Source organism: Kluyvera sp. CHPC 1.2972 (assembly GCF_036759925.1).
Taxonomy (GTDB): domain Bacteria; phylum Pseudomonadota; class Gammaproteobacteria; order Enterobacterales; family Enterobacteriaceae; genus Kluyvera.
Genome location: NZ_JAPKIB010000002.1, coordinates 114103 through 511134, shown reverse-complemented (window position 1 = coordinate 511134; position 397032 = coordinate 114103). Strand labels below are relative to the sequence as shown.

Annotated in this window: 379 protein-coding genes, 3 tRNA genes and 3 pseudogenes (1 of these 385 only partly in view); 150 read left to right on the top strand and 235 right to left on the bottom strand. The window is 55.1% G+C overall.

Annotated features, from left to right (window positions below; translation table 11 throughout):
* Positions 1–316: 316 nt before the first annotated feature.
* Entirely contained in the window at positions 317–871 is a 555-nt protein-coding gene (locus V6944_RS05975) for a gamma carbonic anhydrase family protein (RefSeq protein ID WP_333498238.1), read from the top strand.
* Here V6944_RS05975 and V6944_RS05970 read toward each other — a convergent pair.
* From V6944_RS05970 to dprA, 6 genes are read right to left on the bottom strand one after another with little or no spacing between them, the layout of a single operon-like run.
* Complete coding sequence (locus tag V6944_RS05970) at positions 847–1104, bottom strand: DUF1488 domain-containing protein (protein ID WP_333498237.1); 258 nt, start codon at positions 1102–1104, stop codon at positions 847–849. The two genes, V6944_RS05975 and V6944_RS05970, sit on opposite strands and share 25 nt — an antisense overlap.
* Complete coding sequence (gene aroE, locus V6944_RS05965) at positions 1101–1919, bottom strand: shikimate dehydrogenase (protein ID WP_333498236.1); 819 nt, start codon at positions 1917–1919, stop codon at positions 1101–1103. Before aroE ends, V6944_RS05970 begins: the two co-directional genes overlap by 4 nt.
* Before the next feature lie 3 nt (positions 1920–1922).
* Positions 1923–2495 carry an L-threonylcarbamoyladenylate synthase type 1 TsaC gene (gene tsaC / locus V6944_RS05960; RefSeq protein ID WP_185668941.1) on the bottom strand — a complete coding sequence of 191 codons (573 nt, stop codon included), beginning with the start codon at positions 2493–2495 and terminating at the stop codon, positions 1923–1925.
* Positions 2488–3042 (bottom strand): DNA topoisomerase family protein, encoded by a 555-nt coding sequence (locus V6944_RS05955; RefSeq protein WP_333498235.1) that lies wholly within the window; start codon positions 3040–3042, stop codon positions 2488–2490. Before V6944_RS05955 ends, tsaC begins: the two co-directional genes overlap by 8 nt.
* Positions 3043–3068: 26 nt before the next feature.
* Positions 3069–3542: a DUF494 family protein Smg gene (gene smg / locus V6944_RS05950; protein ID WP_123650834.1), complete on the bottom strand. Its 474-nt coding sequence runs from the start codon at positions 3540–3542 to the stop codon at positions 3069–3071.
* A complete protein-coding gene (dprA, locus tag V6944_RS05945; RefSeq protein ID WP_333498234.1) occupies positions 3514–4638 on the bottom strand; it encodes a DNA-protecting protein DprA in 1125 nt (374 codons plus the stop codon). The genes smg and dprA overlap by 29 nt, the downstream gene beginning before the upstream one ends.
* 129 nt (positions 4639–4767) lie before the next feature.
* Between dprA and def the strand changes: the two genes are divergently transcribed.
* The 5 genes from def (at position 4768) to mscL (ending at position 9539) form a co-directional block, all read left to right on the top strand.
* On the top strand, positions 4768–5277 hold the full coding sequence (def, locus tag V6944_RS05940; protein WP_333498233.1) for a peptide deformylase: 510 nt from the start codon (positions 4768–4770) through the stop codon (positions 5275–5277).
* Positions 5278–5291: 14 nt separating this feature from the next.
* Positions 5292–6239: a methionyl-tRNA formyltransferase gene (gene fmt / locus V6944_RS05935; protein ID WP_333498232.1), complete on the top strand. Its 948-nt coding sequence runs from the start codon at positions 5292–5294 to the stop codon at positions 6237–6239.
* A gap of 53 nt (positions 6240–6292) precedes the next feature.
* On the top strand, positions 6293–7582 hold the full coding sequence (gene rsmB, locus V6944_RS05930; protein ID WP_333498231.1) for a 16S rRNA (cytosine(967)-C(5))-methyltransferase RsmB: 1290 nt from the start codon (positions 6293–6295) through the stop codon (positions 7580–7582).
* Positions 7583–7603: 21 nt separating this feature from the next.
* Positions 7604–8980 (top strand): Trk system potassium transporter TrkA, encoded by a 1377-nt coding sequence (gene trkA, locus V6944_RS05925; RefSeq protein WP_035895001.1) that lies wholly within the window; start codon positions 7604–7606, stop codon positions 8978–8980.
* A gap of 148 nt (positions 8981–9128) precedes the next feature.
* A complete protein-coding gene (gene mscL / locus V6944_RS05920; protein ID WP_185668947.1) occupies positions 9129–9539 on the top strand; it encodes a large-conductance mechanosensitive channel protein MscL in 411 nt (136 codons plus the stop codon).
* Here the strand turns inward: mscL and V6944_RS05915 are convergent, their stop codons facing one another.
* The 31 genes from V6944_RS05915 to rpsJ form a co-directional block, all read right to left on the bottom strand.
* Positions 9540–9755, bottom strand: coding sequence for an alternative ribosome-rescue factor A (locus V6944_RS05915; RefSeq protein ID WP_333498230.1), 216 nt, complete (start codon positions 9753–9755; stop codon positions 9540–9542).
* Positions 9756–9825: 70 nt separating this feature from the next.
* Positions 9826–10239 carry a Zn(2+)-responsive transcriptional regulator gene (gene zntR, locus V6944_RS05910; RefSeq protein WP_333498229.1) on the bottom strand — a complete coding sequence of 138 codons (414 nt, stop codon included), beginning with the start codon at positions 10237–10239 and terminating at the stop codon, positions 9826–9828.
* A gap of 2 nt (positions 10240–10241) precedes the next feature.
* Positions 10242–10610 (bottom strand): DUF1992 domain-containing protein, encoded by a 369-nt coding sequence (locus V6944_RS05905; RefSeq protein ID WP_333498228.1) that lies wholly within the window; start codon positions 10608–10610, stop codon positions 10242–10244.
* Between the two features lie 109 nt (positions 10611–10719).
* Positions 10720–11106, bottom strand: coding sequence for a 50S ribosomal protein L17 (rplQ, locus tag V6944_RS05900; RefSeq protein ID WP_035894993.1), 387 nt, complete (start codon positions 11104–11106; stop codon positions 10720–10722).
* A 40-nt stretch (positions 11107–11146) separates the two neighbouring features.
* A complete protein-coding gene (locus tag V6944_RS05895; protein WP_002919219.1) occupies positions 11147–12136 on the bottom strand; it encodes a DNA-directed RNA polymerase subunit alpha in 990 nt (329 codons plus the stop codon).
* 25 nt (positions 12137–12161) lie between these two features.
* On the bottom strand, positions 12162–12782 hold the full coding sequence (gene rpsD, locus V6944_RS05890; RefSeq protein ID WP_185668950.1) for a 30S ribosomal protein S4: 621 nt from the start codon (positions 12780–12782) through the stop codon (positions 12162–12164).
* 33 nt (positions 12783–12815) lie between these two features.
* Positions 12816–13205 carry a 30S ribosomal protein S11 gene (rpsK, locus tag V6944_RS05885; protein ID WP_001029758.1) on the bottom strand — a complete coding sequence of 130 codons (390 nt, stop codon included), beginning with the start codon at positions 13203–13205 and terminating at the stop codon, positions 12816–12818.
* 16 nt (positions 13206–13221) lie between these two features.
* Positions 13222–13578, bottom strand: coding sequence for a 30S ribosomal protein S13 (rpsM, locus tag V6944_RS05880; protein WP_013364454.1), 357 nt, complete (start codon positions 13576–13578; stop codon positions 13222–13224).
* Between the two features lie 146 nt (positions 13579–13724).
* Positions 13725–13841, bottom strand: a complete 117-nt coding sequence (gene rpmJ, locus V6944_RS05875; protein ID WP_000868187.1) for a 50S ribosomal protein L36 — start codon at positions 13839–13841, stop codon at positions 13725–13727.
* 31 nt (positions 13842–13872) lie between these two features.
* On the bottom strand, positions 13873–15204 hold the full coding sequence (gene secY / locus V6944_RS05870; RefSeq protein ID WP_035894987.1) for a preprotein translocase subunit SecY: 1332 nt from the start codon (positions 15202–15204) through the stop codon (positions 13873–13875).
* Positions 15205–15211: 7 nt separating this feature from the next.
* Complete coding sequence (gene rplO, locus V6944_RS05865; RefSeq protein WP_035894986.1) at positions 15212–15646, bottom strand: 50S ribosomal protein L15; 435 nt, start codon at positions 15644–15646, stop codon at positions 15212–15214.
* Between the two features lie 3 nt (positions 15647–15649).
* Positions 15650–15829, bottom strand: a complete 180-nt coding sequence (rpmD, locus tag V6944_RS05860; RefSeq protein WP_003863301.1) for a 50S ribosomal protein L30 — start codon at positions 15827–15829, stop codon at positions 15650–15652.
* A 3-nt stretch (positions 15830–15832) separates the two neighbouring features.
* Positions 15833–16336 carry a 30S ribosomal protein S5 gene (gene rpsE / locus V6944_RS05855; RefSeq protein WP_015962744.1) on the bottom strand — a complete coding sequence of 168 codons (504 nt, stop codon included), beginning with the start codon at positions 16334–16336 and terminating at the stop codon, positions 15833–15835.
* A gap of 14 nt (positions 16337–16350) precedes the next feature.
* The gene (gene rplR, locus V6944_RS05850) at positions 16351–16704 is read right to left on the bottom strand and encodes a 50S ribosomal protein L18 (protein WP_000358960.1); all 354 of its coding nucleotides are present in this window, start codon (positions 16702–16704) and stop codon (positions 16351–16353) included.
* Positions 16705–16713: 9 nt separating this feature from the next.
* Positions 16714–17247 (bottom strand): 50S ribosomal protein L6, encoded by a 534-nt coding sequence (gene rplF / locus V6944_RS05845; RefSeq protein ID WP_185668951.1) that lies wholly within the window; start codon positions 17245–17247, stop codon positions 16714–16716.
* A gap of 12 nt (positions 17248–17259) precedes the next feature.
* Entirely contained in the window at positions 17260–17652 is a 393-nt protein-coding gene (rpsH, locus tag V6944_RS05840; RefSeq protein WP_003031127.1) for a 30S ribosomal protein S8, read from the bottom strand.
* A gap of 30 nt (positions 17653–17682) precedes the next feature.
* Positions 17683–17988: a 30S ribosomal protein S14 gene (gene rpsN / locus V6944_RS05835; RefSeq protein ID WP_035894983.1), complete on the bottom strand. Its 306-nt coding sequence runs from the start codon at positions 17986–17988 to the stop codon at positions 17683–17685.
* Between the two features lie 14 nt (positions 17989–18002).
* Positions 18003–18542 carry a 50S ribosomal protein L5 gene (rplE, locus tag V6944_RS05830; RefSeq protein ID WP_064541635.1) on the bottom strand — a complete coding sequence of 180 codons (540 nt, stop codon included), beginning with the start codon at positions 18540–18542 and terminating at the stop codon, positions 18003–18005.
* 14 nt (positions 18543–18556) lie between these two features.
* Positions 18557–18871, bottom strand: a complete 315-nt coding sequence (rplX, locus tag V6944_RS05825; protein WP_035894981.1) for a 50S ribosomal protein L24 — start codon at positions 18869–18871, stop codon at positions 18557–18559.
* 10 nt (positions 18872–18881) lie between these two features.
* On the bottom strand, positions 18882–19253 hold the full coding sequence (gene rplN, locus V6944_RS05820) for a 50S ribosomal protein L14 (RefSeq protein ID WP_000613954.1): 372 nt from the start codon (positions 19251–19253) through the stop codon (positions 18882–18884).
* Positions 19254–19416: 163 nt separating this feature from the next.
* On the bottom strand, positions 19417–19671 hold the full coding sequence (gene rpsQ, locus V6944_RS05815; RefSeq protein ID WP_333498227.1) for a 30S ribosomal protein S17: 255 nt from the start codon (positions 19669–19671) through the stop codon (positions 19417–19419).
* Positions 19671–19862 (bottom strand): 50S ribosomal protein L29, encoded by a 192-nt coding sequence (rpmC, locus tag V6944_RS05810; RefSeq protein ID WP_002919754.1) that lies wholly within the window; start codon positions 19860–19862, stop codon positions 19671–19673. The genes rpsQ and rpmC overlap by 1 nt, the downstream gene beginning before the upstream one ends.
* Positions 19862–20272 carry a 50S ribosomal protein L16 gene (gene rplP / locus V6944_RS05805; RefSeq protein ID WP_035894979.1) on the bottom strand — a complete coding sequence of 137 codons (411 nt, stop codon included), beginning with the start codon at positions 20270–20272 and terminating at the stop codon, positions 19862–19864. Before rplP ends, rpmC begins: the two co-directional genes overlap by 1 nt.
* A gap of 12 nt (positions 20273–20284) precedes the next feature.
* Complete coding sequence (gene rpsC, locus V6944_RS05800) at positions 20285–20983, bottom strand: 30S ribosomal protein S3 (protein WP_006817277.1); 699 nt, start codon at positions 20981–20983, stop codon at positions 20285–20287.
* Positions 20984–21000: 17 nt separating this feature from the next.
* Complete coding sequence (gene rplV / locus V6944_RS05795; RefSeq protein ID WP_035894978.1) at positions 21001–21333, bottom strand: 50S ribosomal protein L22; 333 nt, start codon at positions 21331–21333, stop codon at positions 21001–21003.
* A gap of 14 nt (positions 21334–21347) precedes the next feature.
* Positions 21348–21626, bottom strand: coding sequence for a 30S ribosomal protein S19 (rpsS, locus tag V6944_RS05790; protein ID WP_001138117.1), 279 nt, complete (start codon positions 21624–21626; stop codon positions 21348–21350).
* A gap of 16 nt (positions 21627–21642) precedes the next feature.
* Positions 21643–22464 carry a 50S ribosomal protein L2 gene (rplB, locus tag V6944_RS05785; protein ID WP_035894977.1) on the bottom strand — a complete coding sequence of 274 codons (822 nt, stop codon included), beginning with the start codon at positions 22462–22464 and terminating at the stop codon, positions 21643–21645.
* Between the two features lie 17 nt (positions 22465–22481).
* A complete protein-coding gene (rplW, locus tag V6944_RS05780; RefSeq protein ID WP_000617546.1) occupies positions 22482–22784 on the bottom strand; it encodes a 50S ribosomal protein L23 in 303 nt (100 codons plus the stop codon).
* Positions 22781–23386, bottom strand: coding sequence for a 50S ribosomal protein L4 (rplD, locus tag V6944_RS05775; RefSeq protein ID WP_003031119.1), 606 nt, complete (start codon positions 23384–23386; stop codon positions 22781–22783). The genes rplW and rplD overlap by 4 nt, the downstream gene beginning before the upstream one ends.
* A gap of 10 nt (positions 23387–23396) precedes the next feature.
* Positions 23397–24026, bottom strand: a complete 630-nt coding sequence (gene rplC / locus V6944_RS05770) for a 50S ribosomal protein L3 (protein WP_035894971.1) — start codon at positions 24024–24026, stop codon at positions 23397–23399.
* Between the two features lie 32 nt (positions 24027–24058).
* Positions 24059–24370, bottom strand: coding sequence for a 30S ribosomal protein S10 (gene rpsJ, locus V6944_RS05765; protein ID WP_001181005.1), 312 nt, complete (start codon positions 24368–24370; stop codon positions 24059–24061).
* A gap of 376 nt (positions 24371–24746) precedes the next feature.
* Between rpsJ and V6944_RS05760 the strand changes: the two genes are divergently transcribed.
* Positions 24747–25223: a prepilin peptidase gene (locus V6944_RS05760; RefSeq protein WP_442910719.1), complete on the top strand. Its 477-nt coding sequence runs from the start codon at positions 24747–24749 to the stop codon at positions 25221–25223.
* Here the strand turns inward: V6944_RS05760 and bfr are convergent.
* The 11 genes from bfr to fkpA all read right to left on the bottom strand — a co-directional run bounded on the left by bfr (position 25207) and on the right by fkpA (position 33430).
* Positions 25207–25683 (bottom strand): bacterioferritin, encoded by a 477-nt coding sequence (gene bfr / locus V6944_RS05755; protein ID WP_185668953.1) that lies wholly within the window; start codon positions 25681–25683, stop codon positions 25207–25209. The genes V6944_RS05760 and bfr overlap by 17 nt on opposite strands.
* Positions 25684–25755: 72 nt before the next feature.
* Positions 25756–25950, bottom strand: coding sequence for a bacterioferritin-associated ferredoxin (bfd, locus tag V6944_RS05750; RefSeq protein ID WP_035894970.1), 195 nt, complete (start codon positions 25948–25950; stop codon positions 25756–25758).
* A gap of 184 nt (positions 25951–26134) precedes the next feature.
* Positions 26135–27319, bottom strand: coding sequence for an elongation factor Tu (gene tuf, locus V6944_RS05745; RefSeq protein WP_046491013.1), 1185 nt, complete (start codon positions 27317–27319; stop codon positions 26135–26137).
* A 69-nt stretch (positions 27320–27388) separates the two neighbouring features.
* Positions 27389–29503: an elongation factor G gene (gene fusA / locus V6944_RS05740; protein WP_123650843.1), complete on the bottom strand. Its 2115-nt coding sequence runs from the start codon at positions 29501–29503 to the stop codon at positions 27389–27391.
* Between the two features lie 96 nt (positions 29504–29599).
* Positions 29600–30070 (bottom strand): 30S ribosomal protein S7, encoded by a 471-nt coding sequence (rpsG, locus tag V6944_RS05735; RefSeq protein ID WP_035894363.1) that lies wholly within the window; start codon positions 30068–30070, stop codon positions 29600–29602.
* A 90-nt stretch (positions 30071–30160) separates the two neighbouring features.
* Positions 30161–30535 (bottom strand): 30S ribosomal protein S12, encoded by a 375-nt coding sequence (rpsL, locus tag V6944_RS05730; RefSeq protein WP_000246815.1) that lies wholly within the window; start codon positions 30533–30535, stop codon positions 30161–30163.
* A gap of 124 nt (positions 30536–30659) precedes the next feature.
* On the bottom strand, positions 30660–30947 hold the full coding sequence (gene tusB, locus V6944_RS05725) for a sulfurtransferase complex subunit TusB (RefSeq protein WP_185668954.1): 288 nt from the start codon (positions 30945–30947) through the stop codon (positions 30660–30662).
* A 7-nt stretch (positions 30948–30954) separates the two neighbouring features.
* The gene (tusC, locus tag V6944_RS05720) at positions 30955–31314 is read right to left on the bottom strand and encodes a sulfurtransferase complex subunit TusC (protein ID WP_333498226.1); all 360 of its coding nucleotides are present in this window, start codon (positions 31312–31314) and stop codon (positions 30955–30957) included.
* The gene (gene tusD, locus V6944_RS05715) at positions 31314–31700 is read right to left on the bottom strand and encodes a sulfurtransferase complex subunit TusD (RefSeq protein ID WP_333498225.1); all 387 of its coding nucleotides are present in this window, start codon (positions 31698–31700) and stop codon (positions 31314–31316) included. The genes tusC and tusD overlap by 1 nt, the downstream gene beginning before the upstream one ends.
* Complete coding sequence (locus tag V6944_RS05710) at positions 31700–32422, bottom strand: helix-turn-helix transcriptional regulator (RefSeq protein WP_035894367.1); 723 nt, start codon at positions 32420–32422, stop codon at positions 31700–31702. Before V6944_RS05710 ends, tusD begins: the two co-directional genes overlap by 1 nt.
* A gap of 165 nt (positions 32423–32587) precedes the next feature.
* Positions 32588–33430, bottom strand: coding sequence for an FKBP-type peptidyl-prolyl cis-trans isomerase (gene fkpA / locus V6944_RS05705; RefSeq protein ID WP_333498224.1), 843 nt, complete (start codon positions 33428–33430; stop codon positions 32588–32590).
* A 222-nt stretch (positions 33431–33652) separates the two neighbouring features.
* On the opposite strand from fkpA, the gene V6944_RS05700 reads away from it, so the two are divergent.
* Positions 33653–33871, top strand: a complete 219-nt coding sequence (locus V6944_RS05700) for a protein SlyX (protein ID WP_035894369.1) — start codon at positions 33653–33655, stop codon at positions 33869–33871.
* Positions 33872–33934: 63 nt separating this feature from the next.
* Here V6944_RS05700 and slyD read toward each other — a convergent pair whose 3' ends face one another.
* From slyD to kefG, 4 genes are all read right to left on the bottom strand, one after another.
* Positions 33935–34537, bottom strand: a complete 603-nt coding sequence (gene slyD / locus V6944_RS05695) for a peptidylprolyl isomerase (RefSeq protein WP_333498223.1) — start codon at positions 34535–34537, stop codon at positions 33935–33937.
* Between the two features lie 96 nt (positions 34538–34633).
* Positions 34634–34834: a YheV family putative zinc ribbon protein gene (locus V6944_RS05690; protein WP_035894371.1), complete on the bottom strand. Its 201-nt coding sequence runs from the start codon at positions 34832–34834 to the stop codon at positions 34634–34636.
* Between the two features lie 9 nt (positions 34835–34843).
* Positions 34844–36649: a glutathione-regulated potassium-efflux system protein KefB gene (kefB, locus tag V6944_RS05685; RefSeq protein ID WP_333498253.1), complete on the bottom strand. Its 1806-nt coding sequence runs from the start codon at positions 36647–36649 to the stop codon at positions 34844–34846.
* The gene (kefG, locus tag V6944_RS05680; protein WP_333498252.1) at positions 36649–37200 is read right to left on the bottom strand and encodes a glutathione-regulated potassium-efflux system ancillary protein KefG; all 552 of its coding nucleotides are present in this window, start codon (positions 37198–37200) and stop codon (positions 36649–36651) included. The genes kefB and kefG overlap by 1 nt, the downstream gene beginning before the upstream one ends.
* A 172-nt stretch (positions 37201–37372) precedes the next feature.
* On the opposite strand from kefG, the gene V6944_RS05675 reads away from it, so the two are divergent.
* Both V6944_RS05675 and V6944_RS05670 read left to right on the top strand, forming a co-directional pair.
* Positions 37373–39280, top strand: a complete 1908-nt coding sequence (locus V6944_RS05675; RefSeq protein ID WP_270503187.1) for an ABC transporter ATP-binding protein — start codon at positions 37373–37375, stop codon at positions 39278–39280.
* Positions 39281–39296: 16 nt separating this feature from the next.
* Entirely contained in the window at positions 39297–40229 is a 933-nt protein-coding gene (locus V6944_RS05670; protein ID WP_333498222.1) for a LysR family transcriptional regulator, read from the top strand.
* A 72-nt stretch (positions 40230–40301) separates the two neighbouring features.
* Here V6944_RS05670 and mdcH read toward each other — a convergent pair whose 3' ends face one another.
* From mdcH to mdcA, 8 genes are all read right to left on the bottom strand, one after another.
* Positions 40302–41198 (bottom strand): malonate decarboxylase subunit epsilon, encoded by an 897-nt coding sequence (gene mdcH, locus V6944_RS05665; RefSeq protein WP_333498221.1) that lies wholly within the window; start codon positions 41196–41198, stop codon positions 40302–40304.
* Positions 41195–41815 (bottom strand): malonate decarboxylase holo-ACP synthase, encoded by a 621-nt coding sequence (locus V6944_RS05660; RefSeq protein WP_333498220.1) that lies wholly within the window; start codon positions 41813–41815, stop codon positions 41195–41197. The genes mdcH and V6944_RS05660 overlap by 4 nt, the downstream gene beginning before the upstream one ends.
* Positions 41816–41818: 3 nt before the next feature.
* Positions 41819–42778, bottom strand: a complete 960-nt coding sequence (locus tag V6944_RS05655; RefSeq protein WP_333498219.1) for an AEC family transporter — start codon at positions 42776–42778, stop codon at positions 41819–41821.
* Positions 42779–42902: 124 nt separating this feature from the next.
* The gene (gene mdcE, locus V6944_RS05650; RefSeq protein ID WP_333498251.1) at positions 42903–43703 is read right to left on the bottom strand and encodes a biotin-independent malonate decarboxylase subunit gamma; all 801 of its coding nucleotides are present in this window, start codon (positions 43701–43703) and stop codon (positions 42903–42905) included.
* The gene (locus V6944_RS05645; protein WP_333498218.1) at positions 43703–44536 is read right to left on the bottom strand and encodes a biotin-independent malonate decarboxylase subunit beta; all 834 of its coding nucleotides are present in this window, start codon (positions 44534–44536) and stop codon (positions 43703–43705) included. The genes mdcE and V6944_RS05645 overlap by 1 nt, the downstream gene beginning before the upstream one ends.
* Positions 44529–44828 (bottom strand): malonate decarboxylase acyl carrier protein, encoded by a 300-nt coding sequence (gene mdcC / locus V6944_RS05640; RefSeq protein WP_185668964.1) that lies wholly within the window; start codon positions 44826–44828, stop codon positions 44529–44531. The genes V6944_RS05645 and mdcC overlap by 8 nt, the downstream gene beginning before the upstream one ends.
* A gap of 17 nt (positions 44829–44845) precedes the next feature.
* Positions 44846–45706: a triphosphoribosyl-dephospho-CoA synthase gene (locus V6944_RS05635; protein ID WP_333498217.1), complete on the bottom strand. Its 861-nt coding sequence runs from the start codon at positions 45704–45706 to the stop codon at positions 44846–44848.
* Positions 45706–47361, bottom strand: a complete 1656-nt coding sequence (mdcA, locus tag V6944_RS05630) for a malonate decarboxylase subunit alpha (RefSeq protein ID WP_185668966.1) — start codon at positions 47359–47361, stop codon at positions 45706–45708. Before mdcA ends, V6944_RS05635 begins: the two co-directional genes overlap by 1 nt.
* A gap of 248 nt (positions 47362–47609) precedes the next feature.
* Between mdcA and V6944_RS05625 the strand changes: the two genes are divergently transcribed.
* From V6944_RS05625 to V6944_RS05615, 3 genes are all read left to right on the top strand, one after another.
* Positions 47610–48632, top strand: coding sequence for a hydrolase (locus tag V6944_RS05625; RefSeq protein ID WP_333498216.1), 1023 nt, complete (start codon positions 47610–47612; stop codon positions 48630–48632).
* A complete protein-coding gene (locus tag V6944_RS05620) occupies positions 48629–48847 on the top strand; it encodes a YheU family protein (RefSeq protein ID WP_185668968.1) in 219 nt (72 codons plus the stop codon). The genes V6944_RS05625 and V6944_RS05620 overlap by 4 nt, the downstream gene beginning before the upstream one ends.
* A gap of 65 nt (positions 48848–48912) precedes the next feature.
* A complete protein-coding gene (locus V6944_RS05615) occupies positions 48913–49776 on the top strand; it encodes a phosphoribulokinase (protein ID WP_185668969.1) in 864 nt (287 codons plus the stop codon).
* A 96-nt stretch (positions 49777–49872) separates the two neighbouring features.
* Here V6944_RS05615 and V6944_RS05610 read toward each other — a convergent pair whose 3' ends face one another.
* A complete protein-coding gene (locus V6944_RS05610; protein WP_333498215.1) occupies positions 49873–50277 on the bottom strand; it encodes an OsmC family protein in 405 nt (134 codons plus the stop codon).
* Positions 50278–50581: 304 nt separating this feature from the next.
* Between V6944_RS05610 and crp the strand changes: the two genes are divergently transcribed.
* Entirely contained in the window at positions 50582–51214 is a 633-nt protein-coding gene (gene crp, locus V6944_RS05605; RefSeq protein ID WP_000242758.1) for a cAMP-activated global transcriptional regulator CRP, read from the top strand.
* Between the two features lie 54 nt (positions 51215–51268).
* Positions 51269–53344 carry a YccS/YhfK family putative transporter gene (locus V6944_RS05600; RefSeq protein WP_333498214.1) on the top strand — a complete coding sequence of 692 codons (2076 nt, stop codon included), beginning with the start codon at positions 51269–51271 and terminating at the stop codon, positions 53342–53344.
* Here V6944_RS05600 and argD read toward each other — a convergent pair.
* From argD to ppiA, 3 genes are all read right to left on the bottom strand, one after another.
* A complete protein-coding gene (gene argD, locus V6944_RS05595) occupies positions 53337–54554 on the bottom strand; it encodes a bifunctional acetylornithine/succinyldiaminopimelate transaminase (RefSeq protein WP_123650851.1) in 1218 nt (405 codons plus the stop codon). The two genes, V6944_RS05600 and argD, sit on opposite strands and share 8 nt — an antisense overlap.
* 84 nt (positions 54555–54638) lie before the next feature.
* A complete protein-coding gene (gene pabA / locus V6944_RS05590; protein ID WP_333498213.1) occupies positions 54639–55202 on the bottom strand; it encodes an aminodeoxychorismate synthase component 2 in 564 nt (187 codons plus the stop codon).
* Between the two features lie 95 nt (positions 55203–55297).
* Positions 55298–55870, bottom strand: coding sequence for a peptidylprolyl isomerase A (gene ppiA / locus V6944_RS05585; RefSeq protein ID WP_035894391.1), 573 nt, complete (start codon positions 55868–55870; stop codon positions 55298–55300).
* A 278-nt stretch (positions 55871–56148) separates the two neighbouring features.
* Between ppiA and tsgA the strand changes: the two genes are divergently transcribed.
* The 5 genes from tsgA to V6944_RS05560 all read left to right on the top strand — a co-directional run bounded on the left by tsgA (position 56149) and on the right by V6944_RS05560 (position 62429).
* A complete protein-coding gene (gene tsgA / locus V6944_RS05580) occupies positions 56149–57330 on the top strand; it encodes an MFS transporter TsgA (protein WP_333498212.1) in 1182 nt (393 codons plus the stop codon).
* 311 nt (positions 57331–57641) lie between these two features.
* Complete coding sequence (gene nirB / locus V6944_RS05575; RefSeq protein ID WP_333498211.1) at positions 57642–60185, top strand: nitrite reductase large subunit NirB; 2544 nt, start codon at positions 57642–57644, stop codon at positions 60183–60185.
* Positions 60182–60508 carry a nitrite reductase small subunit NirD gene (gene nirD / locus V6944_RS05570; RefSeq protein WP_035894394.1) on the top strand — a complete coding sequence of 109 codons (327 nt, stop codon included), beginning with the start codon at positions 60182–60184 and terminating at the stop codon, positions 60506–60508. The genes nirB and nirD overlap by 4 nt, the downstream gene beginning before the upstream one ends.
* A 143-nt stretch (positions 60509–60651) precedes the next feature.
* A complete protein-coding gene (cysG, locus tag V6944_RS05565; protein WP_333498210.1) occupies positions 60652–62025 on the top strand; it encodes a siroheme synthase CysG in 1374 nt (457 codons plus the stop codon).
* A gap of 230 nt (positions 62026–62255) precedes the next feature.
* Positions 62256–62429, top strand: a complete 174-nt coding sequence (locus V6944_RS05560) for a DUF4223 family protein (RefSeq protein WP_333498209.1) — start codon at positions 62256–62258, stop codon at positions 62427–62429.
* Between the two features lie 71 nt (positions 62430–62500).
* On the opposite strand, the gene trpS is transcribed toward V6944_RS05560, so the two are convergent.
* The 12 genes from trpS to V6944_RS05500 all read right to left on the bottom strand — a co-directional run bounded on the left by trpS (position 62501) and on the right by V6944_RS05500 (position 72546).
* A complete protein-coding gene (gene trpS / locus V6944_RS05555) occupies positions 62501–63505 on the bottom strand; it encodes a tryptophan--tRNA ligase (RefSeq protein WP_333498208.1) in 1005 nt (334 codons plus the stop codon).
* Positions 63498–64259 carry a phosphoglycolate phosphatase gene (gene gph / locus V6944_RS05550; RefSeq protein ID WP_333498207.1) on the bottom strand — a complete coding sequence of 254 codons (762 nt, stop codon included), beginning with the start codon at positions 64257–64259 and terminating at the stop codon, positions 63498–63500. The genes trpS and gph overlap by 8 nt, the downstream gene beginning before the upstream one ends.
* Positions 64252–64929, bottom strand: a complete 678-nt coding sequence (gene rpe / locus V6944_RS05545) for a ribulose-phosphate 3-epimerase (RefSeq protein WP_185668978.1) — start codon at positions 64927–64929, stop codon at positions 64252–64254. The genes gph and rpe overlap by 8 nt, the downstream gene beginning before the upstream one ends.
* Positions 64930–64963: 34 nt before the next feature.
* Positions 64964–65797, bottom strand: coding sequence for an adenine-specific DNA-methyltransferase (dam, locus tag V6944_RS05540; RefSeq protein ID WP_333498206.1), 834 nt, complete (start codon positions 65795–65797; stop codon positions 64964–64966).
* A gap of 109 nt (positions 65798–65906) precedes the next feature.
* Entirely contained in the window at positions 65907–67199 is a 1293-nt protein-coding gene (gene damX, locus V6944_RS05535; RefSeq protein WP_333498205.1) for a cell division protein DamX, read from the bottom strand.
* Between the two features lie 85 nt (positions 67200–67284).
* The gene (gene aroB, locus V6944_RS05530) at positions 67285–68379 is read right to left on the bottom strand and encodes a 3-dehydroquinate synthase (protein ID WP_333498204.1); all 1095 of its coding nucleotides are present in this window, start codon (positions 68377–68379) and stop codon (positions 67285–67287) included.
* A 56-nt stretch (positions 68380–68435) separates the two neighbouring features.
* The gene (gene aroK, locus V6944_RS05525) at positions 68436–68957 is read right to left on the bottom strand and encodes a shikimate kinase AroK (protein WP_185668982.1); all 522 of its coding nucleotides are present in this window, start codon (positions 68955–68957) and stop codon (positions 68436–68438) included.
* A gap of 281 nt (positions 68958–69238) precedes the next feature.
* Positions 69239–70471 (bottom strand): DNA uptake porin HofQ, encoded by a 1233-nt coding sequence (hofQ, locus tag V6944_RS05520; RefSeq protein ID WP_333498203.1) that lies wholly within the window; start codon positions 70469–70471, stop codon positions 69239–69241.
* On the bottom strand, positions 70353–70787 hold the full coding sequence (locus tag V6944_RS05515) for a HofP DNA utilization family protein (protein WP_333498202.1): 435 nt from the start codon (positions 70785–70787) through the stop codon (positions 70353–70355). The genes hofQ and V6944_RS05515 overlap by 119 nt, the downstream gene beginning before the upstream one ends.
* Positions 70777–71244 (bottom strand): HofO family protein, encoded by a 468-nt coding sequence (locus tag V6944_RS05510; protein ID WP_333498201.1) that lies wholly within the window; start codon positions 71242–71244, stop codon positions 70777–70779. The genes V6944_RS05515 and V6944_RS05510 overlap by 11 nt, the downstream gene beginning before the upstream one ends.
* A complete protein-coding gene (locus tag V6944_RS05505; RefSeq protein WP_333498200.1) occupies positions 71231–71770 on the bottom strand; it encodes a PilN domain-containing protein in 540 nt (179 codons plus the stop codon). Before V6944_RS05505 ends, V6944_RS05510 begins: the two co-directional genes overlap by 14 nt.
* Positions 71767–72546, bottom strand: a complete 780-nt coding sequence (locus V6944_RS05500) for a pilus assembly protein (RefSeq protein WP_333498199.1) — start codon at positions 72544–72546, stop codon at positions 71767–71769. The genes V6944_RS05505 and V6944_RS05500 overlap by 4 nt, the downstream gene beginning before the upstream one ends.
* Positions 72547–72665: 119 nt before the next feature.
* Here V6944_RS05500 and mrcA point away from each other — a divergent pair, with 119 nt between their 5' ends.
* Complete coding sequence (gene mrcA, locus V6944_RS05495; protein WP_333498198.1) at positions 72666–75218, top strand: peptidoglycan glycosyltransferase/peptidoglycan DD-transpeptidase MrcA; 2553 nt, start codon at positions 72666–72668, stop codon at positions 75216–75218.
* Positions 75219–75401: 183 nt separating this feature from the next.
* Here the strand turns inward: mrcA and nudE are convergent, their stop codons facing one another.
* Positions 75402–75965, bottom strand: coding sequence for an ADP compounds hydrolase NudE (gene nudE, locus V6944_RS05490; RefSeq protein WP_333495579.1), 564 nt, complete (start codon positions 75963–75965; stop codon positions 75402–75404).
* Positions 75966–76268: 303 nt separating this feature from the next.
* On the opposite strand from nudE, the gene V6944_RS05485 reads away from it, so the two are divergent.
* From V6944_RS05485 to hslO, 4 genes are all read left to right on the top strand, one after another.
* On the top strand, positions 76269–78416 hold the full coding sequence (locus V6944_RS05485) for an intracellular growth attenuator family protein (RefSeq protein WP_333498197.1): 2148 nt from the start codon (positions 76269–76271) through the stop codon (positions 78414–78416).
* A 68-nt stretch (positions 78417–78484) separates the two neighbouring features.
* Positions 78485–79153 carry a GMP/IMP nucleotidase gene (gene yrfG / locus V6944_RS05480; protein ID WP_333495577.1) on the top strand — a complete coding sequence of 223 codons (669 nt, stop codon included), beginning with the start codon at positions 78485–78487 and terminating at the stop codon, positions 79151–79153.
* Positions 79154–79163: 10 nt separating this feature from the next.
* Positions 79164–79565, top strand: a complete 402-nt coding sequence (gene hslR / locus V6944_RS05475) for a ribosome-associated heat shock protein Hsp15 (protein ID WP_185668992.1) — start codon at positions 79164–79166, stop codon at positions 79563–79565.
* 23 nt (positions 79566–79588) lie between these two features.
* Complete coding sequence (gene hslO / locus V6944_RS05470; protein WP_185668993.1) at positions 79589–80467, top strand: Hsp33 family molecular chaperone HslO; 879 nt, start codon at positions 79589–79591, stop codon at positions 80465–80467.
* A gap of 84 nt (positions 80468–80551) precedes the next feature.
* On the opposite strand, the gene V6944_RS05465 is transcribed toward hslO, so the two are convergent.
* Positions 80552–82270: a DUF4153 domain-containing protein gene (locus V6944_RS05465; protein ID WP_333498196.1), complete on the bottom strand. Its 1719-nt coding sequence runs from the start codon at positions 82268–82270 to the stop codon at positions 80552–80554.
* A gap of 368 nt (positions 82271–82638) precedes the next feature.
* Here V6944_RS05465 and pckA point away from each other — a divergent pair, with 368 nt between their 5' ends.
* Both pckA and nadS read left to right on the top strand, forming a co-directional pair.
* Complete coding sequence (gene pckA / locus V6944_RS05460; protein ID WP_333498195.1) at positions 82639–84255, top strand: phosphoenolpyruvate carboxykinase (ATP); 1617 nt, start codon at positions 82639–82641, stop codon at positions 84253–84255.
* A 204-nt stretch (positions 84256–84459) separates the two neighbouring features.
* Positions 84460–84756 carry a NadS family protein gene (nadS, locus tag V6944_RS05455; RefSeq protein ID WP_333498194.1) on the top strand — a complete coding sequence of 99 codons (297 nt, stop codon included), beginning with the start codon at positions 84460–84462 and terminating at the stop codon, positions 84754–84756.
* Between the two features lie 98 nt (positions 84757–84854).
* Here the strand turns inward: nadS and envZ are convergent, their stop codons facing one another.
* Positions 84855–86207, bottom strand: a complete 1353-nt coding sequence (gene envZ / locus V6944_RS05450) for a two-component system sensor histidine kinase EnvZ (RefSeq protein WP_333498193.1) — start codon at positions 86205–86207, stop codon at positions 84855–84857.
* Complete coding sequence (gene ompR / locus V6944_RS05445; protein WP_001157751.1) at positions 86204–86923, bottom strand: osmolarity response regulator transcription factor OmpR; 720 nt, start codon at positions 86921–86923, stop codon at positions 86204–86206. The genes envZ and ompR overlap by 4 nt, the downstream gene beginning before the upstream one ends.
* Before the next feature lie 230 nt (positions 86924–87153).
* Between ompR and greB the strand changes: the two genes are divergently transcribed.
* The 5 genes from greB to feoC all read left to right on the top strand — a co-directional run bounded on the left by greB (position 87154) and on the right by feoC (position 93314).
* Entirely contained in the window at positions 87154–87627 is a 474-nt protein-coding gene (gene greB / locus V6944_RS05440; RefSeq protein WP_185668998.1) for a transcription elongation factor GreB, read from the top strand.
* A 99-nt stretch (positions 87628–87726) separates the two neighbouring features.
* Entirely contained in the window at positions 87727–90063 is a 2337-nt protein-coding gene (locus tag V6944_RS05435; RefSeq protein ID WP_333498192.1) for a Tex family protein, read from the top strand.
* A 431-nt stretch (positions 90064–90494) separates the two neighbouring features.
* Positions 90495–90722 carry a ferrous iron transporter A gene (feoA, locus tag V6944_RS05430; RefSeq protein ID WP_052282977.1) on the top strand — a complete coding sequence of 76 codons (228 nt, stop codon included), beginning with the start codon at positions 90495–90497 and terminating at the stop codon, positions 90720–90722.
* 28 nt (positions 90723–90750) lie between these two features.
* Positions 90751–93069 carry a Fe(2+) transporter permease subunit FeoB gene (gene feoB / locus V6944_RS05425; RefSeq protein ID WP_333498191.1) on the top strand — a complete coding sequence of 773 codons (2319 nt, stop codon included), beginning with the start codon at positions 90751–90753 and terminating at the stop codon, positions 93067–93069.
* 8 nt (positions 93070–93077) lie between these two features.
* Entirely contained in the window at positions 93078–93314 is a 237-nt protein-coding gene (feoC, locus tag V6944_RS05420; protein ID WP_333498190.1) for a [Fe-S]-dependent transcriptional repressor FeoC, read from the top strand.
* Positions 93315–93359: 45 nt separating this feature from the next.
* Here the strand turns inward: feoC and V6944_RS05415 are convergent, their stop codons facing one another.
* Together V6944_RS05415 and bioH are read right to left on the bottom strand one after the other, a co-directional pair.
* Positions 93360–93629, bottom strand: a complete 270-nt coding sequence (locus tag V6944_RS05415; RefSeq protein ID WP_333498189.1) for a YdgH/BhsA/McbA-like domain containing protein — start codon at positions 93627–93629, stop codon at positions 93360–93362.
* 121 nt (positions 93630–93750) lie between these two features.
* On the bottom strand, positions 93751–94521 hold the full coding sequence (bioH, locus tag V6944_RS05410; RefSeq protein ID WP_333498188.1) for a pimeloyl-ACP methyl ester esterase BioH: 771 nt from the start codon (positions 94519–94521) through the stop codon (positions 93751–93753).
* 38 nt (positions 94522–94559) lie between these two features.
* Here bioH and gntX point away from each other — a divergent pair, with 38 nt between their 5' ends.
* The 3 genes from gntX (at position 94560) to gntT (ending at position 97592) form a co-directional block, all read left to right on the top strand.
* Positions 94560–95234: a DNA utilization protein GntX gene (gene gntX, locus V6944_RS05405; RefSeq protein WP_333498187.1), complete on the top strand. Its 675-nt coding sequence runs from the start codon at positions 94560–94562 to the stop codon at positions 95232–95234.
* A gap of 58 nt (positions 95235–95292) precedes the next feature.
* Positions 95293–95868 carry a Fe-S biogenesis protein NfuA gene (gene nfuA, locus V6944_RS05400; protein ID WP_106925116.1) on the top strand — a complete coding sequence of 192 codons (576 nt, stop codon included), beginning with the start codon at positions 95293–95295 and terminating at the stop codon, positions 95866–95868.
* 407 nt (positions 95869–96275) lie between these two features.
* The gene (gntT, locus tag V6944_RS05395; protein ID WP_035892130.1) at positions 96276–97592 is read left to right on the top strand and encodes a gluconate transporter; all 1317 of its coding nucleotides are present in this window, start codon (positions 96276–96278) and stop codon (positions 97590–97592) included.
* A gap of 57 nt (positions 97593–97649) precedes the next feature.
* Here gntT and malQ read toward each other — a convergent pair whose 3' ends face one another.
* On the bottom strand, positions 97650–99734 hold the full coding sequence (malQ, locus tag V6944_RS05390; RefSeq protein ID WP_333498186.1) for a 4-alpha-glucanotransferase: 2085 nt from the start codon (positions 99732–99734) through the stop codon (positions 97650–97652).
* A 9-nt stretch (positions 99735–99743) separates the two neighbouring features.
* Positions 99744–102134, bottom strand: a complete 2391-nt coding sequence (malP, locus tag V6944_RS05385; RefSeq protein ID WP_333498185.1) for a maltodextrin phosphorylase — start codon at positions 102132–102134, stop codon at positions 99744–99746.
* A 621-nt stretch (positions 102135–102755) separates the two neighbouring features.
* Between malP and malT the strand changes: the two genes are divergently transcribed.
* Positions 102756–105461 carry an HTH-type transcriptional regulator MalT gene (gene malT / locus V6944_RS05380; RefSeq protein WP_333498184.1) on the top strand — a complete coding sequence of 902 codons (2706 nt, stop codon included), beginning with the start codon at positions 102756–102758 and terminating at the stop codon, positions 105459–105461.
* A gap of 187 nt (positions 105462–105648) precedes the next feature.
* Entirely contained in the window at positions 105649–107016 is a 1368-nt protein-coding gene (locus V6944_RS05375; protein ID WP_333498183.1) for a glycoside-pentoside-hexuronide (GPH):cation symporter, read from the top strand.
* Between the two features lie 79 nt (positions 107017–107095).
* Here the strand turns inward: V6944_RS05375 and V6944_RS05370 are convergent, their stop codons facing one another.
* From V6944_RS05370 to glpE, 3 genes are all read right to left on the bottom strand, one after another.
* Positions 107096–107854, bottom strand: coding sequence for a DeoR/GlpR family transcriptional regulator (locus V6944_RS05370; protein ID WP_333498182.1), 759 nt, complete (start codon positions 107852–107854; stop codon positions 107096–107098).
* A gap of 17 nt (positions 107855–107871) precedes the next feature.
* The gene (glpG, locus tag V6944_RS05365) at positions 107872–108702 is read right to left on the bottom strand and encodes a rhomboid family intramembrane serine protease GlpG (RefSeq protein WP_333498181.1); all 831 of its coding nucleotides are present in this window, start codon (positions 108700–108702) and stop codon (positions 107872–107874) included.
* 127 nt (positions 108703–108829) lie between these two features.
* Entirely contained in the window at positions 108830–109159 is a 330-nt protein-coding gene (gene glpE, locus V6944_RS05360) for a thiosulfate sulfurtransferase GlpE (protein WP_185667338.1), read from the bottom strand.
* Positions 109160–109360: 201 nt separating this feature from the next.
* Between glpE and glpD the strand changes: the two genes are divergently transcribed.
* Entirely contained in the window at positions 109361–110869 is a 1509-nt protein-coding gene (glpD, locus tag V6944_RS05355) for a glycerol-3-phosphate dehydrogenase (RefSeq protein ID WP_333498180.1), read from the top strand.
* Positions 110870–110982: 113 nt separating this feature from the next.
* On the opposite strand, the gene glgP is transcribed toward glpD, so the two are convergent.
* The 6 genes from glgP to asd all read right to left on the bottom strand — a co-directional run bounded on the left by glgP (position 110983) and on the right by asd (position 121782).
* Complete coding sequence (gene glgP / locus V6944_RS05350) at positions 110983–113430, bottom strand: glycogen phosphorylase (protein WP_333498179.1); 2448 nt, start codon at positions 113428–113430, stop codon at positions 110983–110985.
* A 17-nt stretch (positions 113431–113447) separates the two neighbouring features.
* A complete protein-coding gene (glgA, locus tag V6944_RS05345) occupies positions 113448–114881 on the bottom strand; it encodes a glycogen synthase GlgA (protein ID WP_333498178.1) in 1434 nt (477 codons plus the stop codon).
* Positions 114881–116176, bottom strand: coding sequence for a glucose-1-phosphate adenylyltransferase (glgC, locus tag V6944_RS05340; protein WP_333498177.1), 1296 nt, complete (start codon positions 116174–116176; stop codon positions 114881–114883). The genes glgA and glgC overlap by 1 nt, the downstream gene beginning before the upstream one ends.
* Before the next feature lie 81 nt (positions 116177–116257).
* Positions 116258–118234 carry a glycogen debranching protein GlgX gene (gene glgX, locus V6944_RS05335; protein WP_333498176.1) on the bottom strand — a complete coding sequence of 659 codons (1977 nt, stop codon included), beginning with the start codon at positions 118232–118234 and terminating at the stop codon, positions 116258–116260.
* Positions 118235–118236: 2 nt separating this feature from the next.
* Positions 118237–120423 carry a 1,4-alpha-glucan branching enzyme gene (glgB, locus tag V6944_RS05330; protein ID WP_333498175.1) on the bottom strand — a complete coding sequence of 729 codons (2187 nt, stop codon included), beginning with the start codon at positions 120421–120423 and terminating at the stop codon, positions 118237–118239.
* 252 nt (positions 120424–120675) lie between these two features.
* On the bottom strand, positions 120676–121782 hold the full coding sequence (gene asd / locus V6944_RS05325; protein ID WP_333498174.1) for an aspartate-semialdehyde dehydrogenase: 1107 nt from the start codon (positions 121780–121782) through the stop codon (positions 120676–120678).
* A 233-nt stretch (positions 121783–122015) separates the two neighbouring features.
* Between asd and V6944_RS05320 the strand changes: the two genes are divergently transcribed.
* Positions 122016–122609 carry a YhgN family NAAT transporter gene (locus tag V6944_RS05320; RefSeq protein WP_035892151.1) on the top strand — a complete coding sequence of 198 codons (594 nt, stop codon included), beginning with the start codon at positions 122016–122018 and terminating at the stop codon, positions 122607–122609.
* A 91-nt stretch (positions 122610–122700) separates the two neighbouring features.
* Here the strand turns inward: V6944_RS05320 and gntU are convergent, their stop codons facing one another.
* The 5 genes from gntU to V6944_RS05295 form a co-directional block, all read right to left on the bottom strand.
* Complete coding sequence (gene gntU, locus V6944_RS05315; RefSeq protein ID WP_333498173.1) at positions 122701–124041, bottom strand: gluconate transporter; 1341 nt, start codon at positions 124039–124041, stop codon at positions 122701–122703.
* The gene (gene gntK / locus V6944_RS05310; RefSeq protein ID WP_185667347.1) at positions 124038–124571 is read right to left on the bottom strand and encodes a gluconokinase; all 534 of its coding nucleotides are present in this window, start codon (positions 124569–124571) and stop codon (positions 124038–124040) included. Before gntK ends, gntU begins: the two co-directional genes overlap by 4 nt.
* 160 nt (positions 124572–124731) lie before the next feature.
* Positions 124732–125727: a gluconate operon transcriptional repressor GntR gene (gntR, locus tag V6944_RS05305; RefSeq protein WP_333498172.1), complete on the bottom strand. Its 996-nt coding sequence runs from the start codon at positions 125725–125727 to the stop codon at positions 124732–124734.
* A 102-nt stretch (positions 125728–125829) separates the two neighbouring features.
* Positions 125830–126525: a pirin family protein gene (locus V6944_RS05300; protein WP_035892157.1), complete on the bottom strand. Its 696-nt coding sequence runs from the start codon at positions 126523–126525 to the stop codon at positions 125830–125832.
* A gap of 121 nt (positions 126526–126646) precedes the next feature.
* On the bottom strand, positions 126647–127684 hold the full coding sequence (locus tag V6944_RS05295) for an oxidoreductase (protein WP_333498171.1): 1038 nt from the start codon (positions 127682–127684) through the stop codon (positions 126647–126649).
* A 266-nt stretch (positions 127685–127950) separates the two neighbouring features.
* On the opposite strand from V6944_RS05295, the gene yhhY reads away from it, so the two are divergent.
* Positions 127951–128442 (top strand): N-acetyltransferase, encoded by a 492-nt coding sequence (gene yhhY / locus V6944_RS05290; protein WP_333498170.1) that lies wholly within the window; start codon positions 127951–127953, stop codon positions 128440–128442.
* Positions 128443–128489: 47 nt separating this feature from the next.
* Here the strand turns inward: yhhY and V6944_RS05285 are convergent, their stop codons facing one another.
* The 7 genes from V6944_RS05285 to ggt all read right to left on the bottom strand — a co-directional run bounded on the left by V6944_RS05285 (position 128490) and on the right by ggt (position 135929).
* Positions 128490–129206, bottom strand: a complete 717-nt coding sequence (locus V6944_RS05285; protein ID WP_333498169.1) for a DUF2931 family protein — start codon at positions 129204–129206, stop codon at positions 128490–128492.
* Positions 129193–129909: a DUF2931 family protein gene (locus tag V6944_RS05280; RefSeq protein ID WP_333498168.1), complete on the bottom strand. Its 717-nt coding sequence runs from the start codon at positions 129907–129909 to the stop codon at positions 129193–129195. Before V6944_RS05280 ends, V6944_RS05285 begins: the two co-directional genes overlap by 14 nt.
* A complete protein-coding gene (locus V6944_RS05275) occupies positions 129896–130585 on the bottom strand; it encodes a DUF2931 family protein (RefSeq protein ID WP_333498167.1) in 690 nt (229 codons plus the stop codon). Before V6944_RS05275 ends, V6944_RS05280 begins: the two co-directional genes overlap by 14 nt.
* A 17-nt stretch (positions 130586–130602) precedes the next feature.
* Positions 130603–131322 carry a DUF2931 family protein gene (locus tag V6944_RS05270; RefSeq protein WP_333498166.1) on the bottom strand — a complete coding sequence of 240 codons (720 nt, stop codon included), beginning with the start codon at positions 131320–131322 and terminating at the stop codon, positions 130603–130605.
* Positions 131309–131992: a DUF2931 family protein gene (locus tag V6944_RS05265; RefSeq protein WP_333498165.1), complete on the bottom strand. Its 684-nt coding sequence runs from the start codon at positions 131990–131992 to the stop codon at positions 131309–131311. The genes V6944_RS05270 and V6944_RS05265 overlap by 14 nt, the downstream gene beginning before the upstream one ends.
* Positions 131989–133983, bottom strand: a complete 1995-nt coding sequence (tssD, locus tag V6944_RS05260) for a type VI secretion system tube protein TssD (protein ID WP_333498164.1) — start codon at positions 133981–133983, stop codon at positions 131989–131991. The genes V6944_RS05265 and tssD overlap by 4 nt, the downstream gene beginning before the upstream one ends.
* Before the next feature lie 203 nt (positions 133984–134186).
* A complete protein-coding gene (ggt, locus tag V6944_RS05255) occupies positions 134187–135929 on the bottom strand; it encodes a gamma-glutamyltransferase (RefSeq protein ID WP_333498250.1) in 1743 nt (580 codons plus the stop codon).
* A 122-nt stretch (positions 135930–136051) separates the two neighbouring features.
* Between ggt and V6944_RS05250 the strand changes: the two are divergent.
* Positions 136052–136357 (top strand): annotated as a pseudogene (locus V6944_RS05250) (DUF2756 family protein); the annotation flags it as partial.
* 8 nt (positions 136358–136365) lie between these two features.
* On the opposite strand, the gene ugpQ reads toward V6944_RS05250, so the two are convergent.
* The 12 genes from ugpQ to livK all read right to left on the bottom strand — a co-directional run bounded on the left by ugpQ (position 136366) and on the right by livK (position 147225).
* Positions 136366–137106: a glycerophosphodiester phosphodiesterase gene (gene ugpQ / locus V6944_RS05245; protein WP_333498163.1), complete on the bottom strand. Its 741-nt coding sequence runs from the start codon at positions 137104–137106 to the stop codon at positions 136366–136368.
* Positions 137103–138173, bottom strand: a complete 1071-nt coding sequence (locus V6944_RS05240; RefSeq protein ID WP_333498162.1) for a sn-glycerol-3-phosphate import ATP-binding protein UgpC — start codon at positions 138171–138173, stop codon at positions 137103–137105. Before V6944_RS05240 ends, ugpQ begins: the two co-directional genes overlap by 4 nt.
* 2 nt (positions 138174–138175) lie before the next feature.
* Positions 138176–139021 carry a sn-glycerol-3-phosphate ABC transporter permease UgpE gene (gene ugpE, locus V6944_RS05235; protein WP_123650889.1) on the bottom strand — a complete coding sequence of 282 codons (846 nt, stop codon included), beginning with the start codon at positions 139019–139021 and terminating at the stop codon, positions 138176–138178.
* The gene (gene ugpA, locus V6944_RS05230; RefSeq protein WP_035892166.1) at positions 139018–139905 is read right to left on the bottom strand and encodes a sn-glycerol-3-phosphate ABC transporter permease UgpA; all 888 of its coding nucleotides are present in this window, start codon (positions 139903–139905) and stop codon (positions 139018–139020) included. Before ugpA ends, ugpE begins: the two co-directional genes overlap by 4 nt.
* 117 nt (positions 139906–140022) lie before the next feature.
* Positions 140023–141339, bottom strand: coding sequence for a sn-glycerol-3-phosphate ABC transporter substrate-binding protein UgpB (ugpB, locus tag V6944_RS05225; RefSeq protein WP_333498161.1), 1317 nt, complete (start codon positions 141337–141339; stop codon positions 140023–140025).
* Positions 141340–141625: 286 nt separating this feature from the next.
* Positions 141626–141994 (bottom strand): type II toxin-antitoxin system death-on-curing family toxin, encoded by a 369-nt coding sequence (locus V6944_RS05220; protein WP_333498160.1) that lies wholly within the window; start codon positions 141992–141994, stop codon positions 141626–141628.
* Positions 141991–142212 (bottom strand): type II toxin-antitoxin system Phd/YefM family antitoxin, encoded by a 222-nt coding sequence (locus tag V6944_RS05215; RefSeq protein WP_333498159.1) that lies wholly within the window; start codon positions 142210–142212, stop codon positions 141991–141993. The genes V6944_RS05220 and V6944_RS05215 overlap by 4 nt, the downstream gene beginning before the upstream one ends.
* Positions 142213–142362: 150 nt before the next feature.
* The gene (gene livF / locus V6944_RS05210; protein WP_081918523.1) at positions 142363–143076 is read right to left on the bottom strand and encodes a high-affinity branched-chain amino acid ABC transporter ATP-binding protein LivF; all 714 of its coding nucleotides are present in this window, start codon (positions 143074–143076) and stop codon (positions 142363–142365) included.
* 17 nt (positions 143077–143093) lie between these two features.
* Positions 143094–143861, bottom strand: a complete 768-nt coding sequence (gene livG, locus V6944_RS05205; RefSeq protein ID WP_035892174.1) for a high-affinity branched-chain amino acid ABC transporter ATP-binding protein LivG — start codon at positions 143859–143861, stop codon at positions 143094–143096.
* Positions 143858–145138, bottom strand: a complete 1281-nt coding sequence (gene livM / locus V6944_RS05200; protein ID WP_333498158.1) for a branched chain amino acid ABC transporter permease LivM — start codon at positions 145136–145138, stop codon at positions 143858–143860. The genes livG and livM overlap by 4 nt, the downstream gene beginning before the upstream one ends.
* Entirely contained in the window at positions 145135–146061 is a 927-nt protein-coding gene (gene livH / locus V6944_RS05195; RefSeq protein WP_035892178.1) for a high-affinity branched-chain amino acid ABC transporter permease LivH, read from the bottom strand. Before livH ends, livM begins: the two co-directional genes overlap by 4 nt.
* A gap of 54 nt (positions 146062–146115) precedes the next feature.
* Positions 146116–147225 (bottom strand): high-affinity branched-chain amino acid ABC transporter substrate-binding protein LivK, encoded by a 1110-nt coding sequence (gene livK / locus V6944_RS05190; protein ID WP_333498157.1) that lies wholly within the window; start codon positions 147223–147225, stop codon positions 146116–146118.
* Between the two features lie 444 nt (positions 147226–147669).
* Between livK and panM the strand changes: the two genes are divergently transcribed.
* Positions 147670–148053, top strand: coding sequence for an aspartate 1-decarboxylase autocleavage activator PanM (gene panM / locus V6944_RS05185; RefSeq protein WP_333498156.1), 384 nt, complete (start codon positions 147670–147672; stop codon positions 148051–148053).
* 89 nt (positions 148054–148142) lie between these two features.
* On the opposite strand, the gene livJ is transcribed toward panM, so the two are convergent.
* The 6 genes from livJ to ftsY form a co-directional block, all read right to left on the bottom strand.
* Positions 148143–149246 carry a branched chain amino acid ABC transporter substrate-binding protein LivJ gene (gene livJ, locus V6944_RS05180; protein WP_115073690.1) on the bottom strand — a complete coding sequence of 368 codons (1104 nt, stop codon included), beginning with the start codon at positions 149244–149246 and terminating at the stop codon, positions 148143–148145.
* Between the two features lie 303 nt (positions 149247–149549).
* Entirely contained in the window at positions 149550–150815 is a 1266-nt protein-coding gene (locus tag V6944_RS05175) for a 4-aminobutyrate--2-oxoglutarate transaminase (protein WP_333498155.1), read from the bottom strand.
* A 176-nt stretch (positions 150816–150991) separates the two neighbouring features.
* Positions 150992–151846 carry an RNA polymerase sigma factor RpoH gene (gene rpoH / locus V6944_RS05170; RefSeq protein WP_333498154.1) on the bottom strand — a complete coding sequence of 285 codons (855 nt, stop codon included), beginning with the start codon at positions 151844–151846 and terminating at the stop codon, positions 150992–150994.
* A gap of 257 nt (positions 151847–152103) precedes the next feature.
* Positions 152104–153162: a permease-like cell division protein FtsX gene (gene ftsX / locus V6944_RS05165; RefSeq protein ID WP_333498153.1), complete on the bottom strand. Its 1059-nt coding sequence runs from the start codon at positions 153160–153162 to the stop codon at positions 152104–152106.
* Positions 153155–153823 (bottom strand): cell division ATP-binding protein FtsE, encoded by a 669-nt coding sequence (ftsE, locus tag V6944_RS05160; RefSeq protein WP_220440220.1) that lies wholly within the window; start codon positions 153821–153823, stop codon positions 153155–153157. Before ftsE ends, ftsX begins: the two co-directional genes overlap by 8 nt.
* Before the next feature lie 2 nt (positions 153824–153825).
* Positions 153826–155424, bottom strand: a complete 1599-nt coding sequence (gene ftsY / locus V6944_RS05155) for a signal recognition particle-docking protein FtsY (protein WP_333498152.1) — start codon at positions 155422–155424, stop codon at positions 153826–153828.
* A gap of 178 nt (positions 155425–155602) precedes the next feature.
* Between ftsY and rsmD the strand changes: the two genes are divergently transcribed.
* Positions 155603–156199 carry a 16S rRNA (guanine(966)-N(2))-methyltransferase gene (gene rsmD / locus V6944_RS05150; RefSeq protein WP_333498151.1) on the top strand — a complete coding sequence of 199 codons (597 nt, stop codon included), beginning with the start codon at positions 155603–155605 and terminating at the stop codon, positions 156197–156199.
* Positions 156189–156467 (top strand): DUF1145 family protein, encoded by a 279-nt coding sequence (locus V6944_RS05145; protein ID WP_035894809.1) that lies wholly within the window; start codon positions 156189–156191, stop codon positions 156465–156467. Before rsmD ends, V6944_RS05145 begins: the two co-directional genes overlap by 11 nt.
* A gap of 55 nt (positions 156468–156522) precedes the next feature.
* On the opposite strand, the gene V6944_RS05140 is transcribed toward V6944_RS05145, so the two are convergent.
* The 4 genes from V6944_RS05140 to V6944_RS05125 all read right to left on the bottom strand — a co-directional run bounded on the left by V6944_RS05140 (position 156523) and on the right by V6944_RS05125 (position 159568).
* The gene (locus V6944_RS05140) at positions 156523–157089 is read right to left on the bottom strand and encodes a hypothetical protein (RefSeq protein ID WP_333498150.1); all 567 of its coding nucleotides are present in this window, start codon (positions 157087–157089) and stop codon (positions 156523–156525) included.
* Between the two features lie 470 nt (positions 157090–157559).
* Positions 157560–158441: a hypothetical protein gene (locus tag V6944_RS05135; RefSeq protein WP_333498149.1), complete on the bottom strand. Its 882-nt coding sequence runs from the start codon at positions 158439–158441 to the stop codon at positions 157560–157562.
* 10 nt (positions 158442–158451) lie between these two features.
* Positions 158452–158931, bottom strand: coding sequence for an Hcp family type VI secretion system effector (locus tag V6944_RS05130; RefSeq protein WP_333498148.1), 480 nt, complete (start codon positions 158929–158931; stop codon positions 158452–158454).
* 280 nt (positions 158932–159211) lie between these two features.
* Entirely contained in the window at positions 159212–159568 is a 357-nt protein-coding gene (locus V6944_RS05125) for a DUF2500 domain-containing protein (protein WP_333498147.1), read from the bottom strand.
* A gap of 140 nt (positions 159569–159708) precedes the next feature.
* Here V6944_RS05125 and V6944_RS05120 point away from each other — a divergent pair, with 140 nt between their 5' ends.
* Together V6944_RS05120 and zntA are read left to right on the top strand one after the other, a co-directional pair.
* Positions 159709–160335 carry a lysoplasmalogenase gene (locus V6944_RS05120; RefSeq protein ID WP_333498146.1) on the top strand — a complete coding sequence of 209 codons (627 nt, stop codon included), beginning with the start codon at positions 159709–159711 and terminating at the stop codon, positions 160333–160335.
* 78 nt (positions 160336–160413) lie between these two features.
* Positions 160414–162624: a Zn(II)/Cd(II)/Pb(II) translocating P-type ATPase ZntA gene (gene zntA, locus V6944_RS05115; protein WP_333498145.1), complete on the top strand. Its 2211-nt coding sequence runs from the start codon at positions 160414–160416 to the stop codon at positions 162622–162624.
* Between the two features lie 159 nt (positions 162625–162783).
* Here zntA and tusA read toward each other — a convergent pair whose 3' ends face one another.
* On the bottom strand, positions 162784–163029 hold the full coding sequence (tusA, locus tag V6944_RS05110) for a sulfurtransferase TusA (RefSeq protein WP_185667370.1): 246 nt from the start codon (positions 163027–163029) through the stop codon (positions 162784–162786).
* A gap of 183 nt (positions 163030–163212) precedes the next feature.
* Here tusA and V6944_RS05105 point away from each other — a divergent pair, with 183 nt between their 5' ends.
* Together V6944_RS05105 and V6944_RS05100 are read left to right on the top strand one after the other, a co-directional pair.
* Positions 163213–163878 (top strand): 7-cyano-7-deazaguanine/7-aminomethyl-7-deazaguanine transporter, encoded by a 666-nt coding sequence (locus V6944_RS05105; RefSeq protein ID WP_185667371.1) that lies wholly within the window; start codon positions 163213–163215, stop codon positions 163876–163878.
* 72 nt (positions 163879–163950) lie between these two features.
* A complete protein-coding gene (locus V6944_RS05100; protein ID WP_333498144.1) occupies positions 163951–164508 on the top strand; it encodes a DcrB family lipoprotein in 558 nt (185 codons plus the stop codon).
* A gap of 33 nt (positions 164509–164541) precedes the next feature.
* Here V6944_RS05100 and V6944_RS05095 read toward each other — a convergent pair whose 3' ends face one another.
* From V6944_RS05095 to V6944_RS05055, 9 genes are all read right to left on the bottom strand, one after another.
* Positions 164542–165732 (bottom strand): MFS transporter, encoded by a 1191-nt coding sequence (locus V6944_RS05095; protein WP_333498143.1) that lies wholly within the window; start codon positions 165730–165732, stop codon positions 164542–164544.
* A 123-nt stretch (positions 165733–165855) separates the two neighbouring features.
* Positions 165856–166245 (bottom strand): 4-amino-4-deoxy-L-arabinose-phosphoundecaprenol flippase subunit ArnF, encoded by a 390-nt coding sequence (gene arnF / locus V6944_RS05090; protein ID WP_333498142.1) that lies wholly within the window; start codon positions 166243–166245, stop codon positions 165856–165858.
* Positions 166245–166583, bottom strand: coding sequence for a 4-amino-4-deoxy-L-arabinose-phosphoundecaprenol flippase subunit ArnE (arnE, locus tag V6944_RS05085; protein ID WP_333498141.1), 339 nt, complete (start codon positions 166581–166583; stop codon positions 166245–166247). The genes arnF and arnE overlap by 1 nt, the downstream gene beginning before the upstream one ends.
* Positions 166580–168235, bottom strand: coding sequence for a lipid IV(A) 4-amino-4-deoxy-L-arabinosyltransferase (arnT, locus tag V6944_RS05080; RefSeq protein ID WP_333498140.1), 1656 nt, complete (start codon positions 168233–168235; stop codon positions 166580–166582). Before arnT ends, arnE begins: the two co-directional genes overlap by 4 nt.
* Positions 168232–169134, bottom strand: coding sequence for a 4-deoxy-4-formamido-L-arabinose-phosphoundecaprenol deformylase (gene arnD, locus V6944_RS05075; protein ID WP_333498139.1), 903 nt, complete (start codon positions 169132–169134; stop codon positions 168232–168234). Before arnD ends, arnT begins: the two co-directional genes overlap by 4 nt.
* Positions 169131–171116 (bottom strand): bifunctional UDP-4-amino-4-deoxy-L-arabinose formyltransferase/UDP-glucuronic acid oxidase ArnA, encoded by a 1986-nt coding sequence (gene arnA / locus V6944_RS05070; protein WP_333498138.1) that lies wholly within the window; start codon positions 171114–171116, stop codon positions 169131–169133. The genes arnD and arnA overlap by 4 nt, the downstream gene beginning before the upstream one ends.
* A complete protein-coding gene (gene arnC / locus V6944_RS05065) occupies positions 171116–172096 on the bottom strand; it encodes an undecaprenyl-phosphate 4-deoxy-4-formamido-L-arabinose transferase (RefSeq protein WP_220440208.1) in 981 nt (326 codons plus the stop codon). Before arnC ends, arnA begins: the two co-directional genes overlap by 1 nt.
* A gap of 1 nt (position 172097) precedes the next feature.
* Positions 172098–173237 (bottom strand): UDP-4-amino-4-deoxy-L-arabinose aminotransferase, encoded by a 1140-nt coding sequence (gene arnB, locus V6944_RS05060; protein ID WP_333498137.1) that lies wholly within the window; start codon positions 173235–173237, stop codon positions 172098–172100.
* Between the two features lie 383 nt (positions 173238–173620).
* Positions 173621–174130 carry a phenolic acid decarboxylase gene (locus tag V6944_RS05055; protein WP_333498249.1) on the bottom strand — a complete coding sequence of 170 codons (510 nt, stop codon included), beginning with the start codon at positions 174128–174130 and terminating at the stop codon, positions 173621–173623.
* Between the two features lie 96 nt (positions 174131–174226).
* Between V6944_RS05055 and V6944_RS05050 the strand changes: the two genes are divergently transcribed.
* From V6944_RS05050 to V6944_RS05025, 6 genes are all read left to right on the top strand, one after another.
* Positions 174227–175093, top strand: a complete 867-nt coding sequence (locus tag V6944_RS05050) for a LysR family transcriptional regulator (protein WP_333498136.1) — start codon at positions 174227–174229, stop codon at positions 175091–175093.
* A gap of 105 nt (positions 175094–175198) precedes the next feature.
* The gene (locus tag V6944_RS05045) at positions 175199–176122 is read left to right on the top strand and encodes an aminoimidazole riboside kinase (protein WP_333498135.1); all 924 of its coding nucleotides are present in this window, start codon (positions 175199–175201) and stop codon (positions 176120–176122) included.
* Between the two features lie 166 nt (positions 176123–176288).
* Positions 176289–177806 (top strand): carbohydrate porin, encoded by a 1518-nt coding sequence (locus V6944_RS05040; protein ID WP_333498134.1) that lies wholly within the window; start codon positions 176289–176291, stop codon positions 177804–177806.
* A 136-nt stretch (positions 177807–177942) separates the two neighbouring features.
* Positions 177943–179313, top strand: coding sequence for a sucrose-specific PTS transporter subunit IIBC (locus V6944_RS05035; RefSeq protein ID WP_333498133.1), 1371 nt, complete (start codon positions 177943–177945; stop codon positions 179311–179313).
* Positions 179313–180713 (top strand): sucrose-6-phosphate hydrolase, encoded by a 1401-nt coding sequence (locus V6944_RS05030; RefSeq protein ID WP_333498132.1) that lies wholly within the window; start codon positions 179313–179315, stop codon positions 180711–180713. Before V6944_RS05035 ends, V6944_RS05030 begins: the two co-directional genes overlap by 1 nt.
* A gap of 30 nt (positions 180714–180743) precedes the next feature.
* A complete protein-coding gene (locus V6944_RS05025; RefSeq protein ID WP_333498131.1) occupies positions 180744–181748 on the top strand; it encodes a LacI family DNA-binding transcriptional regulator in 1005 nt (334 codons plus the stop codon).
* A gap of 2 nt (positions 181749–181750) precedes the next feature.
* On the opposite strand, the gene V6944_RS05020 is transcribed toward V6944_RS05025, so the two are convergent.
* Positions 181751–182941: an NAD(P)/FAD-dependent oxidoreductase gene (locus V6944_RS05020; protein ID WP_333498130.1), complete on the bottom strand. Its 1191-nt coding sequence runs from the start codon at positions 182939–182941 to the stop codon at positions 181751–181753.
* Between the two features lie 230 nt (positions 182942–183171).
* On the opposite strand from V6944_RS05020, the gene pitA reads away from it, so the two are divergent.
* Positions 183172–184659, top strand: coding sequence for an inorganic phosphate transporter PitA (gene pitA / locus V6944_RS05015; RefSeq protein WP_333498129.1), 1488 nt, complete (start codon positions 183172–183174; stop codon positions 184657–184659).
* Positions 184660–184715: 56 nt separating this feature from the next.
* On the opposite strand, the gene uspB is transcribed toward pitA, so the two are convergent.
* Positions 184716–185051, bottom strand: coding sequence for a universal stress protein UspB (gene uspB / locus V6944_RS05010; RefSeq protein WP_035894834.1), 336 nt, complete (start codon positions 185049–185051; stop codon positions 184716–184718).
* 384 nt (positions 185052–185435) lie between these two features.
* Between uspB and uspA the strand changes: the two genes are divergently transcribed.
* Complete coding sequence (uspA, locus tag V6944_RS05005) at positions 185436–185873, top strand: universal stress protein UspA (RefSeq protein WP_035894835.1); 438 nt, start codon at positions 185436–185438, stop codon at positions 185871–185873.
* Between the two features lie 86 nt (positions 185874–185959).
* On the opposite strand, the gene V6944_RS05000 is transcribed toward uspA, so the two are convergent.
* Positions 185960–186466: an RrF2 family transcriptional regulator gene (locus V6944_RS05000; RefSeq protein WP_185667386.1), complete on the bottom strand. Its 507-nt coding sequence runs from the start codon at positions 186464–186466 to the stop codon at positions 185960–185962.
* Positions 186467–186699: 233 nt separating this feature from the next.
* Between V6944_RS05000 and V6944_RS04995 the strand changes: the two genes are divergently transcribed.
* Entirely contained in the window at positions 186700–187899 is a 1200-nt protein-coding gene (locus V6944_RS04995) for an NAD(P)/FAD-dependent oxidoreductase (RefSeq protein ID WP_333498128.1), read from the top strand.
* A 139-nt stretch (positions 187900–188038) separates the two neighbouring features.
* Here the strand turns inward: V6944_RS04995 and rsmJ are convergent, their stop codons facing one another.
* From rsmJ to V6944_RS04980, 3 genes are all read right to left on the bottom strand, one after another.
* Entirely contained in the window at positions 188039–188791 is a 753-nt protein-coding gene (gene rsmJ / locus V6944_RS04990; protein ID WP_333498127.1) for a 16S rRNA (guanine(1516)-N(2))-methyltransferase RsmJ, read from the bottom strand.
* A gap of 8 nt (positions 188792–188799) precedes the next feature.
* Positions 188800–190842, bottom strand: coding sequence for an oligopeptidase A (prlC, locus tag V6944_RS04985; RefSeq protein ID WP_333498126.1), 2043 nt, complete (start codon positions 190840–190842; stop codon positions 188800–188802).
* An 85-nt stretch (positions 190843–190927) separates the two neighbouring features.
* On the bottom strand, positions 190928–191542 hold the full coding sequence (locus V6944_RS04980) for a LysE family translocator (RefSeq protein WP_333498248.1): 615 nt from the start codon (positions 191540–191542) through the stop codon (positions 190928–190930).
* Positions 191543–191657: 115 nt separating this feature from the next.
* Here V6944_RS04980 and V6944_RS04975 point away from each other — a divergent pair, with 115 nt between their 5' ends.
* On the top strand, positions 191658–192551 hold the full coding sequence (locus tag V6944_RS04975; RefSeq protein ID WP_333498125.1) for a LysR substrate-binding domain-containing protein: 894 nt from the start codon (positions 191658–191660) through the stop codon (positions 192549–192551).
* Here V6944_RS04975 and V6944_RS04970 read toward each other — a convergent pair whose 3' ends face one another.
* Positions 192552–193823, bottom strand: a complete 1272-nt coding sequence (locus tag V6944_RS04970) for an acid phosphatase (protein WP_333498124.1) — start codon at positions 193821–193823, stop codon at positions 192552–192554.
* 193 nt (positions 193824–194016) lie between these two features.
* On the opposite strand from V6944_RS04970, the gene V6944_RS04965 reads away from it, so the two are divergent.
* Both V6944_RS04965 and gorA read left to right on the top strand, forming a co-directional pair.
* Positions 194017–194859: a 23S rRNA (adenine(2030)-N(6))-methyltransferase RlmJ gene (locus V6944_RS04965; RefSeq protein WP_333498123.1), complete on the top strand. Its 843-nt coding sequence runs from the start codon at positions 194017–194019 to the stop codon at positions 194857–194859.
* 104 nt (positions 194860–194963) lie between these two features.
* On the top strand, positions 194964–196316 hold the full coding sequence (gorA, locus tag V6944_RS04960) for a glutathione-disulfide reductase (protein WP_333498122.1): 1353 nt from the start codon (positions 194964–194966) through the stop codon (positions 196314–196316).
* 146 nt (positions 196317–196462) lie between these two features.
* Here gorA and V6944_RS04955 read toward each other — a convergent pair whose 3' ends face one another.
* Complete coding sequence (locus V6944_RS04955) at positions 196463–197203, bottom strand: MipA/OmpV family protein (RefSeq protein WP_333498121.1); 741 nt, start codon at positions 197201–197203, stop codon at positions 196463–196465.
* A 118-nt stretch (positions 197204–197321) separates the two neighbouring features.
* On the opposite strand from V6944_RS04955, the gene V6944_RS04950 reads away from it, so the two are divergent.
* Positions 197322–198266 carry a LysR family transcriptional regulator gene (locus V6944_RS04950; RefSeq protein ID WP_333498120.1) on the top strand — a complete coding sequence of 315 codons (945 nt, stop codon included), beginning with the start codon at positions 197322–197324 and terminating at the stop codon, positions 198264–198266.
* Between the two features lie 27 nt (positions 198267–198293).
* Here V6944_RS04950 and fhuE read toward each other — a convergent pair whose 3' ends face one another.
* Positions 198294–200432, bottom strand: coding sequence for a ferric-rhodotorulic acid/ferric-coprogen receptor FhuE (gene fhuE, locus V6944_RS04945; protein ID WP_333498119.1), 2139 nt, complete (start codon positions 200430–200432; stop codon positions 198294–198296).
* Between the two features lie 392 nt (positions 200433–200824).
* On the opposite strand from fhuE, the gene V6944_RS04940 reads away from it, so the two are divergent.
* From V6944_RS04940 to V6944_RS04925, 4 genes are all read left to right on the top strand, one after another.
* Complete coding sequence (locus tag V6944_RS04940; RefSeq protein ID WP_333498118.1) at positions 200825–201913, top strand: YncE family protein; 1089 nt, start codon at positions 200825–200827, stop codon at positions 201911–201913.
* A 374-nt stretch (positions 201914–202287) separates the two neighbouring features.
* The gene (locus V6944_RS04935) at positions 202288–203175 is read left to right on the top strand and encodes a LysR family transcriptional regulator (RefSeq protein ID WP_333498117.1); all 888 of its coding nucleotides are present in this window, start codon (positions 202288–202290) and stop codon (positions 203173–203175) included.
* A gap of 56 nt (positions 203176–203231) precedes the next feature.
* Positions 203232–203651 (top strand): hypothetical protein, encoded by a 420-nt coding sequence (locus tag V6944_RS04930; protein ID WP_333498116.1) that lies wholly within the window; start codon positions 203232–203234, stop codon positions 203649–203651.
* A 3-nt stretch (positions 203652–203654) separates the two neighbouring features.
* The gene (locus V6944_RS04925) at positions 203655–204542 is read left to right on the top strand and encodes a bestrophin family protein (RefSeq protein WP_333498115.1); all 888 of its coding nucleotides are present in this window, start codon (positions 203655–203657) and stop codon (positions 204540–204542) included.
* A 61-nt stretch (positions 204543–204603) separates the two neighbouring features.
* Here V6944_RS04925 and V6944_RS04920 read toward each other — a convergent pair whose 3' ends face one another.
* The gene (locus V6944_RS04920; RefSeq protein WP_333498114.1) at positions 204604–206190 is read right to left on the bottom strand and encodes an STY4199 family HEPN domain-containing protein; all 1587 of its coding nucleotides are present in this window, start codon (positions 206188–206190) and stop codon (positions 204604–204606) included.
* Between the two features lie 136 nt (positions 206191–206326).
* On the opposite strand from V6944_RS04920, the gene V6944_RS04915 reads away from it, so the two are divergent.
* On the top strand, positions 206327–206872 hold the full coding sequence (locus V6944_RS04915) for a GNAT family N-acetyltransferase (protein WP_333498113.1): 546 nt from the start codon (positions 206327–206329) through the stop codon (positions 206870–206872).
* A 53-nt stretch (positions 206873–206925) separates the two neighbouring features.
* Positions 206926–207366, top strand: coding sequence for a lysozyme (locus tag V6944_RS04910; RefSeq protein ID WP_333498112.1), 441 nt, complete (start codon positions 206926–206928; stop codon positions 207364–207366).
* Here V6944_RS04910 and V6944_RS04905 read toward each other — a convergent pair.
* The gene (locus V6944_RS04905) at positions 207343–207969 is read right to left on the bottom strand and encodes a response regulator transcription factor (protein WP_333498111.1); all 627 of its coding nucleotides are present in this window, start codon (positions 207967–207969) and stop codon (positions 207343–207345) included. The two genes, V6944_RS04910 and V6944_RS04905, sit on opposite strands and share 24 nt — an antisense overlap.
* Before the next feature lie 358 nt (positions 207970–208327).
* Positions 208328–209086 carry an SDR family NAD(P)-dependent oxidoreductase gene (locus tag V6944_RS04900; protein ID WP_333498110.1) on the bottom strand — a complete coding sequence of 253 codons (759 nt, stop codon included), beginning with the start codon at positions 209084–209086 and terminating at the stop codon, positions 208328–208330.
* A gap of 119 nt (positions 209087–209205) precedes the next feature.
* Between V6944_RS04900 and V6944_RS04895 the strand changes: the two genes are divergently transcribed.
* The 3 genes and pseudogenes from V6944_RS04895 (at position 209206) to V6944_RS04885 (ending at position 212747) form a co-directional block, all read left to right on the top strand.
* Complete coding sequence (locus V6944_RS04895) at positions 209206–210105, top strand: LysR family transcriptional regulator (protein WP_333498109.1); 900 nt, start codon at positions 209206–209208, stop codon at positions 210103–210105.
* 135 nt (positions 210106–210240) lie between these two features.
* Positions 210241–211167, top strand: a pseudogene (yhjD, locus tag V6944_RS04890) (inner membrane protein YhjD); the annotation flags it as partial.
* A 263-nt stretch (positions 211168–211430) separates the two neighbouring features.
* Entirely contained in the window at positions 211431–212747 is a 1317-nt protein-coding gene (locus V6944_RS04885; protein WP_185667406.1) for an MFS transporter, read from the top strand.
* Positions 212748–212781: 34 nt separating this feature from the next.
* Here the strand turns inward: V6944_RS04885 and pdeH are convergent, their stop codons facing one another.
* A complete protein-coding gene (pdeH, locus tag V6944_RS04880; RefSeq protein WP_333498108.1) occupies positions 212782–213555 on the bottom strand; it encodes a cyclic-guanylate-specific phosphodiesterase in 774 nt (257 codons plus the stop codon).
* A gap of 227 nt (positions 213556–213782) precedes the next feature.
* On the opposite strand from pdeH, the gene V6944_RS04875 reads away from it, so the two are divergent.
* The gene (locus V6944_RS04875; protein ID WP_333498107.1) at positions 213783–214712 is read left to right on the top strand and encodes a sugar kinase; all 930 of its coding nucleotides are present in this window, start codon (positions 213783–213785) and stop codon (positions 214710–214712) included.
* Between the two features lie 80 nt (positions 214713–214792).
* On the opposite strand, the gene V6944_RS04870 is transcribed toward V6944_RS04875, so the two are convergent.
* From V6944_RS04870 to bcsR, 9 genes are all read right to left on the bottom strand, one after another.
* Entirely contained in the window at positions 214793–216283 is a 1491-nt protein-coding gene (locus V6944_RS04870) for a M16 family metallopeptidase (RefSeq protein WP_333498106.1), read from the bottom strand.
* A 273-nt stretch (positions 216284–216556) separates the two neighbouring features.
* Positions 216557–217843, bottom strand: coding sequence for a dicarboxylate/amino acid:cation symporter (locus tag V6944_RS04865; RefSeq protein ID WP_333498105.1), 1287 nt, complete (start codon positions 217841–217843; stop codon positions 216557–216559).
* A 142-nt stretch (positions 217844–217985) separates the two neighbouring features.
* Positions 217986–220004, bottom strand: a complete 2019-nt coding sequence (gene hmsP / locus V6944_RS04860) for a biofilm formation regulator HmsP (protein WP_333498104.1) — start codon at positions 220002–220004, stop codon at positions 217986–217988.
* A gap of 148 nt (positions 220005–220152) precedes the next feature.
* A complete protein-coding gene (gene bcsC / locus V6944_RS04855; RefSeq protein ID WP_333498103.1) occupies positions 220153–223461 on the bottom strand; it encodes a cellulose synthase complex outer membrane protein BcsC in 3309 nt (1102 codons plus the stop codon).
* A complete protein-coding gene (gene bcsZ, locus V6944_RS04850) occupies positions 223443–224540 on the bottom strand; it encodes a cellulose synthase complex periplasmic endoglucanase BcsZ (RefSeq protein WP_333498102.1) in 1098 nt (365 codons plus the stop codon). The genes bcsC and bcsZ overlap by 19 nt, the downstream gene beginning before the upstream one ends.
* A 6-nt stretch (positions 224541–224546) precedes the next feature.
* Positions 224547–226862, bottom strand: coding sequence for a cellulose biosynthesis cyclic di-GMP-binding regulatory protein BcsB (gene bcsB, locus V6944_RS04845; RefSeq protein ID WP_333498101.1), 2316 nt, complete (start codon positions 226860–226862; stop codon positions 224547–224549).
* Between the two features lie 13 nt (positions 226863–226875).
* Positions 226876–229494: a UDP-forming cellulose synthase catalytic subunit gene (bcsA, locus tag V6944_RS04840; RefSeq protein WP_333498100.1), complete on the bottom strand. Its 2619-nt coding sequence runs from the start codon at positions 229492–229494 to the stop codon at positions 226876–226878.
* Positions 229491–230243 carry a cellulose biosynthesis protein BcsQ gene (gene bcsQ / locus V6944_RS04835; RefSeq protein ID WP_333498099.1) on the bottom strand — a complete coding sequence of 251 codons (753 nt, stop codon included), beginning with the start codon at positions 230241–230243 and terminating at the stop codon, positions 229491–229493. Before bcsQ ends, bcsA begins: the two co-directional genes overlap by 4 nt.
* Before the next feature lie 10 nt (positions 230244–230253).
* A complete protein-coding gene (gene bcsR / locus V6944_RS04830) occupies positions 230254–230454 on the bottom strand; it encodes a cellulose biosynthesis protein BcsR (RefSeq protein WP_333498098.1) in 201 nt (66 codons plus the stop codon).
* A gap of 299 nt (positions 230455–230753) precedes the next feature.
* Here bcsR and bcsE point away from each other — a divergent pair, with 299 nt between their 5' ends.
* The 3 genes and pseudogenes from bcsE to bcsG all read left to right on the top strand — a co-directional run bounded on the left by bcsE (position 230754) and on the right by bcsG (position 234159).
* Positions 230754–232313: a cellulose biosynthesis protein BcsE gene (bcsE, locus tag V6944_RS04825; RefSeq protein WP_333498097.1), complete on the top strand. Its 1560-nt coding sequence runs from the start codon at positions 230754–230756 to the stop codon at positions 232311–232313.
* Positions 232310–232507 (top strand): cellulose biosynthesis protein BcsF, encoded by a 198-nt coding sequence (gene bcsF, locus V6944_RS04820; RefSeq protein ID WP_333498096.1) that lies wholly within the window; start codon positions 232310–232312, stop codon positions 232505–232507. Before bcsE ends, bcsF begins: the two co-directional genes overlap by 4 nt.
* Positions 232500–234159: pseudogene (gene bcsG / locus V6944_RS04815) on the top strand (cellulose biosynthesis protein BcsG). The gene bcsF and the pseudogene bcsG overlap by 8 nt, the downstream one beginning before the upstream one ends.
* 86 nt (positions 234160–234245) lie before the next feature.
* Here bcsG and V6944_RS04810 read toward each other — a convergent pair.
* The 11 genes from V6944_RS04810 to V6944_RS04760 all read right to left on the bottom strand — a co-directional run bounded on the left by V6944_RS04810 (position 234246) and on the right by V6944_RS04760 (position 245745).
* On the bottom strand, positions 234246–234353 hold the full coding sequence (locus tag V6944_RS04810) for a type I toxin-antitoxin system toxin Ldr family protein (RefSeq protein WP_115073682.1): 108 nt from the start codon (positions 234351–234353) through the stop codon (positions 234246–234248).
* A gap of 436 nt (positions 234354–234789) precedes the next feature.
* Positions 234790–234897 carry a type I toxin-antitoxin system toxin Ldr family protein gene (locus V6944_RS04805; RefSeq protein ID WP_115073682.1) on the bottom strand — a complete coding sequence of 36 codons (108 nt, stop codon included), beginning with the start codon at positions 234895–234897 and terminating at the stop codon, positions 234790–234792.
* Positions 234898–235298: 401 nt separating this feature from the next.
* Positions 235299–236309, bottom strand: a complete 1011-nt coding sequence (gene dppF / locus V6944_RS04800; protein WP_333498095.1) for a dipeptide ABC transporter ATP-binding subunit DppF — start codon at positions 236307–236309, stop codon at positions 235299–235301.
* Positions 236306–237289, bottom strand: coding sequence for a dipeptide ABC transporter ATP-binding protein (gene dppD, locus V6944_RS04795; RefSeq protein WP_185667422.1), 984 nt, complete (start codon positions 237287–237289; stop codon positions 236306–236308). Before dppD ends, dppF begins: the two co-directional genes overlap by 4 nt.
* 10 nt (positions 237290–237299) lie before the next feature.
* Positions 237300–238193, bottom strand: coding sequence for a dipeptide ABC transporter permease DppC (gene dppC / locus V6944_RS04790; RefSeq protein WP_185667423.1), 894 nt, complete (start codon positions 238191–238193; stop codon positions 237300–237302).
* Between the two features lie 9 nt (positions 238194–238202).
* On the bottom strand, positions 238203–239222 hold the full coding sequence (dppB, locus tag V6944_RS04785) for a dipeptide ABC transporter permease DppB (protein ID WP_333495491.1): 1020 nt from the start codon (positions 239220–239222) through the stop codon (positions 238203–238205).
* Between the two features lie 158 nt (positions 239223–239380).
* A complete protein-coding gene (gene dppA, locus V6944_RS04780) occupies positions 239381–240988 on the bottom strand; it encodes a dipeptide ABC transporter periplasmic-binding protein DppA (RefSeq protein ID WP_185667425.1) in 1608 nt (535 codons plus the stop codon).
* A gap of 613 nt (positions 240989–241601) precedes the next feature.
* Positions 241602–241678, bottom strand: a tRNA-Pro gene (locus tag V6944_RS04775).
* Between the two features lie 80 nt (positions 241679–241758).
* The gene (gene eptB, locus V6944_RS04770) at positions 241759–243450 is read right to left on the bottom strand and encodes a kdo(2)-lipid A phosphoethanolamine 7''-transferase (protein WP_333498094.1); all 1692 of its coding nucleotides are present in this window, start codon (positions 243448–243450) and stop codon (positions 241759–241761) included.
* Positions 243451–243664: 214 nt separating this feature from the next.
* Positions 243665–244867: an L-lactate MFS transporter gene (locus V6944_RS04765; RefSeq protein ID WP_333498093.1), complete on the bottom strand. Its 1203-nt coding sequence runs from the start codon at positions 244865–244867 to the stop codon at positions 243665–243667.
* Between the two features lie 170 nt (positions 244868–245037).
* Entirely contained in the window at positions 245038–245745 is a 708-nt protein-coding gene (locus tag V6944_RS04760) for an autotransporter outer membrane beta-barrel domain-containing protein (RefSeq protein WP_333498092.1), read from the bottom strand.
* 156 nt (positions 245746–245901) lie between these two features.
* Here V6944_RS04760 and tag point away from each other — a divergent pair, with 156 nt between their 5' ends.
* Positions 245902–246483, top strand: coding sequence for a DNA-3-methyladenine glycosylase I (gene tag / locus V6944_RS04755; protein WP_333498091.1), 582 nt, complete (start codon positions 245902–245904; stop codon positions 246481–246483).
* Positions 246461–246907, top strand: coding sequence for an N-acetyltransferase (locus V6944_RS04750; RefSeq protein ID WP_333498090.1), 447 nt, complete (start codon positions 246461–246463; stop codon positions 246905–246907). Before tag ends, V6944_RS04750 begins: the two co-directional genes overlap by 23 nt.
* On the opposite strand, the gene V6944_RS04745 is transcribed toward V6944_RS04750, so the two are convergent.
* Positions 246870–249203 (bottom strand): molybdopterin guanine dinucleotide-containing S/N-oxide reductase, encoded by a 2334-nt coding sequence (locus V6944_RS04745; protein WP_333498089.1) that lies wholly within the window; start codon positions 249201–249203, stop codon positions 246870–246872. The two genes, V6944_RS04750 and V6944_RS04745, sit on opposite strands and share 38 nt — an antisense overlap.
* Before the next feature lie 166 nt (positions 249204–249369).
* Between V6944_RS04745 and V6944_RS04740 the strand changes: the two genes are divergently transcribed.
* Together V6944_RS04740 and ghrB are read left to right on the top strand one after the other, a co-directional pair.
* Positions 249370–250029 (top strand): OmpA family lipoprotein, encoded by a 660-nt coding sequence (locus V6944_RS04740; protein ID WP_035893103.1) that lies wholly within the window; start codon positions 249370–249372, stop codon positions 250027–250029.
* A 137-nt stretch (positions 250030–250166) separates the two neighbouring features.
* Positions 250167–251141 (top strand): glyoxylate/hydroxypyruvate reductase GhrB, encoded by a 975-nt coding sequence (ghrB, locus tag V6944_RS04735; RefSeq protein WP_333498088.1) that lies wholly within the window; start codon positions 250167–250169, stop codon positions 251139–251141.
* A 39-nt stretch (positions 251142–251180) separates the two neighbouring features.
* Here the strand turns inward: ghrB and V6944_RS04730 are convergent, their stop codons facing one another.
* Positions 251181–251891: a DUF3053 domain-containing protein gene (locus V6944_RS04730; RefSeq protein ID WP_185667433.1), complete on the bottom strand. Its 711-nt coding sequence runs from the start codon at positions 251889–251891 to the stop codon at positions 251181–251183.
* 419 nt (positions 251892–252310) lie between these two features.
* On the opposite strand from V6944_RS04730, the gene V6944_RS04725 reads away from it, so the two are divergent.
* A complete protein-coding gene (locus V6944_RS04725; RefSeq protein WP_333498087.1) occupies positions 252311–253684 on the top strand; it encodes an MFS transporter in 1374 nt (457 codons plus the stop codon).
* Positions 253685–254025: 341 nt separating this feature from the next.
* The gene (gene cspE / locus V6944_RS04720) at positions 254026–254238 is read left to right on the top strand and encodes a transcription antiterminator/RNA stability regulator CspE (RefSeq protein WP_035893107.1); all 213 of its coding nucleotides are present in this window, start codon (positions 254026–254028) and stop codon (positions 254236–254238) included.
* A gap of 53 nt (positions 254239–254291) precedes the next feature.
* On the opposite strand, the gene V6944_RS04715 is transcribed toward cspE, so the two are convergent.
* The 5 genes from V6944_RS04715 to V6944_RS04695 all read right to left on the bottom strand — a co-directional run bounded on the left by V6944_RS04715 (position 254292) and on the right by V6944_RS04695 (position 260130).
* The gene (locus V6944_RS04715; RefSeq protein WP_333498086.1) at positions 254292–255911 is read right to left on the bottom strand and encodes an ABC-F family ATP-binding cassette domain-containing protein; all 1620 of its coding nucleotides are present in this window, start codon (positions 255909–255911) and stop codon (positions 254292–254294) included.
* 302 nt (positions 255912–256213) lie between these two features.
* Positions 256214–256366, bottom strand: a complete 153-nt coding sequence (gene hokA, locus V6944_RS04710) for a type I toxin-antitoxin system toxin HokA (RefSeq protein WP_333498085.1) — start codon at positions 256364–256366, stop codon at positions 256214–256216.
* Between the two features lie 329 nt (positions 256367–256695).
* Positions 256696–258765 carry a glycine--tRNA ligase subunit beta gene (glyS, locus tag V6944_RS04705; protein ID WP_333498084.1) on the bottom strand — a complete coding sequence of 690 codons (2070 nt, stop codon included), beginning with the start codon at positions 258763–258765 and terminating at the stop codon, positions 256696–256698.
* Between the two features lie 9 nt (positions 258766–258774).
* Positions 258775–259686, bottom strand: a complete 912-nt coding sequence (gene glyQ, locus V6944_RS04700) for a glycine--tRNA ligase subunit alpha (protein ID WP_035893112.1) — start codon at positions 259684–259686, stop codon at positions 258775–258777.
* A 138-nt stretch (positions 259687–259824) separates the two neighbouring features.
* A complete protein-coding gene (locus tag V6944_RS04695) occupies positions 259825–260130 on the bottom strand; it encodes a YsaB family lipoprotein (RefSeq protein WP_333498083.1) in 306 nt (101 codons plus the stop codon).
* A gap of 170 nt (positions 260131–260300) precedes the next feature.
* On the opposite strand from V6944_RS04695, the gene V6944_RS04690 reads away from it, so the two are divergent.
* Positions 260301–261296, top strand: coding sequence for an acyltransferase (locus V6944_RS04690; RefSeq protein ID WP_333498082.1), 996 nt, complete (start codon positions 260301–260303; stop codon positions 261294–261296).
* Positions 261297–261331: 35 nt separating this feature from the next.
* Here the strand turns inward: V6944_RS04690 and yiaA are convergent, their stop codons facing one another.
* From yiaA to xylA, 4 genes are all read right to left on the bottom strand, one after another.
* Positions 261332–261769 (bottom strand): inner membrane protein YiaA, encoded by a 438-nt coding sequence (gene yiaA / locus V6944_RS04685; protein ID WP_333498081.1) that lies wholly within the window; start codon positions 261767–261769, stop codon positions 261332–261334.
* Between the two features lie 50 nt (positions 261770–261819).
* Positions 261820–262188 (bottom strand): inner membrane protein YiaB, encoded by a 369-nt coding sequence (gene yiaB, locus V6944_RS04680; protein WP_333498080.1) that lies wholly within the window; start codon positions 262186–262188, stop codon positions 261820–261822.
* Between the two features lie 167 nt (positions 262189–262355).
* The gene (gene xylB / locus V6944_RS04675; RefSeq protein ID WP_333498079.1) at positions 262356–263810 is read right to left on the bottom strand and encodes a xylulokinase; all 1455 of its coding nucleotides are present in this window, start codon (positions 263808–263810) and stop codon (positions 262356–262358) included.
* Positions 263811–263890: 80 nt separating this feature from the next.
* Entirely contained in the window at positions 263891–265213 is a 1323-nt protein-coding gene (xylA, locus tag V6944_RS04670) for a xylose isomerase (RefSeq protein ID WP_333498078.1), read from the bottom strand.
* 358 nt (positions 265214–265571) lie between these two features.
* On the opposite strand from xylA, the gene xylF reads away from it, so the two are divergent.
* The 4 genes from xylF (at position 265572) to xylR (ending at position 270577) form a co-directional block, all read left to right on the top strand.
* Positions 265572–266564 (top strand): D-xylose ABC transporter substrate-binding protein, encoded by a 993-nt coding sequence (gene xylF / locus V6944_RS04665; RefSeq protein WP_185667442.1) that lies wholly within the window; start codon positions 265572–265574, stop codon positions 266562–266564.
* A gap of 57 nt (positions 266565–266621) precedes the next feature.
* Positions 266622–268163, top strand: a complete 1542-nt coding sequence (locus tag V6944_RS04660) for a xylose ABC transporter ATP-binding protein (RefSeq protein ID WP_333498077.1) — start codon at positions 266622–266624, stop codon at positions 268161–268163.
* Positions 268141–269322: a xylose ABC transporter permease XylH gene (gene xylH, locus V6944_RS04655; RefSeq protein WP_333498076.1), complete on the top strand. Its 1182-nt coding sequence runs from the start codon at positions 268141–268143 to the stop codon at positions 269320–269322. Before V6944_RS04660 ends, xylH begins: the two co-directional genes overlap by 23 nt.
* Before the next feature lie 70 nt (positions 269323–269392).
* Entirely contained in the window at positions 269393–270577 is a 1185-nt protein-coding gene (gene xylR, locus V6944_RS04650; protein ID WP_185667445.1) for a D-xylose utilization transcriptional activator XylR, read from the top strand.
* A 57-nt stretch (positions 270578–270634) separates the two neighbouring features.
* Here xylR and V6944_RS04645 read toward each other — a convergent pair whose 3' ends face one another.
* Complete coding sequence (locus tag V6944_RS04645) at positions 270635–271489, bottom strand: protein bax (protein WP_333498075.1); 855 nt, start codon at positions 271487–271489, stop codon at positions 270635–270637.
* 307 nt (positions 271490–271796) lie between these two features.
* Here V6944_RS04645 and V6944_RS04640 point away from each other — a divergent pair, with 307 nt between their 5' ends.
* The 5 genes from V6944_RS04640 to V6944_RS04620 all read left to right on the top strand — a co-directional run bounded on the left by V6944_RS04640 (position 271797) and on the right by V6944_RS04620 (position 278574).
* Positions 271797–273833, top strand: coding sequence for an alpha-amylase (locus V6944_RS04640; protein WP_333498074.1), 2037 nt, complete (start codon positions 271797–271799; stop codon positions 273831–273833).
* Between the two features lie 173 nt (positions 273834–274006).
* Positions 274007–275260, top strand: a complete 1254-nt coding sequence (gene avtA, locus V6944_RS04635; protein ID WP_333498073.1) for a valine--pyruvate transaminase — start codon at positions 274007–274009, stop codon at positions 275258–275260.
* Positions 275261–275678: 418 nt separating this feature from the next.
* A complete protein-coding gene (locus V6944_RS04630; protein WP_333498072.1) occupies positions 275679–275942 on the top strand; it encodes a hypothetical protein in 264 nt (87 codons plus the stop codon).
* Positions 275930–276754: a collagen-like triple helix repeat-containing protein gene (locus tag V6944_RS04625; protein WP_333498071.1), complete on the top strand. Its 825-nt coding sequence runs from the start codon at positions 275930–275932 to the stop codon at positions 276752–276754. Before V6944_RS04630 ends, V6944_RS04625 begins: the two co-directional genes overlap by 13 nt.
* Positions 276755–276858: 104 nt before the next feature.
* Positions 276859–278574, top strand: coding sequence for a ShlB/FhaC/HecB family hemolysin secretion/activation protein (locus tag V6944_RS04620; protein ID WP_333498070.1), 1716 nt, complete (start codon positions 276859–276861; stop codon positions 278572–278574).
* On the opposite strand, the gene V6944_RS04615 is transcribed toward V6944_RS04620, so the two are convergent.
* Both V6944_RS04615 and V6944_RS04610 read right to left on the bottom strand, forming a co-directional pair.
* Positions 278566–279027 carry a 4Fe-4S dicluster domain-containing protein gene (locus V6944_RS04615; RefSeq protein ID WP_333498069.1) on the bottom strand — a complete coding sequence of 154 codons (462 nt, stop codon included), beginning with the start codon at positions 279025–279027 and terminating at the stop codon, positions 278566–278568. The two genes, V6944_RS04620 and V6944_RS04615, sit on opposite strands and share 9 nt — an antisense overlap.
* Before the next feature lie 121 nt (positions 279028–279148).
* Positions 279149–279967 carry an AraC family transcriptional regulator gene (locus V6944_RS04610; RefSeq protein WP_333498068.1) on the bottom strand — a complete coding sequence of 273 codons (819 nt, stop codon included), beginning with the start codon at positions 279965–279967 and terminating at the stop codon, positions 279149–279151.
* Positions 279968–280207: 240 nt separating this feature from the next.
* Here V6944_RS04610 and V6944_RS04605 point away from each other — a divergent pair, with 240 nt between their 5' ends.
* Positions 280208–281608, top strand: coding sequence for an MFS transporter (locus tag V6944_RS04605; RefSeq protein WP_333498067.1), 1401 nt, complete (start codon positions 280208–280210; stop codon positions 281606–281608).
* A gap of 10 nt (positions 281609–281618) precedes the next feature.
* On the top strand, positions 281619–283589 hold the full coding sequence (locus tag V6944_RS04600) for a glycoside hydrolase family 127 protein (protein ID WP_333498066.1): 1971 nt from the start codon (positions 281619–281621) through the stop codon (positions 283587–283589).
* 129 nt (positions 283590–283718) lie between these two features.
* Here V6944_RS04600 and yiaY read toward each other — a convergent pair whose 3' ends face one another.
* From yiaY to V6944_RS04565, 7 genes are all read right to left on the bottom strand, one after another.
* The gene (yiaY, locus tag V6944_RS04595; RefSeq protein WP_333498065.1) at positions 283719–284870 is read right to left on the bottom strand and encodes an L-threonine dehydrogenase; all 1152 of its coding nucleotides are present in this window, start codon (positions 284868–284870) and stop codon (positions 283719–283721) included.
* Between the two features lie 184 nt (positions 284871–285054).
* Positions 285055–286905: a selenocysteine-specific translation elongation factor gene (gene selB / locus V6944_RS04590; RefSeq protein WP_333498064.1), complete on the bottom strand. Its 1851-nt coding sequence runs from the start codon at positions 286903–286905 to the stop codon at positions 285055–285057.
* Positions 286902–288293 (bottom strand): L-seryl-tRNA(Sec) selenium transferase, encoded by a 1392-nt coding sequence (selA, locus tag V6944_RS04585; protein WP_333498063.1) that lies wholly within the window; start codon positions 288291–288293, stop codon positions 286902–286904. The genes selB and selA overlap by 4 nt, the downstream gene beginning before the upstream one ends.
* Before the next feature lie 99 nt (positions 288294–288392).
* Entirely contained in the window at positions 288393–289001 is a 609-nt protein-coding gene (locus V6944_RS04580; protein ID WP_185667458.1) for a glutathione S-transferase, read from the bottom strand.
* Between the two features lie 74 nt (positions 289002–289075).
* Positions 289076–290212 carry an HlyD family secretion protein gene (locus tag V6944_RS04575; protein WP_220440692.1) on the bottom strand — a complete coding sequence of 379 codons (1137 nt, stop codon included), beginning with the start codon at positions 290210–290212 and terminating at the stop codon, positions 289076–289078.
* Positions 290213–290214: 2 nt separating this feature from the next.
* Positions 290215–290580: a DUF3302 domain-containing protein gene (locus tag V6944_RS04570; RefSeq protein ID WP_333498062.1), complete on the bottom strand. Its 366-nt coding sequence runs from the start codon at positions 290578–290580 to the stop codon at positions 290215–290217.
* 198 nt (positions 290581–290778) lie between these two features.
* On the bottom strand, positions 290779–290991 hold the full coding sequence (locus V6944_RS04565; protein ID WP_333498061.1) for a hypothetical protein: 213 nt from the start codon (positions 290989–290991) through the stop codon (positions 290779–290781).
* 274 nt (positions 290992–291265) lie between these two features.
* Between V6944_RS04565 and V6944_RS04560 the strand changes: the two genes are divergently transcribed.
* From V6944_RS04560 to trmL, 5 genes are all read left to right on the top strand, one after another.
* Positions 291266–291628, top strand: coding sequence for a YibL family ribosome-associated protein (locus V6944_RS04560; protein WP_185667462.1), 363 nt, complete (start codon positions 291266–291268; stop codon positions 291626–291628).
* A gap of 282 nt (positions 291629–291910) precedes the next feature.
* Positions 291911–293566, top strand: a complete 1656-nt coding sequence (gene lldP / locus V6944_RS04555) for an L-lactate permease (RefSeq protein WP_333498060.1) — start codon at positions 291911–291913, stop codon at positions 293564–293566.
* On the top strand, positions 293563–294339 hold the full coding sequence (gene lldR / locus V6944_RS04550; protein ID WP_185667464.1) for a transcriptional regulator LldR: 777 nt from the start codon (positions 293563–293565) through the stop codon (positions 294337–294339). The genes lldP and lldR overlap by 4 nt, the downstream gene beginning before the upstream one ends.
* The gene (lldD, locus tag V6944_RS04545) at positions 294336–295520 is read left to right on the top strand and encodes an FMN-dependent L-lactate dehydrogenase LldD (protein ID WP_333498059.1); all 1185 of its coding nucleotides are present in this window, start codon (positions 294336–294338) and stop codon (positions 295518–295520) included. The genes lldR and lldD overlap by 4 nt, the downstream gene beginning before the upstream one ends.
* A 117-nt stretch (positions 295521–295637) precedes the next feature.
* Complete coding sequence (gene trmL / locus V6944_RS04540; protein ID WP_333495458.1) at positions 295638–296111, top strand: tRNA (uridine(34)/cytosine(34)/5-carboxymethylaminomethyluridine(34)-2'-O)-methyltransferase TrmL; 474 nt, start codon at positions 295638–295640, stop codon at positions 296109–296111.
* 66 nt (positions 296112–296177) lie between these two features.
* Here the strand turns inward: trmL and cysE are convergent, their stop codons facing one another.
* The 5 genes from cysE to V6944_RS04515 form a co-directional block, all read right to left on the bottom strand.
* Complete coding sequence (gene cysE / locus V6944_RS04535; protein WP_185667467.1) at positions 296178–296999, bottom strand: serine O-acetyltransferase; 822 nt, start codon at positions 296997–296999, stop codon at positions 296178–296180.
* A 79-nt stretch (positions 297000–297078) separates the two neighbouring features.
* Complete coding sequence (gene gpsA / locus V6944_RS04530; RefSeq protein ID WP_333498058.1) at positions 297079–298098, bottom strand: NAD(P)H-dependent glycerol-3-phosphate dehydrogenase; 1020 nt, start codon at positions 298096–298098, stop codon at positions 297079–297081.
* Positions 298098–298565, bottom strand: a complete 468-nt coding sequence (gene secB / locus V6944_RS04525) for a protein-export chaperone SecB (protein ID WP_064541041.1) — start codon at positions 298563–298565, stop codon at positions 298098–298100. Before secB ends, gpsA begins: the two co-directional genes overlap by 1 nt.
* Before the next feature lie 84 nt (positions 298566–298649).
* Entirely contained in the window at positions 298650–298901 is a 252-nt protein-coding gene (grxC, locus tag V6944_RS04520) for a glutaredoxin 3 (protein ID WP_333498057.1), read from the bottom strand.
* Positions 298902–298939: 38 nt separating this feature from the next.
* Positions 298940–299371 carry a rhodanese-like domain-containing protein gene (locus tag V6944_RS04515; protein WP_333498056.1) on the bottom strand — a complete coding sequence of 144 codons (432 nt, stop codon included), beginning with the start codon at positions 299369–299371 and terminating at the stop codon, positions 298940–298942.
* 248 nt (positions 299372–299619) lie between these two features.
* Between V6944_RS04515 and gpmM the strand changes: the two genes are divergently transcribed.
* The 3 genes from gpmM to V6944_RS04500 are packed head-to-tail and all read left to right on the top strand — an operon-like array spanning position 299620 to position 303387.
* Positions 299620–301167: a 2,3-bisphosphoglycerate-independent phosphoglycerate mutase gene (gpmM, locus tag V6944_RS04510; RefSeq protein WP_333498055.1), complete on the top strand. Its 1548-nt coding sequence runs from the start codon at positions 299620–299622 to the stop codon at positions 301165–301167.
* Between the two features lie 9 nt (positions 301168–301176).
* On the top strand, positions 301177–302448 hold the full coding sequence (gene envC, locus V6944_RS04505; RefSeq protein ID WP_333498054.1) for a murein hydrolase activator EnvC: 1272 nt from the start codon (positions 301177–301179) through the stop codon (positions 302446–302448).
* 3 nt (positions 302449–302451) lie between these two features.
* Positions 302452–303387 carry a divergent polysaccharide deacetylase family protein gene (locus tag V6944_RS04500; protein WP_333498053.1) on the top strand — a complete coding sequence of 312 codons (936 nt, stop codon included), beginning with the start codon at positions 302452–302454 and terminating at the stop codon, positions 303385–303387.
* 39 nt (positions 303388–303426) lie between these two features.
* On the opposite strand, the gene V6944_RS04495 is transcribed toward V6944_RS04500, so the two are convergent.
* The 3 genes from V6944_RS04495 to kbl all read right to left on the bottom strand — a co-directional run bounded on the left by V6944_RS04495 (position 303427) and on the right by kbl (position 306702).
* Positions 303427–304377, bottom strand: a complete 951-nt coding sequence (locus V6944_RS04495; protein WP_333498052.1) for a glycosyltransferase — start codon at positions 304375–304377, stop codon at positions 303427–303429.
* Positions 304378–304470: 93 nt separating this feature from the next.
* Positions 304471–305496 carry an L-threonine 3-dehydrogenase gene (gene tdh, locus V6944_RS04490; RefSeq protein ID WP_333498051.1) on the bottom strand — a complete coding sequence of 342 codons (1026 nt, stop codon included), beginning with the start codon at positions 305494–305496 and terminating at the stop codon, positions 304471–304473.
* Between the two features lie 9 nt (positions 305497–305505).
* The gene (gene kbl / locus V6944_RS04485; RefSeq protein WP_333498050.1) at positions 305506–306702 is read right to left on the bottom strand and encodes a glycine C-acetyltransferase; all 1197 of its coding nucleotides are present in this window, start codon (positions 306700–306702) and stop codon (positions 305506–305508) included.
* Between the two features lie 217 nt (positions 306703–306919).
* Between kbl and rfaD the strand changes: the two genes are divergently transcribed.
* Genes rfaD through rfaC form a run of 3 tightly spaced genes read left to right on the top strand, consistent with a single transcriptional unit; the run spans position 306920 to position 309883 of the window.
* Positions 306920–307852 (top strand): ADP-glyceromanno-heptose 6-epimerase, encoded by a 933-nt coding sequence (rfaD, locus tag V6944_RS04480; RefSeq protein ID WP_123651048.1) that lies wholly within the window; start codon positions 306920–306922, stop codon positions 307850–307852.
* A 9-nt stretch (positions 307853–307861) separates the two neighbouring features.
* Complete coding sequence (rfaF, locus tag V6944_RS04475) at positions 307862–308908, top strand: ADP-heptose--LPS heptosyltransferase RfaF (protein ID WP_333498049.1); 1047 nt, start codon at positions 307862–307864, stop codon at positions 308906–308908.
* Positions 308909–308911: 3 nt separating this feature from the next.
* Entirely contained in the window at positions 308912–309883 is a 972-nt protein-coding gene (gene rfaC / locus V6944_RS04470; protein WP_333498048.1) for a lipopolysaccharide heptosyltransferase RfaC, read from the top strand.
* 47 nt (positions 309884–309930) lie between these two features.
* On the opposite strand, the gene V6944_RS04465 is transcribed toward rfaC, so the two are convergent.
* From V6944_RS04465 to V6944_RS04435, 7 genes are all read right to left on the bottom strand, one after another.
* On the bottom strand, positions 309931–310911 hold the full coding sequence (locus V6944_RS04465; protein ID WP_333498047.1) for a glycosyltransferase family 52: 981 nt from the start codon (positions 310909–310911) through the stop codon (positions 309931–309933).
* A 37-nt stretch (positions 310912–310948) separates the two neighbouring features.
* The gene (locus V6944_RS04460; protein ID WP_333498046.1) at positions 310949–311989 is read right to left on the bottom strand and encodes a glycosyltransferase family 9 protein; all 1041 of its coding nucleotides are present in this window, start codon (positions 311987–311989) and stop codon (positions 310949–310951) included.
* Positions 311990–312028: 39 nt separating this feature from the next.
* Complete coding sequence (gene waaO / locus V6944_RS04455) at positions 312029–313045, bottom strand: lipopolysaccharide 3-alpha-galactosyltransferase (protein ID WP_333498045.1); 1017 nt, start codon at positions 313043–313045, stop codon at positions 312029–312031.
* 18 nt (positions 313046–313063) lie between these two features.
* Positions 313064–313861, bottom strand: a complete 798-nt coding sequence (gene rfaP, locus V6944_RS04450) for a lipopolysaccharide core heptose(I) kinase RfaP (RefSeq protein ID WP_333498044.1) — start codon at positions 313859–313861, stop codon at positions 313064–313066.
* Positions 313854–314978 (bottom strand): glycosyltransferase family 4 protein, encoded by a 1125-nt coding sequence (locus tag V6944_RS04445; protein WP_333498043.1) that lies wholly within the window; start codon positions 314976–314978, stop codon positions 313854–313856. The genes rfaP and V6944_RS04445 overlap by 8 nt, the downstream gene beginning before the upstream one ends.
* Positions 314975–316045 carry a lipopolysaccharide core heptosyltransferase RfaQ gene (gene rfaQ / locus V6944_RS04440; RefSeq protein WP_333498247.1) on the bottom strand — a complete coding sequence of 357 codons (1071 nt, stop codon included), beginning with the start codon at positions 316043–316045 and terminating at the stop codon, positions 314975–314977. The genes V6944_RS04445 and rfaQ overlap by 4 nt, the downstream gene beginning before the upstream one ends.
* A 170-nt stretch (positions 316046–316215) precedes the next feature.
* On the bottom strand, positions 316216–317463 hold the full coding sequence (locus V6944_RS04435) for an O-antigen ligase family protein (RefSeq protein ID WP_333498042.1): 1248 nt from the start codon (positions 317461–317463) through the stop codon (positions 316216–316218).
* A 168-nt stretch (positions 317464–317631) separates the two neighbouring features.
* On the opposite strand from V6944_RS04435, the gene V6944_RS04430 reads away from it, so the two are divergent.
* The 3 genes from V6944_RS04430 (at position 317632) to coaD (ending at position 320518) form a co-directional block, all read left to right on the top strand.
* Positions 317632–318606 carry a glycosyltransferase family 8 protein gene (locus V6944_RS04430; protein WP_333498041.1) on the top strand — a complete coding sequence of 325 codons (975 nt, stop codon included), beginning with the start codon at positions 317632–317634 and terminating at the stop codon, positions 318604–318606.
* Positions 318607–318752: 146 nt separating this feature from the next.
* Positions 318753–320030: a lipid IV(A) 3-deoxy-D-manno-octulosonic acid transferase gene (gene waaA / locus V6944_RS04425; RefSeq protein ID WP_333498040.1), complete on the top strand. Its 1278-nt coding sequence runs from the start codon at positions 318753–318755 to the stop codon at positions 320028–320030.
* Positions 320031–320038: 8 nt separating this feature from the next.
* Positions 320039–320518: a pantetheine-phosphate adenylyltransferase gene (coaD, locus tag V6944_RS04420; RefSeq protein ID WP_333498039.1), complete on the top strand. Its 480-nt coding sequence runs from the start codon at positions 320039–320041 to the stop codon at positions 320516–320518.
* Positions 320519–320570: 52 nt separating this feature from the next.
* Here the strand turns inward: coaD and mutM are convergent, their stop codons facing one another.
* From mutM to radC, 4 genes are all read right to left on the bottom strand, one after another.
* A complete protein-coding gene (gene mutM / locus V6944_RS04415; protein ID WP_333498038.1) occupies positions 320571–321380 on the bottom strand; it encodes a bifunctional DNA-formamidopyrimidine glycosylase/DNA-(apurinic or apyrimidinic site) lyase in 810 nt (269 codons plus the stop codon).
* Positions 321381–321478: 98 nt separating this feature from the next.
* A complete protein-coding gene (rpmG, locus tag V6944_RS04410) occupies positions 321479–321646 on the bottom strand; it encodes a 50S ribosomal protein L33 (RefSeq protein ID WP_003024094.1) in 168 nt (55 codons plus the stop codon).
* Between the two features lie 22 nt (positions 321647–321668).
* Positions 321669–321905 carry a 50S ribosomal protein L28 gene (gene rpmB, locus V6944_RS04405; protein ID WP_002436699.1) on the bottom strand — a complete coding sequence of 79 codons (237 nt, stop codon included), beginning with the start codon at positions 321903–321905 and terminating at the stop codon, positions 321669–321671.
* A 219-nt stretch (positions 321906–322124) separates the two neighbouring features.
* Entirely contained in the window at positions 322125–322790 is a 666-nt protein-coding gene (gene radC, locus V6944_RS04400) for a RadC family protein (protein WP_185667489.1), read from the bottom strand.
* Positions 322791–322966: 176 nt separating this feature from the next.
* Here radC and coaBC point away from each other — a divergent pair, with 176 nt between their 5' ends.
* From coaBC to slmA, 3 genes are all read left to right on the top strand, one after another.
* Positions 322967–324187: a bifunctional phosphopantothenoylcysteine decarboxylase/phosphopantothenate--cysteine ligase CoaBC gene (gene coaBC, locus V6944_RS04395; RefSeq protein ID WP_333498246.1), complete on the top strand. Its 1221-nt coding sequence runs from the start codon at positions 322967–322969 to the stop codon at positions 324185–324187.
* Positions 324165–324623 (top strand): dUTP diphosphatase, encoded by a 459-nt coding sequence (dut, locus tag V6944_RS04390; RefSeq protein WP_035895829.1) that lies wholly within the window; start codon positions 324165–324167, stop codon positions 324621–324623. Before coaBC ends, dut begins: the two co-directional genes overlap by 23 nt.
* A 151-nt stretch (positions 324624–324774) precedes the next feature.
* On the top strand, positions 324775–325371 hold the full coding sequence (gene slmA / locus V6944_RS04385) for a nucleoid occlusion factor SlmA (protein ID WP_333498037.1): 597 nt from the start codon (positions 324775–324777) through the stop codon (positions 325369–325371).
* A 36-nt stretch (positions 325372–325407) separates the two neighbouring features.
* Here the strand turns inward: slmA and pyrE are convergent, their stop codons facing one another.
* The gene (pyrE, locus tag V6944_RS04380) at positions 325408–326049 is read right to left on the bottom strand and encodes an orotate phosphoribosyltransferase (RefSeq protein WP_185667491.1); all 642 of its coding nucleotides are present in this window, start codon (positions 326047–326049) and stop codon (positions 325408–325410) included.
* A gap of 63 nt (positions 326050–326112) precedes the next feature.
* Positions 326113–326829 carry a ribonuclease PH gene (rph, locus tag V6944_RS04375; RefSeq protein WP_123651034.1) on the bottom strand — a complete coding sequence of 239 codons (717 nt, stop codon included), beginning with the start codon at positions 326827–326829 and terminating at the stop codon, positions 326113–326115.
* Positions 326830–327032: 203 nt separating this feature from the next.
* Here rph and V6944_RS04370 point away from each other — a divergent pair, with 203 nt between their 5' ends.
* The 3 genes from V6944_RS04370 (at position 327033) to V6944_RS04360 (ending at position 330778) form a co-directional block, all read left to right on the top strand.
* Entirely contained in the window at positions 327033–327896 is an 864-nt protein-coding gene (locus tag V6944_RS04370) for a YicC/YloC family endoribonuclease (RefSeq protein ID WP_185667492.1), read from the top strand.
* A gap of 283 nt (positions 327897–328179) precedes the next feature.
* The gene (locus tag V6944_RS04365; protein WP_333498036.1) at positions 328180–329913 is read left to right on the top strand and encodes a phosphoethanolamine transferase CptA; all 1734 of its coding nucleotides are present in this window, start codon (positions 328180–328182) and stop codon (positions 329911–329913) included.
* 247 nt (positions 329914–330160) lie between these two features.
* Positions 330161–330778 (top strand): trimeric intracellular cation channel family protein, encoded by a 618-nt coding sequence (locus V6944_RS04360; protein ID WP_333498035.1) that lies wholly within the window; start codon positions 330161–330163, stop codon positions 330776–330778.
* Here the strand turns inward: V6944_RS04360 and ligB are convergent.
* The gene (gene ligB, locus V6944_RS04355) at positions 330775–332451 is read right to left on the bottom strand and encodes an NAD-dependent DNA ligase LigB (protein WP_333498034.1); all 1677 of its coding nucleotides are present in this window, start codon (positions 332449–332451) and stop codon (positions 330775–330777) included. The two genes, V6944_RS04360 and ligB, sit on opposite strands and share 4 nt — an antisense overlap.
* 256 nt (positions 332452–332707) lie before the next feature.
* On the opposite strand from ligB, the gene gmk reads away from it, so the two are divergent.
* The 7 genes from gmk (at position 332708) to fpr (ending at position 340491) form a co-directional block, all read left to right on the top strand.
* Positions 332708–333331 carry a guanylate kinase gene (gene gmk, locus V6944_RS04350; protein WP_035895845.1) on the top strand — a complete coding sequence of 208 codons (624 nt, stop codon included), beginning with the start codon at positions 332708–332710 and terminating at the stop codon, positions 333329–333331.
* Positions 333332–333383: 52 nt separating this feature from the next.
* Positions 333384–333659, top strand: coding sequence for a DNA-directed RNA polymerase subunit omega (gene rpoZ / locus V6944_RS04345; RefSeq protein ID WP_000135058.1), 276 nt, complete (start codon positions 333384–333386; stop codon positions 333657–333659).
* A gap of 18 nt (positions 333660–333677) precedes the next feature.
* On the top strand, positions 333678–335792 hold the full coding sequence (spoT, locus tag V6944_RS04340) for a bifunctional GTP diphosphokinase/guanosine-3',5'-bis pyrophosphate 3'-pyrophosphohydrolase (protein WP_333498033.1): 2115 nt from the start codon (positions 333678–333680) through the stop codon (positions 335790–335792).
* Positions 335793–335796: 4 nt separating this feature from the next.
* Complete coding sequence (gene trmH / locus V6944_RS04335) at positions 335797–336483, top strand: tRNA (guanosine(18)-2'-O)-methyltransferase TrmH (RefSeq protein WP_333498032.1); 687 nt, start codon at positions 335797–335799, stop codon at positions 336481–336483.
* Positions 336484–336488: 5 nt separating this feature from the next.
* The gene (gene recG, locus V6944_RS04330; RefSeq protein ID WP_333498031.1) at positions 336489–338570 is read left to right on the top strand and encodes an ATP-dependent DNA helicase RecG; all 2082 of its coding nucleotides are present in this window, start codon (positions 336489–336491) and stop codon (positions 338568–338570) included.
* 68 nt (positions 338571–338638) lie between these two features.
* Positions 338639–339649: a class II fructose-bisphosphatase gene (gene glpX, locus V6944_RS04325; protein WP_333498030.1), complete on the top strand. Its 1011-nt coding sequence runs from the start codon at positions 338639–338641 to the stop codon at positions 339647–339649.
* A gap of 95 nt (positions 339650–339744) precedes the next feature.
* Entirely contained in the window at positions 339745–340491 is a 747-nt protein-coding gene (gene fpr, locus V6944_RS04320; RefSeq protein ID WP_333498029.1) for a ferredoxin--NADP(+) reductase, read from the top strand.
* On the opposite strand, the gene V6944_RS04315 is transcribed toward fpr, so the two are convergent.
* Positions 340482–340913, bottom strand: coding sequence for a DUF805 domain-containing protein (locus tag V6944_RS04315; RefSeq protein WP_333498028.1), 432 nt, complete (start codon positions 340911–340913; stop codon positions 340482–340484). The two genes, fpr and V6944_RS04315, sit on opposite strands and share 10 nt — an antisense overlap.
* Before the next feature lie 111 nt (positions 340914–341024).
* On the opposite strand from V6944_RS04315, the gene V6944_RS04310 reads away from it, so the two are divergent.
* Positions 341025–341621 (top strand): DUF1454 family protein, encoded by a 597-nt coding sequence (locus V6944_RS04310; RefSeq protein ID WP_333498027.1) that lies wholly within the window; start codon positions 341025–341027, stop codon positions 341619–341621.
* 108 nt (positions 341622–341729) lie between these two features.
* Positions 341730–342497: a triose-phosphate isomerase gene (gene tpiA / locus V6944_RS04305; RefSeq protein WP_333498026.1), complete on the top strand. Its 768-nt coding sequence runs from the start codon at positions 341730–341732 to the stop codon at positions 342495–342497.
* Positions 342498–342613: 116 nt separating this feature from the next.
* On the opposite strand, the gene V6944_RS04300 is transcribed toward tpiA, so the two are convergent.
* The 4 genes from V6944_RS04300 to zapB all read right to left on the bottom strand — a co-directional run bounded on the left by V6944_RS04300 (position 342614) and on the right by zapB (position 346340).
* A complete protein-coding gene (locus tag V6944_RS04300) occupies positions 342614–343918 on the bottom strand; it encodes an SLC13 family permease (protein ID WP_333498025.1) in 1305 nt (434 codons plus the stop codon).
* Between the two features lie 73 nt (positions 343919–343991).
* The gene (locus V6944_RS04295; protein WP_333498024.1) at positions 343992–344747 is read right to left on the bottom strand and encodes a CDP-diacylglycerol diphosphatase; all 756 of its coding nucleotides are present in this window, start codon (positions 344745–344747) and stop codon (positions 343992–343994) included.
* 151 nt (positions 344748–344898) lie between these two features.
* Complete coding sequence (sbp, locus tag V6944_RS04290; protein WP_220440720.1) at positions 344899–345888, bottom strand: sulfate/thiosulfate ABC transporter substrate-binding protein Sbp; 990 nt, start codon at positions 345886–345888, stop codon at positions 344899–344901.
* A 206-nt stretch (positions 345889–346094) separates the two neighbouring features.
* The gene (gene zapB / locus V6944_RS04285) at positions 346095–346340 is read right to left on the bottom strand and encodes a septal ring assembly protein ZapB (RefSeq protein WP_115073675.1); all 246 of its coding nucleotides are present in this window, start codon (positions 346338–346340) and stop codon (positions 346095–346097) included.
* A gap of 421 nt (positions 346341–346761) precedes the next feature.
* Between zapB and V6944_RS04280 the strand changes: the two genes are divergently transcribed.
* Positions 346762–347610, top strand: a complete 849-nt coding sequence (locus V6944_RS04280) for an MIP/aquaporin family protein (RefSeq protein WP_220440721.1) — start codon at positions 346762–346764, stop codon at positions 347608–347610.
* A gap of 21 nt (positions 347611–347631) precedes the next feature.
* Positions 347632–349140, top strand: coding sequence for a glycerol kinase GlpK (gene glpK / locus V6944_RS04275; RefSeq protein ID WP_185667506.1), 1509 nt, complete (start codon positions 347632–347634; stop codon positions 349138–349140).
* A 98-nt stretch (positions 349141–349238) separates the two neighbouring features.
* Here the strand turns inward: glpK and gltS are convergent, their stop codons facing one another.
* Positions 349239–350441: a sodium/glutamate symporter gene (gltS, locus tag V6944_RS04270; RefSeq protein ID WP_333498023.1), complete on the bottom strand. Its 1203-nt coding sequence runs from the start codon at positions 350439–350441 to the stop codon at positions 349239–349241.
* A 284-nt stretch (positions 350442–350725) separates the two neighbouring features.
* Here gltS and V6944_RS04265 point away from each other — a divergent pair, with 284 nt between their 5' ends.
* A complete protein-coding gene (locus V6944_RS04265; protein ID WP_333498022.1) occupies positions 350726–352117 on the top strand; it encodes a nucleobase:cation symporter-2 family protein in 1392 nt (463 codons plus the stop codon).
* A 119-nt stretch (positions 352118–352236) separates the two neighbouring features.
* Positions 352237–353913 (top strand): AsmA family protein, encoded by a 1677-nt coding sequence (locus tag V6944_RS04260; protein ID WP_333498021.1) that lies wholly within the window; start codon positions 352237–352239, stop codon positions 353911–353913.
* A gap of 144 nt (positions 353914–354057) precedes the next feature.
* Here V6944_RS04260 and yicI read toward each other — a convergent pair whose 3' ends face one another.
* Both yicI and V6944_RS04250 read right to left on the bottom strand, forming a co-directional pair.
* Positions 354058–356376: an alpha-xylosidase gene (gene yicI, locus V6944_RS04255; RefSeq protein ID WP_333498020.1), complete on the bottom strand. Its 2319-nt coding sequence runs from the start codon at positions 356374–356376 to the stop codon at positions 354058–354060.
* 11 nt (positions 356377–356387) lie between these two features.
* Positions 356388–357782 carry a glycoside-pentoside-hexuronide family transporter gene (locus tag V6944_RS04250; protein WP_333498019.1) on the bottom strand — a complete coding sequence of 465 codons (1395 nt, stop codon included), beginning with the start codon at positions 357780–357782 and terminating at the stop codon, positions 356388–356390.
* Positions 357783–358072: 290 nt separating this feature from the next.
* On the opposite strand from V6944_RS04250, the gene V6944_RS04245 reads away from it, so the two are divergent.
* The 3 genes from V6944_RS04245 to V6944_RS04235 all read left to right on the top strand — a co-directional run bounded on the left by V6944_RS04245 (position 358073) and on the right by V6944_RS04235 (position 359350).
* A tRNA-OTHER gene (locus V6944_RS04245) sits at positions 358073–358166 on the top strand.
* Positions 358167–358551: 385 nt separating this feature from the next.
* A tRNA-Sec gene (locus V6944_RS04240) sits at positions 358552–358646 on the top strand.
* 101 nt (positions 358647–358747) lie between these two features.
* Positions 358748–359350: a DUF6680 family protein gene (locus tag V6944_RS04235; protein ID WP_333498018.1), complete on the top strand. Its 603-nt coding sequence runs from the start codon at positions 358748–358750 to the stop codon at positions 359348–359350.
* A 2-nt stretch (positions 359351–359352) separates the two neighbouring features.
* On the opposite strand, the gene V6944_RS04230 is transcribed toward V6944_RS04235, so the two are convergent.
* On the bottom strand, positions 359353–359544 hold the full coding sequence (locus tag V6944_RS04230) for a toxin-antitoxin system HicB family antitoxin (RefSeq protein ID WP_333498017.1): 192 nt from the start codon (positions 359542–359544) through the stop codon (positions 359353–359355).
* 126 nt (positions 359545–359670) lie between these two features.
* On the opposite strand from V6944_RS04230, the gene V6944_RS04225 reads away from it, so the two are divergent.
* The 8 genes from V6944_RS04225 to V6944_RS04190 all read left to right on the top strand — a co-directional run bounded on the left by V6944_RS04225 (position 359671) and on the right by V6944_RS04190 (position 367479).
* On the top strand, positions 359671–359961 hold the full coding sequence (locus V6944_RS04225; protein WP_333498016.1) for a SymE family type I addiction module toxin: 291 nt from the start codon (positions 359671–359673) through the stop codon (positions 359959–359961).
* A gap of 96 nt (positions 359962–360057) precedes the next feature.
* Entirely contained in the window at positions 360058–361095 is a 1038-nt protein-coding gene (locus V6944_RS04220) for a virulence RhuM family protein (RefSeq protein WP_333498015.1), read from the top strand.
* A 479-nt stretch (positions 361096–361574) separates the two neighbouring features.
* A complete protein-coding gene (locus V6944_RS04215) occupies positions 361575–362069 on the top strand; it encodes a Csu type fimbrial protein (protein WP_333498014.1) in 495 nt (164 codons plus the stop codon).
* Between the two features lie 14 nt (positions 362070–362083).
* Complete coding sequence (locus tag V6944_RS04210) at positions 362084–362782, top strand: fimbrial biogenesis chaperone (protein WP_333498013.1); 699 nt, start codon at positions 362084–362086, stop codon at positions 362780–362782.
* Positions 362783–362852: 70 nt separating this feature from the next.
* Complete coding sequence (locus V6944_RS04205) at positions 362853–365132, top strand: fimbria/pilus outer membrane usher protein (RefSeq protein WP_333498012.1); 2280 nt, start codon at positions 362853–362855, stop codon at positions 365130–365132.
* A 12-nt stretch (positions 365133–365144) separates the two neighbouring features.
* The gene (locus V6944_RS04200) at positions 365145–366119 is read left to right on the top strand and encodes a Csu type fimbrial protein (protein WP_333498011.1); all 975 of its coding nucleotides are present in this window, start codon (positions 365145–365147) and stop codon (positions 366117–366119) included.
* A gap of 56 nt (positions 366120–366175) precedes the next feature.
* A complete protein-coding gene (locus V6944_RS04195; RefSeq protein ID WP_333498010.1) occupies positions 366176–367096 on the top strand; it encodes a LysR substrate-binding domain-containing protein in 921 nt (306 codons plus the stop codon).
* Positions 367097–367197: 101 nt separating this feature from the next.
* Positions 367198–367479 (top strand): hypothetical protein, encoded by a 282-nt coding sequence (locus V6944_RS04190; protein ID WP_185667520.1) that lies wholly within the window; start codon positions 367198–367200, stop codon positions 367477–367479.
* 74 nt (positions 367480–367553) lie between these two features.
* Here V6944_RS04190 and V6944_RS04185 read toward each other — a convergent pair whose 3' ends face one another.
* The 7 genes from V6944_RS04185 to V6944_RS04155 all read right to left on the bottom strand — a co-directional run bounded on the left by V6944_RS04185 (position 367554) and on the right by V6944_RS04155 (position 372670).
* Positions 367554–368654, bottom strand: a complete 1101-nt coding sequence (locus V6944_RS04185) for an alkene reductase (protein ID WP_333498009.1) — start codon at positions 368652–368654, stop codon at positions 367554–367556.
* Between the two features lie 15 nt (positions 368655–368669).
* Positions 368670–368882, bottom strand: coding sequence for a DUF1471 domain-containing protein (locus tag V6944_RS04180; RefSeq protein WP_333498008.1), 213 nt, complete (start codon positions 368880–368882; stop codon positions 368670–368672).
* A 129-nt stretch (positions 368883–369011) separates the two neighbouring features.
* Entirely contained in the window at positions 369012–369530 is a 519-nt protein-coding gene (locus V6944_RS04175; protein ID WP_333498007.1) for a protein disulfide oxidoreductase, read from the bottom strand.
* Between the two features lie 102 nt (positions 369531–369632).
* A complete protein-coding gene (locus V6944_RS04170) occupies positions 369633–370595 on the bottom strand; it encodes a LacI family DNA-binding transcriptional regulator (RefSeq protein WP_333498006.1) in 963 nt (320 codons plus the stop codon).
* A 96-nt stretch (positions 370596–370691) separates the two neighbouring features.
* Positions 370692–370997: a PTS lactose/cellobiose transporter subunit IIA gene (locus V6944_RS04165; protein WP_185667525.1), complete on the bottom strand. Its 306-nt coding sequence runs from the start codon at positions 370995–370997 to the stop codon at positions 370692–370694.
* 22 nt (positions 370998–371019) lie between these two features.
* Entirely contained in the window at positions 371020–372345 is a 1326-nt protein-coding gene (locus V6944_RS04160; RefSeq protein WP_185667526.1) for a PTS sugar transporter subunit IIC, read from the bottom strand.
* 10 nt (positions 372346–372355) lie between these two features.
* Positions 372356–372670 (bottom strand): PTS sugar transporter subunit IIB, encoded by a 315-nt coding sequence (locus V6944_RS04155; protein WP_185667527.1) that lies wholly within the window; start codon positions 372668–372670, stop codon positions 372356–372358.
* A gap of 176 nt (positions 372671–372846) precedes the next feature.
* Between V6944_RS04155 and V6944_RS04150 the strand changes: the two genes are divergently transcribed.
* The 4 genes from V6944_RS04150 to V6944_RS04135 all read left to right on the top strand — a co-directional run bounded on the left by V6944_RS04150 (position 372847) and on the right by V6944_RS04135 (position 379356).
* Positions 372847–374106 carry a PTS sugar transporter subunit IIC gene (locus V6944_RS04150; RefSeq protein WP_333498005.1) on the top strand — a complete coding sequence of 420 codons (1260 nt, stop codon included), beginning with the start codon at positions 372847–372849 and terminating at the stop codon, positions 374104–374106.
* 246 nt (positions 374107–374352) lie between these two features.
* The gene (locus V6944_RS04145; protein WP_333498004.1) at positions 374353–375687 is read left to right on the top strand and encodes a maltoporin; all 1335 of its coding nucleotides are present in this window, start codon (positions 374353–374355) and stop codon (positions 375685–375687) included.
* Between the two features lie 11 nt (positions 375688–375698).
* Positions 375699–377891 carry a CBM35 domain-containing protein gene (locus tag V6944_RS04140; protein ID WP_333498003.1) on the top strand — a complete coding sequence of 731 codons (2193 nt, stop codon included), beginning with the start codon at positions 375699–375701 and terminating at the stop codon, positions 377889–377891.
* Between the two features lie 67 nt (positions 377892–377958).
* Positions 377959–379356 (top strand): glycoside hydrolase family 1 protein, encoded by a 1398-nt coding sequence (locus tag V6944_RS04135; RefSeq protein ID WP_333498002.1) that lies wholly within the window; start codon positions 377959–377961, stop codon positions 379354–379356.
* 48 nt (positions 379357–379404) lie between these two features.
* On the opposite strand, the gene V6944_RS04130 is transcribed toward V6944_RS04135, so the two are convergent.
* Positions 379405–380055: a TetR/AcrR family transcriptional regulator gene (locus V6944_RS04130; RefSeq protein ID WP_333498001.1), complete on the bottom strand. Its 651-nt coding sequence runs from the start codon at positions 380053–380055 to the stop codon at positions 379405–379407.
* Positions 380056–380134: 79 nt separating this feature from the next.
* Between V6944_RS04130 and V6944_RS04125 the strand changes: the two genes are divergently transcribed.
* Positions 380135–381649, top strand: coding sequence for an MDR family MFS transporter (locus tag V6944_RS04125; RefSeq protein ID WP_333498245.1), 1515 nt, complete (start codon positions 380135–380137; stop codon positions 381647–381649).
* Between the two features lie 37 nt (positions 381650–381686).
* Here V6944_RS04125 and V6944_RS04120 read toward each other — a convergent pair whose 3' ends face one another.
* Positions 381687–382103 carry a GNAT family N-acetyltransferase gene (locus V6944_RS04120; protein WP_333498000.1) on the bottom strand — a complete coding sequence of 139 codons (417 nt, stop codon included), beginning with the start codon at positions 382101–382103 and terminating at the stop codon, positions 381687–381689.
* Between the two features lie 193 nt (positions 382104–382296).
* Between V6944_RS04120 and V6944_RS04115 the strand changes: the two genes are divergently transcribed.
* From V6944_RS04115 to V6944_RS04080, 8 genes are all read left to right on the top strand, one after another.
* Positions 382297–382866, top strand: coding sequence for a TetR/AcrR family transcriptional regulator (locus V6944_RS04115; RefSeq protein ID WP_333497999.1), 570 nt, complete (start codon positions 382297–382299; stop codon positions 382864–382866).
* Positions 382867–383002: 136 nt separating this feature from the next.
* Positions 383003–384124: an efflux RND transporter periplasmic adaptor subunit gene (locus V6944_RS04110; RefSeq protein ID WP_333497998.1), complete on the top strand. Its 1122-nt coding sequence runs from the start codon at positions 383003–383005 to the stop codon at positions 384122–384124.
* Complete coding sequence (locus V6944_RS04105; RefSeq protein WP_333497997.1) at positions 384124–387231, top strand: efflux RND transporter permease subunit; 3108 nt, start codon at positions 384124–384126, stop codon at positions 387229–387231. The genes V6944_RS04110 and V6944_RS04105 overlap by 1 nt, the downstream gene beginning before the upstream one ends.
* Before the next feature lie 3 nt (positions 387232–387234).
* A complete protein-coding gene (locus V6944_RS04100; RefSeq protein WP_333497996.1) occupies positions 387235–388599 on the top strand; it encodes an efflux transporter outer membrane subunit in 1365 nt (454 codons plus the stop codon).
* Between the two features lie 153 nt (positions 388600–388752).
* The gene (locus V6944_RS04095; protein WP_333497995.1) at positions 388753–389916 is read left to right on the top strand and encodes a multidrug effflux MFS transporter; all 1164 of its coding nucleotides are present in this window, start codon (positions 388753–388755) and stop codon (positions 389914–389916) included.
* Positions 389917–390077: 161 nt separating this feature from the next.
* Positions 390078–390977: an N-acetylmuramic acid 6-phosphate etherase gene (gene murQ / locus V6944_RS04090; RefSeq protein ID WP_333497994.1), complete on the top strand. Its 900-nt coding sequence runs from the start codon at positions 390078–390080 to the stop codon at positions 390975–390977.
* A 24-nt stretch (positions 390978–391001) separates the two neighbouring features.
* Positions 391002–392453 carry a PTS N-acetylmuramic acid transporter subunit IIBC gene (murP, locus tag V6944_RS04085; RefSeq protein ID WP_333497993.1) on the top strand — a complete coding sequence of 484 codons (1452 nt, stop codon included), beginning with the start codon at positions 391002–391004 and terminating at the stop codon, positions 392451–392453.
* Positions 392454–392544: 91 nt separating this feature from the next.
* Positions 392545–393447 carry an EamA family transporter gene (locus V6944_RS04080; protein ID WP_333497992.1) on the top strand — a complete coding sequence of 301 codons (903 nt, stop codon included), beginning with the start codon at positions 392545–392547 and terminating at the stop codon, positions 393445–393447.
* 40 nt (positions 393448–393487) lie between these two features.
* On the opposite strand, the gene V6944_RS04075 is transcribed toward V6944_RS04080, so the two are convergent.
* On the bottom strand, positions 393488–394393 hold the full coding sequence (locus V6944_RS04075; RefSeq protein WP_333497991.1) for an Rpn family recombination-promoting nuclease/putative transposase: 906 nt from the start codon (positions 394391–394393) through the stop codon (positions 393488–393490).
* Positions 394394–394601: 208 nt separating this feature from the next.
* Here V6944_RS04075 and V6944_RS04070 point away from each other — a divergent pair, with 208 nt between their 5' ends.
* Positions 394602–394895, top strand: a complete 294-nt coding sequence (locus V6944_RS04070; protein ID WP_333497990.1) for a YicS family protein — start codon at positions 394602–394604, stop codon at positions 394893–394895.
* A 95-nt stretch (positions 394896–394990) separates the two neighbouring features.
* Here the strand turns inward: V6944_RS04070 and V6944_RS04065 are convergent, their stop codons facing one another.
* The 3 genes in view from V6944_RS04065 to V6944_RS04055 are tightly spaced (at most 2 nt apart) and all read right to left on the bottom strand, a layout consistent with a single transcriptional unit that may run on beyond the window.
* On the bottom strand, positions 394991–395863 hold the full coding sequence (locus V6944_RS04065; RefSeq protein ID WP_333498244.1) for an NAD(P)-dependent oxidoreductase: 873 nt from the start codon (positions 395861–395863) through the stop codon (positions 394991–394993).
* A gap of 2 nt (positions 395864–395865) precedes the next feature.
* Positions 395866–396939 carry a 4-oxalomesaconate tautomerase gene (locus tag V6944_RS04060; RefSeq protein WP_333497989.1) on the bottom strand — a complete coding sequence of 358 codons (1074 nt, stop codon included), beginning with the start codon at positions 396937–396939 and terminating at the stop codon, positions 395866–395868.
* A gap of 1 nt (position 396940) precedes the next feature.
* Positions 396941–397032: the 3' end of a 4-carboxy-4-hydroxy-2-oxoadipate aldolase/oxaloacetate decarboxylase gene (locus V6944_RS04055; RefSeq protein ID WP_333497988.1), read on the bottom strand. It continues 622 nt past the right edge of the window; the window shows 92 of its 714 coding nt (coding positions 623–714); its start codon lies off the right edge, out of view; its stop codon occupies positions 396941–396943.

The following is a 397032-nucleotide window of genomic DNA, read 5'->3' as shown; positions in this document are numbered from 1 at the left end:
CTTTCGCTCACTGTTGCGAGGTGGCGTATATTACGCTTTCCTCTTTCAGAGTCAACCCTCATTTTCAGGTTTTTCTCTTCAACTGAACCAGCTAGTTAGTGTGAAGTGATTCACGTTTGCCGTCTCAGTGGGTGCGCATTATAGGGAACTTTGTTTTTCGCACAACCCCTTTTCTCACTTTTTTTTCTAAGTGTCGCTTTTTCACGCTTTTTGCGTCGTAAGTGTGCAATTTGCTTAATTTTTGAGATGAGAAACAGCCAATTTGGGCCGATAATGGGAAGAAATCTCACCATGACACCGTTTTAAAGAGGTAAACATGTCTGCCGTTTTACGTCGCTATAAAGATTTATTCCCCGTCATCGGCGATCGCGTGATGATCGACGACTCTAGCGTGATCGTTGGCGACGTTCGTCTAGCCGATGATGTCAGCATCTGGCCACTGGTAGCTGCACGCGGTGATGTTAACTACATTCAGATTGGCGCCCGCAGTAATATCCAGGATGGCAGCGTTCTTCACGTCACGCATAAATCAGCGAAAAACCCAGAAGGCAATCCGCTGATCGTTGGTGAGGATGTGACGGTCGGACATAAGGTCATGTTGCACGGCTGCACTATAGGCAATCGCGTACTGGTTGGTATGGGTTCTATCTTACTGGACGGTGTCGTCGTAGAAGACGATGTGATGATTGGTGCCGGTAGCCTGGTCCCGCAACATAAGCGTCTGGAAAGTGGTTATCTTTATCTTGGCAGTCCGGTGAAACAGGTTCGTCCGTTGAAAGAGGCCGAACTGGAAGGGTTACGCTATTCGGCCAATAACTATGTGAAGTGGAAAGACGACTATCTGGATCAGGACAACCAAACCCAACCCTGATTATCTTCCTGCTGTTCACGAATAAGATCGCTGGCTTCCTCTTCCAGATCCCAGCGATTTTCGCAAAACAGCGAGAGCCACTGTTGAGGTGTCTCGCCACCAAAGCGGCGCACTATGACCTCAGCCCTGAGCGCGCACGTTAGCTGCATGCCGTTCACCAGTGCAGGGAAACAAACGGCCTCCACGTCCTCACGCCACTCTTCACGCTCGGGAAATTGGATCGCCTGGTTCATACACCCAGCTCGCGTTTTAGCGATGCAATCACCGGTTCGACATCCGGCAGAATCCCGTGCCACAGTAATACCGCATGAGCAGCCTGACCCACCAGCATACCGAGCCCATCAGCATAGCGTTTAGCGCCGTGCTCGGCACACCATGCGAGAAATGCGGTATCACCTTTCTGATAGAACATGTCATAGCAGCAAACATGGTGGTTAATCAGCGACTCGGGGATTGGTGGCGTTTCTCCGGCAATGCCGCTGGAAGTTGCATTTATGATGAGATCGAATTCGTGTCCGGAAAGCGCGGCCATTGGGATGGCATTGACGCTACCAGTATGACGGAACAGCTCCGCTAATGTTTGGGCACGAGCATGCGTACGGTTGGTCAGCGTCACATTACAGTCCAAAGAGAGTAATGGCAGCAGCACACCACGGGCAGCCCCACCTGCGCCAATCAGCAGTACACGATAGCCAGGCTTAATCAGCCCCAGGCGTTCCAGATCGCTCAGCAGGCCAATACCATCGGTGTTATCGCCGAGAATTCGCCCATCATTAAGACGTTTAAGCGTGTTGACCGCCCCTGCTAGCGCAGCGCGTTCCGTCAGCTCATCCGCGCGGGCAAACGCCTCTTCTTTAAAAGGCACCGTGACATTGGCCCCTTTTCCGCCCTGCTGGAAGAAGGCGTTTAGCGTATCGACGAAACCGTCCAGCGGCGCCAGCATACGCCCATAGGGGTGGGCGATACTCAACTGTTCGGCAAACTGCTGATGAATGAACGGCGATTTGCTGTGCGCAATCGGGTTACCAAAAACAACGTAGCTTTCCACGGTTTACCCCTGGCGAAAACGTTCGCCCGTCAGGGCATCAAGTATTTCAGATGGATTCAGTCGCCCCCCGGTCGGCGCATCAACCACCGGGAAATCATCACCAAACTGCGCAAGCACTTCGGCGGTGGTCCGGCACGGCGGCAGACCGGTCAGGTTTGCGCTGGTAGAAACCAACGGTTTACCGTAGGCCTCACAGAGTGCAATCACCACTGGGTGATCCGTGACACGAACGGCCAACGAGCTAAAACGACCGGTTAACCAACCTGGCGTGGTTGATTTCGCCGGGAAGACGAAAGTCACCGGGCCCGGCCAACGCGCAAACACAGTGGCGCGCTGCGCTTCGGTCAGCATGCTGTCGTCAATATAAGGTTTAAGCTGATCAAAGCTTGCGGCGATCAGGATTAATCCTTTCTCTACCGGGCGCTGTTTCAACGCCAGCAGGCTCATGACGGCTTCTTCACTGTCGGGATCGCAACCAACGCCAAATACGGCTTCGGTTGGATAAGCGATGACTTCTTTATTGTTCAGAGCGACAACCGCACGCTGTACGGCCTCTGATGGCAGGTTTTTATTCACTGATTTGTTTCGCCGGTACCGGCTTTCCACATTGTTTGCTGGCACAAAAGCGTTTTACGCCCTGCGCCGTTTTCTTTTCGATAAGCAGCGGGTAATGGCACTCGGGGCACTCCCCCGCTACCGGAGTGAAGTTAATGACGAACTGGCATTCCGGATAGCGATCGCAGGAATGGAAGTTTTTACCAAAGCGAGAACGGCGCTGCACCAGGTGCCCTTGCTGACACGCGGGACAGACGATTGCCGTTTCATCTGGTTTATCAATAACCTCAGTGTGTTCACATTCAGGATACTGGCTGCATCCAATGAACATGCCAAAGCGCCCCTGGCGCAACACCAGTACGGCACCACACTCTGGACACGACTGACCCTCCAGAATTTTAACGATATGCCCGTCCGCCTGGCTTTTCAGGGGGCGAACATAATCGCATTCCGGATAATGGGAACAGCCCAGAAACGGCCCGTGCTTACCGGACCGTATAACCAGTTCAGCCCCGCACTGCGGGCAGGGCTCGTTTTTAGGCACCGAAAACAGTGCAGATTTGACCATAACAACTCTTGATGCCACAAAATGAATTAGTGCAGCATACCTTCATTCGTCTCGAAGAGTAATTCTTCCATTTGTTGATAGGCGTTTTCGCAGCCCGGAAGATTGAACAGAACCATCAAAATGACCCACTTCAGCTCTTCCAGCTCAAACTCTGCAGTATCCAACGCCATGACGCGTTCAATCACCATTTCCCGCGTTTCGAGGTTCAGCACCTGAATCTGCTCAAGGAATAACAGGAATCCCCGGCAACTGGCATCCAGTCGTTGGCTCTCTTCCTCGGTAAAAATACGCACGGAGAGAGGGTCGGACGCAAGCTGCATCGGTTCTACGAGGCCTTCCTGATAGTCGGCGAGCTTTTCCAGCCATATTAGCGCGTTGAAGATATCTTCACGTTCGAACCCTGCATCGGTAAGATCCCGAGTCAGTTTGTCCTGATCCACGCGCATGTCTGTTTCTGTATGGATGTAGGTCTCAAACAAATACATTAGTACGTCGAACATGGCCTGCCCTCCTTAATCGGACATAGCCGCCGGGTACAGCTGCGATCCACCCTGCTAACTCCAGTTCAAGTAGCTGAGCCACGGTCACTGGCACAGGTTGGCCGGCACGTTCAGCGACGACGTCAACAGGTGTTACCTCATCTCCTACGTTAGCCAGGAGCTCAGGAAATGGCAATGCTACACATTCCTTATCTGCACAATTATTTATCATTTCGGGCGGTTCGGACAAATGTCTGTTTAATCCAGGAAAAAGCGCCAGAATATCCTCAGGTTCCGTCACCACTATCGCCCCCTGCTTGATAAGCCAGTGCGGCCCTTCCATGCCAGGATTTCCCAGCGGGCCGGGTATCGCAAACACCTCTCGCCCTTGCTCGAGTGCGCACCTCGCTGTCACTAACGAGCCGCTGCGTAGCGCGGCCTCCACCACCAGGACGCCACGACTCAGACCGCTGATGATGCGGTTACGACGGGGGAAGTGATACGGCGCAGGCGCGGCACTTAACGGAAACTCAGAAACCAGCGCCCCGCCATGTTCTACAATCTGCTCGGCTAGCGCTCGGTGTCGATGGGGATAAATATGATCCAGGCCGCTGCCCAGAATGGCGATGGTCTTTCCCTCCACCTGCAGGGCGCTACGATGCGCCACACCATCAATACCCAATGCCAGACCACTGGTAATGGTCACACCCTGCCGTGCCAGCGCCTCACAAAAGTACCGCCCCCACCGTTCGCCATAGTGTGAATGATGACGGCTACCGACGACCGCAAGCTGCGAGGAGCGTAATAATGTGAGATCGCCGCGTACATACAGCACGGCGGGATAATCCCGGATAGCACGAAGCGGTTCTGGATAATAAGGAGAGCCGGCGAGTAAAAGGTGGCTACCCGGTATGTCCAGCCAGCGCTGATTGGCCTCTATCTCGGTCTGCGTTAGCGCAAAAAATCGTTCGGCCTGCTTAATGCTAAACCCTAACGCACAGAGCGTCTGGCGAGTGATATCACTTTCCTGGCGAAGCGTGCAAAGCGCATGCAGCATCTCATCGCCATACAAATCATTTACCTTCACCAGCCGGAAGGCGATCTCTTCTGGCGACATCCTTTCCCCCTTGCCACATGCGGCATCAGCAATCCTTGCGATTGGTCACTGATGCTGTCAATTAGAGGGGGTTTTGTCTAGAATAGAGGTAATAATCTTTCCTACTCCTGAACAGAACTCTGGATATTTATGGCAGTTTTGCAAGTATTACATATCCCGGACGAGCGTCTTCGCAAAGTCGCCGCACCGGTCAAAGAAGTAAATGAAGAAATTCAGCGAATTGTCGACGATATGTTCGAGACAATGTACGCCGAGGAAGGTATTGGCCTGGCGGCAACGCAGGTCGATATTCATCAACGCATTATCGTCATTGATGTTTCCGAAAATCGTGACGAACAGCTGGTGCTAATCAACCCTGAGTTGCTGGAAAAAGACGGCGACACCGGGATTGAAGAAGGCTGTCTGTCCATTCCTGAACAGCGCGCGCTGGTTCCACGTGCCGAACACGTAAAAATCCGTGCTGTCGATCGTAACGGTAAGCCATTCGAGCTTGAAGCCGATGGTCTATTGGCTATCTGCATCCAGCATGAGATGGACCACTTAGTTGGCAAACTATTTATCGATTACCTTTCTCCGTTAAAACAGCAACGTATTCGTCAGAAAGTTGAGAAACTGGATCGCCTGAACGCGCGTGCCTAAGGATAAGGATTAACGTGTCAGATTCACTACGTATTATTTTTGCGGGTACCCCTGACTTTGCAGCGCGTCATCTCGACGCGCTGTTGTCGTCTGAGCACCAGGTCGTTGGCGTATTTACCCAGCCAGATCGTCCTGCCGGTCGCGGTAAGAAACTGATGCCAAGCCCAGTCAAAGTACTGGCGGAAGAGAAAGGCATTCCGGTCTTTCAGCCGGTTTCACTGCGCCCTGAAGAAAACCAGAAGCTGGTCGCTGACCTGCAGGCCGACGTAATGGTCGTGGTCGCCTACGGGCTTATCCTGCCAAAAGCAGTGCTGGCTATGCCACGTCTCGGCTGCATCAACGTTCATGGGTCTCTACTTCCGCGCTGGCGCGGCGCCGCACCGATTCAGCGTTCGCTGTGGGCGGGTGATAGCGAAACCGGCGTCACCATCATGCAGATGGATGTAGGTCTGGATACGGGGGATATGCTGCACAAGCTCTCCTGCCCGATTACCGCTGAAGATACCAGCGCTAGCCTCTACAATAAGCTGGCCGAACTGGGCCCTCAGGGGCTGCTGCATACGTTGCATCTCCTGGCGACCGGTACCGCTAAACCTGAAGTGCAGGATGAAGCGCTGGTCAGCTACGCTGAGAAACTTAGCAAAGAAGAAGCGCTTGTTGACTGGATGCTCAGTGCAACACAGCTCGAGCGCTGCATCCGTGCTTTCAACCCGTGGCCAATGAGCTACATCGTCATTGACGAGCAGCCAGTAAAAATCTGGCAGGCAACGGTGATTGATAAACCTGCCGGCGCCGAACCTGGTACCATCCTGGAAGCAACTCGCCAGGGGATTCAGGTCGCTACCGGAGACGGAATCCTCAATCTTATTTCGCTGCAACCTGCGGGTAAGAAAGCGATGAGCGCACAGGATCTGCTGAATTCACGCCGGGAGTGGTTCATTCCCGGTAACCGTCTGCTTTGACGGTTCATACCTTTTAAAGCCCGGAGTCTCCGGGCATTTTTATTTTTGCGGTTATGAAAAAACATCTTAATTTACGCAGTATGGCGGCGCAGGCCGTGGAACAGGTCGTTGAAAAAGGCCAGTCGTTAAGCAATGTGCTGCCTGCATTGCAGCAAAAAGTGGCCGATAAAGATAAAGCACTATTGCAAGAGCTGTGCTTCGGCGTGCTGCGCACACTTTCTCAGTTGGAATGGATGATTCAACAGCTGATGGAGCGCCCGATGACGGGGAAGCAGCGCACCGTTCACTATCTGATTATGGTTGGCTTCTATCAATTGCTGCATACCCGCATTCCCCCACACGCCGCGCTGGCCGAAACCGTTGAAGGTGCCGTGGTCATCAAACGTCCTCAGCTCAAAGGGCTGATCAACGGGGTATTACGCCAGTTTCAACGTCGTCAGGAAGAGCTGCTGTCTGAATTTTCCCAAAGCGAACTGCGTTTTCTGCACCCATCCTGGCTGGTGAAACGCATCAAGAATGCCTATCCGCTACAGTGGGAAGCCATTCTTGAGGCCAACAACCAACGCCCGCCAATGTGGCTACGCGTCAACCGTAACCACCATACCCGCGATGCCTGGTTAGACTTACTGACGGAAGCAGGCATGACCGGTTTCCCGCACCCGGATTATCCAGATGCCGTGCGTCTGGAAACACCGGCGTCAGTATTAGCGTTGCCAGGCTTCGAACAGGGTTGGGTTACCGTACAGGATGCATCCGCTCAGGGTTGCATGCGTTACCTGCTGCCGGAGAACGGTGAACAGATCCTGGACCTGTGCTGCGCGCCTGGGGGCAAGACCACGCATATTCTCGAAGTCGCACCGCAGGCTGACGTGCTGGCCGTTGATGTTGATGAAAAGCGCCTGTCACGTGTTTACGACAATCTTAAGCGCCTGGGTATGAAAGCGACCGTTAAACAGGGCGATGGTCGCTATCCAGAGCAATGGTGCGGCGAGCAGCTGTTCGATCGTATCCTGCTGGATGCACCCTGCTCCGCCACCGGGGTTATTCGTCGTCACCCGGACATCAAGTGGCTGCGCCGCGACCGCGATATCCCTGAGCTGGCTCAGCTACAGGCTGAAATTCTCAACGCCACCTGGGCTCACCTGAAGTCGGGCGGTACGTTAGTTTATGCAACCTGCTCTATCCTGCCAGAAGAGAACCAGCAGCAGATTGCCGCGTTCCTGGCGCGGACACCGGATGCCGTGCTCAGCGAAACAGGAACGCCTGAAAAGCCGGGTCAACAGAATTTACCGGGTGCAGAAGAAGGCGATGGTTTCTTCTACGCTAAGCTAATCAAGAAGTGATGAGATAACGGGTCGCAACTGATGAAAATTATCATTCTGGGTGCCGGGCAGGTTGGCGGCACGCTGGCGGAAAACCTGGTCGGGGAAAATAACGACATCACAATCGTCGATACTAACGGCGAGCGTCTGCGCAGCCTGCAGGACAAATTCGACCTGCGCGTTGTCCAGGGTCACGCTTCTCATCCCCGGGTACTGCGCGAAGCGGGTGCCGATGATGCCGACATGCTCGTCGCGGTGACTAGTTCAGATGAAACCAACATGGTTGCCTGCCAGGTGGCCTACTCGCTGTTCAACACGCCAAACCGTATTGCCCGTATCCGTTCGCCGGACTATGTGCGCGATGCGGAGAAACTGTTCCACAGCGATGCCGTGCCTATCGATCACCTGATTGCGCCAGAGCAGCTGGTCATCGATAACATCTATCGACTGATTGAGTATCCGGGTGCGCTGCAGGTGGTGAACTTTGCCGAAGGAAAGGTAAGCCTGGCAGTAGTTAAAGCCTACTACGGCGGGCCTCTGGTGGGTAATGCGCTCTCGACTATGCGCGAACATATGCCGCATATCGATACCCGCGTAGCCGCTATTTTCCGTCACGATCGTCCCATTCGCCCGCAGGGCTCAACGATCGTTGAGGCCGGGGATGAAGTCTTCTTTATTGCCGCATCACAGCATATTCGGGCGGTAATGAGCGAGCTTCAGCGTCTGGAGAAACCGTACAAGCGCATTATGCTGGTCGGCGGCGGGAACATCGGTGCAGGCCTGGCGCGCCAGCTGGAAAAAGATTACAGCGTGAAGTTGATTGAACGTAATCAACAGCGTGCGGCGGAGCTTGCTGAAAAGCTGCAGAATACGATCGTTTTCTTTGGCGATGCATCGGATCAAGAATTGCTGGCGGAAGAGCATATCGATCAAGTTGATCTGTTTATTGCCGTCACCAATGATGATGAAGCCAATATTATGTCAGCGATGTTGGCCAAGCGGATGGGCGCCAAGAAAGTGATGGTGCTCATTCAGCGAAAAGCCTACGTTGATCTGGTACAGGGTAGCGTTATCGATATTGCGATCTCCCCGCAGCAGGCGACGATTTCCGCACTGCTGAGCCACGTGCGTAAAGCGGATATTGTGGGCGTCTCGTCTCTGCGCCGCGGCGTTGCCGAAGCCATCGAGGCCGTCGCGCACGGTGATGAAAGTACTTCACGTGTTGTGGGCCGCGTCATCGATGAAATTAAACTACCGCCGGGTACGATTATTGGTGCAGTGGTACGCGGAAATGATGTGATGATTGCTAATGACAATTTACGCATTGAGCAAGGCGACCACGTGATTATGTTCCTGACCGATAAAAAATATATTTCGGACGTGGAACGGTTGTTCCAGCCAAGTCCCTTCTTCCTTTAATTCCCCAAAGGCGCTCAATAGAGCGCCTTTTTTATTAACCCGCTATTATTTATGGGTTAATTAATACCGCCATATTTATTATCACCAATGGAAAATAGATAAACATTTGTTAAACTTATAAACGTCAGCTAGCACAAGGGAGAATAAAATGAGCATTATTAAAGAGTTTCGCGAATTCGCGATGCGAGGAAATGTTGTCGATTTGGCAGTGGGTGTCATTATTGGTGCAGCGTTTGGCAAGATTGTATCGTCATTAGTTGCGGACATCATCATGCCGCCGCTGGGGCTACTCATTGGTGGGATTGATTTCAAACAGTTCGCGGTAACGCTGCGCGATGCGCAAGGTGATGTACCGGCAGTGGTCATGCACTACGGTGTGTTCATCCAGAACATCTTCGATTTTGTGATTGTTGCCTTCGCCATCTTTATGGCGATAAAACTGATCAACAAGCTTAACCGTAAGAAAGAGGAGCCAGCTGCTGCTCCTGCACCAACCAAAGAAGAAGTGCTGCTGTCTGAAATTCGTGACCTGCTGAAAGAACAGAACAACCGTTCTTAATCAGGCTACAGAAAGCAGAAAGCCAGTGGTAAAAAAGCGCATCGCTTGTTTGCCACTGGCCTCCCGCCCATACCCCTTACCGTGTTTTTCTTTCCGCAGATAGCTACCTTTCCCTTTCTTATTTTTCTCTACGCGCTGACGAAACAGTGGGTCATGTAATAGGGCTTCGATGGCATTGTCTTTAATCTGCCCCTTTGTGTGTTGATAGCGGCTCATAACATCTCCTGATTGTGTGTTTATTACGCGGCGAGTGTAGATCTAATTATGTAAACACTCAACTCGCATTTTACGATGCTCCCGCCCCTTCTTCCAGAATCCCGAGGATAGAACAGTGCTGGCTGCTATGCGCAGTCCCGCAGCAGGCATCATTAAGCTGTTTCAGCGCGCGCTGCATTGCCTGAAGTTCTTCAATGCGGGACTCCACTTCGCTCAAACGAGCCTGCACGATCCCTTTTGATTCCTGGCAGGTGTGGTGAGCGGGATCAACGCGGATCGAAAGTAATTCACGGATCGACTCAAGGGTGAACCCCAACTGTCGAGCATAGCGAATAAACTTCAAACGCTGAAGATCGTCTGTCGTATAAAGGCGAAACCCGCCTTCAGTACGAATATCATGACTCATCATCTGCTGCTTTTCATAATAGCGCACGGTATCCGGTGTCACGCCGGCAAGCTTTGACAATTCGCCAATGCGGTACATAGCTACTCCTCGTTTATTTTACTCATCAGCTTATCGGCGTAGTCACCGCGCAGAAAATCAGTGCTTAATCCTGCTTGCTGCAACTTCAGTTCCATCAGCGCCAGTCGACGGCTCAGTTCCTGGTATCTCTCATCTTCCCGACGAATGCCTTTCAGCAAATCCGCTAATTCAACGGCCTGCTTACGCTGCTCAAGTTCTGGAGGCAAACACCCCGCATTCTTCAACAACCGATAGCCAGAACGCAACGCTTCGGGTACGGCTGAATCATCATCTAGTATCAGTGGTTCACCCTGACCAGGCAGGTTATCAAACTCACCTTTGCGCTGCGCGTCGGTAATATGGCGTTCGGCCCATTGATCCAGTAACCACATGCACCTACTCCGGAGAAATGAACAGAAAAGATACGACTATTGTAGAAGGGTGGGGATGATGGGGATATAAAAAAACCCGCCGAGGCGGGTTTTTTTACTTTACTACAGATTACTCTGCAGCTGCTTCTGCTTTCGATTCTGAACGATCAACCAGCTCGATGTAAGCCATCGGCGCGTTGTCGCCTGCACGGAAGCCACACTTCAGAATGCGAGTGTAACCACCGGTACGGCTCGCGAAACGCGGGCCCAGTTCGTTAAACAGTTTTGCCACGATCTCGTTATCACGAGTACGGGCGAATGCCAGACGACGATTAGCAACGCTATCAGTCTTGGCAAGAGTAATCAGCGGCTCAACTACGCGACGCAGTTCTTTCGCTTTAGGCAGGGTCGTCTTGATGATTTCATGACGAACCAGTGAACCTGCCATGTTGCGGAACATAGCCTGGCGATGGCTGCTGTTGCGGTTCAGTTGACGACCACTCTTACGATGGCGCATGACCTTATCCTTCTCAGTAAAACCTTAACCTGTGATCCGGTTACTCGTCAGCAATGCTTGCCGGCGGCCAATTTTCCAGGCGCATGCCCAGAGAAAGACCACGTGAGGCCAGCACGTCTTTAATCTCAGTAAGAGATTTTTTACCCAGGTTAGGCGTCTTAAGAAGCTCAACCTCGGTACGCTGTACCAGATCACCGATATAGTGGATAGCTTCTGCCTTGAGGCAGTTAGCAGAGCGGACAGTCAATTCCAGATCGTCAACAGGGCGCAGCAGGATCGGATCGAATTCTGGTTTCTCTTCTTTCACTTCCGGCTGACGTACATCACGTAAGTCAACGAAAGCTTCCAGTTGTTCTGCCAGGATGGTTGCCGCACGACGAATCGCCTCTTCAGGATCGATTGTGCCGTTGGTTTCCATTTCGATGACCAGCTTGTCCAGGTCGGTACGCTGTTCTACACGCGCTGCTTCAACATTGTAGGCAATACGCTCTACAGGGCTGTAGCATGCGTCGACCAACAGACGTCCGATCGGGCGCTCATCTTCTTCCGAATGAATTCGGGCAGAAGCCGGCACATAACCGCGACCGCGCTGAACTTTGATACGCATGCTGATAGCTGCGTTCTCATCGGTCAGGTGGCAGATCACGTGCTGCGGCTTGACGATTTCGACATCCCCATCATGGGTGATATCGGCTGCGGTCACAGGGCCAATGCCAGATTTATTCAAGGTAAGAATAACTTCATCTTTACCCTGAACTCTCACCGCCAGCCCTTTCAGGTTGAGCAGGATTTCAAGGATATCTTCCTGAACGCCTTCTTTGGTGCTGTACTCATGAAGTACACCATCAATCTCAACCTCGGTCACCGCGCAACCCGGCATCGATGAGAGCAGAATACGGCGCAGTGCGTTACCCAGAGTATGGCCAAAGCCACGCTCTAAAGGCTCAAGGGTCACCTTGGCGTGCGTCGAACTCACTTGCTCGATATCTACCAGGCGCGGTTTTAGAAACTCTGTCACAGAACCCTGCATTGTGTCCTCTCTTTGGTACTAAGCTTTACTTGGAGTAAAGCTCGACGATCAGGTGTTCGTTAATGTCCGCAGACAGATCAGAACGCTCAGGCTGACGCTTGAACGTGCCTTCCATCTTGCCAGCATCAACTTCCAGCCAGGTTGGCTTTTCACGCTGTTCAGCCAGCTCCAGAGCGGCTTTAACGCGAGATTGCTTTTTCGCTTTCTCACGGATGCTAACAACGTCATTCGCTTTAACCTGATAAGAAGCGATGTTAACAACACGACCGTTTACCATGACTGCTTTATGGCTAACCAGCTGACGTGCTTCTGCACGAGTGGCGCCAAAGCCCATACGGTATACTACGTTGTCCAGACGACCTTCCAGCAGAGCCAACAGGTTTTCACCGGTGTTGCCTTTCAGACGTGCTGCTTCTTTGTAATAGTTACGGAACTGACGCTCCAGCACGCCGTAGGTACGACGAACTTTTTGCTTTTCACGCAACTGCACACCATAGTCAGACAGACGCGGTTTACGCGCACCGTGCTGGCCAGGAGCTTGTTCAATTTTACACTTGGTATCGATCGCGCGAACGCCAGACTTAAGGAATAAGTCGGTGCCCTCACGACGGCTCAGCTTGAGCTTAGGACCCAAATATCTTGCCATTTTCTTTCTCCAACAAACCTGGAAAACGAAGCGTTATACGCGACGTTTCTTCGGCGGACGACAACCGTTATGAGGGATCGGAGTCACATCAGTAATATTAGTGATGCGGAAACCAGCGGCGTTCAGAGCACGAATAGTAGATTCGCGGCCTGGACCCGGACCTTTAACCATAACTTCCAGATTCTTGATGCCGTATTCTTTAACGGCGTCAGCGCAACGCTCTGCTGCAACCTGAGCTGCAAACGGAGTGGATTTACGCGAACCACGGAAACCGGAACCACCGGCTGTTGCCCAACCCAGCGCATTACCCTGACGATCGGTAATAGTTACGATGGTGTTGTTAAAAGAAGCATGGATATGAGCCACGCCATCAGAGACTTGTTTTCTTACACGCTTACGTGCACGAACTGGTGCCTTTGCCATTATTCAATCACCCCGATTATTTCTTGATCGGTTTGCGCGGACCCTTACGGGTACGTGCGTTGGTCTTGGTACGCTGGCCGCGAACCGGGAGACCACGACGATGACGCAAACCGCGATAGCAACCAAGATCCATCAGGCGCTTGATGCTCATGCTAATTTCACGGCGCAGATCACCTTCAACGACAAATTTGGCAACTTCGTCACGCAGCGTGTCGATTTGTCCTTCAGACAGCTCACTGATCTTAACATTTTCAGCGATACCCGCAGCAGCCAGGATGGCTTTAGAACGGGTCTTGCCGACGCCATAGATCGAGGTTAACGCGATCACAGCATGTTTCTGATCAGGAATGTTAATGCCTGCTATACGGGCCACTATGCACTCCTACTATTTAATATGTACGCACCATGCTGAAAAGCCCGTTTTCAGGATACTCAAATGGAAACGCACAGACATACAAAAGATTGGCTGGCTAATCTAGCCAGCTCAACCCAACTTTGCAAGAAAAATATGCGAATAAATCAGCCTTGGCGCTGTTTATGCTTTGGCTCGGCGCTGCAAATCACACGGATGACACCATCACGCTTAACGATTTTGCAGTTACGGCATAATTTCTTGACGGAAGCACGAACTTTCATTTTTACTCTCCGTAACTTCTCGGGCGACCTTTTAGCGGCTATAGCCTTTGAGGTTCGCCTTCTTCAATGCAGACTCGTACTGACTTGACATCATCAGAGTTTGCACTTGAGCCATAAAGTCCATAATCACGACAACAACGATCAGTAGCGATGTCCCACCGAAGTAGAACGGCACTTTCATTGCATCACGCATGAACTCCGGGATCAGGCAGATAAAAGTAATATACAACGCACCAACGAGAGTTAGGCGAGTCATTACTTTATCGATATACTTCGCCGTTTGCTCTCCCGGACGAATTCCTGGTACAAATGCACCGGACTTCTTCAGGTTATCTGCTGTTTCACGCGGGTTGAAGACCAACGCCGTGTAGAAGAAACAGAAGAAGATGATTGCAGACGCATAGAGTAACACATAAAGCGGTTGCCCAGGCTGCAAATACAGCGAAATTGTTGTCAGCCAGTTCCAACCGGTACCGCCCCCGAACCATGACGCGATGGTCGCAGGGAACAGAATAATACTGGAAGCGAAGATTGCTGGGATTACCCCGGCCATATTCACTTTCAGCGGTAAATGTGTGCTCTGTGCAGCATAGACACGACGACCCTGCTGACGTTTTGCGTAGTTTACCACAATGCGGCGTTGACCACGTTCAACGAATACAACAAAGAACGTCACTGCAAATACTAATACTGCAACCAACAGCAACAGGAGGAAGTGCAGGTCGCCTTGACGCGCTTGCTCGATAGTATGGGCAATGGCTGGCGGGAGTCCCGCAACGATACCAGCGAAGATAATGATTGAGATACCGTTGCCGATACCACGCTCAGTAATCTGTTCGCCGAGCCACATCAGGAACATAGTCCCTGTAACCAGACTCACAACAGCGGTGAAATAGAATGCAAAGCCTGGATTGATTACCAGGCCCTGCATACCAGGCATATTCGGTAAACCGGTAGCAATACCGATAGACTGGAATATTGCCAGCACCAGAGTGCCGTAACGGGTGTACTGGCTGATCTTACGACGACCAGACTCCCCTTCTTTCTTGATTTCTGCCAGCGTTGGATGAACCACCGTCAGCAGCTGGATAATAATCGATGCCGAAATATACGGCATGATACCCAGGGCAAAGATAGAAGCACGGCTGAGAGCACCACCAGAGAACATGTTAAACATTTCAATGATGGTGCCTCGCTGTTGCTCAAGCAGTTTGGCAAGTACAGCGGCATCAATACCAGGGATCGGAATAAAAGAGCCAATACGGAACACAATAAGCGCACCGATTACAAACAACAGTCTGCGTTTCAGCTCGCCTAAGCCACCTTTGGCACTTTGAAAATCTAATCCCGGTTGTTTAGCCATCTGCTACTTATTCCTCGATTTTACCGCCAGCAGCTTCGATAGCAGCACGAGCGCCTTTAGTAACACGCAGGCCACGAACAGTTACCGGGGTAGAAACCTCACCAGACAGAATCACTTTCGCGAACTCGATCTGAATACCGATAATGTTAGCTGCTTTCAGCGTGTTCAGGTCAACAATACCGCCTTCCACTTTCGCCAGGTCAGACAGACGAACTTCCGCTGTAATCGCTGATTTGCGAGAAGTGAAGCCGAATTTCGGCAGACGACGGTACAGTGGCATCTGGCCACCCTCGAAACCACGACGTACGCCACCGCCAGAACGAGACTTCTGACCTTTGTGACCACGACCGCCGGTTTTGCCGAGGCCAGAACCGATACCACGACCCAGACGGCGACCCGCCTTTTTAGAGCCTTCGGCCGGAGACAGAGTATTTAAACGCATCTCTTACTCCTCAACTTTAACCATGAAGTAAACCGCGTTGACCATACCACGAACAGCAGGAGTATCCTCGCGTTCTACGGTGTGACCAATACGACGCAGACCCAGGCCAAGCAGCGTTGCCTTGTGTTTCGGCAGACGACCGATTGCACTGCGGGTTTGAGTAATTTTAATAGTCTTTGCCATGGTTTATTTCCCCAGAATTTCTTCAACGGATTTACCACGCTTGGCAGCGACCATTTCCGGAGATTTCATATTTTCCAGACCGTCGATAGTTGCACGAACCACGTTAATCGGGTTGGTGGAACCATACGCTTTAGCCAGAACGTTACGAACCCCAGCGACTTCCAGGACGGCGCGCATTGCACCACCGGCGATGATACCGGTACCTTCAGAAGCCGGCTGCATGAATACACGAGAACCCGTGTGAGTACCCTTAACTGGGTGCTGCAGGGTGCCGGTATTCAGCGCGACGTTAATCATATTGCGACGGGCTTTTTCCATCGCTTTCTGGATCGCTGCTGGAACTTCACGCGCTTTACCGTAACCAAAACCAACGCGACCGTTACCATCACCAACTACAGTCAGAGCTGTGAAGGAGAAAATACGACCACCTTTAACGGTTTTAGATACGCGGTTTACCGCGATCAGCTTTTCCTGCAGTTCGCCAGCTTGTTTTTCGATGTGAGCCATCTTACACCTCTACCTTAGAACTGAAGGCCAGCTTCACGGGCAGCATCTGCCAGTGCCTGGACGCGACCATGATATTGGAACCCGGAACGGTCAAAGGACACATCTTTGATGCCTTTTTCCAGAGCGCGTTCAGCGACAGCTTTACCCACAGCTGCTGCAGCGTCTTTGTTACCGGTGTACTTCAGTTGTTCAGCGATAGCTTTTTCTACAGTAGAAGCAGCTACCAGAACTTCGGAACCGTTTGGTGCAATGACCTGTGCGTAAATATGACGCGGGGTACGATGTACCACCAGGCGAGTTGCACCCAGCTCCTGGAGCTTGCGGCGTGCGCGGGTCGCACGACGGATACGAGCAGATTTCTTATCCATAGTGTTACCTTACTTCTTCTTAGCCTCTTTGGTACGCACGACTTCGTCGGCGTAACGAACACCCTTGCCTTTATAAGGCTCAGGACGACGGTAGGCGCGCAGATCAGCTGCTACCTGACCGATCACCTGCTTATCAGCGCCTTTCAGCACGATTTCAGTTTGAGTCGGACATTCAGCAGTAATACCTGCAGGCAGCTGATGCTCAACAGGGTGAGAGAAGCCTAAAGACAGGCTTACTGCATTCCCTTTGATCGCTGCACGATAACCTACACCAACCAGCTGAAGCTTTTTAGTGAAGCCTTCGGTAACACCGATAACCATTGAGTTCAGCAGGGCACGCGCGGTACCAGCCTGAGCCCAGCCGTCTACGTAACCATCACGTGGACCGAAGGTCAGGGCATTATCTGCCTGTTTAACTTCAACAGCATCGTTGAGAGTACGAGTCAGCTCGCCGTTCTTACCTTTGATCGTAATAACCTGACCGTTGATTTTTACATCAACGCCGGCAGGAACAACGACCGGTGCTTTAGCAACACGAGACATTTTTTCCTCCGATTAGGCTACGTAGCAGATAATTTCGCCACCAAGACCAGCCTGGCGCGCTGCACGATCAGTCATAACACCTTTAGAGGTAGAAACAACCGCGATACCCATGCCAGCCATAACTTTTGGCAGCTCGTCTTTGCGCTTATAAATACGCAGACCTGGGCGACTAACACGCTGAATGCTTTCTACAACAGCTTTACCCTGGAAATACTTAAGAGTAAGTTCCAGTTCCGGCTTGGTGTCGCCTTCAACTTTAAAATCTTCAATAAAACCTTCTTCCTTCAGCACGTTGGCAATTGCCACTTTCAGCTTGGAGGAAGGCATGGTGACCGCAGCTTTATTCGCGGCCTGACCGTTACGGATACGGGTCAGCATATCCGCGATCGGATCTTGCATGCTCATCTGTCTTTACTCCCGTGATTCAATTGGTAATTACCAGCTAGCCTTTTTCAAGCCTGGTACTTCACCGCGCATAGCGGCTTCACGAAGCTTGATACGGCTCAACCCGAACTTGCCCACATAGCCATGCGGACGACCAGTTTGACGGCAGCGTTTACGCTGACGAGACGGGCTGGAATCACGCGGCAGAGACTGCAGCTTCAGAACAGCATTCCAACGATCTTCGTCGGTTGCGTTCACATCAGAGATGATAGCTTTGAGTTCAGCGCGTTTAGCGAAGAATTTATCAGCTAAAGCTACGCGCTTTACTTCGCGTGCTTTCATTGATTGCTTAGCCATTCAGTAACCCTACCTTACTTGCGGAACGGGAAGTCAAAGGCAGCCAGCAGAGCACGGCCTTCTTCGTCAGATTTCGCAGTAGTGGTGATGGTAATATCCAAACCACGTACGCGGTCGACTTTATCGTAGTCGATTTCTGGGAAGATGATCTGCTCACGGACACCCATGCTGTAGTTACCACGGCCGTCGAATGACTTAGCGGACAAGCCACGGAAGTCACGGATACGTGGTACAGCAATAGTGATCAGGCGCTCAAAGAACTCCCACATGCGTTCGCCACGCAGAGTTACTTTACAGCCGATCGGATAGCCCTGACGGATTTTGAAGCCTGCAACTGATTTGCGTGCTTTGGTGATCAACGGCTTTTGACCGGAGATTGCTGTCAGATCAGCTGCTGCGTTATCCAGCAGTTTCTTGTCAGCGATCGCTTCACCAACACCCATGTTCAGGGTGATCTTCTCGACCCGAGGGACTTGCATGACAGAATTGTAGTTAAACTCAGACATGAGTTTAGCGACTACTTCGTCTTTGTAGTAATCATGCAGTTTCGCCATCGTACTACTCCAAATTACTTGATAGTTTCGCTATTAGACTTGAAGAAACGGACTTTTTTGCCGTCTTCGAATCTAAAGCCTACACGGTCAGCCTTGCCGGTAGCCGCGTTGAACAGTGCAATGTTAGAGATCTGAATAGCTGCTTCTTTCTCTACAATGCCGCCTGGTTGGTTCAGAGCCGGAACCGGCTTCTGGTGTTTCTTAACCAGGTTGATACCTTCAACGATAACCTTGCCGGAAGACAAGACATTCTTAACTTTACCGCGTTTACCTTTATCTTTACCGGTTAACACGATAACTTCGTCATCACGACGGATTTTCGCTGCCATGATTCGCTCCTTAGAGTACTTCTGGTGCCAGAGAGATAATTTTCATGAACTTCTCGTTACGAAGTTCACGAGTTACCGGCCCAAAAATACGCGTACCGATAGGTTGCTCGCTGTTATTGTTTAAAATAACGCATGCATTACCATCGAAGCGAATGACAGAACCGTCCGGGCGACGAACACCCTTCTTGGTGCGCACCACTACCGCCTTCAGCACATCACCTTTTTTGACCTTACCACGTGGAATTGCTTCCTTGATGGTGATCTTGATGATGTCGCCTACGCCTGCGTAGCGACGGTGCGAGCCACCCAGAACCTTGATACACATTACGCGACGTGCACCGGAGTTGTCGGCGACGTTCAGCATAGTCTGTTCTTGGATCATTTTAGTGCTCCGCTAATGTCAACTACTACTGAGACCCGAATTCAGGTCGTTAAAAAGCCCCATATCGAGGGCGCGGCATTATAACACCGCTTCAACGATAAGGGTAGAAAAAATAAACGGCTCATCGCTGAGCCGTTTATTCGTATCGAGAACGAGTACTGTATTACAGAACCGCTTTCTCTACAACGCGAACCAGCGTCCAGGACTTAGTCTTGGACAGTGGACGGCATTCACGGATTTCAACCTTGTCGCCGATACCACATTCGTTGTTCTCGTCATGTACGTGCAGTTTGGTCGTACGTTTGATGAATTTGCCGTATACCGGGTGTTTCACCATACGTTCGATAGCAACAACAAGGGATTTCTCCATTTTTGCGCTAACTACGCGACCTTGCAGAGTACGGATTTTATCGGTCATTACGCACCCGCCTTCTGAGTCAGTAAAGTCTTAACGCGTGCAACATCACGACGAACCTGCTTCAGCAGGTGAGTCTGTTGCAGCTGGCCACTGGCAGCCTGCATGCGCAGGTTGAACTGCTCACGCAGCAGGTTCAGCAGCTCAGCGTTCAGCTCTTCAACGCTTTTTTCACGCAGCTCTTTTGCTTTCATTACATCACCGTCTTAGTTACAAAGGTGGTTTTGATCGGCAGTTTCGCTGCAGCGAGGCCGAATGCTTCACGGGCCAGCTCTTCCGGGACACCGTCCATTTCATACAGGACTTTACCCGGCTGGATCAAGGCAACCCAATACTCCACGTTACCTTTACCTTTACCCATACGCACTGCCAGCGGTTTCTCGGTGATCGGTTTGTCCGGGAATACACGGATCCAGATCTTACCTTGACGCTTAACTGCACGGGTCATTGCACGACGTGCTGCTTCGATCTGACGTGCAGTCAGACGACCACGGCCAACAGCTTTCAGGCCGAAGCTGCCGAAGCTAACATCCGTACCCTGCGCCAGACCGCGGTTACGGCCTTTGTGCACTTTACGGAATTTTGTACGCTTTGGTTGTAACATCAGCGACGCTCCTTATTTACGGCCTTTACGCTGCTGCTTTTTAGGTTGAGCAGCCGGTTCCGGTTGTTCAACAGCAGCCATACCACCCAGGATCTCACCTTTGAAGATCCATACCTTAACGCCGATTACACCGTAAGTGGTGTGCGCTTCAGAGGTGTTGTAGTCGATGTCAGCACGCAGAGTGTGCAGAGGTACGCGACCTTCGCGGTACCATTCGGTACGTGCGATTTCCGCGCCGCCCAGACGGCCGCTAACTTCAACTTTAATACCCTTCGCGCCCAGACGCATTGCGTTCTGTACAGCACGCTTCATAGCACGACGGAACATAACGCGACGTTCCAGCTGTGAAGTGATGCTGTCAGCAACCAATTTAGCGTCCAGTTCAGGCTTACGAACTTCAGCGATATTGATCTGTGCAGGAACGCCAGCGATATCCGCTACGACCTTGCGCAGTTTTTCTACGTCTTCGCCTTTCTTACCGATTACGATGCCCGGACGAGCAGTGTGAATGGTCACACGGATGCTCTTAGCCGGACGCTCGATAACGATACGAGATACGGACGCCTTAGCCAGTTCCTTAGTCAGGTACTGACGTACTTTAAAATCGCTGTCCAGGTTGTCAGCGAATTCTTTGGTGTTCGCAAACCAAGTAGAGTTCCATGGTTTTACAATACCCAGGCGAATACCATTAGGATGTACTTTCTGACCCATTGCTAGTCTCCAGAGTCTCAGCGATCGGACACAACCACAGTGATGTGGCTGGTGCGCTTCAGGATGCGATCTGCACGACCTTTAGCACGCGGCATAATGCGCTTCATGCTTGGGCCTTCGTCTACGAAAATTTTCGTAACTTTCAGATCATCAATGTCAGCGCCATCGTTGTGTTCAGCGTTAGCAATGGCAGATTCCAGAACTTTCTTGACCAGTACAGCCGCTTTCTTATTGGTGTAGGTCAGAATTTCCAGCGCCTGCGACACTTTCTTACCGCGAATCAGGTCAGCAACAAGGCGAACCTTCTGAGCAGAAGAACGAGCATGGCGATGTTGAGCTAAAGTTTCCATCTCTTCCTCCTACCTTATTTCTTCTTCGCTTTTTTATCAGCAGCGTGGCCGCGATAAGTACGAGTCGGTGCGAATTCACCCAGTTTGTGACCAACCATTTCGTCGGTTACAAATACTGGAACGTGCTGACGACCATTATGGACAGCGATGGTCAAACCGATCATGTTAGGAAAGATCGTTGAACGACGGGACCAAGTGCGCAGGGGCTTCTTGTCTCCGCTTTCCACCGCTTTCTCTACCTTCTTCAGCAAGTGCAGGTCAATAAAAGGACCTTTCTTGAGAGAACGTGGCATGGCTTATCCTCTAAAATTATTTGCTACGGCGACGTACGATGAATTTATCAGTACGCTTGTTGCTGCGGGTCTTCTTACCTTTGGTCTGCAGGCCCCACGGGGATACCGGGTGCTTACCAAAGTTACGACCTTCACCACCACCATGTGGGTGGTCGACTGGGTTCATCGCGGTACCGCGAACGGTAGGACGAACACCACGCCAGCGTGCAGCACCTGCTTTACCCAGAACGCGCAGCATATGCTCAGCATTGCCAACTTCGCCCAGAGTCGCACGGCATTCTGCTTCGACTTTACGCATTTCACCAGAACGCAGACGCAGGGTGACATAAGCACCATCGCGAGCAACGATCTGAACGTAAGTACCAGCGGAACGTGCCAGCTGACCGCCTTTACCTGGTTTCATTTCTACGTTATGAACGGTAGAACCAACCGGGATATTGCGCATCGGCAGGGTGTTACCTGCTTTGATTGCAGCATCAACGCCAGACTGAATCTGGTCGCCAGCTTTCAGGCCTTTAGGGGCCAGGATGTAACGACGTTCGCCGTCTTTGTACAGAACCAGCGCGATGTTCGCGGAGCGGTTCGGATCGTACTCAAGACGTTCAACAATTGCCGGGATACCGTCTTTGTTGCGTTTGAAGTCAACAATACGGTAAGCCTGCTTGTGACCACCACCGATGTGACGAGTGGTGATACGGCCATTGTTGTTACGACCACCGGATTTGCTGTTTTTTTCAACCAGCGGAGCAAAAGGTTTGCCCTTGTGCAGCTCTGGGTTGACCACTTTAACGACGTGGCGACGACCCGGAGATGTCGGTTTACATTTAACAACTGCCATTGTATTACTCCTCCGACTTACTCAGCGCCGCCGACGAAGTCCAGATTCTGGCCTTCCTTCAGGGTGACGTAAGCTTTTTTCCAGTCGCTACGACGACCGATACGCTGTCCGTGACGTTTAACTTTCCCTTTAACTACCAGGGTGTTAACGACTTCGACTTCGACTTCAAACAGTTTCTGCACAGCAGCTTTGATTTCTGCTTTGGTCGCGTCTTTGGCAACTTTGAGAACGATGGTATTGGTTTTTTCCATCGCAGTAGACGCTTTTTCAGAAACGTGCGGTGCGCGCAGCACCTTCAGCAGACGTTCTTCACGAATCATGCCAGCATCTCCTCAACTTGCTTAACAGCATCAGCAGTCATTACGACTTTGTCGAAGGCGATCAGGCTAACCGGGTCGATACCAGTTGCATCGCGTACGTCAACCTTGTGCAGGTTGCGCGCAGCCAGGAACAGGTTTTCGTCCAGCTCACCGGTGATGATCAGCACATCTTCCAGAGCCATGTCTTTCAGTTTCTGTGCCAGCAGCTTAGTTTTAGGCGCTTCAACAGAGAATGATTCGACAACGATCAGACGATCCTGACGTACCAGTTCGGACAGGATGCTTTTCAGCGCGCCGCGGTACATCTTTTTGTTAACTTTTTGACTGTGGTCCTGTGGACGAGCAGCAAAGGTCACGCCACCTGAACGCCAGATCGGGCTCTTGATAGAACCTGAACGCGCACGGCCGGTACCTTTCTGGCGCCATGGCTTTTTGCCTGAACCAGTTACTTCAGCACGAGTCTTCTGAGCACGAGTACCCTGACGAGCACCAGCTGCATAAGCAACAACAACCTGGTGAACCAGCGCTTCGTTGAAATCACGACCGAAGGTAGTTTCGGAAACAGTCAGCGCGCTCTGCGCGTCTTTCAATACTAATTCCATTGCTATCCCCTTACGCCTTCACAGCTGGTTTAACGATCAGGTCGCAACCGGTCGCACCCGGAACACCACCTTTAACCAGCAGCAGGTTGCGCTCAGCGTCAACGCGTACTACGTCAAGGCTCTGAACGGTGACACGTTCGTTACCCATCTGACCTGCCATTTTCTTGCCTTTGAACACTTTGCCCGGAGTCTGGTTCTGACCGATAGAACCCGGAACGCGGTGAGACAAGGAGTTACCGTGAGTAGCGTCCTGGGTACGGAAGTTCCAGCGCTTAACGGTACCAGCGAAACCTTTACCTTTAGAGGTACCGGTTACGTCAACTTTTTTAACGTCAGCAAACAGTTCAACGCTAATGTCCTGACCAACGGTGTATTCTTCACCATCTGCCAGACGGAACTCCCACAGGCCGCGGCCAGCTTCTACGCCAGCTTTAGCGAAGTGACCAGCTTCCGGCTTGGTTACACGGTTAGCTTTTTTAGCACCAGTGGTAACCTGAACAGCGCGATAGCCATCGTTAGCCAGATCTTTGATCTGAGTAACGCGGTTTGCTTCAACTTCGATAACGGTTACTGGGATAGAAACGCCATCTTCAGTGAAGATGCGGGTCATACCCACTTTTTTACCGACTAAACCAATCATTGTATCAACCTCTCAATCGCTCGATGACCTGATTAACCCAGGCTGATCTGCACGTCTACACCGGCAGCCAGGTCCAGACGCATCAGAGCATCAACGGTTTTTTCAGTTGGCTCAACGATGTCAACCAGACGCTTGTGAGTGCGAATTTCGTACTGATCACGCGCGTCTTTGTTGACGTGCGGGGAGATCAGAACGGTAAAGCGCTCTTTGCGGGTCGGCAGCGGGATCGGACCACGGACTTGCGCACCAGTGCGCTTAGCAGTCTCGACGATTTCCGCGGTTGATTGATCGATCAGACGATGATCAAACGCTTTCAGGCGGATACGGATTCTTTGGTTCTGCATGAGACCAGAGCTCCAATTATTTTATAGACGAAATAGTTACTCCTCAAACCCATTACGATTGATGGGAGAGTGTAACCGTTCTTACAGAGTTCCCCAATTGGGAACATTGTCTGGTATCGCTTACGCAGTACCGGTGGTTCATATTGAACCGCTGTCTATATTAGACAAGCCCGCGCATTATACACGTATACCCATACTAAGCAAGCCGCGTTTATAAATTAGTCAGTAAAGCCCGGAAGACAGTTCGCATAATTACTGCACAAACGGCAACGGTGTGTATTCGTCTGGATAGCCCCTCGTGAAAACGTACATCGCCCGTTGCCGCCTTTCTCTTCGCCCCACACACTGTCGGCATGACCTCTTATGGAAACCAATCATGATACTTCCGGCCCTCCCCTTCTTTCTTCTCTATGCCGTACTCAATGTCATCCTGTGCTGGCAAGACTACCGCACCGGGTTATTGCGTGACGGCCTAACCTGCCCTCTTCTTTGGGCCGGGCTCTTAAGTCAGCTCTGCCTGAACCCAACAAAGAGTAACGAGGCGCTATGGGGAGCGATTGCAGGCTATTGCACAATGGCGCTCTTTTACTGGGGATACCGCGCACTACGACGCCGTGAAGGCTTAGGGTATGGTGACGTGAAGTATGTAGCAGCGCTCGGCGCCTGGCACGGCTGGCAATCTCTACCGCTGCTTGTGTTGGTGGCTACGTTGCTGGCGTGTGGGTTTATCGCGGGGAGGGCGCTGTGGCTGCATCAGGCGGAGAATATAAAAAACCCGCTGCCTTTTGGACCCTTTCTGGGAGCGGCGGGTTTTATTATGGCGGGCTTATCGACTTTTAGCCTTCAACCTTAATTTGCGACTGCAGGTAGTTCTGCAGACCAATTTTGCCGATCAGATCCAGTTCGGTCTCCAGCCAGTCAATGTGATGTTCTTCCTCGGTGAGGATAGTAATCAACATATCGCGGCTGACGTAATCATGGACGCTATCAGCATAGGCGATAGCTTCACGCAGATCCTTCGCGCCGTCCAGTTCAAGCTTTAAGTCGGACTGCAGCATCTCTTCGACATCTTCGCCGATATGCAACTTGCCAAGATCCTGCAGGTTAGGGATCCCTTCAAGAAACAGAATACGCTCGATGTACTGATCGGCGTGTTTCATTTCATCGATGGATTCGTGGTATTCAATATCGTTGAGGCGCATCAGGCCCCAGTTTTTGAACATTCTCGCATGGAGAAAGTATTGGTTGATTGCGACAAGCTCGTTTCCCAATAATTTATTGAGATAATTTATTATCTTAACATCACCTTTCATTATATAGACCCTCCGCTTCCACTTATTGAAGCGTAGAACGGCCTACCGGGATGTCAAAAAAGAAATCCGGGCTCAGGCAATCTCTTTGAACTCTGGCATTTGCATTAATTCGTCTTCCATCACCTCACGTGCAGCACGAACGCATTTACCACATTGATTTCCAATAGGAATGCATTTTCTTAATTGCTGGAAAGACTGCGGATGAAACTGGCGTACTGCCTGGCGAATTTTTTTATCGCTGACGCCATTACACAAACAAACGTACATAACCACTCCCGTTCAATTTCTGAACAAAGTGTAAGTGAGAATAATTATGATTACAATAGCCAGGCGCGACAAGCGGCGTGAAATAAGGGATCAAATCGTGCGGAAAATAGAGTGGGGACAAAAAACAGAAAGCAAAAAGGGCACCGAAGTGCCCTTTTCAAGTGCAAAACTAATTAATAAATAATTAGCTCATTACTTTAGCAACAACGCCCGCACCAACGGTACGGCCGCCTTCACGGATTGCGAAACGCAGACCGTCGTCCATCGCGATTGGGTGGATCAGAGTCACAACCATCTTGATGTTGTCGCCTGGCATTACCATCTCAACGCCTTCTGGCAGTTCGATGGTACCGGTCACGTCAGTAGTACGGAAGTAGAACTGTGGACGGTAGCCTTTGAAGAACGGAGTATGACGGCCGCCTTCGTCTTTGGACAGAATGTACACTTCAGATTCGAACTTGGTGTGCGGCTTGATAGAGCCTGGCTTAGCCAGAACCTGACCACGTTCGATTTCTTCACGTTTGATACCACGCAGCAGAACACCAACGTTCTCACCAGCACGGCCTTCGTCCAGCAGTTTGCGGAACATTTCAACGCCGGTACAGGTAGACTTAGCAGTCTCTTTGATACCAACGATTTCAACTTCTTCACCAACTTTGATGATACCGCGCTCTACACGACCGGTAACAACGGTACCACGACCGGAGATGGAGAATACGTCTTCGATTGGCAGCAGGAACGGCTTGTCGATAGCACGTTCTGGTTCTGGGATGTAAGAATCCAGGAAGCCAGCCAGTTCGATGATTTTCGCTTCCCACTCTGCTTCGCCTTCCAGCGCTTTCAGAGCAGAACCACGGATGATTGGGGTATCATCACCTGGGAAGTCGTACTGGGACAGAAGTTCACGAACTTCCATTTCAACCAGTTCCAGCAGCTCTTCGTCATCAACCATGTCGCATTTGTTCAGGAACACGATGATGTAAGGAACGCCTACCTGACGACCCAGCAGGATGTGCTCACGAGTCTGTGGCATAGGGCCATCAGTCGCAGCAACAACCAGGATCGCGCCGTCCATCTGCGCAGCACCGGTGATCATGTTTTTAACATAGTCGGCGTGGCCTGGGCAGTCTACGTGTGCGTAGTGGCGAGTCGGGGTGTCATATTCAACGTGGGAAGTGTTGATGGTGATACCACGAGCTTTTTCTTCTGGTGCGTTATCGATCTGGTCGAAAGCACGAGCAGCACCGCCGTAGGTTTTAGCCAGTACGGTAGTGATTGCAGCAGTCAGGGTAGTTTTACCGTGGTCAACGTGGCCGATGGTGCCGACGTTAACGTGCGGTTTTGTACGTTCAAATTTTTCTTTAGACACGGCTATATTCCTTACTATAGTGCTCTCCCCTTTGGAGAGAGCACGGGACTTAGGTTTTAATCCTGTGGATTATTTACCACGGGCTTCAATAACGGCCTGAGCAACGTTGTTCGGCGCATCGTCGTACTTCAGGAACTCCATGGAGTAAGAAGCACGGCCTTTGGTCAGTGAACGCAGCTGAGTTGCATAACCGAACATTTCGGACAGCGGAACTTCAGCGTGGATCACAACGCCAGTCACGTTGGATTCCTGACCTTTGAGCATACCACGACGGCGGCTCAAGTCACCGATAACGTCACCAGTGTTCTCTTCAGGAGTCTCTACTTCAACCTTCATGATAGGCTCAAGCAGAACTGGTTTCGCTTTCTTAAAGCCGTCTTTAAACGCCAGAGAAGCTGCCAGTTTAAACGCCAGTTCAGAGGAGTCAACGTCATGGTAAGAACCGAAGTGCAGACGAACACCCATGTCAACAACCGGGTAACCAGCCAGCGGGCCAGATTTCAGCTGTTCCTGGATACCTTTATCAACGGCAGGGATGTATTCGCCTGGGATTACACCACCCTTGATGTCGTTGATGAATTCGTAGCCTTTCGGGTTAGAACCCGGCTCCAGTGGGTACATGTCGATAACAACATGACCGTACTGACCGCGACCACCAGACTGCTTAGCGTGCTTACCTTCGATATCGGTAACTTTCGCGCGAATCGCTTCGCGGTAAGCAACCTGAGGTTTACCGACGTTCGCTTCAACGTTGAATTCACGTTTCATACGGTCAACGATGATGTCGAGGTGCAGCTCACCCATACCGGCGATAATGGTCTGGTTAGATTCTTCATCAGTCCATACGCGGAATGACGGGTCTTCTTTAGCCAGACGGCCCAGAGCCAGACCCATTTTTTCCTGGTCAGCTTTGGTTTTTGGTTCTACTGCGATGGAGATTACCGGCTCTGGGAATTCCATACGTTCCAGAATGATAGGCGCATCTGGGTCACACAGAGTGTCACCGGTAGTTACGTCTTTCAGACCGATTGCAGCAGCGATGTCGCCCGCGCGAACTTCTTTGATCTCTTCACGTTTGTTAGCGTGCATCTGAACGATACGGCCGAAACGCTCACGTGCAGTTTTCACGGAGTTCAGTACGGTATCACCAGAGTTAACCACACCGGAATACACACGGAAGAAGGTCAAGTTACCAACAAACGGGTCGGTAGCAATTTTGAACGCCAGTGCAGAGAACGGCTCATCGTCGCTTGCGTGACGTTCTGCCGGAGTGTCTTTACCGTCGTCCAGGATACCGTTGATCGCAGGTACGTCGATTGGGGATGGCAGGTAATCAATTACCGCATCCAGCATCGCCTGAACACCTTTGTTCTTGAACGCAGAACCACAGGTTACCAGGATGATTTCGTTGTTCAGAACGCGCTGACGCAGAGCTTTTTTGATCTCTTCTTCAGTCAGTTCTTCACCACCCAGGTATTTCTCCATCAGCTCTTCTGAAGCTTCTGCAGCGGACTCGATCAGGTTCTGGTGCCATTCGTCAGCCAGGTCCTGCATGTCTGCTGGGATATCTTCATAAGTGAAGGTAACGCCTGCGTCTTCTTCATTCCAGTTGATGGCTTTCATTTTCACCAGGTCAACAACACCGGTGAAACCTTCTTCAGCACCAATTGCCAGCTGCAGCGGAACAGGGTTCGCGCCCAGACGGGTTTTGATCTGACCAACAACTTTCAGGAAGTTCGCACCCATACGGTCCATTTTGTTAACGAACGCAATACGTGGAACTTTATATTTGTTAGCCTGACGCCATACGGTTTCAGACTGTGGCTGAACACCACCAACTGCGCAGTAAACCATTACCGCACCGTCAAGAACACGCATGGAACGTTCTACTTCGATAGTGAAGTCAACGTGCCCCGGGGTGTCGATGATGTTTACGCGGTGCGGTTCATACTGCTTAGCCATACCAGACCAGAATGCAGTAGTTGCTGCGGAAGTGATGGTAATACCACGTTCCTGCTCCTGCTCCATCCAGTCCATGGTAGCGGCGCCGTCGTGAACTTCACCGATTTTGTGGTTTACACCGGTGTAGAACAGAATACGTTCGGTAGTAGTGGTTTTACCGGCGTCGATGTGCGCACTGATACCGATGTTACGGTAGCGTGCGATGGGTGTTGTACGAGCCATTTGATTCCTCGTTTATCTTTTTAGGCGTTCAGTTAAGTAACCCAAAGCGGGCTGCTTCGCTGAAGCGCCCGCCTGGTGACTAATACTCCGAAGGGATTACCAACGGTAGTGTGCGAACGCCTTGTTGGCTTCTGCCATACGGTGAACGTCTTCACGTTTCTTAACTGCAGTACCTTTGTTGTCTGCAGCGTCAGAAAGTTCGTTCGCCAGGCGCAGAGCCATGGATTTATCACCGCGTTTACGAGCAGCTTCAACGATCCAACGCATTGCCAGAGCATTACGACGGACCGGACGAACTTCAACTGGAACCTGATAAGTAGAACCACCTACGCGGCGGGACTTAACTTCGACAGTTGGGCGCACGTTTTCGAGCGCAACTTCGAATGCTTCCAGTTCATTTTTACCAGAACGCTGAGCCAGGGTCTCCAGCGCGCTGTATACGATTGATTCTGCAGTAGATTTTTTACCATCTACCATCAGAATGTTGACAAATTTAGCCAGCAGTTCTGATCCGAACTTAGGATCTGGCAGGATTTTACGCTGACCAATGACGCGACGACGTGGCATGGAAATACTCCGTTGTTAATTCAGGATTGTCCAAAACTCAAAGAGTTTGACATTAATATAAAACGTTTGGCCTTACTTAACGGAGAACCATTAAGCCTTAGGACGCTTCACGCCATACTTGGAGCGAGCTTGCTTACGGTCTTTAACGCCGGAGCAGTCAAGCGCACCACGAACGGTGTGGTAACGAACACCCGGAAGGTCTTTTACACGACCGCCACGGATCAGGATCACGGAGTGTTCCTGCAGGTTGTGACCTTCACCACCGATGTAGGAGGTAACTTCAAAACCGTTAGTCAAACGCACACGGCATACTTTACGCAGTGCGGAGTTTGGTTTCTTAGGAGTGGTGGTATATACACGGGTACATACACCACGTTTCTGCGGGCAGGCTTCCAGTGCAGGCACGTTGCTTTTTGCAACTTTGCGAGCACGTGGTTTGCGAACCAGCTGGTTAACTGTTGCCATTAAATAGCTCCTGGTTTTAGCTTTTGCTTCGTAAACACGTAATAAATCGCCTCATATAATATGAGGACGCGAAATTTTAGGGCCATGCCGAAAGGGTGTCAAGAAATATACAACGGCAAAGATGCTACCAGGCGATCTGAGAGGCGTGTTTTACCGTTAACCTGACGAAGTCAGTATAGCTGACCATGATGACATCGCTCGAAATTTGAGCACAAAGACCGCGCGCTTGCACATCTTCATTCAACACGTAGATGGATATGGGGGCCGCGCGGAGAATTTCAAGGAAGCGGCTGTTTTCAACCGCTGCCAGCACACCATCGGCGATCAATAGCAGGTCATCGCCGTCGTCCATCAGGCGGGTAATCCCGCTAATGTCGGCATGCCAGGGTGAGGTGCGTAGCGTATGCAGCATAGGGGCCTCAGAAGTGCAGGATCACATCGTAGTCATTAAGGCGATGGCGCAGGGCATCCGCTTCCAGCGGCTCGACGTCGGTGACAAACGTCGTCTCTGTCGTTAGCCCACGTTCGCGCAGCGACGCCGCGCAGATCCAGCAATTTTCGATATCGTAGAGCGAAAGCAGCTTGAAGGTGGCAATGTAGTCGCGAGCGAGAATAACCCCCGGCTGCTGCTGACTGAGTAGTTGAAACACACCATCGCCTACAAAAAACACGCCAAGGTCATCGCTCAGAGCTGATGTCGCCAGTAGCGCATCCAGCCCTTCCCTGCCGGCGCTACTGCCGTGCGGAGCGGAGGAAAAAACAAACGCAACTCGTTTCATCAGAACTGTACCATTCGATCGCAGGTTAGCGCGGCTTCGGCCAGCGAGCCTAATCCGCTCAGCGAAAAGCCGGGCTGGAGATTAAACGTCGGCAGACCAAGCTGTCGAGCCTCGGTTTCATCGGTCACGCCACGGCGCAGCGCGGCGGCTACGCAGATATGCAACGCCACGCCATTTACGTCATGCAATGATTGCCAGGAGTGAACCAGATCGAATTCATCACTGGCGGGCGAGGTCAGTTGGTTGGCGTTATAGACCCCTTCCCGATAGAAAAATACGCAGGCTATCTCGTGACCCTCCGCCAGTGCAGCTTTAGCAAACTGCAGCGCGCTGCTCGCCTGCTGGGTGCCATAGGCGGGGCCGGTCACCATCAAAGCAAAACGCATTACTTATCTTGCCCCAGGAAATCACCGCTCTTGAACTGGCGGATGTAGAGATAGACGGTGTGTTTGGAGATGTTCAGACGATCGGCGACCTGGTTAATCGCATCCTTGATGTCAAAGATGCCTTTCTCATAAAGATTGAGCACGATCTGGCGATTCTTGGCGTTATTGGAAACGTTGCGATCGGCATTCACCTCTTCGATAGTGAACTCCAGCGTCTGGGTCACCAGGTCCTCAACGGAGGAAGCGAAGTTAACCGCAGAACCGACTTCCGGCGTTTCCGGCGGAATAAAGGTGTTCATGATCTGCGAGAACGGGACATCGAGGTTCATGTTGATGCACAGTAAGCCGATAACCCGGTGGTCACGGTTACGGATGGCGATGGTAACAGACTTCATCAGTACGCCGCTTTTGGCGCGAGTAAAATAGCATTTGGAAACGCTGCTATCTGCCCCGGTCATATCATGCAGCATGCGCAGCGCGAGATCGGTAATCGGAGAACCGATTTTACGCCCGGTATGTTCGCCGTTCGCGATGCGTATTGCCGAGCATTTTAGATCCTGAAGTGAATGCAACACGATTTCGCAGTGGGAACCAATGAGCATCGCCAACCCGTCCACAACCGCTTCGTAGGATTTTAGAATATCGAAGTCAGTTTGATCGAAAGGACGTTGATCCAGTAAATCGAGTTCACTGGTTTCGTTGGTTAAAAGCGACCTGGACATGAAAAAAAGCACTCCTTTTCAGGAGCCTGTCGTTATGTTGTCAGGGCAGGCTCATCACTATTAGGGGCATCTAAAGTAATACAGCGCATAAGGCGCTTTCCAGCATTAATTATATCCTGTAGATAATAAAAAGCCGCCGCCCATTGGGCGGCGGCTTTCGCAATCTTATTTTTTGCTGGCTTCGGCCGCTTTGTCAGCCGGTGCAGCGTCTGGCTGCGCATCAGCTTTCGGTGCCGGTTTGATGTCTAACAGTTCAACATCGAAGACCAGGGTGGAGTTAGCCGGGATACCCGGAACGCCGGTTTTGCCGTAAGCCAGATCAGGTGGGATAACCAGCTGGATTTTACCGCCCTTCTTGATGTTTTTCAGACCTTCGGTCCAGCCTGGGATAACGCCATCCAGACGGAAGGAGAGAGGCTCACCGCGGGTGTAAGAGTTATCGAACTCTTTACCGTCGGTCAGGGTACCTTTGTAGTTAACCACAACGGTGTCGCTGTCTTTCGGCGCGTCACCGGTACCTTCTTTCTCTACTTTGTACAGCAGGCCAGATTTAGCGGTTTTCACGCCTTTCTCTTTGGCGAACTTATCGCGGAAAGCCTTACCTTTTGCTTCGTTGTCAGCGGCGTCTTTTTCCATCTTCGCCTGAGCGGAGGTCTTCACGCGAGTTTCAAACGCCTGCAGAGTTTGTTCGATCTCTTGATCGGACAGCTTGCTCTTATCAGCAAATGCGTCCTGAACACCGGCGATCAGCTGGTCTTTGTCCAGTTTGATGCCCAGTTTTTCCTGTTCTTTCAGAGAGTTTTCCATGTAACGGCCCAGCGATGCGCCCAGTGCATAGGCAGATTTCTGGTCGTCATTTTTGAATGCAGCTTTGCTGTCTGCTGCCGGAGCTGCTTTCGCGTCCGCAGCTGGTGCAGCTTTAGCAGCGTCAGCTGCGAAGGTCAGAGGTGCATTCAGTGCAACGGCCATTGTGGTTGCCAGAAGCGTTACTTTAAACAGTGATTTCATCCATCTCTCCAGGGCCGGGGCCTCTCGCCCCAATGTTAACTAAATGAGAAGCGTACTATAGAACGTTGTAGAGGAAATCTACATATGAACGCTTCTCATATCGACTCTTTTCAGACTCTTTTTGTTTAAATTAGTTTCCAGCGCCGCAAAGAGAGGCTGCGCGACTGAGCAAAGTTGCGTAGAATCCGCCGCGATTGCGGTGATAACAGTAGAGAGGACATCATGCAGGAAACGACTATCGAAGCGCGTCTGGCTGAGCTTGAAAGCCGTCTGGCCTTTCAGGAGATCACCATTGATGACCTTAATATGACGGTCACAGCGCACGAGATGGAAATGGCGAAGCTACGCGAACATCTGCGTCTGCTGACCGAAAAGCTCAAGGCTAGCCAGCCGTCAAATATGGCGTCACAGTCTGAAGAGACGCCGCCACCTCATTATTGAGGCGTAAAAAAAGCGGGTATTCCCCGCTTTTTTTGTATCCATCGTTCTACAAAACGAGAGGGATTAGTGGCAACCGCAGCCGCCGTGGCCTTTACCGCCACCGCCGCAGCAGCCTTCGCCGCCGTGGTCGTGACCGTGGTCATGGCCGTGACCGCCGCAGCAACCGTCGTGGTCGTGGTCATGATCGTGGTCGTGACCGTTCGCACCGTGAACGTGGCCGTGAGCCAGTTCTTCTTCGGTCGCTTCGCGGATAGCAACAACTTCAACGTTGAACTTCAGGTTCTGGCCAGCCAGCATGTGGTTGCCGTCAACCACAACGTGGTCGTCTTCAACTTCGGTGATTTCAACCGGTACTGGACCCTGGTCAGTTTCAGCCAGGAAACGCATGCCAACCTGCAGTTCGTCAACGCCCATGAAGACGTCTTTAGGAACGCGCTGCACCAGGTTTTCGTCGTACTGACCGTAAGCGTCGTTAGCTTGAACTGCAACGTCGAACTTATCACCAACGTCGTGACCGTCCAGCGCGTTTTCCAGGCCGGAGATCAGGGAACCGTGACCATGCAGGTAGTCAAGCGGTGCACTTACCGGAGACTCATCAACCAATACACCGTCTTCTGTACGTACCTGATAGGCCAGGCTGACCACCAGGTCTTTTGCTACTTTCATGATATCTCCTGAGCATGGGAATATTTTAGTGGCGCAGATTGTAGCGGAATTCTACACCCGTGTACCCATAAGCTTAAAAAAAGACAGCACGGATCGCTACTCCGGATGAAAAATACCGATCACTTGTTCCTCTTTGCGAACGTGTTCACGGGCTTCTTTATCCGCTTCTCGCATCTGGTGTCCGCACTTAACGCACTCAACCACATCGATATTATTCTCGCGCCACATCGCCATTGAATCCTGCGCCTGACACGACGGGCACTTCGCACCCGCGATAAAACGTTTACGTACCGCCATACTCACCTTCTATTCAAATTCGTCCCAGCCGTCCAGCTGCCGCCGCTCTTGTTGCATTTCGCGCTGGAAGATCTCCTCCAGCTCTCGTCGCGCTTCCCGCACGCGAGAAATTTGTTGGGTATCGCTGTGTACCGGCATCAGCTCACGCAGCATGCGCATATCCAGCCGCTTGAAGTGCAGCTGTGCGCGCTGCGCCTGATGCGGGTGCATACCGGTGGAGATAAGCGCCTTGCGCCCCAATTCCAGCGCACTGGAAAAAGTCTCACGGGAAAACTGTACCACGCCCGCCTGCAGCAGTTCGTGCGCCTCCACACGTCCTCGCGCACGGGCCATAATCTTCAGATGCGGGAAGTGCTGCTGGCAGATTTCCACCAGCTTCATCGTATCTTCCGGCTCATTACAGGTGATCACGATTGACTGCGCCTGCTCGGCGCCTGCCGAACGCAGCAGTTCAACCTGGGTCGCATCGCCGTAGTACACCTTATAGCCGTATTTGCGCATCAGGTTAACCGCACTGATATCGCGCTCCAGCACGGTGATTCGCAGCTTGTTGGCCATCAGCAGGCGGCCAATCACCTGGCCGAAGCGACCGAAGCCCACCACAATCACCTGTGGCTTATCGTCATCTACCCACGGCGCTTCATCTTCCTCTTCCGGCCCGTTAAAGCGGCGCGACAGCGTGAGGTCGACGAGCTTCATCAGCAGCGGGGTGGTCATCATCGACAGCGTCACCACCACCAGCAGCAGCGACATCTGGTCGCCTTTAAAGACTTTAAATGATGAAGCAGCGGAGAAAAGCACAAAAGCGAACTCACCGCCCTGGCTCAGCACGCCGGCAAACTGCATTCGCTCCGAACTGCGCATACCGTGCAGATGCGCCAACAGATACAGCACCAGCGTTTTCACCGCCACCAGCAATGCCACGCAGCCAATCACCACCAGCAGATGGGTGTAGAGCACGCCGAGGTTGAGTGACATCCCCACCGAGATAAAGAAGAGCCCCAGCAGCAGACCTTTAAACGGTTCGATGGCAATTTCCAGCTCGTGGCGGTATTCACTTTCCGCCAGCAGGACGCCAGCGATAAAGGTGCCCAGCGCCATCGAGAGGCCCAGCGCGTCCATGAACAGCGCGGACCCCAGCACCAGCAGCAGCGTGGCGGCGGTAAAGACTTCGCGTACCCCGGAGCTGGCAATAAAACGAAATACCGGGCGCAGCAGGTAGCGCCCGCCAATCAGCATGCCGCCAAAGGCCAGTACTTTTAAGCCCACGGTCTGCCAGTCAAAATGTTCGTCACCGGCACCGGCCAGCAGCGGTACCAACGCCAGCGCGGGGATCACCGCCAGGTCCTGGAACAACAGCACCGAGAAACCAAGCTGCCCGGATTCACTACGGTTCATTCCCTTCTCGCGCATCAGTTGCAGCGCCATCGCGGTCGACGACATGGCAAGGCCAATGCCGCCAATCACCGCTGCCTGCCAGGAGAAGTGGGTGAGCATCAACAGCCCGCCGAGGATCGCCGCGCTGAAAATCACCTGCGCCGCACCGATGCCAAAGATGGGGCGTCGTAGCTGCCATAGCTTGGCCGGGTTCAGCTCCAGGCCGATGATAAACATCAGGAACACCACACCCAGTTCGGAGAAGTGAAGAATTTCATCTACGTCGCTGATAAAGCCGAGCCCCCACGGACCGATGGCAATACCCGCCAACAGATAACCTAATACCGCACCGATACCCAGCCGCGCTGCCAGTGGCACCGCGGCCACCGCCGCGAAAAGAAACAGCACTCCAGCCAGTAATAAATCTGAACCTTCCATCATCGCCCTCCTGCCGTTATCGGCGCAGCTAGCCAGTCGGCATAGGCTTTCGCATGGTTTGCCAGTTCATTGGGCGGCTGACGTCGCGCCCAATAGACGATGATTGGGCTCAGCCAGTGCATATGGCACATGGCGGCCGTCAGTTCGAACGGACGCAGAATATCGCTCATCGGGTAGCGATTGAGCCCGTCATGGCGATAGGCGCTTTCCGGCTCCCCGGTGGTAATCACGTTACGCCAGTACTTTCCTTCCAGCTGATTTCCCCCGATGCCGCTGGCGAAACCACGGCTCAGCACGCGGTCCAGCCACTCTTTCAGGAGCGACGGGCAGCTGTAGGTATAAAGAGGATGCTGAAACACGATGACATCATGCTCGCGCAACAGCGCCTGCTCGCGAGGGATATCGATAAAAAAATCAGGATAGTGCGCGTAGAGATCGTGCACGGTTACATTGCTTAACTGCAAAGCCGGTTTAAGCAAAACCCGGTTAGCGACCGAGTCCTGTGATTCCGGATGGGCATAGACAAGCAGGACTTTCGCCGTCTGTGACATCATTCCCCTCCCGGGCGTCAATCACATCCTCTTTCTGGTAGCTGAACGCAACCTGAATGATTTTGTGTATAGTCATCGTTTTGGGCTACCATTGCGGCCCGGTCTAGCGATTCGCTTACCACATTACATTACCACAATGACAATTTAACATATTCAGAACATACGGCGCCTTATGATTGTTTTCTCCTCGTTACAAATTCGTCGCGGCGTGCGCGTCCTGCTGGATAACGCATCGGCCACCATCAACCCAGGGCAGAAAGTCGGCCTGGTGGGGAAAAACGGCTGCGGAAAATCTACGCTACTGGCGCTGCTGAAAAACGAGATAAGCGCCGACGGCGGCAACTTTACCTATCCGAGCAGCTGGCAGCTGGCGTGGGTAAACCAGGAAACGCCTGCGCTGCCGCAGCCTGCTCTGGACTATGTCATTGACGGTGACCGCGAATACCGCCAGCTCGAAGCCCAACTGAACGACGCCAACGAACGCGATGATGGCCACGCCATTGCCACCGTTCACGGCAAACTGGACGCGATTGATGCGTGGACCATCCGCTCTCGCGCCTCCAGCCTGCTGCACGGCCTCGGCTTCAGCAACGAACAGCTCGACCGTCCGGTCAGCGACTTCTCGGGCGGCTGGCGTATGCGCCTTAACCTGGCGCAGGCGCTGATTTGTCGATCCGATCTGCTGCTGCTCGATGAACCGACCAACCACCTGGACCTCGATGCGGTTATCTGGCTGGAAAGATGGCTCAAAAGCTATCAGGGCACGCTGATCCTGATTTCCCACGACCGCGACTTCCTCGATCCGGTCATCGACAAAATTATTCACATCGAACAGGAAACGATGTTTGAGTACACCGGCAACTACAGCTCGTTTGAGGTGCAGCGCGCCACCCGCCTGGCTCAGCAGCAGGCGATGTACGAAAGCCAGCAGGAGCGCGTGGCGCATCTGCAAAGCTATATCGACCGTTTCCGCGCCAAGGCCACCAAAGCCAAGCAGGCACAAAGCCGTATCAAGATGCTTGAACGCATGGAGCTGATTGCCCCGGCCCATGTCGATAACCCGTTCCACTTCAGCTTCCGCGCGCCGGAAAGTCTGCCAAACCCGCTGCTGAAGATGGAAAAGGTGAGCGCCGGCTACGGTGACCGCACCATTCTGGAATCTATTAAGCTGAACCTGGTACCGGGTTCGCGTATCGGCCTGCTGGGCCGTAACGGCGCGGGTAAGTCGACGCTGATTAAGCTGCTGGCAGGCGAGCTGGAACCGCTGCACGGTGAAATCGGCCTCGCCAAAGGCATCAAGCTGGGTTACTTCGCCCAGCATCAGCTGGAGTTCCTACGCGCGGACGAATCCCCGCTGCAGCATCTGGCCCGCATGGCACCGCAGGAGCTGGAACAGAAGCTCCGTGACTACCTCGGCGGCTTCGGCTTCCAGGGCGATAAGGTCACCGAGCAAACCGCCCGCTTCTCCGGCGGCGAAAAAGCCCGCCTGGTGCTGGCGCTGATCGTCTGGCAGCGCCCGAATCTGCTGCTGCTCGATGAACCGACTAACCACCTTGACCTCGATATGCGTCAGGCGCTGACCGAAGCATTAATCGACTTCGAAGGCGCGCTGGTTGTGGTCTCGCACGACCGTCACCTGATTCGCTCCACCACCGACGATCTCTATCTGGTGCATGATAAGAAGGTTGAACCGTTCGACGGCGACCTGGAAGATTATCAGCAGTGGCTGAGCGACGTGCAGAAGCTGGAAAACCAGGCCGACGATACGCCAAAAGAGAACAACGCCAACAGCGCGCAGTCACGTAAAGATCAGAAGCGTCGCGAAGCGGAACTGCGCACCCTAACCCAGCCGCTGCGCAAAGAGATTACCCGTCTGGAAAAAGAGATGGAGAAGCTCAACGCACAGCTGGCGAAGGCAGAAGAGAAGCTCGGCGACAGCAGTCTGTATGAACCAGGCCGCAAAGCCGAGATGACCGAATGCTTACAGCTGCAGGCCAGCGCCAAGTCCGGGCTGGAAGAGTGTGAAATGGCATGGCTCGAAGCGCAGGAGCAGCTTGAGCAGATGATGCAAAACGACTGATTGCCTGAGGCGGACGATGAACCTGTCAATCACCGACGATATTACCTTCCGCAAGCTGACCATCTTCATGACCTTTATGGAGAAGGGTAACATCGCCCGTACCGCCGAGGCGCTGAACATCAGCGGCGTCAGCGTTCACCGGGCGCTGCATACGCTGGAAGAGAACGTTCGCTGTCCGCTGTTCGTGCACAAAGGGCGCAATCTTATCGCCCAGCCTGCGGCGTGGACGCTGCTGGAGTATTGCCAGGAAGTCACCCAGTTGATGGAGCGCGGTCTGGAAGAGACGCGCAAAACGGCAGGCGTTGGCCAGGGGCGTTTACGCGTCGGAACGCTTTACTCACTGACGCTGGAGACGGTGCCGCACCTGATTATGGGCATGAAGCTGCGCCGCCCGGATCTGGAACTTGATCTCACCATGGGCTCCAACGAAGCGCTGCTGAAGATGCTGGAAGACGGCGTGCTGGACGCCATCCTCATCTCCATTTCCGAAAGCGAAATCGACCGCAACAGCCTCGAAGTTCTCCCTCTATTCCACGACGATATCTACCTCGCCGCACCGATGTCCGCCACGCTGGACGCCACCATGAAGGCGGACCTGCGCCACTATCGCAATGAGAAGTTTGTCTCGCTGGCAGAAGGGTTTGCCACCTATGCTGGTTTCCAGGAGGCGTTTCATATCGCCGGATTTGAGCCGGAAATCGTCACCCGCGTCAACGACATTTTCTCGATGCTCAGTCTGGTGCAGGCAGGGGTTGGGTTCTGTTTGATGCCGGGGCGAATGAAGAAGATGTATGAGAATACCGTGAAGCTGCAAAAGCTCGCTGAGCCCTATCAGATGCAGCAGCTTATCGCGATTGTCTTTGCCCGCAACCGCGAGCGTGACCCAAGCCTGCTGGCACTGGCCGCCGAAGGGCGTATGTATGCCAGGACGCTGAACCAGAACGCCTGATTTGCCGGATCTGCGTATCACAATGTAGCCCGGCCGAGCGAAGCGACGCCGGGCTACTACGGTAAATGCTTACTACGACCGTAGGCGTTTCGCCAGGTGCACGGCAACATCCACGCCGCTGCGCTCCAGAGAAATAGACTCCCCTTCCCACGCCGCCTGACGCGTTAAGCAGGTCAGGATGCCACCGGGTGGCATTTCAATCGCCAGCCGCGCTTCGCGTTCGTTAGCGGAGATAACCGCCTCCTGCCAGCGCACCGTGCGTGCCATATTCATCGCCAGATCGTCAGCAATACGCTCCGGCTGCCACAGCACACGACCGGTACTGCCGCTCAGATAGGCGTAGCGCGGGCGGGAAAGCGTCACATGGCTGAACGCCTCAACCAGCTTTTGCGCAGGCCTGGCAAGCAGCTCACAGTGCGACGGCACGCTCACGGCCAGACGAGGCGCTTTACTGGCCCCTTTAGCCATCGCACGTTTTGCCACGTCGGCCATTGCATCATCAGGACCGGCAATCACAATCTGCGTTTCGGCATTCAGGTTAGCAATATAGGTGCCGCTGCCTGCCACCAGACTTTCCACCTGAGCGAGCGTCAGCCCCATAATCGCCGTCAGGCCGTAGCCGTGCGGATAGGCCTGCTCCATTAAGTCACCGCGCAGCGCCACCAGCGTCAACGCGTCGGCAAAATCAAGCGCACCGGCAACCACCGCCGCCGGGTAGGCGCCAATGGAGAGCCCGCTGACGATATCCGGTGCCACGCCACGACGCTCCAGCTCACGCGCCCACGCGACGCCAGCAATCAGCAGAGACAGCTGAACCGCTCGGGTATGTTTCAGCGCTTCAGAGCTATCCAGCGTATCAACCTCAGCGCCCAGCACGTCACGTGCCTGAGCCAGCTCCGTCCCCGGAAGGTTTTGCAGCATACCTTCATGCTGCGTCCCCTGCCCCGGGAAGGTAAACAGAATTTTCATGACTCCTCCCTGCCCCACGGGTCGCGGACCAACTGCGGTCCCTGCGAGGTTTTCAGTAATGCTTTTCCATCGCGCAGCCATTCATTAAGGGCAAACCCACCGCGCGGCGTTTCTACCTGGGTATCCGCCCGACATAGCCCGCCCGTCAGCTGCTGCTGCCACTTCTCCAGCGCTTCTCGGGAGAGCGGCTGCGGCGCGCGGATCAACAGATCCAGATCGCTTGCCACGTGGATCACCGGGATCCCGGTTGCCAGCGCATAGCCGGTACTGCCGGTAATGCCCCACGTCCACGGCCACGCCTGCTGCGCCAACAACAAAGCCACCTGAAGCGGTGGCTGAGAGATAAAGGGCGAACGCAGCAGCGACAGCGGGTCCACCAGCGATTCTGGCGAACAGACGCGGACGACCGCCTCCGCTTTCACCCAACCGGCGGCACGCTGGTCGCGCTTCATCCCGCGGACGCCCACGGGAATGCGCCCCTGCGCATCAACATCACGTCGCACTACCACCGGCAGGCCGCTATGCCAGACGGTATCCACCCAGGATTCCGTGACACCTTCAAGCGCGCCGCGCGCGTTCAGCCAGATAAGGTCGTGTGGACGTAATGTTGTGCTCATGATTTAGATTCCTGAAGTCAGCGAGATAAACAGCGGCAGCGACAGGATACACAGTACGGAGCTCAACAGCAGCACGGCTTCTGCATCCGGCGACTGCACGCCAAAGCGGTTACCGAATACCACACCGAAGAAGCCTGCGGACAGCGCAATCATCAGGATAGCGGTGATCGCCACGGAACCATGCAGGCCGAGAATCAGTACGATACCCCAGGCAATAGCCGGTTGAATCAGCAACTTGGCGATGGTCGAGGTAATCACCACGGTATTGATCTGCAGTTTACGCGCGGAGAGGATCACACCGGTCAGGAACAGCGCCGCAGCGGTAGCAGACAGACCCAGCGGTTTGATCGCCGCCAGCACCAGCTCCGGCATTTTGATGCCAATCGCGGAGAGGATAACCCCCAGCAGTGGGCCCATCACGATAGGTTTTTTAATTGAGCGCCACATCAGTACCGGCAGCATGGAGAGCGTAGAACCGGAGTTACCGCCTTCCGCGCGCGCTTTTTCGCGTTCGAGGATCAGCAGGCAGAACGGCGTCATCAGCACGGAACCACAGGCAATGGAAACCGCAACGGACAGCGAAGTCGAAGACGCTTCACCCAGCACGCTGCCCAGAATCGGCAGGCCCAGCGCGGCGTAGTTTGGCAGCGCCACGGTCAGGGTCAGCACGGCGGCATCCTGTGGGGACTTTTTGAAGACTTTGGTCGCCATAAAGTAGATAGCGGCATAGGTAATCCACATCGCCAGGGTCAGCACCAGAATCAGCGGCGACTGGGCGACGATACCCGCCCACGGCGTTTGTACCGTGGCGCTGAACAGCGCGGCTGGCAAGGCAAAGTCCATCACGAAGATATTGAGCAGGGAGACATTTTTGTTATCTACCATTTTGGCCTTACCGGCCCAGAATCCCAGCAGCATGATGACGAAAATCGGAGCAAGAGCATGAACAATTACGTAAGTCATATTTCACCTGTAATGAAAAAAAGTTAGCACTGGCGCGATGATTATTATTTTTCAGATGCAGCGACCCGCATGGGCGCCGGGAAGCGCCCATGGAGCCGTACATCCGGCAGGTCTCTTTTTTTACTTACCAGCTTGCTCGCATGCGTTCGCGTACGAGGGCAGAGCTGCGGCGATTGTCAGCACCCAGACGGCTTTTCAGCGTCGGGTCCTGACGAGCGTCGTTGATGGCCTGTTGCAGGGTGTTTTTCACCAGCGCCAGATCTTGTGCAGATGGGGCATCCGGATTGCTGATATCCAGCAGGTTTTCCAGCAGGCCCAGGGTGGCGTAGTTGCTGATGTCATACGCCATTGGCGGAATGGTTGCCGCCAGTTTTTCTAGCGCTTCAACGGTACGCAGGGTAATGCGCGCCGCGGACTCTTTGCCCATCGCGTGGATCAGTACGCCTTTGTCGTTAAAAGCAATCAGACGGTTTGCCTGGTAACCGTGCGCCAGAAACGCACCGGACATCGCTTTACCGACGATAAGGCCTATCACCGGGTGACCTGCCAGACGCGCGTTGGCATACGCCGCTGCGGCACCGGCCAGCGCCTGGTGAATACCAAAGCCTTCTTCACGACGACCATAGGCCTGGCTGGCGACGTCAATCACCGCCACAATCGGGCGTTTCACGGCGCTGTTGGCATCGGCGGCGACGGTTTCGCTCACCACTTTTGCCAGCGTCCAGCCTTCCAGCAGACCCACTTCGCCTTTGGTAGCGCGCGGGTAGTGGTTATGGGCATCCGGAACGACGGCGATAAAACGCACGGCTTCACCGTTCAGCTCACCATCAGCGGCCTGTACAGATGGGCACAGCCCTGCAATACGTTTGGCACCTGGAACCAGCGTTTCCAGCCATAATTCGCCACGGCTAATTACGTTACTCATCATTTCACCTCCCGGGCGAAGAGCGCTTTAATCTGTTCTGAATCGGCCTGCTTGCGGGTGTCAAAATGACTCAGGCGATCGAGATACCAGTCGTAGTTATCCGTGCGATGTTGTGCCGGAACGCCTTTCGCCAGCGCCTCGTTCATGGCGGCTTTCACCGCGTTCACGCCGTCGTTAACCAGCGCTTCCACCAGCCCACTTTGGTAGCGAACTTCACCACCGGTCATGCTCCAGATAAACGGACGGTCACGGGAGTCATACTCTTCAATCCCGGCTTCCTGTTCGATAACCTGCGGGCCGTTCAGGCCGAGACGCGCTTCGCGGGTCACAATCAGATAGCTGCACAGCGCCGCGGCGATGGACATCCCACCGAAGCAGCCCACGGTACCGGCCACAATGCCAACGACCGGGGTATAACGACGCAAATCAACAATCGCCGCGTGAATGTCGGCAATCGCCGCCAGACCGAGGTTGGCTTCCTGCAGACGAACGCCGCCGGTTTCCAGGCTCAGCACCGCCTGGGTAGGAATGCCGTTACGGTTATCTTCCGCTGCCAGCTCCAGCGCTGCCGCCATTTTGGCACCGGACACTTCGCCCATGCTGCCGCCCTGGAATGCGCCTTCAATCGCCACCACAACGGCCGGTTTGCCGTTGATGGTGCCTTTGGCTACCACCATGCCGTCATCGGCCTGCGGGACAATGCCCTGCGCGCCCAGCCATGGCGACATCACGCCTTCAAACGGGTCGAGCAGTTCACGGTAGCTGCCTTCATCCAGCAGCGCATGCGCACGCTGGCGCGCTTTTAATTCGATAAAACTGCGATCATCACGCATAGCTCACCTCTTCAAAAACCTGTTCGATACGGATGCGCGCCACGCCCGGCGTCGCGCCGAAGTCGTGAATAGTCAGTTTGCCTGCCGGCAGGCTGCTGACCGTTTGCAGACGGTTGAACAGCGCTTCCCAGCGGCTGGTGCTGTTATCGACAGAAGTGGTGATATCAATGGTTAACGTCTGGCTCTGGTCGGCGGTGAATAACACCTCCATATCCCCGGAGCCCACAACGCCTGCCAGCGCTTTGCCACTTAAGGTGCGGCTGGCCGGTACGGTTAACGTAATGTGTTCCATAACATCCTCTTAATGCTTTAAATAAGGCGATTCGACGTGATTTCGACGCGATCGAGAAACAGCGTGGCGGCAAGCAGGTCAGCGGCACCGCCCGGTGAAGCATTCAGCGCCAGCATCTGGCTATCCAGTTCCGCCAATGCCGCCTGACCCGCCGGATGCGCGCTACCGCCAGCATTCAGCACCGCACGGGCGCCGTCCTGCATGGCATCAAGCCCTTCCAGCCCTGCGCGAGACAGCACGCAGGTATCGGTCAACGAGGTCATGATGGCCATCAGCGCATCCAGCCTCGCGTGCGTTTCGCTACTGCCGTGCAGACGGCTTAAACGCAGCTGCGGCAGCGCACGCTGCATCACATGCGGAAACGCCTGCTGAGCTTCTTCGCGAGCGCCCGGTACGCGATAACGGTGTGTAGCGCGAAGCCCCTTACTGAAGACTTTCGGCGCGGCGTCATCCGGCAGCTTCGCCAGTTCCGCTGCGGTGGCAGCTATCTGCTGCGCGCCACCGGTACCGCCGTGCATCGCCACGGCGCTCACCAACAACCCCAGCGCCCAAATCGCGCCGCGGTGGGTATTCACGCCGTTGGTCGCGGCCATCATCTGCTGCTCGCCTTCACGGCCGAGCCGCCCTATGGTTTGTCTGAGCGCAATATCCGCTGGACGCTGCCAGCTTTGTTGCGCCAGCGCCTGAAACGTGGAGGTCAGGCTGTGCGCGGAGCGCTCCATCAGCGCCAACGATAAATCGTGGTGCGCGCCGTTCCCCCGACTGTCCACCAGACCGGGTTTCGGGCTTAATCGTGCTTCGTCAATCAGACACTGCGTGGCGGTTCGCGCCAGCCATTCGGCACCGCCTTCAACCTGAATCTGGGGCAGAAGTTTCATTACCAGCTCCGGAATTTCGCAGGTGGGTTGTAAAGACCGCCGGACCATTCCACCAGGTCAGCAACGCTACCGGCCGCCAACAGCGAACGGGTAGCATCGGTACGACGAATACCCATATCTTCCGGATAAACCACCTTGCCGCTCTGGCGCAGTTCGGCAACGCGCTTAGCGTCAACGCCCAGGCCGATATCGGTGATACCCGCGACCGCAGCCACCATCGCACGGCGCTCTTCAAGATCTTTGGCGCGGTAGAGGTAGGCAATGCCTTCTTCCGTCAGCACGTGGGTCACGTCGTCGCCGTAGATCATTACCGGAGCCAGCGGCATCCCAGAGGATTTAGCCACTTCCACAGCATCGAGTTTTTCGACGAAGGTTGGCTTCACGCCCGCCTGGAAGGTTTCGACCATCTGCACCACCAGTTTTTTACCGCGCTGCATTGGGTCTGGTTCAGTGATCATGTTCAGCCAGGCTGGCGTCGCATGACGACGACCGTGCGGGTCATGGCCCATGTTTGGCGCGCCGCCGAAGCCGGAAAGGCGACCGCGGGTCACGGTAGAGGAGTTGGCGTAGCCATCAACCTGCAGGGTGGAGCCGATAAACATATCCACCGCGTACTGACCTGCCAGCTGGCAGAAGGCACGGTTAGAACGCATCGAGCCGTCAGAACCGGTAAAGAAGATGTCTGGACGGGCGCGGATGTACTCTTCCATCCCCAGCTCGCCGCCGAAGCAGTGCACGCTTTCAACCCAACCGCTCTCAATGGCTGGAATCAGCGTTGGATGCGGGTTCAGCGTCCAGTGTTTACAGATTTTGCCTTTCAGGCCGAGCTGTTCGCCGTAGGTTGGCAGCAGCAGTTCGATAGCGGCGGTGTTAAAGCCGATACCGTGGTTCAGCGACTGAACCTGATGTTCCGCGTAGATGCCTTTAATCGCCATCATCGCCATCAGGATGTGTTCCTGTTTGATGAGACGCGGGTCGCGGGTAAACAGCGGTTCGATAAAGAACGGCTTGTCGGCTACGACAACGAAGTCAACCCAGGAGCCCGGGATATCCACGCGCGGCAGGTCACACTCGTCGTCCACCAACTCGTTCACCTGTGCGATGACGATACCGTCATGGAACGCGGCGGCTTCAACCAGCGCAGGCGTATCTTCGGTGCTCGCCCCGGTGTAGAGGTTACCTTTGCGGTCGGCCTTGAAGCCAGCAATCAGCGCCACGTTCGGCGACAGGTCAACGTACAGACGGGAATAGAGTTCGATGTAGGTGTGGATGGCGCCGATTTCCAGCAGACCATCTTCCAGCAGCTGCGAAATGCGCAGGCTCTGGGTACCGGAGAAGGAGAAGTCCAGCTTGCGGGCGATCCCTTTTTCGAAGATATCCAGATGCTCGCTGCGGCCGACGCTCGGCATAATCATGTGCAGGTCGTGCACAATCTGCGGGTTAACCTCTGCCAGCATGCGGGACAAGAAGTCTGCCTGCTTTTGGTTATTCCCTTCTAATACCACGCGGTCACCCGGCGCGATCAGTTTTTCCAGCATTGCGGTCAGGTCTGCGGTCGGCAGAACCTTACCCTGCACCGGTACGGAAGCCAGACGTCGCTGTTTTTCGGTGCGGCGTGTGTTCCAGACGCGTGCTGGTGTTTGCCCAGATAACATTATTAACCTCCTGATTCAGCTAATCATTTTGATTGCTTAACACTGAAAAGATTGTGCACCCTGGCGAGAAAGTCATCAATTAAGCGTAGGAGAGAATCATTAGCCTGAGAGTAATAATTGAAGTAACAAATTGTGATTAGGATCAGATCCTGACGGGATAAAAACGACTACCGATGCCTCATTTTCATAAACACGATGGCAAAGTGACGGTATAGTAGGCGCAGATTCCAGGTAAACATCGCCGAGTTATGACTGAAACAACCCACCACGATCTCAGTATCGACATCTCCAGCAGCGCGGACTTCGTCCCCATGCGCGGTATCAGCAACCGTCATCTTCAGACCATGCTGCCACGCCTGCTTCGTCGCAAACTGCAATTCACCCCGCACTGGCAACGCCTTGAGCTGCCGGACGGCGACTTCGTCGATTTAGCGTGGAGTGAAGACCCGGCGGGTGCGCTGCATAAGCCTCGTCTGGTGGTGTTTCATGGTCTGGAGGGCAGTTTGCACAGCCCGTACGCGCATGGCCTGATTAACGCGGCGAAAGCGCAAGGCTGGCTGGGTGTGGTGATGCATTTTCGCGGCTGCAGCGGCGAGCCGAACCGTCTGAACCGTATTTATCACTCGGGTGAAACGGAAGACGGCACCTGGTTCCTGAACTGGCTGCAGCGTGAATATGGTAAAGCGCCAACGGCAGCGGTCGGGTACTCGCTTGGCGGCAATATGCTAGCCTGCCTGCTGGCCAAAGAGGGTGATGACGTGCCGATAGATGCGGCAGTGATTGTCTCCGCGCCGTTTATGCTGGAAGCCTGCAGCTACCATATGGATAAAGGCTTCTCGCGGGTCTATCAGCGCTATCTGCTGAATCTGCTGAAAGGCAACGCCGCTCGTAAGCTCAAAGCCTACCCCGGCTCGCTGCCGGTGGATCTGCGTCAGCTGAAAAGCATGCGCCGCATCCGCGAGTTCGACGATTCGATCACCTCGAAGATCCACGGCTTCGCCGACGCGATCGATTACTACCGTCAATGTAGTGCGATGCCGATCCTAAGCAAAATCACCAAGCCGACGCTGATCATCCACTCAAAAGACGATCCGTTTATGGACCATCACTCTATTCCTGCCCAGGAAGAGCTGCCGGATAACGTCGTCTACCAGCTTACTGAGTACGGCGGCCATGTCGGGTTTATCGGCGGCACCCTGCGTCACCCGGAAATGTGGCTGGAAAAACGCATCCCCAACTGGCTGATGCCGTGGCTAGGAGCAAAAGCATGATGATTCCCTGGCAGGATATCGACCCGGAGACGCTGGATAATCTGATTGAAAGCTTTGTCTTGCGCGAAGGCACTGATTATGGTGAATATGAACGTTCACTTGCGCAAAAGGTCGCCGACGTCAAACACCAGCTACAAACAGGCGAAGCGGTGCTGGTCTGGTCTGAGCTTCACGAGACCGTCAACATCATGCCCCGTAACCAATTTCGCGGTTAACTATACTCTAACGATAGGGAGCGTTTTACCCGCTTCCGTTGTCGTCTGTTCAGGGAGTTATTCGCATGTCTGCCAAACATCCGGTCATTGCCGTTACCGGCTCCAGCGGAGCAGGAACCACCACCACCAGCCTCGCGTTCCGTAAAATCTTTGCTCAGCTCAACCTGCGCGCGGCGGAAGTCGAAGGCGACAGCTTTCACCGCTATACCCGCCCTGAAATGGATATGGCTATCCGCAAGGCCCGTGACCTTGGCCGCCATATCAGCTACTTCGGGCCGGATGCCAACGACTTTGGCCTGCTGGAACAGACCTTTCGCGACTACGGCCTGAACGGGCAAGGGAAATCGCGCAAATACCTGCATACCTACGACGAAGCGGTGCCGTGGAACCAGGTGCCCGGCACGTTTACGCCGTGGCAGCCGCTGCCGGAACCGACCGATGTGCTGTTCTATGAAGGACTGCACGGTGGCGTCGTTACCCCGCAGCACGATGTGGCTCGCCATGTCGATCTGTTGGTCGGCGTGGTACCGATTGTTAACCTGGAGTGGATTCAGAAGATGATCCGCGACACCAGCGAGCGCGGTCACTCCCGCGAAGCGGTGATGGATTCGGTGGTACGGTCGATGGAAGACTACATCAACTTCATTACCCCGCAGTTCTCCCGCACCCATATCAACTTCCAGCGCGTGCCGACGGTCGACACTTCGAACCCGTTTGCGGCAAAAAGCATTCCGTCGCTGGACGAGAGTTTCGTGGTGATTCACTTCCGTAATCTCGACCACATCGACTACCCGTGGCTACTGGCCATGTTGCAGGGTTCATTTATCTCGCATATGAATACGCTGGTCGTTCCCGGCGGGAAGATGGGGCTGGCAATGGAATTAATCATGACGCCGCTGGTGCAGCGGCTGATGGAAGGCAGGAACTAGCATCAAGACCAGGTAGCCCGGACGAGGTGCGCAAGCACCGACGCCGGGAATGGCCCCGGCGTCACTGCGTTCGGCCGGGCTACGTCTGGCATGTAATCAGCCTTCGATCACTTCGTAAGAGTGGGTGATGTTCACCGCTTTTTCGAGCATCAGCGCAACCGAGCAGTATTTCTCAGCAGACAGATCCACCGCGCGTGATACCGCCGCATCCTTCAGATCTTTACCGGTGACGATAAAGTGCAGATTGATGTGCGTAAACAGACGCGGGGCTTCTTCACGACGCTCGGAGGTGAGCTTCACTTCGCAGTCGGTCACGTCATTGCGACCTTTTTGCAGGATGGAGACCACGTCAATCGCGCTGCAACCGCCGGCGGCCATCAGCACCACTTCCATCGGGCTTGGCGCTTTATCGCCAGAGTTACCGTCCATCAAAATTTGGTGGCCTGAAGCTGACTCACCGAGGAAGGTTAACCCCTCAACCCATTTCACACGCGCTTGCATAATATTTAACTCCCAGGTTGCAATTTTCTTCTCAGATTACGCGCACATAACAATTCTCGCAATGGAAGGCGATCGACGTCATGCTGAAGCGAGACACCAGGAGACACACGGCAAAAGCTATGCTAAAACAGTCAGGATGCTACGGTAATACATAAACGTACTGCATGTATGCAGAGGACATCACATTACAGGCTGCGACCCTATTCGACAGCCGACTTCCCAGGTAACGGGAAGGATACTATTGCAACCAGTGGCTGCAATGTTTTTGCCGCTGGGAAGAGCTTATAACAGAGGATAACCGCGCATGGTGCTTGGCAAACCGCAAACAGACCCTACTCTCGAATGGTTCTTGTCTCATTGCCATATTCATAAGTACCCATCGAAGAGCACGCTGATTCACCAGGGTGAAAAAGCAGAGACGCTGTATTACATCGTAAAAGGCTCCGTGGCTGTACTCATCAAGGACGAAGAAGGCAAAGAGATGATCCTCTCTTACCTCAACCAGGGCGATTTTATCGGCGAGCTGGGTCTGTTCGAAGAAGGCCAGGAACGCAGCGCATGGGTACGAGCAAAAACCGCTTGTGAAGTTGCTGAAATCTCTTATAAAAAATTCCGTCAGCTGATCCAGGTTAACCCGGACATTCTGATGCGTCTCTCTTCTCAGATGGCGCGTCGTCTGCAGGTCACTTCCGAAAAAGTCGGTAACCTGGCCTTCCTGGACGTTACCGGTCGTATCGCACAGACCCTGCTGAACCTGGCGAAACAGCCTGATGCTATGACCCACCCAGACGGTATGCAGATTAAAATCACCCGTCAGGAAATCGGTCAGATCGTTGGCTGCTCCCGTGAAACCGTGGGCCGTATTCTGAAAATGCTGGAAGATCAGAACCTGATCTCCGCGCACGGCAAAACCATTGTCGTTTACGGTACCCGCTAATCCGGCCCAAAATGGCGTATTGTGAAAGCAATACGCCATTTTTGTTTTCCCCCTATGTGGCGCAGGCTGATTTACCACCCGGAAGTCAACTATGCACTGCGGCAAACGCTGGTGTTATGCCTGCCGGTTGCCATTGGGCTGCTTCTCGGCCACCTCCAGCAAGGTCTGCTGTTCTCCTTAGTGCCCGCCTGCTGCAATATCGCTGGCCTCGACACGCCGCATAAACGCTTTTTTAAGCGCCTGATTATTGGCGGCTGCCTGTTTGCTGGCTGTAGCCTTGCCGTACAGCTGCTGCTGGAACACGACATTCCCCTACCGTTGATCCTCACCGGGCTGGCGCTGCTGCTGGGCGTCACGGCGGAAATCAGCGCGCTGCACGGGCGGCTGCTGCCCGCCTCGCTGATTGCTTCCATCTTTACCCTAAGCCTGGCGGGAAACATGCCTATATGGGAGCCATTGCTGCTCTACGCGCTGGGCACGCTGTGGTACGGGCTGTTTAACTGGTGGTGGTTCTGGATGTGGCGCGAACAGCCGCTGCGGGAATCGCTGAGCCTGCTCTACCGCCAGCTTGCCGAATACTGCGAGGCCAAATATAGCCTGCTGACCCAGCACACCGATCCGAGCACCGCGCTGCCGCCGCTACTCACTCGCCAGCAGAAAGTGGTGGATCTGATTTCCCAATGCTACCAGCAGTTGCACATGCTTGCGGCTAACCAGCATAACGATTACAAGCGCCTGCTGCGTGCTTTCCAGGTGGGGCTCGATTTACAGGAGCATATCTCCGTCAGCCTGCACCAACCGGAAGAGGTACAAAAGCTGGTTGAACGCAGCCACGCCGAAGCGGTGATCCGCTGGAACGCCCAAACCGTCGCGGCACGCCTGAGGGTACTGGCGGACGACATTCTCTATCATCGCTACCCGACCCGCTTCAATATGGATAAGCAGATCGGCGCGCTGGAAAAAATTGCCGACCAGCATCCGGATAACCCGGTCGGCCAGTTCTGCGCCTGGCATTTCAGCCGCATTGCCCGTGTGCTGCGCTCTCAGCGTCCGCTCTATCCGCGTGACCTGATGGCCGATAAACAGCGCCGCCTGCCGCTGTTCGCCGCGCTTAAAAACTACCTGTCGCTGAAATCCCCGGCTCTGCGCAATGCCGCCCGGCTCAGCGTGATGCTCAGCATCGCCAGCCTGATGGGCGCCGCACTGCACCTACCGAAGCCTTACTGGATCCTGATGACGGTGCTGCTGGTCACGCAGAACGGCTACGGCGCGACCCGTGTGCGTATTTTCCACCGCGCAGCGGGCACGCTGGCGGGGCTGGTGATTGCCGCCGTTGTCCTGCACTTCCACGCGCCGGAAGGGCTGGCGCTGACAGGCATGCTTATCGTCACGCTGGGGAGCTACCTGATTATCCGCCGCCACTATGGCTGGGCCACCGTCGGTTTTACGATTACCGCCGTGTATACCCTGCAGATTCTGACGCTGAACGGCGAGCAGTTTATCGTCGCCCGCTTTATCGACACCATCATCGGCTGCCTGATCGCCTTTGGCGGCATGATCTGGCTGTGGCCACAGTGGCAAAGCGGCCAGCTACGGCAAAACGCTCAGGCGGCGCTGGAGGCAGACCAGGAGGCCATTCGTCTCATCTTAAGCCCCGACCCGCAGGCGCCAAAGCTTGCCTATCAGCGTATGCGCGTCAACCAGGCCCACAACACCCTCTTCAACACGCTGAATCAGGCGATGCAGGAGCCGGGCTTCAACTCGCGTTATCTGGAAGATATGAAGCTGTGGGTCACCCATAGTCAGTTTATCGTCGAGCACATTAATGCCATGACCACGCTAGCGCGCGAGCACAATATGCTGACGCCGGATCTGGCGCAGCAGTATCTGGAATCCTGTGAGGTTGCCCTTCAGCGCTGTCAGCAGCGTCTGGAGTACGATGAGGCAGGAAGTAGCGGTGAGGTGAATATCATGGAGTCGCCGGACGCGCTGTCCCACGGGCCGCTAAGCACCATGGAACAGCATCTTCAGCGTATTCTGGGGCATCTGAGCACCATGCACACCATCTCATCGGTGGCCTGGCGACAGCGCCCCCGTCAGGGAGGCTGGTTAAAACGACGGGCTAGCTAACGATTTTAGCGACCGCCTGAGCGAAGCGCTGCATCCCTTCGTCGATATCCACCTCTTCCACCACCAGCGATGGCGCAAAGCGCATCACATCCGGCCCTGCGTTCAGTACCATCACGCCAACGTCCGCCGCCGCGTAGAGGAAATCACGCGCCCGGCCTTTGTATTTCTCGTTCAGCGCTGCACCAATTAGCAGGCCCATACCGCGCACGTCGCTAAAGACATCGTACTTCGCGTTGATATGTTGAAGGTGCTGCACAAAGCGCTCGCGCTTGGCGTTCACGCCGTTCAGCACTTCCGGGGTGTTGATAATATCGAATGCCGCGCCCGCTACCGCGCAGGCCAGCGGGTTACCGCCGTAGGTAGAGCCATGTGAGCCGACGTGGAATGCGCTGGCAATGTCATTGGTGGTCAGCATCGCGCTCACCGGGAAGCCGCCGCCCAGCGCTTTGGCGCTGGTAAGGATATCTGGCGTTACGCCATAGTGCATATAGGCAAACAGTGAGCCGGTACGCCCCATACCGCTTTGTACTTCATCAAATACCAGCAGCGCCTGATGCTTATCGCACAGGGCGCGCAGGCCCTGTAAGAACTCAGGGGTCGCCGCCAGCACGCCGCCTTCGCCCTGAATCGGCTCAACCACGATGGCGCAGGTATGGTCATCAATCACCGCTTCCACCGCATGCAGGTCGTTAAACGGCACGTGGACGATATCGGCAGGTTTCGGGCCAAAGCCGTCGGAATACTTCGGCTGCCCGCCAACGGAGACGGTAAACAGCGAACGGCCGTGGAAGGCATTATGGAAAGCGATGATTTTCGTTTTGTACGGGCTATGACGGGTGGATGCGTAGTAGCGCGCCAGCTTAAAGGCGGTTTCGTTCGCTTCCGTCCCGGAGTTCATAAACACCACGCGCTCGGCGAAGGTCGCGTCTACCAGCTTCTGGCCCAGACGCAGCGCGGGTTCGTTGGTGAAAACGTTACTGGTGTGCCACAGCGTCTCGCCCTGGGTTTTCAGCGCCTCAACCAGCGCCGGATGACAGTGGCCCAGCGCGGTCACCGCGATACCGCCCGCGAAATCAACGTACTCTTTGCCTTGCTGATCCCACACGCGGCTCCCTTTACCTTTCACCGGAATAAATTCAGCCGGTGCATAGATTGGCAAAATGACCTGATCGAAGGTCGCGCGGGTAATAGCAGGTTGTTTGGTTTCCATGTCATGCCCTTCTGCAAACGATGAAGCAATGATTGTGAGAATTTATCCACAAAATATGCATAAAAAATCACGTCATGGCAACTACTATCGCGTGAGGAAGTTTGCCAGTAGCGCGTGGCCCTGCTCGCTGAGAATGCTTTCCGGGTGGAACTGCACCCCTTCCAGATCCCATTCACGATGGCGGATACCCATAATCTCCCCCGTTTCACTGCGGGCCGTCACCTCAAAGCAGTCGGGCAGCGTCGCCGGATCGATCAGCAACGAGTGGTAGCGCGTTACGGTGAGCGGATTATTCAGGCCGCGAAACACGCCCTGCTGCTGGTGGGTAATCGGGGAGGTTTTGCCGTGCATCACTTTTTCGGCGCGAACAATTCGCGCACCGAATGCCTGAGCAATAGCCTGATGGCCCAAGCAGACGCCAAGCAGCGGCGTGTTACCGGCGTAGCGGCGAATAACATCGAGAGAGATACCGGCGTCATCCGGCGTGCAGGGGCCAGGGGAGATAACAATTTTGTCCGGCGCAAGCGTATCAATGTCATCGAGAGTGATGTCGTCATTACGTTTGACCGTCACGCTGGCCCCTAACTCACAGAAGTACTGGTAGAGGTTCCAGGTAAAGGAATCGTAGTTATCAATCAGCAGAATCATGGCGGCTCCGGTCTTTCAATCAGCCGCCATTCTACCGGGTGCTTACCACTTTAGCGACTGGGCGGCAGCCTCATGCCAGATGCCGCCCCGTGCAATTACGGCAGGACTTTCGCAGAGAGGATGACAATCGGCTTGGACGGCACATTCTGGTATGGCCCAACGTTGTGAGTCGGCACCTGGGCAATTTTATCTGCCACGTCCATCCCTTTCACGACCTTACCAAATACCGCGTAGCCAAAGTCACGCTGGCCGTGATCCAGGAAGGCATTATCCGCGACGTTGATAAAGAACTGGCTGGTTGCGCTGTCTTTGTCTGCGGTACGCGCCATCGCAATGGTGCCGCGGGTGTTACGCAAGCCGTTATCGGCTTCGTTTTTAATCGGTGGATTCGGCTGCTTCTGCTGCATCTGTTCGTTAAAGCCGCCGCCCTGAACCATAAAGCCCGGGATCACGCGGTGGAACGTGGTGTTGTTATAAAAGCCGCTATTAACGTAGTTCAGGAAGTTTTCAACGGAGACCGGCGCCTTCTGGCTATCCAGCTGCAGCTCGATGTTGCCAGCAGAAGTGGTCAGCAGCACGTGCGGATCGTTTTTCGCCGCTAACGCCGCAGGCGCAACCGCAGAGAGTGCAAACACAGCCGCCATGGCCGCCAGAGTGGATTTGAGCATGAGAATTCCTTTAACGGTGCAGTAGAGAAAGCAAGTGGCTTGATTCTAAAGAGGGATAGCCCCTCAGGCCAGTGCTTTACTTAAGTTTACGCGACTGAAACGGTTAATAATGATCAGGGTAAGAATTTGCTGATTTTATTATGTGATCTAGATCACATTGAAAAATGTAATAAGAGAGCACTTGCGTAATAAAACTATGAATACATCACTTCCATGACTAAAATCTGCTCGCTCAGCGCAGAGTCAACGCGCTTTACACAACTATTCACAGGCCAGTCATGACTAACAGCAACCGTACCAAGCTCACATGGATCAGCTTTTTCTCCTACGCCCTTACCGGCGCGTTGGTAATTGTCACCGGGATGGTGATGGGAAATATCGCCGATTACTTTAATCTGCCCGTTTCCAGCATGAGTAACACCTTTACCTTCCTGAACGCAGGGATCCTGATCTCTATCTTCCTCAACGCCTGGTTGATGGAAATTGTGCCGCTGAAAACCCAGCTGCGCTTCGGCTTTATTTTGATGGTGCTGGCGGTTATCGGGTTGATGACCAGCCATAGCCTGGCGCTGTTCTCTGCGGCGATGTTCGTGCTTGGCCTGGTCAGCGGGATCACCATGTCGATTGGTACCTTCCTGATCACCCATATGTATGAAGGTCGTCAACGCGGTGCACGTCTGCTGTTTACCGACTCCTTCTTCAGCATGGCCGGGATGATCTTCCCGATGCTCGCCGCCTGGCTGCTGGCACGCACCATCGAGTGGTACTGGGTTTACGCCTGCATCGGCCTCATCTATGTCGCCATCTTCGTGCTGACCCTGGGCTGTGAATTCCCGGTTCTGGGTAAAAAAGCGCAAACCAGCGACCAGCCGGTGGTGAAAGAGAAATGGGGCATCGGCGTACTGTTCCTGTCCATCGCTGCACTGTGCTACATCCTGGGCCAGCTGGGCTTCATCTCCTGGGTACCGGAATACGCTAAAGGTCTGGGCATGAGCCTGAACGACGCGGGCCAGCTGGTCAGCGATTTCTGGATGTCCTATATGTTCGGTATGTGGGCCTTCAGCTTCATTCTGCGCTTCTTCGACCTGCAGCGTATCCTGACCGTTCTGGCCGGTATCGCCACCGTGATGATGTACCTGTTCAACCACGGCGAGCCGCAGCACCTGGTCTGGTTCATTCTGACTCTGGGCTTCTTCTCCAGCGCTATCTATACCTCCATCATTACGCTGGGTTCGCTGCAGACCAAAATCGCCTCACCAAAACTGGTTAACTTTGTCCTGACCTGCGGCACCATCGGTACCATGCTGACCTTCGTTGTCACCGGCCCTATCGTTGCCCATAGCGGCCCGCTGGCGGCATTGACTACTGCAAACGGTCTGTACGCTGTGGTGTTCGTGATGTGCCTGGTTCTGGGCTTTGTGAGCCGCCATCGCCAGCACGCGGTGAGCGCTTCTCATTAATATCGGTTAGCCCGGTGTGATATTCCGTTCACTTTACGTTCTGTTGAACATGACGTGAAGTGAACGCCTCCCCTCAGCGCTCATAAACATTACGTATTCTCCCACTCCCCTCTCCCCCGCCGTTTTTTCACTCTTTTCGCTCAAAAAACAAACAGCGAATAAAGTTGAGTATTTTCCGCAACTTACAAAACCACTTAAAAATCATAACCCTACTCATTAAGGGGTAGGTAAAGGCTAAATTGATTTGTATCAATAATCCCAATAGCTGAATCGTTAAGGTAGGCAGTATTAGAATAGAAATCGAGGCAAAAATGAGCAAAGTCAGACTCGCAATTATCGGTAACGGCATGGTCGGCCACCGCTTTATCGAGGATCTTCTCGATAAGTCCGACGCAAGCCAGTTCGATATCACCGTCTTCTGTGAAGAACCCCGCATCGCCTACGACCGCGTACACCTCTCCTCCTACTTCTCTCACCACACGGCAGAAGAGCTGTCGCTGGTGCGCGAAGGCTTCTATGAGAAGCACGGCGTGAAGGTACTGGTCGGCGAACGCGCTATCACCATCAACCGTAAAGAGAAGGTGATTCACTCCAGCGCAGGCCGTACCGTCTTTTATGACAAGCTGATTATGGCGACCGGCTCCTATCCGTGGATCCCGCCAATCAAAGGGTCTGAAACTCAGGACTGCTTCGTTTACCGTACGATTGAAGATCTGAACGCCATTGAAGCCTGTGCCCGCCGTAGCAAACGCGGTGCGGTAGTCGGCGGCGGCCTGCTCGGCCTCGAAGCAGCCGGCGCGCTGAAAAACCTCGGCGTGGAAACCCACGTCATTGAATTCGCCCCAATGCTGATGGCTGAACAGCTCGATCAGATGGGCGGCGAGCAGCTCAAGCGTAAAATCGAAAGCATGGGTGTGAAAGTTCACACCAGCAAAAACACTAAAGAGATTGTCCAGGAAGGCGAAAACGGCCGTAAGACCATGCGCTTTGCCGACGGCAGCCAGCTGGAAATCGACTTTATCGTCTTCTCTACCGGTATTCGCCCACGCGACAAACTGGCCACCCAGTGCGGCCTGGACGTCGGCCAGCGCGGCGGTATCCTGATTAATGACAGCTGCCAGACCTCCGACCCGGATATCTACGCTATCGGCGAATGCGCCAGCTGGAAAAACCGCGTCTACGGCCTGGTCGCACCGGGTTACAAAATGGCGCAGGTCGCCGTTGACCATATCCTCGGTACGCCAAACGCCTTCCAGGGCGCGGACATGAGCGCCAAGCTGAAGCTGCTGGGCGTGGACGTCGGCGGTATCGGCGATGCGCACGGTCGTACGCCGGGGGCGCGCAGCTATGTCTATCTCGACGAAAGCAAAGAAGTCTACAAACGCCTGATCGTGAGCGAAGACAACAAAACCCTGCTCGGGGCGGTACTGGTCGGCGATACCAGCGACTACGGCAACTTGCTGCAGCTGGCGCTGAACGCTATCGAACTGCCGGAAAATCCGGACTCACTGATCCTGCCAGCGCACGCCAGCGGCGGTAAACCGTCTATCGGCGTCGATAAGCTGCCGGACAGCGCGCAGATTTGTTCCTGCTTTGACGTCTCTAAAGGCGACCTGATCGCCGCCATCAACAAAGGCTGCCACACCGTTGCGGCCCTGAAAGCCGAAACCAAAGCCGGCACCGGCTGCGGCGGCTGTATTCCGCTGGTCACTCAAGTGCTGAACGCTGAGCTGGCGAAACAGGGTATCGAAGTGAACCACAGCCTGTGTGAACACTTCGCCTTTACCCGTCAGGAGCTGTATCACCTGATCCGCGTTGAAGGCATTAAAACCTTCGACGAGCTGCTGGCAAAATACGGCAAAGGCTACGGCTGCGAAGTCTGTAAACCCACCGTCGGTTCCCTGCTGGCCTCCTGCTGGAACGAATACATCCTGAAGCCGCAGCATACGCCGCTGCAGGACACCAACGACAACTTCCTGGCGAACATCCAGAAAGACGGTACCTACTCCGTTATCCCACGTTCTGCGGGCGGTGAAATCACCCCGGAAGGTCTGGTTGCCGTAGGCCGTATCGCGCGTGAATTCAACCTGTACACCAAAATCACCGGTTCCCAGCGTATCGGCCTGTTCGGTGCGCAGAAAGATGACCTGCCGGAAATCTGGCGTCAGCTGATTGAAGCAGGCTTCGAAACCGGTCATGCGTATGCCAAAGCGCTGCGTATGGCGAAAACCTGCGTAGGCAGCACCTGGTGCCGTTATGGCGTCGGCGATAGCGTAGGCTTCGGTGTCGAGCTGGAAAACCGTTACAAGGGCATTCGTACGCCGCACAAGATGAAGTTTGGTGTCTCTGGCTGTACCCGCGAGTGTGCGGAAGCTCAGGGCAAGGACGTGGGTATTATCGCCACCGAGAAAGGCTGGAACCTCTACGTTTGTGGTAACGGCGGGATGAAGCCGCGCCATGCAGACCTGCTGGCCGCTGACCTCGACCGCGACACGCTGGTGAAATACCTCGACCGCTTCATGATGTTCTACATCCGCACCGCCGATAAGCTGACACGTACCGCGCCGTGGCTGGATAACCTGGAAGGCGGTATCGACTACCTGCGTTCGGTTATCATCGACGACAAGCTGGGGCTGAATCAGCACCTGGAAGAAGAGATCGCCCGTCTGCGCGAAGCGTTTGCCTGTGAATGGACCGAGACCGTAAACGACCCGGCCGCTCAGGTACGCTTCAAACACTTTATCAACAGCGAACAGCGTGACCCGAACGTTCAGGTCGTGGCCGAGCGTGCCCAGCACCGCCCCGCTACACCGTATGAACGTATTCCGGTAACGCTGGTGGAGGAAAACGCATGAGCCAGTGGGTAAATATCTGCAAGATTGACGCTATTCTGCCAGCAACAGGCGTCTGCGCACTGCTGGGCAACCAGCAGGTTGCCGTGTTCCGTCCGTATGCCGACAACCAGGTCTTCGCCATCAGCAATATCGACCCGTTCTTTGAGTCGAGCGTATTGTCACGCGGCCTGATTGCCGAACATCAGGGTGAACTGTGGGTGGCCAGTCCGCTGAAAAAACAGCGCTTCCGCCTGCGTGACGGCCTGTGCATGGAAGACGAAAGTCACTCCATCCCACACTATGAAGTTCGCGTTAAAGACGGCCAGGTGCAGCTGAAAGCCTGATCGTTTTGGGCATAAGTAATATTAAAAACTTATGACCTCAAAGGGGTAACAGCGGGAAAAATCGTATATTCCATACGATAACTGCTGTTATCCTTACCCGCATTATTCATCCCCCGCATTTATCTATTCCGTGAGGTTGCCCCTTGGATCACTTACCCATCTTTTGCCAACTGCGCGAGCGCGACTGTTTGCTGGTCGGCGGCGGTGATGTTGCCGAGCGCAAAGCGCGTCTGCTGCTGGACGCGGGCGCTCGCCTGACGGTAAACGCACGGGATTACGTTCCGCAGTTCCACGTCTGGGCAGAGGCGGGCATGTTGACGCTGGTGCAGGGTGACTTCCAACCCGCGCTGCTCGACCCATGCTGGCTGGCGATCGCCGCAACCGATGATGATGTGGTGAACCAGCAGGTCAGCGACGCCGCGGAAGCACGACGTATCTTCTGCAACGTGGTCGATGCGCCGAAAGCGGCGAGCTTTATCATGCCGTCGATTATCGACCGTTCACCGCTGATGGTCGCCGTCTCCTCCAGCGGTACCTCACCGGTGCTGGCACGTCTGCTGCGCGAGAAGCTGGAAGCGCTGCTGCCGCAGCATCTGGGACAGGTTGCCGCCTATGCCGGACAGCTGCGCGCGCGGGTGAAGAAACAGTTCGCGACGATGGGAGAGCGTCGTCGTTTCTGGGAAAAGCTGTTTGAAAATGACCGTCTGGCACAATCGCTGGCCAATCATGATCAGCAAGCCATTGATGACACCACTGAACAGCTGCTGAACGCGCCGCTGGATCACCGCGGTGAAGTGGTGCTGGTGGGTGCCGGTCCGGGTGATGCCGGACTGCTGACGCTAAAAGGCCTGCAGCAAATCCAACAGGCAGACGTGGTGGTTTACGATCGCCTGGTCTCCGACGATATTATGAACCTGGTCCGTCGCGACGCGGACCGTGTGTTTGTCGGTAAGCGCGCAGGCTACCACTGCGTACCGCAGGAAGAGATTAACCAGATTCTGCTGCGTGAAGCCCAGCAAGGCAAACGCGTAGTGCGCCTGAAAGGCGGTGACCCGTTTATCTTTGGCCGCGGTGGTGAAGAACTGGAAACCCTGTGCCATGCCGGCATTCCCTTCTCCGTTGTTCCCGGCATTACCGCCGCCTCTGGCTGTTCCGCTTACTCCGGTATTCCGCTGACCCACCGCGATTACGCCCAGAGCGTACGTCTGGTCACCGGACATCTGAAAACCGGCGGCGAACTGGACTGGGAAAACCTGGCGGCAGAGAAACAGACGCTGGTGTTTTACATGGGGCTGAATCAGGCCGCCACCATCCAGCAAAAGCTGATTGAACACGGTATGCAGACTGATATGCCGGTGGCTATCGTCGAGAACGGTACCGCCATTAACCAGCGCGTAGTGGACGGACAGCTGTCGCAGCTTGGCGAATTAGCCGAGAAAATGGCAAGCCCGGCGTTGATTATTGTCGGCCGAGTCGTAGGCCTGCGCGGCAAGCTGAACTGGTTCTCAAACCATTAAGTGAAGTGGGCGCTATTCTGCTTCAGATAGCGCCCTTTTTATATCACCTTAACCCTCTATTTTCGTAATAATTAGCTGTCCTTAATTCTTCATTTAGTTAATTACACAATTAAGATAATTGACTTACTAATTGCATTTCGCGTTATATACCCACGGCCTAATTCAAACGTGTTTTTAAAGCATATGGAATTATGCATATATAGAGTCATTTAACTTATAGGGATTATAGAATGAAAAACATGCTTAAAGTCGCGGCACTGCTGCTGGCAGTCTCCACCATGACCGCATGCACCGGTAGCGTTCAGAACAAAAACAAAAACTGTTCATACGATTATTTATTACATCCAGCCATTTCTATTTCTAAAATGATTGGTGGTTGTGGTGACGCAGCACCGGTAGAATAAATATAAATCTATTTATATAAAAAATAAAAAACCGGGAAATATCCCGGTTTTTTATTTTATCGATACGTTTATTACGGCTTAGCCACAAAACCAATCGCTTCGTACACCGCTTTCAGCGTTTCGGAAGCACGGGCACTGGCTTTATCTGCCCCGTCTTTCATGATCTTCTGCAGGAACGCTTCGTCGTTGCGGAAGCGGTTATAACGCTCCTGCAGCTCGGTCAGCATACCGGAAACCGCTTCCGCCACTTCGCCCTTCAGGTGGCCATACATCTTGCCTTCAAAGTGTTTTTCCAGCTCTGGAATACTCTGGCCGGTGACGCCAGAAAGAATATCCAGCAGGTTAGAGACGCCCGCTTTCTCTTTCAGGTCGTAACGAATGACCGGCGGCTCTTCGGAGTCGGTCATCGCGCGTTTGATCTTCTTGACCACGGATTTCGGATCTTCCAGCAGGCCAATCACGTTGTTACGGTTATCGTCAGACTTGGACATCTTCTTCGTCGGCTCGAGCAGCGACATCACGCGCGCACCAGACTTAGGAATAAACGGCTCAGGCACTTTGAACACGTCGCCATAAATGGCGTTGAAACGCTGGGCAATATCGCGGCTCAGTTCAAGGTGCTGCTTCTGATCTTCACCAACCGGTACCTGGTTAGTCTGATACAGCAGAATGTCTGCCGCCATCAGCACCGGATAGTCAAACAGACCGGCGTTGATGTTTTCCGCGTAGCGGGCGGATTTATCCTTGAACTGGGTCATGCGGCTCAGCTCGCCGAAATAGGTGTAGCAGTTCAGCGCCCAGCCCAGCTGAGCGTGTTCCGGCACGTGAGACTGTACGAAGATGGTGCTTTTTTCCGGGTCGATGCCGCAGGCCAGATACAGCGCCAGCGTGTCGAGCGTCGCTTTACGCAGCGCCTGCGGATCCTGGCGGACGGTAATCGCATGCTGGTCCACGATGCAGTAGATGCAGTGATAGTCATCCTGCATGTTGACCCACTGACGCAGTGCACCCATGTAGTTACCGATGGTCAGTTCACCTGACGGCTGTGCGCCGCTAAATACGATGGGCTTAGTCATGTTCTGATTCCTGATGTTCACTGTGCGCAAACCCGAGAGCGGGCAGCAGTTCATTAAAGTGGTCGAAGATAATATCCGGCTCGCTGAGCGCGATGGCTTCGCCATAGTTATAGCCGTAGGTCAGGCCGACGGAGGCGCAGCCCGCCGCTTTAGCAGCTTGAATATCGTTACGGGAGTCACCGACGAACAGCAGCGTTTCCGGCGCTAACGCCAGCTTCTCCGCCACTTTCAGCAGCGGTTCCGGATGCGGCTTTTTGTTCTGCACATCATCGCCGCCAATCACCACGGTGAAGTAGTCAGCAATGCCCAAGGATTCGAGAATTGGGGCCACAAACGGTGTCGGCTTATTTGTCACCAGCGCCAGAGGCAGGCCGTTGGCGTGCAGTGCCGCCAGAGTATCGGCAACGTGAGGGAACAGGAAGCTGCCCTCTTCAGCGAATTCGGCGTAGTAGCGATCGAACAGGCGGCGCAGCACGCGAAGCTGCTCGTCCTGAGGAATATCGTGGCTATCCACCGACGGTTTCCCCTGAGCAGCACGCTGGCTCGCACGTTCCTGGCGGGCCCAGTTAAGGGCACGTTCCATCAGAACGTCGGCACCGTTACCAATCCAGGTGACGACCCGGTCTTCACCTGCAACCGGAAGCTCAAGCGCATAAAGCGCACTATCAACGGCAGCGGTCAGCCCCGGCGCGCTGTCTACCAGCGTGCCATCGAGGTCAAACGCGACGCCGCGAATGGTCTGCAATTTATCCATGACTTACCTTTGCCAGTTCACTGCGCATTTCATCAATGACTTTTTTGTAGTCTGGTTGGTCAAAAATCGCCGAGCCGGCGACAAACATGTCCGCCCCTGCCGCAGCAATTTCGCTAATATTGTTCACCTTCACACCACCGTCCACTTCCAGGCGGATGTCATAGCCGGACTCATCGATACGGCGGCGCACTTCGCGCAGTTTATCGAGGGTATGAGGAATAAAGGACTGACCGCCAAAGCCTGGGTTAACCGACATCAGCAGGATAACGTCGAGCTTATCCATCACATAGTCAAGGTAGGTCAGTGGGGTTGCCGGATTGAACACCAGCCCCGCTTTACAGCCGTGCTCTTTAATCAGCTGCAACGTGCGGTCTACGTGTTCGGAAGCTTCAGGATGGAAAGTGATGATGCTGGCGCCTGCGGCGGCAAAATCCGGGACCAGACGGTCGACCGGTTTCACCATCAGGTGAACGTCGATTGGCGCGGTGATGCCGTAATTACGCAGCGCTTTCAGCACCATCGGGCCGATGGTCAGATTCGGCACGTAATGGTTATCCATAACATCGAAATGAACCACATCCGCCCCGGCAGCCAACGCCCGGGCAGTATCTTCGCCTAAACGGGCAAAATCGGCCGACAAAATTGAAGGGGCAATCAGGTACTGTTTCATCCGCATCTCCTCAGAGCCTATCCATTAGGGTCTTTTAACGTTGTTTTTTTCCAGGCGGGCGATATAGGGCCAGCAGTTCGTCCACCTTTTTACGTGTGCCGCCGTTGCGGCTAATGCTGCGTCGAACCTTTACGGTATACGTTTCCGCCGCATTTTTGTACCACTCCAGCGTCAGCGGCGTGCGATGGTTGGAAATCAGCACGGGAATTCGCTTTGCCACCAGCTCTTCGGCCTTATTCGCCAGAAATGCCTGTTGCTCCAGGCTAAAGCTGTTGGTGTGATACGCCGTGAAGTTTGCCGTCGCCGACAGCGGGGCATACGGCGGATCGCAATACACCACGGAGCGCGCGTCGGCGCGGGTCATGCAGATTTCATATGACTCGCAGTAGAACTCGGCGTTCTGCGCCTTTTCAGCAAAGTGGCGCAGTTCGGCTTCCGGGAAATAGGGTTTCTTATAACGGCCAAACGGGACGTTAAACTCACCGCGCAGGTTATAGCGGCACAGGCCGTTATAGCCGTGGCGGTTGAGGTATAAAAACAGCACCGCGCGATGGAACAGGTCGGTACTACGATTAAACTCTTCGCGCAGCTGGTAGTAGCGGTCGGCGTCATTGTTCTCAGGCACAAACATCGCGCGCGCCCGGTCGATGTACTCATCGGAGCGAGTTTTGACGATTTTATAGAGCTCGATGAGGTCGCTGTTAATGTCAGCCAGAATATAACGCGAAAAATCGGTATTCAGGAATACCGATCCAGCACCAACGAAGGGTTCAACCAGACAATCGCCAGCAGGCAGATGATCTCTAATATCGTCGAGCAGTGGGTACTTGCCCCCCGCCCATTTCAGAAAAGCGCGATTTTTTTTCATGCGGCCTGACTAATTACACTTTCTCCGGCTGTGGAGAAAGCTCCGACAGCATCCTGCGCTTCTCCCCTATCCGCACACGACGGCGCGGATAGGGTTATCTTAATAACGATTATTTCAGGTCAGTCTGTACCTGATGCAGCGGCTTCGCCCACGGATTTTTCGCCTGGACGTCAGCTGGCAGCGTGGTGACAGCATGTTTCGCATCATCTTTAGATGCGTAGATGCCGCTAACCAGTACGTACCACGGCTGACCGTTACGGGAGGTTTCATACACCACGTAGTTTTTCAGGTTCTCTTTCTTCGCCCAACCGTTCAGGTTGTCGTAGTTGGAAGAGGAACTGAGCTGCAGCGTGTAGTGCGAGCCGGAAGCCGTTTTCAGCGCGTTCACGTCGCCCGCAGATTTACCGGTTGCCGCCGCAGCAGGTGCTGCAGTAGCCGCCGTCGCGGTTGGCGCGGTGGTCGTCGCGGCTGGTTTTGCCGTTGCGGTTGCCGTGACCGGCGCTTTAACCTGTGCCGCGGTCGCTGCGGTTTCGGTATGCTTCGGTGCGGTCACCGCTGGCTTGGTTTCAACAGGCTTGGTCTGCGCAGTTGGCGCAGGCGTTTTCACCGTTGCCATTGGCTGCGGTTTGGTCTCGATAACCGCGTGCTTGCGTTCCGGACGCGGTGTGGTCGCCGTCTGGCGAGGCGCTTCCGGTGCGGTCACTGCCGGACGAGCACCATTGCGGATTGGCGCGACGGTTGCAGGTTCAGTTGGCAACGTGGAGTTCACTACCGCATTGTCGATCTGACCCTGCTGCTGCGTCAGCGCATTGTTCAGGTCGCCCTGAACCTCAACGCGCTGCTGGCCGTCTGGTGCCGCGTTTTCCTGGCCCTGGGTTGGGGTAGAGGAAATCGGTGGCAGAGAGACGTCCTGCTGCTGCGGTGGAGTATTCTCCTGCGCGGCAGGTTGGGCAGTATTATTAGCCTGGTCGGTGTTGGTATCGCCAGAAAGCGACACGCTCTTCTCAGAAGAGGCGCTCTGGTCGTTAGAGGATGGCGCTTTCAGCGCCGAACCGATGCCGACGATCAGCACCAGCAGCACGACAACGCCAAGCCCCATCATGACATACTGGCGGGAAGCTGGTTTGCGCGGCGCGGCAGCTTTACGTTTACGCGGGCGACGCTCTACGACTTCCTCTGCATCGCCTTCTTCGGCATCATCAGATTCATCGTATTCGTCTTCCGGCTCATCTTCTTCACGCGCTTTGCGACTACGGGACGGACGACGCTCATCAGCATCGAGATCCACATCATCAAAATTGATCTGTGGCTCGTTGTCACGATCGGAAGACTGACGAGAGCGACCAGTACGACGATCGCTGGGATCGGGTTTCAGCTCGTCTTCTGGTTTAAATTCATCCATTTAACACCCCACTAAAAGGCTTATGCCACGACAATTTGCATATCACCTGAAGTTAAAACACCGCGCGAACGCGGCTTGACCTTTCTTATAGTTGCGCCCGCTGCGTATCAGCAATAGCGCCAAGAACCACGTCGTGGGATACGCCACCGCGCACCTCACTTTTCCCGATGGCCAGCGGCAGCACTAACCGCATTTCGCCAGCAAGAACCTTTTTATCTCGCATCATGTGCGGCAAATACGCTTCTGCCGACATTTCCTGCGGACCAGCAACCGGTAGGCCTGCTCGCTTGAGCAGCGCGATGATGCGCTGCGTGTCTTTGGCATCAAACTGCCCCAGACGTTCTGATGTATGCGCGGCCATGACCATACCTGCCGCAACGGCTTCACCGTGCAGCCAGTTGCCGTAACCCATCTCAGCTTCGATCGCATGACCGAAAGTATGTCCAAGATTGAGTAAAGCACGTAACCCGGTTTCGCGCTCGTCGGCTGCCACAACATCCGCTTTCAGCTCACAACAACGGCGGATGCAGTACGCCATCGCTTTTTCATCGAGCGCCATCAGCGCATCGATGTTCTCTTCCAGCCAGTCAAAGAACGGCGCATCAAGAATGATGCCGTATTTGATGACTTCAGCAAGACCGGAGGAGAGTTCGCGTTTCGGCAACGTTTTCAGGCAGTTCAGGTCAACAACCACGGAGGCTGGCTGCCAGAATGCGCCGATCATGTTTTTGCCGAGAGGGTGGTTGACCGCGGTTTTGCCGCCAACCGAAGAGTCCACCTGAGACAACAAGGTGGTAGGAACCTGAATAAAACGCACGCCGCGCTGATAGCTCGCCGCGGCAAAACCGGTCAAGTCGCCAATAACGCCGCCGCCTAAAGCAACGAGAGTGGTATCGCGACCGTGCGGTTTTTGCAAAAGCGCAGTAAAGACGGTGTCCATGACGGCCAGGCTTTTATACTGTTCGCCGTCCGGCAGAATGACGCTATCCACCTTCACGCCAGCCTGCTCCAGCACGGAACGAACCTGGTCCAGGTAGAGCGGTGCCAGCGTTTCGTTGGTGACCAGCATAACCTGATCGCCAGACTTGAGCGGTAAGAAGGAAGCTGGATCGTTAAACAAACCAGCCGCGATGGTTATCGGGTAACTACGTTCCCCGAGAGTTACAGTAAGCCTCTCCATAACGCGACGTCCACCTTAGTTACTTTTATTCGCTGGCGTTCTATTCTGGGCCAGTATTAGTTGCTTTCCAGCATATGGATAATCTGGTTGGCGACAACTTTTGCGCTCTGATCGTCAGTACGGATGGTGACATCCGCAATCTCTTCGTACAGCGGATTACGTTCATCAGCCAGCGCTACAAGCACTTCGCGCGGTGGAGTTTCGACCTGCAGCAGCGGGCGCTTTTTATCGCGCTGAGTACGTGCCAGCTGTTTTTCAATGGTCGTTTCCAGATAGACGACGACACCACGAGCGGAGAGACGATTGCGCGTTTCACGTGATTTTACAGAGCCACCGCCTGTTGCCAGAACAATACCCTGCTTTTCCGTTAACTCATTGATGATTTTTTCTTCGCGGTCACGGAAACCTTCTTCGCCTTCGACATCAAAGACCCAGCCCACGTCAGCGCCTGTTCGTTTCTCAATCTCTTGATCAGAATCGTAAAATTCCATATTGAGCTGTTGAGCCAGCTGGCGCCCAATGGTGCTTTTGCCGGCACCCATAGGCCCAACCAGAAAGATATTGCGTTTCTCTGCCATTTTTTTGGTACTACTAAGACTATTCGTTAATGATAAATCCGCGCCGCAGTCGTTCGCGCGTCGCTGGACATGAACTGAAACCTCTTATGCAATAGAGCGAGAGTCAGACTGAAAATTATCTCAATACTCCGGCTGGTTTGGCAACAGATTAAATCAGCAGACTTCAGGAGGAAGGAATGTTATTCACTGACGCTCAAATCGGTACTCCTTGTATGCTAAATCCGGCCCCACGTCAAACTTGGGAAACACCTTATTCACCAAATCAGCATGTTTCCCCGTCGCTACTGCGCAGAAATAATACGCGGAGTGATAAACACCACCAGCTCGCGCCGTTCATTGTCCTTGCCATCATGGCGAAAAAGATGGCCTAACAAGGGGATATCGCCAAGAAACGGAACGCTATCGCTGGCCTTCTTGTTCTTCTGCGAAAAAATGCCGCCCAGCGCCAGCGTTTCACCGCTTTTGACCTCAACCTGGGTTTCAATCTCCTGTTTATCAATCGCCAGTACTTCACCGTCCGCCTGCTGTAGCACCTGGCCGGGCATGTTTTCGCTGATGCGCAGCTTCAGGCGAACGCGCTGGTTTTGCAGCACGGTCGGCGTGACTTCCATGCCGAGCACCGCCTCTTTAAACTCCACCGAGGTTGCACCGCTCTCCCCACTGGAAACCTGATAAGGAATTTCGCTGCCCTGCTTGATACTGGCAGGCTGCAGATGCGAGGCCAGCAGACGTGGGCTCGCAATGATATCGACCTTCTGCTTTTGTTCCAGCGCCGAGAGTTCCAGCTCGAGCAGGCGACCATTGATTTTCCCGATGTTAAACCCGCCGCGCGTCGTGGCGTCCGCCACCGAGAGATCGCTGCTTAAGGTGGTGATCTTGCCTGAACCCGTTGTCCCAGCAGCGTCGGCAAGATTCCACTTCACCCCTAATTCTCGTAGGCTGGTTTCGTTGATAGTAACAATGTGGGCCGCCAGCTCAACCTGCCCGACCGGGATATCCATCTCCTTCGCCCAGGCTTCCAGCGCCGGGAGATGCTCCCGGTCATCGCGCACAATCAACCGGTTGGTTCGTTTATCAACGGTGAGCGATCCGCGCGCGCTCAGTAATTTCCCCCCTGCTTTAGCCAGCTCGCTGGCATCGGCATGGTGCAGCACCAGGCTACGGTTCATCAGCGGCAGCGTCTGCTGGCGTTTCTCCCTTTCCTGCTGCACCCTCGCTTGCTTCTCTTCACGCCAGCGCTGCGAGTGCACGTAATAGACGCCGCCTTCCTGTGTGAGCACCAGTTCCATACTGTTGATGACCGTCTGCATCGCCTGCTGCCACGGCAGATTACGCAGCTGAAGCGAGAGGGTTCCTTGTACTTCCGGGGAAATAACCATGTTCTTCTGTTCCAGGTCAGCGAGGCTCTGGAGCAGCTGCGCGACCGGCACGTCGTCCACCACCAGCGTGACGTTTTTCGCCGTCGCCAGCGCTGACACCAGCGCCAGCATCAACAGCACTATCCTTTTTATCATTCGGCGTTCCTTCTCTTTTCCATTGCCAGATTCGGGGCTCGCACCCCTCACCCGTTTCCACGGTCAGGCTATCCAGCGTGATCGCCGTAACCCGCCACCCCGCATTCAGCGTCTGCCCGACTTCCACGCGCCGCCAGCGTTCATCCCGTTCCTGCGCTATGCCAATCAGCCGTGATGCCGATTGCGTTCCACCCCGGTAGTGCCAATCAGCAAGCTGCGCGGTCTGGCAGACATCCACCACCGGGGCGAACGGATCCCGCATGCCGCACAGCAGCGGAACGGTGAGTAATAAAAGAAGCGCGCGTTCAGGACTCATCGTCGCGTACCAGTTGCAGGGTAAATTGGAGCGCATCATCGTGCGTCGACAGCGTAAAGCCAACCACCCGCATCCCACGCTCTGCCAGCCGAGAAAAGGTCTCAGGAACCGCATGCCACGGTGCCTCCAGCGATATCTCACCGCCCGTCTCCGTGGGCTGCCAGTGGGTAAGCCGGGAACCTGCTCGCTGAAAATCGACCGGCGAGAACAGCGGAGAGACCTGTTCTTCCAGCCGCGGTGCAGAGCGCACGTCGGCGTTGAGGTGCGCAACGCGATGCCAGCGCGCCAGATATTGCTCGTGCTGTTTCCGTTGTGCTTCGTGGCGTTTTTCTGTCTCAATATAGGCCCTATGCCCGGCCTGGTAGCCGCCATATATCGCTAACAGCATCGCCAGCATCGCTCCCGCGCCCACCTTCATTTCGGGAGAGAGCGGCCACAGACGCTCAAGGTGGCGCATTTCCACTCTCCTCGCGTAATGCATACTGGAACTGCCAGCGGCCGGTGCTATTGCGCTGGATTTTCCCGGCCTGCCCCAGACGAAACCCAGGGATAGCTCGCAGCGTTTGCTCAACCTCAGCCAACGCAGAAAACGACGTCAACACACCCGATAGCACCAGCATGCCGTCGCGGTAGCTAAGCTCGCTTAGCCACGCCGACGTGGGCAAATGCTCTGCCAGCGCCAGTAGTCGGGGCGACCATGCTTCGGTTAGCTGTCGAGTGCGTTGCCGTTTTTTAAGGACGGCCTGCTGCTGTAGACCCGCCAGGAGCGCTTGCTCCCGCTGCGTCAGTTGCTGCACCAGCACCCGCTCTGCTTCGGCATGGACATTGCTGACCGCGGCGACCGACAGCCAATATCCGCGCCCGACAAACGCCAGCACCCCGCACAACAGCCAGATAACGCCTACCCACCCTAGCCAGCGGTGAAGCAGTCGCCGAAAGCGGCGCTGTCGCCAGGGAAGAAAATTCACCGGAGGGATGTTCACGACGTTGTCCCCATTGCCAGCGCCAGTGCCACCGCAAAATCATCGCCTCTGGCAGGCAGCGGCGGATACTTTTGCACGACCACACTCCAGGGATCGAAGCCTTTATATTCGGCGGGCTGCGCGGTGCAGCACACCAGGCGTTGTGGGTTGACGCCCAACTGGGCACCGAGTTGCATCAGCGAGGGCGCGTCGTCAAAAGCACAGTGCCCCCAACCTTCCCGGCTTGCCCAGAGCCACTGCCGGGTATCTCGCCAGGCCAGCATGGCATCCTGAGAATCCAACTGCGGCACCAGCGTCTGTAGCGCGCAGGCATCGGGAGTGATCGCGACAATCTGTAAATGCAGCGCCTTCCCAAGCCGCTGTAAACGGGCGATATCGTGCTGCTGCGCCGCGGTAACGTTCCAACGCCCCTGCGGCTCTGCCAGATGATAGTCAAAACAGAGCGATGCCGCGTTCATCTCAAGCTGCTGCGACATCGCGCTGGCAATCCACTGAGTTTGTTCGTTTTCACGCAGCGACATTGCCGCAAGAGGGAGGTTTTTTTGTAACGTTCTATTGGCCGGAAAGGCCAGGCTCACCGCGTGCTGCCAGGGCAACTCCCGACGCCATGGTTTGAGCACCGCCAGCAGCGCGTCGTCGTCTTGCTGCGCGGACGGCGGTAGCGGCAGTTGCCACCAGCGGCGAAGGGACCAGCCGCGGCGAGTGCACTGAAGTGCAACGATAAAGACGTTATCCTGCTGAATATGAAGACCCATTTGCCAGCATCTGAAAGCCATTTCACGATCATCCTTACGTCACCTCATAGTGACGGCTATATCAATGCATCTGGCTTGCCTTTATACTACCGCGCGTTTGTTTATAAACTGCCCAAATGACACTTAATGGGAAATCTCCGGTGAAGTTCGTAAAGTATTTATTCATCCTTGCAGTCTGTTGCATTCTGCTGGGAGCAGGCTCGATCTACGGCCTCTACAAATATATTGAGCCTCAGTTGCCCGACGTGGCGACGCTCAAAGACGTGCGCCTGCAGGTGCCAATGCAGGTCTATAGCGCAGACGGTGAACTCATCGCGCAGTACGGTGAAAAACGCCGTATTCCTATGACCCTCAACCAGATCCCACCAGAAATGGTGAAAGCGTTCATTGCGACCGAAGATAGCCGCTTCTACGAACACCACGGGATCGACCCCATCGGTATCTTCCGTGCAGCAAGCGTGGCGATGTTCTCCGGCCATGCGTCGCAGGGGGCCAGTACCATCACTCAACAGCTCGCGCGTAACTTCTTCCTCAGCCCTGAAAAGACGTTAATGCGTAAAGTGAAGGAAGCGTTCCTTGCTATTCGCATTGAGCAAATGCTGAGCAAGGACGAGATTCTTGAGCTGTACCTGAACAAGATTTACCTCGGCTACCGCGCGTATGGCGTGGGTGCAGCCGCTCAGGTCTATTTCGGCAAACCCGTCGATCAGCTCACCCTGAGCGAGATGGCGGTGATTGCCGGTTTGCCAAAGGCACCGTCCACCTTTAACCCGCTCTACTCGCTGGATCGCGCCACCGCGCGCCGCAACGTGGTGCTGTCGCGCATGCTGAGCGAAGGCTATATCACCCAGGCACAGTACGACCAGGCGCGTAACGAAGCGATTGACGCCGACTATCACGCCCCGGAGATTGCCTTCTCTGCCCCGTACTTAACGGAGATGGTGCGTCAGGATATGGTGAAGCAGTACGGTGAGCAGGCCTATGAAGATGGCTATCGCGTGTACACCACCATCACCCGCAAGAATCAGCAGGCGGCCCAGCAGGCGCTGCGCAATAATGTGATGGATTACGACATGCGCCATGGCTATCGCGGCCCGTCAAACGTGCTGTGGAAAGCGGGCGAAACCCCGTGGGATAGCCAAAAAATTCGCGCGTCATTGCGTCCGCTGCCGTCCTATGGCCCGTTAGTGCCTGCCGTCGTCACCGCCGCCAATCCGCAGGAAGCGACCGTTCAACTGGCTGATGGCACATCGGTGTCATTAACCATGGAAGGGATGCGCTGGGCGCGTCCGTACCGTTCGGACACCGCGCAGGGCCCAACCCCGCGCAAAGTGACTGATGTGGTGCTGGCAGGCCAGCAGATCTGGATTCGTCAGAACGGCGATAGCTGGTGGCTGGCGCAGGTGCCAGACGTAAACTCCGCGCTGGTCTCCATCAACCCACAAAACGGCGCGATTATTGCGCTGGTCGGCGGCTTCGATTTCAACCAGAGTAAGTTTAACCGTGCCACCCAGGCGCTGCGTCAGGTCGGTTCAAACATTAAGCCATTCCTGTATACCGCCGCGATGGACAAAGGTTTGACCCTCGCCAGTATGCTTAACGACGTGCCAATTTCCCGCTGGGATGCTGGTGCGGGCTCCGACTGGCAGCCGAAAAACTCTCCGGCAGAGTACGCCGGTCCAATCCGTCTGCGTCAGGGTCTGGGGCAGTCGAAGAACGTGGTGATGGTACGTGCGATGCGCGCGATGGGCGTGGATTACGCGGCTGAATATCTGCAACGCTTTGGCTTCCCAGCCAACAACATCGTGCATACCGAATCGCTGGCGCTGGGCTCGGCATCCTTTACCCCGCTGCAGGTCGCCCGTGGCTATGCGGTGATGGCGAACGGCGGCTTCCTGGTCGACCCGTACTACATCAGCAAGATTGAAAACGACCAGGGCGGCGTGCTGTTTGAAGCGAAGCCGAAAATTGCCTGCCCTGATTGCAATATCCCGGTTATCTATGGCGATACGCAGAAGTCTAATGTGCTGGAAAACAACGACGTGGAAGACGTTGCCGTTTCTCAGATGCCGCAGAACTCTACCGTACCGATGCCAGCGCTGGAGCAAGCTAACCAGCAACTGGTCGCGCAGACCGGCGCTCAGGAGTACGCACCGCACGTGATCAACACGCCGCTGTCGTTCCTGATTAAGAGCGCGCTGAACACCAATATCTTCGGCGAACCGGGCTGGCAGGGTACCGGCTGGCGCGCTGGGCGTGACCTGGGCCGTCGTGATATCGGCGGTAAAACCGGTACCACCAACAGCTCGAAAGATGCCTGGTTCTCTGGCTACGGTCCGGGCGTGGTGACGTCGGTGTGGATTGGTTTTGACGATCATCGTCGCGACCTGGGACGCACGACGGCATCTGGTGCTATCAAAGATCAGATCTCCGGTTACGAAGGTGGCGCAAAGAGCGCGCAGCCTGCCTGGGATGCCTTTATGAAGCAGGTTCTGGCAGGCGTTCCTGAGCAGCCGCTCACCCCACCGCCGGGCGTGGTCACGGTCAATATCGACCGCAGCACCGGGCAGTTAGCCAACGGGGGCAGCAGTCGTGAGGAGTACTTCATCGAGGGAACGCAGCCTACACAGCAGGCGGTTCACGAGGTGGGGACCGAGGTGATTGATAACGGGGAAACCCACGAGTTGTTCTAAGAAAAAGGCGCCATCGGCGCCTTTTTTGTTGCTCACTCGTAGCACCGATTTTTGGGTCTTCCCGGCGGCGCTTCGCTTGGCCGGGCTACGAAACTCTGTTTTATAGCCTGCATGTAGCCCGGACGAGGTGCGCAGCACCGACTCCGGGATCCCGGCATAAAAAAGGCGCCATCGGCGCCTTTTTTATGGCAATCGGCCCTGTTCTCTTAGCCACTCGCGCAGCAGAAACAGCGCGCTCACGTTGCGCGCTTCGTTGAAATCAGGTTCGTCCAGCAGTGCCATCAGGTTCGCCAGCGGCCAGCGGACCTGCGGCAGCGGCTCTGGCTCATCACCCGGTAACGATTCCGGGTAGAGGTTTTCCGCCACGACGATATTCATCTTGCTGGAGAAATAGGACGGCGCCATGCCGAGCTTTTTCAGGAACGTCAGCTCATGTGCGCCGAAACCCACCTCTTCTTTCAGCTCGCGGTTCGCCGCTTCCATCACCGTTTCGCCAGGGTCGATAAGCCCTTTCGAGAAACCGAGTTCATAGGACTCGGTGCCTACCGCGTACTCGCGGATTAAGATCAGGTGGTCGTCGACAATCGGCACAATCATCACCGCTTCGCGCGAGGACGGTTTCATACGCTCATAAACGCGACGTACGCCATTGCTGAACTCTAAATCAACGCTTTCCACGTTAAAAAGGCGTGACTGCGCGACGGTTTCAACATGGAGAATGGTAGGTTTCTGTAATGATTTGCTCATTGGGCCGGGGTCTTTGCTGTAATGACTTTTATCATTGTGCGATAGCGATGCCGTTCCAGCAATGCATAACGCGCTTTATTTACATTGTCGTAACCTCTTGCTTCTCATCTCTCATTTATGGATAAATGTCAAGAGCTTGAAATACAATTGGGAATTTACTGATACTCGTCGGCCAATGGGTTTGTTATGCTTACGTTTTGCGAGAGTCTATAGACTCTTTTTGTGAACGCGTAATACGTGCCAATGGTTTATACGAAAAGCAGGCAACGAAGAGACCTCTAAAATAAGTATGATGGGAAAAGCATGGGCACACTGATGATCTTTACCGTAGCGATAGTGATCTGCGCCGTGCTGGTCGGTTGGCTCTTACGTAAACGGACGAAACGTCTTCAACTGCCGTGGCTGCATCAATTTCCGGGCGCCTCCACACGGAAACTCACCGATGAAGAGCGCCAGGGCGTTGAAAACTACCTCAGCTATCTTAATCAGGATCAGCAGATGCCGGCGTCCGGTGCGACTATCGCCCCTGCGGTGCTGACACTCACGCCGCAGAGCAACACCGTCTTTACGCTGACGCGCGCCATTACCCGCTACGGCATCACCACCGATGATCCAAATAAATGGCGCTATTTCCTCGACTCCGTGGAAGTGCATCTGCCGCCATTCTGGGAACAGCATATTACCGATGAGAACAGCATTGAGCTTATCGCTACCGACGATGTGCCGCTGGTCATTGGCCTGAACGGCCATTCGCTTAAGAGCTACTCGCCTGAAAATAAAAGCTTTGCCCTGGAGTCATCCTCTTCGACTCAGGCCTCTATCCGCGGTGAAGAGAGCGAGCAGATTGAGCTGCTTAACATTCGCCAGGAAACCCATGAAGAGCACGCCTTGAGCCGCCCTGACGGCCTGCGAGAAGCGCTGCTGATCGTCGCCGCCTTCATTCTTTTCTACTGCGGGCTGATCGCCCCGGCGGTGTTTACGCCGTGGATTTTCGGCATCGCGGTTCTGCTGCTATGCGCCGGGCTGTGGGGGCTATTTGCGCCGCCGACAAAGTCATCGCTGCGTGAGATCCACTGCTTGCGCGGTACGCCAAAGCGCTGGGGTCTTTTCGGTGAGAACGATCAGGAACAGATCAATAACATCTCCCTTGGGATCATCGACTTAATCTACCCTCGCCATTGGCAGCCATTTGTGGCCCAGGATCTGGGGCAGAAAACGGATATTGATATCTATCTCGATAGGCACGTGGTGCGCCAGGGACGTTTTCTCTCCCTGCATGACGAAGTCAAAAACTTCCCGCTTCAGCACTGGCTGCGCAGCGTCGTTATCGGCGGCGGCGCGCTGCTGGTGGCCATCATGATGTGGGTCAGCGTGCCGCTGAACATGCCGTTTAAATTTACCCTTTCCTGGCTCAAAGGTGCACAAACCATTGAGGCCAAAGACGTTCGCCAGCTGCAGCAGACGGGTGTCCGCGTCGGCGATACGCTGCACATCAGCGGAACGGGGATGTGTAACATCCATTCGCCGGGAACCTGGACGGCGCAGGAGAGTTCACCGTTCTTGCCGTTCGACTGTTCGCAGATTATCTGGAACGATGCCCCTCGCCTGCCGCTGCCGGAATCAGAAACCGTCAATAAGGCAACCGCGCTGGTACAGGCTGTCAACCGTCAGTTACACCCCACGGCGGATGATGATTCGCGCGTTAGCCCCGCGCTGCGTTCGGCTATTCAGAAATCCGGTATGGTGCTGCTGGACGACTTCGCCGATATCGTGCTGAAGACCAAAGATCTCTGTTCCGCCGCCGACGACTGTGTGCGCCTGAAAAATGCGCTGGTTAACCTCGGCAACACCCGCGACTGGGATGCGCTGGTGAAGCGCGCCAACTCCGGCAAGCTCGACGGCGTCAACGTTCTGCTGCGCCCGGTCAGCGCAGAGTCGCTGGACAATCTGGTCGATACCTCCACCGCGCCGTTTATTCTGCGTGAAACCGCGCGCGCGGCGCAGGCGTTGAACAGCCCGGCTCCGGGCGGTTTCCTGATAACCAGCGATGAAGGCAGTGATTTCGTTAGCCAGCCTTATCCCACCACCATGCTGTACGACTACCCGGCTAGCGAGCAGTGGGGAGAGTTTCAACGGCTGGCGGGCATGCTGATGCATACGCCATTCCATGCCGAAGGGATCGTCACCAATCTCTATACCGACGCCAACGGCACGCAGCACATCAACCTGCACCGGATGCCGGACAGCAGCGGGCTGTGGCACTATCTGGCCACCACGCTGCTGATGCTCGCAATGGTTGTGTGTGCGGTATACAACGGCATACAGGCGCTGCGCCGCTATCATCGCCATCGTGAACGTCTGGCTGACATTCAGAAATATTATGAGAGCTGCACCAACCCCGTGCTGCTTTCCGCCCCTGATGAGTTCAAGTCCGATTTTCCAACGCACTAAGCCTCATCGTCATCATCGCGACAGGTTATGTTAATCTGTCGCGCATTTCTTCCGTCTGGAGACCCACCATGCATTTTGATATCGCCTGGCGCGAGGTAGATACCGTTCTTCTGGACATGGATGGCACGCTGCTCGACCTCGCTTTCGATAACTATTTCTGGCAAAAATTGGTGCCGGAAACCTACGGCGCAAAGCTTGGGATCACGCCGCAAGCGGCGCAGGAAGCCATTCGCCAGGAGTACCATGCGGTGCAACATACGCTAAACTGGTACTGTCTGGATTACTGGAGCGATCGTTTGGGCCTCGATATCTGTTCGATGACCAGCGAACAGGGGCCGCGCGCGGTGCTGCGTGAAGATACGATTCCGTTCCTGAACGCGCTAAAAGCCAGCGGCAAGCGCCGCATCCTGCTGACCAACGCCCATCCGCACAACCTGGCGGTGAAGCTGGAACACACCGGTCTCGGCGAGCACCTTGATTTATTACTTTCCACCCATACATTTGGTTATCCGAAAGAGGATCAGCGGTTATGGCGGGCAGTTGAGGAACATACGGGTCTGGATGCCGAGCGCACGTTATTTATTGACGATAGCGAACCCATCCTGGATGCCGCCACCCACTTTGGGATCCGCTATTGCCTCGGTGTAACCAACCCCGACTCCGGCCTTGCGGAAAAGCAGTACCTGCGTCATCCCGCGCTTAACGATTACCGTCGTCTGATCCCCTCACTGCAGTGAAGGAGCGACCATGAAAGAGAAGTCTACCGAAGGCGTCAGGCTTGATAAGTGGCTCTGGGCCGCGCGGTTTTATAAAACGCGCGCCGTGGCCCGAGAGATGATTGAAGGCGGTAAGGTTCACTACAACGGGCAGCGCAGCAAGCCCAGCAAAGTGGTTGAACTGAACGCCCAACTGACGCTTCGCCAGGGAAACGATGAGCGCACCGTGGTGGTGAAAGGCATCACGGAGCAGCGGCGTCCGGCGACGGAGGCGGTCTCGCTTTATGAAGAGACGGCGGAAAGTATCGAGAAGCGCGAAAAAGTCGCCCTGGCGCGCAAGCTAAATGCGCTGACCATGCCGCATCCGGACAGACGGCCGGATAAAAAAGAGCGGCGCGACCTGATGAGATTTAAATACGGCGACAGTGAATAACTGCCACCCCAAGAGAGAAAATTATGACTCAACACGATCAATTACATCGCTATCTGTTTGAAAACTATGCCGTGCGTGGCGAACTGGTCACCGTATCCGAAACGCTCGAACAGATTCTGGCAGGCCATAACTACCCGCAGCCGGTGAAAAACGTGCTGTCCGAGCTGCTGGTCGCCACCAGCCTGCTGACCGCAACGCTGAAATTTGATGGCGATATCACCGTGCAGCTGCAGGGCGATGGCCCGATGACGCTGGCGGTGATCAACGGTAACAACCACCAGCAGCTGCGCGGCGTCGCGCGCGTGCAGGGCGATATTCCGGCAGACGCCGACCTGAAAACGCTTATCGGCAACGGCTATCTGGTGATCACCATTACGCCTGCCGAAGGCGAGCGCTATCAGGGCGTGGTGGGTCTGGAGGGCGATACGCTGGCGGCCTGTCTGGAAGATTACTTCCAGCGCTCTGAGCAGTTGCCAACCCGTCTGATTATTCGTACCGGCGAGTCCGACGGTAAGCCAGCGGCAGGCGGAATGCTGCTGCAGGTGATGCCTGCACAGAACGCGCAGCCGGAAGATTTTGAACACCTGGCGGCGCTGACCGACACCATCAAAGCCGAAGAGCTGTTCACGCTGCCGGCTAACGATGTGCTGTGGCGTCTGTACCACGAAGAAGAAGTCACCCTGTACGATCCACAGGACGTTGAGTTTAAGTGCACCTGTTCACGCGAACGCTGCGCCGGTGCGCTGAAAACGCTGCCGGACGAGGAGATCAACAGCATCCTCGAAGAAGAAGGTGAAATTGATATGCACTGTGACTACTGTGGCAGCCACTATGTGTTCAACGCGATGGATATTGCGGAAATCCGCAATAACGCGGCACCGTCTGACCCGCAGGTTCATTAAGTTCTGAGCCTTTCCCGGCGTCACTTCGTTCGGCCTGGCTACGATCGTTTGTAGCCCGGCCAAGCGCAGCGCCGCCGGGGAAAATCAGCGCCGATAGTCCAGCACCACCGTCTCATCTCCCAGCGTAATATCCTTCCACGCCTTCGGTTTCGAACCTAACGTCCCTTCTTTCACGGCCTGCAGCAGCTTCGCTTTATTCACACCGGATGGCAGCGGTGCACTCGCTTTATACTCCCAGTCTTTCTCACCCTGACCAAAGACCAGCACGGTACGATCGCCAAAGGCATACAGCACCTGCTCCACCTTGCCATCACCATTGAGATCCTGACTCACCAGCACACAGCTATCGACTTCGCTGCAGGACTCCACCAGATAACGACGTTCAATCACCGCCGCCCATAGCGCATCATCCGGCGGCGTACTGCCTGGCAGCACCATCACGTTTTTCGCCAACACGGCGGCAGTCAGTTTCACCGTCGGGCTAAGGTCGCCACTTAGCAGGCGCTTAAGCTGCTGTTGCCGCTTCGCATCTTTGGTGAACTCGTTATCTTTCTGTAATTCAAGCAGCGCCGCGCGCCCCGGCTTGCCGCTGTGCGACAGCATATACAGGCTCACCTGGTCAGCATTGATTTTCCCACTGTGGTAACGCGCCATGTGGCTATTCACGCTGATGCGCCAGCTGTCCAGCACCGGCGTATACAACAGTACCAGCAGCACCAGTCCCAGCAGCGATACCGCCAGATTCACGCTTCCCAACGCAGAGGAGGGATCGTCGCGGCGGCGCAGCAGGCTCAGCAAATAGCCCACCGACCAGACCAGCAGAACCACCACTACCAACACGCCGTGCAGGCGGTCTGACGTCCAGCCATACTGCCCAATACGCACCCACAGCGCCCAGGCGGCAATCAGGACGTATACCGGCGAGAGCATCACGGCGGCCAAAATCAAGCCGCGCAGCGGCCGTGGATAGGCCAGACGCGCCTGACTCGGTGCCCAGACCATTGCCGTCAGCAGCAGTTGCACAAACGCCAATGCGGAAAGCAACCCTGCGGCGGAAAAGCGTTGAGAAATCGCCGTCACGCCCGCAAACGGCAGCGTAACCAGAAACAGCAGCGCCAGCAGCGACACCAGCGGCAACAGCCCGGTGGCTATCAGCGCCAGCAGCTTGTGGATGGCAGCAATCAGCCGTTCATTCTGGCGCGCGAGGATCACCGTTAGCGCCGTCACCAGGCCAATGCAGATAAAGACAAACCACTGCGTATCGAAGAACAGGTGCGAGAAGAAGGTAATATTGGCAAGCTCAAACAGCCCGCTCCAGAGCAACAGAACCAACCACACCAGACCGTTAGCAACGCCAATCAGCAGCAGCGTCAGCGCGTTTTGCCACTGCTGTGCATAAAAGTGCGCATAACGCGCCACGCCGGGCGTCGGTTGAAGGCGATACTGCAGCCACGGCAGCGCCAGCATCGCCATCAGCAGCAGGCAACAACCGTAAGTCCACAGCGCATCGTACTGCCGCCAGTGGTCTTCATCGTTGAGATTGAACATAAGCCAGCCCCCCATCCCCAACACCACCACCAGTACCACCGCCAGCCAGCACCACAGCGCGCGCTGTTTGAAGGAGACCACGGTAAACAGCAGCACAGAAGATAATGCCAGGCTTCCCGGCAAAGCGTAAAACATCCAGCCGCTGTTTTTAGGGATCAGATACATCGTCAGTAAATAGCACAAGAGCCCTTGTATGACGCCGGTTAGCACCATACCCCAGCGGGTTGGGGGCGAAAGAGGAGTCACAGCATCCATATCGATATTCCTGTTCCAGAAGTGAAGAAAAAACGCGTTTTGCGTACCGGTCAGAGCGCCAAAACTCAATTATGCTCAGCGTGGTGAATCGATTTTTTCTCTGAAAGCATTACGTAATTTTCTTTCACAAATGCGATTAATTTCACATTTACGCCGTCCGTTAAACCATTTTGTAACCATTTAAGAACATTCGTGCCAATTATGAGGCTTTTCCTGTCATAATCCCTGTCGCTTCGTGACAGGAGTCACAATGTTTTCGTAAGTAAGACGTTTGTCGGGATACGTAAATCTATGAGCCTGGTCGCGGTCAACACCCCTAAAATACCCATAGAATTTATAGCAGTACATATTGGCTAAGGAGCAGTGAAATGCGCAACGGTATAACCCCGCAGGACCTCAAGGCTTATGGTATTAACGACGCACAGGATATCGTCTACAACCCCGATTACGATACATTGTATCAAGAAGAACTCGATCCTAACCTGGAAGGTTATGAGCGCGGTATCTTAACGAACCTGGGCGCAATTTCTGTCGATACCGGTATCTTTACCGGCCGTTCTCCAAAGGACAAATATATCGTTCGCGACGACACCACGCGCAACACGGTATGGTGGTCTGATAAGGGCAACGGAAAAAATGACAACAAGCCTCTATCACCTGAAATCTGGCAACATCTTAAAGGCCTGGTCTCCCAGCAGCTGTCCGGCAAGCGCCTGTTCATCATCGATGCCTACTGCGGCGCGAATGAAGACACCCGCCTGTCCGTCCGCTTTATTACTGAAGTCGCCTGGCAGGCGCACTTCGTGAAGAACATGTTTATCCGTCCAACCGATGAAGAGCTGAAGACCTTCAAGCCAGACTTTATCGTGATGAACGGCGCAAAATGCACTAACCCACAGTGGAAAGAGCAGGGTCTCAACTCGGAAAACTTTGTCGCGTTTAACCTGACAGAGCGCATCCAGCTGATCGGCGGGACCTGGTACGGCGGCGAAATGAAAAAAGGGATGTTCTCTATCATGAACTACCTGCTGCCGCTGCAGGGTATCGCGTCCATGCACTGCTCGGCTAACGTCGGCGAAAAGGGCGACGTGGCGGTGTTCTTCGGCCTGTCCGGCACCGGTAAAACCACCCTCTCCACCGACCCGAAACGTCGTCTGATTGGCGATGACGAACACGGCTGGGACGACGACGGCGTGTTTAACTTTGAAGGCGGCTGCTACGCGAAGACCATCAAGCTCTCCGAAGCCGCCGAGCCTGATATCTATCACGCGATTCGCCGCGATGCGCTGCTGGAAAACGTGGTCGTGTTGGCTGATGGCACAATCGACTTCGACGACGGTTCCAAAACCGAGAACACCCGCGTCTCCTACCCGATTTATCACATCGACAATATCGTGAAGCCGGTGTCAAAAGCGGGCCATGCGACCAAGGTTATCTTCCTGACCGCCGATGCCTTCGGGGTTCTGCCGCCGGTATCGCGCCTCACCGCCGATCAGACGCAGTACCACTTCCTCTCTGGCTTCACCGCGAAGCTGGCGGGCACCGAGCGCGGCGTCACCGAGCCAACGCCAACCTTCTCCGCCTGCTTCGGCGCAGCCTTCCTGTCGCTGCACCCAACGCAATACGCAGAAGTGCTGGTAAAACGCATGCAGGCCGCTGGCGCACAGGCTTATCTGGTCAACACCGGCTGGAACGGTACCGGCAAACGTATCTCTATCCAGAATACGCGCGCGATTATCGATGCCATCCTCGACGGCTCGCTGGACAACGCAGAAACCTTCACCCTGCCTATGTTCGACCTGCAGATCCCAACCGAACTGCCGGGCGTAGACACTCATATCCTCGATCCGCGCAGCACCTACGGTTCGCCGGAGCAGTGGCAGGAAAAAGCGCAAGCACTGGCGAAGCTGTTCATTGAGAACTTCGAGAAGTACACCGATACCCCGGCAGGCGCCGCGCTGGTGAGCGCAGGGCCGAAGCTGTAACGAGTAAAAACGTGATTGAGCCCTTACCCTTCGGGATAAGGGCTTTTTTTTATCTAAACGCTTTTTAAGTGTACCAAGTACACTCATACTTGGTGAAAATATCATCTACGCAGGAAGCGTAATGTTCACCTTCATCGAGCTACAGGGATTCAGTAAACGACGCCAGGTCCTACAGAAGCAGTTATCCAATGCGATGAGGCAACCATGAAAGATGAATTATTTGCCGATCTGCTGGCCAGTGCAGAAGAGATGGTACGCATTGAAAGAGGCGATGAGACGCCAAAGCCTGAGCACATCCATACCTTCAGCGAGATCGATGTAAAAGCCATTCGCGAAGCCACCGGGCTCCGCCAGCAAGATTTTGCCATCGCCGTCGGCGTGAGCCACGACCTGGTAAAAAGTTGGGAGACAAAACGTCGGCAGCCAACGGGGGCACCAAGAAAACTCCTGCTGCTGATTCAGGCCAACCCATTCATCATTAAGCAGTTGATCGCCATTTAGCGCGCCCATACAAGTAGCCCGGCCAAGCGAAGCGCCGCCGGGACGAGAAGCCGCACCCTATAAACAAAAACCGCCGGGGTTTCCCCCAGCGGTTTTTTTTAGCTCTCTTTCGTTGGTGCTGGCGGTCGCCCACCCGGCACCGGCAGCCACGCACGTATCAACAACCCACCGCGTTCACTGGTATCCAGTTCCAGTATCCCGTTGTGGTTATCGATAATACGCTGCACGATAGCCAGCCCCAGACCCGTTCCACTGATGGTACGGGCACTATCGCCACGCACAAACGGCTGGAACAGGTGCTTACGCTGCTCGGGTTTAATCCCTGGGCCATCGTCCTCCACCTGGAACCAGGCGCGATGCGCTTCACGACCGCTGCTGACTTTAATCCAGCCGTTGCCGTAACGCGCCGCGTTCACCACCATATTGGCCAGCGCACGCTTGATAGACAGCGGATGCACCCTTACCGGGATCTCGTCGTCGAACAGTGCGGTATCAATTTCGCGCTCGTAGCCGCTTTCTGCTGCGATCACTTCACCCAGCACCGTATTGAGGTCGATAGACTCCAGCGGCATCTCCTGACCGGTACGCAGATAGTCAATAAACTGCTCGATGATGGCATTGCACTCTTCAATATCTTTATTGATAGATTCAGCAAGATAACCATCCTCTTCGCCCATCATCTCCGTCGCCAGACGAATACGCGTTAGCGGCGTTCTCAGGTCGTGGCTGACACCGGCCATCAACAGCGTACGGTCATCGGACAACTGCTTCACGCCCGCGGCCATATGGTTAAAGGCTCGAGTCACCGAACGCACCTCTGACGCGCCGTATTCACGCAGCGGCGGAGGAATGATGCCCTTACCGACCTGCAGCGCGGCGTGCTCCAGGTCGACCAGGGGTCGGTTCTGGATGCGGATAAATAGCCACGCGCCGCCTATCGCCAGCATCATAATCGCCAGGGTATAGCGGAAGAGCGGGGAGAAGTCTCCCTGATGGATCTCGGTTAACGGCACGCGCACCCAGATATTGGGCGACAGCCAGGTCTTCAGCCAGACCACCGGGGAGCTTTTATTGACTTCAACGCGAACTTCAGTCGGCCCGCCCAGCTGCTGGGCCATCTGCTGACTTAAGAACTCGTAGTGTTGAGCCCAGCGTAAACCGGCCTCTTCTGCGGCTTCATCGGAATAGAGTGAGATACCCAGTTCACGATAGATCTCGCGGCGAAATGCCGGCGGCACGACAAGTTGCGTGCCGTCCTCCAGCTGCAGTTTATCAGTCATCAGCATACGGACTTCGTAGGCTAAGACCTTATTAAACTGCTGCAGGCTTGGCAAAATCGCGAAGTTCAGCACCACAAGATAGGTTGTCACCAGGCTGACGAACAGCAGGGTGACAATCAGCAGTAACGTGCGGGCAAACGAACTTCGAGGCGAGAAGCGCAGTCGCCTCATGCTTTAGAGCCGTCCGGGACGAACACGTAGCCCAGACCCCAAACGGTCTGAATATAGCGTGGGTGAGCCGGATCCTCTTCCACCATGCGGCGCAGGCGAGAAATCTGCACGTCGATGGAGCGTTCCATCGCCGAGTATTCACGACCACGAGCCAGGTTCATCAGCTTGTCGCGAGACAGCGGTTCACGCGGGTGACTGACCAGCGCTTTCAGCACCGCAAACTCACCGCTGGTGAGCGGCATAGGTTCATCTTCGCGGAACATTTCGCGAGTCCCGAGGTTCAGCTTGAACTTGCCAAAGGCGATAACCGCTTCTTCCTGAGAAGGCGCGCCCGGCAGTTCGTTCGCCTGACGACGCAGCACCGCACGAATACGGGCCAGCAGTTCACGCGGGTTGAACGGTTTCGGAATGTAGTCGTCGGCGCCGATTTCCAGGCCCACGATACGGTCAACTTCTTCCCCTTTCGCCGTCACCATGATGATCGGCATCGGGTTGCTCTGGCTACGCAGACGACGGCAAATCGACAGACCGTCTTCGCCTGGCAGCATTAAATCCAGAACCATCAGATGGAATGATTCACGAGTCAGCAATCGGTCCATCTGTTCGGCGTTAGCTACGCTTCGAACCTGGAAACCCTGCTCGGTCAGATAACGTTCCAGCAGCGCACGCAGGCGCATATCGTCATCCACAACAAGAATCTTATAATTCTCTTGCATTGTTTTTACTCCCAAAGGTTCGCAACAATTATTCAGCATCTATTCTCAAAAAAGCCTGCGCTTGCGACCAGCTAAATCTGGTATAAATTCCAGGCTAAATTGTTACAAAGCATATTTAACAGCGAGTTAAGTATACAATGAATCTTAATACACATTATTTATTCTGTCGGCATACTCACGTAATACGTATTGTGCGTATTCTTTCCTCGGCAGCCAGGTAAGCACGGAACATGAAAACACAGTTGATCACCCGTGAAGGGTACGAAAAGCTCAAAAAAGAGATGGATTATCTCTGGCGCGAAGAGCGCCCGGAGGTCACAAAGAAGGTGACCTGGGCCGCAAGCCTTGGCGATCGCAGTGAAAACGCTGACTACCAGTATAATAAAAAACGCTTAAGGGAGATTGACCGACGCGTTCGTTATTTGACCAAGTGCCTGGAGAATCTGCGCATTGTCGATTACTCCCCGCAGCAGGAAGGCAAAGTCTTTTTCGGCGCCTGGGTTGAGATAGAGAACGACGACGGCGAAACGAAGCGTTTTCGTATTGTCGGCTACGATGAGATTTTTGGTCGCAAGGACTATATCTCTATCGACTCGCCGATGGCCCGCGCGCTGCTGAAGAAAGAGGTCGGCGATCTGGCAGTGGTCAACACCCCGGCCGGCGAAGCGAGCTGGTACGTGAATGAGATCGAATACGTAAAATAAGGCCGGAACAATCCGAAGCCCCCGCTGATGACTGGCATTTTTGCCAGTCAATCCGTATAACTGTCCCCTGATTTTATGACCTAACAGTGAAACCAAGCCATGATGAATGATTCGCTCTGCCGCATTATTGCGGGTGAACTTCAGGCCAGAGCCGAACAGGTGGAAGCCGCCGTTCGCCTGCTTGATGAAGGGAACACCGTGCCGTTTATTGCACGTTATCGTAAGGAAATCACCGGCGGACTGGATGATACGCAGCTGCGTAATCTGGAAACCCGCCTCGGGTATTTGCGTGAGCTGGAAGACCGCCGTCAGGTCATTCTGAAATCCATCGGTGAGCAGGGTAAGCTGACCGAAGCGCTGGAAAAAGCCATCAACGGCACGCTCAACAAAACCGAGCTGGAAGACCTCTACTTACCGTACAAACAGAAACGCCGCACCCGCGGGCAGATTGCCATTGAAGCAGGCCTTGAGCCGCTGGCCGACCTACTGTGGAGCGAGCCGTCTCACGACCCGGAAACCGAAGCCGCCAAATTTATCGATGCCGATAAGGGCGTGGCGGATACCAAAGCCGCCCTCGACGGCGCGCGCTACATCCTGATGGAGCGCTTCGCAGAAGACGCCGGCCTGCTGGCAAAAGTACGCGACTATTTGTGGAAAAACGCCCACCTGGTCGCCAAAGTGGTCAGCGGTAAAGAAGAGGAAGGCGCAAAATTCCGCGACTACTTCGACCATCACGAACCGATTTCAACCACCCCTTCCCACCGCGCGCTGGCCATGTTCCGCGGGCGCAATGAAGGCGTGCTGCAACTCTCTCTCAACGCCGACCCGCAGTTCGACGAGCCACCAAAAGAGAGCTACTGCGAACAGATTATTATCGACCACCTTGGCCTACGCCTGAACAACGCCCCGGCGGACAGCTGGCGTAAAGGCGTGGTCAGCTGGACCTGGCGCATCAAGGTGCTGATGCACCTCGAAACCGAGCTGATGGGCACCGTGCGCGAACGCGCGGAAGATGAAGCGATCAACGTCTTCGCCCGTAACCTTCACGACCTGCTGATGGCGGCACCGGCTGGCCTGCGCGCCACCATGGGCCTCGATCCGGGCCTGCGTACCGGCGTAAAAGTGGCAGTGGTTGACGGCACCGGTAAGCTGGTCGCCACCGACACTATTTATCCGCACACCGGCCAGGCGGCGAAAGCGGCGGTTGCCGTTGCCGCGCTGTGCGAAAAACACAACGTGGAGCTGGTGGCTATTGGTAACGGGACGGCATCTCGTGAAACCGAGCGCTTCTTCCTCGACGTGCAGCAACAGTTCCCGAAAGTCACCGCGCAGAAGGTGATCGTTAGCGAAGCGGGTGCATCCGTCTACTCCGCCTCCGAGCTGGCAGCACTGGAGTTCCCGGACCTCGACGTTTCTCTGCGCGGCGCGGTCTCTATCGCCCGTCGTCTGCAAGATCCGCTGGCAGAGCTGGTGAAAATCGATCCGAAATCGATCGGGGTCGGCCAGTATCAGCATGACGTCAGCCAGACTCAGTTGGCGCGTAAACTCGATGCAGTGGTAGAAGACTGCGTAAACGCCGTCGGCGTAGACCTGAACACCGCCTCCGTACCGCTGCTGACCCGCGTAGCGGGCCTGACGCGCATGATGGCGCAGAACATCGTCGCCTGGCGCGATGAGAACGGTCAGTTCCAGAACCGCCAGCAATTGCTGAAGGTGAGCCGTCTGGGACCGAAAGCGTTTGAGCAGTGCGCGGGCTTCTTGCGTATTAACCACGGCGATAACCCGCTGGATGCTTCAACCGTTCACCCGGAAGCGTATCCGGTGGTCGAACGCATTCTGGCCGCCACGCAGCAGGCGCTGAAGGATTTAATGGGCAACAGTAATGAGCTCAGAAACCTGAAAGCCTCTGAGTTCACCGACGATCGTTTTGGTGTGCCCACCGTTACCGACATCATCAAAGAGCTGGAAAAACCAGGCCGCGACCCGCGTCCTGAGTTTAAAACCGCGAAGTTCGCCGACGGTGTAGAAACCATGAACGACCTGCTGCCGGGGATGATCCTCGAAGGCGCTGTCACCAACGTCACCAACTTTGGTGCATTTGTTGATATTGGCGTGCATCAGGACGGTCTGGTTCACATCTCTTCGCTGGCAGATAAGTTTGTCGAAGACCCACATACCGTGGTGAAAGCGGGCGATATCGTCAAAGTGAAGGTGCTGGAAGTGGATCTGCAGCGTAAGCGCATCGCGCTGACCATGCGTCTTGACGAGCAACCGGGTGAAACCAACGCCCGTCGCGGCAGTGGCGGTAACGATCGCAGCCAGGGCAACAACCGCCCGGCCGCGAAAGCGGCAAAACCGCGCGGGCGTGAAGCACAGCCTGCGGGCAACAGCGCCATGATGGATGCGCTGGCGGCCGCCATGGGTAAAAAACGCTAATCGAAAAAAGTAGCCCGGCCGAGCGTAGCGACGCCGGGAAAGGCTCCAGAGCCACCCCGGGATCGGCGTTAAACGCCTCGCCCGGGCTACCGCAATATATCTCACCCCACGGTTCGTTTTTATAGGCCTTTAATAATAAGCCTCATTACGTTTTATTTTATTAACCAATGAAACCTTAATTAAACATTAAGCGAAGAAAATAATATTTAATTCATTTACAGCTACAATGAGTTGCTTGCGTCATATCAAAAAAAGTGCAAATTCCGCTCGAAATTCCCGCCGATCGCATAATATGTATTGATGATAAAAACCATTCTCATTATCATCATTTTCAGTAGGCTTTATTTCTTTATTCGTTGACGACGCCCCGGTTGCCGCCAGGCAGCGCGCGGTGCTCCCCTCGTTCAGCTAGCGATACACAAGTAGGTTATATGCAATTTACACCTGATACTGCGTGGAAGATTGTCGGTTTCTCCCGCGAAATTAGCCCAGCTTATCGTCAGAAACTGCTGTCCCTGGGCATGCTGCCGGGATCGTCCTTTAATGTGGTTCGCGTAGCGCCACTCGGCGACCCTATTCATATTGAAACCCGTCGCGTTAGCCTGGTATTGCGTAAGAAAGATCTCGCGCTTATTGAATTAGAAGCCGTCGCGCAATAACCCCAGCCCGGTACTAAGAGTCTGAAATATGAAAAAATTAACCATCGGTTTAATTGGTAATCCTAATTCCGGCAAAACAACCTTATTCAACCAGCTCACCGGCGCACGCCAGCGCGTAGGCAACTGGGCCGGGGTAACGGTAGAGCGCAAAGAAGGCGCGTTCGCCACTACCGACCATCAGGTCACCCTCGTCGACCTGCCGGGTACCTACTCGCTGACCACCATCTCCTCGCAAACCTCGCTGGATGAGCAGATTGCCTGCCACTATATTCTGAGCGGTGATGCCGACCTGCTGATTAACGTGGTCGACGCCTCCAACCTCGAACGTAACCTCTACCTGACGCTGCAGCTGCTCGAGCTGGGCATTCCGTGCGTGGTCGCGCTGAACATGCTCGATATTGCCGAGAAACAGCAAATCCGTATCGACGTGGATGCGCTCTCGGCACGCCTCGGCTGCCCGGTTGTGCCACTGGTTTCCACCCGCGCTCGCGGAATTGAAGCGCTGAAAATGGCGATTGACCGCCATCAGGGCAACCAGCCGATTGAGCTGGTTCACTATCCACAGCCGCTGCTGCGCGAAGCCGATAACCTGGCAAAAGAGATGGCGCAGGAGATCCCTGAACGTCAGCGCCGCTGGCTGGGCATGCAGATGCTGGAAGGCGATATCTATAGCCGCGCCTATGCCGGTGACGCCGCACACAAGCTGGACGTCTCTCTGGCGCGTCTGAGCGAAGAGATGGACGACCCGGCGCTGCATATCGCCGACGCCCGCTATCAGAGCATTGCCGCAATTTGCGATGCCGTCAGTAACACCCTGACCGCCGAGCCAAGCCGCTTCACCGCCGCGCTGGACAAAATCGTCCTCAACCGCGTGCTGGGCTTACCGATTTTCCTGTTCGTCATGTACCTGATGTTCTTGCTGGCGATCAACATCGGCGGCGCGCTGCAGCCGATCTTTGACGGCGGCTCCGTCGCTATCTTTATCCACGGCATTCAGTGGATTGGCTACCAGCTGCACTTCCCGGACTGGCTGACGGTCTTCCTGGCGCAGGGTATCGGCGGCGGTATTAACACCGTGCTGCCGTTAGTACCGCAAATCGGCATGATGTACCTGTTCCTCTCCTTCCTTGAGGACTCTGGGTACATGGCGCGTGCCGCGTTCGTGATGGACCGCCTGATGCAGTCTCTGGGTCTGCCGGGTAAATCCTTTGTACCGCTGATCGTCGGCTTCGGCTGTAACGTGCCGTCGGTCATGGGCGCACGTACCCTGGATGCACCACGTGAGCGTCTGATGACCATCATGATGGCGCCGTTTATGTCCTGCGGGGCGCGTCTGGCTATCTTCGCCGTTTTCGCCGCTGCCTTCTTCGGCCAGGGCGGCGCGCTGGTGGTCTTCTCCCTGTACGTGCTGGGGATCGTTATCGCCATCCTGACCGGCCTGATGCTCAAATACACCATCATGCGCGGTGAAGCATCGCCGTTCGTGATGGAACTGCCGGTGTACCACGTACCGCATATTAAGAGCCTGATTATCCAGACCTGGCAGCGCCTGAAAGGCTTCGTGCTGCGCGCAGGTAAAGTTATCGTTATCGTCAGTATCTTCCTGAGCGCGCTGAACAGCTTCTCGTTCAGCGGCAAAATCGTCGACAACATCAACGACTCCGCGCTGGCCTCGGTCAGCCGTGCGATCACGCCGGTATTTAAACCGATTGGCGTCCATGACGATAACTGGCAGGCCACCGTAGGTCTGTTTACCGGTGCAATGGCGAAAGAAGTGGTGGTCGGTACGCTGAACACCCTCTACACCGCTGAAAACATTCAGAACGAAGAATTCAACCCGCAGGAATTCAGCCTCGGTGAAGAACTGCTGGCTGCGGCTGATGAAACCTGGCAGGGGCTGAAAGATACCTTTAGCCTGAGCGTACTGGCCAACCCAATCGAAGCCAGCAAAGGCGACGGCGAGATGGAAACCGGGGCGATGGGCGTGATGAGCAGCAAGTTCGGCAGCGCCGCGGCAGCCTACAGCTACCTGATTTTCGTTCTGCTCTACATTCCATGCATTTCGGTGATGGGGGCAATTGCCCGTGAGTCGAGCCGCGGTTGGATGTCCTTCTCCATTCTGTGGGGCCTGAACATCGCCTACTCGCTCTCGACGCTGTACTACCAGACGGTGAGCTTCAGCCAGCACCCACGCTACAGCCTGGTGTGCATCCTGGCGGTGATTCTGTTCAACGTGGTGGTGATTGGTCTGCTGCGCCGTGCCCGTAGTCGGGTGGATGTCTCCCTGCTGGCGACGCGTAAAACACCAACCTCATGCTGCTCTAGCCCTGCTGGCGATTGTCACTAGGAGTCATCATGGCATCATTGATTGAAGTACGCGATATGTTGGCACTGCAAGGACGCATGGAAGCCTCACAGCTCAGCGCCCAGTTACACACGTCGCAAGCGATGATCGATGCCATGCTGAGCCGCCTGGAAGCCATGGGGAAAGTCATGAAGATTGACGAAGAACCGGATGGTTGTCTGACCGGCAGTTGCAAAAGCTGCCCGGAAGGGAAAGCCTGCTTACGTCAGTGGTGGGCACTACGCTAAAACGTATTCCCGGCGTTTATCACGCCGGGAATAACCTGTTCGAAATTACTTATACACGTCCGCGTTACCGTGAACGTTTCTCTCGTTTTTCTCACCCGCGATAATCACGTAGTACTTGCCGCCCAGTTCATCCGCTTTTTTCGACAGATCGTGCTTCGCGTCCATCGGTGACGTCGTTTTTGACGTAGTGATGTTGCCGATTTTAGTCAGCTTCATCTTCGCAACGTCTTCTTTAGTAATTTCCTTGGCAGCAAATGCGCCAAATGAAAGAGAACCAATAACCAGAGATGCAACAATACCTGTAACAAGTTTCATAGGCCTACACTCCATTCAGTTATTTTTGTAGGTGACGGTGGCTTACCGAAACAGTCAGCCACCGTAACAAGTTAAGTATTGCTACAAATTTGCCATTTACCACGTCAGGTAAAAAATTATTTTAAAGCTGCTTTTTTAGCGCAATCAACGACTCGCAAAACGCCTGTGGATGCGAAATAAATGGCGCATGGGCCGCCTTATCAAACACCTGCGATTCACTCTGCGGCCATTGTGCATCCAGCAGTGCCACAATCTTGCGCGGAACTAACCCATCAAGCCGACCGTAAAGGCGCAGGAACGGCACCGTCAGCGCGGTAAGCGGCTGACGCAGGTCAGCGGTCTTGAGGATCTCAAGCCCGCCATTCAGCACCTCGGAAGAGGGCATTGGCAGGGACAGCACCGTCTGTTTCAACGCGCGCGCATCCTGACGGGCGCTTTCGGTGCCCAGCGTTTGTAACGCCAGGAAACGCTCGACGGTACGCTGGAAGTCTTCGCTAAGCTGCTGCTGGAACCCGCTGAGCACCTCAGGCTTAATGCCTGGCCACGCGTCATGCGCGCTAAAGCAAGGGGACGATGCGACGGTGACCAGCGCTTCAACGCGTTCGGGGTGACGTAATGCCACTTCGCTTGCCACCAGCCCCCCAAGACTCCAGCCAAGCCAGATAGCCTTTACCGGCGCTTTTTCCAGCACGCGTTCCGCCATCTCTTCCAACGAAAGAGCACCAAATCCGCCGCTACGCCCATAGCCCGGCAGGTCGACCAGATGCAGCGTAAAATGCGAGCTTAATTCCGGCGTAATGCAATCCCAGACCTGGGCATTCAGCCCCCATCCGTGCAGCAGCACAAGATGACAATCTCCTTCGCCCGTGGTTTGCCACCAGATGTCGTTCATCAGCTATTGTTCTCGTTTTATTGATTCAAGGAAGGATTATGCTATCAGCCCACGGCTTGTGCTGGCTATGCAAAATGCCGCTGGCGCTCCCCGCCTGGGGCATCTGTTCACGCTGTACCCGCGCAGTAACATGTGAGATTTGTCGCTGCCCGCAGTGTGGTTTGCCTTCGGGTAGCACCAGCGCGCCGTGCGGGCGCTGCCTGCAAAAGCCACCGCCCTGGCAGCGCCTGGTGGCCGTAAATGACTATCAACCTCCGCTCAGCACGTTGATCCATCACTTCAAGTTCAGCGGCCAGCCGGAGCTGGCCCTCGCGCTAGCGCGCCTGTTGCTGTTAGCTGTGCGACGCGGCGGTACGTGGCCGATGCCGCAGCAGCTTGTCAGCGTCCCGTTATGGCAACGCCGTCACTGGCGACGCGGGTATAACCAGAGCGAGCTGCTATGTTGGGCGCTGGCGAAATGGCTGCCCTGCGAATTTACCCCACGGACTCTTGCCCGCATACGCCCTACCGCCACCCAGCATCAGCTCAGCGCCAGGCTGCGCAAGCAGAACCTGAAAAATGCGTTCCAGCTTGAATTACCGGTGCAGGGTCGCCATATGGTTATTGTGGATGATGTGGTCACCACGGGCAGCACCGTTGCTGAGATTTCCCGGCTTCTTTTGCGAAATGGCGCGGCGAGCGTTCAGGTATGGTGTCTGTGTCGCACCTTGTAGACCCCCAGCGATGGGCGTATTATAACCAACTAAAGTAGTCAACTATTAGGTCAAAGCTATGATCCGTATTTCCGATACTGCGCAAGCGCACTTTGCCAAACTTCTGCAAAATCAGGAAGAAGGGACACAAATCCGTGTATTTGTGATTAACCCTGGTACGCCTAACGCAGAATGCGGCGTTTCTTATTGCCCGCCGGATGCGGTGGAAGCAAGTGATACTGCCCTGAAATTTGAACAGCTCACTGCTTATGTCGACGAGCTGAGCGCTCCGTATCTGGAAGATGCGGAAATCGATTTCGTCACCGATCAGTTGGGTTCTCAACTGACCCTAAAAGCGCCAAACGCAAAAATGCGTAAAGTGTCCGACGATGCCCCGCTGATGGAGCGCGTTGAATACATGCTGCAGTCGCAGGTTAACCCACAGCTGGCCGGTCACGGCGGCCGCGTGTCACTGATGGAGATCACCGACGACGGCTACGCCATCCTGCAGTTTGGCGGCGGCTGTAACGGTTGCTCGATGATTGACGTCACGCTGAAAGATGGGATCGAAAAACAGCTGCTGGCTGAATTCCCTGACCTCAAAGGCGTACGCGATCTGACCGAACACCAGCGCGGCGAGCACTCTTACTACTAAGTTCGTGCCGTGCTTGTCCCGGCGGCGCTTCGCTTGGCCGGGCTACAAACATGGGTAACCCGGGCGAGGCGTTTACGCCGACCCCGGGAATTTCTCTGTTCGACACATGTTACCGCGCAACATTCCTCGCAAGTTCCCGCTTGAAACACGGCAATAACCCTACCAATAATTTGACTACCGTCGCAGATTTCACATTTCTATGCCTGGGGTTATTCTCAACCTCTACATGTTACCCGTATCATCGCAACACACACCACCGCGTTAAATAAATAGCCAGCTATCCTTTGTCTGAGTCAATAACATGCGGTGGCGTGAAGAAGTCAGTACCTATTCCCTCTGTAGGGACAATTGGACGTTGTCGCCACAACAGTGACGTTACCCATAACAAATTAAAGGCTGGATAAATTATGCCATTAATCATCGTAGCTATCGGGGTTATCCTCTTATTACTGCTGATGATCCGTTTCAAAATGAACGGGTTTATCGCTCTGGTTCTGGTGGCTCTGGCCGTCGGATTAATGCAGGGCATGCCCCTGGACAAAGTTATCGTCTCCATTAAAAACGGCGTTGGCGGCACCCTCGGCAGCCTGGCGCTGATTATGGGCTTCGGCGCCATGCTCGGTAAGATGCTGGCAGACTGCGGCGGCGCGCAGCGTATCGCCACGACCCTCATCGACAAATTTGGTCGTAAGCACATTCAGTGGGCCGTCGTACTGACCGGCTTCACCGTCGGCTTCGCGCTGTTCTATGAAGTGGGCTTCGTTCTGCTGCTGCCGCTGGTGTTCACCATCGCGGCAAACGCACGTATTCCGCTGCTGTACGTCGGCGTGCCAATGGCGGCGGCGCTCTCCGTCACCCACGGCTTCCTGCCGCCTCACCCGGGCCCAACGGCTATCGCCACTATCTTCCACGCAGACATGGGTAAAACCCTGCTGTACGGTACGCTGCTGGCTATCCCGACCGTCATTCTGGCAGGCCCGGTTTATGCGCGCTGCCTGAAAAGCATCGACAAGCCAATCCCGGAAGGTCTGCACAACCCGAAAACCTTCACCGATGCAGAGATGCCATCCTTCGGCGTAAGCGTCTGGACCTCTCTGGTGCCGGTCATCCTGATGGCGCTGCGCGCTATCGCGGAAATGGTGCTCCCAAAAGGCCACGCCCTGCTGCCTGCCGCTGAGTTCTTCGGCGACCCGGTGATGGCGACCCTGATTGCGGTGCTGATTGCTATCTTCACCTTCGGCCTGAACCGTGGCCGTTCGATGGATGACATCAACGACACGCTGATCTCCTCCATTAAAATTATTGCCATGATGCTGCTGATCATCGGCGGCGGCGGTGCCTTCAAGCAGGTACTGGTCGACTCCGGCGTGGATAAATACATCGCGTCTATCATGCACGAGTCCAACGTGTCTCCGCTGTTTATGGCCTGGTCTATCGCCGCCGTGCTGCGTATCGCACTGGGTTCCGCTACCGTTGCGGCCATCACCGCTGGCGGTATCGCGGCGCCGCTGATTGCCACTACCGGCGTCAGCCCTGAACTGATGGTTATCGCGGTCGGTTCCGGCTCCGTTATCTTCTCCCACGTGAACGATCCAGGCTTCTGGCTGTTCAAGGAGTACTTCAACCTGACTATCGGCGAGACCATTAAGTCCTGGTCGATGCTGGAAACCATTATCTCGGTTTGCGGTCTGGTGGGTTGTTTGCTGCTGGGGATGGTGGTGTAACACCAACTCCGGGGCACAGATATAAAAACGCCGGGGATATCCCCGGCGTTTTTATTTTTACTTTTTCTTACTCGCCGCTTTTCGGCGCTTGTCCAAATCTTTAATCAGCTTGTTCACACCGTCATCAGCAAACATCGCTTCCAGCGACGTGGAGAGCTTGCGCCGCCAGTTCGGGTACTCGGAGCTGGTGCCTGGGATGTTGACCGGGCTGGACATCTGCAGCCAGTCTTCCGGCTGGAGCCCCAGCAGGGCGCTGTTGCTGTCAGCGATATAGCGTTGCATACCACGGCTCAGCGTGGCGGTCATCGACATCAGTGAAGCCTTATGCCCCGCGCGTTTCGGCAGCGCACCGTACTTGTGCAGCGCATCCAGCAGCCCCTGCTTCGCCAGCTCGCGGTCCTGATACAGCCCACGCAGCACGTCAGCATCAGGGTAAAGCCCCAGCTGATTGCCCAGCGTCAGATCCCCGCTCTCCCAATAACCACGCAGCGTAGGTAGGTCATGGGTGGTTGCCACGGCCATCGACTGCTCCGGATAGGCTTTCGGCGCGCGGAAGTTCTTCTCGCTGTCATTTTCGAAGTAGAGCACCTTGTACGAATAAACCCCGCTCTTACGCAGCTTACCGACAATCTCCACCGGGACGGTGCCGAGGTCTTCGCCAATCACCATACAGCGATGACGTTTACTCTCCAGCGCCAGAATCGACAGCAGCGCATCCACCGGATACTGCACGTAAGCGCCGTGGTCAGCGGTTTCGCCATAAGGGATCCACCACAAACGCAGCACCGACATCACGTGGTCGATACGCAGCGCGCCGCAGTTTTTCATATTAGCGCGCAGCAGTTCAATAAACGGCTCATAGGCACGCGCGGCGATGATATGCGGATCCATCGGCGGCAGGCCCCAGTTCTGTCCTAGCGGGCCGAGGATATCCGGCGGTGCGCCTACGGAGGCTTTCAGGCAGTACAGCTCGCGGTCGCACCAGGTTTCCGCGCCGCCTTCGGCCACGCCAACCGCCAGGTCACGGTAGAGGCCAATCGGCATCGCATCGCGCTGGCTGGTTTCCCAGCAGGCTGCAAACTGGGTATAGGCCAGCCATTGCAGCCACAGGTAGAAATCCACGTCGTCGGCGTGCTTTTTACAGAACGCCTGCACCTCCGGGCTTTCGATAGTCTGATACGCCTTCGGCCAGGCTGGCCAGCCCCAGCGCAGTTTGTCTTCTTTCACCTGATGAGCATGCAGCGCGTCATACGCCGCCTGCCAGTAGAGGCTCTCCCCTTCTTTGTCGACAAAGTAGCGGAAGGTCGCCATCTGCTCATCGTTGCGTTTGGCAAAGCGTTTCCATGCCATGCGCAATGCGGCCATTTTCAGTTCGGTCACGGTGGTGTAATCCACCTGCTCAGCGTCGCGGGCCGCTTGTAGCTTCTTCTGAGTTGCCGGCAGCTTCCACCACGCCTGCGCCTCGTCACTCAGCGCAAAGTCTTCCACCGCGTTTACGTCGATATAGATAACGTTCATCCAGCGACGTGAGGACGGGCTGTACGGGCTGGCACTCTCCGGGTTCGCCGGGTAGAGCGCATGAATCGGGTTGAGGCCGATAAACGAACCGCCACGCTTCGCCACTTCCGGCAGCATCGCCTTTAGGTCGCCGAAGTCGCCGATGCCCCAGTTCTTCTCCGAACGCAGGGTGTAGAGCTGCACGCAGGCGCCCCACAGTTTTTTCGCCTCTTTCAGCGGCTGCGGTTCATAGCAGCGCTCCGGCGCAATAATCGCCCGGCAGTGCCAGCGCTCTTCGCCCTGGGTCAGGGTTAACGAGTGATACCCTTCCGGCAGCCGGGTCGGCAGGCTGAGCGTTTTACCGCCCGTCGCCTGGCCGTGATACTGCTTGCCCTCTTCCGTGGTGAGGATCCAGCTAAATTCGCCCTTCCCCTCCACCGCCAGCGTCATCTTTTTACCGTACGTCCAGACCATGACGTTTGGCACCGGCGTGGCCGCCACATCGGTGGCGGCGGTATGATGCATCGCGTCAAGCAAACGCCGCTTGGTGTCGGCACCAATAGACTGCGGCTTGCCGTGGGCATTGATGTAGTTTGGGCTGATACCCGCCGCCAATGCGGCATTATCGAGGCGTTTGCTCTCCATGGCCTGTCCTTAGCGTTTTGCCTGCCAGATACGTTTCTGATAATCGCGGATAGAGCGGTCGGAGCTGAACATGCCGCAGCGAGCGGTGTTCAGGATCGCCGCGCGGGTCCACGCTTCCTGGTCGCGGTAGAGCACATCGACCTGCTTCTGCGCCTCGACATAAGCCGCAAAGTCCGCCATCACCAGGTACGGATCGCCGCCCTGTTTACCCATGCTATGCAGCATCTGGTCGAAGGCGTGCTTGTCGCCGTTGCTGTATTTGCCGCTTTCCAGCTCTTTGAGCACCGCGTCCAGCAGCTTGTCGGCTTTACGCCATTTCAGCGGATCGTAGCCTTTGGCTTTAAGTTCTTTCACCTGCTCGACGGTATGGCCGAAGATAAAGATGTTTTCAGAACCAACCTGTTCGGCGATTTCGACGTTCGCACCGTCCAGCGTACCGACGGTCAGCGCACCGTTGAGCGCCAGCTTCATGTTGCCGGTACCAGAGGCTTCTTTACCTGCCGTGGAGATCTGCTCAGAGACATCCGCCGCCGGGATCAGCATCTCCGCTGCCGACACGCAGTAATCCGGCAGGAAGACCACTTTCAGCTTGTCGCCCACTTTCGGATCGTTGTTAACGGCTTCAGCCACCTTATTGATAGCAAAGATAATATTCTTCGCCAGGTAGTAGCCCGGTGCCGCCTTCGCCCCGAACAGGAACACGCGCGGTACGCGGTCAGCTTCCGGGTTTTCACGGATTTCTTTGTACAGCGCCAGAATGTGCAGCAGGTTCAGGTGCTGACGTTTGTACTCGTGCAGACGTTTGATTTGGATATCAAAAATCGCGTGGCTGGAGATCTCAATACCGGTGCGCGCTTTGACAAACTTCACCAGGCGCTCTTTGTTCGCCAGCTTGATGTCGCGGTACTGCTTGCGGAATTTCGCGTCGTCTGCGTATTTTTCCAGGTTGATCAGCTGATCGAGATCGTTAGCCCACTCTTTCTTCAGCGATTTATCCAGCAGCGCAGCCAGCGCCGGGTTGCACTGTTTGATCCAGCGACGCGGGGTGATGCCGTTGGTGACGTTGTGGAAATGGGTCGGCCACAGCTGGTGATATTCCGGGAACAGATATTTCACCACCAGGTCCGAGTGCAGCGCCGCAACGCCGTTGACCGCAAAACCGCTCACCACGCACATGTTCGCCATGCGCACCTGCTTATTGTGCACCACGGCAAGCTTCGCCCAGACGGCTTCGTCGCCCGGCCAGGTAGCATCAACCCGCTTCTTAAAGCGGTCGTTAATCTCTTTGATAATCTGCATGTGACGCGGCAGCAGCGCTTTCACCAGCTTCTCATCCCAGCACTCCAGCGCTTCTGGCATCAGAGTGTGGTTGGTGTAGGCGAAGGTTTTGCTGGTAATCGCCCACGCGTCATCCCAGCTCATCTGGTGCTCATCAATCAGCACACGCAGCAGCTCAGGAATGGCGATGGTTGGGTGCGTATCGTTAAGCTGGATAACTTCAAAGTCGGCCAGCTCGTGCAGCTTACGGCCCGCCAGATGGTGACGGCGCAGAATGTCGGCCACGGAGCAGGCGCACTGGAAGTACTGCTGCATCAGGCGCAGCTTTTTGCCCGCCGTGTGGTTGTCGTTCGGGTAGAGAACTTTGGTCAGTTTTTCGGCGTCGATACCCTGCTGCTCGGCACGCAGGAAATCGCCGTCGTTGAATTTGGTCAGGTTAAATGGATGCGCGTGCTTGGCCTGCCACAGACGCAGCGGTTGTGCGACGCCGTTACGGTAGCCCAGCACCGGCAGATCCCAGGCTTCACCGGTAATGGTAAACGCTGGCTGCCACTCTCCTTTCACCACTTTACCGCCGATGCCCACCTGCACATCCAGCGCGGCGTTGTGGCGGAACCACGGGTAGCTGCCGCGCTGCCAGTCGTCCGGCGCTTCCATCTGATGGCCGTCGTCGAAGGACTGACGGAACAGACCATACTGATAGTTCAGGCCGTAGCCGGTCGCCGATTGGCCCACGGTAGCCATTGAGTCGAGGAAGCAAGCCGCCAGACGCCCCAAGCCGCCGTTACCGAGCGCCGGATCAGTCTCTTCTTCCAGCAGGTCGGTCAGGTTGATGTTGTAGGCTTTCAGCGCGTCGCTCACCCCTTCGTACCAGCCGAGGTTGAGCAGGTTGTTACCGGTCAGACGGCCAATCAGGAACTCCATCGAGATGTAGTTCACGTGGCGCTGATCTTTTGCCGGTTTCGCTACCGGCTGTGCGGAGAGCTGTTCTGCCAGCGCACCGCTCACCGCCTGCCACCACTGGTGGGATGTCATTTCGGTGGCGGCCTGTAAGCCAAATCGCTGCCACTGACGCGTCAGGGCAGCCTGGAATGAATCGTGATTGAAGGTAGGCTGTGACATAGCGAATTCGAATCCTTTTACATAGACATTGGCGTTAGTGTGCCTGGCTGAATGGTGGACTTCCTCATCCCGTCCTGGATTAGACAGGGAGGAGTCGCAGGGATGAGCGAAAAGTGTGATCGCCGCCACTATAACGTTAGCCGCTAACGGCAGATTCGCTCGTTTTTCACCCAGCCTGGAGCGTCCTTGTTCAGAAGCTTAGTGTTGAGGATTTCGCCAGAGATATCTTCGCGCCAGGTCATAAAATGAAATGGCGTTTCGCAGTAAATATGCAAATAAGGAAATGATTTCGCCGTGAAAATAAGCAACAAATTAATACGCAGTATTTCTACGGAAATTTACGTTTACTGAAACATTTTCAAACGTGGTTTATTTGAGTTCTTGCTCAAGTGTTATTTCATACGGAACTACAAGGGGTTATGTGATTCAGACTTTTCGCGCCCTGAGCGGCATTCTACGAGGATGGTATTAAATAGAAAGAAGTGTGACATATAGCAAATTCACAGACATCAAAACAGGACATAACTTGCAATACATAGTCATTTGACCGACCTTTGTATGGATTAATTACGAAGCGCAAAAAAATCTCGTTTTCCAATCCTCACAGTGAAGTGATTAGCTATGTTGATTCCGTCAAAACTCAGTCGACCCGTCCGTCTCGATCACACCGTGGTGCGCGACAGACTGTTGGCGAAACTTTCAGGCGCGAACAATTATCGTCTGGCGCTGATTACCAGTCCGGCTGGCTATGGAAAGACAACGCTTATTTCACAATGGGCAGCAGGGATGAGCGACCTCGGCTGGTACTCTCTTGATGAAGGCGATAACCAGCAAGAGCGCTTTGCCAGTTACCTGATCGCCGCTATCCAGCAGGCGACCGGGGGCCATTGCGAGGCCAGCGAAAACATGGTGCAAAAGCGCCAGTACGCTAGCCTGAGCTCCCTATTCTCTCAGCTGTTTATTGAATTAAGCGAATGGCAGCGTCCGCTCTATTTGGTCATTGATGACTACCACCTGATAACGAACCCTATCATCCACGACGCGATGCGCTTTTTCCTGCGCCATCAGCCAGAGAATCTCACGCTGGTGGTGCTGTCGCGCAATCTGCCGCAACTGGGTATTGCCAACCTTCGCGTACGTGACCAACTGCTGGAAATCGGCAGCCAACAGCTGTCGTTTACCCATGCGGAAACCAAACAGTTCTTCGACTGCCGCTTAGCCGCGCCGATTGAGCCCGCTGAGAGCAGCCGCCTGTGCGATGACGTAGCTGGCTGGGCCACGGCGCTCCAGTTGATTGCGCTCTCCGCGCGTCAGCGTAACAACGCTACGCAGCACTCCGCACGTCGTCTGGCGGGCATTAACGCCAGCCATCTGTCCGACTATCTGGTCGATGAAGTGCTGGATAACGTTGACCCTGACACCCGAAATTTCCTGCTGAAAAGCTCGCTACTGCGTTCGATGAACGACTCGCTGATCGCCCGTGTGACCGGGGAAGAAAACGGTCAGATGCGCCTGGAAGAGATCGAGCGCCAGGGGCTGTTCGTGCAGCGTATGGATAACTCCGGCGAGTGGTTCAGCTACCATCCGCTGTTCTGTAGCTTCCTGCGTCAGCGCTGTCAGTGGGAACTGGCGGCTGAACTGCCGGACATTCACCGCGCTGCGGCGGAAAGCTGGATGGCGCAAGGCTTCCCAAGTGAAGCCATTCATCACGCGCTGGCGGCGGGCGACCCAAAAATGCTGCGCGATATTCTGCTCAACCACGCCTGGGGCCTGTTCCACCATAGCGAGCTCGCCCTGCTGGAAGAGTCGCTCTCTGCCCTGCCGTGGGAAAGTCTGCTGGAGAACCCGCGTCTGGTGCTGCTGCAGGCCTGGCTGATGCAGAGCCAGCACCGCTATAGCGAAGTGAATACCCTGTTGGCTCGCGCCGAGCAGGAGATGACCTTCGAAATGGACTCCTCGCTGCACGGCGATTTCAACGCCCTGCGCGCCCAGGTGGCGATTAACGACGGCGATCAGGACGAAGCCGAGCGCCTCTCTACGGTAGCGCTTGAAGAGCTGCCGCTGGCGAACTTCTATAGCCGCATCGTCGCCACTTCGGTGCACGGTGAGGTGCTGCACTGCAAGGGGCTGCTGAGCCAGTCTATTGCCGTGATGCAGCAAACCGAACAAATGGCGCGTCGCCATGATATCTGGCACTACGCGCTGTGGAGCCTGATCCAGCAAAGCGAAATCCTGTTTGCGCAGGGCTTCCTGCAGGCCGCCTGGGAGTGCCAGGAGAAAGGCTTCCAGCTGATCCACGATCAGCACCTTGAACAGCTACCGATGCACGAATTCCTGCTGCGCATCCGCGCGCAGCTACTGTGGGCATGGGCACGCCTCGATGAGGCCGAAACCGCCGCCCGCACCGGCATTGAAGTACTGAGCGGCTTCCAGCCGCAGCAGCAGCTCCAGTGCCTGACGCTGCTGGTACAGTGCTCGCTGGCCCGCGGCAATCTGGATAACGCCCGCAACTATTTGAACCGACTCGAAAACCTGCTCGGAAACGGTGCGTACCACAGCGATTGGGTCTCCAACGCCGATAAAGTACGGGTCATTTACTGGCAGATGGTCGGTGATAAAAAAGCAGCGGCCAACTGGCTGCGCCATACGCCGAAGCCGGAGTTTGCCAATAACCACTTCCTGCAGGGCCAGTGGCGTAACATCGCCCGCGCGCAGATCCTGCTCGGCGAGTTCGACTCTGCCGAAATGGTGCTGGAAGAGTTAAATGAAAATGCCCGCGCGCTGCGCCTGATGAGCGATCTCAACCGCAACCTGCTGCTGATGAACCAGCTGCACTGGCAGGCGGGGAACAAAAATGAAGCCCAGCGCGTACTGCTGGAGGCGCTGCAGCTTGCGAACCGCACCGGTTTTATCAGCCACTTCGTGATTGAAGGCGAAGCGATGGCGCAGCAGTTACGCCAGCTGATTCAGCTGAATACGTTGCCAGAGCTCGATCAGCACCGCGCCCAGCGCATTCTGCGCGAGATTAACCAGCACCATCGTCACAAGTTTGCCCACTTTGACGAAAGCTTCGTCGAGCGCCTGCTCAACCACCCGGAAGTGCCGGAGCTTATCCGTACCAGCCCGCTCACCCAGCGCGAATGGCAGGTGCTGGGGCTTATCTATTCGGGCTACAGCAACGAACAGATTGCCGGTGAACTTGACGTAGCGGCGACGACCATCAAAACGCATATCCGCAACCTCTATCAGAAGCTCGGCGTGGCGCATCGCCAGGATGCGGTACAGCATGCGCAGAAGCTGCTGAAGATGATGGGGTACGGCGTGTAATTTGTTTCGCTTTCTGGCCTACTACGCTCGTAGGCCGGATGGCGGCTACGCCAAATAGCAAAGAGATAGCTGCGTCACATTAGAGAATTAACATAAGTCCAAAGTGAAAAATTGGAATATTCAGGCTTAGAGCCACCTTTTATAAGTGGTGTCGTATGTTGGCACGTAATAATAAAAAGGTGACCCTATGTCGGCATTAACTGAAAAAGTCAGTAATAAAGAGAAGTTCGGATTTGGCCTTGGCGATGCCGCCAGCCATATCGTCTTCGATTCCTCCGTTGCCATTCTTGCTTATTTCTATACGAATATCTATGGATTACCCCCAGCAGTAATGGGGACGTTATTTTTAGTTGTCAGGGTATTGGATGCCATTACCGACCCGATAATGGGGGCGATCGCTGATCAGACCAAAAGTCGCTGGGGACGCTTCCGTCCGTGGCTTTTGATTATTTGCGTGCCATTTGCCGTCAGCTGCGTTCTGGTTTATTCCACGCCAAACTTCGAACAAACCGGGAAAATTGTCTACGCCGTTGTCGCGTATATCTTTATGACGCTGATGTATACGGCAATTAATATCCCTTACTGCTCGCTGGGCGCGGCGATTACCGCAGACCCACGGGAAAACCTGTCACTACAGTCCTGGCGCTTCGCCGTCGCGCCGATTGGCGGTGCGATGGGTACAGCGCTTATTCTTCCGCTGGCAGACCTGATTGCACCGGGCGATAGAGCTTCCGGTATGCAGTGGGCGATGGGGATTTTCGGCGTGATTGGCTGCATCATGTTCCTGATCTGTTTTATGACCACCCGCGAGCGTATTACGCCGGTGAAAGAGGAGAACCTGAACATTTTGCGCGACGTGCGCATTTTGATGAAAAACGATCAGTGGTGTGTACTGTCGGTATATAACCTGGCGATGCTCTGTGGCGTCGTGGTGCGCGGCGGGCTGCTGGTCTATTTTGTACAATATATTCTGCACCAGGGCAGCAGCGTTATTTCCATCTTCATGCTGGCGACCACCATTGCCGCCGTCATTGGCAGCCTGATGGCGAAATATATCGGCTCCTGGATGTGTAAAATCCGCGCGTCGGTGTGGGTCAACGTACTCAGTGCATTATTTGGCTTGTTGTTCCTGGTTCTACCAACCGAATATTGGATGCCCGCATTTATCGTCCACGTTATCCTTAATATTCTTCAGGGCATTAACGCCCCGCTGCAGTGGTCAATGATTACCGATGCCAATAACTATGGCGAATGGAAAACCCAGCGTCGTATTACCGGTATGAACGTGGCGGCAAATATCTTTATTATCAAACTGGGCGTCGCCATCGGCGGTGCGCTCACCGGTTGGGGTCTGGCGTTCTATGGCTATCAGGCGGGGGTTGAACAGCAGTCAGCAGAGGCGGTCCGTGGGGTATTAATCCTGTTTACGGTACTGCCGGCTATCTTCTATCTGATTACCGCCATTTCCATCCGCTACTACCGCCTGACGGAAGATCGCATGAACCATATCGTGGCCGATCTGAGCAAAGGCAAGTTCCAGCAGCAGATGTCATAAAACCGTAGCCCGGCCGAACGAAGTGACGCCGGGGATTCCCCGGAGTCGGCGCTAGCGCGCCTCGTCCGGGCTACCTGATTTAGCACAGCTCAAGCTGCACATCATTTTCCGCAATCACCTGCATCACGCCCGGCGGCGGCAGAACGTCAGTAAAGACCGCATCAACCAGGCTGATACTGCCCATATTCACCATCGCGTTACGGCCAAACTTCGAATGGTCGACGACCAGAATCACGTGGCGGGAATTGTCGATAATCGCGCGCTTGGTACGCACTTCATGATAATCAAACTCCAGCAGCGAACCATCGCTGTCGATGCCGCTGATCCCGAGGATGCCGAAATCCAGGCGGAACTGGGAGATAAAGTCGAGCGTCGCTTCACCAATGATGCCGCCATCCCGGCTGCGCAGTTCGCCGCCCGCCAGAATAATGCGAAAATCCTCTTTCGCCATCAGCGTGTTTGCCACGTTCAGGTTGTTGGTGACGATCCGCAGATCGCTATGGTTGAGTAGCGCATGGGCCACCGCTTCCGGGGTAGTGCCGATGTCGATAAACAGCGCCGAGCCGTTCGGTATCTGACTGGCTACCCGCTGGGCGATACGCTCTTTTTCTTCCGCCTGGGTGGCCTTGCGGTCGTGCCAGGAGGTATTCACCGAACTGGACGGCAGCGCCGCGCCGCCGTGGTGACGCAGGATTTTTTTCTGCTCCGCAAGGTCATTCAAATCGCGACGAATGGTCTGAGGGCTAACGGAAAAATGCTCCACCAGCTCTTCGGTGCTGACGTAGCCCTGGAGTTTTACCAGCTCGATTATCGCGTCATGACGTTGTGTTTGTTTCATGATGAATCCCTGGAAAATTATGCGCGCTTCCGCGCATTTTGCGTGTCGACAAAGGCCATTGCCAGACCAATCACCAGCCCGGTGACGTGCGCGCCGTTCGCAATTGACATCCCAAAAACGTTAAACCATCCGGCCACCAGCCAGATGAGCGAAAATAGAATCAGCCCGCGTGGCAGAAAAATGCCGCTCTGTGGATCGCGCTCGCCGCGCAGCCACGCATAGCCCATTAAGGCATACACCACGCCGGACAGACCACCAAACCACGGGCCGCTGAACTGATGCTGAATAAAGCCGCTCAACAGCGCGCTTATCACGGTAATCACCACCAGTTTGCCGCTGCCAATACGCTTCTCTACCGCGCCGCCGAGGTACCACCACCATAGCAGGTTGAAGAGGATATGGACGAATGAGAAATGCATTAACGCGTGGGTAAAGTAGCGCCAGAGCTCAAATTTCAGCGAATCATCGTACGGCCAGGCGAGCCAGAGCATCACCGGCTGATCGCCCATCACGCTCATCAGAATAAAGACCAGAATGCAGGCCGCCATGATGGCCATCGTCACCGGGCCTGCGCCCGCTTTCAGCGTGGCCAGGAACGGGAAACGACGATAGTGCAGGCCGCTGTTGGTCTGGCCGGACTGCCAGCTAGCCGCCAGATAACGGGGGTCGGCCGGGTTTGCCAGGAAGCGTTCCAGTTCGTCGCGCACGCGCGTTTCCTGGGACTCATCGGAAAGCCAGACATCGCTACGCGTATGCTGCTGGATAGTCAGAATAACGCCCTGCGTTGCCATATAGTCAACAAAAGCCTGGGCAACGCGCGGGTTAGTAAAAGAGGTGATCATCAACATCAGCAGGTCGCTTCTATTCCACACAAAAGGGGACAGTATATACCCAAACCCTTACGGATGCGTTGCAGCGGCGCGTAAAGGCCGCCTGACGGGAGGCGGCATCAGGAAGGGAAAAGCGAGCACGGTCTTAGAAACCGGCGTGTACCACTTCAGCCGGGAAGTGACGATGCCAGGCATCAAAGCCGCCGTCAACGCTGTACACCTGGTCGTAGCCCTGCTGTAGCAGGTACTGCGCCGCGCCCTTGCTGCTGTTGCCGTGATAGCACATCACCAGCACCGGGGTTTCAAAATCGTTATCGCGCATAAACGCGCCCAGCGTGTCGTTGGTCAGATGAAAAGCGCCAGGAGTGTGGCCCATGGCAAAGCTTTGCGGGTCGCGAATATCCACCAGCACGGCAGCGCTCTGCTGCAGCTTCTGGTGCGCCTGTTCTACGTTAATACATTCAAACTGATCCATGGTGCTCTCTTATCGTTATGGCCGGTGTCTTGCTGACGACATTTTACCGCCAAGTGTACGTCTTCACGGTACGTAAACGCCAATATGTTATGCACATCACTCTAAAATGTTTTTTCAATGTTACCAAAAGCGCGTTTACTTGCTATTATGAGCGATAACGAACATTAGTGAGCTATAACGAAAGTCCCAGAGGTAGCAATAATGGAAACCAAAGATCTGATTGTGATAGGTGGCGGCATTAACGGTGCAGGCATTGCGGCAGATGCGGCAGGACGTGGATTATCCGTACTGATGCTGGAAGCCAGAGATCTGGCCTGCGCCACATCCAGCGCCAGCTCAAAACTGATCCACGGCGGTCTGCGCTACCTTGAGCACTATGAATTCCGTCTGGTGAGCGAAGCGCTGGCCGAACGTGAAGTGCTGCTGAAAATGGCCCCGCATATTGCGATCCCGATGCGCTTCCGCCTGCCCCACCGCCCGCATCTGCGCCCGGCGTGGATGATCCGCACCGGCTTGTTTATGTACGATCATCTGGGCAAACGCACCAGCCTGCCCGCCTCGACCGGTTTGCGTTTTGGCGCAGAATCCGTGCTGAAGCCGGAAATCGTGCGCGGTTTCGAATATTCCGACTGCTGGGTCGACGACGCACGCCTGGTGTTAGCCAACGCGCAGATGGTGGTGAAGAAAGGCGGTGAAGTCCGTACCCGCACCCGCGCCATCTCAGCAAAACGTGAAAACGGCCTGTGGATCGTGGAAGCGGAAGATATCGACAGCGGCGAGAAGTTCCGCTGGCAGGCTCGCGGCCTGGTGAACGCCACCGGCCCGTGGGTAAAACAGTTCGTCGACGACGGCATGCATCTTCCGTCGCCGTACGGTATCCGCCTGATTAAAGGCAGCCACATCGTGGTGCCGCGCGTGCACGCTCAGAAGCAGGCCTACATTCTGCAAAACGAAGATAAGCGTATTGTCTTTGTGATCCCGTGGATGGATGAGTTTTCGATCATCGGCACCACCGACGTGGAGTACCACGGCGATCCGAAAAACGTCGAGATCGACGAGAGCGAAATCAACTATCTGCTGAAGGTCTACAACGGCCACTTTAAAAAGCAACTCGCCCGCGAAGATATCGTCTGGACCTACTCCGGTGTGCGTCCGCTGTGCGATGACGAGTCTGATTCACCGCAGGCCATCACCCGCGACTACACGCTGGATATTCACGACGACCACGGTAAAGCACCGCTGCTGTCGGTCTTTGGCGGCAAGCTCACCACCTACCGCAAGCTCGCCGAACACGCGCTGGAGAAACTGGCGCCGTACTACAGCGGCATCGGCCCGGCGTGGACCAAAGGCGCCGTGCTGCCCGGCGGCGAGATTGGCAGCGATCGCGATGACTACGCGGCTAAACTGCGCCGTCGCTATCCGTTTATCACCGAATCGCTGGCGCGCCACTTTGCCCGCACCTACGGCAGCAACAGCGAGTTGATTATTGGTGAGGCGAAGGATATTGCCGGGCTGGGTGAAGATTTCGGCCACGAGTTTTACGAAGCCGAACTGCGCTACCTGGTGGAACACGAGTGGGTGCGTCGTCTCGACGATGCAATCTGGCGTCGGACCAAGCAGGGGATGTGGCTGAATGCCGAGCAGCAGTCCCGCATCAGCGAATGGTTGGTAAAAACGCTGGGAAAGCCTGAGATGTCGTTGGCGTCGTGAGACTCCCCGGCGGCGCTTCGCTTGGCCGGGCTACAAAGAAACGTAGCCCGTAGCCCGGCCGAACGAAGTGACGCCGGGAAATAAAACGGGGCCAATCGGCCCCGTTTTCGTTTTTACAGTCTCACCGGCTCTATGTGCCAGATATTCTCCGCATACTCCTGAATCGTGCGGTCCGACGAGAAGTAGCCCATGTTGGCGATATTGAGCATCGCTTTATTGGTCCACTGCTCTGGCTCACGATACAGCTCATCGACCTTATCCTGACAGTCAACGTAGCTGCGGAAGTCTGCCAGCACCTGGTAGTGGTCACCGAAGTTAATCAGCGAATCCACCAGGTCACGGTAGCGCCCCGGTTCGCTCGGGCTGAATACGCCGCTGCCGATTTGCGTCAGCACCTGATGCAGCTCTTCATCCTGCTCGTAGTAGTCACGCGGGCTGTAGCCCTTACGACGCAGCGCTTCCACCTCTTCAGCGGTGTTGCCGAAGATAAAGAAGTTTTCTGCCCCGACGTGCTCCTGCATCTCGACGTTGGCGCCGTCCAGCGTACCGATAGTCAACGCCCCGTTGAGCGCGAACTTCATGTTACTGGTGCCGGATGCCTCAGTCCCCGCCAGCGAGATCTGTTCGGAGAGATCCGCCGCCGGGATGATCATCTGCGCCAGGCTCACGCTGTAGTTCGGGATAAAGACCACTTTCAGCTTGTCGCCAATCTGCGGATCGTTGTTGATCACATTCGCCACGTCGTTGATCAGGTGGATAATGTGCTTCGCCATGTAGTAGGCGGAAGCCGCTTTCCCAGCGAAGATATTCACACGCGGCACCCACTTCGCATCCGGGTCGGCCTTGATGCGGTTGTAGCGGGTGATCACGTGCAGCACGTTCATCAACTGACGTTTGTACTCGTGAATACGCTTAATCTGCACGTCGAACAGCGCGTTCGGGTTCACCACCACGTTGAGGTTCTGGGCGATAAAGGTGGCGAGGCGCTTTTTGTTCTCAAGCTTGGCGTGATGCACCGCCTGATTCACCTTCGGATAGTCGATATGCTGTTCCAGCTCTTTCAGCTGGCTCAGGTCAGAACGCCAGGTCTGACCGATATTCTCATCCAGCACGTCGGAGAGCGCCGGGTTCGCCAGCGCCAGCCAACGACGTGGGGTGACGCCGTTGGTCACGTTGGTAAAGCGCATCGGGAAGATGGCGGCGAAGTCGGCAAACAGCGACTGCACCATCAGGTTCGAGTGCAGCTCAGACACGCCGTTAACCTTCTTGCTCACCACCACCGCCAGCCATGCCATACGCACGCGACGGCCGTTAGACTCGTCGATGATCGATGTGCGGCTCAGCAGCCCGGTATCGTTCGGGTACTGCTCCTGCAGGGTCTTCAGGAAGTAATCGTTAATCTCGAAGATAATCTGCAAATGGCGCGGCAGGATTTTACCCAGCATGTCGACCGGCCAGGTCTCCAGCGCTTCGCTCATCAGGGTGTGGTTGGTGTAGGAGAAGACCTGACAGGCCACCTCGAACGCCGCTTCCCAACTGAACTTGTGCTCATCAATCAACAGGCGCATCAGCTCAGGAATCGACAGTACCGGGTGGGTGTCGTTGAGGTGAATGGCAATTTTATCCGCCAGGTTGTCATAGGTTTTATGCAACATGTAATGGCGGCTTAAAATGTCCTGCACCGTCGCCGAGACCAGGAAGTACTCCTGGCGCAGACGCAGCTCGCGCCCGGAATAGGTGGAGTCATCCGGGTAGAGCACACGGGATACGTTCTCGGAGTGGTTTTTATCTTCCACCGCCGCGAAGTAGTCGCCCTGGTTAAACTTACCGAGGTTGATTTCGCTACTGGCCTGGGCGTTCCACAGACGCAGCGTGTTGGTCGCGTCGGTGTCGTAGCCGGGGATAATCTGGTCGTAAGCCACCGCCAGAATCTCTTCCGTCTCCAGCCAGTGGCTGGTTTTGCCTTCCATCTGCACGCGGCCGCCGAAACGAACCTTATAGCGCGTGTTATGGCGCGGGAACTCCCATGGGTTACCGTATTCCAGCCAGTAGTCCGGCGACTCTTTCTGTCGACCGTCGACGATGTTCTGCTTGAACATACCGTAGTCATAGCGAATGCCGTAGCCGCGCCCCGGCAGCGCCAGGGTCGCCAGAGAGTCGAGGAAGCAGGCTGCCAGACGGCCTAAGCCGCCGTTGCCAAGCCCTGGGTCATTCTCTTCGTCGATCAGCTCTTCCAGATCTAACCCCATTCCTTCCAGCGCGTTTTTCACGTCGTCATACAGACCTAACGATAACAGCGCATTGGAAAGCGTGCGGCCAATCAAAAACTCCATCGACAGGTAGTATACCTGTCGCGTTTCCTGGGAAAGCTGCGCACGGTTGGAGCGCAGCCAGCGCTCCACCATGCGATCGCGTACGGCAAACAACGTGGCGTTCAGCCATTCGTGTTTGTTCGCGATAGCCGGATCTTTCCCGATGGTGAACATCAGCTTGTAGGCAATAGAGTGCTTCAGTGCCTCAACGCTGAGTGTCGGTGATGCATACGAAAAAGGTGCATTCATAACTAAGATCCCCGTAGTTAGATCAGGCGTTGATAAAGCTCACGATAAGCGTGCGCAGCAACCTGCCAGCTAAAATCCATGTTCATCGCCTGACGCTGCACGTAGCGCCAGAGAGACGGACGAGACCATAATACGAAAGCACGGCGGATAGCGCGGAGCAGCGACCAGGCGTTGCTGTCTTCGAACACAAAGCCACTGGCGATGCCATCGGCAAGGTTCTCCAGCGAACTATCCGCAACTGTGTCGGCCAGGCCGCCGGTACGGCGAACCAGCGGCAGCGTGCCGTACTTCAAACCATAAAGCTGCGTTAAGCCGCACGGCTCAAAGCGGCTCGGCACCAGAATCACGTCCGCGCCGCCGATAATGCGGTGCGAGAACGCTTCATGATAGCCAATCTGTACGCCCACCTGCCCCGGATGCTCCGCGGCGGCGGCAAGAAAACCAGCCTGCAGTACCGGGTCGCCCGCGCCCAGCAGCGCCAGCTGTCCGCCCTGCTCCAGCAGGCCTGGCAGCGCTTCCAGCACCAGATCCAGCCCTTTCTGGCTGGTCAGGCGGCTGACCACTGCAAACAGCGGTGCGGCGTCATCGACCTTCAGCCCCATGGCAGTTTGCAGTTGACGTTTGTTTTCCGCTTTCCGCTCCAGCGTGTCGCGGCTGTAGCTTGCCGGCAGCAGCAGATCTTTTTCCGGGCTCCAGACGTTGTCATCAACGCCGTTGAGGATCCCCGACAGACGCCCTTCCCGATGGCGCTGGCGCAGCAGCCCTTCCATCCCGTAGGCGAACTGCGGTTCGGTAATCTCCCGCGCATAGGTCGGGCTCACCGCCGTAATGTGGTCGGCGTAGTACAGCCCCGCTTTCAGGAACGAAATCTGTCCGTGGAACTCCAGGCCATGCATATTGAAGAACTCAGCCGGCAGCTGAATCTCTTCCATGTGGTGACCGTAGAACAGCCCCTGGTAGGCCAGGTTGTGTACGGTAAACACCGACTTCGCCGGACGACCACGCGCCGCCAGATAGGCCGGGGCCAGACCCGCATGCCAGTCATGAGCATGCACCACGTCAGGACGCCAGAACGGATCCAGACCGCAGGCCATTTCGCTGCCCACCCAGCCCAGCAGCGCAAAGCGCTTCACGTTATCCGGGTAAGCATTCAGATTGGTGTCGTGATACGGGCTCCCCGGACGGTCATAGAGATGCGGCGCATCAATCAGGTAAATACCCACGCCGTTATAATGTCCAAACAGCAGCGTCATGCGCCCGGCAAAGGTATCGCGACGGCTCACCACTTTGGCATCCGGGATACCGCGACGGATATCCGGGAATGCAGGTAACAGCACGCGTGCATCGGTTCCTTCGGCAATCTGTGCCGCCGGCAGCGCGCCAATCACATCCGCCAGACCGCCCGTTTTTAATAACGGGAACATCTCAGAACAAACATGTAAGACCTGCATTATCGCTCCTGTTTGTAGCCAAGCTGACGCAGCATTTCGCGCGTCACCAGCACGATCCCTTCTTCCGAGCGGTAAAAGCGGCGTGCATCCTCTTCCGCATCTTCACCGATCACCATCCCTTCTGGGATCACACAGGCCCTGTCGATAACGCAGCGACGCAGGCGTGAGGAACGACCCACCCAGACATCTGGCAGTAAGACTGCCGAATCAATGTTACAGAATGAGTTCACGCGCACGCGCGGGAACAGCACCGACTGCACCACCACGGAACCGGAAATAATACAGCCGCCGGAGACCAGCGAGTTCAGGGTCATGCCGTGGCTGCCGGAGCGGTCCTGGACGAACTTCGCCGGCGGCAGGGATTCCATGTGCGTGCGGATAGGCCAGTTCTGGTCGTACATATCCAGCTCAGGCGTCACCGACGCCAGGTCAAGGTTCGCTTTCCAGTAGGCTTCAAGCGTACCCACATCGCGCCAGTACGGTTCCGCTTGCGGGTCGGACTGCACGCAGGACAGTGGGAATGGATGTGCATAAGCCGCGCCAGCTTTGGTAATTAACGGAATTAAATCTTTGCCGAAGTCGTGGCTGGAGTTTTCGTTAACGTCGTCGCGTTCCAGTAGCTCATAAAGATAATCGGCATCAAAGACATAGATACCCATGCTCGCCAACGCCTTGGTTGGGTCGCCTGGCATGGCCGGTGGGTTAGCCGGTTTTTCCACGAATTCGATAATCTTGTCGTTTTCGTCAACCGCCATCACGCCGAACGCCGTTGCCTCTTCAATGGGCACTGGAATGCACGCCACGGTGCAACGCGCGCCTTTTTCGACGTGGTCGATAAGCATGCGCGAGTAGTCTTGTTTGTAGATGTGGTCACCGGCAAGGATAACCACGTACTCCGCTTTGTAGCGGCGAATAATGTCGAGGTTCTGGGTGACCGCATCGGCGGTACCGCGATACCAGTTTTCACCGTGCATCCGCTGCTGAGCGGGCAGCAGATCCACAAATTCGTTCATCTGTTCACTGAAGAAGGACCATCCACGCTGGATGTGCTGTACCAGCGTGTGGGACTGGTACTGGGTGATAACGCCGATACGGCGAATCCCGGAGTTCAGGCAGTTGGATAACGCAAAGTCGATGATGCGGAATTTACCGCCAAAGTGTACTGCGGGTTTGGCCCGCTTGTTGGTCAGATCCTTGAGTCGCGTACCGCGGCCGCCAGCCAGAATCAGGGCGACGGATTTGATAGGTAACTGGCGAGCCAGCATTAAGGGATCGTTTTTTTCTAGCCTAACCATGATTAACTCCTTTTGTTGCTCGTCCTTCCGGGTTATGAGGTGTCCTCGCGCGATAACGCGGGGTTCCGGGTAATTCAGAGACTATGACCTTTGAAATACGCACACTCCGTGCGCGGGCCCATGCCAGACAGCCACGACGACCGACGTGCCAGCGTCGGTGAAGGGAGGAACGGCGCGCCATTCCCCCTCGGGTAACGTCAAGTTTGTCGCGTCTTGCGTCGCATTGAGCGTAATGAGCCAACGATCGGAAAGCAGAATCTGCATTCGGCGTGCACCGTGCTGCCACTCCTCGGCAGACAGCGGTTGCGCATCCTGATTGAGCCACCGCACGTTGCCATCGCCCTCCTGCCACCAGCGGTCGTCCGTCAACGCGGGGATCTGCTGGCGCAGGTGAATCAGGGCGGCGGTAAAGTCCGTCAGCGCGTCATCTGCGTTTTCCCAATCGAGCCAGGTCAACGTATTGTCCTGACAGTAGGCATTGTTGTTACCTTGCTGGCTGTGACCGTGTTCATCACCGGCCAGCAACATTGGCGTTCCCTGCGATAACAGCAGCGTTGTCAGCAGCGCCTGAACGCTCTTCTGCCGACGTGCCATTACTTCCAGGTTTGCTTCCAATCCTTCGATACCATGATTATTGCTATGGTTATTGCTGGTGCCGTCACGATTCTCTTCACCGTTGGCGTCGTTGTGCTTGCCGTTGAAGCTGACACAATCGCGCAGGGTGAAGCCATCGTGGGCGGTCACCAGGTTTATCGTCGCGCGAGGGCGACGTTCCTGATGCGCATACACGTCGCTAGAAGCGGCGAAGCGCTGGGCAAAATCCCCCAGCGACAGCGACTCTTCAAGCCAGAAGCGACGCATGGCATCCCGGAAATGGTCGTTCCATTCGCTGAAGACCGGTGGGAAGTTCCCCACCTGATATCCGCCTTCACCGATGTCCCACGGTTCGGCAATCAGCTTCACCGTGGAGAGCACCGGATCATCGTGGATCGCGTTAAACAGCGGCGCGTCCTGCCGATAGCCCGGCGTACGGCCCATTACCGACGCTAAATCAAAACGAAAACCGTCAACGTGGCAGACATCCACCCAGAAACGCAGGCACTGGCGCGCGTATTCCACGACGCCCGGGTGGCTGAGATTCAGAGTATTACCGCAGCCCGTCCAGTTGTGATAATCACCATCTTCCCGTAACCAATAATAGCTACGGTTATCGATCCCCCGCAGCGAGAAGGTCTGGCAATGCAGATCCAGCTCGGCGCTGTGGTTCAACACCACATCGAGGATCACTTCAATACCGGCTTTGTGCAGCGCTTTGACCACATCGCGAAACTCATCCAGCGCATGCTCAGGCGCGCTGGCGTAACGCGGTGCCAGCGCAAACGTCGCCAGCGGGTTGTAACCCCAATAGTTTCTCAGCCCCATACGCTGCAAGCGCTGCTCGCTGGCGAAATGCGCCACCGGCATTAACTCCAGCGCGGTAATACCAAGACGTTTGAGGTAGGCAATCATCACCGGATGACCCAGCGCTTTGTAGGTGCCGCGGATAGACTCCGGAAGCCCTGGGTGGCGATAGGTCAGCCCTTTGACGTGCGCTTCGTAGATCACGGTTTTGCCCCACGCGGTGCGCGGGGCAGCATCGTCTTGCCAGTCGTAGGTCAGGTCGACGACCACCGATTTCGGTGCAATCGCTGCGGTATCGCGGTCGTCCGGCTCGTCGTAACCGCCGTGAAAATGCGGGGAGTCGTCCGGGTCGCCCTCGGCGCAGAAACAGCATGGGTCCAGCAGCAGCTTCGCCGGGTTAAACCGGTGCCCCTGCTGCGGATCCCACGGGCCGTGCACCCGGTAGCCGTAACGTAAGCCAGGACGCGCGTGGGGAAGATAGCCATGCCAGACGTCGCCGCTGCGGGCGGGTAAGTCATAGCGTGTCTCCGTACCCTGCGCGTCAAACACGCACAGTTCGACCCGCTCTGCATGCGCCGAGAAGAGCGTAAAATTTACGCCCTCACCGTCATAGCTTGCGCCGAGCGGCGCGGGTTTCCCTGCTGCGAGTTGGCTCATGTTTAATCCCCTTCCCGAACTAACCAGATGGTCGACAGCGGCGGCAGCGTCAGACTCAATGACTGCGCGCGGCCATGGCTTTCAATCGCTTCGCTCTGCACCAGACCGCCATTCCCGGCGTTGCTGCCGTGGTAATGGGCGGAGTCGGTGTTGAGCACTTCGCGCCAGCGGCCCGGCTGGTTAATGCCAAAGCGGTAACCCTGGCGCGGCACTGGCGTAAAGTTGCTGACCACAATCACTTCGTTGCCCGCTTTGTCGCGACGGACAAAAGCGAACACCGAGCGGGCGCTGTCGTCGACCACCAGCCATTCAAAACCGTACGGATCAAAGTCCAGCTCGTGCATCGCTTTGTGGTGACGATAGGTATGGTTGAGGTCACGCACCAGGCGCTGTACCCCGTTATGCCAGTTGTCGTCGCCTTCCAGCAGATGCCAGTCGAGGCTGCCGTCAAAGTTCCATTCGCGGCCCTGAGCAAATTCATCGCCCATAAACAGCAGCTTTTTGCCCGGGAAGGCGAACATCCAGCCGTAGTAGGCGCGCAGGTTGGCAAACTTCTGCCACGCATCGCCCGGCATACGGTCCAGGATGGATTTCTTACCGTGAACCACTTCGTCATGCGACAACGGCAACACGAAGTTTTCCGTGTAGTTATAGAGCATGCCGAAGGTCATTTTGTCGTGATGGTACTGGCGGTGAATCGGGTCGAGCTTCATGTAGTCCAGGGTGTCGTGCATCCAGCCCATGTTCCACTTAAACCAGAAACCCAGACCGCCCATGTCGGATGGACGTGAAACGCCCGCAAAGTCGGTCGACTCTTCCGCCATGCTCACCGCACCGGGAACCTGCTCGCCCAACACGCGGTTGGTCTGACGCAGGAACTCAATCGCTTCGAGGTTTTCGCGGCCGCCGAACTCGTTCGGGATCCATTCGCCCTCTTTACGACTGTAGTCGCGGTAAATCATTGATGCCACCGCATCAACGCGCAGCGCATCAATACCGAAGCGCTCTACCCAGTACAATGCGTTGCCGACCAGGAAGTTGCTCACTTCACGGCGGCCATAGTTGTAAATCAGGGTATTCCAGTCCTGATGGTAGCCTTCGCGCGGGTCGCTGTGCTCGTACAGGTTGGTGCCGTCAAACTCGGCCAGCGCGAAATCATCCGACGGGAAGTGCCCTGGCACCCAGTCGAGGATCACGTTCAGGCCCGCGGCGTGCGCGGCGTTGATAAAGTAGCGGAAATCTTCGCGGGTACCGAAACGGCGGGTCGGCGCGTACAGCCCGGTAGGCTGATAGCCCCAGCTGCCGTCGAACGGATGTTCGTTTACCGGCAGCAGCTCCAGATGGGTGAAGCCCATCCATTTGGCGTACGGCACCAGCTGTTCTGCCAGTTCGCGATAGCTCAGCCAGTAGTTGTTGTCGGTATGACGACGCCAGGAGCCCAGATGCACCTCGTAGATAGAGATTGGGGCATCGAACTGGTTGGCCTTTTTGCGGGCTTCGCTCTGCTCAACCTTCGGCGGTAAGCCACAAATCAGCGAGGCCGTTTCCGGACGCATTTGGGCTTCGAACGCATAGGGATCGGCTTTAATCCGCAGCGAACCGCGGGCATCGATCATCTCGAATTTGTACAGCTGACCGTTGTGCGCTCCCGGGATGAACAGCTCCCAAATCCCCGTTTCCTGACGCAGGCGCATCGGGTGGCGGCGACCGTCCCAGTGGTTGAACTGACCGACTACCGACACCCGGCGGGCGTTTGGCGCCCAGACGGCAAAGCGCGTACCGGTAACGCCGTCCATGGTATCCGCATGCGCGCCCAGCTTTTCGTAGGGGCGCAGGTGGGTACCTTCAGACAGCAGCCATATGTCCAATTCCTGGAGCAATGGGCCAAAGCGGTAAGGATCGTCAATGAGGTTCTGTTGGCCATGCCAGACGACAGCCAACTGATAACGGAAGAAATTTTTACGACGCGGCAGAACGCCACAAAAGAAACCACGTGAGTCCACGCAATCCAGCTTGCCGACTTTACGCCCGGTTTTAGGTTCAATCACCCAAACATCGGTCGCGTCGGGTAACAGTGCACGGACTTCCAGTCCCGCTTCCGTTCGGTGCATACCCAGTACGGAAAAGGGGTCTGCAAAATGGCCTGCGATCAACGCATTAATCACGTCTCTATCAACACGATCAGACATGCTTCATCATCCTTAGTTTTTGTATCGCCTCAATCCACTGTAAATGGCGACATTTTGTGACCTGAACGGTGCAGCACAAAGTTGTGTGCTCTCTCGGCTCCGTTCAACCTTCAGTCAAGGCAACAGACCTTGATTAAAGCATAGTCAACGCTTTACCTGACTCCTGAGAGAAAAATTAACATTACTGCGTTTACTCCTTGTATTACGCAAAAAAAAGGGGTGGTTCGCCACCCCTCATCGATTAACAAATGTTTACGCCAGCTGGCGTAGCATACGACGCAGCGGCTCCGCTGCGCCCCACAGAAGCTGGTCGCCAACGGTGAACGCTGACAGATACTCCGGCCCCATGTTCAGTTTGCGCAAACGCCCGACAGGCGTGGTCAGCGTACCGGTGACCGCCGCAGGCGTCAGTTCACGCATGGTAATTTCACGGTCGTTAGGAATGACTTTCGCCCACGGGTTGTGCGCGGCCAGTAATTCCTCTACAGAACTTATGGAAATATCTTTTTTCAATTTCAGCGTGAATGCCTGGCTGTGGCAGCGCAGCGCACCAACGCGCACGCAGAGGCCGTCAACCGGGATCACGGAAGAGGTGGCGAGGATTTTGTTGGTCTCAGCCTGACCTTTCCACTCTTCGCGGCTCTGGCCGTTATCAAGCTGTTTGTCGATCCACGGAATCAGGCTGCCCGCCAGCGGAACGCCGAAGTTATCCACCGCCAGATCGCCGCTGCGAGTCAGGGTGGTGACCTTGCGCTCGATCTCGAGGATAGCGGAAGCCGGGTCAGCCAGTTCGTTGGCGACGTGATGATGCAGCTGGCCCATCTGGGTCAGCAGTTCGCGCATATGGCGCGCGCCGCCGCCGGAGGCCGCTTGATAGGTTGCCACCGAGGCCCACTCTACCAGGTCGTTGGCAAACAGGCCGCCGAGGGACATCAGCATCAGGCTAACGGTGCAGTTACCGCCCACGAAGGTTTTCACGCCGTTGTTCAGGCCATCGGTAATGACCTGCTGGTTTACCGGGTCGAGAATGATGATGGCATCATTTTCCATACGCAGCGAAGAGGCCGCGTCAATCCAGTAACCCTGCCAACCGCTTTCACGCAGCTTAGGATAGATTTCGTTGGTATAATCGCCGCCCTGACAGGTGACAATAATGTCGAGCGCCTTCAGCGCTTCAAGATCGAAAGCATCCTGAAGCTTGCCACCTGCGCTGCCGCCGAAGCTTGGCGCAGCTTGCCCTAACTGGGAAGTGGAGAAGAAGACGGGGCGAATGGCGTCAAAATCGCGCTCTTCTACCATGCGTTGCATGAGGACAGAGCCGACCATTCCGCGCCAACCGATAAAACCAACATTTTTCATAGCGTGTTTTCCTGCAGATATATGTGCTGTATATGTGAATAAGTGCCCCAGGCATCCCCTCACATTACAAAATGCAGCTAAAGTCGCAAGCAAAATTAATCAATGATTGCTTAGCAATCAGAAGTGCAACTTATCCCCTCATCCATAGGGGACGCATTTCCTCCTACCACAGTACGCGGTCAGAGTGATGCGTAGAGCAGAAAGTCCGTAATAATTATCAGGGAATTTGAGTGATGAGTGAAATCTTTTCCGCCGCAGTTTTATTGATCCTGATTATGGATCCACTGGGAAATTTGCCCATTTTTATGTCGGTGCTAAAACACACGGAACCCAAGCGCCGCAAGGCGATCATGATACGTGAGCTTTTAATCGCACTTCTACTCATGCTGATTTTTCTCTTCGCCGGCGAGAAGATTCTGGCGTTTTTAAACCTGCGCGCTGAGACGGTTTCCATCTCCGGTGGCATCATTTTATTCCTGATTGCCATCAAGATGATTTTCCCTAGCGCCACCGGAAATAGTTCTGGGCTACCGGCAGGTGAAGAACCGTTTATTGTGCCGCTCGCGATTCCATTAGTGGCGGGGCCAACGCTGTTGGCAACCTTAATGCTGCTTTCGCACCAGTATCCGAATAATTTGTCGCATTTGGTGATTGCGCTGCTGATCGCCTGGGGCGGTACGGTAGTGATTTTGCTGCAGTCGTCGCTGTTCCTGCGCCTGCTCGGTGAGAAAGGGGTGAACGCGCTGGAGCGTCTGATGGGCTTGATTCTGGTGATGATGGCGACCCAGATGTTCCTGGACGGCATTCGGATGTGGATGAAGGGATAAAAGGTTAGTTCGGTGCTGCCCCGGCGTCGCTATGCTCGGCCGGGCTACCGCGCAAGTAGCCCGGCCGAGCGTATGCGACGCCGGGAAGCCGTCAGCTCAACAGCGTAAACGCAATCATACCGATAATGGCGCCGACCGTTCCCAGGATGGTTTCCATCATGGTCCAGGTTTTCAGCGTCTGCGCTTCGGTAGCGCCGGTAAACTTACCGAACAGCCAGAAGCCCGCGTCGTTGACGTGGCTCACCACGATAGAACCGCCGCCGATACAGATAGAGAGCGCTGCCAGCTGCGCACCGCTGTAGTGCAGCGGTTCAATCACCGGCATCACCAGGCCAACCGCGGTCAAACACGCCACCGTGGCGGAACCCTGAATGATACGTACCGCCGCAGCCAGGATGAAGCAGGTCAGCGCAATCGGCAGGCCCATCCCGGTCAGGGCTTCGCCTAACGCCGGGCCAACGCCGGAATCCACCAGCACCTGTTTGAACACGCCACCGGCACCAATCACCAGCAGGATAATCCCCGCAGGCTGCAGCGCCGCGCCGCAAATTGCCATCACCTTGTCTTTTTCCATGCCCTGACGGAACGCCAGACCATAGATAGCCACCAGGCAGGCAATCAGGATCGCGGTGAACGGGTGACCGATGAACTCGAACCATTCGTAGGTTTCCGACCCCACCGGCACGAAACGCGCGGCAATAGTTTTCAGACCGACCAGCACCAGCGGCAGCAGAATCAGCGCCAGGCTAAAGCCGAAGGATGGCATTTTACCTTCGCCAAGGTGCGGCTCAGTGATGTCATCAGGAATGTTCAGCTCAACGTAGCGGCTGATAAAGTTGCCCCACAGCGGACCGGCAATAATCATCCCCGGGATCGCCGCACACAGGCCAATCAGAATCATCCAGCCAAAGTCAGCGTGCATCTGGGAGGCCAGCAGCATCGGTGCAGGCCCCGGCAGCAGGAACGCCGCTGCGGCAGCAACGCCCGCGAACAGAGGGATCACCAGCTTCACCAGGTTCGTCCCGGTGTGGCGCGCCATTGAGAACGCGACGCTAATCAGCAGCACGATCGCCACTTCAAAGAACAGCGGCAGCGCGCAGATAAGACCGGCAATACCAATCGCGTAGTGTGCACGGCTATGGCCGAACGATTTCAGCATCTTGACGGCAATCTGATCGACCGCGCCGGTTTCATGCAGAATCTTGCCAAACATCGCGCCAAGCGCCACGACAATCGCCAGGAAGCCCAGCGTGCCGCCCATCCCTTTCTCCATGGTTTCCGCGATTTTAATCAACGGCATACCGGAGAAAAGCCCTGCACCAATAGACACCACCATCAAAGCCAGGAAGGCGTGCATACGCGCCTTCATGACTAAAAACAGCAGCAGCAGAACGGAGCCAACTGCGGTTAAAACAAGCGTTAAAGTTGTCACGCGGCACGGCCTTTGTTGATCACCTCAATCGTGCTGTCGATAACGCCTTCCAGCGGCTGATCGATATCAACCACCAGGACATCGCGTTCTTCAGCACCCGGCTCTTGCAGGGTTTCAAACTGAGTGACCAGCATTTGAGTTTTGAAGAAGTGACCTTTACGCGCCTTCAGGCGGCTCTCAATCACCTCGAAATCCCCTTTCAGGTAGACGAAGGAGAGGTTCGGGTTACCTTCACGCAGAATGTCGCGGTACGCTTTTTTCAGCGCCGAGCAGACAATCAGCGAGACTTTGTTGGTGCGCTGCATCGCGAAAGCCGCGTCGTTCAGCGCCTGCAGCCACGGTTTGCGATCGTCGTCGTTCAGCGGTTCGCCGGAGGACATTTTGACGATATTGCTGCGTGGGTGCAGGAAGTCGCCGTCAAGGAACGCGGCGTTCAGACGGTGTGCGACTTCGCTGGCGACGGCGGATTTACCGCTGCCGGATACGCCCATCAGTACATAGACATGGTGATCGTGGTTAGTCGTGCTCAAGGCGTCCTCCTGTTGGGCACTGGCAATTAGATTTGGGAAATTGTTACGGGTAACAGTTATCGGTAACATTGTCCTGCCGGGCAAGTGGATAAGCAATAACCATTCGTGCCGGAAGTGAATTCTAAGTGAATATGTGTGATCTAGTTCAAACTTGTTAGGGCTAAATAGATCCGCCCGGTGACAAAGTGAAACCTAAATCTAACATTTTTGGCGTAACCACTTCACCGCGAATGCGCGCCAGCAGACGCTCTGCGCCGATGCGCCCCATGCGTTCACGCGGGGTCAGCACGCTGGCAAGACGCGGCTCCATCACCTGGCCGATGTCGTGGCCGTGGAAACCGGCAATCGCGATGTCGTCAGGAATGCGCAGCCCAAGGCGCTGGCACTCAAACGCCGCGCCGACCGCCAGGTCATCGTTGGTACAGAAAATACCATCCAGGTTGGAGAACTCACGTCGCGCCTGGCGCATCAGTTCGATGCCGGAAGTATAGGAGGACGACTGCTCTACCATCACGCTGTACGGTATCAGGCCCGAGTCGAGCATCGCCTGCTCGTAGCCCTTCTGTTTGATGATAGTACGTTCGTCGAGACGTGCGCCTAAATAGGCAATGTGACGATGACCGCGGGCAATAATCGCCGCCGTCATCTGGCGCGCCGCTTCGAAGTTATCAAAGCCCACGGCGATGTCGAGGCACGGTGACTGGCTGTCCATCAGCTCCACCACCGGGATCCCGGCGACTTCAATCATCTTCAGGGTGCGGGGAGTGTGGGTACGTTCGGTGAGAATCAGACCGTCAATGTTCCAGGAGAGCATCGACTCCAGACGTTCCTGCTCCATTTCCGGTTTGTAGCCGTAGTGCGCCAGCATAGTCTGATAGCCGTGAGCATCGGTGACGCTTTCTACGCCGCGCAGCACTTCAGCAAAAACCTGGTTGGTTAACGATGGCAGCAGCACGCCAATAGCGCGGCTGGTGGCGTTGGAGAGAATATCGGGCGCCCGGTTGGGGATATAACCCAAATCATCAAGAGCCGCCGCAATTTTGCCACGTAACGCCACGGAAACCTGTTCCGGGTTACGGAGAAAACGGCTAACCGTCATTTTGGTTACGCCAACGCGATCGGCAACATCCTGAAGTACGGGTCTTTTCTTTTTCATCGTCCGGAGGTAAGCAAAGGTGAAATATTGCTGAAGTTTACCACGGAGATGGCGCAACCTCCCCGCAAGATTAGGGAGGTTGCGCGATTTATTTAAGCCGGATCAAACTGGCGGCAGATCGAAGAGTAAAATTTCACTTTCGCTATCCGCGTGAACGGAAATTGCCTGCTCGTCCCAGATGGCCAGGCCATCACTGGTGGTGGCTTTGGTGCCGTTGATACTCACTTCGCCTTTGACTACCTGAATCCACACGCGGCGGTCAGCGGCAATCTGGTGCACCGACTGTTCGCCTTTCGCCAGCGCCCAACGGTACAGCTCCATATCCTGGTACACCTTCAGCGAGCCTTCACGGGCATCCGGTGACAGCACCAGCTGTTTGCCCTGCAGGGCGTCGAAGCGGCGCTGTTCGTAACGCGGCGTGATGCCGGTTTTTTCTGGAATGATCCAGATCTGGTACAGGTGCAGCTTATCGGTGGCGCTCGGGTTGTACTCAGAGTGACGAATACCGGTACCCGCACTCATAATCTGGAACTCGCCCGCCGGAACCTGCTCTTTATTGCCCATGCTGTCCTGGTGCTCAACGGCGCCTTCCAGAACGTAGGTCAGGATTTCCATGTCTTTGTGCGGGTGAGTACCGAAGCCCTGGCCGGCGTCAATCACGTCATCGTTAATCACGCGCAGTGCCGAGAAGCCCATGTAATTCGGATCGTAGTAATCGGCAAACGAGAAGGTATGCCAGGAATCCAGCCAACCATGATTCGCATGTCCACGTTCATTTGCTTTGCGTAAGAAAATCATTTTTTACCCCCTCATGTTTTCGATGAAACAAGTTTGGACGTAAACCGGTCAGGATGATAGTGGGTGAAAATTGACTCCTCTGTTCAAAAAATATGAACAAGAACGGAGGAGCCATGTTTGCTTATTTGGCGAGGCTTATGGTGGCAGGAGCTGGCTGCTCAAAGGCCCGTTCGAGCAGTTCCATATTGGTCAGAGCCTCAGTTTCCTTGACGAAATTCGGCGTGCCGTTTGTCAGCGTCTGGTACAGCGCATCGTATACGCGACCGTAGTCACCGCGCTCCGCTCGCCACTGCTCTTTCACCGTGTCGCCTGCGTCGTTAACGTACTCCAGATAAGAGACGGAGTCGTCGGCCGCGAAGTTCGCATCGCCCGGCATAATGCCCGCTTTCAGGCTGGTTTCCTGCTGGTCGATACCGTATTTCACAAACGACCCTTTGGTGCCGTGAACGATAAATTTCGGGTAGTCGATTTTCACCAGGTGGCTGGTTTTGACAATCGCTTTCAGGTTGCCGTAGTAGATCTGCGCTTCAAAGGTGTCGTCCGGGTTGGCCGGGTTACGCAGGCTGCGGATGTCGTAGGAGGCGTGATCCGGGCGGCCAAACAAGGAGATAATCTGGTCCATGGTATGCACGCCCAGGCCGTAAAATGCGCCGTCCTGCGGGCGGCCCGGCTGGGTTGGCGATTCCGGGCGGTAGTAATCAAAGTGGCTTTCCACTTCCACAATCTCACCCAGCTTGCCGCTCTCAATGGCTTTTTTGGCGGTCAGGAAGCAGGAGTCAAAGCGACGGTTCTGATACGGTGACACCGTCAGCCCCTTGCTTTTCGCCAGCGCAAACAGTGTGTTAGCTTCGGCAAGCGTTGGGGTGAACGGCTTTTCCACCAGCACGTTCTTGCCCGCTTCCAGCGCCTTTTTGGCGTACTCGAAGTGGCTATCGGCATGGGTACAGACCACCACCAGCTTCACCTGCGGGTCGTTCAGAATATCGTCCAGCTCGCTGGTGAAATGGATATGCGCATACTGCGGCGCCTGCTCATCCGGCTTCGGGCTGCGGCGATAGATATGGGCGACGTGCCAGTCGGCTTTACGTTCGAGGACATAAGGAAGATGGTAGCGGGTGGCGCTTTTGCCAAAGCCGATAAAGGCGCAGTGCAGAGTCATGGTTCAGTCCTTTTGAAATGGTTGCTGAACACCATAGCGCAACTGCAGACAAAAAAAAGCCAGCTAATAGCTGGCTAAAGTAATACTGGAAGCAATGTGAGCAATGTCGTGCTTTCAGGTTCTCCGCAAGGACGCCCTGAATGCAGGACAATAATAATCATTCTCATTCGCACTTGTCCAACGTTTTTTGCAAAAAAAGCCAATTGACGCACATTTCAAAATCAATGATGTTAAAAGGGACTTTTAACCCACCAAGGAAATGAAGAATGAGTGACATAGTGATCCGCCACGCTGAACCTGAAGATTACGACGCAATCCGTCAGATCCACGCCCAGCCGGAGGTGTATCACAACACGCTACAGGTCCCTCATCCTTCCAACCATATGTGGCAAGAGCGGCTAGCCGACCAGCCCGGCATCAAACAGCTCGTCGCCTGCATCGGTGAGCAGGTGGTTGGGCACCTCTGCATCGCCGTTGCCCAGCGCCCTCGCCGCAGCCACGTCGCCGATTTCGGTATCTGCGTCGACACCCGCTGGCAGAACCGCGGCGTCGCCAGCGCGCTGATGCGTACCATGATTGATATGTGCGACAACTGGCTGCGCGTCGACCGCATTGAGCTCACGGTGTTTGTCGATAACGCACCGGCGGTGGCGGTTTACCAGAAGCATGGGTTTGAGATTGAAGGCACGGGGCGGAAATATGGGCTGCGTAATGGGGAGTATGTGGATGCGTATTTTATGGCGCGGGTGAAGGCTTAGCCAGAAAGCAGGATAGCCTGATTCCTCAGGCTATCCTGGCAATAATGTTACCACTCGCCGTACGGATACGTTTTCCCCTTCATCCCGTCTTCTATCTCCTGGGAGTAGCGGTATTTACGTAGGAATTCTCCGTCTGCACCTTCCTGTTTACAGAGAGTGAGAGCATCGCCTGAAACGGTGCTGATTTTGTGTGGGGTGACAATGGGGGCCGGGTATGAGCCCCCATCCGGGAACCAGATCCTCACGTGGCCTCCCGGTGAAAGACCAAACAACATATTGTCGTACCAGAGAATCTTGCCCCGGAACAGGTGCTCGGCGGGGGTCTTCATACGCAGCCACGTGGCGGGGGAAAACAGCACGCTGGTTTCGTAAGTTTTCCTGTCGATAAAGGAGTCCCAGCAGAAAATCATGTATTGCGGCGGCATTTTTACGAGGTTGAAGTTTACGCTGCCACCATGCGGTTTTGTTGTCCAGGTTATGACTGAATTGGGATCCTGAGCAGTCTTATCGAGCATACGGAAAATGTACAGATAGCCGTCTGTATCAAGCACCCTTACGTGCCTCACCCGAGCAGGTAGTTGCCAGGGGGTGATAAAAGAAAAACTCCATTTTCCGTAGGGCAAAGACCAATCACCACTGGCCGCCTGTTTTGATTGTAAAGGGTGAATTTTCGGCTGGCTGCAGCCTGCAATCAGGAGCAGCGCCAGTATCAGCGTTCTTGTGAGGTTCATTGTTTTTCCATCCTTGTCATCACCACTCACCATAGGGATACGTTTTCCCCTTCATCCCGTCTTTTATCTCCTGGGAGTAGCGGTATTTACGTAGGAATTCTCCGTCTGCACCTTCCTGTTTGCAGAGAGTGAGAGCATCGCCTGAAACGGTGCTGATTTTGTGTGGGGTGACAATGGGGGCCGGGTATGAGCCCCCATCCGGGAACCAGATCCTGACATGGCCTCCCGGTGAAAGACCAAACAGCATATTGTCGTACCAGAGAACCTTGCCCCGAAACAGATGCTCGGCGGGGGTCTTCATACGCTGCCATGTTGCAGGAGAAAACATCACACTGGTCTGGTAGGTTTTCCTGTCAATAAAGGAGTCCCAGCAGAAAATCATATACTGCGGTGGCATTTTCACTTTATTAAAATTCACGCCGCCACCATGTGGCGTTGTTGTCCAGGCAGTAACCGAATTGGGATCCCGGGATGTTGGATCTAGCATACGGAAAACATACAAATATCCGTCTGTATCAAGCACCCTTACGTGCCTCACCCGAGCAGGTAGTTGCCAGGGGGTGATAAAAGAAAAACTCCATTTGCCGTAGGGCAAAGACCAATCACCACTGGCCGCCTGTTTTGATTGTAAAGGGTGAATTTTCGGCTGGCTGCAGCCTGCGAGTAGAAGCAGCACCAGTATCAGCGTTCTTGTGAGGTTCATTGTTTTTCCATCCTTGTCATCACCACTCACCATAGGGATACGTTTTCCCTTTCATCCCGTCTTCTATCTCCTGGGAGTAGCGGTACTTGCGCAGGAATTCGCGGTCGGCACCTTCCTGTTTGCAGAGGGTGAGATCCGCGCCTGAAACGGTGCTGATTTTATAGGGTGTAAAAGGGATCGCGGGATGGCTGCCGACATCCGGGAACCAGGTTCTCACCTTGCCGCCGGGTGACAGGCCAAACAGCATATTGTGATACCAGATAGGTTCACCAGAAGGACGTGTATGGTTAGCCGGAGTCTTCATTCGCTGCCACGTGGCGGGAGAAAATAGCACGCTGGTTTCGTAGGTTTTCCTGTCGATCAAGGAGTCCCAGCAGAAGATCATGTACTGCGGCGGCATTTTTACAAGATTCAAATCGGCACCACCACCATGCGGTTTTTTCGTCCAGGTTGTGACTGAGTTAGGATCGCGGGATGTAGGATCGAGCATACGGAAAATGTACAGATAGCCGTCGGTATCGAGTACTCTTACGTGCCTCACCCGGGCAGGTAATTGCCAGGGGCTGATAAAAGAAAAACTCCATTTGCCGTAAGGTAATGACCAGTCACCGCTGGCAGCCTGTTTTGATTGCAACGGGAGAATTTTAGGCTGGCTGCAGCCGGTGAGTAGAGGTAGCACCAGTATCAGCGTTCTTGCCAGAATCATCATATTTTTCATCCTTGTTATCACCACTCACCATAGGGATACGTTTTCCCTTTCATCCCGTCTTTTATCTCCTGGGAGTAGCGATATTTACGCAGGAAATCACTGTCGGGGTCTTCCTGTTTGCAGAGGGTGAGATCAGCGCCTGAAACGGTGCTTATTTTATAGGGTGTAAAAGGGATCGCGGGATGACTACCGACGTCCGGGAACCAGGTTCTCACCTTACCGCCGGGTGACAGGCCAAACAGCATATTGTGATACCAGATAGGTTCACCAGAAGGACGTGTATGGTTAGCGGGAGCCTTCATCCGCTGCCACGTGGCGGGGGAAAACATTACATTGGTCTGGTAGGTTTTCCTGTCAATAAAGGAGTCCCAGCAGAAAATCATATACTGTGGCGGCATTTTTACGAGGTTGAAATTTACGCTGCCACCATGCGGTTTTGTGGTCCAGGTTGTGACTGAATTGGGGTCTCTCGATGTTTGATCAAGCATCCGAAAAATGTACAGATAACCATCAGTATCAAGCACTCTTACGTGCGTCACCTCGGCAGGGAGTTGCCAGGGCGTGATAAAAGAGAAACTCCATTTACCATAGGGCAAAGACCAGTCGCCGTTAGCTGCTTCTTCAGACTGTAAAGGTCGCGTTTTGGGCTGGTTGCAGCCAGCAATCAGAAACAGCACCAGTATCAGCATTCTTGTCAGGTTCATTGTTTTTCCATCCTTGTCATCACCACTCACCATAGGGATACGTTTTCCCTTTCATCCCGTCTTTTATCTCCTGGGAGTAGCGATATTTACGCAGGAAATCACTGTCGGGGTCTTCCTGTTTGCAGAGGGTGAGATCAGCGCCTGAAACGGTGCTGATTTTTTGCGGAGTGACAACCGGAGCTGGATAAGCTCCCCCATCCGGCAACCAGATCCTCACGTTGCCGCCAGGTGACAGGCCGAATAGCATATTGTCGTACCAGAGAACCTTGCCCCGGAACAAGTGCTCGGCAGGTGTCTTCATACGCTGCCACGTGGCAGGGGAAAACAGCACGCTGGTTTCGTAGGTTTTCTTGTCGATAAAGGAGTCCCAGCAGAAGATCATGTACTGAGGCGGCATTTTCACTTTATTAAAATTAACGCCGCCGCCATGTGGCGTTGTTGTCCAGGCAGTAGCCGAATTGGGATCCCGGGATGTTGGATCTAGCATACGGAAAATGTATAGATAGCCGTCAGTATCAAGTACTCTGACATGAGTCACATCTGCGGGAAGTTGCCAGGGGGTGATAAAAGAAAAACTCCATTTTCCGTAGGGCAAAGACCAATCACCAGTAGCCGCCTGTTTTGATTGTAAAGGGTGAATTTTCGGCTGGCTGCAGCCTGCAATCAGAAGCAGTACTAGTATTAAAGTTTTTGCGAGGCTCATTGTTTTACTCCATCCATGTTATACACCGTTCGGATCCACTCTTCGTCAGGTCGATTAACAAAGCTCACGCTCTCAGAGACTGCAGCACCCCCTGTTATATTCCCATCCTGATTGACAGCAACGGCATTCCAGTTCGCAGAACAGTGGGTATATAACTCAGCAATAATGTCTATTTCCTCAGGGCTAAACTGCGGAGTAGGTGCTTTGGTTCGAGCCGCTTTACCCATTGCAATAGCTTTCTGACAAAAATCATCAAGCGCAGCAGGCAGTTCCGTCCCTTTTTTGCGCTCAACATCATCGAATAAAACACCCGCCTCTTTCGCCGCATCGATCATCACCCGCAGCGTAACCATCGACCAATCATGCTTTACGATTCGCTGACGCAGCGTCAGAGCAGCAAAACTGCGTTTTTGCATCTGTCCGTATCGATCGTTGGGTGCAAACTCATCTTCCCAGACCTCAGGCGTAATGTTGTTAGTGCGAATAAGGGGCGCAATAGTGGCTGAGCGTTCTAATATCGGCAGCTGCGCTATTGTCTGTCGATAGACGCGTGAACGCCCTTTCGGTTGGTCGGCGGGCAGCGTTTCCACCAGTGGGCGAGTGAGAAAAAGATCTTCGCGGGTCTGCGGCAGGTAGCCGCCGCCAATATCAGAATGTACACCCGGCAGCGATAACTCTGGCCAGGCAGGAGAGATACTATTAAGCGCAAAGTTATAACGGCACTCGTGCTGCGCGGTGATATGGAATACCTTCTGGGCCACGCCGGGGCGCAGAGAAAGATTGACCCCACCTGTGTCGGCGCTATGTGGGTTGAGTCCATTGGTGGGAGTACCGATAGCTGCAACGGTATCAAAAATTCCGATAAAACGGGTTTTACCTGCTGGTGCGCCACTATAGGTATAGCCCTCCATTCCCACTTTAATCGCGTTAACAATAGCGCCATCCTCGGGCTGAATTCGGTTGGCGAAATGACGTGCAGCTGCCGCACCACGGCTAAAGCCAAAAATATCAAACAACAAATCATCAATAACGTAATTCCCCTTCAACAATCGTAAAGACGTCGCTATTTCTGCCGTAAGTCTTCCAACAGCATCATCCGTCTTCGAGATCACTCCGCTGCCCGCAACCCCCAATCCCATTCCAATCACACTGTCAGGTTTACCAGCTTTGGTTCCTATTCCTTCAATGTATATTGCGTATTGAAGATAATCGCCATTATCAGAAACTGCTCGAAGATACAATTCACTTAACCAATGAATATTCGTATAGTACCCTGAATGACTTGTTGCCCCCGTCCCGCTGATCCCCATCTTTTCTGAAACATTTCGCTTAACAATACTTTCCGCATCCAGACTCTCAATATCAAAGTGCTCCGCCGAACACGCCGCCAGCATATTCCCCGTATTCACCGCATTATTTCCCGTCCCATCAAAAAAGATCCCCAGCACCAATGTCACGCGCCGCACAACAGGCTCTTCGGGTGGTTTGGGTTCAGGCAGAACAGGTGCAGGTGGGAATAGCCGCTGGTAGTTTTCCGGCGTCACCAGATGGTCAAACTCCGTGCCTGCCGCAAGGTGGCAACAACGAATATAATCATAATCAGCAGAAATATATTCATAGTCTAAAGTATTCTCCTGCATCTGGAACTGAATGCTATTTAATCTTGCACCACGAACTTCAATTACATAATACTTTTCCATTCGGCCATAACGATTGACACGATAAATATCAAAAACCATATTCAGCGATTCATTGTTATTAATCGCGTTAGATAACAGCGGCGAACTTTTATCCAGCGTTTTGCAAAATCGAATTCCCAGATGGTTTGCACCAGCACCCGTGCTTGTGGTGCTTTGCATCAGGCTAAAAATGAAGATCTGATCTTCATGTCCAAGTTGATATCGGTTTCCGACAGATTTTTGAGTTCCACACCCAGTAGATATATTACCTTGAAACTCCCCACTCAGCGTTAAATAGACAATGTCACTCATACCCTGCTCCCTTCATTCCATGATAAGTACGAAGGGTAATGAAAAAAAAGACGTACCTTCCTGCTATTTGTCAAAACAAAGAGGTTAATTATTGCCTATCAGAAAATAAAAGAACAAAGAATCAAATTAGCCCCAATAATAGCACTTATAATATTCAAGTGATAAATATGGCCCAATAATAAACTATTGGGCCATTATTTATATTAATACCCCGCCGTCAAATCATCCGGCGAACGCGGGTCTGACGCCCCATACAGCGTTCCGTCCGGGTCCACCATAATGCTCTGCGTGCTGCCCATCGCCTCTTTCACCGCTACCTTCTGCCCCTTCGCTTCCAGCAGCTTCAGCGTATCCGGGCTAAACCCTTTCTCAACCCGCAGCTCGTCCGGTAGCCACTGATGGTGGAAGCGCGGCGCGTTGGTGGCTTCCGCCACGTTCATGCCGAAGTCGATGGAATTCACCACCATCTGCAGCACCGTGGTGATAATCCGGCTGCCGCCTGGGCTACCGGTCACCAGCCACGTTTTCCCGTCTTTCACCACAATGGTTGGCGACATCGACGACAGTGGGCGTTTCTTCGGCCCGACCGCGTTGGCATCACCGCCCACCAGCCCGTAAACGTTCGGCACACCAGGTTTAGCGGAGAAGTCATCCATCTCGTTATTCATCAGAATGCCGGTATTGCCCGCCACGATGCCGGTACCAAAAGTGGTGTTGAGGGTGTAGGTCACCGCCACCGCGTTACCGTCTTTATCGACCACCGAGAAGTGGGTGGTCTGGTTGCTTTCGTACGGTGCCAGTTTGCCCGGTTTAATCTGGCTGGACGGCTTGGCCTTATTGATATCAATCTGCTCAGCAATCGATTTGGCGTAGGCTTTGTTGGTCAGCGCCTGCCACGGCACCTTCACGAAGTCCGGGTCGCCAAGGTATTCAGAACGGTCGGCGTAAGCGTGCTTTTCCGCCTCTGCCATCAGCTGCATTGCGTCGGCGCTGCCGAAGCCGTATTTATGCAGGTCGAAGTTTTCGAGGATGTTGAGGATCTGCACGATGTGGATCCCGCCGGAGGACGGTGGTGGCATCGAGAAGACTTCATAACCGCGATATTCGCCGCTTATTGGCGTACGCTCAACGGCTTTGTAGTTTGCCAGATCCGCTTTGCTCATCAGGCCGCCGTTGTTATGCATCTCTTCGGCAATCTGGTCGGCAATCGCCCCTTTGTAGAAAGCATCCGGTCCGTTTTCAGCAATCAGCTCCAGGCTTTTTGCCAGATTCGCCTGCACCAGCTTATCGCCCTTTTTCAGCGGCTCGCCGTCCTTCCAGAAGATAGCTTTACTGTTGGCATGATTCGGCAGGACTTCACTGCCGTAGGTTTTGAGATCGTCGGCCAGCGCGTCGTTGACCACAAAGCCGTCTTTGGCGAGCTTAATCGCCGGGTGAATCACTTTATTGAGCGGCATCGTGCCGTATTTCTCCAGCGCCAGCGAGAAGCCCGCCACGGTGCCCGGTATGCCGGAGGCCAGGTGCGAGGTCAGTGATTTTTTGCTGTCCGGGTTACCCTGGTCGTCGAGGAACATGTCACGGGTCGCCTGCTCCGGGGCCATTTCACGGAAATCAATCGCCGTGGTTTTGCCGTCTTTGGTCCGCAGCATCATAAACCCGCCGCCGCCGATATTCCCCGCCTGCGGGTGCGTTACCGCTAGCGCGTAGCCCACGGCCACCGCCGCATCCACGGCGTTACCGCCCTGGCGCAAAATCTCAACGCCCACGCGCGTGGCGGCGGCATCAACAGAAGCCACCATGCCATGCTGGGCACGTACGGGATGGAAAACATCCTCCTCAACGCCGTAAGAAACCGGCGGCGGTGGAGGCGCAGAAATCGCGCTAAAACAGCTTCCTGACAGCAGAGCAGCAAGGGCTACCCGGCGTAAAAACGTCGGTATTATTATCATCATCATTCTCCAGAGCGTGCAGTGAGGTCCTCACTAAGCCTGGTTCATAATGCTGAAATAATCCTCGTTACGATGGGAAAGGAGTAAACTTAAGCGATCCCCTACACGGAGGAAAGACGATGAAACGATTACTGATTCTGGCGGCACTACTGCCGTTCACCGCGCTGGCCGCGCCGCTGAACGTCGATAACAACCCGAATAAGCCGGGCTATGAGATCCCAAGCCAACAGCGGATGCAGACCCGCATGCTCAATCAACAGCAGCAGCAATCCAGCATGCTGAACCAGCAGCGCAAGGTACAGACGCAGCAGCAACAGCAGCATCTGCAAAACCAGCTGAACACCAATCAGCAGCGCGTACAGCAGGCGCAGCCGGGCATGCTAAATCAGCAGCAGCCGCTGCCCAATAGCAACGGCGGCATGCTGAAGCAGTATTAAGGCTGGAAGTCAGGCCCGATGATATCAATCGCATCGGTACAGATGCAGTCGACACCCCAGCGCAGCAGTTCGGCGGCGCGCTGGGGGTTATTCACGGTATAGACCAGAATCCGCAGCCCCGCTTCACGCAGCGCATCGACCCGCGCTTCATCCAGCAGACGATGGTTGAGGTGAATGGAGACGCAGCCCAGACGCGTCGTCAGCTCACGCCAGTCGTCCCGCCACTCATCCAGCAGTAAACCCCGCGGCAACTCCGGCGCTGCAAGCTGAGCCGCTTCCAGCGCATCAATTTCAAATGACGACAGCAGCGGCGGGGTCATGCCAGCCCACAGCTCACGCGCGGCCAGCGCCACCACTTTTCCGGTCAACGGCCCGCTGCCGGTGGTCGGTTTAATTTCGATATTTGCCATCATGCCGTGCTGACGGCAGCGTTCCGCCACCTGCGACAGCAGCGGCAGCGGCTCATTTTTAAAGCTGCTGTTAAACCAGCTCCCGGCATCCACGTGCAACAGATCCTGCCAACTGAGTTCACCCGCTACGCCCCAGCCGTTGCTGGTACGTTCGAGGTTGTCGTCATGCAGCAGGAAAATCTGCCCGTCTTTCGACAGCTTGGCGTCAAACTCAATCATGGTATGACCGTAGTGGGCGCCAACGTCGATCGCCGCCAGAGTGTTCTCCGGCGCTAGCTTACCGCCGCCACGGTGGGCGACGATGTGGGGATAAGGCCAATTGCTCATACGCGTAATCCTGTCTCACCTTCAAAGAGGTGCAGATGATCGTCCGGCAGATGCAGCCACAGCGTGGTGCCCGCGTGCGGACGCTGCTGATGCGGCAAGCGCACCACCATTTTCTGCTCACCAAAGCGGCCGTGGGCCAGGTTATCGGCACCGAGAATTTCCAGCGTATCCATCACCAATGGCACGCCGCCTTCGGCCTGCGAGCTTAGCGCAATATGTTCCGGACGGATACCCAGCGTCATGCGGCGACCGGCATATTCGCGCTGAGAAGCCGGCAGAGGCAGCTGCATGCCGCTTTCCAGCACGAAGCGCAAGCCGGACTCATCAATCTGGCCGTCCAGCAGGTTCATCGCCGGGCTGCCGATAAAGCTCGCCACAAAGCGGCTGGCCGGTTTCTCATACACTTCCACCGGCGTGCCAATCTGCTCGGCAATCCCTTTGTTCATCACCATCACCCGCTGGGCGAGGGTCATCGCTTCGACCTGATCGTGGGTGACATACAGAGAAGTGGTTTTCAGACGACGATGCAGCTGTTGCAGCTCAAGGCGCATCTGCACGCGCAGCTTGGCGTCGAGGTTGGAGAGCGGTTCGTCGAACAGGAACACCGCCGGGTCACGCACAATGGCGCGCCCCATCGCCACGCGCTGGCGCTGGCCGCCGGAAAGCTCACGCGGACGGCGCTTCAGCAGGCCATCAAGCTCAAGAATACGCGCCGCTTCCTGCACTTTTTCGGCAATGTGCGCTTTGCCCATACCGCGAATTTTCAGCCCCCAGGCCATGTTCTCTTCCACGCTCATGTGCGGGTAAAGCGCATAGTTCTGGAACACCATGGCGATGCCGCGATCCTTCGGCTCCATTTCAGTCACGCGCTTGCGATCAATCCAGATGTCGCCGCTGGTTACGCGCTCAAGCCCTGCCACCATACGCAGCAGCGTCGATTTCCCGCAGCCCGACGGGCCGACCATCACAATAAACTCACCGTCTGCCACGTCCAGCGTCAGCGGTTGAATGACCTGGGTTTTACCGTCCCAGCTTTTGGTTACTGCCTGTAGTTTTAAACCAGCCATTTTTATTTCTCACTGTCCACTAAACCACGCACAAAGGCACGCTGCATGGCTAAAACGATAACAACGGGGGGAATAAGGGTGAGCAGCATCGCCGCCATCACCTGGTTCCACTGCGTGGTGCCTTCACCGGTAGCGATCATCCCTTTGATGCCCGCCACGGCGGTGCCGAGGTTCACGTCGGTAATAATCAGCAGCGGCCAGAGATACTGGTTCCAGCCGTAGATAAAGGTGATGACGAACAGCGCCGCGAGGTTGGTTTTCGACAGCGGCAGCACGATGTCGCGGAAAAAGCGCATCGGCGAAGCGCCGTCGATACGCGCCGCTTCAATCAGCTCGTCCGGCAGGGTCATAAAGAACTGGCGGAACAGGAAGGTGGCGGTCGCCGACGCCATCAGCGGCAGCGTTAAGCCCGCATAGCTATCGAGCATCTTCAGGTTGGCAATGACCTCTACCGTCGGGAAGATACGCACTTCCACCGGCAGCATCAGGGTGATAAAGATCATCCAGAAGAACAGGTTACGCAGCGGAAAGCGGAACCAGACGATGGCGAATGCCGAGAGCATCGACACCGCGATTTTGCCGACGGTAATGGCGAAGGCCATGATGAAGCTGTTGAGCATCATCAGCCAGAACGGTGCGCTGTTGGCTCCGACGCCGTTGACCCAAATGGCCTTCATATTCTCGAACAGATGGCCGCCGGGGATCAGCGTCATCGGCGTTTCAAACACCGCTTTGTTGTCCAGCGTCGCCGCCGTAAAGGCGACATACAGCGGAAACAGGATCACGATAATCCCGAGGATCAGCATGGTGTGGCTGAATATCGTCAGCCCGCGACGGTTCTCAATCATTGGTAGCGCACCTTACTTTCCACGTAACGGAACTGCACCACGGTCAGGATGATGACGAGGAACATCAGCACCACCGACTGCGCCGCAGAGGCCGAGAGATCCAGCCCGGCAAACCCTTCGCGGTAAATCTTATAAATCAGCGTGGTGGTGGCCTGTACCGGGCCGCCCGCCGTCGCGGCATCGATCACCGGGAAGGTGTCGAAGAAGGCGTACACAAGGTTGACCACCAGCAGGAAGAAACTCACCGGCGCAATCAGCGGCAGCGCCAGCTTGAAGAAACGGCGAATCGGGCCTGCGCCGTCGATGGCCGCGGCCTCGACCAGCGAGCGCGGAATAGATTGCAGCGCGGCGAAGAAGAACAGGAAGTTGTAGCTTATCTGCTTCCAGACCGAGGCGAAGACCACCAGGAACATGGCCTGACCGCTGTTCTGCGCGTGGTTCCAGTCATAGCCGAACTCGCCAAGGAAGTGGGTAATCAGCCCGCGTCCGGGGTTAAACAGGAAGATCCACAGTACGGCGGCCACGGCAGGCGCGACGGCGTAAGGCAGCAGCATCAGCGTCTGGTATAGACGGCTGCCGCGCACCACGTAGTCCACCAGGGCGGCGAAGAACAGCGAGACCAGCAGGCCGCTTATCGTCACCAGACCGCTGAACTTGATGGTCGTCCAGAAAGAGTCGAGGTAGTAGCTGTCGTGGAACAGCGTGACGAAGTTATCCAGGCCAACGAACTGGCTGGAGAGACCAAACGGGTCAACGCTTTGCAGCGAGTACCACAGCGCTTCACCGGCGGGCCAGATAAAGAAGATAACGGTGATAATCAGCTGTGGGGCGACCAATGCATAGGGCAGCCAGCGGGATTTAAACACCGGACGGGATGATGACATAGTTAAACTCTGAGTTGGTTTCCCCTCACCCCGCCCCTCCCCCAAAGGGGCGAGGGAGAAAGTCGGGTCCCCTCTCCCCTATGGGGAGAGGGTTAGGGTGAGGGGGTTAGTCAATGATTAAGACTTGGTCGATTGCTCGAAGCGACGCAGCAGCTGATTCCCGCGCTCTACCGCAGAGTCCAGCGCCTGCTGAGGCGTTTTCTTACCGGTCCAGACGCTTTCCAGTTCTTCATCCACGATGGTACGAATCTGCGGCATATTGCCCAGACGCAGCCCTTTGGTGAACGGCAACGGTGGCTTGTTCAGCATCTGACGCGTGGCGATGTCGGCACCTGGGTTCTTGTCATAGAAGCCCTGCTGACGAGTCAGGTCGTACGCAGCGGTAGTGATTGGCAGGTAGCCGGTTTTCTGGTGCCATTCGGCAGCAATTTCAGGCTTCGCCAGGAACTCGAGGAATTTCGCCACGCCGGTGTAGGTTTCTTTGTCTTTACCCTGCATCACCCACAGGCTCGCCCCGCCGATGATGGCGTTCTGCGGCGCGCCCTTCACGTCAGCATCGTAAGGCATCATGCCCACGCCGTAGTTGAATTTGGCGTACTGACGAATGTCCGCCAGCGAGCCGGAAGAGGCGGTGGTAATGGCGCAGTCACCGTTGTAGAACTTCTCGGTGGACTCATCTTTACGGCCGAAGTAGCTGAAATCGCCCTTCTTATTCAACTCTTCCAGCAGCGCGATGTGTTTCACCTGCTCTGGCTTGTTGAACTCCAATACCGCATCGGTACCGTCGAAGCCGTTGTTTTTGGTGGCGACCGGCAGGCCGTGCCAGGCGCTGAAGTTTTCAATCTGGATCCAGCCCTGCCAGCCGCTGGCGTAGCCGCACTTCATACCGGCCGCTTTCAGCTTCGCGGTATAGGCTGCCAGATCCTGCCAGGTTTTCGGTGGCTGGTTCGGGTCTAGACCGGCTTTCTTGAAGGCGTCTTTGTTGTAGTACAGCACCGGAGTGGAGCTGTTAAACGGTTGGGACAGCAGGTGCCCGGTTTTGGAGTCGGTGTAGTAACCGGAAACCGTCGGCACAAACTGAGATTCGTCGAACTTGATACCGGCATCGCTAAACACCTGATACACCGGCTTAATCGCTTTTGACGCCATCATGGTGGCGGTACCCACTTCGTACACCTGCAAAATTGCCGGGGCGTTGCCGGTACGGAACGCAGCGATACCGGCGCTCAGGCTCTGCTCATAGTTGCCTTTGTACACCGGCTGGATTTTGTAATCCGGGTTGGCGGCGTTGAAGCGCTGCGCCAGAGAGTCAACTTCTTTACCCAGCTCACCTTCCATTGAATGCCAGAACGGAATAGTAGTCACCGCCATAGCCTGACCTGCGGATGCCAGACTCATTGCCAATCCTAAAGCTGTATGTCGTAACGATATCATCGGTTATCTCTCTTTTTGTGCCGGGATGCGCGATATCACGCGTTTTATGTTCGCGGGGGTAACATGACATGCTCGAATGACAGAAAAATAACTTTTTTATTACAAAAAAAAGATAGTAAGGCGACAAAGGGATGGCAAGGCGGTGACGGTTCTAAGAAGGGAAAGTGGGAGCTATGACACGTATAGGGAAAGTGCTGTTCCCGGGGTCGGTGCAAGCACCTCGCCCGGGATACGGGTTGCCGGACGGCGATGCTGGCGCATCTTATCCGGCGAAGCGCTGCTGGGGTTATCCGCGCAGGCGGGAGGCTATTTGCTCCAGCGTCAACTGGCCTGCGGCAGACTCAACCGTCATCGCCACAAAATCCGGATTGGCCGCAAGCGCAATGCCGTTGCGTTTTAAAAACAGCAGCGTGATAAACAGCGCGGTGCGCTTATTACCATCATTGAAAATATGCCCTCGTGAAATAGCCAGCAGATGCATTGCTGCCAGTAGCCACACGTCAGTCACACCCTCATATTCGATTCGGTTAAGCACCCGATACATTAACGCTTCCGCACGCCCGGGGTCAGGCATGCCCACAACACCAGGCGTAACGCGGAGCAGCCTGTCATGAAACGCTATTATCTCTTCCGCTGAGATAATCTGAAGGTTCATTTATCCGCCAACTCCTCAATCTCGTTACCGTGAACCGACATGATGGCCGCAAATTCGTCGTCGAGTCTGGCGGCCTGATAACGCTCAAACTCTTCGGCGCTAATGATGACCGCAGGTTTATGCCCACGACGTGTGATGGTGACTGGTACGCCCGTCACGGCGCTCTCCAGCACTTCGGCTAGATTCTGTCGTGCCTCGCTATAGTTAACCGTACGCATAATGACCTCCATAGTTGTACTTATTAATTGTACAACATATATGTACAAAAAAAGAGCCATCAGGCTCTTTTAAATGTTTTCGTGCGGGAAGTTCCCCCGGGGTCGGCGCAAGCGCCTCGCCCGGGCTACAGGTTGCCGGATGGCGACGAATTAACCGCCGAGGTACGCGCTGCGCACCGCTTCATTCGCCAGCAGTGCATCACCGGTGTCTTCCAGCACCACGTGGCCGTTTTCCAGCACGTAGCCGCGGTCGGCGAGCTTCAGCGCCTGGTTGGCGTTCTGCTCGACGAGGAAGATGGTCATGCCCTGCTTACGCAGCTGCTCGATGGTGTCGAAAATCTGCTGGATGATAATCGGGGCCAGCCCCAGGGAAGGCTCATCGAGCAGCAGCAGGCGCGGCTGGCTCATCAATGCACGGCCAATTGCCAGCATCTGCTGCTCACCGCCGGACATGGTGCCCGCACGCTGGATACGGCGCTCAAGCAGGCGTGGGAACAGGTCATACACCCATTTGATGCGCTCCTGGAACTGGTCGCGGTCGGCAAAAAAACCGCCCATCGCCAGGTTCTCTTCCACCGTCATACGCGAGAAGACGCGACGCCCTTCCGGGACAATCGCCACCGCTTCACGCATGATTTTCGCCGTCTGCCAGTCGGTAATGTCTTTATCATCAAAGACAATGCGTCCGCTGGTGGCGCGCGGGTCGCCGCATAATGTGCCGAGCAGCGTGGTTTTACCCGCGCCGTTCGCGCCAATCAAGGTCACAATTTCGCCCTGATTGATATGCAGGCTGACGTCATGCAGCGCCTGAATTTTGCCGTAGTGGGCGCTGACTTTATCAAACGATAACATCACTTTATCCATATTCTGCCTCGCCCCCATTATGCTTCACCTAAATAGGCGCGGATCACGTCCGGGTTGTTGCGGATCTCTTCCGGCGTACCGTTCGCCAGCGGCGTCCCCTGATTCACCACGTAGATGCGATCGGAAATGCCCATCACCAGCTTCATATCGTGCTCAATCAGCAGGATCGTGGTGTTGTGATGGTTACGCAGCTCGGCAATCAGCTCGTCCAGCTCTTTGGTCTCTTTCGGGTTAAGGCCCGCCGCCGGTTCGTCGAGCATCAGGATTTCCGGCTGCGTCACCATGCAGCGGGCAATCTCCAGACGACGCTGGTCACCGTAGGCCAGGTTGCTGGCCTGACGGTTAGCGTGCTCTAACAGGCCGATACGCTCAAGCCAGGTGGCGGCGCGGTCCAGCGCTTCACTTTGCGCGCGCTTGAACGACGGGGTTTTCAGCAGGCCGGAGAATACCCCGGTTTTCAGCTGCTGGTGTTGTGCCACCAGCAGATTTTCAATCACCGTCATTTCGCGGAACAGACGCACGTGCTGGAAGGTACGCACCACGCCCATGCGGGCAATCTGCTGACCCGGCAGCCCTTCCAGATGCTGGTCGCGCAGCATAATGGTGCCGCCGGTCGGCTTGTAGAAGCCGGTCAGGCAGTTAAAGACCGTGGTTTTCCCCGCGCCGTTCGGGCCAATCAGGGAGACAATTTCCTGAGGATGCAGCTCCAGGGCGACGTTGTTAACCGCCAGCAGGCCGCCAAAACGCATCATCAGGCCGTTAACGGATAATAATGGCTGACTCATGCCTGCTCTCCTTCTTTCGCTTTCCCGCTTTTCAGCTTGAGCTGCGGACGGGTCATCGGCAGAAGCCCCTGCGGACGCCAGATCATCATCAGAACCATCAAACCACCCAGCATCAGCATGCTGTATTCGTTGAAGTCACGCATCAGTTCGCGCGACACCACCAGCAGGACGGCGGCGAGAATAACCGCAAACTGCGAGCCCATCCCGCCCAGCACTACAATCGCCAGCACGAAGGCCGACTCGGCAAAGGTAAAGGATTCCGGGCTGACAAAGCCCTGGCGCGCGGCAAACAGCGTACCGGCAAAACCAGCAAACGCGGCGCTGATGGTAAAGGCGGTCAGCTTGATGCGCGTTGGGCTCAGGCCCAGCGAGCGACAGGCAATTTCATCTTCACGCAGCGCTTCCCACGCACGCCCCAGCGGCATGCGCAGCAGGCGGTTGATGACAAACAGGCTCAACACCACCAGCAGCAGCGCCACCAGATAAAGGAAGATCACGCGGTCGGACGGGTCGTACTTGACGTTAAAGAAGTTGCTGAAGGTATCCCAGCCGCCTTCACGGGCGCTGCGGCTGAACTCCAGGCCGAAGAAGGTCGGTTTCGGGATCTGGCTGATACCATTCGGACCGCCGGTAATCTCAGTGTTGTTGAGCAGCAGGATACGGACGATTTCGCCGAAGCCTAAGGTCACAATCGCCAGATAGTCACCGCGCAGACGCAGTACCGGGAAGCCCAGCAGGAAGCCCGCCGCCGCCGAGACCAGCCCCGCGATTGGCAGACAGGTCCAGAAGCCGAGACCGTAATAGTGGTTCAGCAGCGCAAAGGTGTAAGCACCGATGGCATAGAAGCCACCGTAACCGAGCACCAACAGGCCGGAAAGCCCCACCACCACGTTCAAGCCAAGGCCAAGGATGATATAAATCATGGTCAGGGTGGCAATATCGACCGTGCCACGTGAAACCATAAACGGCCACGCCACGGCGATCACCAGTACCGCCACCAGGAACAGCTTCTGTTTGACCGTCGAGCCGTCAATGGCAGGCAGAATAAACTTCGGCCCGGAGACGCTTTTCAGCCCCTTCTGGAATAACGGGCGCAGCATCTGGAAGAAAAAGACCACCGCGGTGCCGATAAAGATCCACTGCCAGCGGATATCCGCCGCGCTGCCGACCACCAGTTTGGTACCGTCGAGCTGTAACTGAACGCCCATAAAGACGCCAGCCAGGACAAAGAACATCGCCGCCGACAGCAGCGCCATCGCAAATTGCATCGGTTTCATACTTTCTCTACCTCCGGGCGGCCCAGGATACCGGTCGGCATCACCAGCAGCACCACGATCAGCAGCGCGAACGACACAACGTCTTTATATTCGGTGCTCAGATACGCGGAGGACAGCGCTTCCGCGATGCCGAGAATCAGCCCACCAATCATCGCCCCAGGAATACTGCCGATACCGCCCAGAACCGCTGCGGTGAAGGCCTTCATCCCGGCCATAAAGCCGATATACGGGTTGATAACGCCGTAGAACTGACCCAGCAGCACGCCCGCCACCGCCGCCATCGCCGCGCCAATGACAAACGTCAGGGCAATCACGCGGTCGGTGTTAATGCCGAGCAGGCTCGCCATCTTCAGGTCTTCCGCGCAGGCACGACAGGCGCGGCCCATACGGGAGTAGCGAATAAACAGCGTCAGCGCCAGCATGGCCACGAAGGTCACAATCCAGATAACCAGCTGCATGGTGGTGATGGACGCGGAGAAGTTTTCACTGCTGCCGACAATCCACTGGCCGTTAAACAGGCTTGGCAGCGCGATATCGCGCGAGCCTTCGGTCAGACTGACGTAGTTTTGCAGGAAGATGGACATCCCGATGGCGGAGATCAGCGCAATCAGACGCTTGGAGCTACGTACCGGGCGGTAGGCCACGCGTTCAATGCTCCAGCCGTAGGCGCTGGCAATCACAATCGCCCCGATGAATCCGGCCGCTACCAGAAGCCAGCCGGTGTCGATGCCCATCATCATTAATGCGGCGATAATCATAAAGGAGACATAACTACCGATCATGTATACCTCGCCGTGGGCGAAGTTGATCATGCCGATAATCCCGTACACCATGGTGTAACCGATGGCGATCAGTGCATAGGTGCTTCCCAGCGTTACGCCGTTAAACATCTGCTGCACAAAGTAGAGAACCTGCTCTGACATAAATTAGCCTTTTGCTACCCCTGCGGGTCTACGCCCGCCAGGGGGGAATGAAGGTTACTTCACCGCGGTGGATGAGCCGTCGGTATGCCACTGGAAGACCCCAAATTCAAATCCTTTCAGATCGCCTTTGTCGTCCCAGCTCAGCGGCCCAATCACGGTTTTCGCACCGTTTGCTTTTAAGTCTTTGATCAGCGCCTGAGGATCATCGCTACCGGTACGTTCCATGGCGGTCGCCAGAGACTGCACGGCAGCGTAGGTGATCCACACGTACGGACCGGTTGGATCTTTCTTCTGCGCTTTCAGGGCATCGACGATAGCGCTGTTTGCTGGATCCTGGTCATAGCGTTTTGGCATGGTCACCAGCATGCCTTCCGCCGCGTTACCCGCGATGTTAGACAGCGACGCGTTGCCCACACCTTCTGGACCCATAAACTGCGTTTTCAGGCCAACCGCGCGCGCCTGGCGCAGCATCTGCCCCATTTCCGGGTAGTAGCCACCGTAGTAAACGAAGTCGATGTTCTCTTTTTGCAGACGGGCAATCAGCGCGGAGAAATCTTTTTCACCGGCAGTAATGCCGTCGAAGAAGACGATATTGGCTTTGCCCGCCTTCAGACCTTCCTGCACGGAACGCGCAAGGCCTTCACCGTACTGCTGTTTGTCATGAATGATGGCGATGCGCTGCGGTTTCACTTTATTCAGGATGTAGTTCGCGGCGGTTGGGCCCTGAGAGGAGTCCAGGCCAGCGGTACGCATGATGTAATGGTAGCCACGCTGGGTCAGCTCTGGGTTAGTCGCACCCGGGGAGATCATCAGAATGCCTTCGTCTTCATAGATGTCAGACGCGGGCTGCGTGGAGGAGGAGCAGAGGTGGCCAATCACGTATTTGATGCCGTCGTTAACGATTTTGTTCGCGACCGCCACCGCTTGTTTCGGATCACAGGCATCGTCGTACTCAACGCCGACCAGCTTGTCACCCTTAATGCCGCCTTTGGCATTGATGTCTTTAATGGCCTGGCGCGCGCCGTTGAACTCCATGTCGCCCCACTGGGCAACCGGGCCGGACATCGCACCGACAACCGCTACCTTAATATCGTCTGCCATCGCCGCGTGAGACATAGCCAGCGCGATCATCCCTGCGATTACTGTTTTTGTATTCCTTTTCATACTTCGGGATCCCCATTCGTGATGTCGTATTTACACGTCGTGGCGTGCATATATTTTGTTGTGTGGTGGTTAAAAAGCATTCTGTACTTTTAATATACAACGCTACTTTTGCCATTATCTTTAATGAGTTAGCGCAGCTTTTTGGCTAAAAACAGACTAAATTCTCTATTTTTCAGTCTATTAAGAAAAGATAATATTCTGATTTTAGCTATAGATAAACAAAAAAAAGCCCGAATGACAGCATAAAATAACGACATATTAAGCCGAATAAAACGCTGGTTTTCAGGTTAAAGTTCTGACTATTTTTCGATCCATGATGTTTCAAACTGTCTGCATGGATATCGAAAAATTAATCCCCTACGGAACAAGCCAAAAAAGAGAAAGCGTCCGGCAGAATAAATTGAGTACACTGACCACCATTTTCGAGATTTGAGCAAACTGCCCATGAAGCTGACCATCATTCGTTTAGACACCTTTTCCGATCAGGACCGCATCTGCCTCGGTAAGATCTGGCCCGCTCAGCCCCCCGACGAACAGTACCTTGATGAGAGCCACCGCCTGTACGCCGCCCGTTTTAACGAACGCCTGCTAGCAGCGGTGAAAGTGACGCTCAACGGTAGCCAGGGGACGCTTAACGGTCTGTGCGTACGTGAAGTCACCCGCCGTCGCGGCGTGGGGCAATATCTGGTCGAAGAGGTGATGCGCGATAACCCGCAGGTCAGCCGCTGGACGCTGAGCAAAGCCGGCGCGGAAGAGAGCCTGGAAACGGCCGCGTTTGCCAAAGCGCTGGGCTTTACGGTGCATGCTGAGGGCTGGGTTCGAGGGTAGTGCCGATCCCGGCGTCGGCTAACGCCTCGGCTGGGCTACAGTATGGTAGCCCAGCCGAGCGTAGCGACGCCGGAGAAGCGCCGTACGAATTACTTCGCGTCGGTCGCCGTACCGTTAGCGTGCCAGTTAAAGATGCCGAACTCGAAGCCTTTCAGGTCGCCTTTCTCATCCCACGACAGCGGACCCATGACGGTATCCACGGTATTGGCTTTCAGGTATTTCGCGATCTCAGCCGGGTCGTCAGAGTGGTTCAGACCCGCCTGCAGAGACTGCAGTGCAGCATAGGTGGTCCATACGAACGCACCGCTTGGATCCTGTTTCTTCGCTTTGATCGCGTCTACAATTGGCTTGTTCGCCGGAACCTGATCGTAGTTCTTAGGCTTAGTCACCAGCAGACCTTCTGCAGAATCGCCCGCAATGTTAGACAGTGAAACGTTCGCCACGCCTTCCGGACCCATGAATTGGGTTTTCAGGCCAGCAGCACGCGCCTGACGCAGGATCTGCCCCATTTCCGGGTGATAACCGCCGAAGTAGACAAAGTCGATGTTCTCTTTCTTCAGACGCGCCACCAGGGTGGAGAAGTCTTTCTCACCGGCAGTGATACCGTCGAAGAAGACCACGTTCGCGCCGCCTTTCTTCAGGCCATCCTGCACTGCACGCGCCAGACCTTCACCGTACTGCTGCTTATCGTGAACGACCGCGATGCGCTGTGGTTTCACTTTCTCGAGGATATATTTCGCCGCGGTTGGGCCCTGATCGGAGTCCAGACCGGTGGTACGCAGAATCAGCTTATAGCCACGCGCGGTCAGCTCAGGCGCCGTCGCCGCTGGGGTGATCATCAAAATACCTTCATCTTCATAGATATCAGACGCAGGCTGCGTTGAGGAGGAGCAGAGGTGACCGATAACGTATTTGATCCCGTCATTCACCACTTTGTTCGCTACCGCAACCGCTTGTTTCGGGTCACAGGCGTCATCGTATTTTACGATTTCCAGCTTATTGCCCTTGATGCCGCCCTTGGCGTTAATGTCGGCAACCGCCTGAGTTGCACCGCTGAACTCCTGGTCACCGTACTGCGCAACCGGGCCGGACATCGCGCCAACAACAGCAACTTTAATATTTTCTGCTAATGCCATATTGCTGAATGCCAGCGCAATACATCCTGCCAGTAACGCTTTACCCTTCATTTTCATCCTGAGGTTCCCCATTGTTATGGTTGTTGCATTTGTTGTGATGTTGTTATTTAGCACATTATTCTTATATCACCTGCGTGGTAAGTATAAGATATTAATATTAAGGGAGGCTGACCGTGCTTTTTCAGCATACTCTGCTAAAACATACCCCATTTTTGTGGAATTGAAACGTTAAATTTGACGGATTTGTAACGCAAAAATGACAAAAAAAAGCCATTCATCGGAGTGGCTTGGGCGTTGGGTGCCTTCCCGGCGGCGCTTCGCTTGGCCGGGCTACAGTAATCGTCGCCGGGAAGGGCTCGTCTATTCAGATATCGCCCGACGAATCACCTCCAGCGCCTGCTGGAACTGCTTCTCAGGGATGGTAAGCGGGTACAAGAAGCGAATCACGTTGCCATACACGCCGCAGCTCAGCAGCAGCACACCTTCCGCCAGCGCGCGCTCCTGTACCCGTTTAGTCAACTCCGGCGACGGCTCTCCGGTTTGCGGGTTCACAAACTCTACGGCCACCATCGACCCCACGCCGCGCACGTCGGCAATTGCCGGACAGCTTTCGCGTAATTGGTTGAGCACCTCAATCAGATGCTGGCCCAGATGGTTAGCGCGAGTGCAGAGCGCCTCTTCCTCAATGACATTCAGCACCGCATGCGCGGCAGCAATCGCCAGCGGGTTCCCCGCATAGGTACCGCCGAGGCCGCCGGGTGCCGGGGCATCCATCACCTCGGCGCGTCCCACGACGCCCGAGAGCGGGAAACCGCCCGCCAGGCTTTTCGCCATGGTGATAAGGTCAGGCTTCACGCTGTAGTGCTCCATGGCAAACAGCTTGCCGGTACGGGCAAAGCCGGTCTGCACTTCATCGGCAATCAGCAAAATACCGTGGGTATCGCAAAGCTGGCGCAACGCCTGCATAAACTCAGCAGGGGCAACATTAAAGCCACCCTCGCCCTGCACCGGCTCGATAATAATCGCCGCCACCTGATCCGGGGCGATATCGGCTTTGAAAATATGGGTCAGGCTTTTGAGTGCCATCTCGGTGGTCACACCGTGCGCGGCATTTGGATAGAGGCCGTGAAATACCGAGCCGGGGAACGGGCCGAAGCCGATTTTGTACGGCGCGACTTTGCCGGTCAGCGCCATGGTCATAAAGGTACGGCCGTGGAAGCCGCCACCGAAGGTAATCAGTCCCGGACGTTTGGTATAAGCACGGGCTATTTTCACCGCGTTCTCCACCGCTTCCGCGCCGGTGCTAAAGAACGCTGTTTTAGCGTTTCCGGCAATCGGTGCAGCAGCATTAATACGTTCTGCTAATGACACATAGCTTTCATAGGGGACTATCTGATAGGCGGTGTGGGTAAAAGCCTGCAGCTGGTTTTCAACGGCGGCAATGACCTGAGGATGGCGATGCCCGGTATTCAGCACCGCAATGCCGGCGGCAAAGTCGATATATTCGTTACCTTCAATATCCCACAACGTGGCGTTCTCGGCGCGCTCCGCGTAGAAGCCGCACATTACGCCCACACCGCGCGGCGTGGCCTGTAAACGCCGATGATTCAGTGACTCGTTACTCACGGTAAACCCCCTGCCGTTGAAATGACGAAAAGTCTATTCAGTCTTTGCCATCGCCTGCATTAACGCCAGCGGCAAACGTGAAATAAGCAGAGGAAAGCGTGATGACGGGGAGCAGAAAAACAAAACCCCCGGATGGGCATCCAGGGGTTATCGGGGTCACGCGTTAACTGACGTTATCAGGCTTCGATAGCCGCGCGCAGTTTTTTCATCGCGTTCTTTTCAAGCTGACGTACACGCTCGGCGGATACGCCGTAACGGTCGGCCAGTTCCTGCAGCGTAGACTTGTTGTCTTCGTCCAGCCAGCGGGCGCGAATGATGTCCTGGCTACGTTCGTCCAGGCCCTGCATGGCGTCGGTCAGCTTATTCGCTGCCTGCTCTTCCCAATTATCATCTTCGATGCCGTCGGCAAAGTTGGACGATTTATCCTGCAGATAGAGCACTGGAGCAACCGAGTGGCTTTCAGACTCATCGTCTGAGGACATATCAAACGCCATGTCCTGCGCCGCCATACGGGATTCCATCTCGCGAACGTCTTTGCTGGAAACGCCCAGCTCGCGGGCAACCATTTCCACTTCATCCTGATTAAACCAGCCCAGACGCTGCTTGGTTTTACGCAGGTTGAAGAACAGCTTACGCTGCGCTTTGGTGGTCGCGACTTTCACGATACGCCAGTTACGCAGTACGTATTCGTGAATTTCCGCTTTGATCCAATGCACGGCAAAGGAAACCAGACGCACACCCACTTCTGGGTTAAAACGACGTACGGCTTTCATCAGGCCGATATTGCCTTCCTGAATCAAGTCCGCCTGCGGCAGGCCATAGCCCGAGTAATTACGAGCAATATGAACAACAAAGCGCAGGTGAGACAGGATCAGCGTTTTAGCTGCTTCCAGATCGCCCTGGTAATGCAGCCGTTCAGCAAGCGCCTTTTCTTCATCAGCCGTCAACATCGGCCATGTGTTCGCAGCCCGGATATAAGATTCCAGGTTACCGACAGGGGCTAACGCTAAATTTTGCATTTCTTTGGTCATTCAAATCCTCTCAATTCACTTCATACTGGCGGCGGCTTGTCCCCGAAGGCAACAAACATGCCAGGCTCTATGAGCAACGAGAATATCATCCGCTCTTTTATCAGACAGTGAGTTTATCCACAAGTTCAATGCAACCGTGTGAACAAATTACGCACAAAATGTGACACGCGATAGGCCGCGAGGGCAGAAAGATGGGGTTTAAAACGCATCCCCTGCGGACGGAAGTCGTCGCAGGGGAAGAGTATAACAGAACTTTTTTAATCGGGAGTAAAGTGGCGTAAATGTTGTACCGTGGCAAGCCAGGCTGCTACCCAACCGATCATCGAGCTAACCAGCAGCAACAGCAGACACTCGTCAAACGACAGGCCGTTCAGCTCAAACTGGGTACCGAATACGCGCGCCACTTCGGTGACCGCCGACGACAGTCGCATCACCAGAATTTCCGACAGAATCAGCGATAGGAACGCGCCGGAGAAGCCCAACAGCGCACCGCCGTACAGGAACGGACGCAGGATAAACCCGTCGGTTGCCCCAATCAGCTTCTGCACGTTGATGGTATCACGACGCGCAAAGATACTCAGACGCACGCTGTTACCGATGACAAGGAACACCGCCGCCACCATCAGCACACCGATCATCGCCGACACGCGACCTACCAGCCCGGTAATGGAAGCCAGACGTGCAAACCAGCTGTCATCCATGCGCACTTCGTTGACGCCCTGAATCTGCGCCACGCGGTCACGCAGCGTGTTCAGCGCGTCGGTGGTCTGGAAGTCGATTTTCGGGATAACGACCGCCACCGCAGGCAGCGGGTTCTCTTCCAGCATATCCAGCGCGCCGCCAAAGCCCGACCAGTTGCGGAATTCGCCCAATGCTTCGTCGCGGGAGAGGTAATTCACCTTGTCCACGCCCTGCTCAGCCTGCAGTTGACCCACCACTTTCGCCGCCGCATCGTCATCCAGCGTTTTCTCCAGATAGACGGTGATCTGTGGAGAGGGGTAGTACTGCGAAGCCGCCGTGTTGACGTTTTTGTAGACCATATAGCAGACGCTTGGCAGCGTCAGGGAGATGGCGATAACCATCACCGTCAGGAAGGTCGCCAGCGGTTTGCTTTTCAGATCCTGCAGCGCGCCCTGCCAGGCATAGCGTACCTGCTCGTTGAAAACATTGGTTTTACGCGAGTTCGGTTTTGGCGCGGGTTTGCCGCGCTTCGGCGCATTGCGCCCGCCGTCACCTGATGAGGAGACCGATTTACGCAAGCGGTCGAGTCGCCCGCCGAACTGGCGAATTTGGTTGATTGCGTCGCGCTTATTCACCGGTGTGGCCTCCATGCATGTGGCCGTCGCTCAGCGTCAGCATGCGGTAAGAACGGCTGGAGATAAGCCCAATGTCGTGCGTCGCCATCAGCACCGTTACCCCAACGCGGTTAAACTCTTCGAACAGTCGCAAAATGCCTTCCGACAACGCGTTATCCAGGTTGCCCGTCGGTTCATCCGCCAGCAGTACCGCAGGCTTGTTCACCACCGCACGGGCAATGCCCACGCGCTGTTGTTCACCGCCGGAGAGCTGAATCGGGAAGTTTCTCGCTTTATCAAGCAGCCCGACTTTGTCCAGCGCCGCCGAGACGCGACGACGAATATCGTCCGCGCTGGCGCCCGCGATGATCAGCGGGATCGCCACGTTATCAAATACGGTTCTGTCCATCAGCAGATGGTGATCCTGGAAAATCATGCCGATCTGGCGACGTAAAAACGGCACCTCACGGTTCTTCAGGCGGCTAATGTCGTGCCCGCCGAAGTAAATTTTCCCCGCGCTCGGCCGCTCAATCCCACAGATAAGCTTCAGCAGGGTACTTTTACCCGCGCCGGAGTGGCCGGTCAGGAATGCCATCTCGCCTGGCTGCATGTGGAATGTCACTCCCTGCAGCGCTTGTCTCCCGCCGAGATAGGCTTTGCTGACGTGTTCAAAGCGAATCATGATTAATCCTCTCGGGCAAAAAGTGCCTCAATAAAATCGCCCGCTTTAAACGGACGTAAGTCCTCAATACGTTCACCGACGCCGATATAGCGAATCGGAATGCCGAACTGATCCGCCACGGAGAATATCACCCCGCCCTTGGCGGTACCGTCGAGTTTAGTCAACGTGATGCCGGTCAGGCCAACGGCCTCGTGGAACAGTTTGGCCTGGCTGATGGCGTTCTGCCCGGTGCTGGCGTCGATGGTCAGCATGACTTCATGCGGCGCGTCGACGTCGAGCTTTTTCATCACGCGAACAATTTTCTTCAGCTCTTCCATCAGGTGCGATTTATTCTGCAAGCGCCCTGCGGTATCAGCAATCAGTACATCAACGTTACGCGCTTTCGCCGCCTGAATGGCATCGAAAATGACCGAAGCGGAATCCGCACCGGTGTGCTGTGCGATAACCGGAATATTGTTGCGCTGGCCCCAGACCTGCAGCTGCTCAACCGCCGCCGCGCGGAAGGTATCACCCGCCGCCAGCATCACCGTTTTGCCCTGCTGCTCGAACTGACGCGCCAGCTTGCCGATGGTGGTGGTTTTACCCACGCCGTTCACGCCGACCATCAAAATAACGAATGGCGTTTTGCCTTCAATATTAAGCGGTTCATCTACTTTTGCGAGGATTTCACCCATTTCATCTTTCAACAGACCGTACAGCGCTTCGGCATCGCGCAGCTGTTTACGGCTGGCGGTTTCGGTCAGGCTATTGATGATCTTACGGGTGGTTTCGACGCCGACGTCGGCAATCAGCAGCTGCTCTTCCAGCTCTTCAAACAGATCGTCGTCGATTTTCTTGCCGCGGAATAGACTGATAAATCCGGAACCGAGGTTTTCTTTGGTTTTTAACAGGCTGCGTTTCAGGCGCGCGAAGAAACCTTCTTTGGTTGGTTTTTCCTGCTCCTGCTGTGCGTCATCCGCCGGTGCTTCAACGGCCGCTTCTTCTTCCACCGCGTCGTTTTCCGACTCGACGGCAAGCGCCTGCGCTTCCAACTCTTCGTCGGTCAGCTCGTCAATGGCTTCTGGTTCACTCTCTTCAACCGCTTCTGGCAGTACTTCAGCCACTGGCTCAACGACTTCAACCACTTCCGGCTGCACTTCAGCAACCGGCTCAACGACTTCAACCACTTCAGGCTGCACTTCGGCAACCGGCTCAACGGTTTCGACCACTTCTGGCTGTACTTCAACAACCGGCTCAACGGCTTCAACCACTTCTGGCTGTGCTTCAGCAACCGGCTCAACGGCTTCAACCACTTCTGGCTGAATGTCTTCAACCGCTACGGTTTCCGCGATTTCGCGTTCAACAACCTGTTCGGTGACTTCCACCACCTCTTCGGCGAACGCTTCGCTTTCCGCGAGGGTGTGTGGTTCAGCGGTTTCTTCAGCAGACGCCTGCGCTTCTTCGACGTACGGCGTCTCTTCAACTGCCGTTTCAGGCTCAACAGTCGGCGTTTCAGCTACCGGCTGCTCTTCAATTTTTTCTTCTGATTCAACGACCTGATCCTGTTCTTTCTGCCCAAAGCCCAGCCAGGAAAAAAAGCCACGTTTTTTTTCTTTTGCCATTTGCAACCACACTCCCCGCTGTTTTTGATGGCGCCACTTCGCCATAATCGACGCGAAGGCTAAAATAATGATGAAATTAGTCGGTTAGTCTACCACTTAACTTCCCTGGCTTCACCGCTTTCACCCGGCAGGGCAGAAAGCTAGAATAGCAGGCCGAAAGAGCGACCAGAGCAAGCAAATGAAAAAACCAACTTCCGGCGGTATGGGCCAGATCCGCATTATTGGCGGGCAGTGGCGCGGCCGTAAACTCCCCGTACCTGATAGCCCAGGTCTCAGGCCCACCACCGATCGCGTACGTGAGACCCTCTTCAACTGGCTGGCCCCCTCAATGGTGGATGCCCGCTGCCTGGACTGCTTCGCCGGAAGCGGTGCGTTAGGGCTGGAAGCACTCTCCCGCTATGCCGCCAGCGCCACGCTGCTGGAGATGGAGCGTTCGGTGGCCCAACAGCTGCAAAAGAACCTCGCCACGCTGAACGCCGCGCAGGGCAAAGTGGTGAATACGAACACCCTCGCCTTCCTCGCTCAGAGCGGCACGCCGCATGATATTATTTTTGTCGATCCGCCATTCCGTAAAGGATTACTGGAAGAGACGTTAAACTTACTGGAAACCAACGGTTGGCTGGCCAATAACGCGCTGATCTACGTCGAAAGCGAAGTCGAAAACGGTCTGCCTCCGGTGCCGGTCAGTTGGGATCTGCATCGGGAAAAAATTGCCGGTCAGGTTGCCTATCGTCTCTATCATCGTGAAGTGCAGGGAGAAAGTGATGCTGATTAATCTTGGACGCGCGCTGATGCTGTGCGTATGGGCGTTTCTGGTGCTGAACCTGGTTCACCCGTTCCCCCGCCCGCTGAATATCTTCGTTAACGTCGCGCTGATCTTTATGGTGCTGATGCACGGCATGCAAATGGCGCTGCTGCAGTCGACAATGCCGAAAGATGGCCCGCAGATGAGCCGCGGCGAGAAAGTCCGTATCTTCCTGTTCGGCGTGTTTGAACTGCTGGTGTGGCAGAAGAAAATTGGCGCGAGCTTGAAGAAGAAGTAGCAATAGAACTGCCCGATGCGATTTTACTCATCGGGCTTCAAATATGGCGATGCTGTTATTGATGTGGCTGGATGGCATCAAGTTTATCGTTAAGTTCTTTAATTTCTTTGACACCCTTATCCTTGCTATCCCAGATAATTTTCACCTGCTCGCAAACTGATTCATTTTTTGTGTACATAATACCTGAAAATGGACCTCCACCCTGGCAATACACATAGCCAGTGCTGAACAGGTTAAATGGAATGATAATAGAGATGACAACACCAAGAACAGTGACAACCACACCATAACCCAGTGCAATATTCATCCCTCTATGGAGTATTTTGTTAGGCTTCAATGTCCTTGAAAAAAAGGCAGACATAAAAAGAAAAACAAAATAAACCGCAGTTGGCACACAAAGCACTAAAGGCACGGCAGGCCAGAAAAGATAGATAATACTCCTGGAATTTACGACACTCATAATCTCAACGATACAACTACTATAGATAGAATAGGTCACATACGAGATAATTGCTGAGCCAGCCAATATTATGCATCTATTTTTTATATGAGTATAAAAATCCAAATCACTAACTCCTTCGCAATATCGATCTGGAAAAAGTGATGGAATCCAGCCTATCATTAAGCTTGTTAATTCCCTTAACTCCTCCGTTATCCCAGGCAGTTTTCATCTGCTCGCAAATAGATTCATTTTTAGTGTAATAAATGCCTGAAAATGGCCCACCACTGTAGCAGTAGACATGGCCAGAACTAAGTAGATAAAATGGGGTGATGATTGAGGTAACAGTACCTAACACAAGGGCTACTCCTCCATAACCCAGTGCAATATTCATCCCTCGATGGAGTATCTTGTTGGGTGCCAGATTCCTTGAAAAAAAAGCAGACATAAAAAGAAAAACAAAATAGACCGCAGTCGGCACAAAAAGCACTAATGATAGGGATTGGAAGTAAAAATATATAATACTACGCAAGTTTACGACATTCATAACTTCAACGATACAACTACTATAGGTAGAATAAGTTACATAAGAGATAATTGCTGACCCCGTTAGTATTACACCTCTGTTTTTTATATGTGTATAAACATCCATTTTAATAATCACCACGCAATAAAGACTGGGAAAATATCGATGAGTTTTTCTGATTCCATTCATTAATACCCTGCTGTTTTTCTATCCCATCACGAATACATTCAATCAACTTTTTGGATAATTCATTATTATAATCATAATCATTCAATTCATAAGCAATAGCAAAACCAAGAACAACAACAAAAAAAATCTCCCCCCATATAGGCACAACCAAACTTGCTGAAAATGCCGTTGCCAGTGATGCCACTCCCCCAACAACCACCTTAGTAACAAAAACCGTCACAATCACCTTGGCTATATCCATGGTAATGTTTCCCAGAAAGGCCGCGACATCGTGGTCAGATCTAAAAATTAACTCGACAAGCCGCCAGCAGGCTGAAAACCAGATGCAAAACCGTGCTCCTGAAACTATGCCAGCTTGAACACCTGCTTTACCAATCCCTAACTCCAGAAGCTTGGGGTGATTGGCGCGATAGCGGGTCCCATTAAGAATTCGCCGCAAGGAAGGATAGCCGGTAATTTTCACATACATTTTCCCACCATACGAGTATTGAACGGCCTTAATCCCCAACCCCGTAAGCGTAAAAACAATCTTCCCGGCATCTTTATATGAAATCAGTTTCACAATATTTGCCGCACCGCCTGCGGCATCCTTAATATTTCCTGCATAGGTGGTAGCCGACGACATGGCGTTGCTTTTTAGCAGATCGTCAATAACATCCTGTGCTTCCTCCAGAGACAGCAGCATAACGTGTTGTGCATCTTTATCTAGCCGCTGCTTAAGCGCCCGGATATCGTCCTCAAAGCGCCTGGCAAGCTGCCAGTTGTTTCCTCTAAGCAGGTCCTTTGAGTTTTGATCAATCCAATCGATATAACCAACCATATACATTCCCTTAAAAGATACGTTCTTCCCACAAGCTATATGCGCTGGTTCCCGCTATATGATGATCCCAACTGATTGACTCATAAGACAGCTCAATTGATTCCTCGGGTTGCCCGGCGCTATCATCAATAGTATGTGGGACGTGAAGATGAATGCTGGATATTCTGGCTTTCGTTAATTTTATCGTGTAATAAAGCTCGTTAAAGCCCATCCGGTTCGTTCGGTAAAAGGTAAATTCGCAGGTGAGCTCTTCATTATCATTGATAGCTTTACCCAGCAATGGCGAAGCTTTATCCACTGGTTTCACCATCGTCAATGACTGATGACTCACATTCTGCTCACGGTTCATCCCATGTGAAATTGCCATGACCATAATCTGATCGCAGTGCGCCAACTGGGCTTTATTTCCAATTGAATCAACGGTAGAGCAGCCCGCCGAAATCAATCCCTGAGATTGACCATTTAGCGTTAACCACATTGTATTTGCCATATAATTTCCTTATGCATAGATACGAGTAATAACTGCCCGTAATAAAACTGGCGTATTATTCATATCAAAAAATAAAGATATCTATAGCGCAAAAAAGAAATAGTGACTAACTTTATATTTTTAACTGCAACAAAAAATAAATTAAAAATATTACCCAGGATATATGCATACGAAAGAATTAATATTTAACACCTATATATCTGGGGAACAGTATTATGAGTACCAGTATATAAAATATTATCGCCCTCTGACACAACCGCATCAATGGGCGATATAGCCCCTATTCAGCCTTAAAGTCAACAAAGCGCGAACCTTTGTAGCTCAGCGTTCCCTTATCCCCCACCGTCAGCTGATGATACTGCTCGGCCTCAACGCGGAAACTCACCTCTAGCCCGCCCAGCTCCGGCTTAAAACTGACGTCATAACGCATGTCACTACCGGCTGGTGCCACCGTCTGCTGACGCGAACGGCGATCGTTCAGCACCTTTTCGCGCTTGTTCGTCACCACCACCCGCTTTTGCATCAGCGGGGCGGCATCGTTATCCATTTTTTCCCGGCGCTGCTGGACGAAGCGGAACGACGCGGCCACGACGATAATGGCAACAACGACGATGAAAAAAAGCGGCATCTTGCTCATTTCAGGTTCTCTTAAGAATTTACGCAAATCATAGTAAACGGCGCAGTCTGCCATTGTCATCTGGCGGCTACGGCTACTACACTGGACATTCAAGACTGGCAGTACAGTACCCATTAAGATAACAGATACAGGGACTTATTATGCTTTGGTCGTTTATCGCAGTATTCTTCTCAGGCTGGCTCTACGTGGATGCCGCCTACCGTGGGCCCGCCTGGCAGCGCTGGGCATTCAAACCTATCACCTTAATTTTACTCCTGTTTCTCGCCTGGCAGGCGCCGATGTTTAACGCCATCAGCTATCTGGTGCTGGCGGGCTTGTGCGCTTCGTTGGTCGGCGATGCCCTCACGCTGTTGCCACGTCAGCGTATGCTGTATGCCGTCGGCGCGTTTTTCCTATCGCATCTGCTGTACACCATCTGGTTTGCCGGACAGCTGACCTTCACCTTCTTCTGGCCGCTACCGGTGGTGCTGCTGGTGATTGGCGTGCTCTGGTTGGCGGTTATCTGGACGCGGCTTGAAGAGATGCGTCTACCGGTGCTGGCCTTTATCGCCATGACGCTGATGATGGTCTGGGTCGCGGGCGAGCTGTGGTTTATGCGTCCAACGGACACCGCGCTCTCCGGTTTCTTCGGTGCCGGTTTACTGCTGCTGGGTAACATTATCTGGCTGGTGAGCAAATATCGCTGCCGTTTCCGCGCGGATACGGCGATTTACGCCGCCTGCTACTTTGCTGGGCACTTCTTTATCGTTCGCGCGCTTTACCTGTAATTTCCCGCTTGACTCTGGAGTCGACTCCAGAGTGTATGCTGCGCTTAATGAAGCAACGATCATTAATCGGAGGATACGATGTCGACTCCAGAGACACGTAACAATAAAGCCCCCCAATTCTCATCTTTTAAGCTCGCGCCTGCGCCACAACCGCAGGACGACTGCTGCTGCGAAAGCCAATGCGCAACGGCTGAACCCGCGGTAGAACCGACGCTGGACGCCCGCTATAGCTGGGTCGTCAACGGCATGGACTGCGCCGCCTGCGCCCGTAAAGTCGAAACGGCGGTAAGCCAGGTCGCTGGCGTGAAGCAGGTTAAAGTGCTGTTCGCCACCGAAAAGCTGCTGGTTGATGCCGATGACGACATCCGCACCCAGGTGGAGAAAGCGGTGAGCGCCGCAGGCTATTCGCTGCGTAGCGACAGCGAACCGAAGGCAGAGGAAAACACCTCGCGCTGGCGGGAGAACCTGCCGCTTATCGCGCTCGCCGTGATGATGGCGATTAGCTGGGGGCTGGAGCAGTTCAACCATCCACTCGGCAACCTGGCCTTTATCGCCACCACGCTGGTCGGCCTTTACCCTATCGCCCGCCAGGCGCTGCGCCTGATGAAAAGCGGCAGCTGGTTCGCCATTGAAACACTGATGAGCGTCGCGGCCATCGGCGCACTGTTTATCGGCGCAACGGCGGAAGCGGCAATGGTGCTGCTGCTGTTCTTAATCGGTGAAAGATTGGAAGGCTGGGCCGCAAACCGCGCGCGTCAGGGCGTGAGCGCGCTGATGGCGCTGAAGCCTGACACCGCCGTGCGTGTACGTGACGGCCAGCGTGAAACCGTGGCGCAGAAGGATCTCCAGCCGGGTGACGTGATTGAAGTCGCCGCCGGTGGGCGCTTGCCTGCCGACGGGAAGCTCATCACCCCGTTCGCCAGCTTTGATGAAAGCGCGTTAACCGGCGAGTCCATTCCGGTGGAACGCAGCGCGGGCGAGAGCGTCCCAGCAGGGGCTACCAGCGCCGACCGCCTGGTACAGCTGAGTGTTATTTCGAAGCCTGGCGACAGCGCCATCGACCGTATCCTGCGCCTGATTGAAGAAGCCGAGGAACGTCGCGCACCTATCGAGCGCTTTATCGACCGTTTCAGCCGCATCTATACCCCGGCGATTATGGCCGTCGCGCTGCTGGTGACGCTGGTGCCACCGCTGCTGTTTGCCGCCTCGTGGGAGGAGTGGATCTATAAAGGGCTGACGCTGCTGCTGATTGGCTGCCCGTGCGCGCTGGTTATCTCGACTCCGGCAGCGATTACCTCAGGCCTTGCCACCGCTGCGCGTCACGGCGCGCTGATTAAAGGCGGTGCGGCGCTGGAGCAGTTGGGCCGCATCACCCAGATGGCCTTTGATAAAACCGGCACCCTGACGCTCGGCAAACCGCAGGTGACCACGATTATCCCAACCGCCGAACTGAGCGAAGACAACCTGCTGACGCTGGCCGCTGCGGTGGAACAGGGTTCTACCCACCCGCTGGCGCAGGCCGTGGTGCGCGAGGCGCTGCAGCGTGAACTGACCATTCCACAGGCCATTGAGCAGCGTACGCTCGTCGGTTCTGGTATTGAGGCCAGCGTCGATGGGCAGCGCATCGTTATCTGCGCCGCAGGCAAGTTCCCGACGCCGGATCATCAGGATGAGATCCAACAATTGGAAAGCCAGGGCAACACCGTGGTGCTCATTACCCGTGACGATACCCTGCTGGGGATTGTAGCGCTGCGAGACACCGTGCGTCAGGAGGCGCGTCAGGCGGTCGATGGCCTGCGTGAATTAGGCATTCAGGGCATCATTCTGACCGGGGACAATCCGCGCGCTGCTGCCGCCATTGCCGATGAGTTAGGTATGGCCTACCGCGCCAACCTGCTGCCTGCCGATAAGGTCAGTGAAGTCACGGCGCTGAACGCTCAGGGGCCGCTGGCGATGGTGGGCGACGGGATTAACGACGCTCCGGCGATGAAGGCTGCGGCGATGGGCATCGCGATGGGCAGCGGCACCGACGTGGCGCTGGAAACCGCCGATGCGGCGCTGACGCATAACCGTCTGACCGGGCTGGTGCAGATGATTCGCCTGGCTCGTGCTACCCACGCTAACGTTCGGCAAAACATCGCCATAGCGCTGGGGCTGAAGGGGATTTTCCTTATCACCACGCTGCTCGGCATGACCGGGTTGTGGCTGGCGGTGCTGGCGGATACCGGTGCGACGGTACTGGTGACGCTGAATGCGCTGCGGTTACTTCGCGGGAAGTTTAGCGCGTAATAGGGTCGGTTCGGTGCCCTTTCCCGGCGGCGCTTCGCTTGGCCGGGCTACGGGTCTAAATCGGTAGCCCGGGCGAGGCGTTTACGCCGACCCCGGGTTGGCTCGATGCCATTCCCGGCGGCGCTTCGCTTGGCCGGGCTACGGGATTATTGGTGCCGATTAATGGCGCTTACGCAGCAAATACTGGTACGGCACTGACTCGGTCTGCTGAGCAATCAGCTCATGTTCCATAAAGCGGCAAAAGCCGGGGATATCGCGCGTGGTGGCGGGATCGTCGGCAATAATCAGCAGCGTTTCCCCCACCGGCATCGTCCGCACGGTTTTACGCACCATCATTACCGGTTCCGGGCAGCGCAGCCCTTGCGCGTCTAAGGTGTGGTCGGGGCTGGAAAACAAATCGGTCATGAGCATCTCGTCGTCAGAAAAAACGCGCTTAGTTTACGCTGACCCTGCCTCAACGCAACCAGGTTAACGATTGCGCGAAAAACAACCATTGCAATGAAACGGGAAAGCAGTATCATTCCGCCCCTGCAATGAGTTTGCAGACTTTATTGGGTTCCCTCACCCCAACCACTAAAAAGGTACAATATGACGCCCTTTACCTCCTTACAGCGCCGACATGCGCTGGTTTGGCTATCGCTATTTCACCTGCTGGTGATCACCTCCAGTAACTATCTGGTGCAGCTGCCGGTCTCTATCTTCGGCTTCCACACCACCTGGGGCGCGTTTAGCTTTCCGTTTATCTTCCTTGCGACTGACCTGACCGTGCGAATCTTTGGCGCACCGCTGGCTCGCCGTATCGTTTTCGCGGTGATGGCCCCGGCGCTGCTGATCTCCTACGTGATTTCATCGCTGTTCTATATGGGCGAATGGCAGGGCTTCGGCGCGCTGGCGCACTTTAACCTGTTCGTGGCCCGTATCGCTGCCGCCAGCTTTATGGCCTATGCCCTGGGGCAGATCCTTGACGTGCACGTGTTTAACCGCCTGCGTCAAAGCCGCCACTGGTGGCTTGCACCGACGGCCTCCACGCTGTTCGGTAACATCAGCGATACCCTGGCGTTCTTCTTTATCGCTTTCTGGCGCAGCACCGACCCGTTTATGGCGACGCACTGGGTAGAAATCGCCCTCGTGGACTACTGCTTTAAAGTGCTGATCAGCATTGTTTTCTTCCTGCCGATGTACGGCGTACTGCTGAATATGCTATTGAAAAGGCTGGCAGATAAATCTGATTTGTCAGCAATGCAGCCTGGTTAAGGGTTCATTACACGGGTTGTGATAAGATATGCAGATAAGCCGTTATGGCTATTTATCGAAAGGAAGATGTCAATGCGCAAATTGGTGAAATATGCTGGTATTGGCCTGCTGGTAATGGGCCTTGCGGCCTGTGACAACAGCGACACCAGCACCCCTGCACAAGGTTCTGCTGCCGCGAGCGATGCCGCAGGTCAGGCAATCAATCTGTTAGACGGTAAGCTGAACTTTACGCTGCCGGCCGGGATGACCGACCAGAGCGGTAAGCTGGGCACCCAGAGCAACAACATGCACGTCTACTCTGACGCCACCGGCATGAAAGCGGTCATCGTCATCGTTGGCGACGACACCACCGAAGATTTAGCGGTGCTGGCAAAACGTCTTGAAGATCAGCAGCGCAGCCGCGACCCGCAGTTGCAGGTGGTGACCAATAAATCTATCGAGATGAAAGGCCACACGCTGCAGCAGCTCGACAGCATCATCTCTGCTAAAGGGCAAACCGCGTACTCTTCCGTCGTACTGGGTAAAATCGATGGCAAACTGCTGACCATGCAGATCACGCTGCCAGCGGACAACCAGCAGCAGGCGCAGTCTGACGCTGAGAAAATCATCAATACCCTGGTCATCAACTAAGTTTTGCTGACCAATAAACGGCCTCTCGCGAGCTTACGCCAGAGGCCGTTTTTTTAGCCGCCATCCCAGCAGCAATGCCACCGCCACCAGCCCCGCAGCGGCAATGTAAATCGTCGAAATGCCCATCCACGCCATCATCAGCCCGGCCAGCGGCCCGGTAATACCCAGCGATAAATCCATAAACACGGTATAGGTTGCCAGCGCAGAGCCTTGGTTCTGCTGTGGTACGGCTTTCACCGCCACCACGCCCAGCGCCGGGAACACCAGCGAGAATCCCGCCCCGGCGAAGAAGGTGCCGATTTTTGCCATCGTCGGCGTATCAGCCACGCCCACCAGCAGCAGGCCGACAATCTCCACCGAGAAGCAGCTCATCGCCACGTTCAGCCCGCCCAGGCGGTTAATGCCGTTCGGGAACAGCAGACGCGTCCCTACGAATGCGCAGCTAAAGAGCGTGAGCGCAAACGCCGCACCGTCCCAGCCTTTCGCGTCATAAAACAGGGTGATGAAGGTCGCGATCACCCCAAAGCCCGCAGAAGCGAGTGCCAGCGCCATTCCGTAAGGCCAGACGCGCCCCAGCACCGCGCGAAAAGACATCGGCTTGCCCTTTTTCGCTTTGACTTCCGCACGCGGCAGCGCGCACAGAATGGCGACGGCGGCTACCGCCATAATCGCTAATGCCAGCCCCTGTAGACCAACGTAGCGGTAGCACACCACGCCAAGCGGTGCGCCCATCGCCATCGCGCCATAGGTAACAATCCCGTTCCATGAGATGACCCGGCCAATATGCGGCGAACCCACGACGCCCACGCCCCAGAGCGTCGAGCCAGTACCGGCAAAGCTTTGGCCGATACCGAGAATCACGCGTCCCAGACACAACAGCACCAGACTGAGCAGCGGCCAGCCGCTGCCCGTTGCTGCCAGCAGGTAGCTCAACCCGCTGAGAAAGCAGCCGCACAGCCCCATCACCACGATCCGTTTTGGCCCCAGCAGGTCGGCATAGCGCCCGGCATGCGGGCGGCTTATCAGCGTGGCGAAATATTGTAGGCTGATAACCAGCCCCGCCCAGAATGCGCTGAATCCCATGACGTCGTGGACATAGCCGGGCAGCACCGCCAGCGGCAGGCCAATGGTGAGGTAGCTTGCGAAGTTGAAGATAACGATGGAGACAATACGCAGGTTGAGGCGCAGACCGCTAAGCGATTCCTCGGCGTCAGCTGCTGGCATAGATAATCCCTTATAGATGCAACAAAAAAAGCATTATTGCACATTTTGTAGCCTGGGCGAGGCGTTTACGCCAACCCCGGGGGAGGCACGGAGCTAACCCCGGCGGCGCTGCGCTTGGCCGGGCTACGGGGTAGGGGAAGGTTTGTTTGGCCAGAAGATGGTAATCACACCGGCGATAATCACCACCACGCCCAGCAGACCGCGCCAGGAGAAAGGTTCATGCCAGCCCGGCAACCAGATAGCGGCACACCACACCACCATGTAGCTCAGGCTCAATAAGGCGTAGGCTTTTGCCAGCGGTAGGCGCTTCAGCGCGAAGAACCAGCAGGCCATCGACGCGACGTAGCCCAACAGGCCGAGGAAAAGGGCTAGCGTACCGTCGCCGAAATGCAGCAGGTGCAGCAAGAACGCCAGCGGCTGCCCTGCGGATGGCAATGTGGTCATGGCTACCCGCAGCGTCAGTTGGGCGGCGCTCACCAACCCAACGCTCATTAATGCCCAGATAAGCCCCATCAGGCACTGCTCCCTAGCAACATAATGCCGACAATAATCAGCCCAACGCCCGCCCAGTGACGGCGGCCAACCGGCTCACGCCAGATAGTACGGGCCGCCAGCGTCACCCAGACAAAGTTCAGGCTTAGCATCGGGTAGGCCACGCTGACCGGGATTTGCTGCAACACCAGCAGCCACAGCAGCATCCCCAGCCCGAGCATCGCCAGCGCGAGCCCAAGCCAGGTCAGCAGATGACGCCCACGCTGCCCGACGGGTGCCGGGCGCGTGGCCTGTTTCTGACATAGCTGCCCGACGCAGCTCAATAAGCTGGCGAGCAGCAGGCAGGCCCAGGTGATCATTGCGGACGATACTGAATAAACGCGGTACGGCCCATCACATACACCTCATCCGGTTTTGGCAACGGTAGATCCACCACTCTGGTATTGCGCTGCAGTTGCAGTACCAGAGAGATTGGCCCCTCCTGACGATGCGCCTCCAGCCACTGCGGGAAATCTTCGCTGGAGATAAAGCGCCCTTTAGCATCCGGATAGGAAAGACCGTATTTCAGCTCGCCCGTCTGCGAATACATGATGACGTCGCTGCGGTTCAGTTCCCAGGCAAGCCCTGCGGCGATACCGACGTTGTTGCTCAGCACGTAGCGGCTTGGAGTCAGCGACTCGCTCACAATATCCACCAGGAACTGCGGCTGCTTACTGTCGGTCACGCGGTCAGGGATCGCAAAGCCCACCAGCAGCGCTAACCCCATCGGGCAAAGTGCCGCCAGCGTCCAGCGCGGCGTAGTAGACTTAATAGACAACCAGCCCATCAGCGCCCAGACAAAGAACGCCACCGCCGCCAGCACGCACTTATACAGCTCAATCTGCATCCACACCGGGTGCTTCATCGGCCCCCACGGCGACACGACAACCACTGCCACCAAACCCACCACGCCGAAGGCGATGTTGATAATGCCGTTAATCCGCAGCGCCTTCGCGCCCACTTTTGCCGCATCCACCGCATAGCGCGCCATCAGCATCGCCAGCGGCCCAAAGCACGGCAGAATATAGGTCGGCAGCTTGCCTTTTGCGATGCTGAAGAACAGGAACGGCATCACTATCCAGCCCAGCAGATAGAACGCGCTGCCCTGCCCTTGACGATCGCGCCAGCCGAGCTTCAGTGCGCCCGGCAGCAGCGCCAGCCACGGCAGGCTCCCGGCAATCAGGAACGGCAGATAGTACCAGAACGGTGCTTTATGCTGAGCGTCACTCTGCGCAAAACGCTGAATATGCTCAACCCAGAAGAAGTAGCGCCAGAAGTCACCTTCACGCTGCGCAATCGCCAGCCCCCAAGGCAGCACGGTCAGTACGCATACCAGTACCGCCAGCCAGCCCCAAATAAGGACTTCCCGCCAGCGCTTCTGGACGATAACCCACGGCAGCACACCGATAACCGGCACCGCTAGCGCCAGGAACCCTTTGGTCATCACCCCCATGCCGCAGGCGATACCGAGCAGCACGTAGCCCCAGAAGCGTTCACCGGTGGTTTTCGCCGACGCGGCCAGCCAGAAGCTGAACATCGCCAGCGTCATCCACAGGGTGATCATCGGGTCGAGTACCGCATAGGTACCGATACCGTAGACCAGGAACGCCGTCAGGAAGATAACGCCGGAGAACACCGCCACTTTCTTGTCGCGCCAGATACGCCAAGCAAGCCAGGCCACCAGCAGCGCAGACACGGTAACGGAGAACACCGAACCAAAGCGCACGCCAAAGTTGTTATGCCCAAACAGCCACTGCCCAATGCTGTTGATCCAGTAGCCCGCAATCGGCTTTTCAAAATAACGCAGGCCGAGGAAATGCGGCACAACCCAGTCGCCGGTAGCCAGCATTTCTCGGCTGATCTCGGCGTAGCGGGTTTCATCCGGCTGCCACAGCAACCGGAAGTTGAGGGGCAGAAGATAGTAAAGAACGAACAATGCAACTAACGAAATACCGTAGCGAAGGGATTTCATACATCGGGGCTCAAGAGTTGTTGGCAACCAAGCCAGCCTTCACGGCCAGCCAATTCTCCCCGTACCACCTTCCCAACCGGGAGCTGACGGAAGTCATCCGGAAGAAGCTGGCTCAGCGGGCAAAACAGGATCTCCTGTTGCGCCGCCAGGGTCAGCAGATAATCGAACTGTTCGGCGCACACACCGCCTTCAACTTCTGCATGAATGGTATAAACCGGCGTACCGGTATCTTTGCGGATCTGCTCCAGCAGCCAGCGGTTATAGCCTTCCGCGCTGACCACAGTGCCGACGGCTTCATCCCAGGTTGGCAGCGTCACGGGGATCTGCACGGTAGCCGTCTCCCCATTCCCGAGATCCGGAAGAAACGGCTGCGTGCCGCGACAGTCGCTGTTGTAGTGAAAATCAAACGACTCTTTGGCCTTCACCACGCGCTGATCCGCGCGCCAGCCCGCCACCGCAGAGCAGGAGACTGGACGACCGAGAATAGACTCCAGCTCACGCAAGCCGCGCCCAATCTCTTCCACCAGCTGCTGCTCTTTCCACACGCCGCTCCACTGCTGCCAGCGGTGATGATCCCAGGCGTGGAGCCCGACTTCATGCACCTGCGCAACGCTGCGGATAATCTCCGCGTTCGCCGCACCGATACGTCGTCCAGGCCAGGCCGTGCCGGCGAGGAGAATATCCCAGCCATACAGCGATGCCGCGCGCGAGCGCAGCATCTTCCACAAGAACTTCGGTTTTACCAGGCGCCACAAGTGGCGCCCCATGTTATCCGGCCCGACGCTGAAGAAAAAACTGGCCTGTATGCGGTGCTTTTTGAGCACCGCCATCAGCCGTGGTACGCCCTCGCGAGTGCCGCGAAAGGTGTCCACATCAACGCGCAAACCTACTTTTTTCATGATGATTTTTCATCCGTCAGTTCAACCGTGCGCAGGAAGAAGTCCAGCGTCTCTTCAACGGTCTGCTGCATTTCTACCGTTGGCTGCCAGTCAAGGCAACGTTTGGCGTTACGGATGCTCGGCTTACGGTGCTCCACGTCCTGATAGCCTTTGCCGTAGTAGTCGCTGCTTTCCACTTCGCGGAAGCCAGCAAATGGCGGGAAGCGATCGCGCAGCGGGTGACGTTCGAAGCAGTCGAGCAGCATTTCCGCCAGCTCTTTGATACTTGCTTCGTTGTCCGGGTTACCGATGTTGATGATCTGCCCATCGCAGCGGCCATCTTTGTTTTCGATGATGCGGAACAGCGCTTCGATACCGTCGCTGATGTCGGTGAAGCAGCGTTTCTGCTTGCCACCCTCGATCAGTTTGATCGGCGAGCCTTCAACCAGGTTGAGGATCAGCTGGGTGATGGCACGGGAGCTACCGATACGCGCGGCGTTCAGGTTATCCAGACGCGGGCCCATCCAGTTAAACGGACGGAACAGGGTAAATTTGAGGCCAGTTTTGTCGCCGTAGGCCCAAATCACGCGGTCCAGCAGCTGCTTGGAAACCGAGTAGATCCAACGCTGTTTGCTGATTGGCCCCACCACCAGGTTGGAGTTATCTTCATCGAAGTTGGCGTCGGTGCACATGCCGTACACTTCGGAAGTCGACGGGAAGATGATGCGCTTGTTGTACTTCACGCAGTCACGAATAATCTTCAGGTTCTCTTCGAAGTCTAACTCGAACACGCGCAGCGGGTTACGGGTGTATTCGATAGGGGTCGCAATCGCCACCAGCGGCAGCACCACGTCACATTTCTTAATGTGGTACTCGATCCACTCGGAGTGGATGCTGATGTCGCCTTCCACAAAGTGGAAGCGCGGGCAGTCGAGGAAGCGGCTGATGGCGTCAGAGCCAATATCCAGGCCGTAAATCTCGTAGTTGTCGTCCTCAAGCAGGCGCTCAGTCAGGTGGTTACCGATAAAGCCGTTCACGCCCAGAATCAGCACGCGAGTACGACGCTTCACCGCCACAAACGGACGGCTGGAGAGCAGCGCACCGGCCACCAGGCCCATTGCTGGCGCCAGCTGAGTGCCCTGCATGTAAACGCCGTTAGCGCTCTGACCGGTGACGATTTCCAGCGCGCCTTCACCGCAGGCAACCACCAGCGGCGCCACGGACAGCACGGTACCCGGCTTCGCGGCGGCCATATCGGTACGCACACGAGATTTCCAGACGATAAATTTGTTGGTGCCGACATAGCCAAACGCGCCCGGCCACGGATCGCTCACCGCGCGCACCAGGTTGTGCAGCTCCTGCGCCGGTTTTTCCCAGGTCAGACGACCGTCATCTGGGGTACGACGACCCACGTAGGTCGCCTGAGTATCGTCCTGCGCACGTTCCTGAGTCTGACCGCTGCGAATTTTTGGCAGCGCATCGCCCAGCAGAGTCTGCGAAGCCGCGCACAGCTTACGGTGCAGCGACAGCGCCACGTCAGAATCGGCGATGGCGACGGTCTGCTGCGCCACAATGTCGCCCGCATCAGCGCGGTGGGTCATGCGGTGCAGAGTGACGCCGGTCTCTTTCTCACCGTTCACCAGCACCCAGTTCAGCGGCGCGCGGCCACGGTATTTAGGCAGCAGGGAGCCGTGCAGGTTGAAGGCGCCTTTTGGTGCCAGATTGAGGATGTCGTCGCTCAGCAGGTTGCGATAGTAGAAGGAGAAAATCACTTCTGGTGCCATCGCACGAATACGGTCAACCCACAGCGGGTGGTTCACATCTTCCGGCGCATAGACGGTAATGCCTTGTTCGGCCGCCAGACGGGCGACGGAGCCAAAGAAGTTGTTTTCACCGGCGTTATCCGGGTGAGTGAAGATCGCCTCGATGTCGTATCCGGCATCCAGCAGTGCCTGAATACCGGTGCAACCCATGTCGTGATAGGCAAATACAACAGCTTTCATTAACGATTTTCCTCTTCAGATTCCAGATTTTCCTGGCGAACAACACGTTGAATAAAGTAACGAGGACGGGCGCGCACGTCGTTGTAGATGCGGCCGATATACTCCCCGAGTAGGCCCATGCCGATAAACTGGGCCCCGATAAACATGAACAGAATGGCGAACAGCATGAACACCCCGTCCCCCGCCCATTCCGGGCCCAGCGCCAGGCGCAGCACCACTAACAGAATGGAGAAGGCAAAGCCGAGCACGGCGATGACGCTGCCGACCACGCTCAGAAGACGCAGCGGCGTGGTGGTTAAACAGGTCACCAGGTCGTACATCAGGTTGATCAGGCGCATAAAGCTGTATTTCGAGTCGCCGAACTCACGCTCGGCGTGCATCACCGGGATCTCCACGGCGCGGCGAGCAAAGGTGTTCGCCAGAATCGGGATAAAGGTGCTGCGTTCGTGGCAATTGAGCATCGCGTCGATAATGTGGCGGCGATAGGCGCGCAGCATGCAGCCGTAGTCGCCCATCGCTTTACCGGTGGTCCGTTGGATCAGACGGTTAATCATCTTCGAGGCGGTTTTACGGAAGATGCTGTCCTGACGGTTCTGGCGCACGGTGCCAACCACGTCATAGCCTTCATCCGCTTTTTCGACCAGCCGCGGAATCTCTTCCGGCGGGTTTTGCAGGTCAGCATCAAGGGTGATGATCAGGTCGCCAGTGACGTGGCTGAAACCCGCCATAATCGCCGAGTGCTGGCCGTAGTTACGGTTCAGCAGTACCGCCACGATGTGGCTTTCAGGCGCTTCTGCCGCTTCAACCAGCATGCGCGCGGAGTCGTCGCTGCTACCGTCATCAACCAGCAGAATTTCATAGTCACGATTCAGGGTCGCGCAGGCCGCATCGGTACGGCGGAGAAGCTCCGGCAGGCTATCCTGCTCGTTGTAGACCGGTATCACGACGGAGACTTTCTTGACTAACGGGTACTCAAACATATCAACGGCCTGCTAACTGGTGGAGCGCCGTAATGACACGGGTGGTGTCGTCATCGGTCATATCCGGGAAAAGAGGTAATGAACAGATACGCGCGCTGTTCCATTCGGTATTCGGCAAGGAGAGTTCCGGGAAGCGCTCGCGGTAATATTTCTGCGTATGCGCCGCGCGGAAGTGCAGCCCGGTGCCAATGCCTTGCGCCTTGAGCTGTTCCATCAACGCATCACGGCTGATGCCGCAGCGCTGTTCGTCCACGCGAATAATGAACAGATGCCAGGCGTGCAGGTGCGGCCAGCTCGGTGCGGCCAGCGGCTGGAATGGGGTGTCGGCCAGTTCCTGCACGTAGCGCTGCGCAATATCGTTGCGACGCTGGTTGGCCGACCCTAATTTGCCCAACTGAACCAGCGCCAGGGCGGCGTTGATGTCGGCCAGGTTGTACTTAAAGCCCGGGCTAATCACTTCCGCCTGCGGGGCGCGTCCGTGGGTCTGGCGGTCATAGGCATCAACGCCGAGGCCGTGGAATTTGAGGCTGCGAATGCGGTTTGCCAGCTGTTCGTCGTCGGTGACAATCAGCCCGCCCTCGGCGCTGGTCATGTTTTTAATGGCGTGGAAGGAGAAAATCGCCGTTCCCTGCCAGCCAACATGATGGCCTTTGTAGTAGGTTCCCGCCGCATGCGCCGCATCTTCAATCATCGGAATACCGTGACGTTCAGCGACCGCGCGAATACCGTCGATATCCGCAGGTGCGCCAGCATAGTGCACGGGAATAATGGCTTTGGTACGCGGGGTAATCGCCGCTTCAACCGCCTCAGGGGTAATCATCAGATTGTCACGATCGACATCGATCATCACCGGCGTAGCGCCCAGCAGCACGATCATATTGAGGGTGGAAACCCAGGTTTGCGAAGGGGTGATCACTTCATCGCCAGGACCAATACCGAGGGCCATCAGCGTGACGTGCATGCCACCGGTCGCGGAGCTCACGGCAATCGAGAAACGATTGCCCGTGAGGGCGCAAAACGCCTCTTCCAGCGCCTGGTTTTTTGGTCCGGTGGTGATCCAACCAGATTGCAGCACCTCTTTCAGCGCTGCGAACTCCGCCTCGCCCATAGAGGGACGTGAAAACGGCAGAAAATCACTCATGAATGTTCCTTACCCTATAACGCAAATGAGTACGCCTGATTCGTGAATAAAACGGTGCTATCGCGATGTTGTTAAAATCAGGAATAGATAGATGTGATAATTAAACCTACAACATTGAATTGCGGTAAAAGTATCAGTGTTATCTTAGGATAAGATTAAGAAAGAAATGCGCATTCGCACAATAAATGATTAATAAACAAAATCAATACTTTATAAAGGTCATTGTTCTCGCTGAATTTTTGTAAAAAAAAGCCCAGCTTGCATCGCAACTGGGCTCTGGTTCACATAATTCAACGTTTTATAAACAAAGACTTTATTTATGACCCGTTTTAATATTCGTTGCACATTAGTGTAATAAATAACGTGAACAACGATGGTAACCCCTAGCGTAAATTAGCAGGGAAATCGGTTGGCAATTCGCTCGCCGCGCAGTTAATGACGCTGTCATTATCGGCCCCGCAGTCGCGAACGAAGGTAATGGTCGCGAATTCATCAATCACTTCCGTTGGGTACGCCGGGCCCGCATCACGGTAGGCGTTCATCAGCGGAATGTGCTCATTCTGGAAGCAGACGGTTTTTTCCGGGTTGTTCATCACCCAGCGTGGGAAGAAGATGGTGCCGTGGAACAGTTTGTCACCCAGGTTCGCAATCAGGCTGACGTCGGTACCGGTCGGCTCGGTCCAGGAAATTTTGTAGATGCTTTCGCCAACGCGAACAATATAGGCCTGCTGATCTTTTACCCAACGATTCGCCACGATACCGCTGTGAATACGGTAATCAAGGGTGTGGTCGTTTTTAACGTAAATCTCGTAGTTCCAGCCATTCTCGTAGGTATATACCAGATGTTTGCCAACGAAACCGCTCAGATCGTGTTTATCAAAATTGCTCATAATGAAATCTCCTTGTGTCGATGCAGAGATCTTATTGCTTTAAAAAGTAAATGAATAACGCTATGTTTCAATGAAATTCATCTACTTTTTAAATCAATTATGCATAAAACGACGCTGGAACAATGGGCGCTGCTGGAGAAGGTGGTGGAGCTGGGCAGCTTTGCCAAAGCGGCTGAAGAGACTCACCGCAGCCAGTCGTCGGTGAGCTACAACCTGGCGCTATTACAGGAAAGGCTTGGCGTGGCGCTGCTTATCCCGGAAGGCCGCCGTGCGGTGTTAACCCCGGCCGGTGAGCTGCTGCTCGCGCAGGTCAAACCGCTACTCAAGGCCTTCGCCTGGGTAGAGACCCGCGCCGCCACGCTGCGTGAAGGCATACGCACCCGGCTGGATTTAGTGGTCGACAGTATTTTCCCGCGCGAGCGACTATTCGCCATTTTGCGCCAGTTTCAGCAGCGCTATCCGCAAACGCAGGTGCGTTTAACCGAAGTGCTGGAGAATGCCAGCGGTAACGATGTGATTCAGGCCGAGGCGGACGTGATGGTGCTGACTCGCCGTCAGGACATCACCGGGCGCGGCGAATGGCTGATGAACATCGATTTTGTCGCCGTCGCCCATCACGACCACCCCCTCTTCAACCAGGAAGGCCCGCTCAACGACGAGCAGCTACGCCCCTGGCCACTTATCCGCATTGCCGATAACGACAGCGACAGCCAGGCCGGGCGCGACGCGTGGACCTTTTCAACTATTGATGCAGCGATTGACGCGGTGATGTATCAGGTGGGCTACGGTTGGCTGCCGGAGGAGAGAATTCATCACGAGCTGGCACAGGGGATTTTAAAGACGTTGCCGCTCAGCCACGGCGTACGACGCGCCACGCCGTTGCATCTGATCGTCAAACGGGATTTGGCGCCATTAGATGAACAGGTGCAAACACTGCTAGCGCTGTTTAATCAGCAGAGGTCATAACAGACTATTCTACCTGCTTTCCTGGGTATTTATTTCATAGCGTTTCACTCCCGTTGTCGATATGCTAAACCGATTTAATTAAGTTTAGCTATGGAGAGTATCAGCATGAATGCAAAAGTGTGGGTTCTGGGCGATGCGGTAATCGATCTTCTGCCGGAGAGCGAGGGGCGCCTGCTGCAATGCCCCGGTGGTGCACCGGCTAACGTCGCGGTAGGCATTGCTCGCCTTGGCGGCGATAGCGGCTTTATTGGGCGCGTTGGCAACGATCCATTCGGCCATTTTATGCGCCAGACCCTACAGCAAGAACATGTTGATGTGAGCCATATGCACTTCGACCACCAGCACCGTACCTCCACCGTGGTGGTTGATCTTGATGAACAGGGCGAGCGGACATTTACCTTTATGGTGCGCCCCAGCGCGGATCTGTTCCTGGTGGAAGCTGACCTGCCCGACTTTTCCACCAACCAGTGGCTACACGTCTGCTCCATCGCACTCAGCGCTGAACCCAGTCGCAGTACCACTTTCTCCGCAATGGAAAAGATCAAGCGCTCTGGCGGTCGAGTCAGCTTTGATCCGAATATTCGCGAGGATCTCTGGCAGGATATGGCGCTACTCCACGCCTGCCTCGATCGCGCGTTACGCCTGGCTGACGTGGTGAAATTGTCCGAAGAAGAACTCAAATTCATAACTGGAAGCAATGAGTTAGAGCATGGCATAGCCAAAATCATCGAGCGCTATGAGACAGAATTATTGCTGGTAACACAAGGAAAAGCTGGCGTACTGGCCGCATTCCAACAGGAGATTATCCATTTCAGCGCCAGGCCTGTCGTGAGCGTGGACACGACCGGTGCGGGTGATGCTTTCGTCGCCGGATTACTCACCGGCCTTGCGGCTAAAGGGATGCCGAAGGACAGTCGTGAACTTGAACCGACACTCAACCTTGCGCAAACCTGCGGAGCATTGGCCACCACCGCCAAAGGCGCGATGACAGCACTTCCCTATCAGCGCGATCTTGATCACCCGATTTGATCCCTTAGGCCGCTCCGCGGCGGCCTACTTTGTTGCATCCATCACAATTATTAAACCGGTTTAGCAAAATATATTTCAAGATGTTAAATGTCATGTCTACTATGCCACCTAAACCGATTTAGCAAAAAACACATTACTTTTCACTTTACCTTTGGATGCAACCGACATGTACAAAAAAAGCACGCTCGCGGTTCTTATCGCTCTACTAGCCGGCACTGCTTCAGCCCACGCTCAAATGGATCTCAGCGCTATCGAAGCCCGTCTTATCGCCCAGGAAAAACGTCTGCAGGAAGCAGAAAACCGAGCAAAAACGGCTGAAAATCGCGCCGAGTCTGCGGAGAAAAAAATCCAGCAGCTCATGACCCAGCAGCAAAAAACGCAGCAAACTACCCAGGATGTCGTTCAACGTACCGCTAAGCTTGAAACGAAAGCCGATGATAAAAGCGGCTTTGAATTCCACGGTTATGCCCGCTCCGGCCTATTGATGAACGATGCGGCTTCCAGCAGCAAAAGTGGCCCTTATCTGACACCCGCAGGGGAAACGGGTGGGGCGATTGGTCGCTTAGGCAACGAGGCCGATACCTACGTCGAATTAAATTTCGAACATAAACAGACGCTGGAAAACGGCGCAACCACCCGCTTCAAAGCCATGCTGGCCGATGGACAAAAAACCTATAACGACTGGTCGGCAGACTCCAGTGACCTGAATATGCGTCAGGCATTTGCCGAACTCGGCAACTTACCGAGCCTGGAAGGCCCCCTGAAAGGTTCCACGCTGTGGGCAGGCAAACGCTTCGATCGCGACAATTTTGATATCCACTGGCTCGATTCCGACGTGGTGTTCCTCGCTGGGACCGGTGGCGGCATCTACGACGTGAAGTGGAATGACAGCCTGCGCAGTAACTTCTCCATTTACGGACGTAACTTCGGCGATATGGAAAACGTCGATAACAACGTGCAGAACTACATTCTGAGCATGAACCACTTCATCGGTCCGGTTCAGGTAATGGTGAGCGGCTTGCGGGCAAAAGATAACAACGATCGTAAAGATGCCAATGGTGATGTCATCCAGACTGACGCCGCCAATAACGGCATACACGCGCTGGTTGGCCTGCATAATGACAGTTTCTACAGCCTACGCGAGGGCAGCAGCAAAACCGCCCTGCTCTACGGTCACGGTTTAGGGGCGGAGGTCAAAGGTATCGGCTCGGACGGCGCGCTGCTCGACGATGCCAATACCTGGCGCTTCGCCAGCTATGGTACGACGCCGCTGAGCTCAAGATGGCATATCGCACCCGCAGTATTGGCGCAAAGCAGTAAAGACCGCTACGTCAAAGGCGACAGCTACGAATGGGTCACCTTTAACATGCGCCTAATCCAGGAGATCACCGATAACTTTGCTCTCGCCTACGAAGGTAGCTACCAATACATGGACCTGCAGCCAGAAGGCTACAAAGATCGCAACGCAGTGAATGGGAGTTTCTATAAACTCACCTTCGCTCCAACGTTGAAAGCGGGCAGCATCGGTAATTTCTTCAGTCGCCCCGAACTACGCCTGTTTGCCACCTGGATGGACTGGAGCAAAAAGCTGGATAATTACGCCAGCAATGATGCCTTTGGTAGCAGCGGCTTCAGCGCTGGCGGCGAGTGGAACTTTGGCGTTCAGATGGAAACCTGGTTCTGACAGTTAGGGTTTGACGAACACAATAAACGCGGCGGCGAAGCCTGTTTCGACGCCGCAAAAACCATCATAACGCAGAAACTGCCTCCCGTTTTATCGGGCTGGCAGTATGAAAATAATAACGCATACAGAGGGTTCTATGGATTTTGAACAAATTTCCCGCTCGCTGCTTCCGCTTCTGGGAGGCAAGGAAAATATCGCCAGCGCAGCGCACTGTGCTACACGCCTGCGACTGGTCCTGGTCAATGATTCACTGGCCGATCGCCAGGCGATCGGCCAGGTTGAAGGGGTTAAGGGCTGTTTTAGTAATGCCGGACAGATGCAGATAATCTTCGGCACCGGCGTGGTGAATAAAGTCTACGCCGCCTTTATTCAAGTGGCAGGGATTAGCGAATCCAGCAAATCGGAAACCGCCAACATCGCAGCCAAAAAACTGAACCCGTTCCAGCGGATTGCCCGCCTGTTGTCAAACATCTTTGTGCCGATTATCCCAGCGATTGTCGCCTCCGGCTTACTCATGGGCCTATTGGGGATGGTCAAAACCTACGGCTGGGTTGACCCAGGTAACGCCATCTACATCATGCTGGATATGTTCAGTTCGGCGGCGTTTATTATTCTGCCGATTCTGATTGGCTTCACTGCCGCCCGTGAATTCGGCGGTAACCCCTATCTCGGTGCAACGCTGGGCGGTATTCTGACTCACCCCGCGCTGACCAACGCCTGGGGGGTTGCTTCGGGTTTCCAGACCATGGACTTCTTCGGCCTCGAAATTGCCATGATTGGCTACCAGGGCACCGTGTTCCCGGTACTGCTGGCGGTGTGGTTTATGAGCATCGTGGAGAAACAGTTGCGCCGCGCGATCCCTGATGCCCTGGATCTAATTCTGACACCGTTCCTGACCGTGATTATTTCCGGCTTTATTGCGCTGCTGATCATTGGCCCGGCAGGTCGCGCACTGGGCGATGGCATTTCGTTTGTGCTCAGTACCCTGATTACCCACGCTGGCTGGCTGGCCGGACTGCTATTTGGCGGTCTCTATTCGGTTATCGTTATTACCGGTATTCACCACAGCTTCCACGCTATCGAAGCCGGACTGCTGGGCAATCCATCAATCGGCGTCAACTTCCTGCTCCCAATATGGGCCATGTCTAACGTCGCCCAGGGCGGTGCCTGCCTGGCAGTATGGTTTAAAACTAAAGACGCAAAAATCAAAGCCATTACCCTGCCATCGGCGTTTTCTGCCATGCTGGGCATCACTGAAGCGGCCATTTTTGGTATCAACTTACGCTTTGTGAAACCGTTTATCGCCGCACTTATCGGCGGGGCGGCAGGCGGTGCATGGGTGGTGTCAATGCATGTCTACATGACGGCGGTCGGCCTGACGGCTATCCCTGGTATGGCTATTGTACAGGCCAGTTCGCTGCTGAACTACATTATCGGGATGATCATCGCCTTTGGTGTCGCCTTTGTTGTTTCCCTGGTTCTAAAATACAAAACGGACGCTGAATAATGTCACTTCCATCCCGACTGCCTGCGATTTTGCAGGCCGTTATGCAGGGCCAACCGCGAGCATTGGCCGACAGTCACTACCCTCGTTGGCATCATGCGCCAGTCACCGGGCTGATGAACGATCCCAACGGTTTTGTCGAATTTGCCGGACGCTATCACCTGTTTTACCAATGGAATCCGCTCGCCTGCGATCATAAGTTCAAATGCTGGGCGCACTGGAGCTCTGACGATCTTCTGCACTGGCGGCATGAGCCCATTGCGCTCATGCCGGACGAAGAATATGACCGCAACGGCTGCTATTCCGGCAGCGCGGTGGATAACCACGGTACGCTCACCCTGTGCTATACCGGCAACGTCAAGTTCGACGATGGAAGCCGAACCGCGTGGCAATGCCTGGCTACAGAAAATGCCGACGGTACTTTTACTAAGCTCGGCCCGGTATTGCCGCTGCCGGAAGGCTATACCGGTCACGTCCGCGACCCTAAGGTCTGGCAGCATGAAGGTCGCTGGTACATGGTGCTGGGGGCGCAGGATCTGCAAAAACGCGGTAAGGTGCTGCTGTTCAGCTCTGCCGACCTGCATCAGTGGAGCAATGAAGGCGAAATAGCCGGTTACGCTATCAACGGTCTGGATGACGCTGGTTATATGTGGGAGTGCCCGGATCTGTTTCCACTCGGCGACCAGCATGTCCTGATCTGCTGCCCGCAGGGGGTAGCCCGAGAGAAAGAGCGTTATCTCAACACCTACCCGGCAGTGTGGATGGCCGGAGCGTTCGACTACGAACGCGCCACTTTCCAACACGGCGAATTACACGAGCTGGATGCTGGGTTTGAATTTTACGCCCCACAAACCCTACAGACCAGTGACGGTCGCCGACTACTGGTCGGTTGGATGGGCGTGCCGGATGGAGAAGAAATGCGTCAGCCGACGCTTGCTAACGGCTGGATACACCAGATGACCTGTCTGCGTGAGCTGGAGTTTATCGACGGAAAGCTCTACCAACGCCCGCTGCGCGAACTTACCGCGTTACGCGATGAAACGCACGTCTGGCAGGATGGTCCACTCCCGCTGTCACCGATGGAAATCGCCCTGGATACCGACCGCAGCGAGGCGTTAAGCATCGACTTTGGCGGTGCCTTAACCCTACAGCGAGATGCCGACGGTATCCGCCTAATGAGACGCAGCCTTGCCAGCGACGAAATACACACTCGCTACTGGCGCGGAGAGGTCCGCTCGCTACGGATTTTCATCGACCAGTCAAGTGTGGAAATTTTCATTAACGACGGAGAAGGGGTGATGAGCAGTCGTTATTTCCCGGTCTATCCGGCGCAGTTAGTGGTGACAGGCAAAACGCCGGGTGCATTCTGTTACTGGCCGCTACGGACATGCATGGTAGAATAAGCGCCCTACTTTCATGCTCATGGCGTCGTAATGAAAACCAAACGCGTTACTATTAAAGATATCGCCGAACTGGCGGGCGTTTCTAAAGCGACCGCCAGCCTGGTGCTGAACGGGCGTGGCAAAGAGCTACGCGTAGCGCAGGAAACGCGCGATCGCGTTCAGGCGATCGCCCGTGAGCAGCACTATCAGCCGAGCATTCATGCACGCTCGTTGCGCGATAACCGCAGTCACACCATCGGACTGGTGGTGCCGGAGATAACGAACTACGGCTTTGCCGTCTTTTCCCACGAACTCGAGATGCTGTGCCGCGAAGCGGGCGTGCAGCTGCTTATCTCCTGTACCGATGAAAATCCCGGTCAGGAGAACATGGTGGTCAACAATATGATTGCCCGTCAGGTAGACGGGCTTATTGTTGCGTCCTGCATGCATAATGATGCCGACTACATCAAACTCAGCGAACAATTGCCGGTGGTGCTGTTTGACCGCTGTCCTAATGAAAGCACGCTGCCTCTGGTGATGACCGACTCGATTACCCCGACGGCAGATCTGATTTCCCGCATTGCGCCTCAGCATAGCGATGAGTTTTGGTTTTTAGGCGGGCAGCCACGACTATCGCCCTCCCGTGACCGTCTGGCCGGGTTCACACAAGGTTTAGCTCAGGCAGGTATCGAACTACGTCCGGAATGGGTGATCAACGGCAACTATCATCCTAGCTCCGGCTATGAGATGTTCGCCGCCCTTTGTGCCCGACTTGGCCGACCACCTAAGGCGGTGTTTACCGCCGCCTGTGGACTACTTGAAGGGGTGCTGCGCTTTATGAGTCAGCATCATTTGCTGGATTCCGATATTCATCTGGCAAGCTTTGACGATCACTATCTCTACGATTCGCTGTCGCTGCGTATTGATACTGTTCAACAGGATAACCGCCAGCTTGCCTGGCACTGCTATGACATGATTAGCCAGCTGATTGAAGGCAAGACGCCACCATCGCTACAGCGCTACCTGCCTGCGACGTTACAACTCCGCCACCGCTGATGCTATTCCGCCAACGCCTGCGCACATGCCCAGGCGCTGGACCACGCCCACTGGAAGTTATAACCGCCCAGCCAGCCGGTCACGTCCATCACTTCGCCGATAAAGTACAGCCCCGGCGCTTTCTTCGCTTCCATAGTACGTGAAGAGAGTTCGTTGGTGTCAACGCCGCCCAGCGTCACTTCCGCCGTGCGATAGCCTTCGGTGCCGTTTGGCTGCACGCGCCAGTCGGTCAGGGTATCAACCAGCGTTTGCTGCTCACGAACGTTCAACTGCTTAAGGGTGACGTCAGGAATTTGTCCTAGCTGTTGCAGGCATTCGACCAGACGTTTTGGCAGCTGCATCGCCAGCGTATTTTTCAGGCTCTGGTTCGGATGCTCGGCGCGCTGGACGTCGAGGAAGTCTGCCAGGTCGATATCCGGCAGTAAATTAATACTCACGAACTCGCCCGCCTGCCAATAACTTGAGATTTGCAGCACTGCCGGGCCAGATAGGCCACGGTGGGTGAAAAGCAGACTTTCGCGGAACACGGTGCCGTCCTGTGCGGTGATGAACGACGGCACTGACACGCCAGAAAGCACCTGCAGCTGTTCGAGCATTGGCTTGTGCAGCGTAAACGGCACCAGGCCCGCGCGGGTTGGCAGCACCTTCAGACCAAACTGCTCGGCAACCTTATAACCGAACGGCGTCGCCCCAAGGCCCGGCATCGACAGGCCGCCGCTGGCAATCACCAGCTTATCTGCCGACACCTCATCGCCGTTGAGCTGCAGGGTGTAGCCTTCGTCGTCGCGGGTGACGCTCAGGATTTCGCTACGCAGGCGCGTGGTCACGTTGCCCTTTTCGCACTCGGCGACCAGCATCGCCACGATTTGATCGGCGGAGTCATCGCAGAAAAGCTGCCCGAGGGTCTTTTCATGCCAGGCAATACCGTGCTTGCCGACCATGTCGATAAAGTCCCATTGGGTATAGCGCGCCAGCGCAGATTTGCAGAAATGCGGGTTTTGGCTCAGATATGCCGCGGGTTCGACATAAAGGTTAGTAAAATTGCAGCGACCGCCGCCGGACATCAGGATTTTACGCCCCGGTTTTTTACCGTTATCCAGCAGCAAAACGCGGCGCCCTGCCTGTCCAGCCATGGCGGCACAAAACATTCCTGCCGCTCCGGCACCTACTACAATGGCATCAAACCTTTCCACGCACTATCCTCAACTTAGGTATTGTCGGGAATTGTAAATTTTTCACCGAAGTCGTACCAGTGAAATATCCACAAACCCGACTTATCCGATTGATACAAAATAAATAATTCTTTCTGGCCTTTAAAATAGTATGGATAAATATCAAAAAAAATAGAGATTTCACTTTGCCCGCGCCGCCAATGTCCCTGATAATGCCGCGCGTTCATGTCCTCAAAATGGCGTAACGTCCTATGTTACATTTGTTTGCTGGTCTGGATTTACATACCGGGCTGTTGTTAGTACTGGCACTGTTGTTTGTTCTTTTCTACGAAGCGATTAACGGCTTCCACGATACGGCTAACGCAGTGGCTACCGTAATTTATACTCGCGCTATGCGTTCGCAGCTTGCTGTGGCGATGGCTGCGATCTTTAACTTCTTCGGCGTTCTGTTGGGCGGCCTGAGTGTAGCTTATGCCATCGTGCATATGCTGCCGACGGATCTGTTGCTCAATATGGGCTCCGCTCACGGCCTCGCCATGGTCTTTTCCATGCTGTTGGCGGCTATTATCTGGAACCTCGGCACCTGGTATTTTGGTCTGCCTGCGTCCAGTTCCCACACGCTCATCGGTGCCATTATCGGTATTGGTTTAACCAATGCGATGATGACCGGAACGTCCGTGGTTGATGCACTCAACATCCCGAAAGTGATTAACATTTTCGCCTCGTTGATTGTGTCGCCAATTGTGGGTCTGGTCTTTGCTGGCGGTCTGATTTTCCTGCTGCGTCGTTACTGGAACGGCACCAAAAAACGCGCCCGTATCCACCTGACTCCTGCTGAACGTGAAAAGAAAGACGGTAAGAAAAAGCCGCCATTCTGGACCCGTATTGCTCTGATCCTCTCCGCAATTGGCGTGGCATTCTCCCACGGCGCGAACGATGGTCAGAAAGGCATTGGTCTGGTCATGCTGGTGTTGATTGGCGTTGCTCCGGCAGGTTTCGTGGTTAACATGAACGCTTCCGGCTACGAAATCACCCGTACCCGTGATGCGGTCAATAACGTTGAAACCTTCTTCCAGCAACGGCCTGAGCTGCTGCTGAAAGTGCAAAACAGCGCTGATCCGTTAACCCCTGCGGCACTGGAAGCCACTGAGTTCCATTGCCATCCGGCTAACACCATCAACGCGCTTGACCGTACGAAGGCGATGCTGACCGGGATCGAAAGCTACGACAAGCTCTCAATAGAACAGCGTAGCCAATTGCGTCGCATCATGCTCTGCATCTCTGATACCACCGATAAAGTGGCGAAGATGCCGGAAGTGAATGCCGACGATCAGCGTCTGTTGAAGAAACTGAAAACCGACATGCTGAGCACCATTGAGTACGCGCCAATCTGGATTATTATGGCGGTCGCACTGGCGCTGGGTATTGGTACCATGATCGGCTGGCGTCGCGTTGCCACCACTATCGGTGAGAAAATCGGTAAGAAAGGCATGACCTACGCTCAGGGTATGGCCGCGCAGATGACCTCTGCGGTGTCCATCGGTCTGGCAAGCTATACCGGGATGCCGGTCTCCACGACGCACGTACTCTCCTCTTCCGTGGCGGGTACCATGCTGGTTGATGGCGGCGGGTTACAGCGTAAAACCGTGACCAACATCCTGATGGCCTGGGTCTTCACCCTGCCGGCCTCTATCATTCTGTCCGGCGTGCTGTACTGGATCTCGCTGAAACTTATCTAAGTCAGCGGCGATAAAAACATTAAAACGGGTCAGGAAACTGGCCCGTTTTTTTTTACTTAGTGCCAAATCATCAACGCAATTAAGCTGATGACCACCAATCCACAGAGCGAACTGGTCAAAATAAACTGACGGCGAACGCGCTCACAGCGACGAATAAATTCATCGTCGTGATGGTCGCGGTAACGCTGCCCGTAAATGTACCAGACCAGGCGCATCTGCTTGCCCGGCTGGCCGTGGGAGGTGAAAAAGCCACCGCCATCGACATACTGATAGAGCAAGGGATCGCAACCTCGTAGTACCACCAATAGCGCACGTAACGACGAGAAGTAACGTGCCATATTCACCACACAAACGACACACAGGGCCCAAAACAGCGCAATCGTGCTGATCATAACTCCTCCCCGGCGACCAGCCCTCAGAGAAATCCCCCCCAGGGCATACCGCTCCCCAATTTCCCACCAACACCTCAGTAAAAGAGTGCGATTCCGATCACGTTTATTTATTCGATCGGCTCATTAAATAGTGTAGGAGATCAGTTAAATTTTTTACCACAAGGTTAATCGTTATCAATACGTAAGATTGAAAAATTTGTTTAACTAATTGGCGAACCGGATGCATTGACGGCGCCCCAAGGCCACTATAAGGTAGAAATATCTTCTACAATTAGGTCTTTAAGGGCAAACCCCGCGCATGTGGCACGCAGGACGCGGGCAAGGGACAGCGCATGGGCTGTCTGGTCCAACAGTCATCGACAACTTTATGGAAGGAGTAACACTATGGCTTACAAACACATTCTTATCGCCGTCGACCTTTCACCAGAGAGCAAAGTTCTGGTGGAGAAAGCGGTATCAATGGCTCGCCCTTACAATGCGAAAGTCTCTTTGATTCACGTTGACGTGAACTATTCCGATCTCTACACCGGGCTGATTGATGTCAATCTGGGCGATATGCAGAAACGTATCTCCGAAGAGACCCACCACGCGCTGAGCGAACTCTCTACCGGTGCGGGCTACCCAATCACCGAAACCCTGAGCGGTAGCGGCGACCTGGGTCAGGTGCTGGTTGATGCTATCAAGAAATACGATATGGACCTGGTTGTCTGCGGTCATCACCAGGATTTCTGGAGCAAACTGATGTCTTCTGCTCGCCAGCTGATCAACACCGTTCACGTTGATATGCTGATTGTTCCACTGCGTGACGACGAAGAAGAGTAAATCTTATTCGGTAGCCCGGACGAGGCGCGCCAGCGCCGACTCCGGGGGCTTCCCCGGCGTCACGGCGTTCGGCCGGGCTACTTAGTTCACGCGTTTTTCCGCCCGGCAATCCACTCCTGCACCTCTACCACGAAGGTATCCGGTGCTTTGCGGTACATCTTACGCGCCAGGTCCAGAATCGTATGCTGGCCTAACGCCTCTTCCATCCGCTGCTGCGCCATGTCCATCACCGAACGCACGCCGCAGATACCTTCGCAGGCCCATTCCGGCGGCTGCTCATCAAACACCGCCAGACGCTGACGAATTTCCCGGCACTCAAAAATACGCTTATCGCCATCGATCGCATTGACCACGTCCAGCACCGTAATGTCTTCAGCCGGTTTCGCCAGCTGAAAACCACCGCCCTTCCCTTCGATGCTGCGCACCAGGCCGGCCTTCGACAGGCGAGTAAAGATTTTGGCCAGATAGTCGTAGGGCACGCTTTGCAGCTCGGCAATTTCGCGCACGCTCATATCGCGGGCGTCACCTTTGCCGTCCACCATGCACATCAGACTATGTATGCCGTACTCAACCCCAGAACTGTAGAATGCCATGCGCTCTTATCTCAGCCAAAATTAATCTGAGTTATTGTAGCTTTTTCATCTGACGCATTCCAGATAGCAAGCATAAATACTGAATGCATAAAAATTTAATCAATTAAATATCAAATAGATAATTTAAAAATGTCTCTTCTGGTGCGTTTGCTGAAGCGAATCACGTTGCAATCTTTAACTACGACCAATAAAATCCGAGTCAATTAATCGTAGTCACCAGTGAGACAAACCTAATGCGTAAACAAATTCTGATCGTCGGTGCCGGTTTTGCCGGTATGTGGGCAGCGCTGAGCGCCGCGCGTCTGGCAGACAAACACCAGCAGGCCGTTGATATTACGGTGATTGCGCCACAGCCAGAGCTGCGCGTGCGTCCGCGTTTTTATGAAAGCCACGTTCAGACGCTGGTTTCCCCACTGATGCCGCTGTTCGACGTCACCGGCGTTAAGTTCCTGCGCGGCACCGTTGAGCAGATCCTTCCGGCTTCGAAAGAGGTGAGCTGGAAAGATGAGAACGGCGAAGTGCGCCTGCGCCGCTACGATCGCCTGGTACTTGCCAGCGGCAGCCACGTAAACCGCGATATCGTTGCCGGTGCCGCCGAGCACGCGTTCGACCTCGACCAACTGGAAAGCGCGACGGTCCTGGAACAGCATCTGAAAGATCTGGCGGGCCAGCCTGAGAGCGAAGCGCGTAACACCGTGGTGGTGTGCGGCGGTGGCTTCACCGGGATTGAGATGGCGCTGGAACTTCCTGGCCGTCTGCGTGAAATCCTGGGTGAAGATGCTAAGACCAGAGTTGTCGTAGTTGAGCGCGGTGCGCAGCCGGGCGGCCGCTGGAGCCAGGAATTACGCGATGTGATTATCGAAGCCTCCGCCGAACTGGGCGTGGAGTGGCTGGTGAACGCGGAAGTAGAGAGCGTGGATGCCTCCGGCGTCACGCTGAAAGATGGCCAGGTTATCGCCTCGCAGACCGTTATCTGGACCGTCGGCGTACAGGCCAACGGGCTGACCGCACAGATTGATGCGCCGCGCGACCGTCAGGGTCGTCTGCACGTCAACGGTAATCTGCAGGTGCTGGGCCATGACGATATCTATGCTACCGGCGATGTGGCTTACGCCGCGACCGATGACAAAGACAACCATGCGCTGATGACCTGCCAGCACGCCATTCTGCTGGGCAAATTTGCCGGGAACAACGCCGCGGCAAGCGTGCTGGATGTAGCACCGTTGCCATATCGCCAGGAGATGTACGTGACCTGTCTGGATCTGGGCGCATGGGGCGCGGTGTACAGTGAAGGCTGGGATCAGCAGGTGAAGCTCAAGCGTGAAGAGGCAAAGAAACTGAAAGTGTCGATTGTCAGCGAGCTGATTTATCCGCCGAAAGCAGATCGTGCGGTGGCGTTTGAGATTGCGGATCCGCTGGCACCGTTTGTTTAGTCGGTAATGCCGGATGGCGGCTAACAATACGTGTAGCCCGGGCGAGGCGTTTACGCCGACCCCGGGGCTGCTCGGTGTTCATCCCGGCACCGCTCCCCGGCGTCGCTTTGCTCGGCCGGGCTACATTGGGAAGGCGGAATTACTCCGCCGTCCCCGCATAAATATCAAACCGATGCCCTTTGGTAACCACCGCATTCGGCGTCGCCACATCCGCCAGCGGCGGTGCGTAATCCGGGCGTTTCACCACCACGCGTTTGGTTGCCAACTGACGCGCCGGTTCCAGCAGGCCATCCGCATCTAAATCCGGCCCCACCAGCGACTGAAACACGCGCATCTCTTTCTTCACCAGCGCGCTTTTCTGCTTATGCGGGAACATCGGGTCAAGATACACCACCTGCGGACGCGGGCTGATATCGGTTAACGCCGTCAGGCTGGACGCATGAATTAGCTGTAGCCGCTCCTGCAACCACGGGCCGATCTCCGGGTCCGCGTAGCCACGCGCCAGGCCATCATCGAGCAGCGCCGCCACCACCGGGTTACGCTCCAGCATCCGCACGCGGCAGCCAACGGAAGCCAGCACAAAGGCATCGCGTCCCAGCCCCGCCGTCGCATCCACCACGTCCGGCAGATAACCGCCTTTCACGCCCACGGCTTTCGCCACCGCTTCACCACGACCACCGCCGAATTTGCGTCGGTGCGCCATCGCCCCGCCAACAAAATCAACGAAGATGCCGCCAAGCTTAGGCTCATCGCGTTTACGCAGTTCCAGATGCTCCGGGGTCATCACCAGCGCCATCAGGTTGTCGTCGTCCTGTTCCAGCCCCCAGCGGGCGGCAAGAACAGATAAGGCGCCGTCTCCGGCGCCCGTTTCATCAAGTAAGCAGATTTTCACGACAACAATCAGCCTTTAATCCCGTAATGCTCAAGCATTGCATCCAGCTGAGGTTCACGGCCACGGAAGCGTTTGAACAGCGCCATCGGCTCTTCAGAACCACCGCGGGTCAGGATGTTGTCGAGGAACGACTGCCCGGTCTGACGGTTGAAGATCCCCTCTTCCTCAAAGCGAGAGAAGGCATCTGCCGCCAGCACATCGGCCCACAGGTAGCTGTAATAGCCCGCCGCATAGCCACCGGCAAAGATGTGGCTGAAGGCGTGTGGGAAACGACCCCAGGTCGGGCCTGGTACCACGGCGACCTGTTTCTTGATTTCGGCCAGCGTCTCGAGCACTTTCGCACCCTGCTGCGGGTTGTACTGGGCGTGCAGGCGGAAGTCGAACAGACCAAACTCCAGCTGACGCAGGATAAACAGCGCGGCCTGGTAGTTTTTCGCCGCCAGCATTTTATCCAGCAGCTCTTTCGGCAACGGTTCGCCGGTTTCAAAGTGGCCGGAGATAAACGCCAGCGCTTCCGGCTCCCAGCACCAGTTTTCCATAAACTGGCTCGGCAGCTCGACCGCATCCCACGGCACCCCGCTGATACCGGACACACCGGCAGTTTCGATGCGGGTCAGCATGTGGTGCAGGCCGTGGCCGAACTCATGGAACAGGGTGATCACTTCGTCATGGGTAAACAGCGCCGGTTTGCCGTTCACCGGACGGTTAAAGTTACAGGTCAGGTAGGCGACCGGTTTTTGTAGCGTGCCATCGAGTTTACGCATCTGGCCGACGCAGTCATCCATCCACGCCCCGCCGCGCTTGTGTTCACGGGCGTACAGGTCGAGATAGAAACTGCCGCGCAGTTCGTTGCTTTCGTCATACAGCTCGAAGAAGCGCACTTCCGGGTTCCAGACGTCAACGTCGGTACGCTCTTTGGCGGTGATGCCGTAAATGCGCTTAACCACTTCAAACAGGCCGTTAACGGCTTTGTTTTCCGGGAAGTACGGGCGCAGCTGCTCGTCGCTGATGCTGTAGAGATGCTGTTTCTGTTTTTCGCTGTAGTAGGCGATATCCCACGGCTGCAGTTCGTCGACGCCAAATTCAGCTTTGGCGAAGGCGCGCAGCTGGGCCAGCTCTTTCTCACCCTGCGGACGGGCGCGTTTGGCCAGATCCGTCAGGAAGTCGAGCACCTGCTGTGGGTTTTCCGCCATTTTGGTGGCGAGCGATTTAAAAGCGTAGCTTTCAAAGCCCAGCAACTGAGCCAGCTCGTGGCGCAGCGCCAGAATCTCTTCCATCACCGGGGTGTTATCCCACTTACCGGCGTTCGGCCCCTGGTCGGAGGCGCGAGTGGAGTAGGCGCGGTACAGCTCTTCACGCAGCGCCTGATTGTCGCAGTAGGTCATCACCGGCAGGTAGCTCGGAATATCCAGCGTCAGCAGGTAACCTTCCTGCTCTTTGGCTTCAGCCTGGGCTTTCGCCGCGGCCAGCGCGCTTTCCGGCATGCCGGAGAGTTCGGCTTCATCGGTCACCAGCTTGCTCCAGCCCATGGTGGCATCGAGCACGTTGTTGCTGTACTGGTTGCCCAACTCGGACAGGCGGGTCGCAATTTCGCCGTAGCGCTGCTGTTTCTCTTTCGGCAGGCCGATGCCGGACAATTCAAAATCACGCAGCGCGTTATCGACCGCTTTTTTCTGCGCGGTGTTCAGCGTGGCGTAGTTATCGCCATCGCGCAGGTCGCGGTAGGCGTTGTACAGCCCTTCGTTTTGACCGACCCAGGTGCTGTATTCCGACAGCAGCGGCAGCGTCTGCTCATAGGCTTCACGCAGTTCCGGGCTGTTCTGCACCGAGTTCAGGTGGCTCACCGGCGAGAAGATGCGCCCCAGCACGTCGTCCACTTCCGCCAGCGGCTGGCAAAGGTTTTCCCAGCTATACGGCCCGCCCTGCGCGACTACGCGTTCCACATTCTCACGACAGTCGTTCAGTGCTTTGGTCACGGCAGGGACAACATGTTCGGGCTGAATCTGGGAAAACGGCGGTAGGTCGAAGGGGGTCAGTAATGGATTGGTCATATGCGCAGTCCTGGTCTAAGAAAGAAATGAAGCGCTCAGCGGCGCTTTAGCGATAGATCTAGAATGGGGGATAGTTGGGGGAATTTCAATGATAGTGGGTACTCATTTCACCGACGTTGTAAACAATGCCGAACAGCGCAACCGCCAGTAAAAACAGCGCTGAGAGGCGTTCGAGGCGGAGAGCATACCTTCCCGACAACACGCGCTGAACCGTCAGGATATAGAGCGACAGAACGGTAATATCAAACACCACCCACACCAGCGAGAGCGTCAGCATGCTCAGGGTAAAGTCGTCCGTGATGGCAATAAACTGCGGGAAGAAGGCGACAAAAAAGAGAATGTCCTTTGGGTTTGAAATGCCTACCAGAAAGCCCTTCAGCAGGCCGCCTCGCGCGGGTACCGCCTCGATATCCTGCGCCTTGTGCATCAGGCTACTGACGGCGCTCCAGCCGATATAGAGCGAGCCCGTTATCCCCAGCAGTGACAGCATGACCGGCGACAATGCCACCACGCCGAGCAGCATCAAAGTAGCCAGCACAATCAGCACCAGCGATGCGCTGTTAGTGCCGAGAACCGTCATAAACGCCCGACGACTCCCCTCACGCGCCGCCGTTCCCATAACCAGCGCCACCACCGGGCCGGGCGTCGCAAGCAGCAGTAGTACCGCCAGCATATAGGCGGCGAGCAGAGCCATATTCATCATTTTCTCCTACGATTAACGAGCCAGTGCCCGCCATTATTCGGCGGGGTACGCGCGTTGAAAAACGGAAAAAACTACGCTTCAATGTGAGTAAAACTCACAATAGATAATCGCCATGTCGCTTCCCCCGTTGTACGCTCTGCGCGCTTTTGAAGCCGCAGCTCGCTTAGGTTCATTCAGCAAAGCCGCTGAATTACTCAACGTTACGCCCGGCGCGGTGAGCCGCCATGTCCGCACGCTGGAGCAGTGGTTTGACTGCACCCTTTTTCAGCGACACGGGCCGCGAGTCACCGTGACCGACGCCGGGCAGACGCTGGCAACGCAGCTCAGCGAAGGTTTTCAAAGTCTGGAGCGAGCCTGTGAGGCCTTTGGCCGCCGTCGCCGCGAGCTTCGCCTAAAAGCGCCGTCTACGTTGACCATGCGCTGGCTACTGGCAGCGCTGCAACCGCTCACCTCACCGCAAATTGCCCTCTCTAGCGTATGGATGGATACCGATACGGTTGATTTCAGTCGCGAACCCTACGACTGCGCGATTTTACTGGGCGACGGCCAATTTGGTTCCGGGACGCAAAGTCTGTTGCTGTTTGAGGAGTGGCTGGTGCCTATCTGCGCCCCTGGGCTCACCGCGCAGGCCAGGGAACATCTCGAGCACTGCGAGCTGATTCACCCCTCCCCGGATCGCCGCGACTGGCGACGCTGGCTAAAACGAACCGGGCAATTCCCGACGCTGAATACCGCGCGTGGCAAGGTGTTCGATACCCTTGAGCAGGGCTATCTGGCCGCAATTGGCGGGCATGGTGTGGCGATAGGCGACTTACTGTTGAGCCAGGAGGCGCTCGCCAGCGGGCTGCTGACGCTGCCTTTTAACGATGCCGTTGCCACGGGGGATAGCTACTGGCTGGTGTGGCCGAAGGCTTCGGCGCAATCACCGGAGATTGAAAAGCTACATGAACATTTAAAAAAGGCGATACCGCAGCCGGTACCACCTTCCCTCAATATGCTGCGCTAATCAGTGCGGCTTTTTCGCCATTTCATAGGCGGCAGGCAGGTTCAGACGCTGCCAGAACTGCTGGTCGGCGGTGGCGCCTGAAAGCGGATAGCCCGCCGGCAGCGCGCTTTTCACCATCAGCACACGACGCTGAGCGGCAGAGAGATTCGGCAGTGCCGCTTCCAGCAGCACTTCAGCGCCCTGCGGCACCGTGATGCTCTGTTTTTCACCCTTCTGCTGCGGCAGATCGTAGGTCATGGTGAAGCGATAGAAATCGCGCATCGCCGGGTCGCGGTACGGGTCATCTTTCCCTACCGTTTTCGCGCACTCGGCAAGCGTCGTGCCGCACTCTTTTTCCAGCGCCGTGCGCAGTTGGTCGCGAGCTTCGTTAAACAGCGCGCGGTACTTCGCATCGTTCAGGTAGTGGGCGACGTTACGTTGCGCCACCATGCGCGAGCCCATCACATCCAGCGGGTAGTGTACGCCGAGCACGATACGCGAGTAGCCATAGCGCGCACCACGGGTCACCAGCGCGTCAAAACGCTCCGGGATCATCTCCGCCATCAGCAGCGCGTCGGTGTAGCCGGTATTGGTGTGTCCGCTTGGGAACGAGCCGCCGTCGGCGGTATACGGATGGTTATCTTTAATCACCACGTCGTCCGGCACGAGGTGAATGGTGTTGCCCTGAATCAGGAACGGACGCGGATTATTGAAGTGCTTCTTCGCCGCGCTGGTGCTCACTTCAGAGGCTTTAATCAGCGCCGCCGCTTTGCTGAGTTCACCTTTGTCGTAAGCTGCGATAAACGCTTTGCCCAGCCGTGGGCCCATCGCGTCGCTCAGGAAGTAGAGGTGGTTGATGCCTTCCGCATCCGCCAGCGCCTGGTGGCGAGCGGTTTGGGTCGCATCACGGTTAATATCGGTCACCGTCGCCAGGTTCTGCTTCACCACCGTCTCCGGCAGCGTGCTGAACGCCGAGAGCAGCTCGATACCCGCCTGCTGGTTAGCTTTGGTCTGGAAGTCATAGCCGCTGGCCTTCAGCCAGGCTTTATCGGCCTGCGTTTTGCTCTGTTTTGCTTTTTCTAGCTGGTCGCGGGTGAGCGTCGACGCATCCCCTTTCAGCGCCGCACGCAGCGCCGTCAGCGATTGCCCTTCCAGCGCATCAAACGCCGGGCTGACCGCCGTTGGGGTAACGGTGTTAGCGATAGCCGCCGCCTGATTCACGGAGACCTCTTTTGCCAGTACCGGCATCGCTAGCACCATCGCGGCGGCCAGCAGTGTGATTTGCAGTTTCATTATTTTCCTTTTATTCAAATAATTACCTTGCCTGCCGTTGACGCTAAACCCGTCACTTGACGCTTTTATGACACATTCATGTTTTGCAACATTATTGCCACAAATGGAAACGACACCGCGCTACAGCGGTAATCTGCCCGGATCTGCGGTAAACTGTCAGCTATCTTGTTTAATTCCCGGAATATCCGCACCCATGCTCAGTTATCGCCACAGCTTTCACGCAGGCAACCACGCCGACGTTTTAAAACACACCGTTCAGAGTCTGATCATTGAATCGCTGAAAGAGAAAGAAAAACCGTTTCTCTATCTGGACACCCACGCCGGGGCAGGCCGCTATCAGCTGAGTGGCGAGCACGCCGAAAAAACCGGGGAATACCTGGAAGGGATTGCCCGCATCTGGCAGCAGGACGACCTGCCGGAAGAGCTGGTGCCGTATATCTCCGTGGTCAAACACTTCAACCGCACCGACCAGCTGCGCTACTACCCAGGCTCCCCGCTGATTGCCCGCCAGTTACTGCGTGAGCAGGACAGCCTGCAGATGACCGAGCTGCACCCAAGCGACTTCCCGCTGCTGCGTGCTGAATTCCAGAAAGATAACCGCGCCCGCGTTGACCGTGCCGACGGCTACCAGCAGCTGAAATCCAAGCTGCCGCCGGTTTCTCGTCGCGGCCTGATCCTTATCGACCCGCCGTACGAAATTAAAACTGACTACCAGGCGGTCGTGAGCGGTATCAACGATGGCTACAAGCGTTTTGCCACCGGCACCTATGCCCTGTGGTACCCGGTCGTGCTGCGTCAGCAAATCAAGCGCATGATCCGCGACCTTGAAGAGACCGGCATTCGCAAAATCCTGCAAATTGAGCTGGCGGTACGCCCGGACAGCGATCAGCGCGGCATGACCGCCTCCGGTATGATTGTGATTAACCCGCCGTGGAAGCTGGAAGCACAGATGAACAACGTACTGCCGTGGCTGCACAGCAAGCTGGTTCCGGCAGGTACCGGGCACACGCTGGTAAATTGGATCGTGCCGGAGTAATCGCAGGCATCGGTGGAACCTATCAGCTTCAGGTATACAATCGCGAGTATTTTGGCGGGTAGCACGATGCTCACCCGCTCAACATTGAACATTCAGGAGCGGCCATGACCAAACATTACGACTACATCGCCATCGGCGGCGGCAGCGGCGGTATCGCCTCCATTAACCGCGCAGCCATGTATGGCCAGAAATGTGCGTTAATTGAAGCCAAAGATCTCGGCGGTACCTGCGTTAACGTCGGCTGCGTACCGAAAAAAGTGATGTGGCATGCCGCGCAGATTCGCGAAGCGATTCACATGTATGGCCCGGACTACGGTTTCGACACCACCATCAACAACTTCGATTGGGATAAGCTGGTAGCTAGCCGCACCGCCTACATCGACCGTATTCATACCTCTTACGATAACGTGCTGGGTAAGAACAAGGTTGACGTAATCAAAGGCTTTGCACGCTTTGTTGACGCTAAAACCATCGAAGTGAACGGTGAGACGATCACCGCCGATCATATCCTGATCGCCACCGGCGGCCGTCCAAGCCACCCGAACATTCCAGGCGTGGAATACGGTATCGACTCCGATGGTTTCTTCGAACTGCCGGCGCTGCCGAAGCGCGTTGCCGTGGTGGGCGCAGGCTATATCGCCGTGGAACTGGCGGGCGTCATCAACGGCCTGGGTGCTGAAACCCATCTGTTCGTGCGTAAACACGCGCCGCTGCGTAGCTTTGACCCGTTAATCGTCGAGACACTGGTTGAGGTAATGAACGCCGAAGGCCCGCAGCTGCACACCAACGCCATTCCAAAAGCCGTGGTCAAAAATGCCGATGGCAGCCTGACCCTGGCGCTGGAAGATGGCCGCAGTCAGACCGTTGACTGCCTGATTTGGGCAATTGGTCGCGAACCGGCGAACGATAACTTCAATCTGGCGGCTACGGGCGTGAAAACCAACGATAAAGGCTACATCGTCGTTGATAAGTTCCAGAATACCAACGTTCCGGGCATTTATGCCGTGGGCGATAACACCGGTGCGGTAGAACTGACCCCGGTGGCAGTGGCCGCAGGTCGTCGCCTCTCCGAGCGTCTGTTTAACAACAAGCCGGATGAGCATCTGGACTACAGCAACATCCCGACCGTGGTCTTCAGCCACCCGCCAATCGGTACCGTGGGCTTAACCGAGCCGCAGGCGCGTGAGCAGTATGGCGACGACGCCGTGAAGGTCTATAAATCCTCCTTCACCGCCATGTACACCGCCGTAACCTCGCACCGCCAGCCGTGCCGTATGAAGCTGGTGTGCGTTGGCCCAGAAGAGAAGATCGTCGGTATTCACGGTATTGGCTTCGGCATGGATGAAATCCTGCAGGGCTTCGCCGTGGCACTGAAGATGGGCGCCACCAAGAAAGACTTCGACAACACCGTGGCGATTCACCCTACGGCGGCGGAAGAGTTCGTCACCATGCGCTAAGGCGCATTGCCTGAACGACAAAAAGCCAGACGGAAGTCTGGCTTTTTTTATGCGGGTTTCCCCCCGGGGTCGGCGTAAACGCCTCGCCCGGGCTACATGAGCGTGTAGCCCGGCCAAGCGCAGCGCCGCCGGGATGGCACCAAATCCTAAAACCGCCAACTCACCCCAGTCAGCACGGTAAAGCTCCCATCACGATCAACCATCGGGCTATTTTTAATCTCATCAGGCAGCACGCTATAGCTCGCGTTAGCCGTCAGCATCAGCTTTTCGGTCAACGGGTACTTCATCGTCAGCCCAACGTACGGCATCCAGCTGCTGCCCGGCGACCATTGCGCTAACCCGCTGCGACGAGATTCCGCCCCCGACACGCCGTAGTAATAGCGGTTGAAGCTATCGTCATAGTAATAAACCCCCAGCGTAGGGATAATCGCCAGCCTGCCCATTGGCAGCACGCGGAAATAAGAGAGCTCACCGACCCAGCCGTTGCTGTTATCCAGAATATCTGCCGCCGCCGACACTTTCAGGCTGCCCCACTTTTCATGGTGATACCATGCCGCACCGGCCATTGCCGTACTGTTGCGCTTATCCAGGCGCTTCATGGCGCTATCGTCGTTGTCCGACGGGTCGAAGGTCAGCGGCAGCCAGGAGGCCGTCAGGCTGACTTCATCGCGCTGATTTTTAAATAACGCATAGCCTAGCGTGGTCTGACGAATATAAAATGAATCGCCTTCGTAATTAACGATAGGCACCGCGTGAGTATTTTCATTATATCCGCGATAAATAGATTCATTAAATACCGCACCTGCCCCAACCGATAACGCCGCCGATGATGTACCTGAAATAAAAGAGAGCGATAACAGTAGCGCAGCATTACGCTTAATTGACATTCCCGTTGTTCCAACCTAATATAATATCCTGATGTCAAATATGATAATATTCGTATTAATATTGATGCAATCTCAATATTTATATAGATCTATATCAATTTATATATAGAGCCGGGCAATGAAGAAACTTCAGATTAAGCCTCAGGAATTAAAAATAATTTCGGTGGTAGCCGCCAGCGAAATTATCAGCCACGCCGCTACCGTGCTGGGCATGGCGCAGGCCAACGTCAGCCGCTACCTCTCTGATGTTGAAGCAAAAGTGGGGCTTAAAATCTTTGAGCGCTCCTCGCGTAAGCTCACGCTAACCCGCTTTGGTGAGTCGTTGCTTCCCTACGTTAACGATCTGCTGGAAAAAGAAAACCAGCTTAATAATTTCGTGGCTGACTATAAGCATGAGAAAAATGGCCGCGTCACCATTTACTCGCCGACCATGATTAACGCCTATCTGGCACGTAACGTGGTCAATACCATAAAAGATATCGGCAATATTAATTTATATTTAAAAACATTTAATCTGGAACGCAAATCATTTTATGAAGGTTCCGAATTCCCTGATGATTGCGATATTTTAATTTCCTGCGTTCAGCCAAAAAATGAATCCTTAGTGGCGAGTTTCATCGCGAAATATGCGGTTAGCGCCTATGCCAGCACCCAGTATCTGATGGAGCACCCAATCAGGTCACCGGATGACCTCGACAAGCACTCCTGCATTCTGATGGATTCAATGCTGATTAATGATGCCAATATCTGGCGTTTTAGCCTCGCCGGAAGCCAGGAGAGCCGCGATTTTCGCGTCACCGGCAACTATATCTGCGATAACACGCAGTCGGCGCTGGAGTTAGCGCGTAACGGGCTTGGGATTGTATTTGCTCCGAAAAGTAGCGTGCAGGCCGATATTCAATCAGGGGTACTCGCCCCCTGCTTCGCCGAACAGTACGAGTGGTGGCTCGATCTGGTGGCTATCTACCGCAAACGTGAATACCAACCGTGGCGAGTGCAGTTTATTCTTGATGAAGTTCTGGAGGCGCTGCGTCGTCAGGTAGCGCAGCCACGACAGGAATAATCCCCGGCCCACAGCCGGGGTGTGGTTTTAGAAAGCGTAAGTCATGCTCACCGAGACGTTACGCGGCTCGCCATAAACGGCGGAGTCATCCAGATACGAGTAGTATTCACGGTCAAACAGGTTGTTGACGTTTGCCTGCACCGCCAGCTGTTTGGTGACTTGATACTGCGCGAACAGACTCACCAGCGGGTAGCTGCTCTGGTAGAGGCGCTGGGTTTCACCGTCCGGCCCGGTCACGTCTTGATAGACCCGATTCTGCCAGTTCGCACCACCGCCGATAGTCAGCTCCGGCATCACCGGCACACGGTAGCGGGTGAACAGCTTAAGCTGCGTCTGCGGCGCAAAGCTGTTGTAGCGTCCAGCATTGTCCGTCGCAACGTAGCGCGTGGCGCTGAAGGTGAGCTGGAGGTTATCGGTGACCGCACCGTTGACCTCAAACTCTGCCCCTTTGCTCACCGCGCCGCTGGTCGAACGATACGCTTGTTCACTGGAGCCGTTGACGAACTCACCGCTCACCGCTTCCGGCGCGTTATCCTGCTCAATACGGAACACCGCGAAGTTCGTGGTTAAACGCCCGTCCGCCCAGTCAGCCTTGAGACCCGTTTCATAGTTCTTGCCGGTCACCGGCGACAGCCATGAACCTCCGGCGGAACGTTTGGTCTGCGGCGCGAAAATCGAGGTATAGCTGGCATAAGCCGACAGGCTTTCGGTCAGATCATAGACCAGCCCGCCGTACGGCGTGATGTTGTATTTGCGCATATCACCGCTGCTGCCATCAGTACTGTACTGGGTGTAGCGCGCGCCGATAATCAGCGACAGCGGGTCGGCAAGCGAGAGGCGTGCCGCCGTATAAGCCGACTTCTGCCGCACAATATCGTCGGCGTTCTGATACCAATCGCCCCACTCCGGCTGCGCGACGCTGCCGTTCCAGTTGTTATCAAAGATACCTATCTGGCTGGCATCCATAGGCCCGTCCTGACTAAAGGTGGCATTGTGCTGACGACTGTAGCTCGCGCCAGCCATCAACTGATGTTGCCGCCCCAGCAGCTTGAACGGCCCGCTGGCGTAGGTATCGAAAGAGTCAACGGTACGTTTGCCTTTATCTTTACTGCCCCAACCGGTCGCGCCGTCGCCGGTATCCGCATCCGGGTTACCCATCACGTACAGCAGCGTATCGTTGAAGGTCTGCTCACCATGGGTGCCATTAAAGCGATACGACCAGCCGTTATCCCATTGGTGGGTCAGGTCGATAAACACCTTACGGGACTCTACCTGATAGCGCGTCCAGTCTGCCGCCGTATTCGTGCTGCGGTCATAGTGCGTACGCGTACCGTTACTGTAGAGGCTCGGCAAGCCGCCCCACGTTGGGTTGCCGGTGTTGGACTTCTGGTAGTCCCAGCCCAGCGACACGGTAGTGCTGTCGGTAAGATCGGCATCCACCACGCCATAGAGGAATTTCTTGGTTTTATGGTAGCGGTCAAGCCAGCTGTCCTGATCCTGATAGCCGGTCACAATACGCCCGCGCAGGCTGCCATCTGAATTCAGCGGCGTCGAGAGATCGGCAACATAACGCTGTTTATTCCAGCTGCCATAGCTAGCGCTGATATTGCCGGTTGCCACCTTGCTGTCCGCCCGTTTGCGCACCATATTGACCGTCGCGCCCGGGTCGCCTGCACCGGTCATTAAGCCGTTGGCACCGCGCACAACTTCGATACGGTCATAGATGGCGGTATCTTCCGCCGCATCGCCGTAGTTCCAGGCATCCCCCAGCGAGGTGGGAATATCATCGTAGGAGAAGTTGGTTATCTCAAAACCGCGTGAATAGTAATAGCTGCGCTCAGAGTCAATCTGCTGCGATGAGACGCCGGTGGCGTTGGTCAACACCTCATCTACCGTTTGCAGATTCTGATCCTGCATGCGCTGGTGCGTGACAACGCTGACGGACTGTGGGATATCACGCGGCGCCAGATTCATTTTGGTGCCCGCGTGGGTGGTTTTTACCGCATAATCCTGCTGCTCATCGGCCGCACTTTCCCCGCTGCCGTAGACCACCATCTCCTGACTGGTTTCTGCGGCCTGAGCCTGGTGAACAAAGCCGTGAATCGCCAGCGCAAGAAGCGAAACGGTGAGCGGTTTCCCGCTGATTTCCCTGCCATTAAAGAACATATTGGGTCCCATCAGATCTTGTTGTTGTGAGTGAGGCCTTTCCGCTCGCAGCGCCGAGAAATGACGCGCTTTTCCGTAAGCTTTTGAGCTGCGTAAAAAAGCGATAATGACCACAAATGAGAATGCCAATGATAATCACTCGCTTTATGTGATGCAGTTGGTTTTATCGCGCAAATGTAAGTAAATGTATATTTGTTTATTTTCATATTGTTGCACTGGTTTTACGCCAGTCTTTCCCTGAATTTTCCACGACGCTTATGCGTTACCGCGAAAAATGGCTATCGGCGAATTTGCGCATTTGTGATAAATAATTATGATTCTCATTCTTATTAAAATATCCCGTCACCGCACTGCCTCTGCCGGGAACCGCTTATCCAATGATGGAGTTTCGAATGGTATCGTTATTCAGCCCGCGCAAAACGGCGCTCTGCGCCGCACTCGTTGCCGCTTTTACCCTCCACTCGCTGCCTGCTCTTGCTGAAAACGCGCAGCCTGCCGAGAGCGCTGCGGCGCTGAAGACGGCTGCGGGCGTCACGCAAAACGCGCTGGGTGATGGTTTGTATGAAATGGCGCTGTTCTCCGGCGAGAAATCGCTGTTTGTGGCCAGCGCGCAGAGCTTTAAGGACGTCAACGGCGGCGTGATTTATCGCGTAGACCCCACCTCGCTAGCCGTCACCGGTACCACCCATACCGACCTGAAAAACTTTGGTATGGCGGTCGATAGCGATGGCAAAACGTTTTACGTCACCAACTCGCTGGACGGCGGAGTGTCAAAGGTTGACGCGAAGAGCGGCAAGGTGCTGCAGCGTCTGATGCTCGATGGCAAAGACAAAGACGGCGACCCGGCAGGCGCGCGTGAAGTGCTGTTCCACGATGGGCTGCTGTTTATCGGTCGTGTCGCCGAGCCGGGTTATATCTCGGTTGTCGACGCCAAAACCATGACCGTGAAGGCGCGTATCGATAACGCTGGAAAATGGGTTACCGGCATTATCTATTCACCGGTGACGAAGCGTATTTACGCCACCAACGGCGCTGGCGAAGTGCTGGTTATCAACCCACAAAGCTATAAGATTGAGCAGCGCTGGACGCCGGGCGACGGCAAAGAGTACCTGTTGCTGAATATGGCGGAAGATCCGAAAACTGGCCGTCTGTTCGTGACTGACGATTCCAAAGCCAAAACCACGCTGGTCTTTGATGAGCACACCGGTAAGGTCATTAAACGTATCGACGGCGACGCGCTGGGCATCAAGTTTGATGCGAAACGCAATGAACTCTTTATCAGCCAGCGTGAGTCGAAGAAGGTGCTGCGCCTGGATGCCACCAGCTACGCCGTGAAGCAGAGCTGGGACTTCGCCACTCACCCTAACAGTCTGCTGCTTTCCGACGATGGCAACACGCTATACGTGACGCTGAAGCAGGACTTTAATAAAGACTATTCGACGAAGGGGCCGGATAGCGTAGCGCGTATTGCGCTGAACTAACCCTGCATACAAGCCCATCCGGCAATCTGCTACATGCTGCCGGATGGCGCTTCGCTTATCCGGCCTACCGCATTTACGCTTTAGCAACATGCGTTTATTATTCACTTTCTTTTATACTTTTTTTTAACTCGCTTATCACCACCCGCATAATAATCAGCTAAAATAATCATCATTGATTATTTTTATAACCCATTAGAGGCATTCAATTAATACTTTATTATTGATGCTAATTGCCATGCCGATCATATCTGAAGTATGTTATTTTGTGAGCGCGAATAATTAAACAATTCGGTCTTTTTTATTAAACAATCCGGTATATACAGCGCCATGCCCCCTCCGTATAATTTCGCGCTGTCGTACATTAAGGTTACGTTATGCTCAAGCACGTTCAGGATATGGCGCTTTTTGCGCTTCTCGTAGAAAACGGTTCGTTTACCAAAACCGCCGCTGAACTGGGTATGACAAAGTCGCGTATCAGCCAGCGAATTAGTGCTCTTGAGGAGTATCTCAATGTCAGGTTGCTGAATCGCACGACGCGAAAAATATCACTGACCGACGACGGCGAGCGCTATCTGGCCTACTGCCATGAAGTGGTGGACGCCAGCGTTCGCGGGGATAAAACGGTGCAGGCGCTGCATAATCAGACCGGTGGCAAGCTGAAAATTATTGCCCCGCCGGGATTTATGGCGAGTATTTTACCCGCCGTGCACCATCAGTTCCTGCAAACGCATGCCAATATTGAGCTACAGCTGATTACCGCAGACTCTTTCTATGGCAACGTTGGCAGCGAGTTTGACGTGGCATACCGTATCGGTAAGCCGTCTGATGACACCTGTATTGGCCGCTTCCTCGGGACCTTTAACCGTTTTATCGTCTGTACGCCGCAGTACCAGGCCGCGCACGATATTCAGCACCCTGAGGCGCTGCAGTCCTGCGAGCTGATTACGCATCAGACCTGGAAAAGCATTGCGCTATTTCAGCACGATGAGTCCTATGAATTAGCGATGCCGTTGCGCCATACCAGCGACAACCTGACCTACATTTTACAGCAAACGTTGCAGGGAACCGGGGTGGCAATTTTACCCGAATATATTGTTAAGCCATATTTGCAAAGCGCCAAACTGGTCACGCTATTGCCGCAGTGGGATGTTCAGAAAATAGACCTCTGGATGATATACCAGAGTAAAACACATAATCCTGCGGTACTGCGCGACTATATCAACTTTGTGACCCAGTATAACGTGATACAAAATGCCATGTGATTTTCCGTGGCGATATTAAATACTTTTCCAACCACTCATCTCGATAAGTTAAGATAATGACTATTTGTACTATTTCGCCAGAAGAAAAATCGCTGCTCATTTTTAATCAGAAAAATAAAATGGATAAATACTGGAATCTCTATTCCATGGAGCTTATCACGCAAATCACTACAACCGGGCGGCAGTACCATCACTATATTCAGCCGAGTGAAAAAGGCCGTCTCTGCGTGTGCGTATTCGATGGCGTCTACATCAATATTATCCGTTCACGCCTTTTTGGTGAAATCGAGATCCATTTCGAAGCGGAATCCGCCGAGCTTGGCCGCATTGAGCTCCCATCTGCCTGTATCGACATGCAGGGCAATCTCGACCGCCATATTTCCATTAATGACAAAGCCAGCGTGTTTGCCCATTATCTGGAGCGCCTACAGGTGGTGTACGACACTATTTTAGCGCTGTCCCCAGAGAAGGCGTAAACCATGATCGTCAGGCCGGAGCAAACCTGGCTGCGGAAATTGTTCTCATGGCGCGGTTCCATCATGAGAAAAATCTCGCCTCAGCTCTGTTTCTTTATCATGCTGAATATCGTCTATCTGTATGTGCTGCCGCTCTTGCACCTGCACGGCATTATCGCCAAGGAGAGCTCGTTTTACTTTATCGGGATCTCGATTTCGATATCGGTGTTTATCGGCTTTCGCAACAACACAGCGTGGTTGCGCTACTGGGAAGCGCGCAAATTGTGGGGCGATCTGCTCATCGTGAGCCGGTCGCTGATGCGTGAAGTGATCAACACGACCAAGGCCAGCCCGGAAGAAAAAATGGTGGTGCTGGATCTGATTGTCACCTACTGCGCCACGTTAAAAGCCAAGCTGCGTCATGGGCCGGTGCCGGTTTCTCGCGCGCTGGACTATCAGCATCTCACTACCCCCTGTAACGCCCTGCTGCAAAATATCGGGCAGTGGCTCTATCTGCATCGGCCCAATGAGTTTGTTTATCGCAACTTTAACCACTACCTGAATCAGATGAGCACCATTCAGGGCGGCTGCGAGCGCATCAGCAACACGCCGATTCCCTACGCCTACTCGCTGCTGCTACACCGGACGGTGGGCATTTTTTGCGCCGTGTACCCGCTGTTGCTGATTCATGATTTTGGTTTTTTAACCTTGCTGTTTTCTATCTTCACCACTTACGCACTGCTGGCGCTCGATGCTATCGCAACCGAACTGGAAGACCCGTTCGGTACCGAGGATAACGACCTGCCGTTAAACGCGATTTGTAATGCGATTGAGATAGATCTGCGGGAGATGGTGAAGGACAGTCTGATACCGACAAAAATGTCGCCGGACGCGAACTACCGGCTGCTTTGAGGTTTTCCCCCTCACCCTAGCCCTCTCCCCACGGGGAGAGGGAACGGTATAGTCCCTGTTTTCAGCGGATCACATCGTAGACCGACTTCTGAATCGTCAGCCATTTTTTGCTTTCGGCATCACCGGTTGCCTGGCTGCGCTGCTGAGCGTTATCCACCGCCAGACGCTGGCGCGCCACTACCGCTGGGGCAGTGCAAAATGCCTGTAGATAAGATTTGCGGATCGCGTTGAGCTGGGCGCCGCGCGACAGTTCAAGCGTGAGCGTGTTGATAAACCGACGGCAGGGTTTCAGCTCGTCCATTTGCAGATGGTAGCGCAGCAGCAGGTTCAATACCTCTTCGTGCTGGGCCGCCATTGCCGCGTCTGTCCAGGCAAGATGCCAGGTCATCCCGCTGCGCAAAAACAGCGTTGTTATCTCGATATCATTACGATCGATAGCCGCCCGCAGCGCGTTGCGATCCCATAAGATCCCGCGACGAGCCAGCATCTCGCGAGGGGATGTTGGCGAAGGACCTTCAGCTTGTGCAACGGGCTGCGGTGGCTCAACGTAAGGTTGGCGCTCCGGCCCGGAGGTCAGCAGGCTAATTCCGCCAAGCGCCATCCCCAGTACCGTCACGGCAACCGCTCCCCACAGTACAGCGGCGGCAATTCGCTCACGCGTATCAGAGCGTTCTCGCGCCTTATGAGAAAGGCGCTCAATACTGTCGGCAATGGGTTTTCCATCAACGCCCCAGGCATGCGCATAGTCCCGCGCGAGCGTCCAGTAACGCTGAATTTCACTGCCGTCTGCCACCATCAGGCTAGCAGGGTTTACCTTCGTGCGCCCCTGCTCATAGGCGTGCTGTACCGGTGTGGCGATCTGCTCGGTATAGAGGTCTAACAGCTGACACTCAACTTCCGTCAGCAGATGATGCGCCAGCACCGTATTGCGCATACGGCGCACATCATCAAGAAAAGTATGCAGCGTCAGACGCTGCTCAGCGAGAAAGGTCAGCGATGAAGCATGATTAAACAGCGAAGAGTAGTAACGAGAGAAAGCCTTTTTATCGACAATCAACAGCGCCAGCTCACTAAACGTCATGCCATCAAGCACATTTTCCGTCGGGCTACGCGAGCGCCATCGCATCACGTCGTGAGCACCAAACTGAACGCTAAGATACTGATGAAGATGTGGAATATCTGGCCATACCTGCATCACTAGCCCACGAAGCATAAGGTGGATAGTGCGAATTTGTCGCTCGGCCTGTTCTTGTAGCTGCTCCGCGTCGTTGGCATAGCCGGTAGTAAACATCAGCAACGGCTGATGCTGCTTGATTTGCTCCAGCGTGACCACGAAGCGTTCAGCCGCAATCAACTGATTTTCGGTGGCCGTCTTCCCATGCTCATAAGAGGGAATGCCCTGCTGGAGATGCCGCAGCTGGAGCATAAACTCACTCAGTTGGCTGTCATTAATGTTAAGCCGTTGGGCCACGGCGCCCCAGCCGCCGAGGTTCAGTCGCGCCTGATCGAGTTGCTCCAGAAACCAGCGGGGATCTTTGCCCTCCGTCACGCGCAGCTTGAGCAGCGTGAGGATCTCCATTGAGGCCTGGCGAATCACGCTCAGGCAATGCTCATACTGCTGGCCAACCTGTCGCGATAACGTCGACATTTTCCCATTCCTTAATCAACAGCAAGGTTTTTTAGCCTTAGGATTAACAGGTTACTGATTTGTTATTTTTGTCGTTACACCATAGAGCAATTCAGGCAAATTAACAGTCCTGCGCCCCCCATCAGAATGAGAAATTATGATCGCGCTCACCACCGAACGTTTAGAATGTACCCTTATCACTGAAAGTGACTGGCCTTTTTTCCTGGCCTTACAGCAGCACCCGCAGGTGATGCGCTATGTGGCGGATAATCGGAGTGAAGAGGAGATTCGGGCGGCATTCGAAGCGCGCCTGCATCCCTGGACGCCGGGTGCCGAGCACTGGCTGTGCCTGGTGGTGCGCGATACTGCGCAAACACCGCTGGGTATAACCGGCTATATCCATCGGGAAAGCGACTGCGCCGAGGTCGGCTTTCTGTTTGCCCCACCGGCGCAGGGAAAAGGCTACGGCAGCGAATCGCTGCATGCCGTGTGTGATTATGCCTTCCGACACGGCGGAATACGACGCCTGACGGCCACGGTCACCGCAGGCAATATCGCCTCCCGACGTACGCTAGAAAAGCAGGGCTTTATGCTGGAAGGCGAACTGCGTGAAAGCTATTTCCTGGCCGGACAGTGGCAAAATGACTGGCTTTTCGGCTTACTGAGTCATGAATATGATACGTTGCGGACATCCGGCCAATAGCCCCGTGCCGACGACTCTTTTACACTCCTCATTCCGTGTAATGAGGGCTAAAGATGTCACATGTCGCTACGCCAAGCCTGCTAGGGCTGGAGCTAATTAAGCAGTATCAGGGGTTGTCGCTGGAAAAGTATCAGGACGCGGACGGGCTGTGGGTCGTGGGCTATGGCCATTTGATTCGCGATCGGGAACGTTTTGATGAGCCGATTACGCTCGCCCAGGCCGAAGAGCTGTTTCAGCAGGATGTCGATTATTATCACCAGATACTGCAGCGCTGCGTGCGAATGCCGTTAAGCCAGCATCAGTCCGATGCCCTGCTGTCGCTGGCGTTCAGCCTGGGGCCGGAAGCCGTGCAGCAATGCGCTATTATGCGCGCGGTGAACCAGGGTCATATGGCGGATGCGCTGGCGCTCTGGCAGCAGCAAGCATCGCCGCAGACCAGCCTGGCGGTACAGCGCCAGGCTGAAGCCGCATTATTCCGCCGCGTTCTGGGCTGAAGCCTCCCTGTTATTCAACAGCATAGCGGCCTGCGTGCGGTTTTTAACGCCCAGGCGGCGATACAGTGATTCAAGATGTGCTTTCACGGTGCCAGCGCTAATATTCAACGCCCGGCTAATTTCCTTATTCGACTCTCCGTTCGCCAGCAGTGATAATATTTCCCGCTGGCGCTGGCTCAGATTATCCAGCCCCTGTTTTTCCTGTTCATACCCCACACGCCAGTCACCTGGCAGGCAAATGAGTCCGCGCATCACGCTTTTTATTGTCTGAATAAATATTTCAATGCTGGCATCCCGGGGGATAATCGCCTGCAGATTATAGGCCATCATATCGTTCAGCCAGGCGCGGTTGTAATCATTAACAATGATAATGCCCTTTGACTCCGGGAACTGCTGGTGCTTTTCCTGCAACAGCCACTGACAGAAGCCGTGATCCAGGCCTCCGTCAAGAATCAACAGCGCATCCGGATGCTGTAACAGCTGGCGCCACAGGTCATCGGCCTGACTGACAGCAGAAATATCAATTCCTGGAATATGTTCCTGTAAGCTAATTTTCATTCCATGAATAAATATTGACTGCCTGTCAAACATCACTACCTGCATAATGGATTCCCCATATCAAAATAAAACGAATTCTAATGGCGTGCAGAGTAATCCCCACGACCTGAAATAAGAACTCGCCGTTTGGCCTGGGTCATTCTACGTAGATATATGGCAATCTAAACATCATAATTATGAATGCTTACAACCGTCGAATTACGATTACGTATTCATATATGTCATCACATTTTAATTAAGAAAAGGATTAAACGAAGGTGTCGCTACGATAATATTAATTAATGGGAATTTAGGTTATTGCGGGAATGGATAGAAGTAAAGGCGATAATCAATCCTAATTAAGACTCACTTTCGCACAATATGTAAATAACGCCTTTGCTGAGCAAAGGCGTTATCAGACGGTTTACAGGAACATCCCCCCTGAAACCTCAATGCGCTGCGCGGTCATCCAGCGTAGGTTATCGCTGAGCAGCGCGGCAATCGCATCGCCAATATCATCCGGCAGCCCAACGCGACCCAGCGCGGTTTGCGACGCGACGTATTTGTTCAGGTCGTCGTTATCGCGAACGCGGCCACCGCCAAAGTCGGTTTCAATCGCCCCTGGCGCAATGCTGTTGACCGAAATCCCGCGCGCACCCAGCTCCTTGGCCTGATAGCGCGTCAGCACTTCCATCGCTCCTTTCATTGAGGCATAGGCGGCATAGCCCGGTAGCGCAAAACGCGCCAGCCCGGTCGAGACGTTCAGGATACGTCCACCGTTTTCCATCAACGGTAGCAGCGCCTGGGTCAGGAAGAAGGGTCCCTTGAAGTGGATATTCATCAGCTCATCAAATAAGGCCTCGGAAGTTTCCGCAATGGAGGCATACAGGCCGATCCCGGCGTTGTTCACTAAATAATCAAACGTCTCGCGACCCCAGACCTGATTCAGCGCTTCTTTCACCTGCTGAGTGAAGGCCGCAAAGCTGGCAACATCGCTGACGTTCAGCTGCAATGCCACGGCTTTCGCCCCTTTTTGCTCAATTTCAGCCACAACCTCCAGCGCGGCATCACGCTGACTGTTGTAGGTGAAGATAATATCCGTTCCCTGCGCGGCCAGCTTCAGCACCGCATTTTTACCGAGTCCGCGGCTACCGCCGGTCACTAACGCAATACGTCGAGTCATGGGAAACCTCATTTCAGTGGGTGTGTTCGTTGAGAACAAGCTTATTAGGTGATAAAAGAACAATAAATATCCCTGAATACGCTTCACTGTCTCATTTCGAACAACAATAGGGCATGCTGATGGATAAAATTCACGCAATGCAGCTGTTCATCCGCGTCGCTGAACTGGAGAGTTTTTCCCGCGCGGCGGATACCCTTGGCCTTCCTAAAGGTAGCGTATCGCGACAAATTCAGGCGCTGGAAAACCATCTGGGTTGCCGCCTGTTACACCGCACCACTCGACGAGTGCTGCTGACTCAGGATGGGATGGTCTACTACGAGCGCGCCAAAGATTTGCTCAGCAACCTCGACGAGCTGGACAGTATGTTTCAGAGCGACCCCAGCAGCGTGAGCGGGCGGCTGCGCGTGGATATGCCGGTAGGTATCGCCCGTAAGGTGGTGATCCCCAAACTGCCCGCTTTTTTGCAGCACTACCCCGGCATTGAGCTTGAGCTGAGCAGCAGCGATCGCTTAGTCGATGTGATTCGTGAGGGATTTGACTGCGTGGTACGCGTGGGGTCGCTGAAAGACTCAGGGCTGATTGCCCGGCCGCTCGGCAAGCTGACCATCATCAACTGCGCCAGTCCTGAGTACCTGTCGCGCTTTGGCTATCCGGAGTCACTGGAGGACCTCAGCAACCACGCACTGGTGCACTACGCCGCCAATCTCGGCGTACGCCCGCAGGGGTTTGAAGTGGCGAAAGAGGGCGGTACCAGGTGGGTCAAAACCGGCGGCGTGCTGACGGTGAACAGCACGGAAACCTATCACGCCGCCTGTCTGGCAGGGCTGGGGATTATTCAGGTGCCACGCGTGGGCGTGCGCGAAGCGCTGCACCGCGGCGAGCTGGTTGAAATTCTCCCACAGTATCGGGCCGAGCCGATGCCGGTGTCGATAATTTACCCGCACCGCCGTAACCTGTCGCGGCGGGTGCATCTGTTTATGGAGTGGTTAACCGGCGTGTTGCAGGGGTATGTGGATTGAGCCCGGCGGCGCGCTGGGTAGCTCGGACGAGGTGCAATGCACCGACTCCGGGGAACCCTCTATACTTAAGTAAAAGCAATAAAAAGGAAAATCTCCCTGATGACGTCGGCAAACAACGATAAACGTCTACAGCAAAAGGCTAGCAAGGCGCTGGACAGCGTCACCACCACGGCGCAGAAGATTCAGCGCCAGCCGGTCATCGCCCACCTGATTCGCGCCGCTGAGCGCTTTAACGATCGGCTGGGAAATCAGTTTGGCGCGGCCATTACCTACTTTTCATTCTTATCGATGATCCCCATTCTGATGGTGTCGTTCGCCGCCGCTGGCTTTATTCTTGCCTCGCATCCGACGTTGCTGCAGGACATCTTCAATAAGATCCTGGCCAACGTCAGCGACCCGACGCTCGCCGCCACCCTGAAAAGCACCATCAACACCGCCGTGCAGCAGCGTACCACCGTCGGCCTTGTCGGCCTGTGTATCGCCCTCTACTCCGGCATCAACTGGATGGGCAACCTGCGTGAGGCTATTCGCGCCCAGTCGCGCGATGTCTGGGAACGCACACCGCAGGATCAGGAAGCCATTTGGATTAAATACCTGCGCGACTTCGTGTCGCTGATTGGCCTGCTGATTGCACTGATTGTCACCCTTTCCATTACCTCGGTAGCCGGGTCAGCGCAGCAACTGATTATCTCGGCGCTGTATCTCGACAGCATTGAGTGGCTGAAGCCCGCCTGGCGGTTGATAGGCCTGGCGATTTCGATCTTCGCCAACTACCTGCTGTTCTTCTGGATTTTCTGGCGATTGCCCCGCCACCGCCCGCGTAAAAAGGCGCTGATCCGCGGCACTTTTATCGCCGCGATCGGCTTTGAGGTGATCAAAATCATCATGACCTGGACGCTACCGACATTGGTGAAATCCCCGTCCGGCGCCGCGTTTGGTTCCGTGCTTGGCCTGATGGCGTTCTTCTACTTCTTCGCCCGCCTGACGCTGTTCTGCGCCGCGTGGATTGCTACGGCGGAGTACAAGGACGACCCAAGAATGCCGGGAAAAACCCACCGCTAACCGCCCTGTTGGGCTGAAAATTTCAGCCCAACCCACCGAATTAGCATATAAATCCAGCCTGTAACTTTTATTTAACCAAAAACTAGTTTTATCATCTAATCTACGAAAAATGTGAAGCATTTCATGTTTGATAATTTACTGGTATAAAAATTATCCACTTTTTGCCCCTCTTTGCGCCATTTTACAATCCTGTTACAGATTGAAATGTCGCTTTTGCTATGTCTAATATGGCCTTTCGTTCGCTATACATATTAGAAAAGACTATGACCAGCACAACACTCGATAACGAACAGGCTTCCGCTCCGGTTAACTCGCGTAATAAGGTCGTCGTGGCCTCACTCATCGGCACCGCCATTGAGTTCTTCGACTTCTATATTTACGCCACCGCCGCGGTCATCGTGTTCCCGCATATCTTCTTCCCACAGGGCGATCCGACGGCGGCAACGCTGCAATCGCTGGCAACGTTCGCTATCGCCTTCGTCGCTCGTCCTATTGGTTCCGCACTCTTTGGCCACTTCGGTGACCGTGTTGGGCGCAAGGTCACGCTGGTCGCTTCGCTGCTGACCATGGGGATCTCCACCGTGGTTATCGGCCTGCTGCCGAGCTATGCCTCCATCGGCATTATGGCACCGGTCCTGCTGGCGCTGGCGCGTTTTGGTCAGGGTCTCGGTCTTGGTGGTGAATGGGGCGGCGCGGCGCTGCTGGCGACAGAAAACGCCCCGCCACGCAAACGCGCGCTGTACGGTTCCTTCCCGCAGTTGGGCGCACCAATTGGCTTCTTCTTCGCTAACGGCACCTTCCTGCTGCTCTCCTGGCTGCTAACCGACGAGCAGTTCATGACCTGGGGCTGGCGCGTTCCGTTTATTTTCTCTGCGGTGCTGGTGATTATCGGCCTGTATGTGCGCGTCTCACTGCATGAAACGCCGGTGTTCGCCAAAGTCGCTGCCGCGAAGAAACAGGTTAAAGTGCCGATGGGCACCCTGCTCAGCAAGCACGTGCGCGTGACGGTGCTCGGCACCTTCATCATGCTGGCGACCTATACGCTGTTCTATATCATGACCGTCTACTCGATGACCTACAGCACCGCCGCCGCACCAAATGGCCTGGGGCTGCCGCGCAACGAAGTGCTGTGGATGCTGATGCTGGCGGTCATTGGGTTTGGTGTGATGGTGCCTATTGCTGGCCTGCTGGCGGACCGTTTCGGTCGTCGTCCAAGCATGATTGTGATCACCAGCCTGATTATCATCTTCGCGCTGTTCTTCTTCCAGCCGCTGCTGGGCTCCGGTAATCCGGCGCTGATTATGCTGTATCTGCTGGTTGGCCTGAGCCTCATGGGTCTGACCTTTGGCCCAATGGGTGCGCTGCTGCCGGAACTCTTCCCAACGGAAGTGCGCTATACCGGGGCATCGTTCTCCTACAATGTGTCGTCGATTCTGGGGGCGTCCGTTGCGCCGTACATCGCGGCCTGGTTGCAGAGTAGCTATGGGTTGTTCTACGTGGGTGTTTATCTGGCAGCCATGGCGGCGCTGACGCTGATTGCGTTGCTACTGACGCACGAAACGCGTCACGAATCACTCTAACAGGATTGAGCTGGCCTACAGACGTAGGCCAGCTTCACACCAGATTGATCATCAAGGATTCCAGTGTCGACATCGGCACCGGACGAGAAAGGAAATAGCCCTGCGCGGCGGCAGCAGGTGAGCTTTGAACTTCACGCCACTCTTCCAGCGTTTCAACCCCCTCCACAATCACCCCTTCGCAGTAGCGATTCATCAGCTCAATCAGCAGGATAAACAGTTTGCGGCCTTCAGGGGTTTTGCGCAGCATAATGAACAGATCGCGGGCTACTTTGATGTAATCGTAGCGCACTTCATTCAGCGCCGAGAAGTTGGCCATGCCGGTGCCGAAATCATCCAGCCACAGCGGGCCAAATTCGCACAGCGAGGCCACCGTGGAATCTTGTGGCAGCGCCATGTGCTCCACCAGCTCGAAGCGTAGCCAGGGCAGCGTTTCAATCATCGTTTTCAGGATCCGGTCCTGACGCATTTCCAGCAGCGTTAGCGCATCGACGTTGACCGATGCCAGCACCTTATTCTGTTCAAAGAAATGCTTCCTTTTTGCCAGCATCGTCACCTGTTCTTTGATGACATGGATGCGCTGGCCGATAGAAACCGCAGCGAAGTAACGATCCGGGGCAATACGTTTTTGTGGTTGAGAGGGATGGGTCACTATCGTTAACACTTCAATCGCCATCAAGCGGCCCTGAATGGTGTAGATAGGCTGGTAGGTATAGACACGCTCACACTCTTGCCAGTAACGCAGTTGCTGTAGGCTTTCCAGCTCCGCATCAGGTACTCTCGCCCGCTGGTTCACCTGCTTTAACGTCATTTAAGCTTCCTGTGAAGAGAGGGTCAGAGGGTCTAGTGATAAAGTTATCGGCGGGTCAAGTGAGAACTTTATGTCCAGTTTGAGCCATTTTATTTTCACTAAAGAGGATAAATCGGCCGTAACACGCGCTAGCTCAAAAAAAATAATGGAACGTTGTTTTAATATAGTTGACCAACGAATAGCCACAGCGCACACTACGAAAAATTTACCGAATCAGGTTGATGACTATGTCCAAAAAAATTGCCGTGATTGGCGAATGCATGATTGAACTGTCCGAGAAGGGCGCACAAGTTAACCGCGGCTTTGGCGGCGACACCTTAAACACGTCCGTCTATATTGCTCGCCAGGTCTCTCCTGCTGAACTCAGCGTCAACTACGTCACCGCGCTCGGCACTGACACCTTCAGCCAGCAAATGATGGACGCCTGGCAGGCAGAGAATGTCAAAACCGACCTGATTCAACGCATGAGCGACCGTATGCCAGGCCTGTACTACATCGAAACCGATGAGACCGGCGAGCGTACGTTCTACTATTGGCGTAATGAAGCCGCCGCCAAGTTCTGGCTGGAGAGCGAGCAGTCTGCTGCCATCTGCGAACAGCTGGCAGGCTTTGACTACCTCTACCTGAGCGGCATTAGCCTTGCTATCCTCAGCCCGGCGAGCCGTGAGAAGCTGATTGCGCTGCTGAAACAGTGCCGCGCTAACGGCGGTAAAGTCATCTTTGACAACAACTACCGTCCGCGCCTGTGGGCCAGCAAAGAAGAAACTCAGCAGGTTTATCAGCAGATGCTGCAGTGCACCGACATTGCCTTCCTGACGCTGGACGACGAAGACGCGCTGTGGGGCGAGAAGCCGGTTGAAGAGGTTATCGCCCGCACTCAGGCCGCAGGCGTGAGTGAAGTGGTGGTGAAGCGCGGTGCAGACTCTTGCCTGGTCGCCATTACCGGTGAAGCATTGGTTGACGTACCGGCGGTTAAGCTGCCAAAAGAGAAAGTGGTGGATACCACCGCAGCGGGCGACTCCTTCAGCGCAGGCTACCTGTCCGTCCGCTTAACCGGCGGCGACGCAGCAGCGGCAGCGAAACGCGGTCACCAAACGGCGAGCACCGTGATTCAGCACCGTGGGGCGATTATTCCCCGCGAAGCGATGCCTGCTTAAGGTATAGCGGGTATAAAAAAACCTCTTCCGGCTGGGAGAGGTTTTTTTTCGTCTGTACGTTAGATGCTGGGTTTCCCCCGCTACTGCGCCGGTGGAATATCCGTCACATCCTGATGGCTCTCTTCCGTCGTAGTCCCAGCGTCCGCCGTCGGTGCCAGCATAATCTTGCTCCACACTTCCTTCAGATCCTTCATATTGAACTCTGGTTCACCGGTTGGCTGCTGAAGCACTAGCGCCATGTCCTGCGATAGCTGCTGGCGCAAGTCCTGGTTGAGCATATCCGGCGTCAACGACTCGAGGAAACTCTGGCGCAGCTTCTGATACTGTTCCGGGGCGATATCCACGACCTGGTTCTGCAACGAACGCATACGCTGGCTAATCAGCATGTCGGTGTCCATCCGCGCGTAGGTGGCAAACAGTTTTTGCAGTTCCAGCTTCTTCTGCGCAATCAGCGAAGCAAATTCATCTTCCGGCAGACCTTTCTCACGAATGGTCGCCAGCTCACGGGCAACCAGACCCAGGTTGCTTTCCAGCTTCTCACCCGGCGATTCCAGGTTAATGCCGCACTGCGCGCGCAGATACAGCACGCGGCAGTCAAAGCCCAGACCAATATCCTTCATGTTGGTGCGGCTCAGTTTCTGCTGGATATGCCAGAACAGCGCTTCACGCGCCAGGTCGGCGCGCCAGTAGCGCTGCAACGCCGCTGACTCGCGAATCGGCTGCCACGGGGTATCCCACATAATAGAGAGACGATCCTGGCGCACCGCATTGGTCATAATGCTCACCGCTTCTGGAGGGAGCGGCGACAGCGTAGGCACCGCCGCTGGCGTTTCACGTTTTCCCTTCAGCCCGCCGAAGGTTTTTGTGATTTGCTCAATAGTAGAGCGGCTATCGACGTTGCCGACGATAATCAGCGTCATTGCATCCGGGGTGTACCATTTCTGATAGAACTCGGCGACATGCTTAGCGTCCACCGGCAGCTTCAGCGGCTCGGCCGGATCGTGGCCCAGCATGGTGGAACCTTTCAGACGATAGCGCCACCAGCCTTCTTTCGTATCCTGCGGCCATGTCGCGACCATATCCTGCACGCCCAGCGTGTAGCTCACGGTGTCCGGCGTAATACTCAGTTTGCCAATCGACGTCGCCAGCCAGTTCAGCGCCTCTTTCTGCAGATCGCTGCGATTGTTCGGCAGGCTCAGGTTAAAACGAGTGTAGTCATAAGAGACAATCGCCGGCGGTAGCGGGCGCTTCGGGTCAATGCTCTGCTGCCACATGGAGCGAGCCTGCATTGTTTGTAGACCGCCGTTCTGGGTCAGGGCGATCCGAGGAATAAGGTGGCTATAGCCCGTTTGCTGGGCGCTTTCGTTCAGTGAACCAATATCAACCGAGAGCCGGATCTCTACACGGTCGCTCGGGCGCTGCGGAGTGGCAAGTACCTGCCACTGAAAGCCATTAGACAACGTGCCTTGTTGCCAGGCCGGGTCCGGCTGGAGCGCTTCTGCCTGCACACAGCTGGCTGCTGCCATCATCAGCAAACCACCGGCTAAAAGTCGAATTGTTGTGCCCTGCATGTGAACCCCTGATGAACGTTCCTGGTTATCCCCACCGGCCTCCGGGCGACGCGCGCACGGAGGCTAGTGGGTATAAAAGACAACCGCCGCGGGCGATTACCTAAAATAATGAAGTAAATACGTCAGTTAGACCACACAATCGCAAAAACGTCACATGGCTAAGGAAAATAAAATCTACGGCAACCATAAGCTAACATAGCTAAATAATGACGCCGCCTAATTATGCGCAGGAGCCCGCACTCCAGCAAGGGAGTACGGGCTTAAGTGGGGAGATTAAGAGGATAATTCGTGCGGTTCTTTCGCCGTCGGACGGTTATTGAGCACATCGTCCAGCTGTTTGGCGTCCAGCTGTTTCACGCGTTTTGCCACGACAATGGTCGCCACGCCGTTACCGATAAGGTTAGTCAGCGCACGCGCTTCCGACATAAAGCGGTCGATACCCAGAATCAGCGCCAGACCCGCGACCGGCAGATGCCCCACCGCAGAGATAGTTGCCGCCAGCACGATAAAGCCACTACCCGTCACGCCTGCGGCCCCTTTCGAGGAGAGCAGCAGTACCACCAGCAGCGTCACCTGATGGAAGATATCCATATGGCTGTTGGTCGCCTGGGCGATAAACACCGCCGCCATCGTCAGATAAATCGAGGTGCCGTCGAGGTTAAACGAGTAACCGGTCGGGATAACCAGCCCCACCACCGACTTCCGACAGCCTAGCTTCTCCATCTTGTCGAGCATACGCGGCAGCGCAGATTCGGAAGAGGAGGTCCCCAGTACAATCAGCAACTCTTCGCGGATATAGCGGATAAATTTGAAAATGCTGAACCCGGTCACGCGAGCAATCGTCCCCAGCACCACCACCACAAACAGGATACAGGTAATGTAGAAGCAGATGATGAGCTGGCCCAACTGCACCAGCGTACCCACGCCGTATTTACCGATGGTGAAGGCCATCGCCCCGAACGCACCAATTGGCGCCAGGCGCATGATCATGTTGATGATGCCGAAGATAACCTGCGAGAAGCTTTCAATAACGTTGAAAATCAGCTGACCCTTGCTGCCCAGGCGGTGCAGCGCAAAGCCAAACATCACCGCAAACAGCAGCACCTGCAGGATGTTGCCGCTGGCAAAGGCACCGATCACGCTGGAAGGAATGATATCCATCAGGAAGGCGATAATACCCTGATCTTTTGCCTGCTCGGCGTACATCGCTACCGCTTTCGCATCCAGCGTTGCCGGGTCAACGTTCATCCCCGCACCAGGTTGCACCACGTTCACAATGATCAGGCCGATAATCAGCGCGAGGGTGCTGACCACTTCAAAGTAGAGCAGCGCGACGGCACCGGTGCGCCCCACCGCTTTCATGCTTTCCATACCGGCGATGCCGGTCACCACCGTACAAAAGATAACCGGGGCGATAACCATTTTAATCAGTTTGACGAAGGCATCGCCGAGCGGTTTCATTTGCGCGCCTAATTCCGGGTAATAGTGACCGAGTAGCACACCGATCACTATCGCCGTCAGCACCTGGAAATAGAGGCTTTTGAAGAATGAGGTTTTCATAGGATGTCCTTAAGCTATAGCCACAGGAAATGTAGGGATTATTTTTACCTGTTGGCACAAAATAACATCCAAGAAACATTATCGAAATATATGTACGTTAATTTGATACTTAATTGTTAAAACTTTGAGCTGACACGCACAATCACTCACTCTGATCTCCTGGCAGTAGTGATTTGTCCTTACTCAGATAATTCTGCTCAAAAACGTCCATCGGGACGGCACGAGCAAACAGGAAACCCTGCAAAATATCGACACCCGCTGCACGCAGCCATGCATATTGCTCTTTACTTTCAACACCTTCGGCAACCATTTTCAGGTTAAGGCTACGCCCAAGCTGGATGATGGCCGCCACCATGCTGGTGTCTTCCGGCAGACTGTCGATAAAGATTTTGTCGATCTTCAGAATATCTACCGGTACGGATTTCATATGCTGTAGCTGACGCAGCCCCGCGTAACCCATGCCAAAATCGTCCAGCGCAATGCGCACGCCAGCGTTGCGCAGCGGCCGTAAAATGGCGACGGCGGCTTTCGGATCGTCAATGCGTCGGCTCTCAGTCACTTCCAGAACCAGCGTACCGGGCGCAATGCGGTAGCGGTTGAGCAGCGCCAGCATATCCGACACCATGTCGTGATGCAGAAGCTGTAGCGCCGAGATGTTCACCGACAGCGGCAGCATAATGCCACGCGACTGCCAGGCGGCAAGCTGTCGGCACGACTCTTCCAGCACCCAGTGCCCTACGGTCACCATCAGGCCACAGGATTCAATGCTGTCGATAAGATCGTTCGGCAGCGCCCAGCTACCGTCCGCCTGGCGCTGGCGCAGCAGTACTTCCGCGCTGCACACCTTACCGCTGCTGGTTTCCACCTGCGGCTGGAGCCAAACGGAGAACTGCTCATTGTCCAGTGCGGTCAGAATATCGCTCTCTTCGGTCAGGCGCTTTTGCGCTTTCACCATCTGCTCCGGGTCGAAAAACTCAATCTGGTTTTTCCCTTTCCGCCGTGCGGTAAAGGCCGCCGAGAGCGAGCGGCGATAGAACTGTTCTGCCGTTAAGCCGTCGTTGTACATCGCAATACCCACGCTGGCGCTAGGACGCAGCTGAATGCCTTGCAGCGGCAAACGCTCATTAATGATAGTGAGTACTTGCTGACTTAATGTGATGGCATGCCACGGCTCTTTGACGTCATAGGCCAGAATCGCGAAGTCGTAGCCGCTGACCTGCGCCAGCACCATGCGCGGCGAGATCACCTGCTTAATCTTCTCTGCCAGGGTTAGCAGCAGCATTTCACGCTGCTCCTCTTTCAGCACGCCCGCGGTGTCCTGCAAGGTTTCGCAGGCAATCGTCAGCAGCGCTACCGGCGTTTTGCGCACCAGGCTTTGCTCGAGCAGCCCTAACAGGAAGGCTTTGTTCGGCAGGTCAGAGACCGGGAAACGGGTCGACTGATTGCTCAGATCGTCATATTGCCGCAATAGCGCCTGTTGATTACGGTTGTAGCTGCGCACCAGAGTACCGATTTCATCGTCGTGATGCAGGCGTGGCAGGGAGAGCTGATGACCAATGCGATCGGCCCCGGGCAGGTCGTGAATTTCATAGGCAATGCTGCGCAGCGGTCTGACAATCAGCCGGTTGATGCACCAGGTCAACGCGACGGTCAGCATTAAAACGAGTAAAAAGTAAGCGGTCACTATCGTTGCCAGCGCGCTCATCACGAACTTATACATACGATAAGGGTCTGCCTGCAGCACCAGATAGGCCAGCGGCTGCGGGTTGGCAGGTCGCTCCAGCGAATAGAGCGGCAGTGAAATCTGTACCGGGAGTTCAAAAATGCGCGTGATATTGACCGGAACCGGACGTTCCGGAATAAAACTCATGCGTAGCGCCTGAAACTGGTTAGGCAGCACGACGTCCGCCCGGCTGACAATGCCGGCAGGTTGAATACGACCAAGAATAGACTCTGCCTCGGGAATATCGCCTTTGAGGATGGCAGCAGACAGCGGCAGACGTACCGAGCGGGCGATGCTTTCTAATTGCACCCCAGTGTTATAGCGATCCTGCTGTACGAAGTGGAACAATAAAATGAAGCAAAAGACAAATAAAAACAGCATGGTAACAACCGCAACCATGGCCATTTGTTTTATTGTAAGGGAACGGCTAACGCGCAAAAGAGCTCTCCACTAATACGAACGTATTGCTCAGGCATTGAGAATAACGAGGCTGGCAGCAAAGTCAAAACGGACTCCGCCGCAATAATTATAACCCGGCAGGGCGCCGGGTTGTATAAGACGAATACCTATATTCGGAGCGGCGGAATTACCAGTCTGCGTAAGGCGTGAGCGGCTGCGGCGGCATATCGAGGTCGCCCTGCCAGCCAGCGGCGGAATAGCGCACATAGAGCAACGCGTGGCTTGGGGTGTAGTCCTTCGCCTGCTGGATATCGACGCCCGCGCCAACAAACCAGTTGGAACTGACGCGCCGTTCAATTATCGCCCGCGCGGTATAACCAAAGCCCTGGCTGCTGCTGCCGTGGTTTACATCCTCGCTGGCTTTTTTCTTCCAGGGTTGCGGAATCAGGTTCATCAGCGGATAGCGCGGTTCCGTACTGGTGCGCGAATGCGACCAGGAAACCGAACCACCCAGCTCCCATGACCAGTTTTCCGTACGTTCACGCCAGTTAACCGGCACGGCAAACGATACATATTCCTGCGGGCTGTAATAGCCGCCCTGACCGAGGGTATAGCCGCTCAGATCCTTCTGGTAGTGCCAGATCATGTTGTTCAGCCCAACGGTCACCCGGCGGTTATTCTCGTTAATCACCTTGTAGTAATACCCCGTCATCCAGCGAACGCGCCAGTTGTCGTCTACGTTTTGACCTGACAACTGGTCGCCACCAAGTGAAGCCCACACGCCGTTGGCTTCGCCTTTATCGTAGCTCAGGCTTATCCCGCCGCCGTTCGCCCGCACGCCGCCCCAGGTCGTGCCCGGATGCGCGCCGTTGTCATTATCTTTCTGCCCGCCAAACGCCAGCAGCGAGCTGGAGATCGGACGACGATGCGCGTTCACCGTGTAGCCCAGCGGGCCAACGTCGCTGCTGTAGCTCAGGCCGCCGACCACATCCACCACGTTAAAGCCCATCGGGGTGGTACCAATGTCGGCGTTCCAGGTGTCATTCTTCCAGCCAATCGCCACGCTGGCGCCGCTGTCGCTCTGGTGCGTTGAACCATGACAGGCGGACAAGTTACAGGTCCCCCACTGGTTGCTGTATTGGTTCTTGCTGTCGGTCTCGAAGCTGCTGACGTCCATATTCACCAGGTCCGAGCGGAAGAACATGCGACCATCGGCCAGCGGCGCATCGACCTGGAACATGGTGGTATGCGCTTTCAGGTCGGAATAACCGCCGGTGCCGCTTGAGCCCCAGAAGTCATGCTGTAGCGTGACATTCAGATCCTGCTGACGGTAGAGATCCGCCGCGTCGCTACGCACGCCGCGCTTGAGCCAGTCATCTTTTTCGTCGTTGCGCGTCAGGCGGGTAAAGGTGTCGTTATCCACTGGACGCGTTGGGGTAACTTGCGCGGCAACCATCGCATCTTTGTAGGTCTCCAGCGCCTGTTTCGGGTTGCCGTCCTGCGCCTGATAGCGCGCCGCATCGCGTAGCGCCATCGCACTATCCATAGACGGCGGCTGGGCTTTGGCCTGCGGAACCAGGGCGGTCATCATTTGCTGCGCCGCCGCGGTATCACCCAGTTTGGCGCTGACCAACGCAATGCGTCGCTGCGTATTGAGCGAACGTTGGCCTTCGGCAGGCAGTTGCGCCAGCTGCTGGCGCGCGGCCAGCGCGTTGCCCTCTGCGGCATAGACTTCTGCCAGGCCCAGATGGGCGTCTTCGTCATGCGGGTCTTTTGCCAGCACGGCGTTGTATTCAGCCAGCGCCGCAGCATTATCGCCCCGCTGCTGCGCCCAGTCGGCAAGCGTTGAATGTATACGAGAGGATTCCGGCTGCTGTTTCAGCAGCGCAATTGCCTGCGCTTCCTGCCCGCTATCACGCAGGCGGTTGGCCTGAGCAATCAGCTGATCGCTGCGCAGACGCTGGTCCAGTTCGCGAATATTATCGGTCCACTGCGCTGTCGGCAGTGCAGCCAGATGCGTCAACGCCGCCTGATCCTGACCGTTACCGGAAAGATAGAGTCCGTAGGCGTAAACCTGGTCGGCATCGGTCGGCTTTTTACGCGCCAGATTGAGCATCAGGTTGTCGGCTTCGCCGCGCTGTCCGGCGCTCACCAGATCACGGGAGAGGCGATAGGTTATCCACACATCATCCGGCGAGAGCGCCAGTCGACGGCGTTGAATTTCCGCAGCCTGCGCCCAGCTCCCCTTGTTCTCCAGCGCTTCGGCCTGCTGAGAAAGTCGGTCGTTGGTCAGGCTACGTTCAATATCGTCAATGCTGCGACGCTGGCTGGCAGACAGACTGTTGATAAAGGCGGTCGCTTTCTCCGGTGACTCCGCGCGATAGATATTTGCCAATCCGCGCACCGCGCTGCTATTACCGCGATCGAGGCGCAGCGCCTGCTGGTAGAAACGCTCCGCCGAGGCGCTATCTTTGCGCGCCAGCGCCACATCGCCCAGTCCCAGCACCGCATAGCTGTCGGTGGCATCAAGTTTGCGCGCCTGCTGATAGAAGCTCTCCGCCTGCGCCAGATTGTTGGCCTTCAGCGCCGCATCGCCTTTGCGAATCAGCGGCCAATAGAGCTGCCAGGTCTGCGGCGTGTTGTCGGCTGCTTGCGCCACTTTCTCCTGTTCTACCGCTTTGGCGCGCAGCACCGGGTCTGCCATCTGTTTTTGCTGGTCAGCCAGCATCGCACGGGCGCTGTCCGCCGATTCACCGCTGTCAAAAATCATCAAATAGCGCTGCAGCGCCTGCACGCTGGACGGGCTGGCTGGCTGGTCCTTTATGGCCTTAAACCACAGGTCGCTCGCCGGGCCGCGCCCTCCCGCCGATTTCGCCATTTGCTCCAGCACGTTAAACGCCTCATCGCGCTGATTCGCCGCGAGCAGCATATTAGCAAGCGTCATCTGCAGGCCAATGTTGCCGGGGTTCTGCTTGTTCAGCGTTTGCAGGTGTTTAACCGCTTCATCGCGTCGGGCCGGGATTTTCGCTACCGCACTCCAGTACTCTACCGCGTAGTCGCCATCCGGCGGCTGGCCGTTGAAGGCTTTTTCGTAGTCGGCTAGCGCTTCCGGGACATGCCCGGTGGTGGCCAGCAGTCGCGCCTGTTGCAGCGCCTGGCGTCCGGCGTCCGTATTCAGGCCAATCTCAACGCGGGAAGTGTTATATTCCGCCGAATTTGGTGCTACCTGCGCCAGCTTTTGTAACTGCTCTTTCGCCCCGGCAGTATCGCCCTGACGCAGCAGATAGCGCAAACGCGCCGCCAGCACCTTTGGATTATTGGGATTAATCAGCTCCAGCCGGTACAGCGATTGCTGCACCAAATCATCCCGTTTGCTGGCTTCTCCAAGACGCACCTGATTGAGCAGCTGTTCTTCTGCCGAGGTGTCCGCATAGCCCGGCGGTACCAGCGTCAGGCCCAGAGAGAGGGTGATTAAACTTAATGTGAACTTGCGCATTCCTGGCCCCAGTCAGGTAGTAATTCGCCGCGGGCGCTGAAGCGAAAACGGTGTTGATCCCAGCCCTGACCAAAGAGGGTCAGAACATAATTGTAATAAGCATCCGCGCTGGGAAAATGATCGGCCACACGCTGGCGCTGAACGGCCTGCGCATCGCGATTTTGTAGGAATGGAATCAGTGAAGCTGAAAAACCGACCGGGCCATCGCCGGTCACCGCCCCGGTAGCAATCGCCACTTTTTCCGGGGGAACACCCTGCTTCACGGTCTGTGCCGCCATCGCGTTAAAGCGTTTAAGCAGACGCGCTTTCTGCGGGTCGGCGTCGTGCATCATGCCTACCCATAAATAGACGCGAATAGCATCGTAGCTGCCCACCACGCTGGCCTCTTTCAGCAGCCAGCCCTGTTTTTTGTCGTAGCTCACCCAGTCCGGAGAAAAACCTTTCGGCGCGGTATCAAGCAGCAGCTTCAGGTTGGTATCGCGAAGGGTGGTCCACGGCGCACCGAAACGGCTGAAATACTGCGCCACCTGCGGCGGGAGATAGCTTGGATTGAAGCGCCAACGCGTCTCTTCCGCAAAGCCAACACGGCCGGGTAATAGCATCAGTCCCAGGCCGGGAACTTTCACTGTTTCACCCTCGGCAATTTTCGCCAGCAGCGCTTTACCCGTTGCGGTGTAATCGTCATTTTTCCACAGACGACCGGCTTCCAGCAGCGTCCAGGCGATCCAGACATCCGAATCAGAGGCGGAGTTGCTGTCCAGCACCGTCCACTCGTCATCGCTCTTTTTGCCCCACAGCCAGGCAGGAAGATGCTCGCGCAGCGAGCCCTGCGCGAGGTTGTTCTGCGTCCAGCCCAGCAGGCTTGCGAAGGCCTGACGATCGTTCGCGGCGAGGGCAAAGAACAGCGCGTAGCTTTGCCCTTCTGAGGTGGTAATTTTGCGCGCATCGCTAGGATCGATAACGCGCCCTTCCGCGCTGACGTAATCCTGCTTGAACTGCTCCCAGGCAGGCCAGCTACAGGCGGCCTGCGCCTGACCGCCCAGGACGCACAGCAGTACTATCCAGCGAAGCATCTTCATCGCGGCTTACTCGTCTTCCGGGTTCAGACGACGACGGCTGATGATACGCAGCAGACGCCACAGCACCCAGGCCAGCAGCACGATGCTGATAGCGGCAAAGATAGCCAGCAGAACAGGATGGTTAGAGAGCGCGAACCACACACGTTCGAACCACGGCAGATGGCCGACATAGTAGATGTCGCCCACACGAAGGCTGCTCACGCCGGACTCACGAATCACCGATACTGAGCCAAACATCGCCGCGCGCTTGCCGCTGTCGTTCAGCGCGTTGTTCAGCAGGTCATAGCCGCTGGCGCCGTCGGCGAGCAGCGCCACGACGCTGCGCTGTTTGTGGTAAGGCGATTCAAAACCAACGACGGCAGCCATCGGGCCGGAAGAGGAAATCCCCGTCTGCACGCCAGCCTGACGGTCATCTTCATCAAGATAGATGCTCGGCAGGTCAGTATGACGCATTGGCGTTTTCACCCAACTCTGGGTGGCGTCCACCAGCAGGTCGATGTGTTTATCATCCTTCAGTTTTTGCGGGATGGAGCCAATCAGCAGCAGGTCAGCATCCTGGTCCTGAATCTTGCTGCCATCATCAGCGATAGTCATCTTCGACCCCGCCAGGCCGGTCTGGCCGCCAATCACGCCAACGGCGTTCAGCAGCGTGCTCACCTGCGCTTCAGACGGCTGTTTTGGCATCACGATAACCGTGTCAGAGAGATCCGCCATACGGGTGAACGGGAAGCCTGCATTGGCAAAGGTGCGCAGATCCGGCATCGGCAGGAAGTGATAGTAGTTCGAGAAGTCGATGGTCGAGTCGTCGCCAATCACCACGTGGTTCTGCACCGGCTGGAAGGTCACGCAGTTATCCACCGAGCCGCCCGGCATCGGGTTCATATACTGGAAATCAAAGCGCAGCTGGTTCATTGCACCCAGACGCAGCGCCGGGATGCTGACGTCGTTTTTACCGTCCAGCAGGCCCTGCAGTACCGGCAGGCGCAGCATCAGCTTATTCACATCCTGGGTGCTGTTGAGGTTAAACGACTGCAGGAACTGGTCATTCAGGCTGATGTCCATCCGTGAACTGTCTTTGACCGACGGCATGGTGTAGCGGTACTTCAGGTCCATATCGATGCCGGTACTGCGCATCAGGTAGAGATCCGGCGGCAGGTTCAGCGACAGGTTGATGGACGCCGGTTCCAGCCCGCTGGACTGTAACTGCTGTTCATACGTTTTCAGTTCGCCGAAGGTGACCGGACGGTCGGTACGCACCCAGTTTGGCGCGTCGTACGGCGCGCGGGCCAACAGCGGTTTCACGTCATCCACCGTCACGCTATCGCCGCGGAACAGAATGTTGCCCGCCGCGATGCCCTGAGCCGCTTTCAGCAGGTCGTTATCGTCACGACCAAACACCACCAGCAGCTTCATATACGGGTTGTTCGGATGGTTGATCATTTCGATCGTTGGTGCTTTCACCTCCGGATGATCGCGCAAGAAGTCCGGGCGACGATCGTTAGTGGCAAAGACGATGGCATTACGATCCGGCAGCGTATTAAACAGCACCGGGAAGGTCTGCCCGCGCCAGCCCGCTTTAGCACCAAACCACGAGGCCACAACGGCTGCGGCTTGCTGCTGCGGCAGATCCGGCGAGCCGGCAAAGACGATAGGCAGGTTCAGCGCGCGGTTATCGCGAGCGTCAAAGAACGGTACCGGGAAGTGCGACAGGTCGTTGCGCACCTTCAGCGACTGGTAGGTTAAATCCAGCGAGCTGTTGCGCGCCACGTCCAGCCAGACGGTGGTGTTCGCCGGATTTTCACAGACGTCGCGGTAGTGGCCAATAAACTCAAGGCGCACGCGGTTAAAGTCGGTGATATAGAGCGGGTCGATGGGGAGCTGCGTCGAGACCTTTTTACCCAGTTGCTCTTTGGTGACCGGCAATACGCCCATCAACTCGTCGTTAAGATAGACCTTCAGCTGAGAGGTCACAGGCAGCAACGACGGTGATGGCGTATAGGTCAGGTTCAGCAGCGCCTTCGACACCACTTCGTCGCTGCGCATGCCAAACTCAATGCCACCGTCCGGGTTAGATCCGCGCAGCACCATGCTGCCCGGCGGCGGCGCAATCTGGGCAAAAGAAAGCTTCACGTCACGCGACGGCGCATCTTCCACCACCACTGGCGTCGTGGTTGCCGCGTCGGCAGAAGCAGACGCCGCTGCGTTGTCCTGAACAGTCGGCGCTACGGCCACCTCTGTCGTCGGTTCTGAATGCGTCGTGAGCGGCAGTAAACTGCCCATACCCACCGCCACTGCACAAATCCAGGAAAGTTTTCTTTTCATCGGTTCATCATCATTATTGTTGAGCCATAGCCGATAGCGGATGCTCGATTACCGCCTCACGCTCTGGACGGCGCGGAATGAACGAAGCCACCCACGCCACCAGCATGGTGAGCGACCGGAAAATCTCTTTTGCCACCGGTGGCGCGAACTCGGCCAGGTGGCGATAGCCACGGAACCCTAGCTTCAGGATATCCATCAGGCTTTCCAGCGGTTTATCTTCCGGGAAGCTGTCCTGCCAGAGCGCCCACGTATCCGCACGCGCAAACGTACACTGTACAAAATCGATATGTTGACGGGTGCTCATCGGCAACAGCTTGAGCCCCACTTCACTGCCCAGCACGCGCACGACCTGGGTCGGGAAGACATATTCCTGCTGGCCGCGTTTGAGCAACAGGTTGACCTTCTGCTCTTCCAGCACCTGAGCGTCGCCGTTGATACGAATACCTACACCGCCGTCAGAGAAGTCATGCACCGTACAGGAGAAGAGATGCCCGTCTTCACGGGAGATCGCCCCCGGCATTTTGATTTCAACGCGGTGCGAACGACGCACCTGTTTACTTTCCACCGACACCGCCACCGCGCCGCCGAGGATAATCAGGTTATAGAACACCCACACCAGACTTATCCACACGGTGAGGGTTTCATCCGCCGGGCCGTACATATAGCGCCAGATCCCAAACGCCACGCCCACCAGGTTCAGCAGCACGAGGAAGATATACGGGCGGGAGATAACCCAGTCGACGTACTCTTCTTCCACCAGGCCACCCTTGGCGGTGACGTTGAATTTGCCTTTGTGTGGGTTAAACAGCGCCACCATCGTCGGTGGCGCGATGTACCACGCGAGCACCGTTTCATAGATTTCACTCCAGAAGGAGTGGCGGTATTTGCCCTGAATTTTTGAGTTGGTCAGGCTGGCGTGGATCATGTGCGGCAGTACGAACAGCGCGATCATCAACGCCGGGGCGTAGATGATGTAGGCGTGCAGCAGCAGGAAAGCCAGCGGCGCGGTGAGGAAGATAAGCCGCGGTACGCCCGACAGGAAGTGGAACATGGCGTTGAGGTAGCACAGCCGCTGCGGTAGCTTCAGCCCTTTACCAAACAGAGGGTTATCCATGCGGAAGATCTGCACCATACCGCGCGCCCAACGAATACGCTGGCCGATATGCGCCGACAGGCTTTCCGTCGCCAGCCCCGCCGCCTGCGGTAAACGCATGTAGGCAGAGGTGTAGCCGCGACGGTGCAGACGCAGCGAGGTGTGCGCATCTTCGGTTACGGTTTCCACGGCGATGCCGCCAATTTCATCCAGCGGTTTACGACGAATCACGGCGCAGGAGCCGCAAAAGAAGGTCGCATCCCACATGTCGTTACCATCCTGCACCAGCCCGTAGAACAGCGTGCCTTCGTTCGGCGTTTTACGGAAACGGCCCAGGTTACGTTCAAACGGGTCAGGTGAGAAGAAGTGGTGCGGCGTCTGCATCATCGCCAGCTTCTTGTCCTTCAGGAACCAGCCCATGGTCATCTGCAGGAACGAGCGCGTCGGTACGTGGTCGCAGTCGAAAATCGACACGAACTCGCCTTTGGCATACTTCAGCGCGTTGTTGATGTTCCCGGCTTTTGCATGTTCATGCGTGGTACGCGCCACGTAGTGAACGCCTACGTCTTTGGCAAACTGCTTAAACTCTTCGCGGCCGCCGTCATCGAGGATCCAGATTTGAATCTTATCTTTTGGCCAGTCGATACCGAGCGAAGCGTAAACGGTGTTTTTGACGACGTTCAAATCTTCGTTATAGGTCGGGACGAAGATATCGACCGAAGGCCATTCGTTCATATCCTTCGGCAGCGGCACCGGATGACGGTTCAGCGGCCAGACCACCTGGAAGTAACCCAGCACCAGCACAATCCACGCGTAGGTCTCGGCAAACAGCAGGATCAGCCCACACACCAGGCTGACCGGGTCGTTCCAGTTGAGCGTTGAGGTATAACGCCACCAGATGTAGCGGCAGGAGACCGTCAGCGAAAGCACGATAAGCATCAGCGCTGAGAAGCGTCCCGGAATGCGCCGCACCAGTAGCGCCACACCCCAGAGCAGCATCAGGAACACAAACTGCGAGAGCGGGTTAAACGGTTGAGTAATGCAGACCAGCGCCAGAATTAAGGAGAGCGTGAGCACCACACCCAGGATCAGGCGGCGCAGCTTTGGATTCAGGTGCGCCAGCTCTTTTTTCTCATCAAGATGGCCAGTTTGCGCGTTCATCCGGCCCGGCAGTTCGTCGGCCCAGCGGTTGTAGCGCTCGCGCAGACGATCGATGCCTGCCAGCGGTCGCCAGGAGCGAGCGCTGCGTTGTTCTGCAGGCTTGGTGGCAATGAGCCAGACCGCCTGTAGCGCAAAGCGCAGCGGATCCAGCGGACGTGGCCGCGAGAAATTAATGTGCGGGAACAGTTCGTCGTGACGGTCCGCCAGCGCCTGCCAACGGGCATTTTCCAGCGGCAGAATGAGCCACGCCAGCCCCACCCACAGGCAGGTCAGGGTGGCGGAAAGCCAGGACGAGCCCGCCTTCCGATAGCCCAGATAGCGCGCACGTAGACGAGCGTAGACCGGCGGAACGAATATCCAGCGACCGAGGCGTATCATGCTTCGCGCTCCGCAGCCGGACGATGGCCCGCGTAGTGCATCAGACACCAGTTGGCGAGCGTAATCATCTCTTCAGCAGCCAGGGAGTCATGGCGGTATTCACCCAGCGGTTGCTTGCTCGCCAGGCTTTCAGCCATCGCTTCATCCAGATGTATCACCACCGGCAGCAGGCGGCGCTGGGTTTGCAGCCAGACCTGATAAAGGTCTTCCTGCAGCGGGCTGCTCATGCGTAGCTCATTGATTAAAAGGTGGGTATTAGCCGGTAGCGGCTGTTGATGCAGACGAATATGACAGTTGGCATCCGGTTTAAGAATGGTCAACGTAAAATGGCAGGCTTCGACCAACGGTGCGGTCCAGGGGTAAAAGCCATGCGGAAGATCCAGCAGGATCCACTGATAGCGCCCCTCTTGCTCCAGGGTTTTAGCAATGTCGGCAATGTCCGATAGCCTATCCGCCAACGCGGCCACATTTTGTCGCTCGCCCGGCTGGAGATAGCCAAACGGCAGAACATCAATCAGTGAAGTGTAACGTAAGCCTGCATCACGCCAATCCTTGCCGTCCAGCACCGCGCGCGCCCAGCCACTCTGCCGTCCAATCTCATCGTTAAACGACAGACGCAGCATATTGTCAGGGCCAGCATCGATGACCAGCACCGACTCCCCGAGCAGCTGTAATGACCACGCTAATGCCGCCGTGATGGACGTCGTACCCACGCCACCGCGAACGCCCTGTAATCCCAGAATAGCCATTATGGCTTCCTTATTTTTGTTCGGCTTTTTGTTCTGCAAACTCTGCTAGCAGCGGCCAGCGCTTAAACGCAGCAGCTAATTTTTCACGCTGGGAAATATCAGTGTAATCTATATTGGGTAGAGAGAAAGCCCGACTTAGTGCGAGAAAATCATTCTGAAAAGTGTAGCCAAGTTGAGAATCAACTGATTTAACCGGTTCACTATCTGACATTTTTTGCTCCCTCTGAAATCAAAGTACAAATGCGCCCATCATTCGAGGGGCAACCTTTCCATGAAATTCGTTTATACTCGTCATACTTCAGATTGCAGATGAGTGGTTTTGCATTTATTCATTTCAACCACATCGTTATGCAGGTTTCAGGGGATTGGCTCACTTATCGCCTGACGATAACGCTAATAATGAAGAGTATACATGCTAAATCTGATGCTATTTAATTTCAATATTAGGTTTATTCTGCCGTTTTCACTAGTAAACTTATACGCAGGATTATCGTCGATAAGAGGGACACGATGAACCCCATATTTTCTATTGGTATCCAGTCACTTTGGGATGAAGTGAGCCATATGCCCGCAGGCGGCGTGTGGTGGATTAATACTGATCGTCATGAGGATGCCGTTAGCCTGCTCAACCAGACGCTCTCCGTGCAGCAAGAGGCGGCAAAAGTGGCGGTGGTTAGCATGGGCGAAAACCCTAATAACCTCATAGAATTAAAGGGAAATTCTGGTCCCAAAAAAATATCGCTGTTCACCATGCAGGATAACGCGGATAGTCTATACTTTATGCGCCGCGACCTGCTGCGCACGCTTGAACCCAACGGTTATTTCGTTATCCTCCTATGCGCTCACAATGCCTGGAAAAATATTTCCGCCGATAAAATACATGATTGGGTAAACAAGTCGCAAAAATGGGCTAAATACTACGGCTGTACGCTTCTGGTACTGAATCCAGGCAACAATGCTGATGCTCAAACTTCCGTTTTACTCGGTGAATATCGTGCCCTTTCTGGCCTGGCAAGTTTACGTTACCAGGGTGATAGTCAACTATTGGATATATCTTACTGGTCAAATGAAAAAGGCGTGAGCGCCCGCCAACAGCTGTTAATTAAACAAAATGACAACGGCTGGCATTTAGCACAAGAAGAGGTTGCCAATGTGCAGCCGCGTAGTGACGAAAAACAAGTGCTCAGCAATATCGTTATTCTTGAAGGTGCACCGGCGCTTTCAGAGCATTGGACGTTATTTGACACCAACGACGGTGTTTTTAATGCTGCACGTACCGCCCAGGCGGCAACCGTCATATTCTCTCTGAGCCAAAATAGCCAGATAGAGCAGCTTTCCCGATATATTCACACGCTGCGCCGGCAGCGTGGTAGTGCGTTAAAAATAATCGTCCGAGAGACTACACCGAGTCTGCGTGCCACTGATGAGCGTCTGCTGTTAAGCTGCGGAGCCAACATCGTTATCTCTGCCAGCGCGCCGCTCTCACGCAGCCTGACCTTAATTGAAAGCGTGCAGTCGCAGCAGTTCAGCCGTCACGTGCCGGAAGATTTGGCCACGCTCCTGGCCAATACCGAACCGCTGAAGCTCAAGGGCTACCAGAAGTGGGATGTGTTCTGCGATGCGGTACAAAAAGTTATCAACAACACGCTACTGCCTGCGGACAGTAAAGGCGTGATGGTCGCGTTACGACCCGCCCCTGGGCTGCGAGTTGAGCAGGCGCTGACGCTGTGCCGCCCGCACCGTATGGGCGATATCGTCACCATTGCCGATCGCCGCCTGGTGCTGTTTCTCTCCTTCTGTCGCGTCAACGACCTCGATAAAGCGCTCAATCATATCTTCCCGCTGCCAACCGGGGATATTTTCTCTAACCGTATGATGTGGTTTGAAGATAAACAGATTTCCGCCGAGTTGATTGATATGCGCAGCGTGAAGCCAGAGCTGTGGACCCAGCCGCTGCATATCTCACCGAAGCCGAAAAACGTGATTAATGCGACCTATGAAGATAACAGCTGGCGCCGTTACCCCGAGCCGTGCCGCCTGTCTACGGATACCGAAGGAACGTCGTCATGATGTCGATAAGCGATATTATTCAACTCGTGATTCTCTGCGCGCTGATCTTTTTCCCGCTGGGCTATCTGGCGCGTCATCACCAGCGCCGCATTGAGAACGCGTTCCGTCTGATGTTTCTAAAACCGCGCTTTGTTAAACCCGTCGGCGTGTTACGCCGGGACCAGGCCGTCAGGGCAAAATCAAAAAATGACTAATTCGACGAAAAACGCCGCCGTTACTCCTTCTCCGCTTTGGCACTACTGGCGGGGCCTGTCTGGCTGGAACCTCTATTTCCTGGTCAAATTTGGCCTGCTGTGGGCGGGGTACCTCAATTTCCATCCCATGATGAATCTGGTGTTCATGGCCTTCCTGCTCTTCCCGTTGCCGAACAACCGGCTGCACCGTTGGCGCCACTGGATTGCCATCCCGCTCGGCCTTGCGCTGTTCTGGCACGATACCTGGCTGCCAGGACCGGAAAGCATTATGAGCCAGGGTTCGCAGATTGCAGGCTTTAGCGCAGATTACATCTGGGATCTCGTCACCCGCTTTATTAACTGGCAGATGGTCGGCGCGTTCTTCGTGCTCGTGGTCGCCTGGCTGTTCTTAAATCAATGGATCCGTATTACCGTTTTTGTGGTTGCCGCCATGGTATGGGTTAACCTCAGCCCGTTAATCCCGTCCTTTAGCTTGTGGCCAACCGGGCAAGCAACCAGCACGACCGCTGCAACCACCACGGCCCCAGCCGCTGCTGCGGGGAGCGCGGCAACAAGCGGCGATCTTCCCGCGCAAACCGCTGCGCCAACGTCAGATAACCTGAACGCCTGGTTAAACAGCTTCTACGCGTCGGAAAGCAAACGCACGACCACCTTCCCGGCGCAGTTGCCGGAGGATGCGCAGCCGTTTGACCTGCTGGTTATCAACATCTGTTCGCTGGCTAACTCCGATATCGAAGCGGCAGGCCTGATGCAGCATCCACTGTGGTCGCACTTTGATATTCGCTTTAGCAACTTCAACTCGGCAACATCGTACAGCGGCCCGGCAGCGATTCGTCTGCTGCGCGCAAGCTGCGGTCAGCCGTCGCATACCAATCTGTATCAGCCAGCAGGCAACCAGTGCTACCTGTTTGATAACCTGTCCAAACTCGGCTTCACCCAGCACCTGATGCTTGACCATAACGGCGTATTCGGCGATTTCCTCAAAGAAGTGCGTGAGAACGGCGGCATGCAGAGCCCGCTGATGGATCAAAGCAAGCTGCCAGTTAATCTGCTCTCCTTCGATGGTTCCCCGGTGTATGACGACCTGGCGGTGCTCGACCGCTGGCTGCAGTCACCGGATATGCCAGCCGGTGGCCGCTCGGCAACCTTCTATAACATCCTGCCGCTGCACGACGGTAACCACTTCCAGGGGCAGAGCAAAACGGCGGACTACAAGACCCGCGCGCAGAAGCTGTTTGATGAGCTGGATGCTTTCTTTACCGAGCTTGAGAAGTCAGGCCGCCGTGTGATGGTTGTCGTAGTGCCGGAACATGGTGCGCGATAAAATGCAGGTCTCCGGCCTGCGCGATATCCCAAGCCCGTCGATTACCCACGTACCGGCCGCGATTAAATTCTTTGGCATGAAAGCACCACATCAGGGCGCCGCCATTGATATCAATCAGCCAAGCAGTTACCTGGCGATTTCCGAACTGGTTGCCCGCGCGGTAGACGGCAAAATCTTTACCGAAGATAGCGTCGACTGGTCGGCCTTCACCGGCAACCTGCCGCAGACTGCCGCGGTGTCGGAAAACTCCAACGCTGTCGTCGTTCAGTACCAGGGCAAACCGTACGTTCGCCTGAACGGCGGTTCCTGGGTGCCGTACCCGCAATAAAACGAAAAAGGCCGCAGGGTTTTACCCCTGCGGCCCGGTTCGGGCGCATGTTGCCACTGCGGCGGACAGACGCCCCTCAGCGGGCGTTATTTCCGGTTACGCCACCAGCTCAGAATCGCGCTGGTGATAATTCCCACCGCAATCGGAGCTGCCAGATCGTGCCAGAAAAGCACGCCAAGCTCTGCGAGCGTCATATAGCCGCCTTGGTTGCAATAGCAACAGTTCGCGGCTATTCTCTTGTTGTTCAGGCAAGTGATAGCCCCCGTTATGTTGCCGGTTTATACCAAACAACGTGCGGGGGTTTTCTCTTTCCAGCAACCTATGCCGCCGGGGATCAAGCCCCCGCAACATTGCGCCTCACCGGGAAACCCGGCTTGGTGACGATACTACCGCAAACAACCCTTCAGCTCGCCGTAGCAACTCCATTTTCAGAATTGCACTCGAACTGAACGTAGCCCGGCCGAGCACAGCGACGCCGGGTCTGATACCAATATCAGCACCGAGCAGTCCCGGGGCGGCGTAAACGCCTTGCCCGGGCTACAAAAACGAAAAAGGCCGCAGGATTTTACCCCTGCGGCCCGGTTCGGGCGCATGCTGCCACTGCGGCGGACAGACGCCCGTCAGTTGGTATTATTTCCGGTTACGCCACCAGCTCAGAATCGCGCTGGTGATAATTCCCACCGCAATCGGAGCTGCCAGATCGTGCCAGAAAAGCACACCAAGCTCTGCAAGCGTCATGTAGCCGCCTTGGTTGCAATAGCAACAGTTCGCGGCTATTCTCTTGATGTCTGGTCAAGTGATAGCCCCCGTTATGTTGCCGGTTTATACCAAACAACGTGCGGGGGTTTTCTCTTTCCAGCAACCTATGCCGCCGGGGATCAAGCCCCCGCAACATTGCGCCTCACCGGGAATCCCGGCTTGCCGACGATACTACTGTATTCCGCCCTTCAACTCGCCGCACTAACCCCATTTTCAGAATAGCGCCCGCCTCTCGCGTAGCGACGCCGGGAATCGATACCAAGATTAGCACCGAGCAGCCCCGGGGGCGGCGTAAATGCCTTGCCCGGGCTACAAATACAAAAAAGCCGCAGGGTTTTATTTCTGCGGCTCTGTTATAGCTATAGCTGATGAGTATCCTGTTACGCGGTTTTCTCTGGATTCTCATCCTGATCGACCGCGAAGCACGCTACCAGTTGACCACCATACTCTTTCAGCTGCGGCTGCAGCTGGGTGCACTGGCCAAAGCGACGGCGGCAGCGGGCGTTGAAAGCACAGCCCGGCGGTGGATTCAGCGGGCTTGGTAGCTCGCCGGTCAGCTTAATGCGCTCGCGGCGATCGTCCGGATTCAGACGCGGCGTCGCGGAGAGCAGCGCCTGGGTGTACGGGTGACGCGGATTGTTGAAGATCTGGTCCTTCGTCCCTTTCTCCACGCAACGTCCCAGATACATCACCATCACTTCATCGGCAATATGCTCTACGACTGACAGGTCGTGGGAGATAAAGACGTAAGAGAGCCCCAGCTCCTGCTGCAAATCCATCATCAGGTTCAGCACCTGCGCGCGCACGGAAACGTCAAGCGCAGAGACCGGTTCGTCGGCAATCACTACGTCCGGGTCAAGCATCAAACCACGGGCGATTGCAATACGCTGACGCTGGCCGCCGGAGAACATGTGCGGATAGCGGTCATAGTGCTCGGTTTTCAAGCCCACTTTCGCCATCATCGCCAACGCTTTGTCGCGACGCTGCTCTTTGCTGAGCGAGGTATTAATCTGCAGCGGCTCTTCCAGAATTTGTCCCACTTTTTTACGCGGGTTCAGAGAACCATACGGGTTCTGGAACACAATCTGAATTTTCTGCCGACGCAGCTTCTGCGCGTGCGGATCATGTTTGAGCAGATCCTGCCCCTGATAGTAAAGCTCACCGCCGCTCGGCGTTTCGATCATCGTCAGCAGACGGCCCAGCGTCGATTTACCGCAGCCGGATTCCCCGACCACCGCCAGCGTTTTGCCGCGCTCCAGGGTAAATGACACGCCGTCCAGCGCTTTCACCAGGCGTTCCGGGGCGAACATCCCCTTCTTTACCGGATAGTGTTTTTTCAGGTCAATTGCCTGCAGCAGCGGCTGCTGCGAGGTGGCCTCGTGCGTACTCATAGTGTGGGCCTCCCGGCATCATCGAGTGGGTAGTGACATTTCGACTGGCGAGCACCATCAACGGTATTCAGCTCAGGCTCTACGCTGCGGCATTTATCCGTCGCATACGGGCAACGCGGGTTCAGCAGGCAGCCGTTCGGGCGGTCGTATTTGCCCGGTACCACGCCCGGCAGCGAAGCCAGACGCGCTTTATCCTGAGCAAACTCCGGCAACGCGCGCAACAGCGCCTGGGTGTACGGATGACGTGGGGCGCGGAAGATATCGCCCGCAGCGCCCGTTTCCACTACCTGACCGGCGTACATCACGATGATTTTGTGCGCAGCTTCGGCCACCAGCGCCAGATCGTGCGTGATCAGGATCAGCGCCATGTTCTCTTTCTGCTGAAGCTCCAGCAGCAGTTCGATGATCTGCGCCTGAATGGTTACATCCAGTGCAGTCGTTGGTTCATCGGCAATCAGCAGTTTCGGACGACAGGCAATCGCCATGGCGATCATCACGCGCTGGCTCATCCCACCGGAAAGCTGGTGCGGATACACGTCCAGACGCGAAGCCGGGTCAGGGATCCCCACCTGATTTAACAGGTCGATGGCTCGCTGACGGCGGGTGCTCTTGTTGCCGCCCTGATGCACCTTAATCGCTTCCATAATCTGGAAGCCGACGGTATAGCACGGGTTAAGGCTGGTCATCGGGTCCTGGAAGATCATCGCCACTTCGGCGCCCACCAGATTGCGACGCTCTTTCTCAGAAATACGCTTCAGATCCTGGCCGTTAAACAGCAGGCTTTCCGCCATCACGCGGCCGGGATAATCAATCAGCCCCATAATCGCCAGCGAGCTAACGGATTTACCCGAGCCGGATTCGCCGACGATGCCAACCACTTCACCCTGATTTACGCTGTAGCTCACGCGGTCTACGGCTTTGAACGGTGTGCCTTCGTCGCCGAAGTGCACCGATAATTTATCTACATTTAATAACGCCATCTCGGTCCCCTTACTGCTTCAGTTTGGGATCGAGCGCGTCACGCAGACCGTCACCCATCAGGTTAAACGCCAGTACCGTCAGCAAAATTGCCAGCCCTGGGAAGGTCACAACCCACCAGGCGCTTTGCGCAAATTGCAGTACGTCAGAGAGCATGGTGCCCCACTCCGGCGTAGGCGGCTGTGCGCCCATCCCCAGGAAGCCAAGGGCAGCCATATCGAGAATGGCGTTAGAGAAACCGAGCGATGCCTGAACAATCAGCGGCGCAAGGCAGTTAGGGAAGATATTGACGAACATCTGGCGCATCGCCCCGGCACCCGCCACGCGGGAAGCGGTAACGTAGTCGCGGTTCACCTCCACCAGTACGGCGGCACGGGTTAAACGGACGTAGTGCGGCAAGGCGACAAAGGTCAGCGCCAGCGCGGCGTTGCCGATCGACGGGCCGAAGATAGCCACCAGCACCAGTGCCAGCAGCAGGCTTGGCAAGGCCAGCATAATATCGACGACGCGCATGATGATGTTATCGACGAGGCCGCCGAAGTAACCAGCAACCAGCCCCAGCACAATGCCCATTACCAGCGACAGCACAACGACCAGACAGCCGACCAGCAGCGACAAGCGCGCACCGTACATCAGACGGGACAGCACATCGCGGCCCACATCATCGGTACCAAACAGATGTGCCCAGGTGCCACCTTCCTGCCATGCCGGCGGCGCGAGCAGCGTATCGCGGAACTGATCGGCCGGGTTGTACGGCGCAATCCAGTTGGCGAAGATAGCGATAAACAGCACGATAACCACGTAAACCAGGCCGACAACCGCGCCTTTATTGCGCTTAAAGTAGTGCCAGAATTCCTGGAACGGGGTCATCGGCACCGGTGCTTTATTCTCAGTAACTTGTGACATGATGGCCCCTTACTTCTTATGACGAATGCGCGGGTTCACCACGCCGTACAGCAGGTCAACCAGCAGGTTGACGAGGATAATCATCGTCGCCACCAGCAGCACCCCACCCTGCACTACCGGATAGTCACGGCGTTGCAGCGCGTCAATCAGCCAGCGTCCGAGACCCGGCCAGGAGAAGATGGTTTCCGTCAGAATCGCACCCGCCAGCAGCGTCCCCACCTGCAGGCCGATAACGGTCACCACCGGCAGCATGGCGTTACGCAGGGCGTGAACAATGATGACACGCATGCGGGTTAACCCCTTGGCACGCGCGGTACGGATATAGTCTTCACCCAGCACTTCCAGCATGGAGGAACGGGTCATACGCACGATCACCGCCAGCGGAATAGTCCCGAGCACAATGGCCGGCAAAATCATGTGCGCCAGCGCATCGATAAAGTTGCCCGGGTCGCCCCAGATGGCGGTATCAATCAGCATAAAGCCGGTCAGCGGGTTGGAGTCGTCAAGGAACACCATATCGCTGACGCGTCCGGAGACCGGCGTCAGGTTCCAGTGCACCGACACCAGCATGATAAGCATCATGCCCCACCAGAAAATCGGCATGGAGTAGCCGGTCAGCGCCAGGCCAACGGCGGTATGATCGAAGATGGAACCGCGTTTAACCGCGGCCAGCACGCCCACCGGGATGCCCACGGCGATGGCGAAAATCATGGCGCAGATACCGAGCTCCAGCGTCGCTTTAAAACGCGGCACGAACTCGTCCCACACCGGGAGTCGGCTTTTCAATGAAATACCTAAGTCGCCGTGCAGTACGCCCCAGATATAGTGGAGGTACTGTTGCCACATTGGCTTATCCAGGCCGAGTTCAGCCAGAAGCTGGGCATGGCGCTCAGGGGAAATACCACGCTCGCCCGCCATAATCATCACCGGATCGCCGGGGATCATATGCACGAAGGCAAACGTGAGGAGGGTGATACCGATAAACGTCGGGATCACCAGACCCAAGCGTTTGAGGATGAACTGCAACATAACCCTGATTCTCTCTAATGACGGCCCGCCTGGTCACAGGTCGTCTGTATTGCTCACAAATCTGCCACCTTCTTAATGCGAAAGGCGCAGATACGGCGCAGCTTCCCACCCCAAGGGGGGCAGGAAGCGTTGCGCTGCCGGTTAAGGCATCGTCTTTATTATTCGATAGATACGTTGTCGAAGTGGTGCTTACCTAATGGGTCAACCACGTAGCCTTTGACTTCTTTACGCACCGGCTCGTATACGGTGGAGTGAGCGATGATCAGCGCTGGAGCCTGATCGTGCATTACCACCTGAGCCTGTTTGTACAGTTCAACGCGTTTGTTGTGGTCATCGGTAGCACGTGCCGGTTGAATCAGATCTTCAAACGGCTTGTAGCACCAGCGAGAGTAGTTGGAACCGTCTTTCGCCGCCGCGCAGCTAAACAGCGTCGCGAAGAAGTTATCCGGATCCCCGTTGTCGCCGGTCCAGCCCATCATCACAGCCTGGTGCTCACCGGCTTTCGCACGCTTGAGGTACTCGCCCCACTCGTAGGTCACGATTTTGGCCTGTACGCCGATCTTCGCCCAGTCAGCCTGAATCATCTCAGCCATACGGCGAGCGTTCGGGTTATATGGACGCTGTACCGGCATCGCCCACAGCTCAACGGTGAAGCCTTTATCCTGGCCCGCTTCTTTCAGCAGCGCCTTGGCTTTTTCCGGATCGTAGCTGTAGTCTTTGACGTCGTCGTTATAGCCCCACATGGTTGGCGGGATCAGGTTCTTAGCCGCAACGCCTGCACCCTGATAAACAGCTTTGATGATCGCTTCTTTGTTGACCGCGTAGGTCAGCGCCTGACGCACTTTCACGTCATCAAACGGTTTTTTCTCGGTGTTGAAGGAGAGGTAACCCACGTTCAGGCCAGCCTGTTCCATCAGGTTGATGCTCTTGTCTTCTTTCATGCGCGCGATGTCAGCCGGGTTCGGGTACGGCATAACCTGGCACTCATTCTTCTGCAGCTTGGCGTAACGCACGGAAGCGTCAGGCGTGATGGAGAAGACCAGGCGATCGATCTGCGGCTTGGTGCCCCAGTAGCCCGGGAAGGCTTTGTACAGAATACGGGAGTCTTTCTGGTACTGAACCAGCTGGAAAGGACCAGTACCGATTGGGTTCAGGTCGACTTTCTCCGGCGTGCCGGCTTTCAGCATGTTGTCAGCATATTCTTTTGACAGAATAGACGCGAAGTCCATCGCCAGGTCGGCCAGGAACGGCGCTTCCGGGCGAGTCAGCACGAACTGAACGGTATGATCGTCGACTTTTTTCACTTCGCTAATCAGGTCTTGCAGGCCCATGCCTTCAAAGTATTCATAGCTGCCGCCAGAGACTTTGTGGTACGGGTTCTGCGCGTTTTTCTGACGGTCGAAGGAGAAGACGATATCGTCGGCGTTCACGTCACGCGTTGGTTTGAAATCTTTATTATCCTGCCACTTCACGCCCTGACGCAGGTGGAAGGTGTAGGTTTTGCCGTCCGGGCTGATGTCCCACTTCTCAGCCAGACCTGGAATCACTTCCGTGGTACCGGTTTTGAATTCAACCAGACGGTTATAGATGGGTACGGAGCTGGCATCATAGGTGGTACCAGACGTAAAGAGCTGTGGGTTAAAGCCTTCCGGCGAGCCTTCTGAACAATAAACCAGGGTTTTTGCCTGTACGCTGGCTGCAACGGTCATAGCGACCAGGCTGAGACCCAGCTTCAGCATCCCTGACTTCTTCAAGGAAATACTCATTATTCTGCTCCAATGTGATATGTGTTGTTTTTACCCTTTGCATTGGGTTACACCGCCTGACCTTATTTATTTTTGAACCGGCTGGGTCGATGCATATAGAGGCGAGGGATTCCTTTCACTGGAACATCTGAGTTGCAGTGCGGATTCTCCATGAAATGCCCCTCATGCCCTACAATCTGTCAACAGAATGTGAAAACGTCAATACAGTTAACCGGGATTTGTATTGAAGGTGAGAATGGATGGGCAAAGATTAAAAAAACCCCGAAGCACTATTTTCAGCAGAGAAATTTGTGCTATGGCCAAGAAGGCAGAGTAATCCACTTAATACTTTGCAACATTCAGCGATTAACATTTAGCCGTTATGTGAAAAATTTATTTCGATATGATGATAATCTGAGCGATTAATGCCGCGAACGTTAAAACGCACAGCGGAAAATGCTGAGCTTAGTCATAAGCAGCGAAAAAAAAGATTCGTCTATGCATACGAAAATACAATGGAATATGTCACAAAATTGTGAACAGATAGGGGAAGTGTTTGTATTGGGAGAGGGTGCGTAATGGCTACCTGCCGTTATAACGCAAAAAGCCTGCTCGTTGAGCAGGCTTTCCAAACTGGTCGGTGATAGAGGATTTGAACCTCCGACCCCTTCGTCCCGAACGAAGTGCGCTACCAGGCTGCGCCAATCACCGTACGCAGCAGATCTTACTGCTGCGTTTTTTGGTCGTCAATCCCTTATTAAAACCATGCCTTTTGTTCGGTGAAGAACGCCTCACTGCGCCGTTTTTGGGGTTTCCGGCACGTGGCACCAGTTGTTGTACTCATTGATACCGCCGTCTGGTGAGGTGTAACCCAGACAGCCCATGATCGTATCGTACAGCTCCACGTGACGCTTCGGCTGCTTCATCGCCGCCTGCTGCTGCAGGTAAGCGAACGACTTCGCATGGTCCGGATTTTGCAGATATTTATCGGACATCCAGACCATCATCGGCACGCGGAACTGCTCTGGCGGCGCCATCTTACGCGGCGTACCGTGCAGGCGTTCGTGTTCGTTAATCGACTCGCCGTGATCCGCAGCAAAGAAAACAATCGCCTTCTTATCGCGCAGCTGATCAAATACGTTTACCAGGAAATGATCGATATAGGTAATCGAGTTGTCGTAAGAGTTAATCAGCTCCGCCTTGCTGCACTTGTCGTCCACATTTACGCACTCTGGCTGCCACTGTGCAAAGTTGCGCGGGTAGCGCTGGGTGTAGTTAAAGTGCGAGCCTTTGGTATGGATGATAATGAGGTGTTTGCCCTTCTCGCTTTGACGGGCGAGCACGTTTTGCAGCTCGTCGGCCAGCAGCATATCGTCCACGCTCTTGCCACGGTTACGCGGCTCTGCGCCAATCTGCTCGCGATACGCAATGTTATTTGCCATTGTGTTGCTGTAGAACCACAGCTCACTCTGCATCGCCAGCAGGTCGCCGGTGAAGCCCAATTGATGCAGCACTGCAAAAACGTTCTGCTCTTTCAGCGTGCGCTGCGGGTTATCGCTTGCTCCGCCCTGGCGGACAAACATACAACGCAGCGAAAGCTTGGTGGCGGTATCACAGGAGTAACCGCGGAACGCGACCAGGTTTTTCTCTTTTGCCAGCCCCGGCGTGGTATTACGCTCATAGCCAAACAGGCCCATATGGTCCCAACGGGTCGTTTCGCCGATGATAAATACCATATAGGTGTCATCGATATCCTTTGGCGCTACATAGGTGAATTCCTTCGTCGGGTTCAACAGCTCGCGAGTACTGGTGGACTCGTCAACCTGCGTCCAGCCGTAAAGACCCAGTGCCGCCACCCAATTGCTAGGCAGGTAGGAGTTCGCCAGGACGCCACCATAGCTCGGCAGATCCACCTGCGACAGCCGCTCGGTCGCCTTCAGATGCACTTCCATCAGACGGATTGGCCCCCACACCAGCAGCGCCGACAGCAGCACAATGGCGATACCACGGATGCGCTGCCCCGGCGTACGCAGCTGATAAAGCAGCGTATCGCGCGCCTGGTTAATCCAGATAAAGGCCAGAGGCAGGATGCTGGTCAGCACCAGCCAACTGATAAAGTGCCAGCCCACCACCTCTTTCGAAAGATCGACATCGGTGGTCATGACCGAAGCCACAATGCCATAGCCAATCACGACGTTCAGGTTGGTCATGTAATAGCTGGCACCAGCAGAAATCAGCACCACCAGCGATGCCAGTACCTTCCACAACCGACGGCCGCCAATAGAAAGCACACGGAATAAGAAGAAGGTCACCAGCAGCGTACCGACAAGCTCAATAACGATGAACAGACCTTTCTCGAAACTGAAGTCCTGCAAATACCCCTCAAACCGACGGGACAATACGGAGAAGTTCATAAACCAACCGATGTACACCGCCAGCAGAACACTCAGTGTTTGCTGGGACATCGCTTTTATATATCGCATTCAAAAAAACCCTGGAAAAAAGGGAAAAAGAAAAACTGGTGCCAAATCACATTATTAGCGGACCAATTAATATATGCGTTATGCCATTAAAGGCATCACATGCAAGCGCGGTAAGTAGACAACAAGAAAGGGGAAAAGTATGCGGAGAGAATGTGATCTGACCAAATATTTACAATATATTTGGTCAGAATCAACTTAAGAGGAAAGGTAATAATTAAGCGTGAGCTTCCTGCAGTACTTCTGTTTTTGGCTGACGAATCGTCGTGGACAGTGCCAGGGAGAGAATCAGCAGCGCAAAGATGACGCAGAAGGTGACGTAGAACCCACCGAACATCGACGCAATCAGTGAACCGCAGATACTACCGATACCGAAACCGAGGTAAATCACGCCGTAGTTTTTCGCCAGGTTATTCAGACCAAAGAATTCGCTGACCAGTGACGGGAAGACAGTGATAGTGCCGCCAAAGTTAAAGGCCACACAGGCAATCGCCGCAAAGAAGGTCACTTCATTCAGCGGAGCGAACAGCAGCGCCGCCATACCCACCAACGAGATAACCTGACCAATGGTGATAACGCGGATACGCGCAATTTTATCGGACAGGATACCGAGCACCAGACGGCCGCCCAGGTTAGCGATGGAGATAACGGTTACGGCGTTCGCTGCGGTTGCCAGATCCAGATGCACCATGCCCTGCGCGATATCTTTCGCCACACCGATAACGTACAGGCCACTCATGCAGGCGGTCAGGAACATCACGGCAAGCATCCAGTACTGCGGTTTACGCATGGATTCTGCCAGAGTGAAATCGTTGGCGACAACGCCGTTGGTGGTCGTCACTTTCTGGTTCGGCGCATCAGTCATCAACATGGAACCGAGGACAATCATCACCAGTACGATAGCGCCCCAGATCATGAAGGTTTTTTCCAGACCTACCGTTGCCAGCAGTTGGCTATCGATGAATTTAAAACCAAGGCTACCTAAACCATATGAACCAATCGCGAAGGCGGAGATCAGGCCTTTACGTTCCGGGAACCATTTCACGCAGTTGGATAGCGTCAGCAAATAGCCCGCACCGTCCGCCAGACCAACAATAACGCCTGCGCTCAGCCACAGCATCATCAGATTGTTCGCATGAGCAGTCATGAAGAAGCCAATACCCAACAGAATACCGGAAGCCATCGTGACGCGTTTTACGCCGAAGCGTTCCTGTAATTTACCAGCTACGGAAGAAGAGAGCGCCAGACCTAAACTTAATAAACCGAAGGAGAACGCCACCTGGCTAACGGATGCATCCAGCTTAGTGGACAATGCGCTGTTAAACAGGCTCCAGGTATAAACGGAACCTAATGCGAATTGGGTAATAATGGTGCCGAATAATGTCAGCCAGCGGGTATGATTTTTGGTTGCAGCGTTCATGATGATGATGCCTTCTTAAATTAACTGCTGCCAACGATAACGAAGTTAGCATTTTTGCGGGTTTTAAAAGGCATGAAGTGCATTCAGGGCGGAATGAAATGCATCAGCGGCGGAATGAATGGCATTGCCAAAAATCACCTGCCGCTGAATTTCTCAAAAAATATCGGAGATCAGAAGCGCGCGCTCACGCCCATCATGTAGGAGTAGTTGGTGCCAGCAGACATGTTATCGGCCTGCGAGAGTGCGGCATAGGCGGCGAGATGTGAATTTAATAACATATCAGCCCCCAAAGTCACATCGACCCAGTTGCCATCCTGCGTTGCAGTTGGTGTACGGTTAAGCCCGGACTGCGCCTTCCACTGGTTTTCGCCAAACTGCTGATTGTAGCTCACCTGTGCCCACGGGCGGACGCCTAACCACGGATGAGAATCAACGCGCCAGCCCAGCGTACTCACGCTGGCGTGCCACAGCGCGTCGGACTGCGCAACGCTGTTCACCGTATCGCCGAATTCGTTCCACATGTAGCCCGGCGAACCGTCATAGTGCCAGGCGGCAACCGGCCCCATCGTCATGCTCTCCGTGAGCGGGAAATTCCAGCCAATGCTCATGGTTTTGGTCGCATCCAGCGGCGTGTTATCCGGCAAATTCATATTCATTCCGGCCCCCGCCTGCAGCGCTTCAATGCGCTCGGCAAGGATGTCGTCATAACGCGGTTGGTGATCGCTATCCCATGTATAGCGCTCGGCAGTATTACTTTGCCCATCAGACACGATATATTCCTGTTGCCAGGCATTTGCATGTGGCGAAAGTAACATCCACACCAAGCCCGATGCCGGTACAACATATCGCCAAAGGCCATTGCATTTCTTATTAATCATTAATTGACTCCACTAAAGAGCCAGATTCGGCAATTATTGTTATGTTTTTAGGGAGTAGTTCCCTGTACTAACTATTGCTATTTTCTTATCAGCGTCAAGTGAAGCGCAGGGTTTTATTATCAGGCGTGATCCATCAACAAAAACAGGGAGAATCAGATGCAACGCTGCGGTTGGGTAAGTCAGGATCCGCTGTACATCGCGTATCACGACACTGAATGGGGCGTGCCCCAAAGGGATAACCAGAAGCTGTTTGAAATGATCTGTCTGGAAGGACAGCAGGCCGGGCTCTCCTGGATTACGGTGCTGAAAAAACGCGAAAACTATCGCCACGCGTTCCACCACTTTGACCCGGTAAAGGTCGCTGCGATGACCGAAGCAGACGTGGAGCGATTGGTGTTGGATGCCGGTATCATACGCCATCGCGGAAAAATTCAGGCCATTATCGGCAATGCTCGCGCTTTCCTGGCGATGGCAGCCAACGGCGAAGCGTTTAACGATTTTGTCTGGTCGTTTGTTGATGGCGTTCCGATCGTCACCCAGGCTGCAGAACTGAGCGACATCGCCACCTCAACACCAGCCTCTGATGCACTATCTAAGGCGCTGAAAAAACGCGGCTTTAAGTTTGTTGGCACCACGATTTGTTATTCCTTTATGCAGGCCTGTGGGCTGGTCAACGACCACGTCACCCACTGCATCTGCCATCCTGGAGTGCAGCATGATAAGAAAATGGAACACTAACCAGTTTGACCCACTGCTGGAGCTCTGGCTGGAAAGCACGACCTACGCACACCCGTTTATCGCCGCCCAGTACTGGCAGGAGAGTCTGCCCATCGTGCGCGACACCTACCTTCCGGCGGCAGAAACCTGGATCTTTGAGGATGAACAACGGCTACAGGGTTTTGTCAGCGTGATTGAAGCAAGATTCGTCGGTGCGCTGTTTGTCGCGCCGACGCTGCTCCACCACGGAATCGGCAGCGCGCTGCTGAGCGTGGTGAAACAGCACTTCTCCGAGCTCAGCCTGGAGGTATATCAGAAAAACAGCCGGGCGGTGAATTTCTACCACACGCAGGGGTTTCGCATTCAGGATAGCGCGTGGCAGGACGAGACTCAGCACCCTACCTGGATTATGCATTGGCAGGCGGATCAAACGCCGTTAGCGTAAGCGCTGGCCCCGCATATTTTTCGACCCAGGCCAGCGCCGTATTCCCCGCGCACCCGTTCCCCAGCCGCGAGCTGGGGATATCTTTGGTGAGGACATTCACCGCCCCATTTTTACAGATGCCATCCGCCTGAAGATCTAAATCCGGCCACGCCCCTTCGTGCAGGCAGATAACCCCGGGCTTGATGTCTTCACTCACCACCGCTCCCGCCAGCACCTGACCGCGATGGTTCCAGATGCGCACCAGATCGCCATCGTTTATCTGCCGCGCCTGCGCATCCTGCGGGTGCAGCGTTAACGGCTCGCGCCCGGCGACCGCATAGCGCTCACGCAGCGTCGTATGGTTGAGCTGGCTGTGCAGGCGATGCGCCGGATGCGCGGACAATAGTTGAAGCTGTCCCGGTTGCGCATTGCCGTGCCACTCGTCAGGTTCCAGCCACATTGGATGCGGCGGGCAGTCAGGATACTGGAAGCTGGCAATACGCTCGGAGTAGATCTCAATCTTGCCGCTTGGTGTTTTCAGCGGGTTGGCCAGCGGGTCAGCGCGAAACGCGCCAAATCGCACGAAGGCAGCGTTCTGTTCGCTCTCCGGCATCTCGATAAATTCGTTGGCCTGCCAGAAGTCGGCAAACGGTGGCAGCGTCACCTGCTGGCTGGCTCCGCGCTCCCCAGCAATATGGTAGAAGGTTTCCAGCCATTGAAGATCGCTTTTCCCTTCGGTAAAGCGCGCGTGCCCGCCGATTTCCCAGCGCTCACTGAGGTCGGCAAACACCTCAAAATCATCGCGCGCTTCATCACGCGGCATCACCACTCGCTTCATCGGCACCAGATGCTGATTACTGTAATCACCGGTCATGGTGAGGTCGTTACGCTCAAACGAGGTCGTCGCGGGCAGTACGATATCGGCGTGGCGAGCCGCTGCCGTCCAGTTACATTCGGAAATCACCACCAGCTCCGGTTTTTGCCAGGCGCGAATCAACCGGTTGGTATCCTGATGATGGGTAAAGTTGGCCCCGCCCGCCCACCAGACGAAGCGAATATCCGGGAAGTGGCGATCCAGCCCGTTATGCTGATACGGCGCTCCAGGGTTTTCCAGCGCCTCGACGATACGCGCCACCGGGATTTTATCGACGGCATCAACACCGCCTTTCACCGTGCCCTGCATTGACGCCAGCACCGCCGCGCGACGGGTTGGATTACCGCCGTTCGCAAAGTGGTAAGAGAGGCCAAAGCCGCCGCCCGGCGTACCAATCTGCCCCAGCATGGCGGCGAGCGTCACCAGCATCCAGTGCTTCTGTTCGCCGAACTGCTGACGCTGCATCCCCCACCCGGACATTAACATGGTGGTATTTTTACGGAAAATATCGGCTAGATCGCGAATTTTATCTGCGCTAACGCCACAAATCGCTGCAGCCCATTCAGCGGACTTCACCTCACCATCATGTTTACCCAGCAGGTAATCGGCAAATGTCGGGAACCCGGTGGTGCAGCGCGATAAAAAGTCGGTATCGTGCCAACTATTGCTCAAAAGCGTATGGGCGATACCCAGCATCAGCGCCACGTCCGTGCCCATATGTGGCGCAATCCACTCCATCGATTCACCGAAAAAGGCGACGGTTTCCGATCGCATCGGATCGATACAGATCAGGCGTTTACCGCTTTTTCGCAGCTGTTCAAAATAGGGCAATCCCTGCTCATCGGAAGCGTTCCAGGCAATTTTCAGCGTATTCATTGGGTTGGCGCTCCACAGCACCACCACGTCGGCGTGCTCCAGCACCATCGGCCAGCTGGTCTGCTGCTGATAGACCTCGTTACCGCCCACCACGTGCGGCATGATCGCCTGCGCCGCGCCGGTAGAGTAATCGCCCAGATGCCCCGTATAACCGCCCGCCAGGCTCATATAGCGCTGAAGCAGCGTCGCCGCTTTGTGCAATACGCCGTTTGAACGCCAGCCGTACGACCCCGCAAAAATGGACGACGGCCCATAGCTTTCACGAATACGTCGGTGCTGCTGGTCAATCAGCGTCAGCGCCTCGTCCCAACTCACCCGCACAAATTCATCCTGCCCACGCACGCCTTGAGGGCGACTCGGCGATGCCAGAAAACCTTTACGCACCATCGGGTAGCGTACGCGCGTTTTACTGTGCACCTGATCGCGGACCACGCTTTGCAGGGAATTGGTGAACGACGTTTCCAGCGCACCGCGCGAAGAGAGCACACGCTCGCCGTCGGTTTCAACCCACATGGGGCCCCAGTGGGCGGCAGTCAGGATAGTTTTCGTGGTCGATGAATGTGGCAAAGCGGGCTCCCGGATAGCTGATGCAGGTGGTTCGGCGACGTTTTGTTCATCGCTCAATGTTTTTTACAAAAAGACAAAATCTTCCGGGAATTTTCCCCGGTTTTGCACGTCATAATCAACCGCCACACCTGCCGTGGCAAAGAATAAAAAGGATTAAGGAAATAAGATGAAAAAACGCATGCTCATGATTGCGGCCCTGGTTAGCGGCGCTCTGGCCGTTTCCGGCTGTACCACCAACCCGTATACCGGTGAACAAGAAGCCAGCAAAACCGGCATTGGTGCAGGCCTCGGTACACTCGTGGGCGCGGGTATCGGCGCGCTGGCCTCCTCTAAACACGATCGCGGTAAAGGGGCGTTAATTGGCGCAGCGGCCGGTGCAGCCGTTGGCGGCGGCGTGGGCTACTACATGGATGCCCAGGAAGCCAAACTGCGTCAGAAAATGCAGGGAACCGGCGTAAGCGTCACACGTAACGGCAACAATATCGTGCTGAACATGCCAAACAACGTCACCTTCGACAGCTCCTCTTCCACTCTGAAGCCCGCAGGGGCTAACACCCTGACCGGCGTGGCAATGGTGCTGAAAGAGTATGAAAAAACGGCGGTGAACGTGGTCGGCTACACCGATAGCACCGGCAGCCAGCAGTTGAACATGACGCTGTCGCAGCAGCGCGCTGACTCCGTAGCCAGTTCACTGATTACCCAGGGCGTGGCCGCTGCCCGCATCCGGACTTCCGGTATGGGCCCGGCGAATCCTATCGCCAGCAACAGCACCGCGGAAGGCAAAGCGCAGAACCGTCGCGTAGAAATCACCTTAAGCCCGCAGTAACACCCTGACCGGACAGGGCGCTTTCCCTGTCCGGTTTCTTCCCACCCCATTTTCTGGACTGGTACTTTTCGCCCCGCTGTGGGATTGTTAAGCCTGCTAACGATCAACACTTCCCTCTTCAACCCATGGAGATACCCATGAAGCCGTCCGTTATTCTCTACAAAGCCCTGCCTGACGATTTGTTGCAACGCCTGAACGATCATTTCACCATCACCCGCGTACCCAACCTGCACCCAGAGACCGTGCAACAGCACGCCGAGGCGTTCGCCAATGCTGAAGGGCTGTTGGGCTCCAGTGAAACCGTTGATACTGCTTTGTTAGAGAAGATGCCGAAGCTGCGCGCCACCTCCACCATCTCCGTGGGCTATGACAATTTCGATGTCGATGCGCTGAACGCTCGCCGCGTCCTGCTGATGCACACGCCGACGGTGCTAACCGAAACCGTGGCCGATACGCTGATGACGCTGGTGTTAAGCTCCGCCCGCCGCGTGGTGGAAGTCGCCGAGCGCGTCAAAGCGGGCGAGTGGAAACAGGGCATCGGCCCGGATTGGTTCGGCATCGACGTACACCACAAGACATTGGGGATTGTCGGGATGGGACGTATTGGTATGGCCCTCGCCCAGCGCGCGCATTTCGGTTTCAACATGCCGATTCTCTACAATGCACGACGCCACCATCCGCAGGCGGAAGAGCGCTTTAACGCCCGCTACTGTGATTTAAATACGCTGCTGGAAGAGGCTGATTTTGTCTGCCTGATCCTGCCGCTAAGTGAAGAGACGCACCACCTGTTCGGCGCCGAGCAGTTTGCCCGTATGAAATCTTCCGCCATCTTTATCAACGCCGGCCGTGGCCCGGTAGTGGACGAGCAGGCGCTGATTGCCGCGCTGCAAAACGGTGAGATCCACGCCGCCGGGCTGGACGTGTTTGAGCAGGAGCCGCTGCCGGTAGACTCCCCGCTACTGACGTTGCCTAACGTGGTGGCGCTGCCGCATATCGGTTCCGCGACGCATGAAACCCGCTACAACATGGCGGCCTGTGCGGTGGATAACCTGATTGATGCATTGCAGGGGAACGTGGAGAAGAACTGCGTAAACCCACAGGTTGCGGGCTAAAGCGACGCTGCCCGGCATCGCGCCGGGCAGTCATAATGCTTATCGGGTGGCGTTAACCGCTGCGGTCCACGCCTGGCTAAACGCCTGGTGCTGTGCCGCCAGCGGGCCAATCAGCGAGTTGTACTGACTTGCCTGCTGCGAAGTTGGGAACTGGATACCATTCGCCACAAAGCTCACCTGAGTACCCTGCTGCGCAACAAAATCACCCACCTGCACCAGCTGCTGAGTGAACACCTGCGCGGCTGGGATCAGCGGCTGCAGCGCATCGGACGGGCCGGTCACCACTTTGCTGTACACCTGATCAAACACCGGCTTCAGGTCATCGGCCTGTTTCAGCGCAGCATGCGCGGCATCAGCCTGCATTTTCGCATTCTGCAGCTGTTGGCTCAGCACGCCCAGTGAACCGTTAGCCTGACGCAGCGGCTCGCGCTGAGTCATGTAATCTTGCGGCACGCGAATCGCATTAACGCTATCAACAACCGGACGCAAGCCTGCATCCATCGCCTGGCTTACCTGCTGTGAGTAGCCGTAAATAACGGCGTAGTCGGAAACAAAAGGCCCGAACTGTTTTTTCTGGTCAGCGGTCAGCGTCGGCAGGCGTTCACCGCCACGCATTACGGTATTCTGTAGGAAATCGACGAATGCTTTACGCTGATCGCCTTCCTTATCAAAACACCCACTCAGGCTAACCACCATTAATAACGCCGCAACAGGCGCAAACCAGCGAGAGCAGGACTTTCCTGTCGCCATTTTCTTACTCCTTCAGCCAAAAAAAGCGCAAACCGGCACACACGTGCCTAACGGTGACAAGGATAGTCCAGAGCCGCGCCGCAAGATACCTTTTTCATACGTTCTCCGATGGTTACCGCAAAATGTTAACAAGCTGTTGCATTCATCACATTTATCATCGCGAGAACCCGGTACAAAAACAGGAGTAAGACCATGATATATCGCTATTTTTCATTTATAAATTAGCCAATTCACCACGGATAGCGCGATAATCGCACACTTCCTGACCACGGCGGATTGTTGTCCTGCGGCATAAGTGATTTTATTTAACGAACGATTAACGACAAAACGTTCGATAATCGCCCAAATACCTCAATACCGACGAAGAAGATAAGCGTTGTAAAAACCACTTCTTCGCACCGATTAGCAGGAATTACCGCATGACAACACAGACAACAACGGATATTCAGGCTTTTATCAACCGCCACCCCTTCTCAAAGTACCAGTGGATGATTCTGGCGCTGTGCTTTGTGACCGTGGCGATGGACGGCTTTGATACCGCCATTATCGGCTTCATTGCATCCGACCTGGTTCAGGAATGGGGCGTGCAGAAATCTGACCTCGGCCCGGTAATGAGCGCCGCGTTGGTTGGCCTTGCCGTTGGCGCGCTGACCGCGGGACCGATGGCTGACCGCATTGGCCGCAAAAAGGTGCTGGTACTGTCGATTCTGGTCTTTGGCGGCTTCAGCCTGATTACCGCCTTCGCCACCTCGCTGACGCAGCTGACGGTTTTGCGCTTTTTAACCGGCTTAGGGCTTGGTGCCGCCATGCCAAATGCCGCGACGCTAATGAGTGAATACGCGCCAGAACGCCGCCGCGCGCTGCTGGTGAACCTGATGTTCGTCGGCTTCCCGATTGGTTCATCAATGGGCGGCTTCATCTCCGCATGGATGATCCCGCATTATGGCTGGCAGAGCGTGCTGGTGTTGGGCGGCGTGATGCCGCTGGCACTGGCGATCGCGTTAATTTTCCTGTTGCCGGAGTCGGCCCGCTACCTCGCCGTTAAAAACCGCTCTCAGCAGCAGATTGCCAACATTCTGCGCCATATTGCCGCGCTGCCAGAGAATACCCACTTTGTCCTGCAGGAGGCGGGGCAGGTCAAAGAGCAGTCGGCGCTAGGGGTGATTTTCTCGCCGCGCTACCTGGTCGGAACCATCATGCTGTGCCTGACCTACTTTATGGGCCTGCTTATCTTCTACCTGCTGACGAGTTGGCTGCCGCTGCTGATCCGTGAGACCGGCGCGACGTTGAGTCAGGCTTCTATCATCACCGCGCTGTTCCCGCTCGGTGGGGGCATTGGTGTGCTGGTTCTGGGCGCGCTGATGGACAAAATTAACCCGAACAAAGTGGTGGCGGTAGGCTACCTGCTAACCGGCGTCTTTGTCTGCCTGGTGGGCTTCTCAACCAGCAACCTGGTGCTGATGGGCGTGATGGTGTTTATCGCGGGGACGATTATGAACGGCGCGCAGTCCTCAATGCCAGCGCTGGCGGCCGGCTTTTATCCAACCCAGGGCCGTGCAACTGGCGTGGCCTGGATGCTGGGTCTGGGACGCTTCGGCGGGATCCTCGGCGCTTTCAGCGGCGCTTTCCTGATGCAGGCGGAGCTGTCGTTTAAGACGATTTTTGCCCTGCTGGCGATTCCAGCAGTACTGTCTGCCATCGCATTGATGGTGAAGTACGCGGCCGGTAAAAACCAGCAGAATCAAGGCAACAACACAGCGGCAGCGCTGCCTGAATCGGCACAAAAGGTTTGATATTTGGCCCCGGCAGTGCGCTGTCGGGGCCAAATAAACGTTTTTTTACAAACCACTCACAAGTAAAGTAATCATTATTTATCAAGTAATTATGATCACATGCCAATCCTAAAACCCCAGGGGCTTTATAATTTATCCGTAGATAACGTTTGCTTTTGCGATAAGAAGTATGCGTTAATACATCCAAGGTTTGACATACAGACCACAAAGCAGTTGAGTAAAGCAGTTCCCTTCAAGGTTATCCATTGGTACCCCTCGTAGTGACATTTCCTTTACGCTTTAAATTCTGTAAAGCATGCCATATCGCCGAAAGGCTCAATTAATTTTTAAAGGTAATTTCTATGTCCGGTAAAATGACTGGTATCGTAAAATGGTTCAACGCTGATAAAGGTTTCGGCTTCATCACTCCTGACGATGGTTCTAAAGACGTGTTCGTACACTTCTCTGCTATCCAGAACGATGGCTACAAATCTCTGGACGAAGGTCAGAAAGTTTCCTTCACCATCGAGAATGGCGCTAAAGGCCCAGCAGCTGGCAACGTAACTTCCCTGTAAGTTAACGCCGCTAAGAATTGAAAATCCCTGCCTTATGGCGGGGATTTTTTTATCTATAACGCGGTAAAATGCCACCCCGACTCGCGCCACTCCAGCGCATGCGTCAGTTTCAACCCCTGTAAGAACGCCTCATCGTGAGACACCACCAGCATCGCCCCCGGAAAATCAGCCAGCGCCGCCTCAATGGCCTGAACCGATGCCAGATCGAGATGGTTGGTCGGCTCATCCAGCAATAAGAGCTGCGTCGACTCTCGTCGCCACAGTACGCAGGCCAGCGCCGCCTTTAACCGTTCGCCACCGCTGAGCGCTGATAACGGCAAGTTCACTTTATCCGCCCCAAGCTGCAACTGCGCCAGCCGGGTACGCAGTGCCCCTTCCTCCAGCGGCGTATCGCCCGCGCGAAGATGGTCCATTACCGATAACGATAAGTCGAACTGGCTAAGATGCTGATCCAGCCAGGCAGCCGCGACCGATAGCTGGCAGTGTCCGGCCAGAGGCGTTTCAAGCCCAACTAGCGTTTTAAGCAACGTCGTTTTTCCGCAGCCGTTGGGGCCACGCAGCGCCACCCGCATCGGGCCGTCCATGCGCCAGTCGAGAGCAGGATGTGCCTGATGTGCCAGCTGTAGCGCCTCCAGCACCAGAACCTGCTTACCGCAGGGCACCACGCTACCGGGCAGAGTAAACATCACGGGCATATCCTCTTCCACCCGCTCCCGTGCCTGCTTCACCGCACTGTCCAATCCCCCCTGCTGCTCACGATGCTGGCGCAACAGGGTGCCAGGCCGCTCTCTTGCCGCCCCTTTGTACTTCACCCGTTCAAACGAGGCGATATTGAGAGAATCGACGGTGCGCAGCGTTTTAGCTGAACGCCTCTGGCAGTCATCATGCTCTTTGTGCTGCCTGGCACGCGTGCGACGGCGTTCAGTGGCGGCATGATCGAGTGCGGCTCGCGCCGCCTGCTGTTCCGCATCACGCTGCTGTTGATAGTGCTCGTAGCTGCCACCATAGCTGCGTAGCGCCGCTGGCGTCAGCTCAAGAATTCGCGGCATCCGCGCCAGCAGTTCCCGGTCGTGGCTCGCGACAAGCGCCCCGCCCTGCCAAACATCAAGCTGTCGATAGAACCACTCGCGCCCTGAGCGGTCCAGATGGTTGGTAGGTTCATCAAGCAGCAGAAAATAGGCACCTGAGGTGAACGCGGCGCAAAGCAGCGCTTTCACCCGTTCGCCGCCGCTTAAGGAGCTGGCCAGCCTTAGCGGGCTAAACTCCCCCAACCCTGCCCCCTGAAAAGCGACATGGAGGCGGTCCGGTAGATCCCAGAAACCGTCCAGCATCTCGATATCGTCATCGTAGGGCTGGCCTTGCTCGAGACGCCGCAGCGCGGCGAAAATTGCGTCATAGCCCAGCAGCTCAGCTAGCGTGGTTTCCGCTGAGGCCGCATGCTGTTGAGCGACATAGGCACAGGATACAAAACGTTCGATATGTCCGTCTGAGGGGGCATCGACGCCAGCCAACAGGCGCAGCAGTCGGGATTTGCCCACACCGTTGCGCCCAACAAGGCCACAGCGTGAACGTTCCAGCGATAAATTAAGCGGACCAAAAAGAGTATCACCCGTCGCAAACTGGCAGGTAACCTGATGTAAAATAAAAGAAGGGGATTGCGCACAATGGGCCATAAGCACTCCTGAATGAAATCAATAGTTCCCCTGCTTGCGGCAAGCGCCCAGCAAGGATTCGAATTCAGCAGGTGTGTTTGTCCATTTTCAGTGTGCCTCAGTGAGACGAGGGATTCGTCGCGGCAAAGCATAAACGCATTGCGCCTGCCATTTCAAGGTTCTTTTTTGCACAATTTTCATATCCATAAAAAAAGGCCTTCCGCTAACGGAAAACCTTAATATTATTTTGGTAAATAAAATAGGGTGCATTGAGCCTGCATAACGCCGCAATAGCGGCGGGGAATATTCCCCGCCGTACGCCCTTACTGTCTAATATCGCAGGCTAAAGATGCCGCTAATTCATTGTTTCCTTGCTTAATATGCAATTCACATAATGAATCACGAACCATCCAGGTAAATAATAGAATAGTGAGACATATCACTATCAAACTATACAACATAGATTTTTGCGGCATCCTTGGCCTCCTGTGTTGATTTTCAACAAGTAAGAGGCTAACCTTATGGTGTTCATGCATAGAGTTGGCCTCACTTTGATTTATTATCAGGTGGGGCTTTTCTCTGTCTGCCATCGGGCGAATACCTGAGAAAAACAGTCTCAAGCACCCGCAGTCATTCTACCTTAAATATCACACCATCTTATTTTGATATATTCCTAAAATATTTCTCAGTCATGAACACCTATAAGCACATACATTAATATCTAAATTATTAATGGTTCTGGTAATAAAATTTAAGACATAAAAAAACCCGCCCGAGAGCAGGTTTCTAATTATTAGCGAACTGATTACTGCAGTAGAGAAATATCCGCTACCTGCAGGAACAGATCGCGCAGTTTAGACAGCAGCGTCAGACGGTTCACGCGCACGTTCTGGTCTTCAGCATTAACCATCACGTTCTCGAAGAACTCATCCACCGGCTCACGCAGGGAGGCCAGTTCAACCAATGCTTCCTGATAACGACCTTCTGCAAAGTACGGCTGCAGCTTATCGCGCAGCACAACCAGGTTGCCCGCCAGCTTGATTTCCGCCGCTTCTTTCAGCACGGAAGCGTGAACGATATCGTTCAACGTCTCATCAGATTTCGCCAGGATGTTGGATACACGCTTGTTAGCCGCAGCCAGTGCAGACGCTTCTTCCAGCGTGCGGAAGTGGGACACTGCTTTCATACGCGCATCGAAATCTGCCGGGCGAGTCGGACGACGTGCCAGCACGGCCTGGATGGTGTCAACGGTGTAGCCTTCGTCCTGATACCAGGCGCGGAAACGACCAAGCATGAAGTCGATAACTTCATCCACCACTTTCGCGTTGGTCAGCTTGTCACCGTACAGACGCACCGCTTCTTCGTTGAGGGTCTGCAGATCCAGCGGCAGGTTCTTCTCAACGATGATACGCAACACGCCCAGCGCGGCACGACGCAGCGCAAACGGGTCTTTATCGCCTTTCGGATGCTGACCAATACCGAAGATCCCCGCCAGGGTGTCCATCTTGTCAGCAATCGCCAGTGCGCAAGCAACCGGGTTAGACGGCAGGTCATCACCGGCAAAGCGCGGCTGATACTGCTCGTTCAGCGCGACGGCAACGTCTTCCGCTTCGCCATCGTGGCGCGCGTAGTGCATGCCCATCACGCCCTGGGTGTCGGTGAACTCGAAGACCATGTTGGTCATCAGGTCACACTTGGACAGCAGGCCCGCACGGGTAGCGTGGTTGACGTCAGCGCCAATCTGGCCCGCGATCCAGCCGGCCAGCGCCTGAATACGATCAGTCTTATCGCGCAGCGTACCCAGTTGCTGTTGGAACAGCACGGTTTGCAGGCGCGGCAGATGATCTTCCAGACGTTTTTTACGATCAGAATTGAAGAAGAACTCTGCATCAGCCAGACGTGGACGAACCACTTTCTCGTTACCGGAGATAATCTGCTGCGGGTCTTTCGACTCGATGTTCGCCACGAAGATGAAGTTTGGCAGCAGCTTGCCCGCGTTGTCGTAAACCGGGAAGTACTTTTGGTCACCCTTCATGGTGTAAACCAGCGCTTCAGCCGGTACCGCGAGGAATTTCTCTTCGAACTTCGCGGTCAGCACCACCGGCCATTCCACCAGTGAGGTGACTTCTTCCAGCAGGCTTTCGCTGAGATCCGCGTTGCCGCCAATCTTACGCGCCGCTTCTTCAGCATCAGCTTTAATTTTGGCTTTACGCATTTCGTAGTCAGCCATCACCATGCCGCGTTCCAGCAGAATCTGCGGGTACTGGTCGGCATTGTCGATGGTGAACTCAGGCTCGCCCATAAAGCGGTGACCGCGGATGATGCGATCGGACTGCACACCGAGGATCGTTGCCGGAACGACTTTATCACCCAGCAGCAGGGTCACGGTGTGAACCGGACGCACGAAGTGGACGTCAGACGCCCCCCAGCGCATCAGCTTAGGAATTGGCAGCTTAGCCAGCGAGTTAGCAATCATGTTCGGCAGCAGCGCTTCGGTGCTTTCACCTTTCACGTGCGCGCGATACAGCAGCCATTCGCCTTTATCGGTGGTCAGACGCTCAGCCTGATCGACAGTAATACCGCAGCCACGCGCCCAGCCTTCAGCCGCTTTGCTTGGTTTACCTTCCGCGTCAAACGCCTGGGCAATCGCCGGGCCGCGTTTCTCAACTTCGCGATCCGCTTGCGCAGCCGCCAGATTTGCCACTTTCAGCGCCAGACGGCGAGGGGCAGCAAACCATTCAACGTTACCGTGCGCGAGACCTGCGTTATCCAGCTCTGCCGTGACGTTCGCAGCAAAGGATTCAGCCAGGTTGCGCAGCGCTTTTGGTGGCAGCTCTTCAGTGCCGATTTCCACCAGAAAAGTATTTTCAGACATGGCCGCCTCTTATTTATTCTTGTTGCACATCGGGAAGCCGAGGGCTTCACGGGAAGCATAGTAAGCTTCTGCCACTGCTTTGGTCAGGGTGCGAATGCGCAGGATATAGCGCTGACGCTCGGTGACGGAGATGGCTTTACGCGCATCCAGCAGGTTAAAGCTATGGGCGGCCTTCAAAATACGCTCGTAAGCAGGCAGCGGCAGCGGAGTTTCCAGCGCCAGCAACTGCTGCGCTTCTTTCTCGTACTGCTCGAAGCAGGTGAACAGGAAGTCCACGTCCGCGTATTCAAAGTTGTAGGTGGACTGCTCCACTTCGTTCTGATGGAACACGTCGCCGTAGGTAGTTTTACCCAGCGGGCCGTCGCTCCAGACCAGGTCGTAAACGCTGTCTACGCCCTGAATGTACATCGCCAGACGTTCCAGACCGTAGGTGATCTCGCCGGTGATTGGCTTACATTCCAGACCGCCAACCTGCTGGAAGTAAGTGAACTGGGTCACTTCCATGCCGTTCAGCCACACTTCCCAACCCAGACCCCAGGCACCCAGCGTTGGGTTTTCCCAGTTGTCTTCCACGAAACGAATGTCGTGAATGGTCGGGTCCATACCCAGCTCTTTCAGCGATCCGAGGTACAGCTCCTGGATATTGTCCGGAGACGGTTTAATCACTACCTGGAACTGATAGTAGTGCTGTAAACGGTTCGGGTTCTCGCCATAACGGCCATCGGTTGGGCGACGGGAAGGCTGCACGTAGGCAGTTGCCATTGGTTCTGGCCCCAACGCACGCAGGCTAGTCATCGGGTGTGAGGTGCCGGCGCCAACTTCCATGTCCAGTGGTTGAACAATGGTGCAGCCCTGACGAGCCCAGTAATCCTGTAAGGTCAGGATCAGGCCCTGGAAGGTCCTGGTATCAAACTTTTGCATATGATTTCGTGCTGGATACGTGTGGATTTAAAGGAAGGAGTCAGTATACCCGCTGGCTGCGAGATATACAGTATGAAACGAGGTTGTTTAGACTAAATTGGGAAAAACAGGCCGGTTTTTGCCGCGAACCGCCCTGTTTTAGCTCATGGAGAGATGTAAAAATCGGCCATCGGCATCGAAAGAGCAGACAAAACTTTCATTTCGCATGGTATAGCCACGCAGTTCGTAGCTGCCCTGAAAACGTTCAAACCCGGTGACGTCGATTTTCTGTGCCGCGGTGTTATAACGCTCTGCCGCGTTGTCTTTGCACAGTTGTTCCATAGAGAGCGAACGCTCGGAATTCACCCGTGCGCTTTGGGATTTTTGCACCACCGGCGGCTCAGCCGATGAGCATCCTGCAAGCAGCATAAGCGCCAGCAGAACAGGAAGAGATTTCATCATCATTATTTATCTTACCGGGCTGTTATTTTAGGCTTTACCCCTTTCTTACCACCGCATTGTGCGAAGATTGCTACACCATCACAAGCGCGGGGCGAGAAACTCGGAATTATCCAGTGAGATAGCGCGCACTGGGGCGAGTCTGACCTTATTTATAGCGGAAAAATAGGTATCTGATGCAAGCAAAGATTAGCTGGATTGAGAACTTACGCGGAATTGCCTGCCTGATGGTGGTGATGATCCATACCACGACCTGGTATATCACCCACCCGCACGACGTGAGTCCACTAAGCTGGGACTTTGCCAACGTCTTAAACTCCGCATCCCGCGTCAGCGTGCCGCTCTTTTTTATGATTTCCGGCTACCTGTTTTTCGGCCCACGCAGCGCACAGCCGCGCCATTTTCTCCGCATTGCACTCTGCCTGCTGTTCTATAGCGCTATCGCGCTGCTGTTTATCGCCTCTTTTACCCATATCAGCGTTGAAGCCTCGCTGAAGCATCTGCTGCAAAAACCGGTGTTCTATCACCTGTGGTTTTTCTTCGCCATCATCGTCATTTACCTGGTTTCGCCGCTGATTGAGGTCAAAACCATTAGCGGCAAAATGCTGCTAGCGTTGATGGTGATGATTGGCCTGGTCGCAAACCCTAATACCGTTTCGCTAAGCACTCACGGTGTTGAATGGTTGCCGGTCAATCTGTACATCAACGGCGATACGTTTTATTACGTTATTTACGGGCTACTTGGCCGCGCTATCGGCATGATGGAAACCGATAAAAAAGGCCTGTCCTGGTGCTGCTCGCTGCTGTTTGCTGCCTCCGTATGGGTTATCTCACGGGGTACGCTGCACGAACTGCAGTGGCGCGGCAACTTCGCCGACACCTGGTACGTCTACTGCGGCCCGATGGTCTTTATCTGCGCCGCATCGCTGCTGACGTTAGTTAAAAACACCCTGAACGCGCGCGTCCTTCCGGGGCTAGGGTTCATTTCAAAACATTCTCTGGGTATTTATGGCTTTCACGCGCTGATCATTTATGCCTTACGTACCGGCGGTCTGGAATTAAAACGCTGGCCTGCTCTGGATATTCTCTGGATTTTCACCGCAACGCTTGCCGGGAGCCTGCTGCTTTCAATGATGCTACAGCGTGTTGATACCCGTAGGCTGGTCAGCTAGACCAATAACGCCCGGTAGCACCCGGGCGTAGGTCATTATTCGAGTGCGTCTTCCACTGCGGTTACCGTTCCACTTAACCGTTCACTACCGCCGTCACGAATATTTTTCTGTACCGCGACTGCACCAAATAAGCTTAAAAAGAATGCCAGACCGTAAAACCCTTTCTCACTCAGCAGCAACGTGGCATTCCACAAGCCGATGACCAATAAACCAACACCAATAATAAAGGCGAGAAGACAGGTGATGTAATAAATTGATGTCGTCGGAATGCCTTCATATTTATCACGCACCGTCTTTTGATACGATGCAGCAGAAAACAGGCCGAGGACTAATACGGCAAAATAATAACCTTTTTCATTCAACTGCATATCGGCATTCCACAGCCCCAGCAGGTAGGTCACTATGCCACCAAGAAGCGCAATCCAGGAGACAATACTGAATGCGGGGGAAAATGTTGATCGCTGATTATCCATAATAGTATTCCTTTCCATTGTGGGACGGTGTGAAACGCAGTGAATATTTCTTACTCATTACGTTGGGCCGTCATCTCATTTGAGGCCCCAGTTAGCATGACCTGCCCTAATAAGCAGAGGCAGAACGCAAAAAGATAAACAACTTTTTCTGCCAGCGAGAGCGGCGCATTCCATAATCCCACCAGCAGCAACCCGCTAGTCATAAGCGCTACCATCTGGCAGACAGCGGCAAAACGATCGTCAAGCAGCCCGCGTTTCACTTCACGCTGGTAGACATAGATGATGAACATGCTGGTTATCAACACACCCAGAAAATAGCCCTTACCGCTTAATAACGGACAAGCCTGCCATAAACCAATGAGGTAAATCAGGGCTCCGACAAGCATAAATAGCCATGCAATAAGCGCAGAACGTTTCATTGGGATCTCCTTATCCATCAAATGCACATTATGGGAAACGGGAGACCGGCGACACTGAAAAAGGGAGTCAGGGGAGCATTTCAGAATACAACCATGCGATTTTTTTATCGTTTTCGCCGGTTTAATTTCGGGAGTAAATCCCTCCTGCGAACAGGAGGGATTTATCATCAGGACATCAGCGGGAGAAGCTGCTGATATAACCTGCGGAAAGTCTCACGGCGCTGCTGATAAACCGCATGCTGCTGAGCATCCGGGCAATGCGTTTGTTCCAACTGCAGTTGCGGCAGCAGGTCTGAAAGCGGTTTGTCCGGATTAACGGCAATTTGCGCCAGCCGCGCCGCACCCAGCGCCGGGCCAACATCCCCCCCGGTGCGGTAATCCAGCTGCAGCCCACTAATATCCGCCAGCATTTGTCGCCACCAGGAGCTACGCGCACCGCCGCCGATCAGTGTGATGCTCTTTGGCGTCACACCGCAGGCATGAACGACATCCATCCCATCCGCCAGCGCGTAGCCCACGCCCTCAAGCACCGCTCGCGCTAGCTCGGCAGGACCATGCTGGTGAGTCAGACCGAAGAAGACGCCTTTGGCCTGCGGGTTATTATGCGGCGTGCGTTCACCGGAAAGATACGGCAGGAACCAGATAGGATCAGCCTGATTATCGGCAGATTCCGCCGCGCTAATCAGCGCAGGCACGGTCGTCAGGCCGGTCAGCCTGGCGGCCCAATCCAGACAGGAGGCCGCGCTCAGCATCACCGACATTAGATGCCAGCGTCCTGGCAGCGCATGACAGAAGCTATGTACCGCGCTTTCCGGCTTGCTCAGGAAACCTTCGCTCACCGCAAAGTAGACCCCTGATGTCCCCAGCGACAGCATCGCCTGACCGGCATCCGCCATCCCGACGCCGACGGCGCCAGCGGCATTATCACCACCACCGGCCACGACCGGCACCGCAGGCATATTCCATGCGCTGGCCACCGCTGGCAGTAGGTGCCCAGTGATGTCGCAGCCTTCATACAGCGCAGGCATGTTGTCACGGCTCAGATGACAGGCGGCAAGCATCTCGTCGCTCCAGTCACGCTTCGCCACGTCCATCCACATGGTACCGGCAGCATCTGACATATCGCTGGCAAAATCGCCAGTCATCCGTAGACGGAGATAATCTTTTGGCAACAGCACCTTATCAACCTGACGGAATATTTCGGGCTCATGGCGCTGTACCCACAGCAGTTTCGGCGCGGTAAAGCCCGGCATCATCAAATTGCCGGTTATCTGGCGCGACGTTTTCACCTGCGCTTCCAGCAATTCACACTCTTGCGCGCAGCGGCCATCGTTCCACAGAATCGCGGGACGCAGCACGCGCTGTTGTTTATCCAGCAGCGTCGCACCATGCATTTGCCCGGCGATCCCCAGCGCTTTCACCCCTTGCAGGCTATGCTGCTGACCGAGCCCCTTCATGGCACGATCCGTCGCCTGCCACCACTGCTCAGGATCCTGTTCGGACCATAGCGGATGCGGACGGGAAACCGTCAGTTTTTCCGTCTGCGACGCCAGGACCACACCCTGCTCATCAAGCAGAATCGCCTTAACGCCAGACGTGCCTAGATCTATGCCGATATACATCGCGACTGCTCCTTTAGGTGGTACGATGCCCGGCAAGCTTGCGCTCCCGGGCACGGTATACTGCGAAATGCGTGATGAACTTACTTGTCGAACAGGTAGTGGTTTACCAGCCCTTCCAACAGTTCCTGATGGCCGCTCTGGTGCTGAGGCGCCAGCTGATGCTGTTCTGCATATTTCGCCAGATCCTGCAGTGACATCTGACCTTTGAGGATCTGCTGACCCAGTTCGCCGTTCCAACCCGCATAGCGTTTCGCCACGCGTTTATCCAGCTCGCCGCCTTCAATCATACGGGCCGCCACTTTCAGGGACAGCGCCATCGTGTCCATCGCGCCAATATGACCGTAGAACAGGTCATATTTGTCAGTGCTCTGACGACGAACTTTCGCATCGAAGTTCAGGCCACCGGTGGTGAAGCCGCCCGCTTTCAGGATTTCGTACATCACCAGCGCGTTTTCTTCGACGCTGTTCGGGAACTGGTCGGTATCCCAACCCAGCTGCGGGTCGCCGCGGTTCGCATCGACGGAACCAAACAGGCCCAGCGCAATGGCGGTCGCAATTTCGTGATGGAAAGAGTGACCCGCCAGCGTAGCGTGGTTCGCTTCGATATTGAGCTTAATCTCTTTTTCCAGACCGAACTGCTTCAGGAAGCCATAAACGGTTGATGCATCGTAGTCATACTGGTGTTTGGTCGGTTCCTGAGGTTTCGGCTCGATAAGCAGCGTCCCCTGGAAACCAATTTTGTGTTTGTGCTCAACCACCATCTGCATGAAGCGGCCAATCTGTTCACGTTCCTGACGCAGATCGGTATTCAGAAGCGATTCGTAGCCTTCACGACCGCCCCACAGCACATAGCTTTCGCCACCCAGTTTATGGGTTGCATTCATGGCGGTGAACACCTGAGTCGCCGCCCAGCTAAAGACTTCTGGGTCCGGGTTAGTCGCTGCGCCCGCGCCGTAGCGTGGGTTGGTGAAGCAGTTTGCGGTACCCCACAGCAACTTCACGCCACTCTGCTGCTGTTTCTCAGCCAGCACGTCCACCATCTGAGCAAAGTTATTCAGGTACTCTTTCAGGTTGGCGCCTTCTGGAGAGACGTCCACGTCGTGGAAGCAGTAGTAAGGCACGTTCAGTTTGTGGAAAAATTCAAACGCCACGTCAGCTTTGCGTTTCGCACGTTCAATGGCTTCGCCTGGCTGCTGCCACGGACGATCGAATGAACCGACACCAAACATATCCGCGCCGTTCCAGCAGAAGGTATGCCAGTAGCAGGCTGCGAAGCGCAGGTGGTCTTCCATACGTTTGCCCAGCACGAGTTCATCTGGGTTGTAGTGGCGGAAAGCCAGCGGGTTTTCGGTTTTTGGGCCTTCGAAACGAACACGATCCAGTTGGTCGAAATAAGCTTGCATAATGAACTCCATAATCTGACACGCGGCGAGGAATACTTCGTGTTGTAATACTGAATTCTGATTTGCGGTAGCTCAATTACGTTATTTCACACTGCTATTAAGAGAATCCACAAATGTGCGCTGGCTCGCAAAATAAATAGGAATCCGCCTCGCTTTATGTGAGTAAATTTTGCATACGGTAATTTTAAAATCAGATCGCGGTCAAAAATTGACAATTAAACGAAATATCGTAATGGGAAGATAAAAATCTGTAATTGCCAGCAGGCGTATACATGTTAAAAATTTGCTGCGTGTTAAGTCATCTCTGTTTCTTTTATCGCCAATCTCATCTCCTATCCCTACAGAAGGCATTACGATTATGAAGATAAAGAACCTTTGCCTCACACTCTGCGCATCGCTACTTCTCACCAGCATGGCGAGCAGTGCTAAAGAAGTCAAAATCGGTATGGCTATTGATGACCTGCGCCTGGAGCGCTGGCAGAAAGACCGTGACATTTTCGTGAACAAGGCCGAACAGCTTGGCGCGCAGGTCTTCGTGCAGTCCGCCAACGGCAACGAAGAGACGCAAATGTCGCAGATAGAAAATATGATCAACCGCGGCGTGGATGTCCTTGTTATTATTCCTTATAACGGGCAAGTACTTAGTAACGTAATTAAAGAAGCCAAACAAGAAGGCATTAAAGTATTAGCCTATGACCGCATGATTAATAACGCGGATATCGATTTTTATATTTCCTTCGACAATGAAAAAGTCGGTGAAATGCAGGCACAAAGTCTGGTCAACCAGGTCCCTCAGGGAAATTATTTCCTGATGGGCGGCTCGCCGGTTGATAATAATGCCAAGCTGTTCCGTGCCGGGCAGATGAAAGTATTAAAACCTTATATTGATGACGGCAAGATTAAAGTCGTAGGCGATCAATGGGTTGACGGCTGGCTGCCGGAAAATGCGCTGAAAATCATGGAAAACGCCCTCACCGCCAACAATAACAAAGTGGATGCCGTGGTCGCCTCTAACGATGCTACCGCAGGGGGCGCCATTCAAGCACTCAGCGCCCAGGGCCTGGCTGGCAAGGTGGCCATTTCAGGCCAGGATGCCGATCTCGCAGGCGTGAAGCGCATCATCAACGGCACGCAGACCATGACCGTGTATAAGCCGATTACATTGCTGGCCAACAGCGCGGCAGAAATTGCCGTCGAACTCGGTAACGGAAAACAGCCTAAAGCCGATGCCACGCTGAATAACGGGCTGAAAGATGTACCGTCCCGCCTACTGACCCCGATTGAAGTCAATAAAACCAATATTGACGAGACCGTAGTGAAAGACGGTTTCCATAAGAAGAGCGAACTCTAAACGGCCCGCCCCGGCCTCGCGCTGGGGCAGCCTGGCTTACGCGGAGCACAAGCACTTATGCCGTATTTACTCGAAATGAAAAACATCACCAAAACCTTCGGGGTGGTGAAGGCGATTGATAATGTCAGCCTGCGATTAAACCCCGGCGAGGTGGTTTCCCTGTGCGGCGAAAATGGTTCAGGGAAATCGACTTTAATGAAGGTGCTATGCGGTATTTACCCGCATGGCAGCTATGAAGGGGAAATCGTTTTTGCCGGTGAGACGCTACAGCCGACGCATATTCGCGACACCGAGCGTAAAGGCATTGCCATTATTCACCAGGAGCTGGCGCTGGTTAAGCATTTGACCGTGCTGGAGAACATTTTCCTCGGTGCGGAAATTAGCCGCCACGGCGTGCTGGATTACGACACCATGACGTTGCGCTGCGAAAAGCTGCTCGCGCAGGTCAACCTGGCCATTTCACCGGATACGCGAGTGGGAGATTTAGGGCTCGGGCAACAGCAGTTGGTTGAAATTGCCAAAGCGCTGAATAAACAGGTTCGACTGCTGATCCTCGACGAACCCACCGCGTCGTTAACCGAGCAGGAAACCGGTGTGCTGCTGGGGATTATTCGCGATCTGCAAAACCACGGCATCGCCTGCGTCTACATCTCCCACAAGCTCAACGAAGTCAAAGCCATCTCAGACACCATCTGCGTGATCCGCGACGGTCAGCACATTGGCACCCGCGATGCCACCAATATGACCGAAGATGACATCATCACCATGATGGTCGGACGCGAACTGACCGCGCTTTATCCGAGTGAACCTCACTCCGCCGGTGATGAAATTCTACGTGTGGAGCACCTCACTGCCTGGCACCCCGTGAACCGCCATATTAAACGCGTTAACGACATCTCCTTTAGCCTAAAGCGCGGGGAGATCCTCGGTATCGCGGGTCTGGTCGGCGCCGGGAGAACCGAGGCGGTACAGTGCCTGTTTGGCGTATGGCGCGGGCGCTGGGAGGGAAAAATCTTTATTGATGGCAAGCCGGTGGATATCCGCAACTGCCAGCAGGCCATCGCCCACGGTATTGCGATGGTACCGGAGGACCGCAAAAAAGATGGCATCGTGTCGGTGATGGCGGTCGGTAAAAACATTACGCTCGCAGCGCTAGGCGACTTCAGCGGCGCGCTCAGCAGCCTGGATGATGCCAAAGAGCAGCAGTGCATTTTGCAATCCATTCAACGCCTGAAGGTCAAAACCTCTTCGCCGGATCTCGCCATTGGTCGCCTGAGCGGCGGCAACCAGCAAAAAGCCATTCTGGCGCGCTGTCTGCTGCTCAATCCACGCATCCTCATTCTGGATGAACCCACGCGTGGGATCGATATCGGCGCGAAGTACGAAATCTATAAGCTTATCAATCAACTGGTACAGCAAGGGATTGCCGTCATCGTTATTTCTTCTGAATTGCCGGAGGTACTGGGTCTGAGCGACCGGGTGCTGGTGATGCATGAAGGGAAATTAAAAGCCAACCTGGTCAACGACAATCTGACTCAGGAACAAGTGATGGAAGCCGCCTTAAGGAGTGAACGTCATGTCGAAAAACAACCCGTCTGAAATCAAACTGGCGGCCCCTGCATCCGCCCCTGCGCTGCGGCTAAAATCGCTTAACCTGCAGGTCTTCGTCATGATCGCGGCCATTATTGTGATTATGCTGTTCTTCACCTGGACCACCGAAGGCGCTTACCTCAGCGCGCGAAACGTCTCTAACCTGCTGCGCCAGACCGCCATCACCGGCATTCTCGCCGTCGGCATGGTGTTTGTGATTATCTCCGCCGAAATCGACCTTTCTGTCGGTTCCATGATGGGCCTGCTGGGCGGTGCTGCCGCTATTTTTGACGTCTGGCTGGGCTGGCCGCTACCGCTGACCATTGTCGTTACGCTGGCAATGGGTCTGGTGCTCGGTGCCTGGAACGGATGGTGGGTGGCCTATCGCAAAGTGCCGTCGTTTATTGTCACCCTGGCCGGGATGCTCGCCTTCCGCGGCATTCTGATTGGCATCACTAACGGCACCACCGTTTCCCCTACCAGCGCGGCCATGTCGCAGATTGGTCAAAGCTACCTGCCAAACGGCATCGGCTTTACCTTCGGTGCCATCGGGCTGATGGCGTTTGTGGCCTGGCAATGGCGTGGGCGGATGCGCCGTCAGTCGATGGGGCTTGGTACACCAGCATCCAGCAGCGTGGTGGGACGTCAGGCGCTGACGGCGGTGATTGTGCTAGGCGCCATCTGGTTGCTCAACGATTATCGCGGTGTCCCAACGCCGGTACTTCTGCTCACACTGCTGCTATTAGCAGGGATGTTTATGGCAACCCGCACCGCCTTTGGTCGGCGCATTTACGCCATTGGCGGCAATATCGAAGCGGCGCGTCTCTCCGGTATTAACGTTGAGCGCAATAAGCTTGCGGTCTTTGCCATTAATGGCCTGATGGTCGCGATTGCCGGGCTGATTCTTAGCTCACGTCTGGGGGCAGGTTCGCCGTCTGCCGGGAACATTGCCGAACTGGATGCCATTGCCGCCTGCGTTATCGGTGGAACCAGCCTGGCGGGTGGTGTCGGCAGCGTTGCCGGCGCGGTGATGGGGGCATTTATTATGGCTTCACTCGACAACGGAATGAGTATGATGGACGTGCCCACTTTCTGGCAATATATCGTCAAAGGTGCAATTTTATTACTTGCCGTCTGGATGGATTCCGCAACCAAACGGCGTGCTTGATTGCCCAGCCGTGGTGTTGCCGTTCCCCATGACGGCAACACCCCTCATGATTCACGAGGAACCCTGAACCATGTTTGGAAAACGTCACCGCGTGACGCTGCTATTCAATGCCAATAAAGCCTTTGACCGTCAGGTGGTTGAAGGCGTGGGCGAATACTTACAGGCGTCGCAATCTGAGTGGGATATCTTCATAGAAGAAGACTTCCGCGCACGTATCGAAAACATCAAAGAGTGGCTGGGCGATGGCGTTATCGCCGACTACGACGACCCGACCATCGAAGCGCTCCTGACCGACGTCAACGTCCCCATCGTCGGCGTAGGCGGCTCCTATCACCGCCAGGAACAGTATCCTCCCGTTCACTATATCGCCACCGATAACTATGCGCTGGTTGAAAGCGCCTTTCTGCACCTGAAGGAAAAAGGGGTGCATCGCTTTGCGTTTTACGGGCTGCCCTCCGCTAGCGGCAAACGCTGGGCCGAGGAGCGCGAATATGCCTTTAGCCAGATCGTCGCCAAAGAGAAATATCGCGGCGTCATCTACCAGGGCCAGCAGACCGCGCCGGAAAACTGGCAGCATGCGCAAAATCGGCTGGCCGATTGGCTGCAAACTCTCCCGCCGCAAACCGGCATTATCGCCGTTACCGACTCCCGCGCCCGCCATGTCCTGCAAGCCTGCGAGCATCTGCATATTCCGGTACCGGAGAAGCTGTGCGTGATTGGCATCGATAACGAAGAGTTGACCCGCTATCTCTCGCGCGTGGCCCTCTCCTCCGTGGCGCAAGGGGCCAGGCAGATGGGGTATCAGGCGGCAAAACTGATGCAGCGGTTGCTCGATAACGAAGTCCTGCCGCTCCAGCGCGTGCTGGTTCCCCCGATGAGGGTGATGGAGCGACGCTCCACCGACTATCGTTCATTGAATGACCCGGCGGTGATTCAGGCGATGCACTACATCCGCAATAACGCCTGTAAGGGCATTAAGGTGGAGCAGGTGCTGGACTCGGTGGGGATCTCCCGCTCAAACCTCGAGAAGCGTTTTAAAGAGGAGGTAGGGGAAACGATTCATGCGGTTATCCACAGCGAAAAGCTGGAAAAAGCCCGCAGCCTGCTGGTTTCAACCTCTCTGTCGATTAACGAGATCTCGCAGATGTGCGGATATCCCTCGTTGCAGTACTTCTATTCGGTGTTTAAGAAAGAGTATGACACCACGCCAAAAGAGTATCGCGAGCAGCACAGTGAATCCTTGATTCAGACCTGAACCAGCGGCATAAAAAAAGGCCTTCCAGTGGAAGGCCTTTTTCAATTGCAGCGTCGATTACATATGGGCGGCAATCAGACGTTGGTTATCCTGGTACATCGCGAACAGGTAGTCGTTATAGCTTGAACCCTTGGTCGAATACCCTTTCAGCTTATGAATCATCGCCGTGGCGGTGAGTTCCTGATCCGACTTACGCATCTGAGCGCGAGATTTACGGAACGAGGCATAAGCCGGGTGCGTATTCAGGTTAGCTGCGTAGGCCTGAACGGACTCCTTTACGGAATCAAACTTGGTGTAACCGTTCACTGAACCTGCGCCATTTTTACAACCTTTGCCGCATTTCATGCCGAACAGGTTGTTATTAGCCCGTGCCAGCTTAGAGGTTCCCCAACCGCTTTCTGCAGCAGCCATGGTAGCGACCATGCTGCCTGGGATAATGTCGACACGCTCAAGCAGCAAATTCCACGGCACCTTACGGGTGTTGCCGTTCCAGCTGACTTTGTAACGCGCGGCGATATCTTTCAGACGCGCACGTTCAGACGGCGACCAGCGGCCTTCGTACTGTTTAGAAACCAGCCAGTTACGATCGGCAGTAATAGCCGCATTTTGACTTGTGATATAAGGCATTACCGTCCGGAGAAACGCTCTTTTCCTTGGGGTTCCGGAAGGGTATTTTCGCAAATCAGGAAGTGAACTGCTCTTTACACTATTGCGAGAATACTCTTGTTTACTGCTTGCCTTGCTATAACTTGCCTTTGTTACTTTTGGTGCCGTCGCCTTCGTATGCTTTGTTACCGAGGCTTTCGGATGCTTCGTTACCGTGTGTGTTGTTGCAAACACCCCACCTGAAAAAGTACAGATGAGTAACATAAGTATCGCGGCCCCATATCGTCGAATGGGAGTCGATATCATTAGGTCTCCTGGTCGGATTTAATCATTCCAACGCCTTATTATTTCAAAAAATTGAGAGCTGAATCTCAAATTATAGCAAAAATACCCCGCCAACGCACGCTCAGGAAATAGTCCGATTCCGAAACGCCATCTGGACGCGATTCAGCATAAGACAAATTGCGCAGGCAAAATGTCAGCCACCTCTCATTTTAGTTCATTTTTTGACCGCCATCACTCAGCCCTGCTTCTCCTCCTTTTGCCAGGAGGAGCACAACGCGATAAGCGACTGGCACACTGAAGGAAAATTCGTTGGCGCAAGGATCCTGGAATGAAATTCGTCGCTCTGATACCGCTACTAATTCCCACTTTTGCCGGCGCAGCCAGCTGGTCCAGCGAGGGCTTTCCGGCCTTTTCGGCAGAAGGCACCGGGAAATTCAGCAGCCAAAAAATGCTCGCTAAGGGTACTCGCCCTCTAAGACTGCATTTTGACCAACAGTGCTGGCAGCCCGCTTCACCCATCCGTCTCAACCAAATGCTGTCGCTGGAACCGTGCCAGGGCGAAGCGCCACAGTGGCGTCTCTTCCGTGACGGCAGCTACGTGCTGGAGGTTGATACCCGCTCAGGGACGCCAACGCTGACCATCGCGGTACAAAACGATGCCCAGGACAGCGCAAACCCAGTGGCCGTCCGTCAGTGCCCGCGCTGGGACGGAAAACCGTTGACGCTGGACGTCACCAACACGTTCCCGGAAGGCAGTACCGTGCGTGATTTTTACAGTGGCCAGACGGCGACGGTAAAACAGGGAAAGGTCACGCTGCGTCCCGCCGATAACAGTAACGGACTCCTGCTGCTTGAAAGCGCGGAAGTCTCCGGCACTGCGCCGTTCAGTTGGCACAACGCCACGGTCTATTTCGTGTTAACCGACCGCTTCGTCAACGGCGATCCGAGCAACGACCATAGCTATGGCCGCCATAACGATGGCATGGAGGAGATTGGTACCTTCCACGGCGGCGATCTGAAAGGCTTGACCAGCAAACTCGACTATCTGCAAAAACTGGGGGTGAATGCACTGTGGATTAGCTCTCCGCTCGAGCAGATCCACGGCTGGGTTGGCGGTGGCACAAAAGGCGACTTCCCGCACTACGCCTATCACGGCTATTACACCCAGGACTGGACGCGCCTGGACGCCAATATGGGTACCGAAAGCGACCTGCGCGCATTGGTTGATAGCGCACATCAGCGCGGCATCCGCATTCTGTTCGACATAGTAATGAACCACACCGGCTACGCTACCCTTGCTGATATGCAGCAGTACCAGTTCGGCGCGCTCTATCTTAAAGGCGATGACATCACGAAAACGCTGGGCCAGCAGTGGACTGACTGGAAACCGGGTCCCGGCCAGACCTGGCATAGCTTCAACGATTACATCAACTTTAGCGATAAAGCCGCGTGGGAAAAATGGTGGGGTAAAGCGTGGATCCGCACGGATATTGGTGATTACGATAACCCCGGTTTTGATGATTTAACCATGTCGCTGGCGTTCCTGCCGGACCTGAAAACCGAGTCTACTTCGCCGAGCGGGCTGCCAAATTTCTACCGCAATAAGCCAGATACCCACGCCAAAGCCATCGAGGGTTACACGCCGCGCGACTATCTCACCCACTGGCTCAGTCAATGGGTACGCGACTACGGCATTGACGGCTTCCGGGTGGATACCGCCAAACACGTTGAGATGGCCGCCTGGCAGCAGCTCAAAACGCAATCTATCGAGGCTTTAGCCGCGTGGAAGAAAGCCAACCCGCAAAAAGCGCTCGACGCCGCACCGTTCTGGATGACCGGTGAAGCTTGGGGACATGGTGTGATGGAGAGCGACTACTACCGCCACGGCTTCGATGCGATGATCAACTTCGACTACCAGGATCAGGCGGCAAAGGCCACCGACTGCCTGGCCAATATCGATATGACCTGGCAGCAGATGGCCGATAAGCTGCAAAGCTTCAACGTCTTAAGCTACCTGTCATCACACGATACCCGCCTGTTCCGCGAGAAAGGCAACAACGCAGCCGAACTGCTGCTGCTTGCCCCTGGAGCCGTACAGATTTTCTACGGCGATGAGTCCAGGCGTCCCTTTGGGCCAACCGGTTCAGACCCACTACAGGGCACCCGCTCGCAGATGAACTGGCAGGACGTGACCGGCCAATCTGCCGCTGCCGTCGCGCACTGGCAAATGCTGGGCCAGTTCCGCGCCCGTCACCCTGCTATCGGCGCAGGCAAGCAGACCACTCTCACTCTGCCGCAGGGCTATGGTTTTGTTCGTGAAACAGCTGGGGATAAAGTGATGGTCGTCTGGGCAGGCAAGCCATAACGTATTCTTATCATGGCCCGTATTCACCATACGGGCCTCTTTAGAATAAATGACTACATAAACACAAATATCACGTATTATTCGCTAAAACCACTTCCACGAGGCTATTTGCACCCTATCGTCAGTGGCGTTATCGTTATCGGCTTCACAGAACAAGCAATAGAAGCTCGGCTATGACATTTTCACTTTTTGGCGACAAATTCACCCGCCATTCGGGCATTACCCGCCTGATGGAAGACCTCAACGACGGTTTGCGCACTCCGGGAGCCATCATGCTAGGCGGCGGTAACCCGGCGCAGATCCCAGAGATGAACGCATACTTCAACAATCTACTGGCAGAGATGCTGGAAAGCGGCAAAGTCTCTGAAGCGCTGTGCAATTACGATGGTCCTCAGGGCAAAAACGAACTGCTCGTCGCCCTCGCCGATATGCTGCGCAATGAATTAGGTTGGGATATTGGTCCACAGAATATTGCACTGACAAATGGCAGCCAAAGCGCGTTTTTCTACTTGTTCAATCTGTTCGCCGGTCGACGCGCGGACGGTTCTACTCGCAAAGTGCTGTTCCCGCTGACGCCAGAGTACATTGGCTATGCGGATTCCGGCCTGGAAGACGATCTGTTTGTTTCTACCCGCCCGCACATTGAACTGCTGCCGGACGGGCAGTTTAAGTATCACGTCGATTTCGATAATTTACCGATCGGTGAAGACACCGGGATGATCTGTGTTTCACGTCCGACCAACCCAACGGGTAACGTCATCACCGACGATGAACTGAAACAGCTGGATGCATTGGCTAACCAGCACGGCGTACCGCTGGTTATCGATAATGCCTATGGCGTTCCTTTCCCAGGCATTATCTTTAGCGAGGCGCGCCCGCTGTGGAACCCGAACACCGTGCTGTGCATGAGTTTGTCCAAACTCGGCCTGCCGGGCAGCCGCTGCGGCATCATCATTGCCAACGAATCGATCGTCACCGCCATTAGCAATATGAACGGCATCATCAGCCTTGCGCCAGGCGGTATTGGGCCTGCCATTATGTGCGAAATGATTAAACGTCGCGATCTGCTGCGTTTGTCGGAAACCGTTATCAAGCCGTTCTACTACCAGCGCGTGCAGGAAACCATCGCCATCCTTCGCCGCTATTTGCCGGAAGAACGCTGCCTCATCCATAAGCCCGAAGGGGCCATCTTCCTGTGGCTGTGGTTCAAAGATTTGCCGATCACCACCGAAGTGCTCTACCAGCGCCTGAAAAAACGCGGCGTCCTGATGGTGCCCGGCGACTTCTTCTTCCCTGGGCTGGATAAGCCCTGGCCGCACACCCACCAGTGTATGCGCATGAACTATGTGCCGGAGCCGGATAAAATTGAAGCTGGCGTTAAAATTCTTGCTGAAGAAATTGAATCGGCCTGGAATGCGCAGCATTAAAATATGATATATCAGCCTCCGAAAAACGGAGGCTGATATTTTTCTGTGATCGGCACTGTTATTTTATAAAGAAGAAATAGAAATACACGCCAACTACCCTACTCGGATTACTCCCAATTTCAGCCTGCTATTTCATTACCGCTAAAGACTCGCACCTATTATTCATTATTGCTTAATACGTTAAATATGGAGTAACAGCATGTTTCGCAAGCGCATATTTATTTACATAGCAGACTTTGTTTACGCTTAAGTTAAATCAGACTTTTCCATACTTTCGTATGAAAAGAAACACCCCATGCAAGGCTTAATTTTCACCATACACTGACTAATACGCACTCGGCGTTTTTAACTGGTGGAGATAAGATCATGGCCTCTAAAAAAATTAGCCAATTAAGCATAATTGCTATGGCGGTGCTTCTTGCATTCTCACTCTCTGCCTGTAGTGGAAGCGGCGGAGGTTCACATTCAACGGCCAAAAACGGTACCACGACGGGTAGCGGTTCTGGTGGTGGAGACGGCTCCGGGAGCGGCAATGGCTCTGGCAGCGGCAACGGAAGCGGTAACGGCTCAGGTAATGGCTCTGGCAACGGAAATGGTAACGGTTCTGGCACGGGTTCAGGTAGTGGCCAAACAGCTGCCAGCAGCATTCTGGGTGAGACCGGAAAAGCGGTGTCTGGCGTAGGCGATACGCTGGGGGGATTGGGTAGCCAACTGACCACCACCACGGGCAACAATCCGGTGACGTCGACTATTTCAACTACCGTCACCGGTGTGGGTAACGCGGTCGATACCTTAGGGACCGGCGTAACCAACGGCGTCGGGAATTCATCAAATCCTAACGGCGTGGGGACTACGCTGCAGGGCACTACCAGTACCGTTACCGTGCTGGGGAATACAGTATCCGGCGTGGGCAGCAACCTCTCGACCAGCACCTCGGGAACACCGGTTGCTGGGGTGACCGGCCTTGTCGGTAATGTCGTCAATAGCACAGGTCAAATTGTCAGCAGCACCGGCACTGGCTTAACCAGCACCCTGCAAAGTCCGGGTGCCGTAGCCGCCACGACAGGCGTAACCTCTGTCGTCAATAACACGCTGTCTGGTGTCCAGGGCGTCACCCAGGGCGTCGGGACAACGACTGGTTTAGGCACTCCGGTTAACGGCCTGCTCACCCAGGTAGGCACCACCGTGAGCGGGGTTGGTAACAACGTCAGCACCACAACGCCTGCTCTGGGCGGCGTCGGACAGGTTGTCACTAGCGTTGGGAATATCGTGACGGATACCGGTGGCTTAGTGAAACCTACGGGCACCCAAACCGGCAGCAGCGGTGGCGGTCTGTTGGCAAGCACCTCACTGGGCGGCACGGTCAGCTCATTAACCAATACGCTAAACGTCAGCACCTCTGCTAACGCCAGCGCCAGCAGCAGCTCTTCAACTACAACCACCACCAGCAATCCTTTAGGGGGTCTGCTCGGCGGGTTAACGTTAAAAAAATAAGCTATATATTTATTAATGCTTTCCGTGCCCCCGCAATGGGGGCACGTTTTTCAGCAGAATAAAAATAATCATCCTTGCACAATAAAATACACAAGGAATGCGTCATGAAAACGACCCTGGCTTATGCGCTATCGGGGGTTGTTCTGCTTAATATAGCCAGAGCAGACACATTACCCGCATTGATTGACCCCAATAACCCGGCAAAAGCGGAACATAACAGCACGCCGCAAGCGCCTCCTGCAGCAGCCCCAAGTTTAACCGTAAGCGTTCCCAAAAATAAATTAACGCCTGAAACACTTATTAAAGTCGAACATATTCAATTTATTGGCGGGACCGTATATCCGTTAAAAGAGTTATTGCAGCCTTTTGTTCCCTACGCACACAAACAGGTCCCATTAAAAACGCTGGCCGGGATAATTAATAATATTACGCTGCGCTACCGCGCTGACGGCTACCCGCTCTCCTACGCCTGGCTTCCCGATGATAATTTTCATGACGGCACGATAAAAATCGTTCTGGTGGAGGGCTATGTTGCGCACAGCGACATTCAAACAAATAACCCTAATCTGGCCGAGCGTTTAAAGCGGCTTGCCGCCAAAATCATGGCCGAGAAGCCGTTGACGCAGGCCACCTTCGACCGCTATACCCAACTGATGACCCGAACTCCCGGTGTCACCGTTGATGCCAGCGCGCAACTGCCGCAAAACATCTATGGCGCCGCAGCCATGCAGGCCAAAAGTATCCAGCCGCATATCTGGGATATTTCATCGACCATCGACACCCGTCGCGACCAGAACATGGCGTTCGTCACCGGCTCGCTGAGCAACTTAACCAGCTATGGCGATCAGCTTGGGTTAGCAACATTGATTCCACTCGACAGCTCAACGCGGAAATCTTACCTGGGGCTTAACTATCAACAGTTCCTGACCGACGACGGGCTGATGATGCAGCTCAAGGGTAGCTTCTATCGCGATAATCCACGGGACTACACGCCGCTTCTGTACTTCCCGGGCGGCTACTTCGATTCCCGACAAAAAACCACGCAGTATAACGGCGGCGCGATGTTCAGCTATCCGATTATCCTAACCGGCAAGCAACAGCTTAACGTCAACGGGGGCGTGGACTATACCGACCGGCGTAATGACAATCATCTCCGCCAGATTACGAATAACCAGACGGTTGCTAGCGGCGATATCAACAGCCACGTTCGCTACCCAGCATTTGAGTTCGGCATTAACGGCCTGCAGGCATTCGACCGCGCCAGCATTAACGGCAAGCTAACGCTGCGTCAGGGCGTAGATATTTCATCTATAGCAGATGCCTCACCGGCCTACGGCAACGATCTCTCTTTCACGCTCTGGAAAAGCAATATTGATGCAGCCTGGATGATCACCGACAAATGGCGACTCTCCACGTCAATGGAAGGCGACTGGTCAGATAACGATTTGCCCGAGCCCGAACGCGTCAGCTTCGGTGCCCAACGATTTGGGCGCGGCTACCAGGATGGAGAGGCCAGCGGTGACTACGGCTACGGCGGGCAGGTTGAACTTCGCTACCTACATCCGATCAAAGAGAATCGCTGGGTTGCTACCGTGCAGCCGTACGTGCTGACCGATACCGCCCAAACCTGGTTCAACGCACCGGGGCTGCCGCATCAACGGCTCGCTTCTGTCGCCACCGGGGTGATGTTTGCCGATAACAAACACTACAGCGTGACGGTCGAGGCCGCACGCCCGGTGGGCGATGTACCGACCGATAGCCACAGCCGCGACTGGCGTTATAGCCTGACATTCAGCTGGAACTTCAACAACCTACATTAATCCCGGCGCCGGGCGCTCGCTGATATCAACACTGGCCAGCGCCCCCGTCGGACAGGCTGCCACGCAGGCGGGGCCTTCATCACGGTGACGGCATAAATCGCACTTAATCGCCTGCGGTCGTCGCGCCTGCATGCTGACGTTCATCGCCCCAAAAGGGCACGCCAGCATACAACTCTTACAGCCGATACAGCGCGCCTGCTCAACGGCCACGACGCCGTTTTCACGCTGGATCGCACCGGTGGGGCATACGTTACTGCACGGAGCATCCTCACACTGATGGCAGGCCACCGCCGTGGAAAACGTTCCGCCCTTCACCACCCGAATACGGGGAAGAAATGCCTCGCGCGAGACGCTAGCGCACGCCTGTTCGTCCTGATGCGCTACCACGCAGGCCACTTCACAGGTTCGACAGCCAATGCACTTTAAAGAATCAGCGACAATAAACGAGTTCATTTCCCACTCCGTTACGAGAGATAAACCCTAAGAGTGCCAGAGCGGCGGGGAGATACGCTTTGATCCGGCGTGGGGAATGGGCATTTTTTGTTAAATGCCAGAGTCATTTCAGTCGTTTGCCTCAGGCCGAATTGATATGTTCCTTACAGTACCGCCGCTTCCACGCGGCGGGCGTCAGCCCGGTGTGCTTACGGAAGATTTGTCGGAAATACCCCACATCGGCAAAACCGCACTGCTCGGCCACTTCTTTTAGTGAGCGCGCATGGTTACTCAGCAGCTTTTCCGCCGCCTTTACCCGCTGACGGTGTATGGCTTCGGTAATGGTGAGGTGGAAAACGCGCCGATAAACGCGTCCCAGATAATCTGCATTGCAGTGCAGCTCCCGCGCTAACGTGGAGGTCGACAGCGGGAGATGGTAGCGCGTGTGGATCACCTGTTGCGCTTTCCATGCCAGCGCCGCGCCGCCTTCATCCTTTGGCTCCGCCTGCTGCGCCGAGAGTGAAATATGTTGCAGAATCAACAGCAGAATCAGTTCCAGCGAGGCGTTGCGCTGAATGTTCTCTTGCTCGTTGAGAAACTGGCGAAACAGCGATGTCAGGTACTGAGGGTCGTGTAGCGTGGTCTGCTGAGGGATAGCTAACTGCGTTAACAGCGGGTGCGGCGATGCCGAGGCGCTAATCTCGAAATGCAGCCAGTAGAATTTCAGGTCGGCGGGAAAATCCTCGATGCCAACGTGTCGGCGACCGGGCCAGAGCAACAGACTATCGCCCGCAGCAACGTGAAAAGTACGATCCTCTTCCTGAATCGCTAATGTCCCTTTTTCAACAAACAGCACCTCCCACGAACGCAGCCTGCGGGCCGGATGCCGACCCACGCCCCGGGAGATAAACAGCCCGCCGTTTTGTACCTTAATCGGAAGCGCTATGGATAGATTGAGCATAAATATTAATAATCCCGCTTGTTCGCCAAAAACAAACACCCTTTCTATTTGATTATTAACAATTAAAGTCGTTTATGCTCGATCGCCTTCACACTTTTCCAATCAGGTCGGAATTACCCACTTTTTATACTTCTTTGTGACCTTGTTGGTCTTCGTTTTCCAGGCAAAATTAAACAGGTCATGACACAACAACAATATCCCTACTAAAAGCAGACATCTCCACATTGCGAGGAGCATCCCATGACCGCTACACCCATTTCCACCAACGAGGTTGTGCCGGGTACCCTGGACGAGAAGTTAACCGTTCGGGAGAAAATCGGCTACGGCCTTGGCGATGCAGGCGGCACCGTCATTACCTGTCTCATCGGCAATTTTCTCACCTTTTTCTACACCGACGTTTTTGGCCTGACGCCCGCGGTCGTGGGTACGCTCTTTATGGTACTTCGCGTTTTTGATGCAATTTCCGACCCGATTATGGGCGTGGTCGCAGACCGCACCCGCAGCCGCTGGGGGCGCTTTCGCCCGTGGCAGCTGTGGATTGCGGTTCCCATTGCGATTGTCGGCGTGCTGACCTTTACCGTACCTGATGCCAGCATGGGCGTGAAAATTGCCTGGGCCTTCGGCACCTATCTGCTGCTCTCCGTCAGCTACACCGCCATCAACGTCCCTTATTGCGCGCTGATTAACACCATGACCACGCGCCATAGCGAGGTGATCTCCTGCCAGGCCTGGCGCTTTGTACTGTGCGGCGTGGCGGGCTTTTTGGTCTCCGTCGGCCTGCCGTGGTTGGTGAACGTACTGGGCCAGGGCAACAGCGCTCAGGGCTATCAGTACGGCGTGGGCATCCTCTGCGCGATTGCCGCCGTGATGTTCCTGTGCTGCTTCTTCTGGGTTCGCGAGCGCGTTTCACTGGACATGATGGGCAAGTTCACCCTGCGTGAACACATCGCCGGGCTGCGCCAAAACGACCAGCTGCTGCTGATGCTGCTGATGTCCTTCCTGCTGATCAACGTGTTCAATATTCGCGGCGGCGGCTACATGTACTTCATCACCTACGTTCTCGGCGGATCCACCGGCTATACCTCACTGTTCTTCACGATGGTGACCTTCGCGTCGATTTTCGGTTCGGTGATCATCAACTTCCTGTCGCGCCGCTTTGATACCGTCAAGCTGTACTACCACACCAACCTGGTGCTGGCGGCGCTCGCCGTGCTGATGTGGTTCCTACCGACCGGGGCCGCCTACCAGACGCTATGGCTGGCGGTTATCCTCGGCAACGGCATCATTCTGGGCTTTACGCTGCCGCTGCACTTCTCCCTGATGGCCTTCTCTGATGATTACGGTGAGTGGAAAACCGGCGTGCGTTCATCCGGCATGAACTTCGCCTTCAACCTGTTTTGCATCAAGCTCGCCTGGGCATCCAGCGCTGGCATCATCAGTCTGGTGTTTATCTACGTCGCCTATCAGCCGGGCGCAGGGAATCAAACCGCATCATCACTTGCCGGGATCACCGCCACCGAGACGCTCTTACCGGCGCTGTTCCACCTGCTGCTGGCGTTCTCCATCCGCGCCTGCAAGCTCAATAACCCTATGATGTCGCGCATTGCTACCGACCTGCGCGCGCGTCACGTCTCATCCTGAGGAGTTTGTCATGTCCGTTATGGAAGTCGATTTGCATACCTTGAAAGTGAATGACCCGTTTTTCGCCCAGTACCAGCAGTTGGTGCGCGATGTGGTGATCCCGTATCAATGGGATGCGCTGAATGACCGGATAGACGACGCTGAGCCGAGCCACGCGATAGAGAATTTCCGCATCGCCGCCGGGCAGCAGGAGGGAGAATTCTACGGCATGGTGTTCCAGGACAGCGACGTAGCGAAATGGCTGGAAGCCGTCGCCTGGTCGCTGTGCCAGAAGCCGGATGCCGAGCTTGAACGCACCGCTGATGAAGTGATCGAACTGGTGGCCGCCGCCCAGTGCGAAGACGGCTATCTCAACACCTACTTTACGGCAAAAGCGCCTGATGAGCGCTGGACCAATCTGGCCGAATGCCATGAGCTTTACTGCGCCGGGCATATGATTGAAGCGGGCGTGGCCTTCTTCCAGGCCACCGGCAAGCGCCGCCTGCTCGAGGTGGTATGCCGCCTGGCTGACCATATCCACCAGGTCTTTGGCACCGGTGAGCAACAGATCCACGGCTATCCGGGCCACCCAGAGATCGAACTGGCGCTGATGCGCCTGTATGAAGTGACTCAGGAACCGCGCTACATGGCGCTGGTGAACTACTTCGTTGAAGAACGCGGCAAGCAGCCGCATTTCTATGACGACGAGTATGAAAAACGCGGTCACACCTCCTACTGGCATACCTATGGCCCGGCCTGGATGGTGAAAGACAAAGCCTACAGCCAGGCGCACCAGCCACTTGTCGAGCAGCAAACCGCTATCGGCCACGCGGTGCGCTTTGTCTACCTGATGACCGGCGTGGCGCACCTTGCCCGGCTAAGCAACGACGAAGGTAAACGCCAGGATTGCCTGCGCCTGTGGAACAACATGGCGCAGCGGCAGCTGTACATTACCGGCGGCATCGGTTCACAAAGCAGCGGGGAAGCCTTTAGCAGCGACTATGACCTGCCGAACGACACGGTCTACGCCGAAAGCTGCGCCTCAATTGGCCTGATGATGTTCGCTCGCCGCATGCTGGAGATGGAAGGCGACAGCCAGTATGCCGACGTCATGGAACGTGCCCTGTATAACACGGTGCTCGGCGGCATGGCGCTGGACGGGAAACACTTCTTCTACGTTAACCCGCTGGAAGTGCACCCGAAAACGCTGCAGTTTAACCACATCTACGACCACGTGAAGCCTGTGCGTCAGCGCTGGTTCGGCTGCGCCTGCTGCCCACCGAATATCGCCCGCGTGCTGACGTCAATCGGCCACTATATCTACACGCCGCGCGCAGACGCGCTGTACGTGAACCTCTACATTGGCAATAGCGTAGAAGTGCCGGTGGGCAGCCAAACGCTACGCCTGCGCATTAGCGGCAACTATCCGTGGCAGGATCAGGTCAAGGTAGCCATTGATTCACCGGATCCGCTGAACCACACGCTGGCACTGCGTTTGCCTGACTGGTGCAGCGCGCCGCAGGTGGCGCTGAACGGCCGTGATGTCGCCGGAACGGTGAAAAAAGGCTATCTGCATATCAGCCGCACCTGGGTTGAGGGCGATACGCTCACCCTGACAATGCCGATGCCGGTGCGCCGCATCTACGGTAACCCGCTGGTACGCCACGTCGCCGGGAAAGTCGCCGTGCAGCGTGGGCCGCTGGTCTACTGCCTGGAGCAGGCCGATAACGGTGAAGAACTGCATAACCTGTGGCTGCCGGATAACGCGGTGTTCACTGAGCGGGAAGGCAAGGGTATTTTCGCCCACAAGGTGCTGCTGCAGGCGCAAGGTGTGAAATACACCACGCGCCATCCAGAAAAGCAGTCGTTGTGGCATTACGACACAGCCCCCGCCGAACGTCAGGCCCAGACGCTGACCTTTATTCCGTGGTTTAGCTGGGCTAACCGTGGCGAAGGGGAAATGCGTATTTGGGTTAACGAAGAAAAGTCAGCGGAGATGTAGTCATTGTAGCCCGGACGAGGCGTGAATACGCCGACTCCGGGTCCCCCGGCGGCGCTGCGCTTGGCCGGGCTACAGGCACAAAAAAAGCAGAACGCGAGCGTTCTGCTTTTTTTTAACGCCGGGTCCGAATTACATCGCCGCGCGGAAAATGGCCATGATCTCTTCGTGGGTGGCCTGGATAGGGTTGGTGAAACCGCACGCGTCTTTCAGCGCGTTGGTTGCCAGCACCGGAATATCCTCTTCCTTCACGTTCAGGTCACGCAGGCCAGCAGGAATATTCACCTGACGCGCCAGTTTACGAATCGCATCAACGCATGCCGCCGCGCCCTGCTCGTCATTCATCGCGCTCACGTCGATATTCATCGCTTTCGCGCAATCACGCAGACGTGCCGCAGCCACTTTGCTGTTGAATACCTGAACGTGCGGCAGCAGTACCGCGTTGCAAACGCCGTGCGGCAGGTCGTAGAAACCGCCCAACTGGTGCGCCATCGCGTGAACGTAGCCCAGGGAAGCGTTATTGAACGCCATGCCCGCCAGGAACTGCGCATAGGCCATCGCTTCACGCGCTTCACTGTTGCTGCCCTGTTCAACGGCAGTCGGCAGGTTTTCAACAATCATGGTGATCGCTTTCAGCGCACACGCATCGGTAATAGGCGTTGCGGCGATAGAAACGTAGGCTTCAATCGCGTGTGTCAGCGCATCCATACCGGTGGCGGCAGTCAGCCCTTTCGGCATGCCTTCCATCAGGGAGGAGTCGTTAACGGACAGCACTGGCGTCACATGTTTGTCGACAATCGCCATTTTGATATGACGCGTCACGTCGGTGATGATGCAGAAACGGGTCATTTCAGACGCCGTACCCGCGGTAGTGTTAATCGCGATCATCGGCAGCTGCGGTTTTGCAGAGCGGTCAACGCCTTCGTAATCACGGATATCGCCGCCGTTGGCTGCTACCAGCGCGATCCCTTTCGCGCAGTCGTGCGGGGAACCGCCGCCCAGGGAGATGACGCAATCGCAATCATTGGCGCGCAGCATTTCCAGACCTTCTTCAACGTTAACCGTCGTTGGGTTCGGATGGGTACCATCAAATACCACGCTCAGAATGTCGAATTCCTGCAGACGTTTTTGAATATTGCCCGCCACGCCCAGCTTGTTCAGCACCGCATCGGTGACAATCAGCGCACGGCGATAGCCGTACTCTTTCATTGTGCTCATTGCGTCATTTAACGCGCCATTACCGATAACATTCACTGATGGAATGAAAAAAGTCGATGCAGCCATGATAGTTCCTTTATTTAATAAGCAGGCTCCCGAGGCTATAGCAATATTTATCGAGAAAACCCGATCAAGTTGGCATTTTTATCTATGGATAAAATAAAAAGCACGCCACGTTATTGTTTATGGCGTGTTTTTTAGAGTTTTATATATCTATGTATTTTATTTGATATCTTTTCGCATTGATTTGTTAATTTTTATTATCCGGGAATAAAAGCGCATCGCGTAATAAATGGTCATTGCCACGACGGCGGGTAAAACCAATGCGGTTAAAATATTCCAGAATCTGGATCGCCAGCTTACGACCGACGTTGAGCTTATCGCGGAAATCTGCGGCGCAGGTCGAGCCTTTTTCCTGGTCGAGCTCGCGGATCATGCTCGCAAAGGTCACAATCCGGTCGTTGCGATAGTAGCGGTCTTTGACAATCGCGGTGATCATCCCCTGCTGCGCCGCCAGGCGTAACACGCTACGCATGGTGTTCTCATCGGTAGCCGTTTGCGTCGCCAGATCGCGCACCCACCACGGCTCGTCGCCAAACAGCGGCGCGGCTTTCTGCCATACCGCCTGCTGTTCATCGGTAAAGCCTGCTTTATGGTCCGGCAGATGCAGCCAACCGTGGTGGCTGGCAATCACGCCGCTTTCACGCATCTGCTCGATAAGCGTCAGCACCAGCGCTTCATCTTCCATCGGTAACGCAATGCGGCGTAAGCGCTCGCGCCCCGGGCCCGGCTCATCTTTGTGCTGCTCATGATAAATCGCCAGCGCGTCCAGCAGTTTACGCTGCCAGCGGGCCGCCAGCGGCGCATCCAGCAGGCTGTCGCCCGCGAGAATAAAGCCCGGCTGAGCAATCAGCTTCTCAAGCCCCTGGGTACTCAACTGACGCGCCCAGGCAAAATCACGCAGATTAACGGCATCGCGGGTGAGATGCACCGCCAACGCCTGCGCATCTTCTTTGGCCAGCGCCAATGCGGCAATCCACGCCAGATATTCAGGTTTACGCTTGCCGCGACGCGGCGAATTGAGCGTCACCACGCGTGCCCCGGCCAGCGTCACTTTTGCCGAGATATCGCGCAGTACCAGACGGTCGTTATCCGCCAGCCACAGCGGTGCGTCGAGCACCAGTTCCGCCAGATTATCTTCCAGCAACGACACGCGCCCGGTGATATGGCTCGCCGCGTGGTGGATATGCAGCGGCTGCCACTGGGTCAGCGGCACGTGGCTTTGCAGTTCGACAATCACCCGTTCAGACGGTGCGGGCGGCGCTTCGGTCAGCAGCCAGTCACCACGGTTAAGATCTTCTTTTTGCGCGGCACCCGCGATATTCAGCGCAATACGCTGGCCGCCGTGGGCCTGTTCGACAGGCTGATTCTGCGCATGCAGACCGCGCACGCGCATCGGTGTGTCCATGCCGGTGAGCCACAGCGTGTCGCCCACGCGCACATCGCCCGACAGCGCCGTACCGGTCACCACCAGCCCCGCGCCTTTAACGGTAAACGCGCGGTCAATCGCCAGACGAAAACGCTGGTTTTCTGGATGTTCACGGGCGGCCAGCTGGCGCAAATGGTCGCGCAGCTCATCAATACCGCGGTTTTCCGTCGCGGCGGTTTCAAACAGCGTCGCCTGTTCAAAGCCGTATTCACGCAGAACATCGGCGACTTCACGGCGAACCTCGTCAATACGCGCGGCATCAACGCGGTCGACCTTGGTTAAGGCGACGGTCAACGTCGGGTTGCCCGTCAGTTGCAGAATCGCCAGATGCTCACGCGTTTGCGCCATCACGCCGTCATCGCATGCCACCACCAGCAGGGCATGGTCAATGCCGCCCACGCCAGCCAGCATATTGGAGAGGAATTTTTCATGCCCAGGGACGTCGATAAAGCCCAGAACGCGCCCATCCGGCTGCGGCCAGTAGGCGTAACCGAGGTCAATCGTCATACCGCGGGATTTCTCTTCCGGCAGGCGGTCGGCGTTAATACCGGTGATCGCCTGCAGCAGGGTGGTTTTGCCGTGGTCAACGTGACCGGCGGTGGCAATAATCATTTCAACAACATCTCCAGGAATCGGGGTTCATCTTCAAGGCAGCGTAAATCAAGCCACAGACGCCCATCATAAATTCGGCCAATGACCGGGACTGGCAGGCTACGCCAGGCGGTAGAGAGCGCTTCAAGTCGGCTCCCTTTGCCATCCAGCGGCGTCAGCGCAATCGCGGCGCTCGGCAGGCTTTCGGACGGCAGGGAACCGCTGCCAATCTGCGACGCGCACGGCATCACCTGCACCGCAAACTCATCGCCATAGCGCTGCTGCAGCGGCTCGCACAGGCGCAACGCCTGCTGGTGAATTTCTTCCGCAGTGCGGCTTAACAGGCGCAGCGTTGGGAGTTCAGCCGCCAGCTTTTCCGGGTGTAAATACAAGCGTAACGTGGCTTCCAGCGCAGCCAGGGTCATTTTATCGGCGCGCAGCGCACGTTTAAGCGGGTGCTGCTGTAGCTGGGCTATCAGCGCCTTTTTGCCAACGATAATCCCGGCCTGCGGGCCACCGAGCAGTTTGTCACCGGAGAAGCTGACCAGGCTGACGCCTGCGGCAATCATCTCCTGCGGCATCGGTTCTTTCGGCAGACCGTAGCGGCTGAGATCGATAAGCGAACCGCTGCCGAGATCTGCGACTACCGGCACGCCAAGCTCGCGGCCAATCTCTGCCAGCTCCGCTTCTTCTACCGATTTGGTAAAGCCTTCAATGCTGTAGTTGCTGGTATGCACCTTCATCAGCAGCCCGGTGTTGTCATTGAAGGCCTGACGGTAATCTTTCGCGTGAGTGCGGTTGGTGGTGCCCACTTCATGCAGCACACAGCCCGCCTGACGCATCACGTCGGGAATGCGAAACGCCCCGCCAATTTCCACCAGCTCACCGCGTGAAACCACCACCTCTTTTCCCGCCGCCGTCGCCGCCAGCATCAGCAGCACCGCCGCGGCGTTGTTATTCACGATGCAGGCATCTTCCGCGCCGGTTAAACGGCACAGCAGGTCGGCCAGCGCACGGTCACGGTGCCCTCGCCCTGCGCCGTCGAGATCGTACTCCAGCGTCACCGGATCGCGCATCGCTTGGGTGACGGCATCAATCGCCGCCTGCGCCTGCTGTGCGCGCCCGAGGTTGGTGTGCAGCACGGTACCCGTCAGGTTAATCACCGGACGCAATGCGCTTTGTGCATCACGGTGCAAACGGCGCTGCGTCTCCTGCGCCCAATTTTCGCTCCAGGCGGGAAGCGTCTGCTGCTCGCGAATGCAAAGGCGCGCCTCGTCCTGCATCTGGCGGAGTTGTTCCACCACCTGCGAGTGACCATGGGTATCGAGTAAACGGGCAAAAGCGGGATCGCGAAGCAGGCGATCGGTCGCAGGAAGCTGGCTGTAGAGCGAACGGGTATCGGTAGTCATGAATAGGCCTGACGGTTAAATGTTACCCCTCCCGACGGGAGAGGGAGTCATAAGGGAGGGATTGTACAATGTACAGCGGCTCCGCGTTATAGCGTTCAATCAAGCCTTTGGCGGTTCGGTGCGTGCAAAGCTTTCACGCAGGAAGAGCGTTTCCGCAAGCTTCACCAGATTCGGCCGTTCCACGCACCAGCCCGGCGCAATGCGGCGGAAGTTCAGGTAACCAATCGCACAGGCAATGGCGATGGTAGCCAGGTTGAGGGTATCGGTTTTCAGCGTACCGTCGGCCAGATAGCCTTCCAGTGCATCCAGGCTGCGGCGAATTTTCTCACGCTGGCGCAGCACTTCGGCTTCTGATTGCTGCGCGGCTGGGCGAGCCTGTTCACGTACGGAGGCCAGGCCAGCATCCATAATGCCGTCAGCCAGAGATTCCATCTGACGTACTTTCAGTGCGGCTAGCGGGTCACGCGGCACCATCTCCGGCGCAACGCCCAACAGCTCGATGTACTCGGCGATAATCGGTGAGTCGAACCAGCACTCGCCGTCATCCGTCACCAGCGCGGGCACTTTACCCAGCGGGTTGTACTGCGCCACGCCGTTTTCAGCGTTGTAGGGCTGTTCGTTAACAAACTCAAAGGCGATCCCCTTTTCCAGTAAGAGGACCGATATTTTGCGTACAAATGGGCTGGTGTAGCTGCCGACCAGTTTCATCATCATCTCCTTTGTGCCAACAAAGAGATCAGTATGGCTCAGGCAGCTGCATTCGCCCTCTGCTTTTTACTTGTCTAGTGATCCAGATAGAGATAATGCATCCAGCTGGTCATGCGCAGCAGGACTTTACGCATCACCGAGACGTGGGCGAAATGGTCGGAATATACGGCAACCTGCGCGTAGATACCGTCCGGCAGCGAATCCACCTCTTCGTTAGGGTCTAAATCAATCAGCGCCATGACGCCGTCCGTCCCCGGCACCACCGTCAGCGATTGCAGCGCCCCCTGCGCCTGATAGGAGCCGCCGGGCACCACCGGCAGTATGCTGGCGAGCTTACCGTGGAACACCTGACCGGGCAGCGCGTTAAACACCACTTCGGCATCATCGCCCGCTTCCAGTCGCAGCAGCGAGTTCTGGCGGAACTGCGCCACTATCTGCCGTTTTTGTTCCGGGATAAACACCATCACCGGGCGCAGCGGCAGTGCGGCGGCGTAGGTACCTGGGCGAATCAGCACCTGCGTGGCGTAGCCGTCGCTCGGGGCGCGAACCACCGTCTGGTCGAGGTTATATTTGGCTTCCGCCAGCTGCGCGCGCAGGCTGACAATCTGCGACTGCTCGCCGTTGACCATGCTGTCCAGTTGGCTCTTAATCTGCGACTGCTCGGCAACCGAGCCTTTGACCATCGCATCCTGGGCGAGATAGTTCTGCCGGGCGTTATCGATATCGCTTTCAGAGAAAGGGTTCACCCGTGCCTGGCTGCCCTTAAGATAGCGCTGGTAGTCTTTGTACAAGCGGTCACGCTCTGCGGAAACTCGCGTAGTATTGGCCTGCGCTTCGGAAAGCTGGCCCTTCAGGGTATCAACATTGTGCGTGGCGGTGACGAGGTCAGCCTGGAGGCGGTCAACCCGTGCCTGATAGCGGGTCGGGTCGAGTTTAAATAACACCTCGCCTTTTTTAATTAGCTGGTTATTTTTATCCGTCACTTCACTGACTACGCCGGTGACCTGCGGCGTAATTGGAATGGAAATTACCGCCTTCTGCGCCGTAAAGGTATAAGGGTGGTTATAGTTCATTAATAAAATAAGTCCGCTAACTAAAAAGACACCGCCTAATGCCGCGGTTGCCAGCGTCCATTGATTCACCGGAATACGGAATATTTTAAATACCGCCCACGCGAGCGCGACGTAGGTCAAAACAATCAGCAGATCCATGTTTATTGCTCCGCAGTCGTGTCAGCCGAGGGGCGAATTTCCGCCAGCTTTTGCTCAAGCTCCGTCACCCTTTGGGTAAGCCGGGCAAGCGTATCGTCAGCGGGCGACTGGGGCTCTGGCGCAGGAATATGCGACTGCATGCCCCACCCCCGGTCGGGCTGGTAGAGCGTCGCCCAGATCCATAAAAACGGCCATATCACGTGCAGAGTAAACAGACTAACCCACCCGGCGGTATGAATCGCATCGGCATGGGGATGGTTGCGTTTTTTCGCGATGTTATAGGGAATATCATGAATCATGATGATTCCGTAAAACAGCACCAGAAAGACGAAGATGAGCACACCCAACGCAAAATAGTTTAGAAACATACCTGCCCCAGATTCACGCTATTCGGGTTTTTGAGATGTTTGGCGGCCGAAGACACGACTGACCGATATGTTGAAAATAATGCTCAAACGCTATTTTCGCCATCACCCGGCGGGGTAATTTTTATTTCTGGAGAGAAGCAAGCATATCCCGGGTAATACCCAGTGCATTACCCGTTTGAGAAACAGCCCAAACCGACGCTATTTGTACTGCGAGTCTACCGGACGGTACAGGTTGCGATAGTAGGCCAGACGCTCAAGGAACATCTCGGCTTTATCTTCCGGAATATCGTCCGGCACGCGATCGTTATGCGGCTTTTTGTGCAGGTACTCGACAAACGCCTGGCTGGAGGCCATAAAATCGACCGCTTTATCGATAATCTGCGGAATGTTTTCACCCATTTTATTGCTCATCGCACATCCTCCTCATCGATTAACCTTATCTTAAGCATGGATAATCAATGCCAACCCGGTTAAGGAAAATGTGCGGATTTTTGTCACTTATTTTCAAAAAAGCGATCGCGCTAACTCATTTAAAAAATCACCTTTAAATTCATGCAAATATATCTATTACATGCTTATTATCACGTGATGTAACTTCTCGATTTTGTATAATTAACTACCAGAAATGAGCGACAACGCGCATACTAGAGGCTATTACGTCTATTTGTTATCAGATACCGGCAACATGAAAGAAATCGAAAAAAACGAAATTAAACGCCTGAGCGACCTGCTTGATGCTATTCGCCACCAGCAGGCAGCGCTGTCCCTGGTGGAAGGCGCCGAAAAGTACGCCGAGCTTGAAGTTGAAAAAACCAAGCTTGAAACGGAAATCGCGCGCCTGCGTGAAGTCCGTACTCAGAAGCTCAGTAAAGAAGCACAGCAGCTGACCAAACTGCCATTCAGCCGTGCGATTACCAAAAAAGAACAGGCCGACATGGGCAAGCTGAAGAAAAGCGTCCGTGGTCTGGTCGTTGTGCACCCAATGAGCGCGCTTGGCCGCGAAATGGGTCTGCAGGAAATGACCGGGTTCGCGAAGAGCGAGTTCTAAGTCACCTCTCCTGAACCTTCTCCCGCCGGGAGAAGGTTGTCTTTCCTCCCCCCAAAATCTCTCCCGCAATTGGCCCAACCAATTTCACAACCAAATCGCTATTGGTTCACAATTCCATTATTTCTAATCACAAACACGTTGCTAGAACATAACATTTAGTTAACCATTCATTGGCATTACCCCTACATCACCATATTGGCAGGGCCACTTTTACACAAACCGTGAAGCAGAGCTGAGCATAGACTCACCGCAACCGGCGCGTGTGGCCCCCTGGAGACCTGCATGAGCCTCTGGCAACAAAACTACGACCCGGCTGGGAATATCTGGCTGTCTAGTCTGATCGCATCACTTCCGATCCTGTTCTTCTTCTTCGCGCTGATTAAGCTCAAGCTGAAAGGCTATGTCGCGGCAAGCTGGACGGTATTTATCGCCCTGGCCGTGGCGCTGCTGTTCTACAAGATGCCGGTTGACCGCGCGCTGGCGTCGGTGGTTTACGGCTTCTTCTACGGCCTATGGCCGATTGCCTGGATTATTATCGCTGCCGTCTTCGTCTACAAAATCTCGGTGAAGACCGGGCAGTTTGACATTATTCGTTCGTCAATCCTCTCAATTACCCCGGACCAGCGTCTGCAAATGCTGATTGTTGGCTTCTCCTTCGGGGCATTCCTCGAAGGGGCGGCGGGCTTTGGTGCGCCGGTGGCGATTACCGCCGCGCTGCTGGTTGGTCTTGGCTTTAATCCGCTGTATGCCGCAGGCCTGTGCCTTATCGTCAACACCGCGCCAGTGGCGTTCGGTGCGATGGGGATCCCGATTCTGGTTGCCGGTCAGGTTACCGGGCTCGATAGCTTCCACATTGGCCAGATGGTTGGCCGCCAGCTGCCGTTCCTGACCATTATCGTGCTGTTCTGGATTATGGCGATTATGGACGGCTGGCGCGGCGTCAAAGAGACCTGGCCTGCCGTGATGGTCGCGGGCGGTTCGTTTGCTATCGCTCAGTACCTCAGCTCCAACTTCCTGGGGCCGGAACTGCCGGACATCATCTCTTCACTGGTTTCTCTGGTCTGTCTGACGCTGTTCCTCAAGCGCTGGCAGCCGGTACGTATTTTCCGCTTTGGCGATATGGGCGCTTCGCAGGTCGATATGAACCTGTCGCGCACCCACTACACCGCAGGACAAGTGGTTCGCGCCTGGTCGCCGTTCCTGTTCCTGACCGCCACCGTAACGCTGTGGAGTATTCCACCGTTTAAAGCACTGTTCGCACCGGGCGGCGCGCTGTATGACCTGGTGATTAACATTTCGGTACCGTACCTCGACAAGCTGGTTGCGCGTATGCCACCGGTGGTAAATCAGGCCACGGCCTATGCAGCGGTGTATAAGTTCGACTGGTTGTCGGCAACCGGCACCGCGATTCTGTTTGCCGCCCTGCTCTCCATCGTCTGGCTGCGCATGAAGCCAAAAGACGCCATCAGCACCTTCGGCTCCACGCTGAAAGAGTTGGCGTTACCGATTTACTCCATCGGCATGGTGCTGGCGTTCGCCTTTATCTCGAACTACTCCGGCCTGTCGTCGACGCTGGCACTCGCGCTGGCGCATACCGGCCACGCCTTTACCTTCTTCTCACCGTTCCTGGGTTGGCTTGGCGTGTTCCTGACCGGTTCAGACACCTCTTCCAACGCCCTGTTCGCCGCGCTTCAGGCGACCGCCGCGCAACAGATTGGCGTGTCGGACGTGCTGCTGGTTGCCGCCAACACTACCGGCGGCGTGACCGGGAAGATGATTTCACCGCAGTCCATCGCCATTGCCTGTGCGGCGGTTGGCCTGGTGGGCAAAGAGGCTGACCTGTTCCGCTTTACCGTGAAACACAGCCTGATCTTCACCTGTATGGTGGGCGTGATTACCACGCTGCAGGCTTACGTCTTAACCTGGATGATTCCGTGATAATACTGCCCAAACGTCTGTCAGACGATGTCGCCTGCCGCGTGCGGGCACTGATTGAAGAACAGCAGCTGGAGGCGGGCATGCGATTGCCCGCCGAAAGAAAGCTGGCAGCCCAGCTTGGCGTCTCGCGCAACTCTCTGCGCGAAGCGCTGGCGAAGCTGGTGAGCGAAGGACTACTGCTCAGCCGTCGCGGCGGCGGCACCTTCGTACGCTGGCAGCATGAGGGGTGGTCTGAACAGAATATTGTGCAACCGCTGAAAACCCTGCTGGCCGACGACCCGGACTACAGTTTCGATATCCTTGAAGCCCGCCACGCCATCGAAGCCAGCACCGCATGGTACGCCGCGATGCGCGCGACCGATGCCGACAAAGAGAAAATCCGCCTCTGCTTTGAAGCCACCCAGAGCGACGACCCGGATCTCGCCTCGCAGGCCGACGTGCGTTTCCATCTGGCCATCGCTGAGGCATCCCATAACGTGGTGCTGCTGCAAACCATGCGCGGCTTTTTCGACCTCCTGCAGTCCTCGGTCATTCAGAGCCGCGAGCGCATGTATCTGGTGCCGCCGGTCTTTGCGAAGCTGACCGAGCAGCATCTGGCCGTACTGAACGCCATTACCGCTGGCGATGCCGAAGGCGCCCGTCAGGCAATGATGGCGCACCTCGGCTTTGTCCACACCACCATTAAACGTTTTGATGAAGACCTGGCCCGCCAGGCACGGATCACCCGCCTGCCCGACGACCACACTGAACTTTCCAGGGAGAAAAAAGCATGATTATTTCCGCCGCGAGTGACTACCGCGCCGCCGCCCAGCGCATCCTGCCACCGTTCTTGTTCCACTATATTGACGGTGGCGCGTATGCGGAACACACCCTGCGCCGCAACGTGGAAGACCTGTCAGATGTGGCGCTGCGCCAGCGTATCCTGAGAAATATGTCCGACCTGAGCCTCGAAACCACGCTGTTCAAAGAGCAGCTTTCTATGCCAGTCGCCCTGGCACCGGTTGGCTTATGTGGTATGTACGCCCGTCGCGGTGAGGTGCAGGCCGCCGCCGCCGCCGATGCCAAAGGTATTCCGTTTACGCTCTCCACCGTTTCAGTCTGCCCAATTGAAGAAGTGGCGCCAACCATCAAGCGCCCGATGTGGTTCCAGCTGTACGTGCTGCGCGATCGCGGCTTTATGCGCAACGCGCTGGAGCGCGCCAAAGCGGCGGGCTGCTCAACGCTGGTCTTTACCGTTGATATGCCAACCCCAGGCGCGCGCTATCGCGACGCCCACTCCGGCATGAGCGGCCCGAATGCCGCCATGCGCCGCTACTGGCAGGCCGCCACCCATCCACAGTGGGCGTGGGACGTAGGCCTGAACGGTCGCCCACACGACCTGGGCAATATCTCCACCTACCTCGGCAAGCCAACCGGGCTGGAAGATTACATTGGCTGGCTGGCGAATAATTTCGATCCGTCCATCTCGTGGAAAGACCTGGAGTGGATCCGCGAATTCTGGGATGGCCCGATGGTGATCAAAGGGATCCTCGACCCGGAAGATGCCCGCGACGCGGTGCGCTTCGGCGCCGACGGGATCGTCGTCTCCAACCACGGCGGCCGCCAGCTCGACGGCGTGCTCTCCTCCGCCCGCGCGCTGCCGGCGATTGCCGATGCGGTGAAAGGCGATATTACGATCCTGGCCGACAGCGGTATCCGTAACGGCCTGGACGTGGTGCGCATGATTGCGCTGGGTGCGGATAGCGTGCTGTTAGGCCGCGCGTATCTGTATGCGCTGGCGACACACGGCCAGGCGGGCGTGGCTAATCTGCTGAATCTGGTTGAGAAAGAGATGAAGGTGGCGATGACGCTGACCGGAGCGAAATCGATTAAAGAGATTAGCCGTGATTCGCTGGTGCAGAGTGGAGAAGTGGCGCAGGCGTTTCAGATGATTAAGCAAGGGAGCGCGGCGTAGGTCCGTGCGGTTTTTCCCCCTCACCCTAGTAGGGGCGAGGGGACGAAACGGCGTACGCTGTTCGAGTGAGGGTTTCCCTAAATTCTGCTATCCTGCCCCGCAATCCAAGGGGGCAGCATGCTTAACATCGTTTTATTCGAACCTGAAATCCCACCCAATACCGGGAACATCATCCGTCTGTGCGCCAACACCGGCTTTCGTCTGCATATCATCGAACCGATGGGTTTTGCCTGGGACGACAAGCGCTTACGCCGCGCTGGGCTGGACTACCACGAGTTCACCGCCGTGACACGCTATGCCAATTACGCCGCCTTTGTTGAGAGCGAAAACCCGCAGCGTCTGTTTGCCCTGACCACCAAAGGTACGCCCGCACACAGCGCGGTAAGCTATCAGGACGGTGACTATCTGATGTTTGGCCCAGAAACGCGCGGGCTACCGGCGACCATTCTGGACGCGCTGCCGCCGGAACAAAAAATTCGGATTCCAATGATGCCGGACAGCCGCAGCATGAATCTGTCGAACGCGGTGTCGGTGGTGGTGTATGAGGCGTGGCGCCAGCTGGGGTATCCGGGCGCGGTATTGCGCAGCTAGCACCTTGCCCGGGCTACATTTGAAGGTAGCCCGGCCGAGCGAAGCGACGCCGGGAAAACAGCAACGTTAAATTCCGTCGCCGTACTCAAAGCCGTGGTTAATACCGTTGAAGTGCTGGTCCATATCCATCGCCGGTTTATCCGACTCCGGCTTGCCGACGATACGCGCCGGTACGCCCGCAGCGGTGGTGTGTGGCGGCACCGGCTGAAGCACCACCGAGCCCGCGCCAATCTTCGCACCGCGACCCACTTCAATATTGCCGAGGATCTTCGCCCCAGCCCCAATCATCACGCCTTCACGAATTTTCGGGTGACGGTCGCCGCTGGTTTTACCGGTCCCGCCGAGGGTCACGGACTGCAGGATAGAGACGTCGTTTTCAATAACCGCCGTTTCGCCCACCACAATACCGGTCGCGTGGTCGAGCATGATGCCACGGCCAATCTTCGCCGCGGGGTGAATGTCCACCTGGAACGACACCGAAACCTGATTTTGCAGGAAAATGGCCAGCGCGCGTCGCCCCTGCGCCCACAGCCAGTGGCCGATACGGTAGGCCTGTAAGGCGTGGAAGCCTTTCAGGTACAGCAGCGGCGTAGAATATTTGTCGACCGCCGGGTCACGGGTGCGCACGGCCTGAATGTCACAGGCGGCGGCGGCGATCATTTCCGGGTCTGCGGCGTAGGCCTCTTCCACCACTTCGCGAATAGCGATAGCGGGCATAATCGGCGAAGCCAGCTTATTGGCGAGCATGTAGCTTAAGGCGCTGCCGAGGTTTTCGTGCTTGAGTAACGTCGCGTGATAAAAACTGGCGAGCATAGGCTCACAGTCCGCCAGAGCCCTGGCTTCCGCTTTAATATTGTTCCAGACAATTTCCAGTTCTTCACACGACATTGCTTACTCCAGACATATTGGAACGATCGGCAAGTCTGCGCTTGCCGGATCGTCGGGATGACAAAGGTTTCCTGCGTTTTTAGCTGCCGCTATGCTCATCCTTGCGTGCACGACCTAATAAGGTCAATGCTGCCTCGCGCGCGTTTTTTCCGCAATATAATACCTGATAAATTTCCTCGGTTATTGGCATTTCGACACCTGTGCGGTGCGCCAACTCGCGGACTTCTTTGGTATTACGGTAACCTTCGACCACCTGGCCAATACTGTCCTGCGCTTCCTGAACCTGTGCGCCTTTCCCCAGCGCCATGCCGAAACGACGGTTGCGCGACTGGTTGTCGGTACAGGTCAGCACTAAGTCACCGAGCCCCGCCATGCCCATAAAGGTCACCGGGTCAGCCCCCAGCGCCACGCCGAGGCGCGACATTTCGGTCAACCCACGGGTAATCAGCGCCGTACGTGCATTCGCGCCAAAGCCGATACCGTCGGAGATACCCGCGCCAATCGCAATCACGTTTTTCACCGCGCCGCCCAGTTGGACGCCAATGAAATCCGGGTTGCTGTAGACGCGGAAGCTCTTGCCGCAATGCAGCAATTGCTGCAAATCGTCGGCAAAGACCGGGTCCGTGGCCGCCAGCGAAATCGCCGTTGGCATACCTGCTGCCAACTCTTTGGCAAAGGTCGGGCCGGAAATCACCGCCAGTGGTATCTCGTCGCCCAGCGCTTCACGCGCCACGTCCTGCAGCAGGCGGCCAGTATCAGCCTCCAGCCCTTTCGTCGCCCAGAGCAGGCGCGCGTCAGGACGCAGCAGCGGTTTCATCTGGCGCAATACATCGCCAAATACGTGGCTTGGCACCACCACCAGAATATCGCGGCTGGCAGCCAGCGCGGTCGCTAAGTCGCTTTCCAGGTGGAGGGTATCAGGGAACGAAACGTCGGGAAGGAATGCCGCATTGCAGCGATCGTGCTGTAAGGTCGCGACATGTTTGGGGTCGTGGCCCCAGAGTACAACCTGGTGGCCGTTTCTTGCCACGGTGATGGCAAGAGCGGTGCCGTACGAGCCGGCACCGATCACAGTCATTGAAGCATTAAATGCGTTCATCAGGCATCCTGATGTTGTTCTGCACCTTCGCCAGCCTGCTGTTGCAGATAGTTCATGAACAGCGCATCAAAGTTAACCGGCGCAAGGTTCAGCTGTGGGAAAGTCCCACGGGAAACCAGGCTGGTGATGCATTCACGCGCATACGGGAACAGGATGTTCGGGCAGTATGCACCCAGGCAATGAGCCATCTGAGTCCCTTCAATACCTTCGATGGAGAAGATACCCGCCTGCTGAGTTTCGCACAGGAACGCCGTTTCTTCGCCAAGGGTCGCCGTTACGGTGACACGCAGCACCACTTCATACACGCCTTCAGCCAGCTGGTTGGAAGCGGTATCAAGATCAAGTTTAACCTCTGGCTGCCAATCTTTCTGGAAAACGTGTGGTGCATTTGGTGCTTCAAAAGAGACATCTTTGGTGTAGATGCGCTGAATCTGGAAAGCCATTTCTGCGTTGTTTTGTTCTGACATGTGTAAAAACCCTTTCGTGTTGTCCTTAAAAAAAGCGGTATGCCTCACGCCCGCTCAGGTCAGGCGTGAACGCTTCGCAAAGCATTAGCGCAGCAGGGGATCGAGTCCACCACGCGCATCAAGCGCGTACAAGTCGTCACAGCCGCCAATGTGCTGTGCATCAATAAAAATCTGCGGAACCGTGGTGCGGCCGCTGCGCTGAATCATCTCTTCGCGCTTTTCGGCATTACCATCGATTGGCAGTTCCTGGAAGGCAATGCCTTTTTCAGACAGCAGCGCCTTCGCACGATGGCAATAAGGACATGTCGCTTTGGTATAGATCTCAATCTTAGCCATGACAGCTCTCCTGACTTTACCCGATGAATGAGCCGGAATTATTTGCCGCGAACCAGAGGCAGATTTTCACCGCTCCAGCCTGCGATACCTTCTTTCAGTACGAAGACTTTTTCAAAGCCGGCTTTCAGCAGCGCGCTCGCAGATTCCGTCGCCTGCATGCCGGAACCATCGGCAACGATAACCGGCTTGTCTTTATGTTTTTCCAGCTCGCCCACGTTGTTGGCTTTGATTTCAGCTGGCAGCAGGTTTACAGAACCCGCGATGTGGCCTTTACGGAAATCGTCACGCTGACGCAGGTCAACCACCACCGCGTCTTCTTTGTTAATCAGACGGGTCGCTTCACCACGGTTGATGACCTTAACTTTAGACATCAGCCCCTTAAAGGTGGTGACCAGTACGGCCGCCAGCAGCGCGATCCACGCGATGCTCAGGACAGGGTGACGACCAACAAATTGCATAATCTCTTGCATGGGGGGTAACAGCTCCCGACGTGTAATGTTTAAAAACCAGGGATGGAGTATACCTGCGGCGTGGCGCAAATACAGCCAGCGCGCGCGATGTAATGCGTTTTCTGCGGAGTGCTACGGAAAAAAGGGAGGAATTGTGCGTTTTTCAGCGCGCATCTCCCCGCTTTCTTTGATCTCTCGTTGTTATTTTATCGATTCAGCTGTAGTAAAATTACGCAAATTTTCTGTCTTTAGAGCATGAGGTTGTCGCAATGTCGGTTACTAAAAAACCTATGGTACTGGTGATTCTGGATGGCTACGGCTACCGCGAAGAGCATCAGGATAACGCTATTTACAGCGCTAAAACTCCGGTTATGGACGCGCTGTGGGCAAAACGTCCACATACCCTGATCCACGCTTCTGGCCTGGAAGTCGGTCTGCCAGACGGTCAGATGGGTAACTCTGAAGTCGGTCACGTGAACCTGGGCGCAGGCCGCATCGTGTATCAGGACCTGACCCGTCTTGACGTTGAAATTAAAGAGCGCACTTTCTTCGCTAACCCGGTACTGTCCGGCGCGGTAGATAAAGCGGTTGCTGCGGGTAAAGCGGTACACATCATGGGCCTGCTGTCCGCCGGTGGCGTACACAGCCATGAAGACCACATTATGGCAATGGTCGAACTGGCCGCTGAACGTGGCGCAGAAAAAATCTACCTGCACGCCTTCCTCGACGGTCGCGACACCCCGCCGCGCAGCGCTAACGGCTCTCTGCAGAAGTTTGAAGAGAAATTTGCCGCGCTGGGCAAAGGTCGTGTAGCCTCCATCATCGGCCGTTACTATGCGATGGACCGTGACAACCGTTGGGATCGCGTTGAACAAGCCTACAACCTGCTGGTTGAAGCCAAAGGCGAATTCCAGGCTGACACCGCGGTTGCCGCGCTGGAAGCTGCTTACGCTCGCGATGAAAACGACGAATTCGTGAAAGCGACCGTTATCCGCGCAGCCGGCCAGGCCGATGCCGCGATGGAAGATGGCGATGCGCTGATTTTCATGAACTTCCGTGCTGACCGCGCGCGCGAAATCACCCGTGCATTCGTTAACGCTGACTTCGATGGCTTCAAACGTCGCAAAGAAGTGAAGCTGGGCGATTTCATCATGCTGACGGAATACGCAGCAGACATCAAAGCACCTTGCGCTTATCCACCAGCCTCACTGGAAAACACCTTCGGCGAGTGGATGGCGAAGCATGAGAAAACCCAGCTGCGCATCTCCGAAACCGAGAAATATGCGCACGTTACCTTCTTCTTCAACGGCGGCGTAGAAGACCCGTTCAAAGGCGAAGATCGCATTCTGATCAACTCCCCGAAAGTGGCGACCTACGACCTGCAGCCGGAAATGAGCTCCGCTGAGCTGACCGAGAAGCTGGTTGCGGCTATCGAAAGCGGTAAGTACGACACCATCATCTGTAACTACCCGAACGGCGATATGGTTGGTCATACCGGCGTGATGGAAGCGGCGGTGAAAGCGGTTGAAGCGCTGGATCATTGCCTGGATGAAGTCACTCGCGCCGTCGAGAAAGTGGGCGGCCAGCTGCTGGTTACCGCTGACCACGGCAACGCTGAACAGATGCGTGACCCGGCTACCGGCCAGGCGCATACCGCACACACCAGCCTGCCAGTTCCGCTGATCTACGTTGGTGATAAAGCCGTGAAAGCGGTGGAAGGCGGCAAGCTTTCCGATATCGCGCCAACCATGCTGACGCTGATGGGGATGGAAATCCCGCAACAGATGACTGGTAAGCCGCTGTTCATCGTGGAATAATCCCTCCCCATGAGGGGAAAGGCGATTTATTCCATTAAATGGGCCGAAGCGACGCTTCGGTCCACGTTCTACGCCAGCGCGCTCAGCGCTGGCGTATTGCTGTGCGCCGCGCCCGCCCATGCGGACGATCGCTCACAGCTCCAGTCTATTCAGGCCGATATCGCCGCGAAAGAGCGTGCGGTACGCCAACAGCAACAACAACGCTCCACCCTTCTCGCCCAGCTAAAAGCGCAGGAACAGGCCATCGCCGCCGCCGCGCGTCAGCTACGTGATACGCAAAATTCGCTGGCTCAGCTCAACACGCAAATTGCCAATATGAACGCCTCCATCGCTAAGCTGGAAAAACAGCGTGCCGCGCAGGAGCGTAATCTGGCCGCGCAGCTTGATGCTGCGTTCCGCCAGGGTGAGCATTCAGGCATTCAGTTGATTCTCAGCGGTGAAGAGAGTCAACGCGGGCAGCGCCTTCAGGCCTACTTTGGCTATCTGAACCAGGCGCGCCAGGAGACTATCGCCGAGCTTAAGCAGACGCGTGAAGAAGTCGCGGCGCAAAAAACCGAGCTGGAAGAGAAGCAGAGCGAGCAGCAAACGCTGCTGTATGAGCAGAAGGCTCAGCAGGCCAAACTCGAAGCGGCGCGTAATGAGCGTCAGAAAACCCTCTCTGGGCTCGAATCCTCCATCCAGGCGGGTCAGCAGCAGCTCGGTGAAATGCGCGCAAACGAATCCCGTCTGCGTAGCAGCATTGCCCGCGCGGAAGCTGCCGCCAAAGCCCGTGCCGAACGTGAAGCGCGTGAAGCTGAAGCCGTACGCGGCCGCCAGCAGGAAGCCACCCGTAAAGGCACGACCTACAAACCTTCCGAAAGTGAACGCTCGCTGATGGCCCGCACCGGCGGCCTGGGCGCGCCACGTGGCCAAGCCTATTGGCCGGTTCGCGGGACAACGCTGCACCGTTATGGCGAACAGCTGCAAGGTGAACTACGTTGGAAGGGGATGGTTATCAGCGCATCGGAAGGCACTGAGGTGAAGGCCATCGCCGATGGGCGCGTCATTCTTGCCGACTGGCTCCAGGGCTACGGTCTTGTGGTGGTGGTTGAGCACGGTAAAGGCGATATGAGCCTGTACGGTTATAACCAAAGCGCGCTGGTTAGCGTAGGCACACAGGTGCGCGCCGGTCAGCCTATCGCTCTGGTGGGCAACAGTGGTGGTCAGGGCAGACCGTCACTCTATTTCGAAATTCGCCGTCAGGGTCAGGCGGTCAATCCACTGCCGTGGTTGGGAAGATAAGTTTTGCTTCAATTTCGCAGGGTAGTTCTGCTCGGTGCGCTGGCATTAGCCGCACCGAGTTACGCCGGTAAATTATCCATCGTTATCGATGACTTTGGTTATCGTCCGCAGACGGAAAATCAGGTACTGGCGATGCCATCCACCATTTCCGTCGCCGTGTTACCCAACGCTCCTCACGCACGTGAAATGGCCACCAAAGCCCACAACAGCGGGCATGAGGTACTGATTCACTTGCCGATGGCGCCGCTCAGCAAGCAGCCGCTGGAGAAAGACACGCTTCGCCCGGATATGAGCAGCGATGAGATCGAGCGCATTATTCGTGAAGCCGTGGATAAAGTGCCGTACGCCGTCGGGCTGAACAACCATATGGGCAGCGCAATGACCTCAAGCCTGTTTGGGATGCAAAAGGTGATGCAGGCGCTCAGTCGCTATAACCTCTATTTCCTCGACAGCATGACCATCGGCAACAGCCAGGCCATGCGCGCCGCGAACGGTACCGGCGTGAAGGTGATTAAACGTCGAATCTTCCTGGACGATACGCAAAACGAAGCGGATATCCGCGTGCAGTTTAATCGGGCTATCGATTTAGCGCGTCGCAACGGGTCGGCCATCGCGATTGGTCACCCGCACCCAACCACCGTCCGCGTTCTACAACAGATGGTCTACAATCTGCCGTCGGATATTACTCTGGTGCGTCCAAGCAGCCTGCTCAACGAGCCGCAGGTTGATACCTCAAGGCCAAACAATAGCCTGCCGCCTCAAAGCCTGCCCACCGCACCGCGCAATCCGTTCCGCGGCGTGACGCTCTGCAAGCCGAAAAAACCGCTGGAGCCGGTGTACGCCAGCCGTTTCTTCAACGTATTAAGCGAGAGCATCACCCACAGCACGCTGGTGCAGTATATGCAGCTGCAGTGGCAGGGGTGGAACAACGGAGCATAGAACGATACCGGGTATCCTGATGAGCGGGCTGCCCGGCAATTAACCTCGCATTTTCAGCCACAGTTTGAAGAAGAACCACGCACTGTGAATATCGGTTATTCCTTTTGCCAGGTCAGCCAAGCTTATCACTTCATTGAATTTCTGCCGCACGGCCACTTTATCTTTAATTTTACGGCGATATAAGCCGAGGAAATGCCCGCTCTCTTTTAACGCATGAACCAGTAATGAGCGACGAACATCCGCATATTCAGGGCGTTTTGCGTAGACAATCAGCTTGCTGATGATATCAATATAGCTATAGGCGCGCGGATCATAGTAACGCGTATGGTTAGTAATAGACTCGGTATTTTTTATATAGTAATAGTCAGGCATTTCTGAAACATAAAAAATGCCATTGGCAAGGGCAAGTTCTGTCGTCCACAAAATGTCCTTATGGCTGCTGCCAATATGGAAATCAATATTGTGCCTCTTGATATACTCAGAGCTGACGATTTGTAGCCAGATGTAGTGCGGCCACTCCTTAACCTTAACCGCATGATTAATCCACTTAAAACCGGGCTGAGGCTGATTATAGACCTGCCGAGAATGAACATGATGACCATGGTGCTGATGGCGCTCTCGAGTAAACATCCCGTTCGAAATCAGGACATCGCAGCGATTGTCTTCCGCTAACTTATGGCGGGAATAAATCATATCCGGATGAATTTCGTCATCCGCATCCAGGAGAATCAACCATTTTCCCTGATGGGCCGCTAATCCAGCATTACGAGCAACATATACGCCACTATTTTGCTGGGAGATAACTTTCAGACGATCGTCGTTTATTGAAGAGAGGATGCTTTGCGTATTATCCGTAGAGCCATCATCAATGACGATGAGTTCCAACGAAACCCTGTGTTCAGCTAAAACAGCATCAACAATTTGCTGGATACTCTTTTCACCGTTATAAACCGGAATAATAACGCTAACATCAATTGTTTGGCTGGCCATGCTCGCCCTTCGCTTTAAAATGAAACTGGCGATAGCCTACTAGAGAATGAGCCGAAAATAAAAGGCCTGGAGAGCTATCCAGGCCTTTTATGATTAATCCCAGCTCAGCACAACTTTACCCGACTGACCTGAACGCATAGCGTCAAAGCCCTTCTGGAAATCGTCAATACCGAAACGGTGGGTAATGATCGGAGACAGGTCCAGACCAGACTGGAGTAACGCCGCCATTTTGTACCAGGTTTCAAACATTTCACGACCGTAGATACCTTTAATAAACAGCCCCTTAAAGATAACTTTGGTCCAGTCGATGGACATATCTGATGGTGGAATACCCAGCATCGCGATACGCCCGCCGTGGTTCATGGTATCGAGCATAGAGCGGAACGCTGGCGGTGCGCCGGACATCTCCAGGCCCACATCGAAGCCTTCGGTCATGCCCAGTTCAGCCATCACGTCGTTCAGATTCTCTTTGGAGACGTTAACCGCACGGGTAACGCCCATTTTGCGCGCCAGCTCCAGACGGTATTCATTAACGTCGGTGATCACCACGTTACGCGCACCCACGTGTTTTGCCACGGCCGCCGCCATCACGCCGATTGGGCCTGCACCGGAGACCAGCACATCTTCGCCCACCAGGTCGAAAGAGAGCGCCGTGTGCACCGCATTACCGAATGGGTCGAAGATAGAGGCCAGATCGTCAGAGATGTTGTCCGGGATTTTGAAGGCGTTAAACGCCGGGATCACCAGATACTCCGCAAAGCAGCCCGGGCGATTCACGCCCACACCGATGGTGTTACGGCACAGGTGCGTACGACCGGCACGGCAGTTACGACAGTGGCCGCAGGTGATATGGCCTTCGCCGGAGACGCGGTCGCCGACCTTAAAGCCACGCACTTCCTGGCCAATACCCACCACTTCACCGACGTACTCGTGGCCCACAACCATCGGAACGGGAATCGTCTTCTGCGACCATTCATCCCAGTTGTAGATATGCACATCGGTGCCGCAGATGGCGGTTTTGCGAATTTTAATCAGCAGGTCGTTATGGCCGAGTTCCGGTTCAGGAACATCGGTCATCCAGATCCCTTCTTCCGCTTTCAGTTTGGATAACGCTTTCATCTCACACCCTTAGGCAATCACGCCCAGTTGTTTACCGATGCGGGTAAAGGCTTCCACCGCACGTTCAATTTGTTCCGTCGTATGCGCCGCCGACATCTGGGTACGAATACGCGCCTGGCCTTTCGGTACGACCGGGAAGAAGAAGCCGGTTACGTAGATCCCTTCTTTTTGCAGTTCACGGGCAAAGTTCTGCGCAATCACGGCATCACCCAGCATCACCGGGATAATCGCGTGATCGGCACCTGCCAGGGTGAAACCTGCCGCGGTCATTTTTTCGCGGAACAGACGCGCGTTAGCCCACAGGCGATCGCGCAGTTCAGCGCCAGACTCAACCATCTCCAGCACTTTGATAGACGCCGCGACAATGGCTGGTGCCAGAGAGTTGGAGAACAGATAAGGACGAGAACGCTGACGCAGCCACTCCACTACCTCTTTGCGGGCAGCGGTATAGCCACCGGACGCACCGCCGAGCGCTTTACCCAGCGTACCGGTGATGATGTCGACGCGGCCCATCACGTCGCAGTATTCATGGGAGCCACGGCCATTTTCACCGACAAAACCGACGGCGTGGGAATCATCGACCATCACCAGCGCATCGTATTTATCCGCCAGGTCGCACACCCCTTTCAGGTTGGCAATCACGCCATCCATGGAGAACACGCCGTCGGTCGCGATTAACACATGACGCGCACCGGCTGCACGAGCCTCTTTCAGGCGCTCTTCCAGTTCAGCCATATCGTTATTGGCGTAGCGGAAGCGCTTCGCTTTACACAGACGCACGCCGTCGATGATAGACGCGTGGTTCAGGGCATCGGAGATAATGGCATCTTCTGCACCCAGCAGCGTCTCAAACAGGCCGCCGTTGGCATCGAAGCAAGAGGAGTACAGAATCGCATCTTCCATACCGAGGAAACTGGCCAGCTTCTGCTCCAGCGCCTTATGGCTATCCTGAGTCCCGCAGATAAAACGAACGGAAGCCATACCGAAACCGTGGCTGTCCATGCCCGCTTTCGCGGCGTTAATCAGTTCAGGATGGTTCGCCAGGCCAAGGTAGTTGTTGGCGCAAAAGTTGATAACGTGGCTGCCATCGCCCACGGTGATATCCGCCTGCTGAGCGGAGGTGATAATACGTTCTTCTTTAAACAACCCTTCCGCACGAGCAGTGTCCAGGTCGTTCGTTAACTGTTTGTAGAAATCACCACGCATTGCAACTCTCCAGATCCGGTAAAATTTGGCACATATTACCCAAAGCTATACGCTGATACGAGATGATGCATGTCTGAATGAATTATTTGCAGCATAAATCACGTGGCCTGATGTTCACGGCACGGCGAAAAGCTGAAGGCTTAGCAATGTGATGATATGATAAAGGGTATTCGTGCCCGGGATTGTCCAGGGCCTATTCATTTCAAAGGTTACAGTTATGATTATCGTTACCGGCGGCGCTGGCTTCATTGGCAGCAACATCGTGAAAGCGCTCAATGACAAAGGCATCACTGACATTCTGGTGGTGGATAACCTGAAAGATGGCACCAAGTTTGTAAACCTGGTCGACCTGGACATCACTGACTATATGGATAAAGAAGACTTTCTGATCCAGGTGATGGCCGGCGAAGAGTTCGGTGAAATCGAAGCGGTCTTCCATGAAGGCGCTTGCTCCTCCACTACCGAGTGGGACGGTAAGTACGTGATGGATAACAACTATCAGTACTCCAAAGAGCTGCTGCACTACTGCCTGGAACGTGAAATTCCGTTCCTGTACGCCTCTTCCGCTGCCACCTATGGCGGCCGCACCAGCGACTTCATCGAGTCCCGTGAATTTGAAAAGCCGCTGAACGTGTACGGCTACTCTAAATTCCTGTTCGACGAATATGTACGCCGCATCATGCCGGAAGTGGACTCGCCAATCGTCGGCTTCCGCTACTTCAACGTCTACGGCCCGCGTGAAGGTCACAAAGGCAGCATGGCGAGCGTGGCATTCCACCTGAACACCCAGTTGAACAATGGCGAGAGCCCGAAACTGTTCGAAGGCAGCGATGGCTTCAAGCGTGACTTCGTCTACGTTGGCGACGTTGCAGCCGTCAATCTGTGGTTCTGGGAAAACGGCAAATCCGGCATCTTTAACCTCGGCACTGGCCGTGCGGAATCCTTCCAGGCTGTCGCAGATGCCACCCTGGCGTACCACAAAAAAGGCAGCATCGAATACATTCCATTCCCGGATAAGCTGAAAGGTCGCTATCAGGCGTTCACTCAGGCCGATCTGACCAACCTGCGCGCTGCAGGCTACGATAAGCCGTTCAAGACCGTCGCCGAAGGCGTAACGGAATATATGGCCTGGCTGAACCGCGACGCGTAAGAAGTTAGCATGAAAATACTGGTGGTCGGCCCGTCATGGGTGGGCGACATGATGATGTCGCAAAGTCTCTATCGCACGCTCAAGGCGCGCTATCCCCAGGCGATAATCGACGTGATGGCACCCGCGTGGTGCCGTCCGCTGTTATCGCGGATGCCGGAAGTCAATGACGCGATCGCCATGCCTTTAGGGCACGGCGCGCTGGAAATTGGCGAACGACGCAAGCTCGGTCATAGCCTGCGTGAAAAGCGCTACGATCGTGCGTACGTCCTGCCTAACTCGTTTAAATCGGCGCTGGTGCCATTCTTTGCGGGTATCCCGCTGCGTACCGGTTGGCGCGGAGAAATGCGCTACGGCCTGTTAAACGACGCGCGGGTGCTGGATAAAGACGCCTGGCCGCTGATGGTCGAGCGCTACGTCGCGCTGGCTTATGACAAAGGCGTGATGCGCTGCGCCAAAGATCTGCCGCAACCGCTGTTGTGGCCGCAGCTGCAGGTCAACGACGGTGAGAAATCCCTGGCCTGTAACGCGTTCTCACTGTCCAGCGAACGTCCGATGATCGGCTTTTGCCCCGGTGCTGAGTTTGGCCCAGCAAAACGCTGGCCACACTATCACTATGCGACGCTGGCAAAACAGCTTATTGATGAAGGCAACCAGATTGTCCTCTTCGGCTCAGCAAAAGATAACGAAGCTGGCAACGAGATCATCGCGTCACTGAGTGACGAACAAAAAGGCTGGTGCCGTAATCTGGCCGGGGAAACCCAGCTGGAGCAGGCCGTCATTCTGATTGCCGCCTGCAAGGCTATCGTCACCAACGATTCCGGCCTGATGCACGTTGCCGCCGCGCTTAACCGCCCGCTGGTCGCGCTCTATGGCCCAAGCAGTCCTGACTTTACGCCACCGCTCTCTAATAAAGCACGCGTGATTCGTCTTATCACCGGTTATCACAAGGTACGCAAAGGTGATGCCGCTCAGGGCTATCACCAGAGCCTTATCGATATTACCCCGGCCCGCGTGCTGGAAGAGCTTAATGCTCTGCTATCGAGCGAGGAAGCCTGACGCATGCGGGTTCTGATCGTTAAAACATCCTCCATGGGTGACGTGCTGCACACGCTGCCTGCGTTAACCGATGCCATGCGCGCCATTCCGGGCATCCGCTTTGATTGGGTTGTGGAAGAGGGCTTTGCTCAGATCCCTTCCTGGCACGAAGCCGTCGATCGCGTGATACCAGTGGCGATTCGCCGCTGGCGTAAAGCGTGGTTTTCTGCACCTATCAAAGCCGAGCGTAAAGCCTTTAAAGCGGCGGTTCAGGCCATCACCTATGATGCGATCATTGATGCTCAAGGGCTGGTAAAAAGCGCCGCACTGGTCACCCGGCTCGCCCATGGCGTGAAGCATGGAATGGACTGGAGTACCGCGCGTGAACCGCTGGCGAGTCTGTTTTACAATCGTCGGCACCACATCGGCAAACAACAGCACGCCGTCGAGCGCACGCGTGAGCTGTTTGCGAAAAGCCTAGGGTATGCAAAACCGGAAACGCAGGGGGATTATGCTATTGCGCAGCATTTCCTGCGTGATGCGACAGCGCCCCAACAGCCCTACGGTGTCTTCCTGCACGCCACAACGCGTGATAATAAGCACTGGCCGGAACAACACTGGCGCGAACTGATCGGTCTGCTAGCGGAGAGTGGCCTACGCATCAAGCTGCCCTGGGGAGCACCTCATGAAGAAGCCAGAGCTAAGCGGCTGGCTGAAGGGTTTGATTATGTGGAAGTGTTGCCACGTCTGAGCCTTGAACAAGTAGCACACGTGCTGGCTGGGGCAACCTTTGTCATCTCGGTAGATACTGGGTTAAGCCATTTGACCGCGGCGCTGGATCGGCCAAATGTGACGCTGTATGGGCCGACCGATCCAGGGTTGATTGGGGGGTATGGGAAGAATCAGGTGGTGTGTTGTGCGGAACATGCTGATTTAAAAAATCTATCGGGCGGCGAAGTATTTGGGGTCATCGGCCAACTCCCTCATATTTCATGATAAAAAGTATCCTGACGGAGACTTTTTATCATAGTGATAGCAATATATTATTCTCGCGCATCCAAGTTATATATCGACACAGAATCATGCTTATCAAATAATGAAAAAGAATCGAGAATATCACCTCGGATAAGGTCAGTTTTGAGTAAAATAATATTAACGTTAGGCAAATTCATAACATTGAGCTGACAAGTGCTAGCAAAACCAACCACATTTACAGTGAAGCCCTGAGCAGCAAGGTTGTAAATATAGTCTTCCGATATTGAGTCCGGATATACTTCTTGCATGAGAAATTTTTCATCTGCCATTTCTCGTGGGTGTCGTAAATAAACAAGATTATTAAATTTCTTATTTAACGAATACAAACGCTCAGTCAACAATGAAAGATTCTGGTTATTCTTAACCGCTAAGATATCTTTGAATCTCGAACCAACAAAAACATTCATTACTTTATTAGCAGCATGATTGCTGTCAATAATACGATGCTCAAAAATGTCCAGTTTTATGACTTTCCCTTTGACGTTCAAGGTCCTGTTCTTATCAAGGATCGTAAAATGTTGTGTGCTACGCTCTATTATTTTCTTAATGCTGAACGTATTTTTGAACAGAACTCGACTTATTAGATATTTTAGTTTCTTCTTTTCTTTATTTTTATAATTAACATCGACTATGGTATTTATATTCAAGATACCATCATCGAAAGTACTGATGTACAATTCGTTATTAAAACGAGATAAAATATATTGAACTGTTAAGTCATTCGCATTAGCCAGATAAATAAAATCACCTGCATTGACGATTTTCTCAAGATAAGAAAATATTTTTCTCAGATTTAGAAAATCATAATCCATATTTGCCACGCAATGTGTATCAAAATGCCTAGCGAGATTAGATGTGATATATGGCTTGACTCCCGCCTTAGTTTTTAGATAAATAGCGTGAAAACGGTCGCCGTCATATTGTCTCTTAATTGCAAGAGATACTTTTAATTGCAAAGGTGAACATACGATGAAAATATGATTATTCACAGTGTTTTCACTCATTATTTTTTGATATATAAATAAATTACGGCCTCAAGATACCACTCAGATTTACTTTTAACTTTTCATAAATATAATGGGGCGCTAATGCTGATATCCCGGTTTTGGCGATAATCTGTTTGGCATTCAGATAATTTGGCCCGCAGAGATCATCAGTGTTATACCCATCATTGTAAACAGAACTATAAAAAACTAACGATGGTTTATTATAACTATTTGCCACATGTACAAATGAAGTATCCACCGATACCACAAAGTCACTCATAGAAAGTACCGCGGCGGCACACATAAAATCAGGCGCCTCAAAGAAGTATGCGTTCTCGGGAAGAGTTATCGATGCTAGCTTGCTCTTTTCCATCAACAGAATAATGCTGATATCCGCATGATCTGCAAGTAACGCCAAGGTCTCGTTGATCTGTTCGCTGCAAAAACTGCGCTTATCCGTTGATGCATAAGGGCAAAAGGCGATTTTAATCGTCTTCGCAGGCAATGACGTAAGATAGGCATTAGCCGTTTCGCGAGTTTCAGGAGCAAAGGAAAGGACATAGTTTTCAGGCAATACATCTTGCTTATCTAAGCAGGACCGTAAAAAATGAAGGTAATAATCTGTTATATGGATTTTTTTTGTTGATGGGATATAGTTATCATTATATTTCCCCGGTATTTTAACGTCAAAACCACTCAGTGCTTTATACTTTATTTGAGCCAGTAGCTTTATATATTTATGTGTAAAATACCATCCGCAATGACTGTACGGATCAATTACCCAATCATAAATCTGGTCCCGATACTTCGCCGTTTCACCGTAAATAATGACATTATGAATATCACTGTTATTTTGAAAAAGGGGAACTATCTTTTTAGCCGTAATAACATCGACATCAATATCTGCGTTTTTTAATGCCCGCAGGAACGATGTCGCCATAATCGCATCGCCAAGACCAATGTTAACCAACAGCAAACAAACTTTTTTATTCTCCAGATTCGAACGTTCGGCTACTGGTCGAGGTAGCTTTACCGATGCGAACAATGCTTTTAATTTATAGATGATGTTATTAAGCCGCATATATTATAACTTATGGTTAATGTTATTTAGTTTACGTAGCTATCGTACCAATTTTAAATAAAAATAATGGAGATAACTTTTTATTCCATTAGCAAGCCGACCTTGTTTGAAATAATGTTTAGCACAATAACGGGCATAATTTGCATTAGTAGGTCGCATTAAGTCAGTGTTTTTCCATGGCGATTGATCTCTCGCTTGTAAAAACGCCGTTGAACTCGCATATCCCGTCCAGGCATGCCATGGTTTAGATGGCCCAACATAATGAATAAAAACAGTTTTATCATTAATTGGATTGGTGAAATTATCTTTTAACTCATAGTTCAAACTAAACTGAGTATTAAACTTAATATCAATAAATTTGACTTTACCAGCCAGAATGATATTTAAGATATCCTGATCGAGATACGAGAGTTTTTTCACCATCTCGCTATCGGAGAGTATCGCTAAGGCTTTAGAAGAGACCTGTTCACGCGCCCATCCAGCAATATTCAACAACAATAACCCCGCGTTGAAATATCCGTGCTCCAGGGCTGAGCACCCTAGTCCATCAGCCCGTTTACGCCACCATGTCACATCTCTTTCAGGCACCACGGCGGCAACATTATCCCCCACATCGAGAGACATCAGCTCATGAATGCTGCCTTTACACATAATGTCTGCATCCATATACAGAACACGTTCTTCTCGTCCAATAAAGTAGTCACCAATAATAAAACGGAAGTACGTCGCAATCGACCAGTTCTTCGTGGTCGGAAATGCCCGTAAACGATCGCAGTTAATAATATGGATTTCAATATGCGTAGAATATAATTCAGCTAATTCTTTGAATTTTTCTAATTCTTTATCGATGATATTATCAATAAATATATGAAAAACAAAACTCGACTCACGATTGTTAATCAACACCGAAGTTATCGATACACCACAACCGAAAAGAAAGTTTTGATCGATGCCATAGCAAATATTCAAAGGCGATGTCGCAGGTAACCCGCCAGAGCAATCGAAAGAAAATGTCTTCACGATAAATTCGGAAGGCTTTAAAAATTGAGAATCCATATGATAACCTTTCAGAAATTACAAAGACTTACGAATTGTTCTTTCTTTTATTTTTTCTGCTTTGCCTTGGGCATGAGCAAATAGACCTTGCTCAGCATGCAAGATCTCTCTCAGCGGCTGATTAAAATAAATGCAAAGGAATCTAAAAATATCCCGCTGGGTCAATCCGATTTCTAATGATGAAAAGTATAGCCCAATCAAATCTTTATCTCGCCAGCGAGCAGGTACAGCAGCACGCATTTGGGCGCGATGTAAGTCAATAACCGATATTTTTAAATCCTTCTGCTGACCGCTAAAAGGGAGATGCAACAGAAAATGGCAGATATAACAATCACGATGATTAATACCGCCCAGATGCATTTTACGCACCATGGTCGCTACACGCTCAATAATCATGCGTTTTACCTGAACGGCGGGAGGATTAACAACCCAATCCGCACAATAGTCTTCCAGACTAATCGTTGGCGTCAGATCTTCGGTAATAATAAAAGACGTTCGGGTTAAAGGATTCCAGCCTTTTTCACCAAAACCCACGCCCTGCATAGTATCAACACCCAAGTCGCGCAGGCGGTGAATTGCATTCCACTCACGATCGGCGCCTAGCACAGGCATGCGGAATGAGAGCAGGTTTTTTACAACCTCTTTCAGAGAGGTGCCTCGATGCCATTTCAGGAAAAAGCTTTCCCCTGAGAGCTCAAAACGCAGCGTACGACGAGTTTCAAGTTCTCTGAACACCTCGCCTTGCAGCAACTTAACTTCCTCAAATGCATCTTTACCGCGCCATAATGTGGCAAGCGGCTCGTTCAATTCAACCATCCAAACCACCTATTATGATATCTGCCGCTTTTTCAGGCAGACTATACAGATCCTTAGTATCTGCATAATATCTCGCATTCCCTGCCCATTCTTCGCGTAATGAGGGATGTTCCAGTGCCTTGAGCAGAGACTCATTAAGCGCCTTCTGAAGATAGGGTTCTTCGATCACACAGCCACACTGGGCATCAGCAATAAAGTGCGCATACCCACAAACGGCAGTTGTCAGTACCGGCAAACCAGCGGTAATCGCTTCAAGCAACACAATCCCTGCCGCTTCCTGATATGCGGGATGCAGCAGTATATCCGCAGCCGCCATCAACTCCGCAACATCATTGCGCCCGGAATAGAAACGCACATGACGGCTAACACCGCATTTTTCGGCCAGGGCTTCGAACTTACGTGGATTGTCCTGGCCCACAACGTATAAAAGCGCATTTTCCCTTACCGCTTCGGGTAATGAGGCCAATGCAGCAATGGAACGATCCACGCCCTTACGCGTAAAATCTGAGCCAATTTGCAGCAATAAAAACTGCTGCGGGCTAATATCATTCTTTTGCCGAACTACCTGCCGAATATTAGCAGGCTGATTACTATATTTTCTATCGGGATAAATACCCGGCGGCAGCATATGAAAACGAGCAGATTCGGTGTGATAGTGCTTTTGAAAATCGGCAATTTGCTTATCGGTTAACATTAACAGCTGCGTCGCTTTGCCCGATTCGAAGGTTTCGCGCTCAAACGCAGCAAAGTGCCGATAGCGCGGCGTCAAGCGATAAAAGACCCCTTTCTCCTGCGCGACCTTTTCCGCGTAGCAGACATCCGCTGCATAATAAATATCTAAGCCGGGCATTTTATTAAAGCCCACAACACGATCAACCGGATTCGCACGCAAATGGTTCTGAACCCATAAATAGTATTCAGCATTCCGCCCATGGTTCGTATGGGATTTAACCGGAACAAGAATCAACTCAAAGAGTTCCGGGTCATCCCCTTCCCAGGATTGCGTATAGATTCGTACCTGGTGCCCACGTGCTGCAACGGTTTGTGCAATACGCATAAAGTCACGCTGCAATCCACCAAAGGGGAAATATTTATACAGACAAAATGCTACGATCATAATTCTTCGCCTGTGGCAGGTGCGCGCTGGTTTTTAGATAACATTGTCTCAGCAGCTGAAATGACATCTTTGGCAGGAATAACCGAGAGATACATTTTACCACGATCCAGTTGATCTCGCGATGGCATCGCCTGGTAGTCCCCGGCCCAGAACTGGATCATATTATTTGACCATGGTCGCCAGAATACATGGTTCGTCGCGCCGAACAGGCAAATTAACGGTGTATTTACCGCTGCAGCGATATGCCCAGGCGCAGAATCCACACCAATGAATAGATCAGCATGGTCAATCAGCGCCGCCAGTTCAGGAAAGGTTAGCTTGCCAGCCAGAGCAGTCACTGGCGGAGTTTGGCAGCCTCCTGCAATCGCATTGATACAGTCAAGATCCTCGCGACTGGGCCCAGAAGTGAGAACCACCTGTAATCCACGCGCATGCAGCGCATCAATAAGCTGAGAAAATTTATCGTTATCCCAACATTTGAAAATCTGTCGTGCTGTCGGTTGGATCACCACATAATGCTCGCCGACGCAAGACTGAGCTAACTCGCTACGCACCCGTTCCCAGCAGGATGGGTTATAGCTCATCGTGGTCTTCATTACGTTGGAATCCAGGCCAAGCGGGGCAAGCACTGAAAGGTTGCTTTCGACAACGTTGGTACCTTTCTGCGCGGCATGATGAGTAAAGCTATTACGCCAAAAGGCATTCCGCCGATGTGAGTAATCGTGTGAAATCCGCACTGGCGCATTCAGCATTCTCACCAATACCGCCATCATCCATTGATCTGCCATATTAATGACAATATCATATTTATTCGAACGTAATGTTTTGATTAATTGAATGAAATTGGAAATTTTTTCGCTAGTCTTCTTTTTTTTATTTTTTAAACCATATAGCGCATTGATTTCAGGATTCTCAGACAAAATCGGAATGGTGTCCTGATAGAGCAGAACATCAATTTTAGCATCGGGATAATGACGTTTTAGCGTGCTAATGACCGGGGTCGTCAACAACATATCCCCGTGAAAACGCAGTTTAATAACCAGAATTCTTCTATATGACTTTTCCACAAGTAACCCTTCGTTGAGATAATCCAGTGAAAAGTGGACAAAAAAGCACGCTACCGCCCCAGGCTTCACAGCTACCTGAATGCTGAAATACATACCATGCCAATTATATTCTGCCTATTATATCACTACTTAACTAATTGTTCGATATATAATATTGGTAGAAAACCGTGTTATTCATCACGCTGATTATTGTATTTACTTGCGAATATAAGGGCCATGATAGAGTACAGAAAATAGATCTCCATAAATGTCTTTTCGAAAAGACAATAAACCAAAAAATATCCTATAAACGAAGCCAGCAATGACACATTGAAAATATTTTTTTCAGTTTTAACCGATTGCACCATGTCCTTCAGCACGATTGCCATTGACGCAACAAACAAAATTAAGCCACCGAATCCTATATTATATAAAACTGTCAGAAATAACGGTTCATCCAGGTTGTATTTTTTGGTCTTCCAGTTGAAAACGCCGCCATTCTTTGGTGCATTATGATCTATCAAATAAGCATCAAATGTCGAGTTACCATAGCCGATCCCAAAAATAGCATTCTTCATGCTATACATTACTAAGGGGTAACGCCCAGTAATAATTTTATCTCGCCCCGAAGTAATATTGGCTAAATGTGTAGATTGATCTATTTTATGCTTAACCTGAGGAAAAGTGTTGTATGCCAGGGTTAACCCTGCGCCAGTAATAACGGCCACACTGAGAAGTACCAACGCAAGCGCTTTAATATTTTTTACGCAGATAAAAAATATAATTGCTGCTTCAACGGCCAGAGCCAGAATACCGCCACGACTTCCGGTATATAACAAAAATATAAAAGCTGAAAATGACACTACCGCTAGCATCATTTTCATATATATTTTTTTGATCAGAACAGCACCAACCAATGCAAAAGGGAATAGCATTACAACATAAAATGCAAACCCATATCGTAACTGTAAATAAAGAGGCTGAGGTGCATCTTTGATGTAACGAATAACTGGCACCGCCATTATAATATAAGTCAGCGTGAATATCGCACCAACAACATATATTCTTCTTAGCACCAGAATATCTTTATTAAAACTGACAAAAAATAAAAATAAAACGAAAGGATATCGCCAATCTTTAAAGAATAAATTAAAGGCATCTTTCACTTCATTCTTATAGGTGAAAAATGCAATACACACAATGCACCATAGAGAGAAAACAACCAGAGATTTCCTTTTTTTAAGAAAATCCCCTATTGCATTTTTAATATTTATATTTTCTTTTCTGACTTGATACAATGACAAGATAACCATAAGCCCCGTTGCTACATTCAACACACCGCGGTTATCGATTGTGAATAATCCGAATATCATCAACAACAGTGTCAGTTTAGCTAGCGATAAAATATTTAGCCGACTAACCGTTCCTGCTATGTCCATAATTTCTCTACCGACCTAGTTGCCAACTCATTGACAGTTATTGAAATATAAATTATACTATAGAATAGTATTAAACATAAAATTTTTTATGTTTAATAGCCCTTTACCGCATGATAAGCATACTTAAGCAGTGAACATAGCATCTGTGTACTGCACAAGGGTTTAAAATTGAAACAGAACATAATAAAACACATTAAGGATGCTCATACTCACCAGAACGACAATGTTGAGTCGCGAGTCAATATAACTTATGGTGCCGATGATCTGTTTCTGTACGGAACGGGCGTGTCTATTACCTCATTGCTCTTAAATAATCCAGAGACTCCCTTTCATTTTCACATCTTTTCTAACAATGTGTCATTGAGCAACTATCATTTATTTGAAAAACTAGCTCAACAATATCATACAAAGATCACTTTTTATATATTAGACGATGACATTTTAAAATCATTACCGACCGCCTCAAAATCATGGAATCATTCTATTTACTTTCGTTTGATTGCCGTCGATTATTTCGCTAGTAAGTTAGACTCTATTATCTATCTTGATTCAGATATTATTTGCAAGAAAAACCTATCCTCATTGCTTTCTGAATCTTTTGGTGATGCAGCGCTCATTGCTGTACATGATAATTACGTTGACACATCAAAAATAAAAGAGATCATCCCAGAACTATATTTTAATTCTGGTTTTTTATATTTTAACCTCACAAAACTGCGACAGTCCGATCTGACAGAAAAAGTCATTTCCATTGTCACTAAAAACAATTTCTCGCATCCAGATCAAGATGCTCTTAATATAATTTTCAACAGTAGCGTAAAAATCGTCGATCACCGATTTAACTCATTTTTCAATATTGATAGTCTCATAAAAAATAAAAGAAAAAAATTCAAAATAACACCTGACACAATTTTTATTCACTATGTTGGTGTCACTAAACCCTGGCACGAATGGGCCCAGTACTATAATGATGTGAATTATTTCAAAGTCGCTCGGGATAACTCCCCGTGGGCAACAAGTCCTTTGCTATGCCCATCAACATATAAACAGCTATCAAGAAAAAGCACGCATCTAAGAAAAAATGGACAGTTATTTTATGCTTTCATCAGCTATATAAAATACTTAGCTAAAAAGCATTTTTAGCATATTTTATGATACATTAACGAGTAATAAAAGCATCACATCCTCCGCATCCGACGTGGACAATCCATCTAAAACAGCAAAAGTAATGGAAAAATCCTGGATAAATACATAGAATCCCCAGCACATCCATTAGTCAGCTAACGCCCATGCTTGAATTGCTTTACACCGCCCTTCTCTACCTTATCCAGCCTCTCATCTGGGTACGGCTTTGGGTGCGCGGACGTAAGGCTCCAGCCTATCGCAAACGCTGGGGTGAACGTTACGGTTTCTATCGCCAGCCACTTAAGCCTGGCGGCATTATGCTGCACTCCGTTTCTGTCGGTGAAACCCTGGCAGCCATCCCACTGGTTCGCGCGCTGCGTCATCGTTATCCCGATTTACCGATTACGGTGACCACCATGACCCCAACTGGCTCCGAGCGTGTTCAATCCGCCTTTGGTAAAGACGTTCAGCATGTCTACCTACCTTATGATTTACCAGATGCCCTGAATCGCTTCCTCGATAAGATTGACCCTAAGCTGGTGCTTATTATGGAAACGGAACTGTGGCCGAATCTGATTGCTGCGCTGCATCGCCGCCATATCCCACTGGTTATTGCCAACGCCCGCCTTTCCGAGCGCTCCGCCGCCGGTTACGCTAAGCTTGGGTCGTTCGTGCGCACGCTGCTGCAGCGTATTACGCTGATTGCGGCGCAGAATGAAGAAGACGGTAAGCGCTTTGTCGCGCTGGGTGCAAAAAATAATCAGGTAACGATCACCGGCAGCCTGAAATTTGATATCTCGGTAACACCTCAGCTAGCAGCACGAGCTGTCACGCTGCGCCGCCAATGGGCGCCGCATCGTCCGGTATGGATTGCCACCAGCACCCACGATGGTGAAGAGAGCATTATTATTGCCGCACACAAAGCGCTGCTGCAGCAATACCCCGACCTGCTGTTGATTCTGGTGCCTCGCCATCCTGAGCGTTTCCCGGATGCTATCAATCTCACTCGCCAGGCCGGTCTGAGCTATACGACTCGCTCGTCCGGTGAGGTCCCTTCTGCCACCACGCAGGTGGTGATTGGTGACACGATGGGTGAACTGATGCTGCTGTACGGCATTGCCGATCTGGCGTTTGTCGGAGGCTCACTGGTTGAACGCGGCGGGCACAACCCGCTGGAAGCGGCCGCCCACGCTATTCCGGTGCTGATGGGGCCGCATACCTTCAACTTCAAAGATATCTGTGCTCGTCTGGAACAGGCCAGCGGCCTTATCACGGTTACTGATGCCGCCAGCCTTGAGAAAGAAGTGGCTTCGCTGTTAGCCGATGAAGACTATCGCAGTTTCTATGGTCGTCATGCCGTTGAGGTTCTCTACCAGAACCAGGGCGCGCTGCAGCGTCTGCTGCAACTTCTGGAGCCTTACCTACCACCGAAAACGCATTGAGGATGGCTATGCAAAAACGGGCAATTTATCCAGGCACCTTCGATCCTATCACCAACGGTCACCTTGATATCGTGACCCGTGCCGCCTGCATGTTTGACCATGTTATCCTCGCTATCGCAGCCAGCCCCAGTAAGAAACCGATGTTCGACCTGAGCGAACGCGTAGCGCTGGCCCAACAGGCAACATCGCATCTTGATAACGTCGAGGTGATGGGCTTTAGCGACCTGATGGCAAACTTTGCGCGCACGCAACAAGCCAATATTCTGATTCGCGGCCTGCGCGCCGTGGCTGACTTCGAGTATGAAATGCAGCTGGCGCATATGAATCGCCACCTGATGCCGGAGCTGGAAAGCGTCTTCCTGATGCCGTCCAAAGAGTGGTCGTTTATCTCATCTTCGCTGGTGAAAGAGGTGGCACGTCATAATGGCGATGTGACCCACTTCCTGCCGGTAAACGTGCATCAGGCGTTGATGGAGAAGCTGAAGTAGGCTTCGGTGTCGTTCCCGGCGGCGCTTCGCTTGGCCGGGCTACGTGTAGGTGTTATTTCTGGCACTGTTTGCAGTAAAACGTCGCCCGCTGAGCATGCTTGCTCGCCACAATCGGCGCCCCACATATCCGACACGCTTCCCCTTTACGTCCATATACCTGCAATTCCTGAGCAAAATAGCCCGGCTTACCGTCGCTTTGCAGGAAGTCTTTTAGCGTCGTCCCGCCTTGCTCAATCGATCGCGCCAGCACCGCTTTGATCGCGTCAACCAGCCGTTCACCCTCTTCTCTTGAGAGCGAGGACGCCAACCGATCCGGGTGGATCCGTGCGGCAAACAGCGATTCACTGGCGTAGATATTCCCCACGCCCACGACCAGCTTGTTATCCATCAGCCAGGGTTTGATCGCCGTTTTCTTCTTAGCACACTTCGCCAGCAGATAATCGGCGTTAAATTCCGCGCTGAGCGGCTCTGGGCCAAGATGTGCGAGCACGCTGTGCCCTTCCAGCTCCGTGGTCCATAGCCAGGCACCAAAGCGACGTGGGTCGGTATAGCGCAGCACTTTGCCGTTACTCATCACCAGGTCGACGTGGTCATGTTTTTCTGCGGGGAGTTCTTCAGACAGGATACGCAGGCTGCCAGACATCCCCAAATGAATGATTATCCAACCATCGGGCAGTTCAAGCAGAAGGTACTTTGCACGTCTCTGAACGCTCAGGACGAGCTTATCGCTTAGGCGGTAGATTTCATCAGAGACAGGCCAGCGCAGGCGACCGTTGCGAATCACAGCGTACTGGATGGTGGCACCGACCAGGTGAGGTTCAATACCCCGGCGGCTGGTTTCAACTTCAGGTAATTCAGGCATAGCGTCTCCAACTCAAATACATATCTCTCTATTATGGGGACGCGCAGAAAACAAAAAACCCCGCCGAGGCGAGGTTTTTCGTGACATCGAAACTAAAATTATTTGATTTTAGCTTCTTTGTACAGAACGTGCTGACGGACAACTGGATCGAACTTTTTCAGTTCCAGTTTTTCCGGTTTAGTACGTTTGTTCTTCGTGGTGGTATAGAAGTGACCAGTACCAGCAGAAGAAACCAGCTTGATTTTCTCGCGAATACCTTTAGCCATGATTTATTTCCTCTTTAAGTACTTAGTACTTTTCGCCACGGGCACGCAGTTCGGACAGAACTGTATCGATGCCTTTCTTATCAATAACACGCATACCTTTAGCAGATACACGCAGGGTGACAAAACGCTTCTCGCTCTCAACCCAGAAACGGTGAGAGTGCAGGTTCGGCAGGAAACGGCGTTTAGTCGCGTTCAGTGCGTGGGAACGGTTGTTACCGGTCACCGGACGCTTGCCAGTAACTTGGCAGACTCGGGACATGTCTATTCTCCAAAAATCAAATTAGCTCGAGCTTCGTATGGGGTATCGGCGCCTCGTCAGGCTTTACAGCCCGGTCATCGCGTAGTTCTAAGTGAACTCTCGATTGCCAGGCCCAAATGCCAAACCCGAGATTCTCAAAGGTGGCGTAGTATACGCTGACACGAGGATATGCTCAAGTCCCGAACAGACAAAGATCCCGGTGGATCGCGTAATTATCCGCTAAATCCAGCCTCGTTCGGCAAAAGAAACATACTCACCGCGGCCAATAACCAAATGGTCTAGTACACGTACATCCATGAATTGGCAACACTTTACCACTCTTTCGGTGATAAGTCTGTCTGATTTACTCGGTTCGGCATTTCCTGACGGATGATTATGCGCGAGGATCACCGCCGCGGCATTCACTTTGATGGCTTCTCGTACAATTTCACGCGGGTGAACCTCCACATGATTCAACGTTCCGGAAAAAAGTCGACTATGTTTCAGGACCTTGTGCCGGTTATCCAGGAAGATGACCACAAAGATTTCCCTTTCTTCATCAGCCAACTGGCTTTGTAAAAATTCTCGCGCCAGCTCCGGGCTCAACAGGGAATCCTCTTCCAGAACCCGCACGCTGAAGTAGCGACGCGCCAGTTCAGCAATACCTTTGAGCTGAGCATATTTGGCAATCCCCATCCCATCAATCTGGGTCATCTCCTCCTCGCTGGCAGAGAGTAGCCGGTAGAGCGACCCAAAATGCCGAAGCAGGTCGTGGGAATAGCGCATCACGCTTTTTTCACGCGTCCCCGTGCGTAAAAACAGCGCCAGCAATTCGGTATCTGACAGCGTCTCAATGCCATACCGCTGCATCTTTTCCCGCGGCATCATCGCTTCTGCACTCTCCATAACGGCCTCCTTCCGATAGCTGCCGCCATGCTGTCACAACGCGTATCGCGCCGCACGACCGAGATCTTGCGCTTGCGTAGCGCCTCGCAAAGTGTCGATGTCACAAGCGCACGACCCCGAAAGGATTGTGATAAAATACGCGGATTCTGGTGTCCCCCTAACAGGAAAGAATCATGATGAGCCTGGCCGGTAAAAAAATTGTTCTTGGCGTCAGCGGCGGCATTGCTGCCTACAAAACGCCGGAACTCGTACGTCGCCTGCGCGACCGCGGCGCAGACGTACGCGTTGCCATGACGGAAGCCGCAAAAGCTTTCATCACCCCGCTGAGCCTGCAAGCCGTCTCCGGCTATCCGGTTTCCGACAGCCTGCTTGATACTGCCGCTGAAGCAGCAATGGGCCATATTGAGCTGGGGAAATGGGCTGACCTCGTTATTCTGGCGCCCGCAACGGCAGACCTTATCGCCCGCGTGACCGCGGGGATGGCAAACGATCTGGTCTCAACCATCTGCCTCGCCACGCCGTCTCCCGTTGCCGTGGTGCCTGCCATGAATCAGCAGATGTACCGCGCTGCCGCCACTCAGCACAATCTTGAGGTATTAGCCTCGCGGAATATGCTCATCTGGGGCCCGGACAGCGGCAGTCAGGCCTGCGGCGATATTGGCCCGGGACGCATGCTCGACCCGCTGACCATCGTCGATATGGCGGCAGCGCACTTTTCGCCCGTCAAAGATTTGCAACATCTGAACATCATGATTACCGCTGGCCCAACCCGCGAGCCGCTGGATCCCGTACGCTACATCACCAACCATAGCTCCGGGAAAATGGGCTTTGCGATTGCCGAAGCAGCCGCACAGCGCGGCGCCAACGTCACGCTGGTCAGCGGCCCGGTATCGCTGCCAACCCCAGCCTTTGTGCAACGCGTTGACGTGACAACCGCCGAAGAGATGAATGCAGCCGTTCAGGCTAGCGTCATCGGGCAGCATATTTTCATCGGCTGTGCCGCCGTCGCGGACTATCGCGCCGCCGTGATTGCCGACGAAAAAATTAAAAAGCAGGACACCCAGGGTGATGAATTCACAATAAAAATGGTGAAAAACCCTGACATCGTTGCCGGCGTTGCAGCACGAAAAACCGAGCGACCTTACGTCGTAGGGTTTGCCGCCGAAACGAATAATGTGGAAGAATATGCGCGGCAAAAGCGTAGTCGCAAGAACCTTGATCTGATTTGTGCCAATGATGTTTCACAATCAAATCAAGGCTTTAATAGCGATAATAATGCATTGCATCTTTTCTGGCAGGACGGCGAGAAGCGTTTACCGCTCGCCAGTAAGTCACTCCTGGGCCAACTATTATTGGACGAGATCGTTACCCGTTATGATGAAAAAAATCGACGTTAAGATTCTGGACTCGCGTATTGGTCAGCAGTTCCCGCTGCCGACCTATGCCACTGCTGGCTCAGCAGGCCTTGACCTGCGCGCCTGTCTTGATGACGCCGTAGAGCTGGCGCCGGGCGAAACCACTTTGCTGCCAACCGGTCTGGCGATTCACATTGCCGACCCTTCTCTGGCCGCCGTGATGCTGCCGCGCTCTGGCCTGGGCCACAAGCACGGTATCGTGCTGGGCAACCTGGTCGGGCTGATTGACTCCGACTATCAGGGTCAGCTGATGGTTTCCATCTGGAATCGTGGGCAAACGACCTTCACCATTGAGCCGGGCGAACGCGTTGCGCAAATGGTGTTTGTTCCTGTCGTACAGGCCGAGTTTAATCTGGTCGAATCGTTTGAAGCTACCGATCGTGGCGAAGGTGGTTTTGGCCACTCCGGGCGTCAGTAACTCGCCCTAAGGCGCACCCGCCCAGCGCGGTGCGCCCGTTTTTACGTATCTCACGGTGTCATAATGCGAATACATCACTGCAAATTATGATTGCGGTCGCCGTGTGGATGCTCGCCTGACAATTGTTTTATTTTCAGGGGTATTTTAGAACATGGCAGAAAAGCAAACTGCGAAAAGGAATCGTCGCGAGGAAATACTTCAATCCCTGGCGTTGATGCTTGAATCCAGCGACGGTAGCCAGCGTATCACCACGGCCAAACTGGCCGCGTCCGTTGGTGTTTCCGAAGCAGCGCTGTACCGGCATTTTCCTAGCAAGACCCGCATGTTCGATAGCCTTATCGAGTTTATCGAAGATAGCCTGATTACCCGTATCAACCTGATCCTCAAAGACGAGAAGGACACCACTACACGCTTACGCCTGATTGTGCTGCTTATTCTTGGTTTTGGCGAACGCAACCCGGGGCTGACCCGTATTCTGACCGGCCACGCGCTTATGTTTGAGCAGGATCGCCTGCAGGGACGAATCAACCAGCTGTTTGAACGTATTGAAGCTCAGCTGCGCCAGGTGTTACGCGAGCGGAAAATGCGGGAAGGTGAAGGCTACGAAACGGATGAAACGCTGCTGGCAAGCCAGCTGCTGGCCTTCTGTGAGGGTATGTTGTCGCGCTTTGTTCGCAGCGAATTCAAATACCGACCAACGGACGATTTCGATGCCCGTTGGCCGCTGCTCGTTGCGCAACTGCAGTAACGCGTTCAAATAACCCGGCATCTGCCGGGCTATTTTTTATACGCCGTATGCCTCGCGATAAGCGCGTACCGACGCCAGATGTTCGGCCATCTCTGGTTTTTCTTCCAGATAAGCAATCAAGTCTTTCAGCGTGATGATCGAGATAACCTCACAGCCATAGTCACGTTCAACTTCCTGAATAGCGGAAATTTCGCCGCGCCCACGCTCCTGACGATCCAAAGAGATCAGCACGCCGGCAAGCTTCGCGCCATTGGCCTGGATAATCTCCATTGATTCACGGATCGCAGTGCCCGCAGTGATCACATCGTCCACCAGCATCACGCGTCCGGTCAGCGCGCTGCCCACTAGGTTGCCGCCTTCACCGTGGTCTTTCGCTTCTTTGCGGTTAAAGCAATATGGATAATCACGGTCGTGATGTTCCGCCAGCGCAACCGCAGTGGTGGTGGCAATCGGAATACCTTTGTAGGCAGGGCCAAACAGTAAATCGAACTCAATACCGGAATCCACCAGCGCTTCGGCATAAAAACGGCCTAACAGTGCCAGATCGCGCCCGGTATTAAACAGCCCGGCGTTGAAGAAATAGGGGCTCTTGCGCCCGGATTTCAGCGTAAATTCGCCAAACTTAAGTACCTGCTTGTTAAGCGCAAACTCAATAAACTGGCGCTGATACGGTTTCATGGATTCGCTCCTCATCTCACTTTATTACGGACAAAAAAAAGGGCGACCACGTCGCCCTTAACATCAATTTTCTAACGCCGCTTTCTGCGTCGTGATAATAGATTCGATTCCCCCTCGGGCTAACGCCAGCAGGGTGAGTAACTCTTCGTGGCTGAACGGCTCACCCTCGGCGGTACCCTGAACTTCAATGATGCGCCCGTCTTCGGTCATCACCACGTTCATATCGGTTTCCGCCGCCGAGTCTTCAACGTATTCCAGGTCGCACAGCGCTTCGCCGTTTACGATACCCACGGACACCGCGGCAACCATTCCTTTCATTGGGTTGGTTTTCAGCTTGCCCGCGGCAACCAGTTTACCCAGCGCATCGGCCAGCGCCACGCAGGCACCGGTAATAGATGCCGTACGCGTGCCGCCATCGGCCTGGATAACGTCGCAGTCCAGCGTGATGGTGAATTCACCCAGCGCCTTCAGGTCTACCGCCGCGCGCAGTGCGCGAGCAATCAGACGCTGAATTTCCATGGTACGACCGCCCTGTTTACCTTTCGCCGCTTCACGCGCATTACGCGTATGAGTCGCACGTGGCAGCATGCCGTATTCGGCAGTGATCCAGCCCTGGCCCTGACCTTTCAGGAAACGCGGTACGCCTTCATCAATGGAGGCGGTGCAAAGTACTTTGGTATCACCAAATTCGACCAGCACGGAGCCTTCAGCGTGTTTTGTATAATTACGGGTCAGGGTGACGGGACGCACCTGGTTGGCACTACGACCTGCTGGACGCATGATAGATATCTCCGGCTTGAAACGAATGTGGCGCGCATTATACACAAAATCATTCAAGCTGTATCAAGGCGGCAAGGGAGCGAGCCCAACTCAGAGACAGCTTGTAAGGTGACGCGCATACGGATTAACGGCGCTTATTCCTATCCTCATAAGCCCCCGGAGGCTATAATCCCCCCATCTCTCCTTTAAAAACAGGAACGTCTATGATCCGCAGCATGACCGCCTATGCCCGCCGTGAAATCAAGGGCAGTTGGGGCAGCGCCGCTTGGGAACTGCGCTCTGTTAACCAGCGTTATCTCGAAACCTATTTCCGTCTGCCGGAGCAGTTCCGCAGCCTTGAACCCGTTGTCCGTGAACGTCTACGTACCCGCTTAACGCGAGGCAAAGTAGAATGCACCCTGCGTTTTGAGCCAGATGCTAGCGCGCAAGGCGAACTGATCCTCAATGAAAAATTGGCAAAACAACTAGTTAGCGCCGCGAACTGGGTCAAAATGCAGAGCGATGAAGGAGAAGTTAACCCTGTCGACATTCTGCGCTGGCCAGGCGTGATGGCCGCACAGGAGCAGGATCTGGACGCTATCGCCGCCGAGATCCTCAATGCACTGGATGGTACGCTGGACGACTTCATCGTGGCTCGTGAAACCGAAGGTCAGGCGCTGAAAGCCCTGATTGAGCAGCGTCTGGAAGGCGTCAGCGGCGAGGTGACCAAAGTCCGCGCCCATATGCCGGAAATCCTGCAGTGGCAGCGCGACCGTCTGGTTGCCAAGCTGGAAGACGCAGAAGTTCAGCTTGAGAACAACCGCCTGGAGCAGGAACTGGTGCTGATGGCCCAGCGTATCGACGTTGCCGAAGAGCTGGATCGCCTCGAAGCGCACGTGAAAGAAACCTACAACATCCTGAAGAAGAAAGAGGCCGTTGGCCGCCGTCTGGACTTCATGATGCAGGAGTTCAACCGCGAGTCGAACACTCTGGCGTCAAAATCGATCAATGCGGACGTGACCAACTCCGCTATCGAATTGAAGGTACTGATCGAACAAATGCGCGAGCAGATTCAGAACATCGAATAATTCTAATCAGTTACTTTCAAATTTATGCCCGCCATTGCGCGGGCATTTTTAATTCAGGTAGTTTCTTTTTCCCCAAGTAAATTGCATCATTACTCACCCTTATATAAAGGGTGATTATGGAATGAGGCGATACACAAGACGTTTTTAACCAGATATTTTCCACCTTCATCTATCTCCTTTCAGATGCCAGGGCTATCTGCTTATGCGTTCAGATATCGATCTAATTATATCTTAAGCATTGGTGGCTAGACTGGCCGCCTCCATCTCAAATAAAGTTAAACCTATGCAATTCACGACTACTCAGAGTACACCAGCCTTTAGCTGGAAAGCCCTTGGCTGGGCCGTATTGTATTTTTGTTTCTTTTCAACGGCTTTACAGCTTGTTATCTACGCGACAGGCTATAGTGGGTCTACCGGTTTAAGGGATTCCATTCTCTTTAGCTTATTATGGCTAGTGCCGGTATTTCTGTTCCCGAAGAAGACTCGCATCATCGGCGCCATTATTGGCGTTGTGCTCTGGGCGGCGTCCCTGGCGGCTATCAGCTATTACGTTATTTACGGTCAGGAGTTTTCGCAAAGCGTTTTATTTGTGATGTTTGAGACCAACACTAATGAAGCAGGCGAGTTCTTAAGCCAGTATTTTAGCCTTAAGATTGTCCTGGTGGCGGTGGTCTACTCCATTGTTGCCGTGCTGCTCTGGACACGCCTGCGCCCGGTTTATATCCCAAAACCCTGGCGCTGGCTCGTCTCTTTTGCCCTGCTCTATGGACTGATTCTGAACCCACTGGCGACCGGCGTGCTGATGAAAGACAAACCCGTTGCAGACGTGTTGGACGGTATGTCAGGCCGCCTTGCCCCAGCAGCCCCCTGGCAGTTTATTACTGGCTACTACCAGTATCACCATCAGTTAGACAGCCTGACCCGGTTGCTCAATGACAACCACGCGCTGCCGCCGCTGGCCAACCTGAAAGACAGCTCAGGGAATGCCCCTCGTACGCTGGTACTGGTCATTGGCGAATCCACACAGCGTGGGCGTATGAGCCTTTATGGCTATCCGCGTGAAACCACGCCTGAGCTGGATGCGCTGCACAAGTCAGATCCTAACTTCACCGTTTTCAATGATGTAGTGACATCACGCCCTTACACCATTGAGATCCTGCAGCAGGCGCTGACCTTCGCTAACGAGCAGAGCCCAGACCTGTATCTGACAAAACCATCGCTGATGAACCTGATGAAACAGGCGGGCTATAAGACCTTCTGGATAACCAACCAGCAGACGATGACGTCACGTAACACCATGCTGACCGTGTTCTCAAAACAGACCGACCAGCAGTTCTACATGAACCAGCAGCGTACCCAGAGCGCCCGTGAATACGATTCTAACGTTCTGGCACCGTTTAAAGAGGTTCTGTCAGACCCGGCGCCGAAGAAGTTTATTATCGTGCATCTGTTAGGTACGCATATTAACTACGAGTACCGTTACCCAGAAAACTGGAACAAATTCTCGGGTAAAACCGACACAATGCCAGCTGGGTTAAGCAAGGATGAGCAGAACACGTACAACAGCTACGATAATGCCAACCTGTACAACGACTACGTTGTTTCCACCCTGATTAAGGACTACAAAGCAACGGATCCGAATGGCTTCCTGCTGTACTTCTCCGATCACGGGGAAGAGGTTTATGACACGCCGCCGCATCAGACGCAGGGCCGTAATGAGCTTACGCCAACGCGCCATATGTACACCATTCCGTTCCTGCTGTGGACGTCAGAAAAATGGCATCAGGATCATCCTCGTGATTTCTCTCAGGATGTTAACCGCAAATACAGCAGCTCTGAGCTAATCCATACCTGGTCCGATCTGGCAGGGTTAAGCTACGACGGTTTCGACCCAACCCGTGCGTTGGCCAGCCCACAGTTTGTTGAAGCTACACGCTGGATTGGCAACCCATACGATAAGAAGTCATTGACCGATTACGACAAGCTGCCATACGCCGAGCAGACCGGTAATCAGTAACGCCCCACAAGCCGCTCCAACCGGAGCGGCTTTTTGCAGGTTATCCCACGCATCATTCTCTCCACGCAACGGCTTACATTTTCTAATAACAAAAATCAGAAATGAATCCCATTAAACCCATAATTACAGCATTTATATGTAGTTTATGAATTAGTTATTCTTATCCAAAATCGCTTGCCTTAGAAAATCTCAATCGTGACATGGCGCACAAATCGCTACCCTCCAGCCATTCTTGTTGGGAGCGAACATGTTACTGCACATCCTTTACCTTATCGGTATCACCGCGGAAGCGATGACCGGAGCCCTGGCTGCCGGGCGCCGCCGCATGGATACCTTTGGCGTTATTATCATTGCCACCGCCACCGCGCTGGGCGGGGGTTCCGTTCGCGATATGCTGCTCGGTCACTACCCGTTAGGCTGGGTACAGCATCCCGAATACATCATTACCGTTGCTATTGCTGCGGTACTGACCACCATTATGGCCCCGGTCATGCCACATCTGCGTCGCCTGTTTTTGGTTCTTGATGCTGTGGGTCTGATTGTCTTCTCAATCATTGGCGCGCAAATCGCACTGGATATGGGAGAAGGGCCGATTATCGCCGTCATCGCCGCCGTCATTACCGGCGTATTTGGCGGGGTGCTGCGCGATATGTTCTGTAAACGTATTCCGCTCGTCTTCCAGAAAGAGCTTTATGCCGGTATCTCGTTTGCGGCAGCCGTACTGTACGTGGCGCTTCAGCAGTACGTCAGCAATCATGACGTGGTAGTGATCTCCACGCTGCTCTTCGGCTTTACCGCAAGGATGCTAGCGCTCAGGCTCAAGCTTGGGCTTCCGGTATTCCACTACCGGCACGAAACACACTAGTTAAACCCCGCGACCCCGAGCGCTCTCAGCTTTTCGACAAGCGAGCCCACCGTGGGGTCATGAATAAACGTTGTCAGGCTACGCGCTTTCTCCGGCCCGATGCCCGGCAACGTTTGCCAGCGTAATTCATCACGAGCGAGTAACTGTCGCCAGGTACTATCGTCGAGCGCTTTTAAGGCCGCGTTTGGCAACGGCACGCCTATTGCTTTAATCCAGCGGCGAAAGGGCTGTCGGCGCGTCATATCAAAGCGGTGCCACACCTGCTGCGCTCTTTCTGCGGTCATGCCGGGCGTGGACTGAAGCTGAGTTAGCGTGAGTCCAAGCCAGGAGAAGACGTGCTCAAACGAGTGCGCCGTCGCAAGCCGCTGCCACCCCACTTCACCCACCCCCTCTATATTGAGCACCGCCGGTGACCCGAGCCAGGCGAGGCGTGCCAGGAATTGCTCCCGGCATGCAACCGTACGGTAAAAACAGGTGAGTGAGTGAAAGTCGGCCGCAGGCGGTACGGGTTTCGTACGTTCAAGGGCACGCCAGACGACGCTTTCCAGCCGCGGGATACCCTGTCCGGCAAGACTAATCAGTAGTTGATCGCCTGGGCTAATATCCAGGCTTTCCCAGCGCGCCACCGAACCAATATTGACCCGCTGTACCCGCTTATCGTCGAGCATGATGGGCTGCAGTTCGGCCACCACGGAGATCTTTCCGGTACGCCCTATCGCAAAGTGAATACCGCTGACCTCCGCCACCTGTGATACTGGCTGATACTTCCAGGCGATAACCCAATCCCCTTGCGTTGGCAGCCATCGACTTCCTTCAGGCTCTTTATCCGTACGGACAACCACACCATCCGTAGCAAAGGGCAGCGGCGCGTTAAACCAGCGCGAACGCCAGTCGGCGACCTCCTGAGCACTTGTGACTGAATGGCTATAGCGCGCGGCAAGTTCGAATCCGGACGCGGAAAGGAGGTTCAGTCGTTCATGCATCAGGGCCGGGCCATTAGGCCACGCCCAGATAAACAGTGACAGCGCGGAAAGTGGCTGGCTATCACTCTGGCGCATCAGCATTCCTGCCACTTTTGAGCGCGCGTTCATTCCCCCCATTTTTTTCTGTACATGTCCTTCCGCGCGTAAAAATATCTCACCTTGCAGAACGCTGTTTGCCAGCGCACCGCTGACGTTTTGCGGAATAGCGGGAATACGCCGGGCTTTTTCCGTCCAATCTTCCCCACTTAGCCCATCACCCCGGCTGACCGCTTGCTTCAGATGTCCATCCTGATAGACCAGGGTAACCGCCACGCCATCCACTTTCGGCTGCACCCACATCCCTTCCCGGCCCTTCATCCACTCGCCCACCGCCCTGACATCCGCCAGCTTGCGCACGCCCGTATGTGCTACCGGATGTTTCACCGTCTCGCTCAGCGGCGGCAAGCTGGCTTGCTCCACGGCCGTTACACCAAAGCAGCGCTGCCACTGAGCGAGACGCGCAGAGAGTTGGTCGTATACGCCATCGCTAACCGTACTCTTCCCCTCCTGCCAGTATGTTTTATTCCACCCACTAATCTGACTTTCGAGCTGTGCTATCTCCTGCCCCGCTCTGGTGGGCGACCAGGCAGGACAGGCCGCCTGTACCTGCAACGTGAACAGCAAGCCCATGCCAATCATCCATGCTTTCATGTTCTTCCCCTCGCCAACGAATAGCCCCTTTGTAGCGCAGTGCTTTTCACCCTGCGATAAGGGATTCTGCGTTTATCGAGCCGGATTCAGGGAAAACGCGTTTGTTGCAGCAACACAAGGAGAAATCAGGAAAACGGTACGCAAAATGAAAGAAACTGGCGCAAAAAGTGTGACAAAGACTACGTCGCGTGGCAGCGCCGTGTATAATAGGCTCGTATGTAAGTTCTCTTTCGATAATCACATACAAAAGACACTCATGGCTCAAGGCACGCTCTATATTGTTTCCGCCCCTAGCGGCGCGGGTAAATCCAGCCTGATTCAGGCTTTATTGAAAACCCAACCGTTGTACGACTCCCAGGTATCTGTTTCACATACCACGCGCGCGCCGCGTCCGGGTGAAGTGCACGGTGAACATTATTTCTTTGTGAATCACGACGATTTCAGAACGATGATTGGCGAAGGGGCATTCCTGGAACACGCTGAAGTCTTTGGCAACTATTACGGCACCTCGCGTCAGGCTATTGAGCAGGTACTGGCGACCGGCGTTGATGTCTTCCTTGATATCGACTGGCAGGGCGCTCAGCAAATCCGTAAAAGCATGCCGGGTGCGCGCAGCATCTTTATTCTGCCGCCATCCAAAATTGAACTGGACCGTCGCCTGCGTGGCCGCGGCCAGGACAGCGAAGAGGTGATCGCAAAACGTATGGCTCAGGCAGTTGCAGAAATGAGTCATTACGCGGAATATGATTACCTTATCGTCAATGATGATTTTGATACCGCGCTGGGCGATTTTAAGACCATCCTCCGGGCGGAACGTCTGCGTATGAGCCGTCAAAAGCAGCGACATGACGCTTTAATCAGCAAATTATTGGCAGACTGAACCCACTTTCAGTATCATGCCCAGTCCATCACTATCTGTGGAGCATTAAAGTATGGCACGCGTAACTGTTCAGGACGCTGTAGAGAAAATTGGTAACCGTTTTGACCTGGTACTGGTCGCCGCGCGTCGCGCTCGTCAGATGCAGGTAGGCGGAAAGGATCCGCTGGTTCCAGAAGAAAACGATAAAACCACCGTAATCGCACTGCGCGAAATCGAAGAAGGTCTGATCAACAACCAGATCCTCGACGTGCGCGAGCGCCAGGAACAGCAAGAGCAGGAAGCCGCTGAATTACAAGCTGTTACCGCTATTGCTGAAGGTCGTCGTTAATTACATAGCGGGTCGCCCTTGTATCTGTTTGAGAGCCTGAATCAGCTGATTCAAAATTACCTGCCGGAAGACCAGATTAAGCGTCTTCGGCAGGCCTATCTCGTTGCACGTGACGCTCACGAGGGGCAAACACGTTCAAGCGGTGAACCCTATATCACGCACCCGGTAGCGGTTGCCTGCATTCTGGCCGAGATGAAACTCGACTATGAAACGCTGATGGCTGCTCTGCTGCATGACGTGATTGAAGATACCCCTGCCACCTACCAGGACATGGAGCAACTCTTTGGTAAAAGCGTTGCTGAACTGGTAGAGGGGGTCTCTAAACTTGATAAACTCAAGTTCCGCGATAAGAAAGAAGCGCAGGCCGAAAACTTTCGCAAAATGATTATGGCGATGGTGCAGGATATCCGCGTCATCCTCATCAAGCTTGCCGACCGCACCCACAACATGCGCACGCTGGGCTCATTACGCCCGGACAAACGTCGCCGCATCGCCCGTGAAACGCTCGAAATCTACAGCCCGCTGGCCCACCGTTTAGGTATCCACCACATTAAAACCGAGCTCGAAGAGCTGGGCTTTGAAGCGCTGTATCCAAACCGTTATCGTGTCATTAAAGAAGTGGTGAAAGCCGCGCGCGGTAACCGTAAAGAGATGATTCAGAAGATCCTTTCTGAAATCGAAGGGCGTTTGCAGGAAGCGGGAATTCCGTGTCGCGTCAGCGGTCGCGAAAAACATCTGTACTCTATCTACTGCAAAATGGTGCTGAAAGAGCAGCGTTTTCACTCGATCATGGACATCTACGCCTTCCGCGTTATCGTCCACGATCTGGATACCTGCTACCGCGTACTGGGCCAGATGCACAGCTTGTACAAGCCGCGTCCGGGTCGCGTAAAAGACTATATCGCGATTCCAAAGGCCAACGGATATCAGTCCCTGCACACCTCAATGATTGGGCCACACGGTGTCCCGGTCGAAGTCCAGATCCGTACCGAAGATATGGATCAAATGGCAGAGATGGGTGTTGCTGCGCACTGGGCATACAAAGAGCACGGTGGCGAAAGCAGTACTACCGCACAAATCCGCGCCCAGCGCTGGATGCAAAGCCTGCTGGAACTGCAGCAGAGCGCCGGTAGCTCGTTTGAATTTATCGAGAGCGTTAAATCCGATCTCTTCCCGGATGAGATTTACGTTTTCACCCCGGAAGGCCGCATTGTCGAACTGCCCGCTGGCGCTACGCCGGTGGACTTCGCCTACGCCGTGCATACCGACATCGGTCATGCCTGCGTTGGCGCGCGCGTCGACCGCCAGCCTTACCCGCTGTCGCAGCCGCTCTCCAGCGGCCAGACGGTAGAAATCATCACCGCACCGGGCGCACGCCCGAACGCCGCATGGCTCAATTTTGTCGTCAGCTCGAAAGCGCGCGCCAAAATCCGTCAGATGCTGAAAAACCTCAAGCGCGACGACTCCGTCAGCCTGGGTCGCCGTCTGCTGAACCACGCGCTGGGCGGTAGCCGCAAGCTCGCGGAAATTCCAGCGGACCATGTTCAGCGCGAACTTGACCGCATGCGTCTTGCCACCCTTGACGACCTGCTGGCCGAAATTGGCCTGGGCAACGCCATGAGCGTGGTGGTGGCGAAAAACCTCCAGCAGGGTGAAGCTACCCCGTCAGCTCCAGGTGCCTCCGGGCACAGCCATCTGCCGATTAAAGGCGCAGACGGCGTACTGATCACCTTCGCGAAATGCTGTCGTCCAATCCCTGGCGACCCCATCATCGCCCACGTCAGCCCGGGTAAAGGGCTGGTTATTCACCATGAATCCTGCCGCAATATTCGCGGCTATCAGAAAGAACCTGAGAAGTTCATGGCGGTTGAGTGGGACAAAGAGACGGCGCAGGAATTTATCACCGAGATTAAGGTCGATATGTTCAACCATCAGGGAGCACTGGCCAACCTGACGGCAGCCATCAATACCGCGGCGTCCAATATTCAAAGTCTGAATACGGAAGAAAAAGACGGCCGCGTTTACAGCGCCTTTATCCGTCTGACCGCACGTGACCGCGTGCATTTGGCGAATATCATGCGCAAAATCCGCGTGATGCCGGACGTCATCAAAGTCACCCGTAACCGAAACTAGCGTTATGAACTTACAGCGTTATGCGCGTATTCGTGAGATGCTCGCCAGGCGTCAGCCTGACCTGACCGTCTGCATGGAAGAGGTCCACAAGCCTCATAATGTCTCGGCGATCGTTCGTACCGCCGACGCGGTAGGCGTACACGAAGTTCACGCGGTCTGGCCCAGCACCCGAATGCGCCCTATGGCATCTGCAGCGGGCAGTAACAGCTGGGTACAGGTGATAACCCATCCCACCATTGGCGATGCGGTTAGCCATTTAAAGCGCCAGGGCATGCAAATTCTGGCCACCAACCTGTCAGACACATCCGTCGATTTCCGTGAAATCGACTATACCCGCCCAACCTGCATTCTGATGGGGCAGGAAAAAACCGGTATCACCCAGGAAGCGTTAGCCCTCGCAGATCAGGACATCATCATCCCGATGATCGGCATGGTGCAGTCGCTCAACGTTTCCGTTGCCTCTGCCCTGATTCTCTATGAAGCCCAGCGCCAGCGTCAGAACGCTGGCATGTACCAACGCGAAAACAGCATGCTACCCGTCGAAGAACAGCAGCGTCTGCTGTTTGAAGGCGGCTACCCGGTGCTGGCACACGTCGCCAAACGTAAAGGCCTTCCTTATCCCCACGTCAACGAGCAGGGCGAAATTGAAGCCGATGCCACGTGGTGGTCCACTATGCAGGCTACGGAGTAACCGCCATGCAAAGCCGTCTGCTGGATGCCGTTCCGCTCAACACATTGACCGGCGTAGGCGCCGCGCAGAGTAGTCGGCTGGCGAAAATCGGTCTACACACGGTACAGGACCTGCTCCTGCACCTGCCGTTGCGCTACGAAGATCGCACCCAACTCTATCCTATCGGTGAACTACTTCCCGGCATCTACGCGACCGTGGAAGGCGAAGTCCTGAGCTGTAATATCACCTTCGGCGGCCGCCGGATGATGACCTGCCAGATTAGCGACGGCACCGGTATCCTGACCATGCGCTTTTTCAACTTCAACGCGGCGATGAAAAACAGTCTCGTCACGGGGCGACGCGTGCTGGCCTACGGCGAAGCGAAACGCGGCAAGTTCGGCGCGGAGATGATCCACCCGGAATACCGCGTGCAGGGCGACCTCAGCGAACCGGATCTGCAGGAGACCTTAACGCCGGTCTACCCCACCACCGAAGGCATTAAGCAGGCAACGCTGCGCAAGCTCACCGACCAGGCACTGGATCTGCTCGACACCTGCGCCATCAGCGAACTGCTGCCGCCGGAACTGGCACAGGGGATGATGAGCCTGCCGGAAGCGCTGCGCACGCTGCATCGCCCACCGCCGACGCTACAGCTCGCCGATTTAGAAACGGGTAAACACCCCGCACAGCAGCGCCTGATTCTCGAAGAGCTGCTGGCGCACAACCTCAGCATGCTGGCCCTGCGTGCGGGCGCGCAGCGTTTTCACGCTCAGCCTCTCAGCGAGAACCGTGAGCTGAAAGATAAGTTTCTGGCCAATTTGCCGTTTAAGCCTACTGGCGCACAGGCGCGGGTGACGGCCGAAATCGAACATGATATGGCGCTGGATATACCGATGATGCGTCTGGTACAGGGCGATGTTGGCTCCGGTAAAACGCTGGTTGCCGCACTAGCAGCGCTACGCGCCATCGCCCACGGCAAACAGGTGGCGCTGATGGCACCAACCGAACTGCTCGCCGAACAGCACGCCAATAACTTCCGCAGCTGGTTTGAGCCACTCGGCGTTGAAGTCGGCTGGTTAGCTGGCAAACAGAAAGGCAAGGCCCGTCAGGCGCAGCAGGAGGCCATTGCCAGCGGTCAGGTGCAGATGATTGTCGGTACCCACGCCATCTTCCAGGAGCAGGTGCAGTTTAACGGGCTGGCGCTGGTGATCATCGATGAGCAGCACCGTTTTGGCGTCCATCAACGTCTGGCGCTGTGGGAAAAAGGCCAGCAGCAAGGCTTCCATCCACATCAGTTAATCATGACCGCAACCCCGATTCCACGCACCCTGGCGATGACCGCCTATGCCGATCTGGATACCTCGGTAATTGACGAACTCCCGCCGGGCCGCACCCCGGTGACCACGGTGGCGATCCCCGATACCCGACGCCATGACATTATTGACCGCGTACGCAACGCCTGCACCACCGAAGGCCGCCAGGCTTACTGGGTCTGTACGCTGATTGAAGAGTCTGACCTGCTGGAAGCTCAGGCGGCGGAAGCCACCTGCGAAGAGCTGAAGCTGGCGCTGCCGGAGCTGAATATCGGCCTCGTCCACGGGCGCATGAAGCCCGCCGAGAAGCAGGCGGTTATGCAAGCGTTCAAACAGGGCGAGCTGCATCTGCTGATTGCCACTACGGTCATTGAAGTTGGCGTCGACGTTCCAAACGCCAGTCTGATGATTATTGAAAACCCGGAGCGTCTGGGACTGGCGCAGCTGCACCAGCTCAGAGGCCGCGTGGGCCGTGGCGCAGTTGCATCACACTGCGTGCTGCTCTACAAAGCGCCGCTGTCAAAGACCGCGCAAATGCGCCTGCAGGTGCTGCGCGACAGCAATGACGGCTTCGTGATTGCCCAGAAAGACCTCGAGATCCGCGGCCCCGGCGAACTGCTGGGTACTCGCCAGACCGGCAACGCCGAATTTAAAGTCGCCGACTTAATGCGCGATCAGGCAATGATCCCCGAAGTTCAGCGCCTGGCGCGCCATATTCACGACCGTTATCCACAGCAGGCCAATGCTCTGATTGAACGCTGGATGCCGGAAACCGAACGATATTCCAACGCGTAGCGATACCCGCAGCCCCTCCGGGGCTGTGCTAAACTTCGCACAATTTTACTTCCCTGGACGAGTTTGTAATGAGACGAGAACTGGCTATCGAATTTTCGCGCGTCACCGAAGCGGCGGCGCTGGCAGGCTACAAATGGCTGGGTCGCGGCGATAAGAACACCGCCGACGGCGCGGCGGTCAACGCCATGCGTATTATGCTCAACAAGGTCAACATTGACGGTACCATCGTCATTGGCGAAGGCGAAATCGATGAAGCGCCAATGCTCTACATCGGCGAGTCCGTCGGTACCGGAAATGGCGATGCGGTGGATATTGCCGTTGACCCCATCGAAGGCACCCGTATGACGGCAATGGGCCAGGCAAACGCTCTGGCGGTGCTGGCAGTAGGCGATAAAGGCTGCTTCCTCAACGCGCCTGACATGTACATGGAAAAGCTGATTGTCGGTCCTGGCGCGAAAGGCACTATCGATCTCAACAAACCGCTGGAAGAGAACCTGCGTAACGTCGCTCGTGCGCTGGATAAACCGCTGTCCGAATTAACCGTCACCATTCTTGCCAAGCCGCGCCACGACCAGGTTATCGTTGAGCTGCAAAAACTGGGCGTACGCGTCTTTGCCATCCCTGATGGGGACGTGGCGGCCTCTATCCTGACCTGTATGCCGGATAGCGAAGTCGACGTCATGTACGGCATTGGCGGCGCACCGGAAGGCGTGGTCTCTGCCGCAGTGATTCGTGCACTGGATGGCGACATGCACGGTCGTCTGCTGGCGCGTCACCACGTCAAAGGCGACAGCGAAGAGAACCGCCGCATCGGCGAAAACGAGCTGGCGCGCTGCAAGGCGATGGGTATTGAAGCAGGCATCGTACTGACGCTCGACGACATGGCACGCAGCGACAACGTTATCTTCTCCGCCACCGGCATCACCAAAGGCGATCTGCTGGACGGCATTACCCGCAAGGGCAATATCGCCACCACCGAGACGCTGCTGATCCGCGGAAAATCACGCACCATTCGCCGCATTCAGTCGATTCACTACCTCGATCGCAAAGACACTGAAATTCAGCGCCACATTCTCTAAATCATTTGATCAATAGAGCTTTCCGGCCCTTTCGGGCTGGAAATCTGCTCTCGTCGCGGTGATGATAAGCTAACGATATAGAGGGGAGATAGGCCATGGCTGACTGGGTTACAGGCAAAGTTGTTAACGTGCAAAACTGGACGGATGCACTGTTTAGCCTCACCGTCCACGCACCGGTTAAACCATTCACCGCCGGGCAATTTGCCAAGCTTGGGCTGGATATCGATGGCGAACGCGTTCAGCGCGCCTACTCATACGTTAACGCCCCACACAACCCCGATCTCGAGTTCTATCTGGTGACCGTTCCTGACGGAAAGCTAAGCCCACGCTTAGCGGCGCTCAAGCCCGGCGATGAGGTACTGGTCGTCAGCGAAGCGGCCGGCTTCTTTGTTCTCGACGAAATCCCCGACTGCGACACCCTGTGGATGCTGGCAACCGGCACCGCTATTGGCCCATATCTGTCGATTCTGGAAGAAGGCAAAAATCTGGATCGCTTTAAGAATCTGGTGCTGGTTCACGCCGCGCGCTACGCCGCCGACTTAAGCTATCTGCCGCAAATGCGGGCGCTGGAAGAGCGTTACGCGGGTAAACTGCGTATTCAGACGGTGGTCAGCCGGGAAACCGCGCCGGGCATGCTGACGGGGCGCGTACCGGCGCTTATTGAAAGCGGTGCGCTGGAAGCGGCGGTCGGCCTACCGATGAATGCCGAAACCAGCCACGTCATGTTATGCGGTAATCCGCAGATGGTGCGTGATACCCAACAGTTGCTAAAAGAGACCCGACAGATGACCAAACACCTGCGTCGCCGGCCGGGCCACATGACCGCTGAACACTACTGGTGATCGGCACGGTACTTCACGGCCTGCGTCTCTTTGCCGTATTTATTTTCGCCCTGGGTGCCAACAAACGCGCCCAGGTCGATAAGCATCATCACCATGATAAGCGTCGGGATAAAGCGGCCTACGCCCCACTGCCAGACGCCGGGCAGCATTGCCCAGTTTCCTGCCAATAGCATCCACGCCAGTATCATCAGCAGCGCCCAGATACCGGACTTACCCCGGTCGTGTAATCGTTTAATCGTCACCGCCGCCGTTGGCCACAGCAGACAGACCAGCATAAATGCCGCCGTTTGCAGGTCAACCAGCCCGCCGCCCGCGAGACTGAACAGCGCCACCATTGTCACCGCCCAGATGGCGATCCAGATCCAGAAGTCACGGCGGCCAATACGGCCTTTACCGGAAAATAACCATTGCTGTAGAGTCATGTCGCCTTTCCTTTGTCGTTGTGCCGCGTAGTTTACCCTGAAGCGGCTACATTTTGACAAGCGAGGCGGTTCCCGTTTTAATCGTCATCTGAAAAGAGGAGGACGATAAGCATGAAAAAATGGATAACGCTGTGTCTGGTGGGGCTTGTGGCCCTGGGCACCGGTCAGTCCGTGCTGTCGGCGCAGTCGCCTGCGGCCGTTGCGCCATATCTGCTGTCTGGCGCGCCGGTCTTTGACCTCTCCATCAGCCAGTTCCGGGAAAAATTCAATACCGATAACCCGACGCTACCGCTCGATGAGTTCCGCGCCATCGCGTCCAGCCGCGATCAGCTCAATATTACCCGAGCCGCCAGCAAGATTAACGAAAACCTCTACGCCTCAACGGCGCTGGAGCGCGGTACGCTGAAAATTAAATCGATTCAGATAACCTGGCTGCCAATCCAGGGGCCAGAACAGAAAGCGGCGAAAAATAAAGCGCAGGAATATATGAGCGCCCTGATGCGCGCCGTGATCCCGACGCTCACCAAACCGCAAAGCCTGCAAAAGCTGCAAAAACTGTTGGCGCAGGGCAAAGGTAAACGCTACGTCGCCAGCACCGAAGGCGCCGTACGCTATGTTGTCGCAGATAACGGTGAAAAAGGGCTGACCTTCGCCGTTGAACCGATTAAGCTGGCGCTATCGGAGAATCTTGAAGGGGAGAATAAATGATAAAAAGCAAAGCCTTCATGACATTCAATCTCTATACTGTTTCACAGACCATGCTGCCCTGACGGGCGGCCATATTCCTTAATTCGCTGATAAGCGTGGAGAATCGAAATGCGACATCCTTTAGTGATGGGTAACTGGAAACTGAACGGCAGCCGCCACATGGTAAACGAGCTGATTGCTAATCTGCGTACCGAACTGGCTGGCGTTGCTGGTTGTGGCGTTGCTATCGCGCCACCAGAAATGTACATCGATCAGGCTAAACACGCCGCTGCGGGCAGCCGCATCCACCTGGGCGCGCAGAACGTTGACCTGAACCTGTCCGGCGCATTCACCGGCGAAACTTCCGCTGAAATGCTGAAAGATGTTGGCGCAACCTACATCATCATCGGCCACTCAGAGCGTCGTACCTACCACAAAGAATCTGACGAACTGATCGCTAAGAAATTCGCCGTTCTGAAAGAACAGGGTCTGATCCCAGTTCTGTGCATCGGTGAAACCGAAGCAGAAAACGAAGCAGGCAAAACTGAAGAAGTTTGCGCACGTCAGATCGACGCGGTTCTGAAAACTCAGGGCGCAGCAGCCTTCGAAGGCGTGGTTATCGCATACGAACCAGTATGGGCTATCGGTACCGGTAAATCTGCAACCCCAGCACAGGCTCAGGCTGTTCACAAATTCATCCGTGACCACATTGCTAAAGCTGACGCGAAAATCGCTGAACAGGTTATCATCCAGTACGGCGGTTCCGTCAACGCAGGCAACGCAGCAGAGCTGTTCACTCAGCCTGACATCGACGGCGCGCTGGTTGGCGGCGCATCCCTGAAAGCTGACGCTTTCGCGGTGATCGTTAAAGCTGCAGAAGCGGCGAAAAAAGCGTAAGACATTAACGCGGAACTACCCCGGATACGGCATTCGCCTCGTCCGGGTTACCAGGTTCCCCGTAGCCCGGCCAAGCGTAGCGCCGCCGGGAAGAACCGGCCATTTGGCCGGTTTTTTTATAATTTCCCCAGCACCTGATACCACGCATAATCCAGCGGCAACAGCAGCAAATAGCTCACCGCCGCCAGCGCCAGACACAGCAGCATCCCCGCCCGCGCAGGCACCTTCCCTAACGCCATTGCCACCACGATTGGCGAGGCCTGATACGGCAGCAGCGGCGTAGAGTAGCCCAGCACCTGAATCATAATCACGCTGAGCAGCGGGAAGCCGGTGGCATCGGAGAAGCTCTGAGCAAAAGTCGTATACAGCGCAGGCACACCGTTGGCGGTCATAATAAAATTCAGCGCGCTGGTAATGCCGGTCAGCGCCAGGAAACTGGTAAATGGCGCGTCCTCACTGAGCGGCATAACATGCAGCAGCGCATTGCCTACCACCGCACCAATCCCGGTTTGGGTCACGGTGATCGCTAGCCCGAGAATCCCCGCCACGTAAACGCAGGCGCGAATGTTCACCCCGCTGGCAAATTCGTCGCCGTTGATAAATCCCACGCGCGGCAGCAACGTAATGACCGCGGCCACCAGCCCGGTCCAGGCTGGCCCTATGCCGTGCCAGCTCTCGCTCACCCATAGCGTTAAGACCACCGCTAATAACCACGCCAGGCGCTTCTCATCCCCGCTCATTGGCGGCAGCGGTTCCAGGTCGCGCGGCGGGTGTGGTTTTCCGGGAAACAGCCAGCAGATAAGTCCCACCAGTGCAGCACCCTTGAGCCAGCCCAGCACCGGCGTATGCAGCAGCAGATACGGCACGTAGTTGAGGTGGATGCCGTAGGCCCCCTCCGCCGCCCCGCTCATCACCAGATTAGGTACGTTTGCCGGCAGAATAGTGGCGGAAAGCTGGAAGGTGCCAAAGCCTACGGCCAGCGCCAGCCCGTACCACGCGCGAGTGCCATCTTCGATACCGGCACGCTTCGCCATTGCCGCCACAATCGGCATCAGCAGCGCAATACGCCCCATATTGGACGGCATCACAAACGCCAGCGCGTAGCTTAACAGCACCACGCTGCCGACCATCAGCAGCCAGGAGTCGGTGAGCCTTGAGGAGAGCGCCCGCGCGGCGCGATCCGCCAGCCCGGTTTTGCGAATGGCAATGCCGAGCACAAAACCGCTGAACACCAGCCAGAAGGCCGACGAGGCAAAGCCACCGAAGATAACGTCCGGCGGCGCGATTTTCGCGGTCATCGCCGCGGCGAAAAACAGCAGCGCAGTAATAAACTCCGGCAGCAGCGAGGTCGCCCACAGCAGGATAGTCACGCCAACGATGATAGAGGGAAGGAACAGAGGGTGGGAAAACCAGAGCGACATACCTGTCTCCTGTCGTTTTTTTCAGCAAGCATACGACGACAGGGTAGACAGGTAAACGCCAGATTAGGTGGGGTTATTGCAGGATTGCGCAGCGATGATCCTGAATTTCCTCGGCGGAGGCACGGTTCAGGGTCAGCAGATTACGCTCGGTCGCCAACAGCAACAGCGAGTCATCACTTTGCTTCACCAGCGCCAGCGCGAAACGCCCCATATGGTCGCGCGCTTCCGGGACCTCTTCCGCCAGCATCAGGAACGGACTGCGCTGCGCCAGCTCGTTTTCGGTGACGCGACGCGCCAGATATTCATGCCCCATCAGCCCGCCCGGCAGCGGTAGCCAGCGGCTACTAATGGCGGCGATATCGCCGTCCAGTTGCTCGCGAACGTCTTTGCGCAGGCAGGAAATATGGATGTGGAAATGGTTTTGCGTCCGCCCGGTTCGGGAGTTGATGGTCAGGGAGATCGCGCTATCCGGTACTTCCGAACCCCGTTTGTCGCTCATGATCATACGACGCTGCCACGCCTGCCAGAAGAAGTTTGGCGTCTGCGGGTTGAGCAGCAGCGGGCTTTCGGTGCCGTTGATGCGGTAGGTTGGCATCAGCAGATACTGCAGCGGGCCGTTGCGATCTTTAAAGAGCACATAGCCGCCTTTGGGGTTCACGTCGGCACAGGGTGCCGGGGTGCGATGATTGAACTGATTAGGCACACACTGGTCTAGCACAATATGGCGCAGCGCGTCCGGGTTACCGGAATGCAGCCAGTACCAGCCGCCCGCTCCCGCGGCAATCACCAACACCAGCAGCGCTGCCAGCAGGTATTTTATCCGTGTCATTTTATCTCCCCAAATCAAACAGAGGGGGAAGAGTAACGTAGATTTATGACCAACAGAACATTTCTAACCAGGTAGCCCGGCCAAGCGAAGCGACGCCGGGGATGTTCCGTGCAAAACCCGGCGTCGCATTCGCTCGGCCGGGCTACATGGGTTAACGCTTACTGATCTGGTCGAAAGTCCCACCGTTAGAGAAGTGATCTTTCTGCGCTTTGGTCCAGCCGCCGAACTCATCATCAATGGTAAAGAGCTTCAGTTTTGGGAACTCGCTTTCATACTTCTTCGCCACCGCCGGGTCACGTGGACGATAGTAGTTCTTCGCCGCGATCTCCTGGCCTTCCGGCGAGTAGAGGTACTTCAGGTAAGCTTCAGCCACCGCCGTGGTGCCTTTTTTCTCCGCCACCTTGTCGACCACGGAAACGGTCGGCTCGGCGAGGATAGATTCGCTTGGAGTAACGATTTCAAACTTGTCTTTGCCCAGTTCGTTCGTCGCCAGCAGCGCTTCGTTTTCCCAGGCAATCAGCACGTCACCGATACCGCGTTCTACGAAGGTGTTAGTCGAACCGCGAGCGCCGGAGTCCAGCACTTCCACGTTCTTATACAGCGCCTTCACGAAATCCTGCGCTTTGGCCTGATCGTTGTTGTTGTGGTGCAGGGCGTAGCCCCAGGCTGCCAGGTAGTTCCAGCGAGCGCCACCGGAGCTTTTCGGGTTCGGGGTAATCACGGAAACGCCCGGTTTAATCAGGTCGTTCCAGTCATGAATCTGTTTCGGGTTGCCTTTACGCACCAGGAACACAATGGTCGAGGTATACGGCGCGGAGTTATCCGGCAGGCGTTTGATCCAGTTTTTGTCGATGCGGCCACGTTCAGCAATGGCGTCAACGTCATAGGCCAGCGCCAGCGTAACGACGTCGGCATCAATCCCGTTAATCACGGAAGTGGCCTGCTTGCCAGAGCCGCCGTGCGACTGGCGAATCACCACGTTATCACCGGTCTCTTTTTTCCAGTGCGCGCTGAACGCCTTGTTGTATTGTTCGTACAGTTCACGCGTCGGATCGTACGACACGTTGAGTAATTGGATGTCCTTAGCCAGTACGCTGGTAGTAGCCAGCAAAAGAGTTAACCCTACGCCCCACTTATTCATCGCCCGCTCTCTTATCTGTTGTGTTGTAATGAGGCTAGCCTGCCAGAAATCTAACCAATGATTAAAGAATAAAAAAAGATTGATTATGCAGTTTTGAAATATAAGCAGGCACGCGAAATGCGCGTTTGCTCGAAATCACTCAGTGGGGAAAATAGGCGGGGAGGAACATCCCCAGGCCGTTATAAACTGCCCGGGGAGGAGTGGAATTAGACTTCTTCCATGCGGCCGAGCAGCGCCTGCAGACGATCCTGCCAGCCGCTCTGCTGTTCTTTCAGCTGGTTGTTTTCACGCTCCAGCTCTTCACGGCTCTGGTGTGCAGACTGTACATCCTGCGCCAGGGTGTTGTTCTTTTCTTTCAGCTCTTCGATTTCCATCTGCAACAGCGTGATGGTATCAATCGCCTGCTGAACTTTCGCTTCCAGTTTCTCAAACACTTCTAATGACATCGTCATAACCTCTCCTGATCTTGCAAGGCGTTGATATCGTCCCGGAACCCCGGCGACGCCTTAACGTAAATAAGCGCACGGCTTGCAGTCGATTGTATGGAGCGCCGTCGCGACTGTCCAGCGCCAGAGCCTGTAGATTGCGGTTGTCCGCAATTTTCGGCCTGGTCCTGGAGCGTTAGCGCACTTTCCCATTAAATTGTTAAATGTTTAGCGGCAAGAATGTTTCTCCCCTCACAGTTTTCGTTCCGATAATGTTCATTTATTGGCGCGAAAACGCTCATTTCTTGACGAGGCACACACATTTTGATTTCGATATTTCTCGTTTACGCTCGTTAACGATAAATTAACACTATGCCTACAAGGCAACATGAGTGTTACGAACGCCCATGAACACAATAATCATCAATTAGTCTTTAGGATTCCGATTATGAGCCAGACATCAACCTTAAAAGGCCAGTGCATTGCCGAGTTTCTTGGTACCGGGTTGTTGATTTTCTTCGGCGTGGGATGTGTCGCAGCGTTGAAAGTCGCCGGTGCGACCTTCGGGCAGTGGGAAATCAGTATCATCTGGGGTCTGGGCGTGGCGATGGCCATTTACCTGACTGCAGGGGTTTCCGGTGCACATCTTAATCCGGCCGTGACCATTGCCCTTTGGCTGTTCGCCTGCTTCGACGGGCGTAAAGTCGTTCCGTTCATCGTGGCTCAGTTTGCCGGTGCGTTCTGCGCTGCCGCACTGGTCTACGGGCTTTATTACAACCTTTTCCTCGACTTCGAACACACGCACAATATGGTGCGCGGCAGCGTCGAAAGTCTTGAACTGGCGGGTATTTTCTCGACTTACCCGAACCCACATATCAATTTTGTGCAGGCTTTCGCGGTAGAAATGGTGATTACCGCTATCCTGATGGGCGTAATCCTGGCACTCACCGACGACGGTAACGGTGTTCCACGTGGTCCGCTGGCTCCACTGCTGATTGGCCTGCTGATTGCGGTTATCGGTGCGTCCATGGGTCCACTGACCGGGTTTGCGATGAACCCTGCGCGTGACCTTGGACCGAAAACCTTCGCCTGGCTGGCAGGCTGGGGCGACGTCGCCTTCACCGGCGGCAAAGATATTCCTTACTTCCTGGTGCCGCTGTGTGCGCCAATAGTAGGTGCTGCGCTGGGTGCGTTCAGCTATCGCAAGCTGATTGGCCGTCACCTGCCGTGCGACACCTGCGAGGTTGAAGAGCCGAAGGCGGCCTCCAGCCAGAACCAACAAAATGCTTCGCTGTAAACTGACTACGGAACGTTCATTATGACTGACAAAAAATATATCGTTGCGCTCGACCAGGGCACCACCAGCTCCCGCGCCGTCGTTATGGATCATGACGCCAACATCGTCAGCGTGTCACAGCGCGAATTCGAACAAATTTACCCTAAGCCAGGCTGGGTTGAGCACGACCCAATGGAAATCTGGGCAACCCAAAGCTCCACGCTGGTTGAAGTACTGGCAAAAGCCGACATTAGCTCTGACCAGATTGCCGCTATAGGTATCACCAACCAGCGTGAAACCACCGTGGTGTGGGAGCGCGAAACCGGTAAGCCAATTTACAACGCCATCGTCTGGCAATGCCGCCGTACCGCGGATATCTGCGAGCAGTTGAAACGCGACGGTATGGAAGAGTACGTACGCAAAGCCACCGGTCTGGTGGTGGACCCGTATTTCTCCGGTACCAAAGTGAAGTGGATCCTCGACCACGTCGAAGGCTCCCGCGAGCGTGCGAAACGCGGCGAACTGCTGTTTGGTACCGTTGACACCTGGCTTATCTGGAAAATGACCCAGGGCCGCGTTCACGTCACCGACTACACCAACGCCTCACGTACCATGCTGTTCAACATCAACACGCTGGAGTGGGATGACAAGATGCTGGACGCGCTGGATATCCCGCGCGCCATGCTGCCGGAAGTGCGCAAGTCTTCCGAAGTGTACGGTCAGACCAACATTGGTGGTAAAGGCGGTACGCGTATTCCTATCGCCGGGATTGCCGGTGACCAGCAGGCGGCGCTGTTCGGCCAGCTGTGCGTGAAAGAAGGGATGGCGAAAAACACCTACGGTACCGGCTGCTTTATGCTGATGAACACCGGGGAAAAAGCGGTGGCCTCCAGCCACGGCCTGCTGACTACCATCGCCTGCGGCCCACGCGGCGAAGTGAACTACGCGCTGGAAGGTGCGGTCTTCATGGCGGGAGCCTCCATTCAGTGGCTGCGCGACGAAATGAAGCTGATTAGCGACGCGTTCGACTCCGAATACTTCGCCACCAAAGTGAAGGACACCAACGGCGTGTACGTGGTGCCAGCCTTTACCGGCCTCGGCGCACCATATTGGGACCCGTATGCGCGCGGTGCTATTTTCGGCCTGACCCGCGGCGTGAACTCGAACCATATTATTCGCGCCACGCTGGAATCCATCGCCTACCAGACCCGTGACGTGCTGGAAGCGATGCAGGCAGACTCCGGTATTCGTCTGCACGCCCTGCGCGTGGACGGCGGCGCGGTCGCCAACAACTTCCTGATGCAATTCCAGTCCGACATTCTTGGCACCCGCGTGGAGCGCCCGGAAGTGCGTGAAGTGACGGCGCTCGGCGCGGCCTACCTGGCCGGTCTGGCGGTCGGCTTCTGGCAGAACCTGGATGAGCTGCAGGAGAAAGCGGTGATTGAGCGTGAGTTCCGTCCGGGGATTGAAACCACCGAGCGTAACTTCCGCTACAGCGGCTGGCAGAAAGCGGTGAAACGCGCGTTAGCGTGGGAAGATCACGAAGGGTAAGCACTGAGCCTCCCCGGGGTCGGCGCAAGCGCCTCGCCCGGGCTACCTATCTAACGTAGCCCGGCCGAGCGCAGCGACGCCGGGGACGGCATCACCCATCAACCAAACATCGGCAACATCAAATACAGCTTAATCACCAGCGCGTTGACGATATCAATAAAGAACGCCCCCACCATCGGCACCACCAGAAACGCCATATGTGACGGCCCGAAACGCTCGGTAATCGCCTGCATATTGGCAATCGCCGTCGGCGTTGCGCCAAGGCCAAAGCCACAGTGACCCGCCGCCAGCACCGCCGCGTCGTAGTTTTTGCCCATCAGGCGGTAGGTGACGAAAATCGCATACAGCCCCATTGCCACGGTCTGCACCGCCAGAATCACAATCATCGGCAGCGCCAGATCCGCTAACTCCCACAGCTTGAGGCTCATCAGCGCCATTGCCAGGAACAGTGACAGGCTGACGTTACCCAGCACCGACACCGCCCGCTCGAACACGCGATAAAAGCCCATCAGCGCCAGACCGTTGCTGAGGATCACCCCAACAAACAGCACGCAGACGAACGTCGGCAGCTCCAGCGCCGTACCGGCGAGCAGTTGCGCAATGACTTTACCCAGCGTCAAACAGATGGCGATAAGCGCGATAGTTTCAATCAGCACCAGCGAGGTAATACTGCGCCCCACGTCCGGCTTTTCAAACGCCGTCGGCACCTCCAGATCGTCCGGCGTGCCGTTCGGCGACGACGAGTGTTTCACCAGATAGCGCGCCACCGGGCCACCAATCAGGCCGCCGAGCACCAGCCCAAAGGTGGCGCAGGCCATCGCTACTTCTGTCGCATTTTCAAAGCCATAACGTTCGATAAACAGCTTGCTCCACGCCGCCCCGGTGCCGTGTCCGCCGGAGAGCGTTATCGACCCCGCCAGCAGCCCCATCAGCGGGTCGAGCCCTAAGAGCTTCGCCATACCAATGCCCAGCGCGTTTTGCAGCAGCAGCAGCCCAACGACCACAATCAGAAACGTCCCCACCACCTTGCCGCCCGCGCGCAGGCTGGCAATATTGGCGTTAAGGCCGATTGTGGCGAAGAACGCCAGCATCAACGGGTCCTTCAGGCTCATATCGAAGTCGATTTCCCAGCCCATGCTCTTTTTCAGCACCAGCAGCGCTAGCGCGACCAACAGGCCGCCCGCAACGGGCTCGGGGATAGTGTATTGCTTAAGGAAGGGAACGCTCTGAACCAGTTTTCGTCCTAGCAGCAACACCAGCGTTGCGGCAACGAGCGTCGATAAGGTATCGAGATGAAACATAATTACAGCTCCTGACTAAAACGTATGATTCATTCACACGCGACCAATTTCCCATGTCGTCCACACCTCCTCATGAGGCGTTGGGCAAAAGTGTAAGCAAGAAAAAGGCGATCAGGGTAGAAAAACGTATTATTTGTCATCATTTTCGTTAACTTACCCCGCCAAATCCCTTTATTTTGCACGGCTATTTTCCGCAATAATTTGCCATCAGTGAAAGCAACCGATTGCTTTTACCAACCAGTCCGCTAAAATCGCCACTTTTCCACCACGGGATTACCTCTGAGATGTCTTCTAACACACTCGATCAAGCTAATGCGCAACCGATTGCGCATTCGCAGAACAGCGAATTAATCTATCGTCTGGAAGATCGCCCACCGCTGCCGCAGACCCTGTTCGCGGCGTTCCAGCACCTGCTGGCGATGTTTGTCGCGGTGATCACACCGGCGCTGCTCATCTGTCAGGCGCTTGGCCTGCCAGCGGAAGACACTCAGCACATTATCAGCATGTCGTTATTCGCCTCCGGCGTGGCGTCCATCATTCAGATCAAAGCCTGGGGCCCGGTAGGTTCTGGCCTGCTGTCGATTCAGGGCACCAGCTTTAACTTCGTCGCCCCTCTGATCATGGGCGGCACGGCGCTGAAAACCGGCGGTGCGGACGTGCCAACGATGATGGCGGCGCTGTTCGGCACCCTGATGCTGGCGAGCTGCACCGAGATGATTATCTCCCGCGTACTGCACCTGGCGCGCCGCGTGATTACGCCGCTGGTTTCTGGTGTGGTGGTAATGATTATCGGCCTGTCGCTGATTCAGGTGGGCCTGACCTCCATCGGCGGCGGCTACGCGGCGATGGCCGACCACACCTTCGGCGCCCCGAAAAATCTGCTGCTGGCAGGGATCGTGCTGGGCATCATTATTCTGCTGAACCGCCAGCGTAACCCGTACCTGCGCATTGCCTCTCTGGTGATTGCCATGGCGGCAGGTTACCTGATGGCGTGGTTCCTCGGCATGCTGCCGGAGAACGCTGCCCCGGCGAACAGCAGCCTGATTACCATTCCAACGCCGCTGTACTACGGCTTAGGCATCGACTGGAGCCTGCTGCTGCCGCTGATGCTGGTGTTTATGATTACCTCGCTCGAGACCATTGGCGACATCACCGCCACCTCCGACGTGTCCGAGCAGCCGGTTTCCGGCCCGGTCTATATGAAACGCCTGAAAGGCGGCGTGCTGGCAAACGGCCTGAACTCTTGCGTATCAGCCATCTTCAACACCTTCCCGAACTCCTGCTTCGGGCAGAACAACGGCGTGATTCAGCTGACCGGCGTTGCCAGCCGTTACGTGGGCTTCGTGGTGGCGCTGATGCTGATCGTGCTCGGCCTGTTCCCGGCGGTAAGCGGCTTTGTGCAGCACATTCCTGAGCCAGTACTCGGCGGCGCAACGCTGGTGATGTTCGGTACCATCGCCGCTTCCGGCGTGCGTATCGTCTCCCGTGAGCCGCTGAACCGTCGTGCGATTCTGATTATCGCGCTGTCGCTGGCCGTTGGTCTGGGCGTTTCTCAGCAGCCACAAATTCTACAGTTCGCGCCGGACTGGCTGAAAAACCTGCTCTCTTCCGGCATCGCTGCCGGGGGTATCACCGCGATTATCCTCAACCTGGTCTTCCCGCCGGAAAAAGCGTAATCCCGTCGCGGCAGTGGTTTCGCCACTGCCGCTGACATCGAATAATACGATTCCCGCCTTGAGGAATGCGCATAAATCATGCATAACAGGTTTATGTGCCCTTCTCAGGACGGAAGATCATGAAATTTCTTGGAAAGCTCATTATCTGGCTGTTGATCGCCCTGCTGCTGGTGATCCTGGCCTTCTATTTCTTGCTGCAAACACGCTGGGGCGCACGTCACGTTAGCCAGTGGCTGAGCGATAACACCGCCTATCACATCACGTTTGACGCGATGGACCATCGCTTCTCTTCACCTTCACATATCCTGCTGAAAAACGTCACCTTTGGCCGCGACGGCAAGCCCGCCACGCTGGTCGCCAAAGCGGTGGATATCGGCCTGAGTTCGCGCCAGATAACCGACCCGCTGCACGTCGACACCATTTTGTTGCAGGATGGCACATTGAATCTGTCGCCTTCCACCGCGCCGCTGCCGTTTGCCGCAGACCGCCTGCAACTGAGCAATATGGCGCTAAACAGCCCGGAAACCGGCTGGGAACTGAGCGCCCAGCGGGTCTCTGGCGGCGTGATGCCGTGGGCACCGGTGGCAGGCAACGTGCTGGGCACCAAAGCCCAGATTCAGATGAGCGCCGGTTCGCTGTCGCTTAACGGCGTACCGGCCACCAATGCATTGATTGAAGGCTCGCTCAATAACGGTGAGGTGACCTTAACTACCGTGGGCGCGGATATGGCGCGTGGCTCGCTCACCGGCAATGCACGGCGCAACAGCGACGGCAGTTGGGTGGTCGATAATCTGCGCCTTAATGATATTCGCATGCAAAGCGACAAGTCGCTGCTTGATTTCCTGGCCCCGCTCACCACCGTGCCATCGTTGCAGATTGGTCGGCTGGACATTACCGACGCGCACCTGCAGGGGCCGGACTGGGCGGTCACCGACCTCGACCTCAACTTGCGCAACCTGACCCTCAGCCAGGGCGGCTGGCAGAGCGACGATGGCAAAATCTCGATGAACGCCAGTGAGTTTATCTACGGCTCGCTGCATCTGCTCGACCCGATCCTCAACGCCGAGTTCTCACCGCAAGGTATTGCGTTGCGTCAGTTCACCTCGCGCTGGGAAGGTGGCATGGTGCGTAGCTCCGGCAACTGGTTACGCGCCGGTAACGCGCTGGTGCTGGACGACGCGGTTTTCGCCGGACTGGAATATACGCTGCCGGAGAACTGGAAAACGCTGTGGATGGAACAGCTTCCGCCATGGCTGCAAAGCGTGACGCTGAAGAAATTCGGTGCCAGCCGCAACCTGGTGATTGATATCACCCCGGACTTCCCATGGCAGGTTACCGCGCTGGACGGTTACGGTGCCAACCTGCAGCTGGCGAAAAATCGCCAGTGGGGCATCTGGGGCGGCAGCACGACGCTGAACGGCGCAGCGGCGACCTTTAACCGCGTTGATGTTCGTCGCCCATCCATGACGCTGAACGCCGATGCTTCAAACGTGAATATCACTGAACTGAGCGCCTTTACCGAAAAAGGCATTCTGGAAGCCACCGCCACCGTGGCCCAGCAGCCACAACGCCAGACCCGCGTGACGCTGAACGGTCGCGGCGTGCCGCTGAACCTACTCGAGCAGTGGGGCTGGCCCGCGCTACCGATTACCGGTGACGGGAATATTCAGCTGACGGCAAGCGGGAATGTGCAGGCCGATGCGCCGCTGAAACCGACGGTGAACGGGGAGCTGCATGCGGTGAATATGGATAAGCAGGAAGTGATCCAGCAGATGCAGGGTGGGGTGATGAAGTAGCCCGGGCGAGGCGTTCACGTCGACCCCGGGGTTGGCTCGGAGCCGCCCCGGCGGCGCTGCGCTTGGCCGGGCTACAAAGAGATCGTGCGAGTGTTCCCCTCTCCCCCGCGGGGAGAGGGTTAGGGTGAGGGGGCACCCTCAATACTAAAGCGTAATTACCAGCTCATTACCCTGCGCCGTCACCACCACGCCGAGCTCACTGCCCGCCTGAACCCCGCCCTGCACGCCAGCCACCTGCTGGATGTTGCGCAGACACAGCGTCCAGCCGCTCGCCTTGCCGTTGCCCGTCACGGTAATCACGTTACCCTGACGCTTCGCGGTCAGCGTGTAGATAACCGAACCGTCCTGCGCTGGCACTTCGCAGACCGCCTGACGGCCGTCTTCCAGATGGAACAGCTGGAATGCGGTCCCTTCATGCCAGGCGTAGTTCGGCACCTGGTTATTGTTGCCCAGCGCCAGCAGGGTGTTGTCGCGTATGTACACCGGCAGACTCATAAAGTCATGCTGCTGTTTATGCCAGCGGCTGCCCTGCACCTCGTCGTTATGCCACAGGTGCGTCCAGCGGCCTTCCGGCAGGTAGAACTGCACGTCGCCCGCTTCAGTGAACACTGGCGCTACTGCCAGAGAGTCGCCGAGCATGTACTGACGGTCGAGGTAGTCGCACGCCGGGTCGTCCGGGAATTCCAGCATCATGGCGCGCAGCATTGGCGTGCCCTGCTCGTTCGCCAGCGCCGCCTGACGATACAGATACGGCATCATGCGGCACTTCATTTCGGTGAAGTAGCGCACCACGTCGCAGGACTCTTCGTCGTACGCCCATGGCACACGGTAGGATTTGCTGCCGTGCAGGCGGCTGTGGCTGGAGAAGAGGCCGAAGGCGCACCAGCGCTTGTAGACATCCGCCGGAGCGGTGTTTTCGAAGCCGCCGATATCGTGACTCCAGAAGCCAAAGCCGGACAGGCCGATCGACAGGCCGCCGCGCAGGCTTTCCGCCATCGATTCGTAGTTGGCATAGCAGTCGCCGCCCCAGTGCACCGGGAACTGTTGCGCGCCCACCGAGGCGGAACGGGCAAACAGCACTGCTTCTTTCTCGCCGAGGTTCTCTTTGAGCACGTTCCACACCAGCTCATTGTAGATGTAGGCGTAGTGGTTGTGCATTTTCTGCGGGTCAGCATCGTTGAACCAACGAACGTCGGTCGGGATGCGCTCGCCGAAATCAGTTTTGAAGCAGTCGACGCCCATCTCCACCAGGCCTTTCAGCTTGTCGGCGTACCACTGACAGGCTTCCGGGTTGGTGAAGTCATAAATCGCCAGGCCCGGCTGCCATTTATCCCACTGCCAGACAGAACCATCCGGGCGTTTGAGCAGGTAGCCCTTCTCTTTCAGCTCCTGGAAGATAGGGGATTTCTGGCCGATGTACGGGTTAATCCACACGCAGACCTTCAGCCCTTTGTCTTTCAGGCGCTGGATCATGCCTTTCGGGTCCGGGAAGGTCACCGGGTCCCATTCGAAATCGCACCACTGGAAGGCTTTCATCCAGAAGCAGTCGAAGTGGAAGACGTGCAGCGGCAGGTCGCGCTCCGCCATGCCGTCGATAAAGCTGTTAACCGTCGCTTCATCGTAGTTGGTGGTGAACGAGGTGGTCAGCCACAGGCCGAAGGACCAGGCCGGTGGCAGCGCCGGGCGGCCGGTGAACTGGGTATAGCGGTTCAACACCTCTTTCGGGGTTGGGCCGTCGATAACGAAGTATTCCAGATGCTCGCCTTCGACGCTGAACTGCACCTTGGAGACTTTCTCAGAGCCAATCTCGAAGGAGACGTTTTCCGGGTGATTCACCAGCACGCCGTAGCCGCGGTTGGTCAGGTAGAACGGAATATTTTTGTAGGACTGTTCGGTGCTGGTGCCGCCGTCGCGGTTCCAGGTTTCGACGTTCTGGCCGTTGCGCACCAGCGCGGTGAAGCGCTCGCCCAGGCCGTAAACGGTTTCACCTACGCCGAGGTCCAGACGCTCGAACATATAGTTGCGATCGTCGTTGCTGTCCTGCACGTAGCCGTTGTTTTTCAGCTGGCTGCCGGTAATACGCACGCCGTTGCGCAGGAAGTCCAGCGACCAGAATTCACCTTTGGTGACGCGCACGCTCAGGTTGCCGCTTTTCAGCTCGGCAAACTCAGCGGTGTTCTGGATGTGTACCTTCACATCTTTCAGCACGTTCAGCGGGTAGTGCGGGCCTTTATCCAGCGCGCCCTGGAAGTGCTCAATGCGCACGCCAACCACCCCTTCCTGAGGAGAGAAAAAGCGAATGGTGAACATCGGCGTATCCAGCTGCCACGTACGTTCCCGCACATCGCGCGGCGCCACGTACACCACCAATTCATTGCCATGCTGTTCAACATCAAACACCTGGACAGGATGAATTAAGTTGAGACCCGGTTGGGTCATCCAGTTTCCATCACTGATCTTCATAGTTCGTCCTCTTAATTCCCGAGAGATTGTTTCATAGATACGTTTTCAAAATCCTGCTGAGTGCGGTGCGCCCCGCTCGCCAGTTCAGCCATCATCTTGACCAGGAACGGCGTTTTCAGGGTATAGAAGCGCTTCGCCACAACGGCGCTCAGCAGGTAGCAAATCGCCGGTACGATAGTGAACAGGGCAATAATGATGCTGATGGTGGTTGGGTTCTGCACTTTGGCCGCGGCGTCATAACCGCCGCCGGCCAGCATCCAGCCAATCATCGCACCGCCCAGCGCCAGGCCGAGCTTCAGCACGAACAGCGTGCCCGCGAAGCTAATGCCGGTGAGACGTTTACCGTTACGCCATTCGCCGTAGTCAACGGTGTCGGACATCATGACCCACTGAATCGGGGTCACGAGCTGGTGCAGAACGCCAATCACGAAGATAAAGGCAAACATGATGACGCTAGCGTTCATCGGTACAAAGAACATCGCCAGGCTCAGGACCGCCAGAATGGCGTTGGTCCACCAGAAGACGCTCACTTTGCATTTCCAGTCGGTCAACGGTTTGGCTAACGCCGAGCCAATCAGGTTGCCGACGCAGTAGGTGGTGAGGAAGGCGGTAAACAGCGCCGGGGAACCCATAATCCAGGTGACGTAATACATCATCGCGCCGCCGCGTACGCAGACCGCCATGATGTTGAGGATGGTAAGCAGGCCGACAATACGCCACTGGTCGTTGTGCCAGATGTCGCGCAGGTCTTCACGCATGGAGTTATTGGTTGGCGGCGCTTCCACGCGCTCTTTGGTGGTGAAGAAGCAGAATGCCAGCATCAGGAACGCCACTACGGAGAGCACCGCGATACCGCCCTGGAAGCCCAGCGCTTTATTATCGCCGCCGATCAGATTCACCAGCGGCATCATTAATACGGTAGAGAGCATGCCGCCCGCCGTCGCCAGCACGAAGCGCCAGGACTGCAGCGAGATACGCTGCGTCGGGTCATTGGTGATCACCCCGCCCAGCGCGCAGTAAGGGATGTTGACCACGGTGTAGAACAGGGTCAGCAGCGTGTAGGTGATCGCCGCATAAATCAGTTTGCCGTTATGGCTGAAATCCGGGGTGCTGTAGGCCAGCACGCAGACCACGCCGAACGGCAGCGCGCCAAACAGCACCCACGGGCGGAACTTGCCCCAGCGGCTGCGGGTACGGTCAGCCAGCAGCCCCATGCACGGGTCGGAGATTGCATCCAGCGCGCGCGCCAGAAGGAACATGGTGCCAACAAAACCTGCGGGTATACCGAAGATATCGGTATAGAAGAACATCATGTAAAGCATGACGTTATCGAAAATGATATGGCTGGCGGCATCGCCCATGCCGTAGCCGATCTTCTCTTTGACAGATAATACTTCGCTCTTCATCTTTCAAACCCTTTTCGCACCGAAGCCACCTTGGTACCGGTTACATGTTTTTTAAACCATCCGCCGTATAAGGTGAATTGCGATATCTCGTTATCAAATTACGTTTCTTAATTTATGTGATCTGGGTTGGTGGGTAGAGTGTGTCGAAGTGTAACTTGCGGATTTTGTAGGAATTTCTATCCATGCCGTGCGGCAGATATAAAAAAGATGGCGAAAAATGTAAGTAAAGATGTGGTAACCGTTTGAAAGTGGCTATAATGCGCCCCGCCTCCATGTAGCAATGCAGGCGCGGAAGATCGTCGTCTCCGGTGAGACGATTGGACTTAATTTCCAGTGGTAGCCGCCTGCGGCTCCCGGCAGGTTCGACTCCTGCGATCTCCGCCAAAATTCGCTCACTTTTCCGCCAAAGTATTTACCCGTTTTATCTATACTCTCCCTTAGCGTTATCGCTTTCCGTACTGATACTGTCCCGGCTCGTTTACGCCGTAAGCCTGCGCGGCCAGCGGTTGATAAACACAACGCGAAATGGCCGTGAAATGGTCAAATATTCGGTTATGGCGCTGGTTTTTACGCCATTCATCGGGCAAGAAGTGCGGTAAATTGTGTGCGGTGTTACAGGTTAAAAATGTAACCCTAAGAAAAAGCAGGGTTTTATCTGGAGAGTCCAAAAGTGACCGGGCTGCGGGACGAAAAATGTGCCCTGGGGGGATGTGGTAAATGATTGAAAGTAGCTATAATGCGCCCCGCCTCCATGTAGCAATGTAGGCGCGGAAGATCGTCGTCTCCGGTGAGGCGGCTGGACTTCAAATCCAGTTGGGGCCGCCAGCGGTCCCGGGCAGGTTCGACTCCTGTGATCTTCCGCCAATTATAATGACATATCAGTTCTATATTAAAAAACTTCTGTTTATTCAATACTATTTACCTCTATTACTTTTACAGGTGAAATAATGAGTGGATTCTTCGGTATGGAATACAAAGATATTGTAATGACAGCAGCAGTGATAATAGGACCAATACTGGCTGTCGAAATACAAAAAATCTTAGAGCAATTTCGTGAAAAAAAACAAAACCGTTTTAATATATTTAGAACATTGATGTCAACCAGGTCACAAAGGCTTCATAGAGATCACGTTCAAGCATTAAACATGATTGACATAGAGTTTTACGGGCGAAAAATTCCTTTAATTAAAACACGATTCCAAACTAAAAAAGAACAAGCAGTAACTCATGCCTGGAAAAGCTACAACAACCACTTAAATAAAGCAAAAGAATACCCTGACATAAACATATGGATATCAAAATCTGACGATTTATTTACTGATCTTCTATACGCAATTGCTCAAGCCATGAATTATGACTTTGATAAAGTTCAGTTACAAAGAGACTGTTACAGGCCAATTGCACATGGGGATTTAGAAACCACACAGGCTAACATATTAAAAGGCCTAGAGGATATTTTTTCTGGTAAAACCTCTTTGCCAATGACTATCACAAATATTCCATTCAACGAAACAAATAAAAGAGATGAGGAGACCCAGGCGAGTAACCAAGATCTAAGAAACAGTTAATTTTAGCCCTTTGGTTCAATCCCTTTATTAATGAGTGCTTCTCTCGCTAGTTCCTTCAACCAACTGGCGAGGCTAACCCCTTCCTCCGCCGCCACAGCATCCAACTGCTCCTTCAATGCCGGATCAATACGCATCTTGAACTGCGGTGATTGCCCGCCGCCTTTTGGTTTTTTTTCGCGCGATATGATTGACATGAGGCCACCTATCCATCTATTCTGACATATATAGGAGGCCACCTAAACCTCCTTTGCTAGACAACGCTCTGATGTGCAGGAACACAACCAGAGCGTCTAACCTCACCAACTATCAAGGAGTTGATTATGGCTGACTCGCATTCTACCCCAGACTTACCCGCAGCAAACACCGAGCGCACAATAATTGTGGGATATCGCCCGCAGGGTGCAAACAAAAACACGCCAAGCCTCACCCTTTCCGGGAAGTGGCTGCGCGAGGCCGGGTTCGAAACCGGACAACAGGTTAACGTAAAAGTGATGGAAGGCTGCATCGTCCTTACGGCCTATGGCGAACAGGAGCAGAAGTTGCTGGCGGAGTTGAAGGAGACGCAGTTGAAGCTGAAAGGGATTGAAGCGGCGGTTTCGGCGAGGCATTAAAGGTAATGATGAACCTGTAAGTCTGCCTTACAGGTTCTGATTTCTGGCATACTGAGCGCATTACCGCATTGTGAGTCACATGGAATCGGAGGCGACATGGCAGAGAAGCATTTACCCCAATCCCCGGCAGGCGAGTTTATTATGTTTGCCAGCGGTGATGGGAAAGTACGTGTGGAATGTCGCTTTGAGTCTGAAACCATCTGGTTATCTCAGGCTTCAATAGCTGAACTCTACGATAAAGATGTTCGAACCATTAACGAGCATTTAATCAACATTTTTTCCGACGGTGAACTTGGTCAAAATTCAACTATCCGGAAATTCCGGATAGTTCGCCAGGAAGGAAAACGTCAGGTATCCAGAGAGATAGAGCACTACAATCTCGAAGCAATACTCGCCGTCGGCTATCGCGTCCGCTCGACTCGCGGCACGCAGTTCCGCCAGTGGGCCACTCAAACGCTGCAAGAGTTCCTGATCAAAGGTTTTGTGATGGACGACGAGCGGCTAAAAAATCCGCCGGTAGGCTCATCTGCCGTGCCTGACTACTTCGATGAAATGCTCGAACGCATCCGCGATATTCGGGCCAGCGAACGTCGGGTTTATTTACGCGTCCGCGAGATTTTTGCCCTGGCTGCTGACTACCAGCCCTCGCTCAAAGAAACCACACAGTTTTTCCAGACTATCCAGAACAAGCTGCATTTTGCCTGCACCGGGCAGACAGCAGCCGAGTTGATTCACCAGCGAGCCAATGCCAGCCTACCGCATATGGGCCTGACCAGCTACAAAGGCGAAGAAGTCCGTAAAAGTGATATCACAACCGCGAAAAACTATCTCAGCCAGGAGGAAGTGAGCGAGCTTAACCGCGTCGTGAATATGTGGCTGGATTTTGCTGAAGATCAGGCGCGTCGCCGTCAGCAGGTCTTTCTGCACGACTGGCAGGTGAAGCTCGACCAATTCCTGCAGTTTAACGATCGTGACGTTTTGCATGGTGCGGGTAAGGTCAGTAAAAAAGCGGCAGATGATAAGGCTCGGGCAGAGTACGAGCAGTTTGCAGAACAGCAGCGACGCTTAAAAGAGGCGGAAGGTGAGAAGGATATTGCCAATTTGCTGCAATGGAAGAAAGAAACGAAAAAGTAGTGTAGGAAGCCAGTAATTCGATAATGTGCTCACGTGCACCGCCCGATGGCGCTGCGCTTATCGGGCCAACGGGTACGGTGCAATGGTAGGCCGGGTAAGCATCGCGTCACCCGGCAAAAAAGCGACACCCGAGCCTACTATTTTTAGGGAATGATCCGAAAAAGCGATACGCGACGTTATTATCATATTTAATTAATACTACATATTGTTTTATATTAAATAAAATATGCTTCTATTTATTCCCCGTATGTAATATCGATTATTTCATTTCAAATAATCACTTAGCCTTTAAATATATCATATATTTTATATCTCACATTTATCACCCAATAAGGTGATGAGCGATCTATTTTTAATAAATATTCTTTAAGGCAAATTGGCAGAATCCCGCTACCTACTCTACCTTTATATAAGAAACAAACACTCCATACCTTATTGTTTTATCACTAAAAAACAATTCCCGTGTAGAGGTTGATATCATGAACGCGCCTATCAAGTTCATTATTTTCGGTCTTTCATGCGCTTTTATTTCTACCGCGCAGGCCGATCTTACTACCAGTACTTTTCAGGTACTACTCACCATTACTAAAGCCTGTAGCGTAACCTCGGGTACGCCCATTACGTTTACCCCCGTAGCCTCAACGTCAGGCAGGGTAACGGCACATGCCGATATTTCCGTTAACTGCTCCAAAGACACGCCTTATACGATTGGCCTGTCCCCTTCCAATGATGATCTAAATGGGTCGGGGCTGCTGGCAGGCACGCTCAGTACCAACAATGACAAAGTGCCCTACCAGCTGGCTAAGGATACAACAGGAACCGTCTGGGGAAGCGATGTCGGCACTAGCAGCATTATTGTATCGAGCAAGGGCACCGGGGGGCCGCAACCATTCACTGTTTATGCGGTTGTCGCCAACGCGAACTTCACAGCGGATAGCTACAGCGACACGGTAACCGTTAAGCTTAACTATTAGTTCAGGGATAGCATATGGACTGGAAAAAGCGTGCACTTATCTGCCTGTCTGGGCTAGCATTTTTCAGCGCTCACGCCTCTGCTAGCGGCCTGCAGGTGAGTCCGGTCACTCTCAGTTTGCAGCAAACCCAGCGCGCGGAAGGTATCTGGCTGAGCAACTCAGGAGATAGCCCTATCAACGCGCAGGTGCGCGTCTTTCACTGGAGCCAAAATGGCTACGGTGACCAACTCGCGTCCTCACAGGGGCTGGTTATCAGCCCGCCGATGCTGACCATTCCGCCTGGCGGTAAACAGCTTATTCGCGTGATCCGCACCGGTACGCCCACAAAGGTTGAAGATGCCTATCGGTTATCGATTAACGAACTGCCGTTATCCAGCACAAAGAAAAATAACCTGCAGTTTGTCCTTCATTATTCCGTACCCGTTTTTATCCAGCCTCCAGGCGTCGAAAATACCCTCGCAAAATTACAGTGGCAGATACGCCACAGCAACGGGGATGCATTTCTTGAGGTGAATAATCAGGGCAATGGGCACGCCCAACTCTCTGAAGTCACTCTTATTACGGCATCGGGCAGCCGCAAAAATATCACGCCCGGATTATTAGGCTATGTCCTACCCGGCTCGACAATGCGCTGGGCATTACCAAATGGCGCAAGCCAGGGAGAAAAGCTAGAAGTTACGGTCAATGGCGAAAAAACGGTACAAACGCTATAGCGGACTGCGCCTTACATTAATTCTAATATTTATCAATGTGTTATTGTTAGCAAGGAGCACATCTGCGGAAATGAAAACCTCTGATTCACCGCAGGATGATTTGATTTCAGATGGGAAAACCCTGGTCGGGGTCGACCTCTATCTTGACGTCACTCTGAACCGTAACCCTATCGGGATTGCACGCTTTGGCTTTGACAATAACAACCTGTACGCCAGCGCTGATAGCCTACGTAAAATCGGCCTAAGAATTCCGCCCGAGACGCCAGACCCGGTTAATCTGAAGGATATTCCGCAGCTACAGGTCGACTACGATGCTAACCAGCAAACGCTGGCGCTAACGGCTCCGCTTTCTCAGCTGGATATGGGCACCACGCAGCTAAATCAACAGGATACCTCCAGCCCTAAAGCTAACACTTCGCGGGGGATGGTGCTGAATTACGACCTGTATGCCTCACAGGAACAGGACGAAAAAAACAACGCCAGCGCCTATACCGAACTGCGCGCCTTCAATACCCTGGGCGTGCTGAGCAGCACGCAGATTGCCCGCTATAGTAGCGACAGCAATGACTTCAGTCAGGCCAACGGGATGACCCGGCTGGACACCAGCTGGCGCTCGTCTTTTCCTGACCAAATCCTCTCTGTTACCGTCGGCGATACGCTCACCAGCGCGCTGAACTGGTCACGCCCAACCCGCATTGCCGGACTACAGGTAGGCACTGACTATAGCCTTCAACCGTACACGCCCACGACGCCGCTCCCCTCATTTTTCGGCTCCGCCACCCTGCCCTCCAGCGTGGAGCTGTATATGAACGGCGTGAAGTACTACAACGGCGAAGTTCCGGCTGGGAATTTTGAGATTAACAGCTTGCCCAGTATCAATGGTGCAGGTAATGCTCAGGTCACCATGACCGATGCGCTTGGCAAAACCACGGTGCAAAACTTCTCGTTTTATAACGATCAGTCGCTTTTACGTCAGGGCATTACCGAATGGTCGGCGGAGGTCGGGGTGGTGCGCAATGATTACGGCTATCGTTCATTTGACTACGCGAGCACACCGGCCTTCAGCGGCACCTGGCGACACGGTTTCAGCAATGGTTTTACCGCAGGTGCGCACGGCGAAGCGACCGAAAGTCTGGTCAATATGGGAGTGAGCAGCGACTGGATCCCTGGCAACAGCAGCGGCACCATTTCCACCGCACTCGCCATGAGCACCGATGCCGGAGAAAACGGCCTGCTCTACAGCGTGGGCTATCGCTGGAACAACGGGCACTTTAGCTTCAGCACTGCGACCATCGCCACAATGAATGATTATCACGATGTCGCCACCCGTTACGGACAGGCGCCGCCTTCGTTGAACCAGAGTACCGTGGTCGGTTACAGCACCGAAACACTGGGCAGCATGAGCCTCGGCTATTTGCAGTTCCGTTCGCCCGGTGAAAGTACCCAACGCTATGCCAACGCGAACTGGTATAAGTCTTTGACCGATCGCGTTTATCTCAATATTGGGCTGAACCAGAACGTCGATAACGGCCGTGACCGCAACCTCTACCTGATGCTGAGCGTATCCCTCGATAACAATATCAGCGCCAGCAGTACCGTACAGCGTAATAATGACCAGATGAGCTATGCACTGAACGCCAGTAAAGCGCAGCCATCGGATGGTGGTTGGGGCTGGAATCTGGCGCTTAATCGCCAGGATACCCAGCAAAATGGTCAGGGTGAACTGGGGTATCTGGGGCGTTATGGCAAAGTATACGGCGGCTATAGCACGCTATCAGGTAGCCAGTCCGGCTACCTCGGCGCTGATGGTTCCCTGGTCATGATGGGAGGAAGTCTGTTTGCGGCGCAGACCATCAGCAACGGTTTTGCCGTGGTTTCAACCGACGGCATTCCTGACGTTCCGGTGCTACTCCAGAACAATCCTGTCGGGATCAGTAATAGCAGCGGGATGCTATTAGTCACCTCGCTTAACAGCTATCAGGAAAATGAGATCAGCATTAACCCGTTAGATCTCCCCGCCAATATGCGGATCGATCCGGTTAACGCGATGGCGATCCCTGCCGATCGCTCCGGCGCCATGGTGAATTTTACCGTCAAACCCGTGAAGTCTGCGCTGATTATCCTGCAGGATGCACAAGGCCACGTTATTCCAGAAGGCTCCACGGCCGTTCTGACCAGCGCTCATGGGCAACGTGCAGTGCTGGGATTTGACGGTATGGTCTATTTCGACACGCTGGACATGCACAACACACTGCGCGTCACCACCAGCACGGGCGCTTGCTCTGCACAGTTCGACTACCCGGAGAAAGCGCGGGATATCCCACAGATTGGCCCGCTAACCTGCCAATAAGGAGCTGAACCCATGTGGTTAAAAGTGATAATTCTCGTGGTAGTGTGCGGCTTTTTTCCCCTCAAGAGCTACGCCTTGGCCTGTACCGTTGTCCCCGCGAAGCCTGACATTACGTTTCCGGCAATCAGCCCGCTCACCACCGGGGATATCGAGACGAACAACAAATTCGACTATACCTGTACCCGAGGCATTCTTGAGCAGCTACTGACGGCAGCCACTCTCTGTTTCAATATTTATGCAACGGGCACGTCGACAATCTCTACGCGGAAGATGACGCTAACGTCGGGAAGTGCAACGCTTAACTATCAGTTGTACCAGAATACTGGGGGCGTAAACCCGTGGGGAAATCAGGATGCTGCGGGCTCTACCTATCCCTACGTGCGCATCACGGGGTTAAATCTCGCTCCCGCGACGGGCAGTTTTACGATTTACGGCAGAATTCCAGGAGGGCAAAAAACCACGCCGCCGGGGACTTATAAGGACTCCTACTCGTCAGTAACCGCAAAGATTACCGCCAATACCGATTTGCTATTACCCGTCTCCAGCTGCGGCACGACCACCGTGGGATCTTTTGCTTTTGATGTTACCGCCACCGTGAATAAACAGTGCAACGTCGGCAAGGCCAAAGATATCAACCTTACGGATATCGACCATACACAGACCAATATTCCTGGGAGCACTTCTTTTACGATAGCGTGCACCTACACAACCCCCTACTCCATCGGCCTCTCCACGACCAATGGCAGCACAACCGGCAGTGGTAACATGAAAAGCAACACTACCGGCAATACCGATCAGGTGCCTTACCAGCTCTACTCAACCTCGGGTACCAATGGCGTCGTGTGGGGTAATATTATCAGCACCAATACGATATCGGGCGTCGGCACCGGGCTGGATGTCAGCAAGAGTATTTTTGTCATCGTTCCCGGTGCTAACTACAAACCCGATACCTACGCCGACACCGTCACCATCAACGTAACCTACTAAAGAAAATCTTTATCGATAACGTATACTGAAGCCATCATCCCCCAGAAGGAATCCGTATGCGTTCGTTAAACCGCCTCAAATGGCTGCACGCCTTTGAAGCCACCGCCCGTCACGGCAGTTTTACCGGCGCGGCGCAGGAGCTGGGCGTGACGCCCGCCGCCGTGGGGCAACTGGTCAGGGCGCTGGAAGATTGGGTTGGGCACCCGCTGCTGCATCGCACGCGCTCCGGCAAAGAGCGGCTGACGCTGGTGAGCGAAGCGCAGGAAGCTCTGCAGGACATCACCCAAGGGTTGGATAAGCTCGAGTCCGGGCTTAACAAACTGCGGGGCCGCCGGGCGCGTTCGGTGGTGGTGGTGACCGCCTCGCAGGTGCTGATGATGAACTGGCTGATGGAGCGCCTGAACCGCTTCTCTGAAGCGCATGATGCGATCGACCTACGCCTGAACGTCACTGAAAAACTGATGGATGTCTCCCACGGCGAGGCCGACGTCGGCATCCGTTGCGGGCAGGGCGATTGGCCGGGTGTGGATAAAACCTGGCTGATGGATGAAGAAGCGGTGCTGGTCTGTAACCCACGACTGGTGCCGCCGGAGAAAACCGCCTGCGGCGTCTGGCTCTCGCAGCAAAAGTTGATTCACGACGATACCCCACACCCCGGCGCTAATTTCCCCAGCTGGGACGAGGTGCTCAGCACGCTAAACGCCCCAGCAGCAAAAGAGAGCGGGCTGCATATCAACTCCACCTCGGCGGTGATCCTTGCCGCATTGAGCGGGCGCGGCGTGGCGATTGTGCGCCATGCGCTGGTGAAAGCGTTGATGAGCACTGGGCAGCTCACACAGCTGCACCCCGACCATCGCTGGCCGCTCACCTGGTCCTATTATCTGGTCACGCCGCAGCATGCGGTCATGCGCCCGGAAGTGCGTATTTTCCACGACTGGCTGACGGCGGATATCGCGGCGGAAAACGGAGCCGCGTAGAAAAACTATCCTGCACCGCAAGAAGAACTGATTTGTGGCTGTGGCCATGGCTGCTGATAATTCAGGCAACCCAACTGCCACTATGAATACAGGAGAACATCATGGCCTGGTTGCAAATCACCCTCGATATCAGCCCCGAAAACCGTCCCGCCGCGGCGGGCGTTTATCAGCAGTACAAAGCGCCATTCCTCAATACCATCGCCGGAGCAACGGCCAAAGAGCTGCTGATCCGCGAAGAAGACGTGCAGGTATTGCACGGCTTTAACACCCGCGAGCAGGCACAGGCCTACCTCAGCAGCGACCTGTTCACTCAGGACGTGGTCGAAGCGCTGAAGCCGTATCTGAACGGTGCGCCGGACGTGCGTATTTACGATGTAGCTTAAGGGAATTACCCCTCACCCCGGCCCTCTCCCCCGTGGGGAGAGGGTTAGGGTGAGAGTGAGGGGGACAGCACCCATCACTCTACCGTCGGATAATCCAGATACCCCGCCTTCCCACCACCGAAGAACTGCTCCTTCACCGGTGCATTCAGCGGTAAATCATGCTCCAGACGATGCGGCAAATCCGGGTTAGCAATAAACGGACGGCCAAAGCCAATCAGATCCGCCCAGCCTTTTGCCAGCGCCTCTTCGGCACGGGCTTTGGTGTATTTACCGGAGTAAATCAGCGTGCCGTGGAAGATAATCCGCAGCGCTTCTTTAAACGCGGCGGGCATCACCGGCGCATCATCCCAGTCAGCTTCGGCAATATGAATATAGGCAATGCCCATCTCGCTCAGCACGCTGGCTGCCGCCAGATAGGTCGCTTCCGGCGTATCATCGCGAGAGCCCATCAGCGTGGTCAGCGGCGCGAGACGAATCCCCACGCGCTCTTTGCCAATCGCTTCAGAGACTGCGGCTACCACCTCTTTCATAAAGCGCAGACGGTTTTGCAGCGAGCCGCCGTATTCGTCGTCGCGCAGGTTGGCCTGCGAATCAATAAACTGATTAATCAGATAGCCGTTCGCCCCGTGCAGTTCAATGCCGTCAAAACCAGCGGCAATGGCGTTACGCGCCGCCTGAGCATAGTCGTTGACGATAGCCGGGATCTCATCGGTACGCAGTGCGCGCGGCATATCATGCTGTACCATCGCACCGACGCCGCTTTCCGGGCCACGGCCTTCCACGTCAACAAACACCTTCACGCCTTCGGCCTGAATTGCGGAAGAGGAGACCGGCTGCGCGCCGTTCGGCTGCAGAACGTTGTGGGAAACACGGCCGACGTGCCACAGCTGGGCGAAGATTTTCCCGCCCGCCTGATGCACGGCGGTGGTCACTTTTTTCCAACCTGCAATCTGTGCTTCAGAGTACATACCCGGCGTCCAGGCATAGCCCTGGCCCTGCTGGCTGATTTGCGTGCCTTCGCTGATGATAAGCCCGGCGCTAGCGCGCTGCGCGTAGTAGTCGGCCATCATGTCGGTCGCCACATCGCCGGCACCGGCGCGAGAGCGGGTCATCGGTGGCATCACGATACGGTTAGCCAGCGGCAGGTCGTTCAGAGAATATTGATTGAATAACATGCTGTTTTCCTCCGCTTATTTGTACAGTTCGGCGCTCATGGTCACGGTGTTGCCCATGCGTGCGCTGGTGATTTTGTAGTCGGAGGCGTTCATCTCTTTCGCTTTCTGCGCGATAGCCGCTTCAGCGGAGTCCAGCGTAGAGGCGGTCGCCGTGACGCTTTGCGCAGAGGCGCTAAAGGCAGCAACGGAGAGAAGGGAAGCAGCAAAAATCGTGGTAAGGGTTTTCATGGTCGTATCCTGTTCGGTAAGGGACGTTACGCTCGGTAACGTGATGCGAAGAAGGATACGACCGTTGACTGATTACATAAATGGTATAAATCGCAATAGACTATTATCAATATCGCAATAGTTGAAAGGCTACAGACCCGCCCACCACAGGCGTATTTTCATGCCCCAGTAGCTCGTCCAGCCGGTCGTCGCGCTAACCGGTTTGCCTTTGTCGATAACCACTAGCGTCGGCGTCACCTCGACCTGCCAGCGCTGGGCCAGCTCACCGCGCGCGTCGTTCACCACCGGCATGGTCAGCTGTTTTTTCTGCATCCACGTCGCCAGCCGCGCATCGTCGCCGGAACGCAGGGCAATACTCACCACGTTGCCGCCCTGCTCCTTCAGCTTCTCAACCGACGGCGAGGTAAAGCGGCAGATGCTGCACCAGGTCGCCCAGACATAAACCAGCAGCGGGCGGGTCTCGCTCATCGCGGCGAAATCCAGCTGCTGGCCGTCTATTGTCTGCATGGTCGTGCCGGAGAAGGTGTCGGGCAACGTCGGGCTGCGGAAGCGGTCAACGCCCCACATCAGCACCGCCGCCAACAGTAATAGCACTATCATTTCGCGTAGCCAGCGGTATACGCGGCGGCGCTGGAAAAATTCGCTCATCAGGACCTCGTTATAGTACGAGGCGTATCTTAGCGAGCCCGCCAGTTTAGTGCTGTAAAGAAGTGTCTTGCGAAAACGCGAGCATTGGCAGCACCGCGAAGATTAACTGATATCCGCAACCGATGAGCGAGCCACCAGGCGCCCGGTAAACGCACGCCCTTCCGGCACAAACACAGAATGCCCATCAATTAATGCGCGAATACGCTGAACGCAGTGCTCCAGCAGTTGTTCAACCGGATAGGCGATACAGGTCAAAGGCGGATAAACCAGCGAGGCCAGCGGAGAATCTTCAAGGCTCACCAGCGACACTTCCTGTGGGATCGCAATATTGAATTCACGTAATAAACGCATCGCTTCGGCGGCGTAACAGTCACGTTTGGCGATAATCGCCGTGTATTTAGTGAAACTATTGATAAGCGTCAGCAGCGCCTGCTCAATATTGTTGTCAGCCATCACCAGCAGTTGACGATTGAACGGCAGCGAATAGTTTTGCAGCACGCTGCGATAGCCGTCGAGCATCTGCTTGCTGGCAACATCGCTTTCATTGTCCATCAGCAGCGCGATATTACGATGCCCCTTGCCCAACACATAGCGGCAGGCGCTTTCGGTGGCAAACGCGTAGTTGTAACCCTGGCTGGCGCTGCCTTGCGCGGAAAACGCATCGAAGGCGATCACGTTACTCGCAACATCACCGCTGTTACGGCTCAGAGTAACGACTGCAACGCATTGATGCTGCAGACTTTCCACCACAGCCTGCTGCTCAGCCGCGTCGTTTACGTACTGAATGATCAACGATTTATTCAGCGCTTTCACCGCCTGCGATAGCTGCGGCAGCAGCGTGGCGCTAAACCCGGCTTCGTTCGCGGGCAGCACCATACCGACGTAGCTCGAGGTGTTGCTCGCCAGGTTCTGCGCCGCAAAGCTTGGGCGGTAGTTAAGCTCTTCCACCGCGCGTAATACGGCCTCGCGGCTCTCTTCACGAACGCCACGCGTCCCCGTCAGCACGCGCGAAACGGTGGCACGGGAAACGTTGGCTAGCTTTGAAACATCATCAATAGTAGGCATGGTGTCGTCTGTATTACGGTTTTCTCCCTATACTAACATAAATGCGTTCAGGTATTCGCCAACTCCCCGGCGCGAAACGGCCGGGGAGACAGAGGCTTAATGACGCGTGCGATAGAGCTCAATCAGCTCGCCCACCAGTTCTTTGGCCAGAATCGACGTCATCAGATGGTCCTGCGCGTGCACCATCACCAGCGTCATTTTGGTTTTACCCTCACCTTCATCAGCCTCAATCAGTTGAGTCTGTACCCGATGCGCTTCGCGGGCAAAATGCTGCGCCTGCCCCATTTTTTCATCTGCATCGGCGAAATCACCGGCTTTAGCGCTGTTCAGCGCTTCGTAGCACAGGCTGCGCGACTGGCCAGCATTAATAATAATGCCCATCACTTGCTCTTCTAAATCCATAACGTCCTCTCAATCAACAAAATCAGGCGGCCTCAGACTGCCCAACGCGACCTTCCGTTTCCGCATCACCGCTTTCTTGCGACAGCAGCTGTTTCTCGTAAGCCTTCAGGAACGGGTAGTACATGACGGCAGCCGTTACCATACAAATCAGGCACATAATGATAGGGCTGAACGACCAGTTCGCCGCCCAGGATGCACCGATAGGGGCCGGTGTGGTCCACGGCGTCATCGACACCACACGGGAGACCAGACCAAAGTCGAGGGCAAAGTAGGCCAGCGTCGCATTCACCATCGGCACCAGGACAAACGGAATAAAGAACAGCGGGTTCATGATGATTGGCGCGCCGAACAGAATCGGCTCATTGATGTTAAACAGCCCTGGCACAACGCCCATGCGGCCAATCGTACGCAGGTGAACCGCTTTGCTACGCATCAACAAAATGGCTAGCGGCAACGTGGAGCCCACGCCGCCAATCAGCAGGTAGTGGTCCCAGAATCCTTGCACGTAAATATGGGGAATGGCGGTACCGGCGGCCATGGCGGCCTGGTTAACCGACAGGTTTGCCATCCAGAATGGGTTCATAATGCCGGTAACAATCAGCGCGCCGTGAATCCCGGCGAACCACAAAATCTGACATACCAACACCGACAACAGAATCGCTGGCAGCGTATCGGAGGCGGCAACCAGTGGTTTCACCAGCGACATAATGGCTTCCGGGATAATCATTCCCAGCTGTGCTTCGATAAACAGGTTCAACGGATGCAGCGTCAGCGCCACCGCCAGCACGGGGATCAGAATCTCAAAGGAACGCGCCACGCCGGTCGGCACTTCTGGTGGCAGGCGAATGGTGATGTTGTGACGACGCAGGAAAGCGTACAGCTCGGTGGTGTATATCGCGACCAGCAGCGCCGTGAAGATACCCTGCCCGGAGAAGTAAGCCACGGAGATCTGTCCGTCTTTCAGCGGCGCGGCAACCAGCAAAAAGCCCATCAGCGACAGCATCCCGGACGTCAGCGGGTCCAGGTCGTGATGGCGCGCAAGACTGGCAGCCACCCCAACGGAGATAAAGAGCGTCATGATGCCCATGCTGAAATTGAACGGCAGCATCAGGCTCTCACGGTGGTCCAGCGAAAATTGCAGCCAGGCGCGAGCAAAACCCCAACTGGTATCCGGTGAAAACGGCGGGAAGATAAACACCAGCATAAACGAGCCGACAATCATAAACGGCAGCGCGAGGATAAAACCGTCACGAATGGAGGTCACGTATTTTTGCTGGCCAACCGCCCCGGCCATTGGCGTGATTTTTTGTTCTATCACATTGATTAATTTAGCGTACAGAGAGCTCATCTTTTATCCCTTAGTTATTGTTATCAATTAATGACAGGGCAAAATCTAAAACCGCACCGCCTTTCTGCATGCCGTAATCCATCATGTTGATCGGCTCCACCTTGATGCCGTAGGCGTTGGCTTTTTGCTGCAAATCTTTCTGCATGTACTTCACCTGCGGCCCCAGAAGCACCACCTGATACTGGCCCACTTGCTGTTCAAATTCGGCAACACCAAAGGCGTTGATATCCACTTCCAGGCCGCGCTTTTCCGCCTCTGCCACCATTTTTTTAACCAGCAAACTGGTGGACATCCCCGCGGAACAACAAAGCATAATTTTCTTCATGGAAAACTCCTGACTGAGTAGTAATGATGAGCGGACTATAATCACGAGGAAACAAAACGGAAAGCGCTTTCCGTACATGAATCCGTTAAATGTGAGCGCGATCACCGGTTGCAGGCTTTCACTTTATTGGGATGTAGGCGATGATCCTCGTACCTCCGTTCGATATAAGGTTCGCCATGAACATTCAGTTTATGAATGTTGCTGTGACGCTGATTGAGCAGCGCGTTACGCCTTTCGCCAATCTTCTGACCCGTAGCCAGCACATCACCGCCATGCGCGACAGCTTTGCGCTGGCCATGCCGTTCGTCATTGTTGGCAGCCTGATGGTGCCGTTGATCTTCCCGCCGTTTGCTATCAGCGGCGCGTGGTATCTGGCTATTCGGCCCATGCTATTGCCTACTTTTGAGCTAACGATTGGCCTGATTGCGCTGATCATCGCCTTCGGTGCCAGCGCCAGCTTAGGCAAGCAGTACCAGCTACCCGAACGGCTTTCCGGGCTGACGGGATGCCTGGCATTTCTGGTGTTCATCGGCTTTAAGGAAAATGCGGGTAGCAATCTCTTTCTGGGGGGGATGGGAATATTTAGCGCTTTAATTTCAAGCTTTTACTCTGTTGAAGTGATCCGGCTCTTCTACCGAAAAGGCTGGTGTATTCGCTTGCCGGACGAGGTGCCGATCATGACCCGCAACGGCTTTCAGCTGCTGACGCCGCTGCTGGTGATCATGCTTTCTATTACGGCGATGAACGCTGGGCTGAAGCTCAACACCGGGATGATTTTGCCAGAGCTTATCAGTGAAGCGCTGCGACCGCTGATCATCGCCTCCGATACGCTAACTGCGTTACTTATCTCCTTACTTATCTGTAACTTACTATGGTTTGTTGGTATTCACGGCGCGCTGATCATCACCGGCATCATGAACCCGTTCTGGATGACCTATCTGTTTGAAAACCAACAGGCGCTGGTGAACGGTATCACGCCGTTGCCGCATATTTATCTGCAGGGATTCTGGGATTTCTATCTGCTGATTGGGGGTATCGGTTCCACCCTGCCGCTGGTCTTTATGGCGCTCCGAAGTCGCTCTCGCCAGCTAAAAAGCGTGGGCAAAATTGGCCTTATCCCTTCCCTCTTTAATATCAATGAACCGATACTTTTTGGTTTCCCGATAATACTTAACCCACTATTTTTAATCCCTTTTATTGGCGTACCGATGATTAACGCCTGCATTGCCTGGTATCTGACGCACCTCGGCGTTCTCGACCGCGCCGTGGCAATGCTGCCGTGGTCAATGCCCGCGCCACTGGGCGCCGCATGGTCGGCAAACGGCAGTTGGAAAAATATGTTCATGTGCCTGTTCGCCTTCTTCAACGCCTGGATGATCTACCGCCCTTTCTTCAAGGTCTACGAGCGGCAACTCACGGATTCTGAAATCCGCTAATCGATCGTCTTCACAGTTTATTTTTCGCCAGCGCCGTTCAGACGCTGGCTTTTTTATTCTCTCAAAACCAAAAGCCGATCCACATCACGCTTTTATACGAACAATCTTCGGATCTGTGATTTGATCCGGCAATTATGGAAAGCGATTTCCGTATATGGATGTACATTTCCATTTTTGATCCGTAAATTTCCCATCGCATTAACAAAAGCGCTATTGCGTACAAAAAATAAAAGGGAAAAGCGAAAGATGAAACAACTTAACCGATTGATACCTCTGGCACTCTTAGTCAGCGCCGCCACCAGCGGCCTGGCCTACGCAGAAAAATATGACTTCCAGCTGCACGGCTACATGCGTTCTGGGATCCTGGCGAACTCCGACAGTAACCGCGCGGACTCCGTGGGGCTGATGCCGGATGGCAAATGGCGTCTGGGCAACGAAGAAGACACCAAAATAGAGCTGATTCCAACGGTAACGCTGAAGTCCGACTCCGGTGCGGTGGCAAAAATTCAGGCCAACATCACCCATCAGAGCAAATGCACTTCAGACTGGAACTGTCAGGACGATGACGGCCACGACGTGCAGTTCCGCGAAGGATATGCCGAACTCAGCAACCTCGACTTCGCACCGGACATCACCTTCTGGGGCGGTAAGCGTTACAGCAGCTCCAACACCTCCAGCCACCAGTTTGACTGGGAGTACATTCAGTACAACGGCACCGGCGGCGGTTTCGACAATATGGATCTGGGCTTCGCCCGCTTCGACGCCGGGGTATACGCCTTCTCACCAACGGATGAAACCAAAGCCTATCCGGTCGACAAAGGCGATCAGGGCTACCCGGACGACTACTCGCTCAACCTGTGGTTTAAAAAGATTGCCGGTACCGGGCTGGATCTGGAGCTGATCGGCCACCGGATGAACCGCAACGAAAATCACCCGACCTCCGCTGAGAAAGGCTATGGCGTGACCGGTGTCTATAACTTTGATGGGTTCTGGGGCCTGACCGGCGGCTATTCCAAAGTGGTGATGCAGTACGGACGCGGCCTGGCGGCGGGTGATTCGCTGGGCAAAAACGGCTGGGGTTGGGCTAACCTCGAAGACACGCAATCCTGGCGTATTGTGCTCGACAGCCTGGCCTCAATGGGTGACGTAGAAGTCTCAACCTTCGCCTACCTGCAGAAAGACAAAAATTACCGTTGGTGGAGCAACGACGACAGCGGCTGGGGACGCACCAGTTGGGTGGCCGGCATCCGCCCTTATCACCAGATCACCAAAAACTTCGCCATGCAGTATGAACTGGGTTACGAGTACCTCGACGATGACAACTACAAGGGCGTCAACGGCAAAGGGAAAGGTGGGCTGACCAAAGTCACCATCGCGCCAACGCTGACCTTCGATTCCGGCTTCTGGAGCCGTCCACAGCTGCGCTTCTTTGTGACCTATGCCAAGTGGGATAAAGGCGTCTCGGATGCGCTCGACGGCAACTACAACTGGAGCACCAACACCATCGATGCCGGTGGCTACAGCCGCAGCGGTAGCACCGATACCGTTAACTTTGGCGTGCAGGCGGAAGTCTGGTTCTAAGGAGAGATGCAATGAAACAGCCCGTAAAAAAATCCTTACTGATAGCCGTGCTGGCCGCCTTGACCAGCGCTGGCGCGATGGCGGCAGCACCGTCGCACTTTGACCACTTCATCACTCGCCAGGGCGCGCAGTTGATGGACGGCAAACAGGAATTCCGCTTCGCGGGGATCCACGCGCCGGAATTGCACCGGATCGAAAACGACGCCCGTGGTGTCTGTAAAGCCGACCCGCGCGGCTGGGGTCAGTACTTTAAGTGGCCAACGCCGGAAGAACAGGAAAACTGGATTAAAGCCATCGTGCAGACGGGGGCAAAAGCCCAGCGCGTCTACGTGCTCTCGGTCCAGCAGGAGAACGATGAAGCCTGCGAGCGCGAAACGCATATTCTGGCGCCGGCCACCGCGGACGGTATGCCACGTCTGAATGAAAAAGCGATGGTGGTGTACGACAACATGATTGCCGAAGCCGATAAACAAGGCTTGCGCTTGATTCTGCCATTTATCGATCACTGGTGGTGGTGGGGTGGACGCGAGCAGCTGGCGGCCTTCTACCATGAAAAACCGGAAGATTTTTACCGGACCGACAGTAAAACCTATCAGGCGTATCTCGACGTTATTCGTCAGGTGATCACCCGGACCAACACCATAACCGGGCGCGCTTACGCGGACGAAAAGGCGATTATGGCCTGGGAGACCGGTAACGAGCTGGAAGATACCAACGCGGAATTCCTGAAACAGACGGCGGCCTGGATAAAAAAACTCGCGCCGCATCAGCTGGTTGTTGATGGGACCTATAAGAAAATCAACGCCTTCTCCGTGAACGATCCGAACGTTGATATCGTCAGCAATCACTACTACACCAACGCAGGAAACAACCATCCGGATCAGGTGAAGAAGGACCTGGAAGCCATCGGCGGGAAGAAAGTGTATCTGGTGGGCGAATTTGGCCTGCTCGATAGCAAAGACCTGAACAGCATCATGCAGTCGATTGTCCATACCGAGGTTAACGGCGCGAAGGCTGCAGGCGGGTTTATCTGGGGCTTTCGTGGTCATCGCCACGACGGTGGTTTCTACTGGCATAAAGAGTATACCGGCCACTATAGCTACCATCTTCCAGGCTTCCCGGAAGGCGATGCTAACCAGGAAACCAAGGTCGTCGACCTGGTGCGCACCGCCGCCGCACAAATGGCAGGGCAGGAAAAAATGGCACCGCTGCCCAAACCCGAAGCACCAAAACTACGCGAGACCGATTCTCCCTTCGCCATTAACTGGATGGGTGCCGCCGTTGGTCGACGTTACGATGTAGAGCGCGCGGAGTCAAAAGAGGGTCCATGGCAGGTCGTGGGTAAAAATATCTCCGACGGCGTGCAGGAGTGGGATCCACAATCCATGGCTCTCTTCCGCGATGATTATGCGTCGCTCACGCTGGGCAAAACCTATTATTACCGGGTGATCGCGAAAAATGAATCCGGGCAGTCTGCGCCGTCCAACATTATCAGCGTCACCCATAGCCAGAAAAATCAGGCCCCGATCATCACGCTTGAGGAGACCGCGAGCGCGGCGCAAAACAGCGGCCTGAGCCTCAACGCCACGTGGCAGGACGACAATCTGCCGTCACGTCAGGTGAGCGAAAAGTGGACCAGCACCGGTAACAAGCAGGCCCATTTCTGTGATGCCGACAAGGCTTCCACTCGCGCCTGGTTCTCCACGCCGGGAACCTATCAGCTGACGTTTACCGCCAACGACGGCCTGCTGAAAAGCAGCAAAACGATGACGGTCAACGTGACCAAAGCGACGGGTAAAGCGCCCGACGATTTCTGCCGCTTTGAAAGTCCGCGACTGGACCTGAAGCAAAGCCAGAAAACGGTGATCAAGAGCGCGGAAAACGAACTGGCAACCGGCGAAGATGGCTTCCTCGGACCGTTTGCCAATGATGGCGATAAAGTGAGCTGGCAGGTTGCCGCTCCGTGGGACGGCAACTATCTGCTGCATCTCGATTTCAACGCCAAATGGGGCGGTAAGAAGAACTCGGTGCAGGTGAATAGCGATAAGCCGATTCAAATTGAGTTTCCGCAAACCGATGAGCAGGGCCAGCGAATGACCATTCCAGTGCATCTCAAGCAGGGTGAGAACACCATCAGCCTGGGGAAATACGCGGGTGACTGGGGCTATATCTTTATCAAGTCCATTCAGGTGAATGCTGAGTAGTAAGCAGAGTAGTAATTTGCTGCGCCGCTAACGGCGCAGCTTTTTTGTCTATTTTTCAGGAGATTAAATGACCACTTACGCGTTTCCGAACCACTTCTTCTGGGGCGCTGCTGCCTCTGGCCCACAAACCGAAGGCGCCGAGGGTAAGCCCCATCGCTCCATCTGGGACAGCTGGCACGCCGCGCAGCCGGAACGCTTTTTCCAGGGAATAGGACCTGAGACGGTCTGTAACACGCTGCATCGCTACAAAGAGGACGTGGCGCTGATGAAGCACATCGGCTTCAACTCATTCCGCACCTCAATTCAGTGGTCACGACTGATCGACGATCTGGAAACCGGCGAACCGAACGCCGACGCCGTCCGTTTCTACCACGACTACTTCGACGAAATGATCGCCAACGGTATCGAACCGATGGTCAACCTCTACCATTTTGATATGCCGGAAGCGCTGCAAAACCGCTACGGCGGCTTCGAGTCAAAGCACGTCACCGACCTGTTCGCCCGCTTTGCCGCCACCGCATTCCGCCTGTTTGGCCATAAAATCAAATACTGGATAACCTTCAACGAACCGATTGTGCCGGTTGAAGGCGGTTACCTGTACGATTTCCACTACCCGTGCAAAAAAGACGGCAAACTGGCCGCGCAGGTGGCGTTTAATATCATGCTGGCCCACGCCAAAGCGGTCGAGTGCTACCGCCAACAGCAGCTGCCGGGCGAGATTGGCGTGGTGTTAAACCTGACGCCGTCCTATACCCGCAACGACTCGCCGGAAGATAAAAAAGCGGCGTGGTATGCCGACCTGTTATTTAACCGCAGCTTCCTCGACCCGCTGGTGAAGCACCAATTCCCGAAAGAGTTGTGCGAGCTACTGGCGCTGCATAACTGCCTGCCGGAAACCACCAAACAGGAAGTGTCGCTGATAACCGATTCAAGAATCGATTTCCTGGGCGTGAACTACTACGTGCCGCGTCGCGTGCAGGCGCGTGAGACCCCGTACACCCTCGACTACTTCTCACCGGAGTACTACTTCGAAAACTACATCGACCCGAACGGCCGCTTTAACCCATACCGCGATAACAACGAAATTCATCCGCAGGCTATCTACGATATTGCCGTCAATATTCGCGACAATTACGGCAATATTAAGTGGTATCTCGCCGAAATTGGCATCGCCATGGATTTGCAATCCGAAGGCCCGGTACAGGCAGATGGGGTGATTGAAGATGGTTTCCGCATTGGCCTGATGGAAGAACACCTGGTGCAGCTACACCGTGCCATCGCCGACGGCGCGAACTGCTTCGGCGTGCACCAGTGGACGTTTATCGACAACTGGTCGTGGCTCAACTCGTTTAAGCGCCGCTACGGATTTTATCGTCTCGATCTTGAGACCGGCGAGCGGCAGATTAAGCGCAACGGGCTGTGGTTTAAGGCGTTAGCGGAGAGTAACCAGTTTAGCGTGGAGTAACCTTTCCCCGGCGTCGCGTTGCTCGGCCGGGCTACGCGACGTCGGGATCTACGCCGGGCCAATCCCCTGCTGGATCACCGCCAATACGTTATTGGTGATGATCTCCGGCGTCAGCATCGCCAGCCGCTCGTCGTTACGCATGCGGGAAAACGGCACCAGCACCAGACTTAGCAGCGTGGTAAACAGCAGCTCGGCGCTCAGGTGCGGGTTGATTTTGCCCTCGGCCTGCCAGCGTTTCACCATCGCCAGGGTAGCGTGATATTTATCGTCGCCAAAGCGGGCGTGCAGATGCTGACGCAGCACCGGCATTTCGCCAATCACCTCCTGCATCCACAGCGGCGCAAACCACTCGTGCTCGGCGGCAATCGTCGACAGGGTTTTCACCATCGCCGTCAGCGCGTTTACCGGCTCGTCGGGATAGTCGCCAAACACACCGCTTATCTGCGCGCGCAGCGGCAGAAAACGCTCTTCAATCATCACGTCGAGCAGCTGCTCGCGCGAGTTGAAGTAGTAGTGCAGCATTGCTGGCGTCACCCCCGCTTCACGGGCGATGGCGTTCAGGGACGTGCGCGCAATCCCCTGCTGGGAAAAGAGCCGCAGGGCGATGCCGATCAGCTGTTCACGCTTAGCCGCATCGGGCTTACTGCCGCGCGGGCGACCAGGCTTACGCGGTTTGAGATGGTCTTTTTGTGCTGGCATAGAAACGGGATCTCTTGACCTCTGAATGATCTTCAATAAATATTAATTATGCATTTAATTAATTTCAAGTGAGAACATGATGGCATCCGAAACGACGACGAACGCCCAGCCTCCCCAACAGTCGGGTGTCACCTCAGTCCGTCTGCTGTTCAGCGCACTCCTGCTGGTGATGCTGCTCTCCGCGCTCGACCAGACAATAGTCTCCACCGCGCTGCCGACCATTGTCGGCGAGCTGGGCGGCCTCGACAAGCTTTCCTGGGTGGTGACGGCCTATATCCTCACCTCCACCATCGTGGTGCCGCTGTACGGTAAGTTCGGCGATCTGTTTGGCCGCAAGCGGGTGCTCCAAATCTCGATTCTGCTGTTTCTCGCGGGATCGGCGCTGTGCGGGCTGGCGCAAAACATGACGCAGCTGGTGCTGATGCGCGCCCTTCAAGGGCTCGGCGGCGGCGGTTTGATGGTCATCAGTATGGCGGCGGTAGCCGACGTGATCCCGCCTGCCGAACGCGGGCGCTATCAGGGGCTGTTCGGCGGTGTGTTTGGCCTGGCGACGGTTATCGGCCCGCTGATCGGCGGCTTTATTGTGCAGCACGCCTCCTGGCGCTGGATTTTCTATATCAACCTGCCGCTGGGGCTGTTCGCACTGTTTGTGATCGGTGCAGTATTCCACTCCAGCAACACACGCCGCCAGCATCAGATTGACTGGCTGGGGGCGATTTACCTGACCATGGCGCTGGTGTGCATCATCCTGTTCACCACCGAAGGCGGCACGGTGCGCGAGTGGAGCGACCCGCAGCTGTGGTGCATTCTGGCCTTTGGCCTGGTTGGTATCGCCGGGTTTATCTACGAAGAGCGGCTGGCGTTTGAGCCGATTATTCCGCTCTCGCTGTTCCGCAACCGCAGCTTCCTGTTGTGCAGCCTGATTGGTTTTATCATCGGCATGTCGCTATTCGGCTCGGTGACCTTCCTGCCGCTGTATCTACAGGTGGTGAAAAACGCCACGCCGACGGAAGCCGGGCTACAACTGATTCCGCTGATGGGCGGTCTGCTGCTGACCTCGATTATTAGCGGGCGCGCCATTAGCCGTACCGGGAAATACCGGATTTACCCCATCGTCGGGACGCTGATGGGCTTTATCGGGATGGTGCTGCTGACGCGCATTACCATTACCTCGCCAACCTGGCAGCTGTATCTGTTTACCGGCGTGCTGGGGATGGGGCTAGGGATGGTGATGCAGGTGCTGGTGCTGGCGGTGCAAAACACCGTGGCGGCGAACCTTTATGGCGTGGCGACCTCCGGGGTGACGCTGTTCCGTTCGATTGGTGGTTCCATCGGCGTGGCGCTGTTTGGCGCGGTGTTTACCTCAGTGCTGCAATCACGACTCACCGACCTGTTACCGGAAGGGGCGGCGATGCCAAAAGGGATGAACCCGGTGGCGATTCACCAGCTTCCTGAGGCGATTCGCAGCGACTATCTCAGCGCCTTTGGTTCGGCGATTCACGCGGCGTTTATTATGGCGGCCTGCATTATGGTGGTGGCGTTCCTGCTGTCGTGGTGGTTGAAAGAGGCACCGCTGAAAACCCGGCACGCGTAAAACAGCGCCGGATGGCGGCTACGCCATCCGGCAACCCTCACAATGCCTTGGTCAGATAATGCCGCGCCATCCCCACCAACGGGAAATCCTCCAGCGTTTTCACCAGCTCATACCCCTGCTTCTGATAAAACGGCAGCGCCTGAAAACTGATGGTATCCACCAGCGCATGCAGGCAGCCTTTCTCACGCGCCAGCGCCTCCGCGCGCTTGATAAGTTCGCTGCCGACCCCGTCGCCGCGCACCGTTTCGCATACCCATAGGTAGTCGATACTGAGCCAGTCGCCCTTGCGTTGACCAATCAGGCCACCGCGCATCACGCCCTGCTCGTCGCGCAGATAAACGCAGACATCGCACCAATCTGTGGTGTCCACAAACTGGCGGTTATAGGCGCGAAGCCCAGTCAGTAATTCGTCTTTATCTTCCTGCGTAATAATTTCTTTAATAACAAAAGGCATATTTTCTCCATTATTTTTATTGGCCATCCTCAGTAATTTCACAAAAAATTCTTTCTTTCTCCATTATTTTCTGCACAAAGGAAAAAATAAAAAATCAGTATCAGAAAATGCTTTTCATCACGCTTTCGCTACGTATAATGAACACGAAATGAGAACGATCGTTCTCATCTTTTCAAAACGGTGGAGACCCGCAATGAGCAGCAAACTGGAGGCCCGGCAAAAAGCCCGGCAGGACGACATCATTACCGCCGCGCGACGCTGTTTCCGCCAGAGCGGTTTTCATGCCGCCAGCATGTCGCAGATTGCCGCCGAGGCGAAGCTCAGCGTCGGGCAAATCTACCGTTATTTCAGCAACAAAGACGCCATTATCGAAGAGATGATCCGCCGGATTATCGACCATCGCATCGCCGAGATGGAGGGCAAAACTCAAACCCATCTGATGCCGCACATGCTGGCATGGCGCGAAACGCTGAGCGAAGACGACGATGCGCTGATGCTGGAGATGTCCGCCGAAGCCACCCGCAATTCACAGGTCGCCGCCTGGCTGAAAGCCGCCGACGAACGCATGTTCAACAACGCCTGTGAGCATCTGCGCAAAACCTACCCTGAGCTTAGCGAGACTCGCATTCGCTGCTGCGTCGAGGTGATGGCGGTGATGGTTGAAGGCACCATTTATCGTCGTCAGATCCCCCAACAGGTGGCGTCTGACGAGATGGAAAAAATCTATCAGGAAATTATTAATATGCTCGTATCCGCAAAGTAATTAATTCCATTTAGATACCAGGGGATATTTTTATCCCCCTTTTGTCGTTTCCGGCCATCCGGAGACGCAGGCTTTTTTACACCTGAAATCCTCACCCCTATTCGGCGAGGAGGGTGTCGTTCACCCTGAGAAAAATATGAAATACATAACAACCACCATCGCTGCATTATTTCTCCTGAGCGGATGCGATAATGCCCCCACCGCCTCCCCGGAGCGTCCCGCTCAGGAAGTCGGTATCGTTACATTAAAAAGCCAACCCGTTTCCGTGGTCAGCGACCTGACCGGGCGCACCACCGCCGCGCTGAGCGCCGAGGTGCGTCCACAGGTCTCTGGCATCATCCAGAAACGGCTTTTTAATGAAGGCGATAACGTCAAAGCGGGCCAGCCGTTGTACCAGATTGACCCGGCCAGCTTCCGTGCCACCTATAATGAAGCCGCCGCCGCGCTGAAGCAGGCGCAGGCGCTGGTCGTCGCCGACTGCCAGAAGGCGCAGCGTTACGCGCTGTTAGTGAAAGATAACGGCGTATCGCGGCAGGATGCCGACGATGCGCAGTCCACCTGTGCGCAGGACAAAGCCAGCGTCGAGTCGAAAAAAGCCGCGTTAGACAGCGCGCGCATTAACCTCGACTGGACCACCGTCACCGCGCCGATTGCCGGGCGCATCGGCATCTCTTCCGTTACGCCGGGGGCGCTGGTTACCGCCGAGCAAACCACTGCGCTTGCCACCATTCGCGGCCTCGACACTATCTACGTTGACCTCACCCGCTCCAGCGTCGACCTGCTGCGCCTGCGCAAGCAATCGCTGGCGACCAACAGCGACACCCTTAGCGTCACGCTAACCCTGGAAGACGGCAGCACCTACAGTGAAAAAGGCCGCCTGGCGCTCACCGAAGTGGCGGTGGATGAGTCCACCGGCTCGGTCACCCTGCGTGCCGTATTCCCCAACCCGCAGCACCAACTGCTACCGGGCATGTTCGTGCGCGCCCGCATCGATGAAGGGGTGATGAGCGAGGCGATTCTTGCCCCGCAGCAGGGTATCACCCGCGACGTGAAAGGCAACGCCACCGCGTTAGTGGTGGATGCCAATAACAAAGTTGAGCAGCGCACGCTGGAAACCGACGGCACCTACGGCGACAAATGGCTGGTACAACGCGGCCTGAAAAACGGCGACCAGCTGATTGTGGAAGGCACCGATAAAGTGACGGTCGGGCAGACGGTCAAACCCGTCGCCGTGCAGCGTAACGGAGGCAAAGCCTGATGTTCTCTCGCTTCTTCGTGCGTCGCCCGGTCTTTGCCTGGGTTATCGCTATTCTGATCATGCTCGCCGGGATGCTGGCAATCCAGACGCTGCCGGTGGCGCAGTACCCGGACGTGGCGCCGCCAACCATTCAGATTTCCGCCTCCTACACCGGGGCCTCCGCCGACACGCTGGAAAACAGCGTCACCCAGGTGATTGAGCAGCAGCTTACCGGCCTCGATAACCTGCTCTACTTCTCCTCCACCAGCAGCTCCGACGGTACGGTGAGTATCAACGTGACCTTCGAGCAGGGTACCGACCCGGATACCGCGCAGGTTCAGGTGCAGAACAAAGTGCAGCAGGCGGAATCCCGACTGCCGAGCGAGGTTCAGCAGGCGGGCGTAACGGTGGTGAAATCCCAGAGCAGCTTCCTGCTGATCATGGCGGTTTACGACACCACCGACAAAGCCACCAGCTCGGATATCGCCGACTGGCTGGTCAGCAATATGCAGGATCCGATGGCGCGTATTGAAGGCGTCGGCAGCCTGCAGGTGTTCGGCGCGGAATACGCCATGCGCATCTGGATGGACCCGGCAAAACTGGCCTCCTATTCGCTGATGCCGTCCGACGTGGAAACGGCAATTGAAGCGCAGAACGTGCAGGTCTCTGCCGGTAAAATCGGCGCGCTGCCGTCACCAGCCACCCAGCAACTTACCGCCACCGTGCGCGCGCAGTCGCGCCTGCAAACGGTCGAGCAGTTCAAAGATATTATTGTTAAAAGCCAGTCCAACGGCTCGGTGGTGCGCATCGGCGATGTGGCTCGCGTAGAAATGGGCAGCGAAGACTACACCGCTACCGCCAAACTCAACGGTCACCCGGCCGCCGGGGTGGCGGTGATGCTGGCGCCAGGCGCTAACGCGCTCGATACCGCTACCCGCGTGAAGGACAAAATCGCCGAGTTCCAGCGCAATATGCCGCAGGGCTACGACGTTGCCTTCCCGAAAGACAGCACCGAATTCATCAAGATCTCCGTCGAAGACGTGGTGAAAACGCTGTTTGAGGCCATCGCTCTGGTGGTCTGCGTGATGTACCTGTTCCTGCAAAACATCCGCGCGACGCTGATCCCGGCGCTGGCGGTGCCGGTGGTGCTGCTCGGCACCTTCGGCGTGCTGGCGCTGTTTGGCTACTCCATCAACACCCTGACGCTGTTTGCGATGGTGCTAGCGATAGGCCTGTTGGTGGATGATGCCATCGTGGTGGTGGAAAACGTCGAGCGAATTATGCGCGACGAAGGGCTGCCCGCCCGCGAAGCCACCGAAAAATCGATGGGCGAGATCTCCGGGGCGCTGATTGCCATCGCGCTGGTACTGTCGGCGGTATTCCTGCCGATGGCCTTCTTCGGCGGCTCCACCGGGGTGATATACCGTCAGTTCTCGGTCACCATTATCTCCGCCATGATGCTGTCGGTGGTGGTCGCCTTGACCCTGACACCGGCGCTGTGCGGCTCTATTCTTCGCCACACGCCGCCGCATAAAAAGGGCTTCTTCGGCAAATTTAACCGCTTCTACAGCGCCACCGAACACGGCTACAAACACCGCGTCATGAACGTCCTGCGCCGCTCCGGCACGGTGATGGTGGTTTATCTCGCCATCTGCGGCGGCATGGCGCTGGCGATGTGGAAACTGCCGGGCAGCTTCCTGCCGGTAGAAGATCAGGGCGATGTGATGGTGCAGTACACCCTGCCCGCAGGCGCCACGGCTTCCCGTACCGCCGAAGTGCGCCAGCAGGTGATCGACTGGTTCCTGACCAAAGAGAAAGCCAACACCAACGTCATTTTCACCGTCGATGGCTTCAGCTTTAGCGGCAGCGGGCAGAACGCCGGGATGGCCTTCGTGGCGCTGAAAAACTGGTCGCTGCGTCCGGGCGAAGAGAACAGCGCGCAGGCCATTGCGCTGCGCGCCACCAAAGAGCTCAGCAGCATTCGCGACGCCACGCTGTTCGCCATGACCCCGCCTGCCGTTGACGGCCTGGGGCAGAGCAACGGCTTCACCTTTGAGCTGATGGCCAACGGCGCGACCGACCGCGATACGCTGCTAAAAATGCGTAATCAGCTGATTCAGGCCGCCAACCAGGCCCCATCGCTGCACGCCGTACGCGCCAACGATTTGCCGCAGATGCCGCAGCTTCAGGTGGATATCGACAACAACAAAGCCGTCTCGCTAGGCCTGTCGCTCAGCGACGTGACCTCGACACTTTCCAGCGCCTGGGGTGGCACCTACGTGAACGACTTTATCGACCGTGGGCGCGTGAAAAAGGTCTATATCCAGGGCGATAGCGATGCCCGCGGCGTGCCGTCGGATCTCGGCAAATGGTTCGTGCGCGGCAGCGATAACAGCATGACCCCATTCTCCGCCTTCGCCACCACCCGCTGGGAGTACGGCCCGGAAAGTCTGGTGCGCTACAACGGCTCCGCGGCCTATGAAATTCAGGGCGAGAACGCCGACGGCTTTAGCTCCGGCGTTGCCATGGCGAAGATGGAAGCGCTGGCCAACAGCCTGCCCGCTGGTACGACCTGGGCATGGAGCGGCCTGTCGCTGCAGGAAAAACTGGCGAGCGGTCAGGCGATGAGCCTGTACGCCATCTCGATTCTGGTGGTGTTCCTTTGTCTGGCAGCACTCTATGAGAGCTGGTCGGTGCCGTTCTCGGTCATCATGGTTATCCCGTTGGGCCTGCTCGGCGCGGCGCTGGCGGCGTGGATGCGCGGGCTCAGCAACGACGTTTACTTCCAGGTGGCGCTGCTGACCACCATCGGGCTGTCGTCGAAAAACGCCATTCTGATTGTCGAGTTCGCCGAAGCCTCCGTGGCGCAGGGCTACTCGCTAACCCGCGCGGCCATGCGGGCGGCACAAACCCGTCTGCGCCCAATCATCATGACTTCCCTGGCGTTTATCGCCGGGGTGATGCCGCTGGCGGTCGCCACCGGGGCGGGCGCTAACAGCCGCGTCGCCATCGGTACCGGGATTATCGGCGGTACGCTAACGGCTACCCTGCTGGCGATCTTCTTTGTTCCTCTGTTCTTTGTGCTGGTGAAACGTCTGTTTGCCGGCAAACGCGGTCGTCAGGAGTAAGCTATGTTTCGTTTGTCTTTGTTATTTATTGCGTTCCTGAGCGTTGGCTGCGTGTCGATGGACCCCAACTATCAGCGCCCGGACGCGCCCATCCCGGCAAGCCTGCCGGGCAGCCACGGTGAAGCCACCGCGGTTGTCGGTAACTGGCAGCAGGTGGTGAACGATGTGCGTCTGCAAAAGCTGGTGAGCCAGGCACTCAGCAGCAACCGCGATGTGCAAAAAGCCATTGCCGACATTGACGCCGCTCGCGCGCAGTACGGCGAAGCCCGTGCGTCGCTGATGCCAACCGCCAACGCTGAACTCAGCAACACCCGCAGTCGCACGCTGGCTAGCGGCGTGAGCACGACTGTGCAGGCCGACGGCGCAGTCTCCAGCTTCGAGCTGGATCTGTTTGGCCGTAACCAGAGCCTGTCCCGCGCGGCGCGCGAAACCTGGCTTGCCAGTGAGTACACCGCGCAGAACACTCGCCTGACGATGATTGCCGAACTGACCAGCGCGTGGGTAACGCTGGCAGCGGACAACAGCAATCTGGCGCTGGCGCAGCAGACCATGGCGAGCGCGGCGGATTCGCTGAAAATCGTCCAGCGCCAGCAGCAGGTTGGCACCGCGGCGGCCACCGACGTCAGCGAAGCAATGAGCGTCTACCAGCAGGCTCGCGCCAGCGTCGCCAGCTATCAGACGCTGGTGATGCAGGATAAAAACGCCATTAACCTGCTGGCAGGCACTACCGTGCCGGACTCCCTGCTCCCCGGTACGCTGGAGAGCCTGGCCGCCAACACCATCTCGCTGGTCCCGGCGGGCGTCTCTTCATCGGTGCTGCTGACGCGCCCGGATATTCAGGAAGCGGAGCACAATCTGAAGAGCGCCAATGCCAATATCGGCGCGGCGCGCGCCAACTTTTTCCCGACTATTTCGCTCACCGCCAGCGCCGGGGTGGGCAGCGATGCGCTATCTTCACTGTTTAGCCACGGCATGAGCGTCTGGTCGTTTGCGCCTTCCATTTCACTGCCGCTGTTTACCGGCGGCAGCAATCTGGCGCAACTGCGCTATGCCGAGGCGGAGAAGAAGGGGCTGATTGCCACCTACGAAAAGACGATTCAGAGCGCGTTTAAAGACGTGGCGGATGCGCTGGCGCGCCGCCAGACGCTGAGCGAGCAGTTGGACGCCCAGCGCCAGTACGTGGCGGCGGAACAGCAGACGCTGGACGTGGCGATGAAGCGCTATCAGGCGGGGGTTGGGGATTACCTGACCGCGCTGACGGCGCAGCGTACGTTATGGTCGGCGCAACAGACGATGATTGCGTTGCAGGAGACGGATCTGGCGAACCGGATCACGCTGTGGCAGTCGCTGGGGGGCGGAGCGAGTTGATGTGTTGGTGCGGGGGTTTCCCCTCACCCTAACCCTCTCCCCGAAGGGGCGAGGGGATCTTTTTCTCCCTCTCCCTTCCAGGGAGAGGGCCGGGGTGAGGGTGCAACGAGCACCATCCCCTCCATTGATTATGAAGAATAAAAAGGAGCTTTCATGCCGCGTATTTCCCTTTCCTGGGTCGTGGTGCTGGGCCTGCTTTGTGCCATCGGCCCACTGTGTACCGACTTTTACCTGCCGGCATTGCCGGAAATCACCGATCAACTGAGTGCCACCGGCACCCAGACCCAACTGTCCCTCACCGCCGCACTCATCGGCCTCGGTCTCGGGCAGCTGTTTTTCGGCCCGCTCAGCGACCGCATCGGCCGCCGCAAGCCACTGGCTATCTCCCTGCTGCTATTTATCTTCTCATCAGCAATGTGCGCCATCACCCACGATATCCATATGCTGATCGTCTGGCGCTTCGTGCAAGGCTTCGCGGGTGCAGGCGGATCCGTGCTGTCACGATCCATCGCCCGTGACCGTTACCAGGGCACGCAACTGACGCAGTTTTTCGCTCTGCTGATGACCGTCAACGGTATCGCCCCAGTGCTTTCACCCGTGCTGGGCGGCTATATCATCACCGCCTTCGATTGGCGCATTCTGTTCTGGACGATGGCGGGGATCGGCGCGGTACTGCTGCTCCTGAGCCTTGTCGTGCTGCATGAAACGCTACCGCCAAAAAGCGCGAATACCACGCAGCAGGCTAAAGGCACACCGGTACTGAAGAACCGCCGCTTTATGCGCTACTGCCTGATTCAGGCCTTTATGATGGCCGGGCTGTTCTCCTACATCGGTTCGTCGTCGTTTGTCATTCAAAGCGAATATGGCATGAGCGCCATGCAGTTCAGCCTGCTGTTTGGCCTGAACGGTATCGGGCTGATTATCGCCGCGCTGATTTTCTCCCGCCTGGCCCGCCGCATCCCTGCAGAAACCCTGCTGCGCCGCGGCCTGCTGCTGGCGGTATTCTGCGCGCTGGTGACCCTGTTGCTCGCCTGGCAGCAGCACGCCGTGCTGGCGCTGGTCGGCCTATTCTTTACCGTGTCGTTTATGAGCGGCATCAGTACCGTCTCCGGGGCCGAAGCGATGAACGCGGTGGAGAGCGCGCAGTCGGGCACCGCCTCCGCGCTGATGGGTACGCTGATGTTCGTCTGCGGCGGCATCGCCGCACCGCTTGCGGGCCTTGGCGGCGAAACGATGCTTAAGATGAGTCTCGCCATGGCCATTTCCTACGGTCTGGCGCTGTTCTTCGGTCTGCTGAAGCCTCGCGTAGCGCAATAATCCCTTTCGCGGTAATAAAATATTCCAATACTATTACCGCGAATTTCCTGACCTCATCGAAATCACCGCGTATCCCCAACGTGCTAATCGTGATACCCTTCACATGATTGGAATAATTAATTCCTTATACTGCCTGCCACTGAGAATGATGAGGTTTCCTGATGAGTATCGACCTGAGCAAACTGCTGACCGAACGCCGCAACGCCAACAGCGCTAACATTGACACCCTCTCCACCGAAGCGATGTTGACGGTGATTAACAACGAAGATCAGCTGGTTGCCCATGCGATCACCCCCTACATTCCGCAAATTGCTCAACTTGTTGATAGCGTAGCCGACGCGTTCCGCCACGGCGGCCGCCTGATTTATATCGGCGCGGGCACCTCCGGGCGTTTAGGCATTCTCGACGCCAGCGAATGCCCGCCCACCTTCGGCACTCGTCCAGAGCAGGTCGTCGGCCTGATTGCCGGTGGCCATACCGCTATCCTGAAAGCCGTCGAAAACGTGGAAGATAACGCGGCACGCGGCGCAGAAGATTTACAGGCGCTGGGCTTTAACGAACGCGATGTGCTGGTCGGCATCGCCGCCAGCGGCCGCACCCCGTACGTGCTCGGCGCAATGGAATATGCCCACCAGCAAAACGCACTGGTCGCCATTGTGAGCTGCAACCCACACGGCGAAATGGCGCAGCGCGCGGACATCGCCATCACCCCGGTCGTTGGCCCGGAAGTGGTCACCGGCTCAACCCGCCTGAAAGCTGGCACCGCACAGAAGCTGGTGCTGAACATGATTACCACCGGTGCGATGATCCGCAGCGGCAAGGTCTACAGCAACCTGATGGTGGATGTGGAAGCCACCAACGCCAAGCTGATCGAACGTCAGATCTCCATCGTGATGGAGGCCACCGAATGCGATCGCACCACCGCGATTGCGGCGCTGGACGCCTGCGGCCGCCACTGTAAAACCGCCATCGTCATGGTGCTGGCAAACCTGAGCGCCGACGAGGCGAAGCAGCTGCTGGCTGACAACAACGGCTTTATCCGTAACGCATTAAAAAACTAATTCGACTGACGGGGATACCGTGGAATGGCCAAAATAAATAAAGCGATGATAGCCCGCCTCCTCGACCTGGTTGGCGGAGCGCCGAACGTCGTACAGGCGGGTAACTGCATGACCCGCCTGCGCTTAACCCTGCGCAGCGATGTGCACGCCGACGTAGCGGCCATCCGCCAGGTGGAAGGCGTGCTGGGCGTGGTGGTCAGCGAGGAGCAGTTCCAGATAATCCTCGGCCCGGGCAAAGCACAGACCGCGGCAGAGATGATGAACGAGCTGCTGGAAAATGAACCCGTTACCCACGGTGAACCTGCCAGCGGTGGCTCGCTGGCCGATATCGCCAGCGCCAAAAAGCAGGAGCTGAAAGGCAAACAGACCGGCGGCGTGCAGAAGTTTCTGGCGAAGTTTGCCACCATCTTTACTCCGCTCATTCCAGGCTTTATCGCCGTCGGGCTGCTGCTGGGCTTTGCCACACTCGCCGAGCAACTCTTTGTGCTGGAGAACGCGCACCCCAACGCCACGCTGGTTGGCATCATCAGCTACATGAAAATCTTCAGCAAAGGGATGTTTACCTTCCTGAGTATTTTGATTGGCTATAACGCGCAGAAAGCCTTTGGCGGCTCCGGCGTCAACGGCGCCATCATCGCCGCGCTGTTTATCCTCGGCTATGACCCGAAAGCCACCGTCGGCTTCTACTCCGGCATCACCGACTTCTTCGGCCACGGTATCGACCCACGCGGCAATATTATCGGCGTACTGATCGCCTCAATTATTGGCGCCTGGGTGGAAAAACAGGTGCGCCGCATCATGCCGGCTAACCTGGATATGATCCTCACCTCGGCGGTAACGCTGCTGATTATGGGCGCGGTCACCTTCGTGGTGATTATGCCTATCGGCGGCTACCTGTTTACCGGGATGTCCTGGCTGTTCCTGCACCTCAACGGTAACCCGTTCGGTTCTGCGGTGCTGGCCGGTCTGTTCCTGCTGGCGGTGATGTTCGGCGTACATCAGGGCTTTGTGCCGGTCTATTTTGCGCTGATGGAAGCGCAGGGCTTTAACTCGCTGTTCACCATTCTGGCAATGGCCGGTGCGGGCCAGGTTGGCGCAGCGCTGGCGCTCTACGTCCGTGCGAAACAGGATTCTCTGCTGCGTACGCAGATTAAAGGGGCGATCATTCCCGGCCTGCTCGGCGTGGGCGAACCGCTGATTTACGGCGTTACGCTGCCGCGCATGAAGCCGTTTGTCACCGCCTGTCTCGGTGGTGCCTGCGGGGGCTTCTTTATCGGCCTGGTGGCCTGGCTCGGGCTGCCAGTCGGCCTCAACACCGTCTTTGGCCCCTCCGGCCTGGTGGCGCTGCCGCTGATGACTTCCCACAGCGGCATCTATGCCGGGATGGCGGTCTACGCCGCGGGCCTGCTGGTGGCCTACTTCTTCGGCTTCCTGCTCACCTGGCTGTTCGGCAGTAAAAACGTCGATCTCAGCTAACCCTTTTGCCCCCGGCGCACCGCTGGGGGCAAGCCGCGGCCCATGCTATGATGCCCACCAGAATAAAATCATATGACAGGGTTGAGGAAAAATGGGTGCCACCAGAAAAGGGATGCTGAACGTCTTAGTTGCAGCGATATTGTGGGGAAGTTCAGGCGTTTGTGCGCAGTACATCATGGAGCACAGTCAGATGCCGTCGCCGTTTCTGACGATGATCCGCCTGCTCTCCGGTGGCTTTATCCTGCTGACGTTCTCTTTCCTGCACGGCGATGGCATTTTCCGCATCCTGAAAGAGCGTAAAGACATTCTCAGCCTGCTGCTGTTCTCCCTTGTCGGCGCGATGACCGTGCAGCTCACCTTCCTGCTAGCGATTGAAAAATCCAACGCCGCCACCGCAACGATTCTCCAGTTCCTGTCGCCGACCATTATCGTCGCCTGGTTCGCCATCGTGCGCAAAGCGCGCCCAGGCCGCTTCGTCTTTGTCGCCATTGCGACCTCGCTTATCGGTACGTTTTTGCTGGTCACCCACGGCGACCCAACGTCGCTGTCGATTTCCGGCGCGGCGCTGTTTTGGGGGATCGCCTCGGCCTTCGCCGCCGCGTTCTACACCACCTATCCATCCACGCTGATCGCCCGCTACGGCACGCTGCCGATCGTCGGCTGGAGCATGCTGCTTGGCGGCGCGATGCTGCTGCCGTTCTATGCGGGAGATGGCGCAAACGTGGTGATTACCGGCAACCTACTGCTGGCTTTCTTCTACCTGGTGGTGATTGGCACCTCCCTCACCTTCAGTCTGTACCTTAAAGGCGCACAGATGATCGGCGGCCCGAAAGCCAGCATCCTCAGCTGCGCCGAGCCGCTGAGCAGCGCATTACTGTCGCTGCTACTGTTAGGCATCAGCTTCACCCTGCCAGACTGGCTGGGTACGCTGTTGATCCTATCTTCAGTGGTGCTGATTTCTCTGGACTCACGCCGCAGAACGAAGACGGCGTAGCAGTGTGCTGCCCGATAGCGCCAGGCTATCGGGCCTGATTTTAATGACACAGTGATGCCAGTTCATCAGCCGAAAGCCCGGTGATTAGCTGAACCAGGGCGCTATCTATACCGTTTTCCAGCATGGTACGGGCAATGCGCTGCGCCTCTTGCTGGATACCCTGCTGAACCCCCACCTGTAATCCCGCCAGATGCCCCTCTTCCCGCAGTCTCTCCGCAATCGTCATCATCTTCTCCTTCTGTTCAGGTAAACGTGCTACCGCAGCCTGGAGAAACTCATGAAAGCGCACCGCATCTCCTGACCGCAGCAAATAATTAAACAGCGCTTCCATCTGGCTGTCATTAGCACATCCCGTAACCAGCAACAGGGCGAGTCTATCCACCAGCCCCAGCAGATCGCGCTGACGAATATGCTTTTGCACCAGCTCCAGCAGCGCGATTCGCCGGTGATGCATAATCTCGTCGTCTGGCACCACCGTGATATCCACCAGCGGAAATGCGTCTGCATACAGCGCCCTCGCCGCCGCCGGATTAGCAAACTCATCCAGCCAGCACAACGAAAAGGGGTAGGGACTTTGCATGCCGTGATAAAAAAGCATGGGGATCACCAACGGTAGCGTCGGATGGCCGGCATCCAGATGACGCTGCATCGCCGACAGAGCGTAGCGCAACAGCCGGAAGGCCATATGTGAGTCTGGCGAGCTTTGGTGTTCAATCACCACATAGATATAGCCTTCACCTTCCGTGGTCTGTAACGACCACAACACATCGGAATAATAGGCACGGAGACTCGGCTCAATAAAGCTGCCGGATGCCAGCGTTAGCGTTTGCAGATCGCACAGCGCTCGCAACGCTTCCGGCAGATGAATAGCCAAAAAATCCCGCGCCGTTTCCGGGTGGCATAAAAACTGTTTGAAGACCGCATCGTGCGGTGTGGAGGTGGTCATGGCGTTCCGTCACCCAGAGAGCTAATGGTAGGACTCTACGCACAAGATGCCGAGAAAGCAGGCGTGAATTACCCTTTCTACGAGCCACTACGGAAGGTTTTAGCGTACCAGTGCAACACCTTCATTTTACGGGAAAGCGCCACGCAAAATGACGTGCCGAGGAATGCGTCTATAGTTAACTAAGCGCATGAACATAAGGATATCCGCAATGAAGAAAGTCAGTATTGTCGTTTCGCTCGCCGCCTCCCTGCTGCTGCCCGCCATGGCGCTGGCCGCACCGCTAGAAGGGCTAAAGTTTGAGCAGCAAAAACAGCAGGTGGTAAAGGACGTGAAGCAGAACTGCCCGGCAAGCAGCGGGCTGAGCGATACGCAGTTTGCCAACCGCGTGCTGGAGTCGACAGAGAACAAAACGGCGGTGCAGAGCGCCACGCGGGCGTTGGATAAGAACGATCGTCTTGCCTATGAGAAGGCGATTAGCAGCATTCAGTGCCCGACCAAATAACACTGAACATAAGCGGGAGTTCCCCGGCGTCACGGCGTTCGGCCGGGCTACCGTTACGAGCTATAGCCCGGGTGAGCGCAGCGATCCCGGGAAGATCACCGCCCTTTTAGCGTGTCCGCCAGCGACTGCCAGCAAAACGGCTGTATCCCAGCATAATCCAATCCGAGCCCCTGCATCTGCTGAGGTAAATGGCGCTGTACCTGCGCCGTCGACTGGCTCATCAGCCCCAGACCGCCCGCATCGCGCAGCGTTTTCACCACCTCTTCCATCTCTTCGCTACGGCGCACGCCGTGCTCTGCCACACGGCTAATCAGGTAGCCTGGAAACGCACCATCCCAACCGAGCGACGGGAAGCTGCGGTGTAGCGAGGCCAACACCTCCTCTTCCACGCCGTATTCACGGGCGGCAAACAGGCACTCGGTGGTCAGCGCTTCTAGCCCTTTGATCATCACGCTACGGCACATCTTAATCGCTGAAACCTTGCCCACAACCGTATCACCAAAGCGGGCGTTAAAGCCCAGCTGATTCAGCACATCGGTTACCGACTCCGCCTGCGGGCCGCCAACCAGCAGCGGCGTTTTCATCCGCGCGGGCGGCACCGGGGCCATCACCGCCACATCGACGTAGACGCCGGGAACAAACGCCTGCGCCGCCTGACGTTTGGTGTCCGGCGCGACCGAATTGAGGTCGAGAAAATACTGCCCAGCCTGCATCAGTGCAGCACTCTGGTGAGCCACCTCAAGCGCCGACCCGGCGGTAACAGTGGAGAAGACCCACGCCGCGCCGTCCAGCGCCTGCGCGAGGGAGTTCGCCGCCTGTACGCCAGCCCGCTCGGCTTTTTCCCGCATCGCCTCACGTTCTGCACCATTAAGTTTCCGGTCCCACACCACCACGCGATGATGTTGCGCCAATTCACTTGCCAGAATGGTCCCCGCCTCGCCAAAACCAATGAACGCAATATGTCTCATCATCACTCCTTTGCCATCGGAATAAACACGTCGCCGGCAAACAGCAGCCGGGCGGTGCGCAGCAGGCCGCTGCCTGCCAGCCGCCCATCTTCGCGACGCTGGAGCGCCACGCTGAACTCGCCGGTAGGGTGCTCAACGCTGACCATCAGCTCACGCCCTTCACCGACCTTCGCCAGCCCCTGCGTTACCGCCCCCGGCAGCAGGCAGGCGCTCGCCACGCTCACCGCGCCGAACACGCCAATCGACGCATGGCAGCGATGCGGGATAAAGGTCCGGCTACTGATGGCCCCGCCGCTGCGCGGTGCGGCAATCAGCGTTATCTTGGGCACGCTGCGCTGGGTGACGTCGCCCAGATTCATGCGCGGCCCGGCCTGCAGGCGGATGGATTCGAGCCGCTGCTTCAGCTCATCGTCGGCATCCAGCTGTTCGCGGGTTTCATAGCCCGTACGTCCGAGATCGCTGGCGCGCAGCAGAATAACCGGCATGCCGTTGTCGATGCAGGTAACGTCGATGCCGTCGAAGCGGTCAACGACGTTACCGGTCGGCAGCAATGCACCGCAGGTAGAACCGGCGGTATCAAGAAAGTTGAGGATAATGGGGCTGGCGCTACCAGGCACGCCATCAATGCGCGCGTCGCCATCGTACTCCACGCCGTCCGATGAGCAGGGCACGTCAGCCACCGCGATCTGCCCGGTGTTGACCATATGCACCCGCACCTGGGTGAGTGGCGAGACGCGTTCAACTAACCCGCGCTCGATAGCAAACGGCCCCACCGCTGCCAGAATATTGCCGCAGTTCTGGCCATAATCGACCACGGCGCGCTCCACGTTGACCTGCGCGAACAGGTAATCCACATCGGCATCCGGGCGGCTTGAGCGCTGGATAATCGCCACTTTGCTGGTAAGCGGATCGCCGCCGCCGATACCGTCAATCTGGCGGAGGTCGGGCGAGCCCATGACCGCCAGCAGCACCGCGTCGCGCTGTTCGGTTGATGCAGGTAGATCAAATGCCAGAAAGCAGGCTGCCTTTGAGGTGCCACCCCGCATCCACAGGCAGGGAATTCTGCGTTGTGCCATATCAGTCCCTCACGTCCTCAGCGGAATCAAAATAGCGCAGCCCTTTCTCCGCCAGGCGCGGACGCATGGCATAGATATCCAACCCCAGCTCCC

Coding starts and splice junctions, on each gene's coding strand:
- V6944_RS05975 (WP_333498238.1), top strand. CDS start 317: ATGTCTGCCGTTTTACGTCGCTATAAAGATTTATTCCCCGTCATCGGC.
- V6944_RS05970 (WP_333498237.1), bottom strand. CDS start 1,104: ATGAACCAGGCGATCCAATTTCCCGAGCGTGAAGAGTGGCGTGAGGAC.
- V6944_RS05955 (WP_333498235.1), bottom strand. CDS start 3,042: ATGGTCAAATCTGCACTGTTTTCGGTGCCTAAAAACGAGCCCTGCCCG.
- smg (WP_123650834.1), bottom strand. CDS start 3,542: ATGTTCGACGTACTAATGTATTTGTTTGAGACCTACATCCATACAGAA.
- dprA (WP_333498234.1), bottom strand. CDS start 4,638: ATGTCGCCAGAAGAGATCGCCTTCCGGCTGGTGAAGGTAAATGATTTG.
- def (WP_333498233.1), top strand. CDS start 4,768: ATGGCAGTTTTGCAAGTATTACATATCCCGGACGAGCGTCTTCGCAAA.
- rsmB (WP_333498231.1), top strand. CDS start 6,293: ATGAAAAAACATCTTAATTTACGCAGTATGGCGGCGCAGGCCGTGGAA.
- trkA (WP_035895001.1), top strand. CDS start 7,604: ATGAAAATTATCATTCTGGGTGCCGGGCAGGTTGGCGGCACGCTGGCG.
- mscL (WP_185668947.1), top strand. CDS start 9,129: ATGAGCATTATTAAAGAGTTTCGCGAATTCGCGATGCGAGGAAATGTT.
- V6944_RS05915 (WP_333498230.1), bottom strand. CDS start 9,755: ATGAGCCGCTATCAACACACAAAGGGGCAGATTAAAGACAATGCCATC.
- zntR (WP_333498229.1), bottom strand. CDS start 10,239: ATGTACCGCATTGGCGAATTGTCAAAGCTTGCCGGCGTGACACCGGAT.
- V6944_RS05905 (WP_333498228.1), bottom strand. CDS start 10,610: ATGTGGTTACTGGATCAATGGGCCGAACGCCATATTACCGACGCGCAG.
- rplQ (WP_035894993.1), bottom strand. CDS start 11,106: ATGCGCCATCGTAAGAGTGGTCGTCAACTGAACCGCAACAGCAGCCAT.
- V6944_RS05895 (WP_002919219.1), bottom strand. CDS start 12,136: ATGCAGGGTTCTGTGACAGAGTTTCTAAAACCGCGCCTGGTAGATATC.
- rpsD (WP_185668950.1), bottom strand. CDS start 12,782: ATGGCAAGATATTTGGGTCCTAAGCTCAAGCTGAGCCGTCGTGAGGGC.
- rpsK (WP_001029758.1), bottom strand. CDS start 13,205: ATGGCAAAGGCACCAGTTCGTGCACGTAAGCGTGTAAGAAAACAAGTC.
- rpmJ (WP_000868187.1), bottom strand. CDS start 13,841: ATGAAAGTTCGTGCTTCCGTCAAGAAATTATGCCGTAACTGCAAAATC.
- secY (WP_035894987.1), bottom strand. CDS start 15,204: ATGGCTAAACAACCGGGATTAGATTTTCAAAGTGCCAAAGGTGGCTTA.
- rplO (WP_035894986.1), bottom strand. CDS start 15,646: ATGCGTTTAAATACTCTGTCTCCGGCCGAAGGCTCTAAAAAGGCGGGT.
- rpmD (WP_003863301.1), bottom strand. CDS start 15,829: ATGGCAAAGACTATTAAAATTACTCAAACCCGCAGTGCAATCGGTCGT.
- rpsE (WP_015962744.1), bottom strand. CDS start 16,336: ATGGCTCACATCGAAAAACAAGCTGGCGAACTGCAGGAAAAGCTGATC.
- rplR (WP_000358960.1), bottom strand. CDS start 16,704: ATGGATAAGAAATCTGCTCGTATCCGTCGTGCGACCCGCGCACGCCGC.
- rplF (WP_185668951.1), bottom strand. CDS start 17,247: ATGTCTCGTGTTGCTAAAGCACCGGTCGTTGTTCCTGCCGGCGTTGAT.
- rpsH (WP_003031127.1), bottom strand. CDS start 17,652: ATGAGCATGCAAGATCCGATCGCGGATATGCTGACCCGTATCCGTAAC.
- rpsN (WP_035894983.1), bottom strand. CDS start 17,988: ATGGCTAAGCAATCAATGAAAGCACGCGAAGTAAAGCGCGTAGCTTTA.
- rplE (WP_064541635.1), bottom strand. CDS start 18,542: ATGGCGAAACTGCATGATTACTACAAAGACGAAGTAGTCGCTAAACTC.
- rplX (WP_035894981.1), bottom strand. CDS start 18,871: ATGGCAGCGAAAATCCGTCGTGATGACGAAGTTATCGTGTTAACCGGT.
- rplN (WP_000613954.1), bottom strand. CDS start 19,253: ATGATCCAAGAACAGACTATGCTGAACGTCGCCGACAACTCCGGTGCA.
- rpsQ (WP_333498227.1), bottom strand. CDS start 19,671: ATGACCGATAAAATCCGTACTCTGCAAGGTCGCGTAGTTAGCGCAAAA.
- rpmC (WP_002919754.1), bottom strand. CDS start 19,862: ATGAAAGCAAAAGAGCTGCGTGAAAAAAGCGTTGAAGAGCTGAACGCT.
- rplP (WP_035894979.1), bottom strand. CDS start 20,272: ATGTTACAACCAAAGCGTACAAAATTCCGTAAAGTGCACAAAGGCCGT.
- rpsC (WP_006817277.1), bottom strand. CDS start 20,983: ATGGGTCAGAAAGTACATCCTAATGGTATTCGCCTGGGTATTGTAAAA.
- rplV (WP_035894978.1), bottom strand. CDS start 21,333: ATGGAAACTTTAGCTCAACATCGCCATGCTCGTTCTTCTGCTCAGAAG.
- rpsS (WP_001138117.1), bottom strand. CDS start 21,626: ATGCCACGTTCTCTCAAGAAAGGTCCTTTTATTGACCTGCACTTGCTG.
- rplB (WP_035894977.1), bottom strand. CDS start 22,464: ATGGCAGTTGTTAAATGTAAACCGACATCTCCGGGTCGTCGCCACGTC.
- rplW (WP_000617546.1), bottom strand. CDS start 22,784: ATGATTCGTGAAGAACGTCTGCTGAAGGTGCTGCGCGCACCGCACGTT.
- rplD (WP_003031119.1), bottom strand. CDS start 23,386: ATGGAATTAGTATTGAAAGACGCGCAGAGCGCGCTGACTGTTTCCGAA.
- rplC (WP_035894971.1), bottom strand. CDS start 24,026: ATGATTGGTTTAGTCGGTAAAAAAGTGGGTATGACCCGCATCTTCACT.
- rpsJ (WP_001181005.1), bottom strand. CDS start 24,370: ATGCAGAACCAAAGAATCCGTATCCGCCTGAAAGCGTTTGATCATCGT.
- V6944_RS05760 (WP_442910719.1), top strand. CDS start 24,747: ATGATACTTCCGGCCCTCCCCTTCTTTCTTCTCTATGCCGTACTCAAT.
- bfr (WP_185668953.1), bottom strand. CDS start 25,683: ATGAAAGGTGATGTTAAGATAATAAATTATCTCAATAAATTATTGGGA.
- bfd (WP_035894970.1), bottom strand. CDS start 25,950: ATGTACGTTTGTTTGTGTAATGGCGTCAGCGATAAAAAAATTCGCCAG.
- fusA (WP_123650843.1), bottom strand. CDS start 29,503: ATGGCTCGTACAACACCCATCGCACGCTACCGTAACATCGGTATCAGT.
- rpsG (WP_035894363.1), bottom strand. CDS start 30,070: ATGCCACGTCGTCGCGTCATTGGTCAGCGTAAAATCCTGCCAGATCCT.
- rpsL (WP_000246815.1), bottom strand. CDS start 30,535: ATGGCAACAGTTAACCAGCTGGTTCGCAAACCACGTGCTCGCAAAGTT.
- tusB (WP_185668954.1), bottom strand. CDS start 30,947: ATGCTGCATACGCTACGCACCTCACCCTGGCATGCCGACATTAGCGGG.
- tusC (WP_333498226.1), bottom strand. CDS start 31,314: ATGAAACGAGTTGCGTTTGTTTTTTCCTCCGCTCCGCACGGCAGTAGC.
- tusD (WP_333498225.1), bottom strand. CDS start 31,700: ATGCGTTTTGCTTTGATGGTGACCGGCCCCGCCTATGGCACCCAGCAG.
- V6944_RS05710 (WP_035894367.1), bottom strand. CDS start 32,422: ATGTCCAGGTCGCTTTTAACCAACGAAACCAGTGAACTCGATTTACTG.
- fkpA (WP_333498224.1), bottom strand. CDS start 33,430: ATGAAATCACTGTTTAAAGTAACGCTTCTGGCAACCACAATGGCCGTT.
- V6944_RS05700 (WP_035894369.1), top strand. CDS start 33,653: ATGCAGGAAACGACTATCGAAGCGCGTCTGGCTGAGCTTGAAAGCCGT.
- slyD (WP_333498223.1), bottom strand. CDS start 34,537: ATGAAAGTAGCAAAAGACCTGGTGGTCAGCCTGGCCTATCAGGTACGT.
- V6944_RS05690 (WP_035894371.1), bottom strand. CDS start 34,834: ATGGCGGTACGTAAACGTTTTATCGCGGGTGCGAAGTGCCCGTCGTGT.
- kefB (WP_333498253.1), bottom strand. CDS start 36,649: ATGGAAGGTTCAGATTTATTACTGGCTGGAGTGCTGTTTCTTTTCGCG.
- kefG (WP_333498252.1), bottom strand. CDS start 37,200: ATGTCACAGACGGCGAAAGTCCTGCTTGTCTATGCCCATCCGGAATCA.
- V6944_RS05675 (WP_270503187.1), top strand. CDS start 37,373: ATGATTGTTTTCTCCTCGTTACAAATTCGTCGCGGCGTGCGCGTCCTG.
- V6944_RS05670 (WP_333498222.1), top strand. CDS start 39,297: ATGAACCTGTCAATCACCGACGATATTACCTTCCGCAAGCTGACCATC.
- mdcH (WP_333498221.1), bottom strand. CDS start 41,198: ATGAAAATTCTGTTTACCTTCCCGGGGCAGGGGACGCAGCATGAAGGT.
- V6944_RS05660 (WP_333498220.1), bottom strand. CDS start 41,815: ATGAGCACAACATTACGTCCACACGACCTTATCTGGCTGAACGCGCGC.
- V6944_RS05655 (WP_333498219.1), bottom strand. CDS start 42,778: ATGACTTACGTAATTGTTCATGCTCTTGCTCCGATTTTCGTCATCATG.
- mdcE (WP_333498251.1), bottom strand. CDS start 43,703: ATGAGTAACGTAATTAGCCGTGGCGAATTATGGCTGGAAACGCTGGTT.
- V6944_RS05645 (WP_333498218.1), bottom strand. CDS start 44,536: ATGCGTGATGATCGCAGTTTTATCGAATTAAAAGCGCGCCAGCGTGCG.
- mdcC (WP_185668964.1), bottom strand. CDS start 44,828: ATGGAACACATTACGTTAACCGTACCGGCCAGCCGCACCTTAAGTGGC.
- V6944_RS05635 (WP_333498217.1), bottom strand. CDS start 45,706: ATGAAACTTCTGCCCCAGATTCAGGTTGAAGGCGGTGCCGAATGGCTG.
- mdcA (WP_185668966.1), bottom strand. CDS start 47,361: ATGTTATCTGGGCAAACACCAGCACGCGTCTGGAACACACGCCGCACC.
- V6944_RS05625 (WP_333498216.1), top strand. CDS start 47,610: ATGACTGAAACAACCCACCACGATCTCAGTATCGACATCTCCAGCAGC.
- V6944_RS05620 (WP_185668968.1), top strand. CDS start 48,629: ATGATGATTCCCTGGCAGGATATCGACCCGGAGACGCTGGATAATCTG.
- V6944_RS05615 (WP_185668969.1), top strand. CDS start 48,913: ATGTCTGCCAAACATCCGGTCATTGCCGTTACCGGCTCCAGCGGAGCA.
- V6944_RS05610 (WP_333498215.1), bottom strand. CDS start 50,277: ATGCAAGCGCGTGTGAAATGGGTTGAGGGGTTAACCTTCCTCGGTGAG.
- crp (WP_000242758.1), top strand. CDS start 50,582: ATGGTGCTTGGCAAACCGCAAACAGACCCTACTCTCGAATGGTTCTTG.
- V6944_RS05600 (WP_333498214.1), top strand. CDS start 51,269: ATGTGGCGCAGGCTGATTTACCACCCGGAAGTCAACTATGCACTGCGG.
- argD (WP_123650851.1), bottom strand. CDS start 54,554: ATGGAAACCAAACAACCTGCTATTACCCGCGCGACCTTCGATCAGGTC.
- pabA (WP_333498213.1), bottom strand. CDS start 55,202: ATGATTCTGCTGATTGATAACTACGATTCCTTTACCTGGAACCTCTAC.
- ppiA (WP_035894391.1), bottom strand. CDS start 55,870: ATGCTCAAATCCACTCTGGCGGCCATGGCGGCTGTGTTTGCACTCTCT.
- tsgA (WP_333498212.1), top strand. CDS start 56,149: ATGACTAACAGCAACCGTACCAAGCTCACATGGATCAGCTTTTTCTCC.
- nirB (WP_333498211.1), top strand. CDS start 57,642: ATGAGCAAAGTCAGACTCGCAATTATCGGTAACGGCATGGTCGGCCAC.
- nirD (WP_035894394.1), top strand. CDS start 60,182: ATGAGCCAGTGGGTAAATATCTGCAAGATTGACGCTATTCTGCCAGCA.
- V6944_RS05560 (WP_333498209.1), top strand. CDS start 62,256: ATGAAAAACATGCTTAAAGTCGCGGCACTGCTGCTGGCAGTCTCCACC.
- trpS (WP_333498208.1), bottom strand. CDS start 63,505: ATGACTAAGCCCATCGTATTTAGCGGCGCACAGCCGTCAGGTGAACTG.
- gph (WP_333498207.1), bottom strand. CDS start 64,259: ATGGATAAATTGCAGACCATTCGCGGCGTCGCGTTTGACCTCGATGGC.
- rpe (WP_185668978.1), bottom strand. CDS start 64,929: ATGAAACAGTACCTGATTGCCCCTTCAATTTTGTCGGCCGATTTTGCC.
- dam (WP_333498206.1), bottom strand. CDS start 65,797: ATGAAAAAAAATCGCGCTTTTCTGAAATGGGCGGGGGGCAAGTACCCA.
- damX (WP_333498205.1), bottom strand. CDS start 67,199: ATGGATGAATTTAAACCAGAAGACGAGCTGAAACCCGATCCCAGCGAT.
- aroB (WP_333498204.1), bottom strand. CDS start 68,379: ATGGAGAGGCTTACTGTAACTCTCGGGGAACGTAGTTACCCGATAACC.
- aroK (WP_185668982.1), bottom strand. CDS start 68,957: ATGGCAGAGAAACGCAATATCTTTCTGGTTGGGCCTATGGGTGCCGGC.
- hofQ (WP_333498203.1), bottom strand. CDS start 70,471: ATGATAAAAAGGATAGTGCTGTTGATGCTGGCGCTGGTGTCAGCGCTG.
- V6944_RS05515 (WP_333498202.1), bottom strand. CDS start 70,787: ATGAGTCCTGAACGCGCGCTTCTTTTATTACTCACCGTTCCGCTGCTG.
- V6944_RS05510 (WP_333498201.1), bottom strand. CDS start 71,244: ATGCGCCACCTTGAGCGTCTGTGGCCGCTCTCTCCCGAAATGAAGGTG.
- V6944_RS05500 (WP_333498199.1), bottom strand. CDS start 72,546: ATGGCTTTCAGATGCTGGCAAATGGGTCTTCATATTCAGCAGGATAAC.
- nudE (WP_333495579.1), bottom strand. CDS start 75,965: ATGAGCAAATCATTACAGAAACCTACCATTCTCCATGTTGAAACCGTC.
- V6944_RS05485 (WP_333498197.1), top strand. CDS start 76,269: ATGGGCACACTGATGATCTTTACCGTAGCGATAGTGATCTGCGCCGTG.
- yrfG (WP_333495577.1), top strand. CDS start 78,485: ATGCATTTTGATATCGCCTGGCGCGAGGTAGATACCGTTCTTCTGGAC.
- hslR (WP_185668992.1), top strand. CDS start 79,164: ATGAAAGAGAAGTCTACCGAAGGCGTCAGGCTTGATAAGTGGCTCTGG.
- hslO (WP_185668993.1), top strand. CDS start 79,589: ATGACTCAACACGATCAATTACATCGCTATCTGTTTGAAAACTATGCC.
- V6944_RS05465 (WP_333498196.1), bottom strand. CDS start 82,270: ATGGATGCTGTGACTCCTCTTTCGCCCCCAACCCGCTGGGGTATGGTG.
- pckA (WP_333498195.1), top strand. CDS start 82,639: ATGCGCAACGGTATAACCCCGCAGGACCTCAAGGCTTATGGTATTAAC.
- nadS (WP_333498194.1), top strand. CDS start 84,460: ATGAAAGATGAATTATTTGCCGATCTGCTGGCCAGTGCAGAAGAGATG.
- envZ (WP_333498193.1), bottom strand. CDS start 86,207: ATGAGGCGACTGCGCTTCTCGCCTCGAAGTTCGTTTGCCCGCACGTTA.
- ompR (WP_001157751.1), bottom strand. CDS start 86,923: ATGCAAGAGAATTATAAGATTCTTGTTGTGGATGACGATATGCGCCTG.
- greB (WP_185668998.1), top strand. CDS start 87,154: ATGAAAACACAGTTGATCACCCGTGAAGGGTACGAAAAGCTCAAAAAA.
- V6944_RS05435 (WP_333498192.1), top strand. CDS start 87,727: ATGATGAATGATTCGCTCTGCCGCATTATTGCGGGTGAACTTCAGGCC.
- feoA (WP_052282977.1), top strand. CDS start 90,495: ATGCAATTTACACCTGATACTGCGTGGAAGATTGTCGGTTTCTCCCGC.
- feoB (WP_333498191.1), top strand. CDS start 90,751: ATGAAAAAATTAACCATCGGTTTAATTGGTAATCCTAATTCCGGCAAA.
- feoC (WP_333498190.1), top strand. CDS start 93,078: ATGGCATCATTGATTGAAGTACGCGATATGTTGGCACTGCAAGGACGC.
- V6944_RS05415 (WP_333498189.1), bottom strand. CDS start 93,629: ATGAAACTTGTTACAGGTATTGTTGCATCTCTGGTTATTGGTTCTCTT.
- bioH (WP_333498188.1), bottom strand. CDS start 94,521: ATGAACGACATCTGGTGGCAAACCACGGGCGAAGGAGATTGTCATCTT.
- gntX (WP_333498187.1), top strand. CDS start 94,560: ATGCTATCAGCCCACGGCTTGTGCTGGCTATGCAAAATGCCGCTGGCG.
- nfuA (WP_106925116.1), top strand. CDS start 95,293: ATGATCCGTATTTCCGATACTGCGCAAGCGCACTTTGCCAAACTTCTG.
- gntT (WP_035892130.1), top strand. CDS start 96,276: ATGCCATTAATCATCGTAGCTATCGGGGTTATCCTCTTATTACTGCTG.
- malQ (WP_333498186.1), bottom strand. CDS start 99,734: ATGGAGAGCAAACGCCTCGATAATGCCGCATTGGCGGCGGGTATCAGC.
- malP (WP_333498185.1), bottom strand. CDS start 102,134: ATGTCACAGCCTACCTTCAATCACGATTCATTCCAGGCTGCCCTGACG.
- malT (WP_333498184.1), top strand. CDS start 102,756: ATGTTGATTCCGTCAAAACTCAGTCGACCCGTCCGTCTCGATCACACC.
- V6944_RS05375 (WP_333498183.1), top strand. CDS start 105,649: ATGTCGGCATTAACTGAAAAAGTCAGTAATAAAGAGAAGTTCGGATTT.
- V6944_RS05370 (WP_333498182.1), bottom strand. CDS start 107,854: ATGAAACAAACACAACGTCATGACGCGATAATCGAGCTGGTAAAACTC.
- glpG (WP_333498181.1), bottom strand. CDS start 108,702: ATGTTGATGATCACCTCTTTTACTAACCCGCGCGTTGCCCAGGCTTTT.
- glpE (WP_185667338.1), bottom strand. CDS start 109,159: ATGGATCAGTTTGAATGTATTAACGTAGAACAGGCGCACCAGAAGCTG.
- glpD (WP_333498180.1), top strand. CDS start 109,361: ATGGAAACCAAAGATCTGATTGTGATAGGTGGCGGCATTAACGGTGCA.
- glgP (WP_333498179.1), bottom strand. CDS start 113,430: ATGAATGCACCTTTTTCGTATGCATCACCGACACTCAGCGTTGAGGCA.
- glgA (WP_333498178.1), bottom strand. CDS start 114,881: ATGCAGGTCTTACATGTTTGTTCTGAGATGTTCCCGTTATTAAAAACG.
- glgC (WP_333498177.1), bottom strand. CDS start 116,176: ATGGTTAGGCTAGAAAAAAACGATCCCTTAATGCTGGCTCGCCAGTTA.
- glgX (WP_333498176.1), bottom strand. CDS start 118,234: ATGAGCCAACTCGCAGCAGGGAAACCCGCGCCGCTCGGCGCAAGCTAT.
- glgB (WP_333498175.1), bottom strand. CDS start 120,423: ATGTCTGATCGTGTTGATAGAGACGTGATTAATGCGTTGATCGCAGGC.
- asd (WP_333498174.1), bottom strand. CDS start 121,782: ATGAAAAATGTTGGTTTTATCGGTTGGCGCGGAATGGTCGGCTCTGTC.
- V6944_RS05320 (WP_035892151.1), top strand. CDS start 122,016: ATGAGTGAAATCTTTTCCGCCGCAGTTTTATTGATCCTGATTATGGAT.
- gntR (WP_333498172.1), bottom strand. CDS start 125,727: ATGAAAAAGAAAAGACCCGTACTTCAGGATGTTGCCGATCGCGTTGGC.
- V6944_RS05300 (WP_035892157.1), bottom strand. CDS start 126,525: ATGATTTTCTTACGCAAAGCAAATGAACGTGGACATGCGAATCATGGT.
- V6944_RS05295 (WP_333498171.1), bottom strand. CDS start 127,684: ATGACTCTGCACTGCGCCTTTATCGGCTTTGGCAAAAGCGCCACCCGC.
- yhhY (WP_333498170.1), top strand. CDS start 127,951: ATGAGTGACATAGTGATCCGCCACGCTGAACCTGAAGATTACGACGCA.
- V6944_RS05285 (WP_333498169.1), bottom strand. CDS start 129,206: ATGGTGAGTGGTGATGACAAGGATGGAAAAACAATGAACCTCACAAGA.
- V6944_RS05280 (WP_333498168.1), bottom strand. CDS start 129,909: ATGGTGAGTGGTGATGACAAGGATGGAAAAACAATGAACCTCACAAGA.
- V6944_RS05275 (WP_333498167.1), bottom strand. CDS start 130,585: ATGATGATTCTGGCAAGAACGCTGATACTGGTGCTACCTCTACTCACC.
- V6944_RS05270 (WP_333498166.1), bottom strand. CDS start 131,322: ATGGTGAGTGGTGATGACAAGGATGGAAAAACAATGAACCTGACAAGA.
- V6944_RS05265 (WP_333498165.1), bottom strand. CDS start 131,992: ATGAGCCTCGCAAAAACTTTAATACTAGTACTGCTTCTGATTGCAGGC.
- tssD (WP_333498164.1), bottom strand. CDS start 133,983: ATGAGTGACATTGTCTATTTAACGCTGAGTGGGGAGTTTCAAGGTAAT.
- ugpQ (WP_333498163.1), bottom strand. CDS start 137,106: ATGAGCAATTGGCCTTATCCCCACATCGTCGCCCACCGTGGCGGCGGT.
- V6944_RS05240 (WP_333498162.1), bottom strand. CDS start 138,173: ATGGCTGGTTTAAAACTACAGGCAGTAACCAAAAGCTGGGACGGTAAA.
- ugpE (WP_123650889.1), bottom strand. CDS start 139,021: ATGATTGAGAACCGTCGCGGGCTGACGATATTCAGCCACACCATGCTG.
- ugpA (WP_035892166.1), bottom strand. CDS start 139,905: ATGTCATCATCCCGTCCGGTGTTTAAATCCCGCTGGCTGCCCTATGCA.
- ugpB (WP_333498161.1), bottom strand. CDS start 141,339: ATGATATCGTTACGACATACAGCTTTAGGATTGGCAATGAGTCTGGCA.
- V6944_RS05220 (WP_333498160.1), bottom strand. CDS start 141,994: ATGAACCTTCAGATTATCTCAGCGGAAGAGATAATAGCGTTTCATGAC.
- V6944_RS05215 (WP_333498159.1), bottom strand. CDS start 142,212: ATGCGTACGGTTAACTATAGCGAGGCACGACAGAATCTAGCCGAAGTG.
- livF (WP_081918523.1), bottom strand. CDS start 143,076: ATGGATAAAGTGATGTTATCGTTTGATAAAGTCAGCGCCCACTACGGC.
- livG (WP_035892174.1), bottom strand. CDS start 143,861: ATGAGTCAGCCATTATTATCCGTTAACGGCCTGATGATGCGTTTTGGC.
- livM (WP_333498158.1), bottom strand. CDS start 145,138: ATGAAACCGATGCAATTTGCGATGGCGCTGCTGTCGGCGGCGATGTTC.
- livH (WP_035892178.1), bottom strand. CDS start 146,061: ATGTCAGAGCAGGTTCTCTACTTTGTGCAGCAGATGTTTAACGGCGTA.
- livK (WP_333498157.1), bottom strand. CDS start 147,225: ATGAAAAGGAATACAAAAACAGTAATCGCAGGGATGATCGCGCTGGCT.
- panM (WP_333498156.1), top strand. CDS start 147,670: ATGAAGCTGACCATCATTCGTTTAGACACCTTTTCCGATCAGGACCGC.
- livJ (WP_115073690.1), bottom strand. CDS start 149,246: ATGAAAATGAAGGGTAAAGCGTTACTGGCAGGATGTATTGCGCTGGCA.
- rpoH (WP_333498154.1), bottom strand. CDS start 151,846: ATGACCAAAGAAATGCAAAATTTAGCGTTAGCCCCTGTCGGTAACCTG.
- ftsE (WP_220440220.1), bottom strand. CDS start 153,823: ATGATTCGCTTTGAACACGTCAGCAAAGCCTATCTCGGCGGGAGACAA.
- ftsY (WP_333498152.1), bottom strand. CDS start 155,424: ATGGCAAAAGAAAAAAAACGTGGCTTTTTTTCCTGGCTGGGCTTTGGG.
- rsmD (WP_333498151.1), top strand. CDS start 155,603: ATGAAAAAACCAACTTCCGGCGGTATGGGCCAGATCCGCATTATTGGC.
- V6944_RS05145 (WP_035894809.1), top strand. CDS start 156,189: ATGCTGATTAATCTTGGACGCGCGCTGATGCTGTGCGTATGGGCGTTT.
- V6944_RS05140 (WP_333498150.1), bottom strand. CDS start 157,089: ATGATAGGCTGGATTCCATCACTTTTTCCAGATCGATATTGCGAAGGA.
- V6944_RS05135 (WP_333498149.1), bottom strand. CDS start 158,441: ATGGTTGGTTATATCGATTGGATTGATCAAAACTCAAAGGACCTGCTT.
- V6944_RS05130 (WP_333498148.1), bottom strand. CDS start 158,931: ATGGCAAATACAATGTGGTTAACGCTAAATGGTCAATCTCAGGGATTG.
- V6944_RS05125 (WP_333498147.1), bottom strand. CDS start 159,568: ATGAGCAAGATGCCGCTTTTTTTCATCGTCGTTGTTGCCATTATCGTC.
- V6944_RS05120 (WP_333498146.1), top strand. CDS start 159,709: ATGCTTTGGTCGTTTATCGCAGTATTCTTCTCAGGCTGGCTCTACGTG.
- zntA (WP_333498145.1), top strand. CDS start 160,414: ATGTCGACTCCAGAGACACGTAACAATAAAGCCCCCCAATTCTCATCT.
- tusA (WP_185667370.1), bottom strand. CDS start 163,029: ATGACCGATTTGTTTTCCAGCCCCGACCACACCTTAGACGCGCAAGGG.
- V6944_RS05105 (WP_185667371.1), top strand. CDS start 163,213: ATGACGCCCTTTACCTCCTTACAGCGCCGACATGCGCTGGTTTGGCTA.
- V6944_RS05100 (WP_333498144.1), top strand. CDS start 163,951: ATGCGCAAATTGGTGAAATATGCTGGTATTGGCCTGCTGGTAATGGGC.
- V6944_RS05095 (WP_333498143.1), bottom strand. CDS start 165,732: ATGCCAGCAGCTGACGCCGAGGAATCGCTTAGCGGTCTGCGCCTCAAC.
- arnF (WP_333498142.1), bottom strand. CDS start 166,245: ATGGGGCTTATCTGGGCATTAATGAGCGTTGGGTTGGTGAGCGCCGCC.
- arnE (WP_333498141.1), bottom strand. CDS start 166,583: ATGATCACCTGGGCCTGCCTGCTGCTCGCCAGCTTATTGAGCTGCGTC.
- arnT (WP_333498140.1), bottom strand. CDS start 168,235: ATGAAATCCCTTCGCTACGGTATTTCGTTAGTTGCATTGTTCGTTCTT.
- arnD (WP_333498139.1), bottom strand. CDS start 169,134: ATGAAAAAAGTAGGTTTGCGCGTTGATGTGGACACCTTTCGCGGCACT.
- arnA (WP_333498138.1), bottom strand. CDS start 171,116: ATGAAAGCTGTTGTATTTGCCTATCACGACATGGGTTGCACCGGTATT.
- arnC (WP_220440208.1), bottom strand. CDS start 172,096: ATGTTTGAGTACCCGTTAGTCAAGAAAGTCTCCGTCGTGATACCGGTC.
- arnB (WP_333498137.1), bottom strand. CDS start 173,237: ATGAGTGATTTTCTGCCGTTTTCACGTCCCTCTATGGGCGAGGCGGAG.
- V6944_RS05050 (WP_333498136.1), top strand. CDS start 174,227: ATGCATAAAACGACGCTGGAACAATGGGCGCTGCTGGAGAAGGTGGTG.
- V6944_RS05045 (WP_333498135.1), top strand. CDS start 175,199: ATGAATGCAAAAGTGTGGGTTCTGGGCGATGCGGTAATCGATCTTCTG.
- V6944_RS05040 (WP_333498134.1), top strand. CDS start 176,289: ATGTACAAAAAAAGCACGCTCGCGGTTCTTATCGCTCTACTAGCCGGC.
- V6944_RS05035 (WP_333498133.1), top strand. CDS start 177,943: ATGGATTTTGAACAAATTTCCCGCTCGCTGCTTCCGCTTCTGGGAGGC.
- V6944_RS05030 (WP_333498132.1), top strand. CDS start 179,313: ATGTCACTTCCATCCCGACTGCCTGCGATTTTGCAGGCCGTTATGCAG.
- V6944_RS05025 (WP_333498131.1), top strand. CDS start 180,744: ATGAAAACCAAACGCGTTACTATTAAAGATATCGCCGAACTGGCGGGC.
- pitA (WP_333498129.1), top strand. CDS start 183,172: ATGTTACATTTGTTTGCTGGTCTGGATTTACATACCGGGCTGTTGTTA.
- uspB (WP_035894834.1), bottom strand. CDS start 185,051: ATGATCAGCACGATTGCGCTGTTTTGGGCCCTGTGTGTCGTTTGTGTG.
- uspA (WP_035894835.1), top strand. CDS start 185,436: ATGGCTTACAAACACATTCTTATCGCCGTCGACCTTTCACCAGAGAGC.
- V6944_RS05000 (WP_185667386.1), bottom strand. CDS start 186,466: ATGGCATTCTACAGTTCTGGGGTTGAGTACGGCATACATAGTCTGATG.
- V6944_RS04995 (WP_333498128.1), top strand. CDS start 186,700: ATGCGTAAACAAATTCTGATCGTCGGTGCCGGTTTTGCCGGTATGTGG.
- prlC (WP_333498126.1), bottom strand. CDS start 190,842: ATGACCAATCCATTACTGACCCCCTTCGACCTACCGCCGTTTTCCCAG.
- V6944_RS04980 (WP_333498248.1), bottom strand. CDS start 191,542: ATGAATATGGCTCTGCTCGCCGCCTATATGCTGGCGGTACTACTGCTG.
- V6944_RS04975 (WP_333498125.1), top strand. CDS start 191,658: ATGTCGCTTCCCCCGTTGTACGCTCTGCGCGCTTTTGAAGCCGCAGCT.
- V6944_RS04970 (WP_333498124.1), bottom strand. CDS start 193,823: ATGAAACTGCAAATCACACTGCTGGCCGCCGCGATGGTGCTAGCGATG.
- V6944_RS04965 (WP_333498123.1), top strand. CDS start 194,017: ATGCTCAGTTATCGCCACAGCTTTCACGCAGGCAACCACGCCGACGTT.
- gorA (WP_333498122.1), top strand. CDS start 194,964: ATGACCAAACATTACGACTACATCGCCATCGGCGGCGGCAGCGGCGGT.
- V6944_RS04955 (WP_333498121.1), bottom strand. CDS start 197,203: ATGTCAATTAAGCGTAATGCTGCGCTACTGTTATCGCTCTCTTTTATT.
- V6944_RS04950 (WP_333498120.1), top strand. CDS start 197,322: ATGAAGAAACTTCAGATTAAGCCTCAGGAATTAAAAATAATTTCGGTG.
- fhuE (WP_333498119.1), bottom strand. CDS start 200,432: ATGTTCTTTAATGGCAGGGAAATCAGCGGGAAACCGCTCACCGTTTCG.
- V6944_RS04940 (WP_333498118.1), top strand. CDS start 200,825: ATGGTATCGTTATTCAGCCCGCGCAAAACGGCGCTCTGCGCCGCACTC.
- V6944_RS04935 (WP_333498117.1), top strand. CDS start 202,288: ATGCTCAAGCACGTTCAGGATATGGCGCTTTTTGCGCTTCTCGTAGAA.
- V6944_RS04930 (WP_333498116.1), top strand. CDS start 203,232: ATGACTATTTGTACTATTTCGCCAGAAGAAAAATCGCTGCTCATTTTT.
- V6944_RS04925 (WP_333498115.1), top strand. CDS start 203,655: ATGATCGTCAGGCCGGAGCAAACCTGGCTGCGGAAATTGTTCTCATGG.
- V6944_RS04920 (WP_333498114.1), bottom strand. CDS start 206,190: ATGTCGACGTTATCGCGACAGGTTGGCCAGCAGTATGAGCATTGCCTG.
- V6944_RS04915 (WP_333498113.1), top strand. CDS start 206,327: ATGATCGCGCTCACCACCGAACGTTTAGAATGTACCCTTATCACTGAA.
- V6944_RS04910 (WP_333498112.1), top strand. CDS start 206,926: ATGTCACATGTCGCTACGCCAAGCCTGCTAGGGCTGGAGCTAATTAAG.
- V6944_RS04905 (WP_333498111.1), bottom strand. CDS start 207,969: ATGCAGGTAGTGATGTTTGACAGGCAGTCAATATTTATTCATGGAATG.
- V6944_RS04900 (WP_333498110.1), bottom strand. CDS start 209,086: ATGACTCGACGTATTGCGTTAGTGACCGGCGGTAGCCGCGGACTCGGT.
- V6944_RS04895 (WP_333498109.1), top strand. CDS start 209,206: ATGGATAAAATTCACGCAATGCAGCTGTTCATCCGCGTCGCTGAACTG.
- V6944_RS04885 (WP_185667406.1), top strand. CDS start 211,431: ATGACCAGCACAACACTCGATAACGAACAGGCTTCCGCTCCGGTTAAC.
- pdeH (WP_333498108.1), bottom strand. CDS start 213,555: ATGACGTTAAAGCAGGTGAACCAGCGGGCGAGAGTACCTGATGCGGAG.
- V6944_RS04875 (WP_333498107.1), top strand. CDS start 213,783: ATGTCCAAAAAAATTGCCGTGATTGGCGAATGCATGATTGAACTGTCC.
- V6944_RS04870 (WP_333498106.1), bottom strand. CDS start 216,283: ATGCAGGGCACAACAATTCGACTTTTAGCCGGTGGTTTGCTGATGATG.
- V6944_RS04865 (WP_333498105.1), bottom strand. CDS start 217,843: ATGAAAACCTCATTCTTCAAAAGCCTCTATTTCCAGGTGCTGACGGCG.
- bcsC (WP_333498103.1), bottom strand. CDS start 223,461: ATGCGCAAGTTCACATTAAGTTTAATCACCCTCTCTCTGGGCCTGACG.
- bcsZ (WP_333498102.1), bottom strand. CDS start 224,540: ATGAAGATGCTTCGCTGGATAGTACTGCTGTGCGTCCTGGGCGGTCAG.
- bcsB (WP_333498101.1), bottom strand. CDS start 226,862: ATGAAAAGAAAACTTTCCTGGATTTGTGCAGTGGCGGTGGGTATGGGC.
- bcsA (WP_333498100.1), bottom strand. CDS start 229,494: ATGATACGCCTCGGTCGCTGGATATTCGTTCCGCCGGTCTACGCTCGT.
- bcsQ (WP_333498099.1), bottom strand. CDS start 230,243: ATGGCTATTCTGGGATTACAGGGCGTTCGCGGTGGCGTGGGTACGACG.
- bcsR (WP_333498098.1), bottom strand. CDS start 230,454: ATGTCAGATAGTGAACCGGTTAAATCAGTTGATTCTCAACTTGGCTAC.
- bcsE (WP_333498097.1), top strand. CDS start 230,754: ATGAACCCCATATTTTCTATTGGTATCCAGTCACTTTGGGATGAAGTG.
- bcsF (WP_333498096.1), top strand. CDS start 232,310: ATGATGTCGATAAGCGATATTATTCAACTCGTGATTCTCTGCGCGCTG.
- V6944_RS04810 (WP_115073682.1), bottom strand. CDS start 234,353: ATGACGCTCGCAGAGCTTGGCGTGCTTTTCTGGCACGATCTGGCAGCT.
- V6944_RS04805 (WP_115073682.1), bottom strand. CDS start 234,897: ATGACGCTTGCAGAGCTTGGTGTGCTTTTCTGGCACGATCTGGCAGCT.
- dppF (WP_333498095.1), bottom strand. CDS start 236,309: ATGAGTACGCACGAGGCCACCTCGCAGCAGCCGCTGCTGCAGGCAATT.
- dppD (WP_185667422.1), bottom strand. CDS start 237,289: ATGGCGTTATTAAATGTAGATAAATTATCGGTGCACTTCGGCGACGAA.
- dppC (WP_185667423.1), bottom strand. CDS start 238,193: ATGTCACAAGTTACTGAGAATAAAGCACCGGTGCCGATGACCCCGTTC.
- dppB (WP_333495491.1), bottom strand. CDS start 239,222: ATGTTGCAGTTCATCCTCAAACGCTTGGGTCTGGTGATCCCGACGTTT.
- dppA (WP_185667425.1), bottom strand. CDS start 240,988: ATGAGTATTTCCTTGAAGAAGTCAGGGATGCTGAAGCTGGGTCTCAGC.
- eptB (WP_333498094.1), bottom strand. CDS start 243,450: ATGCGATATATAAAAGCGATGTCCCAGCAAACACTGAGTGTTCTGCTG.
- V6944_RS04765 (WP_333498093.1), bottom strand. CDS start 244,867: ATGAACGCTGCAACCAAAAATCATACCCGCTGGCTGACATTATTCGGC.
- V6944_RS04760 (WP_333498092.1), bottom strand. CDS start 245,745: ATGATTAATAAGAAATGCAATGGCCTTTGGCGATATGTTGTACCGGCA.
- tag (WP_333498091.1), top strand. CDS start 245,902: ATGCAACGCTGCGGTTGGGTAAGTCAGGATCCGCTGTACATCGCGTAT.
- V6944_RS04750 (WP_333498090.1), top strand. CDS start 246,461: ATGATAAGAAAATGGAACACTAACCAGTTTGACCCACTGCTGGAGCTC.
- V6944_RS04740 (WP_035893103.1), top strand. CDS start 249,370: ATGAAAAAACGCATGCTCATGATTGCGGCCCTGGTTAGCGGCGCTCTG.
- ghrB (WP_333498088.1), top strand. CDS start 250,167: ATGAAGCCGTCCGTTATTCTCTACAAAGCCCTGCCTGACGATTTGTTG.
- V6944_RS04730 (WP_185667433.1), bottom strand. CDS start 251,891: ATGGCGACAGGAAAGTCCTGCTCTCGCTGGTTTGCGCCTGTTGCGGCG.
- V6944_RS04725 (WP_333498087.1), top strand. CDS start 252,311: ATGACAACACAGACAACAACGGATATTCAGGCTTTTATCAACCGCCAC.
- cspE (WP_035893107.1), top strand. CDS start 254,026: ATGTCCGGTAAAATGACTGGTATCGTAAAATGGTTCAACGCTGATAAA.
- V6944_RS04715 (WP_333498086.1), bottom strand. CDS start 255,911: ATGGCCCATTGTGCGCAATCCCCTTCTTTTATTTTACATCAGGTTACC.
- hokA (WP_333498085.1), bottom strand. CDS start 256,366: ATGCCGCAAAAATCTATGTTGTATAGTTTGATAGTGATATGTCTCACT.
- glyS (WP_333498084.1), bottom strand. CDS start 258,765: ATGTCTGAAAATACTTTTCTGGTGGAAATCGGCACTGAAGAGCTGCCA.
- glyQ (WP_035893112.1), bottom strand. CDS start 259,686: ATGCAAAAGTTTGATACCAGGACCTTCCAGGGCCTGATCCTGACCTTA.
- V6944_RS04695 (WP_333498083.1), bottom strand. CDS start 260,130: ATGATGATGAAATCTCTTCCTGTTCTGCTGGCGCTTATGCTGCTTGCA.
- V6944_RS04690 (WP_333498082.1), top strand. CDS start 260,301: ATGCAAGCAAAGATTAGCTGGATTGAGAACTTACGCGGAATTGCCTGC.
- yiaA (WP_333498081.1), bottom strand. CDS start 261,769: ATGGATAATCAGCGATCAACATTTTCCCCCGCATTCAGTATTGTCTCC.
- yiaB (WP_333498080.1), bottom strand. CDS start 262,188: ATGAAACGTTCTGCGCTTATTGCATGGCTATTTATGCTTGTCGGAGCC.
- xylB (WP_333498079.1), bottom strand. CDS start 263,810: ATGTATATCGGCATAGATCTAGGCACGTCTGGCGTTAAGGCGATTCTG.
- xylA (WP_333498078.1), bottom strand. CDS start 265,213: ATGCAAGCTTATTTCGACCAACTGGATCGTGTTCGTTTCGAAGGCCCA.
- xylF (WP_185667442.1), top strand. CDS start 265,572: ATGAAGATAAAGAACCTTTGCCTCACACTCTGCGCATCGCTACTTCTC.
- V6944_RS04660 (WP_333498077.1), top strand. CDS start 266,622: ATGCCGTATTTACTCGAAATGAAAAACATCACCAAAACCTTCGGGGTG.
- xylH (WP_333498076.1), top strand. CDS start 268,141: ATGTCGAAAAACAACCCGTCTGAAATCAAACTGGCGGCCCCTGCATCC.
- xylR (WP_185667445.1), top strand. CDS start 269,393: ATGTTTGGAAAACGTCACCGCGTGACGCTGCTATTCAATGCCAATAAA.
- V6944_RS04645 (WP_333498075.1), bottom strand. CDS start 271,489: ATGATATCGACTCCCATTCGACGATATGGGGCCGCGATACTTATGTTA.
- V6944_RS04640 (WP_333498074.1), top strand. CDS start 271,797: ATGAAATTCGTCGCTCTGATACCGCTACTAATTCCCACTTTTGCCGGC.
- avtA (WP_333498073.1), top strand. CDS start 274,007: ATGACATTTTCACTTTTTGGCGACAAATTCACCCGCCATTCGGGCATT.
- V6944_RS04620 (WP_333498070.1), top strand. CDS start 276,859: ATGAAAACGACCCTGGCTTATGCGCTATCGGGGGTTGTTCTGCTTAAT.
- V6944_RS04615 (WP_333498069.1), bottom strand. CDS start 279,027: ATGAACTCGTTTATTGTCGCTGATTCTTTAAAGTGCATTGGCTGTCGA.
- V6944_RS04610 (WP_333498068.1), bottom strand. CDS start 279,967: ATGCTCAATCTATCCATAGCGCTTCCGATTAAGGTACAAAACGGCGGG.
- V6944_RS04605 (WP_333498067.1), top strand. CDS start 280,208: ATGACCGCTACACCCATTTCCACCAACGAGGTTGTGCCGGGTACCCTG.
- V6944_RS04600 (WP_333498066.1), top strand. CDS start 281,619: ATGTCCGTTATGGAAGTCGATTTGCATACCTTGAAAGTGAATGACCCG.
- yiaY (WP_333498065.1), bottom strand. CDS start 284,870: ATGGCTGCATCGACTTTTTTCATTCCATCAGTGAATGTTATCGGTAAT.
- selB (WP_333498064.1), bottom strand. CDS start 286,905: ATGATTATTGCCACCGCCGGTCACGTTGACCACGGCAAAACCACCCTG.
- selA (WP_333498063.1), bottom strand. CDS start 288,293: ATGACTACCGATACCCGTTCGCTCTACAGCCAGCTTCCTGCGACCGAT.
- V6944_RS04580 (WP_185667458.1), bottom strand. CDS start 289,001: ATGAAACTGGTCGGCAGCTACACCAGCCCATTTGTACGCAAAATATCG.
- V6944_RS04575 (WP_220440692.1), bottom strand. CDS start 290,212: ATGGATCTGCTGATTGTTTTGACCTACGTCGCGCTCGCGTGGGCGGTA.
- V6944_RS04570 (WP_333498062.1), bottom strand. CDS start 290,580: ATGTTTCTAAACTATTTTGCGTTGGGTGTGCTCATCTTCGTCTTTCTG.
- V6944_RS04565 (WP_333498061.1), bottom strand. CDS start 290,991: ATGAGCAATAAAATGGGTGAAAACATTCCGCAGATTATCGATAAAGCG.
- V6944_RS04560 (WP_185667462.1), top strand. CDS start 291,266: ATGAAAGAAATCGAAAAAAACGAAATTAAACGCCTGAGCGACCTGCTT.
- lldP (WP_333498060.1), top strand. CDS start 291,911: ATGAGCCTCTGGCAACAAAACTACGACCCGGCTGGGAATATCTGGCTG.
- lldD (WP_333498059.1), top strand. CDS start 294,336: ATGATTATTTCCGCCGCGAGTGACTACCGCGCCGCCGCCCAGCGCATC.
- trmL (WP_333495458.1), top strand. CDS start 295,638: ATGCTTAACATCGTTTTATTCGAACCTGAAATCCCACCCAATACCGGG.
- cysE (WP_185667467.1), bottom strand. CDS start 296,999: ATGTCGTGTGAAGAACTGGAAATTGTCTGGAACAATATTAAAGCGGAA.
- gpsA (WP_333498058.1), bottom strand. CDS start 298,098: ATGAACGCATTTAATGCTTCAATGACTGTGATCGGTGCCGGCTCGTAC.
- secB (WP_064541041.1), bottom strand. CDS start 298,565: ATGTCAGAACAAAACAACGCAGAAATGGCTTTCCAGATTCAGCGCATC.
- grxC (WP_333498057.1), bottom strand. CDS start 298,901: ATGGCTAAGATTGAGATCTATACCAAAGCGACATGTCCTTATTGCCAT.
- V6944_RS04515 (WP_333498056.1), bottom strand. CDS start 299,371: ATGCAAGAGATTATGCAATTTGTTGGTCGTCACCCTGTCCTGAGCATC.
- gpmM (WP_333498055.1), top strand. CDS start 299,620: ATGTCGGTTACTAAAAAACCTATGGTACTGGTGATTCTGGATGGCTAC.
- envC (WP_333498054.1), top strand. CDS start 301,177: ATGAGGGGAAAGGCGATTTATTCCATTAAATGGGCCGAAGCGACGCTT.
- V6944_RS04495 (WP_333498052.1), bottom strand. CDS start 304,377: ATGGCCAGCCAAACAATTGATGTTAGCGTTATTATTCCGGTTTATAAC.
- tdh (WP_333498051.1), bottom strand. CDS start 305,496: ATGAAAGCGTTATCCAAACTGAAAGCGGAAGAAGGGATCTGGATGACC.
- kbl (WP_333498050.1), bottom strand. CDS start 306,702: ATGCGTGGTGATTTCTACAAACAGTTAACGAACGACCTGGACACTGCT.
- rfaD (WP_123651048.1), top strand. CDS start 306,920: ATGATTATCGTTACCGGCGGCGCTGGCTTCATTGGCAGCAACATCGTG.
- rfaF (WP_333498049.1), top strand. CDS start 307,862: ATGAAAATACTGGTGGTCGGCCCGTCATGGGTGGGCGACATGATGATG.
- rfaC (WP_333498048.1), top strand. CDS start 308,912: ATGCGGGTTCTGATCGTTAAAACATCCTCCATGGGTGACGTGCTGCAC.
- V6944_RS04460 (WP_333498046.1), bottom strand. CDS start 311,989: ATGCGGCTTAATAACATCATCTATAAATTAAAAGCATTGTTCGCATCG.
- waaO (WP_333498045.1), bottom strand. CDS start 313,045: ATGGATTCTCAATTTTTAAAGCCTTCCGAATTTATCGTGAAGACATTT.
- rfaP (WP_333498044.1), bottom strand. CDS start 313,861: ATGGTTGAATTGAACGAGCCGCTTGCCACATTATGGCGCGGTAAAGAT.
- V6944_RS04445 (WP_333498043.1), bottom strand. CDS start 314,978: ATGATCGTAGCATTTTGTCTGTATAAATATTTCCCCTTTGGTGGATTG.
- V6944_RS04435 (WP_333498042.1), bottom strand. CDS start 317,463: ATGGACATAGCAGGAACGGTTAGTCGGCTAAATATTTTATCGCTAGCT.
- waaA (WP_333498040.1), top strand. CDS start 318,753: ATGCTTGAATTGCTTTACACCGCCCTTCTCTACCTTATCCAGCCTCTC.
- coaD (WP_333498039.1), top strand. CDS start 320,039: ATGCAAAAACGGGCAATTTATCCAGGCACCTTCGATCCTATCACCAAC.
- mutM (WP_333498038.1), bottom strand. CDS start 321,380: ATGCCTGAATTACCTGAAGTTGAAACCAGCCGCCGGGGTATTGAACCT.
- rpmG (WP_003024094.1), bottom strand. CDS start 321,646: ATGGCTAAAGGTATTCGCGAGAAAATCAAGCTGGTTTCTTCTGCTGGT.
- rpmB (WP_002436699.1), bottom strand. CDS start 321,905: ATGTCCCGAGTCTGCCAAGTTACTGGCAAGCGTCCGGTGACCGGTAAC.
- radC (WP_185667489.1), bottom strand. CDS start 322,790: ATGGAGAGTGCAGAAGCGATGATGCCGCGGGAAAAGATGCAGCGGTAT.
- coaBC (WP_333498246.1), top strand. CDS start 322,967: ATGAGCCTGGCCGGTAAAAAAATTGTTCTTGGCGTCAGCGGCGGCATT.
- dut (WP_035895829.1), top strand. CDS start 324,165: ATGATGAAAAAAATCGACGTTAAGATTCTGGACTCGCGTATTGGTCAG.
- slmA (WP_333498037.1), top strand. CDS start 324,775: ATGGCAGAAAAGCAAACTGCGAAAAGGAATCGTCGCGAGGAAATACTT.
- pyrE (WP_185667491.1), bottom strand. CDS start 326,049: ATGAAACCGTATCAGCGCCAGTTTATTGAGTTTGCGCTTAACAAGCAG.
- rph (WP_123651034.1), bottom strand. CDS start 326,829: ATGCGTCCAGCAGGTCGTAGTGCCAACCAGGTGCGTCCCGTCACCCTG.
- V6944_RS04370 (WP_185667492.1), top strand. CDS start 327,033: ATGATCCGCAGCATGACCGCCTATGCCCGCCGTGAAATCAAGGGCAGT.
- V6944_RS04365 (WP_333498036.1), top strand. CDS start 328,180: ATGCAATTCACGACTACTCAGAGTACACCAGCCTTTAGCTGGAAAGCC.
- V6944_RS04360 (WP_333498035.1), top strand. CDS start 330,161: ATGTTACTGCACATCCTTTACCTTATCGGTATCACCGCGGAAGCGATG.
- ligB (WP_333498034.1), bottom strand. CDS start 332,451: ATGAAAGCATGGATGATTGGCATGGGCTTGCTGTTCACGTTGCAGGTA.
- gmk (WP_035895845.1), top strand. CDS start 332,708: ATGGCTCAAGGCACGCTCTATATTGTTTCCGCCCCTAGCGGCGCGGGT.
- rpoZ (WP_000135058.1), top strand. CDS start 333,384: ATGGCACGCGTAACTGTTCAGGACGCTGTAGAGAAAATTGGTAACCGT.
- trmH (WP_333498032.1), top strand. CDS start 335,797: ATGAACTTACAGCGTTATGCGCGTATTCGTGAGATGCTCGCCAGGCGT.
- recG (WP_333498031.1), top strand. CDS start 336,489: ATGCAAAGCCGTCTGCTGGATGCCGTTCCGCTCAACACATTGACCGGC.
- glpX (WP_333498030.1), top strand. CDS start 338,639: ATGAGACGAGAACTGGCTATCGAATTTTCGCGCGTCACCGAAGCGGCG.
- fpr (WP_333498029.1), top strand. CDS start 339,745: ATGGCTGACTGGGTTACAGGCAAAGTTGTTAACGTGCAAAACTGGACG.
- V6944_RS04315 (WP_333498028.1), bottom strand. CDS start 340,913: ATGACTCTACAGCAATGGTTATTTTCCGGTAAAGGCCGTATTGGCCGC.
- V6944_RS04310 (WP_333498027.1), top strand. CDS start 341,025: ATGAAAAAATGGATAACGCTGTGTCTGGTGGGGCTTGTGGCCCTGGGC.
- tpiA (WP_333498026.1), top strand. CDS start 341,730: ATGCGACATCCTTTAGTGATGGGTAACTGGAAACTGAACGGCAGCCGC.
- V6944_RS04300 (WP_333498025.1), bottom strand. CDS start 343,918: ATGTCGCTCTGGTTTTCCCACCCTCTGTTCCTTCCCTCTATCATCGTT.
- V6944_RS04295 (WP_333498024.1), bottom strand. CDS start 344,747: ATGACACGGATAAAATACCTGCTGGCAGCGCTGCTGGTGTTGGTGATT.
- sbp (WP_220440720.1), bottom strand. CDS start 345,888: ATGAATAAGTGGGGCGTAGGGTTAACTCTTTTGCTGGCTACTACCAGC.
- zapB (WP_115073675.1), bottom strand. CDS start 346,340: ATGACGATGTCATTAGAAGTGTTTGAGAAACTGGAAGCGAAAGTTCAG.
- V6944_RS04280 (WP_220440721.1), top strand. CDS start 346,762: ATGAGCCAGACATCAACCTTAAAAGGCCAGTGCATTGCCGAGTTTCTT.
- glpK (WP_185667506.1), top strand. CDS start 347,632: ATGACTGACAAAAAATATATCGTTGCGCTCGACCAGGGCACCACCAGC.
- gltS (WP_333498023.1), bottom strand. CDS start 350,441: ATGTTTCATCTCGATACCTTATCGACGCTCGTTGCCGCAACGCTGGTG.
- V6944_RS04265 (WP_333498022.1), top strand. CDS start 350,726: ATGTCTTCTAACACACTCGATCAAGCTAATGCGCAACCGATTGCGCAT.
- V6944_RS04260 (WP_333498021.1), top strand. CDS start 352,237: ATGAAATTTCTTGGAAAGCTCATTATCTGGCTGTTGATCGCCCTGCTG.
- yicI (WP_333498020.1), bottom strand. CDS start 356,376: ATGAAGATCAGTGATGGAAACTGGATGACCCAACCGGGTCTCAACTTA.
- V6944_RS04250 (WP_333498019.1), bottom strand. CDS start 357,782: ATGAAGAGCGAAGTATTATCTGTCAAAGAGAAGATCGGCTACGGCATG.
- V6944_RS04235 (WP_333498018.1), top strand. CDS start 358,748: ATGGAATACAAAGATATTGTAATGACAGCAGCAGTGATAATAGGACCA.
- V6944_RS04230 (WP_333498017.1), bottom strand. CDS start 359,544: ATGTCAATCATATCGCGCGAAAAAAAACCAAAAGGCGGCGGGCAATCA.
- V6944_RS04225 (WP_333498016.1), top strand. CDS start 359,671: ATGGCTGACTCGCATTCTACCCCAGACTTACCCGCAGCAAACACCGAG.
- V6944_RS04220 (WP_333498015.1), top strand. CDS start 360,058: ATGGCAGAGAAGCATTTACCCCAATCCCCGGCAGGCGAGTTTATTATG.
- V6944_RS04215 (WP_333498014.1), top strand. CDS start 361,575: ATGAACGCGCCTATCAAGTTCATTATTTTCGGTCTTTCATGCGCTTTT.
- V6944_RS04210 (WP_333498013.1), top strand. CDS start 362,084: ATGGACTGGAAAAAGCGTGCACTTATCTGCCTGTCTGGGCTAGCATTT.
- V6944_RS04205 (WP_333498012.1), top strand. CDS start 362,853: ATGAAAACCTCTGATTCACCGCAGGATGATTTGATTTCAGATGGGAAA.
- V6944_RS04200 (WP_333498011.1), top strand. CDS start 365,145: ATGTGGTTAAAAGTGATAATTCTCGTGGTAGTGTGCGGCTTTTTTCCC.
- V6944_RS04195 (WP_333498010.1), top strand. CDS start 366,176: ATGCGTTCGTTAAACCGCCTCAAATGGCTGCACGCCTTTGAAGCCACC.
- V6944_RS04190 (WP_185667520.1), top strand. CDS start 367,198: ATGGCCTGGTTGCAAATCACCCTCGATATCAGCCCCGAAAACCGTCCC.
- V6944_RS04185 (WP_333498009.1), bottom strand. CDS start 368,654: ATGTTATTCAATCAATATTCTCTGAACGACCTGCCGCTGGCTAACCGT.
- V6944_RS04180 (WP_333498008.1), bottom strand. CDS start 368,882: ATGAAAACCCTTACCACGATTTTTGCTGCTTCCCTTCTCTCCGTTGCT.
- V6944_RS04175 (WP_333498007.1), bottom strand. CDS start 369,530: ATGAGCGAATTTTTCCAGCGCCGCCGCGTATACCGCTGGCTACGCGAA.
- V6944_RS04170 (WP_333498006.1), bottom strand. CDS start 370,595: ATGCCTACTATTGATGATGTTTCAAAGCTAGCCAACGTTTCCCGTGCC.
- V6944_RS04165 (WP_185667525.1), bottom strand. CDS start 370,997: ATGGATTTAGAAGAGCAAGTGATGGGCATTATTATTAATGCTGGCCAG.
- V6944_RS04160 (WP_185667526.1), bottom strand. CDS start 372,345: ATGAGCTCTCTGTACGCTAAATTAATCAATGTGATAGAACAAAAAATC.
- V6944_RS04155 (WP_185667527.1), bottom strand. CDS start 372,670: ATGAAGAAAATTATGCTTTGTTGTTCCGCGGGGATGTCCACCAGTTTG.
- V6944_RS04150 (WP_333498005.1), top strand. CDS start 372,847: ATGAACATTCAGTTTATGAATGTTGCTGTGACGCTGATTGAGCAGCGC.
- V6944_RS04145 (WP_333498004.1), top strand. CDS start 374,353: ATGAAACAACTTAACCGATTGATACCTCTGGCACTCTTAGTCAGCGCC.
- V6944_RS04140 (WP_333498003.1), top strand. CDS start 375,699: ATGAAACAGCCCGTAAAAAAATCCTTACTGATAGCCGTGCTGGCCGCC.
- V6944_RS04135 (WP_333498002.1), top strand. CDS start 377,959: ATGACCACTTACGCGTTTCCGAACCACTTCTTCTGGGGCGCTGCTGCC.
- V6944_RS04130 (WP_333498001.1), bottom strand. CDS start 380,055: ATGCCAGCACAAAAAGACCATCTCAAACCGCGTAAGCCTGGTCGCCCG.
- V6944_RS04125 (WP_333498245.1), top strand. CDS start 380,135: ATGGCATCCGAAACGACGACGAACGCCCAGCCTCCCCAACAGTCGGGT.
- V6944_RS04120 (WP_333498000.1), bottom strand. CDS start 382,103: ATGCCTTTTGTTATTAAAGAAATTATTACGCAGGAAGATAAAGACGAA.
- V6944_RS04115 (WP_333497999.1), top strand. CDS start 382,297: ATGAGCAGCAAACTGGAGGCCCGGCAAAAAGCCCGGCAGGACGACATC.
- V6944_RS04110 (WP_333497998.1), top strand. CDS start 383,003: ATGAAATACATAACAACCACCATCGCTGCATTATTTCTCCTGAGCGGA.
- V6944_RS04105 (WP_333497997.1), top strand. CDS start 384,124: ATGTTCTCTCGCTTCTTCGTGCGTCGCCCGGTCTTTGCCTGGGTTATC.
- V6944_RS04100 (WP_333497996.1), top strand. CDS start 387,235: ATGTTTCGTTTGTCTTTGTTATTTATTGCGTTCCTGAGCGTTGGCTGC.
- V6944_RS04095 (WP_333497995.1), top strand. CDS start 388,753: ATGCCGCGTATTTCCCTTTCCTGGGTCGTGGTGCTGGGCCTGCTTTGT.
- murQ (WP_333497994.1), top strand. CDS start 390,078: ATGAGTATCGACCTGAGCAAACTGCTGACCGAACGCCGCAACGCCAAC.
- murP (WP_333497993.1), top strand. CDS start 391,002: ATGGCCAAAATAAATAAAGCGATGATAGCCCGCCTCCTCGACCTGGTT.
- V6944_RS04080 (WP_333497992.1), top strand. CDS start 392,545: ATGGGTGCCACCAGAAAAGGGATGCTGAACGTCTTAGTTGCAGCGATA.
- V6944_RS04075 (WP_333497991.1), bottom strand. CDS start 394,393: ATGACCACCTCCACACCGCACGATGCGGTCTTCAAACAGTTTTTATGC.
- V6944_RS04070 (WP_333497990.1), top strand. CDS start 394,602: ATGAAGAAAGTCAGTATTGTCGTTTCGCTCGCCGCCTCCCTGCTGCTG.
- V6944_RS04065 (WP_333498244.1), bottom strand. CDS start 395,863: ATGAGACATATTGCGTTCATTGGTTTTGGCGAGGCGGGGACCATTCTG.
- V6944_RS04060 (WP_333497989.1), bottom strand. CDS start 396,939: ATGGCACAACGCAGAATTCCCTGCCTGTGGATGCGGGGTGGCACCTCA.